The sequence below is a fragment of the Kineosporia sp. NBRC 101677 genome (assembly GCF_030269265.1).
Taxonomy (GTDB): domain Bacteria; phylum Actinomycetota; class Actinomycetes; order Actinomycetales; family Kineosporiaceae; genus Kineosporia; species Kineosporia rhizophila.
In genome coordinates this window covers 1-322,975 of the sequence record NZ_BSTA01000002.1, presented here as the reverse complement: position 1 = coordinate 322,975, position 322,975 = coordinate 1, and the positions used below count along the sequence as shown (strand labels likewise).

Here is a 322,975-nt window from a genome sequence, read left to right as displayed (position 1 = left end):
CAGACCCGACGCCTGATTCGACGTCGAATCCGCATTCGCCGAGATCTGCGAAGAGATCGCATTCAGACTCCGCGACGAATCCGACAACGTCGACGACGTCCCGTTGATCTGCACCATCGCCGAACGCAGCGAGGCGCTGGCGTCGTTCAGGGCGTGGGCCATCTGCCCGATCTCGTCGCGGCTGTTCACGTCGGCGGTGGCGGTCAGGTCACCCTCGGACAACGCCACCAGCGAGTCCCGCAGCCGGCTGACCGGACCGGAGACCAGCCGGGCGATGCCCAGGCCGACGGCGATCAGGACGATCGCGCCCAGACCGGTGAACAGCCAGATCCGCACCGTGGCACTCCGGGCATCGGCGGCGGACTGGTCCACCTGGTCCGACATCGAGGTGTCGAGATGCTCGGTGATCACTGCGATCTGGTCGCGGACCTCGTTCGCCACCGGGTCGAAGTCGGTGGCGACCTGGGTCATGTAGGCGTCGAGCTGGCGCAGGTTCAGGTCGAGGTTCGAGGCGGTCGGCAGCAGCTGCTGCGACCACACCGTCCAGGCCTGGTCCATGGCCGGCAGCAGCGTGTCGGCCAGGATCTTCCGGTCGGCCTCGGGAAGATCCATGCTCTGCAGGCCCTTCAGCCCGTTGAGCGCGTCGTTGTAGTTCTCCTCGGCGCTGGCCACGGCCTTGTCCCGGGACTCGGCGTCCTGCGCCATCGCGGTGCTGTAGATGTAGCGGCGGAAACCGCTGAAGTTCGCCCGGGCGGCCAGGATCGCCTGGCTCTCCTCGGCGGTGACGTTGACGATCCGCTCGCCGGCCTGCTGCACGTTGTTCACGGCGAGCTGGCCGGTCACGCCGACCAGCACGGTGAGCACCACGGCAAGGACGGCCAGGATCAGGATCTTGGCGCCGATCCGAAGGTCGGTGAGAACGCGCAGGGGTGAGAAGCCGCCGCCCGAGGGGCGCGTGGACGTCATGTCACTCACGACGGTCATGGAGCTTTTCCTGGACCCTTCCGAGGCGGGCACCGGCCGTGGGGGCGGCCGGCAGAACGGGGGACGAACAGGTGGGGCAGTTGGGCGTCGGCCCGGCAGCGCTCACCGGATCGGATCGTCCAGACCTCATCGGCACCGCCGGGGCAAACCTGAACCGGCCTCAGAGCCGGAAGCGGGCGACCAGCTGACGTAGCTCGGTCGAGAGCCCGGCCAGCTCACCCGAGGCCCGCTCGGCCTGCTGGATACTGGAACTGGAGGCCTGCGCCGCACTCGCCACCGAATCCACACTGGTGGCGATGCTCGCCGAACCCGCCGCCGCCTCGGTGATACTGCGCGAGATCTCCGACGTGGTCGCGGTCTGCTCCTCGACCGCCGAAGCGATCGTGGTCTGATAGGCGTTGACGTCCTCGATCGTCTGCGAGATCCGCGCGATCGCGTCCACCGCCTCCTGCGTGTCCGCCTGAATGGCCTCGACCCGCTTCGAGATGTCCTCCGTCGCCCGGGCCGTCTCCTGCGCCAACTGCTTGACCTCCTCGGCCACCACCGCGAAACCCTTACCGGCCTCACCGGCCCGGGCCGCCTCGATCGTCGCGTTCAGCGCCAGCAGGTTGGTCTGCTCAGCGATCGACGTGATCGCCTTGACCACATTGCCGATCTCGACACTGGAGTCACCCAGCTTCGCCACCGTCGCCCGAGCCGTCACCGCCTCGTTCACCGCACTCGAAGCCACCCGCACCGCCTCGGCCGACGAAGAAGCGATCTCCCGGATACTCGCCTCCATCTCCTCCGTCCCCGCCGCCACCGTCTGCACGCTGCCCGATACCTCCTGCGCCGTACCGGCCAGACCCGACGCCTGATTCGACGTCGAATCCGCATTCGCCGAGATCTGCGAAGAGATCGCATTCAGACTCCGCGACGAATCCGACAACGTCGACGACGTCCCGTTGATCTGCACCATCGCCGAACGCAGGGTGTGGGTGGCCTCGTTCAGGGCCCGGGCCATCTGACCCACCTCGTCCCGGCCGGAGGCGTCGGCCGTGGCGGTCAGGTCACCCTCGGACAGCGCCACCAGCGCCTGCCGGAGCCGGCCGATCGAACTCGACACCAGCCGGGCGATCCCCACGCCGATGGCGAACAGCACGGCCGCACCGGCCGCGGTGATCAGCCAGATCCGCACCGTGGCGCTGGTGGCGTTGTCGCCGGACTCGGTGACCTGTGCGGACATCGACGCGGCGAGGCTGTCGGTGATCGCGGTGTTGGCGTCCAGGAAGCGCTGCACCGGCGGGTCGAAGACCTCGTCCATCTGGGCCAGGTAGCCCTGCAGACCGCGCAGGGTCAGGTCCGGGTCGGCCGCGACCGGCTGCAGGGTCCCGGTCCAGACCTGCCAGACGTCCTCCAGGGCCGGGAGCACCTCCTGCGTCAGGGTGGCCCGGTCGCTCTCCGAAAGAGGCATGGTCTGCAGCTCTTTCATCGCGTCGACGACCTCGGTGTAGTTCTCCTCGGCGCTGGCCACCGCATCGGCCTTCGCCTCGGCGTCCGGCTGCACGGCAGCCAGGATCACGCTGCGCCGGAACCCGCTGAAGTTGGAACGGGACCGGATGTTCAGCTGCGACTCGGCGGCGGTCACGTTGACGATCCGCTCACCGGTCTCCTGCACGTCGTGCACGGCGAACTGCCCGGTGAGACCGACCAGCGCGGTGAGCACCACGGCCAGACCGGTCACCACGAGGATCTTGGCCCCGATCCGCAGACCCGCGAACCATCCGAGCGGAGAGGAACGACGGGAGGACGGGGCCTGAGGGGCCAGGGGGTCGGCGACGGCAGTCATGGATCAGTGGCCTCTTCCGGTCGTGCACGGGGGGGTCGTCATCCATGCATCGGCGGCCGCTGCGCCTACTGAAACACCGAAGACCCGCGCAGGTGACGCAAAGTCCCGTAGTCACTCGTCCAGGCCAGCAGACGCCGGGGGCCCGGCGAACACAGTGCGTTCACCGGGCCCCCGGCTCGCCGGTCAGACCGTGCTCGGCTCGTTCTTGTCCTGAGCCTCGAGCCGCTGGTCCAGACCCTCGCCCTCCACGTCCAGGTGCGGCAGAATCCGGTCCAGCCGACCCGGGATCCACCAGGCGCCCCGGCCCATCAGCGCCAGCACCGCCGGGACCAGGATCATCCGGACCACGAAGGCGTCCACGAACACCCCGACCGCCAGGGCCAGGGCGATCGGCTTGATCTGGGCGTCGCCCTCGGGCACGAAGGCGGCGAAGACCGAGACCATGATCAGCGCGGCCGCGGTGACCACCCGCGAACCGCCGGCGTAGCCCAGCTGCAGCGCCCGCCGGGCGTCACCGGTGCGGACGAACTCCTCCCGGATCCGCGCGACCAGGAAGACCTCGTAGTCCATGGCCAGGCCGAAGAGCACACCCATCAGCAGGATCGGCATGAAGCTGATCACCGGGCCGACCCGCTGCACGCCGAGAAGGTCGGCCAGCCAACCCCATTCGAACACCGCGGCGACCACCCCGAACGAGGCGCCGACCGAGAGCAGGTAGCCGAGGGCGGCCTTCACCGGGACCGCGACCGAACGGAAGACCGCGCCCAGCAGCACCAGGGAGAGCCCGACGACCAGGATGCCGAACGGCACCAGGGCGTCGGCCAGCCGGTCGGACACGTCGATCGCGATCGCGGTCTGCCCGGTCACCCCGACCTGCACGCCGTACCTCTCCTCGAACTCGGCGTCGGCGTCGCGGATCTCCTGCACCAGGTCCGAGGTCTGCGCCGAGGTGGCGCTGCCGGAGGGGACCAGGGCCACCACCGCCAGGTCGCCGGCCTGGTTGACCGCCGCCGAGCTCACCCCGGCGACCCCGGGCAGGGCGCCCAGCTCACCGGCCAGGGCGCCGAGCAGTTGCTGCGGATCGCTGCCCGCCGGCAGGTCGGCGGTGACCAGCAGCGGGGCGTTGGCCCCGGGGCCGAAGTGGTCGGCGACCAGGTCGAAGGCCTGACGCTGGGTGGTCTCGGCGGCCGCGGTGCCGTTGTCGGGCAGGGCCAGACGCAGGTCCTTGGCGGGCACGGCGAGCAGGCCGAGCCCGACCACCACGAGCAGGACGGTGACCACGGGCCAACGGATCACGGTGTTCAGCCAGGCGTCGGCGAAGCCGTGACGCTCCTGCCCCTCGCCCCTGGCCTTGGGAATCAGCCGGCCACCGAGGAATCCGAGCAGGGCGGGCAGCAGGGTGAGCGCGACCAGCACGGCCACCAGGACCGCCCCGGCCGCGGCCACGCCCATCACGGTCAGGAAGGGGATGCGGGCGACGGCCAGGCCGACCAGCGCGATGATCACGGTGAGCCCGGCGAAGACCACCGCCGACCCGGCCCGGGCCACCGCCCGGGCCGCCGACTCCTCCGGCTCCAGCCCTTCGTGCAGCTGGTCACGGTGCCGGGAGACGATCAGCAGGGCGTAGTCGATGCCGACCGCCAGGCCGATCATCAGCGCGAGCAGCGGCACCGTGCTGGACACGTCGACCACCGGGGTGGCCAGGAAGATCGCGGCCATCGCGACGCCCACCCCGAGCAGCGCGGTGATCAGCGGCAGACCGGCGGCCAGGACCGAGCCGAAGGTGACGATCAAGACCACCAGCGCGACCACCACGCCGACGGCCTCGGTCGGGGTGACCTCGGGCAGGGCGACGGCGAACACCTCACCACCGAACTCGACCGTGCCTCCGGCCTTCTCGATCGGCGCGGCCGCGGCCTCGATGTCCTCGCGCAGCGTGTCCTGGTGTTCGCGCCAGCCGGCCTCCACCTGCACCGTGCCCAGCGCCACCTGGCCATCGGCCGAGATCGCCCCGCGGACCTGCTCGTTGTACGGGTCCACGACCGCGGTGACGCCGTCCACCTCGGCGATGGCGGCCAGCGAGGCCTGGACCGCCTGCTGCACGGACTCCGCGGTGACCGAGGAGCCCTCGGGAGCCACCGCCACGACCTGGGCCTGCCCGCCGCTCAGCTCGGGGAATCGTTCGCCGAGGTCGTCGAGCGCGTCCTGCGAGGCCGTCCCCGGGATCCGGAACTCCTCCTTGGTGCCGGTGCCGAGGGTGGCCGCCCCGGCGGCCAGCGCGATCAGGACCACCACCCAGACGGCGAGGACCGCACGACGGCCCCGATAGGCGCGCCGGCCGAGCGCGTAGAGCAGCGTAGACATACGTCTTCTCCCTTGCCGTCCCACCAGAAGTGCGGCTGAACAGGTTCGATACAGAACTGTATTGAATACACTAATGTATCCGGCGGATCCTGCCGGTGCCCGGCGCCCTCCGCGGCCGGCGTCGCGGTACTGCCCGATCGGGCCGACTGAGAGACACTGACGCTCGCGCCGTCCGGCCCGGGGCGGCGCGAGCCGGGATGAACCAGGAAGCCGAGGAAACACTCCGTGAGCGAGCCGCAGACCCACAGTGGCCGGACCGAGCGGATCAGCCCCCGCCGGGCCGCCACCCGAGCGCGCCTGCTCGCCGCCGCGACCACGGTGATCGCCGAGCGGGGGGCCAACGGGGCCAGCGTGGAGGCGATCTGCGAGGAGGCCGGGTTCACCCGCGGCGCCTTCTACTCGAACTTCTCCACCAAGGAGGACCTGCTCTACGCCCTGATGCAGGAGAAGCACCAGTCCCTGCTGGAGGGCATCCGCAAGATCCTCGACGAGACCGAGCAGACCCCGGCCCCCGAGGGCGCGGACGTGATCGACGACCTGGTCGACAAGGTGCTCGCGGCCAACCCGGTGGACCGGCAGTCCCGGCTGATGGAGACCGAGATCGGCCTGTACATGGTGCGTAATCCGGAGCAGGCCCCGGTGCTGCAGAAGGCGATGGCCCCGTTCCACGACGAGCTGGCCCGCCTGGTGGTGGCCGGGCTGGGCCGGGCCGGCCGCCGGCTGCGGGTCGACACCGGCGACGCGCTGACCCTGCTGATCGCCGGCTACGAGACCGGCACCACGCACATGTGGTTCCCGGCCGAGCCGGGCAGCAGCGCCGCGGCGGGCGAGAAGGCCGGCCTGGACGCCTGCCGCCGTTCCTTGGCCCTGATCCTCAAGGCCGTCTCCGAACCGGCCTGAACTGCCACGAATAACATTCGGATCTCACCCACGGTCCATGGCCCGCAACTCTTGGCGGACAAACTGTGACCTGATAGACAGTCAGTCGCCCTGGCCGTCGTGTGAGTGAGGGGAGCCGGACGATGTCGTCCACGCAGCCTCCGGAGGATCCGCGTCCGGATCGTTCGACCGTGCAGCAGACCGACCGCAGCCCGTGGAACTGGGTGCTGCTGATCCCGATCGTGATCCCGCTGAGCACCCCGCTGTTCAACCACGAGACGCCGGCCCTGTTCGGCTTCCCGCTCTTCTACTGGCTGCAGCTGCTCTTCGTGCTGCTCGGGGTGGGCTGCACCGCGCTGGTCTACAACCGCACCAGGCGGAGGGGCTGAGCCGATGCCGGAGGCTTCCGACCACGTCGTCGAGATCGTCGTCTTCGTCCTGCTCTTCACCCTGGTCTCGGTGATGGGCTTCGTGGCCGCCCGCTGGCGGCGCGCCGAGTCGCTCGACCACCTCGACGAGTGGGGGCTGGGCGGGCGCAACTTCGGCGCCTGGATCACCTGGTTCCTGCTCGGCGGCGACCTGTACACCGCCTACACCTTCGTCGCGGTGCCGGCGCTGGTGTTCTCGGCCGGGGCCATCGGCTTCTACGCCGTGCCCTACACGATCCTGATCTACCCGCTGGCCTTCCTGGTGCTCACCCGGCTGTGGTCGGTGAGCTACCGGCACGGCTACGTCACCCCGGCCGACTTCGTCCGCGGCCGGTTCGGCTCCCCCACCCTGGCCCTGCTGGTCGCACTGACCGGCATCGTCGCCACCATGCCGTACATCGCGTTGCAGCTGGTCGGCATCGAGGCGGTGCTCAAGGTGATGGGGGTGCACGGGCACCTGCCGATCATCATCGCGTTCCTGATCCTGGCGCTCTACACCTACAACTCGGGCCTGCGCGCGCCGGCGCTGATCGCCTTCGTCAAGGACACGCTGATCTACATCGTGATCATCGTGGCGGTGATCGTGATCCCCTACAAGCTCGGCGGCTGGGACGCGATCTTCGGCGGCGCCGAGCAGGCGCTGGCCCAGGAGAACCCGAACACCGGCCAGCCCCGGGGCAGCCTGCTGCTGAACGCGAACAACCAGCTGCAGTACATCACCCTGGCGCTCGGCTCGGCCCTGGCCCTGTTCCTCTACCCGCACTCGCTGACCAGCGTGCTGGCCGCGAAGGACCGGGACACGATCAAGAAGAACATGTCGGCGCTGCCGGCCTACAGCTTCCTGCTCGGGCTGATCGCGCTGCTCGGCTACATGGCCCTGGCGGCCGGGATCAAGCCGGTCACCAGCGAGGGCAAGACCGACACGAACACGATCGTGCCGCTGCTGTTCGACCAGATGTTCCCGAGCTGGTTCACCGGCGTGGCCTTCGCCGCGATCGGCATCGGGGCCCTGGTCCCGGCCGCGATCATGTCGATCGCGGCGGCCAACCTGTTCACCCGCAACGTCTACAAGGAGTACCTGCGCCGGGACGCCACCCCGAAGCAGGAGGCCTCGGTCAGCAAGATCACCTCGCTGGTGGTGAAGGTCGGGGCGGTCGCGGTGATCCTCTTCCTCGACCCCCAGTTCGCCATCGACCTGCAGCTGATCGGCGGCGTGCTGATCCTGCAGACGCTGCCCGCGGTGGCGATCGGGGTGTACACCCGCTGGTTCCACCCGTGGGCGCTGAGCAGCGGGCTAGTCGCCGGGCTGGCGGTCGGGATCGGGATGCTCTACCAGATCCCGAACCCGAACAACGGCAAGGAGCACTTCGGCGGCTCGGCCTACCGGCTCTCGCTGGCCGGGTTCGACACCGAGAAGCAGATCTACGTCGGGTTCGTCGCGGTCGCGGCCAACCTCGTCGTCGCCGCCCTGCTCACCCTGGTCCTACGGCGAACGGGTGCCACGGACACCGGCGACGCGACCCGGCCCGAGGACTACACGGTCGACCGGACCCCGGACGCACCCCCGCCGGCCGCATCCGGTGAGCCCGCTTCCCTGGCGGGTGACTAGCTAGCGCAGGGTGATCGGACAAAGCCGCTGCACAACCGCGGGCCCCGGGACAAGTCGGTTCCCGGGGCCCGCGTTGTGCAGGAAGCCCTCCGGCTCCGTAGATTGGTGGGCGATGAACACCGATCCCGCCGTCCGCGACACGCCGGAAGACCACGCGGACTCCCCCGAAACCACCGCCGAGGTAGCACAGCCGGGCGAGGCCCAGCCCACGTTCGCCGACCTCGGGATCGACGAGCGGGTGCTGCGAGCCCTCAGCGACGTCGGCTACGAGATGCCGTCGCCCATCCAGGCGGCCGCCATCCCACCTCTGATGCAGGGCCGCCACCTGGTCGGCCTGGCCCAGACCGGTACCGGTAAGACGGCCGCCTTCGCGCTGCCCGTGCTCAGCCGGATCGACCTGGAGCAGCGCGCCCCGCAGGCCCTCGTGCTGGCCCCCACCCGCGAGCTCGCCCTGCAGGTGGCCGAGGCCTTCGGCCGCTACTCCCACCACATCCCCGGGCTGCACGTGCTGCCGATCTACGGCGGCCAGAGCTACGGGGTCCAGCTCAGCGGCCTCAAGCGCGGCGCGCACATCGTGGTCGGTACGCCCGGACGGGTGATCGACCACCTGGAGAAGCGCACCCTCGACCTGTCCCAGCTGAAGTACCTGGTGCTGGACGAGGCCGACGAGATGCTCCAGATGGGCTTCCAGGAGGACGTGGAGACCATCCTGGCCACCACGCCGGAGCAGAAGCAGGTGGCGCTGTTCTCGGCCACCATGCCGCCGCAGATCCGCCGGATCTCGAAGAAGTACCTCACCGACGCGGCCGAGATCACCGTGGCCAACCGCACGGTGACCTCGACCAACACCCGGCAGCGCTACATCTTCGTGGGGCACCAGCAGAAGCTGGACGCCCTCACCCGGGTCCTCGAGGTCGAGGACTTCGAGGCGATGATCATCTTCGTCCGCACCAAGCAGGCCACCGAGGAACTCGCCGAGCGCCTGCGCTCGCGCGGCTTCTCCGCCGCCGCGATCAACGGCGACCTGGCCCAGCAGCAGCGCGAGCGCACGATCGGCCAGCTCAAGTCCGGCCAGCTCGACATCCTGGTGGCCACCGACGTGGCCGCCCGCGGTCTCGACGTCGAGCGGATCACCCACGTGGTCAACTACGACATCCCGCACGACAGCGAGTCGTACGTGCACCGGATCGGCCGCACCGGCCGGGCCGGGCGCTCGGGCGAGGCGCTGCTGTTCGTCACCCCGCGGGAGAAGCGGCTGCTCGGCTCGATCGAGCGGGCCACCCGCTCGACGATCGAGGAGATGCCGCTGCCCTCGGTCGACGACGTGAACTCGACCCGGGTCACCAAGTTCACCGACTCGATCAAGGCCAACCTGGACAGCCCCGAGGCGGCGGTCTTCCGGGGGCTGATCGAGGAGTACATCGCCGAGCACGACGTGCCCGCCGCCGCGGTGGCGGCCGCCCTGGCGGTGATCGCCCAGGACGGCAAGTCGTTCCTGCTGCCCCCCGACCCGCCGCCGTCGGCCCGTCGGCCGGCTCGTGAGCCCAACGGGGTCCGCGACCGCAACGGCCGTCCGGCTCCCCGGGTGGCCGGGCCCCGGCGTCCCCGCGGAGACGTCCCCCTGGCCACGTACCGGATCTCCGTCGGCCGCCGCCACCGGGTGCAGCCCGGCGCCATCGTCGGGGCCATCGCCAACGAGGGTGGCCTGGGCCGGGGCGACTTCGGGCACATCGACATCCAGGCCGACCACACCCTGGTCGAACTGCCCGCCAACCTCTCGCGGGAGACCGTCGAGGCGCTCACCCAGACCCGGATCTCGGGCAAGCTGATCCAGCTGACCAAGACCGACGGCCCGCCGCCGCAGCGCGCCCGCAGCGGGTTCGGCGAGCGCAAGCAGTTCCGCAAGTCCTACCCCGGTAAGTAAAGACGGGTGAGCCGGTCGCCGAACCTCACCAGGTGGCGACCGGCACCGTCCCCCCGCTGACCCCGCTGTTCAAGGTCGGCCGGCACCTCGACGGCCTGGCCCCGGCGCTGCACCTGGCCGTGCGCCTGCGCTGGCTGCTGTGCGTGATCGGCGCCGTGCAGGGCGCCGCCCCGATCGCGAACGGCGGCCTGATGCCGGCCGACTTCATCCGCTTCGCCCGCGCCGGGAAGCAGATCCTGCTGGGCCGGTTCTCCGGGATCTACGCCGACCCCTGGATGCAGGCCGGTCCGCTGGAGCTGCTCGGCAGTTGGGCGCTGTTCCCGTTCGACCACCAGCACCAGGCCGCCTACGTACGGGAAGGGCTGGAGGGGCAGCTCTGGCTGCGCGCCACGCTCGGGGCCGCTCTGGTCGCCGGAGCCCTTCTCCTGGTCCGCCATCTGCGCCGCGTTCACGGCCGATCTGCTTCTCCGGCAATGGAACTGGCCGCCGGAGTCGCCGCGGTCCTCACCGCCGTCCCCTACGTGTTCCTTCTGGGCGGCCACCTGGCCCAGTTCGGCGTGGCGCTGATGTGGGTGCTCGGAGCCTCCTTGGCGGTGCGGGGCCGAACCGTCGCGGCAGGGGTCGTGATCGGCCTCTCGGCAGGCTGGGAGCCGTGGGGGGTGCTGGCGGCCGGGCTGCTGCTCACCGAACGCCGCCCGGTCCGGCTGGTCGTGGGCTGCGCCGCCTTCGCGGTCGCGGCCGTAGCCTGCTACCTGCCGTTCGTGGCCGCCGGCCGGTTCGAGATGTTCGAGCTCGAGTGGGCCGTCCTGCCGGGCACCCTGGTCAGCTCGCTGAACCCCGGCCTCGACCATTTCTCCTGGCCGCTGCGGCTGTTGCAGGGTCTGGCCGCCGGTGCGGCCGGCGCGGGCGCGGCACTGGCCCTGGGCCGGCGCCCGGACCTGATCTGGGCCGGACCGCTCGCGGTACTGCTGGCCCGGCTGCTGTTCGACCCCCTGATGCTGTCCTACTACTGGTACCCGTTCCTGATCGCCGTGGTGATCGGGATCGGGCTGCTGCATTCCCGGTGTTCGGTGCCCCGAAGCGTCCTCGTGCTTGCCCTCACCGCCGTGCCAATCGTCCGTTATCGGTTCCTCGCGGGCCACGACATCACGTTGCTGGTGATCGCGGCCGCTCTCCTGATCGCCCTGGCCGTGCTCCTGCGCCGGGAAGAAGCCGTGGTCAGTCCCTGAAGAACGCCACCCGGTCACCGACGATCTCGAAGCGCGGAGTCACCGTCTCGATCTCGCGTTCGGCGACCAGGGCCTGCAGCGCCTCGGCCACCGTGCCGTGGCGAGCCAGTTCGGTGAGTGCCGCGCGGGTGGGCGGCATCAGAGTCAGGCCGGCGTCCAGAGCCTGCGCCGGACTCAGCCAGACCCGCCGATCGGCCTCGGTGCCCGCCTCCCGCGGCTCCTGCCCCTCGGGCAACGCGGCCACGAAGAACCAGGTGTCGTAGCGGCGCTGTTCCGGCTCGGGGGTGATCCAGTGCTGCAACGGAGCCAGCCGGTCGGCCCGCAGGGCCAGGTGGTGACGGGCGAGCAGGCCGGACAGGGAGATCCGGCCGGCCTCCAGATCGGCCCGCTCGGTCTCGGTCAACGAGGCGGTGGTCGCCTCGGAATTCATGGACGACGCCAGCAGGACTCCCGCTTCCTCGAAGGTCTCGCGCACCGCCGCGCGCACCAGCGAGGCCGCGGTGACCTCGTCCGTCCCGAACCAGCCGGCCCACACCGAAGGCGCCGGGCCCACCCAGCCCGTGACCGGCGTCTCCAGTTCGACCGAGGAGTCCGAAGCGTCCACCGAACCGCCCGGAAACACGTACATCCCCGCCGCGAAGGCCATCCGGGGTTGCCTGCGCAGCAGGTAAACCTGCAGGCCGTCGGGGGTGTCCCGGATCAGCGCGACGGTGGCCGCGGCCCGGGGCAGGACCGGTTCGAGCTCACCGGCCAGCAGCAGCCGGGCGCGGTGCAGCAACTGAGCATCGACGTCCACCCCTGCATGGTGGCACGATGAACGGTCGCGGAGGTGACTGGATATGAGCAGTTCGTGACGGCCCCGGCTGAGCCGCCGGGATGACCGGCGACCTGACGCTCTCCGTGGCCGGGGTGATGGGCCCGGTGATCCACGGTCAGGGGTCCGCCTCCGGTCGCCGCACCTCGGTGATCCAGCTCGGCGGCTGCAACCTGGCCTGCTCCTGGTGCGACTCGGCCTACACCTGGGACGCGGCGCGCTACGACCTGAGCCGCGAGCTGGCGATGTGGACCATCTCGGAGATCACCGAGGAGGCGCTGGCCTGCCGGCCGAGCACCATCGTGATCTCCGGCGGTGAACCGCTGATGCAGCAGACCAGCCCGGCCTGGCCCTACCTGCTGGCGGCGCTGTCCGGCAACGAGATCGGGCTGGAGACCAACGGCACCATCGCCCCGACCGAGCAGACCCTGCGGGGGGTCAGCTGGGTCACCGTCTCACCCAAGCTGGCCCACTCCGGCGATCCGGCGTGGGCCCGGATCAACGGCGACATCCTGGTGCTCTGGGGCCGGCTGGCCCGGCGCCTGGATGTCGACTTCTCCTTCGTGGTGCGCGAGGTGGAGGACATCGCCACGGTGTCGAGCCTGGTCAGGGCGCACGGCCTGCCCCGCGACCGGGTGTGGATCAGCCCCGAGGGCACCCGGCCGGGCCCGGTCGTGGCCCGGCTGCAGGCGATCACCGGCCCGGCCCTCGACGCCGGCTTCAACGTCTCTCCGCGGCTGAACGCCCTGATGCCCTGAGCGGCGCTCGTGATGGAATGCCCCGGTGCCCGCCGTCTCGCAGCTCGTCCGTTCCCACCTGGCGGCCACCTTCCCCGGTCCGGTGGCCACCGCCTCGATCACCTTCCTGGGCACCCAGCCGCTCGAGGTCGACCGCTTCGGCCCCGATCCGTCCGGCCTGGTCCGCTACGCCACCGTCGGGGTCAGCCACGCCCCGATGCACCCGCCCACCGCCGCGGTGATCGACCCGGTGCGCGGGCCGCGCGCCGAACTGGTCCTGAGCCTCAGCGCCGCCCGCGACGAAGTGCTGCGCACCCTCGCCGTGCTCGCCGCCACCCCACAGGTCGAGGGCCTGGTCCTGGCGGCCGGCGCCACCCTTGACCTGCAGCAACCGCTCTGGCCAGGAGCCCGGACCACTGCAGTGATGCTTGGGGACGCCGGTGGGCTCGTTCCCGATCTCGACCTGCGTCAGGTGGGTGAGGGCGTAGAACCGGTCCGGTTCTTCCCCGTGCTCCCGATGACCCCGGACGAGGCCGCGCTGGCCCGCGCCCGCGGCACCGGGCACCTGCGGGAGCTGTGGCTGCAGGCGGGCACCGACCTGCGCGACCCGGCCCGGGTCTCGGTGCTGCGATGAGCGTGAGCACCTGGTTCCTGCTGGTCCTGGCCGGCGTCGGCGGTGGGCTCACCGGCAGTATCGCCGGGCTGGCCTCGCTGGTCAGTTATCCGGCCCTGCTGGCCGCCGGGCTGCCCGCGACCACCGCCAACGTCACCAACACGGTGGCCCTGGTGTTCTCCGGCGTGGGCACCGCCCTGGGGTCCCGGCCGGAGCTGCGCGGGCAAGGCCGGTTGGTGCGGCAACTGCTCTACTCGGCCGTGCCCGGCGGGATCGTCGGCAGCATCCTGCTGCTGCTCACCCCGTCGGAACTGCTCGAGCGGGTGGTGCCGATCCTGATCGCCGCGGCCGCCCTGGGCGTGCTGATCCGCACCACACCGGCCGCTTCGGCCACCTCGGCCGATTCGGCCCTCGGGGACATCCCGGCCGACGAGATCCCGCACACGGCTGCCGACGTCAGCCCGAACCCACCGAAGGTCGACCCGTCACGGGCCTTCCGGATCGGCACCTTCTTCGTCGGCATCTACGCAGGCTATTTCGGAGCGGCGGCCGGAGTGATGCTGCTGGCCCTGGTCCTCGGCTTCACCGGCCTCAGCCTGGCTCGCTCCAGTGCCGTGCGCACCATGGTGCTCACCGCCGCGAACGTCGTCGCCGCAGTCTATTTCGCGCTCTTCGGCCCGGTCGACTGGGCGCACTGCCTACCGCTGGCGATCGGCTGCCTGATCGGCGGGCGGATCGGCCCGATGGTCATCCGTCACGCCCCCGCCGGACCTCTGCGCATCCTGATCGCGCTGGCCGGACTGGGGCTCGCGGTCAAACTCGGCCTGGACGCCTTCCTCTGAACCCGCAAACCGAAAACGGCGCTGGGTGGTGACCCAGCGCCGTCCTCAGTTTGAATCAGCCCTTGACCACCAGGATCGGGTCGGAGCGGAAGGAGACCCGGGCGGTGTCGCCCGGTGTGAACCCGACGGCCTGCGAGGTGGGCAGCTGGGCCAGCACCTTGCCGTGCTCCCCCAGGTCCACCGTGATCCGGGTGACCGCGCCCAGGAACGACACCGCCACCACCGGCCCGACCAGCGGGTCACCGGCCGCAGAGTCGGTGGTCGGGGCCAGCTCCACGGCCTCCGGCCGCACCAGCGCGAAGCCACTGCCCTCGGCCGATGCCGTGACGACCGGCAGGCGGGCCCCGAGAACGTCTGCGATACCGCCGCTCACGGTGGCCGGGAGGCGGTTCGACAGACCGACGAACTCGGCCACGAACGGCGTGGCCGGGCTGGCGTAGATCTCCGTCGGCGCCCCCAGCTGCTCCAGCCGGCCGGCGTTCATCACCCCGACCCGGTCGGCGACGGCCAGCGCCTCCTCCTGGTCGTGGGTGACGAACAGGGTGGTGATGCCGACCTCCAGCTGCACCCGCCGGATCTCGTCGCGCAGGCTGGCCCGGACCTTGGCGTCCAGGGCCGAGAGCGGCTCGTCGAGCAGCAGCACGGTGGGCCGGATGGCCAGCGCCCGGGCCAGCGCCACCCGCTGCTGCTGACCGCCGGACATCTGGTGGGCGTAGCGGTCGGCCTGGGCGGAGAGCCCCACCAGCTCGAGCATCTCGCCCGCCCGCCGGTTGCGCTCGGCCTCGCCGACCTTGCGCAGCCGCATCCCGAAGGCCACGTTCTGGCGGGCGGTCATGTGCGGGAACAGCGAGTAGGCCTGGAACACCATGCCCATGTCGCGCTTGTTGGTGGGCAGCCCGGTGACGTCTTTACCGCCCACCACCACCCGTCCCTCGTCGGCGTCCTCCAGGCCGGCCAGCAGCCGCAGCGCGGTGGTCTTGCCGCACCCGGAAGGGCCGAGCAGGGCGATGAACTCGCCCGGCTCCATGGTCAGGTCGAGGCCGTCCAGGGCGGTCACCGAGCCGTACTGACGACGCAGGCCCTCCAGCCGCACCTCGACCCCGGCTCGGGTGAGGGTTTCGGTCACGTCTACTTCTCCTCAGCGGTTGAGCGGCGGCGGCCGACGAAGGACAGCGCGAACAGCAGGACGAACACGAACGCCAGGGCCGCCGCGGACAGCGCGACCGCCACCCCGACACTGGCCTGGGCCTGCAGGTTGATCGCCACCTGCAGGTTGTCGTAGTTGAGCAGCGAGGCCACGGTGAACTCACCGAGCACCAGGGCGACCGCCAGCAGCGAGGCGTTGAGCACCGCGGAGGTGATGTTCGGCAGGATCACCCGCACCATCACGGTGAACCAGCCGGCGCCCAGACTGCGGGCGGCCTCGCTCAGCGTGCGCACGTCGATCGCCTGCAGTCCGGCGTCGAGCGAACGGTACATGTACGGCATCACCAGCACGACGTAGACGAAAACCAGCACCAGGGGCGAGGAGTCGTAGGCGTCAGGGGTGAAGTACGCGATCCACAGGTAGATCGGGCCGAGCCCCACCACCAGCACCAGCGCCGGGATGGTCAGCGGCAGCAGGCACAGGAACTCCACCACGCGCTGCAGTTTCGGCAGTCGCAGCCGCACCCAGACCATGGTCGGCACCAGCAGGGCCAGTGCCACCACCGAGGTCAGCAGGGCCAGCAGCAGCGAGTCCCGCAGTGCGGTCAGCAGTTCCGGGTTGTCACCGATCGCCCGCCAGGCCTCGAGCGTGCGCTCGCCGTACAGGTCGGTGGCCCGGGTGCTGAACTCCACCAGGGCCAGCAGCGGCACCGCGAAGAAGAGCGCGAACGGCACCATCAGCAGGGCCCGGGTGACCCGGGCGCGCTTGGCCGAACGGGCGCGCAGGCCCGGCCCCCGTTCGGTCGGCTTCTCGGTCTCGGGCACCAGGGCCGTTACTGCAGCCATCGTGAGGACCTCCGCTGCATCCAGGAGTAGAGCGCCATCGCCACGGCCACCACGATCACCATGCCGAGCGCCAGGGCCTTGGCCACGTTCTCCTGGCCGAGCACGGTCTCACTGGTCATCGCCGCGCGGATCTGCAGCGGGATGATGATCCCGCCCTGGCTGATCAGTGCGGCCGCGGTGGCGTAGGCGGCGAACGCGTTGGCGAACAGCAGCAGGAAGGCCCCCAGGAACGGCGGGGTCAGCAGGGGTCCGGCGACATGCCGCCAGTACACCCAGGTTCCGCCGCCCAGGCTCTCGGTGGCCTCGCGCCACTGCGGCTTGATCCCGTCCAGGGCGGGCAGGAAGACCAGCACCATCAGCGGGATCTGGAAGTACAGGTAGACCACCACCAGACCGCTGAGCTCGTACAGCCAGCCGCCGGAGACGTCCAGGCCGGCGTCGCGCAGCAGCACGGTCAGCAGGCCCTGGTTGCCCACGCTCACGATGAACGCGATCGCCAGGGTCACCCCGCCGAACTGGGCCAGCACCCCGGCCACCGCGGTGACCGTGCGCCGCACCAGGCCGTCGGCCGGGCCGGTGGCCACGAGATAGGCCAGCACCGCGCCGAAGACGGCACCGATCGCGGCGGTGGTGAAGGAGAGCTGGATGCTGCGCCAGAAGGCGGTCAGCACGTAGCTCTCGCCGAGCGCCTGGACGTTCGCCAGGGTGGGCCGGCCGTCCTCGGTACCGAACGCCTGGATCACCACCAGGGCGGTCGGCAGCAGCAGGAAGAGCCCGACGTAGGCGAAGAACGGCACCACGCCGAGCCAGCTGAGAGAGAACCGCCGGCCAGTCCGGGTGGACTGGCCGGCGGGTGGGACCTCGAGTGACGTCACGACGTCAGCCGATCGCCTTGGCCCAGGTCTCGGTCAGGGTCTTGGTGGCGGCCTCGGTCTGCTCCGTGGTCAGGAACACCGGCTCGCCCTCGACCGCGGGCAGGGCCTCGGCCAGCGCGCTGTCGATGGTGCCGGCCTCGGTCATCGCCTCCATGCGGACCGGGCGGGCACCGCCCTTGAGCCACAGGTTCTGGCCCTCGTCCGAGAACAGGAACTCCTGCCACAGCCGCGCGGCGGCCGGGTGCGGGGCGTCCTTGTTGATCGCCTGGTTGTAGTAGCTGCCCAGCACCGCGCCCTCGGGGACGACGACCTTCCAGTTCGGGTTCTCCGAGACCTGGGCGGCGTTCAGGTAGTCCCAGTCGAAGACGACCGGGGTCTCGCCGCTCTTGATCGTGGCCGGGGAGGCCTGCACCGGGACGAAGTTGCCGGCCTTCTTCAGCTCACCGAAGAAGTCGACGCCCTTGCTCACGTCGTCGGCCGAGCCGCCGTTGCCGAGCGCAGCCATCGCGACCCCGCTGAACGCGGCCCCAGCCTGCGTCGGGTCACCGTTCAGGGCGACGCTGTTCTTGAACTTCGGGTCGAGCAGGTCGTCCAGCGAGGCGATCGAGTCGAACTTGCTGGAGTCGTACCCGATCGACATGTAGCCGCCGTAGTCGTTGACCCACAGGCCGTTCGGGTCCTTCTGGGCGGCCGGGATCTCGTCGAACGTGGCCACCTTGTAGGGGGCGTAGAGGTCGGTGTTGGCCAGGGTGACCGCACCGCCCATGTCCAGCACGTCCGGGGCCGAACTGCGGCCCTTCTCGGTCTTGACCGCGTTGATCTCGTCCTGGCTGGCCGCGTCGGGCTTGTCCGAGACCACCTCGATGCCGTACTTCTCGGTGAACGCGGCCTTGATCTCGCCGTAGTTCGCCCAGTTGTCGGGCAGGGCGATGGTGTTGACCTTGCCCTCCTTCTTGGCCGCCTCGACCAGGGCCTCCAGGCCACCGAACTCCTCGGCGGAGGTGGCGGCGGCCGCGGAGACGCCCCCCTCGCCGCTCGCGCTGCTGTCGTCGTCACTCGGCGGCGCGCAGGCGGCGAGGGCGACGAGCGCGCCCATCGCCACAGTCGCGCCGAATCCGCGCATGACCTTCTTCACGTGTTTCGAGCCTCCTCAGGCACCTGTACCCCCGCGTAGTTGAACGCTGAACACAGTGACATGGACACGGGCGGCCTCACCGGGGGCACGGAGCGGCCAAGGGCTGACCGAATGGTTAACGACCGCGGAATGTCCCGTCATGATCCGGACAACCGGCACAACGCGGCGAGACCCTTTCGTGACTAACGGCGACTTCGCCGTCAGATCGCCCCTAAGTCATCACCCACCGTAGGGGAGCATGATCAGCCACAACAAGACATCGTGGGGTATCAGTGACCGGCCACCGGATGAGGGGTGTACGGCGCCTCCAGCCGGGCCACCTCCTCGTCGCTCAGCTCCAGGCTCAGCGCCTCGACCGCGTCGGTCAGGTGCTGCGGCTTCGTCGCCCCGATGATCGGTGCGGTGACCACCGGGTTGCGGGCCACCCAGGCCAGGGCCACCTGAGCTCGGGGAACTCCCCGGGCGGCGGCCACCTCGGCCACCGCCTCGGCGATCCGGCGGTCGCCCTCCTGATAGAGCGCCTGCAGCACCTCGTCGGTCTGCTGCCGGTTGCTGCCGGAGTCCCAGTCGCGGGTCAGCCGGCCCCGGGCCATCGGGCTCCACGGGATCACCCCGACGCCCTGGTCGGCACAGAACGGCAGCATCTCCCGCTCCTCCTCGCGGTAGAGCAGGTTGTAGTGCGGCTGCATGCTCACGAACTTCGTCCATCCGTTGAGCTCGGCGGTGAACTGGGCCTTGGCGAACTGCCAGGCGTACATCGAGGAAGCGCCGATGTAGCGGGCCTTTCCGGCCTTCACCACGTCGTGCAGGGCCTCCATCGTCTCCTCGACCGGGGTCGCCGGGTCCCAGCGGTGGATCTGGTAGAGGTCGACGTAGTCGGTGCCCAGGCGGCGCAGGCTGGCGTCGATCCCGGTCATGATCGCCTTGCGGGACAGGCCACTTCCGTTGGGGCCGGGCCGCATCCGGTGAAAGACCTTGGTAGCCAGCACGATCTCGTCGCGGCGGGCGAAGTCGGCCAGCGCCTTGCCCACAATCTCCTCGCTGGTCCCGTCGGAGTACATGTCGGCCGTGTCGAAGAAGTTGATGCCGGCCTCGACCGCGGCCTTGATGAACGGCCGGCTGGTCTCCTCGTCGAGTGTCCAGGGGTGGTGGCCGCGTTCCGGGACGCCGTAGCTCATGCACCCCAGGCAGATCCGGGAGACATCGAGACCGGTGCGTCCGAGCTTCACGTAGTCCATGCGGGTCAGCGTAGGTGAGCAGCTCCCGGACACCCAGACTTCGCTCGACTTGGGTTAAGGGTTCGGGCAGTCTCGGTTACATGATTGAGGACGGGTCGAACGGCGCCGGGGCAGAGGCGTCCGGTTCGGTTTCGGGAGACGACGCGAAACTGCGGTTGGCCACCCCGGCCGGTCGCTGGGTGCTGACCGCGGCGGTGCTGGGCAGCGCGGTGGTGAGCCTGGACGCCACGGTGGTGAACGTGGCCCTGCCCACGATCGGCCAGGACCTGGACGCCGACGTGGCCGGGCTGCAGTGGACGGTGAACGGCTACGCCCTCACCCTGGCGGCGCTGATCCTGCTCGGCGGCTCGCTCGGCGACCGGTTCGGCCGCCGCCGGGTCTTCGTTCTCGGGGTGGCCTGGTTCGGGGTCGCCTCACTGTTGTGCGGGGTGGCTCCGAACCTGGAGACGCTCGTGCTCGCCAGAGCCCTCCAGGGCGTGGGTGGCGCTCTGCTCACCCCGGGCAGCCTGGCGATGATCTCGGCGTCGTTCTGCCGGGAGGACCGGGCCCGGGCGATCGGCGCCTGGTCCGGTCTGGGTGGCGTGGCCTCGGCGGTCGGGCCGCTGCTGGGCGGGGCGCTGCTCGAGCAGTCCTGGCGCTGGATCTTCCTGATCAACCTGCCACTCACGGTTTTCGTGATCTACCTGGCCGTGCGGCACGTGCCGGAGACCCTGGACGCGAGCGCACCGCGCCGGCTGGACGTGCTGGGTTCGGTCACCGGGGCGATCGGGCTCGGCGGCGTGACCTACGCCCTGATCGCGGCCCCTTCCGGCAACCGACCGGTGGTCTGGATCGCCGGCCTGGCCGGCGTCCTCGGTTTCGTGCTCTTCATCCGGACCGAACGCCGCAGCCCGCACCCCCTGGTCCCCCTCGACGTGTTCGCCAACCGGCAGTTCACCGCCGCGAACCTGGTCACGCTCGCGCTCTACGCCGCCATCTCCGGAGTGTTCTTCCTGCTGGCGGTGGTGCTGCAGGTGGTCACCGGGCTGAGTCCGTTGCAGGCCGGGGCCGCCATGCTGCCGGTGACCCTGCTGATGCTCACCCTCTCGTCCCGCACCGGTGCCCTGGCGGCTCGCATCGGCCCCCGCCGTCCGATGACCGTGGGCCCGGTAATCATGGCCGGCGGCCTGCTCCTGATGCTCCGGATCGAGCCCGCAGCGGGCTATTTCACCCACGCCCTACCCGGCATCCTGGTGTTTGGGCTGGGCCTGACCCTGACCGTGGCCCCACTCACCGCAGCCGTGCTGGCCGCGGCCGAAGACCGGCATGCCGGGGTGGCTTCCGGCGTCAACAACGCCGTGGCCCGCACCGCCGGCCTGCTCTCGGTGGCCGTACTGCCCCTGCTGATGGGCCTGTCGGGCGACGACTTCAACCGCGCCGGCCCCTTGGCCGACGGCTTCCACATCGCGGTGATCAGCTGCGCGGTCCTGATGGCGGTCAGTGCTCTCATCGCCTGGCTGGGCGTGAGCGACGAGGTGACGAAACCGGTTCCGGCGCGCACGGAACCGGCCTACCACTGCGCGGTCGACCAGCCTCCGGCGGCTACTGCTCCAGCGGAGAGCCGGTCTCCAGCAGGCTCTTGAGACTGGCCAGGGTCTGCGGCCACCCCTGCTCGACCATCTCGACGATGCTGCTGCCCGGCCGGCCGGTGTGCAGCAGACTCAGCTTGGTCACCCCGCCCTCCTGCGGCTCGAGCGTGAAGGTGGCCGTGGTGCGGGGTTCGCGCACCAGCCGGTCGCGGGTCTCCTCGTCGATGCCGACCTTGGCGGCGAACTCCGGGGTGATCGCGTGCCAGGTGAAGGAGAGCCGGGTGTAGGGCTCGGCCTCGAGGACCACCTGCTCGGGATCGGCCATCTCGATCCCCTGGAAGCTCCAGACGATCGGACTGCCCTTGCGCCAGTCGGTGCGGAACTCCACCCCCCAGTACTGTTTCGTGAACTCCGGCTCGGTGATCGCCCGCCAGACCCGCTCCGGACCGGAGCGGATGAACGTGACGTAGACGAAATCGCTGCTTTCTGGCATGTTCCCGTCCTCCAAGGCCTGTTTGAGACCGGCCAGGGCCTGAGCCCGGCCCCGGTCGTACTTGGACATCCAGCGGTCGGCGATGGCGTTGACCGGCTCGGCGTTCAGGTAGTGCAGCACCTCGCGCCCCCGGCGCGCCGTGGTGACCACGTTGGCCCCCACCAGCACGGCCAGATGCTTACTGACCGACTGTCGCGCCATGCCCAGCCCGGCGCACAGCTCTTTGAGACTCTGCCCGTTCCGCTCCGCCAGCCGGTCGAGCAGGGCCCGCCGGGTGGGATCGGCCAGCGCCCGGAACACCTCGTCGTCCATCACTTCCTCCACCACCCGGCAGCCTAGGCGCCTGCCCCAGAGTAGGCAACCATCCGGCTGCCTATGGCTGGTCGGCAGCGAATTAGGACGGGCAGGTGGGCACGGGAATCGGCCCGGTCGTCGCCGCGGCCGGGGTCTCAGGCGCCCCGCCCTTGGTGGCCGGCGCCTTGGCCGCCGGCTTCTTACCGACTTCGGCTTCGGCCTGCGCTCCCTCTGCGCAACAGCCCAGAACCTCCCCCGGCGCCGCCTTACTCTCGTCGGCCTTACCGCGAACCGCCTTACCCTCGGCCGCCCGGCCCACCGGAGCCTTTCCGTCAGCCTCTTCCACCAATTCCTCGGACGTGCCGTCCTCCCCTGCCGCCGACGGGCAGGGGGTCAACGTGGAAGTGCCGCCCGGACGACCAGAACCACCAATGGACGAGGTCTGCTCACCAGCCGCGGTCGGCTTGGGTCGGCTCGTCGGCCGGGCGGCGGGCCGGGTGGTGGGCCCGGTGGTGGGCTCGGCATCGCCTTGCCCGTGCTCACCGGATGACTCGTGGCCGGTGCTCGCTCCCGAGGAAGCTCCGGGTGGAACACTCCCGGTCGCGTTGCCCGAGGTCCCGCTCCTGGCTGCACTGGACGAACCCGGGCCGCCGCTGGACGTCCCACTCCCGGTGGCGCTCGGCGAACCAGTAACCCCGCCCGTCCCCGCGCTGACAGTGGCGCTCGACGGCCTACCTTCAGCCCCGCCCGATGCTCCACTCCCCGTGGCGCTCGGCGAACCGCTCCCCCCGCCCGTCCCCGTGCTGGCCGTGGCGCTCGGCGACTCACCCTCACTGCTGCCCGATGTCCCACTCCCGGTGGCGCTCGGTGAACCAGCAACCCTGCCCGTGCCTGCGCCGCCCGTCTGCTTACCTTCACCGCCATCCGACGTCCCACTCCCGGTGGCACTGGGCGAACCGCTACTTCCACCCGTCCCCACGCTGGCCGTGGCGCTCGGCGACTTACCCTTGCTGCCCGATGTCCCACTCCTGGTGGCGCTGGGCGAACCGCTACCCCCGCCCACCCCTCCGCTGGTAGTCGTGCTCGGCGGTTTACCTTCACCGCCACCGGAGGTCTCGCTCTTCGTGGCGCTGGGCGAGTCCGTGCCGCCCGCCCCACCGCTGGTCGACGTCGTGCTGGCCGGCCCACTGCCCGTCGCGGTGGGCTTCTCGCTGGCCGAGCTCGTCTCGGATCGGCTGGGCTGAGCGCTCCCGCTCGGGGAGCCTGCCGGAGAGGTGACCGAGGGCGTCGCCTCACCGCACGTCGGGGTTGTGCTGGGGGTGGGGGTGACCGTCGGCATGAGGGTGGGCTCAGTGGGGGTGGGTTCGGTGGGGGTGGGGCTGGGCGTTGGGGTGGTGGACGGGGTGGGCGTGGTCGTGGGGGTGGGCGTTGGTGCGCAGGAATCGCTGGCGGTGAGGGTTGCGCTCTGGGTCGGGGTGGGGCGGCTCGAGGTGGGAACGGGTTGGGCCGGCTTGCTGGTCCTGGTCGGGGTGGGGGGCTTGCTGGTCTTCGTGGGCGTGGGGGTGGGCTTGGCTTTCGGGGGCTTGGGCAGAGCAGGTGGAGGGCCGGGGGCGGTGCCGGGTGGGTCGTCTTCTGTCTTGGTGGGGGTAGGCGTGTCGGGGCGGGGGTTGGGCACTGCCTGGGGCTCGCCGGTTGCGTAGGCGGTGGCCAGCGAGAGCACCAGCGACACGTAGCTGTTGCTGCGGTTGTACCGGTACACCGCTGCTTCCTGGCCGGAGCGGGTGCTCAGGTCGGAACTGCCGGCGCAGAGGTAAGTGCCGGCGGCCAGAGCGGCATCGTTGATGTTCTGGGGGTTGCCCTTGCCGTAGGACTTCCAGGTGCCGGGCAGGAACTGCATCGGGCCCACCGCGCGGTCGTGCGCCGTGTCCCCGTCGTAGCGGCCGCCGTCCGAGTCCGAGATCGTCGCCGTGCCCGGGGTCGAGCCGTCCAGGCGGATTCCCAGGATCGGTGGGCTGACCAGGCCGGTCGCCGTGATCCCGGCCCCGCCGTGGCGGCCGTGATTGCTTTCCACCCGGCCGATTGCGGCGATCAGCGACCAGTGGATCCGGCAGGACGGGTCGGTGCGGGCGAGCTGGTCGGCGGCGGCCTGGTAGGCGCGCTGCGCCCCGACCGGGATGCCGGAGGAGGTCAGGGCGTCTGTGCGAGTGATCCCGTAGGCGCCGCCAGACGACGAATCGCCCGAAGCCGTTGACTTTTCCCCCGACGAGGGGATCGATGGCACGGTGGACGAGGTGGGCAGGGCGCTGGTGTCGGCCTCACTGCCGTACAACTCCAACGGGCTTTCACTGGACGAGGGCGTGCCGGTGGGTTGGGCGGGCGTGGCGCCGGCGGCCGTTCTGGGTTGTGCCGCAGTGGATCCGGACACCATGAAGACCACTGTGACAGCGAGAAGGAAGGCCGCGACGGCGGCGGCACGGCGCAGCGCCGTGGCACCGCCCGAGACCAACCGGGCCGAACCGGTCCATCGCACCCCACGACCTTAAGCAGAAATAGAAGAAATGGCAGCCCCGGTTCCTACTGGAGCCAGCATTCACAGGAAGACCGGCTCACCGGCCTCCGTACGGAAGGGAACGGCCATGCGTGCCATCTGGAACGACACTGTGATCGCGGAGTCCGACGACATCGTGGAGGTGGAGGGGAACGCGTACTTCCCCGTCTCCTCGGTGCGGCAGGAACTGATCACGGCGACCGATACCCGCACGGTCTGCCCGTGGAAGGGCACCGCCTCGTACTACTCGATCACCGTGGACGGCGCCGAGAACACGGACGCGGCCTGGTTCTACCCCGAACCGAAAGAGGCTGCGGCGCAGATCAAGGACAGGGTGGCGTTCTGGCGAGGGGTCACCGTGACCCCCTGATCTCAGCGGGCCTCCGGAGCCGGGCTGACCAGCCCGCTCTGGTAGGCCGCGACCACCAGCTGCGCCCGGTCCCGCGCGCCGACCTTCGTCATCGCCCGGTTGACATGGGTTTTCGCGGTGAGTGGGCTGACGAAGAGACGTTCGGCGATCTCGTCGTTGGACAGGCCGAGCGCGACCAGGGTGGCCACCTCCCGCTCGCGCTCGGTCAACGCCGAGAACACCTCCGGGGTGACCGTGCCCACGCTGCTCGGCTGGGCCAGGAACTCGGTGATCAGGCCGCGCGTGGCGCGGGGCGAGAGCAGTGCGTCGCCGCTGGCCACGGTGCGGATCGCGGCCAGCAGCTCCTCCGCCTCCACCCCCTTGCCGACGAACCCGCTGGCCCCGGCCCGCAGCGCCGCCAGCACGTACTCGTCGATCTCGAAAGTGGTCACCACCAGCACCTTCACGCCGGCCAGGTCGTCGTCGGCGCAGATCATCCGGGTGGCCTCGAGACCGTCCAGGTCGGGCATCCGGATGTCCATCACGACCACGTCGGCCCGGGCGGTGCGGACCATCTCGACCGCCTGGCGCCCGGTGCCGGCCTCGCCCACCACCTCCAGGTCGGGGGCGGAGTCGATCAGCACCCGGAAGCCGGCCCGGATCAGCGCCTGGTCGTCGGCCAGCAGGACACGGGTGGTCGGTCTCGTCATCACACACTCTCTTGGGGACGGCTACGGGCTTCGCTGGTCAGCCGGGCGGACAGGCCACTCAGACCGGACAGGTCCACGCAGCCCGCCGCCCGGGCGGGCGGCTCGGTCACGACCGGCTCGGCGGCCGGGGCCGCCGAGGCCGGGCTCGCATCGGGCAGCGGGCGCACCGGCAGTTTGGCCCGCACCCGCCAGGTGCCGTCCGCCTCCGGGGCCGCCCGCAGGCTGCCGCCGACCGCCAGGGCCCTCTCGCGCATGCCGATCAGGCCGTAGCCACCCAGCAGCGCATCCGGCTGATCCGTCCCAGGCACCGCCACCACCCCGTTCTGGTTGACGATGTCGATCAGGACGGCGTCACCGGCGAACCGCACGTCGAGGCCGGCCGAGCCGGAGCCGTGCTTGTGGGCGTTGGTCAGGCCCTCCTGCACGAGGCGGTAGGCGACCAGGTCGACCGCGGGCGGCAGGGGGCGGCGCTCGCCGCGGACGGTCCAGCTCACCCGCAGCCCCGAGCTCTCGAACGAGCGGATCAGCTCGGGCAGGTCACCGACCCCGGCGGCGGGCTCGATCGGGGTCTTCGGATCACCCGGCCGGCGCAGCACGTTGAGCAGGCCGGTCAGCTCGTCGAGCACCGTGCGGCTGGAGCGCCGCACGTGGGTCAGGGCCTCCTTGGCCTCGGCCGGGTTGTCGGTGACCAGGTGCTCGGCCACCGAGGCCTGCACGTGGATCACGGCGATGTGGTGGGCGACCACGTCGTGCAGTTCCTGGGCGATCCGCAGACGCTCCTCGGCCACCCGGCGCCCGGCCTCCTCCTCCCGGGTGTGCTCGGCCCGCCGGGCCCGCTCCTCGACCTCTGCCACGTAAGCCTTCTTGCTCTGTACGGCCTCACCGGCCGAGGCGAAGAAACCGACCCACAGCAGGGTGCCGATGTGCGCACCGATCTGCAGGCCCCCATGGGCCACGGCCTGGGCCAGAATGATCACGGCGCTGGCACAGCAGGCGCAGGTCAGCGTGCGTCGGCGGTTGCCCAGGCCGGCCACGGTGACCATGGCCGCCCCGGCCGCCATCACCAGGGGTGAGGCGGCCTCGCCCCCGAGGTGCCAGATCAGGCCGGCCGTGCCCAGCGTGGTCAGGGCCAGGACCGTGACCGGCGCGGCGGTCCGGAAGACCAGCAGGGAGAACAGCGCGGCCTGCACCGCCAGGACCGTGGGCGTGCTCGCCCCGGCGTGTTGCTCGCTCGACTTGAGGGAGATCAGCGTGGCCACGCCGAGGAGCAGCAGGGCCAGAAGGCCGTCCCTCACCCACGGGTGGTGGACGGCCTTCAGCCGGATCCGCTCGGACATCCGCATCACAGCACTGTAAGCGCGGGCCTAGCGCCGGGAAACCAGTTCGGCCGGGGGCTCCTCGACCTCGGCGGTGGGCAGCGGCTCGTCGGCCGGGTCGACCGACAGGTGCGGCAGGATCCGGTCCAGCCAGCCCGGCAGCCACCAGTTGGAGTCACCCAGGCTGTGCATCACGGCCGGCACCAGCACGGTCCGGATCAGGAAGGCGTCGATCGCCACGGCGGCGGCCAGGCCGACCCCGAACTCGGCGATCACCCGCTGGCCCTCCAGGATGAAGGCGGCGAAGACGAAGATCATGATCAGCGCGGCCGCGGTGATCACCCGGCCGGTCTCGGCCTGGCCCACGGTCACCGCCCGGGCGTTGTCCCGGGTGTGGTGCCACTCCTCGTGCATCCGGCTGACCAGGAACACCTGGTAGTCCATGGAGAGGCCGAACAGGATGGCCAGCATGATCACCGGCAGGAAGGCCTCCACCGGCCCGCCCGGCCCGGCGCCGATCAGCTCCGAGCCCCAGCCCCACTGGAACACCGCCACCAGCACCCCGAACGAGGCGGCCGCGGCGACCAGGTTCATCACCGCCGCGGTGAGCGGCACCACCACGCTGCGGAAGGCGATCAGCAGCAGCAGGAAGCCGAGCCCGATGATCACCCCGATGAACAGGGGCAGCTTGCCGGTGAGGACGTCGGCGAAGTCGTCGAAGATGGCGGTGGCCCCACCCACGTGCACCTGCATCGAGGTGCCGCTCTCGGCCTGCGGGATGACGTCGTCACGCAGCCGCTCGATCAGCTCGCTGGTCTCGACGTCCTGCGGCGAACTGGCCGGGATGACCTGGATCATGCCCAGCGGCGAGCCGGGCTCGACCGGTGCGGCGGAGACCGCGGCGACCCCGGGCGTCTGTTCCACCGTGGTGGCCAGGGCCTGCAGCGCCTGGGCGTCGGAGTCGGCGCCCAGCTCGGCGACCAGCAGCAGCGGGCCGTTGGAGCCCGGGCCGAAGCCCTCGGCCAGCAGGTCGTACGCCTGACGGGTGGTGCTGCTCTCCGGGTCGTTGCCGGCGTCGGACGAGCCCAGTCGCAGCGACAGGGCCGGCAGGGCCAGGAGCACGATCATCGCGGTTGCGACGAAGCCGAAAAGCGCCTTGCGCCGGGCGATCAGGTGGGACCAACGGCCCCAGAAGCCTTCCTGGGCGTGGCTGGCGGACGGGCCCTGCTCGGCCAGCAGACGCCGTTCCCGGCGGCTGAGCAACCGCGTGCCGAGAACACCGAGCGCGGCGGGCAGCAGGGTGATCGCGGCCGCCACGGTGGCCAGAACCGTCACCGCAGCGCCGATCCCCATGCCGGCCAGGAAACTGACGCCCAGGACGAGCAGCCCGAGCAGAGCGATGACCACCGTGCCACCGGCGAAAAGTACTGCCCGGCCGGAGGTGTTGAGCGCCCGGACGGCGGCCTCTTCGGGGGCGATGCCGGACTTCAGGTTGTTGCGGTATCGCGTGACGATGAAGAGCGCGTAGTCGATCCCGACCCCCAGGCCGATCAGCGCGGCCAGGGTGGGGGCGATGGTGGACAGCGACATCAGGTGCGAGAGCTGACCGATCGCGGTGATGCCGACCCCGACGCCGAACAGCGCCACCAGGATGGGCATCAGGCTGGCGAACAGCGAGCCGAAGACCAGGAACAGGATCACCGCGGCGGCCGCGACGCCGATCAGCTCGGCGGTGCCGCCGATCTCGGACGAGGCCTGCTGGATGACCTGGCCACCGAGCTCGATCTGCAGACCGTCCCCGTCGATCTCCTGGGCGGTGTCGATCACCTTCTCGATGTCCGGGATCGGGACGTCCTGGGCCAGGCCGTCGAACTGGACGGTGGCGAAGGCGATCGTGCCGTCCGGGGCGATCTGCGCGGCGCCGGCCTCGTCGTAGGGACCGGTCACCGAGAGCACGTGCGGAAGCTCCGCCACCTCGGCCAGCATCGGCTTCACCCGCTGCTCGACGGCGGCGTCGGTGACCGGGCCGTTCTCGGAGTGGATGACGATCTGGCCGGTGTCACCGGCCTGGTCCGGGCTGGCCTGCTCGAGCAGTTCGAGGGCCCGGGCCGACTCGGTGCCGGAGAGGTTGAAGTCGTCGGCGTAGGCGGTACCCCGGGCCGCGGTGGCGGCCCCCAGGCCGACGAGTAACGCCAGCCAGAGTGCGATCACGACGTAACGATGCTGGTAGCACCAGCGAGCGAGTGCGGACATGACGAATCTGCCCCTCCAGATGGGTTGTCGGACACCGGTTTCGCTGGACCCGAGCGGCGAGCGCGGTGATTGCACGCGTCGTCGCCTGCATCACACATCATGGTGATCTTCGGCGCCGGTCACATCGTCCAGGCATTGACATCTGGGCCTACTACGTCTGTGGTACGACCCCCGGCCGGGCACCAGGGGTCACAAGGTGAACCTGTGACGAGCCAGGGGCGGAACCCGTTCCGGGTGAACGGGAACCGAACCACACTGGCGGTTGTGACCGTGACCCATGCCCCCACCCAGCGGCGTACCACCCCTGCTCACCCGACCCCGAGCGTCCCTCAGGGTCTGGCTGCCTCAGTGGCACCGAACTGGTTCGCGGCCGTGATGGGCACCGGCATCGTCGCAACGTCCGCAGCAGCTCTGCCTTCCGGGCTCCAGACGCGCGAATTCGCCGTCGGGGCCTGGCTCCTGGCCACCGCACTCCTGATTCTGTTCGCTGGAGCAACCGTTGCCCAGTGGGCCGGCCACCGGGAGCGGGCCCGGTCCCATCACCGCCATCCGGTGATCGCGCACTTCTACGGGGCTCCACCGATGGCCGTGCTTACCGTGGGCGCAGGCACGCTGCTGCTCGGCCCCGGCCTGATCGGCCCGCAGGCGGCCGTGACCATCGCCTGGGCGCTCTGGGGCCTGGGCACCGTGGCCGGTCTGATCAGCGCCTTCGCGGTTCCGTACCAGCACTTCACCGGCGCCCTGGGCGATGCCTCCCGGCAGCCGGACGCGGCTTTCGGCGGCTGGCTGATGTCGGTGGTGCCGCCCATGGTGTCGGCCTCGACCGGTGCCGCCCTGCTGCCGCACACCCCGGCCGGGCAACCGCGGCTCACCCTGCTGCTGGCCCTGTACGGCCTGTTCGGGATCAGCCTCATCGCCTCGTTCGTCCTGATCACCCAGCTCTGGACCCGGCTCGTGCAGCACGGCCTGCCCCCGGCCCGACTGATGCCGACGCTGTGGATCGTGCTCGGCCCCTTGGGGCAGTCGGTCACCGCCGCGAACCTGATCGGCCGGCAGGCGGGCACCGCGATCGAAGACCCGTACGCCACCGCCCTACGCGCCTTCGGCGTGGTCTACGGGCTGCCGGTGCTGGGCTTCGCCCTGCTGTGGGCCGCGTGGGCACTGGCCCTGACCCTGCGTACCGCCCGCTCGGCCGAAGGTTTGCCGTTCGCCCCCACCTGGTGGGCCTTCACCTTTCCTCTGGGCACCTGCGTCACCGCAGCCGCCGCCCTGGGCCAGGCCACCGGCGCCGACGCGCTGGCCGGACTGGCTGTGATCCTCTTCACCGGCCTGCTCAGCGGCTGGCTGGTCGCCGCCGTCGGCAGCCTGAACTCGCTCCGCCCGAGCACCCGCCGCCCCGAGCCGCCCACCTGGGCGTACACCATCTGACCGGAGCCCCCGCCCGGCCTGAACAGAAGGCAACCGCGGTGAAATCCACGGCGGAGTGCCGTAACGCGGTGTTCATCGCCGCCCCTTACCGTCGGAACTTCGGCGAGAGATCCGGCGCGACGGAGGGGAAGATCAACCGCATGAACACAGCCCGCACGCGCGACGGTCAGCTGACCATCCCGACGATCGACCTGTCCGCGTTCCGCGAAGGCTCACCCACCGACCGCGCCCGGGTGGCCGCCGAACTGGACCACGCCGCGTCCACCATCGGTCTCCTGCAGGTGACCGGGCACGGCGTGAGCGAAGAGGTGCTGGCCGGGCTCACCGGCGCGATGGACGCCTTCTTCGGCCTGCCGATGTGGCAGAAGAAGGCGCTGCGCCCGGCCTCGCCGGAGTACAACCGCGGTTACACCCCGCCCCGGGCCGAGCGGCTCAGCCTGAGCCCGGGGGCGAACTCCCCGGCCGACCTGTTCGAGGCCTTCGACGTGGGCCGCAGCACGGAGGACTTCCCCGGTCTGGGGCTGGACGAACTGCAGTACGCACCCAACCTCTGGCCCCTGCGGCCGGAGAGCTTCGAGCCCGCGGTGATGGCCTGGTTCGCCGAGGGCGCCCGGGTGGCCCGCGAGGTCACCGCGGTGATGGCGGTGGCGCTCGGCCTGGACGAGAAGTTCTTCGCCGGCTACCAGGACCACGCTCTGGAAGTGCTGCGGCTGAACAACTATCTGGTGCCGGCCGACGAGACGGTCCCTGACGAGGACCAGGTCGGGACGGGCGCCCACACCGACAACGGCATCCTCACCGTGCTCTGGGCCGACCCCCAGGTCCGGGGCCTGCAGATCCTGCCGGGAGCGGGCGAGTGGCACGACGTGATCCCCACCGAGGGAACGCTTCTGGTCAATCTGGGCGATCTGCTGGCGCGCTGGACGAACGACCGCTGGATCTCCGTGCCGCACCGCGTCCTGCCGCCCACCGATGCCGAAGGTGCTCTGGTGCGCCGACGTTCGGCCGTCTTCTTCCATGAGGGCAACGCCGACGCGGTGATCTCGGTGCTTCCGGGGTGCGCCGACGAGGACGAGCCGGTCCGCTACGAATCCGTCACCGTGGCCGACCATCTCGCCGAGAAGCAGGCCCCCGGCCGCCCGAACGAGCAGCTGCAGCCGGCCGGTCTCTGAACTAGGACGCGACCGGGGTGGGCTGGGTGTTCAGCAGCAGCACGAACATCTCGTCCCGCCACTCCCGCGCCCCGGCCGGATAGGTGCGCATCTGCTCCCAGTACTGCTCGATCGCCTCACGGGCGGACGCCGAGAGGCGGGGCCCGGCCGGTTCGTCGATCTGGTCACCGAAAGCGGCCACCCCCTCGGCGATTCCGAGGAGGCGTTCGAGCAGGGCAGCAGAGGGGGTCATGCCTCACGCATCGGCAAACGGGTGAAGCTGCTTGACTCTTCGTGAGCGACTTTCCGGTAATCCACACAGACCGACACAGAACAGTGGGTGAGCCGGCCCTACTTCACGGTGATCTTGTCCTGCACCCGCCGGCCGATCTCGGTGAGCTGCTCCAGCTGCTCGGGAGTGAGCTGGTCGATCAGCATCTCGCGCACGGCCTGCACATGACCCGGCGCACTGGCCATCAGCTTGGCCCGCCCGGCCTCGGTCAGCTCGGCGTTCATCCCGCGCCGGTCCTCCTCGCACTCCACCCGGCGCACCCAGCCGGCCTGCTCGGCCCGGGTGACCGCGCGGGTCACGCCACTGCGGGTGGACAGGGTCAGGTCGGCCAGCTCACGCATCCGCAGCCGCCCACCCGGCGCCTCGGAGAGGCGGACCAGGATGTCGTAGTCGGTCAGCGTCAGGTCGGACTCGGAGGCGAGCTGCCGGTCCAGGGCGGCGAACAGCATGCGGGTGCTGTCCAGCAGCGCCCGCCAGGCCGCCTGCTCGCTGCTGCTCAGCCAGTTCGCGCCGTCGGGGCGGCCCTCTTCGTCACGCACCCGAGCCAGTTTAGCTTCAATAGTTGACGGCGCAATGACATTGATGGCACCATAGTGCTTGCCGGAGCAACGACTACGCGCGTTCACGTCTTCCCCCCAGGACGGAGCGCCGCGACTGCCCCGGTTCAGCAAGTACCGCTTGCCGTCCTGCCTAACCCCCCTCCGAGGCAGGACGGCAAGCGACTTTTGGCACTCAGCCGCAAAACGTCCATCCGCAAAACGACCGGTCCCCCGTGCCGGAAGACACAGGGGACCGGGACCTCGGCGAGCGAGCGGGACGTCAGCGCTTGAAGGCGTCCTTGACGTTCTCGCCGGCCTGCTTCACGTCGGCCGACGCCTGGTCGGCGCGGCCCTCGTTCTCGAGGCGCTCGTTGTCCGTGCCCTTGCCGACGGCTTCCTTCGCCTTGCCGGCCACGTTCTGGGCAGAGTTCTTGATCTTGTCGGTGGCACTCATCGACAGGCCTCCCAACCACTAGGCAACTTGCTGTTCCGGGACGCCCGAAGCGTCCCGCCGAGGTTCACTCTGCCCCCTCTGGGCCAAACCGCATCCCGACCCTGATCACGTCCGGCCCACCTCAGGGAGAACCCGGACGCCGCGAAAGTGGAAAGTCAGGGTTCCCAATCTCGGAAGTTCGGGTTTCACTATTGCCTATGAGTGACGAACTGGAAGCGATTCTCAGGAGCGTCGCCTCGGGGGAGATGAGTCCCGATGCGGCCATGAAGGCGATCGACGAGCAGAAGGCCCGTGAGGCGAGCGCCACATCCGCGCCCTCCGCGCCCGCTCCCGAACAGCCCACCCCGGCCTCCCCGGCCTTCGGCTCCCCCGGCTCCGGCAGCTCCCGCAGCTCCGGCACCCCCACCTTCCGGGCCGGTGGCACTCCGCCGGTCAACGGCACCATCACTGCGGTGCGGGTGCTCGGTTCCTACCGCTCGGTGCAGGTCACGGCCGACCCGTCGGTGGCCCAGCTGTACGTGACCGGCACGCACCGGGTCAGCCAGGAGGGCACCACGCTGATCGTGTCCGGCACCGGCCCGCTGGACGAGCCCACCGGCCCCCGCCCGGCCAACGGTGGCAACCTCTTCGGCAACTTCAGCTTCAGCGACCTGCCCCGCACGCTGACCTGGGCCAAGTCGTGGAAGGAGCACCAGCTCGAGATCCGGGTGAACCCGGAGCTGCTGCTGGAGCTGGAGACCACCGGCGCCGAGGTGAAGCTCAACGGCCTGGTCGGCGGCCTGAAGGCCCGGGTGGTGGCCAGCTCGCTGAAGGCGGACCGGCTGCGGGGGCGGCTCGACGTGGAGGCGGTCTCCTCGTCGGTCAAGATCAGCGCGGTGCCGCTGGGCGAGTCCCGGCTGACGGCCGAGTCCTCCTCGGCCCGGCTGACCCTGCTGAACGGCAGTGACCTGCGGATCTCGGGCACCAACCGGATGGGCCGACTGCAGCTACCTGACCGCCCGGCCAGCACCATGCCGCTGGACGACCAGGTCACCGAGAGCGTCGTGGGCTCGGGGCGGGACCTCCTGCAGGTGGAGGCGGTCATGAGCTCGGTCACGGTCGGCGCCCAGGTCTGGGACGAGGCGCCGCTTTGAGCCGCCGGCACCCGGGCGAGCACGGCTACCGGGCCCCCCAGCAGTGCCCGGTCTGCGCCGACGACCTGCACGTCACCCAGCTCGGCTGCGACTCCTGCGGCACCGGGATCAGCGGGCACTTCCAGCACTGCGACTACTGCGCCCTGGACCAGGCCGAACTGGACGTGCTGCGGGTCTTCCTGGTCTCGCGGGGAAACATGAAGGAGCTGGAACGGCACCTGGGGGTCAGCTACCCCACCGCCCGGGCCCGGTTCGACGATCTGCTGGCCAAGCTCGGTCTGCGGCCCACCGCCCCGGCGACTCCCACGGCGCCGGCTGCGGAGCCGGCGCGGAACGAGGCGGACGAGCAGACCCGGCTGAACACGCTGCAGGCGCTGGCCACGGGTGAGCTGGACGTGGAGGCGGCCCGAAAGCTCCTGGGCCAGTGATCCGCCGCTGACCAGGGGGCGGGTGGTTACCCCAAGTGCGGGGGTACACCAGCCACCTGCCCTTTCAGGCGGCAGAATGCTCCTTCGATGTCACCGGTCCGCCCGGCAACATCTACGCGTCGGCTCCTCCGGCGCGCCGACAACCCTCGGGCGAGTACACGGCCGGTGCCTTCGGGCCACCGGAGGGGATGTCCCGCCGGCGCCAGGCCGGGTACTCGCCCGTGGGGTTCGGTCCGGAGGTCACGCCCGGTCTCACTGGGTCTGCGAGAGGTCCGTGCTGTCCTGGGTCGTGGCGCCCCCCTGGGTGGTGCCGTCCTGAGTGGTCCCGTCCTGCGTGGTCCCGTCCTGGCTCTGTCCCTGACCGAACGGCGACGTACCGGAACCGCTCTGGCCCTGACCGGTCTGACCCTGCCCGGTCTGACCGCCCGGCATCTGACCGCCGCCGGGGAACTGCCCACCGCCGGGCATCTGGCCACCCCCGAAACCGGTCTGGCCGTCGGTGGTGCCGGAGACCGAGGCGGAACCACGGTCGTGGCCGACCACGTAACCGGTCGCGAAACCCACCCCGAGCAACAGGGCACCGGCGATGACCGCGGCGGCCACCGGCGTCTTCAGTTTCTGCACGAAACCACCCTGGGAGCCGGTGGTCGGCGCGGGAGCCGGCACCGACGTCCCCAGGTGCTCCTGCGGGACCTCGAAGGTCAGGTGCGGCGGCGGCCCGGCGGGGCCGGGGTACTGCACGTTCGGGTAGGACTGCGGGTTCTGGGCGGGGGCCGGGTGGGTGTTCACCGGCGCCACGACGGTCTGCCCCTGATTTTCTGCCATGCGTCCCAGAGTTCGGCCCCCTGATGAGGAGAGGCCGGATCCGGGCTGTGAACCGGCTATGAAGACCAGAAGCCGGTGGCCACCCTCCAATGGCCACCGGCTTCCCTCAGAGAAGGTCCTGGGTCACTTCACCTCGCGGCGCAGGGTGCGCACCGTGCCGATCACCAGCGGTGCGACCACCCACAGCAGCGCCGAGGTGAAGATCCGCAGCCACTCGTCCCCGCTGGTCTCCCCTCCGCCCAGCACGCCGGTGGTGGAGTTGAAGTCCAGCCACTCGCCCACCGACTCCATCGCCGAGAACTGCGAGAGCAGCTGGAAGGCGACGGGCAGGACGAAGAAGCTGACGATCGCGACCGGGGTGTTGGCGAAGAGCAGGCCGAACCCGACCCCGCAGGCGTAGTTGAGCCACAGGAACGCCAGCAGCTCGATCACCACCATCGCGGACATGTCCCAGGGGTCGGCCGCCCCGGAGACCAGGGTGGCGATGCCGGCGATCGGCAGGATCAGCGCCAGCGTCGCCGTGGCCAGGACCATCGCGGCGAGGAACTTGGCGGTGACGATCCGGCCACGCTGCGGGACCAGGGTGAAGGTGGTCAGGGCGGTGCGCTGCGACCACTCGCTGGTCACGGTCAGCACCCCGAGCACCGGGCCGAGGATGGCGATCGGCAGGAAGGCCAGCTGCGCGTAGGTCTGCCAGGTACGGTCACCGTCGCCCCAGATCGCCATCGCCCCGATCACCAGGACGACCAGCAGGGCGACGATGCCGAGCAGCCAGCGCCCGGCCCGGGTGTCGGCCATCTTGCGCAGCTCGAGCCAGGTCAGCGTGCCCAGCCCGGGACGGCTGATCTTGGTGTCCTGGGTGGCGCCGGGGGCGGCCCAGGCAGGCAGCGTGGTCGGGGCGCTCATCGCGCGACCTCCATCGGGGGGTTGACCGCACCGGCCGGTGCGGAGGCGTTCGCAGTGGCGGTGAGCTGGAGGAACAGGGCCTCCAGGCCGGCACCGTCGGCGGTGCGCAGTTCGGTCAGGACAGCGCCGGCCGCAGCCGCGGCGCGACCGACCTGGAGCGGTTCGGCGTCGACCAGCAGGGCGCCGTCGGCGGCCGGGGTGAAGGTCAGGCCGGAGCGCTGCAGCGCGTCGGCCAGGGCGGCCGGTGCCTCGGCGCGGACCAGGGTGCCCGCCCCGGCGAGCAGTTCCTGCTTGCTGCCGTTGGCCGCGATCCGGCCGTTGCCGATCACCACCAGACGGTCGGCGACCGCCTCGACCTCGTGCAGCAGGTGCGACGAGAGCAGCACCGTGCCGCCCCGGTCGGCGTACTCGCGCAGCAGACCGCGCATCCAGAAGATGCCCTCCGGGTCCAGCCCGTTGGCCGGCTCGTCGAGCACCAGCGTGGAGGGGTTGCCGAGCAGGGCGTGGGCCAGGCCGAGGCGCTGGCGCATGCCCAGGGAGTAGTTGCCGACCCGCTTGTCGGCGGCCTTCTTGTCCAGGCCGACCAGGTCGAGCATCTGGGTGACCCGCTCGCGGGGCAGGCCCAGGACGATGGTGCCGAGGGTGAGCACCTCGCGGCCGGTGCGGCCGGCGTGCTGCGCCGAGGCGTCCAGGAGCACACCCACCGAGCGGCCCGGGTTGGGCAGGCTGCGGTAGGGCACGCCGTCGATCAGCGCGGTCCCGCTGCTCGCCGGGGTCAGACCGCACAGGATCCGCATCGTGGTGGACTTGCCGGCGCCGTTCGGGCCGAGGAACCCCGTGACAGTGCCGGTCTCGCACCGGAAGGAGACGGCATCGACGGCCGTCTGGGTGCCGTATCTCTTCGTCAGGTTCTCGATCTCGATCACGAGGACAACCATTCCGGACCGGCCACCACCCGCGCGTCCGTCCTGGGAACCATCTGGGCGCGCCCCAGGGTGATCTCGGGTTAGACGAAAGTAGGGGGCCCGCGCATCCCAGGACCGTGGTGGCCGCCCGATCGGGATGCCTACGGTGAGCAGGTGCGCACTCACCACCGCTCGGGCTGGCTGCCCGGTGACCTGGACGACCCGGTCGCGGCCCGGCCGGAACGACGCTCCGCGCGGGACTGGCTGGTGGACGTCAGCCTGTTCCTGATCTGCACCGGCCTGGGGGTCCTGCTCTGGATCGACCAGGCCGACCTGGAACGCGGCACGATGCCGGGCGCGCTGGCCGTGGCCGACCTGGTGGCCGGGGTGCCCTGCCTGGTCCTGCTCTGGTGGCGGCGGCGCTGGCCGACCCGGATCGCCGTGTTCATGGCCGCGGTCGGGTTCTTCTCGGTGGTCTCCGCCCTGCCCGCCATGGTGCTGGTCTACACCGTCGCGGTGCGCCGGCCGCCCCGGAACGTGGCCGTGGTCTTCGTCCTGCATGTGCTGGCCGGGATCGCCTTCGCCTGGGTGCGGCCCAATCCGAGCGACAGCTGGGCCGACCTCGTCGCCGGCCTGATCGCGGTGTGCGCGGTGCTGGCCTGGGGGCTGTTCGCCCGCGCCCGGCGGCAGCTGATCCTCTCGCTGCGCGACCGGGCCGAACGGGCCGAGTCCGAGCGCAACCTGCTGCTCGAGCAGGCCCGGCAGTCCGAGCGCACCCGGATCGCCCGGGAGATGCACGACGTGCTGGGCCACCGGATCTCGCTGATCAGCCTGCACGCCGGGGCCCTGGAGTTCCGCGCCGACAAGGCCGGGCCGGAGGTGGCCGAGTCGGCGGCGGTGATCCGGGCCAGCGCCCGGCAGGCCCTGCAGGACCTGCGCGAGGTGATCGGGGTGCTGCGGGCCGGCGGGGCGGAGGACTCGCCGGACCGCCCGCAGCCCACGCTGGCCGACATCCCGAGCCTGGTCGAGGAGTCCCGCCAGGCCGGCATGAAGGTGACGCTCAACTGCGAGCACGCCGAAGGGCAGGGGGTTCCCGAGGTGATCGGCCGCACCGTCTACCGGATCGTGCAGGAAGGGCTGACCAACGCCCGAAAACACGCACCAGGCACGGCAGTGCAGGTCTCGGTGAACGGAACCCCTGGGCAGGGGCTGGAAGTGACGGTGCTGAACCGGGCGCCGCTGGCTCCCCCCGATGCCATTCCTGGGGCCGGACAGGGGTTGGTGGGGTTGACCGAGCGGGTGAATTTGGCCGAGGGGAGCCTGGAACACGGGCGGACGGCGGCGGGGGACTTCCGGCTCGCGGCCCGGCTTCCCTGGCCCACCAACGACGAAGAATTGAAGACGTCGGTGAGCACCACGGTGGAGCCGTCCGCCTGAGTGGTGGGTCGGGATGGGAGGGTTGAGAACGTGGCAGATGTCGAAGCACCGGTGCGGGTGCTGATCGTGGACGACGACGCGCTGGTGCGGGCGGCGCTGCGGATGATGCTGTCCGGCAGCGAGCACGTGGACGTGGCCGGTGAGGCGGAGGACGGCTCGCAGGTGCTCGGGGCGGTGCAGCGGCTACGGCCGGACGTGGTCCTGATGGACATCCGGATGCCTCGGGTGGACGGTCTGGCGGCCACGGAGCAGCTGGCCCAGCAGCCCTCGCCGCCTCAGGTGATCGTGCTGACCACGTTCGACGCCGACGAGTACGTGTTGCGGGCGCTGCGGGCCGGCGCCAGCGGTTTCCTGCTCAAGGACACGCCCCCGGCCGACCTGGTGCGGGCCATCCGTACGGTGGCGCAGGGCGAGGCCATGCTCTCGCCCGCGGTGACCCGGCGCCTGATCGATCACGTCGGGGCACCCTCGGCGGCCGGGCAGTCGCGGCGCCGGGAAGCGGCCCGTGACCGGCTGGACCTGCTCAGCCCGCGCGAACGGGAAGTGGCGGTGGCGGTGGGGCTGGGCAAGTCGAACGCCGAGATCGCCGACGACCTGTACATGAGCGTGGCCACGGTGAAGGCGCACGTGTCCCGGGTGATGACCAAGCTGGACGCGACCAACCGGGTGCAGATCGCGATCCTCGCCCACGACGCCGAACTGGCCTGAACAGCCTGACTTTCAGAGCCGGTTTCAGGGCCCGGCGAAGGTGGTGACCACGTTGCGGGTGACCAGCGCGGCGATCTCCTGCGCCTGGGCGTCGGCCTTGACCCGCTTTCCCTGGCCGTCCAGGCAGAACCCGGTGACCGTGCACCCCCAGGCCGCCGTGCCGGCGTTGAACACCGTGGCGCCGGAGGGGCGTTCGACGTAGCTCGTGGCCTGGACGTCACCGCAGGCCAGGTCGGCCGAGCCGACCACCTGGGCCGGGGCGGAGGCCTGGACCTGGTCGAGGCGGCCGGAGACCAGACCCTTCAGCACCTGACCAGAGCTGACCTGGGCGCCGCCGAAACCCCACCACGAGGGGTCGGTGATGGTGAGGCCGGTGCTGCCGACGGCCTCGCAGGTGGCGACCGAACCGGTGAGCTTGGCCCCCGATCCGGCGGCGACGGTGAAGCTGCGCGCGTCGGCCTGATCGGGCAGGGCGGTGACGCCGGCGGAGCCGGCCCCGAAGAAGGCGAGGTCGGTACCGTCGGCCACCGCCGCGCGTACTGAGCCGCGCAGCTTGGGCGTCCAGTAACGGCTTTCACCGGCCACCAGCACTGCCGTGGCGCCCTCGAGCAGCTTCGGCGAGGCCGTCAGGTCGGTGTCGGTGAGGTAGACGACGTCGGTGCCGGTGCGCTCGATCTGCGCGATCAGCCCGGCCTCGGTGGCCAGGGCCCCGGCGCCCGCCCCGGTGAGCAGCGGCCGGTTCAGCGTGACCTCGCGCCCCTCGCCCACCGACCCGTTGCGGTTGGTCGCGGCCCAGGTCATCGGGGAGGTCAGCACCACCACGCGATCGGACGCCGAGCCCTGGGAAGGCACCGAGGTCACCGTCAGCGGCAGGTAGCGGCTGGCCTTGCCCAGGTCGAGGCGGACGAGATAGGCGCCCTCGGGCCAGTTCGTGGTGTCGAGCGAACCGGTCGACTGCCAGCCGGCCGGCGGTCCCGACTGAGCCTGGGCCTGCAGCGTGCCCTGCCAGACCTGCCGGGCGCCGTCGCCGCCGTACCAGCCCAGCCGGAACGCCCGCACCTGCGCGGCGCCGGCACCGCGCAGGAACACCGGAACCAGTTCACCAGGAGCCACCGAGGAGGCGCCGGCGTAGGCCGCCAACCCCTTGGCCGCGGCGCGGGCCGGGGCGATGCGCCACTCCTCGGCACCGGCCTGCGCGTTCTCGCGCGCGATCGGCCCGGCCTCGCTGCCCGGGTTGCTGACCAGGCCACCGCGCACGTCCGAGGCCGGCTTCCGGGCCTCGGGGGCGGCCTCGGAACCGGCACCACCAGCACTGATCAGCCCCGCCAGGCCGCCCAGGGCAACGAGGGCGGTCACGGCGAGCAGACGCGGGGACGGCACGAAAAGGATTGTGTCGGGCGAGGGGTGCCCGGTGCCAATCCGGACGGGTTTCCGGCGAGTCACTTGCTTCACTCCAGCCAGAGGCTAGCGAACCTACGGATTCGTAGGTTACGGTTACGTAGGTAAATCCGGACTGATCAGACAGGGGCACGGAATGACTGCATCGACCAGCGCCGCCGGCGCCGGCGACCTCGACCCGACCCCTGCCCAGGGGGCCGCCGAAACTCCGCGCCGGCCCCGACGTCCTCAGTTGCCGCTGACCTACGGTCGCAAGAGCAACGTCGAGATCGTGTTCCTCTGGTTCTTCGTGGTCGCGCCCCTAGTGGCGGTGGCCGCGGCCGTGCCGGTGGCCTGGACGGGCGGCTGGCTGGGCTGGACCGACGTGATCCTGTTCGCGGTGATGTACCTGTTCACCGGGCTGGGCGTGACCGTCGGCTTCCACCGCTACCTGACCCACGGCGCGTTCAAGGCCAAGCGGCCGATGCGGATCCTGCTCACCGTGGCCGGCACGATGGCGATCGAGGGCGCCCCGATCCGCTGGGTCGCCGATCACCGCCGCCACCACCAGTTCTCCGACGACGAGAACGACCCGCACTCCCCCTGGCGCTTCGGCGAGACCGTGCCGGCCCTGGCCAAGGGCATGATCTGGGCGCACATGGGCTGGCTGTTCACCCGGGAGAACTCGAACTCGCGCCGGTTCGCCCCGGACCTGGTGGCCGACCGCGACATCCGGTTCATCCAGAAGAACTTCGTCTGGTTCCTGCTGCTCAGCCTGTTCGGCCCGGCGATCGTGGGCGGCCTGGTCAGCCAGTCCTGGCACGGCTTCGTCACCGCCTACTTCTGGGCCGGCCTGGTCCGGATCGCGCTGATCCACCACGTCACCTGGGCGGTCAACTCGGTCTGCCACGTGATGGGTGAGCGGCCCTTCAAGACCTCCCAGAAGGACCGGGCCTCGAACGTCTGGTTGCTGGCGGTCCCGAGCTTCGGCGAGAGCTGGCACAACCTGCACCACGCCGACCCGACCTGTGCGCGGCACGGCGTGGACCCGGGGCAGATCGACATCTCGGCCCGGGTGATCTGGCTGTTCGAGAAGGCCGGCTGGGTCTGGAACGTGAAGTGGCCCAAGGAGAACCGGATCGACGCGAAGCGGGTCGAACAGGCCGCCTGAGGCGACCACGAACAAATGGTGGACGGGCCGGCGCGAGGTGCGTTGGCCCGTCCACCATTTGTTGTGAGGATGTCGGGATGGACATTCAGGAAGCACTCGCGTTCTGCAAGGCGAACCACCACGCCGTCCTGACCACGCTGAAGAAGGACGGCAGCCCACAGATGTCCCCGGTGACCGTCGGTGTCTCCACCGACGGCACCCAGGTGGTGATCAGCAGCCGGGAGACCGCGATCAAGGTGAAGCACCTGCGCCGCGACCCGCGGGCCTGGCTGGCGGTGTTCACCGACGGCTTCTACGGCGAGTGGGTGCAGGTCGCCGGGCCGGTCGAGATCGTCGGCCTGCCCGCCGCGATGCCCCTGCTGGTGGACTACTACAAGGACATCAGCGGCGAGCACCCCGACTGGGACGAGTACCGGGCCGTGATGGAGAAGGACCAGCGGGTGATCATCCGGATCACGCCCACCGAGGTGGGCCCGAACGTCTCCGGTTGATCAGTCGGTCTTGCCGTCGGCGTGGATCGTGCTGAACCCGGTGTACCCGGCCAGCGCCGCGGGGATCACGATCGAGCCGTCGGCCTGCTGCCCGTTCTCGAGGATCGCGGCCATGGTGCGGCCGATCGGCAGGCCCGAGCCGTTGAGGGTGGCCACCAGCTCGCGCTTGCCGTCCTCGGTGCGGGTGCGGATGTTGGCCCGCCGGGCCTGGAACTGGCCGCAGTCCGAGCAGGACGAGATCTCCCGGAAGGCGTTCTGCCCGGGCAGCCAGACCTCCACGTCGTAGGTCATCTGGGCGCCGAAACCGGTGTCGCCCGCGGCCAGCAGGATCACCCGGTGGGCCAGGCCGAGCTTCTGCAGCAGCGACTCGGCGTGGCCGACCAGCTTCTCCAGCTCGTTCTGCGACTGCTCGGGCGCGCAGATGCGCACCATCTCGACCTTCTCGAACTCGTGCAGCCGGATCAGCCCACGGGTGTCGCGGCCGTACGAGCCGGCCTCCGAGCGGAAGCACGGCGTCCACGCGGTGTAGGCCAGCGGCAGCTCACCGGGCTCGACGATCTCGTCGGCGTGCAGGTTGGTCAGCGGCACCTCGGCGGTCGGGATCAGGTACAGGTCCCGGCTGCCGGCCGAGGTGCGGAACAGGTCCTCCTCGAACTTCGGCAGCTGCCCGGTGCCCTCGAGCGCGCTCGGCGCCACCAGGTGCGGCACCGCGAACTCGGTGTAGCCGTGCTCGCGGGTGTGCGTGTCGAGGAAGAACGAGATCAGGCCGCGCTCCAGCGCCGCCCCGGCGCCGCGGGAGACCCGGAACCGCGGGCCCGACAGCTTGGTGGCCCGGGCGAAGTCGAGGATGCCGGTGCGCTCGCCCAGCTCGACGTGGTCGAGCGGGGTGAAGGCGAACTCCGGCGGGGTGCCCCAGGTGCGGACCTCGGTGGCGTCGGCGTCGCTGAAGCCGTCGGGCAGCGAGTCGAGCGGCAGGTTGGGGATGGTGAGCATCCAGGCGCGCAGGTCGGCGGCGGCCTGGTCGGCGCCCTCCTCGGCCTGCCGGATCTGCTCCTTCAGGCTGCGGGCGCGCTCTTTCAGCTCGCTCACGTCCCCACCGGCCTTGGCGGTCCGGCCCACCTCGGCGGCGACCTTCTTGGACTCGGCGCGCAGGTCGTCGGCCGCCTTGATGCCGGCGTTCCGGCTGGACAGCAACTCCTCCAGGGCTGCGGTGTCCAGGGTGTAGCCACGGCGGGCGAGCCGGCGAACCGCCTCTGTGCCCGGGTCGAGCAGGGCGCGCGGGTCGTGCATCGAAGGACCTTTCACCAGGAAGGGTTTTGCCGCGTCGATGCTATCGGGGTGTACCCGATTAGTAATCCGGGTTAACGGCGGCGCGCTGGCCGCCGGCCCGGCGCGGCGACCGGCCAGAATGCCGCCATGGCGATCGATCCCTGCTCCTCGCAGACCCTGACCGCACCGGACGGCGCCGAGCTCGTGGTGTGCGCGCACGGCGGGCACGTGACCGGCTGGACCCCGGCCGGTGGCCGGCCCCGGCTGTGGCTGAGCCCGACCGCGGAGTGCGGGCCGGGCAAGGCCATCCGCGGCGGCGTCCCGGTGATCTTCCCTCAGTTCGCCGGGCGCGGGCCGCTGCCCAAGCACGGCGTGGCCCGTAACCGGGCCTGGACGGAGGTGGAGTCCGGGCCGGGCACCTGGACCGCGAAACTCGTTGACGACACGGACACCCGGGCGATCTGGCCGCACTCGTTCGAACTGGTGCTGAGCGCCCGGGCCGAGGGCCAGACCCTGGACCTGGAGCTGACCGCCCGCAACACCGGCGACGCGCCGTGGAGCTTCACCGCCGCTCTGCACAGCTACTTCACAGTCGGTGACCCCGACACGGTGATCTCCGGGCTCGGCGGCCGGGCGGCGGCGGACAACGCCGGCGGCCCGGCCTACACCTTCGCCCCTGCGGGGGGCTCGGTGCCCGCCCTGACCTCCCGCGACGTGTCGATCGAAGGAGCCTCCGGCCCGGTGGCCCTGGAGGACCCCGAGCTGGGCCGACTGCTGGTCACCGCCAACGGCTTTCCTGACCGGGTGGTCTGGAACCCCGGAGCGGGTCACGGCCTGGGCGACGTGCCGGACGGATCCGAGACCGGCTGGGTCTGTATCGAGCCGGCCCTGCTGCAGCCGGTCGAGCTGACGCCCGGGTCTGCCTGGACGGGCAGTGTGCGGTTCGATACGGGCCGCGCGCCGACCGACGACTGATCTCGCTATACGTATCAGTCACTTCCGGACGACCTGCTCATATCCGTAGGCCGATTACGTGGAGTCATAGCACTTTGCTAAATCAGCATCGGTGTGGCAGGCTCTTCGACGCACCGGCGCCGAGAGCGCCGGTGCACCAGAATCTTCTCGTTCGCCCGGGTTCGGCTCCACGCGGCCCGGGCGGCGTCGTCCCACCGCAGTTGCTCCCCCGGCCGGCTCCCGCAGCGGCCAGTACCTTGGATCTCCCGGTTTGAGCCAGGGGTTGGAGGGACTTCCTGGCCCAGACCGTGGCAGTCACAGATCGCCCTGGCGGAAACTTCGGTTTCCGCCAGGGCGATCTGTGCTTTGGCCGGCACCGCTGATCAGGCGGCCGAGCCCAGGTACTCCTCCCAGGAGGGCTCACGCACGTCGGCCCCGCGAACCACCCAGGCCGGACCGCGCGGTGGCCGCGGCCGGACCGACAGCGTCCAGCCCATCTCCTCCGGGGTGCGGCTGCCCTTGACGTTGTTGCACCGCATGCAGCAGGCCACCAGGTTCTCCCAGGTGTCCTGACCGCCCCGGCTGCGCGGCAGCACGTGGTCGATCGTGGTGGCGTGGCTGTCGCAGTAACCGCACCGGTGCTCGTCCCGCCGCAGCACACCGCGCCGGCTGACCGGGATCACCCGGCCGTGCGGCACCTTCACGTAGCGCTGGAGCACGATCACCGACGGCCGGGGGACGGTCAGCATCTCGCTGACCACTGGGTGCGGACCGCTCTCGACCACTGCGGCTTTACCCGCGAGGACGAGCACGACGGCCCGGCGGAAGGAGACGACGGCCAACGGCTCGTAGCCGGCGTTCAGAACGAGGGTGCGCATGAGCGGCCACCTCCTGGGTCCCGGGACGACAAAAGGCGCCGTTCCGAGTGGAACGACGCCTTGGCTGGGCGGCACACGGCCGCAGGTATTTCGGGTTGTATCTCGAACGCGTGGGTGGTGCGGGCCTGGGCAGGATGCCCTGGTAACCCCGTATGGGACCGCGCCCTGGCGGCCAGGAAGTCGCGTATGTGACCAGCCACTACGACCTCCTCACCGGAATGCCAGCTTGTCGGACCCTGGATGACAGGGTAAGCGGGAACCCCTGACCAGATCACTCCCTTTCTCTCAGTGATCTGCGCCGCGTACGTCACCACCGGATGAAGGAATGGCAAACAGCGGAAGCCCCGCCACCCGGGCGGGGCTTCCGTGCAGGCTCGGGCGGGTGACCGCCCGGATCAGCCGATCCGGCCGAAGCTGACCGCGCTGGTCCAGATCGCCCGCTTGCTGAACGACGTCCCGGTGCGGCCCGCGTCGTACATCATGTTGCCGCCGGCGTAGAGGCCCACGTGGTAGGCGGCCCCGCCGTTGCTGAAGAACACCAGGTCACCGGGCTGTGCCTCGGACCGCGAGATCCGGGTGGCGGCCAGCATCTGCTGGTTCGCCGTGCGCGGCAGCGCGACGCCGACCTGGTTGAAGATGTACTGCATGGCCCCCGAGCAGTCCCAGGCGATCGGCGTGGTGCCGCCGTACCGGTAGGGGACCCCGAGGTAGCGCGAGGCAACGGCCAGCACCGAGGTGCCGCGCGCACTGCCGTAAGAACTGGACACGTTCGAACCCGTCGACAACTCCCCGCTTGCGACGGGGACAACGACCTTCTTCGGAATTGCGGTGAAATCACTGCTTTCGAAGGATACCGTCGCTGCGACCGGGGCGGTGAGGGGTGCCGCCGAAGTCTGCGCGCCGCCCGGGGCGGCGATCAGGCCGCCGGCGAACGCGACGGCCGGCTGGACCGCGATCGGGGCCGTGGCCGGAGCCGCGGCGACCTCGGGCGAGGTCCGGGTGGAGGCCTGGGAGGACATGCCCATCGAGGCGACCAGACCGCCGGACATGGCGATCACGGCCCCGCCTCGACCGATCACCGACATCTGACCGGTGACGGCCGTCCCGAGGGACTTCAGGGGTGTTGCAGCACGAACGGGCGCGCGATGGCGCGCCGTGGCGCGAGTGGTCACGGTTTACCTCTCCGGACGCCTACGAGGTCAGCTGTCGGGTTCGGGTGGGAGAAGTCACCCGGCCGGACTCCGTCCCTGACCTCGCGGGTCGTGGACGGCTTCGCGGCTTCACCCCAAGGAGCGCCCGGATCGGACACCCCGGAAATGGGTCCCCCGCCTCTGCCATGCGGTGTTCAGGTTGCCCCGGGGTGGTGGCAGAGCTCGGCGTCCGCCTCGGGGGCTTCTCGGAGGGAGAGAAGCGAACGCGAAGCTACCTGACGCGACGAAGCGATGTCACGTCTGGGTCACGGAGCTGGGGGAAAACTTTACGTTCGGTGACCGAGTTCACGCCTTCGGGTGAGCATCTGTCCCTCGATCGGAGCAGACCCACCCGCCGTTGGGGTGACTCACAGAAGCCCCACAAGTACCTTTTACCTCTCGTTCAGCTCGACACGCTGCGGAAGGCCCGGAACCGGCCATCTGCTTTTGACCGGCGTGGGACCGGCTGGTAATGGGGACTTCCGGGTGGAAAGCGGTGCAGTGAGAGGGCTATTTGGAAGGCTGTTCTGGTCTGCGGGTTCGTGCTGCGGCCCGGCCCGGAACGCCGACGAGCCCTCGTCCGGGCGGACGAGGGCTCGCGGAGGTGGTGTGAGCTGTGTGCAGGACCCGGTCAGACCGCCTCGACGAAGACATGACGGGCCACGTCGGCCAGCAGCGCCACGCCGGCGTCGGACCCGGGCGCCGAGCGCATCTCGGGCACCTTCACCACGTTGACCAGGTAGCCGGTGGGGGTGCGCTGGGCCTGGACCCGGCAGCCGGGGACCATGCCGGCCCCCTGCAGCTGCTTCATCAGCTCGGTGTCGATCTGCAGGCGCTCGCCGAGACGACGGATCATCAGCTCGCTGCTCTGCGGGGCGGCGGAGTCGGCCGCGACCGCGTCGGGCAGGCTCACCACCCCTTCCCGGAACGCACCCGGGGCGGCCTGCGGGCCACCGAGTTCTTCCAGGCCCGGGATCGGGTTGCCGTAGGGGCTCTCCAGCGGTCCGGCCAGCATCTTGAGCAGTTTCTGCTCGACGTGGTCGCTCATCACGTGTTCCCAGCGGCAGGCCTCGTCGTGGACGAGTTCCCACTCCAGGCCGATCACGTCGAGCAGCAGCCGCTCGGCGAGGCGGTGCTTGCGCATCACCCGGGTGGCCTTGGCCCGGCCGATCTCGGTCAGCTCGAGGTGCCGGTCACCGGTGACGTGCAGAAGACCGTCACGTTCCATCCGGGCCACGGTCTGGGACACGGTCGGCCCGGAGTGGCCGAGGCGCTCTGCGATCCGGGCCCGCAGCGGGACGACGCCCTCTTCCTCGAGCTCGAAGATCGTTCTCAGATACATCTCGGTGGTGTCGATGAGGTCGCTCACGGGGCCCATTGTCCGCCACCGGGCAACCCGGCACCATCCACCGGGGGTTCGACGGCCTGCCCTTCACCGAACGTACGCCGGCCGGAACGCTCCGGGGCGGTTTCGGTGTCCGGCCTGTGTTCGACCTGTGCCCGGGCAGGCAACAGCCCGCAGGCTCGCCGGATTCTCCGGCGGTGTCCGCTGGACGATACGGACCCCTGCGGGCTGCGGTGACTGCCTGGGATTTCGCCGGCCGCTGACGGCCGTGGAATCACTCTCGGGTATCGAGAGCAGTCCGTCCGGAACTGCAGCGGCTAGGCGGCCGCCACCTCACGCGTCCGATGTGAAATCACTGTTCGGACCACCTCCCTTCCCGTGTGCCTCGAAGGTACGTAGACGCCCCGGAGGAGTGCAACGGATTTTCACCTTCGGCGTACAGCACCCCTTCGATCACCCGGTCGGCCGACAGGAAGGGGTGGGAGAAGGCATGATCGGTCGGGTGAGCACGGCGTCCGAGGAGATCCACACGGCACTGGCCGCTGCCGCGACCCTTCCGGCGGGCCCGGGGCAGATCCGTGCCCTGGACGGTCTGCTGCCCTCGGTGACCCGCGCGGGCGGGGCCCACGAGGTCGGCCGGCTGGGCACCGAGATCCGCAGCACCCTGCTGACGGCCTGTCTGATCGGCGGGCGGCACGGGCGGGTGCCGGAACTGCTGGGCTGGCTGACCGCCCGCTACGACGAGGCCCCTGGCTGGATGGGCGAGGACCTGCGGCGCCGGGTGCTGGCCAACCTGGCCGAGGCGGCGGCCGGGCTGCTGCCCTACCCCGACGTCTCGCGCTCCCTGATCAACCACATCGTCACCGGCGCCGAGCAGCGCTACGCCGAGGCCGGGGAGCATCCGGGGCCGGTGCTGCGCGCCCGGTTCCTGTTCACCCAGCACGTGCAGGGTTCGCTGGCTGCCGGCGACCTGCTCGAGGCCTGGCTGGCCGCCGGGCCCGCTCCCGCCGGGGTCGGCTGCGCCGAGTGCGAGCAGGCCGAACAGGTGCGGCACCTGGTGGCGGTGGGCGCCTACCAGCGGGCGATCGAGCACGCCGCGCCGGTGCTGCGGGCGCCGATGACCGAGTGCGAGGCGCAGCCGGCCGGAGTGATCGGTGCGGTGCTGCCCGCACTGCTGCGTACCGGGGCGGTCGGCGCGGCGGCTTCCGAGCACGTTCGGGCGGTGAGGCTGATCCGGGCCCGGCTGGCCACGGCGGCCGCCACCGCCGGGATCGCCGGCGACGCGGGCGGCGACGTGCTGGCCGCAAGTGCCCTGCGCGGCATGGGGGCCGCCGACCAGATCCTGGCCTGCGCCCGGGCCGGGCGGTTGCGGCACGGGCTGGACCTGCTGCGGGAGTGGCTGCCCGCGCTGGCGGTCACCCCCGAACCGCTGGAGCAGCTGGGCACCGCCTCGGCGATCGCCCGGCTGGTCTGGGGGCTGAGCGAGGCCGGGCGGGCCAACGAGGTGGTGCTGCCGGCCGCCCGGGCGAGCACGCTGCCCCCGGCCCTGGCCCACACCGAAGACCTCACGGTCGGTGCCCTCGGCGAGCGCGTGCTGGCGGTGAGCAACCGGCTGGCAACGCTTTTCGACGGGCGCAACGAGACCTCGGCGATCGGCGACGGGCTGCGCGAGACCCTGGGTTCCGGCCCGCTGCCGGACATGCCGCTGGATGCGTTCGACCGGGCCGGGCTCCCGGAGTGGGCCCCGCCGGTGCGCGGTGGCCGCCGGGCCCAGGGCGACGGGGTGCCGGCCGACATCACCGTGCTGGCCAAGGAGTTCGAGGACGCGCTGCGGATCGACGCGATCGAGGCAATGCAGGCGGTGCTGACCGCCTGGCGGGCGACCCGGCCCACCGCCCAGACGCGGGGCCAGACCGACGCCGAGCGGGCCGCGGCCCGGCTGGACGGCTGGCTCACTCTCGAGGAAATCGCCTCGCACCCGGCGGATCTCGCCCCTGACCGGCCACTGATGACCGCCGCTCAGGAGGCCACCGAGCGGCTCCAGCGGGCCGGACTGCACCTCGAGGCGCTGCTGCACGAGCAGGCCTGTGTGCTCGCCGCGGCCGGGAATCGGCTGATCGACCCGGGCCCGGCGATGGACCGGATCGAGGAGCTGACCGCGGAGGTGGCCGGGCTGAGCCCGGGCCCCGACCTCGGCGAGGCGCTGTCCCGGCTGGTGCTGGCCCGGGAGATCGCGGCGATGGCCGGGGTGCCCGTGCCCGAGCAGATCTCCCAGCTGGTGCCGGTGCACGGCTCGGTCCCAGTCGAGGCCACCGCCCTGCTCCCGGTCTCCCCCGATCCGGAAGAACCCGAAGCTGAGCCCGACGCCGAGGAGGAAGAGGACACCGAGGTCCAGCCGATCCACGACCCGGCGGTGGCCGAGCCGTTCGGCCCGGCCTCCATGCCGACGTCGCTGATCGGCCCGTTCATGACCACCCCGATCCCGGTGACCCCCTCGAACTCCCCCGGCCAGCGGCCCTTCTCCAGCGGTGAGGACACCCAGCAGCCCCGACGCCGGCTGGACGCGATCGAGCGGATCCGGGCGCAGATGTCACCGGAAGAGGTGCGCGAACTGGCGCAGACCCTCGACCTGGTGAACTTCGACCCGCTGGAGACGTCGGTGGCCCAGCTGCGCTCGGTGCCACCGGAACGGCTGGAGCACCGGCACCTGCGCGCACTCACCCGGATGCTGCGCCTGCGGGCCCGCGACGAACCACGGCACAACGCGGTGAGCACGCTGATGCAGGCGGTCGCCACGCTGCCGGTGGGAGTGCGGCCGCTGGAGCGTGCGCAGGCCGGGGCCGACCTGGCCACGCTGCTGGCCGAGACCGATCCCGGTGCGGCCCTCTCGGTCTGGAACACCGCCGTGGGGGATGCCGAAAGGGCTGGCGAGGGGCCGGTTCTGGGTACCCTGCTGGCCGCTTCGGCCATGCTGCGGCACCGCACCGGCGAGACCTCCCTGGCCGCCGCCGACCTGGCCCGGGCCGTGCCCCTGCTGGACAAGTACGCGCCCCCGGCCCTGGCCGGGCAGTGCCGGGTCGACCTGTCCCGGGTGCTGCTGGCGCTCGACCGGCCGTTCGCCGCGGCCGCCGCGGCCGAGGCGGCGCTGGCCGACGTGGCCGAGGTGCTGCGGGCCGAAGGACTGGAGACGGCGCCGCTGAAGACGCCGGGGGCCGCACCGGACGACGTGGAGCCGGTGCCGGGGCAGATCCCGGCCGAGGTGGCGTCCCGGATGCACCTGGCCGGGGCCGCGGCGTTCGCTGCGGCCGAGGCGAACTCGACGGCCGGAACGCCGGTCGGCCCGGCCCGGCGCCTGGCCATCCGCAGCGCCCAGTGGCACGCCCGCAACGGCAATCCGATCGGCCAGGCCGAGGCCTGGCAACTGGCGGCCCGGCTGGCCGGCCGGCCCGGGCGGGTGGCGGCCGACCTGCTCCGGGCGGCCGAGCTGTCCGAGGCCGGGGGCGACTGGGCCCGGGCCGCGACCTGCCGCCGGGAACGGGTCACCGCGGTGCGGGCCGCCTCCGGTGACGGGGCGGCCCTGGATGCGCTCGACGAGGCCGACGAGACGCTCGACGCCTGGGCCCGGGCCCTGGCCGGGCGTCGGCTGCAGCCCGCGGAGCGGGCCGCGGGCGAGCACCAGCTGCGCTGGCACCGGGTGGCGGTGGCCGAGCAGCGGGCCCGGCTCCTGGCTCTGGCCGGGCGTTTCGAGGAGGCGATGGCGGTGGCCGGCCCGCTGGTGCAGGAGTACCACGAGCTCGACGACGCCTGGTCGGCCCGCGACCTGCAGGGACTGCGCGGACAGTTGCGCGCCGAGCTGGGCGATCTCGAGGGAGCAGTGGCCGACCTGCGGGAGGCGGCCGAGGGTGCGGCCGCCGCCGCCGAGCAGGAACAGACCCATGGGCTGGGCGCCCGGCTGGCCGCGGTGCTCGGCGGCGCCGGCCGGGACGACGAGGCCGAGGCGGCCTGGAACCGCTACTGCGAACCCGGGTGATGGTGAGCGGCCCACCCGGGCCGCTCACCATCGTCCTCAATGAGGTTCTTCAGGGCTCCCGGCGCACGATCTGCCAGCCCGAAGCATCGTCGAGCAGGGGCAGACCGGCGTCGGCGGTGATCCGAACGTCCTGCGGATCGGCGGCGGCCGGCAGGAAGACCAGCCGGTCGTGCATCCGCGACGGCTGGCCCTGCCAGAACTCGATCTCCACCGGTCGCACCAGGAAACCGCCCCAGTTCGGCGGCACCGGCACGTCCTCGGCCTGACCGGTGTCCGGCCACTGTTCGCTGAAATCCCGCCAACGGTCGACGAAGTCGGCCCGGGAGGCGGCCACCCGCGACTGGCGACTGGCCCAGGCCCCGATGCGTGAGCCCCACGGCCGGGAGCGGAAGTACTCGGCGGTGGCCCGTTCGTCCACCCGTTCCACCACCCCGCGCACCGTGACCTGCCGGTGCAGCGGCATCCAGACCAGGTCGAGCGCGGCGAGCGGGTTCGCGGTCAGTTCGAGGCCCTTGCGGGAGCCGTAGTTGGTGAAGAACACGAACCCCAGTCGCTCGGCGTGCTTGAGCAGCACCGTGCGCACCGTCGGGGCTCCGTGCGGGTCGACCGTGGCCAGCGCCATCGCGTTCGGCTCGCTCACCTCCGGGTGCGCCAGCGCGTCGTCGTACCAGTGCCGGAACTGGGCCAGCGGGGTGTCGGCCAGTTCGGTCTCGGCCAGACCGGGCACTTGGTAGGACAGCCGCTGGGTGCTGAACGCCGGGTCGACGGGCTCGATGCTCATGGGCCCAGTCTGCACTGGGGCAAGGAATGTGGCGTTGGACATGCCGGACGCCCTACCCCCGCCGATCAGGCTGCGCTGCACTGGTTGTCAGGTTGTCTCCCAGCAGAAAAGGATTCCGTGATGGGCGAATTCGTTCCGGGGCTCGAGGGCGTGGTCGCTTTCGAGACCGTCATCGCCGAACCCGACCGGGACGGCGGGGCGCTGCGCTACCGCGGCGTCGATCTGGTCGACCTGGCCGGGCGGGTCGACTTCGGCCAGGTCTGGGGCCTGCTGGTGGACAACGCCTTCGCCCCCGGGCTGCCGCCGGCCGAACCGTTCCCGCTGCCGGTGCGCACCGGCGACGTCCGGGTCGACCTGCAGAGCGCCCTGGCCCAACTGGCTGCGCAGTGGGGGCTGCGGCCGTTGCTCGACATCGACGTCACCCAGGCCCGCGCCGACCTGGCCCGGGTCTCGGCGACCGGTCTCTCGTTCGTGGCCCAGTCGGCGCGTGGGCAGGATCTGCCGGTGGTGCCGCCGGAGCTGGTGGACCGGGGCCGGACCAGCACCGAGCGGTTCATGATCGAGTGGCGGGGCGAGCCGGACCCGAAGCACGTGGAGGCGGTCGACGCCTACTGGGTCTCGGCCGCCGAGCACGGGATGAACGCGTCCACCTTCACCGCCCGGGTGATCGCCTCGACCGGGGCCGACGTGGCCGCAGCACTGTCCGGTGCGGTCGGCGCGATGTCCGGCCCACTGCACGGGGGCGCGCCCTCGCGGGTGCTGCACATGCTGGAAGGGGTGGAGCAGCGCGGTGACGCCGAGGCCTACGTGAAGGACCTGCTCGACCGGGGTGAGCGACTGATGGGCTTCGGGCACCGGGTCTACCGGGCCGAGGACCCACGGGCCCAGGTGCTGCGGGCCACCGCCGAGCGGCTCAAGACACCCCGGTTCGAGGTGGCCCGGGCCTTGGAGCAGGCCGCCCTGGCCGAGCTGCAGGCCCGGCGCCCGGATCGGGTGCTGGCCACCAACGTGGAGTTCTGGGCGGCCGTGATGCTGGACTTCGCCGAGGTACCGGCCCGGATGTTCACGCCCCTGTTCAGTTGTGCCCGCACCGCCGGGTGGTCGGCGCACATCCTGGAACAGAAGGCCACCGGCCGGCTGGTGCGCCCCTCCGCCCGTTATGTCGGGGAGGGCTCACGGGCCCTCGAGAGCGTCACGGGGTATTGACGGGCGGGGCGGCGGCCGGGCCTGCGACACTTGCCCGCGTGAGTGAGCCGACCGCCGCCGAGTCCATCGTCATCCCGGCGAACCTGCTGCCCGCCGACGGCCGTTTCGGCTCCGGGCCCAGCAAGATCCGCCCCGAGCAGGTCGCCTACCTGGCCTCCATCGAGCGCACCGTGCTCGGCACCTCGCACCGCCAGGCCCCGGTGAAGGACCTGGTGGGCCGGGTCCGGGCCGGGCTGGGCGAACTGTTCTCGCTCCCCGAGGGCTACGAGGTGGTGCTCGGCAACGGCGGGTCCAACGCGTTCTGGGACATCGCGGCCCACAACCTGGTGCGCCACCGCGCCCAGCACGTGACCTTCGGCGAGTTCTCGGCCAAGTTCGCCTCGGTCACCGCCAAGGCCCCGTTCCTGGGCGCCGGCACGGTGCTCGAGGCACCGGCCGGAGACCTGGCGCAACCGCACGCCGAGGAGGGGGTGGACGTCTACGCCTGGCCCCAGAACGAGACCTCGACCGGAGTCATGGCCCCCGTCCTGCGGGTTCCCGGCGCCGACGCGGACTCCCTGATGCTGATCGACGCCACCTCCGGCGCGGGCGGCCTCCCGGTGGACATCGCGCAGACCGACGCCTACTACTTCGCTCCCCAGAAGAGCTTCGCCTCCGACGGTGGCCTCTGGTTCGCCGTGCTGTCGCCGGCCGCCCTGGAGCGCAGCGCGCGGATCGCCGCGTCCGGCCGCTACATCCCCGACTTCCTCGACCTCGAGACCGCGATCGCCAACTCCCGTAAGAACCAGACGCTCAACACCCCGGCCGTGGCCACGGTGGCACTGATGGCCTCGCAGATCGACTGGATGCTGGCCAACGGCGGGCTCGACTGGGTGGTCGCCCGCACCGCCGACTCCAGTGAGCGGATCTACACCTGGGCCGAGAAGATGCCCTACACCAGCCCGTTCGTGGCTACCCCGGCCGCTCGCAGCCAGGTGGTCTGCACCGTCGACTTCGACGGGGTGGATGCCGCGACGGTGGCCCGGGTGCTGCGGGCGAACGGGATCGTCGACACCGAGCCCTACCGCAAGCTGGGCCGCAACCAGCTCCGCCTCGCGGTCTACCCCGCGGTCGCCCCGGACGACGTAAGTGCGCTGCTCAGCTGCATCGAGTACGTGGTGGAGCAGTTGGGTTAGCCCTCCTCCTAACCCAACCACTGCTTGAGGACGTCCGCGAGCCCTACGGCTCGCGGACGTCCTTTGGTTTGTGGGGGCTTTGAGAAGGCACTGACCACTTCGGGCGCCGTCCGGTAACGGCACATCGACGAACTTCACCGAACCGTCACGGAGGTTCGTTCCACAAACCCTGTTTTTCCTCTATTCTCTAGTAGAGCGATAGAGTTAATGTATGGTTACCGCCACCGAGTCGCCCGACCGGCCCGGCGAACTGCCCCAGCACCTCCCCGTACTGCCCAGCACCGCCATTTCTCGTCCGCTTCCCGGGCCCACGGACGGCCCGTACAGACTTGGAGTCCCCTCGAGATGAACGTTCTGCGTGGACGCGGCCGCACGGTCTCCGTGCTCGCCCTGCTGGCAGCCTCCGCGGTCGGGCTGAGCGCCTGCGGTTCGAACGACGGCACGAGCTCGAGCTCCGGCGGCGGCGGAGGCGCCGAGAACGAGATCGACATCGTCGGCTTCTCGGTGATCAAGTCCGCCTACGACGACCTCGGCGAGCAGTTCTCCGCGACGCCGGACGGCGAGGGCGTCACCTTCAAGAGCTCCTACGGCGCCAGCGGGGCCCAGTCCCGGGCCGTGATCGCCGGGCAGAAGGCCGACCTGGTCGCCTTCTCGCTGGAGCCGGACATGACCAAGGTCGTCGACGCCGGCAAGGTCGGCGAGGACTGGCAGAGCGCCGGCTCGACCAAGGGCATCGCCTCCAGCTCGGTCGTGGTGATCGTGACCCGCAAGGGCAACCCCAAGGGCATCAAGGGCTGGGACGACATCGCCAAGCCGGGCGTCGAGATCGTCACCGCCGACCCGGGCACCTCGGGTGCGGCGAAGTGGAACCTGCTGGGCGCCTACTCGCAGGCCCTCGGCGACTCGAACGACGAGGCCGCGGCCGAGACCTACCTGAAGAGCTTCATCGGCAACGTGGTGAGCTGGAACGACAGCGGCCGCAACGCCACCGACGCGTTCATCAAGGGCACCGGCGACGTGCTGATCTCCTACGAGAACGAGGCCATCGCGGCGCGCGCCGCCGGCGAGGAACTCGACTACGTGGTCCCCGAGTCCACCCTGCTGATCCAGAACCCGGCCGCGGTGACCACCGAGGCGCCGGAGGCGACCTCCAAGTTCCTCGAGTACATCGAGAGCACCGAGGGTCAGACCATCCTGGCCAAGCACGGCTACCGCCCGGTCATCGACGGGGTCGAGGCCACCGGCGTCGAGGGGGCCAACGACCCGGCCGCCCCGTTCCCGGCCGTGGCCGACCTGACCACCATCGACGAGCTCGGCGGCTGGTCCGAGGTGGACAAGAAGTTCTTCGGCGACGACGGCATCGTCACCAAGCTCCGGGGCTGACCTGAGATGGCCTCCTCCTCCGTGGAAAACCCGGTCCCGGCCCCGCCCCGGCGGCGGCCGCGACCGGTCTCCTCGGGCCGGCTCACGTCGGCGTCCGGCCTCGGGCTGGGCGTCGGCGTGCTGTGGCTCTCGCTGATCGTGCTGCTGCCGATCGCCTCGATCGTGGTGGTGGCCTTCCAGAGCGGCTTCGGTGAGTTCTGGGACTCGATCACCGCACCGAACGCCCTCGACGCCATCCGGCTCAGTGTCGGCGCGGCCCTGCTGGTCACCGTGGTCAACGCGGTGATGGGGACGCTGGTGGCCTGGGTGCTGGTGCGGGACTCGTTCCCGGGCAAGCGGCTGGTCGAGGTGGTCATCGACATCCCGTTCGCCCTGCCCACGATCGTGGCCGGCCTGGTGCTGATCTCGCTCTACGGCCCGCAGAGCCCGTTCGGTGTCGACCTGGTCGGCACCCGCACCGGCATCGTCGTGGCCCTGCTGTTCGTGACGCTGCCGTTCGTGGTGCGCTCGGTGCAGCCGGTGCTGATCGAGATGGAACGCGACGTGGAGGAGGCCGCGGCCTCGCTCGGGGCCTCCGGCTTCACCGTCTTCCGCCGGATCATCCTGCCCACCATCGCCCCGGCCGTGCTGGCCGGGTCGGCCCTGGCCTTCGCCCGGGCGCTGGGTGAGTTCGGTTCGGTCATCCTGATCTCGGCCAACCTGGTCGGCAAGACCGAGGTCAGCAGTGCGTACATCCTCAAGCTGATCGAGCAGAACGACACGACCGGGGCGGCCGCGGTCGCCACCATCCTGCTGGTGGTCGCCGTGATCGTGCTGGTGCTGCTCGACTCGCTGCAGAGACTGGCGGCCCGCCGTGACTGACACTGCCTCGGTTTCCCTGAAGACGTCCTCGGACGGCGACGACGGCCGTCCGCCGGTGGTGGTCCGCTCCCCCCGGCGGCGCAGCCGCCCGGGCAACCCGGCCACACGCTGGATCCTGCGGATCATCGCGGTGGTCTACGTGCTCGGCCTGGTCGCCCTGCCGGTCGGCACGGTGGTCGAGCACACCTTCGAGAACGGTCTCGATCCGGTGCTGGAGTCGCTGCGCAATCCCGACCTGCAGTCGGCGGCCCGCCTCGGCGTGCTGGTGGCGCTGATCAGCGTGGCGATCAACACCGTGTTCGGGGTCGGTATCGCGATCCTGCTGGTGCGTTACCGCTTCCCCGGCCGCCGCCTGCTGAACGCGATCATCGACCTGCCGGTCTCGATCTCGCCGATCGTGGTGGGTATCGCGCTGATCTTCGTCTACGGCTCGGGCGGCTGGTTCGGCCCGGCGCTGAACGACCTGGGCATCCAGATCATCTTCGCCACCCCGGCCCTGATCCTGGCCACCGTGATCGTCGCCCTGCCGCTGGTGGTGCGCGAGGTGATCCCGGTGCTCGAGGAGGCCGGGACCGAGCAGGACCAGGCCGCACAGTCGCTGGGCGCCAACGCCTTCCAGCGGTTCGTGCGGATCACCCTGCCGACCATCAAGTGGGCCCTGGCCTACGGCGTGGTGCTCAGCCTGGCCCGTTCGCTGGGTGAGTTCGGCGCGGTGCGCGTGGTCAGCGGCAGCGTGGCCGGCGAGTCGCAGACCCTCACGCTCTTCGTCAACGACGCCTACCAGGAGTTCGGGGCCCAGGCCGAGCAGGACGCGTTCACCGCGGCCTTCCTGCTGATGTGCGTGGCGGTCCTCTTCATCGTCATCATCGCCCTGCTGCGGCCGAAGGAGCAGAAGAAGTGAGCATCGCGGTTACCGGGATCAACAAGCGCTTCGGCGACTTCGTCGCCCTGTCCGACGTGGACCTGGAGGTGCCCACCGGGCGGCTGACCGCCCTGCTCGGCCCCTCCGGCGGAGGCAAGTCCACGCTGCTGCGGATCATCGCCGGCCTGGAGTTCCCCGACAGCGGCGTGGTGGAGATCGAGGGCGTGCAGGCCACCTGGCTGCCCCCGCAGAAGCGCAGCGTGGGCTTCGTGTTCCAGCACTACGCCGCGTTCAAGCACCTGTCGGTGTACCGGAACGTGGCCTTCGGCCTGGAGATCCGGCGCAAGCCCAAGGCGGAGATCCGCAAGCGGGTGATGGAACTGCTGGAGCTGGTGCACCTGGAGCAGTTCGCCGACCGGCTGCCCTCGCAGCTGTCCGGCGGGCAGCGCCAGCGGATGGCGCTGGCCCGGGCCCTGGCCGTGCAGCCCGAGGTGCTGCTGCTGGACGAGCCGTTCGGTGCCCTGGACGCCCAGGTGCGCAAGGAGCTGCGCGACTGGCTGCGCAACCTGCACGACGAGATGCACGTGACCACCATCTTCGTGACCCACGACCAGGAGGAGGCCCTGGAGGTCTCCGACGAGATCGTGGTGATCAACGGCGGGAAGATCGAGCAGACCGGATCGCCCGACGACCTGTACGACAAGCCGGCCAACGACTTCGTGATGAAGTTCCTCGGGCCGGTGACCACGCTCGACGGTCAGCTGGTGCGCCCGCACGACATCGAGGTGCTGGGCTCGGCGGCCGACGGTTCGGTCGAGGCCACGGTGACCAAGCTGACCCGGGTGGGCTTCGAGGTGCGGGCCGAGCTGCGCACCACCGGGGGCCGGTCGGGTGCGGTGAGCGAACCGTGGGTGCAGCTCACCCGCGTGCAGGCCGAGGCGCTCGCGCTGGAGCCGGGCCGCGAGGTCTGGTTGCGCACCAGCGGCGCACCCCGGACGATCGCCGTCCCCTAGAGACCAGTCGTACGCCTGTCCTGCGTCTGCCCCGCTGCGTCCCGGTCCGGCCGGCGCCGCCCGGCCCGCCCGTCTGGGCGTGTCGGGCTGGGCCGGGCGGCGCCGGGCCCGCGGTATTGGGAGAATAAGGCCGTGCAGATCTCCGCCAAGACCGACTACGCCGTCCGGGCGTTGCTGATGCTCGCCTCGAAATCACCTGAGCTCGTCAAGGTGGACGTGCTGATCGCTCAGCAGGATCTGCCCCGCAAGTTCGTCGAGGCGATCCTTTCCGAGCTGCGCCGGGCCGGGCTGGTGCGCAGCCAGCGCGGCGCCGACGGCGGCTACGCCCTGGCCCGCCCGGCCGACCAGATCACCATCGGCTCGGTGATCCGGGTGGTCGACGGGCCGCTGGCCGAGGTGCGGGGGTTGCGCCCGCACGAGACCGCGTACACCGGGGTGGCCGAGCACCTGCCCACGGTATGGGTGGCGATGCGGCACTCGCTGCGGATGGTGCTCGACGAGACCACTCTGCAGGACGTGCTCACGGGCGAGCTGCCCACGACGGTGCGGGAGATGGCCGAGGCACCCGACGCCTGGCTCGCCCGCTGACCAGGCTGGTCGGCCAGAACAGTCCGGCACCGAACGCCCGACGCCGCTGAACCAGCTCGGCTCAACCCGGCTCGGCTCGGCTAACTATTCGTTGGCCGGGCGGCCTCCTGACTTGGGTGTTTCCCGAGCCGCTGCGCGCTCCGTGATCTCCTCCGAGGCCTGGGTGGCGGAGGGGGCGGCGGCGACGCCCAGGCCGGCGTGGACGGTGTAGTCGATCGGGACGCGTTCGACGACGCTGGAGGGTGGGAGGGCCTGGGCGCTGAGCCGGCTGACGCCGGCCGGGACGGGGGCGGTGCGGTAGGCGGCGCCGATCTGGGCGGACAGCTCGTCTTTGCGGGCCTGGGTGGTGCCGACCTGGCGGAACTCCTCGTAGGCGCGGTGGGTCTCGCGGGTGACGCGCCAGGTGGCCGGGGTATGGAACTGGACCTCGAAGGCGATGCCGGTGGACGGGTCGGCCCAGGTGGTGTTGATGCCGCGGTACCGGCTGGACTGCCAGGCGTTGTGGACGGTGAGGTTGTGGTAGCCGCGGCTCTCGAGCAGGGCGGCGACCTGGGCCACGCCGGAGACGTAGGAGCGGTCGGCCAGGACCACGGTGTAGCGCACCGCGTCTTGCGCCCGGTCGAGCAGCACCGGGAGCGAACCTCCGGTGCTGGCCTGCTGGGTGGCCACCTTCCGCTTCAGGGACTCTCCGTCTTTCAGCCGGTGGGCGAGGCCGGCCAGCTCGACCCGAGCGGTGCGGGAGACCTCGCGCATGGCTGCGGTGAGGGTGGGTTCACCGGCGGCGGCCAGGGCGGAGAAGGTGTCGACAGCCGCGCTGGCCTGTGCGTTGAGGCCCAGGCCGTCTTCTCCTCGCCAGGCCGAGGGCCGTTGCTGCGGGACGGCCGAGGTGCTGCGGTCGATCAGGTCGGAGCGGGCGGAGCGGGCCGCGGCGGCGGTGGACGCGCGACGCCCGGCCTCTTCGGCGCGGGCGATCTGGGCGGCGTGGGCTGCACGCTGGAGCTGACCGGCCCGGCCGGCCGCGACCTGCCCGGCCGAGAGCCCGCCACCGACCAGACCCGGCACCAGGTGACCCGCGGCCCGGGCCGGGTTGGAGCGCCAGGTCTGCCAGTCGGCCATGGCCTTGAGCGCCTCACCCGGGTGCTGCACAACGGCTTTCAGGCTCGCGGCGCTCTGCAGGGCGGCCTGCGGGCCGGGCGGGCGGAAGCGCTGGACGAGGAGTTGCCCGGTGGCGCTGAGCGCATCTTCGGTGGCTTCTTCGATGCCCAGCACGACTTCGGCGCGGACCTCGTCGGCGCCGGCCAGCCAGCGGCGCCAGCGGGCGGGCTTCTCGGGAGCGAGCGCGGCCAGCCCGGCCAGGGTGGACGCGGTGAGCCGGGCGGCCTCGGACGACTGCCGCACGGCGTCGGTGACCAGCACGTCGGCCAGATCGGCGGGGGCCGAAAGGGCGCGCTGCAGGCTGGAGATGGCCGGATGGAGCAGCTCGGCGTGGCGGCGGTAGGCGTGGGCCGCCTCACGGCAGGCCGAACCGACCTGACGCAGCTCGCCCGGCTCGACGGAGAGCAGGTGGCTGATGGCGGCCGAGGCCGGGGACGGCACCACCGCCGGGGTGGGAAAGCCCTCGGCCGCGACCTCGAGCCCGTCGGCGATGACCAGCAGGTGGCGGCTCAGCGACTCGGCCGCCCCGGCCGCAGCCCGCAGGCGCGTGAGCTCTGCCGAACCGTTCACGCGACCGCCCCCGGCTCACCGCACCGCTCGTCGAAGCCGCTCACGGCACGAAGCTCCGGGCAGTGAGAGCCTCGGCGTCTTCGCAGGTCCGGGCCACCAGTGCGACCTGGTCGGCGAGCCGCTCGGCGTCGGCCACCACCTCACCGAGGGCGTAGGACCAGCGCTCGAGAAAGGTGTGCGAGGCCGCGGTCAGGCCCGGGTCGCCGAGGGCGGCCATGGTGGCGCGCATGGCGCCCGGGTTGGCGTGGGTGTTGGCGGCCTCGGAGGCCGCCGAGCGGATGCGGGCGGCAAGACCGTGCAGCTCGTCGGTGTCGACGTTCAGCCGTGGGCTCATACTCAGGAACCGTAGACCGGACCACCGACAGTCTTGGAAAGTTATCCACAGGCCCCACTTTCCACCGGGGAACCGTCAGTACGTCACGTCGTGCAGGTGGTGCACCGGGTCGTGCAGGAAGTAGCGGGCGAAGCTGTCCACCGTGAACTTGGCGCCGTCGCTGCGCCGGCCCGGCCGGGCCCACTGCGCGTCGGTGACCGCGGCGAACCGGTGTGCGATGGCGTCTCCGGAGGCCAGCAGCTCACGTGAGACCAGAACGGGATCCTGTTCCCAGTACCGCTCCTGGAGCGCCGTGTCGTCCTGGTCCCAGTTGGGGAAGAGCGGGTCGTTCTCGGTCAGCATCATCTGCAGACGCTGGTCGAAGACCCGGAAGGTGTCGCGCACGTGGCAGGCGTACTCCAGCGGGGACCAGACCTCCTCCTTCGGCCGCCGCCGCACGTCCGGCTGGACCAGCACCTCCAGCCAGGAGGCGACGTTGGCCCGGATCAGCGACGGCAGGCGCCACATCTGCACCGACCCGGCCTCGTAACCACAGTCCGGGCAGGTGCGATCGAGTACCCACGTCCAGTCCTTGGTGTCCTTCTCGATCGGCATGCGGTAACGATAGTGCGCCCGTTGCGGGTGTTTCCTCCCCTCCGTGAACTCCGCATCAGATTTCCCAGCGGTGACACACTCCGTAGGATCGGCCGATGACCGTGACCGTGGCCCCCGCCCGCCCGGAGGATGCACCGGCGGTGTCCCGCCTGCTGGCCGAGTACCTGACGGTGACGGAGCAGGAGAAGGCCGAGCGCGGTCTGGCCCCGCACGGCCCGCTCCCCCAGCGCTACCAGGACGAGATCGATCGTCCCGGCGAGCTCCTGGCCGGCACCCTCCTGGCTCGGGAGGCGACTGACAGACGTCCTCTGGGTCTGGTCGTTCTGCACACCGAGGCCGACCGGGTGGAGATGAAGCGCCTGTGGGTCGATCCCCGGGCGCGGGGTACCGGCGCCGGCCGGGCGCTGGTCCGGGCGGTGATCGAGCAGGCCGCAGACCGCGAGGTCACCCTCACGGTCTGGGACTGGCGGGCCGCCCCGATCGGCCTCTACCGCTCTCTCGGGTTCGTCGACACCCCTTCCGAAGACCCTCGGGAACACCTTCTCGCCATGATGTTTCAGTCCAGCAGGTAGCTGCGCAACGCCGGGGGCACCGCAGTGATCGTCGCTCGGGAGGAGCGCAGCTCGTCGGCCTCGGCCGAGCCGAGCGACGGCACCGCGAGCAGCAGCTCCTCCAGGTGCCCGCCGGGCAGGGCGGCCAGGTAGCGCAGGGTCAGCTGGTCCAGGGCCTCCGGCTCGAGCTCACCCAGCAACCGCACCCGGGACATCCCACCGTCCGGGTACACGTCCATCCGGACCAGCGTGACCGCCTCCCGCGCAGGGCGGAACCGGTGCACCGAGTCGGGTCGCAGGGGCCGGCGGGGCAGCAGCTCCAGCCACGGGCCGTGGTCGGAGACCGGCCGCTCCGGATCGGCGTCCCGCCCGTCCAGGCCGGTCAACTGCACCTCACCCGGGGAGTTGCCGAGGAAGTGGCTGGTGTCGATCACCGCCCGGCGCACCCGGCCGAGCCCGGCCAGGGAGAAGAGCACGTAGTCGTTGCCCCCGGCGCGCCGCCGCGCGTTCTCCCACCCGCCCTGGGTGGTGGGCGGGTTGCCGGGCAGGATCAGCTTGCTGGCCGAGGAGTAGAAGTCGTCCGAAGAGTCGACCACCGCACCGCCGTTGCCCTGGGCCGCCAGGTCGATCGTGCCGGTCAGGTGCCGGGGATCGGCCACCGGCCAGCCGTGCACCCGCAGCCGGGCCACCCCGCCGTCGGGGTAGATGGACAGCCGCACGTGGGTCCAGCGGTGATCGCTGGACACCTCGAAGACGTTGGCGGTGTCTCCCTTCAGCGCGACCTTGGGCAGGATCGTGGTCCACGCGCTCTCGGGGAGCTCCTGGGCCACCGGGTAGTCCTCACCCGCGGCGGCCTCGATCGAGGCGAAAGGCGGGTAGTTGCCCTTGAAGTGGGCGGTGTCGATGACCACCGAGCGCACCACGCCGGGCATCCCGAGCCGCACGATCGCGTGGTCGTGCCCCTGGTCCCGGCGCCGCCGGGTCTCCCAGCCGTCGTAGATCTTCCCGTCCGGGCCGAAGGTGTGCGTCTGGTGGGCCGAGGGTTCCGGCCGGATCAGATTGCGCCGGTCGGCGAACAACTGGTCGTTGGCGTAGACCACCCGCCCGCCCACGTCGCTGCTCGCCAGATCCGGCAGCCACTGCTTCTCGGCCATGCAGATTCCTTCCAATTGTGGACGTGTGTGGGCACCTGAGTGGAGACGTCAGACGTCCCCGCGGCGCAGGAGCCGTCCTCGGGGCGGTGCCTGAAGGTCCAGGAGCTCACCGGCGAGCCAGGTTTCGCGGACCACCCCGGCCAGGGCCATCCCGTCGTACGGGGTGATCGGGTGCCGGTGCTCGAGGTCGCCGGCCGACACCACCGTGGCCTCGTCCGGTGCGAAGACGACCAGGTCGGCGTCGTGGCCCAGGGCGATCCGGCCCTTGCGGGTGAGCCCGGCCAGCCCGGCCGTGCGCACCGCCATCCACTCGACCACGTCGGTCAGGGTGAAACCGTGGACCCGGGCCTGGCTCCAGACCGCCCGCAGACCGAGCTGTACCGACGAGATCCCGCCCCAGGCCACCCCGAAGTCGCCGATGTCGAACCGTTTCAGCTCGGGGGTGCAGGGCGAGTGGTCGGTGACGACGCAGTCGATGACCCCTTCCCGCAGCCCTTCCCAGAGCAGCTCGCGGTTGGCCGTCTCGCGGATCGGCGGGCAGCACTTGAACTGGGTGGCGCCGTCCGGGATCGCCTCGGAGGTGAAACTCAGGTAGTGCGGGCAGGTCTCGGCGGTGATCGGCACCCCGTCGCGCTTCGCCGAGGCCAGCATGGGCAGGGCGTCGGAGCTGGACAGGTGCAGGATGTGCGTGCGGGCCCGGGTGTAGCGGGCCGCCTCGATCACCTCGGCGACGGCCATGTTCTCGGCGCCGCGCGGGCGCGAGGCCAGGAAGTGCCCGTAGCGGTCGCCCTCCGGGGCCGGGGCCCGGTCGATCGCCTGGGAGTTCTCCGCGTGCACGATCATCAGGGCACCGAAGTCGTGCAGCACCGCCAGGTACTGCTCCAGCTCGGCCGAGGAGAGCGGCTGGAACTCGTCCACCCCGGAGTGCAGCAGGAAGCACTTGAACCCGAACACCCCGGCGTCGTGCAGCGGCCGCAGGTCCTCGAGGTTGCCCGGTACGGCGCCGCCCCAGAAGCCGGTGTCCACGTACACCGCCCCCTCGGCCGCCTTCCGCTTGGCCTGCAGCCCCTCCACCGTGGTGGTGGGCGGGATCGAGTTGAGCGGCATGTCGATCAGGGTGGTGACGCCGCCGGCCGCCGCCGCCCGGGTGGCCGAGGCGAACCCCTCCCACTCGGTGCGGCCGGGCTCATTGATGTGCACGTGCGTGTCCACCAGGCCGGGCATCAGCACCACGTCCTCGCCCAGCTCGACGGTCTGCCGGGCCTCCAGCTGGGCCTCGAGCGGTTCGATCGCCACGATCCGCCCGTCGCGGATCCCCACCGAGCGGGCCGACTCACCCACCGCCGTGATCACTCTCGGCGCCCGGAAAAGCGTGTCCAGCATGCCTTCACACCTCTCTCAACGTCGGGCCAGCACCAGCAACGCAGAACGGTCCAGCCCACAGGCCTGCTGGACCTCGGCATCGTCACAGGCTCCGCACTCCACCGCCCGCAGCACCGCGTTGGCCAGAGCCTGGGCGGTGGCGGGCTCGTCCATCACCCCGGAGGCAGCCTTCTCGGTGTAGGCCTTCAGCCGGGCGGCGCTCGGCGCGAGCTCGGCCCGATAGAAGGCGTAGGTGGCCGCGTAACGGGTGACCAGATGACCTGGGTGCAGATCCCACCCCTGGTACAGCGCCCGCTCCAGAGCCCGCCGCACCAGCCGGGCGTGCAGACGCCACGCTGCGGAAACCCCGTCACCGACCGGAATCACATTCGTGGACCCGTCGCTGACCCGCACACCGGTCTGGGCCGCGGCCAGCTGCATCACCGCCTTGGCGTGGTCGGCCAGCGGATGCTCGAGCGACTGATACCCCGCGACCACCCCGGCGGCCGCACTGAAGTCGTAGGTGCCGTAGTGCAGCCCCTCGCAACGCCCTTCGGCTGCGTGCACCAGCCGGGCCACCGCGGCAGAACCGTCCGGCCCGTAGACCGCCTGCGGAACCTCGATCTGGAGCTCCAGCCGTAGCGCCCCCTCCGCCAGCCCGAGAGCCGACTCCAGATGCGCCAGCACGCGGACACCGGCCTGCACCTCGGCGATGTGGGCCACCTTCGGCAGCGTGACCACGAACCGCGCGGGCAGCCCGCCGTGCGCAACCGCCGCCGAGACCAGCAACTCCAAGGTCTTCAGACCCCGCCACCGAGTGGACGATTGCAGCCCCTTGATCCGGATGCCCGCCAGCAAGGGGGCGTTCGGGCGAGAAGCCATTTCGGCCAGCGCAGTTCCGGCGGCAGTGGCGGCCGCATCCTCCTCGTCGTCGGGCCGCAGCCCGTAGCCGTCCTCGAAGTCGACCCGTAGATCCTCGATCGGCTGAGAGGTGAGTTTCGCCGTCAGCCGCGGATACACGTCCTCAATTGAATCGGCCGGCAACCCGGCCACCTCGGCCAGCCCCGACGGGCCGGGTGCATGCTCGGCCAGCAGCGCGAGCGCCTGTTCCTCCCACTGTGTGCAGGTGTCGGCCGAGAACTGGTCGGCCGGTACGTAAACGGTGTGCACGGGTTGCCGGGCACTTGCCTCGCCCGGGAACAGCCGGGCCTGAGCGTCGGCGGGGCCCAGCAGCGCATCGATCTCGGCCCGGAAGTCGTTGTCGAACAAGGCCAACCCCTCTCAGATGAAACCGGGCACGAACTCCCAGGCGAGCCCCGCGTCCGGGGCCTCCTCGCGCAGCACCTGCCCCTCGATCAGCCCGTACGGCCGGTCTCCGGCGATGAACACCTGGTTGGGGTTGTCCAGGCCGAAAGGTGTCAGATCAGCGAGGTAGTGGTGCTTGTTGGGCATGGACAGGCGCACCTCGGCCACCTCGCCGAACTTCTCCAGGACGGCCCGGCCCATCGCGTACAGCGTCTGCTGGAGCGCGAGACTGTGTGTGGTGGCGAAGGTCTCGAGCAGGAGCAGCCGGATCTGCGGGTAGATCTCCTCGAAATCCAGCTCGGCCGAGGCGTACCGCCAGCGGGCCGTGACCGAGGTGGCCAGGATGCGGTCGGTGGTCTCGGGCAGGGTGGTGTACTCGTCGCGCGGAAAACCGTGGAACTCCGAGCCGGTCGACTTCAGCACCACCAGGTCGGTGAGGCCGGAGACCACCCAGACCCGGTCGCCGTCGCGGGTGACGCTGGTGGTGCGCCGTTCACCGCCGGGCCGGGCGAAGGCGTGGTCGTGGCCCTGCCCGCCCACCTCGATCCGCGACCAGGGCAGCTGGTCGATCTCGATCTGGGCGCCCTCGACCGGCGCCTGCGACTCGACGAAGTGCGCGGCCAGGCGTAGGGCGAACGCCTCCGGGGAGCCCACGCCGTGCTTGCGGGCGAAGGCGTAGACCGTGTTCTTCTGCGTGTCGGTGGCCAGCACCGAGGAGTTGTCGCCGGTGAGGTAGGTGTCGGCGAACCGGCCGCGCAGGTGCGTGCTGACGTTCAGGTCGGTGAGCACGTGCTGCGGCGTGGAGCGGTCGACGTGCACCAGCCGGACCTCGGCCTTGCCGTACTGATTGGCCCCCAGAACGATGCCCATGCGGTGCGTCAGCTCCCTCGGTAGGTCGAGTAGGCGTAGGCCGAGAGCAGGATGGGCACGTGGAAGTGCGCCTCTGCGTCGGTGATTCGGAACGTGACGGTCACCTCCGGGTAGAAGCACTCCCGGCCGCGCTGCTCGAACCATTCTCCGGTTCCGAACGTCAGGCGGAAGATCCCGGGCATGACGATCACGTCACTCCCCCAGTCGCGGACGCGGCCGTCGGGGTCGGTCAGCGCCCGGGCCAGCACCGTCCAGTCGCCCGCCGATCGTTCCAGCACCACGGTGACTCCCTCGGCCGGACGGCCGGTGCCGGAGTCGAGCACGTGCGTGGACAGGGTCGCCATCAGGACGTCCTTTCCCGGCCGAGCTGATCCAGCAGGGCGTTCAGCCGCAACTGGGCGATCTGGGCGAGCTGGTCGCGCACCTCGGCCGCCTCGGTCTGCTCGTCACTGGCCAATCGCTTCTCGAGCGCGGCGAGGATCTCCGGCCCGCTGCGCCCGGCCGCCCGGATCAGGAAGACCCGGTCGAACTTCTTCTTGTAGGCCAGGTTTCCGGCATGTAACGCCGCGGCCAGTTCCTGGTCGGCCTGGTCCACCCCGGACTGTTCCGAACGTGAGTGCGCGGCCTCGGCCCCGGTGCCGCCCGGGCGTTCACCGATGCGCGGATGCCGGCTCAGGGCCAGGCCGAGGTCGTCCTCGCTGAGCACCAGCCCGAACCGGAAGGCGGTGGCCAGCAGGCTCTCGGCGTCGGGATAGGGCCGGCCGGCCAGCACCGCAGTGGCCCAGCCGGGAGCGTTCAGGCAAGTCAGCAGGTGCTGCAGGGCAGGCTCGGCGGGAAGGTGGTTGAACTCGGCGACACCGTCGGCTGAGGGCACCTGACTCCTCGGTTCGGTCGGCTGGTGCCCACACCCTACTCAACGACGTGCGCGACGTCTGCGGCGAGAACGACTCGGGCGCAACATGATCGCTGCGGCAATCAGGACAGCCAGGGCGACCACGCCGGCCCCGGCCCCCACAATGAGCTGCAGCCGGGTGTCACCCCCGGCCAGATCCCGCAGTTGTTCGGCGGTTTCCCCGGCCGTCTCGGGGGCCGAGGGGGTGGGTTCCGGCTCCACCTCTTCGGCGGCCACCCGGGGAAGACGGATGCGCAGGATCGGCGAGTTCTCACCTTCCGACCCGACCAGGACGTATTCACCGTCGTCGACCACGGCCAGCGACTCGCCCTGTTCCTGGTCGGGCAGGCCCTTGGTAGCCAGGGTCTCCAGGCGGCCGTCGGCGACCGTGGCGGGCGCCGCGATGACGGCCAGGTTGCCGTAGCCACGCACGGCCATCCGGCCATCCGGCAGGAAGGCGCCGTCGGTGACCAGCGCGGCGCTCAACTGGGCCACCTTGGTCATCTTGGTCACCTCGGACTCGCCGGTCGCCTGATTGCCGGGCCAGACCTTCTTGGGGACGGCGAACAACTCGGCCCCGAACAGCGTCTTGGAGATCACGTACAGCTGGCCCGACCGGGGGTCGGCCAGGAGCGCCTCGGCATCACGCGGGCCCCCGGGGTAGGTCAGGTTGAGCACGCGGACCGGGCTGACCGTGGTGTCGCTCAGGTTCTGCGGCTCTTTCAGGATCACGATCCGGACCGACGGGTGCTTCCCGTCATTGTCACCGATGTCGCCTACGGCGATCAGCGACTCCCCTGCGGCCGGGCTGTTCTCCGGACCACGCAGACTGGTGATCGCCTCCCAGTCCCGGGCCTCCTCACCAGAGACGACGACGGTTGCCGCCGTCGACCCGTCCTTTGTTACCCCGTAGATCTGCGCGGAGTGCCCGGAATCGTTGTGGGTCCAGAGCACGTTCTTGTGCAGCAGGCTGGGCGCCAGCCCGGAGCTCTCGCTGATCCGGTCGTCCTTGATCACCCGGTCGGTCTTGGTCTTGGCGTTGGCCGGGACCGCCGTCGCGACGATGAGGAACAACGCCAGCAGAACGGCCCCCAGCCTCACTCGGGTGCCCCGGCGGCCAGCACCGCATCGACCTCAGGAGCCAGACGGGCCGCCAGCGCCGGATCCACCTGCCAGGAGGCCACCAGATCGGTGTATTCGCGGACCCGGCGCGGGGTAGGAGCGCTACCGGTGTGCACGGCCCGGATCAGGGCGTTGCGCGGCGTGTGCTTGGAATCGATGAACTCGACCACCTCGACGCGGTAGCCGAGCAGCCGCAGCAGGTCGGCGCGGATGGTGTCGGTGAGCACGTCGGCGAAGCGCTCGCGCAGGATGGCGTGCCGGGTGAGCCCGGCGAACGGGATGCTCTCGGCGCTCTGCAGCTGGCGCTGGACGTCGTTGTGGCAGCAGGGCGCGGCCAGCACCCCCCGGGCCTGCCAGCGCACGGCCAGGGCGAGCGCGTCGTCGGTGGCGGTGTCGCAGGCGTGCAGGGCGAGCACGATGTCCACCCCGGTGAACTCCGGGTCGACAGCGGCCTCTTCGATCGATGCCGCCCGGAACGCGATGCCCTCGAGCCCGGCCTCGCTCGCCACCCGGGCGTTGCGCTCGGCCATCTCCGGCCGGATGTCAACGCCCAGGGTCTGCACGTCGGCATCGACCTCGGCGGCCAGGTACCGGTGCGCGGCCATGGTGAGGTAGGCGTTGCCGCAGCCCAGGTCGACCACCCGCAGCGGCCGGCCCTCGGGCTTGACCCGACGCGCGATCGGGGCGAGCTGACGCAGGAACGCATCCACCTGCCGGCGCTTGGCCCCATCGGCCCCGAGCACGGTGAACAGCCGGTCGGCCGGGTCGATCAGGTGATTACGGGCCCGGTCGTGCGCCGCCTCACCGCCTTCGACGCTCTGCGCAGAGGTGTGCACCTGCGCCTCGCCGCGCTTGGTCACCCGCAGCTGCACCACCTGGTCGCGGGTCTCGACGTGCCAGTTGCCGAACGGCTGGGCCAGCAGCTCGTCGACCGCCGCCCCGGCCTCCTGCGGCGAGTGGTTACGGGTGACCGGGATCCGGCCGTCGGTGCCGGTGATCTGCAACTGCCGCCCGGCCCTCAGCTCCACCGGCCGCAGTTCGGCCCGCACCGGATCCGGGTGCTCCCTGCGGCGCCGCCCCGAGGCCACCGCCCGCACCAGCCCTTCGGTGTCGAGCAGCAGGGGGCGCAGGCGGTCGAGGGCAGGAGCGAGCGGTTCGGGCACCCACCGATTGTCTCAGGGCATCGAAACCTCACTCTTCACCTAGGCGGTCGGTTCGCGAGTCTGATTCTGATAAAGCCGAGCGGTAACGTGTTCTCCGATATCGATCCGCGATGATTCGGGGCCAATTGTCGATGCGTATCGGCTGGGGGGATGAGTCCGGTTCGGACAGCGCGCGCGATCCGAACACCTACATCCTGGCGGCCGTTGTCACCGGGGAGAACCAGGCGGATCAGGTTCGCGACACCATGCGGCTCCTGCTGTTGCGCGGCCAGCGCAAGCTGCATTGGCACGACGAACAGGACAAGCGCCGCCGACTGATCAGCGAGACCGTGGCCACGCTGCCGGTGACGGCGGTGGTCGTGGTGCGCAGCACCGGCCCCGGCGAAGCGATGAAACGCCGCAGACGCAAATGCATGGAACGGATGCTCAGCGAACTCTCCGAATGCGGGCAGACGGAGATCATCGAAATCGGGTGAACCAAACGGCGCAAGCTCCAGGCCCTGTCGTCCGGCAGGAAATCCTGGAGCTCACTTCCGGATCTCACCGCGATGGATCCGGCCTTGCCTCCACAGTAGCGCAGGGCACCGACCACAGCGAGGTTGTCTAGGGTGAGGCGGGTGTCTGAGAACCAGGCCGGTGCCGCTTGGTGGTTGCGCGGCCCGGTGCACAAGCGCGACGTGTCCGAAGAGCCCCCGCACACCGAGCCCGCGGCCCGTCGCCGGCTCGGGCTGGAAATCTGGATCGTGCTCGGGCTCTCGCTCGGGATGTCGGCGATCTACTCGGTGGTCAGCATCATCGCCAAGCTCACCCGGGAGGGCGGGCTGGCGGCGCAGACCTCCACGCTGAACGCCTCCCGCAGTGTGCGGCCGTACCTCGACCTCACCTACCAGCTGCTCGACATCTTCTCCACGCTGATCCCGGTGCTGCTGGTGCTGTGGCTGCTGGCCGGTGACACCACCCGCTGGGCCGCCCGGCTGGGGCTGGACCGGGCCGGGCGGTGGCGTGATCTGGCCCACGGGGCCGGGCTGGCGGCGCTGATCGGGATCCCCGGCCTGGTGCTCTACGCGGTGGGGCGGCAGCTCGACATCACCACCACGATCGTCGCCTCCGGGCTGGACGAGTACTGGTGGACGGTGCCGGTGCTGGTGCTGCAGGCGGTGAAGAACGCGGTGCTCGAAGAGGTCATCGTGGTCGGCTACCTGATGAACCGGTTGCGCCGGCTGGACTGGCCCTGGGCCCGGGTGATCGCCGCCAGCGCCCTGCTGCGCGGCTCTTACCACCTCTACCAGGGATTCGGGCCGTTCATCGGCAACGCGATCATGGGCGTGGTGTTCGCCGAGTGGTACCGGCGCGGCGGCCGGGTCTGGGCGCTGATCGTGGCCCACACGATCCTCGACATCGTGAGTTTCGTGGGCTACCAGTACCTCGACCACCTACCGGGGTGGCTCGGGCTCTCCTGATCTGAGGACGTCTGTGGGCACCGATGCGCTCAGGCGGCCGAGTTCTCGGTGGTTTCGTTCACGGTGTTCGCCCGGTCGGCCGTCTTCCGGGCCACTGCCGTCGCCTCCGGCGTAGCGGTGGTGGCGGCCCGGCCCGCGGTGGCGGTCACGGTGCCGACCGGACGCTCGGCCGCCCGCTGCACCGCCTCGCGTACCTTGGCCGAGCGGCTCAACCAGATCATTCCCACCAGGGCCGCGAGCAGGGTGCCCACGCCGCCGATCAGGATCGTCCAGCGGGCGCCGAACTCCTCACCGATCCAGCCGATGATCGGCGACCCGATCGGCGTGCCGCCCATCAGGATGGCCATGTAGAGGGCCATCACCCGGCCCCGCATCGACGGGTCGGTGGCCAGCTGCACGGTCGCGTTGGCCGCGGTGAGCATGGTCAGGGCGGCCAGGCCGACCGGGATCAGCATGAGCGCGAAGGTCTCGTAGGTCGGCATCACCGCCGAGAGGATCGAGGTGATCCCGAAGGCCGCGGCGGCCCCCAGCACCAGCTGAACGGTGGGCCGTTCCCGCCGGGCCGCCAGCAGCGCCCCGCCCAGCGAGCCGATCGCCATCACCGAACCGAGCAGGCCGAACTCCCCGGCGCCCTTGTCGAAGGTGAGCCGGGCCATCAGCGCGATGGTGATCTGCGAGTTCAGGCCGATCATGGCCACCGCGCCGACCACGGTCATCACCAGCGCGATCTCCGGGTGGCTGCGCACGTAGGCCAGTCCGGCCCGGGCCGAGCGGTTGCCGCGGGCCGGACGTTGCTGGGTGCCCAGCTCGGCGCGGTTCATCCGGGTCAGCGAGAACACCACGGCGATGAAGCTCAGGCCGTTGATCACGAACACCGGGCCGGTGCCGAACCAGTGGATCAGCAGGCCGGCCAGGCCCGGGCCGATCAGCCGCCCGGCGTTGAACGAGGCCGAGTTCAGGCCGACCGCGTTGGGCAGGTAGCCGACCGGCACCAGTTCGGAGACGAAGGCCTGACGGGCCGGGCCGTCGACCGCGGCGACGACGCCCAGACCGGCGGCCAGGGCGTAGACCATCCAGAGCTCGACCAGGCCGCTGATGATCAGGAACCCGAGGGTGAGCCCGAGGACGGCGGAGGTCACCTGGGTGGTGATCAGCACCTTGCGGCGGTCGAACCGGTCGGTGACGGCGCCGGCCCAGGGGGCCAGCAGCAGGACGGGGGCGAACTGCAGGGCGGTCGTGATGCCCACCGCCACGCCGGAGTTGTTGGTCAGCTGGGTGAGGACCAGCCAGTCCTGGGCCACCCGCTGCATCCAGGTGCCGGTGTTGGACACGATGGCACCGGAGGCCCAGAGTCGGTAGTTGCGGATGGTGAGGGCCCTGAACATCGGACTCACGATTCGGCGATCCTCCTCAGGATCTGGGACGCACGGGCGAGGACGGCGCGGTCGTCCGGGTCGAGTTCGGCCAGCCGGCCGGCCAGCCAGGCGTCGCGCTGACGGCGGGTGGCGGTGACCGCGGCGACCCCGGCCTCGGTGATCCGGACCAGGACCTGCCGGCCGTCGGCCGGGTCGGGTGCGCGGTCGACCAGGCCGCGCTCGGCCAGGGCGGCCACGGTGCGGGTCATCGACGGTGGCTGCACCCGTTCGAAATCGGCCAGCGCCCGCGGGGTCAGCGCACCGGCGCGGTCCAGCACGGCGAGCACCGACATCTGGCTGTCGGTGAGCTCGGAGTCGGACTTCTGCTGACGCAGCCGGCGCGCCACCTTCATCAGCGACACGCGCAGCTCGGTCTCCTGGAGTGCGGGCACAGACCGGTCAACTGCTTAGTCCGGCTAACTATTCCCCGGCACTGTCCTGAGGCAACGGTCGATCTGCATTCGCCCGTTCGGGCGAACCAACGCAAGATCATCCAGGCGAACCGCGGGTAATCCCCGCAGGTCCGGCCCGGCCGTTAGGTAACCTCGAGAGAGTGGAGCAGAGGGAAGTGCCCTACCAGGTCACCCAGGGAGGTCCGGGGGAGCGCCTGCCCGTTGCCGTCGGCACCGGAATCTGGGCGTTGCTCTTCGTCCTCGGACTGATCATCCGGCCGGAACTGGAGTCCACCGGCCGCGAGTGGTGGATCTGGACCGCCCTGACCGGAGTCGTGCTGGGGTTCGTGGGCTACACCTACCTGATGCTCCGCCGGCCGAAACCCAAGCCGGGCCAGACCATCCCGCCCCGCACCCACACCGGCGACGTGGACGACGTGACCCGCCAGAGCGGGGAACCGACCGGGCTGCCCAAACTGCGGCGCAAGAGCCCGACCACGGACGCCGGTCACCAGATTCCGAGAGCGATTCCAGAACCCGATTCGGTCGGGTTCGCCGAGAACCGGCCCGGGGTTCAGCCGAAGATCTGATCCACCAGGGCCTCCGGCCCGAGTTCGGGATCGGCGATCACCGCGGCCAGCAGGTCACGCAGTTCCCAGTGACCGGCCGTCCAGGCCAGGGCGCGGGCCAGACCGTCCACCGTGCTGGCGTGCACCTCGGCCTCGGCGCCGGAGCCGGTCGCCCACCAGTCCACCTCGACGCCGTCCACCACCAGGGCCTCGTGCTCGTACCAGGTGGCCGGGGCGCCGGTGGACTCCAGCAGGGCCCTCACCGCATCGCCGACCGGCTGCTCCACGCCGTCGGCACTGTCGATCCGGCCGTGCGCCAGCTCGGCGGCGAGCCCGACGCCGAGCAGGTCGGCGAAGGCCGCAGCGTGCGCGCCGGCCACCGGTAGCTGCACCCCCAGATCGGGGCGCTGCCGGTACATCGGGGAGTCGATCACCACTGCTTCCGAGACCGGCACCACCACAGTGCCGTTCAGGTCGGCAGGAACCAGACCGCGAACCACACGAGGCCTTTCGACGTCCTTGGCCGCCGGTTCGCCCGCCAGTTCGCTGATCCGCTCGAGCAGCGGCAGCAGCATCACCGAGCTCAGCTCGACGTCCGGGTCGGCCAGCCGGTCGAGGAGGTCGGGCAGGGCGTCCACGTCGATGTCGTCGACCGCATGGACCATCCCGACCGCCCGCGCCGCGCCCGGGTCGAGATCGGTGAGCCAGTCCGGAGCCGGCGCCAGCAGCGCCCGCAGCACCGGCTCGGAGTCCGGCGCGGCCAGCATCTCGCCCTCGGCCAGCTCCTCGCGCAGCCACCAGGACGTGTACGAGCGCACCTGGAAGCTGCGACCACCGGACGTCACCCGGATCGGCTGCAGCAGGGCCGGGCGCAGCTCCGGGTCGGCGGCGACGGCGGCCACCACCTCGGGAAGTGCCTCCGGCCGCACCAGATCCAGGTCGCGCACGGCGATCATCTCGGGAATCGTTCCGCCGGGCGGCATCTCGGGATGCAGAGACTGCACCCAGGCGGCGTAGTCCTCCCAGCCGTCCAGCTCCGACGAGGGCGTGCCCTCTTCCTCGTCCAGGCCGAGCAGATCCGGTTCCAGCGAGACCTCGGTGCCCAGGAAGGCACCCGGGCCCCGCAGCACGCCGATCGCCATGAGCGTGCTCTCGCCCCAGCGCTCGGCCCACCACTGCGGCAGGATGCCGACGTCGTCCGGATGGAACCAGTCCGCGGCCGGGCTGCCCTCGATGGCCAGGGCCGAGGCCGGAGTGGGCTCGCCGTCCTCGTCGCTCAGCTCCAGATCGCCCAGCCAGGGCAACTCCCCCGGTTTGAGCTCGCCCGCCGCCACAGCCACCGCCACCAGCGCCAGCACGGCGTCGCGCAGCTCGTCCGGCGAACGGTCCAGGTCGGCGAAGGCCCCCGGCTCGTCACCGATTTCACGAACGGCCGCGCGCACGACCGGAAGTTCGATCAGCGCGCGGGGTCCCGCCACTGTGACGCCGAGACGTTCCAGCAGAGGATGAACGGCCTCGGGATGCACCACCTTGGCACCCAGCACACTCAGCGCCTCCGGCACCGAGATCGGCGCCCCCGCATCGACATCCGTCTCGGGCGAGGCCAGGAGCAGGCCTCGGGCACCACGCGCGACCGATCCGTCGGCCAACGGGACGGGCAGGAAAGCCAGCGCTTCGCGGACGGTTTCGTCGATCGTGAGCCCAGCCAGGGCCTCGTAGGCTTCGCGCCAGCGCTGCGGATCGGCCAGCGCCGGCAGCGCCTCCACCGCGTCGGACAACCACATCCGCCGCACGCCAAGGGTTTCCAGTGCAGCCCAAGACGGCCGCGGGGCGTGCACCAGACCGACCAGCCACGAGGCGAAGACGTTCACCACCGCCCGGTCGGCCCCCACCGGGCCGGCCAGAGCCAGGGCCTCGGTCGGGCGCAGCAACGTCTGCGAGTCCTCGGCCGAGCGCAGCACCGGCTGGTTCGGCAGCAGGGCCAGCACGGCCTCACGCAGCGCCGAGTCGACCGGGCCGGCGGGAAGACCGGTGACCACCAACGGCCAGGCCTCACCCCCGTCGGCGACGACCTCGGTGAGCAGATCGGCGTAGGCACGGGCCGCGTTCTGCACGATCAGGTCGGTGACCTCGCCCAGCACCACGTGCCGGCGGGTCACGTCCATCGGCACGGTCGCGATCAGCACCGCCGGCCAGGGCAGGGCCTCGTCGCTGGGCGTGGGCGCGTTCAGCACCGGCGACTGCGGCAGCTCGGCCTCACCGGAAGGCAGGGCCCAGGTGAGCGACCAACGGTTGAGCGCCTGCTCCTCGATCGGCCGCCCGGAGAGCAGTTCGGCCGGGATCTCGCCCTCTCGCCGCAGGATCCGCCAGCGCCGGTCGACCTCGGCCAGCACCCGAGGGCTTTCGCCGGGCAGTTCGAGGACGATCTGTTCCAGGCCGGGCAGAGCCAGCAGAAGCACGTCGGAGACGTCGTTGAGCAGTTGCCGGACCCGGGCGACGGCGTCCGGACCGTTCAGGGGCAGCAGAACCGCGGTGTCGTAGCCCTCCGGCGGCTCGCCCTCCACCTCGAAGGGCAGACGCAGCACGGGTACCCCGCCGTCGCGGCGCTGCAGCTCGTCGGCCAGCCCGTCGACGCCGGTGGCGCGGATCAGTTCCCGGGTGTCGGCGGCCGAGAACCGCACGCCACCGGAGCGACTGAGCACCATCGGCTCGTCGGTGACGGCCAGCACCGCGGCGAAGCCGACGCCGAAGCGACCGACCGTGCCGCCCTCACGCTTGGCCGAGGCGCGCAGGGTGCACAACGCCTGCACGCCGTCGGCGTCCAGCACCGCGCCGGTGTTGGCAGCGACCAGAACCGGCCCGCCCTCGGCGGATTCGCTCAGCCGCAGCAGCAACCGGCCCGGCACCCCGGCGCGAGAGGCGGCGTCGGCCGCGTTCTGCGCCAGCTCGACCACCAGGCGGTCGCGGTACCCGCCGAGGACGAGTTCTTCCTCGGCGTTGGCATCTTCACGGAAGCGGGTCGGGGACTCCGACCACGCCGCCAGAACCCGGCGCCGGATGTCTGCCGCGCCGAACCGGTCCTCCGTCACGACTGCGGCTTCTCGCCCTCCGGACGCTGCTCCTCACGGCCGCCGACCGACTCGACGTCAGCCTGCCCAGCCTCGGTCTGCTCGCCGTCGGTCCGAGCAGCGTCAGCCTGCCCGGCCTCAGCCTGCTCAACGTCAGCCTGCTCAACCTCGGCCTGGCCAGTCTCAGCCTGCCCGGCCTCAGCCTGCTCACCGCCAGCCTGCCCAGCGTCGTCCAGCCCAGCGTCAGCCTGGCCGGCCCGAGCCTGCCCAGCGCCAGCTTGCCCAGCATCGGCCGGCCCAGCGTCGGTCTGCCCGGCCTGAGCCGGCTCGCCGTCGGCCTGCCCAGCCTCGACCTGGCCAGCCTCGGCCTGCTCAGCGCCAGCCTTCCCGGCGTCAGCGTGCTCACCGGCAGCCTGCTCAGTGCCAGCATGCCCAGCATCGGCCGACCCAGCATCGGTCTGCCCGTCCTGAGCCGGCTCGCCGTCAGCCTGCGCAGCCTCAGCCTGCCCGGCGCGCGCCCGCTCGGCAGCCTCGATCACCGGCCGGGCCACCGGCTCCGGCTCGGCCGCAGCCACGGCCGAGTCGATCGCCAGATCGATGTGCCGGCGCTGTTCCTCCGGCACGTCCGCCCCGGTGCCCACTCCGGACTCGCCGACCCGCTCCTCGACCTCGGCGGCAACAGCCTCGGCGGCTCCCGGCTCACCGTCGGAGGGCGTCTCGCCGGACCCGATCTGCACCTTGGCCGCGTCGACGACATCGGCCCCCTCGGGCTCGCCCGGGTCGCCTTCCGGCTCGTCACCCAGAGCACCGTCGGACTCCAGCACCGAGGCCCCGGGCACGGCCGCACCCACGCTCAGCTCGGCCGGGTCTTCGCTGTGCTGCGCGTACTCGCTGGCCGCCTCGACCGCCTGCCCCTGGGCCGCCTCGGTGGACTCCCCCGGCTCGATCTCGGACTCACCCTGTGCGGCAACGGCTTCCGCGCTCAGCGCGGGCGGCGGGGCCGGGTCTTCCTCGGGCTGCGACTGCACGAACTGGCCGCCCTGGTCGGCCTGGGCCACCTCGATCTGCACCGCCTCGGCCGGAGGGGTGCCCGGCGCGACCTCGGCCGGGGAGACCTCGCGGGTCCCGATCTCGCCGACCTGCACGCCTTCGACGGCCTCGGGCGAGGTGCCCGCTCCGGCCGTCTCGGCGGGCTCGGCCGGTTCCTGGGCCGTGTTCTCGGCGGGCGCCGCACCGAGCGGACGCACGCTGATCACGTCTTCCGGGGACTGGACCGGCTCCGGGTCGACGCTCGGCACGACCTCGATCGCCACCGGCTCGCTGGGCTCGACCGACACCACGTCGGAGCTGATGCCACCCGCCGTGGTGCTCGCCCGCGCCGACTCCGAAGAGTCGGTAGCCGGCTTCCCGACCGGACCCGACGCCTCGGCGCCACTATCCGCAGACCCGACGCCGTCGTCCTCTGTTCCGACCCGACCCGACGCCTGGGCGTCGCCGCCCGCAGAGCCAGTCCCGTCGTCCTCTGTTCCGACCGGACCCGACGCCTCGGTACCGCTACCCGCAGACCCGGCACCGACGTCCTCGGTTCCGACCGCGACCTCGCTCGACCCGGTCTCGATCCCCGGCGCCGGCTCGGCGGCGGCCAGATCGATCCGGTCCACCACCGTCTCGTCGAGGATGTGCTCGCCCAGCGGCTCCGGGGTGGGCATCTCCAGGTCGGTCTCGCTGTGCGCACCGCAGCCGAAGTCGGTCGTGACCACCGAACCGTCGGCCGGGGACCACTCGTTGGCGCAGGCGCCGAAGTGCTGACGCATCCGCCCCGACAGCGGGACGAAGTAGGCGCAGCTCACGCACGAGGCCGAGGCCTGGATGGCGATCTCGGAGGTGGGACCGTGCGCACCGCGCTGCCAGCGCCCGGCCGCACCGGCCAGGCCCTCCGGGCCCAGCACCCGCTCGCGCCCCAGCCCGAGCTCCCAGAAGAGCTGCTGGTCGGCGTCGTCCTCGTCGGTGACCGTGTAGCCGGGCACCAGGTTCGGGTCGTCCAGCTTGTAGGGCAGTTCGTCGCCGGCGCCCAGGTCGCCCGGGGCCAGCCGGTCCGACCACGGCACCCAGTCCGGCGCCATGATCGACTCGGCGCCCGGCAGCAGGACCGTGTCGCAGACCGTCACCCGTTCGGAGCCGGGCACGTGGGCCAGCGTGACCGCCCAGCGCCAGCCCCGGTATCCCTTGGCCGTGCAGTCGAAGGCGTGCATGGTCAGCCCGGAGGACTTCTCCAGCGAGACCGACAGGTGCCGCCCGACGGTGCCGGGCTGGGCGACCTCCTCGGCCGCCTCACGAGCCAGGTCGACGGCGGCGACGGCCAGCGGGTCGGGCTCCGTGGGCAGCTGCGGCGGTGCCTCCACCTGCGCATCGGCCTGCTCGGGAACGACCGGGGCCTCGGCCTCGCGTACCGATCCGGTCACCTGCTGGTCCGTCATCTGCTCCACTCCTGCTCGACCCCGGGCCGCCTGCGCTTCATCAGCCGTCGCCGCAGCCCCGGCCGAGGTGGCCGGGGGCGGCGCCGACCTCGCGGTGGCGGCCCCGGCCAGTCTCCCCCATCCACGCAGGGTGTCGAGCAGGCGCGGGCGGCGCGCCGGACGGCCGATCACGCCTCGAGGTCGTCTGCGACGGCCCGCAGCACGGTGGCCACCTTGCTGGCGGACGAGCGGTCGGGGTAGCGGCCGCGGCGCAGGCCGTTGCCCACGTTGTCGAGCAGCTTGATCAGGTCCTCCACGATCACCGTCATGTCCTCGGCCGGCTTGCGCATCGCCCGGGCCACCGACGGCTGCGACTCGACCAGACGCACCGAGAGAGCCTGCAGACCACGACGGCCCTCGGCGACCCCGAACTCGATCTTGGCGCCCGGTTTGAGCGTGGTCGTGCCGTCCGGCAGCGCGGAGGCGTGCACGAACACCTCGCCGCCGTCATCGTTGCTGGCGAAGCCGAACCCTCGCTCGGCGTCGAACCACTTGACCCTGCCAGTCGGCACGTCTGTATCCCCTGTCACGTGACGGTTGCCGCGGAGGTGTGTCCGCGGCAACCGCTCTTGCTCACGATCTGTCGTTTCCTCAAGGTTAGCCGTCAGTTGCCGACGTGCGAACGGCTTAATCCGGCCAGATGACCCGAAAGCCATCGGGGAAATCCCAGAAGGTCGTCCAGCACGACGTCGGCGCCGGCCGCCCTGAGCTCGGCCGCGGTCTGCGGGCCGGTGCTCACCGCGACACTGACCGCCCCGACGGACCGGGCCGCGGCCACGTCGCCGATGTGGTCACCGACATACACCGAGGCCCCCTCGACCGCGAGCACCTCGCCCTTGGCGGTGCCGAACCGGCTGCCGGCGATCAGATCGGGCCGGTACGGCTGCTCCAGCAGCCCCAGGGCCTGGAGCACCGCGTACACCCCCGGCTCGGACTTGGCCGAGATCACCAGCACCCGCCCGCCGGCCGCGCGGATCGCGGCGAACGCCTCGTGCACCCCGGGCAGCAGCCGGTTCCAGGACAGGCCGGTCTCGGGGTAGAGCGAGCGGTAGGTGTCGGCCAGCAGCTGGACGTCGACCCCCGGCATCAGCTCGGTGATGATCCGGTCCAGCGGGTAGCCCATCAGCGGCCAGGCCTGCTCGCGGCTCACCACGAACCCGTCCACGCCCCCGGTGACCTGCTGGTGGGCCCGGGCCAGGGTGGCCACGATGCCGTCGGCCGAGTCCACCAGGGTCATGTCGAGGTCGAAGCCGACCACCAGAGCATCCGTTGGCACGGCGGACAGCTTAGGACCCGGAAGAGGGCAAAACGCGCAATGGCGGGCAGCCCGGCCGGGCTGCCCGCCATGTGTGTGGTCCTAACGGAGGGACTCGTGCAGACCGCGGTAGCGCTTGAAGGCGTTGCGCAGGTCCTCGGTCGAGCCCCCGGCCAGCTTCGAGCGCAACCCGGCCAGATCACGTTCGATCAGGGTGGCCGCCTCGGCCACCGTGGCCTCCGGGTCGTCCACGAACTTGGCCTGCAGATCACGCCATTCGGTATCGGTGGTCAGGTCGGTGCGCCCGTCCACCGCGTCCGGGACCGCCTCGGAACGACGGCGCCCACTGGTGATCGAGGTGACCGGTGCCGGAGTGGTGCGGTCGTCGTGCCGGTCGCTGTCGTGGTCGGGAGTCGTCTCGTCGCCGACCGGACGGACCTCGCCGGTCGCGGCCCCGGCCAGCCGGTGGTCGACATCGGCGCGGCGATCGGCGTCGTCGTGCACGTAGTCCTCCCGCACCGAAGGGTCGCGACGATCGGCCGGGCGGTAGATCTCCTCTTCAGAAGTGGTGTCTGAAGACGCTGTGGGCCTGGAAGGCGCGGAAGTCACCGGAGTCTGGGGTGACTTCGCGGACGGGGTGGTCGCGTCGATCGGGCTGGCGCCGACGGGGGCGCCGGGCGCGGTGGCCGGGGCCTGCCCGACCGAGCTGGCCGCCGTCGGGCCGGGCCAGGTGGGACGCGAGTCGCCGGTGACACCCCGGTCGGCCGGACCGGTCGGGTTGGTCGGGTTGGTCGGGTTGGTCGGGCCGACCCTCTCGGCCGGTTCACGATCGGCGGCCCCCGGATCGGTGACCTGGCCACCGACCCGCTCGTCCGGCGGACGGACCGCCTCGTTGCGCGGCTGCTCGGTCGGGTTGTTCCCGGTCTCGCTGCTGGGGGTCATCGGGTCTCCTGCGTGGGCCGGCGGTCGGTCTCGGTGGCATCGACGGTGCGGTCACGACGGTCCGGCCCAGAGGTCGGGTCGGTGGCCGGGGCGACGCCCGGGTCGGCCCGGCGTTCCTCGGCCGAGGGGCGGCTGTCCGGCTCCACGTGGCGGCCGGCCACCGGCGAGCGGTCGGGCCCGGCCGGCTCGGGCTCCTCGGTGAGCACGTGGAACAGCTTGCGGTAGTGCATGAAAGCGATGCGCAGGTCCTCGGTCTCGAGCTTGCCCGAGGCCCGGTGACGCTCGTGCGACTCGTGCGCGCTGCGGTAGTGCTGCACGACCTCCGGGTGGTCGACCATCACCATGTCCGAGCGGGTGGCGAAGTCGTCCATCGGGTAGCCGCGTTCCTTCATCACCTCGGTGATGAGCTTCTCCGCGTCGTCCACGGCGGCCGGCGGCTCGTCCACGAAACGGGCCTGGGCGGCCGACCAGCGGGCGCCGAAACGGGTCTTCTCCTCGGCGGTCAGCGCCCGGATCTGCAGCTTGTCCCGGCGGTCGACCAGGTCGACCAGCTTCCGCTCGGCCTTGGTGCGGTTGTCCGAGCCCTCGAGGTACCGGTCGTACTCCGGGCCGAACCGGTCCTTCAACTCTGACCTGCGCTGCTGGAGCTCCGCGTTCTTCCGGGCCTTCCAGAACGCGAACCCCCCGATCAGCAGCAACGCCAGCAAGACGATGATGACGATCGCCGTAACCATGCGTCCTCCTTCTCGAGACGCACCCGGACGGCCCGGGGCGCTTTCTTGATCGAGCATCCCCACAGATCGGGCAATCCGCTTCCCGAGATGCCAGAGATGCTGCAAGCGCTGGTCACGGGGCAGGCCGTAACGTTGGGGGGTGCCTCCTACCCCCGTGCGCAGCCTGGCCGACGAACTGCGCAGCTGGGACGACGAGAGGCTGGTCTCGCTGCTGGAGCAGCGCCCCGACCTCACCGTGCCGCCGCCGCCCGACCTGGGCGGCCTGGCCACTGCCGCGGTCAGCCGGCTGTCGGTGCAGCGTGCGGTGGACGGTCTGGACGCGCGCACGCTGCAGGTGCTCGAGGTGATGGCGGTCAGCCCGGAACCGGTTTCGTCGGGTGAGCTGACCCGGCGCTGGGGAGCGCCGGTGAGCGGGCCGCTCGCCCACCTGCGCGGGCTGGGCCTGGTGTGGGGCGGCGCTCGTTCGCTGCACCTGGTCCGGGCGGCCCGCGAGAGTCTGGGCCCGCACCCCGCCGGGCTGGGCCCGCCGCTGGCCGAGGCCCTGGGCCGGCGTTCGCCGCAGCGCCTGGCCGAGGTGATGGAAGATCTGGGGCTCCCACCCTCTGGCGATCCGGACACGGCGCTGGCCCGGCTGGCCGACCACCTCGGCGACCCCGACACCGTGAAGAACCTGCTGGACCAGGCCCCCGGGCCGGCCGCGCAGGTGCTGGAGCGGCTGGTCTGGGGGCCGCCGGTGGGGCAGGTGCCCGACGCCGACCGCGCGGTGCGGGCCGGTACCGCCGGTTCCCCGGTCGAGTGGCTGCTCGCCCACGGTCTGCTCACGGTCGCCGATCCGGGGCACGTGGTGCTTCCGCGCGAGATCGGCTTGGCGTTGCGCGGGGGCAAGGTGCACCGGCGGCCCGAACAGTCGCCCCCCGCACTGGAGTTCCGGGATCGCAAGACCCGCCAGGTCGACGACACGGCCGCGCTGGCCGCCGCCGAGGCGGTGCGGCTGCTCGAAGAACTCGGCAGCCGCTGGGGCGTCGACCCACCGCCGCTGCTGCGGGCCGGTGGGCTCAGTGTGCGCGACCTGCGGCGCGTGGCCACCCAGCTGGACGTGGACGAGACCGTGGCCGGGCTGGTGGTCGAGATCGCCCTGGCCGCCGGGCTGATCGCCGACGACGGTGAGGCCGACCCGTCGTGGCTGCCCACCGCCGAGTTCGACACCTGGCTGGCCGGCAGCATCGGCGAGCGCTGGACCCGGCTGGCGCTGGCCTGGTGGGAGACCCCGCGGGCGGCCGGCCTGATCGGTACGCGGGGGCCGAAGGAGGGGCCGGTCGCGGCGCTGGGGCCGGCCGTGGAGCGACCGCAGGCGCGGATCGTGCGGCAGCGGGTGCTCGGCGACCTGGCCGAGGCCAGCGCCCGGCACCTCGAGGGGGTCACTCCGGCGCTGAGCGACCCGGCCGGTTCCGGGCTGGTGAACCGTCTGGTCTGGCAGGCTCCGCGCCGGGCCTCGGCGTCGCAGCCCGAACTGGTGCGCTGGGCGCTGACCGAGGCGGCCTGGCTGGGGATCACCGGGATGGCGGCGGTCTCGTCGTTCGGGCGGGTGCTGATCGGGGCGACGGAGTCGGGCCCGGGGTACGGCGCCGGCAGCGGCTCGGAGCCGAGCGCGGCGCAGACCCAGCGGCGGGTGAACGGCGCCAAGCCGGCCGCCGACCTGCTCGACGAGACGTTGCCGCCCCCGGTCGACCACGTGCTGCTGCAGGCCGACCTCACCGTGGTGGCGCCCGGCCGGCTGCCCGCCCCGATCGAGCGCGAGCTGATGCTGATGGCCGAGGTGGAGAGCCGGGGCGGGGCCTCGGTGTTCCGATTCACCACGGCCTCGGTGCGGCGGGCGCTGGATGCCGGCCGCACCGGCGAGGACCTCACCCGCTGGCTGACCGAGCACAGCCGGACCCCGGTGCCGCAGCCGCTGGAGTACCTGATCGGCGACAGTGCCCGGCGCTACGGCCGGCTGCGCGTCGGGGTGGCCTCGGCCTACCTGCGGGCCGACGACGAGGCCCTGCTCACCGAGGTCCTGGCCGACCGGCGGGCGGCCGGGCTGCGCCTGCGGCGTCTGGCCCCCACCGTGCTCGCGGCCGCGGCCCCGCCCGAGGTGGTGCTGGCCGCGCTCCGCGAGATGGGCCTGGCCCCGGCCGCCGAGTCGCCCGACGGCGATCTGCTGGTGCACGCCGTGGCTCCGCGCCGTTCCCGGTCGAGCGGGTCACCGGTGGCCCGCCGGCAGCCGCCGCCCACCGCCACCCACGAGGCGCTGCGCAACGCCGTGCGGTCGATGCGGGCCGTGGAGGAGAACACCCGCCGCCCGGTGATCGCCGGGGCCGAACCCCCACCGCTGGTCCCGATGGACCCGGCCGGAGCGATAGCCGTCCTCCGAGAGGCCGCCGCCACCCGACGTCCTCTGTGGATCGGTTACCTCGAAGAGGCCGGGAGACCCGTGCGGCAGCTGATCGAGCCGCTGGCGGTGGAGGGCGGCCGGATCCGGGCGCTGGAGCTGGCCACCGGGCGCGTGCGGGGCTACTCGGTGCATCGGGTGATCGCGGTGGCCGGTACGGATGAAACCGCTCCGGAAGCTGGTTGAGCTCCATGTCACCGAGCGATGAGGGAGACTCTGATCCGTGACTGACGGACCACTGATCGTCCAGAGCGACAAGACCCTGCTGCTGGAGATCGACCACGAGCAGGCAGCCGCCTGCCGTCGGGCGATCGCACCGTTCGCCGAACTGGAGCGCGCCCCCGAGCACGTGCACACCTACCGGCTCACCCCGCTGGGCCTGTGGAACGCGCGGGCCGCCGGTCACGACGCCGAGCAGGTGGTCGACGTCCTGCTGGAGTACTCGCGCTACCCGGTCCCGCACGCCCTGCTGGTCGACGTGGCCGAGACGATGGCCCGCTACGGCCGGCTGCAGCTGGTGAAGGACGGCGGCAACCTGGTGCTGCGCGGCCTCGACGTGCCGGTGCTCGAGGAGGTGCTGCGCAGCAAGAAGGTCACCCCGCTGGTCGGGGAGCGGCTGGACGAGACCGACGTGCTGGTGCACCCGAGCGAGCGCGGCAATCTCAAGCAGGTGCTGCTGAAGCTCGGCTGGCCCGCCGAGGACCTGGCCGGCTACGTGAACGGCGAGAAGCACCCGATCGAGCTGGCCCCAGACGGCTGGGAACTGCGGCCCTACCAGGCCGAGGCGGTAGAGGGCTTCTGGCACGGCGGTTCCGGCGTGGTCGTGCTGCCCTGTGGCGCCGGCAAGACCCTGGTCGGCGCCGCGGCGATGGCGAAAAGCGGTACCACCACGCTGATCCTGGTCACCAACACGGTCTCGGCCCGGCAGTGGCGCGACGAGCTGATCGCCCGCACCACCCTCACCGAGGACGAGATCGGCGAGTACTCCGGCACCCGCAAGGAGATCCGCCCGGTCACCATCGCCACCTACCAGGTGATGACCACGAAGCGGAAGGGCGCCTACGCCCACCTGGACCTGTTCGACGCACGCGACTGGGGCCTGATCGTCTACGACGAGGTGCACCTGCTGCCCGCCCCGGTGTTCCGGATGACCGCCTCGCTGCAGGCCCGCCGCCGGCTCGGCCTGACCGCCACCCTGGTGCGCGAGGACGGCCGGGAGGGCGACGTGTTCAGCCTGATCGGCCCGAAGCGCTACGACGCGCCCTGGAAGGACATCGAGGCCCAGGGCTACATCGCCCCGGCCGACTGCGTGGAGGTGCGGGTCACCCTGCCCGAGCGCGAGCGGCTGGTCTACGCCACCGCCGAGCCGGAGGAGCGCTACCGGCTCTGCGCCACCAGCGACTCCAAGACCAAGGTGGTCGAGCGGCTGGTGAAACGGCACGCCGGGGAGCAGATCCTGATCATCGGGCAGTACCTCGACCAGCTCGACGACATCGGGAATCGGCTGGACGCACCGGTTCTCAAGGGCGAGACGTCGGTGGCCGAGCGGCAGCGGCTGTTCGACGCCTTCCGGTCCGGCGAGCTGTCCACCCTGGTGGTGAGCAAGGTCGCGAACTTCTCGATCGACCTGCCCGAGGCCAGCGTGGCGATCCAGGTGTCGGGCTCGTTCGGCTCCCGCCAGGAGGAGGCCCAGCGCCTGGGCCGGCTGCTGCGCCCCAAGCGCGACGGCAAGTCGGCGCGGTTCTACGCGGTGGTCTCCCGGGACACGCTCGACCAGGACTTCGCCGCCCACCGGCAGCGCTTCCTGGCCGAACAGGGTTACGCCTACCGGATTCTCGACGCCGAAGACGTGGACACTCAGGAGGCCTGATCGTCGGCCGGCCGCGGCCAGGTGATTTGGCCTGACCGCAGGTCGGCGACCAGTTCCTCGACGTACTGCAGTTCAACCGCCAGGATTCGCTCCTGGTACACCGTCTCCACCAGGAAGACCGGCGCCAGGAAAGTCTTTCCGTATTCGACCTCGGCCCGGACCTTCTCCAGCCGCCCACGCAGCCGGGTCGCCCGCACCCTGAGAACCGAAACCGCCTCTTCCACGCCCAGGTTCGGCAGGAACGACAGGGCCGCCGGGAACTGCGGGTACTCCTCCACCGGCTCGGCCAGCATGTCGCGCAGCCAGTCGAGCAGCACCTCGTGGCCCTGCACGGTGAGCCGGTAGGTGGTGCGCTCGGGCCGGTTCTCGGCCCGTGCGGTGCCCTCCACCTCGACCAGGCCGTCCCGCAGCAGTCGCTGGACGGTCTGGTACACGCTGTTGCGCTGACTGACGTTGATCACGTCGTCCTTGTGCCGCTCCTTGATCAGCTGCTGCATCCGGTAGGCGTGCATCGGGGCCTCGGACAGCATCGAGAGCACGGCCACCGCGAGAACGGAACGACGGGGAGCAGGCACCCGCCGAGGATATCCCTGGCCATCTCTTAGTCATAATGTGTATGGTCATTTTATGACCAAGACAGCGATGATCATCGGCGGGGGCATCGCCGGCACGGTGACGGCGATCGCGCTGCACGAAGCGGGGCTGAGGTCCGTGGTCCATGAGGCCTACGGAGCGGGCTCGGACGGGATCGGGGCGTTCCTGACCATCCAGGACAACGGACTGGCGGCGCTGGCCCCCTTGGGCCTGCACCGGGTGGTGGGCGACCTGGGCATGCCCACCAAGCGCATGCATCTGGGGAGTGGGCGCACCGGCAAGGATCTGGGCAGCACCGGGATGCGGGCGCGCACGTTGTCGCGCTCGGACCTGTATCTCACCTTGCGGTCCGAGGCCGAGCGTCGTGGCATCGAGATCTGTTACGGAAAAAGGCTTGTGGACGCCTCACGCACCGATTCCGGAGTTCGCGCGGCTTTCGGGGACGGAACCTTCAGTGAAGGAGACCTGCTGATCGGGGCGGACGGGCTGCGCTCGCGCACCCGCGCGCTGCTCGATCCCGGGGCGCCGTCGGCGCGCTTCGTCGGACTGCTCAACACCGGCGGTTACGCGCCGGACCTGAAACTCGGCGGGGCCGTCGGCGATGCGCACTTCATCTTCGGCAAGCGCTGCTTCTTCGCCTGGCTGACCGCTCCGGACGGCGGCACCTGGTGGTTCGCGAATCCACCGGCCAAGTCCGACCCTGGACGCGACGGGCTGGACCGGATCTCGCCCGAGGCCTGGCGGCAGCAACTGAAGGACCTTTTCGCCGGCGACCGGAGCCCGGCGCTGGCGGCGATCGACGCGACCGACGAATTGTTCCCGCCCTGGACCACTTACGACTTTCCCAGGGTCCCGGTCTGGCACGACGACCGCATGGTGATCATCGGTGACGCGGCGCACGCCACCGCCCCGTCGGCCGGCCAGGGCGCTTCGATGGCGATCGAGGACGCAGTGGTCCTGGCCCGCTGCCTGCGTGACCTGCCTTCGACCGAGGACGCTTTCGTCGCCTACGAGCAGATCCGGCGGTCCCGGGTGGAGAAGGTGGTGGCGGCCGGGCGGCGCAACGGGTCAGGCAAGGCCGCCGGGCCGGTCGGGGCGGTCGTCCGGGACGCGATGATGCCCTACGTGGTGAAGCACTGGGCCAGCGAGAAGGCCCTCGCCTGGATGACCGAGTACCGGATCGACTGGGCGGAACCGGTCAGGCGCTGAGCGCGGCGTAGCGGCCTTCGTGCCGGAGAAGGCTCTCGTGGGTACCGGTCTCGACGATCCGGCCGTGATCCAGCACTGCGATCTGGTCGGCGTCGCGCACGGTGGAGAGCCGGTGGGCAATGGTGATCGTGGTGCGACCGCGGGCGAGCTCGTCGAAGGCCTCCTGCACGGCCCGTTCGGTGGCGGTGTCGAGGGCACTGGTGGCCTCGTCGAGCACCAGCACCCGCGGATTGCGCAGCAGGGTGCGGGCAATCGCCAGGCGCTGCTTCTCTCCTCCGGAGAACCGGTGCCCCCGGGAGCCGACCATGGTGTCGTAACCGTCGGGCAGCGAGGCGATCAGGTCGTGGACCTGAGCAGCGCGGGCGGCCGCCTCGATCTGCTCGTCGGTGGCGTCCGGCTTGGCGTAGCGCAGGTTCTCCCGCACGGTGGTGTGCAGCAGGTACGTCTCCTGGCTGACCACTCCGACGATCTGCGCCAGGTCGGCCAGGCGGAAGCGCCGCAGGTCGATGCCGTCGATGGTGATGCGGCCCGCCGTGGGGTCGGCCAGCCGGGCCACCAGCGAGCCGAGAGTGCTCTTGCCCGAGCCGGTCTCGCCCACCACGGCCAGCGTCTGGCCGGCCGGGACGAGGAGGTCGACGCCCGCGAGCGCGGCCGTGTCGTTACCGGCGTAGGTGAAGGTGACATCCTCGATCCGGACGTCTCCCCGGATACCCGACGGATCCACGTCCACCGGTTCGGCCGGTTCGTCGACCTCGACCGGAAGGTCGAGGTACTCGAAGATCCGGGCGAACAGGGCCAGCGACGAGGTGATCGAGACGCCGACGTTGAGCAGGCTGGTCAGCGGCCGGAACAGGCCCTGCTGCAACGCGGTGAAGGCGACCAGGGTGCCGATCGTCATCCCGCCCGACGTGGCCGGCAGCCCGGCGCTGAGGTAGATCGCGGCCGGGATGGCGGCGAAGATGATCGTCATCGAGGCCATCCGCCAGCGCCCGGCCAGGTCCGAGCGCAGCTGCAGCTCGATCAGCCGCTCGGAGGTGCGGGTGAAGCGCTCGACCAGCGCGGAACTGGTGCCCAGGGTCTTGCTCAGCTGGATGCCGCTGATCGAGAGCCCCTCCTCGATGGTCACGTTCAGGTCGGCGAGCTCCCGCTGCCGCTGGGCAGTGATCGCCCGGCGCAGGGCCGCGACCCGGCGGCTGAGGTGGATGGCCGGCGGCATCACGACGAGCGAGATCAGCGAGAGCTTCCAGGAGAGCGCGATCATCGCCACCGCCGTGGCGACCGCGGTGGTGAGGTTGGCGGCGATCGAGGTGGCGGTCGAGGTGACCACGCTCTGCATGCCGCCGATGTCGTTGGTGATCCGGGACTGCACCTCGCCGGTGCGGGTGCGGGTGAAGAAGGCGATGGACTGGCGCTGCAGGTGCGCGAAGACATCCGTGCGCAGCCGGTGCATCACCTCCTGGCCGACGCGGGTGCTGATCCAGGTCTGCACCACGCCGAGCACGCTGGTCAGCGCGGCCACGCCGACCATGCCCGCGACCAGCGCGACCAGGAGGCCGACGTTCTGCTCGGGGATGGCCACGTCGATGACCTCGCGCAGCAGGAACGGGGAGGCCATGGCGACGACGGACGACGCCACGATGATGGCGACCACCACGGCCAGCGGGCGGCGGTGGGCATTGAAGAGGGCACCGACGCGGCGCAGCGAGACCTCGCGGGCCTGGGCCCGTTCGGCGGCGCGCTCGGCGGGGGTGGGTTCGGACGGCTTCGGTGGCCTTGGCAAGGGCGGACCTCCAGGTCGGGAATTTAGTGAGGTTACCTCACTATGAGGCTCCAACCGTAGTTTCGGCTACGGTATTCCGGTGGGTGCCGAGCCAGAGAACGAACAGGGTGCGCAGGACGAGGAGACCCTGGCCGAGGCCTTCTGGGCGGTCTCCCGTCGGCTGCGCCACCGCAGTCACGAGAGCGTCAGCCCGCTGGGCATCACGCCGGGGCAGGCCCGGGCGATCGGCGTGCTGCAGCGGCACGGCAGCCTGCGCATCAGCTCGTTGTCCGAGCACCTGCGCATCGCCCCGCGCTCGGGGACCGAGGTGGTCGACGCCCTGCAGGAGCGCGGTCTGGTGGAACGTTCGCCGGATCCGGACGACCGGCGGGCCACGCTCGTCAGCCTGAGCCCGTCGGGGGAAGAGATCGCCCAGGCCGTGCGGCGGGCCCGGGCGGCCGAGGCCGACCAGTTCTTCGACCGGCTGGGTGAAGCCGACCGACGCGAACTCTCCCGAATCATCGGGATCCTCCGCCGCCCGTAGCGACCACCCCGTCCATTGGTGGTGATCTGGGGTTTCCGGGCCCTGACGGCGAACGGCCGGCGTCCAGGAACTTCCCAGAAATCGGGTGCACTCTGTCCGCGTGGCTGAGAAGACCTATGAGGCGAAACTGCTGGTCGTCGACGACGAACCGAACATTCGCGAACTGCTGACCACCAGCCTGCGGTTCGCCGGTTTCGACGTCGTGGGGGCCGGCGACGGCGCCCAGGCGCTGGCGCTCGCCGAGCAGCACCGGCCCGATCTGGTGGTGCTCGACGTGATGATGCCGGACATGGACGGCTTCACCGTCACCCGCAAGCTGCGCGAGCGCGGGCGGGACATCCCGGTGGTGTTCCTGACCGCCCGCGACGAGACCGGCGACAAGGTGACCGGCCTGACGGTCGGCGGGGACGACTACGTCACCAAACCGTTCTCCCTGGAGGAGGTGGTGGCCCGGATCCGCGCCGTGCTGCGCCGCACCGGGGTGGCCACCGACGCCGAGAGCGGCCGCCTGGTCTTCCACGACCTGGAGCTGGACGAGGACTCGCACGAGGTGCGCCGGGCCGGCCGCCTGATCGAGCTCTCCCCCACCGAGTTCAAACTGCTGCGCTACCTGATGCTGAACCCCAACCGGGTGCTGTCGAAGGCGCAGATCCTCGACCACGTGTGGGCCTACGACTTCAACGGCGAGGCCGGGATCGTCGAGTCCTACATCTCCTACCTGCGTCGCAAGATCGACGACGTCGAGCCCCCGCTGATCCACACCAAGCGCGGCGTCGGCTACGTCCTGCGCCTGCCTCCCCAGAACTGATCGGTCATGACCACGCTTTCTTCCGGGATCTCCACCCGCGCCCCCTCACAGCCCCGGTTCCTCGACCGCGCCCGGCAGCGCTGGGAGTCCACACCGCTGCGGGCCCGCCTGGTCGGGCTCATGGTCGTGCTGCTGGTCGCCGGCCTGGCCCTGACCGGTTTCGCCAGCCAGTACGTGCTGAAGAGCTACCTGGTGGGCAAGGTCGACAGCCAGCTCGAGCAGAGCCTGACGCCGGTGGGCGAGTCGGCGCTGAACGACACTCTGCGCGGCGCCAGCGTCCGGGCCCAGGGCTGGGGCCTGGCCGAGTTCGCGATCAAGGTCTGTTACGACGGGGGCGGTATCGGCGAGGACCTGACGCCGCAGTCGTCGGCCCCGGCCCTCGTAGAGATGACCTCCCAACAGGCCAACGCCACCGATGCCGAGGTGTTCAGCGTGCAGTCCGAGGACGGCGCCACCACCTGGCGGGTGATCGCCTCGGGCTGGAAGAAGGACTTCACCGGCCAGACCGGCAGCGTGCAGATCGCCCTGCCGCTCGACGACGTCGACGACGCGGTGAACCGGCTGCGGATCCTGATCCTGATGTTCGGGCTGATGGTCACCGTGCTGTTCGCCAGCCTGGGCTGGCTGGTGATCCGGCGCTCGTTCAAGCCGCTCACCGAGGTCGAGGAGACGGCCGCCGCGATCGCCGCGGGCGACCTGTCCCGGCGGGTGCCCGCGCACCCGGCGACCACCGAGGTGGGCCGGCTGACCACGTCCCTGAACGGGATGCTGGCGCAGATCGAGAGCGCCTTCCGCTCCCGTGAGGCCTCCGAGCAGCGCACCCGGCGGTTCGCTGCCGACGCCTCGCACGAGCTGAGAACCCCGCTGGCCTCGATCCGCGGCTTCGCCGAGCTCTACCGCCAGGGGGCGGTCTCCGAACCGGCCGACGTGGCCCGCACGATGAGCCGGATCGAGGACGAGTCGCGGCGGATGGGCACGCTGGTGGAGGACCTGCTCCTGCTGGCCCGGCTGGACGAGCAGCGTCCGGCCCGCAGCGAACCCGTCGACCTGGCGGTGCTGGCCGGCGACGCGGTGCACGACGCCCGGGGGCTGGCCCCCGACCGCACGGTCCGCCTGGTCGGGCTGAGCGACAAGCAGGGGCCCGAGCCCGCGGTGGTCACCGGCGACGACAACCGGCTGCGGCAGGTGGTCGCCAACCTGCTGGCCAACGCCGTGCGGCACACGCCTTCGGGATCACCGATCGAGGTGGCCGTGGGCCGGTGGGAGAACGTGGCGGTGCTGGAGGTCCGCGACCACGGCGACGGCCTGACCCCGGAGCACGCGGCCAAGGTGTTCGAGCGGTTCTACCGGGTGGACGCCTCCCGCGCCCGGCACCAGGGCGGCGGCTCCGGGCTGGGGCTCTCGATCGTCGCGGCCGTGATCAGTGCCCACGAAGGACGGGTCGGGGTCGCCTCCACCCCGGGGGGCGGGGCCACCTTCCGGGTCGAGCTGCCGCTGGCGAGCGCCGGGCTGCCTGAGGCCCCCGACGCCCCCGACACCCCTGATGACCTGGACGATGACGCGGCACCCGGTGCCACTCCGTCCACCTGAGATGATCATCCTTCACTGAGCGTCACCGGCTGCCCGAAGGGGCGACCTTCGGGCAGCCGATTGCACTACGCCCGGCGGCCTTGGTCCGCAACTTCAGGACGTGGCATTCCCCCAAACTCCCGACGATATTGACACCGCCGCGTGACACCTCCCACAGGATGAATTGCGCGGACGAGTCCCTGCATGCTGGCCTGCGTAGATATAGTTGTCCGTACAGGGCGGTTCCGGGTTACCTCAGGGATTTTCCAGAGGTGACGCGGCGTTCCCCAGATCGAAACCAGGTAGTCACGCAGCTGCGTGACTCTGGGTTCGGTACGCAGCGACAGCTTCGACCCTTTCGTGAGGAGGGCAGATGAACCACACCGCGACCACCCCGGACAGTGACGACACCAAGGCTCCCAAGAGCTACTCCGTCGCCAACCCGCGGCGCACTCGGCTGGACGCCGACGGTCGGCCGATCCAGGCCCCCGCCGCCAAGTCAGCTGCTGAATGAGCTGCGCCTAGAACGCTTGCGTTCGCACCACGATGCCCCGGTCGGCGACCGGGGCATCTCTGGTTTTGCGGCCGGGAACAGGCTCGGCCGGGTTCTCAGGCTTCTCACAGACACGATGCAGCCAACGCCGAGGAGGCCGGGGTGAAGTAGTACCCGTCAGCAAGCTGGCCACGAGGGTGAGAACAATGACGCAGACCACGAACAACCACGACGAGAACGCCTACTCCTGGGCCCGCCGCCCCGGCGACGACTCGTCCGCCACCAACCCTGCCCCGGCTGCGCACGCTTCCGCTCCGGCCGGCGCGACCAACCAGACGCAGCCCACCCCGGCCGGGCCGGGCGCGGGGCAGCCTGTGCAGCAGGGCTATCCGTACGGAGCAGCGCCGCAGTACGGCACGCAGGGGCAGCCGGCCCAGTACGGGCACAACCCCTACGCCCGGCCGCAGGAGCAGCACGGCCCCGGCCCGGAGGGGGCGAACCAGCCCGGCGCGACGCAGACGCTGACCGCCTACCCGAGCACCGGCCAGCCCCCCACCGGCCCGCTCCCCCAGCCGGGCTTCGGCAACGGTGGTCAGCCCCCGCTGCCGCCCGCGAAGAAGCGCCGCGAGCTGGGTCAGCCCGGCTGGCGCGGGGTCATCGCCTCGGGCCTGGGCGCCGCCCTGATCGCCAGCCTGCTCACCGCCGGCGTGGTGATCGCCACGCAGGACGACGACGCCGGCAACGCCAGCGCGCTGACCAGCTCCTCCCAGAGCGACGAGCCCGCCGCCGAGGCCCCGGTCACCGGCAGCACCTCGCAGAACCCCGACTGGGAGGCGGTGGCCTCCGCGGTCGAGCCCAGCGTGGTGTCGGTGCAGATGACCAGCGGGCAGTCCGGGGGTGAGGGTTCCGGCGTCATCCTCGACACCGAGGGCCGGATCGTCACCAACAACCACGTCGTCTCCGGCGCCGACGAGATCCAGGTCGTGCTGAACGACGGGCGCAAGTACAGCGCCAAGATCGTCGGTACCGACGCCGCCACCGACCTCGCGGTGATCCAGCTGGAGAACCCGCCGAACGACCTCACCCCGGCCAAGCTGGGCACCACCGAGTCGGTCGGCGTGGGTGACTCGGTGATGGCCGTGGGCAACCCGCTGGGCCTGGCCGGCACGGTCACCACCGGCATCGTCAGCGCCGTCGACCGCCCGGTCAGCACCTCCGCCTCCGAGACCGAGGGCACCACCAGCAGCAGCGGAACACCGGTGGTGACCAACGCGATCCAGACCGACGCCGCGGTCAACCCCGGAAACAGCGGCGGCGCCCTGGTCAACGCCCAGGGCCAGCTGATCGGGATCAACTCCTCGATCGCCACGCTCAGCCAGAGCTCGGCCTTCGGCCAGCAGAGCAGCCAGTCCGGCAGCATCGGCCTGGGCTTCGCCATCCCGGTCGACCAGGTGAAGGACATCACCAACCAGCTGATCGAGAACGGCAGCGCGCAGCACCCGTGGCTCGGCATCACCCTGGGCGACACCACCGTGCCGGTCGACGACGCGCAGCGCGACGGCGCCTCGGTCGAGAGCGTGGTGGCCGACTCGCCCGCCGCGGAGGCCGGGCTGAAGCAGGGCGACACCGTGATCGCGGTGGACGGCGAGTACGTGAACGGGGCCGAGTCGCTGATGGCCCAGATCCGCGAGCGCACAGTGGGAACTGAAGTGACCCTCACGATCGTCAGTAACAGTAAGAGCCAGGACGTGAAGGTCACTCTGGGCGCCCGCCCGGACAGCGCGAACTGACCACCGAACCGACCGCCCGCCTCTACCCCCACCAGGGGCGAGCGGTTCCCGGCGGCCGTACCCCACGGCCGCCACACCGAAAGGGCTGATCCGAGCAGCCTTTTCCACCGGAGCCTCCGGCGACACCCCCCCACCGTCGCCGGAGGCTCTGCGTTTGCCCACAACTTTTTCCACAGGTCTCCTCGCCTGTGGAAAACCCGGAACCCGTTTTCCCGCAACCTGCCATGGTTGTTCCACGCCGCCTGGACCGGCGGTGGCACGGCCGCTCCCGCCGGATGCGGAGGGTGGCCCGCGGTGGGAGCGGTCGTGGACAACGGTTTTCAGAGCTTCTAGGGGGAGGCCGGCATGCCCAGGTTCGAGGTCGACAGCGCTCAGGTGGTGCAGGCGAGCGCCGCCGTGCAGGCGTCCGCGCAGCAGATCGGCACCGAGGTGGACCGGATGATGCGGCATCTCGTGCAACTGCAGGCCGGCTGGAGCGGCACCGCCGCCACGTCGTTCCAGTCGGTCATCAACGACTGGCGGGGCACCCAGGAACGGGTGCGCGCGGCCCTGGAAGACATCCAGGTCGCCCTGGCCCAGGCCGGAAGGCAGTACCAAGAGGTGGAAGACGCCGCCGTGCGCATGTTCAGCGCCTGAACCGCCCCGCCCACCAGACCCCCGTGCCGGCTTTCGGCGCGAGCCGGCACGGGGCATCACCGCGGTCGGCAACCCGGCGGGCGGGCTGGCTGGCCAGCGGGCAGTCCGGCAGTCCGGCGGGCGGGCAGTCCGGCGGGCAGTCCGGCAGGCGGGCGGGCAGTCCGGCGGGCGGGCGGGCAGGCAGGACAGCGGGCAGGCAGGACAGCGGGCGGGCAGGCAGGCCAGCGGGCAGGCAGGCCGGCCAAAACACAACCGCCGCGGCGCCCTTGGGGGCGCTCGCGGCGGCTGGATCAGGCCTGGCCGGGACTCTGCCGGGTCAGTCGGGACGGGACCTCTCGACTGACCTCGGCAGGCGCTCGGCCCAGGTCACTGGGCAGAATTGTTCAGTGCGCGGACGACGGCAGGGGGTTCGGAACCTCCCACACCATGGACAGCTTGCGGCCGCCCTTGCCGTCCGGCAGCTTCACCCAGTGGGCCACCGGGCGGAGCGGCGAGGCTCCGGTCCATTCCGGGTGCCCCTGCAGCGACGTGCCGGTCGCTGCGGAAGTCGATTCCGTAGGCGACGCGGCAGAAACTGAATCAAGACCGTAGAGACGCTTCATGGCTCTCTATCCACCTCTCGTTCATCTTCTGTTCACCTTCAGGTTAGCACCAGGTCAAGTTGTGCGGTAGCTGAGGTGGATGGGGCGGCGCCCGGAAGCCGGGGTCGCGACGAGTGACGCGTGTTGACCTGAGAGCTATCTCAGCACGTCAGAGGCGGTTTTCCAGGAGCTGATCGAGGGACCTGGCGGCCGTCTCAAGCCTGGAAAAAACTGGTCAGGGCGGGGCAGATCACGCTCCGGACCAAGGTGAACAGGAGAAGTTGGCGGACCGGTCCGGGCTGCGACGGAGGGCTGGACAGCCGTCCTGCCGGGCATCGGCACCCCAGGCCGGACAACCCGTTCAGACGGGGCGGACGGGCTCACCAGGCGAACGCACAAGGCGTCCTACGCCCCAGTTGTCTACGCTGTCGAGGTGACGACGGTGATGCTCGGGCTGCCGAGGACGAGAGACGAGGGGCGCACCCCGCCCGTCGAAGGACGTCCGGCCGATTCGCGCCTGATCGACACCTACGGCCGGGTCGCCACCGACCTCCGGGTCAGCCTGACCGATCGCTGCTCCCTGCGCTGCGGCTACTGCATGCCCCCGGAAGGGCTGGACTGGCTTCCCCAGGAGCAGGTGCTCAGCGATGACGAGCTCATCCGGCTGATCACCCTCGCGGTGAACGAACTGGGCGTCGAAGAGGTGCGGTTCACCGGAGGCGAGCCGCTCCTGCGCAAGGGGCTCGAGCGGATCATCGGGGCGACCACTGCGCTGCGCACCCATCGGGGCCAGGCTCCGGTCACCGCGCTCACCACCAACGGTGTAGGCCTGGACAAGCGGGCTCGTGGGCTGGCAGCGGCCGGGCTGGCCCGGATCAACGTCTCGCTGGACACGCTCGACCCCGAGCGCTTCCTCCGGATCACCCGGCGGGACCGGCACCGCGACGTGCTGGCCGGCCTCGCCGCCGCCGCTGCCGCCGGGATGGGCCCGATCAAGGTGAACGCCGTCCTGCTACCGGGCACCAACGAGGACGAGGCGGTGCCGCTGGTGCGCTGGGCCCTGACCGAGGGCTACCAGCTGCGCTTCATCGAGCAGATGCCGCTGGACGCCCAAGGCGCCTGGGAGCGCGGGGCGATGGTCACCGCCGACGAGATCCAGCGGGCCCTGGCCCAGGAGTTCGAGCTGGTGCCCACCGATCCCCTGGCCCGGGGCGCCTCGCCGGCGCAGACCTGGACGGCCCAGGGCGACGGGCTGGAGGGCACGGTGGGCATCATCGCCTCGGTGACCCGGCCGTTCTGCGGCGACTGCGACCGCACCCGGCTCACCGCGGACGGGCAGATCCGTAACTGCCTCTTCGCCCGCGACGAGACCGACCTGCGGGCGCCCCTGCGAGCCGGGGCCGACGACGCGGAACTGGCCCGGATCTGGCGGGCCGCGATGTGGGGCAAGGCGGCCGGGCACGGCATCAACGACACCTCGTTCATCCAGCCCGACCGTCCGATGAGCGCGATCGGAGGCTGAGGACCAATGAGCAACACCATCACCATCCGTTACTTCGCCGGTGCCCGCCGGGCCGCCGGGGTGGAGTCCGAGGCCCTCACCGCGAGCGCGCCACTGGTCCTCGAGGACGTCGTCGGCCGCCTGGCCGAGCGCCACGGGAACGACCTGGCCCGGGTGCTGGACGCCTCCTCGTTCCTGATCGACGAGGTCGCCGGCGACCGCTCCCGGCTGGTGCCGGTCGGCGCCGTGGTCGACGTTCTCCCACCATTTGCCGGGGGTTGATCCCCAGGAAGCTCCCAGCCGACCGTTGCGCTCCCGTGACCGTTCCGACGGGTGGCAGTGTCCTGGCTGACGTAGTCTGAGCCACGGGTCGGCCTGGCAGCCACCCCTTGCAGGTCTCCCGTTGTCGGCTCTTCCAGCTGTGGGCGACCACGGCTCAGCCGACGCGGCAGTGTCGCCGTGCGTGACCAGAGTTGATCGATCGAGCATCGGTCCACCACGTCGAAGCAGGAGACATCGTTCGGTGACGCAGACGACGGGGCGGGAACCCGACGGGACCCTGCCCACCGGCCTGGACCGCGCGCGGATCGGGGCCACCACCCCGCTCGCCCCGCAGCCGCCCGCCCGCCCGGCGACCCCCTCCCGGGTCGAGAGGTTCGAGGAGCGCGCCTACGAGCTCCTGCGCCGCCCCTGGGTGGCCGAGGGCCTGGTCGCGCTGGTCTGCGCCGCCGTCTTCTCCTGGTGGGTCAACCGGCCCAGCCCGTGGTGGGACGAGGCGGTCACCCGCGACGTGGTCTCCCGCCCGACCGGCGACATCCTCGACCTGACCGAGCACGTCGACCTCGTGCACGCCACGTACTACCTGCTCGTGCACGCCTTGGTCGGCCCGACCGAGTCGTTCACGGCACTGCGCCTGCTGTCGGTCGCCGCGGCCACCGTCACCGGCGTGCTGCTGGTGCGCCTGGGCCGCGAACTGGGTTCGGGCAAGGTCGGTCTGGCGGCCGGCCTGCTGTGGGTGGTCGCCCCGCTGGCCAGCCGTTACGCGCAGGAGGCGCGGCCCTACGCGATGGTCGCGATGATGGCCACGGCCGCCACCCTGGCCCTCGTCCGGGTCTGCCGTAAGCCCTGGCTGCGCCCCCGCTGGGCGATCTACGTCGGCTGCCTGACGGTGCTCGGCCTGCTGAACGTGATCGGCCTGACCATCCTGGCCGCGCACCTGGGCTACGTGCTGGCCACCTCCGCCCACCGCGTCCGGCTGCACTGGTACCTGGGCGCCGGTGCGGCGGTCACCCTGCTCACCCCCCTGCTGTGGTTCTCCAGCCGGCAGAGCGGCCAGGTGGCCTGGCTTCCGGTGCCCACGCCCGACCGCCTGAGCGGTTTCTTCGCGGCGCAGTACGAGAGCACCTGGGTAGTGCTCGCCCTGGTCGTGCTGGCGCTGGCCGGTGTGGGCCGGGGCACCCACAACCCGGCGCTGGCGCTCGGCCTGGCCTGGTCGGTGCTGCCGCCGGTGCTCCTGTGGACCATCTCGCAGGTGCACCCGCTTTACGACTGGCGCTACGTGTTCTTCACGGTGCCCGGCACGGCGCTGGTGCTGGCCTCGCTAGCCACTCTGCTGCGGGTCCGCTACGTGCTGGTCATGCTGCTGGTGCTCACCATCGGCGCCGCGCACCTGCACACGGTCTACCGCTGGAAAGACACCGGTCACCACGAGAACCTGCGCGGGGTGGCCCAGGCGATCGAAGAGGGAGCCCGCCCGGGCGACGCGGTGATCTTCCTGCCCGCCTCGCGGCGCGTGGTGAAACTGGCCTACCCCGCGGCGTTCGACGGGGTGGACGACGTGGCCCTGGCCAAGTCCGGCGAGCAGTCGGACACGCTGTTCGGGGTCGAGGACTCGACTGCGCAGATCGCCAAGGCCCTGCGCAAGCGCACCCGGGTCTGGGTGGTCACCAGCAACGTGCGCCTGGGCGAGACCGCCGAAGAGCCCGAGCAGGACAAGGAGCGCCTGCTGTTCGACCGCTTCCGGGTCACCGGGGTGGAGGACCTGGGCACCTACCAGGTGCAGCTGTACGAGCGCAGCAGCAAGGAAGCCGGGATCGTGGCGCCCGGCGCCGCCTCCTCCTGAGCCTCAGGGGCAGGCGACCCACTCGTCGGTGCCGTCGCTGAAGACCTGCCGCTTCCAGATCGGCAGCTGCGCCTTCACCTCGTCGACCAGGCGCATCGCGGTCTCGAAGGCCTCCTGCCGGTGGGCCCCGGCCACGGCCACGGCCAGCGCCGTGTCGCCGATGGCGAGCGTGCCGATGCGGTGCGAGACCGCGACTGCCTCAGCGGTGCTCTGCGCCGTAACCTCGGCCACGACCCGCTCCAGGACCGACTGCGCGGTGGGGTGCCCCTCGTACTCGAGCCCCAGCACCTCACGCCCCCCGTCGTGATTGCGCACGACCCCGGCGAAGGTGACCACTGCGCCCGAGGAAGCTCCCTCGACCAGGGCGGCGTGCGCCTGCAGGTCGAGCGGCTGGTCGGACACGAGCGCCTGCCGGACCTGGCGGGCAGGCGGGTTGATCCGGCTCTGGTCGGGCTCGTGGTGTGTGGTCTCGGTCGGCACGCCACCAGCGTAGGCAGCTCAGGTAACGGTGTCGATGTCAGCCCCGGTGGCCAGATCGCCGGCCTCCACCAGCCGGACGTCTGTACGCCCGCGCAGATAGTGACGGGCGCCCACGTCGCCGGCGGCGGTGGCGATGATCCCGGCCCAGTGGTTGCGGCCGATCAGGACGGGGTGGCCGGGTTTTCCGTCGTAGATGACCCGGGCGAGGGTCTCCTGAATCAGAACAATGGACGGGTCGGGGCAACGATGTGCGGAGTTTTCCGTTGCGGGGTAACTGGTTTCGAGAAGACGGGCCACGACCGCGCCCGTCACATCGGGGGTGTCGACCAGCCCTACGATCGCTGCGTCGGGCGGCTCGGCCAGCGTGGTCAGAAAGCTGAGCCCGGCGCGCAGCGAAGCCGACATACCCTCGACCCAGTCGGCGGCGTGCACCCGAACAGCTCCGGCGGGCAACAGCTTTGCTACTTCCTCACCCGACGCCCCGGTGACCACGACAACCGGACCGCAACCAGCGTCCGTCATTGATCGGACGGCCAGCCGCACCCAAGGCACGCCGCGAGCATCGGTGACCAGCCCCTTGGGCCGGCCCATCCGTCTCCCCGCGCCGGCGGCGAGCACGAGTGCGGCAGTCCTCATCGACGTCCTCAGATCTCAGGCGGGAACAGCGAAGGGGCGGCCCTCCCGAAGGAGAACCGCCCCCACTGGTTCAGTGCTGGATCAGCGCTGATCAGGGCTGGATCAGAAGTCCATGCCACCCATGTCCGGAGCGCCGCCGGCCGGGGCCGCCGCCTTCTCCGGCTTGTCGGCGATGACCGCCTCGGTGGTCAGGAACAGCGCCGCGATGCTGGCGGCGTTCTGCAGCGCCGAGCGCGTGACCTTGGCCGGGTCGATGATGCCGGTCGCGACCAGGTCGACGTACTCACCGGTGGCCGCGTTCAGGCCGTGACCCGACGGGAGGTTGCGCACCTTCTCCGCCACGACGCCACCCTCGAGACCGGCGTTGACCGCGATCTGCTTGAGCGGGGCCTCGACGGCGACCTTGACGATGTTGGCGCCGGTGGCCTCGTCGCCGGTCAGCTCGAGCTTCTCGAAGGCGACGACCGAAGCCTGCAGCAGCGCGACGCCACCACCGGCCACGATGCCCTCTTCGACGGCAGCCTTGGCGTTACGGACCGCGTCCTCGATGCGGTGCTTGCGCTCCTTGAGCTCCACCTCGGTGGCCGCCCCGGCCTTGATCACCGCAACACCGCCGGCCAGCTTGGCCAGACGCTCCTGCAGCTTCTCACGGTCGTAGTCGGAGTCGCTGGCCTCGATCTCGTTGCGGATCTGGGTCACGCGGCCGGCGATCTGGTCCGCGTCGCCCGAGCCCTCGACGATCGTGGTCTCGTCCTTGGTGATGACGACCTTGCGGGCCTGGCCGAGCAGCTCCAGACCGGCGGTCTCCAGCTTGAGGCCGACCGTCTCGGAGATGACCTGGCCGCCGGTCAGGATCGCGATGTCCTGCAGCATGGCCTTGCGGCGGTCGCCGAAGCCGGGCGCCTTGACGGCGATCGACTTGAACGTGCCCTTGATCTTGTTGACGACCAGGGTGGAGAGGGCTTCGCCGTCCACGTCCTCGGCGATGATCGCCAGCGGCTTGCCGCTCTGGATGACCTTCTCGAGCAGCGGCAGCAGGTCCTTGACCGTGCTGATCTTGCCCTCGACCAGGAGGATGTACGGGTCGTCGAGGACGGCCTCCATCCGCTCCGGGTCGGTCACGAAGTAACCGGAGATGTAGCCCTTGTCGAAGCGCATACCCTCGGTGAGCTCGAGCTCGAGCCCGAAGGTGTTGCTCTCCTCGACGGTGATGACGCCTTCCTTGCCGACCTTGTCCATCGCCTCGGCGATGAGCTCGCCGATGGCGGGGTCGGCGGCGGAGATGGACGCGGTAGCAGCGATCTGCTCCTTCGTCTCGACCTCCTTGGCCTGGGCCAGCAGCTCGGCGGAGACAGCAGCGGTGGCCGCCTCGATGCCCTTCTTCAGGGCCATCGGGTTGGCGCCGGCGGCGACGTTGCGCAGACCCTCACGAACCAGGGCCTGGGCGAGCACGGTGGCGGTGGTGGTGCCGTCACCCGCGACGTCGTCCGTCTTCTTGGCGACCTCCTTGACCAGCTCGGCGCCGATCTTCTCGTACGGGTCCTCGAGCTCGATCTCCTTGGCGATGGACACACCGTCGTTGGTGATCGTGGGGGCGCCCCACTTCTTCTCCAGAACGACGTTGCGGCCCTTCGGCCCGAGGGTCACCTTGACGGCGTCGGCGAGCTGGTTCATGCCCCGCTCGAGGCCGCGACGGGCTTCCTCGTCGAACGCGATGATCTTGGCCATCGTGTGGTGTTCCCTCCACGTGGGTGGGTTGTGACCAGGGAGATGCCCGCGACGGACGGAACGACGCCCAGCGGTCCTGTCCCGCCCGGCACCGGCCCTCATCCACCTGGCCGTACTCGCAAAGCTGTCACTCTCACGCGGAGAGTGCTAGTCCAATGATTAGCACTCGACCCTGGTGAGTGCAAACCTCCGGGGCCCGATCCGGGCACCGTTCTCCTGGAGTTCCACTGCGGGCGCAACACCTTCGGCGACGAAGACTGTCGGTGGCGGCTGGCAGCATGAGGGTCGTGGCGGGTGGTGCGGGCAACGGCGGCGTGACCAGCGGTGATGGCACGGGGGTGGTTGATGCGGGCGCGGGCGCGCGTGGGCTTGCGCGGTGGGTGCTGGTGGCACCGGCGGGGGCGGGTTTCGAGTTACTACCTATAGACGCGGTGGGCCAGGCGGCGGGGGAGGTCACCTGGGTAGACGACCTGGCTTTGGGGGTAAGCGCGCTGGAGCGCGAGGCCGCGCCCCGGTGGGTGTGGTGGCGCACGGCCGAGGTGTACCCGGCGCTGCTCGAGGCCGGCGTGCGGGTTCAGCGGTGTCATGACCTGGCTGCGGCGCAGAACCTGCTCAACACCTACGAGGGGGCTGCGTTCGTGCCGCCGCAGTCGGTGGTGCGCGAGTCGGCCGGCCGGTCGGAGCAGATCTCGCTGTTCGGTGACGAGCCGGGCAGTTCGGCGGGTGGGGCGGGCGTTGTCGGGACGACAGGTGGGCCCGATACGGCAGGGCACGAGGAGGAGGTTGGGCGAACCGAGAGCTCGGGCGGGCGCTGGGTGGGTACAGACGGTCCGGATCTGGATGCCCCGCAAGATGACCTTGTTCTTGGATCCCTCGTGACGGAGCAGACGCCACTCCCCTCCACCCGCGAGGCGCCGCAGGGCCTGGCCGAGCTGCAGCGTCTCTATGCCGGCCAGGTCGCGCACGTGGCTCGGGTGCGCCGTACCCACCCCGGTTTCGCGCTGCTCGTCGCGGCCGAGTCGGCGGCCGGCCTGGCCGCGGTCGAGATGGGGCGGGCCGGGCTGCCGTGGAGCGTCCGGATCCACGACGAGGTGCTCACCGATCTGCTCGGGCCGCGGCCTCAGCACCACGGGCGGCCGCCCAAGCTGCAGGCCCTGGCCGAGGAGGTGTCGCGGCTGCTGGTGCCCGGGGTCACCGGGCCGGGGCCGGCGATGAACCCCGACTCCCCCGGCGACGTGCTCAAGGCGTTCAAGCGGCAGGGGGTGCTGCTGACCAGCACCCGGGCCTGGGAACTGAAAGAGGTGGAGCACCCGGCGGTGGCTCCCCTACTGCGTTACAAGGAGCTGGCCCGGCTGCACGTGGCGCACGGCTGGTCGTGGCAGGGCCAGTGGGTGCGCAACGGGCGGTTCCATCCGGAGTACGTGCCCGGTGGGGTGGTCACCGGGCGCTGGGCCACGTCCGGGGGCGGGGCGCTGCAGATTCCCAAGGTGATGCGGGCCTGCGTGGTGGCCGAGCCGGGCTGTGTGCTGGTGGCGGCCGACGCAGGGCAGCTGGAGCCGCGCATCCTGGCCGCGCTCTCCGGCGACCGCGGCATGCTCGCCGCCACCGCCGACGCCGACATGTACACAGCTCTGGCCCGACAGGCGCTGGGCCGGCCGGAGGCGCGGAACGAGGCCAAGATCGGGCTGCTGGCGGCGATGTACGGAGCCCGGGCCAACACCCCGGCCATGGTGGCGCTGCGGCGCCGCTTCCCGAAGGCACTGGAGCTGCTGGAGCGCGCAGCGCGCACCGGGGAGGACGGGGGCATCGTGCGGTCAGTGCTCGGCCGCACCTGCCCGCCGCCGGATCCGACCTGGCAGGACGTGCCGCTGGAGCAGGCTCTGGCCCGTTCCCGGGCGCGGGGCCGGTTCACCCGCAACTTCGTCATCCAGGCCTCGGCCGCGGATTGGGCGAATGCATTGGTGGCCGGTCTACGACGCCGGCTGAGTGCTCTCTCCCCCGCCGCAGAACTGGTGTTCTTCCAGCATGACGAAGTGATCGTGCACGTTCCCGCCGCACTGGCCGAAGCCGCCGTTCAGGCCGTCGTGGACAGTGGCGCAGAAGCCACCGCTCTGGTTCTCGGAGATCGCGGTGTTCGCATCCCACTCGCGGCCGCACCGATCGCCTCTTATGCCGACAAGAATTAACCAGCGGTCGCATTCTTGGCATCCCACGGGGAGCGGTCGTAGCCGCCCCAATCACCGACCGTCGAATGCGTCAGGACGACGATATCCGGTTCGGCCGGTGACGAACCCGGGAATAGCCTTCCCGGCCCGAGCCGCACGAATTCCGGTTAACCGGTGGCAGCAATTGTTTCACCGCCGTTATCCGCATTGTAAAAACTGCGCAAACACACAAGGCCGTCCCCGGTGAAGTTCCGGGGACGGCCTTGGTGACGAGTCGGTTCACGAACCCTCGGCGGGGCTCACGAGAGACGAATCAGCTGGCGGGGCGCACGGCCTCGGCCTGCGGGCCCTTCTGGCCCTGACCGACCTCGAACTCCACCCGCTGACCCTCGTCGAGCGAGCGGTAGCCGTCCATCTGGATTGCCGACCAGTGGACGAAGACGTCCGCGCCACCACCGTCAACGGTGATGAAGCCATAACCCTTTTCGGCGTTGAACCACTTGACGGTTCCCTGAGCCATTCCTACTCCTGCTTGCTGTAACTGCGGCGCGACTCGAGCACTGCACACGAGCCGGGTCTCACGCTCGCCGGACCTCCCCCAGGAGGGCTGGTCCGGGATGGTCCAACGTGCGGGCCTCTGGCGTGAAGCTGGAGAGGACATTGCTCATCGAACTGTTCGACCGATGCCTACAGTAGCGCCTGAATCGAGCACGCGGGAGATACCAACTCTTAGCGACCTTCGTGAACCGCACTTAGGCTGAGCTCATGCGATCTCCGCGACGGCGCGTAGGACCGGAACCCGGGATGCGTTCCCGGGGTCGCCGGGGCGGTTATGTAGAGGCTCCGAGTCGGGGTCCGACAAGCCGTCCACTGTTGATCCGAACCCGTCGGGCAGTGAATTGGATGAACCTTTCAACACCTGTCGGATTGGCTCTCGCCCGGGCCGGCCGGGCCCGGATCGAACACGGACCGTACGGGCTCCTGCTGGCCTGGGACTACCGCAGCGGCCTGCTTCCGGTGCGCGGGCGGGCGATGACCATCGGCGACGTGGTCCTGCTCGGGATACCGGAATCGGCGCTGGTCAGAAGACCGAATCTGCTGCGCCACGAGGCCCGCCACGCCGGGCAGTACGCCCGCTGGCTGGGCCCGCTGGGGTTCCTGCCGGCCTACGGCCTGGCCTCGCTCTACAGCTGGGCGCGCACCGGTGATCCCGCGCTGCGTAACCACTTCGAGAGCCGGGCCGGGCTGCTCGACGGGGGTTACATCCACCGCGCCCACCCGACGGAGGCCGGCTCTGCGGAGCCCGGCCGGGACGGGTCTTCCCACGACTGAGGCGAACCCGAAGGCGGACGCACCGCGGTCGGCGAGCACCGACGTCCGAAATCTGGTTCTGTCGGTGAACGGTCGTGCCCCTTTGGGCCGAACGGGTTACTGGGTGTCTTCGCCGAGCACGACGGTGATCTTGCCCGGGTTGACCTCGGAGCTCTCCGAGATCTCACCCAGCCCCAGCGCCTTGCGCACGGCGTTGGCCGAGGGCTTCATCTCGTCGCCCTCGTAGTAGATGGTCGTGACCGGCAGGTCCTTGTTGTTGGAGTTGCCGGTGCGCTCCACCGACCAGCCCTTGCCCTCGAGGTCGGACTGGAACTGCTTGGCCAGGCCGGAGACGCTCAGCGAGTTGAGCACGATCAACGGGATGGTCTTGTCGACCTTGCTGCCGTCGCCCTCGCCCTCGGAACCGGTGTCCTGGCTCTCCTCGGCGGCCGGGCTCGACTCGTCGGCACCCTGGTCGTCGTTCTTGCCGTCGCCCTTGCCGTCGCCCTTGTCCTCACCGGCCGACGCGCTCGGGGCCGCGGTCGTGTCCGCCCCCTCGTCGAGTGCGCCCGTCGAGGCGCTCTTGTCGTCGGAGGCGCGACCGCCCACCACCGTGTAGACCGCACCGATCACCAGCAGCACGACGGCGACCCCGGCGACTACCGGCAGGATGGCCGCAATCGCCTTCGGCCGCGCACGGTGTGCACCGCGGCGGCTCGCCTCCACCGGGGCGGCGGAGCGGTCGTCGTAGCCCGGAGGCCTCGTGGCGGTCATCGCATGACTCCCAGAACTATGGAACGAGCACCGCCCGGTTCAGGGGTGCCCGACGGCCCGAGACTACCGACCCGGTCCGGCCCGACGAGGTAACTCGGCCCGCGATATCGGCCCGGACTGCCCCGTCCGATGCACTGTGGTGCTCAACCGTGAGCGTCCAGTGACCGAGCGGAACCGCTCCGGCGACGCATCTGGCGTACGCGCCGCAGCCGTTTCACCAGCATAGGGTCGGCCGCCAGAGCCTCGGGTCGGTCGATCAGCGTATTCAGGACCTGGTAGTAGCGGGTCGCGGGCAGGTCGAACAACTCGCGGATGGCCTGCTCCTTGGCCCCGGGGAAGCGGAACCACTGCCGCTCGAAGGCCAGGATCTCGGCCTCACGGGCGGTCAGCGGGCCTGCTCCGGCGGCCTCGGGCTCGGTGTCCATGCGGCTCACTCTAGAACCGGACCCTGAGCGTGTCATTCACACCATGCTGTCCAGAATGAGGTCGATGTCCGCCTCGGTGGTCTCCGGATTGACCACCGCCAGCCGGGTGCAGGTCTCGCCGGCGTGGGTGGTCGAGACCACGAACCCCTTGTCCTGGGCCAGCAGCTGCTGCGACCAGGCCCGGTAGTCCTGCGGGGTCCAGCCCACCCGCCGGAAGCAGACCACTGACAGATCGGGCTCGTGCAGCAGTTCCAGCTGGGGCCGCTCGCGCACGCTCTGCGCAGCGTGGCGGGCCACCGTGAGCGTGCGCTCGACCGCATCGGTGTAGGCCTGCGTCCCGTGCGTGGCCAGGGAGAACCAGAACGGCAGGCCGCGGGCCCGCCGGGTCAGGCCGACCGCGTAGTCGGAGGGGTTGATCTCGTCCCCCTCGGTGACCACGTCGAGGTAGCCGGCCCGCTGGGTGTGGGCGGCCCGGGCCAGGGCCGGGTCGCGGTAGACCAGGGCACAGCAGTCGAACGGGGCGAAGAGCCACTTGTGCGGATCCACCACGAACGAGTCGGCCCGCTCGATGCCGTCGAACCGGTGCCGCACGCTCGGTGCTGCCAGCCCGGCCAGCCCGTAGGCACCGTCGACGTGGAACCACAGGCCCAGCTCGGCGCAGACCGCCCCGACCGAGTCCAGGTCGTCGACGATGCCGAGGTTCGTGGTGCCGGCCGTGGCCACCACCGCGAAGACCCCGTCGTGCCCGGCCCGGGCCAGCGTCTCGCGCAGCGCGGTGCCGGTCAGCCTTCCGTCCTCGCCGACCGGGACGCCGACGAAGTCCACGTCCATCACGTCGCAGGCACTGACGATCGACGAGTGCGCGTTCGCCGTACCCGCGATGGCCCAGCGTCGCGGTAGGTCGGCGGCCCGCTGCTGGCGCGCCCGGTAGCGCGCGGCGACCAGCGCCGACAGGTTGCCGTAGGTACCGCCCGGAACGAACACCCCGCCGGCGCTCTCGGGCAGCCCGGCCAGCCCGGAGAGCCAGGCCAGCGCCTGGTTCTCGGCGTAGACCGCGCCCGAACCCTCCATCCAGGTGCCCGCGTACAGGCTGGAGGCGCTCACCACCAGGTCGAACAGGGTGGCGGCCTTGGTCGGGGCGCACGGGATGAACGAGAGGTAGCGCGGGTGGTCGACGGTGATGCAGGCCTGGGCCAGCACGTCGCCGAACAGCCGCAGGGCCTTCTCCCCGCCCATCCCCTGCGCGGTGATCGTCTGCCCGACCAGGGCCTGCAGTTCGGCGGCGGTGCGCGGGGCGTCCAGCGGGACGTCTCCCATACTCATCCGTTCCCGTGAATAGCTCATCACGGCCTCGGCGAGGACCTCGGTGGTGGCGTCGTAGCGATGCACGGAGGTGCAGTCTAGGTTCGCCGGGCGCTAATGTCGGCCAGCGTGACGCGCCGACCTCTCGCTGACCAGATCGACCCGGGATGGGCGGCCGCCCTCGCCCCGGTCGAGGACAAGATCGCCGAGATGGGCGACTTCCTCCGGCAGGAGATCGCCGAGGGCAGGACGTACCTGCCCGCCGGGCCGAACGTGCTGCGGGCGTTCAAGCAGCCGCTCGACGAGGTGCGGGTGCTGATCGTGGGGCAGGACCCGTACCCCACGCCCGGGCATGCGGTGGGCCTGTCGTTCTCGGTGGCGCCCGACGTGCGGCCGCTGCCGCGCAGCCTGGTCAACATCTACAAGGAACTGCACGACGACCTCGGCATCGAGCCGGCCAAGCACGGCGACCTGTCGAAGTGGGCCGAGCGGGGCGTGCTGCTGCTGAACCGGGTGCTCACGGTCGCGCCGGGCGCGCCCGCCTCGCACCGTGGCAAGGGCTGGGAAGACATCACCGCGCAGGCCATCCACGCCCTGGTGGAACGGGACGAGCCGCTGGTGGCCATCCTCTGGGGCCGGGACGCCCGGTCGCTGGCGCCGGCCCTGGAGGACATCCCGCGGATCGAGAGCGCGCACCCCAGCCCGTTGTCGGCCAACAACGGCTTCTTCGGCTCCAAGCCGTTCAGCCGGGCCAACAGCGAGCTCGAGGACCTGGGCGCCGAGCCGATCGACTGGTCTCTGTAGAGGGATCCGAAACTGATGACGCCGGTGGGCACCTCGGGTGCCCACCGGCGTCATCAGTTTCTCAGTGCTGTAGTTCGACCGACCCGTACAGCGTGGTGCGCTGGCGGGCGGGGCGGTCCAGGTACTCGGAGATGTCTTCCAGCTCCTCGACCGTCTTCAGCGAACCGTACTGCGAACCGGCCATTCTCGAGATGGTCTCCTCCATCAGGGTGCCGCCCACGTCGTTGGCGCCGGCCTGGAGCATCGCCCGGGTGCCCTCCACGCCGAGCTTGACCCACGACGTCTGGATGTTGTCGATCCGCCCGTACAGAAGGATTCTGGCGAGCGCGTGCACCACCAGGTTGTCGCGCATCGTGGGCCCCGGCCGGGCCACCCCGGCCAGGTAGATCGGGGCGTTCTGGTGCACGAAGGGCAGCGCCACGAACTCGGTGAAGCGGGCCTGGCCGTGTTCCATGCTCTGCTCCTGCAGCCGGCCCAGCAGCATCAGGTGCCGGGCCCAGTGCGAGGGGTTGTCCACGTGGCCGTACATCATGGTCGAGGAGGTGGGCAGGCCGAGCTGGTGGGCGGTGGTGACCACCTCGATCCACTCCCGGGTGGGCAGCTTGCCCTTGGTCAGGATCCAGCGCACGTCGTCGTCCAGAATCTCCGCCGCGGTGCCCGGAAGTGAGTCCAGTCCGGCCTCTTTCGCCTGCTGCAACCATTCCCGGACGGGCAGCCCGGTGCGGGTGGAGCCGTTCACCACCTCCATCGGGCTGTAGGCGTGCATGTGCATCTGCGGCACCGCCTCCTTCACCGCCCGGGCGATGTCGAAGTAGGCGGTGGCGGGCAGCATCGGGTCGATCCCGCCCTGCATGCAGACCTCGGTCGCGCCGACCGCCCAGGCCTCGCGCACCCGGTTCTTGATCTCGTCCAGCGACAGGGTGAAGGCGTCGTCGTCCTGGCGACGCTGGGCGAAGGCACAGAAGCGACAACCGGTGTAGCAGACGTTGGTGAAGTTGATGTTCCGGTTGACGATGTAGGTGACGTCGTCGCCGACCACCTCGCGGCGCAGGTCGTCGGCGATCTTCGCGAGCTGCTTGAGGGCGTCCCCCTCGGCGTAGGCGAGCAGTACGGCCTGGTTCTCGGTGAGCTTGCGCGGGTTCTCGGCGGCCACCGAGAGCGCCTGGCTCAGGTCCCCGTCGAGGCGTTCGGGAGCGCCGGTCAGGACGGCCTTCTCGCGCAGTGCGGACCAGTCGCCGTAGACGTCGTCGAAGTCACCACGCCGGTCGCTGGTGCGGCCGGTGGTGTCGATCGTGACGTTCAGGTCGATGCGCCCGCTGCTGCCCCAGTCGGGATCCGGCTCCTGCCAGGGCATTCCGCGGACCAGGGCCCGCGGGTTGGCCAGGCCGTTCTCCAGCATCAGGGCCTTGACGTGGCCGTAAACCCGTGGATCGAGCCAGGGTTCGCCGACCCGGGCGTATTCCGGATGCACGGTCAGCCGCTCGGTCAGCTCGAACCCGGCCTGCTCGCTGTAGCGGGCCAGGTCGTCGAGGTGGGGCCAGGGGCGCTCGGGGTTCACGTGGTCGGGGGTGAGCGGGGAGACGCCGCCCCAGTCGTCGGCGCCGGCCTGCAGCAGACGCCCGAGCTGCTCGGGCTCGGAAAGGTTGGGCGGCACCTGGATCCGCATCCGCGGGCCCAGCACGACCCGGGCCGTGGCCACCGCGGCCAGGTACTCCTCGTCCTCGGCGTCGGGGGCCGAGCGCATCGCCGTTCTCGGCTTGGCCCGGAAGTTCTGGATGATGGTCTCCTGGATGTGCCCGTACTCGCGGGCCAGCCGCTTCAGGGCGAACAGCGACTCGGCCCGGTCGGCGAAGCTCTCCCCGATGCCGATCAGCAGCCCGGTGGTGAACGGGATGTTGAGCCGGCCCGCGTCCTCGATCACCCGCAGCCGGACCTGCGGATCCTTGTCCGGGCTGCCGTAGTGCGCCTGGCCGGGGGTCTCGAACAGGTGGCGGGAGGTGGTCTCGAGCATCATGCCCACGCTCGGCGACACCGGCTTGACCCGGCCCAGGTCCGGCCAGGACATCACTCCCGGGTTGAGGTGCGGCAGCATGCCGGTGGCCTCGAGCACCTGCACGGCCAGCGAGCGGATGTACCCCAGGGTGTCCGAGTAGCCCGCCTCGGCCAGCCACTCCCTTGCTTCGGGCCAGCGGTCTTCCGGGCGGTCGCCGAGGGTGAAGAGCACTTCCTTGCAGCCCAGGGCGGCCCCCTGCCGGGCGACCCGCAGCACCTCGTCGGGGGTCATGTAGAGCCCCTTGCCCTCACGTTCGAGCTGCTTGGGGGTCTTGACGAAGGTGCAGTAGTGGCAGCGGTCGTTGCACAGGTGCGTGACCGGCACGAACACCTTGCGGGAGTAGGTGACCAGGCCTGCGCGACCGGCGTTGGCCAGCCCCGCGTCGCGCACCGCCCCGGCCGCGTGCAGCAGCCGTTCCAGGTGCTCACCCCGCGCCTGCAGCAGCACCTCGGCCTCGGCCTCGTTGAGGGTGACGCCGTCCGCAGCCCGCCGCAACGCCCGGCGGAAGGCCGAGTCAGTGGGCACGGGGCCGGAGGACGGGGTCGGCGTCTGAGGCACGAAGGACTCCTTCTGCAGGACTGGCCCGGCTACGCTGCGCGGACGGCTGAGTGCGGACCGTGCTGCCGGGGTGCCGCTCGGTCACTCCCGTGCGAATCTACGCGGGCACCCGTCGCATTCCCGACCGGGCCCGATCCATCTCTCGCCGAGCCACGGACGCGCTCGCGTATCAGACAGCCCCGGCGAAGCATCCTTCTTCGGAAGATCTGCCTCCCCACCCCTCTGAGGAGACTCGGCGCGATGCGCATCCCGCAGCCCATCGGCGGCAAGGTCGTGGTCATCACCGGTGCGGCGCGAGGCCTCGGGGCCGCGCTGGCCGAGAAGCTGGCCGGCCGGGGCGCCCGCGTCGCCCTGCTCGGCCTGGAGCCCGAGCAGCTGGCCGCCGTGGCCGAGCGCTGCGGCCGCAACGCGGTCTGGTTCGAGTGCGACGTGACCGATCCGGCGCAGCTGGCCGCCGCGGTGGCCGGGGTGCAGGAACGCTTCCGGGGGGTCGACGTGCTGGTGGCCAACGCCGGGATCGCGATGGGCAGCCCGCTGCTGCTGGCCGAGCCGGAGGCCTACGACCGGGTGATCGAGGTGAACCTGCTGGGCAGCATCCGCACGCTGCGGGCCTTCCTGCCCCTGCTGATCCGCAACCAGGGCTACTACCTGCAGATCGCGTCTCTGGCGGCGCTCAGCCCGACGCCGATGATCACCTCGTACGGGGCCAGCAAGGCCGGGGTGGAGGCGTTCGCCCTGGGGATGCGCACCGAGCTGGCCGTGCACGGGGTCGGCGGGGGTGTGGCCTACCTGTCGTTCACCGACACCGACATGGGCCGCTCGGCCAGCCGCTCGGGCCGCGGGCTGCGCCTGCACGACCTCGAGAAGGCGGTGTCCCGCCTGGTCGAGGGCATCGAGCGGCGCTCGCCCTACGTGTACGGCCAGTCGTTCATCCGGGTGCTGCGGCCGGTGCGGGGGCTGCTGCCCGGTCTGGTGCACCGGATGGCCCGGGGGCCGGCCGCTCGTTTCGAGTCGGCCGTGGCCCAGGCCGGGCCCCGGGCCTCGGCCCCCATCGGGCCGGGCGGACGCGCGGACACGAAGGCCCGCGGTTCCCGAGACCCGGAGCCGATGGGTTAGGTCGTGCCCTTACTGCTGCGGGGGCTGCCCGTAGCGCGGAGCCTCGTTCGGCGGGGTGCCGTAGACCGGCCCGTCGGCCGGGGGCTGCTGCGGCTGGGCGGAGCCGGTCGGACCGGGCCTGCCCTTGCCGTCCTTGAAGCGCCCGCTCAGGCCCCGGGCCTGCTCCTGCACCTTGGCGCGGGTCGCCGGATCCTTCAGCTTCTTGGTCAGCTCCTGGGCCTGGGCCTGCACCTTGGCCCGGGTGGCCGGGTCCTTGGCAGCGGCCTGGGCCTGCTGGATGAGTTTCCTGCCCTGGGGAGAGCGGGCGAACGCAGTGACTTTCCCGAGAAAACCGGCCATGCCCCAAAGTAACCGCTGCGCTGATCAAAAGCATCCGTGAGTGAGCCGCCCGACGCCGTCCGAGGTGCCGGGTGATCAGGCCGCAGGCAATATGCCAGACATGGCATCGAACCATGGCGCCCAGGCGGCAGAAACTGCCTCGGAACCGAAGGCTCTCGACGGCGCGAGCTACGAGGTGATCGTCATCGGGACCGGCTCGGCCGGCAAGCCGCTGGCCAGTGAACTGGCCCGGGGCGGGGTGCGGGTGCTGGCGGTGGAGCAGCACCGGGTCGGCGGGGAGTGCCCCTACGTGGCCTGCGTGCCGTCCAAGTCGATGCTGCTCTCGGCCCGACGGCACCGCGGCCGGGGGCAGGGCTCCTCCTCGCCCGCCCGGGTGGCCTTCGCCCGGGCAGTGGCGGTGCGCGACAAGACGGTCTGGAACCGCTCGGACGCCAAGGCGGTCGAGGGGATGACCGAGGCCGGGGTGGAGCTGGTCCGGGCCTCGGCCACGGTCTCGCCCGGCGCGGTGCTGCTGGACGGTACGGCGACCGTGCGCTGGACCCGGGCGCTGGTGGTGGCCACCGGGGCGGACGCGACGATCCCGCCGATCGAGGGGCTGGAACGGAACGCCCCCGGCATCTGGACCTCGGACCAGGCCCTCTCCAGCGACGAGCTGCCCGATCAGCTGGCGATCCTGGGCGGTGGCCCGATCGGCTGCGAACTGGCCGAGGTGTACGCGTCGTTCGGCGCCCAGGTCACCCTGCTCCAGTCGGCGCCGACCCTGCTGCCGCGGGAGCAGCCCTGGCTGGGCGAGGCGATGGCCGGGGCGCTGCGCCGCCTCGGGGTGGAAGTGCGCACCGGCGTCGAGGTCTCCGAGGTGCGGCCGGCCGAGCCGGGCCCCGGTCTCGTGCTGCGCACGCCGCAGGACGAGATCCTCGCCCGGCGGCTGCTGGTGGCGGTGGGAAAACGGCCGCACAGCGACGGTCTGGGCCTGGAGAGCCTCGGGGTGGAGCCCGGTGAGAAGGGCGAACTGCGGGTGGACGCCCGGATGCGGCTACGCGTCAAGGGAGGCGACCGCTCGCTCGACGACGTCTTCGCGATCGGCGACGTGACCGCGCTCAACCCCTACACGCACGGTGCCAACTACCAGGCCCGGGTGGTCGCCGACGAACTGCTGGGCCGCGGCCGCGACGCCGACCACTCCGGCACTCCGCGGGTGGTCTACACCGACCCCGCCGTCTTCGCCGTGGGCGAGACCACCCGGACCGCCGAGGAGCGCGGGCTGCGCACGATCAGCGCCCGGTTCGACGTGCACGGCACCACCCGATCGGCGGTGGAGCGGTCTCTGGGGCCGGACGACCCGCGCCCGGCCGAGCTGGAACTGATCGCCGACGCCGACCGGGGAGTGCTGCTGGGGGCGGCCGCGATCGGGCCCGAGGCCGACTCCTGGGCGGCCGAGCTGGCGCTGGCGGTCCGCGCCGGGATCAGCGTGCAGGCCCTGGCCGACCAGCCGCACGCCTTCCCCTCGTGGGCCGAGGCGATCAGCACGCCGGCCCTGGAGCTGGCGGCCCGGCTGCGGGCGGCCGGGTAGGACAGGACCTGGCCGGAGCGGGGGATTCACGGCTGCCGTTCGGCCGCCCGCCGATAAGGTTCTGACATGGATGCGGGCACGAACGACGGAACGATCTCGAGCGCGGTCTTCGTCACGGCGACTGAGCCGGAACCGCGCAGGTACGGCAAGCCGGTGGTGATCGGCGGCATCCTGGACCACCTGTGCGAACGGCTCGGTCCGGACAACGTGCACCTGGTGCTGGTCGGCCGGGACGACGTGGACCGGCCGCGGGTGCCCTACCACCGCCACGTGCTGACCAAGCCGGGCACGGTGGAGCAGGCCGCCTCGGTGCTGGCCAACGTGGTCCTGCCGCCGCGACTGCGCCCGGCCGGCCTGGGCCAGGCCGCGGGCGAGCACGCCGGGGGCCGCTACCGTCACCCGCTGCAGGAGGCCGTGCTGCACTCGGCCAACCTCGGCACCCGGATCTTCTCGGTGATCAACGAGATCGAGGCCGACCTGGAGATCTGGGACACCGTCCGGATGGGCCAGTACGTGCTGGAGCGCGGCGAGACCGCCCGTGACCGCTCGGTGCTGTGGCCCGGCTCGTCGTTCGGGCACCAGGTGAAGCGGCGCATCCTCTACGCCGACGACCTCTTCTCCGAGCGCTACGACGCGATGCTCAAGGAGGAGAGCGCCACCGGCAACCCCGGCGGCGAGTTCGCCAAGCTGCTGCCCGGCCCGGCCAAGAAGCTGCTGGCCAACCCTCGGGTGCACCGGCCGCTGCTGCGTCTGGAGCGGGACCTGGTGGCGGCCTCGGAGGTACGTCAGCCCGAGTACTTCGACGGCACCTACCTGATCAGCCCGGAGGAGACCCACCGGCTCGCGGCCAAGGTGCCCGGCGCGACCATCGGCACCCTGCCCCCGCTGCTGCGCGAACCGTCCGGCAGCCGGCTGCGGCACTACACCGGGGCCCCCGAGTTCACCTTCATCGGTGGCTTCGACTACGCCCCGAACCGCGACGGGCTGGACTGGTTCCTGGCCAACTGCCGCGAGCAGGTGCTGCAGGCCCTGCCGGACGCGGTGGTCAACGTGGTCGGTTCCGGCACCGACGCGGGTCTGCCCTCGGGCGAAGCCTGGGGCGACCGGGTCCGCTTCCTGGGCTGGGTCGACGACCTGGACACAGTGCTGAACGGCAGCGCCGCGCTGCTGTCACCGCTGCGCACCGGCAGCGGGGTGAAGATCAAGGTGCTGGAGGCGCTGGCCCGGGCCCTGCCGGTGGTCGCCACCCGGGCCGGGGTGCAGGGCATCGAGGGCGGCGAGACCAGCGGGCTGCTGATCGGCGAGACGCCCGAAGAACTGGCCGCGGCGATGGTCCGGGCCACCGATCCGGTGCGCAACCAGCAGCTGTCGGCAGCCGCCCGGACGGCCTGGGACACCCAGTACTCGCCGGTGGTGGTGCGCCGCCGCTACGACGAGATCTTCGGGCTCGCCCGGCCGATCGCGCCGGAGACCCGGCCGATCCAGCTGCCCCGGTTCTGACCGCCTTCTGTACGAAAGGGACGCCGCCCGCACGGGCGACGTCCCTTTCGTACAGGCCCACCGTCCCCCATCGCCTCCGGCTCCGGGAGGTACCCCCAGTCTTCAGTCGGAATCAGTTGGCGGCGGGCATTCCGGTCAGGCGGTTCGGGTCACGCTTCTCGGCCCACACCGTGCGCACCGCGGGGTACTGGGCCAGCAGTTCGCTCACCGTGCGCGAGGTGAACTTGCGGCGCTTCATGCCGGCCAGCAGCAGCCGGGTCGCCTCGCCCCGGTCGAGACCCTCACCGGTCTCCGGGTCGGGGGCACCGACCCCGTCGCCGGAGTAGTCGTGCAGCAGCAGGAACCCGCCCTTGTGCAGCGAGCCGATCGCGCGCTGGGCGATCGTGCCGGCGTCCGAGCCGTCCCAGTCGCGGGCCCAGGCCGACCAGACCACGACCTCCATGCCCAGGGCCCGGGTGGCCAGGTACTGGGCCACCGTCTGGGCGCCGTAGGTGGGGCGGAACAGCAGGACCTTGCGGCCGGTGATGCGCTCCAGCCGGCGCTTGCCGTCGCGGATCCGGCCGACCGCCTCCTGCAGCGGCAGCGCGCTGAGCCGGGTGTGGTCGATGCCGTGCAGGGCGACCTCGTGGCCCTCGGCGATGATCCGGCGCACCAGGTCGGGGTGCTTCTCGGCCTGCTCGACCAGGACGAAGAAGGTGGCCCGGACCTTGTACTGGGCCAGCGCCTCGAGCACCTGCGGGGTGTACGACGGGTCGGGGCCGTCGTCGTAGGTCAGGCTGACCACCTTGTCGTCGGTGGCGACACAGGCCACCGTGCTCACCGCCAGCAGCGCCGGGCGCCCGTAGGTGAGCACGTCGTCCGGCTCGGGCAGCGCGCGCTCGCCCTCCTCGTAGGCGCAGACGTAGCCGCGGCGTACGAGCTTGGCGGAAAGATCCAGCAGGGGCCGCCGCGCAGCGGGGGCGGTCCGGACGGGGGCCTCAGTCATGAGGCCAACCTACCCACCCGGGCCGCCCGAATTCATGCAACCTCACCCTGAGCGACCGCTCGGAGCAATCCGGTGCCCGAGGCGCGGCAAATGGTTCACGAAGAGCCGCCGAGTACACCGTTCCGGTCACCGAGGCCCCGTCCCGGTCATCAGCACCCTCGGTGTCTGGATACTCTCGGCTTCTCTTTGAATTCGGAGGATCCCTAGATGTCCGTTCAGCACGTCGGCGTCATCGGCGCCGGAATCGTCGGTCTCGCCGTCGCCCGTCGGATCACCGAGGTCTACCCCGGCACCCAGATCACCGTCCTGGAGAAGGAGGACCGTCCCGCGGTCCACCAGACCGGGCACAACAGCGGCGTGGTGCACGCCGGGCTCTACTACACGCCGGGCTCCCTGAAGGCCACGCTCTGCCGTCGGGGTGTCGACCTCCTGAAGGAGTACACGCAGGAGAAGAAGCTCCCCTACGACGAGTGCGGCAAGCTGGTCGTGGCGATCAACGACGCCGAGGTCGCGGGTCTGAAGAAGATCCAGGAGAAGGCCGCCAAGAACGGCGTGCCCGACGTGGCCTGGCTGGACAACGTCGGCCTGCGCGAGATCGAGCCGTACGCGGCCGGGGTCGCGGCCCTGCACTCCCCGCACACCGCGATCACCGACTACGTCGCGGTGACCGACGCTTACGCCGACGACGTGCGGGCGGCCGGCGGCACCATCGAGTTCAACTTCCCGGTCGACGGGATCACCCAGTACAACGGCAAGGTCCAGGTGAAGTCGAACGGCCGCACCAAGGTCTTCGACCGCCTGGTGGTGTGCGCCGGCCTGCAGTCCGACAAGGTCGCCACCTGGGCCGGCGACGACGCGGGCCCGGCGATCGTGCCCTTCCGCGGCGAGTACTTCCAGCTCCTGCCCGAGCGCACGCACATGGTCAAGGGCCTGATCTACCCGGTGCCCAACCCGGACTACCCGTTCCTCGGCGTGCACTACACCAAGCGCGTGCACGGCGGCGTGGACCTGGGCCCGAACGCGGTCCTGGCCTTCGCCCGCGAGGGATACACCAACGGCACGTTCAAGGCCTCGGAGCTGTTCGAGACCCTGAAGTGGCCGGGCTTCCGCAAGCTCGCCGCCCAGCACTGGCGGATGGGCGCGGGCGAGATGGCCGGCTCGCTGAGCAAGAAGCTGTACGTGCGCTTCGCCCAGCAGTACGTGCCCGAGATCCAGGCCGCCGACCTGGTCAAGGCCCAGGCCGGGGTGCGCGCCCAGGCGGTCGACCGGGACGGTTCGCTGGTCGACGACTTCCGGATCTCCAAGCTGGACAAGGTGATGGCGGTGCGCAACGCGCCCTCGCCGGCCGCGACCAGCTCGCTGGCGATCGCCGAGTACATCACCGACGAGCTGCGCGACCTGATGGTCTCGAACGTCGCCTGACGTTCACCGGTGAGTCCCGGGCTGTGGGGCCGCGCGCCGCGCGAGCCTCACAGCCTGTCACGAAACGTGCGATTATCCGGATTGTTGCTGCTTTCTTGGGCGGCTCGGACACATCCGGTCCGGGGCCATGGAATGCTTACGCCCCGGGGGGCAGCAGTGCCGCTGTCGTTCCACCTGGGCACCTGCGGCTCGGCTGAACGCGGATCCGAACCTCGTCCGATCAGCCATAGTTCCACCAGTGGTCAGGATCAACGGCTACGCGGGTAAAAGTCTGAATGTTCCGTTTCGGAATGCCCGGTTTGGCCACTGGAGTTACGTCAGTGACTACTTGCTGTAGTCACTGTCCATAGTTTCGTCACTCGACACGTGCGTTGCGGTAACGAACTCTGCATTGGCTAACGATGAGGTTGGCGAGACCGTACCTTGGCAGTGACGGCAGTGCGGGGCTGCGGACGACACAGTGCGACAGGGAGGGCTTGTAGTGACGCTCCGTGATCCGATGGGTAGGGCTGCACACAACTCCGGGGGATCCGCCCCGGACGGCGGCCGCCCGGAAGACCCACGGCTGGTCATCGACGTACGCGGAGAACCCGCGCCCGCCCAGTTCCTGACCGGCTCCCAGCAGTCACAGAACGCCTACGGGGGTTTCGCCCCGCAGGCCCCGTTCAACCAGCAGATGGCCACCCAGCCGATCCAGATCCCCCAGGCGGCCCGTCCCGACGCCGACGGGATGCTCGGCGGCGGGGCCCCGGACGACGACCCGCCGGCCGGTTCCTGGGCCGGGCCGCTGGTCCGCGCCGGGGTACGTCCCCTGCTGGTGCTGCTCGACCTGGTGGCCTGTCTCGCCGGCGCCCTGGCCTCCGGCGGGGTCCGCCCGATCATGGGGCTGTTCACCGTCCTGCTGGTCGCGGCCTACGCCACCGGCGGTCTGTACCGCTCGCGGCTGTCGCCCTCGATCCTCGACGACATCCCGGCCATCACCGGCCGGCTGCTGGTCGTCCTGGCGCTCACCGTCACCGGCCAGCTCACGCTGAACCAGCTGCGCTGGGACGTGGAGATGGTCGACTGGAAGCTGCTGGTCGCCGCGGCCGTCACCTTCGTGGCCACGGTCTGCCTGCGCACCACCGCCTACGGTCTGGTCCGCTTCGCCCGCCGCACCGGGCGGATCGCGCACCGCACGCTCATCCTCGGCGCCGGCCGGGTGGGCACCTACCTGGCCGAGTCGCTCTCCCAGCACCCGCAGTACGGCCTGCAGCCGATCGGCTTCCTCGACATCGACCCGCCGCGGCCGGGCGTCAGCGCCTCGCACCGCATCCTGGGCCGGCCCGAGCAGCTGGTCGAGGTCCTGCTGGACCACCAGGTCCGCAACGTGATCGTCGCCTTCGGCTCGATGCGCGAGTCCGAGCTGGTCGACATCATCCGCACCTGCGACCGTCTGCACTGCGAGATCTTCGTCGTGCCGCGGTTGTTCGAGCTGCACCACATCGGTGCCGAGATGGACACCGCGTGGGGCATGCCGCTGATCCGGCTGCGCCGCGCCGCCTACCGCAGCCGGGCCTGGCAGGTGAAGCGGGGGATCGACATCGCGTTCTCCGGTTTCGCCCTGATGTGCCTGTCCCCGCTGATGGCGGTCATCGCCGCTCTGGTCCGCTGGGAGGGCGGCCCGGGCATCCTGTTCAAGCAGGAGCGCGTCGGCGTCGACGGCCAGCACTTCTCGGTGATGAAGTTCCGTTCGCTCAAGCCCGTCGACGAGACCGAGTCCCAGACCAACTGGAACATCGCCCTCGACGACCGGCTCGGCCCGGTCGGCAAGTTCCTGCGCCGGTCCTCGCTGGACGAGCTCCCGCAGCTGCTGAACATCCTCCGTGGCGACATGAGCCTGGTCGGCCCCCGGCCGGAGCGCCCGCACTTCGTCGACACGTTCCGCAGCCAGCACCCGCACTACGTCGCCCGGCACCGGGTTCCCTGTGGCCTCACCGGCCTGGCGCAGGTCAACGGCCTGCGCGGAGACACCTCGATCGCCGAGCGGGCCCGCTTCGACAACTACTACATCGAGAACTGGTCGCTCTGGCTCGACATCAAGATCCTGATGCGGACCGCGATGTCCGTCATCCGGGCCGAGGGCGGCTGATCCACCTCCGAGCCACCCGGTCCTGAGGGTGTGCGCCGTCCGGGCGCTCTTCAGGGCCGAACCGGTCTCCCCCGGCCGGATCGGCAAAGAGGCGCCCAGGTCGGCGGCCATACTGGTCGCCCTCCGCCGGAGCCGACGGTTCCGCGTGACATCCATCTGAATCCGACCATTCACACACCCCCCATCCGTGCGAGGAATGTCCTGTGACTGAACAGCTGCCCGTGTCCGAGATCCCCGTCGTCCTGCTCGCCGGAGGGATGGGTACCCGGCTGCGCGAGGCCAGCGGTGACAAGCTGCCCAAGCCGATGGTGGACATCGGCGGCCGGCCGGTCCTGTGGCACGTCATGAAGATGTACCAGGCCCACGGCTTCCGTAAGTTCGTGATCTGCCTGGGCTACAAGAGCGACGTGATCAAGCGGTACTTCCTGGACTACCGCCAGGCCGCGGGCGACTTCACGCTCACCCACGACGGCGCCGAGCCGGTGTTCCACTCGGCCGGCCAGGTCGAGGACTGGGAGATCACCTTCGTCGAGACCGGTCTGCAGACCGGCACCGTCGGCCGGGTCAAGCGGGTCGCCCAGCACCTCAAGGCCGACCAGTTCATGCTGACCTACGGTGACGGCGTGGGCGACGTCGACATCACCAAGGTGGTCGAGACGCACCGCGCCGGCGGCCGCATCGGCACCGTCACGGCCGTGCACCCGACCAGCCGCTACGGCGAGATGCACGTCGAGGGCGACCAGGTCGTGGAGTTCAACGAGAAGCCGACCCTGGCCACCGGCTGGGTCAACGGCGGCTTCTTCATGTTCGAGCGCAGCTTCATCGACAAGTACCTCGCCGACATCGACGACGACTCGATGATGCTGGAGCAGCAGCCGCTGCAGCAGCTGGCCCGCGACGGCCAGCTCTCGCTGAACGGTCACGAGGGTTTCTGGCTGGGTATGGACACCTACCGGGACTGGACCGAGCTGAACAAGATGTGGGACCGCGGCGAGGCCTCCTGGAAGTTCTGGGACAACTGACCTCCCCTCCCACCCAAGATCGTTCCACCGCCGTATACAACAAGGAGCAACTGACCATGAAGGTCCTGGTGACAGGCACCGAGGGGTACCTGGGCTGCCTGGTGGCGCCCGAGCTGATGAAGCGCGGTCACGAGGTGATCGGCGTCGACACCGGCTACTACCGGCAGGGCTGGCTGTACAACGGCGTGCCGTTCACCGCGCAGACGCTGGCCAAGGACATCCGCGACATCACCGTCGAGGACCTCGAGGGCGTCGACGCGATCGTCCACATGGCCGAGCTGTCCAACGACCCCCTGGGTGAGCTGCTCTCCGAGGTGACCTACACGGTCAACCACAAGGGCTCGGTCAAGCTCGCCGAGATGGCGATCCAGGCCGGCGTCGAGCGCTTCGTGTACATGTCCTCGTGCAGCGTGTACGGCGTGGCCGAGGGCACCGTGGACGAGAACTCCCCGGTGAACCCGCAGACCGCCTACGCCGACTGCAAGACCCTGGTCGAGCGGGACCTGAGCGCGCTGGCGAGCGACAACTTCTCGCCCACGTTCATGCGCAACGCCACCGCCTTCGGCGCCTCCCCGCGCCAGCGGTTCGACATCGTGCTGAACAACCTGTCCGGCCTGGCCTGGACCACGAAGAAGATCGCGATGAACTCGGACGGCACCCCGTGGCGTCCGCTGGTGCACGGCCTGGACATCGCCAAGTCGATCTACTGCGCCCTCGAGGCCCCGCGCGAGGCCGTCCACAACGAGAAGTTCAACGTGGGCAGCAACGAGCAGAACTACCAGGTGCGGACGATCGCCGAGACCGTCGGCGCCGAGTTCCCGGGCTGCGAGGTCACCTTCGGCCCGGCCGGTGGCGACAACCGCAGCTACAAGGTGAACTTCGACAAGATCTCCTCGCAGCTGCCCGGTTTCTCCTGCGACTGGGACGCCGCCAAGGGCGCCGCCCAGCTGCACCAGGTCTTCCAGGCGATCGACATGGACGAGGCCACCTTCACCGGCCGCGGCCACACCCGCCTGAAGCAGCTCGAGCACCTGATCAGCACCAAGCAGCTCGACGCCGACCTGTTCTGGACCAAGGAGGCGGCAGCTCAGTGATCATCACCAAGCAGCACATCCCCGACGTCGCGATCGTCGAGCTGGAGCGTCGTGAGGACGACCGCGGCTTCTTCGCCCGGACGTTCGACGTGACCGAGTTCGAGGCCGCCGGCCTGAACCCGGCCGTCGAGCAGTGCAACATGTCGTACAACCACAAGGCCGGCACCCTGCGGGGCATGCACTACCAGCTGGACTACGCCCCCGAGGTCAAGCTGATCCGCTGCGTGCGTGGCGCCATCGTCGACCAGATCGTCGACATGCGTCCCGACAGCCCGACCTACCTGCAGCACGTGTCGGTCGAGCTGACCGCGGAGAACCGCAAGGCGCTCTACGTGCCGGCCATGTTCGCCCACGGTTTCCAGACCCTGGTCGACGACACCGAGGTGATGTACCAGGTCACCGGCAAGTACACGCCGGACGCCGAGCGCGGCCAGCGGTACGACGACCCGGCCCTGGGCCTGACCTGGCCGCACGAGGTCACCGTGATCAGCGACAAGGACAAGTCCTGGGCGCTGCTGGAAGGTGCGGCCAAGTGATCATCGTCGACACCGCACTGGCCAAGCGCGAGGCCGAGGGCAACCCGGTCCGGGTCGCCCTGGTCGGCGCCGGCTTCATGGGCCGGGGCTTCGTCAACCAGGTCGTGAACTCGGTTCCCGGCATGGAACTCGTGGCCATCGTCAACCGCACCCGGGCCAACGCCGAGCGGGCGTACACCGAGGCCGGCGTGACCGAGTGGGAGGTCACCGAGGACGCGCAGACCACGTCCAAGGCGATCGCCAACGGCGTCCCCGTGATCACCTCGAACTACGAGGCGGTCACCCAGGCCGAGGGCATCGACGCGATCGTCGAGGCCACCGGCAACGTCGAGTACGGCGCCCACGTGGTGACCTCGGCGATCGACGGCGGCAAGCACGTCGTGCTGCTGAACGCCGAGGTCGACGGCACCGTCGGCTCCGCGCTGAAGGCCCGCGCCGACGCCAAGGGCGTCATCGTGACCGGGTGCGACGGCGACCAGCCGGGTGTGCAGATGAACCTGGTGCGCTTCGTGAAGAGCATCGGTCTGACCCCGCTCGTGGCCGGCAACATCAAGGGCCTGCAGGACGAGTACCGCAACCCGACCACGCAGGAGGGTTTCGCCAAGCAGTGGGGGCAGGACCCCCACATGGTGACCTCCTTCGCCGACGGCACGAAGATCTCCTTCGAGCAGGCGATCGTGGCCAACGCGACCGGTATGACGGTGGAGAAGCGCGGCATGCGCGGCGCCGACCACCGGGCCCACATCGACGAGCTGACCAAGGCGTACGACGTCGAGGAGCTCAAGGCGGCCGGCGGCTACGTGGACTACGTGGTCGGCAGCCAGCCGGGCCCGGGTGTCTTCGTCCTGGCCACCCACGACGACCCGAAGCAGAAGCACTACCTGAACCTGTACAAGCTCGGCGAAGGCCCGCTGTACAGCTTCTACACGCCGTACCACCTGTGCCACTTCGAAGTTCCGCTGTCGGTGGCGCGGGCCGTGCTGTTCAACGACGCCGTGATGCAGCCCCTGGGCGCGCCCACGGTCGAGGTCGTCGCGGTGGCCAAGCGTGACCTGAAGGCCGGTCAGACGATCGACGGCCTCGGCGGTTACGACACGTACTCGGTGGCCGAGAAGGCTTCGGTCACCAAGGACGAGAACCTGCTGCCGATGGGGGTCACCGAGGGCTGCGTGCTCCTGCGCGACGTGGCCAAGGACGAGGTGCTCACCTACGCCGACGTCACGCTGCCCAAGGGCCGGCTGATCGACCAGCTCCGGATCGAGCAGGCGAACCTCTTCGCCTGATCCCTGCTGCACTGGAACGACCCCGGACCGCTGGTCCGGGGTCGTTCTGCTTTGAAGGCCTCGAACAACCAAAGGACGTTTGTGAGCCTCGGAGCTCACAAACGTCCTTTGGTTGTTGGTCTACTTACCGAAGAGCTTCTTGAACTTCTTGCCGCCCTTGGGCAGGCTCTCCAGCCGGTGGTCGCCCTTCTCGCCGACGTTGACGTCGAAGTAGATCTGGTACGCCACGTTGTTCCGCGGGTCGTCGACGAACTTGAACATCTGCTCGACGAAGTACGGGTTGTCGCCACCGCCGTGACCGTCGCTGATGCTGCGGTCCCACATGCCCCACTCCGGCAGCGACATCGGCTTCTTCTTCTCCTGCGCGAAGCTGGACCAGAAGGACAGGCCGTAGGTGGCGCTCACGACGTTCGCCCAGGCCTGTTCCTGGTGGGCCCGCTGGCAGTCGGCCTTGCAGCCGGCCGGGAAGGGATAGGTGTTCTCGGCCCAGGAGATGTCGTAGACGTCGACGCCGATGTAGTCGACGTACTTGTTGCCCGGGTAGAACAGCGTCGAGTCGTAGGAGTCGCCGCCGTTGTTCACGTTCCAGTCGAACTTCAGGTTCTCGGCGCCGGGCACCGAGCGCATCGTGGTGACGATGTTGCGCCAGAACTTGATGAAGTCCTTCTCGTCGCCGAGCGTCGGGTGCCAGGGCCAGTCGACGTTGAACTCCCAGCCCAGCCGCAGGATCGCGTCACCCTGGTCGTAGGCCACCAGGTTCTTGGCCAGCCGCTCGAAGTGCTGGTTGTAGTCACCGTCGGCCCCGGCCGCCAGCGACACCGACTTGTTGCGGGTGGGCAGCATGGCCACCGCGTAGACCATCTGGTAGCCGGAGTTCTGCCAGGTGTTGAGCATGTAGGTGGGCGCCGCGATCTCTTCCCAGGTGCCGCGGGTGGAGTAGTCCATCGCGTAGGCCGCGTCCCGGCCGAGCCAGTCGCCGAACTCCCCGACCTTCGAGGGGTAGGTGCCTCGGTAGACACCCACGCCCACCTTCTTGGCCGCTCCGGTGGTGGCCGGCTTCTCGCTCTCCTCGGCCTCACCGCTGGCGGTGGCCGAGGACGCAGGGGTGGTCGCGTCCTCGGGGACGACGGCGGTGTCGGTGCTGCTCTTCTCGTCGCCACCGGTACCGATGGCGTAGGCCACGCCACAGACGATCATCAGAACGACCATGACGGCGGCGATCAGCGGCAGGCGGGGCCCGCGCCGTTTGGGCGTGCGGAACGACTGCACGCGCGGGGGCGGACCGCTGCGGCTGCCTCCGAGACTGGGGAAGTTCGCCCCGTTGGACGGGATCCGCTCCGGTTCGTCAGAGGTCCTGCCGGGGTCGGGGGCCTCGGACTCCATATCGAAGAAACTCGGCCGACGGGCCGGAGGGTTGAGGTCTTTGGCCTCGACCGGCGGTATGCCGCTCGGGTTGGTGGCATCGTCGGGCTCGACCCGGCGCGGCGCCACGATGGCCTTGATCATGCCGGAGGCCGCGGTGAGCGGGCCCAGGGCCCGGTCCCGGTAGCGGGTGCGAGGCCGGGGCTGCGGGTCGGCCGGCTCGCTGTCGTACTCGTCGTACGCGTCGGTTCGGCGGTCCTGCTGCCTGCCCCTGAGCCCTGATGCACCGTTGCCGTGGGCGCCTCGGCCGCCCCATGCGGAGGCATCGCGGGTGCCACGCCCGTTCCGGCCGGGTTCCTGCCTGCTGCGGCCGGACTCACGGTCGGGCTCGTAGCCGCCGGGCTGCTGACCGCCTCGGGCGGACCAGGCGGCCCGGCCCGCACTCTCCGGGCGAGCGCCACCGAACCGGGGGCGCTGCTCGTTCCAGCCGGCGTCGTCATGGAGACCGGACTCGTCGCGCCGCCCGACCGGGCCGCGCAACGGTGCCGCCTCGTCCGGGCGGTTGCGGCGAGAACCCAGGCCGCGGGCCGGGCGGTCGGGGAACTCCTCGTGGGCCTGCCGGTCGAGGCGGTTCGGCAGGCCGTACTCACCCCGGTCCCGGTAGGTGTCGGGCTCGTCCCACGGGGAACGCTCCTGACCCGGTTCGGGCCAGGCGTTCTCGTGGTTTGCCGAAGGGTTCTCGTACTGCTCGTAGTACTTGCGTTCGGGAGCCTGAGCCCGTTGACCGCGCCCGCCGTAGGGCGGTTCGTCCGCCGGGTCAGGGTCGTACGGACGTCGCGCAGGGTAGTCAGGCATGACCTGTAACCGGCCTCCTGCTCGGCGTGACGGACTCTCTTGACCTCGCGTCAGAGCGATCGCCGGGCACGCCTGAACTAAGGGAGGTCACGCGCAGAGAGTGTAATCGGTTCCCAGCGCGTCCGCTTCGCCCACAAGAGTCCCACAGGCTTGCACGGTGGGTGACCGGGCGTGACTACTGATCCGCGAAAAGCGTACGGAAAGTCTCCCCCGCCTCCTGATATGTCGTCATCAGCTTGTGCGGCCCGTCGTGACCGTTGAACTCGAAATAGGCCTGGTACGCGACCCCGTTCGCCGGATCGGCGATGAAATCGTGCATCTGCTCGATGTAATAGGCGTTCAGCCCACCGGCGTGCTCGTCGTCACGGTCCCACAGACCCCACTCCGGCAGAGTCAGCGGCTTGCCCCGGTGCCGGGCGAAGTCTGCCCAGAACTCCAGACCACGCTTCCCCCCGAAGATCGCCTTGTCCCAGGCCCGTTCCTGGCGGTCGGCCCGGCAGCCGGCGTCGCAGTCGTCCGGGTAGGGGTAAGTGCGCCAGGCGTAGGAAACGTCGTAGGCGTCGATCCCGACGTAGTCCACGTAGTCGTCACCGGGGTAGTACTCGACGGCGTCGTACTTGTTCTTGCCGTTGTTGGGATTCCAGTCGAACTCGAAGTCCTGGCCCGGCACCGAGCGCATGGTCTCGGTGACCTGGCGCCAGTAGGCGACGAAGGCCCCGGAGTCGGGCGTGGACCAGCGCGACGTCTCGAGGTTGAACTCCCACCCCAGGCGCAGGATCGCGCTGCCCTGACCGGCGTCGACGAGGTTCTGCGCCAACTGCCGGTAGTAGTCGTTGTACTCGCCGGTGGCGCCCTTCTCGATCGTCGCCGAGGCGTCGCCCTCCGGCAGCAGGGCGATCGAGTAGACCGGCTGGTAGCCGGTGTTCTGCCAGGCCTCGATCATGTAGGCCGGGTCGGCGATCTCTTCCCAGGTCTGCCGGGTGGAGAAGTCGACCACCAGGTCCACGTCGGCGCCGAACCACTCGGCGAACGCGTCGGCGTCGGCGGGCTCGGTACCCACGAAGACGCCGTGCCGTAGGGGCGCCACCGTGCGCTCGGGGATCGGGCCGGACAGCGCTTCGTCGCCCACCGGGTCACGCTGCCAGAGCCAGTAGCCCACAGCGGCAGTGACCGCCAGCAGGACCGCGAGAACCCCGGCCACCACCGCGAACAGTCGCAGACCGCGACGTCGCCGGGGAGCGGACGCGTGCCGCTGGTGCGGCCTGGCGAGCTCGACCATCCGTGTTCAAGCCGTTCACTGTGAGGGTTCTGGGGGATTACCGAAAGCCAGCGTGACCCCCGCCGGGGGGACGGTCAACCACTACTCAGCCGTGACTCAGCCGAGAGCCCGCCGGGAACGAGAACGCGGCCACCAGGAATGTCCTGGTGGCCGCGTTCTTGATGCAGCAGGGGGATATCAGCGGCGACGGCCGCTGCGCCCACCACCCGAGCCACCGGCCCGGGTCACGTCGTTCCAGGGCAGGTCGCCGTCGTCCTGACGGGACCCACCACCGTAGGAACCACCCTGGTCGTAGCCACCGCCCTGGCCACCGCCGCCGCCGTAGCCGCGGTCGTCGCCGCCCAGGGCCGGGAAGCCGCCGCCCGAGTCCTGGTTGCCGTTGATGATCGGCAGACCCCGGGGCGAGGTGTCGTACATCCGGCCGGGCACCGAGCCCATCGCCGCGCGCTGGCGACGACGGCTGTTGGTGGTGTTGGGCCGGCGGATGTGGTTGACCAGCATGCCGGCCACCGGGATACCGGCCAGACGGCAGCGGCGCTGCAGCTCTTCGAGGTCGGCCGGGGTGGTGGCCTCGTCGATCACCACGACGGCCGCGTCGACCTGACCGGCCAGCACGAAGGAGGCCGAGGAGGCGGGCAGCGGCGGGGCGTCGATCAGCACCAGGTCGGTGTCGTCCGGCAGCTGGTCGAGGATCGCCTGGACGTCGGGCACCGGGTGACCCTGGACCGGCTGCAGCACCTGCAGCCGGATGATGCCGAACTGGGCCCGGGAGGCGGCCTTGCGCTCCACCGCGTGCCCCAGGTCGATCCGGCCCTGGGCCAGGTCGTGCAGCGGCACCCGCAGCACACCCTGGTCGGCCTCGGACTGCGGGCGCACGGTGTCCTCGATGTTGAGCAGGAACACCCGGCGACCGTGGTCGGCGGCGGCCGCGGCCAGGTTGAGCGCGGTGAGGCTGGAGCCGGCGCCGTCGTGCGGGGCGGTGATCAGGAAGACACCGGGCGCGGTGCCACGGATGTAGTCGAGACCGACGGCCGCCATGCGGTAGGCGTCACCGGGCTCGGAGTAGGCCGCCGCGATCGCGTCGTCGGCGCTGATCCGGCCCCGGTCGGGGACCTCGCTCAGCACCGGGGCGCCGAAGATCGCGCTGGCCTCCTTCGGGCCGACCTTACGCCGGGTGAAGGACTGCGTGTACAGAGCGTAACCAGTACCCGCGATCAGGCCGATCAGGGCCAGGATCAGGGCGTTGCGCACCGGCTGGGGGGACGAGGGGCTCTCGGGCAGGTCTGCCGCTTCGGTGCTGCCCACGCCGTCGCCGTAGACCGCCGCGTCGGACTTGGCCGCGCTCTTGTCCGGGAACGAGTCGCTGATCTCCTCGAACTGGGCCAACTGGTCAGCGATCTGCTTCTTGCGCACCTTGCGGTAAGCGTTGACCACCCCGTCGGCCAGCTTCTGGGCCCCGGCGGCCGTGGAGTCGGTGGCCGCGACGGTGATCACGCTGGAGTCTTCAGCAGTGGTCACCGTGAGCTGCTCACGCACCTCGAACGCGTTCGTGCCGGTGATCCCGGCGTCTTTGATCGCCTGGTCCAGCACCGTGTTCGTGGTGATCAGGGCGGCCTGGTTGGCGATGTAGCGGGCCACGTCGTTCTGCGGCTGCTCGGCCAGCGGCTGGAAGTCACCCTGGGCCGAGATGAAGATCGTGGCCTCGGTCGTGTACTTCGACGACTGCACCGTGCTCAGACCGATGCCCAGGAGCGCGGCGATCACGACACACGCCAGGACCACCCAGCGCTCGCGCACGATGGCGTTCACCAGGCTGGGCGCCTCTTCCGCGGCCGAACTGCCGTCGGCCTGGCGCGCCGCCAGAATGTCCTGCACGCGTACTCCTCCTGGTCGCGAAATTCATTGCCGGCCCGCAGCACCCCCCGCAGTGCGGCCGAACGGGTCAAGTGCCCCGCCGCCGGATGGGTTTCTCCACATTGAGCCACCCGGTATCCGTGCGACAGTCTGTCACGAACGCCTAGCCTGAGCGGCAGAGTTGCGCAGCCTTGGGCTGTATCGCACCGATGATTGCGACGATTGGGCCCGGGGTGACAACACTGGGCCATCGGGCTGTTACGTCGTGCTCATCATGGATGAGGCGTAAGCCGGTTCACAGGAGGAATGACGTGGAGTCAAGCGCCCAGGACGGCGCCGTACCTGCTTACGAGCTGATCTTGGTCAGCTACAACAGCCGGTCCCAGATCGAGGGGCTGCTCGCCGGCCTGCCGGCGGACATCCCGCTGGCCATCGTCGACAACGCACGAGGTGCCGACGGCCTGCGGGAGATGATCCGGGACCGGCCCAACGCCCGCTACCTGGAGGGTGCCGGGCAGGGTTTCGCCACCGCGGCGAACACCGGGGCGCGCAGCAGCGCCTACGAATATGTGATCTTTGTCAATCCGGACACCCGTCCCACCGTCACCGGGCTCGACGCCCTGGTGTCGATGCTCGCCGCCGAGCCCAACATCGCCTCGGCGGCCGCCACCACGGTCTCCGGCGACGGCACGGTGGAGATCGGCACCGGCGGCTGGGAACCGACCCTGCGCCGGGCGATCGTGCACGCGATCGGCCTGCACAAGATCGCCCCGCAGGCCGGGCTGTTCGCCCGCCCGCGGCCCTACCTGCCGATCAAGGTGGACTGGACCACGGGCGCCTGCATGGCCGTGCGGGTCAGCACGTTCATCGGGCTGGGCGGTTTCGACGAGCAGTTCTTCGTCTACAACGAGGACGTCGCGTTCGGCCGGGCGGTGCGCGAGAAGAACATGACCCAGGCGCTGCGCACCGACGTCCTGGTGCAGCACGCGGCCGGTAACTCCGGGGCCCCGTCGAAGGAGATGCTGCGTCTGCGGGGTGCGTCGATGGCGCGCTACGTGGCCCAGCACAACGGTCTGGAGGCGGCCCGGGGCATCCGCCTGGCGCTGACCGTCGGTTACGGGGTGCGCGCGCTGGCCTCCCTGGCCAAGGGCAACAAGGGCCGGGCCCAGGAGCACTGGAGCTACGTCCTGGGGGTCACCAGCGGGCGGGCCAGCGTGGCCGGCCGGACGGTGACCAGGGCGTGAGCAACACCCCTCGATCCGGGGCGTCCCGAGGGCCCGACGACAACCCGTCGGGCCGCTCGGGCGGTCCCCCGCCCTCGGGCGGCACACCTCAGCAGCCCTGGGACGCCTTCGACAGCGGCGGCCTGGTCAAGCAGGTCCGTAGGCGCTGGCGCCGTCCGCGCTCCAGCCCGCAGCCCAGCCTCGACGCGATCGCCAACTACGACGAGCGCTCCGAGAAGCTGCGGGTCGACGAGGCGATGCCCAACCGGCAGGTCAGCGAGGCCGATCGGGCCTACATGCTGCGGTTGCTCAAGATCACGCTGCTGGTCTGCGTGGTCTTCCAGCGGTTCGCGCTGCCGCTGGGCGGGTTCCCGATCTCCGTGCCGCTGGTCGCCATGTACGTGTTCCTGGTGCTGGCCCGGCTGCGCGGCGGGATCCGCTACAACCGGGTGCGCAGCGAGCTGTTCATCGCCTCGGCGGCCCTGGTCATGCTGGCCACCTTCGGCGCGGGCTTCACCGCCAACTCGTCGGTCTCGGTGAACTCGGTCCTGCTGCTGCTGATCATCTACCTGCCCTGGGTGTTCTGCGTCAGCCTGCAGTTCCGCGACCTGTTCGTGCCGCTGGCCCGGTTCTACACGCACATCATGCTGGTGGCGGCCACGATCGGGATCTTCCAGCTGTCGTCGCAGTACGCCGGCGTGTGGGTCTACCAGGACTTCATCAAGAACGTGGTGCCGGAGAACTTCCTGCTCCAGGACTACAACGTGTCGTACCAGCTGGCCTGGAACGACCCGACCACGAAGGCCAACGCCTTCGTCTTCCTCGAGCCGTCGTTCCTGTGCCAGTTCCTGGCCGTGGCCCTGGTGCTCGCCCTGCTGATCCGGGCCCCTGCCTGGCAGCCGGCCCTGCTCGGCATGGGCATGGCCTCCACGCTGTCCGGTACCGGCATCATCCTGCTGTGCATCTCGGTCGCCCTGATGGTGGTCGTGGCGCCGAACCGGATCAAGCCGAACTACGTGCTGGCCGGCGTGGTGGGGCTGGCGATCGTGTTCACCACCCCGGCCGCCGACATCCTGCTGGACCGGCGTAACGAGACGTCCCAGGAGGGCTCGTCCGGCTACATCCGGTTCGTGCAGCCGTACACCGAGGTGACGGCGGGCCTGAGCGAGGAGGCGAGCCGGCTCTTCGTCGGGGCCGGGCCGGGTGCGGCAGACCGACTGCTGACGTCGTTCCGGTCCGGTGGTGACGCGGTGGTCTACACCATCGCGCCGAAGCTGGCCTTCGAGTACGGCCTGGTGGCGATGGTCGTGTTCGTCGCGTTCCTGATGGTGTCGGTGTACCGCGGACCACCGATCCCGGTGCTGCCCACGGCCATGCTGATCATGATCTTCTTCCTGTCCGGAAGCCTGTTGCAGCCGCACACGGTCGCACTGGCCTGGTTCCTCACCAGCCTCTGGGGCCCACCGGTCACGGTGGGGGTGTCGGACGCGCTGGCTGCAGTGGTCCAGCGGAACAAGGACCCAGCCGTGGTCTAGGCAGAAACCGATTGAGGACGCCTTCCAGCCCCAGGGCTGGAAGGCGTCCTCTTTGGTTCGGGGTCGGGTCGGGGTCGGAAACCGCGTCGGTCAGTTCAGCGCGTGGTGTCGGGGAACGGCCAGGAGTCCTCGTCCCGCTCTTCCCGGCTCTGGCGGCTGCGTGAGCGCCGTCCGCCGGGGCGCGCGTCCGGGTACTGCTCATCGCTGTCCTGAGCCTCGCGACGGCTGCTGCGGGGACGCTCGTACCCACTGGCCTCCGCCTCCGGGGCCTCCGGGTAGGCCCGGCTGCGAGCCTCCTGCCCCCGGGACCGACTGCGACCGCCACGCCCCTCAGCCGGGTCCGCATAGCCACGCCCCTGAGCCGGGTCCGTATAGCCACGCCCCTCAGCCGGGTCTGCGTAACCACGCCCCTCGGCCGGTTCTGCAGAGCCGTGACCCTGCAACGGGGCCTCGTACCCCTGACCGTCGCCGGGAATCTCGTAGCTCCCCCGGTTCCGCGCCCGCTGTCCACGCCCATCCTGCCTGTCGGCCGGGTAGCTGGGTCGCCCGTCCGCCGGCGTCTCGTAGCCCCGCCGACCGGCCTCCGGAGCCGCGTAACGCGCAACATCCTCGGCGGGCGCCTCGTAGCCCGTACGACCGTTCAGCGGAGCCTCGTACCCGTCCCGGTTCCGGCTCCGGCCACCCGACGCGCCACGCCCCGGACCGCCGGCGTCGTACCCGTTGTGCGCCTGGCCACCGGTGTCATGGCCACCACGCCCGCGGGGGTCATACCCCCCAGAACCCGCCTGCCCTTGACCGCCGGTGTCGTACCCCGAGCGCCCTCGGCCGCCTGCGTCGTACCCAGCCCCCTCGGGACCGCCGGCTACGTCATAGCCGTTGCGGGCCCGGTCACCCGAGCCAGCACCAGCACGCCCCCGACCAGCTTCGTACTCAGCCCTCTCAGCACCGGCCGCGTCATAACCGTCGTGGGCCTGGCCTCCGGTGTCGTACCCGCCGCGCCCACGACCACCGGCTTCGTACCCAGCAGCCGCCGGGCCGGGTTCTTCTCCCGAACGCCGACGCCCGCCGCCTGTCCTAGAACTTGGCTGGCCCTGCCCGCCGGTGTCATACCCGGCCCGCCCGGAGCCAGCTGCGTGACCGTTGTGCGTCTGGCCGCCGGTGTCGTACCCAGCGCGCTCCCGACCACGGCCCTGCTCACGACCATCAGCCTCACGACCACCGGCCTCGCCGTTCGCCCACTCACGACCACCAGCCTCACGACCGGCCCGCCCCCGACCAGCCTCCCAATCAGCCAGGTCAGAGCTACCAGCCTCACCGGCCGCCCACTCACGACCACCGGCCTCACGCCCAGCCCGCTCACGGCCACTGGATTCGTAACCGCTGGCCCGCTGGCCTCCGGCATCGGCACCTGTGCGCCGACGGCCACGCCCTTCGGCACCCGACTGCCCCTGGCCACCCGTGTCGTAACCCGGTCGCCCCTGACCACCCGTGTCGTAACCCGGTCGCCCCTGACCACCCGTGTCGTAACCCGGTTGTCCCTGGCCACCTGTGTCGAAGCCGGACCGCCCCTGACCGTCCGTGTCGTAGCGGGACCGGCCCTGACCACCGGTGTCGTAGCCCGAACGCCCCCGGCCATCCGGTTGGGCTGCACTCCGGCCCCGGCCCGAGGACCCGCGATCGACCGACTCAGGGCTGCCCGGTTCGTAACCGCTCCGGCCGCGCCCTTCCTGGGCAGCCTCCGGGTGGCCCGCGCTGCGGGCACGCCGACCGTCGGCCCCGAAGGCACCAGGGTCTACGGCGCTGCGGGTCGCATCGGCCGGATACCGGCCGGCCTCGTACCCCGCGCCCGGCGTACCAGTGCCCGGTGTACCCGTGCTCGGCGTCCCGGCGCCGGGCCTAACGGCGCCGGACGTCCTGGATGCAGGCGCGCCCGCGCTGGCCGATCTGGATACAGACGCGCCCGCACTGGGCGTACCTGCACCCGGCGTACCGCTGGGGGCGCCGCCCCGGCTGCGGCCGCGCTGGTCGTAGCCCTTGCGGTCGTAGCCCTTGTCGTCAAAGCCCTTGTCGTCGAAACCCTTGTCGTCGTAGCCCCGCGAGTCATAGCCCTGAGCGTCGTAACCACGCGCGTTGTAGCCCTGGGCGTCGTAACCGCGCTCGTTGTAACCCTGGGCGTCATAACCGCGCTCGTTGTAACCCTGAGCGTCGTAGCCCTGGGGGTCGTAAGCGGCGGCGTCGCGGCTGCGGGCCCGGTCGTTCCTGCCCCCACGACCTTCCGCGCGGGGATCGGGCTCGCCCAGGAGCGCCTCGCCGTCCCAGGGGGCCTGCCCCTGAGAAGAACCAGATCGTCCGCCCCGACCCGACTTGCCCTGTCGGACGGCAACGGTCGGGTCGTGGGGGGCGTATCCGCCCTTGGACTCGTCCGGCGAACCCTCGGGCGGGTGCGTGGTGGGGAAGCCCTTGCCGTCCTGTCGCACCGCGACCGTGGGGCCGGTCGGGTCGTACCAGCCGTCGTCGGACGAGCGCCCGCCGTCCCGGCTCCGCCCGTCCGAATCCCGCGCGTCACGCGGATCACGGCCGCGGGGGTCACGGTCACGTAGGTCATCGTCTCGGCCATCGCGCGGGTCGCGGAAGTCTCGCTCACGCGGGTCACCGTCGCGGCCATCACGCCCACGGGGGTCACGGCCGTCACGGCCGTCACGGCCGTCTGGGTCGCGGGGGTCACGCGGGTCACGGTCACGGTCACGGGGGTCAAGGTCGTGAGCGTCGCGACCCCGGCCACGGATGCCGTGCCCGTCCCGGTCCCAGGGCTCTTCGGCCTGCTGACCGTTGTAGCGCTGCTCCGGCTCCTCGAGGGCCCAGCGGTCCTGTTCCTCCTGGCTCCAGAAGCCCTGACCGTCACGCTCGTCGCCGCGGCCCCGGCCGTAGCCGTCGCGGCGGTCGTAGTCGTCACCCCGGTCGTACTCGTCCCGGCGCGCGTTGCGGTTGGCGGCCTCGGCCTCCCGCGCCTCCTCGGCGATCCAGTCGCGCGGCAGCCGATCGGCCTTGATGAAGATGATCCAGCTGGCCACCAGGCCGGTGACCTGGGCGGTCGCCATGCCCCAGGCCGCGCCCTGGGCGCTCCACAGCCAGCCCCCGATCGAGCCGAGCCCGAGCATCATGGGGGCCTGCACGAAGGTGACCCGCAGCATCTGGTCGGCCCGCCGCAGGGCCTTCAGGCCCAGGCTCGCGCCCAGCACGAAGCCGACGGTGGCCGTGATGAGGCCCATCGGCAGCATCACCTCGCGCGCGTTCCCCCAACTGGCCCCCAGCAGCTCACCACCGACCGAGTCGGGGACCACCAGCAGGATGAGCACCCAGGTGCTGGCCATGCCGCCGATCGCCGTGCTGAGCAGCAGCGCGCCCTTGATCAGCGAGCCGCCGGCCATCGCGGTACGCGCGAGCATCGGCAGGCCGAACGAGGAGATCCCGGAGAACAGCAGGTTGAGCGGCCCCAGCAGGGTCTGCGCGGCGCGGATGGCGCCGATCGCGACCTTGCCCACGATGCCGCCCACCACGTACGACACCAGGGTGGTGGCGCCCTGGTTGAACGAGAAGTCGGCGGCCATCTTGATGTTGATGTCGCGGGTCTCGCGGAACCAGGCGAGCGCCTCGAACGGGTCGGGCGCCACCCGGGTCTGCAGCACGCCCATCAGGGCGGCTGCCAGGGCCCCGGCGCCCCAGGCCAGGGTGATCAGGAAGACCGAGGGATCGGGCTGGCTCAGCAGCACGGCCAGGAGACCGAACTGGATCACCGTGCGCACCCCGTCGTTGATCGTGGCGGTGCGCGGACGGCCTTCCGCGAAGAACGCGTTGCGCCAGGTCTCCTGCAGCATCAGGCCGGGCATGGCGACGCCCAGCCCGAGGATGGCCAGGGCGCTGGCGGTGTCGTTCAGGAGGAAGTGCAGCAGGGCCGCCGCGACCGCACAGATCAGGCCGGTGACCACGCCGAAGCTGATCGCCGAGCCGGCGGCCTGGCGCTGGGCCCGGCGCCGGGTGTGCCGGTCGGCGTCGGTGAAACGGATCACGTAGGGGTCGCCGATGCCGGCCCGGCCCAGGCCGATCAGGAAGGTGAAGGTGACCAGCATCAGGCTGAACGAGCCGAAGTCGTCCTCGGAGACCTCACGGGCGACCACGATGGACAGCGCGAAGTTGGCCAGGCTGGAGAGCGCCTGGTCGGCGAACGTCCAGATGATGCGGCTCTTGTTGGACGTCTGGACCTCGGCCTCGGGCTCGAGGTCGGACGGGTCCACGTGCACGTGCCTGCCGGTCAGAGCCACAGGTCACCTGCTGAACGGCCGGGCTGCGAGCCGGCTGACCGGCCAGTGCCGGTCGCGAGGGTGCCGGTGCGGCCGGGCATTCACGCACACCTTTCGGATCGCGGTCGACGGCCCGGGGCGGCACCGCCGAAACGATCGACCAGCACGTCTGCGAGCAGTTCGATCGGGCCCTGCCCGCCTTGGACAACGCCAAGCCGGAACACCACAGGGAGCTTCCGGCGCCTCAGCCTACCTTCACGCCCCGTCAGCTACGTCCGTTTCCTTGGAGTGCACCTGTCCGGCGCTGTCCCGACACCAAAACGAGGATCAACCAGGACCTAAGCTTTCCTTAGATCAGCCAAACGGATGAGTTGGTTCCGAAGGGGTTCGTGAAACACAGGTAAAGGGCATTAACTAAGCCTGCGGACTCTCAGGCTGCTCTCAGCTACCCTCAGGGCGGCGGACTGCCCGCATTAAGAGTAAGTTGCGAACGTGTTGCCTACGGAGAGGCTTGGTCCGACATGCCGTCTGTGAGTGTGGTGATCGCCTGCTACAACGCCGCTGACACTCTCGGCATCCAGCTGGAAGCCCTGGCCCGGCAGACCTACCGGGGCAGCTGGAACGTGATCATCAGTGACAACGGCTCGACCGATCACTCCCGTCTGGTCGCGCAGCGCTACGAGAGCCGCCTGCCCGGCCTGGAGATCGTCGACTCCTCCGGGACGGCCGGGGCCGGGCACGCGCGCAACATCGCGGCCCAGCACTCCAGCGCCGACTTCCTGGCCTTCTGCGACGCGGACGACGAGGTCGCGGTCGACTGGCTCGAGACGATGATGGCCGCCCTGGCCCGCAACCCGTTCGTGGCCGGCCGGTTCGAGTCGCGCAAGCTGAACTCCGAGCGGGTGCTGCGTTCGCGCCCGCTGCAGCAGAGCACCGGGCTGCAGGAGTCGCCGTTCGGCCCGGGGCTGCCGCACGCCGGGGCCGGCAACATGGGCGTCCGGCGCGACCTCTTCCTCGCCGTGGGCGGCTTCGACCAGGCCGTGGGCACCCTGGAGGACACCGACCTGTGCTGGCGGATCCAGCTGGCCGGTACTCCGCTGATCTTCGCCCCGGACTCGGTGGTGCACGTCCGGCTGCGTTCCTCGTTCACCAAGATGTGGCGCCAGGGCTGGAACTACGGCCACGCCGCGGCCCTGCTGGAGCGGCGCTACGGCAACAAGCCGATCGCCAGCGTCACCGCCGTCACCACCTCGATCGCGGTGATCAAGGCCGCCCAGGAGGCCCAGGAGCAGCCCGACCCGTCGAAGGTCGGCTCGGCCCTGAAGCTGCTGCGGGAGAACCCGACTCCGGGCGCCCTGATGTGGGCGGTCGGCTGGCACGTGGGCAACCGCGCGATGCCGGACGACGCGCTGCCCCCGCTGCCCCCGCCCACCCCGAACAAGAAGAAGGACAACCGGCTGCGTCAGGCCGGCTGAGCCCTCCCGGTCGCCCCCGGCGACCACCGACCGAACTTGAGGACGCCCGCCCTGGCCAGGGCGGGCGTCCTCAAGTTTTGCGGTTCGATCGTTCGGGTCAGTGCTCGAGGAAGTCCAGCAGCGGCTGCAGCGTCACGTCCCAGGAGTAGTGCTTGCGCACCCAGTCCTGGGCCAGGGCCGAGGTGTCGCGGGGGGAGCGCAGCCGGGCCACCACGGTGTCGGCGAACAGCTGCGGGTCGATCTTCAGCCGGTCGACCAGCTCGGACGGGATGTCCTCGAGACCGGAGGCGCCGACGTCGGTGGAGACGATGTCGATGCCGGCGGCCAGGTACTCCAGGATCTTGATCCGCGAGCCACCGCCGGACAGCAGCGGGACGATGCCCAGGACGTGGGCGTCCAGCACCGCGGACATGACCGGCGGGTTGGCCAGCAGGGTGATCCCGTCCGGGGCGCAGGCCTCGGTGACCGCCTTGCCGGGGTTACGGCCGGCGATGGTGACCGTGGCCTCGGGGATCTGGGCCCGGATCAGCGGCCAGACCTTCTCCGAGAACCAGACCACGCCGTCGATGTTCGGCTCCCAGTCGAGGGCGCCGGAGAAGACCATGGAGTTCGCCGGGCGGTTGCCCGAGGGGGTGACCTGGCCCGCGAAGATGCCGTTCTTGCAGACGATCCGGCCGCGCTTGGGGTTCAGCGCCCGGGCGTCGGCCTCGGTGCAGACCATCACCGGGTAGCGGTCGGCGACGTGCGCCTCGAGGTGGCGCAGCAGCCGCACCTCGGCGCTCATCGCCACCTTGTCCTTGGCCGAGGTGGCCAGCCGGGCCCGCTGGTTCATCAGGTCCGACTCGATGTTGTGCATGCTCACCACGAGCCGGTCGGCCCCCGAGGCCACCTCGTCGGCCAGCCCGGCCAGCGCGGTGTGGTCGATCACGGCCACGTCGTAGCGGCCCTCGGCGCCGTTCCACAGGTTGTCCAGCAGCTTCGAGCCGCCGGTGCGCAGCCCGCTCAGCGACTTGTACCGCGCCGCCGTGCGCAGCTGCCGCAGCACGTCTCCCCCGGACGAGCGGCCCGGGTGCTCCTCCAGCGGACGGCCCGGCCCCTTGGCGACGACCCCGTCGGGACTGACCACGGTGGTGTCGTACCGGGTCGACAGGGTCTCGAGGATGGCCAGGGTGCGCAGGGTGCCGCCCGAGGTCGGGGTCGCGGAGAACTCCTTCGTCACCAGCAGGCAGCGGGGGGTGCCGGCGGCACCGGGCTTGGGTACGTCAGTCGTGGGCACCCCCCGACCCTAACGACTGCGGCAAGCCGGTGGGGCCAGCCGTGGAGGACACCCTCCTGCCGAACGGGTCCCGCGCACCCCTCGGCAAGCGCGGCTTTGACCACTAAGGTCCGGTTCCACCTGGTCCGCCGGTGCGCATCCAGGAGCGAATCCGGGAACGAGCACTGTCAACGTAACGACCGAGGGTTATCCTCGCCTCGATCAAGAACAATCAAGACAGGATCAAATCATGGTCCCCACGGACGGAGCCTGATGACCCGCATCCGACCTGCGGTCACCGTCTGCATCCCGACCTTCAACCGGCGGGAACTGCTCAGCCGCAGTCTGCAGAGTGTGCTCGACCAGTCCTGGGAAGACGCTGAGATCATCGTCTCGGACAACGCCTCGACCGACGACACCGAGGAGTACGTCCGGTCGATCGGCGACCCGCGCGTCCGCTACGACCGTCTTCCCACGAACATCGGCCTGTTCGGCAACCTGTCCCGCTGCCTCAGCCTGGGCTCCGGCCGCTACCGGGTGATGCTGCCGGACGACGACAGCATGCTGCCGGGCAACCTCGAGGCCAAGGTCCGCTTCCTCGACGCCAACCCGAGCGCGGGCCTGGTGCACTCGGCCTTCCGCTACCTCGACGACGGCCCCCAGCCGTTCGGGGAGCCGCAGAACTGGTCCCGGCTGGAGAGCGACACCCTCGAGCCGGGCATCGCGTTCCTGCGCCGCTCACTGGCGGTCGGCGGCATCGTCTGCGTCTCCTCGGTGATGATGCGCAGCGCGATGGTGTTCAACGAGCGCTTCGACCCCTCCGACGGCCCGTACGCCGACATCGCCCTGTGGTGCCGGATCGCCAGCCGCTCGGACGTGGGGTTCCTGACCGCACCGCTGTCCGGCTACATGGTGCACGGCGGCTCGGCCAGCTCGGGCTTCCAGCTGGTACAGGTCAACGGCGGTCAGCACCACATGACCGCGCAGCACGCCGACGCCACCCTGCAGGCGCACGGCCGGTTCGTGCAGCGTGCCGACATCAGCCCGGAGCTGCGGGCCGAGCTCGCCTCGATCGTGGCCGACGCCGACCGGCGGATGCGGCTGACGGTGCTGGCGAACAAGACCATCCCGCCCAACGCGATGCGGATGATGAAACGGGCGGTCGGCTGGGGCAAGGGCAATGCCCTGCACCGTCACCTCTCCCTGGACGGAAATGTTGGTGGTCCCGGTCCCGGGGTGATCGCGTGAGCTCAGGCCCGGGGGCAGGGTCCGGCGACGAGCCGGAACCGATCGAGGCCGAGGTCTGCATAGTCGGGGCCGGGCCGGCCGGGCTGTCGGTCGCCTCCGGCCTCGCCGCCGCCGGTCTGCGGGTGGTGATCCTGGAGGGCGGCGGCGAGAACGAGTGGCCGCAGTTGCCCGACGTCCTGGCCGAGGGCGAGGACGCCTACCCGCAGAGCAGCGTCACCCAGACCCGGGGCTCCGGCGTCGGAGGCACGGCCGGGCAGTGGAGCTACCGGATGTCCAACGCCGACGCCGACCCGGAGGCCGGTGAGCGCGGCTGCCGCTACGCCCCGCTCGATCCGGTCGACTTCGAGCAGCGGGACGCGCTGGCCCACTCCGGCTGGCCGCTGACTCGCTCCGACCTCGACCCCTGGTACGCCAAGGCGCAGAAGATCGCCGGCCTGGGCGAGTTCACCTACCACCCGAACTCCTGGAGCACCCCCCGGGCCCAGCCGCTGGAGCTGGACCCGGCCCTGGTCGAGACCCAGATGTTCCAGTTCGCCCCGGCCTCGGCCTGGATCGACCGGGTGGCCGGCGAACTGCGCGGCCGGACCGGTGTCCTGATCCTCACCGACGCGAACGTGACCCGGCTGGAGGTGGACCCCGAGGGCACCAAGGTCAGCGGCGTCGACTTCGCCCGGCCCGACGGTTCCCACGGGCAGGTCCGGGCCCGGGCCGTCGTGCTGGCCGCCGGGGGCATCGAGACCGCCCGTCTGCTACTGATGTCGGACGACCGGGTGCCGGGCGGTCTGGGAAACCGCAAGGACCAGGTGGGCCGCTACTGGATGGAGCACCCGCTGGTGCGCGGCGGGATGCTGGTGGCGCGCCCGGAGGTGAAGCTGGCCGAGCGTCTGCGGCTGTACGACGCGCACTGGCAGAACGGCACGAAGGTGATGGCCAAGCTGTCCATCGCCCAGGAACGCGTGCGGCAGGAAGGTCTGCTCTCCACCAGTTGCCTGCTGCTACCCCGGCAGGAAGTGATCGCCGGCAGCGCGGTGCAGGCCTACACCGAGATTCGTAGCCCTTCCGGACGCTCCTCGGGCCTCGGCCACAAGGCGGCCCTCGGCGCCCGGATCGCTCTAGGCGCCGGCAGCCTCCTGAGCGCCCGTAAGGCCATCGCCGAGCAGCCCGGTCTGGACCTGTCCGGCTGGGCGGCCGAGGACGACCTGAACCGCTACCGGGTGTTCGAGGTGGTGCACCAGACCGAGCAGTCGCCCGACCCGGAGAACCGGATCACGCTCGATCGCGAGCGGACCGACCGCTACGGGCGGCCGTTCCCGGTGTTGCACTGGCGTTGGACGGCCGAGGACCGGGAGCGCATCACCCGCTCGCGCGACCTCTACGCCCAGGCCTTCGCCGAGGCCGGGCTGGGCGACTTCGTGCAGACCGACTGGGACCACGGGCAGCCGCGGATGATCGGCGGCAACCACCACCACCTGGGCGGGGTGCGGATGTCGGCCGATCCGGGTACCGGGGTGGTCGACGCCGACGCCCGCGTGCACGACCTGGAGAACCTGTACGTGGCGGGCAGCTCGGTGTTCCCCACCGGCGGCTCGGTCAACCCGACGCTGACGATCGTGGCGCTCGCCCTGCGCCTGGCCGCCCACCTGGCCAAGAAGCTGCTGTAGCCCCGGAACGCCGGTGGGCCCTGTTCAGGGCACCACCGGCGTTCTGGTTCGCCGAGCGTCTACGCATGGCGCAGTTCGCCGTCCACGACGCCGTCCACGAACGCTGTCCACTCCCCCCGGGTGAAGCGGAGCACCGGGCCCTGCGGGTCCTTGCTGTCACGCAGAGCTACACGCCCCTCACCCAGGAATGCGACCTCTACGCAATTCCCATTCACTCCGGAGCGGCTGGACTTGATCCAGGCGACATTGGCCAGCTCATCAGTTCGCATTGCCCTGTTCCGTCCTTCATCGCAAGCGGCCCATCACCATGCGTGCCGATTCGGCAGGCGATGCGGCCGTGGCCCGCAAATGGTCGAAGGCAACAGTACAGGCACGGACCTCTTCCTCCGTCTCCTGAAACAGGTTCCCGGCCATGGTTTCGACGCACGCGACGGTCGGGTCGGGGTCGGGGAACTCCAGCAGCGAGAAGGATCCGCGCATCCCCACGTGGGAGCCGGCAGTGAAAGGAACGATCTGGAAAGTGACGTTCGGCAATTCCATCATCGACAGCAGGTGCTCGAATTGCTCACGCATCACCTCAGGCCCTCCCACCTCACGCCAGAGCACTGCCTCGTCGACAATGGCCCACAATGCAAGGGGATTACTCCGGGTTAACAAATCCTGACGCCCGACCCGGATCTTGGCCTGCAGGTCGATCTGGTCGCCCGGCATCAGCGGGCTCTGACCGGTGGAACTGGAACGGATGTAGCCCTCGGTCTGCAGCAGGCCGGGGATCAGCAGCGACTCGAAGTTGCGCACCGACGCGGCCTCGGACTCCAGCTGGATGTACATGCTGTACTCCTCCGGGATCGCCCCGGCGAAGGGCTGCACCCAGCCCTTCTCGCCGGCCGCCTTCAGCAGCGCGAAGAGCACGTCCCGCTCCTCGGGGGCGACCTGGTAGAGCTCCAGCAGGCTGGTCAGGGTGCGCCGCTGCGGGCGGCCCTTGGCGGTCTCCAGCCGGTACAGGGTGGCGACGTTGATGTCGGTCCGTTCCGCGACGTCCTCGCGGCTCATCCCGGCGGCACCACGCAGTCGGCGCAGCTCGCTCGCGAGTCTGCGCATGCGTACGGTCGGGGGCGTGCGCGAGGCCATGGCCTCATCCTTTCGGTCAGATGTTGCGCCGGACAAGCACAAAATGAGTTTGCAATCCTTGCATTTACTGGTTGGTCACTCGTATTGTTTACGCCATGGCGCGGGGATGAACGAGTCCCTCCCGTTCACCCCGCGCCCACCAACTTCCCCCGTGACCACACCGGGAACCCCCCCCAGCACCTTCGTCCCCCTTTCGCAGGGATTCGCGGCCGCAGTGCAGCGGCAGTGCACTCCACCCCCCTGACGTGCGACTGCGACCCCCTTGGCTACGCTTCAGATCTGGACGCGATGGCCGATGCCGACCGACCGCGTCACGTCGTGGACCACCCGGCCGTGGCTTCGGAGACAGTCCGGGGCCGGGACGGCTCAACCCGGCACCCGGACCGGCCGACCCAACAGCCGACGCCAGTTGTCGGCCCGGCGCCGATGATGCCGCCAAACCCGCCTGAGCAGGTAGAACGTGACTCCACGCACACCTGCCGGGCGAACCGGACACCAGGGCACAAACCCTTGCCGCCGTCTGTTCCAAAAGAAGCGACTGCAAGACTGAGCGCACGTGGCAAGACCTTCGGGAGTGGAAAAAGACACGATGTCGAACCAGCCTGCACAGACCCGCGACGCGGCCGCCAAGCCGGCCCGCGAGCGGGTTGTCATCATCGGGTCCGGTTTCGGTGGCCTGTTCGCGGCCCGCAAGCTGGCCCGAGCGGATGTCGACGTCACCATCATCGCCAAGACCTCGCACCACCTCTTCCAGCCGCTGCTGTACCAGGTGGCCACGGGTGTGCTGTCGCAGGGCGAGATCGCCCCGGCCACCCGTGAGATCCTCCGGCGGCAGAAGAACGCCAAGGTGCTGCTCGGTGAGGTGACCCGGATCGACGTCGCGGCGAAGACCGTGACCTCCGAGACGCCGGTCGGCGAGGCGGTCACCGCCTACGACACCCTGATCGTGGCGGCCGGTGCGGGTCAGTCGTACTTCGGCAACGACCACTTCTCCGAGTTCGCCCCGGGCATGAAGAGCATCGACGACGCCCTCGAACTGCGCGGCCGGATCTTCGGCGCCTTCGAGATGGCCGAGGTGCTCGAGGACCCGGAGGAGATCCAGCAGTGGCTGACCTTCGTGGTCGTCGGCGCCGGCCCCACCGGTGTGGAGATGGCCGGCCAGATCGCCGAGCTGGCGCACAGCACCCTCAAGCGCGACTTCCGCCGGATCGACCCGACCAAGGCCCGCGTGCTGCTGCTCGACGCCGCCCCGGCCGTGCTGCCGCCGTTCGGTGACAAGCTCGGCAAGAAGGCCCAGGGCCAGCTGGAGCGGATGGGCGTCGAGGTCCAGCTCGACGTCAAGGTCGTGAACGTGGACAACGAGGGCGTCGACGTGATCGACCCCGACGGCAGCCCGCGCCGGATCGAGGCCCGCACCAAGGTCTGGGCCGCCGGTGTGCAGGCCTCGCCGCTGGGCCAGCAGCTGTCCGAGCAGACCGGCGCCGAGACCGACCGGGCCGGTCGCGTCCTGGTCGAGCCGGACTGCACGCTGCCCGGTCACCCCGAGATCTTCGTGATCGGCGACATGATGTCGCTGAAGCGCTACCCGGGTGTCGCCCAGGTCGCGATGCAGCAGGGCAAGTACGCGGCCAAGACGATCCAGCACCGGATCAAGCACCCGGGCGCCGAGCCGCTGCCGGAGTTCGAGTACTTCGACAAGGGCAGCATGGCCACCGTCTCGCGCTTCCACGCGGTGGCGAAGATCAACGACTCGATCCAGCTGTCCGGCTTCTTCGCCTGGCTGGCCTGGCTGGGCGTGCACATCGTCTACCTGATCGGGTTCAAGAACCGGGTCACCACGCTGATGCACTGGGCGGTCACCTTCATCGGCCGCGGCCGTTCCGAGCGCGCCGCCACCGACCAGCAGGTCTTCGCCCGGATGGCGCTGCACCGGGAGAAACTGGCGATCGAGGCCGAACGGGCCGAGGAGGCCGCCAAGGCCGAACCGGCCGAACCGGTTCAGAAGGCCGAGACCGCCAAGCACGGCGCGGCCTGACCACAAGGCTCCTGATTACGGACGCCGGTGGGCACCTACGTAGGTGCCCACCGGCGTCCGTTGTTTGAGACCTGGGCGGGCGGGCTAACCTGGCCCGCGTGCTCCGAACCGTCGCCGCCACCGCCTATCTGACCCCGTTCCGGGAGGGTGGGTCCTTACCCGGGCTGGTCGAGGCGGACGACGACGGGATGTACGTGGTCAAGTTCCGCGGCGCCGGTCAGGGCACCGCGTCGCTGGTCGCCGAGGTGGTGGTGGGCGAGCTGGCCCGCCGGCTCGGCGTGCGGGTGCCGGAACTGGTCCGGATCACGATCGACGCCCGCACGGCCCGGCTGGAGCCGGACGAGGAGGTCCAGGAGCTGCTGTCGAACAGCGCGGGCGAGAACCTGGGCATGGACTACCTGCCCGGCTCGTTCGGCTACGACGGCATGCACTGGCAGCCACCGGCCGAGGACGCCGCCCGGATCCGCTGGATCGACGCGTTCAGCGCGAACATCGACCGCACCTGGCGCAATCCGAACCTGCTGATCTGGCACCGCGACCTGTGGGCCATCGACCACGGCGCCTCGCTGGTGTTCCAGCACGCCTGGCCGCCGGTGGAGCGCTGGGCCACCCGGCGCTACGACCTGAGCGAGCACATCCTGGCCCCGGTGGCCGACACCCTGTCCCGTGACGCCCTGGACGCCCTCGACGCCGACCTGGCCGCCCGGGTGACCCCGGAGGCCCTCGGGGAGGTGCTGGCGCTGGTGCCCGGCGACTGGCTGCTGTCGATGAACGCGGCGATCGGCGACGATCGCGACGCCGACGCCTGGCGCGCCCGGTACCAGGAGTACCTGCTGGCCCGGCTGCGCGAGCGCACCAGCTGGCGGCCCGAGCTGGCCGAGGTGACCCGATGAGCGCCCGGGGCGGGCTGAGCAGCGGGCTGAACAGCGAACCGGCGGTGGCCAACGTGGACGACGGCCAGGCCGGGCCCAAGCCCTTCTCCTACGCGCTGGTGCGGGCCGTGCCCCGGGTGGAGCGCGGGGAGTTCGTGAACGTGGGCGTGGTGCTCTACTCGCAGCACCACGACTTCCTGGCCTGCACCCGTGAGATCAGGCCCGAGCGGCTGCGGAGCCTGGACCCGGGGATCGACCTCGACCTGCTGGAGGCCGTGCTGCAGGGCTTCTGCTCGGTCTGCGAGGGGGCGCCCGCCGCCGGGCTGATCCGCGAGCAGCCGCTGCGGGCCCGGTTCGGCTGGCTCACCGCCCCCCGCAGCAGCGTGGTCCAGACCGGGCCGGTGCACTCCGGTCTGGCCGCCGACCCGAAGGCCGTGCTGACCGGACTGCACCGGCGTCTCGTGCTCCTGGCCTGATTCAGCGGTTCAGGTCACGGTCAGCGCATGGTGTCGGTCGGGCTCTGGTAGGTGCCGTACGCGCTGCCCGCGGGCTCCTTCGGCAGCAGCAGCCACAGCACCGGGTAGATCAGGATCTGGCTGCCGGGGATCACGATCAGGCTGATCACGAAGATCAGGCGCATCATGGTGGCGCCGATCCCGAACCGGCGGGCCAGGCCGGCGCAGACCCCGGCCAGCATCCCGCCGTGCCGCGGACGGTAGAGGCCCTGGGCGTACATGTTGCGATGAACACTGTTCATGGCGTGGTCACGTCCTCGCTGAGTCAAGATGGGCTGACTCGTCCACCCTCCTTCACCTGTGACCACTGAGCACATCGGGATTTACCCCCGGGGCACCCTGACCCGCCCGTCAGTTGCCCTGACCGGGCGCATTGCCGGGGATCAGCCCGCTGAACGGGGTGAGCAGGGCGAAGACCAGGGTGATCACCAGCACGACGACCGCGGCCGGCAGGAGCCGGCGCCAGTCGCGCCGGGCCCGCGGGCGCAGAGCGTGCCGGGCCCGGCCACCGACCGGCTCGGTCTGCGGCTGGACGGCCCAGTACACGCAGACCAGGGCCGCGGTGAGCCCGGCGTACTGGCAGAACTCGGCCCACTCCTGCAGCCGGCCGTAGAAGCCGAATCCCTCGGGCACGAACAGGCCGAGGAACCGGTAGCCGACGATGGTGAGGAAGAGCGGCACGGTGCACAGCGGCGGGGCGGCGATGCGCCAGGAGGAGTCCGGCCGGACCCGCCCCAGCCGGGCGTACAGGGCGAGGGCGCTCATCCCCAGACCGATCACCACCTGAAGACCCCGGAAGACGGCCTCAGGGTCGAAGCCGGAGTCGAAGTTGTGCAGGTTGGCCTCGGCCTGCCGGTTGCCCTCGAACCCGCCCGGGGTGGCGAAGCCGAACACCCGCTGGGCCCAGGAGATCTCCTCCCCCGCCAGGAAGAACCAGGCCAGCCCGCTGAGCAGGAGCAGACCGGCGAGCAGGGGACGGCCCCCGCGCAGGGCCGGGCGGACCGACATCAGGGCGACCACGCAGATGAAGAGGCAGCCGGCGAACTGGGCCCACTCGACCGGCCAGTCCTCGTGGAGCATCTTGTCGTACTCGGGACGGAAGACCACGGCGCTCGCGAGCAGCACGGCCAGGCTGGTCAGGGGCAGCCAGAACAGGTTCCAGGTGAGGCGCCGGCCGAACCCGTCGGTGGCCGCGTCGTGCTCCAGCTGTTCCCGGAGCCCGGCGCGCCGGTCTCGGCCGGAGACGGCTCCGGCCCGTTCGGTCGCACCCGACCACGTCTGAACCATGAAGCCTCCCCACCCGGTGAACGCCAGGTGGACGAGGCACGACGAACAGGCCAATCCACCACGGACTGGCCGACAATAGCCGGGGAGAATGAGGGAAATATTAGGAGAACATTCGGTTTTCCGGGTTCCCATCGGGCACCTGCCCGCCACGTGAGGGATGGCGGGCGGGGGTTCCGGACCGGATCACGCCTGAGCCGGCCCGGCCGGGTAGGGGTAGAACCTGACGCTGCGTCAGGGAGCCTCGGAATCGAGTGTGACGTGGATCTCGTTGCCGAGCCGGTGGTCGTTCAGCAGGGAGAGGCTGTCACCGCTCCAGAACCGGCCCGGGTCGTACCAGCCCGGTGGGCGGTCGTCCGGCAGCAGGCCCATCGCCTGGTAGGTGGCGGCCACTACCTCGGCGCAGTACGCCGTCTCCAGGGCCACCGCCTCGTCGGTGCGGCCGGACCGGCGCAGCGCCCGCACCACCTTCTTGCTGCCGATCCACCGGGTCATCAGGCCGACCGTGCTCGGGAAGGGCGTGCCCGCCATCCGCGCGACCGTGCGCAGCACGGCGTCCTCCGCCTCCCGGCCCACCTCCGGGTCGAGCTGGCGGAACCAGGCGCGCTGGCCGTACTTCGTCACCCAGGTGGTCACCGCGGCCGACAGGTCGTGCAGCTGGGCACCGCGATGGTGCTCGCCGACCCAGACGTCGGGCAGGGACCGGCCGAGCTCGGCATGCCACATCAGCGGTGGCAGATCGTCCAGTACCACTGCCATGCCGACGTGGTTGACCGGAGCGTTGGTCAGCGCCTGGATGGCCCGGTCGGCATGGCTGCGGCCACGGAAGAGCCAGAGATCTCCGGTGCGGGTCGCGGCGGCGGCCTGAGACAGGGAAAGCGGCTGGAGCGGCTGCTGGGCGGGCACAGCACATACCCTAGGCCGATGGCGCAGCGACGCATCGCATGGTGGAAGCTTCTGGGAATGGCCGGCGTGGCCGGGGTGGCCGCGGGTGGTGTGCTCGTGGCCCGCAACGAGCGGCAGCGCAAGGCCTACACCTCCGACGAGGTGCGGGCCCGGCTGCAGGAGCGGATGAGCCAGGCCAACGGGGAGCCGGACGGCACCGAAGAGGCCACCGGGCAGCCGTAGGGCCTTCTTCTGCGCCGCGGGGTACAGCAGGCTGTACCCCGTTTCCGGCAGCTGGGGGTATCGGCCCGGCCGGGCCTCGTCCGTAGCGTTGAACCCGACGCAAGACGCACGAAAACCCTGCCGGACAAGGAGAAGTCCCATGTCGGAGAACACCACCCCGCAGACCGGTTCCGCCCTGGTCGGCCTGGCCTGGCTGGCCGTGGTGATCGGGGTCGTCGGCAACGCCGTGGCCTCGTTCTCGCCCCACGCCGAGACGATCCAGCTGGGCCTCAGCGCGCTCACCGCGGTCGGCATCATCACCCTGGTCACGCACTGGCTGCGCCGGCGATGAGCGCAGTCCTGACCGGTCCTCCGGCGATCCGGCTGACCGACGTGGCCAAGGTCTACCGCACCGGCGCGGCCGAGGTCACCGCCCTGCACCGGGTCTCGGTCGAGGTCCGGCGCGGCGAGTTCCTCGCCGTGATGGGCCCTTCCGGTTCCGGCAAGAGCACCCTGATGCACTGCGCGGCCGGGCTGGACACGCCCAGCAGCGGTGAGGTCGAGGTCGACGGAGTGGCCATCGGTGGGCTGAGCGAGACCCGCCGCACCGAACTGCGGCGCGAGCGCATCGGTTTCGTGTTCCAGTCGTACAACCTGATCTCGTCGCTGACCATCGCCGACAACATCACGCTGCCGCTGCGGATGGCCCGGCGCCGCGCCGACCCGGCCTGGGTGGCCGAACTGGTCGAGCGGGTGGGCCTGACCGAGCGGCTGCACCACCGCCCGGCCGAGCTGTCCGGCGGTCAGCAGCAGCGGGCGGCCATCGCCCGGGCCCTGGTCGCCCGGCCGGCCGTGGTCTTCGCCGACGAGCCGACCGGGGCGCTCGACCTGCGGGCGGCCCGCGAGGTGCTGGCCCTGCTGCGCCGGATGGTCGACGAGCTGAACCAGACCGTGGTGATGGTCAGCCACGACCCGGCTGCCGCCGCGCACGCCGACCGGGCGCTGGTGATGGCCGACGGGCGGATAGTGCAGCAGCTGCACTCCCCCACCGCGGCCGAGCTCGCCGCCGGCCTGATGGCCACGCAGGAAGCCGTCGCTGCGGCCCCGGGAGTCTGAGATGTTCTACGTGGCAAGAAGAATGGCCAGGCGGCGGATTGCCGCCCTGATCGCCGTGGTCAGCGCGGTGCTGGGTGGGGCGGCGCTGATCACCACCACCGGTGTGCTGGGCGAGTCCGGCCTGCGCTCGCACCCACCGGTCACCCGGCTGGCCGGGGCCGATCTCCTGATCGGGGCCGACCAGACCTTCGGCAGCGGGATCGAGGCCCTCGCCCTGCCCGAGCGGGCCGGGCTGCCCGACCGCCTGGTGGGCGATCTGGCCGCGCTGCCGGGAGTGAGCGCGGCGGTGGGCGACGTCAGTTTCCCCGCCGCACTGCTCGGTTCCGACGGGCAGCCGGTGGCCGCCGGGCCGGACCCGGCCACTGCCGGGCACGGCTGGGCGTCTGCCTCGTTGGCCGGCCCGGTCACCGGCGAGCAGCCTCGGCAGGCTTCCGACGTCGCACTGGGTGAGTCACTGGCCCGCGCGGCCGGGCTGACCGTGGGCGAGAAGGCCGAACTGGTGGTCGCCGGGAGTTCTTTCTCGGGAACGGTTTCTGCCCTCGTCGGATCCGGTGACACCGGCATCTACTTCAGCGAACCAGCTGCCGCCGAGTTCGCGGGAGACACGAACCAGGTCGACCTGATCGGTCTCACTGTCGCTCCCGGACAGCGGGAATCGGTGGTCTCGGCGATCGAGGCCCGCTGGCCCGAGCTGACGGTGGAGGCGGACCGCGGCCGGGGCGACGTGCTCGACCCGCAGATCGGCGGGGCCCGGGCCCTGCTTCTGGCCCTGGCCGGTTCGATGGCCGGAATCACCCTGTTGCTGGTCGGTTTCATCGTGACCGGGGCGCTCGGTGTGTCGATCGACGGCCAGCGCCGCGAGCTCGCCCTGCTCCGCGCGGTCGGCGCCACCCCGTTGCAGATCCGGCGGCTGGCCGCCGGTCAGGCCACGGTGGCCGCGGCCGTCGCCCTGGTGCCCGGCATCGCCCTGGGCCACCTGCTGGCCGAGCAGGCCCGGCGATTCCTGGTGCACCTGGAGATGCTGCCCGAAGGCCTGCCGCTGAGCCTCAGCCCGGTCCCGTCCCTCGCAACGGCCGTTCTCCTGCTGCTCACCGTGCAGATCGCGGCCCGGAGTGCGGCCTGGCGGGTCTCCCGGCGCCCGGCCACCGAGGCCGTGGCCGAGTCCCGCACCGAGGCCCCCACCCACGGTCGGGCCGCTGGCCTGCGCAACGGCGCGGGCCTGCTGCTCATCGTCGCCGGGCTCCTGCTCTCGGTGATCCCGCTGGTGTCCCGCTCGGTGATCGCCGTCTCCAGTTCGGCGCTGGCCGGCATCATCGCGGCGGTCGGCCTGGCGCTGGCCGGTCCCACCCAGTTCCAGGTCCTGAGCGGCCTGCTCATCCGGCATCTGCCCGGCCGGATCTCCCCGCCGGCCTGGCTGGCCGTGTCGAACGTGCACGGTTACGCGCGGCGCTTCGCCGGAGCCGTCACCACGCTGGCGATCGCCGTGGTCTTCGTGATCACCTACACCTTCACCCAGACCTCGCTGATGCGGGCCCAGGCCGTTGACACCGAATCGGGAAGCCTTGCCCAGTACAGCGTCTCGGCCGGAGCGCTCGGCGGCGTCCCGCGGGGCACGGCGCAGCGGCTGAACAACACCCAGGGCGTAGAAGCGGTGGCCGAGGTGCGCAACACAACGCTGGTGCGGGAGTACGACCTGCTCGGCGAGCCCGAGGTGGAGTCCACGTCGGCGCTGGTCGCAGGGCCGGAGCTGGCCTCGGTGGTGGATCTCGACGTCACGGCGGGCTCGCTGGAGGCACTGCGGGGCCAGAGCGTGGCCGCCGGCTCGGCCACCGGTCTGGAGGTGGGCGACCAGACCCGGCTCTACCTCGGTGACGGCACTCCCACCACCGCCCAGGTCGTGGCGGTCTACGACCGGGACCTCGGCTTCGGCACGCTGGTGGCCGCTCCCGAACTGGTGGCCGGGCACGTCTCCGCCCTGCCTGCGTCGGTGCTGGTCCGTACCGACGGCTCGGCCGGGGCCGGGGCCGCGCTCACCGAGAAGATCAGCACTGAGCCCGGTCTCGTGCTGGGCCCGGCCGACCCGGCCCCCAGCGGCCCGAGCGGGATCCCGGCCGACGTCTGGATCAACCTGGCCGCGATCGGTGTGCTGCTCGGCTACCTGCTGCTCGGGATCACCAACAAACTGGTGGCGGCGACCACCGCCCGCCGGGCCGAGTTCGCCACCCTGCGGCTGAACGGCAGCACGGTGGCCCAGATCAGGTCGATGGCCAGGCGCGAGGCCGGGCTGATCACGGCCACCGCGGCGGTGACCGGGCTGCTGCTGGCGGCGATCCCGATGCTGCTGCTCGGCCTGGGGTTGCTGGGCCGGCCCTACCCGGCCGGGCCGCTCTGGCTGGTGCCGCTGACCGTCGCCGTGGTGGTGGCGATCGGCTTCGCCAGCATCGAACTGGCCACCCGGCAGGCCCTTCGCCTGCCCCCGGCCGAGGCCCTGGCCCAGCGCGAATAGGTCCTGAGAGCCGCAGGACAGGACCTAAAGGCGCACCGGCAGTTCGGCCAGGGCGTGGAAGGTGGAGGAGGTCCGCCACCGGGGTACGTCCTGGACCGGGCGGACGTTCGGATGGCGGTCGAAGAGGCGGGTCAGGGCCTCTTCGGCCTCCAGCCGGGCCAGGGCGGCACCCAGGCAGAAGTGGATGCCGGTGCCGAAGCCCAGGTGGCCCGGCCCCTCGCGGGAGAGGTCCAGCCGGTCCGGGTCGGGCCAGCGGCGTTCGTCGCGGGCCGCCCGGTCGAGCTCGACCAGCACGGCCTGGCCCGCCCCGACCCGCACCCCGCCGAGTTCGTGGTCGGTCGTGGCGGTTCGGCCGATCACCCGCACCGGCCCCTCCAGCCGCACCAGTTCCTCGATCGCCCGGGAGGGATTCCGGTGCAGCGCCGGGAGCTGGTCGCGGTGCCGCATCAGGGCCAGGCTGCCGGTGGCGATCAGGTTGGCGGTGGTCTCGTGCCCGGCCGCGAGCAGCAGCATGCAGGTCGCCATCACCTCGTCGACCGTGAGCTCGGTGCGCAGCAGCTGACTGACGAAGTCCTCGCCCTCGCCGCTCTTGCGGGCGGCGAGCACCGGGGTGAGGAACAGGGTGACCTCGAGGCCGGCCGTCACCGCGAGCTCCACGTCCTCCGGCCCGGCGTCGACCTCGAGAAGCCTGACCAGGTCGGGGGTCTGCTCGAGGAAGACCTGGGCCCCCTCGACCCCGACGTCGAGCAGTTCGGCGATCACCGCGAGGGGTACCAGGTAACCGAAGTCGGCCAGCAGATCGACGGCACCGTCCGGCTCGTCGGGCTGGAAATCGTCCTCGATCTGGTCCAGACACGACTCCACGACCGCGGCGACCCGCCCCCGGAAGGCCTCCACCGCCCGGGCACTGAAGGCCGGGGCCACCAGCCGGCGCAGGCGGGTGTGGTCGGGCGGGTCGGTGAAGATCATCATGGACGTCGGCATCCGGGTCATCTCCGGCGGCACCAGCGGGCTGCGGGCCGGGTCGCTGCTCCAGCCCTGACCCCGCAGCACGGCCGAAGCCTCTTCGAAACCGCGCACCCGGAAGGCGCCCAGCTGCTCGTCCCACTGCACCGGCGTGCTCATGAGCGGGCCTCCCGGTAGGCGGCCTCGAGCTCGCCGAGCCGGGTGGCCGGGGCTGCCCCGAGGTCCATCTCCTCGCGGATGCTGCGCCAGTCGCTGGCCGCGTGCAGCCCGGCCAGCACCGAGGTGAGGCCGAGATCGATCCGGCTGAGGGCCAGGTACTCCCCCGGCAGCGCGAGCCGCTGCACCACGGCGGAGTGCGGGCCGCGCGGGGAGAACTCCAGGTCGACGATGCGGGCGGCGAACTCGGGCGTGTAGGTGAAGGGCTGCTCGGCCAGGACCGGGGCCAGCGACTCCCGGGCCCAGGCCAGCAGGGCCTTGGGCTCGGGCGGCTCGCCGGGCACGAAACCCTGCGCGGTGTACTGCTTCAGCAGCTCGTCGGCATCACCGTCGATGGCCGCCTGCACGGCCCGGACCATCCAGCCGACCTGCGCGGTGTCCCAGGTCTTGACGCAGCCGAAGTCGAGGAAGGTGACCGTGCCGTCGGGGTGGAACAGATAGTTGCCCGGGTGCGGGTCGGCGTTGAACCGCCCGAGCCGGCGCAGGCTGCCCAGGGTGAAGCGGTAGACCGCCTCGCCCCACTGGTTCTTCAGCTCCTGGTCGGCCTGCCGGGCCTGGGCCCAGCGCATGCCGTCGCTGCGCTCCATGGTGAGCACCCGGGCGGTGCTGTACTCCGGCAGCACCTCGGGCACCCGGGCGAACGGGTGCCCCCGGTAGGCGTCGGCGAAGGCCTGCTGGTTCACCGCCTCGACCCGGTAGTCGATCTCCTCACCGATCCGCTCGGTGACCTCGGCCGCCAGCGCCCGCGCGTCGGTGTGCCCGAGGTCGGGCAGCACCCCGCGGATCAGCTGGAAGAACGTGGCCAGGAGCTCGGCGTTGGCCAGGTCGGCGCGGATCGCCTCGTCCACTCCGGGGTACTGGATCTTGACCACCACGCGGCGGCCGTCGTGCGTGGTGGCGGCGTGCACCTGGCCGATCGAGGCGGCGGCCAGCGGGTCGGGCTCGAACTCGGCGAAGACCTCCTGCGGGGGCGCGCCCAGCTCGGCCGTGACCACCCCGGCGGCCAGCTCCGGCTCCATCGGCGGCGCGTCGTCCTGCAGACGGGCCAGGGCGGCCTGGTAGACCGACTGGCTGCTGCCCTCGACCAGGGAGCCCAGCGACACGAAGGAAAGGATCTGGCCGGCCTTCATCAGGACGCCCCGGGACCGGCCGAGCGACTCCGCGTACCTCTCGGCGCCCCGCTGGTGCACGCCGGCGCGGTCCTTGCGGCGCAGCGCGGAGATCACCGCCTCGCCCGCCGTCCTTCCGGTCAGGGCCACCAGCGGCGCCGCCCGGGCCACCCGGCCGGTACGGATGCGTCCCGGCCCGCCGCTCCCGGCCCGCACCGGGGTGCGCTGCCCAGCGGGCTGATCGGCTTCTGGCATGAGCCCTCCCGTCACCGACTCAGTGGTCACTGAGTCGTCCTCAGTGTTTACTTGGGCCGTGAGCTCGTCAACCGCAACCCGCGACCGGATCCTCGATGCGGCCATGCAGCTGTTCAGCGAGCACGGCTTCCGCGGCACCAGCGTCGCCGCGATCGAGCGGGCGGCCGGGCTCACTCCGGGTGCGGGCGGGCTCTACCACCACTTCCGCACCAAGGAGGCGGTGCTCAGCGAGGCCCTGGAGCGCCACCTGGGCCGGCTCGGCGCCCTGCGCGACATCCGCAGGCTCTTCGCCGGGGTACAGGACCTCGAGGTCGAGCTGACCCTGATCGCCCGGTACGTGCTGGCCGAGCTGGAGGCCGAGAGCGAGCTGGTGCAGGTGCTCACGATCGAGGGCCGCGCCCGTCCCGACCTGGTCGGGCAGACCGTGCAGCGGCTGGTCGGCAGCTCGGTGGAGGAGTTCACCGCCTGGCTGGTGCAGGACTGGGGTGTACCGGAGGAACAGGCCCGCCCGATCGCGGCCATCGCTCTGCCGTCACTCTTTTCGCACCGCCTGGTCTGCCCCTCGCTGCTGGGCACGGACGAGTTCGTGGCCGCCTGGGTGGGCACCTTCGGCCGCGCCCTGACCCAGCCCTCCTGAATTCACAGTTTCCTTCACCGCAGGTCAGCGGCCACCGGCGGAATCCGGCCGGCGCGGGTTTGCCAAACTCCCAGCAGGACGGCGGCCAGTGGGTTCTCATGTGTATGTGAGCGGTTTCGGACCGGTTTTCCACTGATCCGCACAACGCATCCAGAGCGGGCCGGGGGGCCTGCATCGATCGTCACACCGGGCTCCGGTGGCGATCCACCGCGTCCAAAAGCTTTCTTATTCGCTGATTCTCCTGCGTATGGAGGTCTCACCCATGTTCACCCGCACCGCCCGCGCCGGCCTGGCCGTTCTGGCCACCCTGGGCGCCACCGTCTCGGCCCTGGCGCTGGCCGCCGGCCCGGCCAGCGCGAAAACCGCTGCCGAATGCCAGATCACGGGCATGTACCCGAGCGGCAAGATCGCTGTGGGCCCGAACGGCAAGGAGGTCACGTTCCGGATGGACTCGAACTGCCCGGCCGGCTCGAAGATCGCCTGGTACTACATCGCCCAGTACCCGCCGAACGTGCCGCACAGCTCCACCTTCCCGCTCTACATGTTCGCCAACTACGAGGTCAGCACGGCCAGCCACTTCCAGGTGCAGCGCGAAGGGGTGTTCACCCTGAGCTCGGGTCTGGCCGGCAACGAACTGGCGGGCGTGCCGATCGAGGGCGGGGTGACGGCCTTCGTCGACACCGGCGCGCCCGACCACCAGGACGAGGAGTACCTGGAGGGCTTCAGCAGCAACCTGACGCTGCTGCGGGCCACCCGGATCACCGGCTTCACGGCCGACAAGAGCACCGTGAACAGCGGCGAGTACATCACTTTCAGCGGCAACACCCAGCGCGCCAACTGGGAGACGCACAAGTGGCGCACGTTCGACAGCCACGGTGACAGCCTGCAGTTCCGGCCGGAGGGCTCGAACCGGTGGACGTCTCTGGGCACCGATGTCACGACCCACCAGGCCACCGTCTCGGGCGACTACCGGATGCACTACGCCGGGGACGACTGGAGCGGCTCGTCGGTCAGCAAGGTCGTGCACGTCACGGTGAACTGAGCCGCGCGGGCGGGCCGGGCCGATGCCCGGCCCGCCTCAGGCCTGTCTCAGGCCGGCCTGGGGGCGGCCACGCTGCCTCGGGGACGGGGCTCGGGCACCAGAACCGTGCGCTGCTTGCCGCTGGCCTTCTTGTCGATCGCGTTCACGGCGTGACTCACCACCGCCGCCACCAGGTCGTCGATCGGCCACTGGTAGCTGGACAGCGGCGGGGTGAGCAGACGGCCGGCCGGCAGGTCGTCGTAACCCACCACCGAGATGTCTTCCGGCACCGACCTTCCCAGCTCACGGGCGGCCAGGTACACGCCGAAGGCGATCGAGTCGGCCAGACAGAAGAAGGCCGTGGGCGGGGCGGGCTCGGCCAGCAGCTGACGCACCACCGCGGCCGCGCCGTCCAGGTCGTGCGGGCAGGTGCGCACCACCGCAGAGAGCCCCAGCTCGGGTGCCACCTGCTGGACGATCTGCTCGGCCGGGCGGTCCGGGGTGGCCCGGTCGGTGGGGGTGAGCACGGTGACCCGGGTGTGCCCGGCGGCCGACAGCATGCGCAGGCCGTGGCTGACCCCGGTGACGTTGTCGAACACCACCTCGGCGGCCGCGGGCGCGCCGGGCAGGCCGTCGCCCACCGCGACCAGGGCCGTGCGCTCGGCGATCTCGGCCCAGTGCGGGGCGTTGGGATCGACCGGGAGGACGACCAGGGCATCGGCCCGCTGGTCGACCATGCGCTTGGCCAGCGTGGTCTCGCGCTCGGGATCGTTGCCCGCGTCGAGCGTGACCGGGTTACGCCCGGCCCCCAGCAGCCCCCGGCCCAACGCGGCGGCCACCTGCTGCTGCCAGCCGTCGGCCAGCGACCCGCAGAGCACCCCGATGGTCTCGGTGCGCCCGGAGGCCAGCGCCCGGGCGATCGGGTCGGCCTCGTAGCCCAGCCGCTTGGCGGCCTCCCGCACCCGCGCCTGCGTCTCCTCGGTGACCTGCAGCCCGCGCAGGGCGTAGCTGACTGCCGCCGGGGACAGGCCGGTTTCCTCGGCGATGTCGCGCAGCGTCGGACGGTGACGCCCCTGATTCATGCCGTCACGGTAACCGGGATCACCGACAGTCCCCCCTTGTGATGATCATGGTGAAGCGCTTCAATGGATTCCGGTGAAGCGCTTCACTGCAGTTCAGGACCGATTACCGATCAGTCCGGCGAATTGCGGGCGTCAGCCGATGTTCATCGCGGCGACGCGCCCACCAGGAAGCTTGCACAGGATCGCACGAGCCGGTTGAATAAGTCTATAGAGTTAGTCGGAAATGCAGGTCAGGCCTAGGGGAGGTCCGGAATGCGGAAAGGTGGTCAGTGTGTCGTCGCGTCCGGCCGAGCCGTGCGATGTCCACCAGCACCTCTGGCCACCGGCCCTCGTCGAGGCACTCCGGGCCCGCCGGGAACCACCCTTTCTCCGCGGATACACCCTGCACCTGAAGGGCGAACCGGCCTACCAGGTGAACCCGGCCGACCACGATGTCGCCGCCCGGCTGGAACTCCAGGCCGGTGTCCGGGCCCTGGTATCGCTGTCCAGCCCCCTGGGGCTGGAAGACCTGCCGCCGGCTGAGGCCCGCCCTCTCCTGGACGCCTGGCACACCGGGGCCCAGGAGTTCCCGTCGGGCTTCGGCGCCTGGGCCGCGGTCGGCCGGATCGAGCCGGACCTGACCGGGCTGGCCGAGCTGCTGCGCGGATCCTTCGTGGGTCTGCAGGTGCCGGCCACCTGGATGGCCACCCCGCGGGCCCTCGAGGCCCTCGCCCCGGTACTCCAGGTGTGTGAATCGGCCGGTAGGCCCGTGCTGGTCCATCCCGGCCCGGCCGCGCCGACCGACGAGGAACTGCCCGGCTGGTGGCCGGCCGTCGTGGACTACACCGCCCAGCTGTCCGCGGCCTGGTGGTCCTGGCACCACACCGGCCGCGCGCTGCTGCCGGAGCTGCGGATCGGGTTCGTGGCGGGCGCCGGCCTGGCCCCGCTGCAGCACGAACGGCTGACCGCCCGGGGCGGGCGGCTCGGCCGGACCGACCGGAACGTCTTCGTCGAGACCTCCAGCTACGGCCCGCAGGCCGTGGACGCGCTGATCCGGGCCCTCGGGATCGACGCGGTGATCCGCGGCAGCGACCGCCCCTACGCAGAACCAGCTCCACTCGGCTTCGGGAACGCAGCCGACCACGCCATCGATGTGAGCAACCCGCAGCGCTTCCTGACCGGAGGTACGCCATGACCGAGACCATCACCTCGCAGACTCCCGGCGCGACCGGCACGACCGCCGTGGCCGCCCTGGAGGACCTGCCCACCCGGGTCCTGACCCGGCAGGAACTGCGCGACCTGGTCACCGCCATCGCCGACGACCCGGCGGCCTGGCAGCCGCACGTGGCCTATGACGACGAGCACCGGCACTACGTCTGCCTGCACCGCGACGCGAACGTGGACGTCTGGGTGCTGTGCTGGACCCCGAGCAACGACACCGGCTGGCACGACCACGACGTCTCCTCCGGCGCCGTGGCGGTGGCGCACGGCGAGGTGACCGAGCACAACCTGGTGATCGGCAGCGCGGCCCTGGAGGTCCGGGTGCCGGCCGGCCACTCGTTCAGCTTCGGCCCGGACCACATCCACCGGATGACCGGGGTGGCCGAGGGCAGCGTCTCGATCCACGCCTACTCGCCGCCGCTGTGGCGGATGGGCCAGTACGCGATCAGCACCACCGGGGTGCTGCGCCGCACGTCGGTCTCCTACGCGGACGAGCTGCGGCCGATCGACGAGCCCTTCCCCCAGGACCAGGAGCGCCTGCGGGACGCGGCGCTCAGCTCCTGACCTCAGCTGTATCGCGGATTCGCTCGCACTGCTCAACCTTTGGCGGCCGGCAGCCCTTCCCCCTGAGTGGGCGGGACTGCCGGCCGCGCGCTGTACTCAGCGGGCGGGCTCGTACTCCTCGACCAGGTCGGCCAGCACCGGCAGCAGATCCTGCGCCAGGGTCAGGTCGCCGGTGAGGTCGCGGTCGGCCGGGTTGTCCCCCAGCGGCTTACAAGCTTCGAGAAGCCTTCCCCAGGGCGCGCTCTCGGTCTTCGTCCCCTGCATCCGCAGCGCCCTCACGGCAGCGACGAGTTCGCACGACAGCGCCGTGGCGTAGGCGTCACCCGCGGTCAGCAGCTGCACGGCCGAGCGGGAGGCGAAGCTGGCGTGCTCCTCGGTGCCGCGGGAGAGGCTCACCGAGCCGAGCGAGGCCGGGGTGGCGGCCGACCGCAGTTCGGCCAGGGCCGATGCGGCCAGGTACTCCAGCATCATCACGCCCGAGGCCCCGGGCGTTCCGTCGCCCAGGAAGGGCGGCAGGCCGGTGGCCGCCGGATCGACCAGCATGGCCAGCCGGCCCTGCAACAGTGAGGCCGACTGGGCCGTCGCGATCGCCGCACTGTCGCAGCCCAGCGCCACCGCCGGGATGTGAAATCCGCCGTGGTGCGCCACGACCGGCTCCGGATCCGGCCCGAGCACCGCCGGACCGGCCAGGATCACCGGGTTCTCGGCGGCCGCGTTCAGGTGCGCCCCCACCACCCGGTCGAGCTGCTGCAGCGTCTCCAGCAGCAGCCCGTTCACCTGGGGCAGGCACCGCATGCCGAAAGGGTCCTGGATCCGGGCCGGTTCGCCGTCCGGACCGTCCTGGCCGGCCTCGGTGACCAGCCCGGTGACCACCCGGCAGACCCGGCGCACCCCGATCCCGGGCGTCACCCGGGCCACCGCCGGGCCGAAGGCCTCCCAGTTCGCCCGCACCGCCACCCCGGTCAGCGTGGCCACCGCGAGCGCGGCCCGGGCCAGGGTCTGCAGGCGGGCGGTGGCCAGGGCGGCGTCGGCCAGGGTGGCGGCGTTGGAGCTGAGGAACGGCAGCGCGTCGTGGATGCCGAGCACGGTGGGGCGCAGCGGGTTGGTCAGCGGCGCCTCGCCCAGGATGCCCAGCGCGGTGGTCGCCATCGCGGTGAGGTCGCCGGTGCCGATGCCTGCGTGCTCGCGGATCGGGGGCAGGGCGTCGGCGTTGATCATCGCGACCAGGCCGTCGATCGCGGCCATCGAGATCCCGCTGCCGCCGGCCGCGAGCTGGTTCAGCCGCACCACCAGGGTGGCCCGGATCCGGATGTCGTTGCGGATCTGCCCGGCACTGGTGGCGTGGCTGCGCAGCAGGCCGAGGGTGTACCGGGCGGCCTCGGTGGCGGGCAGCGCCACCTCGCGGTTGGCCCCCACTCCGGTGGTGCGGCCGTAGACCGGGCGCAGCCCCACGGCCGCGTTCGCGGCCTGGTGGGAGGCTGCGGCCCGGCGGCGCGCAGTGGGCGTGATCCGCACCTTCAGCGGCGCGTCGACCCGGGCCACGAGCTTGCGGGTGGTCAGGGTGCGGCCGTCGATCGTCATCGCCGGAACCCCCGAGCGGCGGGTGCGGGCCGGTGGGGCCGCATCGGCGGCAGCGGCCGCCGCGGCCCGGTCGGCCGGAGTCTGCTCCATGGCCACGCTTCGCTCCCGATTCACCTCAACAGACAACGGCCGTCCCGGAAGGGATCTGGACGTCGTCACGCTTTTCTCACCGGACTGAGCCTAGTTTTCACTGACCGGCAATGTGTTTCCGATGGATGAAAATATAGCTCCGGCCGAGACGGCACTCTTCATCCTTGGTAGAAAAGGTGCTCCACCGATCGAGAGGGGCGCCGAAGATGCCCGGCAAGCCCCCTGCCAGCTCTTCCACCAGGTCCGTCGAACGTGCGCTGGCCCTGCTGGCCGCCGTCTGCACCGGCGGCAACGAGGGCTGCGACACCCTGGTCGAGCTGGCTCGCCTGGTCGACCTGCCGGTGAGCACCACGCTCAGGCTGCTGCGCACGCTGGAACAGGACCAGTTCGTCGCCCGCGCCGACAGCGGGGGCTACCGGCCGGGTCCGCGGATGATGCAGCTGGGCGCCCGCGCCCTCTCGCACGAGCACCTGGTACCGCTGAGCCGCCCGGCGCTCGACGAACTGGTGGCCGCCACCGGCGAGTCGGCCTACCTGAGCGTGCCTGGACCGGGGCAGAGCGCGTTGTATCTGGCTATGGCCCAGGGAACCCACTCAGTGCGGCACGCCGGCTGGGTCGGGCGGTCATTCCCGCTCGACGGCAGCGCAGCAGGCACCGTGCTGCTCGGACAAACCCCCGAGCAGGGCTGGACCAGCATCGCCTCGGGCATCGAGCCGGACGTCACGGCCGTGGCCGCGCCGATCAGCGGGCCAGGCGGGGTGGTGGCGGCGCTCAGCATCGTCGGCCCCACCTACCGGTTGGATCAGGACGCCGTAGGCACCTTCGGCCCCTTGCTCACCCGGCTGGCCCACGGTCTGAGCGAGCACATCGGTGGTCCGGCGCAAACCTCCCTTCCGGCTGAAGCCGGTCCCGGTGGCACGAGTCCGGGCAACCCGACCGACCCGAAACACCCGTTCCCGAACGTGACCACCCACGAACGTCCGGTGAGCGAAATGCCCCAGCACGAGCGTCCTTAAGCAGTTGAGAACCACCGCCGAGCCACTGATGCACCGAGAGCAGAGATGAGCGCATGATCAAGTTTGAATCCGTGGTCAAGAGGTACCCGGACGGCACCGTGGCGGTGAACGGCCTTGACCTGGTCGCCCCGTCCGGCAAGATCACCGTTTTCGTCGGGCCCTCCGGATGCGGCAAGACCACCTCGCTGCGCATGATCAACCGGATGATCGAGCCCACCTCGGGCACCATCTGGCTGGACGACCAGGACACCGGCAAGGTGGACGCGAGCACGCTCCGGCGCGGCATCGGCTACGTGATCCAGCACGCCGGGCTGTTCCCGCACCGCACCATCGTGGACAACATCGCCACCGTGCCGCTGCTGCTGGGCTGGGACAAGAAGAAGGCCCGGGCCCGCTCGCTGGAACTGATGGAACGGGTCGGGCTGGACACGAACTTCGCCAAGCGTTACCCCGCCCAGCTCTCCGGCGGTCAGCAGCAGCGGGTCGGGGTGGCCCGGGCGCTCGCCGCCGACCCGCCGGTGATGCTGATGGACGAGCCGTTCAGCGCGGTCGACCCGGTGGTGCGGGGTGAGCTTCAGGACGAGTTCCTGCGCCTGCAGTCGGAACTGGGCAAGACGATCATCTTCGTCACCCACGACATCGACGAGGCGGTGAAGCTCGGCGACCAGGTGGCCGTGCTCAAGGTCGGTGGCACGCTGGCCCAGCTGGCCTCCCCCGCCGAACTGCTGACCGATCCGGTGGACGACTTCGTGGCCGGGTTCGTCGGGCGCGACCGCGGTTACCGCGCACTGGGTTTCGAGTCCGGCACCCTCGACCCGCAGACCGAGCAGACGGTCAAGCTGGGCGACGACGCGGCCGCCGTGCAGCGGACCGCCCGCGACGGCTGGGCGCTGGCGCTCGACGACGCCCGGCGCCCGCTGGGCTGGGTGCGGGCCGCCGCCATCCCCAGCGGCAAGCTGGTCGCACCAGAACTGTTGCACCGCGGCGGAACTCTGGCCCCGGTGTCGGGTTCACTGCGGGCCGCCCTGGACGCGGCACTCTCCTCGCCCTCCGGCCGCGGAGTGCTGGTGGACGAGAACGGCGCGCTGGTGGGCACGGTCACCGCCGCCGAGGTGGTCGCGCGGATCGAGTCGCACCTGCACGCGCGGCGCGACCAGCACGACGAGGGTGCGGTGACCGGCGGATGATCAACTATCTGAAGAACAACCCGGACAACATCACCCAGTGGTTCTTCGCCCACCTGTGGCTCTCGGTGCTGCCGGTGGCGCTCGGCCTGCTGATCGCGCTGCCGATCGGCTGGGTGGCCAGCCGCTACCGGTGGACGTACCCGCCGATCACCAACCTGGCCGGGCTGCTCTACACGATCCCGTCGCTGGCGCTGTTCATCATCATGCCCTCGATCCTGGGCACGAAGATCCTGTCGCCGATCAACATGGTGGTGGCGCTGACCGTGTACAGCGTGGCGCTGCTGGTGCGGGTGGTCGCCGACGGGCTGAACTCGGTGGCCCCGGACGTGCGGGCGGCCGCCACCGCGATGGGCTTCACCGGGCTGGGCCGCTTCTTGCGGGTCGACCTGCCGATCGCGGTCCCGGTGATCACCGCCGGCCTGCGGGTGGCCACCGTGGCCAACGTCAGCCTGGTCTCGATCGGCGCGCTGATCGGGGTGCCGCAGCTGGGCTCGCTGTTCACCACCGGCTTCGGCCGCTACATCCCCGGCATCGTGCTGCTGGGCGTCCTTCTGTGCCTGGTCCTGGCGCTGGTGCTGGACGGGCTGATCATCCTGGGCAGCCGGCTGCTGACCCCCTGGCAGCGGGCGGTGGCGAAGCGATGATCAACGGCATCGTGGAATGGCTGAGCGACAGCCAGAACTGGTCCGGCCCGGACGGGATCCCCGCCCGGCTCGCCGAGCACCTGCAGTACTCCTTCGAGGCCCTGCTCTTCGTCCTGCTGATCGGCATCCCGCTGGGGCTCTTCATCGGGCACACCGGCCGGGGCGCGGTGGCCGTGGCGGGCACGGCGAACGCACTGCGGGCCCTGCCCACCTTCGGTCTGCTGGTGTACGTGGTCATCCAGTTCTCCGGCAGCCTGCCGGCCGACTGGGCCTACCGGGGACCCGCCCTGCTCGTGCTCGTGGTTCTGGGAGTGCCGGCGGTGCTGTCGAACACCTACGCTGGTGTCCAGAACGTCGACGCGGCGGCCCGGGACGCGGCCAAGGGAATGGGCATGACCGGCTGGCAGGTGCTCTGGCGGGTCGAGGTCCCCAATGCACTGCCGCTGATCCTTTCCGGCGTGCGTAGTTCGATGCTGCAGATCATCGCCACCGCCACCGTTGCGGCCTACGTGACCCTGGGCGGCCTCGGCCGCTACATCATCGACGGCCTTTCCCAGCAGGACTACGCGCAGATGGCGGGCGGCGCCCTGCTGGTGGCCCTGCTCGCGGTCGCCCTCGACCTGGTGTTCGCGGTGGTGCAGCGCTACGTCGTCTCCCGCGGGATCACCGGCCGCTATGCCACTCCGGCGGCCAGCGCCGACGTGACGGCGGCCGAGTCCAAGGTCGCGGTTTGAACCGTTGATCGCATTCTGTGCCGATTCGACACCGAAGACGTTGCCGAGTTGAGATCCGCACGACTCCCGGCCGTACCCACAGTTCCCCGGAGCAGACGACAAGCTGTCAGCTACGGGACCCATAACCCACAGGAGATCACTGATGAATCGACGCAGGATGGCCTTCGCCACGGCCCTGGCCTCCACTGCCGCCCTGGCGCTGTCCGCGTGCGGCGGCGACAGCGACCCTCTCGACACCTCCAGCGGCGGTGAGGGCGGCTCCTCCTCCGAGTCGATCATCGTCGGCTCGGCGAACTTCCCCGAGAACGAACTGCTCGCCGAGATCTACGCCGGCGCCCTCGAGGCCAAGGGGGTCTCGGTGTCGAAGAAGCTCAACATCGGCTCCCGCGAGGCCTACATCCCGGGCCTCGAGGACGGCTCGATCGACCTGCTGCCGGAGTACTCGGGCAACCTGCTCTCGTACCTCGACGACACGGCCACGGCGGTCAGCTCCGAAGAGGTCTACGCCGCCCTGCCGGAGGCCCTGCCCGAGGGCCTGTCGGTGCTCGAGCAGTCCGCGGCCGAGGACAAGGACGTGGTCACGGTCACCAAGGAGACCGCGGACAAGTACAGCCTGAAGTCGATCGGCGACCTCAAGGGCAAGAACCTGATCCTGGGTGGCCCGCCGGAGTGGAAGACCCGGCCGACCGGCGTCCCCGGCTTCAAGAAGAACTACGGCGTCGAGTTCAAGGAGTTCAAGGCGCTCGACCCGGGCGGCCCGCTCACCGTCGCCGCGCTGAAGAACGGCACGGTCGACGTGGCCGACATGTTCAGCACCGACCCGACGATCAGCACCAACGGCTGGGTCACCCTGGAGGACCCGGAGAACCAGTTCGCCGCGCAGAACGTGGTGCCGGTGATCAACAAGGCCAAGGCCAGCGGCACCGTCACCGACGCCCTGAACGCCGTCTCGGCCAAGCTGACCACCGAGAACCTCACCAGCATGATGGGTGAGATCAACCAGGAGCAGAAGGAGCCGGCCGACGTTGCCGAGGAGTTCCTCTCCAGCAACGGCCTGAGCTGACCCGGAAGTGACGAGTGCCCGCCTGCGCTGCTGCGCAGGCGGGCACTCGTGCTTTCGGCGCCGAGACCAGCCGGGAAAAGCCGGGATCAGCAGGCCTGGGCCCGCACCAGCGCCTTGATCGATCCTGATTTCTGCTTCTTGCTGCAGTCGATGGCGCCGTACCACTCGCCGCTCCAGCCGCTGGCCTTGCCCTTGGCCCGGGTGGACCAGGTACGGCTGTCCTCGGCCTGGTTGATCTGTGTGCACACCTGGTACACGTAGCTGCCGGTGCCGCGGCGAACGCCCTTGAAGAACGCGAAGTCCCGCGCCTTCTTCGCACCCGGGACCGAGAAGGTCTCGGTCATGGAGAGACTCTTCGTGGAACTGCGCAGAGCCTCCAGCCCGACGTTCAGTTCCGTCTCCAGGCTGCCCAGGATGCCCGCCTTGACCGAGCCGCTGACCGAGGTGTTCGCCGTGACGGTGGTGGAGAAGGTGGACTCCCGGTGCAAGGTCTTGCTCTGGCTGAAGGCCACATGAGCAGGCAGGCTGACGGTCTTGGTACCAACCAGCGCCCAGGCCTTCTTCGACTTCTTCCACAGCACGCGCTTCTTACCGAGCGTGCAGTTCACGACCGCCGCCTCCGGGCCGGCGGCAGAGGCCGTCGCCGAGGCCGTCCCGCTCGTGGCCGCACTCGCTGGCGCCGCCACCCAACCACCCATGAGCAGCGATGTGGCAAGTACGAGTCCAGCCGCACGTCGGATCTTCATGTCTTCATCCCCTCCGGATCGCCGCTGCACACCGGACTTCCCGGAGAGCGGCGGCGTTCATCCTGCGAGGGGTGTTGATCTACGGTCAACGAAATTCAACAAGCGTGCACTTTTGTACTCATTCCCCGACGCCATCCCGGTTCAGCGGGAGCGGGCCTCGGAGACGGCCTTCTTGGGCGGCTTGGCGCTGAACTCGTAGGTGGTCAGGTCGATGCGGGTGGCGAAACCGGCGTCGGAGAGCCGCTTCAGCACCACGGGGCAGGTCTTGCACCGCGGTTTGTCCTTGCAGCACTTCTTCTTCGCCTTCTTCACGCCCATTCTTGAGACCTTAGGTGAGCCTCGCCTAACTGCCAAGACAGGTGGTCTGTGCAGGCCGGTCAGTGCGCCTGGGATGTGGGCACCGTCACGCCCTTCCCGGGGGTCGGCCGCCTCCGTGCAGTCGGCGTTCGAGGGCACCGGCGGCGGCCTGCACCGAGCTCACCAGCTTTTCGCGGTCCGCCACCGTGTCCCCGGGGTAGGTCACGGCGACGGCTGCCGCCGGGTGTCCGTTGTGGTCGAGCACGGCGACTGCCACCGACGAGAAGCCGGGGGTGACTTCGTCGGTCTCGACGGCGTAGCCGGCCCGGCGTACGGCGGCCAGCAGGCGCCTCAGTTCGGACAGGCTCGCGGGTGGGGTGGCGGGCTCGGGCTGAGCGGGGGTGAGGGCCTGGCCGGCGAAGGCTTCGCGGCCTGGGAAGAGGGCCCGGACCTGGGCCTCGGGGAGGGCGGCGAGCATTGCGCGGCCGCTGGCGGTGAGTTCGCTGGGCAGGCGCACGCCCACGTCGGTGACCAATGGGGGACGTCCGGGGGCCCGTTCCTCGATGAGATACAGCACTTCCCGGCCGTGCAGCACGCCCAGATGCGCCGTGTGCCCGACCGCGTCGACCAGTCGGGAGAGCACGAGTCGGGAGAGACGCTGCAAGGGCTCCTGGCGGGAGTAGGCCGAGCCGATCTCGAACGCGGCGACCCCGAGGCCGTAGCGCCGTTCCTCGGGCAGGTGGGTGACGAAGCCTTGTTCGATCATGGCCGTGAGCAGGTGGTACACCGTGCTCCGGGGCAGCCCGAGCTCACGGGCCAGGGCACCGGCGGGCAGGGGGCCGGGGGCCTTGGCGAGCGCTCGCAGGATGGCCAGGGCCCTGGTCGCGGCGGGCACCTGGCCCACGCCCGAACTGTCCGGCCCGGCCGCCGGGCGCGTGGCCGGCCCGGTTGCCGACCCCGCACCTGCCCGAGCCCGCCCTGATCGGCGGCCACCGGCGTCCTCTTGTTTCGACACCCGCTCAGTGTCTCGGATCCGAGACAGGAAGACCGTGGCGGTCCTGTCACCGAGCTCCGGGCGACGGTCCAATGGAGACATGACCTCCTCGATTTCCGGCCCCCGGCCCGTGAAGGCGCCGCACGGCAGCACCCTGACCGCCGGCAGCTGGCAGACCGAGGCGCCGCTGCGGATGCTCCAGAACAACCTCGACCCGGACGTCGCCGAGCGCCCCGACGACCTGGTCGTCTACGGCGGCACCGGCCGCGCGGCCCGGGACTGGGCCAGCTACGACGCGATGATCCGCACCCTGACCACGCTCAAGGACGACGAGACGATGCTCGTGCAGTCCGGTCGGCCGGTGGGCGTGATGCGCACCCACGAGTGGGCGCCGCGCGTGCTGATCGCCAACTCCAACCTGGTCGGCGACTGGGCCACCTGGCCGGAGTTCCGGCGGCTGGAGAAGCTCGGCCTGACCATGTACGGCCAGATGACGGCCGGTTCCTGGATCTACATCGGCACCCAGGGCATCCTGCAGGGCACCTACGAGACGTTCGCGGCGGTCGCGGCCAAGCGCTTCAACGGCACCCTGGCCGGCACCCTCACCCTGACCGGCGGCGCCGGTGGCATGGGCGGGGCGCAGCCGCTGTCGGTCACGCTCAACGACGGGGTCTGCCTGATCGTGGACGTGGACGCCTCGCGCCTGAAGCGCCGCGTCGAGACCCGCTACCTGGACGAGATCGCCGACGACATGGACGACGCGATCGCCCGAGTGCTGGCGGCCAAGGCGGCCCGGCGCCCGCTGAGCGTCGGACTGGTCGGCAACTGCGCCACCGTCTTCCCCGAACTGCTGCGCCGGGGCGTCGAGATCGACATCGTCACCGACCAGACCTCCGCCCACGACCCGCTGTCGTACCTGCCCGAGGGTGTCGAGCTGGGCGACTGGCACGACTACGCGCAGGCCAAGCCGGAGGAGTTCACCGACCGGGCCCGGGTCTCGATGGCCAAGCACGTCGAGGCCATGGTCGGGTTCATGGACGCCGGCGCCGAGGTGTTCGACTACGGCAACTCGATCCGCGACGAGGCCCGCCTCGGCGGCTACGACCGGGCGTTCGCCTTCCCCGGCTTCGTGCCCGCCTACATCCGGCCGCTGTTCAGTGAGGGCAAGGGGCCGTTCCGCTGGGCCGCGCTGTCCGGCGACCCGCGCGACATCGCGGTGACCGACAAGGCCGTGCTGGACCTGTTCCCGGACAACGACCACCTGCACCGCTGGATCAAGGCAGCCGGCGAGAAGGTGGCCTTCCAGGGGCTGCCCGCGCGGATCTGCTGGCTCGGCTACGGCGAGCGGGACAAGGCCGGGCTGCGGTTCAACGAGCTGGTGGCCTCCGGCGAGATCAGCGCCCCGCTGGTGATCGGCCGCGACCACCTGGACTCCGGCAGTGTGGCCTCGCCCTACCGGGAGACCGAGGCGATGCTCGACGGTTCCGACGCGATCGCCGACTGGCCGCTGCTGAACGCGATGATCAACACCGCCTCCGGAGCCACCTGGGTGTCGCTGCACCACGGCGGCGGGGTCGGCATCGGCCGGTCGCTGCACGCCGGTCAGGTCACGGTGGCCGACGGCACTCCGTTGGCCGCCCAGAAGCTCGAGCGGGTGCTCACGAACGATCCGGGGATGGGCGTGATCCGGCATGTGGACGCCGGTTACGACATCGCGGAGCGGGTGGCGGCCGAGCGCGGCGTGCGGGTGCCGATGCGCGAGGGCGACCAGGCGTGAGCTTCACCCGGCGCTGGGCGGAACTGGAGCCGATCGGGCGGGCCTCGTCCGGCGGGTACCGCAGGTTCGCGTGGACTCCCGAAGACGCCTCATTACGTGAGTGGTTCGCGGGTGAGGTGCAGGCGCTCGGCCTGGACCTCACCGTCGACCGGGCCGGCAATCAGTGGGCCTGGTGGGGAGATCCGGACTCGGCGCCCGGCGTCGTGACCGGGAGCCACCTGGACTCGGTGCCGGACGGCGGCGCCTTCGACGGCCCTCTCGGCGTGGTGAGCGCGCTGGCGGCGGTGGAAACCCTGCGTTCGGAAGGTTTCCGGCCGGCGCGCCCGATCGGTGTGGTCAACTTCGTGGACGAGGAGGGGGCCCGGTTCGGCGTCGCCTGTGCGGGTTCCCGGGTGATCACCGGAGCGATGACGGCCGAGCGAGCCTCCGGTCTGCGCGACGGCGAGGGGGTCTCGCTGGGTGAGGCCATGCAGCGGGCCGGACTTCGGCCCGAGCACCTGGGCCGGGACGAGGAGACTCTGCGTCGGATCGGGGTCTTCGTCGAGCTGCACGTGGAGCAGGGCAAGGCCCTGGCCACCGACGAGTTCGACGCCGCGATCGGGGTGGGCACGGCGATCTGGCCGCACGGGCGCTGGCGCTTCGACTTCCCGGGCGAGGCCAACCACGCCGGAACCACCCGGCTCGTCGACCGTAAAGACCCGATGCTGGCCTACGCCTCGACGGTGCTGGCCGCCCGGCAGGCCGCGGAGCGGAACCAGGCGGTGGCCACCTTCGGCAAGCTCACGGTCGAGCCGAACGGAGTGAACGCCATCCCCTCGCTCGTGCGGGCCTGGCTGGACGCCCGTGCCCCGTCGGAGACCGACGTGCAGGCGTTGCTGCGGGAGTTGAGCGCCGAGGCCGAGGCGCTGGGCGCCACGGTCAGCGAGGAGTCCTGGACGGGGAACACGCTGTTCGATCCCGAACTGGCGCTGCGTCTGAGCAAGACCCTGGGCGGAGCGCCTCTGCTGGGCACGGGGGCCGGGCACGACGCGGGGATCCTGGCCACGGCCGGCGTGAGCACGGCGATGTTGTTCGTGCGCAACCCCACCGGCATGTCGCACACTCCGTCCGAGTTCGCCGAAGAGTCGGACTGTCTGGCCGGGGTCGATGCCCTCACCACGGTCCTGCGGGAACTGGCGGCATGAAACGCTATTGGGCACCGCACGCCTGGCTCCCGAGCGGGATGGCCGCCTCGGTGAGGATCTCGGTCGAACCAGGCGGAACGATCGCAGCGCTCGAGAGCGGGGTCGCGGCCGACGCCGGCGACGAGCGCCTGCCGGGCGTGGTGCTGCCCGGACTGGCGAATGCCCATTCGCACGCCTTCCACCGGGCTCTGCGGGGCCGTACGCACGCCGACGGCGGATCGTTCTGGACCTGGCGCACGGTCATGTACGACGTGGTCCAGAAGCTCGATCCGGACTCGTACCTGGCTCTGGCCCGGGCCGTCTACGCCGAGATGGCCCTGGCCGGCATCACCACCGTGGGCGAGTTCCACTACTTGCACCACGACCGCAACGGCCGGCGCTATGCCGACCCGAACGCGATGGGCGAGGCGCTGCGTCAGGCCGCGGCCGATGCGGGTATCCGGATCACTCTGCTCGACACCTGCTACCTGGCCGGCGGTCTGACAGCCGATGGCTACACCGAACTCAACGACGTACAGCAGCGTTTCGGTGACGGAGATGCCGAAGCCTGGGCCGAACGGGTCTCCTCGCTCCGGCCTTCGGCCGGGATGCGGGTCGGCGCGGCAATTCATTCGGTCCGGGCGGTGCCGCGTGATCAGCTGGGTGCCGTGGCGGCTTTCACACGTATGGACGAGGGGCGCGACGCCCCGCTGCATGTGCACCTTTCCGAGCAACCGGCTGAGAACCAGGCCTGCCTGGACCGGTACGGGCTCACGCCCACCGGGCTACTGAAGGATGCCGGCGTTCTGGGACCACAGACGTCCCTTGTTCATGCCACCCACCTGACCGACACCGACATCAAAGACCTGAGTGGCACTTTCGCCTGTTTCTGCCCGACCACCGAGCGGGACCTGGCCGACGGGATCGGACCGGCGCGGGCCCTGGCCGAGGCCGGGGCAACGCTCACCCTGGGCAGCGACCAGCACGCCGTGATCGACCTCTTCGAAGAGGCCCGCGCCCTGGAGATGCACGAACGGCTCAGCACCCTCCAGCGCGGCCGCTTCTCCCCCGACCAGCTGCTCACCGCCCTGACCGAGAGCGGCCAGCGCAGCCTGGGCTGGCCGGAACTGGGCCAGATCCGGGTGGGTGCCCCGGCCGACCTGGTCGCCGTACGCCTGGACTCGGTGCGCACCGCCGGCAGCGCCCCCGAGCAGATCACCCTGAGCGCCACCGCCACCGACGTCGACACCGTGCTGGTCGGCGGGGAGGTCGTGGTCAGCCAGGGCCGGCACCGGCTCGGCGACGTGGGCGCACTGCTCACCGACGCCCTCGAAACACTCCACGCCTGAGAGGATCCACCTGTGAGTCACCTGGTCACCGGGATCGCTTCGCTCGTCACCAACGATCCGGCGATCGGCGACGGCTCGGCGCTCGGCCTGGTCGAGAACGCCGCCGTAGTGGTCGAGGGCGACCGCATCGCCTGGGTCGGCAGTGCCGCCCAGGCGCCCGCGACCGACTCCGTCACCGATCTCCAGGGGCGGGCGGTCGTCCCGGGTTTCGTCGACTCGCACTCGCATCTGGTGTTCGCCGGTGACCGGGCCGCCGAGTTCAGCGCCCGGATGACCGGCGAGCCCTACACCGGCGGCGGAATCGCCACCACGATGGCCGCGACCCGGGCGGCCAGCGACGAGGAACTGGTCACCCACGTCCGCGAACTGGTGGCCGAGATGCGCGCGCAGGGCACCACCACGGTCGAGATCAAGAGCGGCTACGGGCTCGACGTGGCCGAGGAGGCCCGCGCGCTGCGGATCGCGGCGCAGGTCACTTCCGAGGTGACTTTCCTGGGCGCGCACGTGGTTCCACCCTCGATGCGGGACCGGCGACAGGACTACGTGGAGATGGTGAGCGGGCCGATGCTGCAGGCCTGCGCCCCCTATGCGCGCTGGGCCGACGTGTTCTGCGAACCGGCCAGCGCCTACGCCTTCGACGGCGACGAGACCCGCACCGTTCTGCAGGCCTGTGCGGCAGCCGGTCTGGAACTGCGGGTGCACGGCAACCAGCTCTCCGCGGGCCCCGGTGTGCAGATCGCCACCGAGCTCGACGCGGCCAGTGTCGACCACTGCACCCATCTGACCGAAGACGACGTGGCCGCGCTCGGGGCCGCCGGCCACCTCATCGATCCTGAGAACCCCTCGACCGGAACCGTTGCCACCCTGCTTCCGGGGGTCGAGTTCTCCACCCGCTCGCCCTACCCGGACGCCCGGCGCCTGATCGCCGCGGGCGCGGTGATCGGCCTGGCCAGCGACTGCAACCCGGGCTCGTGCTTCACCTCGTCGATGCCGCTGGTGATCGCCCTGGCGGTGCGGGAGATGAACATGACCCCGGCCGAGGCTCTCTGGTCGGCCACGCTCGGCGGTGCAATCGCCCTGCGGCGCAACGACATCGGCCGGATCCGGGTGGGATCCCGGGCCGACCTGACCGTGCTCGAGGCCCCCTCGTACCTGCACCTGGCCTACCGGCCGGGGGTGCCGCTGGCCCGGACCCTGGAACTCGCGGGCCAGGACAGGGCTAGGAACGGCCGGCGAACCAGTCGGGGTTGAGGCGCTGGAACATGATGTGGTCCTGCCACTCGCCGTCGATCCGCAGGAACTTCGGCGCCCGGCCGATCCGCTCGAAGCCGTTCTTCTCCAGGACCCGCTGCGAGCGCACGTTGTGCACCAGCGTGTTCGCCCCGACCCGGTGCAGGTTCAGGGTGCGGAAGGAGATCGTCACCACCGCCTCCACGGCGATGGTGGCGACCCCCTTGCCGCCGGCCGACTCCGCGACCCAGTAACCGACGTCCCCCGACTGCAGGGATCCACGGACGATGTTGTTGACGTTGATCCGGCCCACCAGTTCTCCGTGGCGCAGGATCGCGCACGGCAGGTGCACCCCGCCCGAGTACAGGAGAAGGGCGTCGTCGATGATCCGGCGCTGCCCTTCGACGGTGAAGTACTCCTCGTCGCGGATCGGTTCCCACTGGCTCAGCCACTGCCGGTTGGCCTGCAGGACCCGGGCGAGCGGCTCGGCGTCCTCCTCGCGCAGGATGCGGATGACCACGCCGGTGTCCCGAGAAGAGCTCACGGGCTCAGCGTAGATCCGCGCCCTGGGTCAGTCTGCCGGACCCAGGTTCACGACCTGGCCGGTGCGGGCGCTGCGCCGGGCCGCGTCCAGCACCTCCATCGAGGCGATCGCGTCGCGCGGGTCGACCGGCACCTCGCCCTCGCCCCGCACCGCGGCGGCGAACGCCGGGTAGTACGTGTCCCAGCTCCCCCGCTCGGTGGGGACCGGGGTGCCCGCGTCACCGCGGTACAGGCGCCCGTAGTTCTCCTCCGGCTCCACACCCCACCGGTCGGCGGCGGTGGCCGGGTTGAGCCCTTCGATCAGCAGGGCCTCCTGCCCCTCCATGGGCTCGGTCAGCACGAACGAGCCGCGGCTGCCGCTGACCCGGTAGCGGGGACCCGGCGCGCCCTCGACCCAGTTGCCGATCAGGTGGCTCCGGACGCCGCCGGTGTGCTGGACGGCCACGAAGAAGCGGGAGTCGAGCCGGCCCTCCTCGGTGGTGTCCAGTTCGGCGTACACCGAGGCGGCCGGGCCGAACAGGTACAGGGCCTGGTCGACGAGGTGGCTGCCGAAGTCGCGCAGGATCCCGCCACCGGCCGCGGGCGGGGTGCCCTGCGGGTCGAAGCGCTCGAAGCGGGACTCGAAGCGGAACACCTCGCCGAGCTCACCGGTCTCGACCAGCTTCTTCACGGTGAGCAGGTCGGCGTCCCAGCGGCGGTTCTGGTACGGCGAGAGCTTCACGCCGGCCTTCTCGGCGGCCTCCACCACGGCCCGGGCGTCGGCCGCGTCCAGGGCGAAGGGCTTGTCGCAGGCCACGGCCAGGCCCAGCTCGATCGCCTCGAGCATCAGCGGCACGTGGGTGGGGGCCGGGGTGGAGATGGCCACCGCCTGGGCACCAGAGGCCTTCAGCTCGCCCAGCGAGGCGAAGGTGGGCACGCCGGGGTAGAGCTCGGCCACCTCGGCCTGCCGCTGCGCCGAGGTGGTGACCACCCCGGCGAACTGCACGCCGGGGGCGGCCGCCAGCAGTGGGGCGTGGAAGTACTTCCCGCCGAAACCGAACCCGACCAGACCGATCTTCACGTCATCCGTCACGGGGCTGATCGTATGCACACCCCCCTGCCGGGCGTCGGTTCGGCTCTCGGAGAACACCGGAAGCGGGCCCGGTGCGGCCGGGTTCATCCGGTTGTGGGGCTGAGCCGGGCGGGAATCACGACGCGCGAATTGTCGGTGGTGCCAGGTACGGTCGGCTGCGACGGTCCGGGTCCGAGAGGGGGCGGTAATGAGTGTCAGTGAACGGCCTGCTGGTCCGGCCGCCCCTGGTGGTGGGGGTGTGCGGGGGCACGGTCATGCCGGCCGCCATCCCGGTGCCACCGTGGCCGAGGCCGCCGCCGGGCTGCGCGAGGCCGCGGCCGACCGGGCTCTGCTGCGCCGGGTGGTCGCGCTGTTCCGCCCCTACCGCCGCCGGGTGCTGCTGGTCGGCGCGCTCATCCTGGTCACCGCCGGGCTCGGGGTGGCCAACCCGCTGCTGATCCGCGAGATCTTCGACAAGGCCCTGTTCGTGCCGGGCGGGCCGGACATCCCGCTCCTGGTCACCCTGTCGGCGATCATGATCGCCATCCCGGCCGTCTCCAGCGCCCTCGGGGTGTGGCAGGCCTACCAGACCAACTACGTGGGCCAGCAGATCATGCGGGACCTGCGCGGCCGGCTGTTCAGCCACCTGCAGAGCCTGTCGCTGCGGTTCTTCACCGGCACCCGCACCGGCGAGATCCAGAGCCGCCTGCAGAACGACGTGGGCGGCCTGCAGAACGTCATCACCGACACGGCCAGCACCCTGCTCAGCAACAGCGTCATCCTGATCTCCACGCTGATCGCCATGTTCGTGCTGTCCTGGCAGCTCACCCTGCTCTCCCTGGTGATGCTGCCGCTGTTCGTCTGGCTCACCGGCCGGGTCGGGCGGATCCGGCGCAGCATCACCGGCCGCACCCAGGCCGCTCTGGCCGAGATGAGCGCGATCACGCAGGAGTCGCTGTCGGTCTCGGGGGTGCTGCTGGCCAAGGTCTTCGGCCGGCAGGACCGCGACGCCGATCGCTACCACCGGCAGAACGAGAAGCTGGCCGACCTGCAGGTGCGCCAGCAGATCGTCGGCCGGGCCTTCTTCGCCGTGGTCTCCACCTTCTTCTCGATCACCCCGGTGCTGGTCTACCTGGTGGCCGGGTTCCAGCTGTCCAACGGCAGCGGCCCCAGCGCGGGCACGATCATCGCCTTCACCACGCTGCAGTCCCGGCTGTTCATGCCGATCGGTCAGGTGCTGCAGACCTCCACCGAGGTCTCCAGCAGCCTGGCCCTGTTCTCCCGGGTGTTCGGCTACCTGGATCTGCGGGCCGAGATCGTCGAGCCGCCGAACGCCCGCAGGCTCGCCCCCGAAGAGATCCGGGGCGAGGTGCGGCTGGAAGACGTCTGGTTCAGTTATGTCCCGGCCGAACCGACCGAAGCCGGCGAGGGTGACGGCTCCGACCTGGGCGGGCGCGGTCCTTCCACCCTGGCCGAGCGCAGCGGCCCCGAACGCAGCGCTGCTGATGACGGCGGTTTCCCACGAGCCGCTGACCCGCTGTTCCCCATAGCCGGCAGCACCCCGCCCGATTCACCCGCCGACACCTCCAGCACCCGCCGCTGGGCCCTGCGCGGCCTCGACCTCACGGTGCACCCGGGCCAACTGGCGGCCGTGGTGGGGGCCAGCGGGGCCGGCAAGACCACCCTCAGCTACCTCGTCCCCCGCCTCTACGACGTGGTCTCCGGCACAGTCCGCCTCGACGGCCACGACGTGCGCGACCTCTCGCTCGACACCCTGGCCGACACGATCGGCATGGTCACGCAGGAGACCTACCTCTTCCACGCCACCGTTCGGGACAACCTTGCCTACGCCCGGCCCGAGGCCACCGACGAAGAGGTGGTCGCCGCGGCCCGCGCCGCCTTCATCCACGAGCGCATCCTCGAGCTGGAGAACGGCTACGACACGATCGTCGGTGAGCGCGGTTACCGGCTCTCCGGCGGCGAGAAACAACGCCTCGCCATCGCCCGCGTGCTGCTCAAGAACCCCCGCGTCCTGGTGCTCGACGAGGCCACCAGCGCCCTCGACACGGTCAGCGAGCGCCGCGTCCAGGCCGCCCTGGAACCCCTGATGGCCGGTCGCACCACCATCGCCATCGCCCACCGCCTCTCCACCATCCGCTCGGCCGACGTCATCTTCGTGATCGACGCCGGCCAGGTGATCGAGCAGGGCACCCACGAGAGCCTGCTGGCCCTCGACGGCGCCTACGCCCGGCTCTACGAGCAGCAGTTCGGCGGTGGCCTGGTCGAGGCCCGCACCGCCGACGGCTTCCAGCTGAGCGACGGGCGGGTGCTGGAGACGGGGAGCAGTCGGGGCCGGGCCGAGAGCTAGGGGAAGGCTGCAGACCACCCAGCCAACCTGACCGGCGCAGCAGCCCGCCCCGACAGCCGCAGGCGACCTACTCGGCCAGCCGGGCCTGGACCCACTCGTGGAACTCGGCGATGTGGTGTTCGCTCGGGACCAGCACACCCCCGGCCCGGTAGGCGCGGGACGACATGCCGGGCTGGGTTACCTCGCAGGCCTCGAAGTCCTGGCGGTTCACCCGGTCGAACAGCTCCACCGAGCGACTCAGGTCGGCGCCGGACTCGACCACCCCCGGCAGGTAGAGCCAGTCGCACTCGACCACGGTGCGGTCGACCGCCATCGGGTACATCCGGTGGAAGATGACGTGGTCCGGCACCAGGTTGATGAAGACCTGGGGGCGCACGGTGATGGCGTAGTAGCGGCGGTCGTGATCCTCGTCGACGCCCGGGATGCGCTCGTGACCGCCGGTGCCGTCGATGGTGAAAGCCTGCGCATCATCGCGGAACTCGGCGCCGTGACCGACGAAGGCCTGGGCCGCGTAACCCCCGGCGAACTCCGGCAGCATCTCGGTGAGCTCGGGGTGGATCGTGGCGCAGTGATAGCACTCCATGAAGTTCTCGATGATGAGCTTCCAGTTGGCCTTGACGTCGTAGGTGATGCGCCGGCCGACAGCCAGGTCGTCGACCTGCCAGCCGCCGATCACGCCCTCACCGCCCAGTCGCTCGTCGGCCGAGGCGATGACGTCGGTCTCGAAGGGGGGCGGCTCATCGGCCAGGCACACCCAGACGTAGCCCAGCCACTCGCGCAGATGCACGTTGATCAGGCCGTACTCGGTGCGGTCGATGTCCTGCATCTTGGTCAGGTTGGGCGCGGCCACGAGCTTGCCGTCCAAACCGTAAGTCCAGGCGTGGTACATGCATTGGATGTTGCGGCGCAGCTGCCCCTCCTCCGCGTTGCAGAGCCGGGCCCCGCGGTGCCGGCAGACGTTGAGGAAGGCCCGCACCTGCTGGTCCCGGCCGCGCAGGATGATCACGTTCTCCCGGCCGACCTGCTTGGTCACGAAGGCTCCGGGCTTGTCGAGCTCGGAGGAGCGGGCCGCGGCGAACCACATGCGCTCGAAGATCAGCTCCTGCTCGCGGGCGAACACCGCCGGATCGGCGTAGATGTTGCCGGGCAGCGTGGCCACGAGGCTCGGCGGCAGACTGACACTGGTCATGTCGAGCTCCAATCGAGAGGTTCCGAGCGCACCCATGATGACCGGGAATTGTTTCCCGCCCGTCACCACCACCGCATCGGTGCGGCCGGTCCCGGGAACTCGAGACCGGCCGTCCCACAATTTGTTACGGAAGACGCTGGGCGAGCTCACGCCGCCAGCGCCCGAACACCTTCGGCTGGCCCACTCCGAAGACTCCCACCGGCTCGCCGCCCCGCCGGTAGATCACTGTGAAGGCCGGTCCGGTCAGATCGCCTTCTACCAGCTCGGTCTCGTCGCCGGGTTCGTGATGACCGGCGAACTGGAAGTTCTTGCCGTACTGCTCCGACCAGACGTAGGGCACCTTCATCGCAGGGGCGAGCGGCGGCGCCGGTACGCCGAGCAGCGCAGCTACGGCTCGCGTGGGGTGCTGGGCAGCATGAGTCCAGTGCTCCTGCCGCATGACCCGACCGGCGAACGGATGATGGACGGCGGTGCAGTCGCCGGTTGCGACCACACCGGGAAGCGCTGTGCGACCGTCTTCGTCGGTGAGCACGCCGCCCGCCAGACTTCCTTCTGGGCCGTGACCGACCAGTCCAGTTTCCTGCAGCCATTCGGTGTTCGGCTCGGACCCGATGCCCACCACCACCACATCGGCCGGCAGCTCACGCCCGTCGGCCAGAACCACCCCGCCCACCCAGCCGGGCTCGTGCGGGTCCGGCGTGAGCGCCGAGACACCCACCCCGGTCAGAATTCTGACGCCGTTGGCCTCGTGCAGCGCAGCCATCGCCGCTCCGACCTCGACCCCGAGCGGACCGGCCAGAAGCGCCGGGGCCATCTCGACCACGGTCACTTCGACCTCGAGACCGACTGCAGTAGAAGCAATCTCAGCACCGATGAACCCGCCCCCGACGACCACCAGCCGGGCTCCGGGCACCAGCTCCGCCTTGAGCGCGATCGCATCATCGAGCGTGCGCAGGGTGTGCACCCCGGAGAGCGGCTCGGGCGCGGGCAGCTTGCGCGCCCGGGCTCCGGTGGCGATCACCACCCCGTCGGCCTTGAGCTCTTCGCTGTCCTGCAGACCGATGACCCAGCCCTGATCCTCGGCCGGCCTGAGCGACACCGCCCGCTGCCCCAGCCGCCAGTCCAGGTCCAGCTCGGCGTCGGTGGGCAGCCCCAGCGCGATCTTCGCCGGATCCCACTCACCGGCCAGGAAGGACTTGGACAGCGGCGGCCGGTCGTACGGGTCGTGCTTCTCGTCCCCGACCAGGACGACGCGGCCGGTGAAGCCCAGTTCCCGAAGGGCCCGCGCCGACGACAGCCCGGCCAGCCCCGTCCCGACCACAGCAACCACGGACATCGGCGGGGAGGGGCGTTCAGCCTGCTCGGTCATGGATCAGCTCCTGCGTCTGCGTGCCAGACGTGCCTCAGGCGACCGGCAGGTGGGCCGACCGCAGCTGCACGTACACATGTCCGTTCTCAATTACCACGGCATGTGTCCGCACCGGCACCCTTGCCGGGGGCCCGCTCGGCTGCCCGGTGCGCAGGTCGAAGCACGACGCGTGCAGAGGGCACTCGACCGCGCAGTCCTCTACGTAGCCGTCGGCCAGCGACGCATCCTGGTGGGTGCACGTATCGTCGATCGCGTAGTACTCGCCCTCGACGTGGAACACCGCCACCGGCACACCGTCCGGCCCGTGTTCGACCCGGACCGCTTCACCCTCGGGAATCTCCCCGACCGCACAGACCCGGATCACGGCAGGCCTCTTCTCACACGAAGGACTGGAGAGGAACTCGCTGACTTGTTGCGCCTTGCACAACGCGAAGTGCGATGAGCAACAGCGTGCGGCCGGGGCGGGGCATGCGTCAAGACATAAGTGGGGTTACTGACGGGCAGCTAAGGTTTCGGACATGGGGGAGACGAACCGTTCCGGAGGCGAGGCCTCGCAGGTGCAGTCCGTCGACCGGGCGCTGTCCGTGCTCGACCTGCTGGCCCGGCACGGCGAGCTCGGGGTGACCGAACTGGCCGCCGAGCTGGACGTGCACAAGTCCACCGCCTTCCGCCTGGTCACCGCGCTGGAGCGGCGGGACCTGGTGCAGCAGATCGAGGAGCGCGGCAAGTATCGCCTGGGCCTGGGCATTCTCCGGCTGGCGGCGGCCACCACCGGCCGGCTCGAGGTGAGCCGTGCAGGCCAGGAGGTGTGCGAACGGCTGGCCCGGGAGCTGGGTGAGACGGTCAACATCGCGATCCTGGAGGACGACGCCGCGGTCAACGTGCTGCAGGAGTACGGCAACGCCTCGGTGATGACGCGCAACTGGATCGGCCGGCGTACCCCGCTGTACGCCACCTCTAGCGGGAAGGTGCTGCTGGCGTTCGCCGACGAGACCACGCGCAAGCTGGTCCTGGAGTCCGCCCCGGAACCGCTGACCGAGCACACGATCGTCGACCCGGACGCGCTGACCCACGAACTGGCCGAGGTGGTCCGGCGGGGGTGGGCCAGCACCAGCGAGGAGCTGGAGATCGGGCTCACAGCCGTGGCCGCCCCGATCCGTGACGGTGGCGGTCGGGTCACGGCCGCCGTCAGCGCCTCCGGGCCCTCGTTCCGTCTTACCCCCGACTCGTTTGAAGACGTCGCTGAGCACCTTCTCGGGGGAGCTGCGGAAATCAGTAGTCGCCTTGGTTACTACGGCGACTGAGGATTTCGCCGACGTCAGCGGTTCGAGGCGCTGCGCACCAAAGCACGATGCGCCGCCCCCGGAAGGGAGCGGCGCATCGAATCGACTTCGGCGGGATCAGCGCCAGTCGCCGTTGCCCTGCTGGTCGGGGCTCTGCCCGTACTGGCCCGGCTGACCGTACTGACCAGGCTGGCCGTTCTGGCCCGGCTGACCGTACTGGCCGTTCTGACCAGGCTGGCCGTACTGGCCCGGCTGACCGTAGCCACCGGACTGCTGCCCGTACTGCTGGCCCTGGTCCGCCCCCGGCTGGCCGTACTGCTGGCCGTACCCGTTCTGCTGACCGTTCTGCTGGCCGTACCCACCCGGCTGCCCGTAGCCGCCCTGCTGACCAGGCTGCCCGTAACCGCCGCCCTGCTGACCGGACTGACCGTAGCCACCCTGCTGCGGCTCGGGCTGGCCGTAGGCAGGCTGCCCGCCGTAGCTCGGCTGACCGTGCCCCTGCTGACCGTAACCCTGCTCCTGGCCGTACGACGGCTGCTGGCCATAGCCGGCCTGCTGGCCATAGCCGGCCTGCTGGCCGTACTCAGGCTGCTGACCGTAACCGGCCTGCTGGCCATATCCAGCCTGGCCATATCCCTGCTCCTGGCCGTAAGGCGGCTGCTGACCGAAACCAGGCTGCCCGCCCCAGCCTTCCTTGGGGTTCGGCCCGAAGCGGTTGCTGCCGGGCTTGCTGTCCGAGGCCAGGAACACGATCAGCACGACCGTGCCGACGAGCGGGATCAGACCGATGAAGATCCAGAAGCCGCTGCGGTCGGTGTCGTGCAGGCGCCGGATCGTCACGGCCAGGTTGGGCAGGAACAGCGCCAGGACCACCAGGTAGTAGAACAGCGAGAATCCGAGGATCCCGTCCACGACCGAGGCCACGAAGATCACTGCGATGTAGAACAGGACGAAGAACCAGAACTCCGACCGCCGGGCGCGGCCGCCGAAGTCCACGTACTTCTTGGTGAGCACCGTTTTCACGGCGTCTTGGAACGACACGACTGCTTCTCCATGCGTGAGGGGGACCGGATAATCAACAAAGGTCAGGGACGCGCGAACCTAGCACCCACCTGACCAGCACCAACACCTTTTTGTCGGCAGTTAACCGGGCTGCCCACCACTGAACCAGTGTTGTGCGGCAGGCTCCGTGTTCTCGTACATGTGCTTGGCTTCCTGATATTCGGCCAGCCCCGAGGGCCCCAGCTCCCGCCCGGTGCCGGACAGCTTGAACCCACCCCATTCGGCCTGCGGCAGGTACGGCCCGAAGTCGTTGATCCACACCGTGCCGTGCCGCAGGCGCGAGGCCACCCGCTGGGCCCGGCCCCGGTCGGCCGTCCACACTCCCCCGGCCAGGCCGTACCGGGTGTCGTTGCCCAGCATCACCGCCTCGTCCTCGGTGCTGAACCGCTCCACCGTGACGATCGGCCCGAACGTCTCCTCCTGAACGATCCGCATGTCCCGGCGGCAGTCGGTGAAGACCGTTGGGCGATAGAAGTAGCCCTTCTGATCGTCGCTGAGCCGTGAGCCCCCGGTGAGCAGCCGCGCCCCCTCCGCCAGCCCCACCCGGACGTACTCCTCGACCTTGGCCAGGTGCTCGGCCGAGACCAGCGGCGGCATCTCCGACTCCGGTTCGAGGCCGGGGCCGATCCGGATCAGTTCCGCCCGCCGCACCAGCTCGGCCACGAACTCATCGGCGATCGGTTCTTCCAGCAGCAGCCGCGTGCCCGCCGAGCAGACCTGTCCGGCGTGCAGGAACACCGCCGTCAGCGCCGTGTCCACCGCAGCATCCAGATCGGCGTCGGCGAACACGATGTTGGGGTTCTTGCCGCCCAGCTCCAGGGCCACCTTCTTCACCGTGTCCGCGGCCGAGCGCATGATCGTGCGCCCGGTGGACAACCCGCCGGTGAACGACACCAGGTCGACCTGCTCACTCTCGACCAGCGCGGCCCCTACCCCGGCCCCCGCCCCGAGAACCAGGTTGACCACCCCAGCCGGCACCCCCGCGTCCTCAAGCAACCCGACCAGCACCACGGTGGTGAGCGGCGTGACCTCGCTCGGCTTGAGCACCGCGGTGCAGCCCGCGGCCAGGGCCGGGGCGATCTTCCAGGACATCTGCAGCAGCGGATAGTTCCACGGCCCGATCAGCGCACAGACCCCGACGGGCTCGTGGACCACTCGGCTCACCACCGCCGGATTTCCCGCATCGACCAGCCTTCCGGGCTCGCCCAGCGCCAGGGCCGCGTAGTAACGAAACACGGCCGTCACGTCGTCGACATCGATCTCGCTCTCACGCAACGTCTTTCCGGTGTCCAGGGTCTCGATCCGGGCGATCCGCGAGCGGTTGGCCTGGAGCAGGTCGGCGACCCGGCCGAGCACTGCACTGCGCTCGGCGGCCGGTACCGAACTCCAGCGGCCGTCGTCGAACGCGGCCCGCGCCGCCGCCACCGCCAGCCCCGCCTCTTCCGCGGAAGCCTCGTCCACCTGGGAGATCTCGGTTGCGTCAGCGGGATTCAGCACCGGCCGGGACGAGGAGCCGCGGCGCCACGAGCCGTCGATGTAGAGCGTTCCGGCCACCGTAGGGACACCGTCGGTACCGACTGCGAGCTGAAGATCCGCGGGTGACATCTGGACCCCTCACCATTCGTGATGATTCACTGTCGCTGTTGCTTTGTGTGGAACTCGGTGCGCTGGACGCAACGATGGTAGGCGGTCACGCCGGCATCTGGAGGAGCACATGGTTGAGCGGTACGACTACGTCATCGTCGGCGGGGGCTCCGCCGGCTGCGTGCTCGCGAACCGGCTGAGCGAGGATCCCGGCACCAGCGTCCTGGTCCTCGAGGCGGGCCGCCGGGACTTCGCCTGGGACCTGCTGATTCACATGCCCGCGGCCCTGACCATGGTGATCGGGAATCCGCTGTACGACTGGCGCTACCGCAGCGAGCCGGAGCCGTACATGCACGGGCGGCGGATCGCCCACGGCCGGGGCAAGGTGCTGGGTGGTTCCTCGAGCATCAACGGCATGATCTTCCAGCGCGGCAACCCGATGGACTTCGAGCGCTGGGGGGCCGACCCGGGCATGGAGACCTGGGACTTCGCGCACTGCCTGCCCTACTTCCGCAAGATGGAGAACTGCCTGGCCGGGGCGGACGAGTGGCGCGGTGGCGACGGCCCGCTGGAACTGGAGCGCGGCCCGGCCACCAACCCACTGTTCAGCGCCTTCTTCGAGGCCGTCCAGCAGGCCGGCCACCCGCTCACCAGCGACGTGAACGGTTACCAGCAGGAAGGTTTCAACCGGTTCGACCGCACCATCCGCAACGGCAAGCGGTTGTCGGCCGCAGGCGCCTACGTCCACCCGGTGCTGAAGCAGCGGAAAAACCTCGAAGTGAGGACGCTTTCACTGGTTCACCGGGTCCTGTTCACCAACGGACGGGCGACGGGGGTCGAGTACACCCGCTCACTTCCGTTCGCCGGTCCTCTGGGCCGGGTCGGCAGCGGTCCCCGCCGGGTGGAGGCGGGCGAGGTGATCCTGGCCGGAGGAGCGATCAACACCCCGCAGTTGCTGCAGCTGTCCGGCATCGGCAACGCGGCCGAACTGGGCGCGCTCGGCATCGACGTGGTGGCCGACCTGCCCGGCGTGGGCGAGAACCTGCAGGACCACCTCGAGGTCTACGTGCAGCACGCCTGTCATCAGCCGGTGTCGTTGAACCCCTCGCTCAAGCTGTACCGCCGGCCGGCGATCGGTCTGGAGTGGCTGCTGCGCCGCAGCGGCCCGGCCTCGACCAACCATTTCGAGGGGGGTGGCTTCGTGCGCAGCAATGACGACGTTGCCTATCCCAACCTGATGTTCCACTTCCTGCCGGTGGCGGTGCGCTACGACGGGAGCTCGCCGTCCGCGACCCATGGGTACCAGGTGCACATCGGCCCGATGTACTCCGACGCCCGGGGCACGGTGAAGATCACCAGCGCCGATCCGCGCCGGGCCCCGGCGATGACCTTCAACTACCTGTCCACCGAGCAGGACCGCCGGGAGTGGGTGGAGGCGATCCACGTGGCCCGGGACATCCTGGCCCAGCCCGCCTTCGACGCCTACAACGCCGGCGAACTCTCCCCCGGCCCGCAGGTGAGCACCGACGCGGAGATCCTCGACTGGGTGGCCCGCGATGCCGAGACCGCCTACCACCCCTCCTGCACGGCCAAGCTCGGCACCGACCCGCTGGCCGTGGTCGACCCGCTCACGATGGGTGTGCACGGTGTGGCCGGCCTGCGGGTCGCCGACGCCTCGGTCATGCCCTACGTGACCAACGGAAACATCTACGCCCCGGTCATCATGCTGGCCGAGAAGGCGGCGGACCTGATCCGCGGCAACTCGCCCCTGCCGGCCCGGCCGGTTCCCTACTACCGCCACGTGATGAACGCCGCGCAGCACGAGGAACGCTCCGCCTGACGCTCGGAACACCCGTTCACCGTCCGCCCGGGTCCGGTTCGGCGCCGTCCCCGGGCAGGCGGCGGATGATGATCCTGACCGGTACGTAACCACGCAGCGTGAATAATTCATCAGCAATGGGTCACGTCACGATTGAGTGACGGGGATCAGGCGGTACATTCGGCTTTGGCTAGATTAACCACACCGAAACGACGTCCTACCTTGACCATGACCGTCACCCGGGCACAGTGTGTCCCTCGGCAAGAAGCATTGTGCGTCATACGCACCCTTTGAAGCAGTGTGAGCCCGTCGTAGGGCCATCGGCCCCCGTTTCGAACAGGAGAGGTGGGGCAATGGCCACCGTCACCGAGGACAGTCAGGATCTGGCCCCGGCGCCGGACTCCGCCGCGCAGCCGTTGATCTCGGTGCGCGACCTCTGGATGGTGTTCGGCCCGAAAGCCGCTGCCGTGCCGAAGAACCAGGAGCTGTGCGCGCTGCCCCGGCGTGAGCTGATGGAGCGCACGGGCAACACGATCGCCGTGCGGGACGTCTCCTTCGACGTGGCCCCCGGCGAGGTGTTCGTCGTGATGGGCCTGTCCGGTTCCGGGAAGTCCACGCTGGTGCGGTGTCTCACCCGGCTGATCGAACCGACCGCCGGGTCGGTCGTCTTCGAAGGTGAGAACCTCCTCGAGGCGGACCCGAAACGCCTGCGGGACCTCAGACGTCACAAGTTCTCGATGGTGTTCCAGAACTTCGGGCTGCTCCCGCACCGGCGTGTGGTCGACAACGTGGCCTACGGCCTGGAGGTGCGCGGCGCGAGCAAGGCCGAGCGCCGCCGCCGGGCCGGTGAGGTGATCGACCTGGTCGGCCTCGGCGGCTACGAGAACTCCTACCCCGACCAGCTCTCCGGCGGTATGCAGCAGCGCGTCGGCCTGGCCCGGGCGCTGGCCGTGGAGCCGGACCTGATGCTGTTCGACGAGCCGTTCTCCGCGCTCGACCCGCTGATCCGCCGGGACATGCAGAACGAGGTCATCCGGCTGCACCGTGAGCTGGGCAAGACCATGGTGTTCATCACCCACGACCTGTCCGAGGCGCTGAAGCTGGGCGACCGGATCCTGATCATGCGCGACGGCCGGCCGGTCCAGATCGGCCGCGGCGACGAGCTGGTCGGCGCCCCGGCCGACGACTACGTGCGCGACTTCGTCTCCGACGTACCCAAGGGCGACGTGCTCACGCTGCGCTGGATCATGCGCCCGGTCACCGACGCCGACCCGAGCGACGGTCCGGAACTGGGGCCCGACGTGGTGGTGCGCGACGCCACCCGGGTGGTGCTGGAGAGTCACCGCCCGGTGCGCGTGGTGGAGGCCGGACAGGTGCTCGGAATCGTCGGTCAGGAAGAGATTCTCACCATCGTGGCGGGCGCCCGGTGAGCGTTCTCACCGCCTCCCGGGCGGCTGTGACCAGCCCGGGCCGGGGCCGGCTGATCGCTGCCGTACTGGTGGTGTTCGTGGTGCTGGCCGCGATCCTGCGTGGCACTCACACGCTTTCGCTGGTGCCCTCTGACACCACCGCCCTGCACCGCTGGTTCAACGACGTGAACCGGTGGGTCTCCACGAACCGCAACGACAGTCCGCTCTTTCTCTACTTCTTCAACGAGATCCGGGCCTTCGTCGACGGTCTCACCACCCTCTTCCAGGACCTGCTCTCCCAGCCCAGCTTCGGGCGCCCGGTACCGGTGATCGGCTGGCTCGGCGTGGTCGCCGTGCTCACCCTGCTGGCCGTGGCGTTCGCCAACCTGCGCATCGCTCTGCTGGTGGTGGCCGGTTTCACCTTCATCGGGCTGCAGGGGCTGTGGGAAGAGAGCATGGACACGCTCGCCCTCACCCTCTCGGCCGTGCTCCTGGCCCTGCTGATCGGGATCCCGCTGGGCATCTGGGCCGGCCTGTCCGACCGGGCCAACGCGGTGGCCACCCCGGTGCTGGACTTCCTCCAGACCATGCCCACCTTCGTCTACCTGGCCCCGTTCACCCTGCTCTTCCTGATCGGCCCGGCCTCGGCCACCCTGGTCACCCTGGTCTACGCCCTGCCCCCGGCGGTGCGCTACACCGCGCACGGCATCCGCTCGGTGCCGCGGGCCAGCGTGGAGGCCTCGGAGTCGCTGGGCGCCAGCCAGTTCCAGCGGCTGGTCGGGGTGCTGCTGCCGATGTCGGCCCGCACCATCGTGCTCGGGCTCAACCAGACCATCATGGCCGCCCTCTCGATGGCCACCGTCGCCGCCCTGATCGACGCCCCCGGCCTGGGCAAGACCATCCTCAAGGCGCTGCAGACCCTCGACGTGGGCACCTCGTTCAACGCCGGCCTGGCCATCGTGGTGATGGCCATCGTGCTCGACCGGCTGACCACCGCGGCCAGCCGCCGCACGCAGGTGCAGCAGGTCCCCCGCTGGCGGCGGCCGCTGCTGGCGGTCACCGCCGTGGCCACGCTGTTCTGCGTGTACCTCTCCCGCACCTACCTGTGGGCCGCCGAGTTCCCCTCCGAGATCAACATCGGCGACGACATCGCCCGGCTCAGCGGCGACTTCGCCGAATGGGTCACCAGCACCTTCTCCGACTTCACGGGCTGGCTGAAAGACACCGCCACCACCCTGCTGCTCGACCCGCTGCAGACCCTGCTGGTCGAGTCGCCCTGGTGGCTGGTCGCCGCGCTCCTGCTGGCGTTGGCCTTCCTGCTCGGCAACCTGCGGGTCACCGTGGTCACCGCGTTCTGCGTGGCCGGCCTGGTGCTCAGCGGCCTCTGGCAGGACAGCATGACCACGCTGGCCGCCACCCTGCTGGCCACCGCCGCCACCATGCTCCTGGGTGTGGTGGTCGGCGTCTGGATGGCCCGCAGCGCCCGGGCCGACCTGGTGATCCGCCCGGTGCTGGACGCGCTGCAGGTGATGCCGCCGTTCGTCTACCTGGTGCCGTTCCTGGCCCTGTTCGCGGCCAGCCGGTTCACCGCGATCCTGGCCGCCGTGCTCTACGCGGTTCCGGTGGTCACCAAGATCGTCGCCGACGGCATCGCGGCGGTCTCGGCCACCACCGTCGAGGCGGCCACCGCCTCGGGTTCCAGCACCTGGCAGACGATCTGGAAGGTGCAGCTGCCGATGGCCCGTCAGTCGCTGGTGCTGGCCACCAACCAGGGCATCTGCTACGTGCTGGCGATGATCGTGGTCGGTGGCCTGGTCGGCGCCGGCGCGCTCGGCTACGACGTGGTGGCGGGCTTCTCGCAGGGTGAGCTGTTCGGCAAGGGCCTCACCGCGGGTCTGGCCATCGTCATCCTGGGCATCATGCTCAACCGGATCACCCAGGCGGCCGCGGAACGCCGCCCCGGCAGCTGACTTCAGCTGACTTCATCAGGAGGATGAAAGAACGTGCGAAGCAACGTGAAGGCCAGGAGGGTCGCGACCGGTGCAGCAGTGCTCGCCCTGTTCCTGGCCGGCTGTGGCGGCGAGACCATCGAGTCCAGCAGCACCGGCTCGGACGAGGACTCGGCCGGTGAGTGCGGCACGGTGAACCTGGCGGTCAACCCCTGGGTCGGCTTCGAGGCCAACGTCGCCGTGGTCAAGTACGTGGCCGAGGAGGAACTCGGCTGCACGGTGGCCACGAAAGACCTGACCGAGGAGGTCTCCTGGCAAGGGTTCGCCTCCGGGGAGATCGACGTGATCCTGGAGGACTGGGGTCACCCCGAGCTCGAGAAGCAGTACGTCGACGACCAGAAGGTCGCAGTGAAGGTCGGCGAGACCGGCAACGTCGGTCAGATCGGCTGGTTCGTGCCGCCGTGGATGGCCGAGAAGTACCCGGACATCACCGACTGGAAGAACCTGAACAAGTACGCCGATCTGTTCAAGACCTCCGAGTCCGGCGGCAAGGGCCAGGTGCTCGACGGCGACCCGTCGTTCGTCACCAACGACGAGGCCCTGGTCAAGAACCTCGACCTGAACTACAAGGTGGTCTACTCGGGCAGTGAGGCGGCGCTGATCACCGCGTTCCGCCAGGCCGAGCAGAAGCAGGAGCCGCTGCTGGGCTACTTCTACTCGCCGCAGTGGTTCCTCGCCGAGGTGCCGCTGGTCAAGGTCGACCTGCCGGCCTACGAGGAGGGCTGCGACGCCGACCCGGAGAAGGTGGCCTGCGACTACCCGGAGACGCCGCTGACCAAGTTCGCCCGCACCGAGTTCATGGACTCGGGCAGCCCGGCCGCCAAGCTGGTGCAGAACTTCAGCTGGACCAACGACGACCAGAACCTCGTGGCCAAGTACATCTCCGAGGACAAGATGGAGTACGAGGACGCCGCGAAGAAGTGGGTCGACGAGAACCAGGACAAGGTCGACGCCTGGCTCAAGTAGCCCGATTGACCAAGAAGGGCGGCGACCGTTTCGGTCGCTGCCCTTCTTTGTTTCCGGTCGGGTTACGGCACAACAATTTTGGACGTGTGTGGGCCTCGATGCGCAGAGGTGGCACTTTCGTCGCGCTTGGCTCTTGACGGCTCGCGCCCCAGGATGGACAGTCGAGTTGCGCGTGGTGATCCCAGTTGCGTAATACGCATCCCACAGGAGGCCGTCCATGACCGGACCGCGGGTCGTCATCATCGGAGCCGGCGTGGTGGGAGCCGCGCTCGCCGACGAACTCTCCGGCCGCGGCTGGAACCAGGTCACGGTGGTCGACCAGGGCGAACTGCCGCGCCCGGGCGGCTCCAGCTCGCACGCTCCGGGGCTGGTGTTCCAGACCAACCCGTCGAAGACCATGGCCCAGCTGGCGAAGTACACGGTGGAGAAGCTGGTTTCGCTGGATCTGGACGGCGAGCCCTGCTTCCTGCAGGTCGGCGGTCTGGAGGTGGCCACCACCCCCGAGCGGCTGACCGAGTTGCACCGCCGGGCCGGCTGGGCCACCGCCTGGGGCATCGAGGCCGAGGTGGTCTCGGCCGCCGAATGTTCCTCTCTCTGGCCGATGCTCGACGAGCCAAGCGTGCTGGGCGGGCTCTACGTACCCACCGACGGCCTGGCCAAGGCAGTGCGGGCGGTGGAGGCTCAACTGCGCCGGGCCCGTTCCCGGGGTGTCACCGTGCTGGACCGGCACGAGGTGCTCGACGTACTCACCGCCGACGGCCGGGTCACCGGCGTACACACCGACCAGGGTGACATCGAGGCCGACATCGTGGTCTGCTGCGCCGGGTTCTGGGGCCCGAAGATCGCCGCCATGGTCGGGATGACTCTCCCCCTGACTCCCCTGGGCCACCAACTGGCCTGGACCACCGCCGTCCCCTCGTTGGCCGGTTCCACCGCAGAGGCCTCCCGGCCGATCCTGCGCCACCAGGATGCCGACCTCTACTACCGGGAGAACTTCGAGGGCCTGGGCATCGGCTACTACGGCCACCGTCCCATGCCCGTGGCCCCGGAACAGATCGTCCCGGTCGGCGAGGCCGAGGACATGCCCTCGGTGCTGCGCTTCACTCCCGAAGACTTCGCCCCGGCCTGGGCCGAGAGTCAGCGCCTGCTGCCGGATCTGGGTTCCGCCGAGGTAGGCGAGGGCATCAACGGAATCTTCTCGTTCACCACCGACGACTACCCGCTGCTGGGGCCCTCGGCCGAGGTGGAGGGGTTCTGGGTGGCCGAGGCGGTCTGGGTGACGCACTCGGCCGGGGTCGGCGCGGCGATGGCCGAGTGGCTGGTCGAGGGCCACTGCTCCACCTTCGACCTGCACGAGTGCGACGTGAACCGGTTCGAGAAGCACCAGCTCACGCCCGACTACGTGCTGAAGCGCGACTGCCAGAACTTCGTCGAGGTCTACGACATCAAGCACCCGCTGCAGCCGATGGAAGATCCCCGGCCGCTGCGGATCACGCCGTTCTACCACCGGCAGCAGGAGCTCGGTGCGATGTTCCTCGAGGCCTCGGGCTGGGAACGCCCTCAGTGGTACCGCTCGAACGCCCCTCTCGTGCAGCAGTATCCGGCCCCCGTTCCGGACGAGTGGGCGAGCCGCTACTGGTCGCCGGTGGTGGCCGCCGAGGCCCAGCACACCCGCGAGCACGTGTCGATGTTCGACATGACCGCGCTGAAGCGGCTGGAGGTCACCGGTCGCGGCGCCACCGCCTTCCTGCAGCACGTGTTCACCGGCAACGTGGACAAGTCGATCGGCTCGGTCACCTACGGGCTGCTGCTCGACGAGGACGGAGGCATCCGCAGCGACGTCACGATCGCCCGGCTGGGGCGCGACCGCTACCAGGTCGGGGCCAACGGCGCCCTGGACGAGGCCTGGCTGAACCGGCACCTCCCCGGCGACGGCCTCACCCAGGTCCGCGACATCACGGCCGGCACCTGCTGCATCGGCCTGTGGGGGCCCCGCGCCCGTGACGTGCTGGCCCCGCTCACCGGGGACGACATCTCCAACGAGGGCCTGAAGTACTTCCGCGCCAAGCAGATCCAGGTCGGCCACGTACCGGTCACCGCGTTGCGGCTGTCCTACGTGGGCGAACTCGGCTGGGAGCTCTACACCACCTCCGACCAGGGGCAGAAACTCTGGGACACGCTCTGGGCGGCGGGCCGCGAACATGGCCTGATCGCGGCCGGGCGAGGCGCTTTCAACAGCCTGCGGCTGGAGAAGGGCTACCGGTCGTTCGGCACCGACATGACCTTCGAGCACGACCCCTGGGAGACCGGGGTCGACTTCGCCGTCCGGCTGCAGAAGGATTCCTTCTTGGGACGCTCGGCCGTGGTTGCGCGGCGGGAGCAGGTCACGCGGCGGTTGAGTTGCCTGCTTCTGGACGTCCCCGAGTCCGGAACGTACGACCAGCCCCTTGGTAAGGAGCCGGTTTTCGACGGCAATGCCTGCGTCGGCTACGTCACCAGCGCGGCCTACGGCTACACGGTGAACGCCCCCATCGCCTACGCTTGGCTGCCGGCCGAGCTCTCGGCGCCGGGGCAGCGGGTGGAGATCGGCTACTTCGACCGACGTCTGCCCGCCACCGTCGCCGCCGAGCCGCTCTTCGACCCGGAGATGAAGCGCCTGCGCGGTTAGCGGCTCAGGGGTGCATGACGGCGCCCTTGAGCACCTTGTCCACCGCGTTCTTGGGCCCGTGCACGGCCAGCCCCACCAGGTCGAGCTCACCGGTGCGCACGGCCGCGACCGCCGCCCGGTTGTCGCGGTCGTTCCCGCTGGTGAAGAGTTCGCTGGTGAAGATCGACATCGGCAGGTCGCGGCCCAGGGCCTTGCCGTGCGCAGAGGTGAGCACCGCGGCGCTGCCCTGGAACACCAGCACCGGCTGGCGCAGCATGGCCAGGTAGCCGGTGCCGTCGGCATCCGCATAGGGGTCGCCGACCAGCTCCGGATGGCCTGCGGTGATCCCGCTGACCAGGAAGGCGCACACGTTCAGGCGCTGCCAGGAGGCCAGGTCGTCGCGCAGCAGCACTGCGATCTTCGTGTCGAAACGGATCGGTTCGCCGGAAATCTCCGGCGCGTCGGACGTCATCAGTTCAGTACCCACACCCCGATCGTCGGCCCCCACCCGTCCGCCGCTCTTGTACGTTCTTGACATGGCCGACCAGGCGCCGAAGCTGAAGGCGTGGCAACCGGGCGTCCAAGGCGTCCTCGAGGTCCTGCACGCGCACTTCCCGCAGCACGCCTACCCCATGCACGCCCACGAGTCCTGGACCCTGATGCTGCTCGACGCCGGCATCGTGCGCTACCACCTGGGCCGGCACGAACACGGCGTGCTCACCTCGATGGTCACCCTGCTGCCCCCCAGCGTGCCGCACGACGGCCGCGCCGCCGGTCCGGGCGGCTTCCGCAAGCGCGTGATCTACCTGGACGAGACCCAGTTCAGCCCCGGCCTGGTCGACGCCGCCCTGCGCACCCCCTCCCTCGACGACCCTCTGCTGCACCGCCGGGTGCACCAGCTGAACGTCGCCCTGGGCCGACGCACCGAAGACCTGGAGGCCGCCAGCCGCCTCGCCCTGATCCGCGAGCGCCTGGAGAAAGCCCTGAGCGGCGAGGCCCCGCCCACCGAGCACCGCGCCGGCCTGGCCCACGACCTGCGTGACCTGCTCGATGCGGCGGTGGTCGAGGGCGTCACGCTGGAAGCCGCCGCGCAGACCCTGCACAGCCACCCCACCCACCTGGTCCGGGCCTTCACCCGCGAATTCGGCATGCCCCCGCACCAGTACCTGACCGGCCTACGGGTCGAGAAGGCCCGCCACCTCCTGCTCGCCGGCGAACCCCCCGCCCGCGCCGCCGTCCTGGCCGGCTTCTACGACCAGTCCCACCTGGCCCGCCACTTCCGTAAGTTGCTGGGCACCACGCCGGGGCGCTTTGCTGACCGCCGGAACGGAGCAACAGCCGTTCCACCAGAGGTCAGCGTTAATAATGAGCACGGACTTCTGACCCGAAAAACGCAGGAATAGACCTTCTCTGGATTCGAGTAGCCCATCGTCAACCCCGGCCCTTTGTTGCATACGAGCAGGTCAGAGGCAACATCATCATCCCGTCGGCACTTTCGAGTAGTCTTTCGAGTAGCCGGAACAGGCGAGGTCCGGAACATGACGGTCTAAAGTGGATTCCGTGACGGCCAACGAAGTTGACTCCGCCCTCAGCGCCCGCACTACAGATGTCGGGGATCTTCTTCTTTCCGTCAGGGAAGATCAGTGGTTCGATCGCAAGAGCCGCAAGACTTCACCCAAAGAACTGTCCCCGGCCCTTGTAGCCTTTGCCAATGCCGAGGGCGGGACAATTGTCATCGGCCTGCACAACGGCATGGTTGAGGGTATGCGTCGGTTTGCCGATCGCGAGAACGACCTTCGCCAGACCCCCATTGACTACACGTCCCCTCCGGTACGCGTTGAGTTCAGCAGAGTCGCCTGCATCAATGCGGAAGATGAACGTGATTATCTGCTCGTTCTGCGGATCGACCCCAGCGAGAGCGTTCACGAGACACAGAACGGCGACTGCTATCTCCGCATCGGAGACGAGTCCCGTCGCCTGAATTTCGGACAGCGGCAAGAACTCGTCTACGACAAGGGACAGAGCCAGTTCGACGGAAGTCCGGTATCGGCCTCCCTGACCGATCTGGACAAGTCCCTCCTCCAGAACTACCGGGCGAGGGGTGGCTTCACCACCTCGGACCGGAAGATGCTCGCCGCTCGCAGCCTGCTCACTCCGGCAGGTGATCTGACCGTGGCCGGCTATCTCCTGTTCGGCGAGCATCCACAGACTCTCTTTCCGTCTGCCTACATCCGGATCCTCCGGTTCCTCACACCAGAACGCGGAACCGGCGCGCGACTCGGCGTGGAGGAAGGGAACGACGTCCGCATCGAGGGAGCCATTCCCTGGGCCGTACAGCAGGCCACCAAGGAAATCGAGGCAAGGATCCCGGTTCGCCGCGCCCTGGGGGAGAACGGACTCTTCGAGGCACGCCCGATCGTGCCTCGGGACGCATAACTGGAAGGACTGGTGAACGCCGTCATCCATCGCTCGTACAGCTTGGGAGGGGATCACGTCCGGGTCGAAATATATCCGGACAGAATTGAGATCGAGTCACCTGGACGATTTCCGGGCCTGGCCAACCCTTCCCGGCCCCTGGAGATCAGTCGTTTCGCGAGAAATCCGCGAGTAGCACGGGTCTGCGCCGATCTCAGGATCGGGCAGGAGATGGGTGAGGGTATCAAGCGCATATTCGACGAGATGCGTCGCGTCGGCCTGACAGATCCGGTGTACAAGCAGAGCAGCGGCAGCGTTCGCCTCTCTCTGATCAACATCCCTCGCCTGGATCCTCGGCTCGCCGCACGTCTGCCCAGCAAGAGCCAGGACGTCCTCGATCTTCTCCGCAGATCGGCGCGCCCATTGAGCACTGGCGACATTGCCGATGCGCTCGGACTCAGTAGACCCGCAACCACCATCCGCTTGCGAGCTCTACAGGGTGAACGCCTGATTCAGTGGGTCGGGAAATCGCTTCGCGATCCCCGGGCTGTCTGGGTCATTCTGGAGTGACGCTCACAGCGCGGCGTTGACCGACTCCTCGAAGTGGGTGACGTGCTGGGCGGCGTGGGTGGCGGCGGCCTCGCCGTCGCCGTCCAGGATCGCCTGCAGCACCGGCAGGTGCTCGGCGGTGTGGTCGACCTCGGGCAGCCGGTCGAGGAAGAGGTACCAGATCCGCAGGGACAGGTTGTAGTAGTGGCTGAGATCCCTTTCCAGGTAGTGGTTGTGGGCGCAGCGGTAGATCTCGCGGTGGATCGCCGTGTCCAGGCGCATGCTCGCGGCGCGGCCGCCCGGGTGGGCTTTGATTTCGGCCGCCAGCTCGCGGAGCCGGGCCCGGTCGGCCTCGGTGGCGCGGGCGGCGGCGCGGCGGGCGGCATGGCTCTCCAGCTGGCGGCGCACGTCGCTGATCAGGCTGTGGTCGGTGAGGTGGACCTCGCTGACGAAGGTGCCGCGGCGGGGGAAGACGACGACCAGGTTCTCCACCTCGAGGCGCTTCACCGCCTCCCGCAGCGGGGTTCGGCCCACTTCCAGGCGGCGCATCAGCTCGTCTTCGGCCAGGGCGGCGCCGGGAGGCAGGGCCAGGGTGACGATCAGGTCGCGCAGGCCGGCGTAGGCCACGTCGGCCTGGCGGGGTGACGAAGCCGGGGCGTTGACTCCGGTAAGCATGCGACCTACGGTAACCCATGACTGATATATCAGTCGTCGGTCACGATCGTGGGAGGTGTCATGCGTCCTGGTGGGGCGACGGCCGGGTCAGCACAGACCGGTCAGCAGCACGCCGAGCACCTGTGGCGGCACGCGGAGCCGAAGTCCTCCTACGACGTGGTGGTGGTCGGGGCCGGCGGGCACGGCCTGGCCACGGCGTTCTACCTGGCCAAGAACCACGGCATCACGAACGTGGCCGTCCTCGAGAAGGGCTGGCTGGCCGGCGGCAACATGGCCCGCAACACCACGATCATCCGGTCCAACTACCTGTGGGACGAGAGCGCGGCCATCTACGAGCACGCCCTCAAGCTCTGGGAAGGGCTGCCCGACGAGCTGGACTACGACTTCCTGTTCAGTCAGCGCGGCGTGCTCAATCTGGCCCACACCCAGCAGGACGTGCGGGACAGCCGGCGCCGGGTGTTCGCCAACCAGCTCAACGGCGTGGACGGGGAGTGGCTCACCCCCGACGAGGTGGCCAAGGTCTGCCCCATTCTCAACGTCTCCCCCGACACCCGTTATCCGGTGCTGGGAGCCACCTATCAGCCGCGCGCGGGCATTGCCAAGCACGACCACGTGGCCTGGGCCTTCGCCCGCAAGTGCGACGAGTACGGCATCGATCTGATCCAGCACTGCGAGGTGACCGGCTTTCTTACGGACGGGGGCAAGGTCACCGGAGTGCGCACCAGCCGGGGAGACATCCGGGCCGGGAAGGTTGCGCTCACCGCCGCCGGGCACTCCGCGGTGGTGGCCGGCACGCTCGGCATCCGGCTGCCGATCCAGAGCCATCCGCTGCAGGCCCTGGTCTCGGAACTGCTGGAGCCGGTGCACCCGACCGTGGTGATGTCCAACCACGTGCACGTCTACGTCAGCCAGGCGCACAAGGGCGAGCTGGTGATGGGCGCCGGCGTCGACTCGTACAACTCCTACGGTCAGCGCGGTTCGGTACACGTGATCGAGCAGCAGATGGCGGCCGCGGTCGAGCTCTTCCCGATCTTCGCGCGGGCGCACGTGCTGCGCACCTGGGGCGGGATCGTGGATGTCACCCCCGACGCCTCACCGGTCATCGGCCTCACCCCCTACGAGAACCTCTACGTGAACTGCGGCTGGGGCACCGGCGGTTTCAAGGCCACACCGGCCGTCGGCTGGGCCCTGGCGCACACTGTGGCCAATGACGAACCACACGAGCTGAACCGGCCTTTCGGGCTGGAACGGTTCACCACCGGCGCGCTGATCGACGAGCACGGCGCCGCTGCTGTGGCCCACTGAGGAGGGCAACTTGCTGCTGATCACCTGCCCCTGGTGCGGGGACCGCGAGGAGACCGAGTTCGGCTACGGCGGTCAGGCCCACGTCGCCCACCCCGCCCGGCCCGACGAGCTCTCGGACGAGGAATGGGCCCAGTACCTGTTCTTCCGGGACAACCCCAAGGGCCCGTTCGCCGAGCGCTGGGTGCACTCGGCCGGGTGCCGGCGCTGGTTCAACGCCGTCCGCGACACGGTGAGCAACGAGTTCCTGAGCATCGAGAAGCCGGGAGGCACGGCATGACCCGGATCCGCTCGATCGGCCGTCCGCTGACGTTCAGTGTGAACGGCGTGGAACTCCCCGCCCAGGAGGGCGACACGGTGGCCTCCGCCCTGGTGGCCGCCGATGCCCTGACGGTGGGCCCGTCCATCTACCGCGGGCGACCGCGTGGGCTGCTCACTGCGGATCTCACCGAACCCAACGCCCTGATCCAGGCCGACGGCGGCGAAGTTCTCCCGGCCACCGTGGTCGAGGTCACCGAAGGAATGAAAGTCCGCACCCTGAGCGGCATCGGGCGCCTGGAGCCGGAACCGGCAACGGCCTTCCACGACAAGAAATTCGTACACACCGACGTTCTCGTGGTGGGCGCAGGCCCGGCCGGACTCGCTGCTGCAATGACCGCGTCGGCGGGCGGGGCGCGGGTGCTGCTGGTCGACGATCAGCCCGCCCCAGGCGGTGACCTCGGCGCCGGGGACGACTGGATCACCGATGTCACCGAGAAGTTCGCCGAACGTCGCGAACTGACGGTTCTTTCGAGGTCCTCGGTTTTCGGTTACTACGACCAGAACTATCTGCTGGTGCTGGAGAGACTGCCGCACGGAGGGCGGGTGTGGCACGTGCGCGCCCGGCAGGTGGTGCTGGCCACCGGCGCCCGGCAACGCCCGCTGGTGTTCGAGAACAACGACCGGCCGGGAATCATGCTGGCCTCCGCCGTACGCCGGTACCTCGACCGCTACGGCGCGGTCAGCGCGTCCCGGGCGGTCGTGGCCACGGTCGAGGACAGTGCCTACGAGGTGGTTCTCGACCTGCTGGCGGCCGGGGTGACGGTGGCTGCGGTGGTGGACAGCCGGGCGCAGCCTCCAGGTGCCCTGGCGGCCGCCGTCCGGGAGGCCGGGGTGGACGTCGTCCCCGGCTCGGTGGTGGTCGGCACCTCGGGTCAGGAGCGGCTCACCTCGGTGCATGTGCGTTCCCTGGCGGGCGACGGGGGCGGCCGGGAGATCCTCGGTGACCTGCTCGCGGTCAGCGGCGGCTGGAACCCGGACCTGCACCTGTTCAGCCAGTCCCGCGGTGAACTGGTCTGGGACGAGGGCCTGGCCGCGTTCCGGCCCGGAAGGGCGGTCCAGGCCGTCGTCGTGGCCGGTTCGGCCAACGGGAAGCTCGGTACCTGGCCGGCCATCGCCGACGGCGCCGACGCCGGGTACCGCGCGGCCGAGGCCGTCGGTCACCCGAGCGCTCCCCAGCCACTGACCGAGTTCACCCAAGACGCCACCGACACCGCCACGTCCCCTTGTCCGGTCTGGCTGCCCCCGGCCGTCTCCGGCGAACCGGCCGGGTGGCACAACCATTTCGTCGATCTGCACCGTGACGTCTCGGTGGCCGACGTGTGGCGCTCGGTCGGGTCCGGCATGCGCTCGCTGGAGCACGTCAAGCGCTACACCACCGCCGGGACCGGATACGACCAGGGCGCCACCGCCGGGGTGAACGTGGCCGGAGTGGTGGCCCAGGCCCTGGGAGCCGGCCCGGGCTGGCCGGAACGGCCCGGCCCTGGATCACCGGGAGACCTGGGAACCACGACCTTCCGCGCCCCGGCCCTCCCGGTCTCGTTCGCCGCACTGGCCGGCCGCGACCTCGGTCACCTGCACGACCCGGCCCGCACCACCCCGATCCACCCATGGCACGTCGCCGCCGGAGCCGAGTTCGAAGACGTTGGCCAGTGGAAGCGTCCATGGTTCTATCCCCGCCCCGGCGAGGACATGCACGCCGCCGTGCTGCGGGAGTGCCGGGCGGCCCGCACCGGGGTGGCGGTGATGGACGCGAGCACGCTGGGCAAGATCGAGATCGTCGGGAAGGACGCGCCGGAGTTCCTGAACCGGGTCTACACCAACGCCTTCGCGAAACTGGCGGTCGGCTCGGCCCGCTACGGCCTGATGTGCTCGGCCGACGGCATGGTGCTGGACGACGGCGTGACCATGCGCCTGGCTCCCGACCGCTTCCTGATGAGCACCACCACCGGCGGCGCGGCCCGGGTGCTGGACTGGCTGGAGGAGTGGCACCAGACCGAGTGGCCGGACCTGGACCTGACCCTGACCTCGGTCACCGAGCAGTTCTCGACGATCGCCGTGGTCGGCCCGGCCGCCCGCGCGGTGATCGCGGGCCTGGCCCCCGGCTGCGACGTCTCGAACGAGGCCTTCCCGTTCATGACCTTCCGCGAGACCCTCCTGGCCAACGGCGTGCCGGCCCGGATCGCCCGGATCTCGTTCTCCGGTGAGCTGGCCTTCGAGGTGAACGTGGCGGGCTGGTACGCGCTCGCGGTCTGGGAGGCGGTGATCGCCGCCGGGGCCGAGCACGACATCACGCCGTACGGCACCGAGACCATGCACGTGCTGCGGGCCGAGAAGGGGTTCCCGATCGTCGGGCAGGACACCGACGGCACGGTGACCCCGCACGACCTGGGCATGAGCTGGATCGTGTCGAAGAAGAAGGACTTCGTCGGCCGGCGCTCGCTGAACCGCCCCGACCTGGTCCGGGCCGACCGCAAGCACCTGGTCGGGCTGCTCCCGGCCGACCCGGCCGAACTGCTGCCGGAGGGGGCCCAGCTCGTGGCCGAGGACACCGACCTGAGCCGGGTCGGGCAGGGCACTCCCGTGCCGATGCTGGGCCACGTCACCTCGAGCTACCACAGTGCAGCTCTGGAGCGGACTTTCGCGCTGGCTCTGATCAAGGGCGGCCGGGACCGGATCGGCGAGCGGGTGCTGGCCCCGCTGGGCGGGCGGGTCGTGGCCGCCACCATCACCGAACCGGTGTTCTACGACAAGGAGGGGGCTCGCCGTGACGGCTGAGACGTTCCTGCTCTCTACGCCCGGCCCCGCTGAGGCCCGCCGGTCGCCGCTGCAGCACCGGGCGGCCGATCTGGCGGCCGTGAGCCGGCCGACGCTAAGGGAGCAGGCCTTCGAGCCGATCCTCAACCTGCGGGCGGCGCCCGACTCGCGGGAGGCCCGAGAACTGGGCCTGCCGGGCCCGGGGAGGGCCACCACGCTGTCCCGGCCGGGCTGGCAGGGGCTCTGGCTCGGGCCCGACGAATGGCTGTTGGTCGGGCGCACCGGGAGGGCCGCGGCGGAGTTGCTGGAAGACGGGCTCCGGCTGGTCGACGTGAGCGCCAACTACGCCGGCCTGCTGGTCTCCGGCCCCCACGCCCGCGACCTGCTGGAGAAGGCGATCACGCTGGATCTGCACCCGCGCGCGTTCGGCCCGGGCCACTGCGCCCAGACCACGTTCGCCCGGGGCCACGTCATCCTCTGGCAGGTCGGGCTCGACCCGGCCTACCGGCTGATGTTCCGGCCGTCGTTCGCCACCTACTTCGCCGACTGGCTGATCGACGCTGCTCAGGAGTTCCGCACCGACGGGGCATAGATTTCCGGGTGAGGTGTTGTCGCCTTGCGTAGCGTCGGCCCGACCTGGAGGAAGCCCGTGACCCTGATCCCCCGCACCGACCTCGACGTGTATCCGCTCTGCCTGGGCGGAAACGTGTTCGGCTGGACGGCCGACGAGCAGCAGTCGTTCGCGGTGCTCGACGCCTACGTCGCCGGCGGGGGCAACTTCGTCGACACCGCCGAGGGCTACTCGCACTGGGCGCCGGGCAACGTGGGCGGTGAGTCCGAGACCATCATCGGCAACTGGCTGGCCCGCCGGGGCCGCCGGGACGACGTGGTGATCGCGACCAAGCTGAAGGGCCTGTCGCGGGAGAGCATCCGCAAGAGCGTGGAGGGTTCTCTGCGGCGGCTGCAGACCGACTACATCGATCTGTACTACGCCCACTACGACGACCCGGACGCGCCGCAGGAGGAGACCGCGGCGGCCTTCGGGGAGCTGGTGGCCGAGGGCAAGGTGCGGCACCTGGCCGCGTCCAACTTCTCCGCCGACCGGCTGGCCAGTTCGCTGCGCATCGCCGACGAGCTGGGGGTGCCCCGCTACGTGGCCGTGCAGCCGCACTACAACCTGATGGAGCGCGAGAGCGTCGAGGGCGAGCTGGCCGCCCTGGTGGCCCGCGAAGGCCTGGCCGTGTTCCCGTACTACTCGCTGGCCAGCGGCTTCCTCACCGGCAAGTACCGCACGGCGAACGACGTGGAGGGCCGCGAGCGCGGAGACCGGGCCGGCACCTACCTGAACGAGCGCGGGCTGCGGGTGCTCGACGCGCTCGACAAGGTCTCGGCCGCACACGCCGTCGATCCCACCACCATCGCCCTGGCCTGGCTGCTGACCCGGCCGGACGTGGTCGCACCGATCGCCAGCGCCCGCACCGGGGAACAGCTTCCGGCGCTGCTGGCGGCGGCCGAGCTGGAGCTGACCGAGGCCGAGGTGGACGAACTCACCGCGGCCTCGGCCTGAGGCCCGGGGCCTACCAGCGGCTGTGCACCAGGGGACGGATGTCCTCGTCGTAGATCAGCCGGATCACGCCACGCACGTCGTCGCTCAGCTCGGGCAGCTGCGCGGCGGCGGCGTTGGCCCGGGCCTGCTCGGGTGAGCGGGCGCCGGGGATGACCACGCTGACCCCGGGCTGGTCGATGATCCAGCGCAGCGACGTCTGGGCGAGCGAGCCCTCGTCGTCCGGCAGCGCCTGCTGCAGGCGGCGGACCGCCCGCACCCCGGCCCGGAACGGCACCCCGGCGAAGGTCTCGCCGACGTCGAAGGCCTCACCGGAGCGGTTGTAGGTGCGGTGGTCGTCGTCGGCGAACACCGTCTCCTCGGTGTAGCGGCCGGACAGCAGGCCACTGGCCAGCGGCACCCGGGCGATGATGCCGACGCCGGCCGCCTCGGCCGCGGGCAGCACCTGCTCCAGCGGCTTCTGCCGCAGCGGGTTCAGGATGATCTGGACGGTGGCCACGTTCGGGCGGGCGATCGCGGTCATCGCCTCGGCGCAGGTCTCGACGCTGACCCCGTAGGCCGCGATCCGGCCCTTGGCGACCATCGAGTCGAGCGCGTCGTACACCTTGTCGTTGGAGTAGACCGGGGTCGGCGGGCAGTGCAGCTGCACCAGGTCGAGCGTGTCCACGCCGAGGTTGGACCGGCTGCGGTCCACCCAGGCCTTCATGTTGTCCTTGGTGAAGGTGGCGGGCTCGAACGGCTCGGCCCGGCGGCCCAGCTTCGTGGCCACGGTGAGCCCGGCGTCGGGCAGCTCCTTCAGGAGCTTGCCGATCACCTTCTCGCTGCGGCCGTCGCCGTAGACGTCTGCGGTGTCGATGAACGTCACGCCGGCCTCGACGGCGGCGTGCAGGGTGGCCAGCGCGTCCTGCGTGCTCACCGAACCCCAGTCGGCCCCCAGCTGCCACGCACCCAGGCCGACGACTCCCACGCTGCGGCCGGTCCGGCCCAGGGTTCGCTTTTCCATGATGCTGAACGATAGGCCCTCCGGGTCATACCGGCGCCAGGGGCATGAACCTGGCCATGACCTCGTCCATCGCCCCGACCAGGTAGTCGGCCGCGGTTGCATCGCCGGCGCAGTGGCGCAGCAGTGCCTGCTGGAACAGCCCGTCCATGATCCCGTAGGTGACCTCCGGGCCGAACGGCGGCGAGACGTCGGCCAACTCACCGATCCGCCGGGCCACCCGCCAGGTCATGTCGCACAGCCCGGCGTCGATCGCGGCCACGTCGGCCCGGAACGCCGGGTCGAACATCGACTGCGAGCGCAGGTCGTACCAGAGCCGGTGCAGATCGGCGTCCTGCACCATCGACTCGGCCATCGCCAGGGAGAATTCGTGACGCAACTGGGCGGCGGTGCTGGCCGTGGCGATGATCGAGTCGTAGCGGCGCATGCAGCGGGTCTTGTACTGCCGCACGCACTGGGTGATCAGATCGACCTTGTCGGCGAAGTAGTAATGCAGGACACCGTGGGAGAACTCGGAATTTTGGGCGATCTCGCGCAGACTGGTGCGCGCATATCCGAGTTCGGACAGCGTCTTCAGGGCGGCATCGGCGAGTTCGGACCGGCGCTGCTCGAATTTCGCCCCCCGGCCGCGGCCTTCCTGGCGTTTCGGCACCGCCACGCCGGCCGCTCCGGGCCGTTCCGTAGGCTCAGCCACAGTTTCCCCCGTGGGATCTCGTCGCGTTTCCATCCACCCGACATCCACCCGTCTTCCCGCACCCTAACGGCGTAGCGACAATGCGTCTCGCCGTCCGGTAAGCCGTTTCCACCAGCAGCGGACCGCGACTTGGGAGGCTTTCACCCATACTTCCGGCCCCGGTGATCGCTGAATTCCCGGCATTCACGGTGCGGCCACCGAGCCGGATATCGGCGAAAGCTGCTCACCGAGAGGTGAAAGCAACCGGGCGAGGAATGAGTCCGGAATTTCTGGACAAGTGTCCAGAGAGATTCTTGACAATCGTCCAGGTCGACCTATGATGTGATCCGGATCACCAGGCGTTTCCGGCTCCTTCGACTCGTCCCCATCACGGCTCCGGGTGTTCGCAGCGGCGAGGCGCCCGATACGGGGGGTGGCGGTGCCGGCGCGGCCGCGCCGGTACCGCCACGATCACGCCGGAATTTACCGGTGTGTGCCGATCCCCGGTCTAAAATCGGCCCATGCCCGATGCTCTCGCCGACTATCTGCTGTTCCTGGCGCAGGGCGTGACCGTGGTCGTCCTCCTGGTCGCCCTGATCCTGGCCGTGACCCGGTTCGCCACGCCCCGCAGGCCTGCCTCCCGGCTGCGGGTGAAGAACGTGAACGACCACTACGACCGGCTGCGCGACAAGCTGGCCGAGGCGGTCCTGACCAAGAGCGAGCTGAAGGCCCGGCGCCAGGCCGCCAAGGCGGTGCGCCGGATCCCGGGCCGGCCCCGGGTGTTCGTCCTCGACTTCACCGGCGACCTGAGAGCGTCCCGGGTCGGCAACCTGCGCGAGGAGATCACCGCGGTCCTCGGTCTGGCCACCCCGTCCGACGAGGTCGTCGTGCGGCTGACCAACCCCGGCGGCACCGTCAACGACCAGGGCCTGGCCGCCTCGCAGCTGCAGCGCGTGCGGCAACGCGACATCCCGCTCACGGTCTGCGTCGACACCGTCGCGGCCTCGGGCGGCTACATGATGGCCTGCGTGGCCAACCGGATCGTGGCCGCCCCGTTCGCGATCGTCGGCTCGATCGGCGTGATCTCCGCCCTGCCCAACTTCAACCGCCTTCTCGACCGGCTGGGCGTGGACTACGAGCAGTTCACCGGCGGCGAGTTCAAGCGCACGGTGACCATGTTCGGCCGCAACACCGACGCCGACCGGGCCAAGGCCGGTGAGCAGGTCGCCGAGATCCACGAGCTGTTCAAGGATTTCGTCCACCGGCAGCGCCCGCAGGTCGACCTCGAACGGGTGGCCACCGGCGAGTACTGGTACGGCAGCGACGCTCTCGGGCTGAACCTGGTCGACGAGCTGAGCACCAGCGACGACTACCTGCTGCAGGCTCGCGAGCGCGGCGACCTCTTCCAGGTGAGCTACACCGTGCCGCTGTCCCGGATCCGCCGCCTGAGCCAGACCGCCACCGGCCAGGTCATGAAAGGGTTCGGGTACTGATGCACGATTCGGACACCACCTACGAGGCCGGGACGCCAGTGACGCAGAGAACCGACGACCTGCACCGCCGCGAGAACCGTAGGCGGGTGGCCATCGCGGTCACCACCTTCGTACTGGTTGCTCTGATGGCCGGTGGAGCCACCGCCTGGCTGACCCGGCCGGAGACTCAGGACACCGCCGCCCCCGCGGGCATCAGTACCACTTCACCTGCCCCCACCACGTCCACCGAACCCGCCCCCAGCGAGTCGGCCACTGCCGCGCCGACCACGGGCAAGGAGGAACTGCCCAACCAGAAGTCCGACAAGCTGAACGACACTGAAGGCGCCCAGTACTGGATCTGGGCCCCGCCGACGGCCGAGGGCAAGCGCATGCTGACCGTCGAGACCGACGGCACGCTCAGCCTGTCCCGGTCGAACAAGGCGGCGGACAAGGACGACTGGCTGAACTTCCGCGGAGAGCTCGCTCTGCTTCCGGTGGGCTGGAACCAGTATCAGATCATGAGCGTGCGCGACAGCGAGGAGGCCGACGCCTTCTGCGTCACCGTCCTGCAGGCCGGTTTCGCCCTCGAGGCCTGCGACGACGGCGACGAGAAGCAGGCTTTCGCCGTCGTGGAGGCCAAGGGCGGTTACACCTTCGAGTACCAGGAGGAGTCGCGGTACCTGATGGCCGACGGGCGGGAGATCACCTGGACCGACTCCCGCGACGAGGCCACTGTCTTCGCGCTGGAGGGGGCCTCCGGCTGAGCCGGGTTCAGTCCGCGACGAGTTCGACCTCGAACCCGGCGCCGTTCTCCAGATAGCCCGCGTAGTGCTGGGGGCCGCCGGCGAAGGGGTACTTCTCTTCGAAGAGTGGCCTCCAGCCTCGTTCCGGCGCCTGGGTCATCAGCCGGTCGAGCTGCTCCCGGGGGCCGGCCCGAAAAGCCAGATGGTTCAGGCCCGGCCGGAGCCGCTCGTGCTGTTCGGCGGCAAGGGCCTTGCTCTGCTCCACCACCAGGTAGGTGCCCTCGAGCTTCCAGCTGCAGCCGGCCGGCCAGTCCTGGAACTGCTCGTAGCCCAGTTCCCCCAGCAGCCAGCCCCATTCGTGCCGGGCCGAAGTCAGATCGGCGACCCACAGCTCGACGTGGTGCAGAGATCCCCGGTTTGCCATCCCCCTACTCTGCCCGAAATTGAGGACGCCGGTGGGCACCCAGGTGCCCACCGGCGTCCTCAGATCTGCGGTTCAGTCGGAGGAACTACCCAGACCCTTCTTGATCAGGTCCATCACGGTGGAGTCGGCCAGCGTGGTCACGTCGCCCACCGCGCGGTTCTCGGCGACGTCCTGCAACAGCCGGCGCATGATCTTGCCCGAGCGGGTCTTCGGCAGTTCGGCCACCACCATCACCTGCCGGGGCTTGGCGATCGGCCCGATCTCCTTGGCCACGTGATTGCGCAACTCGGTGATCACGGCCTCGGCCTGGGACTCGTCGTAACCCGCGTCACCGCGCAGGATCACGAACGCACACACCGCCTGGCCGGTGGTCTCGTCGGCCGCCCCGACCACCGCGGCCTCGGCCACCTTGGGGTGCGAGACCAGGGCGGACTCGATCTCGGTGGTCGAGAGCCGGTGCCCGGACACGTTCATCACGTCGTCCACCCGGCCGAGCAGCCAGACGTCGCCGTCCTCGTCCTTCTTCGCGCCGTCGCCGGCGAAGTAGAGGCCGTCGAAGCGCGACCAGTAGGTGTCCTTGTAGCGCTCCGGGTCGCCCCAGATACCGCGCAGCATGGACGGCCACGGCTCGGTGAGCACCAGGTAGCCGCCGGAGCCGTTGGGCACCGGGTTGGCGTCGTTGTCGACCACGTCCACCGAGATGCCGGGCAGCGGGACCTGGGCCGAACCGGGCTTGGCGGTGGTGACCCCGGGCAGCGGGCTGATCATGATGGCGCCGGTCTCGGTCTGCCACCAGGTGTCCACGATCGGGGTGCGGTCGCCGCCGATGTGCTTGCGGTACCAGACCCAGGCCTCGGGGTTGATCGGCTCACCGACCGAGCCCAGCACGCGCAGGCTGGACAGGTCGAACGAGGCGGGGATGTCGTCGCCCCACTTCATGAACGTCCGGATCGCGGTGGGCGCGGTGTAGAGCTGGGTGATCCGGTACTTCTGCACGATCTCCCAGAACCGGCCCTTGTGCGGGGTGTCCGGGGTGCCCTCGTAGATCACCTGGGAGGCGCCGTTGGCCAGCGGGCCGTAGACGATGTAGCTGTGCCCGGTGACCCAGCCGATGTCGGCCGTGCACCAGTAGATGTCCTTCTCCGGCCGCAGGTCGAACACGTTGCGGTGGGTGTACGCGGTCTGGGTCAGGTAGCCGCCGGAGGTGTGCAGGATCCCCTTCGGCTTACCGGTCGTGCCGCTGGTGTAGAGGATGAACAGCGGGTGCTCGGCGTCGAAGGCCTGCGGCTCGTGCACGTCGGAGGCGCTGTCCACGACGTCGTGCCACCAGACGTCCTTCTCGTCGTTCCACTCCACGTCCTGCTTGGTGCGCTGGACCACCAGCACCTTCTGCACCGACGGGGTGTTCACCACCGCGGCGTCCACGGCGGGCTTGAGCGCCGAGGGGTTGCCCCGGCGGTAGCCGCCGTCCGCGGTGATGACGACCTTGGCGTCCGCGTCGTCGATCCGGCTGCGCAGGGCCTCGGCCGAGAAGCCACCGAAGACCACCGAGTGCGCGGCCCCGATCCGGGCGCAGGCCAGCATCGAGATCACCGCCTCGGGAATCATCGGCAGGTAGATCGCCACCCGGTCGCCCGCTTCGACCCCGAGCCCGGTGAGCGCGTTGGCCGCCTTGGAGACCTCGCGCTGCAGCTCGGCGTAGGTGATCTCGCGGGTGTCGCCCGGCTCGCCCTCGAAGTACAGCGCCACCCGCTCGCCGTTGCCCGCCTCGACGTGCCGGTCCACGCAGTTGTAGGCCACGTTCAGGGTGCCGCCGACGAACCACTTGGCGAACGGCGCGTCCGACCAGTCCAGGGTCTGCGTCCACGGGGTGGCCCAGGTGAGCGCGCGGGCCTGCTCCTCCCAGAACGCCAGCCGGTCCTGCTTCGCCGCTTCGTACAACTCGGGCTGCGCCAGCGCCGCGTCGGCGAACGCCTTCTCCGGCGGGAACCGCCGTTCCTCGTGCAGCAGGTTCGACAGGGTCTCGTCCGTCATCGGATCCCCTCTTCGCATGAGGCTCGTGTGGTCGTGATCACCCTGACATTAATAGTCAGCGGCCGGTGGCGACATGCCACGGGACAGGTCGCCCTGGCTGAGGGCCTGACCTGTCCCGTCGCACACCTTGTCCAGTTCGCCGTTCGGCCAGACGGCACTACCGCTCGGCCCGCCGGGAGCACCGTTGGTGGATCGGCGGGGCCGTTGGCCTCTTCCTCGTCTGCTCAGCCCACGTCGGCGATCCGGCTGCGGGTGACGGGCTCGGCACTGCGCCGGGGCGGCTCACCGGCCGTACCGGCCAGCAGCACCTCCCGCACGTGCCGGCCCTGGCGCCGGCTGACCTGCAGCGTGCGCCCACGCAGCCGTACCCGCATCCGCCCGCCCACCGTGCGTACCTCGTCCACGTGCGGCAGCGCGACCATCGTGCTGCGGTGGATCCGCAGGAAGCCGTAGGGCTCCCAGCGTTCCTCGAGGGTGCTCAGCGGAACCCGGATGAGATGACTGCCGGTGGCCGTGTGCAGGCGCGCGTAGTCGCCCTGGGCCTGCACGAACAGGATCTGCGAACGCCGGATGAACCGGGTCACCCCCGCCAGTTCCACCGCGATGGTCTCGTCGGTGCAGGCCGCGACCGTGCGCCGCACCGCCTCGGCCAGCCGCTCGGCGGTGACCGGCTTGTCCACGTACTCGACCGAGTCCAGCTCGAACGAGCGCGGCGGATGCTGCCGGGCGGGCACGGTGAACACCAGGTGCGGGTGCCGGTCGATCCGCGCCAGGGCGCGGGCCAGGTGCGGCCCGTCCAGCCCGGGCGTGGACACGTCGCACACCAGGAGGTCGACCGGGTCGTCGCGCAGGATCTGCAGCGCACCCGCGCGATTGCGCGTGGTGCGGACCGCACTGATCCGCGGGTCGGCCCGGAAGAACTGCGTCATCCGGGCGAGAGCCGCTCCGTCGGGATCCACGATCAGGGCCCGAAGCGGAGCCGGGTCGGGCGCATGAGTCCATCGCGGACTCGTTCGCGCTCGACCGATAACCGTCACATTTCCAGGCGCCGTTGCCATACGTCCCAGAGTAGGGACGCACAGTGCGCCTGTGAACCTATGAATTCCCACAAGTCACGCACAGAGCCCTTTGAGTTTCGGAGCGCACTCTCGGGACATGAGCGCTCCGACCAGCACGGACCTGCCCGAACTTTTCCGCCGCCCGCGGATAGGTGCAGGTCAGAGGCCTGGCATGGTGGTCCAGCTGATCCGCTTCGCCGGGGTGGGGGTGCTCAGCACGCTCGCCTACTCGGCGCTCTACCTGATCCTGCGCAGCTTCCTGGGATCTTTCGCCGCCAACACCCTGGCCCTGCTGATCACTGCGGTGGCCAACACCGCGGTCAACCGCCGGCTCACCTTCGGGGTGCGGGGCAACGCCGGCCTGGCCGGGGACCACGCGGTCGGGCTGCTGGCCTTCGGCGTGGGGCTGTTGCTGACCAACGGCTCGCTGGCCGTCGTGCACTGGGCCGGGGTGGAGGCGCACTGGGTGGAGGTGGTGGTGCTGACGGTGGCCAATGCGGTCGCGACGGTGCTGCGGTTCATCCTGCTCCGACTGCGGCTGAGGGCTCTGCCCCAGGGCAGGACCTAGGCTCGCGCCGTGACTATGTTGGCGCAGAGCCTGGCCGCGCTGGAGAACCTCCCCGGAGTCGCTGCGGCCGTACAGTCGGCCCGCACGGCGTGCACCGAGATCCGCTGGCACAACGCCCTGCGCCGCCGTTCCGCCGAGGCCCGGGCCGAGGCCACCGTGCGCTCGGCCCGTAACTCCGCCGCCTTGGAGGGGGCGCGCTATCCGGTCGACCTGATCCGCGACGCCGCCCGTGGGGCCTCAGGGCTACCTGAAGACGCTTCTGGTCACCTTGCTCAGGCCGCTGTCCGGGTCTATTCGGAGGCGGCTCAGGTGGAGAAGTCGCTCTCCTCGGCGCCGGCCCAGGCGCTGGCCCGGTTGCACCTGGCCGCCGCGGGCGGGCTGATCCCCGCCGATCAGGTGGGGCGGCCCCGTCAGGGCGCGGAACTGCCGGGCGACGGGATCGGCGAACCGGAGAGCGCCCCGGTGGGCGCGGCCCTGGGAGCCCGGCTGAACGGCATCACCGATCTGCTGTCGGCCCCACCCGCGGCCCCGGCTCTGGTGGTGGCCGCCCTCGTGCACGCCGAGATCCTCACCGCCCGGCCGTTCGTGGCGGGCAACGGTCTGGTCGCCCGCGCCGCTGCGCACGCCGTGATCGTCGGGCGGGGGCTGGATCCGATGGGCGTGGTGGTGTGGGAGGCGGCTCACCTCGACGCCGGTCCCGGCTACCACCGGCGGTTGCAGGCCTACACCTCGGGCCAAGCCGATGCGGTGGCGGACTGGCTGATCCACTGCGCGGAGGCGGTGGTGGAGGGGGCCGGCGAGGGCCGGGCGGTCTGCGACGCGGTGACGATGGGACGAGTCACCGGCTGATTTGTTGGTCTAGCGGCCGATTTTCGCCGAGTTACCCCGTCCGTTGTTTTGATCTGGATCGAAAACCCCCGCCCGAACAGCCTAATCGGAGGACCCTTCGGAGTGCCGTTCGTCGCACGAATGGCCGCTACCTTCTGGTAGCCCCATGACGGGAAGACTTTTCCGGAGTAGACATGGGTTCACGGTTTCAGAGGCCGGGAACCACCGGCCGAGAAGCCTTCCGGACCGCACGGTCCGCCGGTACCCACACGCGATCAGTCCACGTGAGGACCCGCTCGGACGGGCTTGCACCGCTCCAGCGAAATGGTATCTGCGCGCTTGATAGCCGCGAACCGTGCATCGGGTGGCGGCGCCCGGCTGCGGGGCGCCGCCACCCATCACAACTCCATCCTGAATCCCCGAAACCGGTTGCGCCGTCTTGCGAATCGAGGTGAGTCAGCGAAAGTTGTCACTGGGGAGACGGGTTCACCTACTCCGGCCGGGAGGCCGCTCGGCGAGACCGGGCGAACTCCCGGCCGGAGGACTGTCGGCCCGCATGGTTACGGCGACTGGCGTACCAGACCAGACCGGCTGCCGCGCTCGCCCCGGCACCGAGCGCAGCCGTACGAGCAGCCGCCTGGGCCGGGAACTTCGGGCGCAGGCTGACCGGCCGGCTGAAGTCCTGCACCAGCCAGCCCCGCGTCTGCGCCTCACGCCGCAGCGCCTTGTCCGGATTCACCGCCACGGGATGACCGACGGCCTGGAGCATCGGCAGATCGGTGACCGAGTCGCTGTAGGCATAGCACCGCTCGAGCCGGTAGCCCCGCTCGACGGCCATCCGGCGCATCGCCGCGGCCTTGTTCTCACCGTAGGCGTAGTACTCGATGGTGCCGGTGTAGCGACCCTCGTCGATCCCCATCCGGGTGGCGATGACGTGGTCGGCCCCGAGCATCGCCCCGATCGGCTCGACCAGCTCCACCCCCGAGGCGGAGACGATGACCACGTCGCGGCCGGCTTCGTGGTGCTCGGCGATCAGCGCGGTCGCCTCCTCGTAGACGATCGGCACGATCAGCTCGGACAGCGTGGTGGCGACGATGTCACTGACCTGCTGCACCTCCCAGCCGATGACCATGCGGGAGACCTGCTGGCGCATCCGTTCCATCTGGGTGTGATCAGCGCCACTGGCGTGGTAGAGGAAGTGCACGTAGGCACTGCGCAGCATCGCCGAGCGACTGAGCAGGCCGTTGGTGTGGAAGGGCCGGGAGAAGGCCATCGTGCTGGACCTGGCGATGACGGTCTTGTCCAGGTCGAAGAACGCCGCCTCACGATCCCGGCCCGCAGGCTCCCCACCCATGGCGCCAGGATAGGCGCAGCTCAAGATCACTCGCAGTGCCCGGCCGGAAGCTCAGGGCGAGAAATTGAGGACGATCGGGGGCGCCTACCGGTCATAATGGAGGCGAACCCGGTCGGTGACGTTGTGTGATTGATCGCTCGCAGTTTTCTCTTGGGCTGTGACGCAAAGTACTTAGAGGTCAACGGAACCCTCTTCCCCCTGTCCAATTCCTGTGCAGTTGCCGCCGTCCGGTGGCGTAGGTGTTGCACCAGACGCCACGGGGGGTACAGACTGACGTAGCCGGCTTAATTGCCGTGCCCGCCCGGTCCGACTCCTCCCCCCCGAGCCGGACCGGCCAGACGGCCCCCGCTCCCCCCCAGCGGGGGCCGTCGCCTTTTGCCGCCCGGCTTCTGCTGGTTCTCCACAGGTCGGCACGAGGCGGGGTTTGTCCACAGGCGGGGTCCGGCCGGCCCTGAGCCAGGCCCTGAGGGCCGAGCCTGGCTCCCATGGTCCTGATCTGGGTGCTGCTGCTGACCGCTGAGCCGCTGCTGACCTCGGTGGTGGAACGGCTGGCCGGGGCGCAGGGGGTGCGCGTCGTCCCCTCGGTCCCGGGGTCGGCGCCCGGTCCGCCCGCGCTCGTCCTGGTCGGGGCCGATCACGACGTGAGCCAGGGCCTGCCCGCGCTCGCCTCCGGCGTTCCCCGTCTGCTGCTGGCCACCGGTGATCCGGACGAGCGGCTCTGGCGGGGCGCCCGCGACCTGCGGGCCGAACAGGTGGTGCTGCTTCCGGAGGGCGAGCACCGGCTTCAGGAGCGGCTGGCCAGGCTCGGTGAAGCCCGGCGAGGGGCACGGACGGTCGGGGTGATCGGCGGCTGCGGTGGGGCCGGGGCGAGCGTCCTGGCGGCTGCCCTGGCCCGGACGGCGGCTATCACGGGCCCGGCCCTGCTGATCGAGATGGACCAGGCCGGCGGCGGGGCCGACCTGTTGCTCGGAGCGGAGGACGAGCCGGGGCTGCGCTGGCCCGATCTGGGCTCGGCCCGCGGTCGGCTGCTGCCCGGCAGCCTCTCCGGATCGCTGCCGCTCATCGACGGGCTGCACGTGCTCGCCGCGGTCCGGTCCGGCCCGGTCACCGAGCTGTCGGCCCCGGCCGTCGGCGCCGTTCTGGAGGCCGCCCGGGCCGAGTTCGGCACGGTGGTGCTCGACCTTCCCCGGCACCTCGACGAGGCCACCAGCGCCGCTGTGCGGGCCCTGGGGTGCTGCCTGGTTCTGGTACCGGCGGCGGTGCGGGCGGTGGCCTCAGCGCAGCGTCTGACCGCCGGTCTGCGCCCTCTGGTCGGCGATCTGCGAGCCGTGGTTCGCGGGCCCACTGCGGCCGGGCTCGGCCCCTCCGGCATCTGCGCTGCCCTCGGTCTGCCCTCGGCCGGTCTGCTGAGGGTCGAGCCCGGGCTGAAGGCCGGTCTCGACCGCGGTGAGCCGCCCGGTCTGCGGGCCCGGGGGCCGCTCGCCCGGTTCTGCCGCGACCTGCTGGAGCGGGAGCTGGCCGGTGTCCGCGGATGAGCGATCCGGAGGTGGTGCTGGCAGCCGTTGTCTCCCGGCTGCGCGGGGGTCTGGCCGGACACCGGCGCCCGGGCCGAGAGGAGCTGGCGGCGATGGTGGCGGCCACGTCGGCCGGGCTCGGGCAGGTGCTGGGCCACGAGGACGTGCTGGCCGCGACCGAGCGGATCTCGGCCGAGCTGTGGGGTCTGGGGCCGCTCCAGCCGTTGCTGGAACTGCCCGGGGTCACCGATGTTCTGGTGAACGGCCCCGGCGAGATCTGGGTGGACCAGGGCGAGGGGCTGAAGCGCCTGCCCTGCCCGGCCGGCCTCCGGGACGAGGTGTCGGTGCGCGCACTGGCCACCCGTCTCGCTTCGGCCGGCGGTCGGCGCCTGGACGATGCCGCTCCCTATGCCGACGCCCGTCTCGAAGGAGGCATCCGGCTGCACGCGGTCATCCCTCCGGTGGCCCCCACCGGCACGCTGATCTCGCTCCGGGTTCTCCGCCAGGTGCCGCTCCCGCTCGAGACTCTGGTCAGTACCGGGTCGGTACCGCCCGGCTGGGCCGCGGTGCTGCACGCGATGGTGACCGCTCGCGCCGCCTTCCTGGTCAGCGGGGGCACCGGAGCGGGCAAAACCACCCTCCTGGCTTCGTTGCTCTCGCTGGTACCGGCCTCCGAACGGATCGTCCTGGTGGAGGACGTCGGCGAGCTGCGCCCGGCCCATCCGCACCTGGTCCGGCTGGAAGCCCGGCACGCCAACGTGGAGGGCGCCGGCGCAGTCGGGCTGGAAGTGCTGGTGCGCCAGGCGCTTCGCATGCGCCCCGACCGGGTGGTGGTCGGCGAGTGCCGGGGCGCAGAGGTACGGGAGCTGCTGTCCGCGCTGAACACCGGACACGCGGGTGGGTGCGGCACCGTGCACGCGAACGCCCCCGCCGACGTCCCGGCCCGCCTGGAGGCTCTCGGCGCCCTGGCCGGGCTTTCTGCCGACGCGGTGCGGGCGCAGGCAGCGGCCGCGCTCGACGCAGTGGTGCACGTCGAACGACGTGCAGGCCGACGCCGGGTCATGCAGATCGCGATCGCCCGACGTGGAGAACGAGGTGAGCTCACCATGCTGCCTGCGCTGACGGCCGATCCCCGGGATCCGGGATCGAACGGCGTGACGGGAGCGGGCTGGGCGGAGCTCGCGGATCGACTGGAGGCGACATGACCCGCCCCAGGCCGTCCTTCACCCAGGGCCCACTCAGGCGACTCGAAAGCCATTGTGGTGCGCTCCCTCCCGCCTCCGTACGAGGCGAGCTGACACTGGGACGGGACGATGCCGCGCAGTTGTGCGGGCGAGTTTCGGCCTTGTCCCGGGCCGGCGTGCCGCCGGCCCGCACCTGGGAAGTGCTCGCGACCGGGCGTGGACCTGGTGCGCGGATGGCGGAAACCGTTGCCGGAATGCTTGAGATGGGCGGAACCACCGCCGAAGGGCTGAGACTCGCCGCTGCCGACTGCGAGGGGCCAGGGGTGGAAGCGCTCGAGTGGCTGGCGGCCACCGCCGAGGTGGTCCGCCGATCGGGCGCACCGGCCGCATCCATCTTCGACGGCATCGGGGCCGGTCTCCTGGCCCAGATCGCCGAGTCGGACGAGCAGGAGGTGGCCCTGGCCGGCCCTCGCACCACCGCACGGGTACTGGCGGCACTGCCGCTCATCGGCCTGCTGCTAGGCGCCGTGCTGGGCGTGAATCCCCTGGAAGTTCTCCTGGGAACCGGGATTGGGGTGGTGTGTTTGCTCGCCGGGTCGGCCTTTTGGTGGGCCGGTCACTGGTGGACGGCGCGCCTCGTGCGTAACGTTGCCGCGAGCACATCGTGAACCGGCGGGTCACCCGGGCCACGCGCCCGCACCGCCGACCGGTCCGGCCCGAAGGCCGGCGGCCGGCCTCGGCCATGCCCGGCCCATTGGTGCTGGATCTGATCGCTTCGCTGATCGAGAGCGGGGCACCTCCGGCCGTGGCGCTGCGCGACGCGGGATCCGTTCTGGCCGACCTGGACGACCCCCGCGGCGAAACTCTTCTGCGTCTCGGCGACCTGGTGCACGCGCCGCTGATCGATCCGGACAGTCCTGAGACCGACCACACCACGGCCGCTCTCACCGAGGCCCTGACCCTGGCCGCACGTTCCGGCCTGCCACCCTCGGCCCTGATCCGGCGAGCAGCCGCCGAGGAACGCCGCCGCCAGGCCGCAGCCCGAGCCGTGGCGATCCACCGCCTCGAGGTGCTCCTGGTCATCCCCGGAGCGGTCTGCCTGCTCCCGGCGTTCGTGCTGCTGGGGATCGTTCCCCTGGTGATCCGGCTGTTCTCCGGATGAGGCCGGACTTTCCACAGTCGGCAGGACCTGGCTTCTGTCCACAGGCAACGCTTTTCACAGGCAACCCCGATCCCCCTTCCAGCAGTCTGGAACCAGGACGCCGACGGGGCGTACCGGTCACAGGAGGGGACGATCATGACGAAGAGGCTTTACACGAGGGCGGTCCCGGCCGTCCGGCAGCGGCTGCACGAGGTGGCGCGCCGGGTCCGGCAGGCCGGCGAGGCCGGCGCCAGCACGGCCGAGTACGCGATGACCATGCTGGTCGCCTGCGGCTTCGCCGGGGTGCTGCTGAGCATCGTGCGCAGCAGTCCGGTCAAGAGCCTGCTGGTCGGCATCATCAAGAAGGCGCTGAGTCTCGCATGACCAGCCTGGAGGGCCGGGGCAGCTCCGTGGAGCCTGCCCCGGTCCGGCCGGGCCCCCGCCGGAACGGACCGGTGGGTGGAACCGGCTCACGCCCTCGGCCTTTGCCTCTGCACCGCGAACGAGGTGTGGTCACCGCCGAAACCGCCTTGGCCATACCGGTCGTGGTGCTCCTCCTGGCCACCCTGCTGGCCGCGGCCACGGCCGGCCTGGCCCAGCTCCAGTGCATCGACGCGGCCCGGGCCGGCGCCCGCGCCGCCGCCCGTCACGACGATCCTCACGCCCCGGCCGCTGCCGAGGCCCCAGCGGGGGCCGAAGTTCGGGTGAGCAGCGCCGGCGACCTTGTGAAGGTTCAGGTCTTGGCCCAGCTGACTCTGCCCCTCCCCTGGCAACCCCGCATCGAAGTGCGCGCCGAGAGCACCGCCCAGACCGAGCCCAGCCCGCCTGGGGAAACGGCCAGATGAGAACAGCACAAGGTGGGCGACGAGCCGTCGGATCGTGTTTGGAACGTCTGTGCCTCCTGCGCCGGTCCGGGGTGAGGGCTCCATGACGGTGCCGGTCATGCGGATGTCGACTTTGCCGACGCCGCCGCGGTGGGCTGGGCACCCGGGTGTTGGGCCACGCCGGGGGGCCTGCCCGGTGCGCGACCGGGGCTCGGGGACCGTCTTGATGCTGGGGCTGGTGGGGGTGGCCGTGGTGCTCGCGGTCACGACTCTGGGCGTGGGTGCTGCCCTGGCCGCTCGTCACCGGGCTGCGGCCGCCGCTGACCTGGCCGCTCTGGCCGCGATCGACTCGGGCCGGCGCTGCTCCGGCGCCGCCCAGGTCGCCGCGATCAACGGTGCCCGGCTGGCGAGCTGTGAATTCGCGGCCGACGGTTCGGTGGCCGTGTCCGTCCTGGTCGAGGTGCCCGGACTCGCCGCGGATGTCTTCAGCGAAGCCCGAGCAGGCCCCGGACCTGCACAGATACCGGACGTTGGGGCTTTTCCGGAGAGAAGAACGTAGGGCGGGGCGGGCGCGCCGGGGTGAGGGAATCGCGCTTGTCCGCCAAATTGGTGACACGCAGTGGGCGGTGTGGGCCATTGGAGTGACCGTCAGATGATTGAATGCCGGAGGCACGCCCATGGCTAGGGCACCACACAAGGTTCGAGCAGCTCGATACGGACACAGGACTTCCCGGGGAGGCGATGTGGAGCTCACAGTGGCGACACGGCGCGAAGGTGTCCAGACGGTCATCAGCGTGGCCGGCGAGATCGACGTGTACACCGCCCCCACCCTGCGGGAGCGTCTGAACGAACTGGTCGCCGAGGGCGAGTACCACCTGGTCGTGGACATGGCCGGGGTGGACTTCCTCGACTCGACCGGGCTCGGCGTCCTGGTCGGCGGGCTCAAGCGGGCCCGCTCGCACGAGGGCTCGCTGCAGCTGGTCTGCGACCAGGAGAAGATCCTCAAGGTCTTCCGGATCACCGGCCTGACCAAGGTCTTCCCGATCCACGCCTCGCTCGCGGGGGCGCTCACCGGCGCGGACCAGGACCCGCCGGTGACGATCCACCTGGACGGCTCCTCGGAGAAGACGCTCGACGGCACCTCCGAGGGGGAGTCCTTCAGAGGCACGCCATAACCAGGACCGGGCCCCAACCGTCGGCGACCGGTGTCGAGCTGCGGTTTCCACCGGCCGCCGAATACGTCCGCACGGCTCGCCTGGTCGCCGTGGCGGTGGCCCGGCGCGCCGGGCTGACCGAGCAACTGGAAGAACTGCGCCTGGCGGTCGGGGAGGCCTGCGCCCGGGCCGTACGGCGCTGCGCCGAGGCCGACTGCGACGAGCCCGTGACGATGCTGGTCGACGACACCGGCCCCGGTCTGGTGGTGCAGGTGACCGACGCGGCCAAGACCTCGGCCGGACCCGAGCCGGTGGTGCTGTCACTGCTCGAGGGACTCGCCGATCACCTCGAGGTGCGCCCGCACCAGGGCATTTCCGGCGCCCAGGTGCGTCTGGAGTGGTGGCCGTCGATCCCGCCCCACGGTGCCTCGGCGCCCGCTCCCCGAGATCCGGCGAGCTGAGAACGTCCATTGTTCGACCGTTGCGGCCGCGCACTTGAGTGACAGCAAAACGGACTAAACCACCCAAAGTGAAAAGAGCCACGCGCCGGAGGTTTGGTGGCGCGCGTCACAGTACATAGACTCCCCCGCGTGGGAACTCTCGCCGGTCATCCGGCGTCCCACGCACGCCAAGGCCCCGATTCGCCCTGTCGCCTGCACCTGTTCGACCCTTCCGCCCGCGACGGGTGAGGGGGTCGCGCCCGCGCACGTCGAGGAGGACGGATGCACTACGGCACTCTGGCTGCCACCACCACGGCAGATGTAAATCTCGAAGGCCGAAATCTGACACTGGTGGTCGTGGTCTTCGTGATCGCCCTCGTGGCGCTGGGGGTGGCCGCGGCATTCCGCCAGGCCGTCCTCGCCGCGCCGGACGGCTCACGAAGCATGGTCGAGATCGGCACCGCGGTACAGGAAGGGGCGGCGGCCTACCTACGCCGTCAGTTCCGGACGCTGGCCGCCTTCGTCGTCCTCGTCCTGGCAGTCCTCTTCCTCCTGCCCGGTGATGCGGACGTCCGTATCGGCCGGGGCATCTTCTTCGTGGTCGGGGCCCTGTTCTCGGCCGCGATCGGCTACCTGGGCATGTCCCTGGCGGTCCGGGCCAACGTCCGGGTCGCCGAAGCGGCCCGCAAGGGCGACCGCGACGAGGGCATGCGCCTGGCCTTCCGCACCGGTGGCTTCGTCGGCATGTGCACGGTCGGTCTCGGCCTGCTGGGCGCCTCGGCCGTGGTGCTCCTGTACGAGGGCGACGCCCCTTCCGTCCTGGAAGGTTTCGGTTTCGGCGCCGCCCTGCTGGCCATGTTCATGCGCGTCGGTGGCGGCATCTTCACCAAGGCCGCCGACGTCGGCGCCGACCTGGTCGGCAAGGTCGAGCAGGGGATCCCCGAGGACGACCCGCGCAACGCCGCCACCATCGCCGACAATGTCGGCGACAACGTGGGTGACTGCGCAGGCATGGCCGCCGACCTGTTCGAGTCCTACGCCGTGACCCTGGTCGCCGCCCTGATCCTGGGCAAGGCCGCCTTCGGCGTCGAAGGCCTGGTGTTCCCGCTGATCGTGCCTGCCCTGGGGGCCCTGACCGCCGTGCTCGGCGTCCTGATCACCCGCACCCGGCCGGGTGAGAGCGGCCTGGCCGCGATCAACCGCGGTTTCGGCATCTCCGCCGTGGTCTCGGCCGTGCTCTGCGCGATCGCCTCGTTCACCTACCTGCCCTCGTCCTTCGCCGACTTCACCGGGGCCGACTCCGTGGTGGCCAGGCTCGACGGCGACCCGCGGCTGATCTCCTTCGCCGCCGTCATGATCGGCATCGTGCTGGCCGGGGTGATCCTCTGGCTCACCGGCTACTACACCGGCACCGACAAGCGCCCGACCAAGGATGTGGCCGACACCACCACCACCGGGGCGGCTACCGTGGTGCTCTCCGGCATCGGCCTGGGTCTGGAGTCGGCGGTCTACACCACCGGCATCATCGCCGGGGCCGTGTTCCTCGCCTTCACCCTGGGCGGGGTCTCGATCTGGCTGTCGCTGTTCCTGATCGCGCTGGCCGGCTGCGGCCTGCTCACCACGGTCGGCGTCATCGTCGCGATGGACACCTTCGGCCCGGTCAGCGACAACGCCCAGGGCATCGCCGAGATGTCCGGTGACGTGGACGGTGAGGGCGCGCAGATCCTGACCGAACTGGACGCGGTGGGCAACACCACCAAGGCCATCACCAAGGGCATCGCGATCGCCACGGCCGTGCTCGCGGCAACCGCGCTGTTCGGTTCGTACACCGACGCCGTGCAGAAGGCCCTGGCCGACTCGGGTGCGGCCCTGGGTGACCTGCCCCGCAGCTTCGGGGTGGAGATCGTCCAGCCCAACACCCTGGTCGGGCTCATGCTCGGGGCAGCGGTCGTGTTCCTGTTCTCCGGGCTGGCGATCAACGCCGTCACCCGGGCGGCCGGGGCGATCGTGGTGGAGGTCAGGCGTCAGTTCCGCGACAACCCCGGGATCATGGACTATTCGGTCAAGCCGGACTACGGGAAGGTGGTCGACATCTGCACCCGCGACTCGCTGCGCGAGCTGGCCACCCCCGGCCTGCTGGCCGCTCTGGCCCCGGTCGCAGTCGGTTTCGGTCTGGGCATCGGCCCGCTGGCCGGCTACCTGGCCGGTGCGATCGGCGCCGGCGCCCTGATGGCCGTGTTCCTGGCCAACTCCGGTGGCGCCTGGGACAACGCGAAGAAGATCGTGGAAGACGGCCACCACGGCGGCAAGGGCTCCCCGGCCCATGCTGCGGCGGTGATCGGTGACACCGTCGGCGACCCGTTCAAGGACACGGCCGGCCCGTCGATCAACCCGCTGATCAAGGTGATGAACCTGGTCGCCGTGCTCATCGCTCCTGCGGTGGTGCAGCTCAGCGTGGGTGAAGACGCCTCCGCCGCACTGCGTTACACGATCACCGCGATCGCGGTGGCGATCATCGTGGCTGCCCTGGTGGTGACCAAGCGGCGCACCGTCGACTACGGCGACTCCGATGTGGGGACGTCGGCCCCGGTCACCTCTGGTCAGCCGGCCGCCGCCGTGGCCGGGTCACCGACCCAGCCGACGGCACCGGTGGCCACGACGGTGGACGTGGACGAGGGCACCACCTCGGCCCGGACCACCCCGTAACACCCGCTCCGACAGGCCGAACCGGCCGCGTGGACCTGGTCCGCGCGGCCGGTTTCACGTTTGCGCCCGCCGACACGGTAGAACGAGGGCATGAGTGCAGACGCCAAGTCCCGGAACGACGAACTGGTCGGGAAACTCCGCGCCGACCTGACCGGGTTCACCGTGGACGCGGTCAACGACCTGCTCGGGCCGGTGGCTCAGGCCGCCCTGGGGCGTGAGCAGTCGCTGCCCGCCCGTCTGGCTGTGGCCCAGCATCTGGCCTCGCCGTCCCAAGAGCCGCTGGCCGCACTGGTCGCCGTGTTCGTGCTCGGGCTGGAGGTCCCGGCCGGGCGCCTGGCCCGGGCCGTGCCCCGGACCGGGGTGGCCGGGCTGAGCGAACTCGGGCTGCTCGCCGCCGCGGGCCCGGACCCGGCCGATCCGGTGCGGGCCCTGGTCGACCTGCGCCCCTACGCCACGGTGGACGCGCTCGGCCCGGCCGACTGGTGGCTGGCCTCCGACCTGTCCGAGGTGGCCACCGGCCGCCCACTCTCGGAGGATCACGTGCTCGGAGTGGGCGGCGCCTCGCTGACCCTGGCCCGGTGCACCGTACGCCGGCCGACCGGCCGTGTGCTGGATCTCGGCACCGGCTGCGGCATTCAGGCCCTGCACGCCGCGCGGCACTCGAAACACGTTGTGGCCACCGACGTCTCTGCTCGCGCACTGCAATTGGCCGGACTGAACTGGGCGCTCAACGCACCCACCATCGGCACCACCACGATCGAAGGACGACTGGGCAGCCTGCTCGAACCGGTCACCGGCCAGGAGTTCGACCAGGTGGTCAGCAACCCGCCGTTCGTGATCACCCCGCGTTCGACCCCGGCGGCGGCCTTCGAGTACCGGGACGGCGGGATGGTCGGCGACGACCTGGTGCGGCACCTGGTCGAGTCGGTCGGTTCGGTGCTCGCGCCCGGGGGGATCGCCCAGTTCCTGGGCAACTGGGAAGGGCGTGCGGACGAGGGGTGGACCGATCGCGTGTCTTCCTGGCTGACGGCCTCCGGCCTGGACGGCTGGGTGGTGCAGCGGGAGTGGCAGGATCCGGCCGAGTACGCGGAGACCTGGATCCGCGACTCGGGGCAGCACCTGGGGAAGGACGCGGACGACCTGTACGCGGCCTGGCTGGCCGACTTCGCCTCGCGCGGGGTGGAGGGCGTCGGCTTCGGGCTGATCACGCTGCGCCGTCCGGAGCGTGAGAGCGGCGCTCCCTTACGGATCGTCGAGGAGCGTCGCACCGGACCGGGCCTGCCCTGGGGCGACGAGGTGCTGGCCACTCTGGAACGGCACGACTGGCTGGCGGCCCACGACGACGAGGCGCTCCTGGCCGCGACGGTGCGGGTCGCCCCGGACGTCACCGAGGAACGTCACCACCGGCCCGGCGCCGAGGACCCGAGCGTGATCCTGCTCCGGCAGGGTGGCGGCGCGGGTCGTGTGGTGCAGGCGGGCACCGCGCTGACCGGGTTCGTCGGAGCCAGTTCCGGCGACATCCCGGTGGGCCGGCTGATCGGCGCACTCGCCTCCCTGCTGGAGGTGGACGTGGCCGCGTTGCAGACCGAACTGCTCAGCGACGTGCGCAATCTGGTGCGCGACGGGCTGCTGGAGCCGGCCGAGTAGAGGCATGCCTAAGAGCGGATCGTGCGGGTTCGCACGATCCGCCCTCAGCACCGGACCTTAGGCCCGGCTCCAGGTCGCCAGGGCGTGCTCGACCACGGAGATCAGGGTCTGCTTGGCAGACTCCCGCTCCCGGGCGTCGCACACCAGGACCGGAACGTCCTGGCTGAGCTGTAGCGCCTCGCGCACGTCCTCGGGGCGGTGCCGCAGCAGTCCGTCGAAGGCGTTGATGGCGACCACGAAGGGAAGATTGCGGGCCTCGAAGAAATCGATCGGGCCGAAACAGTCTTCCAGTCGCCGGGTGTCGACCAGGACGACCGCCCCGATCGCCCCGCGCACCAGGTCGTCCCACATGAACCAGAACCGGTTCTGACCAGGCGACCCGAACAGGTAGAGCACCAGTTCCTGGTCGATGCTGATCCGGCCGAAGTCCATGGCGACCGTGGTGGTCGTCTTGTTCGGTGTGGCCGAGAGATCGTCCACGCCGACGCTGGCCGAGGTCATCACGGCCTCGGTCCGCAGCGGCATGATCTCGGAGACCGCACCCACGAACGTGGTCTTGCCCGCACCGAATCCACCCGAGATGACGATTTTCGTCGATCGGGTGGCCCTGGTCTCAGAGCCGCTGAAGGCCACTGAGCACCCTCCTCAAGAAAGCTGGATCACGTTCGTCACCAGAAGCGTTCGCCGTGCTCAGCACCTCGACCAGACCCAGCTCGACCATGTCCGCGATAATCACGCGGGCCACGCCGAGCGGGGTGTGCAGCCGGGCGGCGATCTCGGCGACGGAGATCGTTCCCTCACACAACTCGATCACCGTGCTGTGTTCCGGCGAGAGCAAGTCGTTCATTCCCGGGTCCTGGCCGGCGACCGTGGTCACCACCAGAGCCTCGAGGTCGAGGTCGTGCACCGGGCGGGTACGTCCACCGGTTCGGGCGTAGGGACGCACCATCGACGGTGGCGGGTCCCCGCCCTCATGAGCTGAGTAGTCGGTCATCTCGGCAATCTGCTCACATCGGTGGCAGCGAGCCACCGTGGCCGTTGTGCCTGATCTCCGGCGACAGGTGCTGTCCGACCCGGTCGACCAGCAGCGTCATCTCGTAGCCGACCAGGCCGATGTCGGAGGTCGGGGCGGCCAGGACCGCCAGCCAGGATCCGTCCGAGATGGCCATCAGAAGCAGGAAACCGCCCTGCATCTCGACGACCGTCTGGACCACCGCTCCCGCGGCGAAGCACATTGCGGCGCCGTTGGTGAGGCTGCCCAGTCCGGACGCGACTGCGGACAGCTGGTCGGCGCGGTCACGCGGAAGTCCTGCGGAACTCGCCACAAGAAGACCGTCGGCCGAGACCACGGCTGCGTGCGCCACTCCTGGTACCCGCTGTGCGAACCCGTCGACCAGCCAGGTGACGTCGGTGCCGGTGCCCGTGCTCACTGGTCCCCTCCTTGCTCTGCGGAGGAGCCACTGTCGGCACCGCCGTCGCTGTTGGTGGTGAAAAGGCTTGCCCCGACCGGGTTGAAGGCCGGAGCCGGGTCTGACTTCTGCCGTGCCTTGCGGGCATTGGCCAGACCACGCTGGTAGCTGCCCAGCCGGCCACGGACGACGGTAGCGTCTGCGGCCTGGCCGCGGGCCGGGGTGGCGCGGGGACGGGCCGCAGCTGCGTCCGTGACCGCACCGGCCGTCGAGGGCAGCAGGTTGGCGCCGGGCCGGCGGGTCGGCAGACCCGCGTCCGAACGCCCGTCGGTCTCGGGGGCCGAGGCGGCGCGGGCGTTGGTCGCCAGCCAGCGCTGGTCGCCCAGGGCCGCCCAGCGGCTCGACTGCTTGGTGTTCTCCCGCTCGTGGTCGCGCAGGTCGATGACGCGCTGGTCGCCGTTCTCGACCGAGATCGAGGGGGCGGCCGGCGCCGGCTCCGAGCTGAACCAGACCGAGATCTGGTCGAAGATCGGCGTCGGGTCGTTGAAGTCCGGGCGGACGTTCTCGCCGATCATCGGGGACGGCGGCTCGGCCGGCCGGTAGGCGGCCGAGGCCGAGGCCCGGGCGGCCAGCTCGGTCGGCAGATCCGGGTCCTGCCAGTCGGAGTTCTCCTGGCCGGAGGGCAGGCCCCGGTTCGGCGCGGCCCGGAACGAGCCGGTCGAGGCAGACAGCGGGTCGTTGACCGGCAGGCCGCCGGTCGCCGGGCCGCTCTCGATCGGACGACGGCTCAGCCCCGGCAGACCGGAGATGCCCGCGGCCGGAGTGTTGTCGTCGGCGCCGTAGCCGGCCGGGCGGGCCGGAGGCTGCCGCTGGTTGTTCTCGAAGGCCGCCTGGCCGAAGCCCGGCAGGGGCTGACCGAACGTCGGGTCGGGCTGACCGAGCCCCCGCACCTGCTGCGCGGTGAAGTTCGGCGGGTTCTGCTGGCCGAAGCCGAGCCCGGCGCGGGTGTTGAAGCCCTGCTCGGGCTGCTCGTCCTCCGGGCCGAAACCCTGCTCGTTCTGCCCGAAGCCCTGGCTGAGCCCGCCCAGCGGCTGCGGGGTGCGCGCCCCCGGGGTGCGGGTGGGCAGGCTGGGGATACCGCCCGGGGTGGTCTCCGGCGGCGGCAGCGTGAACTGCGGGGTGCGGGCGGGCTGGCTCTCCGGACGGGCGAAGCCCTGCTGCTGGTCGTCCTGGCTGAAGCTGAAGGCCGCGGGCTGCTGCTGCGGGGCCGCGCCCGGACGGGCGGCGAATGTTCCGGCGTTGCGTTCGGGAGCCTCGCCCGGCGCGGTGGGGATGTTCGGGGTGAACAGCCCGCTGGAACCGGTGTCGGCAATGTTCGAGGCCTCGGGCGGCAGGCCGGCGTTCGTGCCGGTGGCCGGCCCGCGGCGACGGCGGGGCAGTTCGGAGTCGTCCTCGTCGGCGACCGAACGGACGCCTGCGGCGGCCTGGGCGGCCGCCCCGGCCGCGGTGGCGGCGGGTGAGGGAGCGGGGATCTGCTGCTCGCGCAGCGCCGGCTGACCCATCTGCCCGAAGGTGCCGTACCCGTTCTGCGCCTGGCCCTGCGGCTGCGACAGCTGCGGACGGGGCATGCCCGCCGACGGGGTGAGCGGCCGGACCTGCGGGTTGGTGCCGGTGGGGTTCTCGCCGGTGCTGCCCGGGGCGCCGATGACCAGCGAGGCGGGCACCCGGACGAGGGCGATGGTGCCCGAGGCGTCGGGCCGGGCCTGCAGCTGCACCCCGAAGGTGCCGCGGCGGGCCAGGCGGGCGACCACGAACAGACCCATGCGGGACGGGACCTGGGTGTCGATCGACTCGGGCTGGGTGAGGCGGGCGTTCAGGCGGTCGAGCTCACCGGGGCTGATCCCGACACCGGCGTCGAGCACCTCGATCTGCAGGCCGCCGTCGGCGGTGAAGGCCGCGGAGAGCACGATCGCGCTGGAGGGCGGCGAGTACATGGCCGCGTTGTCGAGCAGCTCGGCCAGCAGGTGGACGAGCTCGCCGGCGACCGTACCGGCGATCGAGGCGCCGCTGACCGGCTGCAGCCGGACCCGCTCGTACTGCTCCATCTCGGAGGTGGCGGCGCGGAACAGCTCCGCGATCTTGACCGGGGCCGTGGCCCGGGTGCGCACCGCGGAACCGGCGAGCACCAGCAGGTTGTCGTTGTAGCGGCGCATCCGGGCGGCCAGGTGGTCCAGCCGGAACAGGTTGCGCAGCTGGTCGGGGTCCTGCTCCTGGCTCTCCAGGCTGTCGATGATGGCGAGCTGCTTCTCCACCATCGACTGGCTACGGCGGGACATGCTGACGAAGGCCTCGTCGAGCGCGCGGCGCAGGCGGACCTGGGCGGTGGCCAGACGCACGGCCTCGGCACCGAGGTCGTCGACCGCGTGGGCCACCTCGAGGGTCTCCGGACCGGGGTTGAAGTCGGCCGGGAGCACCGGGGGCAGCGAGATGTCGGCCCCCACACCGTCCTGCTCGATCCGGGCCACCGCGGCCGGCAGCTGCACGCTGGCGACCTCGACGGCACCGGCGCGCAGCCGGCGCAGCGGGGCGGTGACGGTACGGGCGATCGTGGTCAGCAGAGCGCTCACCACGAGGATGGTGACGAGCACGGCCCCGGCCACCACGGCGACCCGGAAGAGCGCTCCGGTCTCGGCGTCCTGCGCCGTCTTCAGTGTGGTGCGACCCGCCTCGGTGGCGACCGTCTCGATGTCGGCCAGCCGGCTGACCGCGAGCTTGGTGAAGTCGTTGGGCGAACCGAGGCTGTCGCCGGGCTCGACCAGCGAGTTCTCGAGGGAGTTGCGCCAGCGGTTCATGTTGGCGTTGAGGTTGCTGAGCTCGAGCAGGCGCCTGGTCTGTGCGTCGTCGGCCACCGCCTCGGCCTGGGTGACCCCGAGGGCCTGCTGCGCGACCAGGGACTCGAGGTTACGCACGGTGGTGATGTTGACCTTGGTCTGACCGGTGAACACCCCGCTGAAAACGGTGATCTCCTCGGCCGCGGAGAAACCGGTGCGGGACACCGCGGAGAACAGCTGACCGCCGGCCACCGTGTCGATGTCGTTGGTGGTGACGCCGAGGTCGGTGGCCAGGTTCTCGGGGAGGTCACGGGTGACGTCGAAGAGCAGCTCGGTGATCGAGCGCACCTGGTTGACGCCGGTGCTGCCGCTCAGCGCGCCGTTGTCGATCATGCTGTCGACCGTCGACCGGATCGAGGGGATCCGGTCGAGCTGGGCGAGCATGGTGGTGGCGGTGCCGGGCAGGGCCGAGTCGGACGAGCCGCGGTCGGCCAGGTCCTCGAGCTTCGGCCGGATGGCAGCGACCTCGGAGTCGGTCTGGGCGCGCAGGCCGGCCAGCTTCTCGGCGTCGGTGTTGGCCCCCGGCATGCCGAACTCGTTGAACAGCACGCGGCTGAGCCGCAGCGACGGCTCCATCAGCTCGGCGTCGAGCCGGGCGGTGTGTGCCTTCTGGTAGGTGGTGGTCAGCGACCAGACCAGGAAACCGCCACCGATGAGCAGCACGACGAGCGGAATGGTGACCAGAAGCGTCAGCTTGCGGCGGATGGACCATCCGGCAATAGACGAGCGACGGGGCGCGTCCGGGACGCTCTCGACGTCGGCCCCCGGTTCGGCCGAACCGTGTCGCGGCACGCGATCCTCCCTGCGGCCACTCTCAAGTGGCATCCGGTAATCTGGCCGTCCGCTCAGTGATCTTTCCGCGTCTTCGTTGACGCGGTCCATCCCCGGCATCTCGGCCCACCTCGTTGTCCAGCGTGTGCTGATCGTGGCAGAAGGTCTCGTCAGAGGCTACGTCCCGATGCAGGCACTCGACGAACCTGGCCTCACCGCGCACGGCCAACTTGAGGGCCTTATTCTCCGCACTCGTGTCCAAATCACCCTAGCGCCTCGGGGCAACCCGACGGCAATCGTGGCCCATGCCCACCGGCTACGGCCTGGGCAACCTCCGTTCAGTGGGATTCGTTGTGACGCTGAACACACCCGGATGGACTTGCCGCACTTGAGCCGGGGGTGGCTCCTCGTCACTTTGCGTGTCACTCTCGCTGCGGAGACGTGACGCCGACGAAGGCCGCGAGCACCCACGCCCGGCGGCTCTCGGGTTACGGTGCTTCACCGGTGCGCGTTGTGTAGCGTCCCGCCCCAGCCGCGTGACGGAGGCGAAGAACGCCCCCGTCTGCCCGTCCGGAGAAGAACGGACAGCGTCGCGGGGGGAGTGAGCGTCAGTGGACAGCGTCAGGAAAGGTGAGCCTGTGGCCGCCAGCAAGACCACGAACGGCAGGCGGCTCGTGATCGTCGAGTCGCCTACCAAGGCCCGGAAGATCGCCGAGTACCTCGGCCCGGAGTTCGACGTCGAGGCGAGTGTCGGCCACATCCGTGACCTGCCCCAGCCCAGCGAGCTCCCGCCGGAGATGAAGAAGGGCCCCTTCGGGAAGTTCGCCGTCGACGTGGACAACGGCTTCGAGGCCTACTACGTGGTCGACGCCGACAAGAAGAAGAAGGTCGGCGAGCTCAAGCGGGCGCTGAAGGACGCGGACGAGCTCTACCTCGCCACCGACGAGGACCGCGAGGGCGAGGCCATCGCGTGGCACCTGCTGGAAGTACTGCAGCCGAAGATCCCGGTGCACCGGATGGTGTTCCACGAGATCACCCGGGAGGCGATCAGCCGCGCCCTCCAGCAGACCCGCGACCTGGACGAGCGCCTGGTCGACGCCCAGGAGACGCGCCGGATCCTGGACCGGCTGTACGGCTACGAGGTCTCCCCGGTGCTGTGGCGCAAGGTGCGGGCCGGCCTCTCGGCCGGACGGGTGCAGTCCGTCGCCACCCGTCTGGTGGTCGAGCGCGAACGCGAGCGGATGGCCTTCCGGGCCGCCTCGTACTGGGACCTGACCGGTGACTTCGCCGCGTCCGAGCCGCACGCCCAGGCGGGCCGCTGGTTCGGTGCCCGCCTGGTCGCCCTGGACGAGCGCCGTGTGGCCACCGGCCGCGACTTCGACGACACCGGCCGGCTGACCTCGCCGGACGTCGTCCACCTGGACGAAGCCGCCGCGAACGCCCTGGTGCGAGCCCTCGAAGGGGCGAGCACGAGCGTCCGTAGTGTCGAGGAGAAGCCCTACCGGCGGCGGCCGGCCGCCCCGTTCACCACCTCGACCCTGCAGCAGGAGGCCGGGCGCAAGCTGCGGCTGTCGGCCAAGCAGGCGATGCGCACCGCCCAGTCGTTGTACGAGAACGGCTACATCACCTACATGCGTACCGACTCCACGACGCTGTCGGACCAGGCGGTCAACGCCGCCCGGCAGCAGGCCGCGGACCTGTACGGCGCCGAGTACGTCCCGGCGCAGCCCCGGGTCTACGCCAGCAAGTCGAAGAACGCCCAGGAGGCGCACGAGGCGATCCGCCCGGCCGGAGACCACTTCCGGACCCCGGCCCAGGTCTCGAGCGAGCTCAGCGGCGACGAGTTCCGGCTCTACGAGCTGATCTGGAAGCGCACGGTGGCCTCGCAGATGGAGGACGCCCGCGGCTCCACCGCGACGATCCGGCTCGGGGCGCGCACCTCCGACGGCCGCGACGCGGTCTTCGGCGCTTCCGGCACGGTGATCACCTTCCGTGGCTTCCTGGCCGCCTACGAGGAGGGCCGGGACGAGGAGCGTCACGGTGGCGACGACGACGAACGACGGCTGCCGGAACTGGCGGTCGGTGACGCGCTCGACACCCGGGACCTGACCGCCGACGGTCACACCACCTCCCCGCCGCCGCGCTACACCCAGGCCAGCCTGGTCAAGGCGCTGGAGGAGCGGGGGATCGGCCGGCCCTCCACCTACGCCGCCACGATCGACGTGATCGTCAACCGGGGCTACGTCGGGCACAAGGGCAACGCGCTGGTGCCGACCTGGCTGGCGTTCGCGGTCACCCGGCTGCTGGAGGAACACTTCGGCGGGCTGGTCGACTACGAGTTCACCGCCTCGATGGAGGCCGACCTCGACCAGATCGCCGCCGGTGAGCAGGACCGCCGGCAGTGGCTGGCCCGGTTCTACTTCGGTGACGGCTCGGCACCCGAAGGCGACGGCAGCAGCCAGCAGCCGCGCCCGGCCGGACCGGACGCCATGCACGGGCTCAAGCCGCTGGTCGACGACCTGGGCGACATCGACGCCCGGGACATCAACTCGGTGCCGCTGGGCGAGGGCATCGTGTTGCGGGTCGGCCGCTACGGCCCCTACCTCGAGGTGCCCGGCGAGGACGGCGAGGCCCGGCGGGCCAGCGTGCCGGACGACGTGGCGCCGGACGAGCTGACCGTGGAGAAGGCCCGCGAACTGCTCGAGACCCAGGCCGACGGCGACCGTGAGCTGGGCACCGACCCGGACACCGGACGTCAGATCGTGGCCCGCAACGGCCGGTTCGGCCCCTACGTCACCGAGATCCTCCCGGACGACGCGCCGAAGTCGGCCAAGCCGCGCACCGGCAGCCTGTTCAAGAGCATGGACGTGCAGTCGGTGACTTTGGACGAGGCGTTGCGACTGCTGTCCCTGCCTCGCCTGGTCGGGGTCGACCCGGAGACGAACGAGGAGGTCACCGCCCAGAACGGCCGCTACGGCCCGTACCTGAAGCGGGGCACCGACTCCCGGTCGCTGGAGACCGAGGACCAGATCTTCACGGTCACGATGGAGCAGGCCCAGGCCATCTACGCCCAGCCCAAGCAGCGTGGCCGCCGGGCCGCGGCGCCGCCGCTGCGCGAGCTCGGGCCGGACCCGGTGACCGAGGCCCCGATCGTGATCAAGGACGGCCGGTTCGGCGCCTACGTCACCGACGGCACGACCAACGCCACCCTGCGCAAGGGGGACGAGGTCGAGTCGGTCACGCTGGAGCGGGCTGCCGAACTGCTCGCCGAGAAGCGGGCGGCGGCGCCGCGCAAGACCACGAAGAAGACGGCCAAGAAGACCACCAAGACGACGGCGAAGAAGACCACGTCGACGGCGGCCAAGAAGACGGCCGCGAAGAAGACCACGGCCAAGAAGACGACCGCCGCCAAGAAGGCCCCTGCAAAAAAGGCCACCACCAAGAAGACGGCGGCCGCCGAGTAACCGGCTCCGTACTACCGCCGGACGAACCGGCGGTAGTACGGACGCCCGTACGCCCGGTTCGGGCGGACTCGGCCCGAACCGGTCCCGAATCGCCCTGAAACCGGCCCACAGGCGGTGCCCACGGACGTCCTTGAACGGAAACCTCTTCTGGGGACACGGAACGACCGTTGCCGAACGGGGCGCGCCGGGAACGGTCGTCCCGGCCCCTCGGGACCCGCCCGCTGATTCCGGAGAGTGTCCGTGGCGGCGGTTACCCTGACCGAGTGACAGCCAGTGGAGAGCACCCGAACGGGCCGGACGACGTCGCACCGGTCTTCCAGGTACCCGCGCTGCGCCGCTTCCGGCCGGCCCTGGTTGGGTCGTCGCTGGGTGAGTGGCTCGGTCTGCTGGCCCTCGTCGCCCTGGCCGCCACCCTCACCGACGGGTCGTACACCCAGATCAATCTGGCCGTCGCCGGTGTGCTGGCCCTGCGGCTGGTCCCGGCCGTGCTGCTCGGCCCGGCCGTCGCCGCGGTGACCGACCGGCTGAACGGCCGGCTGGTGCTGGTCTCGGCCGACCTGCTGCGCGCCCTGCTCTTCGTCAGCATCCCCGTCATCGGCAAGCTGACCTGGCTCTACGTCGCGGCCCTGCTGATCGAGGGGCTGGCGCTCGCCTCAGCGCGGGCGAAGCAGACGTCGATCCCCGCGCTGGTGCCCGGGCACCGCACCCAAGAGGCCCTTCGGGCCGGGCGGGGCGTCATCTACGGCGCGGCCCCGGTCGCGGCGCTCGCATTCGCACTGCTGAGCCTGATCAACGGTGTGCTCGCCACTGCGGCCGACCGGTTCGGTGACCGGCCGATCGACCTGATGCTCTACGTCACCGCACTCACCTTCGTCTTCTCCGCCCTGGCGGCCGCCCGGGTCGCGATCCCCCGTCCCGAGACCGGCGACCTCCCGGCCCGTACCTCGGTGATCGGGGCGATCGCCGCCGGCCGGGGGTCCGTCACCTCCACCCCGGCGCTGCGGGGTCTGGTCACCGGCATGCTCGGGGCCTTCGCCGCGGCCGGTGCCGTGCTCGGCCTGGCCCAGACCTACGCCCGCGATCTGGGCGCTGGTCAGCCGGGCTTCGGTGTGCTGTTCGCCGCGGTGTTCATCGGCCTGGCCCTGGGGCTGCGGATCGGGCCGCAACTGCTCGACGGCCTTTCCCGCTTCCGGCTGTTCGGCCTCAGCCTGATCGCGGCCGGGATCTCCCTGGCCGCGCTCGCCCTGATCCCGAACATGGTGATGGCCGTTCTGCTGGCCGGAGTCCTGGGCGTCTGCGGGGGTACGGCGTGGGCGGGCGGGCAGGCGCTGCTCGACCTGGCCGCCGACGGCGGTACGCGCCGACGCACCTCCGCCTACCTCACCTCGGCCACCCAGATCGTCCTGCTGGTGGTCCTGGCCGCCGGGCCCGCGCTGGCCGCGATGATCGGCCGGCACACCGTCAACTTCACCGACACCCGCGCGCTCAGCTACAACGGCGCCGCGTTCGTCTTCCTGATCGCCGCCCTGCTCACGCTGGCACTGGGCATCACCACCTACCGGCAGCTCGACGACCAGGCCGGCACCAGCCTGCGGCACGACCTGCGCGCCCGCTGGGCCGGCCGCCGTCCGGCTGCTGTCAGCCGTCCGCGCGCCGGATACCCGGGTGTGTTCGTGGCGCTCGAGGGGGGCGACGGTTCGGGCAAGTCCACCCAGGCCCGGCTGCTGGCCGAATGGCTGCGCTCCGACCAGGGCCACGACGTGGTGCTCACCCGCGAGCCGGGCGCCACTCCGCTCGGGGTCCGGCTGCGCGAGGTGCTGCTCGGCACCGGCGCCCAGCTGGGCAGCCGCCCCGAGGCGCTGTTGTTCGCCGCCGACCGGGCGCACCACGTCGAGGCGGTGGTCCGGCCCGCCCTGGCGCGGGGGGCCGTGGTGGTCACCGATCGCTACATCGACTCCTCCGTGGCCTACCAGGGCGCCGGCCGGGACCTGGACGGCGACGAGGTGCGGCGGATCTCCGAGTGGGCCACCGAGGGTCTGGAGCCGGCCCTGACCGTGCTGCTCGACGTGGATCCGATGGTCAGCAAGGCCCGCCGCGCGCACGATCTGACCCGGGGTGGCGAAGACCGTCTGGAGTCCGAGTCGGACACCTTCCACGAGCGGGTCCGCGCCCAGTTCCTCGCCCAGGCGCGCAGCGCCCCGCACCGTTACCTGGTGATCGACGCCGGGCTGAGTGCAGAAGAAGTGCAGCAGCTGATCCGCGAAGGGGTGCGCCAGGTGCTCCCGGTCTCGGCCCGGCGCCGGGCCGAGCTGGACGAGCGGCTGGCCGAGGAGGACCAGACCCGCGAGCGCCGGGCCCGGGCCGAGGCCGAGGTGCTGCGGATGGACGCGGACCTGCGCCGCCGCCGGGTCGAGGAGGCCCGGGAACGCGAGGAGTCGCGTCGCCGGGCCCGTGACGAGGCCGAGCGGCAGCTGCAGCAGGAGGCCGAGCGGGAGCTGCGGGCCCAGGAGATGCAGCGCAACCGCGAAGAGGTCGACCGCCGTGCCGCTGCGGCGGCGGCCGCAGCGGCACTCGGCCCGGTCACCGAGCCGGTGCAGATGCCCAGTCGGCGCACGGCCCACAGCGGCGAGCCCGGCCAGGTGGAGCAGGGTGCCGACGCGCAGCCCGTCGTTCAGCCGGAGTCCGGCCCGTTCCAGCAGCCCGGCCCCTCCCAGCAGGCGAGCCCGGGTCAACCGGGCCAGTTCCAGCAGCCTGGTCAGGCCGGGCCCGACCAGGCCCGGCCCAATGACTTCCGGCAGCCTGGTGGGGCCCCTCAGCCCGGCCATGTTCAACCTGGTCAGGTTCCGCAGCATGGCCAGCCCCACCCCGGCCAGTTCCGGCAGGCCGGCCAGGGGCAGCACTCGGCCGCTCCCCCGCCGGCTCGGAGCCAGCAGCCGTCCCAGCAGTTCGGGCAGCCCGACGAGTTGACCGCCCCGCAGCGGTCTCGCTCGGCTGAATGGGCCGCCCCAGAGCAGGCCGAGCACGACCCATGGGCAGCTCCAGAGGCGGCCGAGCCCACCCGGCCGGTGCCGCCCGTTCCCCCGGCCGCCCAGGTTCCACCTGCGCACCAGCCCACCGCATACCCGGCCCCGCACCCAGCCGAACCGCCCTACGAGGGCGCCACCACACCCGTCCCCAATCGGCCCTTGCGCCCGCAACTGCCCGAGACCGAGCGTCGGGAGCAGGAGCTACCGCCCACCCCGGCCCCTACCCCGGCGCGAGCCACTCCCCCGCCCACCGCCCAGATGCCTGAGGTCGCCGACGTGACCGCACTCGAGTTCGACCAGGACCGCACGATCAACCTGTCCGACGGCGAGACCACCACCGACACCGGCGGCAACCCCGTCCGGCGGCGAGGACGGCGGCAGGCGTGAGCGTCTGGGACGACGTGGTCGGGCAGGAAGCCGCGATCGCGATCCTGAAGCAGGCCGTCAAGGCCGCCGGCGAGATGGTGGCGGCCGGCGTGGGGCTGGGAGTGGATGCGGCCCCGGACTCCGGCGAGGCGGCCGCCATCTCCGGCGGCATGACCCACGCCTGGCTGATCACCGGCCCGCCCGGTTCGGGCCGCTCCACCGCCGCCCGGGCGTTCGCTGCCGCGCTGCAGTGCCCTCAGGGCGGCTGCGGCGTCTGCCACGCCTGCCAGACCGCGCTGTCCGGTGCCCACGGTGACGTCCGGCTGGTCGCCACCGAGCACGTCATCCTGCGCGTGCTCGACGTCAAACCCCTGATCGAACTCGCTCAGCGCAGCCCGGCCGAGGGACGTTGGCGGGTGATCGTGATCGAGGATGCCGACCGCCTCAACGACTCCTCCGGCAACATGCTGCTGAAGGCCATCGAGGAGCCGCCGCCCCGCACCGTCTGGTTGCTGTGCGCACCCAGCTCGGACGACGTGCTCACCACCATCCGCTCCCGCTGCCGCCGGGTCGGTCTGCGTACTCCGCCGGTCGCCGCCGTCGCCGAGTTGCTGGTGCGGCGCGACGGGGCCGACCCGGCGATCGCCGCCTTCGCCGCGCGCTCGGCCCAGAGCCACATCGGTCTGGCCCGCCGCCTCGCCCTCGACGAGGACGCCCGGATCCGCCGGCGTGACGTGCTCAAGCTGCCGCTGAAACTGCGCAGTGTCGGCGCCGCCGTGCTGGCCGCGGGCGAGCTGATCGAGGTCTGCAACGAGGAGTCCAAGGCCAGTACCACCGAGCGCGACGCCACCGAGAAGGCCGCACTGCTGCGTTCCCTCGGCGCCGAAGGCCTGTCCACGTTGCCCCCGGCCGTGCGCAGCCAGGTCAAGCAACTCGAGGAGAACCAGAAGCGCCGGGCCACCCGGGCCACCCGCGACGTCCTCGATCGTTCCCTGATCGACCTGCTCTCGCTCTACCGCGACGTGCTCGTGCTGCAGCTCGGCGAGGGCCGCGCGGGCGAGGTGGAGCTGGTCAATGCCGAGATGGCCGATCTCATCGAGGCCGAGGCCCGCAACACCACCGCGACCTCCACACTGCGCCGGATGGAGGCGATCGGCCAGGCCCGCGAGCGGATCGAGGCCAACGTCTCCCCGCTGCTGGCCCTCGAATCGCTGATGGTGCAGCTGCGCCCGGCCGCGTGAGCACGGCCGGTTCGTATAGCGTTCTCGAACGGCCGCGCCCCGCTCACCAGATACGCCGAGGAGAACGATGTTCCGCAGCGACCGGCGGGAGCACCGACCCGCCGTCCGGTCCCTGACCCTCCTTGCTGCAGTAGCCCTCGGGGTGAGCTCCTGCTCGTTCCCCGACTCCGGGTCCGACGGCGGCTCGAACGCCGACCCGACCGCGCTGCCCTCGGCCGGGAGCGTGCCCTCCGGGGTCACCGACCCGGCCGAGGATGCGGCCTACCAGAAGTTCTACGGCCAGCAGGTGAAGTGGACCGACTGCGGCGAAGGCCTGCAGTGCACGAAGTACCAGGTGCCGGTCGACTGGGACGAGCCCGCGGGCGCGACCATCGAGATCTCGGTCAACAAGCTCCCGGCCGCCGGTGACGACCCGATCGGTTCGCTGGTGGTCAACCCCGGCGGGCCCGGCGTCTCCGGTCTGGACTACGCCGCGGTCGCCCAGCAGGCCTTCGGCCAGAGCATCCTGAACGCCTACAGCGTGGTCGGCTTCGACCCCCGCGGGGTCGGCGAGTCGGCACCGATCGAGTGCTACAGCGACGAGCAGTACGACGAGTCCACCTCGGCCGAGGGAACGCCGGACGACCAGGCCGAGATCGCCGAGGCGGTGGCCGACTCCAAGGACTTCGCCCAGGCCTGCCAGCAGAACACCGACACCGCACTGCTGGAGAACGTCGACACGCTCAGCACGATCAAGGACATGGACGTGCTGCGCGCCCTTCTCGGCGACGACGTCCTCTCGTACCACGGCGCTTCCTACGGCACCTACCTCGGCGCCTGGTACGCCGAGGCGTTCCCCTGGCGGGTCGGCCGGATGACCCTCGACGGCGCCATCGACCCCTCCACCACCGCCGAGGAGTACACCGCCGGCCAGGCCGAAGGCTTCTCCCGCGCCCTGCGCGCCTTCGTCACCGACTGCCAGGAAACCGGCGACTGCCCCCTGCGCGGCTCGGTGGAAGAAGGTGTGGCCCAGCTCGCCACCCTGGTGGACCGCACCGATGAGAACCCGCTCGACACCGGTGACCCCGAGCGTCCTCTGACCCAGTCGTTGATGTTCACCGGCATCGCCCAGGGCCTTTACGCCCAGCAGCTGTGGCCGATGCTCACCACCGGCATCTCCCAGGCCACCTCGGGCGACGGCACCGGCCTGCTCACCCTCGCCGACGCCTACCTCGAGCGCACCGAGGACGGCCACTACGGCCAGACCCTCGCCGCCAACCCCGCGATCTTCTGCCTGGACGTCCCGGAGACCCGTACCCCGGAGCAGATCGCCGAGGGCGCCGCCGCGCTCAACAAGCAGTTCCCCCCGCTCGGCGGCTCCATCGGCTGGGGCGGCCTCGGCTGCTCGCAGTGGCCCTACAAGGCCGTGATGGAGCGCAAGGAGCTCCACGCCACCGGCGCCGCCCCCATCCTGGTGCTGGGCACGATCGACGACCCGGCCACCCCGTACGAGTGGTCCGAGGCCCTGGCCTCCCAGCTCGACTCCGGCCGCCTGCTCACCTGGGAGGGCACCGTCCACACGGCCTACCGCCAGGGCAGCACCTGCGTGGACGAGAAGGTCGAGGACTACCTGCTCACCGGCGCCCTGCCGGCCGAAGGAACCACCTGCAAGTAGCCCCCGCCACGCGCACGGGCAGCCTGCGTTCGGCAGCACTCCCCGGAGCCCGTATACTCGTGCATCGTCGCTCCGGCAGAACCTTGCTGGGCCTGCGGCGCGCCACCTTAGCTCAGTTGGTAGAGCAGCTCATTCGTAATGAGCAGGTCGTCGGTTCGAGTCCGACAGGTGGCTCCGAGGTCAGAGGGCCGAAACAGGGTCTGACCAGCAGGAACGTTGATCGGTGGCACACGAGTCATGTGCCACCGATTGCTGCTTTGGGCGGGTGGTTGCCAGGGATCTTGCCCCATGCTTGCCCCTCCACCTGAGTGCAGTCACCTGCCTCCTAGGCCGACGCGCAGCCGCCTCGCTTCTATGGATCGCGTCATCCAACATGGCCTGGCAATCGCAACAAATCAGACCAAGCCCCAGCCCAGCAGAACCCAAAAGGCAAAAGGCCCAGCTAGAAGCCACCCCCAGAGCCAAAAATGCGAGATCGCCCACCCCGGGACAGCATCCCCTACCGGACCAACGACCTGCCGACCTGGACCATCACAACTTTCACCTATGCACGCCCATAGCACCCGGCCAACATGTGCGTTCTGGTAATAGCGGGTGTGTTCGCCCCAAATTTCGCTATACCGCTCAAAATTCAAAACTTCTACGGACTTCACGGCTCGGTCAAGCCCGTATCTTTCATATGGCCCGCCGCCAACACAGACTGGATCCAAGATTGAACCGACATCCCACCAACTCTTGACCACAGGTACATCCATCTCCGGACCAGCCACCAACCGCCGGCCGACAAGAGCCTGCAGAACCAAGAGAACTGCCACCGCTAGCGCGACTGGACTGACAAACAGATCAAGCAAGGGTTTAAAGAGACCAAAATTGTACTGAGGAATTTCATGTAACTCTTCGCGCCCTTGGTAGACAGCCATTGGATGCTTGAGAAGAGGAATGAACATAGTTTCAGTAAATATCTTGATTACCTCAATGACGTATAGCACTCCAGATGCCATTATAGCTGGCGCAAGTATCACTAAGACCCACTGCAGAAATAGGAATGGCTTTGTAGCCGTTCGTGCAAAGCCCAAAAGATTTGCGCCTGAACCTACCGTCACCAAGCCGTCGGTAAACCCGGGCTCGGAAGCGGTCAGGTAACGTGCGATCGCACCTCCTTGCGAGTGCCCAACTATGACCAACCTGTCGACATGACTGCGCAGCAATTCGGCCGTTGACCGCACAGATTCAACAATGTCACCCAAAATCTCCCGATTCGCAGAGAATGCCCATGCATCCCCTAAAACATAGATGCACGCACGTGCCACGAAGCTATTCTCCGGAGCGGAGCGTCCAAAGAGAGTCTCAATAATTAATACGAAAGTACCCAGAACGGCCATAATAGCAGCTACTACCGGGATTATGAGTAGGCGCCAAACCATCGACTGGAGCACGCGGGCCAAGAAATGAAGGAGAAAAACTCGCGAACCAGGCTTCTTTACTTCGAGTGAAGCTTGCGCTCGCACCATCCCCAATGCGTTGCTCATAACTAGAAGGAGAGGAACAGTAGCAAGGCACCATCCCCAAACCTTCCATGCAGATGGGCGTCCGAGGGCATGCTCTGTAACTACATCATTCCATCACGCCTCAACACAGGAAACCTCCAATCGATCTTGACCGAGCGGAATACTCAGTGTGACTGTCTTGTCCGCGTCGCCCGTTTTATACGCAACCTCGACCCCCCGAGGGGCGGCACTAGTTAGGCAGCTCACCCCTTCCGATAAAGTCGCACCTGCGACTTGATTGCCAATACCATGAACAAATATAAGACCGACCTTTTCTGTTGTCACAGTTCTCATCTTAATCGATCCAAGCAGCGCAACATGGCGTTTCGCTCTTGTTCCAGATTTCGGGGGAAGGCGCCAAGGATCGCTTGGCGCCTTCCCCCGGATAGGCTGTCTAGCTCTGGTCAGTCGCCGCCAAGCGCTCTAGAGATCTTGGCGTTAGCAGAGTCAACTTCATCGTCGATGCATCCAGCGTAGATTCTCAACAGAACATCAGCGCTGTGCCCCGCGCGACGGGCAACTTCGGGGATCGGAACACCCGAATTAAGCCAAAGAGTTACTCCCCCATGTCGAAGGTCATAGGGACGCCGGCCGAGTGGACTCTTCACCAGGGCTGGAGTGAGCGCATACCCGCGGGCCTCGGCCCACACTGCGTTATAAGCCGTCTGGCTGTAACGACCGCCCGTGGCAGTCCCAAATAAGCGCCCGCCCGGCCCAAGTCCAAAACGTTCGATATGCGTCCGCAAGAGCTGTACCAGCATCGGGGGGATGGGTACGGCGCGCACTTCCTTCCGGGCACGCCATTTGAGACCGCGCAACTCATTTGTAGATCCGTCATCCGTCCAAGCTGTCCCGGCCTCCGGTTCAGATCGGGCCAGGGTTACTAAACCCCATCCCTGCTCCGGAAGCACGAAGTCATCCTGGACCACGGCCAGGGCCTCACTGGGCCGAGTCGCGGCGTAGTACATCAGGCCAAAGAACGCAACCAGCTTTGGGCCACGATCTCGGCCAACATAAGAGACCCCCATAAGGCACTCGGCGAACTGCGCCGGGGACAGAACAACTCGCCGGTCTACTTCGTCTGCGACCTTGGCAACCTTCCATTGCACCGTACCTACCGGGTTCACCGAGAGGTGCCCCAGTTCGACCGCATAGCCGAAAAAATTGTGCAGTACGGCCCTCTTTCGGCGCGTCGTCGCGGCTGCGGCCGGGCTCCCGTCCATCTTGGAAGCACAGGCGTCCAACGCAATCCGTACGAGTGCCGGCCGCTGGCTCACATCGTCAAGCGCGTCAATTGGCAGCGCGTTTCGGGCCAACCACGCTAGCGCCTCAGCGCTGTCATCTGGTTTCTCTTGATCGCGCCTTGGCGGGTTGAAAGCCGCGTTGATGAGGGCCTTCCGGAGCGTGTCGGCAGCGGGAGGGTTGGCTGCATTGGGCTTTACCAGGACGGGGAGCACCGTCGCCAGGGCTTGCGCGGTGCCCCGTCGTGTTTTGCCCGCCGCGGTCGGCCACTTGAGAGTGGTGTAGGCAAGAGCCAAGTCGTAAACGCTGATTGTCTCCCGTGTCTCCATCATGGACGCGGGTAAGCCGGATTCGACGTCAAATCCCTCTCCCCTGCGGGTCGCTTGGATCAAGTCGGACCGGAAACTCTCGGCCAGGCCGCGGGTCTTGAACGAGCGCCGCTTGAATCGGCCGGCCAATCGCCAGCGCACCGAGTAGGGCTTGCCCCGGTCCTTCCGGATGTCCAGCGGGTAGATGTCTACTCGATAGGTGATCACGCAGCCTCCTCAAGCGTTTTGAGCCAGGTAGCCAGGACGGAACGGCGGACGCGCAGCTCTCGGTTGGGCAGTCGGACGCACTGCGGGCCGGTGCCGAGTTCGCGCCAGCGTTGCCAGGTACGGCGGGGGATTCGGAGTTCGGCCAGGACTTCGGCGACAGTCAGAAGGTCGGTTGGCTTCGGCGTCATTGGCTCTCCCATCCGAGGTCAGGCGCAGTTCGGGTGCGTGTGCGATCCGTCGTCGTAGGTGAGCGGCTGACGGCAGCGGATGCAGGTCGGCCCCGTTTTGGGAGGGGTAGCCGTACCAGCCGTCCCAACGTCGTTTTGGCTGGTCAGGCCCGGGACGGCTTGTTGGGGTGGTACGGCTTGAGCCGTACCGGGCAGCTCACCCTGGTCGTGCCCGTGCTCGGGGTGAAGCCGTACCACCGAGTGCAGGCGTACCCGCTCTGAACTGGGGCTTTGAGGCTGGGACGGCTGGGACGCCTTCTCGGGGTGCCCCTCATCCGGGGCCGTTTCGGGGGTGGGTGGGCAGTAGCGGGACCAGGCGTCGGTGAAGTCCTCGCGGCGGTAGCCCTTGGCCTGGCCCTCGGTGAAGCGGTAGGTGCCGGGGCGGATGTCGTACTCGGCCAGGAGCTTGCCGAGCTTCATTGCCGTCACTCCGTCGCCGCGCGGGCCGAGGGTGGCCCAGGGTGCCTCCGGGTCGGCGCATAGGCGCTGGATCAGGACGCCGGTCGGCAAGGCCGGAGCGTTGCCGAACGCGGCCTGGCAGTCACGCAGGAGCCGCACCGACAGCGGTTCCTCGCTCACGGCGTCCCGTTCGCCGGTCAGCATCACGCAGGCAGCTCGGGCGCGCTGGGGCCAGTGCCCACCGGCCAGGTCGGCGATCGCCACCAGGGGTTCCCAGGTGTCGGCGGCCCGGTCCTCTACCGGCATGTCCGGCTCGGCGGCCTCCAGCTCGGCCGCGTGTGCTCTTACCCAGGTGTGTAGCTCCCCGGCGATCCGGCGCAGGTTTGGGCCGTCCCGACGCTCCCGGTACGGGGCGACCGTCTCACCCGGTGCGCGCCGACGCATACGGATCACGGCAGCCCGGTCCTCGATCGTGTCGGGCATGGCTCCAATGCCGGCCAGCGCAGCCATTGCGAAGGTGGGGATCTTCTCCACCTGGCCCTTGGCAGCGTCGTACCGGATCGTGGGGCGGTTGCGCTGGTGTCCGGCGTTCAGCAGGCCGCGCAGGTCCTCGTTCGCACCTTGGGCGGCCGGGCCGAAGATCGTGTCTGCTTCGTCGAGCAGGATCGTTGGCGGTTCATCCGAACCGATCGAACGGTAAACCGCTGGGGGTGAGGCGTTCACGGTGATCAGCGGGTTCCAACAGGTGGCTTCCACGATGTCCAGGAGCCGAGACTTCCCGCAGCGCTTCTCCGGTGCGCGGATCACCAGCCGGGCGGCGTGTGCCCAGCTCGGTTGGGCGTGAGTGGCGGCGATCCACAGGACGACGGCATCGGTGGCCTGGTCGGACGGGAGGACGACGTAGCGGGCCAGGATCGCCCGCAGACGGTCCAGCAGCTCGGCTCCGGGGTTGGTGTTGGGTCGGGCGTTCACGCAGCCTCCTGGTTGCGGTTGATGGCGCGGATCTTCCGGGGTTCGGCAGGGTGGGTTTGCTCAGCGATGCGGGCGAGAGTTCGACCGAGCTGGGAGACGACGGCGTTTAGGGCATCGTGAAGCTCACCGAGAGGACCGGATGCCAGGTGGGCCAGTAGCCGGGCCTGGTCGTACGTTTCGCGGCGTAGCCGGGCCTCTAGGACCGCGATGCGGTGAGGTCGGCAGCCCTCGGGCATCGTGCACATTGCGCTCAGGCAGTTGTGGACGACGATTCCCCAGGGCTCGGCGGCCAAAGGTCTGATGCCGTGCTGACGTTCCAGAGTTGCGATCACCAGTGAGGGTTCGGGGACCTGGCCGTGGGCGACCAGGGTGTGAATGGCGGTCAGCACCGCGCCGTGCTGCGGGCTGTGGAAGTCGGCGGGCTCCAGGTCGTCAAGCGCAGTTCCGGCGCGATGGGGGTGGGCCAGGGCGACGCCAAGGACCACCAGTTCGCTCGGGCTCATCCCGGGACGGCTACGGCGGCTCATCGGCGCGGCCTCGGGTCGCCGGGCAGGGATCGCCGTTGCTCTCGGGCCAGGTACTCGTACACGCGCCGGCCGAGCCGCACCCGGCGCCCGGTTCCGGCGCAATGGCGACAGAGGCGGTGGCCGGCCCCGAACGGGTTGTGATGCTTGCCCGAGCCGTGGCAGCGGCGGCAACTGGCGAACGGGAACGCCGAGCAGGCCAGCAGATAGTACGTTCCGTAACCGAGGGCGGCGAGGACGGCTAGCGCGATGGGGCTGTGCACTTTTGGCCTCCACAGGCTGGTTTTGGGCGTGACGGGGTAGGCGCCGCTAGGAACTAGGGCGCAGATCAGGGGTGGAATGGGGTGCTAGCGGTGCCGCTAGGTCTAGCGGGCGGTAGTGCTAGACCTAGCGGCCTTCCGCAGCCCGTTTCAGGGCTGGGTTGCTACTTACTGGCGTCACGCTTGGTGATCGCCTTGAGGATGTCGGGGCGCTTTAGACCGCGACGGTTCGCCCCCTCTCCGGTCTCGGCATCGGTGCCCCAGACCTGGCGAGTGACGACGCCGTAGGGCTTGAGCGCTGCGGTGAGCTGTTCCTTCGTGAGCTGGGGGTAGACGTCCGGCCGCAGCTCGACCAGGCGCTCGGCTACGACCTCGGACCAGGCGTTCGGGGCGGACTCAGGTAGTACGGCAGCGATGTCGTCGAGCAGGGTGTCTCGCCGGATCGCCTCGGTGTTGAGGTTCTGGCCGAGGGCGTAGCCGGTGAGAGTGCCGGCCTTTTCCCGCATGGCGCGCGCTCGGGTGATGATCTGCTCGGCGGCCGGGCCGTCGATGTAGTGGGTACGGGTGATGGTCGGGTCGTCGCCTTCACCGGCCAGGTAGCCGATGCCCCGGTCCCGGCGAGAGAACATCGTCGCGGCGATTCCGGCGGCGTGCATGGAGTCACCGAGCACCATGTCGTTTTCGCGCCATCCCATGACCTTGAGACAGAACCGCAACACGGCGTTCGCCGAGATGCCGGTCGGGATGCTCTTAGCGTCGGGCCGCTGCGTGGCCAGGATCAGGGTGATGCCGGCCGCTGGTCCTCGCTTCACCAGGTCGGTGCAGATTTCCTCGAACTCTGCGCCGTACTGGGCGTGTTCGAACCAGACCTGACACTCGTCCACACCGCAGACGATCGGTTCCAGGCCAAGCGACTTCCGGTCGGCCAGGTCGGGCGTCACCTTGTTCTCGGGGCAGATGTCGCGGGGAAGATCCCGGATCACCTTGGTCCGGCGACGCAGCTCGGTCCGGAGCTCTCGCATGGCGGCAAGGCCGTAGGCGATGTCCTCATCCTCATCGCCCGCCCGGTAGCGGTGGGCCACCGGCTCGGTGGTGGACAGGTCGCCCGTGCCCTTGAGGTCGAACGCCAGCACCTTCGCCCGAGGGTCCAGGCACGCGGCCAGCAGCACCAGGCGCAGCGTGAACGTCTTACCCATCCGAGGAATCGAACCGATGATCATTGAGGCGAACATCAGGGTCAGGCTCACGACCTGGCCGCGCGGGTCGGTACCGATGATGACGGGCTTAAACAGATCCACGCGTCCCGACTTGAGCAGCGGCCAGGCAACCTGCCGGGCCTTGGACATGTCCCGATCAGCGACGAACAGCACCAGCCGTCCGGGGTGGATATCGGCGTTGACCTCGGGCCAGACGCACCCGAGCGGACGGGCCAGGGCAGCGGCCAACTCTTCCCGCTTGGCCACGACCTCGGAGGCCAGGACACCGGGCGGGAGGGTGATGTCGGCCCGCCATCCGGTGCCGTTCTCGCGGACGATCGGGGCAGCGAACCAGCCGCGCCCGGTGTCCCCTTCTCGGAGCGCCTTGTCGATGCCGACGATCCGCAGGCGGCCCAGAGCCTCGACCACCTGATCCGAGGTCAACGGCGTCACCGTGGTCCGGACAACGGCGGTGTCCAGCAGCGGCCGGTCAGCCGGTGCGCCGTAGGTCCCGAGAGCCAGCACGGCCAGGGCCAGGGTGGTCCAGACGATCCAGGCCGGAAGGATCAGAGCCGCGATCAGCACGGCCAGGCAGAGGCCGGCCACCATCGCCGAGACCATCGACCGCCAACGGACGCGCCGGTCGCGTTGGGCCGACAGACGTTCGTAGGTGCGTGCTTCGTCCGGTCGGGAGACGGCGGCCCGCACGATGGACTGACGAACGGGTTCGCCCTCCATGTCGAACCACCAACGGGAGTAGACGCCGACCAGGCGGGCTGCACCGCGCGGTGCCCGCACCGCGATCCGCGCTCCGTACTTGGGCACCCGGATGCCGTGATAGGCGACCGTGTGACCGGCCAGACCAGCGGCCCAAGCCGCGTTCGATCCGAACTCAGCCCGCGACCGAACCCAGGACGGGACGATCGGGCGACGCTCCGCGTCCCTCATTCCAGCCAGCGACCACCCGGGACGCTTCTGCGCCTCTGGACTGTCCACCAACTCAGCGCCAGGGCCGGTTCCGGCCGGGACGATCGTCCCCTCGATTGCCTCATCGGTGTCCGGGTCGATGTCCGCCTCGGTGTCCGGGCTGTTGTCCGGTCGCGTGTCCGCCTGGTTGTCCGGTCGAGTGTCCGGCGTCGCGTTTCGCGCTCGGGCGGCGGCCAGGTCCACAACCTCGGCGTCCTGGCCTCGGTCGTTGTTCTTGTCGCGGTCGTTGTTGGGAGGTGTGCCGTACTCGGGGGTGGCGCTCATCCGTGCTTTCCCCTTCCGAGGGTGTTCAGCGGTCCCGGGGTGGCGGCCCGCCCGATTCAGGGCAGGGCGGGCCGCAGTGCGGTTGGCTCAGGCGGCCAGGTCGGTCTGTTCCTCTGCGGCGGGAGCGGTGAAGTAGCGGCGCGCGGTCCGCTCGGTGACGCCGACGCGCTGGGCGATCCGGGCGACAGTCCAGTCCGGGTGCCGCTCCCGCAGCGCGATCGCCTTCTCGGCGTTGGTGCGCGCACCGCTACGGGGTCGGTTCCGTTTGGCCGGCCGATTGGGGACGTTCGCCTCGGCAACGCTGGTCGGCTCACCTTGGGCGGTTTCGAGCAGAGCGATACGCGGTGCAGGGGTCGGCAGCGCCTCAGCCGATGCCAGTGCCTCGGCGGTCCCGGCGATCACCTCGGCGGACCAGTCAGGATGACGCTCCCGTAGCGCGTTGACCACCACGGCCCGCTCAGTCCTGGCCTCGGCGTCGTCCTGGTCGAACTCCTCGTCCTCGTCCTGGTCCGCGGCCTGGTCGGCAACGGCAGCCGCAGGAACCTCGGCGACCAGGTGAGCCAGGGCCGCGCCCATCCCGAGCACGGCGACAGGTAGGCAGGCGACCAGGGCAGTGATCGGCCAAGGCGCCCGTTCGATCCCTGCGGCAGCCATCAGGTGGTAAGCCACCTGACCAGCGGCACCTAGGACCAAGGAACCGATGGACGAGGCGCACGCGAACCGACGCGCCCGCTCGGTCACGTCGAGCGCCAGCCAGACGTACATGGCATACGCGGCGTAGGTCTCAACGCCAATGGGAAGCGTGATCGCCGTGTCGATCGTGGCCTCATCCCAGATGCCCGGCAGTGGAGACACCGGGCCGAACCCGGTCAGGCGCCCCAACTCAACCCACCCGGACCAGATCGCCACGAACGCCGGAAGCGCAAGCAGCAGAACCGGCCAAGCTCGGCGCGACTTGTCCTCACGAACCTCAGTGGTGGTGCTCATGCCCGGCGCTCCGATCCGTCGTCCGGCGTGATGGTCTTGAGGTGCGCCGACACCCGGCGCATGTCGCTAAGCCCGTTGTCCAGTGCCTCGATCCGAGCAGCAGCCCGCAGGATCGCTCCGGACAGGGCCTCGACTGCGGCGGCCGTGTCGCCGTCCTCGTTGTGGCCGAGGCGTCCGGCCTTCTCTTGCGCGTACAGCCATCGCTGAATCTGCGAAAGCGACTGCGTCATGCCGTCAACCGCCGTCGAGAGGTGGCCGATCACGGCGTCCACCTCGTACGCCTCGCGGTATCCGTTGGCCTCACGCGTCGAGTGATTCAGGCTCCAGATCGCCTCGGCGGCCTGATAGGCGTACTCATCCGGACGCTTCTTGCGGGTGCCCATCAGCAGCTCACCCCCGTGTTCTTGGCCAGCAGCAGCCCGTCCGGCCGGCCGGTGTCGATGCCCTGCTGAATTGACCCGTTGAAGCACCGGGACTCGACCACCCGGTAGACCGGGCGATCCGTCTTATCGGCCTGGTCGCCGGTCACGGCCCGCAGCGTGAGCGTGATCGGGATAGCGGTGATCACCGCCGCGAGGAGACCAGCGCCAATCCGACACAGGGCCGGTGAGGCGTGACGGGACGTTGAACTGCGGATATGCGCGCTGACTGAACTCACGCCGCACCGCCAAGTGGTCCACCGTTGAGCCACTCCCCCGGCTCACCCGCCATCAGGCGCCGCAGCTCGGTTGCGCCAGTTACGGCCTGGTCCAGACGACGGCGGCCCAGCTCCGAGGCGTCGTCATCGGTCATGGCCAACGCGATCTCGGCATCGACCACGGCGATTTCCGCTGCGATCAGAGGCCACTCGGCCTCGATCTGGCGCAGCTCGGCCCGGCTCGGCCCGTTCAGCGATCGCCAGGAATGCATCACGTTCCCCTTCCGTTGCAACTGGCTTAAGCCACTAACTGGCTTGAGCCAGTTATAGCGACACGTGTGCTAGCACGTCAACAAGTGGCTTGAGCCAGATCGCCTAGACTCCCGATCACGGGACCGAACGGAGAGGTCAGAGACCCATGAGCACGCAGCGCGAACAGCCCCCGAGTCGTCGCATCGCCGAGACTCTGCGCCGGGCCATCGCGGATGGCACCTACGAAGAGGGCGCCAAGCTGCCCTCGGAACGTGTGCTGGCCTCCAACTACGGCGCGGCCCGCAACACCGCCCGCGAGGCAATCAACATCCTGGCCACCGAGGGCCTGGTCGATGTCCGGCACGGCTCGGGCGCCTACGTCCGCAAGCAAGTCCGGATGATCCGGCTCGGGGCAGAGCGGTACAGCGAACGGACGCGTCGGGAGACCGGGCTTTCACCGTTCCGGGCCGAGGCGCTCAAGCAGGGCAAGACCGTCCGGGTGGACGTGCCGGACATCAGCCGCACCGTTCCGCCGGCCATCGTGGCCGAGCGCCTGGCCGTCGATCCGCACACCGAGTCCGTGGTCCAGCGGGTGAACCACTACTACGCCGATGACGTGCCCGTTCAGATCGGGATCACGTACATCCCCTGGTCGATCGCCGAGGGTTCAGTCCTGGCCACCGACGCCAAGACCGGCACCGGAAGCATCTACGCCCGCTTCGCCGAGCTCGGCCACCAGATCACCCGCGTCCGCGAGGAAATCTCCGCCCGGATGCCCCGACCCGACGAAGCCGCGATCCTGCGCACTCCCCCCGGCGTCCCCGTCCTCGATGTCGTCCACACCGGCATCGATCAGGACGGAAAGCCCTTCGAGGTAACCAACTTCATCATGCGTTCCGACCTGACCGGGCTCGACTACTCAATGGCTGTAGAGGACTGATCACGCGACATGGCAGACACCAAGACCACCTCCCGTATCCGCCCCCGCACCGCCGAAGACCTTCCCGGCCTCGGCGACCTCCTGGTCCGCGTTCACGAGCTGGACGGCTACCCCGTCGAAGGCGTCGCCGACCCGATCGCCTGGCTCAAGTCCGATAACGAGCTGGCCGCGCTGGTCGCGGACAAGGACGGCCAGGTCGTCGGGCACGTCATGCTCAGCTACCCCACCGAGGCCGACGCCGCAGCCACCGAGTGGTCACGCCGCGAGGGCCAGCCAATGGATGCGATCGCCGTCCTCGGCCGCCTCTTCATCTCCCCCGAGGCGCGCGGCGAAGCTCTCGGCGCCCGGCTCACCGACTCGGCCACCGAGATCGCCCGCAAGCTCGGCCGGCGCGCCGTCCTGGACGTCATGGCCAAGGACAAAGCCGCGATCCGCACCTACGAAAAGCTCGGATGGGAACGCATCGCCGAGGTCGAACACACCTTCGGCGACGGGCAGAGCACCCCGGCCTACGCCTACGTCTCCCCGCTGGAGTAACCCTCAGACTCCCCTGGTCGCCGTCCTCCAACGGGGGTAGGCCGGCGAGGCGCGCAGGGGAAACGTCGTCGTCCGGAGCCAGGCTGCTACCTGGCTCCGGACGGCGACCAGCAAGCAGGGCAGCCCGCACCGGCTCGCAACCAACCGGACTGCCCGACCAGCCGCCCCCACCGTGCCGGTGAACACGGGGTCCTGGCACCGTGGGGGCAACCATCGTGACGCGCTGACATCCCTCCGTCGAGTCGCGTCACGGCAAAAGGCTCCGGCCGCGTCCACAGCGCTGATGGCTTACCAGCGCCAGGGCGCGGCCGGAGCCGAGCGTAGTATTGATTCTCAAGCGGCCAGTCGACCTGGACCAGGCTTACTTAGCGGCGGACCGGGTGCAACCGATTGTATATTGCAACTCTAAACCATTCGCTTTCAGCGATTACCACCCCCGCGGAGACAGCCACGACCCTAACCAGGTGAATCCCGGTGTACGAAGCCCTTTCATGAGCCACTCTTGGGTTAGGCGATTCCTCCCCGTTCAGCATTTTTGCCTTATAAAATTCACCTCGAAGGCCGTTTTCACTCTGAGCATGGCTTCCAGTGTTAGCTACCTGCCACCACAGATCCAGGTTTAGTGCATTGTCCACTAGCGCGGTAAATCGCAACTCATACCCAGAAAGAACGATTGTCCGCCCGCTTATTATTTTTTTCCAGCGACTAATACGCTGCGGTCGGCGGGCTTGCGCTGATATGGACAGCCCGATGGAAGTATTGATTTGCCGATCCCATCCCCGTTGTCCAGGGAGCAGAGCATGGCTGGCGTCGGCCTGCGCGATCCCGACATCCTCCGGACGAGGAATTGGGAAGTCCTCTCCGAGCAGCTCGCGCCACCGATAGGCGGCCACGACCTCGTCTTCGACGCTTACGGCCTCGGCAGATAAGGAAGCAGCTTCCCGCAATTCTCTCACGAAATCGCGGAAGTCTTCAGAGGACCACCGTTGCGTCAAGTTTTCGGATGGCAGTACAGGATTGTTAACTGCCGGTGGCTCATCCAAGTCTTGAAGGTCAGCGAGCATTTGATCGAAGATGCGGGCGAGACGGAGATCGTCCTGCTCCTCCTCGGACATGTACATCGAAATTAAAACTTGAAGAACTATGGATTTGACCGCTGTCCGAACAGATTGCTGTTCATCTCGCCATCGTTTGAGAATTTTTACGGTACGGGCGAAAAGGGGGCCTTGAAGCCGGACCCACTCAGTATATTCAAGCGGCGCAGTAGCATGCCAACCTTCATCCCGCCGCGGCGCATCGAGATAGGCAACTTCATCATCACTTGACCGTACTGGCACCACGTCGACATGAAACTTTCCAACAGCATCTTCCGCATACTCTAGCCTTACACAAGGCTTCTTAGCTCTTATCCGTGGTTTGTAATTCCCGCTTTCAGACAGGTGGTTTTCGAGCACGTCTAGAGCATTCTCGGGTGACACCTGCGGCGGAACGCAGTAACACACCACGTCCACATCATATTCACCGTCAGGGACGGGGACGACCGCAGTCCCATTTGCATAAGACCCTTGCAGGAAAAAATGTTTCTCAGGAAGCTTATACGCGCTGCTCAAATACTTCTGCAGCGTAGTCCAAGCGGATTCGATCCGATCGACCTGTGTTTGCTTTAGCGTGATGGAGTCTACAAAAGAATCGAACTCACTTTTTAGTGACACTGAGTTTACCCCCTGTTGCGATACCAAAGACCAGCTCGCTTAAGCGGCCTGATTGACAGATGCGCCCGAACGTCCCGCAGAAAGCACTCAGTGAGATCATCAACATTCGGGTGCGCGTCATCGGGACGTGCGTTACCCGGTACAGCGCGAGCGTCTTCTTCCCACGCCTGCCTAATCGGCTCCTCTGTCCGCGTTTTCACTCCGCGAGTGAGCTTTTCGTAACTCCGCGATAGAGACTTAGATTCAGCGCCAATCCATGCGTGGTAAAAGTCAAGACACTCCTGTGCCTCGTGGAATTTATTTATAAGTTCCCGTGCCCCTTCATCACTGGAGGGCCTACGCCTTACACGATAAAGCAATTCTTTCCATGCAAGAGCCGCCTTGACCGCTTCTCCGTACAACTTTCGTCGACGATCGCGGCCATTCGCAAGCTGTGTAACGGATACCGTGAATAGCGCCACACATAAGGCTCCGCCCACCGAAATGGCTGCGACCAACAGTGCCCGCTCATTCTCGCTCACGAGCGTACTTTAGCGCATGGGCGCCAATACTGTTGGTGTTTGACCAATCCTCAAAATACACCGGAAATTATTAATATAACCGACAAGTGACGGATAATTGAGCGCGGTCAGCAAGAGGCCTCCCGACAAAAGGGGGTCGCTCCCCGACCAGTAGGTATAAGTCTGGTGGCCTCTCGGTGGTCGCTTGCCCCCCGCTTGCCCCGACACGCCTGGTCTTCCTTATCCTGGCAGGTCCTTACCACATTGACGAATGGTTTCGTAATGAGCAGGTCGTCGGTTCGAGTCCGACAGGTGGCTCCGGTCCAGAACACACCACAGCGCCCTCATCCAGCACCACCGGATGAGGGCGTCGTCGTGTCCACAGCGGAAGATCCCTTACGATCCCTTCGGCCCCGGTAGCTCAATCAGGTAGAGCTCCTAGCTGCTTGCGGGTGGTTACGCGTTCAAATCGCGTCCGGGGCCACCACCGCAGGCAACCCCAGCACCCGCTGATGCTCCTGCCGATACCGCCCCGGCGACACCCCGAACTCCCGCCGGAAAGCATTGGCGAAGGCGAACTCCGACGAGTAACCCACCTGTGATGCGATTGTGGCCAGGGGCGCCGGGGTGTCGCAGAGCAGCCGGGCGCCCCTGGTCAGGCGCTGCGCGGTCAGGTAGGCCATCGGCGAGCGGCCGGTCTCGGCGGCGAAGCGGCGGCTGAAGGCGGTGCGGGACAGGCCGGCCCGGTCGCTGAGTTGCTGCACCGTCCACGGGGACTGGGGATTCTCGTGGATGGCCCTCAGCACCTGGCCCACCTGAGCGTCGGCCACCTCGAAGTCGGCCGGTTCGGCGCTCTGTGAACGCCAGGCCCGCAGGGTGTGCACCGCGATCAGGTCGATCAGGGCGGTGCGGGTCACGCTGGTGCCGGCCTGCTCATCGGAAAGGTCCTGCAGCAGAACCGAGATCAGGGCGGACAGTTCCGGGGCCCGGGACGACGCGGCGACGATCACGTCGGGCAGGTCGCGCAGGAAGTGGTGCACCTGCCCTCGCCCCAGACGATAGGCGCCGCAGACGAATTCGACGTCGAAGCGGCCTCCGGGCGGGGCCTGCGGGCCCATCTCGAGCAGGGGCACCTCGCGCAGGGGGCGGCGTTCCCGGCTGACCGCGTGCTCAACGCCGCTCGGGACCAGCACGACGTCGCCGCGTTCCAGGAGCACGCAGCCGCCGTTCGCCGTCAGCAGCCACGCGGAGCCGGAGACCACGGCATGGAAGCCGAGGCCCTCGAAGCTATCGAACCGGGCGCCCCAGCCGGCCCCGGAGCCGCCGAACCAGCGGGCGCCGGCCTCACCCACCCGGGCCCCGGCCATTGCCGCGCTGACCTGATCCATGCCATAAGTCTACGAAGCCGCCCGATCATCCCCGAAGCGCTCGGCCGCCAGGTAGGGGTTGAGGTGCGGGTGACGGCTGCCCACGGCCACGTCGCGCCAGAACCGCTGAAGGGCGTTGCTGGTGGCGAAGCCGCTGGTCCCGTGCAGGTCGAGCATCAGTTCCAGGGCCTGGCGGCAGTCCCGGCCGGCAGCCGACATCTCGGCGCTGATCCGGGGTCCGTCCGCCGGCGTCAGATCACCCGAGTCGACCTCGGCGGCCAGGGCGAGCAGAGCACGCTCGGCGCGCAGGGTCGTCCGGGTGGCCTCCCCCAGCCAGTGACGGGCGCCGGGTGACTCGGCCATCCGGGTATACGTCGACATGTAGGGCTTGCGGTCCGAGGCGAACATTCCGTCGATCAGGTCGAGAGCCCCACGGGTGGCCCCCACGACCGGTGCGAGGGCGGTGAGCCCGTAGAACGTGAAGTCGGCCTGGGGGCCGGGCAGGGAAACCGGGAAGACCCATTCGTCCGGCACCACAACCCCTTCGGCCACCGCGGTGTGGCTGCCCGTACCCCGCATACCCGCGACGTCCCAAGTGTGCTCGATCTTCAGGTCCGACACCGGGAGCAGGGCCAGCGAGAACCGGTCGCCGTCCATCACCCCCACTGCCGCCCACACCGAGTCCTCGCAGCCGGAAAGGCTCTTCCAGGATCCGCTCACCCGGGTCCCGTCCGGGCCCCGTTCCACCCGCCCCGACGGCACCCCGGTGCCGCAGGCCTGGGCGTGCGGGTCGGCAGCGAAGGCCGGCGGCAGATCATCACCCAGGCTCGTCACCACAAGCGTCTTGGCCACCGCCGAGGTACCCACGTTCCAGCTGGTCGACGGGCAGGCGCGCCCCAGTTCGGCCAGCCGGCGCACCGTGGTGGTGGCGTCGGCCCAGGTGCCGCCGTGCTTCACCGGCATCCGCAGGGCGAAGTCCCCGGCGTTGCGCACCGCTTCCAGGCTGGGAGCCGCCGGTCGTCCCTGCTTCTCGGTCTGCGCGGCGTTCGCGGAAAGAATCTCGATCACCTGGACGACTCAATCACCGGCTCCCGGCGGTGGTGAATACGCCGGACAACCGCGTACATACGCGTTCGTGCACCCGGCGGAACTGTTGACTGCTTGTCACCGCGAGTGAACGTCGATCAGACTCGCCCCGTGCAGATCACCGCAGCCCAGGTGCTGGCCTGGCGACTGAAACGCCAGTTCCTCAGCCCGCGCACCAGCGCGGACGTGGAGGAGGTCGTGGCCCGGCTCTGCGGGGTGCAGATGCAGGTGACCTCGGCTGCGCACACCACGATCGCCTCCCGGCAGAAGAAGCCCGACACCAGCGGGGTGGCCACCGGTCTGGAACGTGGTTCGCTGATCAAGACCTGGGCGATGCGCGGCACGCTGCACCTGTGTCGGGCCGATCGGGTGGCCGGCTGTCTCGCGCTGGTCGCCGAGGCCCGGAGCTGGACGAAACCGAGCTGGCAGAAGACCTTCGGAGCTTCTCCGGCCGACATCGACCGGCTCACCGAGGCCGTCGGCGAGATCCTGCAGGGCACCGCCCTCACCCGCGAGGAGCTGGTCACCGAACTGTTGCGGCACAAAGAGTTCAAGAAGATTGAGGACGAGTTGCGCTCCGGCTGGGGTGCTTTGCTCAAACCCCTGGCCTGGCGTGGCGCTCTGTGCCACGGCGAGACCCGGGGCAACCGGATCACCTTCACCACTCCCTCCACCGTGGTTCCCGAATGGCCCGGGCTGCCGACCGCGGAAGCCGCCGCGCCCGACGTCATCAGTAGTTATCTCAGCGCCTACGGCCCGGCGACCCCCGAGACGTTCGATGCCTGGCTCACCCGTGGGGTCTCGAAGAAACCCGCACTGCGAAGCTGGTTCGCCTCCCTGCGGGAAGAACTCACCGAGGTAGAGGTGGACGGGCAGAAGGCTCTGATCCGGTCCGAGCACGTAGACGAACTGGCCGCCACCAAACCCAGCCGCGACGTCCATCTGCTCGGCCCCTTCGACGCCTACGTGCTGGGCGCCGGAACCAAAGACGTCTGGATGCTGCCCAGCGAGCATCGCGCGTTGGTGAGTAAGGCGGCGGGCTGGATCGCCCCGGTGATTCTGTCCGGCGGGCGGATCGTGGGCACCTGGGAGCTTGAGAACGGCGACGTCAGCACCGACTTCTTCCCAGGAGAGAAGGCGCTCCCCTCGAAGGCCTGGTCGGCGGAGGTCAGAAGAGCGACACCACGGGGACCCTCCTGACCGGCACAAACCAGGAAGGGTCGAATAGGCTCATCCGGTCGCGGTGGCCCGGCCGCGAGGGGGATTGACCGCAGGAGTTGCAGATGGCCGAGGACCGGACGATAGGCCAGCTCGTGGCCCAGGCGAGCGAGGACCTCTCCGCGCTCGTCCGCTACGAGGTGGCGCTGGCGAAGGCCGAGATCAAGGACGACGTCAAGCGCGGCGCGGTGGCCTCCGGCATGTTCGCGGCGGCGGGCGTGCTGGCCTTCCTGGGCGTGATCACGATGGTCATCACCGTGGGCTACGCGCTGGTGGGCTTCGGACTGCCGGAATGGCTGGCCTTCCTGATCGTCACGCTGGGTCTGCTGCTGATCGCGGGTCTGCTCGGGTTCATCGGGTTCCTCCAGGTGAAGAAGATCAAGCCGCCCGAGCGCGCGATCGCCTCGACCAAGCAGACGCTCGCGGCGGTCAAGGGCAGCGTTCGCTCGTGACCCGGGCCTGACCGGTGAAGATCCGCCGGAACCGGTCCACCACCACCGACGTCCAGCAGCCGGAGCGGGCTGAGACCCCGCGCCCGGCCCTGGAGCCGGCCGGCGCGCTGTACGCAGACTCTGCCGACACGCTGATCCGTGGCCCCTGGAAGCACCGGTTCATCGCTGCCAACGGCTCGCGCTTCCACGTCGCCGAAATGGGTGATGGGCCGCTCGTGCTGCTGCTGCACGGCTTTCCGCAGTTCTGGTGGAGCTGGCGGCACCAGCTGCCCGCTCTAGCCGACGCCGGGTACCGGGCCGTTGCGATGGATCTGCGTGGCTACGGGTCGTCGGACAAGCCTCCCCGCGGCTACGACACGATGACGTCGGCGACCGATGTGTCCGGGGTGATCAAAGCCCTCGGGGAGACCGAAGCGGTGATCGTGGGGCAGGACTGGGGAGGCTGGCTGGCCTGGTCGATGCCCGGTCTGGCGCCGCAGCAGACCCGGGCCGTGGCCGCGTTGTCGATGGCGCACCCCCTGGTGATGCGGCGGGCGCTGGCCCGCGACGCCCGTCAACGCCGGGCCTGGCGGCGGGTGCTGGAGTTCCAGCTGCCGATGCGCCCGGAGCGCTGGCTGACCCGGCAGGACCTGGTCGCGGAACTACTGGGCGAGTGGTCGGGCTCGGGCAGCGCGTTCCCCGACGAGGAATGCCTGGACGTATATCGCCGGGCCATACGGGTGCCGTTCGTGGCGCACAGCTCGATGGAGTACTACCGATGGGCGCTGCGTTCGCTGCCCCGTCGCGACGGCCGACGCTTCTCAACGGCGCTCGAGGAACCGATTTCCGTGCCCCTGCTCAGCCTGCACGGTGAAGAGGATCCGTTCGTGCTGCTGCCCAGCGTTCTTGCCTCGCACCGCCAGGTGAGTGGCCCGCTGCGGTTCGAATCAGTCCCCCGGGCCGGCCACTTCCTGCCTGAAGAGGCACCCGAGCACGTCACTCGCGTGCTGTTGGAATGGTTGAAGAGCCTTTAGTACTCCAGCGACACTTCGTTATGTAACGTTCCGCATGGTATTGACTACTGCGCGTGCGGGCGGTGTGTGGTGGTAAACAAGGTGCGGCCACCGGTTGATGATCTTGGGTTGTGTGGACTCAAAAAGATCGCGTGGTGGCCGCGGGCCATAGCGTAGACCCTGACCGATGGCTGACGGAAGCCGATCGTCTGCTGGGCCGAGTGGCCGGGCATGTGGGTCGGGTGGAGCCGCGTAAGCGGCTGCGGCAGTTCGTGTTCGCGATGATGGCGCCGTTGCCGAGGGTGAACTGCTGGAGCATCGCCGAGCATGCGGGCGAGGCGTGTCCGCGAGGAATGCAGCGGTTCCTGTCGCAGGCGGCCTGGGACCAGGACGCCGTCCTGGACGAGGTCCGGGACTGGGTCGCCGAACACCTGGGCCAGACCGATGCCACGCTGGTCATCGACGAGACCGGCGATCAGAAGAAGGGCACGGCCACCGTCGGAACTCAGCGGCAGTACTCCGGGACCACCGGCCGGATTGAGAACTGCCAGGTCGCGGTCTATCTGACCTACACATCCAACGCCGGTCACGCCCTGATCGGGCGCAGCCTTTACCTGCCGCAGTCCTGGACCGATGACCCCGAACGGATGCGTGCGGCCGGCGTCCCGGACGAGATCGTTTTCGCGACCAAGCCAGCTCTGGCCAGGCAGCTGATCGGCCAGACCCTGGATGCGGGCGTCCCGGCCGGCTCGGTCACCGGGGACGAGGTCTACGGAAACGACCCCGAGCTGCGAAAGGCCCTGCACGAGCGCGGAATCACTTACGTCCTGGCCGTGGCGAAGACTCACTCGATCGCCACCGGGATCGGCACCCGCAAGGCAGTCGAATTGGCGGTGCGTCTGAAACCTGATGCCTGGAATCGTCTCTCCGCGGGGAAAGGCGCCAAGGGCGAACGCTGGTACGACTGGGCTGTCGTTGAGACCACCGATCCCGCCGCCGGCCAGGCCGGGCACCACGTGCTGCTGATCCGCCGTAACCGCAAGAACGGCGAGTACGCCTTCTACCGGGCCTGGACGCCCGCACCGGTCCCGGTCAGGGCCCTGGTCAGGATCGCCGGACGCCGGTGGACGATCGAGGAATCCTTCGCCGCGAGCAAGGAACTGGCCGCTCTCGATGAGCACCAGGTCCGGGCCTGGACCTCCTGGCAGCGCTGGACGGCCCTGGCGATCCTGACCCATGCATTTCTCTCGGTCATGGCCGCCACCGAACCCGTCCCCGACCCGGCCAGCGGTCTGATCCGCCTGACCCGCAACGAACTTCGTAGAATCCTGACCCTGGCCATCCAGCCCGTTCACGACGTCGTCCACGCCCTGCACTGGTCGAACTGGAGACGAACTCACCAGGCCAGAGCCCACCAAAGTCACGTCCGTAGACAACTCGCTACCGAGAGCACATGATCACGAAGTGTCGCTGGAGTATTAGGACGGGTGGCCGGCTCGGCTTCTGGGGGCTGTCGGCAGGGCCTGCTCAGCCCTGCGCACACTCCCCGCTGTCGACCCGTTTCGACTGCCCTGCGCCGGCCTCGATGGTCTCGCGGGCCTCGTCCATGGTGAGGGCGTAGCCGGTGTTCGGGTCGTCGAGCGACTTGGCGAACACCACGCCCACCACGTTGCCGGCCGGGTCGAGCACCGGGCCACCGGAGTTGCCCGGCCGCACCTTCACGTAGAGCGAGTACACCTCACGGATCGCGCCCTCGTTGCCGTAGATGTCTTCTCCGCTGGCCCGGACGATCGAGCGGACGCGGGCCGGGGACACCTTGAACGGGCCGTCGTTGGGGAAGCCGACCACCACTGCGTCGTCACCCCGCTCCAGGTCGCCGGTGAGCTGCAGCGGCTCGACCGGCAGTTTCGGCACCGCCAGCACGGCCAGGTCGCGGACCGGGTCGAAGGCGACCACCCGCGCCCGGTAACGCTTGCCCTCGCCGCCGACCTGCACCCGGGGCTCGTCGACCCCAGCCACCACGTGGGCGTTGGTGACCACGCGCTGCGGGGCGATGACGGCGCCGCTGCCCTCCTGGCCGCGGCCGCAACTGTTGGCCTCACCAGTGATCTTGACGACCGCCCGCCGGGCCTTGCTCACCGCCTCGCTCTGGGTCAGCGCCTGGTCGGGGGCCTCGACCGGGGCGATGTCCTCCGGCTCGACCCCGGCGAACACCCGCGGGAAGTTGCTCGAGCCGACGGCCTCGCGGAACCGGTCGGCCACGCCCACCAGACCGGTGGGCACCAGATCGTCGATGGTGGCGATGACCTTGGACTCGGCCACCGTGCGGGAGAGCTGCTCGGAGGGGCCGCCCCGGACCGCCCCGGCCACGAACCACAGCACCAGGGCCACCGCCAGCACCCCGGCGCCGGCCCCGACGATGTGGTCGGCCAGGGCCACCGGGCCCTCGGGCACGGCCTGCCGGATGCGCCCGCCGATCATGGCCCCGATGAACTGCCCGGCCCAGGCCGTGAAGATGACCGCGAGCAGGGTGATGATCGAGCGGCGGGTGCCCTGCTCGAGCCCGGAGACCAACTGCGGCACGAAGAACATGGCCAGCAGCGCCCCGCCGACGAAACCGCCGAGCGAGAGCAGGCCGACCACCAGGCCCTGGCGGAAGCCGGAGATGGCGTACCCGAGCATGATCAGCACCAGGATGATGTCGATCATGGTACGTCCACCTCGTCCTGGCCGGCCGCGTCCTGCGAACTCAGGCCCTGTTGCTCGGAAAGATCCCTGCGAAGTTCCTGACGCGAGGGTAGGCGCACCTGTTGCTCGGGAACCTCAAGTATCCGGGTGGGGTTCCACGGGCGTTCCAGACCGGCCAGCTGCAGCGCCCAGCTCAGCACCGCCGCGGTGAAGCCCCAGATGAACAGGCCGGAGGCCTCGAAGCCGGGACCGGCCTGGCGGCCCCGGTAGCCGACCACGAACCGGTTGGCCGGATCGGTGAGCTCGGCCAGCGGCACCCGCACCACGCGCTCGACCTCACCCGGGTCGCCCGGGCGCAGCGGGCCCGGCTCGGGCCACCAGGCGATCACCGGGGTGACCCGGAAGTTGGTGACGTTGAGATAGAGCTCGGAGCACTCGGCCCGGACCAGTACCCCGGCCGGATCGACTCCCGCCTCCTCGTGCGCCTCACGCAGCGCGGCCGCAGCCGGCCCGGCATCGGTGGGATCGACCCGGCCGCCGGGGAAGGCGACCTGCCCGGCGTGCGCGCGCAGGGTGGCCGCCCGCTGGGTGAGCAGCACATCGGGACCGCGCTCGCCCGGGGCGAAGAGCACCAGCACCGCCGAGTGCCGGGCGTCGGGCGCGGGGGCCAGAGGATTGTCGAAGGCCGAGCTCTGCCCGGGTCTGGCCACGGCCTCGGCGAGCCGGTCGAGCCAGGACGGAGGGGCCTGAGGGCTCACGCGGGAACCGCGCCGAAGGCGGAGTCGCGCAGCAGCTTGGCCGCCTTCACCGGATCGGTCTCGCCGATGCCGTAGGAGGGGCACAGCGCCGAGACCGGGCAGGCCCCGCAGGCCGCCTTACGGGCGTGACAGGTGCGGCGGCCGTGGAAGATCAGCCGGTGGGACAGCATCGTCCAGTCCTTCTTCGGGAACAGGGCGGCGATCTCGTGCTCGACCTGGACCGGGTCTTCCGAGGCGGTCCAGCCGAAGCGCCGGGCCAGCCGGCCGAAGTGCGTGTCGACGGTGATGCCGGGGACACCGAAGGCGTTGCCCAGCACCACGTTGGCGGTCTTGCGGCCGACCCCGGGCAGCTTGACCAGTTCTTCCAGCCGGCCGGGGACCTCACCGTCGTGCTCCTCGACCAGGCGGGCACCGAGCTTCAGCAGCGAGTCGGTCTTGGCCCGGAAGAAGCCGGTGGGCCGGATGATCTCTTCCATCTCGGCCCGGTCGGCGGCGGCGTAGTCGGCGGCGGTGCGGTAGCGGGCGAACAGCGCCGGGGTGGTCAGGTTGACCCGTTTGTCGGTGCTCTGCGCCGACAGGATCGTGGCCACCAGAAGCTCGAGCGGGCTGGTGAAGTCGAGTTCGCAGTGCGCGTCCGGATAGCGCTCGGTGAGCAGCCGGTGGATCTTGCGCGCCCGGCGGGTGAGCGCGACCGGACTCTCGACGGCCACGGCCTTCTGCCCGTTTCGCTGCCCCTTGCCCATCGTCACCCGGCCAGCGTACGCGCCACCACCGACAAACCGTGTCTTCGCCCGGCGGGCCCGGCCGGTCCGCGCGGCCTGATCGCTACTCACCGGTCGGGTCTCGCCACCCGGATGGTCGAGACCGGCATCTTCGCAGGTCATCCTGCATACCCGAAGCGGCTGCGGCCGAGGTCCGCCGGGAGTGTGAGCGGGCGGTGCCCGGCTCAAGCGCCGTCGCGCCACCGACGAACACTCAGGCGTACCGCCGGGGCGATCATCCGGTCGCCGAAGTCCCGGTCCCGCACCGTACCGCCGCGCCTCTGCGTTCGTTCCGCAGCCGCCCGGGGAGAGGAGAGAAGGTGGCCCTGGGCCTGACCGATCCACTCACCGCCCTGTCGTTCTCGGCGATGCCGCTGGAGCAGCTCACCGAGTACCACCGGGCCCTGGTGGCCGCCCGGCGGGACGTCGACCACTGGCGGCGGCTGATCCTCGCCCGGATCGACCTGGCCGTCGCCTCCGTCGCCGACCTGGACGAGCCGCTCACCCCGCCCGGTCTCTACGGGACCGTCTGCGACCCGCCGGCCGACCTGCGCCGGCTGATCGGGATCGCCCCCACCGACGTGCGGGCCGGCGAGGGCGGTCTGCTGATCCGGCTGCGCGGCGCCCTCGAGGAACTCAGCCGCTACGAGAAGATGCTGGAGGCGGTCACCGCCGAGGCGGCGAGCATGCTCGCCCACCGGACCGGAGCCCTGGCCTGAGTTCTCCGGTGGACCCGAAGTGGACCCGAAGTGGACCCGATTCCACAGCTCACACGGCTTTCCGCCATGATGGGGGGAACATTCCCCGGTGGTGGCACCGAACTGTCGCGCCCTCCGGCCAACCGGCCACGGAGCGCATCGGTGACGCACTTTGGGTGACCGTTCTTCGGCCCCAGGTGTAAGCGCGGCCTGGGGGTGCGGCAAACTGCGTGCTGGTGGGGCATGATGCCTCACTGATGAGGCCGTCCGGTACCGGACGGCGTGTGAGGAGGAACAGGTGGACGACGACGTCGTTCGTCAGGCGCCACTGTTCGCAGCGCTCGACGACGAAGCCGCCGCAGCGCTGCGGGCCACGATGGCGCCCACCGACGTCGCCCGCGGCCAGGTGCTCTTCCACGAGGGCGATCCCGGCGACCGGCTGTACGTCCTGGTCGAGGGCAAGATCAAGCTCGGGCGGGCCTCCGGCGACGGACGCGAGAACCTGCTGGCCGTCCTGGGCCCCGGCGAGATGTTCGGTGAGCTTTCCCTGTTCGATCCCGGCCCGCGCAACGCCACCGCCACCGCGGTGGCGGACACGTCGCTGATCGGCCTCGGGAACGACGACCTGGTCACCTGGCTGACCGGCCGCCCGGACGTGGCCCGCCAGCTGCTGCGGGCCCTGGCCCGGCGGTTGCGGCGGACCAACGAGAACCTCGCCGACCTGGTGTTCTCGGACGTGCCGGGGCGGGTGGCCAAGGCGCTGCTGGATCTTTCCGAGCGGTTCGGCCGGCCCACCGACGACGGCCTGCGGGTGGCTCACGACCTGACTCAGGAGGAACTGGCCCAGCTGGTCGGCGCCTCCCGGGAGACGGTGAACAAGGCCCTGGCCGACTTCGCCTCGCGTGGCTGGCTGCGCCTGGAGGCGCGAGCCGTGGTGCTGATCGACGTGGAGCGGATGCGGCGCCGCGCGCGCTGAACCCGGCTCTGACGATGCCCGCCCGGTGCTGACACCGGGCGGGCATCGTCGCGTTTGCCGCAGGTCACCGACCGAGGATCCGCCGCCAGCCCCGCGGCTGCTCCGGGTCCGGCACACCCAGGTATTCGAGCTGGGCCCGCACGCTCAGCTCAGCGGCCGGGCGGACGGCGCGCGGCACGTCGGCATAGACCACCTTGACCACTTCGCGCGCGGTGCGGGCGCCCGCCTGGACCGCGGTCCGCACCTGCTCCAGGCGTTCGCGGCGGTGCTTCAGGTAGTGGTCGACCACCAGGCCGGGCTGTCCCAGCACCGGACCGTGCCCGGGCAACAGGTGCGTCAGCTCGGCCGAGCCGGACAGCTCGCCCAGCCGTTCCAGCGACGCCAGGTAGGAGTAGAGCCGGCCGTCGGGGTGGGCGACCACGGTGGTGCCCCGGCCCAGGATCGTGTCTCCGGTGAGCAGCATCCGGCTCTGCGGCACCAGGAACGACAGGGAGTCGGTGGTGTGCCCCGGGGTGGCGACGACCTCCAGCCGTAGCCCCTCCGCCTGGATCACGTCACCGTCCTGCAGCCCTTCGCCGCCGTAGCGGTGGGCCGGGTCGAGCGCCCGCACCGGAGCCGAGGTGAGCTGCGCGAATGTCCGCGCCGCGGCGCTGTGGTCGGAGTGGCCGTGGGTGAGCAGGGTCTGCACGACCTCGACCCCCCGCGCCCGGACCGCCTCGAGCACCGCCCTCAGGTGCATCTCGTTGTCCGGCCCGGGGTCCACCACCACCGCCTCGGCCGAACCCGGCGCCGAAAGGATCCAGGTATTGGTCCCGTCCAGCGTCATCGGGCCGGGATTACCGGCAAGAACGCAGAATGCCTCCTCGCCCACCGCCCCGCCGAGCCATGGTTGACTGCCGGGATCGGCGGGTGCGCCCGACGCGGGATTCGGGCCGGTCGTGTCGTCCGGGGTATTCGGCACACCGGAATGCTAAGGGCGCCGGACCCTCCCGAAGTTGAAGCGCACTAGGTGCGTAATTGCACAGTCGGCTGATATTCGCTGCACCTTGGGTGAATGCCCATTCGGCCAAAGGCAGTACGGTGGTCACTGTAAGCGATCGACTCTTTGACGGGGCGTCAATGAGCGCTTGACTACATTGCGGGCGGACGGCGCTCTGCCCGCCGACACGGGGATGACGATGGGGGCGCAGGACACTTTCACGATCGAGGAGTTGGCCACGGCGGCCGGTATGACCCCGCGAAATGTGCGGGCCTACCGGACCAAGGGACTACTCGCCCCACCGACTCGGGTGGGCCGCACGTCCCGTTATCAGGAGTCCCATCTACGCCGGCTGCGCGACATCCGGCAACTACGGGACGCCGGGCTGCCCCTCAAAATGATCATCGATGCCGCTGCGCGGGGTGAGGACCTGGGGCCCACGGGAGCCCTGTGGCAGGCCGCCGGACCGACAGCGGTCGAACGGGGAAGAAGACGGCTGGACGGGGAGACCGTCGGCGCGTTGTCCGGCGGGGGTTCGGTGCTGGTCGACGCACAGGCCTACGAGCTGATGCGAACGCTGCGCGAGGCCGGGGTGCCCACCTCCACGGTGCTCAGGCTGGCCCTACGGGCGGCCGATGCCGGGCGTCAACTGGCCCAGGAGATCAGCGCGGTGCTCACCGAGGCCACTCCCCGCCAGTCCCCCGAACCGGCGCCGAACCTGCCGGACCTGCCTGATCTGGCGGTGCTGAACGGTGGTTCGGCCGACGTGATCGACCTGGCCACCACCATCACCCGGGGCGTTCTGAGCAGCAGCAACGGCCTGGCCCACCCCTGATCGGGTCAAGGCCGACGACGCCGGTCCACGGCGCCGTCGGCCTGGCCGGCCCGGTCAGGGCCGGACGGCAATGATCATCTCTACTTCGACCGGGGCCCCCAGCGGCAGCGTGCTCACGCCGACGGCGCTGCGCGCGTGCTGCCCGGCCGGGCCGAAGACCTCACCCAGGAACTCGCTGGCCCCGTTGATCACCAGCGGCTGCCCGGTGAAGGCGGAGTCGCTGGCCACGAAGCCGGTGACCTTGACGATCCGCCGGATCCGGTCCAGGTCACCGATCACCGACCGGACCGCGGCCAGCGCGTTCAGCGCGCAGACCCGGGCCAGGCCGTTCGCCTCCGACGGGCTGACCAGCCCGTCACCACCACCGCTGCCCACCCGGCCGGTGAGCGGCAGGGCGCCGTCCACCATCGGCAGCTGCCCCGACACGTACACGTAGTCGCCGTCCAGCACCGCCGGGTGGTACGCCGCCACCGGCGCCGCCACCTGGGGCAGCGTGTAGCCGAGTTCGGTGAGCCGCGCCTCGATCCGTCCAGTCATCGCCTCTACCTGTCTCAGTCTCGGGGGCGCTTCAGATAGGCAACCGGGTTCCCACCCTGGGGGCCGGGCACGACCGTGACCAGTTCCCAGCCGTCCTCACCCCACTGATCCAAGATCTGCTTGGTGGCATGAATGAGCAAAGGCACCGTCGCGTACTCCCACTTGACCATGCCCGTGAGCCTATCCATCAGGCGAGTTGGAGTGCAGCCCTGCCTCTGGTAGGCGATGCCAGATTGTCACCGGATCGACGCAGGAGGGGAAGTCCCTCGCCACGTCGCCCTGCGTCCGCCCGGGCTGCTGTCTAACCTGGTGGCGTGGCATCGCAGGGTTCTCGTAAGCGCCCGGCCCATTCGGTCGCGGAGCTGGCGGCCGAGGCCCGGGAGACCGACTGGCCCGGGGTCAGGCTCCACATCGTGACCGGCAAGGGCGGCACCGGTAAGACCACCGTCGCCGCCGCCCTGGCGCTGGCCCTGGCCACCGGGGGCCGCCGCACGCTGCTGGCCGAGGTGGAGGGGCGCCAGAGCATCGCCCGGCTGTTCGACCTGCCGCCGCTGCCCTACGAGGAGACCAAGGTGGCGGTCGCGCCCGGCGGCGGTGAGCTGTACGGGCTGGCCGTCGACCCGAAGGCCGCGCTGCTGGACTACCTCGAGATGTTCTACCGCCTGGGCCGGGCCGGCCGGATGCTGGAGCGGATCGGCGCCGTCGACTTCGCCACCACGATCGCCCCCGGGGTACGGGACGTCCTGCTCACCGGCAAGGTCTACGAGGCGGTCCGCCGCCGGGAGACGGTGCGCGGCGGGCGGGCCACCCCCGACGTGGAGCGCCCGGTCTACGACGCCGTGGTGCTGGACGCCCCGCCGACCGGCCGGATCACCCGCTTCCTCAACGTCAACGAGGAGGTGGCCGGTCTGGCCAAGGTCGGCCCGATCCGCAACCAGGCCAACTCGATCATGACCCTGATGCGCTCCGGGCAGACGGCGGTGCACCTGGTCAGCGTGCTGGAGGAGATGCCGGTGCAGGAGACCGCCGACGCGGTGGCCGAACTCGAGGCGATCGGGCTGCCGGTGGGCGGGGTGTTCGTGAACATGGTCCGCGAGCCGTTCCTGCCCCCCGCCGCCCTGGCCGCCGCCACCCAGGGCGAGCTGGACCGGTCCGAGGTTCTGGCCGGGCTGGCCGCCGCCGGGCTCGGCCGCCGCTCCCGGGCCACCGGTAACGACACCTCGCACGCCGCACTGGCCACCGCGCTGCTGGAAGAGGCGGCCGGTCACGGCGCGCGGGTGAGCATGGAGCACACCGAACGCGCCGAACTGCTGGCCCTGGCCCGTCCTCTCTACGAACTGCCCGCCCTGGCCGGGGGGATCGACCTCGGCGCGCTCTACGAGCTGGCCGGGCGTCTGGGCGAGCAGGGCGCCGCATGAGCGCCGCCCCGACGCTGGCCATCGACGAGCTTTTGGACGATCCGCGCACCCGGGTGCTGGTGTGTTGCGGTTCCGGTGGGGTCGGGAAGACGACCACCGCGGCCGCGCTGGGGCTGCGCGCGGCCGAACGCGGCCGCCGCGTCGTGGTGCTCACCATCGACCCGGCCCGTCGCCTGGCCCAGTCGCTCGGCCTGGCCGAGCTGGACAACACCCCCCGTCCGGTGGCTGGGGTGGATGCCTCCTCCGGTGGCACGCTGGACGCGATGATGCTGGACATGAAGCGCACCTTCGACGAGGTGATCGAGGGGCACGCCCCGCCCCAGAAGGCCGCGCAGATCCTGGAGAACCCCTTCTACCAGGCGCTTTCCAGCAGCTTTGCGGGTACCCAGGAGTACATGGCGATGGAGAAGCTGGGGCAGTTGCGGGCCCAGGCCGAGGCCGGCGAGCACGACTGGGACCTGATCGTGGTCGACACCCCGCCCAGCCGCTCGGCCCTGGACTTCCTGGACGCCCCGCAGCGTCTCGGCTCGTTCCTGGACGGCCGGTTCATCCGGATCCTGGGGGCCCCGGCCAAGGCCGGGGGCCGGGCCTACCTGAAGATGATGTCGGCCGCGATCGGCACCGCCACCGGCCTGATGACCAAGATCCTGGGCGCCCAGGTGCTGAAGGACGTGCAGACCTTCGTGGCCGCGCTGGACACCATGTTCGGCGGCTTCCGCGAACGGGCCGACGCCACCTACCGGCTGCTGCAGGCCCCCGGCACGGCCTTCCTGGTGGTGGCCGCGCCCGAGCCGGACGCCCTGCGCGAGGCCTCGTACTTCGTCGACCGACTGGAGGGCGACGGCATGCCGCTGGCCGGGCTGGTGCTCAACCGGGTGCACACCGGGCCCGCCGAGGGGCTCTCGGCCGAGCGCGCGCTGACCGCGGCCGAAGACCTGGACGACGCCCAGGAGCACGCCCTCACCGCCGGGCTGCTGCGCATCCACGCCGACCGGATGCGGCTGAGCGAGCGGGAGAAGTCGGTGGCCAGCCGGTTCACCCAGGCGCACCCCGACGTCGCAGTGGTCCGGGTGCCGGCCCGGCCCCAGGACGTGCACGATCTGACCGGTCTGCGCGGGGTCGGGGCCGATCTGGCCGGGGCCGACGAACCGGCCTACTCCCGCTGACCCCTCGTTCGAGCACCACCAAAACCGCGGCGCCCGGGCAGAGATCCGCAGATCTCCCCCGGGCAGGCGGTGACGAGGCCGGACCAGCCGGACTCAGCCGACCTTGACGGCCGCTTCCTCGTTCAGCAGGTCGATGATCCGGACCTGCTGGGAACGCGCGGTCTCCAGCAGCCGACGCCACGACTGCACGTTCGGGCGACGGCGGAGCAGCGCACGGCGCTCCCGCTCGGTCATCCCGCCCCACACCCCGAACTCGATCTTGTGATCCAGAGCGTCCGAAAGGCACTCGGTCCGCACCGGGCATGACATGCAGACCAACTTGGCCCGGTTCTGTGCCGCCCCCTGGACGAACAGTGCATCAGGGTCGCTCTTGCGGCAAGCACCCTGAGTTGCCCACTGGTTCACCGTCACACTCATTTCCCTCGGCCCTCCCTGGACCCCCGTGGATCCACGCTCACCCCCGAGCCGAACCCCTCTGCTGATGACGGTAGGTGAGCAACGACAACGCCAATAAGGGCCGGATGGATGAATCAGTATCGGCCGAAGTGACGATGAGTTACTCTGTGCAACCGTTTCACTACAGATAGTGCCGGATTGAGAGATCGTTTCGCTTGCCTGGCAGTGCTTCTGAGTGACCGCGTCGTCATTGACCCGACCCGTCCGTCACAGCTCATTGACCAGCGAACATTCCGCGCGCAAAGTTCAACTTGCCCCTCCCGGACATCTCTGCACTGACGATCGTTCCTACTGGCGCTTTCGTTACGCCACCCTTTCGGGCTCTTAAGGAAGTCATATGGCCCGCCGAGGATCCTGGGTTCGAATCATTCGGATGCGTCAAGGTCGAGTCACGCAGAGCAACAAGTAATACGTCTCGGCCCTCGCGGTGCAGCGCCAGGCCAGTGAGCTCCGGCACCTGCCGGCCCCCGAACCGCGGCGCGACGTGCTGAGGGCCGCCGGACATCGGCGTGACAACCGCTTTGTCCCTGTCCAGGAGCGGGAAAGTGGCCACAGGACGCCGTATTAAGGTGGCGAGCATGTCGCCGGCACCCACCCCCAAAAATGTCCTGGGTCTGCTCGGCGCCTTCACGGTGACGAGTCTGGTGGCGGGCGTTCTCGCGGCCGGGCTCGCGGTCCCCGCGATCGGCGCCACGGGCCTGGCCTCCAACAGCGCGATCGACGCGTTCAACGCCCTGCCCAGCGAGCTGGAGAACACGCAGGTCTCGGCCAGCACCCGGGTGCTGGCCTCGGACGGTTCGCTGATCGCGACCTTCTACGACGAGAACCGCGACCCGGTCGAGCTGGACCAGATCTCGAAGTACATGCAGGACGCCGTCGTGGCGATCGAGGACGAACGGTTCTACGAGCACGGCGGTGTCGACACCAAGGGCCTGCTGCGGGCGCTGGTGGCCAACCAGGTCTCCGGCGGGGTCTCGCAGGGCGCCTCCACGCTCACCCAGCAGCTGGTGAAGAACACCCTGAAGGACACGGCGCACGCGGCCGGCGACGCGGAGGCCTACGAGGCGGCCGAGGAGCAGACCAACTCCCGCAAGCTGCGCGAGATCCGGCTGGCCACCGCCCTCGAGAAGAAGATGTCCAAGCAGGAGATCCTCGAGGGCTACCTGAACATCGCCTGGTTCGGCGGGCAGACCAACGGGGTCGAGGCCGCGGCGAAGTACTACTTCGGCACCAGCGCCAAGAAGCTCACTCTGCCCCAGGCGGCGATGCTGGCCGGGATGATCCAGTCCCCGCCGCAGTACAACATCGCCAAGAAGGAACAGCAGGAGAAGGCGCTCAACCGCCGCAACACCGTGCTGGCCAAGATGCTGCAGCAGGGCAAGATCACCCAGGCCGAGCACGACGAGGCGGTCGACACCCCACTGAAGCCGAACATCACCCCGACCTACCAGGGCTGCGCCAACGCCGGCGTCCGGGCGTACTTCTGCGACTACGTCTACAACGTGATCACCAAGGGCAACGGTTTCAAGGCGCTGGGCAAGACCGTGGAGGACCGGGAGGCGGCGCTCAAGCGCGGCGGTTACACGATCCGCACCACGCTCGACCCGAAGATCCTCAAGGCCGGCTGGAAGGCCGTGAAGGACGCGATCCCGCCGAACGACTCCAGCAACGTGGCCACTGCCTCGGTGACCGTGGAGCCGGGCACCGGCAAGGTGCTGTCGATGATCCAGAACAAGTACTACAGCACCAAGAAGGGCCGGAAGAACACCACGATCAACTACTCCACCGACTACAAGTACGGTGGCTCCTCCGGCTTCCTCACCGGCTCCACGTTCAAGCCGGTGGTGCTGGCCACCTGGCTCAAGGCCGGGCACTCGCTGAACGCCTCGATCAACGGCTCGGCCGGCAGCGTGCCGGTCAACTCGTTCAAGAGCTGCGGCTCGAACCTCCAGTCCAGCGAGATCTGGAACTTCCAGAACTCCAGCGGCGAGAGCGGCAACGGGAACATGAGCGTCTGGGACGCCACCGCCAACTCGGTGAACGGCGCCTACATCCGGATGGAACAGCAGCTCGACCTGTGCGACGTGCGGGAGATGGCCGAGGCCCTGGGCATGCACCAGGCGGCCCCGGTCGAGGTGGGCGGCAAGAAGACCACGAAGCTGCCGGACACCATCCCCTCGATCGTGCTCGGCACGATCAACCAGTCGCCGTTGACCATGGCCAACGCCTACGCCACGTTCGCCTCGGGCGGTAAGTACTGCACGCCGATCGTGGTGACCTCGATCAAGGACCGCAACGGCAAGAAGGTCAAGATCCCGAAGACCAACTGCAAGCAGACGGTCGACCCGGAGGTCGCCAACACCACCACCCTGGGCCTGAGCCGGGCCCTGATCAACGGCACGGCCCGCAGCACCGGCCCGCTCTCCAGCGGCCAGAAGGCCTCGGGCAAGACCGGTACCACGAACGACTCGATGGACACCTGGTTCGTGGGCTACACCCCGCAGCTGTCCACCTCGGTGTGGGTCGGGCCCGAGTTCGTTAACGGCAAGCGCGAGAACATGCAGGGCATCACGATCGGCGGCAGCTACTACGGCAACGTCTACGGTGGGACGTTCGCGGCGCCGATCTGGAAGGACATCATGGAGAAGGCGCTGGAGGGCACGGAGGTCAAGGACTTCCCGGAGGCCGACAGCAGCCTGCTCGAGACCCCGATGTCCGACATCCCGGGCGTGGTCGGCAAGAGCCCGGAAGAGGCCCGCAGCATCCTGGAGCAGGCCGGCTTCACCGTCGAGCAGAGCGATCAGCCGGAGACGTCCGACCAGCCGGCCGGCACCGTCGCCCGCACCGACCCCTCCGGCCGGACCAGCACCGGCAGCACCGTCACCCTCTACCTGAGCTCCGGCCCGGGTGAGGAACAGCCCGAACAGGACGGCGACCAGGACAACGGCGACGGCGAGATCGAGATCCCCTCGATCCCCGACAACCCGTTCGACCCGAACCCGTGACCTGAGCCAGCCGGAAACGCCGAAGGCCGGGAGTCCGTACGGACTCCCGGCCTTCGCTGTTCGTGCGGTGATCAGGCCTCGAGCTGGGCCTTCACCTCGGCGGCGACCCGGCCGCCCTCGGCCCGGCCGGCGACGCGGCCGCGCACGGCCTTCATCACCAGGCCCATCGCCGCCTTACCCGACTTACCGCTCGCGGTCGCGTTCGCGACCTCCTCGGCCACCAGCGTCTTCAGTTCCTCTTCGGACAACTGCTGGGGCAGGTAGTCGGCCAGCACCGCCAGCTCGGCGCGCTCCTTCTCGGCCAGCTCCGGCCGGGCCGCCTCGTCGTAGGCGGTGGCGGCCTCGCGGCGCTTCTTGGCCTCCCGGCTCAGGACCGTGGTGACCTCCTCCTCGGAGAGCTCACGGGCCACGGTGCCGGACACCTCCTCGGCCTTGACCGCGGTCATGACCATCCGGATGGTGCTGGAACGGATGGCGTCGCGGGCCTTCATCGCAGTGGTGAGGTCGGAACGCAGGCGGGCCTTGAGGCCGGTCGAGGAGTCGGACATGAGGCCATCCTCGCACCAGTCAAGAGCGACACCCGCATCAATTACCTCCGGCCAGGGCCGCCCGGGAGATCCCCAGGGCCGCCCGGAGCAGGCCGAGGTGCTCGTCGACGTCGCCCAGGCCCATCCCGCCGGTGCTCAGCGAGAGGTGCGTCGCCCCCAGCCGGGCCCAGCCGGTGACGAACGAGGTCCAGCCGGAGCGGGGCACCCGGGCCAGGTCGAGCGTGGGCTCGATGCCGATGTCGGAGACCGCCCGGCCGGCGGTGTGGGCCCGCGCCCGGATCAGCCGGATCAGCCCGGCGCTCTCCTGATCGGGCATCCGCTGCGGGAACCAGCCGTCGCCCAGTGCTCCGATCCGGTGAAGCGTGCGCTCGGACTCGCCGCCGATCCAGACCGGCACACTGCCCCGCACCGGACGCGGGTTGATGCCCGCCTCGTGAACGCCGTACCAGTCGCCGTGGAAGGTCACGACCGGGTCGGCCCACAACGCGCGCAGCAGCCGGATCTGCTCGGAAATGCGGGCCCCACGGTCGGAGAACTCCTCGCCCAGAGCCTCGTACTCCACGGGGTTCGAGCCCACCCCGACGCCCAGGCGCAGTCTGCCTCCGCTGAGTACGTCCACCTCGGCCGCCTGCTTGGCCACCAGAACGGGCTGCCGCTGCGGCAGCACGGCGACCGCGGTGACCAGCTCGACCGAGGTGGTGAGACCGGCGAGATAGCCCAGCAGCACGAAGATCTCGTGGAACTTGTCCTGGCTGGTGTAGCCGTTCCGGCCGGGTCGGCCGACCGGGCCCACTCCGACGACGTGGTCGTTGAGCACCAGATGGTCGACCCCGTACTGCTCGGCGCCGGTGGCCCAGCGCGCGATCTCTTCCGGGACAGCAGGAATCTCGGTGGACGGGAACACAGCGCCGAACCGCATCATCACTCCGGGTGGTGGATGGAGCGGACGTGCGCCGATGTCCGTCGTCATGAAGTTGTCTCGACCGATGAAGAGTATTGCCGGTGCAGGCATTCTGCGGGGGCCAAATACCTTGAGGACGTTTGTCAGCGGCAGTTCGGTGCCTGCGCACGGCCCCTCGCCTACTTCTCCGTACCGGGCGAAGCGGTCCGGTGGACCTGCGAGGATGTCCGAATGCGCCCATCCGTGAAGCTTCCTCTCGCCGCGCTGGCCGTCGGTGCCGCCGGTCTCGGTTACTCGCTCGCCGAGGCGCGGGCCTATACCCTGCGGCGCTTCAGCGTGCCGGTGCTGCCCGCGGGAAGCTCACCGCTGCGCGTGCTCTGCCTCTCCGACCTGCACCTGGTGCCGAACCAGACGAAGAAGCTGGAGTGGGTGCGCGGGCTGGCCGCGCTCGAGCCGGACCTGGTGGTCAGCACGGGCGACAACCTGGCCCACATGGAGGCGGTGCCGGCCGTGCTGCGGGCCCACGAGCACCTGCTCAAGCTGCCCGGCGTGTTCGTGCTCGGCTCGAACGACTACTTCGCCCCCAAGCCCAAGAACCCGGCGCGCTACCTGCTGCCCTACGGCGGCAAGAAGCGCATCCACGGCAACCGGCTGCCCACCTCCGAACTCGTCGACGGCTTCCGCGAGGGCGGCTGGATCGACCTGAACAACCGGCGCGAGCAGCTCAAGATCAACGACCTGCGGCTGGAGTTCGTCGGCACCGACGACCCGCACATCAAGCGCGACCGCTACGCCGAGGTGGCCGCCCCGGCCGATCCCACGGCCTCCCTGACGATCGGCGTCACCCACGCGCCGTACCTGCGGGTGCTGGACGCGATGACGGCCGACGGCGCGGGCCTGATCCTGGCCGGGCACACCCACGGCGGCCAGCTCTGCATCCCGGGGGTAGGCGCGCTGACCACGAACTGCGACCTGGACCGCCCCCGGGCCAAGGGCGTCTCCCGCTACCCCGGCGACGGCACCGACCCCAGCGACGCCTGGATGCACGTCAGCGCGGGCCTGGGCACCTCTCCGTACACCCCGGTGCGGTTCGCCTGCCGCCCCGAGGCCACGCTGCTGACCCTCACCGCAGTCGGCTGAACTGAGGCGTCGGTCTCTTCCCGCGCTGTCGGCCGGATCCGATTTCAGAGTTGGCCGTCCTGTCGGGTAGAGTTACCGACGCTCCACCGGGGTGTGGCGCAGCTTGGTAGCGCGCTTCGTTCGGGACGAAGAGGCCGCAGGTTCAAATCCTGTCACCCCGACGGTGCAGTAAAGGTCGAGAGGCCGGTCCAGCGAAAGCTGGACCGGCCTCTCGGGCGTTTGCCGCCTCTGTCCGGTCGGCGAACCACCGGGTCCCCCCATTCGAGGAGTACGGCGATGACGGCCGATGACAGACCGGTCCGGACGTTGCTGGTGGACAACTACGACTCCTACACCTACAACCTCTTCCAGTTGCTGGCCGTGGCGAACGGGGTTGCGCCTACGGTGGTACGCAACGACGAGGCCGACTGGGCCGAGATCGTCGGGCAGGCAGGCTTCGACAACATCGTCATCTCCCCCGGTCCGGGGCGTCCGGAACACCCGGACGACTTCGGCCTCTCGGCCGCAGCCATTGCCTGGGCCCGGGCCGAGCAACTGCCCCTGCTGGGCATCTGTCTGGGGCACCAGGGCCTTGCCGTGGCCTACGGAGGCCGGACCCGGCCCGCGCCGCGCGTGATGCACGGCCAGCTCAGCCGGGTTCGTCATGAGGGCGGGCTGCTGGCCGGCATTCCTCAGGACTTCGAGGCAGTGCGGTACCACTCGCTGGCCGTGCCCGAGCCCTTGCCGAACGGTCTCCGGGCGACGGCCTGGGCCGAGGACGGCACGGTGATGGCGCTGGAAGCCACCGACGCTCCGCTCTTCGGCGTCCAGTTCCACCCCGAGTCGATCCTTACCGGGCCCGGCCGGCAGATCATCGAGAACTTCCGGGATCTCACGCCGCGGCGAGGCCCGGCCGTGGTCGCCGGAAAAGAGCTTCCACCAATGGACGAGGAGCCAACTCGGCTGCGGCTGACCACCCGCCGCATCTCCGGCCCGGTCGATGCCGAACTGCTGTTCGCCGAACTGCGCAGCGGGCAGAACTTTCCGGCCGTCTGGCTGGACAGTGCAAAGGCCGGACCGGACTCGGGCCGGTTCTCCTACCTGGTCTGCGGGCCGGGCGGACCGCTGCACGAGAGCGTCACCCAGGTGGGCGAGGACACACTCCGGATCGGCGATGCCACCGGCGAACGTCTGCTGCACGCCGATCTTTTCGAGTATCTACGCACTCGGCTGAAGTCACTCAGCATCTCCGGGGACGAAGATCTGCCGTTCGACTTCACCGGCGGCTACGTGGGCTGCCTGGGTTACGAGTGCCCGGCCGACCCCGCGACCTCGAGCCCTTACCGATCCCCCCAGCCACCCGCCGCCCTTCTCTTCGCAGACCGAGTGGTCGTGCTCGACCACGTGCGCAACGACGTCCATCTGCTCGCTCTCGACCTACCCGGCCACCCGGCCGCGGCCACTTCCGCATGGATCGAGAGCACCACCGAACTGATCAGGAGCCTGCCCGGCCGGCATCTGCCTGCCCTCGGCGAGCAGCCTCGGGCCGTCGCCCACCCGACGCGGGGGCGGGCCCAGTACCTGAAGGACATCGCCGTCGTCCGTGGTTTTCTCGAAGCGGGCGAAACCTACGAAGCCTGCCTCACCACACGGTTCGAGGTTGCTTCCACAGCATCGCCTTTCGCCGTCTACCGGCAGTTGCGGCAGCTGAATCCCGCTCCTTACGCGGCTTTTCTGGACTTCGGCGACTTCTGCATCTCTTCGTCGTCGCCCGAGCGCTTTCTGCGGATCGACCGCTCGGGCCGGGTCAGCGCCAAACCGATCAAGGGAACCCGTCGACGCAGTTCCGATACTGACGAAGACCGTTCTCTGGCGGTCGAACTCGAGGGTGATCCGAAGGAACGTGCGGAGAATCTGATGATCGTGGATCTGCTGCGCAACGACCTCGGACGGGTGTGCAGACCGGGTTCCGTAGTGGTTCCCCGCCTGATGCATGTCGAAACGTACAGCACCGTGCACCAACTGGTCTCGACCGTCGAGGGCGACCTGGCCGCAGGCCTTACTGCCGTGGACTGCGTGCGCGCGGCCTTCCCGGGCGGCTCGATGACCGGCGCTCCGAAGGTCCGCACGATGCGCATCCTGCGCGAGCTGGAGGGGACGGCGCGAGGGGTCTACTCCGGTGCCATCGGCTACTTCGGGGTGAACGGCACGGCCGACCTGAGCATTGTGATCCGCACCCTGGTGCACGCGGACGGGAAGGTGAGCGTGGGGGCGGGCGGGGCCATCACGGTGCTTTCCGATCCGGAGCAGGAGTGGAGCGAGGTCCGGCTCAAGGCGGCTGCGGTGCTGCGCGCGGTCAACGCCGTGCCCGGCGACGAACGCCCCCAGTAGGCTGCCCGACGGAAACCCGCTGGCGCGCTGCCGGGCGTCCTGTCACCCTGAGCGGGCGGGGAATGGACGCCGACCTCGAAGGAGAGTCTTCATGACGTCTGACAATGACAACCAGGTCAGCTCTGACACCAAGCGCAAGTTCCGCGAGGCCCTGGAGCGCAAGCACGCCAACGGCGGGCTGCACCGAGGCGAGCACCAGGGCAACGGCAAGGTGGGTGGATCCCACGGCGCCGAGACCTCTGGGGCGCAGCAGATGTTCCGGCGCAAGTCCGGTTCGTAGGCTCGTCGGCCCGGCGCCGTCTACGGGGTTCGCCCCGCAGGCGGCGCTTTCGTCTGCCGGGCGCTGTGAGGGCACGCGTTACGATCCCCGTCCGAGACCGCCGAACGGGAGAACCGGATGATTCGCAACGTCGTGATGGGCCGGCTCAAGCCCGGGGCCGACGTCGACCGGCTCGACGAGGGCTTGGCCGGCATCGTCGGGCTGAAGATCGAGGGCATGACCGACGTGAAGGTGGGCCGCGACGCGGGGCTGCGCGCGGGCAACTGGGACTTCACGATCACCGCCGACTTCGCCGACGTGGCTGCCTACCGGGCGTACGACGAGGACGAGGAGCACAACCGGCTGCGCCGGGAGATCTTCGGGCCGCTGTCGGAAGAGATCGCCCGGATCCAGATCGAGTTCTGAGGCCATGGTTCAGGCCCGGGCCGGGACGTTCTGGGTGACCGTACGTACCGCCCGGGCCTGCACCGATGACTTCTCAGGGCTGGGCCGGCCCGCCCTCGTCACGTAACCGGGCCAGCCTGCTCAGCGGGGCCAGGAACTCCCGGACCAGCGGCTGGTCGCCAGCCTGTCGGCGCGCCGTTGCGCACGGGTAGACCGTGCCGCAGCACGCGCAGAAGCCCCCCACGGGCCGATGGTCGACCGGCCCTGCATCTAGGCGGTGGCCGCCGGGTTCCCCGGACCGTCGGGGTCGTTCCCGCTGCTGGGGTTGCCCCGGCCACTCAGGCTGGTTTCGCTGCCCTGGTTGCCGCGGTCCTGTGGACGATGACGCCTCCGGATTCGCCGCCGGACGGGTCGAGGTGGCCATCAGACCACCGCCGTGAGTTCGCGGACCGACGAGTCGCCCAGCCGGTACTCCGTGGTGCAGCCGATGGCCACGTAGGTGGAGCCGTACTGGGCGGACCAGACCAGGTCGTCCACCGCGAGCCGGGTGCCGCGGGGATGGATGACCCATTCCCGCAACTGCTCGCGATCGATCACCGCCAGAGCGCGGGAACCGAACCGGGCGGTCACCGTTTCCGGAGCCAATTCCAGTTCGAGTATTCCGATCGACCAGTCCCGGGCATTGCGCAGATCGACCTCGATCCTGCCGACCCACTCCCCGGTTCCGGGTCTTTCGCCTTTCCGAGCCGCTTGCGTCTGCATGGGTGTGAACCCCCGTCATTGGCATTGACCGATGCAAACAGCGCACCGGGCTCCCCCCGCCAATCCTTACCATCGACCGATCATCGCCCCCACTTCAACGTAACGTTTTGTGACGGCCTGAGTGTGACGTCATTCGATACGCCCGGTTTGCTACTCGCCCGTCGAATCCCGGCGGTGAAACACTCCCGGCCATGAGTGGTGGGTCGGGGATGGGACGCCGGTCGCTGGGCCGGCAACTCCGGAGACTGCGGGAAAAGGCCGGAAAGAAACCCGAGGACGTGCGGTCGGTGGGTTCCCGGCAGAAGATCTGGCGGATGGAGGCCGGGAAAGGCCCCTACAAGTACGCCGACGTCCGCGCCCTGTGCTTCATGTACGGCGTCGACGAGATCACCACCGACCGGCTCACCGACCTGGCCGGTAAGGCCGACCAGGAAAACATCTGGGAAGACTTCAACGACCTGCTGCTGCCCGGTTTCGGGCTCTATCTGGACCTCGAGCAGGCCGCCTCGGCGCTGTACACCTATGACGCGGAGTTGATTCACGGACTGCTGCAGACCGCTTCGTACCACGAGAGCATCACCTTGGGTGAAGGAATGGACGAGGCCGGCCGGAATCGGGCGGCGGGATTACGCAGGGCGAGAATGGACAGTGCTTTCAGCGGCCGCTCGCCCCTGTCGATCACCGCCGTGTTCGGGGAATCGGCGCTGCACCGGATCATCGGTTCCCCCTCGGTGATGGCCGGGCAAATGCGCTATCTTCGTGAACTGACCGAGGAAAAGGCCAACATCGAGGTTCGGATACTGCCCTGGTCCGCCGGGGCACACCCGGGTTTACGCAGTGGGCCCTTCACCCTGCTCGAATTCTCCGAACCGGACACCGACGTGGTCTATCTGGAGTCGCAGACAGACGCCCGGTACCTGGAAAAGGAAAACAAGCTCCGCGCGTACCGGAACGTCTGGGCAAGGCTCATGCAGATGTCCGTCCGACTCGAGGAGTACCCGACATGAGTACACAGACCCCTTGGATCAAGGCTCAGGCCAGCGGCGGCGGAAGTCAGTGCGTGGAGATGCGGCGAAGTGGGCCGAGCGTCGAGGTGCGCGACACCAAGGCGCGCGGTGCGGGCCCGACCCTGCGGTTCAGCCCGGGTGAGTTCTCGGCCTGGGTCGAAGCGGCCAAGAGCGGCGAGCTCGACGGCCTGAGCGGCTGAGCAGTCCAGAACCGGTCGGCCGGAGGGTGGGGCCCCACCCTCCGGCACTACCCGTTCCGCCCCCGTCCGAAACCTCGAACACCGCACTCCTGCTGCACCTCTGGTGATCACAGGAGGTAGCCGGGCGGGCGACCTACTTGTCGAACTTCTTGCTGCGGGGCAGACCGTTGACGCCGCGCAGCCCCACCTTGCCGATGCAGAAGGCGCAGCCGACGCAGTCTCGGCAGCCGATGCAGAACGCGCACCCCACACAGTTGCGGCAACCGACGCAGGCGAACGTGCCGATGCAGCGGTGGATGCCGATCCCGAGCAGGGTGGCCACGCTCATCAGCACGCCGACGCTGCCGCTGGCGCCGATGCTGCCCGCCACCCCGGCACTGCCGCTCACCGCAATGCTGCCCGCCACGCCCGCGCTGCCCGCCACGGCCACACTTCCGGCCACCCCGGCCGCGCCCGCTACTGCGGCGCTGCCGGAGACGCCGGCGGAACCCGATACTCCGGTGCTGCCGGCCACTCCGGCGCTGCCCGAAACACCCGTGCTGCCCGCCACGCCAGAGCTGCGGGTGACGCCGGCGCTCCCCGCTACCCCAGCGCTGTGTGTGACACCGGCACTGCCGGCTACCCCGGCCGCGTTGCTCACTCCGGCGCTGTGCTTCACCCCCTCCACCGCATCCATGCTCCCCGCTCCCTCAACCGCGCTGCCTCCCGCTCCCTTGGCCGCACCACCCACCTCAGCCTCGCGCTGCACCGCGTCGGCACCTTCGGCCTCGTCGTTCCCCATCGCGTCCGCCTCTCGCTCGTGCCGGTTGCTGCCGGCCCACCGCCCTGGTTCAGAACGTGGCCGGTCGCCGTCGGTCGTGCTGCCGGTCGTGCGTGCCCAGCATTGCCGACGCTCTCGGCCCCGCTCAAGGGCGGCCGGTGGGGCGGATCGCCCGCAGAAGGGGCCTCGGTTCTCTTCAAGACCGGCCCTCCCCTGCCGATATGACCATCATGGCGCTCCGCCGTGGTGGGCCTCGAACCACTGCGGCGGAGTGCCTCCCAAATAGGCAGCAGGACCGGCGGACACCCGCCCGGGAAGCCCGCCTGCTCGCGGCCTGCGTGCAAGGATCTCGGCATGACCGCGCCGAATCCTCCGCTGAACACTCCACTCCCCGCCTGGGAACGCCGTTTCCGGGCGGGCCGGATCGGGCTGCCGGACTGGGCCGTCGAGGCCCCGGAACGGTGCTCGGTGGTGGCCACCCACCAGGGCGTCCTGGAGATGCACAGCTGGCAGCCGGGCGGTCCGCTGGTCCAGCTGACCTCGCGCCGGGAGGGCACCGCGCTCGGTGAGATCGATCCGTCCGGCGAGTGGATCTGGTGGTTCGACGACGCCGCGGGCAACGAGCACGGGATCTGGCGCCGGCAGCCGTTCGGCAGCGCACCGGGATCCGACGAGGTGGCGGTTCCCGGCCTGGCGCCGTCCTATTCGGCCGGTCTCGCCCTGGGCCCCGACGAACTGGCGGTGATCGGGCAGAACGACGACGGCTACGGCACCCGGATCCAGGTGCAGGAGAAGGGGAAGGCGCTGCGTCTGCTGTACGAGCACGAAGAGGACGCCGGGGTGGGTGGGCTCAGTGAGGACGGGACGCTGGTCGCGATCGCGCACAGCGAGCACGGCGATTCCCGGCACACGGCCCTTCGGGTGCTCCGGGTGGCGGACGGTTCGACCGTGGCCGATCTCTGGGACGGCCCCGGAAAGAGCCTGGAGCCACTGGGTTTCGCCCCCTTGGCCGGTGACCCGCGGCTGCTGGTGCTGCACGAGCGCCGGGGCCGGGGCGAGCTGCTGATCTGGGACGTGCAGTCCGGCCTCGAGGTCGAGGTGAATCTCGATGTGCCGGGCGAGATCTCGCAGGCGCAGTGGTTCCGCGACGCGGCGACGCTGCTGATCAGCGTGGACCACCAGGCGCGCACCCGGCTCTACACCTTCAGCCTGATCGACCTGAGCACGCAGCCGGCCGGGCCTTCCGACGGCACGGTGCTGGAGGCGACCACCCGGCCGGACGGGAAGGTCTGGGCGCTGTGGTCGTCCGCCGCGCAGCCCGCCGCCGTGCGTGACCTGGAGGGCGAGATGGTGCTGGCGCCGCCCGGTGAGCCCGCCCCGCCCTCGGTCACCATCGAGGACGTCTGGGTGGAAGGGCCCGGCGGTCGCATCCACGCGCTGCTGCGCCGCCCCACGTCGGCGACCGGGCCCCTGCCCATGGTCATCGACATCCACGGCGGGCCCACTGCGCACGACGGCGACTACTTCCGCGCCTACCCCAGCGCCTGGGTCGATCACGGCTTTGCCTTGTTGCAGGTGAACTATCGGGGTTCCACCGGCTACGGGTCCCAGTGGCGGGACGCGCTGGAGAAGCGCGTCGGCCACATCGAGCTGGAAGACGTGGTGGCGGTGCGCGACCACCTGGTGGAGACCGGGATCGCCGCGCCGGACCAGGTGGTGCTGGCCGGGGCCTCGTGGGGCGGCTACCTGACGCTGCTCGGGCTGGGCCTGTACCCGGACCGGTGGGCGGTGGGGGTGGCCGGGGTGCCGGTGGCCGACTACCTGGCGGCCTACGAGGACGAGATGGAGGCGCTGAAGGCGTTCGACCGCTCGTTGTTCGGCGGTTCGCCGGAGGAGGTGCCGGACAAGTACCGCGACTCCAGCCCGATCACCTACGCCGACCGGGTGGTGGCCCCAGTGCTGGTCCTGGCCGGCGAGAACGACCCGCGCTGCCCGATCCGGCAGATCGAGAACTACGTGGCGGTACTGGCCGAACGGGGGGCCGAGCACGAGGTGTACCGCTACGACGCCGGGCACGGGTCACTGGTGGACGACGAGCGGGTGCGCCAGGTGCGGGCCGAGATCGACTTCGTGAAGCGGCATCTGAACGCGTGAGCCACGAGAACCCGAGGCTCACAATCGTCTTCAATCAGGGCTCTTGAAAAGCACTGAGGGCCGGTACCTCCGGGTACCGGCCCTCAGTGCTTTCTGGCTGTTACAGGTCGCGCGCGATCAGCTCGGCGATCTGGGCCGTGTTGAGCGCGGCCCCCTTACGCAGGTTGTCGCCGGTGACGAACAGGTCGAGCGTGTTGGGGAAGTCGAGCGCCTGACGCAGCCGGCCCACGAAGGTGGGGTCGGCGCCGACGGTGTCGGCCGGGGTCGGGAACTCCTTGCCCTCCGGGTCGTCCACGACGACCACGCTGGGCGCCTCGACCAGGGCCTGACGGGCCTCGGCGACGGTGATCTCCTCGGCGAAGGTGGCGTGCACCGCGAGCGAGTGCGTGGTGACGACCGGGACCCGGACGCAGGTGGCGGACACCTTCAGGTCGGGGATACCGAGGATCTTGCGCGACTCGTTGCGGACCTTCAGCTCTTCGCTGCTCCAGCCCTCACCCTTGGCCGAACCGGCCCACGGCACCACGTTCAGGGCCAGCGGGGCCGGGAACGGCGAGGGGCCGTCGCCCAGCTTGGCGGCGATGGCGTTGCGCACGTCACCGGCCACCGAGCCGAGCGAACGGTCGTTCGCCACGACCTCGAGCTCGTCGTGCAGGCGGTCGATGCCGGGCTGACCGGCGCCCGAGGCGGCCTGGTAGGAGGCCACCACGAGCTCGGTGAGGCGCCACCGGCGGTGCAGCGCACCGAGGGCGTCGATCATGGTCAGCGTGGTGCAGTTGGGGTTGGAGATGATGCCCCGCGGGCGCTGGGCGGCCGCCTCCGGGTTCACCTCGGGCACCACCAGCGGCACATCCGGGTCCATCCGGAAGGCGCCGGAGTTGTCCACCACGATCGCGCCGCGCTCGACGGCGACCGGCGCCCACTCGGCGGAGATCTCGTCGGGCACGTCGAACATGGCGATGTCGACGCCGTCGAAGGCCTCCGGGCTGATCGCCTGGACCGCGACCTGCTCGCCGCGCACGGTGAGCAGCTTGCCGGCCGAGCGGGCCGAGGCGATCAGGCGGATCTCGCCCCAGATGTCTTCCCGCTCGGACAGGATGCCGAGCATGACGGTGCCGACCGCACCGGTCGCGCCGACGACGGCGAGGGTGGGCTTGCGGGTGCTCATCGTCCGGTACCTCCGTAGACCACGGCCTCTCCCTCGGTGCTGTCGAGGCCGAAAGCGGTGTGAATGGCGCGAACGGCGTCGTCCAGCCGCTCGGCCCGGGTGACCAGGGAGAGCCGGATCTCCGAGGTGCTGATCATCTCGATGTTGATCCCGGCCTCGGCCAGGGCGGCGAACATCTGCGCGGAGACCCCCGGGTGGCTGCGCATCCCGGCGCCGATCAGCGAGACCTTGCCGATCTGGTCGTCGTAGCGCAGCGACTCGAAGCCGATCTGCTCCTGGGCCCGGTTGAGCGCGTTCATCGCCGTCTGGCCGTCGGTCTTGGGCAGCGTGAAGGAGATGTCGGTCAGGCCGCTGCTGGCCTGCGACACGTTCTGCACGATCATGTCGAGGTTGATCTCGGCGGCGGCGACCACCTGGAAGATCTCGGCGGCCTTGCCCGGCTTGTCCGGGACCCCGACCACGGTGATCTTCGCTTCGCTCCGGTCGTGTGCGACCCCGGAGATGATCGGCTGCTCCACCACTGCTCCTTGCGTTGTGTCGACGGGCTTGTCGGTGACCCAGGTGCCTTCGCGGTGGCTGAAGGACGACCGGACGTGCACCGGAAGGCTGAAGCGGCGGGCGTACTCCACACAGCGCAGGTGCAGCACCTTGGCCCCGGAGGCGGCCATCTCCAGCATCTCCTCGCTGGTGATGCGGGCCACCTGGCGGGCCGTGGGCACGATGCGCGGGTCGGCCGTGAAGATGCCGTCCACGTCGGTGTAGATCTCGCAGACGTCCGCCTCGAGGGCGGCCGCCAGGGCGACCGCCGTGGTGTCGGAGCCGCCGCGGCCGAGCGTGGTGATGTCTTTCGTGTCCTGGCTCACACCCTGGAAGCCGGCGACGATGGCGATGTGCCCCTCGTCGAGCGCGGCCCGGATGCGGCCGGGGGTGACGTCGATGATGCGCGCCTTGCCGTGCACCCCGTCGGTGATCACCCCGGCCTGGCTGCCGGTGAACGAGCGGGCCTCCTGGCCGAGCGCGGCGATCGCCATCGCCAGCACCGCCATCGAGATGCGCTCACCGGCGGTGAGCAGCATGTCGAGCTCGCGGGCGGGCGGCAGCGGAGAGACCTTCTCGGCCAGGTCGATCAGGTCGTCGGTGGTGTCACCCATGGCGGAGACCACGACACAGACGTCGTGCCCCTGCTTTCGCGTGTCCACGATCCGGCGGGCGACCCGCTTGACGCTCTCGGCATCGGCGACGGAGGAACCGCCGTACTTCTGCACGACCAAGCTCACCGGGTCGCTCCTAGCTACTGGAAGGGCTTGCTGACGCTGCCCATTCTACCGATCTCCCGACCGTTGTCCGGCGGGGCATTTCGGCAGGTGAGATGCACGGTCAATGCCGAGTTGGTCCCCAAATCGTCCGGGCGCACGGGAGATTCGCCGGATCAATCGACGTTCAGGGCCTCGAACTCCGCATCGGCCACGGTGTCCTCCTCGACGTCGAGCCGCAGGTGACCGAGCATCGACTGCAGCACCCGCAGCGCGCTGGTGGCCCGCACGCCCCAGGTGGAGAGGTAGGAGAACTGCCACCACCACAGCGCCTCGTCGACCCGGCCGTCGCGGTAGTGCCGCAGGCCGTGGGCCAGGTCGGCGGCCACGTCGGCGAGGTCGTCGGACAGGATGCCGCGGATCAGCTCGCCGGAGGTCAGCGGGTCGACGATGTCGGCGTACTCGTCCAGGCCCTCGAGCAGGTTGGCCAGGCCGGTGCGCAGCGGGTCGATGTCCGGGTCGGGCCCGGCGTCCGGCTCGAACCGCTCGCTGGGTACCACGTCGGTGATCGCGCCCAGCCGGGCCCCGCCGAGCAGGATCTGGGAGACCGCCAGCAGCAGCACCGGGATCGCGGTGTCCGGGGACGAACCGGCGGCGACCTCGGTGAGCGCGTTCAGGTAGGTCTGCGCGTCGGTGGCCGTCTCGTCGGCCAGGTGGTGCAGCTCACGTGCCTCGTCGGCGCGCTCGTCGGTCAGGTCGATCGAGGCGCTGCCGCGGGTGCGGGCCTGCGGGATCGAGCCGGCCAGGGCCTCGTGACGGCCACGCGGCCCGGTGGGCCGGCCGAAGGCGTCCCGGCCGGTGGTGGGCCGCTGGAGCGGGTCGAACCCGTTGTTCTCGTCAGACATCGAGCAGTCTTCTCCCCTCGAAGGCCCGGCCCAGGGTGAGCTCGTCGGCGTACTCCAGGTCCCCCCCGACGGGCAGCCCGGACGCGAGCCGGGTGACCTTCAGGCCCATCGGCTTCAGCAGCCGGGCCAGATAGGTCGCGGTGGCCTCGCCCTCCAGGTTCGGATCGGTGGCGAGGATGATCTCGGTGACCTCGCCCGAGGCCAGCCGGGTGACGAGCTCCTTGACCCGCAGGTCGTCCGGGCCGACGCCCTCGATCGGGCTGATCGCCCCGCCGAGCACGTGGTAGCGGCCGCGGAACTCCCGGGTCTTCTCGATCGCGACGACGTCCTTCGACTCCTCCACGACGCACAGCACCGTGCCGTCGCGCCGGGCGTCGCTGCAGATCCGGCACAGTTCGTCGGCCGAGACGTTGCCGCAGACGACGCAGAACCGGACCTTCTCGATCACCTCGGTGAGGGCGGCGACCAGCCGGCGCACGTCGACCGGGTCGGACTGCAGGACGTGGAACGCGATCCGCTGCGCGCTCTTGGGACCGACGCCGGGGAGATGTCCCAGTTCGTCGATCAGGTCCTGCACCACGCCCTCATACACAGGTACGAGCCTACGTGCTGGGAACGACGGCGTCGCCCGGTTCAGGGCCGGTGTGCCGTGACCACCTCGTCGCCCAGGGCCGGCCAGGCCTGCCGGGACCAGTCGCCGAAGGCCAGGTCGGACAGGCAAACGCAGGCCAGGCCGGGCTCCGGGTCGACCCACAGGAACGTGCCGCCTGCGCCGAAGTGACCGAACGCACCGGCCGACACCCGGCTCCCGGCCCAGTGCCCGGGGCGGGCGAAGTTGCGCTCGAAGCCCAGCCCCCAGTCGAGCGGGTCGAAGCGGCCCAGGCCGGGCAGGATGCCGGCCCGGCCGGGGAAGTGCACGCGGACGGCCTCGTCGAGGGTCTGCCGGGCGATCAGCCGGGGCTCGAGCAGTTCGGCGGCGAACCGGGTGAGGTCGGCCGCGGTGCTGCGACCGCCGGCGGCCGGGGACCCGGGCAGCGAGGTGCTGCTCATGCCCAGCGGGGTGAGCACCGCCTCGGTGAGGTAGGTGACGAACGGGATGCCGGTGACCTGGGCGAGGTGCTCGGTGAGCACCTCGATGCCCTGGTTGGAGTAGATCCGGCGGGCACCGGGCCGGGCCACCGGGGCCGAGCCGGAGTCGAACCCGTAGCCGGCCGTGTGCGCCAGCAGGTGCTCGACCGTGGCGCCCTCGGGCCCGGCCGGGTCGGTGAGCGCGAGCGCCTCCTCCTCCAGCGCCACCAGGACGGCGTAGGTGGTGAGCAGCTTGGTCACCGAGGCGAGGGCGAACTCACGGTCCGCCTCGCCCCGGGCGGCCTCGACCCCGCCGGTGGCGGTGACCACGGCGGCGGCCGTGTTCGGTACTCCCCAGAGCTGTTCCCAGTCGTCGATGCCGGAGAGTGCGCTCACAGTTCCCGTTCCTCGATCACACGCCCGCCGAGCAGCTGCTCGACGGCCTGGACGCCCACCAGCGGAGAGGCGTCGAAGTCGGCGTCGTCGGCGCTGACGATGTCGTTGGCCAGGTCGACCACGCGCCCCTTCGGCCGCCGGTCGGGCTCGGCCGCCTCCTTGGGCTGGGGGCGCCGGGACTGCGGAGTGGACCAGCCCGCGTCCGGCGGAGCCTCGTCTTCCCGCATGGGTTCGTTCAGGTCGGGCGGGATGTCGTCGTAGGGGGTGGCCTGTGGGGTGGGCATGCCCCGGTCTTCTTCCGGCCCGGTGTTGCGGCCGGACCGGTTCTCGGCCGGGGCAGCGCCCGGTGCGCGGCCGTTCTGGTTCTGCGCCCGGGCGGCCGCGGCCGCAGCCGCCGCTCGGGCCGCTGCCGCGCCCCCCGAACGAGGCTGGGCCGCCGGGGGCTTCTGCTGCGGGGTAGGCGCAGCGGCCGGGGCCGCCGGAGCGGTGGGGGCCAGCGTGGCAGCGGGGGGCGCCGGTCGCGTGGCAACCCCGACCCCGCCTGAGGACGTTTCTGAGCCGGTTCCAGCCACGGGTTGGGTGGGTTGGGCGGCTGGGTTCTGGGAAACCTCGCTCCAGGCCGAGGCCTGCGGCGCGGTCGGGTTGGAAGGACGCTCGGCCCAGCCCCCGGTGGAGGCCGCGCGGGGCTGGGGAGCCGGGTGCGAGGCCACCGGTGCGGTCGGCTGGGTGGACGCGGCCGAGGCCATCGGCGTGGCCACCGCCGGAGCTACCGAGGGGGCAGCTGCGGGGGCGGCTGAGGGACCGCCTGGCGGCGCGGGCGGCCCGGGCGGGTTGCTAGGGCGGGCGTCACCACCACCTCCCCCACGGAACTCGCTGGTGACCATGGCCTCGACCACGCACTCCAGGCCGATCACCTCGTGCACGGCCTGCCGCATGAAGTTGGCGTGCGGGCCCCGGCCGAAGGTCTGCAGCAGACCGGCCGAACTGAACCCGAGCAGGAGCCGGCGCCCGTCGTAGTCGAGCACCTGGGCGTTCGGCGAGACCAGCGCCCAGGTGCTGAGCTTGATCGAGCGCACGGCGTCGAGCACGCCCGTCCAGTTGTGCCGGACCGCTTCCAGGTCACCCCCACCGGCTTGCGCCGCGGGAGCGGACGGGGCCGGCTGAGCGGCCGGAGCGCTCTGGGGAGCCGGGGGCGCGGAGTGCGGCGCGGCGGCCGCCGGAGCGGGCGGCGGGGTGGCCTCGACCGGAGCGGGTGCCGCGGAAGGAATCAGACCGGAACCTTCGGGCCCGGGGCCCACCGACGTCTTCAAACTGCTCTCGCCGACCTGGCCGGAACCTGCCTCGGCGCCCGTGGAGGGTGCAGTGCCGGTGCCGTTCGGGCGACCGATCGCGGCTCGCACGGCAGCCAGCCCCGAAGACCTGCCCTGCGGGCTCGCCGGATCGGCGACCACCGGAGCCGGGCCGGCCGGGGCAACGGCGGGGACTGCGGGGACGGTGGCGGCCGTACCGGCGGCCGGCGCGAGGCCCGAGCTGATCCGTCGTTCGAGGCGGTCGACGCGGGCGCCCAGACCACGCTGCTCGTCGTCGGCGCCGGGCAGGAGCAACCGGGCGCAGAGCAGTTCCAGCTGCAGCCGGGGGGAGGTCGCGCCGGTCATCTCGGTGAGGGCGGCGTTGGCCACGTCGGCGGCCCGGGACAGCTCGGCCGCCCCGAACCGGGCGGCCTGGTTGCGCAGCCGTTCCAGCTGGTCGTCGGGCATGCCCCGGAAGACCGCGTGCCCGCCGTCCCGGACCGCGGCCACCACCAGCAGGTCGCGCAGCCGCTCGAGCAGGTCCTCGACGAAGCGCCGGGGGTCGTGCCCGGACTCGATCACCCGGTCGACCACCCGGAACACGGTGGCCCCGTCCCCCGCCGCGAGGGCGTCGGCCACGTCGTCGAGCAGGGTCGAGTCGGTGTAGCCGAGCAGGCCGATCGCGGTGGCGTAGGTCAGGCCCTCCTCGCCGGAGCCGCCGATCAGCTGGTCCAGCACCGACAGCGTGTCCCGCACCGAGCCGGTGCCGGCCCGCACCACCAGCGGCAGGACCCCCTTGCCGACCTGCACGTCCTCCCGCTCGCAGAGCTCGGCCAGGTACTGGGTCAGCCGCTCGGGCGGGACCAGCCGGAAGGGGTAGTGGTGGGTTCGCGAGCGGATCGTGCCGATGACCTTCTCCGGCTCGGTGGTCGCGAAGATGAACCGGATGTGCTCCGGCGGCTCCTCGACGATCTTCAGCAGGGCGTTGAAGCCCTGCGGCGAGACCATGTGCGCCTCGTCGATGATGAAGACCTTGTAGCGGTCCCGGACCGGGGCGAAGGCCGCGCGCTCGCGCAGGTCACGGGCGTCGTCGACACCACCGTGACTGGCCGCGTCGATCTCCACCACGTCGAGGCTGCCGGGACCGCCGCGGGCCAGGTCGACGCACGACGGGCAGACCCCGCAGGGGGTGGAGGTGGGGCCCTGCTCGCAGTTCAGGCAGCGGGCGAGGATGCGCGCGCTGGTGGTCTTGCCGCAACCGCGCGGGCCGGAGAACAGGTACGCGTGGTTGACCCGGTTCTTGTTCAGCGCCACCGAGAGCGGACCGGTGACCTGCTCCTGACCGATCACCTCGGCGAAGGACTCGGGCCGGTAACGGCGGTAGAGAGCAGTCGTCACGGCCGTCAGCCTAGGCCAGTCGGGCGGGCCCGTTCAGGTCCGATCCGAGGTCGGGGACAACTGCACCCGAATGCCCGTACCGGGCGGGCCGGCCAGGCAAAGAAAAGGACCCCCCGCACACCCGCCAGAGCCCGCCTACCCTTGCTGCCTTCCGGCCCTGGGGGGGTTCAGCTGGATGACGCCGCACGAGGGGTCTGCGCATCACTGTACCGAATCCGGAAGGGCCGTCCGACCACCCCCACCCGGTGAGCCCTCCGGGGGACGGCGCGAACCGCCGGGAACCCCCCACGTGCACGAGCACTCCCCGGAGGTGGCTAGACTCTCCCACGGAGGATTCGCCTAGTGGCCTATGGCGCTCGCTTGGAAAGCGGGTTGGGTTAACGCCCTCAGGGGTTCAAATCCCCTATCCTCCGCCAGCTGCGGCGGCCCGTTCTCGCTCGGACACGTGCGAGAACGGGCCGACCCGGGCAGCTCCCCCCCTTCTGAGGACGAAGCGTCGCGATCCGGTGGCCCAGAGTCAGGCAACTGGCGCCGAGGACGACTGAGACGACACAATCCCGAGGGTGATTTTCAAGGCAGTCGGCGAGGGCCGTCCGTATCCCGACCACGGGTACAGCACGTCCAAGCAGTGGTCCGACGTGCCCCCCAGCCAGGTCCGGCTGGACGACCTGGTGACCACCAAGCGCACCCTCGACCTGGACGCTCTGCTGTCCGAGGACTCCACCTTCTTCGGTGACCTGTTCGCCCATGTCGTTCAGTACCGGGGCACGCTCTACCTGGAAGATGGACTGCACCGCGCGGTCCGCGCCGCGCTGCACCAGCGGCCCGTGCTGCACGCCCGGGTGCTGGTCGTGGATGCTCAGGACGGCAAAGTGGGGGCTGCGCCCAGGAGCTGAGCCGTCCGTGCCCGAGGGGGGCGTGGCCGATGGGGTTCAGCACCGAGGTGCTCTCGCGCGAAGAACGGCGCCGGCGCACCCGCAGGCGGCAGGCACTGACGTTCACCGCCCTGTTCGTGGTGGTGCTGCTGGTCACGGTCGGGGCACTGGGGAACTGGTTGCAGTGGTGGAACATCGGGCCCTCCCAGGGGCAGCGTCCGCCCTGCCCGGCGCAGACCGTCAGCCCTCCCAACCAGGTTCCGGTGACCGTGTTCAACGCGACCGCCCGGCGCGGTCTGGCCAACGCCGTGGCCAAAGAGTTGCGGCAGCGCCGATTCCGGGTGCTGGGTATCGGTAACGACCCCACCACCGGCGTGATCGCCACCGCCGTGTCGATCCGCTACGGGGCAGGCGACGAGATCCGGGCCCACACCGTCGCCCTGCAGTTCTCCGGCGAGGTGAAGATGCTGCCGGACCCCCAGGCGCGCGAGGACCACTCGGTGGACGTGGTGATCGGCGGCCGCTACCGGCAGATGCAGACCCGGGACCGGGCCGCCGCCGCCCTCGCCCCGGTCGCGACTCCGCGCGGCTGCCGGCCCGCCGGCTCCACCTGACCCGCAAAAGAGCACGCCCTGCGGCCCGGGCCGAGCCCGGACGACGGAACGGGCAAGACTGTCGGTGGTGGTGCGTACTGTCGTCAAACGTCATCAGGTGGTGCTCAACGGCACCACCGAACGGCTCGACGAGCAGGCGGGGGGTCGCCATGTGCCTGAGGTGCCAGGGGTGGAGCGAAGAGGAGCTGCTGGCCAGGAGCCGGCGCGACATCGAGGTGCACGGGTGGGGTCTGATCCACGTCGAGGGCGGTGCCGAGGCCGGGCTCACCTACACCGTGGGGCTGACTCGGTTCCACGGTCATCCGGAGCTGGTGGTCAGTGGGCTCGAGGCCGAAGAGGCAGCCGGGCTGCTAAGTGAGCTGGCCGAGGACGTGCGGGCCGGGCTCCGGCTGGCCGACGGTGACGTGCTGGCCGAGCAGTGCTGCCCGGATCATCGGCTGCAGCTGGTCCGGGTCCACGATCCGCGGCTGCTGGCCCAGGCCCAGCAGATCTACGCCAGTTCCGCCGGGCTGGTCCCGGCCCTGCAGGTGGTCTACACCGACGACGGCGGCCACTGGCCGTGGGAACACAGCTGGGCCGACGGGCACTGGTGCCAGCCGGTGTTCGGCCGGCCACTGCGTAGCTGAGCAGCGGCCGCTGCACCGGGCGGCTCAGACCGAGGCGTGCCCGCTTCCCACGCTGCCGACACTTCCGGCCGGCCTCGCCTCGACGGCGTCCAGGTCGATCCGCAGGGGCCGGGAGGGCAGGAAGGAGGGCACGTGCCGGGCCGGGCTGGGCGCTCCCACCCCGGTCCGGATCCCGTTCGGTGAGGTCACCGCGGTCCCCGGTACCGGGATCGAGGTGGGCGGCACGGCGCTGGGCGGCACCGTCACCGTGGAGGTGGGCGCCGGGCCGGCCTTGATCACCCCGAGCCGGGCCAGCTGGTGGATCGCGACGGTGGTGGCGAAGACGCCGTGGCCGAGCATCCAGGCGATGTCGAGCGGGGTGGTGGTGCCGTTGGCCAGGGCCGCGATGTTCCACTGGGTGGCGGTCAGCCGGATCCGCTCGACCGGCAGCTGGGGCGCCCGCTGGATCGGGGCGTCCATCCGCACGCCGCGGGTCATCCGGGCCAGCACGGCCTTTCGGCGCTCCACCTCGGTGAGCACCTCGGCCACGCTGAAGGTGCGCACCGGTTCGCACCAGTGCCAGGCACCGGGGCGGAACCGGGCCACCGCGCCGGTCGCATCGGGCACCACCGCGCCCAGCGTGACCAGCGCCGCATCGGCCAGCGCGGTGCGGCGCAGCACCTCGGCGTCGAAGGCCGAGGTGGCCTCGCCGCCGAGCAACTGCGAGGCGGCCGATACGGCCGCGTCGATCCGGCCCCGGCGCAACGACGAGACCAGCCGCGCCCAGCTGCGCTCGTCGGTGTAGGTGGGCCGCAGCAGCAACGCCTCGATCCCCGGGGTCAGCACCGACTCCACGTAGCCGATCCGGCCGTTGACCAGGTAGACCGTCCCGCCCCAGCGGCCGTTCAGGTACAGCGCGCCGGTGGCCTGGTCGTCGGCCAGGTCGAAGAGCCGGTCGTAGGCGGTCTCCTCCGGCTCGGGCGGGGGCGGGACCGGTGGCTGGGTGCTCTCGCTGGAGCGGCCCCGGCCGGTCCAGCGCCCCCAGACGCTAGGAGGCATTGCCGGACTCGATCGCCGGGGGCTGGGTCGCGTGCCTGAGCAACGGCCCCAGGGCGCGCAACTGCTGCCGGGCCAGAGCGAGGTTGGTCCGCGCACGGTCGAGACTCACGACCACGAGCAGACCATCCACCCCGGCCTCGGGCAAAGGCGTGATCAGGTGGTGGCGCCGGCCGAAGGTGATGGTCACATCCTCCAGTTCGTCCGGGTCGCCGAGGCTGGACGTCATCAGGCCGATCACCTGGACCACGTCGCTGGCCGCGGCGGAGATCGTGGCCGCGAACGCCCCCTGGTCGCTCACGTCGGCACCGCTGTCGGCGTCGTTGGCGGGCTTGCCCACGACGGTGTCCAGCACGAAGGCCGAATCCGGTTCGACCAGGCATGCGGTGACCAGCCCGTCCAGGCTCTGCAAACGGGCCAGGACGGCATGGACCGCGTCGGAGCCGCCCGAGGGGACGCCAAGGGAGGCTGGTGGTGCGTTCACCGGCATCAAACCCTGCTCAGCGGCTGCTGTGACAACCGGCAAAGCACTATCACATCGCTATCACGAGGCACAGATATCGAACTCGATTCTCTTTCGTCTTCTTCACGACTTCTTGACGATGCCCCCGCCTGAGTGCAGTATTCTGCCGCTCACGAATTGTTACAAGCGCCCCGTTACATCAGGTTCGATCCGCAGCCTGTCAAGCGCATCCGGTGAACTCGCGTGATACGCCGAAACGGGCACTCCGACCTTACCCGACACATGCTTGTGTCACCGTCGAAATGAGACTGGAGTTCTTCCCGTGGACATCGACACAGCCCTCAAAGAAGCCATGGAGATCGACGGAGCGCTGGGCGTGAGCCTGGTCGACTACGGAAGTGGAATGTCGCTCGGAAGCCTGGGCGGCGGCAAGTACCTCGACCTGGAGGTTGCCTCGGCCGGCAACACCGAGGTGGTCCGGGCCAAGATGCGCACCCTGGAGTCGCTGGGGATGCAGGAGACGATCGACGACATCCTGATCACCCTGGGCCGGCAGTACCACATCATCCGGCTGATCCGCGGGCAGGCGGCCAGCGGCCTGTTCATGTACCTGGCGCTGGACAAGACCAAGGCCAACCTGGCCCTGGCCCGTCACCACCTCAAGCGCATCGAGGGCGAGCTCGCGATTTGAGCCGCCCCCGGCCCGGTTCGCGTCGGCCGAGCACGGTCGCCGCGAGCCGGTCGCCCCACCCGTCCACCTCAACGAAAGTCGGCTGCCCGCGATGACGGTCCAGGAAGCCGAGCATCCGGCGATCGACGTTCTGCGGGTGCTCGCGATCAGCCGGAGCTCGGGTGCCCTGGAGGTGCGGGGCCTGCCCGGCGGCGCGTTCTTCCTGCACGAGGGTGAGGTGACCTACGCCGAGACCATCGGTGTGCCACCGGTTCCCGAGAACAGCGACACCGATCCCGAACTACCCTCGATGATCCGCTCGACCATCCTCGAGGCCGGCGTCGAGATGCTGACCGGGCGCCGCGCCGAGGGTGAGCGGCCCCTGTTCCGGCCGGGCCGACGGCACTGGACCGGCCTGCGCTGCCGGGTCGCGGTCGAGCACCTGCTGGCCGAGATCACCGATCTGATCGCCCATTTCCGGCGGCTCGGGATCAGCCCGGACGACGAGGTCCGGCTGTGCTGGCTGCCGCGCGGCCGGACGGTCGTGCTCGACTCCCAGGAATGGGCGTTGACCGGGCGCCTCACCAGCGCCCAGAGCCCGCGGGTGCTGGCCCGCCGTTCCGGCCTTCCGCTCACCGCAACGCTGGCCAGCATCGCCTCGATGATCTCGTCGGGAGTGGCCAAGCTGGTGCACACCGAGGCTCCGGCCGAGGCCACCAGGACGGCGGCCCCGGCGCCGACCGACATCCCGGCGGCCCCTCGGCCCCAGGCCCCGGAGACCGGCCCGCTGGACACGGCCGACCGCCCGGTGTCGGCCTCCGCGATCCTGACCGCCTCCAAGCCCATCACCACCCCTCCGGCACCGGACCGACTGCCTCGCCGGCGGCCGCGAACGGTGGAGACGGACAAGGTCGAGGCCGAACCGCAGAAGCCGGCAGCCCCGGCCCCACCACCACCGCCGCCGATCCCCCTGCCCGAGGATCTCGACCCGAACAGCCGGGTGGCCATTGCCCTGCGGGTTCTCGAGGGCCTGAAGCGACTCTGAGGTCACGCCGGTATTGACGCCGAATTCAGCCACACCGAATTGCTGCAGTCACCGGATTCCCTCGGGTTTCCAGAACCACAGCGGATACCAGGCGTTTCTCCGGGATCAAATGTCACCGTCATTCATCGCTACGGCAATGCGGCCTTTTCTCTGCACCCGCGATGCATTTATCGGCGAACGGTCTTGACACGCTGAAGCCGAAGAGCAAAAGCGAAGGGCGCGGTACCCCTGGATCGGGGTACCGCGCCCTTCGTCGGCGGTGGCGGTGGGATTTGAACCCACGGAGGGCGTAAACCCTCACACGCTTTCGAGGCGTGCTCCTTCGGCCGCTCGGACACGCCACCGCGGAGAACCTTACCGAACCAGGGGCCGCTTCACCGAATCCACCCCGCCGTCCGGACCATCGATCGCCGAAACCGGTTGTGCCGCAACCACAAGATCAGCGACGCGCCGCGAAGAAGGAAGTGAGCAGCGCGGCCGCCTCCGCCTCCCGCACCCCGCCGACCACCTCGACCCGGTGGTTCAGCCGGGAATCGCGCACGATGTCCCGGGTCGAACCGGTGGCTCCGGCCTTGGGGTCCCAGGTGCCCAGCACCACCCGGGCCACCCGGGCCAGGACGATCGCCCCGGCACACATCGCACAGGGCTCCAGCGTGACCACCAGGGTGCTGCCGTCCAGCCGGGAACTGCCCACGGCGGCGGCGGCCCGGCGCAGGGCCACCAGCTCGGCATGCCCGGTCGGGTCCTGCCTCGCCTCCCGCTCGTTGCGACCCCGGCCCAGAACGACCCCGGACTCGTCGAGCACCACTGCCCCCACGGGCACGTCACCGGTCTCCGGGGCCAGCGCCGCCTCTTCCAGAGCCAGCCCCATCCACCGCCCCAGGGGCGGCGTCCTGCTGTCTGTATCCATGTCGTATCCCGCCACTGCACCGACACCGTCCCTGGACACCGATAGGTTGCCCGCATGCGCCTGCACGTCGTCGACCATCCTCTCGTCGCCCACAAGATGACCACTCTCCGGAACCGGGAGACCGACTCGCCGACGTTCCGGCGCCTGGCCGACGAACTGGTCACCCTCCTGGCCTACGAGGCCACCCGCGGGGTCCGGGTGGTGGAGCACGACATCTCCACCCCGGTCGCCCCGGCCAAGGGCGTCAAGCTCACCCAGCCCAAGCCCCTGGTGGTCCCGATCCTGCGGGCCGGCCTGGGCATGCTCGAGGGCATGACCCGGCTGATCCCGACCGCCGAGGTGGGCTTCCTGGGCATGATCCGCAACGAGGAGACGCTGGAGGCGAGCACCTACGCCAACCGGCTCCCGGACGACCTGACCGGGCGTCAGGTCTACGTCCTGGACCCGATGCTGGCCACCGGCGGCACGCTCGCGGTGGCGATCCGCTACCTGATGGAGCGCGGCGCGGACGACGTGACCGCGATCTGCCTCCTTGGTGCACCGGAAGGCGTCGAGCACGTCCGGAAGGCCGTCGGTGAGGACGCCCCCGTGCAGATCGTGCTGGCCGGGATGGACCCGGGCCTGAACGACCAGGGCTACATCGTCCCTGGTCTTGGGGACGCGGGCGACCGCCTGTACGGCGTAGTGTGATCCCGCACTGGCTACTATCGACCTCGACCTGAGGTTGACACCGACGTCGTAGCCATGCGTGACAAGCTCAACACGGATAGAACATACTCGTAGCGCTACATTTGTCCTGAGTACACCACTCTGGGGAGGCCGCAGTGACGAGGACCCGACGAGCGCTCGTGGTCATCCTGGTTGTCTTCTTGATCTACGCGGTCGTCAACGACCCGCGTCAGTCCGGGAACTTCGTCGGTGACATCTGGGACTGGGTGAGAGACGCCGCTGACTCGATCGGAACGTTCTTCGACAGCGTGCTCTCCAGCTAGGGGCGGGCGCTTCCGACAACACGCCGGCTGACTCACGTCAGCCGGCGTCTTCTCGTTTGCGGGTCCGGCCGGGCTGTTGACCGGGCCAGGCTCGACCCGGTTCGGCCCGGTTCGCCGTGGACGCTCCGGAACCCGGCCTCAGCGCTTCTTCTTCTGCAGCTTCTCGCGGCGCTTCTGGGCCGTGGCGGCCACCGCGGCGGCGTCCAGTTCCTTCGCCCGCTCGGGGGTGGGCGCCGTGCCGCCGCGCTCCACCGGCAGCCACCAGCGGTCGGCATCGTCGGTCGGCTCCTGGGGGTAGCGGTCCTGCAGCTCGTGCAGCAGGGCGTCGACCCGGCGGTGCAGCTCGGCCGTGGTGGCCATCGGGTCAGCCCCGGGCTCCGGCCGGAACGCCTCGCCGGCCTTGAGCATGACCGCCTTGCCGCGGCCGAGGTCGGGCTTGCGGGCCTTGGTGTAGATCCGCTGCCCGCCCCAGATGGCCATCGGCACGATCGGCACGTCGGCCTCCGCCGCCATCCGGGCCGCGCCGCTCTTGAACTCCTTGAGGGTGTACGACCGGCTGATCGTGGCCTCGGGGAAGAGACCGACGATCTCCCCCTCCTTCAGCGCCCGCACCGCGTGGCTGAGCGCGGCGGCACCGGCCGAGCGGTCGACCGGGATGTGGTGCATGCCGCGCATCAGCTGGCCGGCGACCGGCTGCTCGAAGACCGACTCCTTGCACATGAACCGCACCAGACGCTTCTGCGGCCGGGCCACCAGGCCGCAGAAGGTGAAGTCGAGGTAGCTGACGTGATTGCTCGCCAGCACCGCCCCACCCTCGGCGGGGATGTGCTCGGAGCCCTCGACGGTGAACCGGATGCCGAGGGCACGGAACACCGATCGGGCCAGGACGATGACCGGGGGATAGACCAGCTCTGCCACAGACGAACTGTAAGCGCTCCGGCCGGCTCCCCCGGCCCGGCCCTCTTCATGCCCCCACGCGAACCTCCGCGCGGCCCCTCACCACGCACGGCAACCGGGCGGCTACCTGCAGGAACGCGTTCAACAGCGGACAAGCTGGGTATCAGTAGCCACATCGCCCGGCGCGCGGTGTGGCGGCCGCCGCTGACGTCTGGTTATGCGTAGCTTTAAGCTGACACGTGCGACATGGACAGGACGATCGACCGGGCAGCGCTAATCTGTCACACGGATCATTCGGCAAATCGTGACAGAACCCCTACCATCGATCTGACATGACGTGGCAAGGTCGTAACAGAACGTGCGGATCAGCGGAGCCTGAAGCAGCGTGACGGCGCCGAGGTAACGGAGGGGTTCACCGGTGCCCTGGAGGTACGAATGGCCGTCATGACGTCGGTAGCAGTTTTTCTCGCCAACACGACGAACGATGGACCCTCGCTCAACTCCAACGGAGTGGTCGAGTGGGGCGTCAAGAACATCATCCCGCTGGTGCTGCTGGTGATCGGGATAGGCATCATCGCCTCCGCCCGAAAAGGCAGGATCAGCGACAACGCGAACACCCTGACCAACGTGATGCTCGGTATGGGAGTCATCGCCGGTGCGGCCGTGCTGTACGGCTTCGCCGGGCAGCTGACGAACCTGGTGTTCGGGGACGGCTGAGGCATGCGGGTAACCCCCGATGACGAGGTCTACCGGGTCAACACGGTGTGGCTCGGGCCGAGCGGGCTGACCTTTCCCTGGACGGCCAGGTACATCGCGTACGCCGCCTGGCTGGTGACCTTCCTGCTCATCCTGCTCGTCGAGGCGGTCACCCCGCTCTCGGTGAACATCCCACCCGTCTGGGAGATCTGCCTCGCCACGCTCGCGACCTACGGGCTGATGGGGTTCATCGACCACGAGCGCCCGGCCAAGGCGGTCTGGCAGACCTTCGTCTCGGATCTCACCGCTCCCCGGGCCGGCCGCGCCCGCAAGTACCGGTTGCAGCCGAAGGTCCGGGTCCGCGACAAACGCACCCCCGCCCGGGCACGCAGGGCCAGCAGCTAGGGAGAGACGCGGCCACCTCATGGGGATCTTCAGCAGCGGCCAGTCCCGGGCCGCCAACATGGCACTGGCGTTGCGGACGATCGAGGGCAACCTGGCGTTCACCGACCAGGCGGCGTGGGCCTGGTTCGCGCTGCCCACGCAGCGCTGGGCGTTCCGGGCCGACGGCGACCGGCTCAACCTGATCATCGACACGGCGACCCGGATGGCGGCGCTGTCCGGCCGCCGCCTGCACGTGCGGGTGACGTCGCGGCCCTACCCGGCGGCGTCGTGGGCCCGCGGCCTGGACGCGCGCACCCCCGACCCGCTGCCCGGCGTCGAGGGCAACACCTGGGCCGACCACCTGGTCCGGGCCCAGCAGCACGTGCGCGCCTCGACCATGGCCGAGAAGGAGGTCTACCTCGGCGTCCAGGTCAGCGAGCGGTCCCAGGTGGCCAACTTCACCCAGCGCATGCTGCGCCGGCCCACCATGGGCGAGCTGCAGAAGGTGGACAAGGACGCGGCGCTGGTGGCCGAGGCGATCGCCGGGCCGGGCCTGGACGGCCGCCCGGTCACGCCGCGCGAGCTGGAGTGGCTGATGCGCCGCTCGCTCGGGCTCGGCCTGCCCGCCCCCGGCGCGCTCTCCCCGGTGCAGGACGGCCGGTGGGAGACGGAAGACCTGTACGAGCTCACCGAGGGCGTGGTGCACGAGGCCGAGCCGTTCGCGCCCACGGTCAAGATCACCCGCCGGGACCCCGGCGGAGCCGGTTCGGAACGGTACGTCAGCGTGCTGACCGTCGGCCGGGTGGACGAGATCGAGATCCCCGACCCGGCCCACGAGCCCTGGCTGGTGCACGCCGACCGACTGCCGTTCGCGGTCGAGTGGTCGATCCGGCTCGACGTGCTCGACGGCGACCAGGCCCTCGACGCGGTGCAGCGCAAGCTGCTGGTGGTGCGCGACATGCAGCGCCACTACCGCGACCACGACCTGGACGAGCCGCTGGCCCTGGAGCGCCAGGCCCGGCAGGCCCGGGCGATCGAGGACGAGATGAGCACCGGTGGCGACACCACCGCCTCCCGGGTGCACGGCTGGTTCCGGATCGCGGTCTCCGGGGCCACGCAGGAGGAGGCCCTGGAGCGGGCCCGCCAGGTGGTCGACACCTACCGCAAGCGCCAGGTCACGATCGCCCACCCGAAGGGTCAGCACGGCCTGCTGCGGGAATTCATCCCGGGCGAGCCGCTGTCGTCCACGGCCTACCGGCGCCGGCTGCCCACGCTCTACTTCGCCGCCGGGGTGCCCGCCGCCTCGTCGTCGCTCGGAGACCGCCGGGGCCCGTACATCGGTCACACCGCGGCCTCGAGCCGGCGCGCGGTCATGTTCGACACCCACTTCGCCACCGAGGTCCGCGAGACCTCGGGCCTGGTCCCGATCGTCGGTGCGCTGGGCTCGGGCAAGTCCGTCCTGGCCGGGCTGATCACCTACGAGGCGGTGCGGCGGGGCATCACCTCGGTGATGCTCGACCCCTCCGGCCCGCTGGCCCGGCTCACCGACCTGCCGGAACTGCGCGGCCGGGCCCGGCACATCGACCTCACGTCGGCGCCCTCGGGCACGCTGAACCCCTACGCGGTGGTGGTCCAGCCCCGGCCGGAGGACTACCCGACGCTGGACGCCCTGGAAGAGGCCCGGACACTGGCCGCCCAGGACCGCAAGCTGCTCGCCCTGGACGTGGCCACCATGCTGCTGCCGGCCGGCCTGGCCTCGGCCCCGCGCACCCGGCTGCTGCTGACCGAGGCGATCCGGGCCACCAAGGGGGCCCCGCAGACCAGCCTCTGGACGGTGGTCGAGCACCTGGAGTCGCGGCACGACGACCACGCCGCGGACATCGCCGCCTACCTGCGCGACATGGCCGAGATGCCGCTGGCCCGGCTGTTCTTCCCGATCGGGCCGAGCACCGAGCCGATCCACGACGACGCCCTGCTGACCGTGCTGACCATGCCCGGCCTGGTGCTGCCGCCCGGTTCGGTGCCGCGCGAGCACTGGTCCACCAGCGAGCAGATGGCGGTGCCGCTGCTGCACCTGGCCTCCTGGTACGCGACCCGCACGATCTACGGCCGGCCCCGCAACGAGCGCAAGCTGGTGGCCCTGGACGAGACCCACTTCCTGGGTGAGTGGGGCGCCGGCCGGGCGCTGTTCACCCGCCTCGGCCGAGACAGCCGGAAGTGGAACACCTGTGTCCTGGCCGCCTCCCAGAACCCGGCCGACGTGCTGGGCATGGAGGTCTCGAACTTCATCTCGGCCGCGTTCGTCGGCCGGATCGAGGACGACCAGGTGGCCGCGGACGCGCTGCGGATGCTGCGGGTGCCGCCGGGCGTGGGCTACGAGGGCGTGCTGGCCCGGCTCTCCCCCCGGTCGGTCACCGGAACCCGTTCCGGTCTGCGGGAGTTCGTGATGCGGGACGTGGACGGCAACGTCGACCGGATGCGGGTGGACCTGGACCACCTGCCGCACGTGCTGGCCGCGCTGGACACCACCGCGGCCCCGCTCGCGCCGCCCCGGCCGCCGGAGTCCCGGCCGATCCGCGAGCCGCGCACCGACCAGCTCGACCTGACCTCGGTCGAACTCGACCCCTCCGGTGCGCCGGTGGGTTCGGGGCGGCCGATCGCCAGTGGCGTCGGGGGTTCCTGGACGTCGCGGCGGGCCACCGGTACCGGTTCCGATCCACAGACTCCACCAGGAGGGTCACGACATGCGCTGCCAGTCGGTGCGGGCCGCCCGCGGCACGGTATGCGGGCCCGCGGTGGCCCTTCCACCGGCGAGCACGCCGCCCTGGGCACCGGGTCGCACCGCGTGATCGGCACCCCGCCGAACACCAACGGCAACGGCTGGCCGACGGGCCCGGGCGAGAGCTCTGCCGAGCGCACCCGCTCCACCGACGAGACCGGCGGGCAGCCGTGAGGCCGCGCCGGCGCGCCACGGTGACCGCGCTGGCCGCTCTCGCCCTCACGGTGCTGGGCACGTTCGCGGCCCCCGCCGCCCTGGCCTCGAGCGCTCCCAAGGCCGTACCCCTGGCCGACTGCGCCGACGCCCCGGTGCCGGAGGTACCGGGACGCGGGGTGGTGGGCTTCTTCGAGTCGCCCCCGAAGGTCCTGCCGCCGGACGCCGACCCGTTCGCGGAGAACGCCGACGTCTCGATCTACGAGGTCTACGGCTACGCGGGCGTCCGCTGGAACACCTACGACCTGGGCTGCGGCTCGGACATCGTGCGCAACCCGGACGCCTCGATCGGCACCGCGATCGGCAACTGGATGCTCGAGGTGCCGACCACGATGATCGCCGCCACCGGCGCGGTGCTGGACGCGGCCTTCACCCCGGACTTCCTCGGGGTCTTCGACCCGCTGATCACCAACGTGGTCGACACCCTGCAGCGCACCGTGTTCGAGCGCTGGGCGTTCGTGGTCGTGGCGGCCGTCGGCCTGCTGCTGATCTGGCGTTCCCGGCACGCGGCGCTGGCCTCCTCGGCCGGCGCCATCGGCTGGGCACTGCTGGTCATGGTGCTGGTGACGATGGTGCTGCGCTGGCCCCTGGTCGCCGGGCACGCCGCCGACCAGACCGTCGCGACCACGTTGTCGGCCGTCTCCAGCGGGCTCAACGGCCGCTCGGAGGACGGCAGCGCCGACGCCGGCACGGCGGCCACCTCGGGCATGCACCAGGCCCTGCTGTACGAGTCGTGGCTGGGCGGCACGTTCGGCAGCACCGACTCGGACGTGGCCAAGAAGTACGGCCCGGTGGTCTTCGACGCCACCGCGCTGACCTGGCGCGAGGCCGCGATCATGCAGTCCGACCCGGCCCAGGGCCGGAAGATCATCGAGGCCAAGCAGGACAAGTTCGAGGCCGCGGCGGGCGAGATCAAGGCCGCCGACCCGGACGCCTACGAGTACCTCACCGGCAAGCGCTCCGACAGCCGCGTGGGCTACGCCATGCTCGCCCTGCTGGCCACCCTGTGCACCGTGCCCTTCCTGTTCGTCGCCGGCCTGCTGGTGCTGGGCGCCCTGATCATCGTGCGCTTCGGCGTGATGCTCTTCCCCGCCTTCGCCACCCTCGGCCTGTTCCCCACCATGCGCACCCTGGTCACCGGCATCGGCAGCACCATGGCCGCGGCCCTGATCAACGCCATGGTGTTCGGTATCGGGGCGTCGGTGACCGTGCTCGGCATGGGGGTCCTGCTGTCCCCGACCAGCGGTACCCCGGGCTGGCTGAGCGTCATCCTGATGCTGTTGCTGACCATCGTCATGTGGGTCGCCCTGCGCCCGTTCCGGCGGCTCACCCAGATGGTCTCGAACCGGGACAACCACTTCTCCACCGCCGCCGACGGGGTCTCCACCAGTGCCAAGGGCGCGGCCCGCACCAGCGGCCGCATCCTGACCGGCGCCCTGAGCACCTTCCTGGGCGTCTCCACGGCCCAGCGGGCCAACCCGGCCGCGGCCATCGCCGAGGCGCAGGCCGCCGAGGGCCGGGCCCCGCAGCGGGTGGAGGGCATCGGCTACTACCCCACCCCGGTCACGGCCGAGGGTGCGGCAGAACCGGCCGCGCTCTCCAACACCGTCACGGTCAACGCCGGCCAGGTCACCGTGGTCCGCGGGCAGCAGCCGGCCGAGGCCGCAGCACCGGCCGAGGGCGAGATCTACGCCCCGGTGGCCGGCAACAGCCGGGTAGAGGCGGCCACCGTCAGCGGCAGCGGGGCGGGGGCCGGGCGGGCGAGCGGCCGGGCCGCGGCCCGCGACGCCCTGTCCGGCTTCGGCGGCGGAGCCGGCGAGCGGGAGAACACCAGCCGCGACGAACTGGCCGGCCGGGTCGAGAACACCCGCCCGGACACGCTCAACCGCGAGTTCACCACCGACCCGCCGGTGCCGGTGGGCAGCGAGGGGTGGCGCCCGCAGGACGACGGGGCGCCGGTGATCCGCCCGGGCGACAAGGGTTTCCAGCGTTCCGAGAGCGTGCCGCCGGACACCCTCGAGAGCGAGCTGGACGAGGTGTTCCGGCCGCACCGCTCGGCCGCGGACGCCGACGACCACGCCCGGCAGAGGTAGGAAAAGCACCGCAGATGAAGCACACGATCCGGCTGGCGTCCCGTGTCGGCTGACTTGCGCACCTGGCTGTTCGCCAGCCCGCGGCGTCTCGTGGTGGTCGCGCTGACCGTGATCATCCTGGTCTTCGTGGGCGGCAGCGCCCTGTTCGGCAACGACCGGCCGACCGGGGGCGGGGCCGATCCCGGCTCGGTCACGGTGGGCTCGACCAACGCGGCCGTGCCCGACGCCGGTGAGTACGTGGCCGCGGCCGTCGAGTTCGTGCGGCTCTGGGCCCAGCCCGAGGCGGGCGAGAGCCAGGAGCAGTGGCTGGCCCGGCTCACCCCGCTGGCCACCCAGGACTACGCCCGGGCCCTGACCACCACCGACACGTCCACCCTGCCGGGAGTGCAGCCGGACGGCGATCCGGTGGTCCGGTTCCTGGCCCAGGAGTCGGCGATGATCGCCGTACCGCTCGCCGGAGGTACCTCGGTGCTGGTCACGGTGGTGAACGGCGAAGGGACGGTCGAGCCGAAGGTGTCCGACGTACAGCCCAACACCGGGGACTGAAGCCATGGAACGACGCATTCCGCTGCGCCTGGTCATCGTCCTGATGGTCGTCCTGAGCCTGTTCGGGGCCGGCCTGGTGCTGGTCCCGGCGATGATGATGATGGGCATCGCCGGGGTCTCGGAAGAGACCACCGACGGCACCTCGAGCGTCAGCTGCGCCCGGATCGCCCAGACCGGCAACACCGACGTGGTGCTGGACGACGCCCAGCTGGCCAACGCGCAGACGGTGATCGAGACCGGGGTCGAGCTGGACATTCCCAGCCGCGGTCTGGTGGTGGCGGTGGCCACCGCCATGCAGGAGTCGACGCTGCGCAACCTGGAGTACGGCGACCGGGACAGCCTCGGCCTGTTCCAGCAGCGCGCCGCCTGGGGCTCGGCGTCGGAGCGGACCGATCCCGAGACCGCCTCCCGGATGTTCTACGCCGGTGGCCAGGCCGGCCAGCCCGGCCTGACGGACATCAGCGACTGGCAGTCGATGGCCATCACCGACGCGGCCCAGGCGGTGCAGCGTTCCGCCTTCCCCTACGCCTACGCCCGCTGGGAGTCGATGGCCGCCTCGCTGGTCGAGTCGGTGGTCGGGGACGACGCCCTGGGCTGCGACCGGAACATCGTCGGGGCCAGCCTGCCCGACGGCACCATCGGCGACTTCCTCCAGGTGGCCCTGGAGCAGCAGGGCGACCCGTACGTCTGGGGTGCGGTCGGCCCGGACGCCTTCGACTGCTCCGGCCTGATCGTGTACTCGTACCAGAAGGTCGGGCACCCGCTGAAGATCCGTACCGCGGCGCAGATGATGGACAACTCCACGATGATCGAACCCGGTCAGGAGAAGCCCGGCGACCTGCTGTTCGGCGCCCTCGGCCAGCGCGGCTCGGCCGGGCACGTGATGATCGTGGTGGAACCGGGCCTGGCCGTGCAGGCGCCCGAGACCGGGCGCAACGTCCAGCTCTCCGAGTACACCGCCGACAATGTGCGCTGGAAGCTCGGGCGGCTGAACGACTCGGCCTTCGCCGACTCCGCCGACCCCGCCGCCTGATTCAGTCCGGCGGGCTCAGCGGCCGCAGCCGCTGGTCGGCGATCCGCATCAGTTCCACCGTGATCACCGTGTCGTCCATGATCGCCACCGCGCCGCCCATCGCCGCGTCGTTGCCCTCACCCCGGGCGGCCTGGGCCGACGCCTGGCTCAGCGAACGCTCCACGGCGGGCCAGTCCACCGCGGCCCACTGCGCCCACGAGTCGGGCTCGCCCGGCAGCCGCACCGTCAGGCGCCCTCGGAAGGTGCGCCCGTTGGCCACCTCCATGGTCACGAACCAGACGTCGATCCGCTCCATCGCCTCGCCGTAGGAGTGCCCCTCGGGCCCGTACACCTCCAGCGCCCGGGCCAGGTTCTTCAGCGTCTCCCGCAGCACCCCCGGCCGGTCCGGGGTCCGCAGGAAGACCTGCAGCAGCAGCCGTTCCCGCAGGGCTGCGGAGCCGTCCAGGGTGCGGGCGCTGAGCCGCCGGTCCACCGCCACGATCAGCCGGTCGGAAGGCCGCATCCAGCGCTGCAGTCCCTCGCGCAGCGAGGGGTCACTGGTCGAGCGGTCCCGCCCGACCAGGAAGAGCACCGTCTGGCCATAGACACCCTCGACCGTGAGCCCGGCCAGCTCGAAGTTCGGCGCCTGAGCGCTCAGCCCGTGGAGCACATCCCGCAGCAGCCCGACCCGGGAGTGCGCGGTCAGCACCAGGGTGCGCCAGTTGCGTTCCGGGTCACTGGCCGCCTCGTCGTCCGGCACGACGTCGAAGTCTTTGTCGCTCAACGGCTTCGACGCCGACAGCGCGGGCAGGGGACGACTGTCGGCGTTGATCTGCACGAGGATCGACAGCCGGCCCGCGCCGAAGGCCATCCCGTCCATGCGGTGCACCCGGTGCAGGAACGACCCCAGCCCACGCAGCGAGTCACCGCGCCGGTAGGTCACTCCCACGCTCAGCTGCATCCAGCGCAGCGCCTCGCCGGAGCGCCCGGGGGGCGGCGCCGTCGGTAGCTGAACGCTGCTGACCTGGAAGTTGTAGCGGGCGGCGGCGGAGACCACGGCCATCACCGGATGCCGGCCCAGGGTGACCGCGACCGGGGTCACCGGCACACCGATCAGGATCTGCAGCTGCCACTCCGGCGGTTCCTGCGGCGCCACCCGGTCCGGGTCGAGCGGCACCGGGGCCACCACGTCGTCCTTGTCCTCCTCGGCCGAACGCCAGTCCTCCACCGGCTGGTCGCGGAACACCAGGTACGTCATCGCCCGCCCGGCCGTGGCCGACTGCACCGCGCCGAGCAGATTCACCCGCTCCGAAGAGACGACCTGTTCGATCCCACGGGGGTTGAGGAGCCGCGCCACCGACCGCCGGGCCGTCCGGGTCAGCCCGGTGACCGGGCTGCCACCCGCCTGCGAGCGCTCCAGCAGGCTCAGCAGCTGCCCCTCACCGGCCGGGCGGGTCACCACGTAGGCGAAGGCGTCCCGGCCGAGCAGCAGGGCCTCGGTGATCAGCGCCCGGCTGCGCCGCCCGCGCAGCATGTCCACCCGGGCGTAGTCCGGCTGGTAGGCGCTCATCACCCGCATCCGGGCCGAGCGCGAGCGCCGCCCCGGCCGGGACCGGCGCAGCTCGGTGGGGCGGAATCGGAGCATCAGCAGGGCCTGTACGGTGAACGCGGTCAGCGCGGCCTCGAAGGCGTAACCGACCGGCATCAGCGCCAGCGCCATGGCCAGCAGCACGGTGGGCAGCACGGAGCCGAACATCAGCCAGTAGGTGGCCCGGGTGAGCAGACCGCGCAGGGTGAAGGCCTGCCCCAGCTCGACCCGGCCGGCCAGCACCGCCGCGAACAGGGTGAGGATGGTGGCCAGCACCTGGATCGCGTCGCCGGCGCCGCTCTGGTGCGGAGGCCACTTCAGCAGCATCAGGCAGAGGACGCCCAGCACCGCGAGGTTCAGCCCACCGGTGTACCGGGCCACGTCGGAGACCTCGGACAGGGCCAGGTCGGCCTCGATCCGGGCGCGGATCGGCCGGGCCCGGATCGCGATGTCGTCGACCGCGGAGGCGCGCAGCATCACCAGGTTCACGCTGGCCGTGTTCACGTCCACCCGGCGGCGCATCCAGCGCGGAAACCACGAGCCGGAGTCCCAGGCCCGCCAGACCGCGGCCATCCCGTCGCCCAGGACGCCGGCGGCCCGGACCCGGTCCAGGTGCACCCGCAGCTCCCGCAGCTTCTCGTCCAGCTGCCGGGTGAGGTGTTCACGCGAGGGCCGGCGCGGCGTGCGGGTCAGCAGCTGCCGTAGGCCCCGGGGCTCACCATCGTCGGCCAGTTCGTCGTGGGTCGCCTCGACCAGGTAGTAGCGCAGGCTGTCGAGGGCGGAATCCAGCTTGTGCAGCGCCATCTCGGCGATCTGCACGTCCACCCAGGAGGCCGGCCGGTCGGGCGGCAGGTGGCGGGGGAACAGTCTGCGCATCAGCGCCTCGAGCCGCTCGAACGGCCCGGGCAGCTCGACGTCGATCCGCCCCTGCACCCGGTCGCCGCGGCAGACCACCCCCTCGGGCAGCACCAGCCGGATCTGCCGGTCGGCGTGCGCGGTCGGGGCCAGCAGGTCGATGCTCAGCAGGGCGCGCGGCTGGAACCAGGCCCGCCCGCGCCGCACCAGCCGGCGCGAGGGCACGTGCACCGTGTAGGACATCGGCCGGCCCTGGTCGCGCACGGCGATCACCACCAGGGTGGTGCCGATCAGCGCGTCCAGGATCTCCCCGACGTGCGAACCGAGTACCGGGCGCAACCGGCCGCCGTCCTCCAGCCAGGAGTCGATCGTGATCGGCCCGGTGATCGGCCCGGTCCCCGGCGCGTCGGTCGCGCCCGGCCCGGTGAGGACCTTCATCACCTCGGTGTCGAGGCCCGGTTTCGGTCGCACCCGCATCGGCACGGTCGCCTCGGCATCGACCGTCCCGGTGGCAGCCGTCCCCGACTGATCAGGAATTGAGGACGCTTCACGCGCCTGAGTGCCGGCGGTCTCGTCGGCAGCCGTCCCCGGCTGCTCTCGGCCGAAAGGGGTTGCCCCGGGCGCCAGAAAACCGCCGTCGGAGGAGAACGGAACCGAAACCGGCTGCCGGACCGGCTCGTCAGCACCCGAAAGAGCGAGTTCGACGTCGGCGGCGAGGATTTCGTCGAGCAGAGTGCGGGCGTCGCGGATCCCGTCCGGCACGGTACCGCCGGCCGGCAGCTGCCCGGCCTCGGTCATCGGCGAGGCGCCCGGCAGCATCCGGCGAATCGCCGCTGACAGCAACAGCTTCTGCGCCCGCTGCACGGCCGCGCCGGGCTCCGGGCCGACCTGCTGCGGCCGCCGGGTCATCACGTTCAGGATCATCTCGGCGAGCGCCGCGGCCAGCCGCTGCCGCACCTCGGCCTGGGTCAGCCGGTGGATCCGGGTGCCGTCACCGTCGCTGACCTCCAGGCTGGCGATCGGATCGGCCTCGTCGTCGGCCCAGCGGTCGATCGGCACCTGGTTGCGGGCCGCGAACTCCTTGAACAGCCCGGCCTCCCGGGTCCGGGAGGTGTCGCGGGCCTTCATCGGCGGCAGGGCCAGCAGCGGCAGCCAGGTCAGCCCGGCGTCCAGTTCGAAGGCCTCGTGGTCGGCGTAGGACAGGTCCACGTCGACCACCACGTCGGTGTCCACCGCCTCGGCCAGGTGCAGCCGCAGCACCTCGGTGGTCCGGCGGCACCAGGAGTTGTTGGCCACCAGGTACAGCAGTTCCCGGCCGAGCCGGGAGTCCCGCTCGAACCGGGCGTCCTCGCTGCGGTACTCCTCGAGCGTCACCTGGCCCAGGGCGGCCCGCAGGCGCTCGGTGCGCCCGACGACCGCCCGCTGCTGCTCCTCGGTGCTGGTGGCGATGGTGGTGTCCGGCATTCAGCAGCTCATCCCCCGGCTCAGCCGATCTGCACCTGATGCAGCACGGGCGGCTCGGGCCAGCCCTGTTCCCGCAGCACCGCCACCGCCGCGGCCACGTCCGGGGCCAGGTCCAGGTCGGCCCCGGCCACCCGGCCCACCCCGGCCGGCATCGACGCCGACCAGGTGCCGTCGGTCTCCTCCACCGTGACCACGTCGCGCAGCGGCAGCGACAGCCCGTGCCCGCTGGCCTTGACCGAGGACTCCTTGCGGGCCCAGGTGAACAGCCGCCGGTGCTCACGGTCGGTGCGCCGCTCGGTGGCGGCCCACTCCTGGTCGGCGAAGATCGAGCTGCGCATGGCCTCCCAGTCCACGGTGCGGCCCTGCTCCACGTCCACGCCGACCTGCACCCCGGGGGCGGCCAGCGCCACGATCACGATCTCGCCGGAGTGCGAGAGGTTGATCTCGACCGGTCGGCTCGTCCCACCGGTGCGCAGGTACGGCTTGCCGTGGCCCTGCTCGTCGCAGGAGATGCAGAACGAGCCCAGCTCCACGGCCGGCGGCGGGGTGCCGGTGACGGCCGAGAGCACCCGGCGCAGCAGCGAGTGCGCGGCCAGCCCACGGTCGCGGTCCTCCGGGCGGCGGTAGCGCCCGATCTTGGCCACCCGGTCGGGGTCCAGGTGGGACGTCAGCTCGGACCGGAGCGAACCGCTCAGGTTCCCGACGTCCACCCGGGACCACCAGATCTCCACCTCCGCCCCCACGGGCGCGGGGTGACTCCCCGGCGACGGGATCGCGGTCAGGGCCGACTCCGGTGACGTACGGGCTTCAGACACCCGCACAGGATGCCCTGATCGCGTCCGCAAAGCCACGGAAGGCCGCAATCCGCACGCCAACTGCGGACGCCCGCCCGATCGTCCATCGTTCCCGACAGGCCGGGCCGGACGGCTCAGAGCCGGGGGAAGTACCGCGAAGTGTGCTCACCGTCCTCGAACACGTCGGACGCCGAGCCGACGATCAGCGGGTCGGGGTTGCCCACAACCTCTTTGTCCTTGCCCTCGTAGGGAAAACGGTGCAGCACGTGGCGCATCGCGTTGAGCCGGGCCCGCTTCTTGTCGTTGCTCTTGACCACCGTCCAGGGCGCGTCGGCGGTGTCGGTGTAGAAGAACATCGCCTCCTTCGCCTCGGTGTAGTCCTGCCACTTGTCCAGCGAGGCCAGGTCCATCGGCGAGAGCTTCCACTGCCGCACCGGGTCGACCTGACGGATCAGGAACCGGGTGCGCTGCTCCAGCTGCGAGACCGAGAACCAGAACTTCACCAGCCGGATCCCCGAGCGCACCAGCATCCGCTCGAGCTCCGGGGCCTGCCGCATGAACTCCAGGTACTCCGGGGCGCTGCAGAAGCCCATCACCCGCTCGACCCCGGCGCGGTTGTACCAGGACCGGTCGTACAGCACGATCTCGCCGGCGGTGGGCAGGGTCTGGATGTAGCGCTGGAAGTACCACTCGCCCTGTTCGCGCTCGCTGGGCTTCTCCAGCGCCACCACCCGGGCGCCGCGCGGGTTCAGGTGCTCCATGAACCGCTTGATCGTGCCGCCCTTGCCGGCCGCGTCGCGCCCCTCGAACAGGATCACGACCTTCTCGCCGGAGCTCTTCACCCAGTTCTGCAGCTTCAGCAGCTCGATCTGGAGCAGGCGCTTCTCGGCCTCGTAGATGTCCCGGCGCAGGCGCTCCTCGTAGGGGTAGCCCTCCCGCCAGGTGTCCACCGGGGAGCCCTCCGCGGTGATCAGGACCGGGTCGTCGTCGTCCGAGTCGTCGACGTGCAGGCCCTCCAGCGGCAGACCCTCCAGCGGGGTGCCGCCGCCGGGCACGTGGATCCGCTCCCGGATCTGGGCCATCCGCTCGCTGTCCAGCCCGGCCATCACCTCGGCCACGTCCTGCGACGGGGCCCCGACCTCGGACGGTCCGCTCTCCGGCTGCTCGGTCGCAGGCGCGTTCTCCATCTGTTCCTTCTCCGTTCCTGCTGGCCACGAGGGCCGCGATGCCAGCCTCCGACGTTCGCACCGTCCGCTGCGCGGCGAACAGGTCACCGAGGCGAGGTTCACTGCGCAACGGCCAGGTGTTCACCGGTTGTTGGCGACGACTGCTCCGGTCCCAAACTCACCCGGAGTGCCGCGGACGGCAAGAGCAGAATTGGGGACGATGGTGAGCCCCCGGGGCGCATCGGTCACCTCGCGGACACGCAGGGGAGCGGATCGGTCACGAGTTCACGTCAGGATCTGCGAAGAGCCCCGGGAAGCGACATGATCAGCGTGCCGGACGACGAATTCTCACGCTGATCGCATCAGCCCGAAGGAGCCGAGCTCACCATGTGGGTCCAGATCGCGCTGGTCGCGGTGCTGATTCTGATCAATGCCCTGCTCTCGGGCTCGGAGATGGCGCTCGTCTCGCTGCGCGAGAGCCAGGTCAACCGGATGGCCGCGGAGGGCGAGAAGGGCAAGCGCCTGGCCAAGCTCACCGCCGACCCGGACCGTTTCCTGTCGACCATCCAGATCGGCATCACCCTGGCCGGCGCCCTGGCCTCGGCGACCGCCGCGGTCACCCTGGCCCAGCCGCTGATCGAGCCGCTCGGCTTCCTCGGCGGGGCCGCCGACGCGGTGGCCGTCTTCGTGGTCACGGTGATCCTGACCTACCTCACCCTGGTCCTCGGTGAGCTCGCCCCCAAGCGGATCGCCATGCAGACCGCGCCGGGCTGGGCGCTGCGGGCCACCGGCCCGATCAACCTGATCGCCACCCTGGCCCGTCCGCTGGTCTGGATCCTGGTGCGCTCCACCGAACTGGTCGTGAGACTGTTCGGCCTGGACCCGAAGGCGGCCCGCGACGAGGTCTCCGAGGAGGAGATCAAGGACATGATCGCCGCCCAGGAGTCGATCCCCGAGCAGCAGCGCTCGATCATCGAGGGCGCCCTGGAGCTCGACGAGCGCAAGCTCTACCAGGTGCTCGTGCCCCGCACCGACGTGGTCTTCGTGTCCGCCACGCAGGACGCGACCGGGGCCCGGGACCTGCTGATCGAGGCCGGCCGCTCGCGCGCCCCGGTGATCGGTGAGACCGAGGACGACGTCATCGGTTTCGTGCACCTGCGGCAGCTGGTGGCCGGGGTCGGCACGGTCGCCGACTACGTGCGCCCGGCCCTGGTCCTGCCCGACTCGGCCGGGGTGCTGCAGGCCCTGGGCCGGATGCAGCAGCAGCGGGGGCAGCTGGCCCTGGTGATGGACGAGTTCGGCGCGGTGGCCGGGATCGTCACCCTGGAGGACCTGCTCGAGGAGATCGTCGGCGAGATCTACGACGAGTTCGACCTGGACACCGCCCAGGTGGTGCACCGGCCCGACGGTGACGTCGAGCTGAACGGCTCCTTCCCCGCCCACGACCTGCCCGACCTGGGCATCGACCTGGACGCCGGGCGCAGCGCCACGATCGCCGGGATCATGCTGGAGGCGCTCGGCGAGTTCCCGCCCGCGGGCACCGAGACCGTCGTGGGCCAGTGGCGCCTGACCGCCCTGGAGGTCACGCCCCGGGCGATCCTGCGGGTCCAGGTGCATCCGCTCGACGAGGCCGAGCTCAACCAGATCGAGGAGGCCAAGGAGGCCGCCCGCCAGGCCCGCGAGAACCGCGACCTGCCCCCGGCCACCGAGATCGCGGCCCTGCCGGAGGACGCCGAGCCCCCGGCCCGGCCGATCTCCGGCTCCACCGAGGAGGCCCGCCCGGCCGACCTCGACCTCACCCCGACCGATCCCCCGGCCCGCACCGACCGCTCCTGAGCCCGGCGGCGGCCGGCCTGATGCAGAATCCGTGCCGGGCCGGGGCCGCGAGGCGGATTGATATGCATCCGCCGGGTCCGGGATAATTCCAGACGGCCCAGAACTCCCGTTTTGCGGCCGGCTGGACCCGGGTACTGCGGCCGAAAGGGTTGTTGCGCTGATGGCAGGTGAACGGACCGGTCCGAGCACTCCGACGATCGTGTTGATCGCGGTGCTCGCGACACCTGTCGTGCTCATCCTGATCTTCTGGCTGATCGGCAGCGGCGGGGGCGACACCGCCGCCGCCAAGGCCGAGTTGCCGAACCTGGTCGGCAAGGGCCTGGAGTGGGCGAAGGACAAGGCCGACGCCTCCGGCTTCGACGACGTGGAGACGCACGACGCGCTCGGCCGCGACCGGCGCTGGAGCGACGACAAGGACTGGGTGGTCTGCTTCCAGACCCCGGGCGCCGGCTCGCAGGACCCGGAGAAGCCGGTCGAGCTCGGGGCCGTCCAGATCGACGAGAAGTGCCCCTCCAGCGACCAGGCCCTGTACAAGAAGGCCACCACCGAGATGCCCGACCTGAAGAACCGCACGGCCTACATGGCCAGTGAGATCCTCGGCGACAACGCCAGCGTGCGTTTCATCGACCGGGAGGACGGCGACGAGGTCGACGGCAACCTGGGCGACTACCGGGTCTGCTCGCAGGAGCCGAAGGCCGGCGAGACGTTCGACGGGGTCCCGGTCAGCATGCTGGTCGTGGAGTACGAGGAGCGCTGCTGAAATTCCCGTTCTGCCTGGCCCTTTCCGGGCCACCCTGAGGACTGCCGGGTTCCTTGACCGGTAAGTAGCCTGTCGGGACTGGTTGTCTCGACACCTGAGGAGAACGGTGAGTACGAGCCCGGACACCGACGTCACCAGCAAGACCGGATCCGCCGAGATCGGGGTGACCGGCCTGGCCGTGATGGGCCGCAACCTGGCCCGGAACCTGGCCCGGCACGGTCACCGGGTGGCGGTGCACAACCGCACCCACGCCCGTACCGAGAGCCTGGTCGCCGACCACGGCGACGAGGGCACCTTCGTGCCCAGCGAGTCGCTCGAGGACTTCGTCGACTCGCTGAGCAAGCCCCGCGTCGTCATCGTCATGGTCAAGGCCGGCCCCGGCACCGACGCGGTGATCGACGAACTGGTGCCGCTGCTGGAGGAGGGCGACATCGTCGTCGACACCGGCAACGCGCACTTCGCCGACACCCGGCGTCGCGAGGAGGCCCTGAAACAGCACGGCCTGCACTTCGTCGGCTGCGGGGTCAGCGGTGGCGAGGAGGGCGCGCTGCTCGGGCCGAGCATCATGCCGGGCGGCTCGAAGTGGGCCTACGACCGGCTGGGCCCGATCTTCGAGTCGATCGCCGCCCAGGTCGAGGGCACGCCGTGCTGCACGCACATCGGCCCCGACGGCGCCGGGCACTTCGTCAAGATGGTGCACAACGGCATCGAGTACGCCGACATGCAGCTCATCGCCGAGGCCTACGACCTGCTGCGCCAGGGCCTGGGCGCCACCCCGGCCGAGATCGCGGAGATCTTCCGGGGCTGGAACGAGGGCGACCTGGAGTCGTTCCTGATCGAGATCACCGCCGACGTGCTCAGCCACACCGACGCCCGCACCGGCCAGGCCTTCGTCGACGTGGTGCAGGACCAGGCCGAGCAGAAGGGCACCGGGCGCTGGACGGTGCAGAACGCGCTCGAACTGGGCGTGCCGATCACCGGGATCGCCGAGGCCACCTTCGCCCGCTCGCTGTCCGGGCACGCCGCCCAGCGGGCCGCCGCCCAGCAGGCGTTCGGCTCGGGCGTGAGCGACGGCTGGGTCGCCGAGGAAGACCGGGACGCGTTCGTCGAAGACGTGCGGGCCGCGCTCTACGCCTCCAAAGTGGTCGCCTACGCCCAGGGTTTCGACCACATCCAGGCCGGTAGCGACGAGTTCGGCTGGGACATCGACCGGGGTAGGACGGCCACCATCTGGCGCGGCGGCTGCATCATCCGCGCGCGTTTCCTGGATCGCATCCGCGAGGCCTACGACGACGACCCCCAGCTGCAGAGCCTGCTGGTGGCGCCCTACTTCGCCGACGCGGTGAGCAAGGGCGCCGACTCCTGGCGCCGGGTGGTGGTGGCCGCGGCCACGAACGGCATTGCCACCCCGGCGTTCTCGTCCTCGCTGGCCTACTACGACGGGCTGCGCCGCGACCGGCTGCCCGCAGCCCTGATCCAGGGCCTGCGAGACCTGTTCGGCGCCCACACCTATCGCCGGGTCGACGCCGAAGGGTCGTTCCACACGCTGTGGGCGGGCGACCGCTCTGAGATCGAGTCCTGAGACCTGAAGACGTTTGTGGGCACCCAGGTGCCCACAAACGTCTTCAGTTCAGAGCAAGTAACGGAAAAGTGGGCTGTTCGCCGGGATCTTCTCGATGTTCGGCGGGGACGCCTCCATCCGGGCGAGCAGGGCGGGCAGGTCGGCCGGGCTGCCCAGCTCGACCCCGACCAGCGCCGGCCCGGTCTCCCGGTTGTTCCGCTTCACGTACTCGAACAGCGTGATGTCGTCGTCGGGGCCCAGCACGTCGTCGAGGAATCGGCGCAGAGCGCCGGGTTCCTGCGGGAAGTCGACCAGGAAGTAGTGCTTGCGGCCCTCGTGGATCAGCGCCCGCTCGACCACCTCGGCGTAGCGGCTGACGTCGTTGTTGCCCCCGCTCAGCAGCACCAGCACGCTCGCCTCCGGGTGCGGCCGGACCACCTCGCCCAGAGCGGCGGCGGCCAGCGCCCCGGCCGGCTCGGCGATGATGCCGTCGGCCTGGTACAGCTCGAGCATCTCGCTGCAGACCCGGCCCTCGGCGACGCTCACCACCTCGACCTTGGTGTCGCGGATGATCGGATAGGTGACCGCCCCGGCCCGGCGCACGGCGGCGCCGTCGACGAAACCGTCGATCTCGGGCAGCGTCACCGGCTCCCCGGCCTGCAGCGCGGCCGCCATGCAGGCCGCCCCGGCGGGCTCGACCCCCACCAGCCGTACCTCCGGGTGCCGTTCGGTGAGCCAGGTGGCGGCCCCGGCCAGCAGCCCTCCCCCGCCCACCGGGATGACCACGATGTCGGGCAGCGCCCGGCCGAGCTCCTCGAGCTGCGAGAACGCCTCGGCGACGGCCGTGCCCTGCCCGGCCACGGTCAGCGGATGGTCGAAGGCCGGCACCAGCGTGGCCCCGGTACGCGCGGCATCGGCCACGGCCTCGGCCGCCGCGTCGTCGTAGGTGTCGCCGAGCACCCGGATCTCCACCAGGTCGCCGCCGAGCACGGCGATCCGGTCCCGCTTCTGCCGCGGCGTGGTGCGCGGCAGGTAGACCCGGCCGGACACACCGAGCCGGGCGCAGGCGTAGGCCAGGCCCTGGGCGTGGTTGCCGGCGCTGGCGCAGACCACCCCGGCCGCGCGCGCATCCGGGCCGAGCTGCGAGATCAGGTTGTAGGCGCCGCGCACCTTGTACGAGCGGACCGGCTGCAGGTCTTCCCGCTTCAGCCAGACCTCGCCCCCCGTGCGGGCACCGAGCCGGTCGGACCGCTGCAGGGGGGTGGGGGCCAGAACCTGGGAGAGCCGGTGCCGGGCATCCTCGACGTCGTGCGCCGTAACCGCTGCGGGCTGGGTACCAGTCGCCATGAGGCGCAAGGTTAGGGCCACCTTGCCTGGCCGTGCCGGACCGTCTCAGCGTGTGGCCCTCAGGGTCGTGCACCCGGCGGAAACCCGTCCGCAGAACGGCCCGGTCGGGTGACCCTGGGGTTCAGGTTCCGGCCGGTGCGGTCGAGGGTCTGGGGTCAGGCCACCGGAGGAGACATCGCCATGATTCGCCGCGTCCTCGTCACCGGAACCATCACGCTCACCACCGTGCTGATCACCACCGCCGGGTCGGCCCTCGCCGCGCCCGCGCCGCTTCGGGCGGCCGATACCGCCGCCGCCCCGGAGCTGAGTGTGCAGACGGTGCGGCCCGGTACGTCGTTCACCCTGAGCCCACCGACGGGCTGCCCCAGCAGCTCCGGTGAGCAGGTGGTCTACATCAGCTACACCGACAGCGAGGACACCACCCACCAGCTCGCCTCGATGACCACCGACGAGCTGGGCAACTGGAGCACGGCGAGGCTGCGGCTGCCGGTGGCCGGGCTGGACGACGCCGGCGCCTGGGACGAGCCGGAGGTCGCGACGGGCCCGGGCACGGTCGACGTGACCTGCCTGAACTCGGACTTCGTGGCCGCGGTGAAGTCGCGCGGGGGCTCGTCGGTGATGCCCGGCCAGGTGCGCAGGGCCGTGATCGATCCGCCCCTGCGGGGCCTGGAGGACGATCCCGAGGACCCGGACCCGGGTGAGGACGACGAGAACGTCACCCTCTCCTACGAGACGGTCCCGCTGACCGCGGTCGGCAACCCGGCCCGGATCAAGGTCACCAACGTGGTGGCCAAGCCGGGCGACACGATCTCGGTGGCGCCGGTGGACGTGTGCGCCGCCTCGGCGGACCCGGCCGCCTCCGCCCGGGTCGAGGTGAGCCCGGCGATGTCGGTCCCTGACGACGAGGGTGGCGACGACGGGGAGGGCGGCGACGACGGGGAGGGCGACGAGGAGGAGGACGTCAGCGGTCTCGGCGCGGAGGCGGACCCGGACGCGATCGTCAGCCTGCCTCTCGAGCTCACCGGGGGCACCTGGCCGGCCACCCAGCTGAAGATCCCGGCCGATGCCGAGCTGGGTGACTACGCGGTGACCGTCGACTGCCTGGACTCGGCCCAGGAGGTCAGCAGCCGGTACGAGGCCGTCCCCCTGGCCCTCGGCACGATCAACGCCGCGGCTGCGGTGTGCTCGGCCAAGGGCGCCACGGTGCGGCTGAGCGGCAGCTACCCCAGCGCACTGACGTCGGGTGACGACGAACTGGAACTTCCGGCCACCGTGCGCTTCAAGGGTTCCGGCCCGTGGACGCTGCGGGTCGACTCGGCCCTCACCGGGGCCGCGCTGCTGAAGCAGAAGGTGGCCTGCCCGGAACCGGACTACGAGCTCACCGTGTCCAAGACCGGCCTGTCGGCCTCGGGCGCGGTCCGGGCCCGGGTCTGCAACACCGGTGACGCCTCGGCCCGCGCGTTGCTCCAGGTGGCCGCGAAGGGCAAGAAGTTCGCCACCGTCGACCGGGAGCTGCTCGGTGTCGACGACTGCAGCTGGCTCACCGGCAGCAAGGTGAAGAAGGGCAGCTCGGTCCGCGCTCGGGTGCTGATCGACCCGGAGGGCAAGGGCAGCACCGACCAGGACGTGGAGCACACCTTCAACGTCCGCAGGCCGGAGTGAGGTAAGGCCAGGGCTACCGACGGGGGACGTCGGGCGGCGGCGCCTGGTGCCGGCTCCCATCCCCGGCGTCCGGCGCGGCGGGCCGTCGGCGTCCCCCGCTCGGCTTCTTCCTGGTCCGGACAACTCACCGCACCGTCGCCCAGTGATCGCAGTAGCGTGCGGGCATGAGCGACTCAACGGGTTCCCAGCTCCCCGTCGTGCCCTACGGCGCGTGGCCCTCCCCGATCAGTGCGGCCGATCTGGTCTCGGGCGTCGTGCGCCCGGTCGAGGCCTGGCCCGGCGAGACCGGCACCTGGTGGACCCAGGCCCGGCCGGATCAGGGCGGCCGGGAGCAACTGGTGTTCCGGGCGGCCGACGGCACGATCACCGACGTGCTGGGGCCGGAGTGGAACGTAAGGACGAGGGTGCACGAGTACGGCGGTGCCGCCTGGTGGGTCTCGGGCGACGTGGTGTTCGCCGTGAAGTGGGACGACCAGCGGCTCTACCGGGTCGAGCCGGGCAAGCGGCCGGTGCCGATCACCCCGGTCCCGCCGGCCGAGGCGGCCTGGCGCTACGCCGACGGCCGGGTCACCCCCGACGGCAAGACCGTTGTCTGCGTGCGTGAGTCGCACGAGGCGGGCGAGGTGCGCAACGAGATCGTCGCCTTCCCGGCGGCCCCCGCAGACACCGTCGACCCCACGCCAACGGTGCTGGTCAGCGGGACCGACTTCGTTGCGGCCCCGCGGATCAGCCCGGACAGCCGACGACTGGCCTGGATCGAGTGGCAGCACCCGAACATGCCGTGGGACAGCACTTCTCTGTGGATGGCCGAGCTGGTCGAGGGTGATGTCCTGCAGACCGCCGACGCCCGTCTGCTCACCGGGGCATCCCGGGTCGGCCGCGGCCGGGCCGCCAGTCGCGACGGACAGTCCCTGATGCAGCCCAGTTTCGGGCCGGACGGACGGCTGTATGTCATCTCCGACGTGTCCGAGTGGTGGAACGTCTACCGCGTCGAGGAGGAAAGTGGGCAACTGACCCAGATTTTCCCGCTGCACCACGAGGTCGGCCGTCCTGCCTGGGTGTTCGGCGACAGCGACTACGTGGTCGACCGGGATCGCCTGGTCTGGATGACCTACACCGACGACAAGGGCGCCAATCTGGTTCGGGTCAGCGAAGACTCGACGGAGTCCGACGCACTGCCCTTCGTCTCCCTCGCGCAGCTCCGCCTGGCCCCGGACGGATCGCGACTGACCGCCCTGGCGGCCCAGGCCACTGCCGAACTGGCCGTGGTCGAGTTCCGGGTAGGCGCAGACAAGCGTCTGAGCTGGAGCATCCTGAACGAGGTCCCCGACCATCGCCTCGACGCAGCCGGCATCTCCGTACCCCGGCACGTGACGTTCCCCAGCGTGGGCGGGCGCGATGCCCATGCGCTGTTCTACCCGCCGGCCTCAGCCTCGGTACGCGCCCCTGAGGGAGAGCGCCCGCCGCTGATCGTGACCGTGCACGGTGGACCCACCAGCGCGGCCAGCTCCGCGTTCCGGCTCCAGACCCAGTACTGGACGAGCCGTGGTTTCGCGGTCATCGACGTGAACTACGGCGGCAGCACGGGTTACGGCCGGCCCTACCGCAAGCTGCTCGACGGATCGTGGGGCATCGTGGACGTCGAGGACGCCTGCGCAGCCGCTCTCTGGGTGTCCGCCCAGGGCCTGGCCGACGCCTCGCGTCTGGCGATCCGGGGCGGGAGTGCCGGTGGTTACACCGTTCTGGCCGCCCTGGCCACGCGGGACGTGTTCACCGCCGGAGCCAGTCTGTACGGGGTGGCCGACCTCGGAGCCCTGGCCGAGGACACGCACAAGTTCGAGTCCCGTTACCTCGACGGCCTGGTCGGCCCCTGGCCGCAGGCCAAGAAGGTCTACACCGAGCGTTCGCCGCTGTCACACATCGACGGCTTCGACCGCCCGCTGATCGTCCTGCAGGGCGAGGAGGACGCCGTCGTCCCCCCGGCACAGGCCGAGATGATCGTGGCCGCGCTGGCGGGGAAGCAGGTGCCCCACAGCTACCTGCTCTTCCCGGGGGAGCAGCACGGTTTCCGTAGGGCCGAGAACATCATTCGGGCGTTCGAGTCGGAGCTCTCGTTCTACGGCCAGGTCTTCGGGTTCGAACCGGCCGGCCTGAGTGAACCGGTGCGGATCCGGCATGCCGAGAACCTTCCTCAGCGCTCGGCGCGTTGAGGTCACGGTTGCGGCGGTAGAGCGCCTTCTACCGCCGCAACCTTCACGGCGTCTTGGTCAGTGGCAAACGCAGTGATGGCGGCCCGCGCCGTCTCCAAGCTTTTGCTTGAAGGCGGGGGCCGCCATCACTGTCTTCAATTTTTGTCCGGCGATGTCCTACTCTCCCACACCGTAACCAGTGCAGTACCATCGGCGCTGGCAGGCTTAGCTTCCGGGTTCGGAATGGGACCGGGCGTTTCCCTGCCGCTATGATCGCCGTAACTCTCTCGGCACAACCGTTGTCACCCTTGGGTGCGTGACGGTCGTTTCCCGTGAACCGCATAGTGGACGTGAGTCATCTTCGCTTCGTGTGCAGAGCGGAGTGTTGTAAGTCATCGGCATATTAGTACCGGTCAGCTTCACAAGTCGTTAGTCCTTGCTTCCAC

281 protein-coding genes, 5 tRNA genes, 1 rRNA gene, 1 other RNA gene, 3 pseudogenes and 1 riboswitch are annotated in these 322,975 nt (G+C 70.4%); of the genes and pseudogenes, 155 read left to right on the top strand and 136 right to left on the bottom strand.

Going from position 1 to position 322,975, the window contains the following annotated elements; translation table 11 throughout:
- The 3 genes from QSK18_RS06975 to QSK18_RS06965 all read right to left on the bottom strand — a co-directional run.
- The coding region (locus tag QSK18_RS06975; protein WP_285617302.1) for a HAMP domain-containing protein at positions 1 to 984 on the bottom strand (984 nt) is incomplete at its 3' end.
- Between the two features lie 160 nt (positions 985 to 1,144).
- Positions 1,145 to 2,812 (bottom strand): methyl-accepting chemotaxis protein, encoded by a 1,668-nt coding sequence (locus QSK18_RS06970; RefSeq protein ID WP_285617301.1) that lies wholly within the window; start codon positions 2,810 to 2,812, stop codon positions 1,145 to 1,147.
- 183 nt (positions 2,813 to 2,995) lie between these two features.
- Positions 2,996 to 5,176 (bottom strand): MMPL family transporter, encoded by a 2,181-nt coding sequence (locus QSK18_RS06965; protein WP_285617299.1) that lies wholly within the window; start codon positions 5,174 to 5,176, stop codon positions 2,996 to 2,998.
- 225 nt (positions 5,177 to 5,401) lie between these two features.
- Between QSK18_RS06965 and QSK18_RS06960 the strand changes: the two genes are divergently transcribed.
- The 5 genes from QSK18_RS06960 (at position 5,402) to QSK18_RS06940 (ending at position 11,245) form a co-directional block, all read left to right on the top strand.
- The gene (locus QSK18_RS06960) at positions 5,402 to 6,076 is read left to right on the top strand and encodes a TetR/AcrR family transcriptional regulator (protein ID WP_232814610.1); all 675 of its coding nucleotides are present in this window, start codon (positions 5,402 to 5,404) and stop codon (positions 6,074 to 6,076) included.
- 122 nt (positions 6,077 to 6,198) lie between these two features.
- Positions 6,199 to 6,444, top strand: a complete 246-nt coding sequence (locus tag QSK18_RS06955; protein ID WP_269811163.1) for a DUF3311 domain-containing protein — start codon at positions 6,199 to 6,201, stop codon at positions 6,442 to 6,444.
- A 4-nt stretch (positions 6,445 to 6,448) separates the two neighbouring features.
- Positions 6,449 to 8,092, top strand: coding sequence for a monocarboxylate uptake permease MctP (gene mctP / locus QSK18_RS06950; protein WP_269811164.1), 1,644 nt, complete (start codon positions 6,449 to 6,451; stop codon positions 8,090 to 8,092).
- Between the two features lie 112 nt (positions 8,093 to 8,204).
- Entirely contained in the window at positions 8,205 to 10,016 is a 1,812-nt protein-coding gene (locus QSK18_RS06945) for a DEAD/DEAH box helicase (protein ID WP_232814612.1), read from the top strand.
- A gap of 32 nt (positions 10,017 to 10,048) precedes the next feature.
- Positions 10,049 to 11,245 carry a hypothetical protein gene (locus QSK18_RS06940; protein WP_232814613.1) on the top strand — a complete coding sequence of 399 codons (1,197 nt, stop codon included), beginning with the start codon at positions 10,049 to 10,051 and terminating at the stop codon, positions 11,243 to 11,245.
- Here the strand turns inward: QSK18_RS06940 and QSK18_RS06935 are convergent.
- Complete coding sequence (locus QSK18_RS06935) at positions 11,235 to 12,041, bottom strand: NUDIX hydrolase (protein WP_285617293.1); 807 nt, start codon at positions 12,039 to 12,041, stop codon at positions 11,235 to 11,237. The genes QSK18_RS06940 and QSK18_RS06935 overlap by 11 nt on opposite strands.
- Positions 12,042 to 12,121: 80 nt before the next feature.
- Here QSK18_RS06935 and QSK18_RS06930 point away from each other — a divergent pair, with 80 nt between their 5' ends.
- The 3 genes from QSK18_RS06930 to QSK18_RS06920 are packed head-to-tail and all read left to right on the top strand — an operon-like array spanning position 12,122 to position 14,251.
- Positions 12,122 to 12,817 carry a 7-carboxy-7-deazaguanine synthase QueE gene (locus tag QSK18_RS06930; RefSeq protein WP_285617291.1) on the top strand — a complete coding sequence of 232 codons (696 nt, stop codon included), beginning with the start codon at positions 12,122 to 12,124 and terminating at the stop codon, positions 12,815 to 12,817.
- A 25-nt stretch (positions 12,818 to 12,842) separates the two neighbouring features.
- Positions 12,843 to 13,430 carry a suppressor of fused domain protein gene (locus QSK18_RS06925; protein WP_232814616.1) on the top strand — a complete coding sequence of 196 codons (588 nt, stop codon included), beginning with the start codon at positions 12,843 to 12,845 and terminating at the stop codon, positions 13,428 to 13,430.
- A complete protein-coding gene (locus QSK18_RS06920) occupies positions 13,427 to 14,251 on the top strand; it encodes a sulfite exporter TauE/SafE family protein (protein ID WP_232814617.1) in 825 nt (274 codons plus the stop codon). The genes QSK18_RS06925 and QSK18_RS06920 overlap by 4 nt, the downstream gene beginning before the upstream one ends.
- Before the next feature lie 55 nt (positions 14,252 to 14,306).
- Here the strand turns inward: QSK18_RS06920 and QSK18_RS06915 are convergent, their stop codons facing one another.
- The 5 genes from QSK18_RS06915 to QSK18_RS06895 all read right to left on the bottom strand — a co-directional run bounded on the left by QSK18_RS06915 (position 14,307) and on the right by QSK18_RS06895 (position 19,491).
- Positions 14,307 to 15,377: an ABC transporter ATP-binding protein gene (locus QSK18_RS06915; RefSeq protein ID WP_232814618.1), complete on the bottom strand. Its 1,071-nt coding sequence runs from the start codon at positions 15,375 to 15,377 to the stop codon at positions 14,307 to 14,309.
- A 2-nt stretch (positions 15,378 to 15,379) separates the two neighbouring features.
- Entirely contained in the window at positions 15,380 to 16,243 is an 864-nt protein-coding gene (locus tag QSK18_RS06910; protein ID WP_232814619.1) for an ABC transporter permease, read from the bottom strand.
- Entirely contained in the window at positions 16,231 to 17,118 is an 888-nt protein-coding gene (locus tag QSK18_RS06905) for an ABC transporter permease (protein ID WP_232814620.1), read from the bottom strand. The genes QSK18_RS06910 and QSK18_RS06905 overlap by 13 nt, the downstream gene beginning before the upstream one ends.
- A 4-nt stretch (positions 17,119 to 17,122) precedes the next feature.
- Complete coding sequence (locus tag QSK18_RS06900) at positions 17,123 to 18,241, bottom strand: ABC transporter substrate-binding protein (protein WP_269811178.1); 1,119 nt, start codon at positions 18,239 to 18,241, stop codon at positions 17,123 to 17,125.
- 281 nt (positions 18,242 to 18,522) lie between these two features.
- A complete protein-coding gene (locus tag QSK18_RS06895) occupies positions 18,523 to 19,491 on the bottom strand; it encodes an aldo/keto reductase (protein WP_285617280.1) in 969 nt (322 codons plus the stop codon).
- Between the two features lie 80 nt (positions 19,492 to 19,571).
- Here QSK18_RS06895 and QSK18_RS06890 point away from each other — a divergent pair, with 80 nt between their 5' ends.
- The gene (locus tag QSK18_RS06890; protein ID WP_285617278.1) at positions 19,572 to 21,113 is read left to right on the top strand and encodes an MFS transporter; all 1,542 of its coding nucleotides are present in this window, start codon (positions 19,572 to 19,574) and stop codon (positions 21,111 to 21,113) included.
- Here the strand turns inward: QSK18_RS06890 and QSK18_RS06885 are convergent.
- Both QSK18_RS06885 and QSK18_RS06880 read right to left on the bottom strand, forming a co-directional pair.
- The gene (locus QSK18_RS06885; RefSeq protein ID WP_352396486.1) at positions 21,073 to 21,864 is read right to left on the bottom strand and encodes an ArsR/SmtB family transcription factor; all 792 of its coding nucleotides are present in this window, start codon (positions 21,862 to 21,864) and stop codon (positions 21,073 to 21,075) included. The two genes, QSK18_RS06890 and QSK18_RS06885, sit on opposite strands and share 41 nt — an antisense overlap.
- A gap of 82 nt (positions 21,865 to 21,946) precedes the next feature.
- Entirely contained in the window at positions 21,947 to 24,376 is a 2,430-nt protein-coding gene (locus QSK18_RS06880) for a hypothetical protein (protein ID WP_285617273.1), read from the bottom strand.
- Positions 24,377 to 24,482: 106 nt separating this feature from the next.
- Between QSK18_RS06880 and QSK18_RS06875 the strand changes: the two genes are divergently transcribed.
- Positions 24,483 to 24,764, top strand: coding sequence for a DUF427 domain-containing protein (locus tag QSK18_RS06875; RefSeq protein ID WP_232814733.1), 282 nt, complete (start codon positions 24,483 to 24,485; stop codon positions 24,762 to 24,764).
- Positions 24,765 to 24,766: 2 nt separating this feature from the next.
- Here the strand turns inward: QSK18_RS06875 and QSK18_RS06870 are convergent, their stop codons facing one another.
- From QSK18_RS06870 to QSK18_RS06860, 3 genes are read right to left on the bottom strand one after another with little or no spacing between them, the layout of a single operon-like run.
- Positions 24,767 to 25,453 carry a response regulator transcription factor gene (locus QSK18_RS06870; RefSeq protein ID WP_232814734.1) on the bottom strand — a complete coding sequence of 229 codons (687 nt, stop codon included), beginning with the start codon at positions 25,451 to 25,453 and terminating at the stop codon, positions 24,767 to 24,769.
- Positions 25,453 to 26,796 (bottom strand): sensor histidine kinase, encoded by a 1,344-nt coding sequence (locus QSK18_RS06865; protein ID WP_285617270.1) that lies wholly within the window; start codon positions 26,794 to 26,796, stop codon positions 25,453 to 25,455. The genes QSK18_RS06870 and QSK18_RS06865 overlap by 1 nt, the downstream gene beginning before the upstream one ends.
- 21 nt (positions 26,797 to 26,817) lie before the next feature.
- Complete coding sequence (locus tag QSK18_RS06860; protein WP_285617268.1) at positions 26,818 to 28,980, bottom strand: MMPL family transporter; 2,163 nt, start codon at positions 28,978 to 28,980, stop codon at positions 26,818 to 26,820.
- A 306-nt stretch (positions 28,981 to 29,286) separates the two neighbouring features.
- On the opposite strand from QSK18_RS06860, the gene QSK18_RS06855 reads away from it, so the two are divergent.
- A complete protein-coding gene (locus QSK18_RS06855) occupies positions 29,287 to 30,450 on the top strand; it encodes a TDT family transporter (RefSeq protein ID WP_285617266.1) in 1,164 nt (387 codons plus the stop codon).
- A 140-nt stretch (positions 30,451 to 30,590) separates the two neighbouring features.
- Positions 30,591 to 31,622 (top strand): isopenicillin N synthase family dioxygenase, encoded by a 1,032-nt coding sequence (locus QSK18_RS06850; protein WP_285617264.1) that lies wholly within the window; start codon positions 30,591 to 30,593, stop codon positions 31,620 to 31,622.
- A 1-nt stretch (position 31,623) separates the two neighbouring features.
- Here QSK18_RS06850 and QSK18_RS06845 read toward each other — a convergent pair whose 3' ends face one another.
- The 3 genes from QSK18_RS06845 to QSK18_RS06835 form a co-directional block, all read right to left on the bottom strand.
- Positions 31,624 to 31,854 carry a hypothetical protein gene (locus tag QSK18_RS06845; protein ID WP_232814739.1) on the bottom strand — a complete coding sequence of 77 codons (231 nt, stop codon included), beginning with the start codon at positions 31,852 to 31,854 and terminating at the stop codon, positions 31,624 to 31,626.
- 98 nt (positions 31,855 to 31,952) lie between these two features.
- A complete protein-coding gene (locus QSK18_RS06840; protein ID WP_232814740.1) occupies positions 31,953 to 32,432 on the bottom strand; it encodes a MarR family winged helix-turn-helix transcriptional regulator in 480 nt (159 codons plus the stop codon).
- Between the two features lie 280 nt (positions 32,433 to 32,712).
- Positions 32,713 to 32,886, bottom strand: coding sequence for a CsbD family protein (locus QSK18_RS06835; RefSeq protein WP_232814741.1), 174 nt, complete (start codon positions 32,884 to 32,886; stop codon positions 32,713 to 32,715).
- Between the two features lie 197 nt (positions 32,887 to 33,083).
- On the opposite strand from QSK18_RS06835, the gene QSK18_RS06830 reads away from it, so the two are divergent.
- Both QSK18_RS06830 and QSK18_RS06825 read left to right on the top strand, forming a co-directional pair.
- Complete coding sequence (locus QSK18_RS06830) at positions 33,084 to 34,019, top strand: DUF4097 family beta strand repeat-containing protein (RefSeq protein WP_285617260.1); 936 nt, start codon at positions 33,084 to 33,086, stop codon at positions 34,017 to 34,019.
- Positions 34,016 to 34,447 carry a DUF2089 domain-containing protein gene (locus tag QSK18_RS06825; RefSeq protein WP_232814743.1) on the top strand — a complete coding sequence of 144 codons (432 nt, stop codon included), beginning with the start codon at positions 34,016 to 34,018 and terminating at the stop codon, positions 34,445 to 34,447. The genes QSK18_RS06830 and QSK18_RS06825 overlap by 4 nt, the downstream gene beginning before the upstream one ends.
- A 252-nt stretch (positions 34,448 to 34,699) precedes the next feature.
- Here QSK18_RS06825 and QSK18_RS06820 read toward each other — a convergent pair whose 3' ends face one another.
- The 3 genes from QSK18_RS06820 to QSK18_RS06810 all read right to left on the bottom strand — a co-directional run bounded on the left by QSK18_RS06820 (position 34,700) and on the right by QSK18_RS06810 (position 37,104).
- The gene (locus tag QSK18_RS06820; RefSeq protein WP_232814744.1) at positions 34,700 to 35,272 is read right to left on the bottom strand and encodes a hypothetical protein; all 573 of its coding nucleotides are present in this window, start codon (positions 35,270 to 35,272) and stop codon (positions 34,700 to 34,702) included.
- A gap of 123 nt (positions 35,273 to 35,395) precedes the next feature.
- Positions 35,396 to 36,178 (bottom strand): ABC transporter permease, encoded by a 783-nt coding sequence (locus tag QSK18_RS06815; protein WP_285617257.1) that lies wholly within the window; start codon positions 36,176 to 36,178, stop codon positions 35,396 to 35,398.
- Positions 36,175 to 37,104 carry an ABC transporter ATP-binding protein gene (locus QSK18_RS06810; protein WP_232814746.1) on the bottom strand — a complete coding sequence of 310 codons (930 nt, stop codon included), beginning with the start codon at positions 37,102 to 37,104 and terminating at the stop codon, positions 36,175 to 36,177. The genes QSK18_RS06815 and QSK18_RS06810 overlap by 4 nt, the downstream gene beginning before the upstream one ends.
- Positions 37,105 to 37,257: 153 nt before the next feature.
- Between QSK18_RS06810 and QSK18_RS06805 the strand changes: the two genes are divergently transcribed.
- Both QSK18_RS06805 and QSK18_RS06800 read left to right on the top strand, forming a co-directional pair.
- Positions 37,258 to 38,520 carry a sensor histidine kinase gene (locus QSK18_RS06805; protein WP_232814747.1) on the top strand — a complete coding sequence of 421 codons (1,263 nt, stop codon included), beginning with the start codon at positions 37,258 to 37,260 and terminating at the stop codon, positions 38,518 to 38,520.
- Positions 38,521 to 38,550: 30 nt separating this feature from the next.
- Complete coding sequence (locus QSK18_RS06800) at positions 38,551 to 39,228, top strand: response regulator transcription factor (protein WP_232814748.1); 678 nt, start codon at positions 38,551 to 38,553, stop codon at positions 39,226 to 39,228.
- 24 nt (positions 39,229 to 39,252) lie between these two features.
- Here QSK18_RS06800 and QSK18_RS06795 read toward each other — a convergent pair whose 3' ends face one another.
- Positions 39,253 to 40,608 (bottom strand): N,N-dimethylformamidase beta subunit family domain-containing protein, encoded by a 1,356-nt coding sequence (locus QSK18_RS06795; protein WP_285617253.1) that lies wholly within the window; start codon positions 40,606 to 40,608, stop codon positions 39,253 to 39,255.
- A 154-nt stretch (positions 40,609 to 40,762) separates the two neighbouring features.
- Between QSK18_RS06795 and QSK18_RS06790 the strand changes: the two genes are divergently transcribed.
- Together QSK18_RS06790 and QSK18_RS06785 are read left to right on the top strand one after the other, a co-directional pair.
- Positions 40,763 to 41,776 (top strand): acyl-CoA desaturase, encoded by a 1,014-nt coding sequence (locus QSK18_RS06790; protein WP_232814750.1) that lies wholly within the window; start codon positions 40,763 to 40,765, stop codon positions 41,774 to 41,776.
- Positions 41,777 to 41,853: 77 nt separating this feature from the next.
- Positions 41,854 to 42,267 (top strand): PPOX class F420-dependent oxidoreductase, encoded by a 414-nt coding sequence (locus QSK18_RS06785; RefSeq protein ID WP_232814751.1) that lies wholly within the window; start codon positions 41,854 to 41,856, stop codon positions 42,265 to 42,267.
- On the opposite strand, the gene serS is transcribed toward QSK18_RS06785, so the two are convergent.
- On the bottom strand, positions 42,268 to 43,557 hold the full coding sequence (gene serS, locus QSK18_RS06780) for a serine--tRNA ligase (protein WP_232814752.1): 1,290 nt from the start codon (positions 43,555 to 43,557) through the stop codon (positions 42,268 to 42,270). It lies immediately after the preceding gene.
- Positions 43,558 to 43,683: 126 nt separating this feature from the next.
- Between serS and QSK18_RS06775 the strand changes: the two genes are divergently transcribed.
- Positions 43,684 to 44,511, top strand: a complete 828-nt coding sequence (locus QSK18_RS06775) for a D-hexose-6-phosphate mutarotase (RefSeq protein WP_232814753.1) — start codon at positions 43,684 to 43,686, stop codon at positions 44,509 to 44,511.
- Between the two features lie 362 nt (positions 44,512 to 44,873).
- Here QSK18_RS06775 and QSK18_RS06770 read toward each other — a convergent pair whose 3' ends face one another.
- From QSK18_RS06770 to QSK18_RS06760, 3 genes are all read right to left on the bottom strand, one after another.
- On the bottom strand, positions 44,874 to 45,368 hold the full coding sequence (locus QSK18_RS06770) for an HNH endonuclease (protein WP_232814754.1): 495 nt from the start codon (positions 45,366 to 45,368) through the stop codon (positions 44,874 to 44,876).
- A gap of 395 nt (positions 45,369 to 45,763) precedes the next feature.
- On the bottom strand, positions 45,764 to 46,417 hold the full coding sequence (locus QSK18_RS06765) for a C40 family peptidase (protein ID WP_232814788.1): 654 nt from the start codon (positions 46,415 to 46,417) through the stop codon (positions 45,764 to 45,766).
- Positions 46,418 to 46,542: 125 nt separating this feature from the next.
- A riboswitch (cyclic di-AMP (ydaO/yuaA leader) is annotated at positions 46,543 to 46,722 on the bottom strand.
- A gap of 467 nt (positions 46,723 to 47,189) precedes the next feature.
- Positions 47,190 to 47,927 carry an iron-dependent transcriptional repressor DtxR gene (locus tag QSK18_RS06760; RefSeq protein ID WP_285617247.1) on the bottom strand — a complete coding sequence of 246 codons (738 nt, stop codon included), beginning with the start codon at positions 47,925 to 47,927 and terminating at the stop codon, positions 47,190 to 47,192.
- Between the two features lie 478 nt (positions 47,928 to 48,405).
- Between QSK18_RS06760 and QSK18_RS06755 the strand changes: the two genes are divergently transcribed.
- The gene (locus QSK18_RS06755; protein ID WP_285617245.1) at positions 48,406 to 51,933 is read left to right on the top strand and encodes a tetratricopeptide repeat protein; all 3,528 of its coding nucleotides are present in this window, start codon (positions 48,406 to 48,408) and stop codon (positions 51,931 to 51,933) included.
- 49 nt (positions 51,934 to 51,982) lie between these two features.
- Here the strand turns inward: QSK18_RS06755 and pdxH are convergent, their stop codons facing one another.
- Complete coding sequence (gene pdxH / locus QSK18_RS06750) at positions 51,983 to 52,714, bottom strand: pyridoxamine 5'-phosphate oxidase (RefSeq protein WP_285617243.1); 732 nt, start codon at positions 52,712 to 52,714, stop codon at positions 51,983 to 51,985.
- 120 nt (positions 52,715 to 52,834) lie between these two features.
- Between pdxH and QSK18_RS06745 the strand changes: the two genes are divergently transcribed.
- From QSK18_RS06745 to QSK18_RS06715, 7 genes are all read left to right on the top strand, one after another.
- Entirely contained in the window at positions 52,835 to 53,920 is a 1,086-nt protein-coding gene (locus tag QSK18_RS06745; RefSeq protein WP_285617241.1) for a citrate synthase 2, read from the top strand.
- Between the two features lie 38 nt (positions 53,921 to 53,958).
- Complete coding sequence (gene serC / locus QSK18_RS06740) at positions 53,959 to 55,095, top strand: phosphoserine transaminase (RefSeq protein WP_285617239.1); 1,137 nt, start codon at positions 53,959 to 53,961, stop codon at positions 55,093 to 55,095.
- A 345-nt stretch (positions 55,096 to 55,440) separates the two neighbouring features.
- A complete protein-coding gene (locus QSK18_RS06735) occupies positions 55,441 to 56,478 on the top strand; it encodes a sulfate ABC transporter substrate-binding protein (RefSeq protein WP_232814760.1) in 1,038 nt (345 codons plus the stop codon).
- A gap of 6 nt (positions 56,479 to 56,484) precedes the next feature.
- Positions 56,485 to 57,339 (top strand): sulfate ABC transporter permease subunit CysT, encoded by an 855-nt coding sequence (gene cysT, locus QSK18_RS06730; RefSeq protein WP_269811221.1) that lies wholly within the window; start codon positions 56,485 to 56,487, stop codon positions 57,337 to 57,339.
- Positions 57,332 to 58,240 (top strand): sulfate ABC transporter permease, encoded by a 909-nt coding sequence (locus QSK18_RS06725; RefSeq protein WP_285617235.1) that lies wholly within the window; start codon positions 57,332 to 57,334, stop codon positions 58,238 to 58,240. Before cysT ends, QSK18_RS06725 begins: the two co-directional genes overlap by 8 nt.
- Positions 58,237 to 59,214 carry a sulfate/molybdate ABC transporter ATP-binding protein gene (locus QSK18_RS06720; protein WP_232814763.1) on the top strand — a complete coding sequence of 326 codons (978 nt, stop codon included), beginning with the start codon at positions 58,237 to 58,239 and terminating at the stop codon, positions 59,212 to 59,214. Before QSK18_RS06725 ends, QSK18_RS06720 begins: the two co-directional genes overlap by 4 nt.
- Before the next feature lie 132 nt (positions 59,215 to 59,346).
- On the top strand, positions 59,347 to 59,802 hold the full coding sequence (locus tag QSK18_RS06715) for an RrF2 family transcriptional regulator (RefSeq protein ID WP_232814764.1): 456 nt from the start codon (positions 59,347 to 59,349) through the stop codon (positions 59,800 to 59,802).
- 84 nt (positions 59,803 to 59,886) lie between these two features.
- On the opposite strand, the gene QSK18_RS06710 is transcribed toward QSK18_RS06715, so the two are convergent.
- From QSK18_RS06710 to QSK18_RS06700, 3 genes are all read right to left on the bottom strand, one after another.
- Positions 59,887 to 61,527: a hypothetical protein gene (locus QSK18_RS06710; RefSeq protein WP_285617231.1), complete on the bottom strand. Its 1,641-nt coding sequence runs from the start codon at positions 61,525 to 61,527 to the stop codon at positions 59,887 to 59,889.
- A gap of 40 nt (positions 61,528 to 61,567) precedes the next feature.
- Positions 61,568 to 61,861 (bottom strand): hypothetical protein, encoded by a 294-nt coding sequence (locus QSK18_RS06705; protein WP_285617230.1) that lies wholly within the window; start codon positions 61,859 to 61,861, stop codon positions 61,568 to 61,570.
- A gap of 75 nt (positions 61,862 to 61,936) precedes the next feature.
- On the bottom strand, positions 61,937 to 62,455 hold the full coding sequence (locus tag QSK18_RS06700) for a DinB family protein (RefSeq protein ID WP_232814767.1): 519 nt from the start codon (positions 62,453 to 62,455) through the stop codon (positions 61,937 to 61,939).
- Positions 62,456 to 62,550: 95 nt separating this feature from the next.
- Here QSK18_RS06700 and QSK18_RS06695 point away from each other — a divergent pair, with 95 nt between their 5' ends.
- The gene (locus tag QSK18_RS06695; protein ID WP_285617228.1) at positions 62,551 to 63,027 is read left to right on the top strand and encodes a GNAT family N-acetyltransferase; all 477 of its coding nucleotides are present in this window, start codon (positions 62,551 to 62,553) and stop codon (positions 63,025 to 63,027) included.
- On the opposite strand, the gene alc is transcribed toward QSK18_RS06695, so the two are convergent.
- The 8 genes from alc to QSK18_RS06655 are packed head-to-tail and all read right to left on the bottom strand — an operon-like array spanning position 63,012 to position 70,874.
- The gene (alc, locus tag QSK18_RS06690) at positions 63,012 to 64,160 is read right to left on the bottom strand and encodes an allantoicase (protein ID WP_285617226.1); all 1,149 of its coding nucleotides are present in this window, start codon (positions 64,158 to 64,160) and stop codon (positions 63,012 to 63,014) included. The two genes, QSK18_RS06695 and alc, sit on opposite strands and share 16 nt — an antisense overlap.
- A 48-nt stretch (positions 64,161 to 64,208) precedes the next feature.
- Complete coding sequence (allB, locus tag QSK18_RS06685) at positions 64,209 to 65,543, bottom strand: allantoinase AllB (protein ID WP_285617224.1); 1,335 nt, start codon at positions 65,541 to 65,543, stop codon at positions 64,209 to 64,211.
- A 15-nt stretch (positions 65,544 to 65,558) separates the two neighbouring features.
- Positions 65,559 to 66,791: a DUF6986 family protein gene (locus QSK18_RS06680; protein ID WP_285617222.1), complete on the bottom strand. Its 1,233-nt coding sequence runs from the start codon at positions 66,789 to 66,791 to the stop codon at positions 65,559 to 65,561.
- A gap of 12 nt (positions 66,792 to 66,803) precedes the next feature.
- Complete coding sequence (gene pucL / locus QSK18_RS06675; protein WP_232814772.1) at positions 66,804 to 67,697, bottom strand: factor-independent urate hydroxylase; 894 nt, start codon at positions 67,695 to 67,697, stop codon at positions 66,804 to 66,806.
- Between the two features lie 8 nt (positions 67,698 to 67,705).
- On the bottom strand, positions 67,706 to 68,041 hold the full coding sequence (gene uraH / locus QSK18_RS06670) for a hydroxyisourate hydrolase (RefSeq protein ID WP_232814773.1): 336 nt from the start codon (positions 68,039 to 68,041) through the stop codon (positions 67,706 to 67,708).
- Positions 68,041 to 68,571 (bottom strand): 2-oxo-4-hydroxy-4-carboxy-5-ureidoimidazoline decarboxylase, encoded by a 531-nt coding sequence (uraD, locus tag QSK18_RS06665; RefSeq protein ID WP_285617216.1) that lies wholly within the window; start codon positions 68,569 to 68,571, stop codon positions 68,041 to 68,043. Before uraD ends, uraH begins: the two co-directional genes overlap by 1 nt.
- A 39-nt stretch (positions 68,572 to 68,610) precedes the next feature.
- On the bottom strand, positions 68,611 to 69,690 hold the full coding sequence (locus tag QSK18_RS06660) for a hypothetical protein (protein ID WP_285617213.1): 1,080 nt from the start codon (positions 69,688 to 69,690) through the stop codon (positions 68,611 to 68,613).
- Entirely contained in the window at positions 69,687 to 70,874 is a 1,188-nt protein-coding gene (locus tag QSK18_RS06655; RefSeq protein WP_285617209.1) for a class I SAM-dependent methyltransferase, read from the bottom strand. The genes QSK18_RS06660 and QSK18_RS06655 overlap by 4 nt, the downstream gene beginning before the upstream one ends.
- A 125-nt stretch (positions 70,875 to 70,999) precedes the next feature.
- On the opposite strand from QSK18_RS06655, the gene QSK18_RS06650 reads away from it, so the two are divergent.
- Both QSK18_RS06650 and QSK18_RS06645 read left to right on the top strand, forming a co-directional pair.
- Entirely contained in the window at positions 71,000 to 71,350 is a 351-nt protein-coding gene (locus QSK18_RS06650; protein ID WP_285617207.1) for a hypothetical protein, read from the top strand.
- 201 nt (positions 71,351 to 71,551) lie between these two features.
- Complete coding sequence (locus tag QSK18_RS06645) at positions 71,552 to 72,334, top strand: CPBP family intramembrane glutamic endopeptidase (protein ID WP_408624470.1); 783 nt, start codon at positions 71,552 to 71,554, stop codon at positions 72,332 to 72,334.
- A 29-nt stretch (positions 72,335 to 72,363) separates the two neighbouring features.
- Here the strand turns inward: QSK18_RS06645 and QSK18_RS06640 are convergent, their stop codons facing one another.
- Positions 72,364 to 73,728, bottom strand: a complete 1,365-nt coding sequence (locus QSK18_RS06640; RefSeq protein ID WP_502894173.1) for an MFS transporter — start codon at positions 73,726 to 73,728, stop codon at positions 72,364 to 72,366.
- Positions 73,725 to 74,141, bottom strand: coding sequence for a MarR family winged helix-turn-helix transcriptional regulator (locus QSK18_RS06635; RefSeq protein ID WP_232814780.1), 417 nt, complete (start codon positions 74,139 to 74,141; stop codon positions 73,725 to 73,727). Before QSK18_RS06635 ends, QSK18_RS06640 begins: the two co-directional genes overlap by 4 nt.
- 161 nt (positions 74,142 to 74,302) lie before the next feature.
- On the opposite strand from QSK18_RS06635, the gene QSK18_RS06630 reads away from it, so the two are divergent.
- Entirely contained in the window at positions 74,303 to 74,731 is a 429-nt protein-coding gene (locus QSK18_RS06630) for a DUF2530 domain-containing protein (protein ID WP_232814781.1), read from the top strand.
- Here QSK18_RS06630 and QSK18_RS06625 read toward each other — a convergent pair.
- The 6 genes from QSK18_RS06625 to QSK18_RS06600 form a co-directional block, all read right to left on the bottom strand.
- Positions 74,716 to 77,799 carry a sacsin N-terminal ATP-binding-like domain-containing protein gene (locus QSK18_RS06625; protein ID WP_285617203.1) on the bottom strand — a complete coding sequence of 1,028 codons (3,084 nt, stop codon included), beginning with the start codon at positions 77,797 to 77,799 and terminating at the stop codon, positions 74,716 to 74,718. The two genes, QSK18_RS06630 and QSK18_RS06625, sit on opposite strands and share 16 nt — an antisense overlap.
- The gene (locus QSK18_RS06620) at positions 77,796 to 80,255 is read right to left on the bottom strand and encodes a DUF3027 domain-containing protein (protein WP_285617201.1); all 2,460 of its coding nucleotides are present in this window, start codon (positions 80,253 to 80,255) and stop codon (positions 77,796 to 77,798) included. Before QSK18_RS06620 ends, QSK18_RS06625 begins: the two co-directional genes overlap by 4 nt.
- 167 nt (positions 80,256 to 80,422) lie before the next feature.
- A complete protein-coding gene (locus tag QSK18_RS06615) occupies positions 80,423 to 80,806 on the bottom strand; it encodes a cold-shock protein (protein ID WP_285617199.1) in 384 nt (127 codons plus the stop codon).
- Positions 80,807 to 80,898: 92 nt separating this feature from the next.
- Positions 80,899 to 81,570 (bottom strand): HAD family hydrolase, encoded by a 672-nt coding sequence (locus QSK18_RS06610; protein WP_232814784.1) that lies wholly within the window; start codon positions 81,568 to 81,570, stop codon positions 80,899 to 80,901.
- 81 nt (positions 81,571 to 81,651) lie between these two features.
- Positions 81,652 to 82,491, bottom strand: a complete 840-nt coding sequence (locus QSK18_RS06605) for a hypothetical protein (RefSeq protein WP_285617197.1) — start codon at positions 82,489 to 82,491, stop codon at positions 81,652 to 81,654.
- A complete protein-coding gene (locus QSK18_RS06600; protein ID WP_232814786.1) occupies positions 82,488 to 83,225 on the bottom strand; it encodes a hypothetical protein in 738 nt (245 codons plus the stop codon). Before QSK18_RS06600 ends, QSK18_RS06605 begins: the two co-directional genes overlap by 4 nt.
- Positions 83,226 to 83,364: 139 nt before the next feature.
- Between QSK18_RS06600 and QSK18_RS06595 the strand changes: the two genes are divergently transcribed.
- Together QSK18_RS06595 and QSK18_RS06590 are read left to right on the top strand one after the other, a co-directional pair.
- Positions 83,365 to 85,842, top strand: a complete 2,478-nt coding sequence (locus QSK18_RS06595) for a helicase-associated domain-containing protein (RefSeq protein WP_285617194.1) — start codon at positions 83,365 to 83,367, stop codon at positions 85,840 to 85,842.
- 37 nt (positions 85,843 to 85,879) lie between these two features.
- Positions 85,880 to 87,526, top strand: coding sequence for a DNA repair helicase XPB (locus QSK18_RS06590; RefSeq protein ID WP_232810181.1), 1,647 nt, complete (start codon positions 85,880 to 85,882; stop codon positions 87,524 to 87,526).
- On the opposite strand, the gene QSK18_RS06585 is transcribed toward QSK18_RS06590, so the two are convergent.
- On the bottom strand, positions 87,514 to 88,101 hold the full coding sequence (locus tag QSK18_RS06585; RefSeq protein ID WP_232810182.1) for a PadR family transcriptional regulator: 588 nt from the start codon (positions 88,099 to 88,101) through the stop codon (positions 87,514 to 87,516). The genes QSK18_RS06590 and QSK18_RS06585 overlap by 13 nt on opposite strands.
- Positions 88,102 to 88,153: 52 nt before the next feature.
- Between QSK18_RS06585 and QSK18_RS06580 the strand changes: the two genes are divergently transcribed.
- Positions 88,154 to 89,329, top strand: a complete 1,176-nt coding sequence (locus QSK18_RS06580; protein WP_285617189.1) for an FAD-dependent oxidoreductase — start codon at positions 88,154 to 88,156, stop codon at positions 89,327 to 89,329.
- Here the strand turns inward: QSK18_RS06580 and QSK18_RS06575 are convergent.
- A complete protein-coding gene (locus QSK18_RS06575) occupies positions 89,319 to 91,109 on the bottom strand; it encodes an ABC transporter ATP-binding protein (protein WP_285617187.1) in 1,791 nt (596 codons plus the stop codon). The genes QSK18_RS06580 and QSK18_RS06575 overlap by 11 nt on opposite strands.
- A gap of 79 nt (positions 91,110 to 91,188) precedes the next feature.
- Here QSK18_RS06575 and QSK18_RS06570 point away from each other — a divergent pair, with 79 nt between their 5' ends.
- From QSK18_RS06570 to QSK18_RS06545, 6 genes are all read left to right on the top strand, one after another.
- Complete coding sequence (locus QSK18_RS06570) at positions 91,189 to 91,632, top strand: MarR family winged helix-turn-helix transcriptional regulator (protein ID WP_232810183.1); 444 nt, start codon at positions 91,189 to 91,191, stop codon at positions 91,630 to 91,632.
- Between the two features lie 100 nt (positions 91,633 to 91,732).
- Positions 91,733 to 92,440, top strand: coding sequence for a response regulator transcription factor (locus QSK18_RS06565; RefSeq protein WP_232810184.1), 708 nt, complete (start codon positions 91,733 to 91,735; stop codon positions 92,438 to 92,440).
- A gap of 6 nt (positions 92,441 to 92,446) precedes the next feature.
- Entirely contained in the window at positions 92,447 to 94,030 is a 1,584-nt protein-coding gene (locus tag QSK18_RS06560) for a sensor histidine kinase (protein WP_285617182.1), read from the top strand.
- Between the two features lie 352 nt (positions 94,031 to 94,382).
- Positions 94,383 to 94,523, top strand: a complete 141-nt coding sequence (locus tag QSK18_RS06555; RefSeq protein ID WP_232810186.1) for a hypothetical protein — start codon at positions 94,383 to 94,385, stop codon at positions 94,521 to 94,523.
- 185 nt (positions 94,524 to 94,708) lie between these two features.
- Complete coding sequence (locus QSK18_RS06550; RefSeq protein ID WP_285617180.1) at positions 94,709 to 96,292, top strand: S1C family serine protease; 1,584 nt, start codon at positions 94,709 to 94,711, stop codon at positions 96,290 to 96,292.
- A 345-nt stretch (positions 96,293 to 96,637) separates the two neighbouring features.
- The gene (locus tag QSK18_RS06545) at positions 96,638 to 96,928 is read left to right on the top strand and encodes a WXG100 family type VII secretion target (RefSeq protein ID WP_285617178.1); all 291 of its coding nucleotides are present in this window, start codon (positions 96,638 to 96,640) and stop codon (positions 96,926 to 96,928) included.
- A gap of 383 nt (positions 96,929 to 97,311) precedes the next feature.
- On the opposite strand, the gene QSK18_RS06540 is transcribed toward QSK18_RS06545, so the two are convergent.
- Positions 97,312 to 97,530, bottom strand: a complete 219-nt coding sequence (locus tag QSK18_RS06540) for a hypothetical protein (RefSeq protein WP_285617176.1) — start codon at positions 97,528 to 97,530, stop codon at positions 97,312 to 97,314.
- 424 nt (positions 97,531 to 97,954) lie between these two features.
- Between QSK18_RS06540 and moaA the strand changes: the two genes are divergently transcribed.
- The 3 genes from moaA (at position 97,955) to QSK18_RS06525 (ending at position 101,132) form a co-directional block, all read left to right on the top strand.
- Positions 97,955 to 99,031, top strand: coding sequence for a GTP 3',8-cyclase MoaA (gene moaA, locus QSK18_RS06535; protein WP_352396484.1), 1,077 nt, complete (start codon positions 97,955 to 97,957; stop codon positions 99,029 to 99,031).
- Positions 99,032 to 99,037: 6 nt separating this feature from the next.
- A complete protein-coding gene (locus QSK18_RS06530) occupies positions 99,038 to 99,292 on the top strand; it encodes a MoaD/ThiS family protein (RefSeq protein ID WP_232810190.1) in 255 nt (84 codons plus the stop codon).
- Between the two features lie 241 nt (positions 99,293 to 99,533).
- On the top strand, positions 99,534 to 101,132 hold the full coding sequence (locus QSK18_RS06525; protein ID WP_232810191.1) for a glycosyltransferase family 39 protein: 1,599 nt from the start codon (positions 99,534 to 99,536) through the stop codon (positions 101,130 to 101,132).
- Between the two features lie 3 nt (positions 101,133 to 101,135).
- Here the strand turns inward: QSK18_RS06525 and QSK18_RS06520 are convergent, their stop codons facing one another.
- The 3 genes from QSK18_RS06520 to groL all read right to left on the bottom strand — a co-directional run bounded on the left by QSK18_RS06520 (position 101,136) and on the right by groL (position 103,976).
- Positions 101,136 to 101,570: a molybdenum cofactor biosynthesis protein MoaE gene (locus QSK18_RS06520; RefSeq protein WP_352396483.1), complete on the bottom strand. Its 435-nt coding sequence runs from the start codon at positions 101,568 to 101,570 to the stop codon at positions 101,136 to 101,138.
- A 60-nt stretch (positions 101,571 to 101,630) separates the two neighbouring features.
- Entirely contained in the window at positions 101,631 to 102,248 is a 618-nt protein-coding gene (locus QSK18_RS06515) for a nucleotidyltransferase family protein (protein WP_285617170.1), read from the bottom strand.
- A 102-nt stretch (positions 102,249 to 102,350) separates the two neighbouring features.
- The gene (groL, locus tag QSK18_RS06510) at positions 102,351 to 103,976 is read right to left on the bottom strand and encodes a chaperonin GroEL (RefSeq protein ID WP_232810194.1); all 1,626 of its coding nucleotides are present in this window, start codon (positions 103,974 to 103,976) and stop codon (positions 102,351 to 102,353) included.
- Between the two features lie 278 nt (positions 103,977 to 104,254).
- Between groL and QSK18_RS06505 the strand changes: the two genes are divergently transcribed.
- A complete protein-coding gene (locus QSK18_RS06505) occupies positions 104,255 to 106,162 on the top strand; it encodes a bifunctional 3'-5' exonuclease/DNA polymerase (RefSeq protein WP_232810195.1) in 1,908 nt (635 codons plus the stop codon).
- A 292-nt stretch (positions 106,163 to 106,454) separates the two neighbouring features.
- Here the strand turns inward: QSK18_RS06505 and QSK18_RS06500 are convergent, their stop codons facing one another.
- A complete protein-coding gene (locus QSK18_RS06500) occupies positions 106,455 to 106,661 on the bottom strand; it encodes a cold-shock protein (RefSeq protein WP_214153400.1) in 207 nt (68 codons plus the stop codon).
- Positions 106,662 to 107,044: 383 nt separating this feature from the next.
- Here QSK18_RS06500 and QSK18_RS06495 point away from each other — a divergent pair, with 383 nt between their 5' ends.
- Complete coding sequence (locus QSK18_RS06495; RefSeq protein WP_285617167.1) at positions 107,045 to 107,473, top strand: hypothetical protein; 429 nt, start codon at positions 107,045 to 107,047, stop codon at positions 107,471 to 107,473.
- Positions 107,474 to 107,569: 96 nt separating this feature from the next.
- On the opposite strand, the gene QSK18_RS06490 is transcribed toward QSK18_RS06495, so the two are convergent.
- From QSK18_RS06490 to QSK18_RS06480, 3 genes are all read right to left on the bottom strand, one after another.
- The gene (locus QSK18_RS06490; RefSeq protein WP_285617165.1) at positions 107,570 to 108,226 is read right to left on the bottom strand and encodes a LytR C-terminal domain-containing protein; all 657 of its coding nucleotides are present in this window, start codon (positions 108,224 to 108,226) and stop codon (positions 107,570 to 107,572) included.
- A 143-nt stretch (positions 108,227 to 108,369) separates the two neighbouring features.
- Positions 108,370 to 108,651 carry a DUF3263 domain-containing protein gene (locus QSK18_RS06485; protein WP_232810198.1) on the bottom strand — a complete coding sequence of 94 codons (282 nt, stop codon included), beginning with the start codon at positions 108,649 to 108,651 and terminating at the stop codon, positions 108,370 to 108,372.
- Between the two features lie 36 nt (positions 108,652 to 108,687).
- Complete coding sequence (locus QSK18_RS06480) at positions 108,688 to 110,040, bottom strand: pyridoxal phosphate-dependent decarboxylase family protein (protein ID WP_285617163.1); 1,353 nt, start codon at positions 110,038 to 110,040, stop codon at positions 108,688 to 108,690.
- A gap of 30 nt (positions 110,041 to 110,070) precedes the next feature.
- Here QSK18_RS06480 and QSK18_RS06475 point away from each other — a divergent pair, with 30 nt between their 5' ends.
- On the top strand, positions 110,071 to 110,757 hold the full coding sequence (locus QSK18_RS06475) for a uracil-DNA glycosylase (RefSeq protein ID WP_269809939.1): 687 nt from the start codon (positions 110,071 to 110,073) through the stop codon (positions 110,755 to 110,757).
- A gap of 61 nt (positions 110,758 to 110,818) precedes the next feature.
- Here the strand turns inward: QSK18_RS06475 and QSK18_RS06470 are convergent, their stop codons facing one another.
- Positions 110,819 to 113,368 carry a bifunctional FO biosynthesis protein CofGH gene (locus QSK18_RS06470; protein ID WP_285617160.1) on the bottom strand — a complete coding sequence of 850 codons (2,550 nt, stop codon included), beginning with the start codon at positions 113,366 to 113,368 and terminating at the stop codon, positions 110,819 to 110,821.
- A gap of 240 nt (positions 113,369 to 113,608) precedes the next feature.
- On the opposite strand from QSK18_RS06470, the gene QSK18_RS06465 reads away from it, so the two are divergent.
- On the top strand, positions 113,609 to 114,484 hold the full coding sequence (locus QSK18_RS06465; RefSeq protein WP_232810202.1) for an SDR family NAD(P)-dependent oxidoreductase: 876 nt from the start codon (positions 113,609 to 113,611) through the stop codon (positions 114,482 to 114,484).
- A 9-nt stretch (positions 114,485 to 114,493) separates the two neighbouring features.
- Here the strand turns inward: QSK18_RS06465 and QSK18_RS06460 are convergent, their stop codons facing one another.
- Complete coding sequence (locus QSK18_RS06460) at positions 114,494 to 114,823, bottom strand: hypothetical protein (protein ID WP_232810203.1); 330 nt, start codon at positions 114,821 to 114,823, stop codon at positions 114,494 to 114,496.
- 100 nt (positions 114,824 to 114,923) lie between these two features.
- Here QSK18_RS06460 and QSK18_RS06455 point away from each other — a divergent pair, with 100 nt between their 5' ends.
- Both QSK18_RS06455 and QSK18_RS06450 read left to right on the top strand, forming a co-directional pair.
- Positions 114,924 to 116,393, top strand: coding sequence for a dihydrolipoyl dehydrogenase family protein (locus tag QSK18_RS06455; protein WP_285617155.1), 1,470 nt, complete (start codon positions 114,924 to 114,926; stop codon positions 116,391 to 116,393).
- A gap of 66 nt (positions 116,394 to 116,459) precedes the next feature.
- Positions 116,460 to 117,893, top strand: coding sequence for a glycosyltransferase (locus QSK18_RS06450; protein ID WP_285617153.1), 1,434 nt, complete (start codon positions 116,460 to 116,462; stop codon positions 117,891 to 117,893).
- Between the two features lie 112 nt (positions 117,894 to 118,005).
- Here QSK18_RS06450 and QSK18_RS06445 read toward each other — a convergent pair whose 3' ends face one another.
- Positions 118,006 to 118,878 carry a polysaccharide deacetylase family protein gene (locus QSK18_RS06445; protein ID WP_285617151.1) on the bottom strand — a complete coding sequence of 291 codons (873 nt, stop codon included), beginning with the start codon at positions 118,876 to 118,878 and terminating at the stop codon, positions 118,006 to 118,008.
- Between the two features lie 207 nt (positions 118,879 to 119,085).
- Between QSK18_RS06445 and lhgD the strand changes: the two genes are divergently transcribed.
- The 6 genes from lhgD (at position 119,086) to QSK18_RS06415 (ending at position 126,366) form a co-directional block, all read left to right on the top strand.
- Entirely contained in the window at positions 119,086 to 120,300 is a 1,215-nt protein-coding gene (lhgD, locus tag QSK18_RS06440) for an L-2-hydroxyglutarate dehydrogenase (protein ID WP_232810207.1), read from the top strand.
- 481 nt (positions 120,301 to 120,781) lie between these two features.
- Positions 120,782 to 122,431, top strand: a complete 1,650-nt coding sequence (locus QSK18_RS06435) for a sugar transferase (protein WP_285617149.1) — start codon at positions 120,782 to 120,784, stop codon at positions 122,429 to 122,431.
- 203 nt (positions 122,432 to 122,634) lie between these two features.
- Entirely contained in the window at positions 122,635 to 123,453 is an 819-nt protein-coding gene (gene rfbF / locus QSK18_RS06430) for a glucose-1-phosphate cytidylyltransferase (RefSeq protein ID WP_232810209.1), read from the top strand.
- Positions 123,454 to 123,509: 56 nt separating this feature from the next.
- On the top strand, positions 123,510 to 124,547 hold the full coding sequence (locus tag QSK18_RS06425; protein WP_232810210.1) for an NAD-dependent epimerase/dehydratase family protein: 1,038 nt from the start codon (positions 123,510 to 123,512) through the stop codon (positions 124,545 to 124,547).
- A complete protein-coding gene (gene rfbC / locus QSK18_RS06420; RefSeq protein WP_285617146.1) occupies positions 124,544 to 125,083 on the top strand; it encodes a dTDP-4-dehydrorhamnose 3,5-epimerase in 540 nt (179 codons plus the stop codon). The genes QSK18_RS06425 and rfbC overlap by 4 nt, the downstream gene beginning before the upstream one ends.
- Complete coding sequence (locus tag QSK18_RS06415; protein ID WP_285617144.1) at positions 125,080 to 126,366, top strand: NAD(P)H-dependent oxidoreductase; 1,287 nt, start codon at positions 125,080 to 125,082, stop codon at positions 126,364 to 126,366. The genes rfbC and QSK18_RS06415 overlap by 4 nt, the downstream gene beginning before the upstream one ends.
- Before the next feature lie 120 nt (positions 126,367 to 126,486).
- Here QSK18_RS06415 and QSK18_RS06410 read toward each other — a convergent pair whose 3' ends face one another.
- From QSK18_RS06410 to QSK18_RS06400, 3 genes are all read right to left on the bottom strand, one after another.
- Positions 126,487 to 128,583 (bottom strand): glycosyl hydrolase, encoded by a 2,097-nt coding sequence (locus tag QSK18_RS06410; protein ID WP_285617142.1) that lies wholly within the window; start codon positions 128,581 to 128,583, stop codon positions 126,487 to 126,489.
- Between the two features lie 175 nt (positions 128,584 to 128,758).
- Positions 128,759 to 129,862 (bottom strand): glycosyl hydrolase, encoded by a 1,104-nt coding sequence (locus tag QSK18_RS06405; protein ID WP_285617140.1) that lies wholly within the window; start codon positions 129,860 to 129,862, stop codon positions 128,759 to 128,761.
- Positions 129,863 to 130,039: 177 nt separating this feature from the next.
- Positions 130,040 to 131,737 (bottom strand): Wzz/FepE/Etk N-terminal domain-containing protein, encoded by a 1,698-nt coding sequence (locus QSK18_RS06400; RefSeq protein WP_285617138.1) that lies wholly within the window; start codon positions 131,735 to 131,737, stop codon positions 130,040 to 130,042.
- A gap of 290 nt (positions 131,738 to 132,027) precedes the next feature.
- Between QSK18_RS06400 and QSK18_RS06395 the strand changes: the two genes are divergently transcribed.
- Both QSK18_RS06395 and QSK18_RS06390 read left to right on the top strand, forming a co-directional pair.
- Complete coding sequence (locus tag QSK18_RS06395) at positions 132,028 to 132,960, top strand: glycosyltransferase (protein ID WP_232810216.1); 933 nt, start codon at positions 132,028 to 132,030, stop codon at positions 132,958 to 132,960.
- Positions 132,957 to 134,474: a hypothetical protein gene (locus QSK18_RS06390; protein WP_285617135.1), complete on the top strand. Its 1,518-nt coding sequence runs from the start codon at positions 132,957 to 132,959 to the stop codon at positions 134,472 to 134,474. Before QSK18_RS06395 ends, QSK18_RS06390 begins: the two co-directional genes overlap by 4 nt.
- A 95-nt stretch (positions 134,475 to 134,569) precedes the next feature.
- Here QSK18_RS06390 and QSK18_RS06385 read toward each other — a convergent pair whose 3' ends face one another.
- Positions 134,570 to 138,793, bottom strand: a complete 4,224-nt coding sequence (locus QSK18_RS06385; protein WP_285617132.1) for an oligosaccharide flippase family protein — start codon at positions 138,791 to 138,793, stop codon at positions 134,570 to 134,572.
- A gap of 500 nt (positions 138,794 to 139,293) precedes the next feature.
- On the opposite strand from QSK18_RS06385, the gene QSK18_RS06380 reads away from it, so the two are divergent.
- Complete coding sequence (locus QSK18_RS06380; protein ID WP_232810219.1) at positions 139,294 to 140,247, top strand: glycosyltransferase family 2 protein; 954 nt, start codon at positions 139,294 to 139,296, stop codon at positions 140,245 to 140,247.
- Positions 140,248 to 140,344: 97 nt separating this feature from the next.
- Here QSK18_RS06380 and QSK18_RS06375 read toward each other — a convergent pair whose 3' ends face one another.
- Positions 140,345 to 141,523: a glycosyltransferase gene (locus QSK18_RS06375; RefSeq protein WP_232810220.1), complete on the bottom strand. Its 1,179-nt coding sequence runs from the start codon at positions 141,521 to 141,523 to the stop codon at positions 140,345 to 140,347.
- A gap of 252 nt (positions 141,524 to 141,775) precedes the next feature.
- Between QSK18_RS06375 and QSK18_RS06370 the strand changes: the two genes are divergently transcribed.
- Both QSK18_RS06370 and QSK18_RS06365 read left to right on the top strand, forming a co-directional pair.
- Positions 141,776 to 142,750: a glycosyltransferase family 2 protein gene (locus QSK18_RS06370; RefSeq protein WP_232810221.1), complete on the top strand. Its 975-nt coding sequence runs from the start codon at positions 141,776 to 141,778 to the stop codon at positions 142,748 to 142,750.
- Positions 142,747 to 144,411 (top strand): GMC oxidoreductase, encoded by a 1,665-nt coding sequence (locus tag QSK18_RS06365; protein ID WP_285617128.1) that lies wholly within the window; start codon positions 142,747 to 142,749, stop codon positions 144,409 to 144,411. The genes QSK18_RS06370 and QSK18_RS06365 overlap by 4 nt, the downstream gene beginning before the upstream one ends.
- Before the next feature lie 59 nt (positions 144,412 to 144,470).
- On the opposite strand, the gene QSK18_RS06360 is transcribed toward QSK18_RS06365, so the two are convergent.
- Together QSK18_RS06360 and QSK18_RS06355 are read right to left on the bottom strand one after the other, a co-directional pair.
- Positions 144,471 to 144,680, bottom strand: a complete 210-nt coding sequence (locus tag QSK18_RS06360; RefSeq protein ID WP_232810223.1) for a DUF397 domain-containing protein — start codon at positions 144,678 to 144,680, stop codon at positions 144,471 to 144,473.
- A gap of 16 nt (positions 144,681 to 144,696) precedes the next feature.
- Complete coding sequence (locus QSK18_RS06355) at positions 144,697 to 145,542, bottom strand: helix-turn-helix domain-containing protein (protein WP_232810224.1); 846 nt, start codon at positions 145,540 to 145,542, stop codon at positions 144,697 to 144,699.
- Between the two features lie 589 nt (positions 145,543 to 146,131).
- Between QSK18_RS06355 and QSK18_RS06350 the strand changes: the two genes are divergently transcribed.
- The 3 genes from QSK18_RS06350 to QSK18_RS06340 all read left to right on the top strand — a co-directional run bounded on the left by QSK18_RS06350 (position 146,132) and on the right by QSK18_RS06340 (position 148,925).
- Complete coding sequence (locus QSK18_RS06350) at positions 146,132 to 147,577, top strand: NAD(P)/FAD-dependent oxidoreductase (protein WP_232810225.1); 1,446 nt, start codon at positions 146,132 to 146,134, stop codon at positions 147,575 to 147,577.
- A gap of 98 nt (positions 147,578 to 147,675) precedes the next feature.
- Positions 147,676 to 148,470: a HipA family kinase gene (locus QSK18_RS06345; protein WP_232810226.1), complete on the top strand. Its 795-nt coding sequence runs from the start codon at positions 147,676 to 147,678 to the stop codon at positions 148,468 to 148,470.
- Positions 148,467 to 148,925, top strand: coding sequence for a DUF3037 domain-containing protein (locus QSK18_RS06340; RefSeq protein ID WP_285617121.1), 459 nt, complete (start codon positions 148,467 to 148,469; stop codon positions 148,923 to 148,925). Before QSK18_RS06345 ends, QSK18_RS06340 begins: the two co-directional genes overlap by 4 nt.
- Before the next feature lie 20 nt (positions 148,926 to 148,945).
- On the opposite strand, the gene QSK18_RS06335 is transcribed toward QSK18_RS06340, so the two are convergent.
- The 3 genes from QSK18_RS06335 to QSK18_RS06325 all read right to left on the bottom strand — a co-directional run bounded on the left by QSK18_RS06335 (position 148,946) and on the right by QSK18_RS06325 (position 151,154).
- Complete coding sequence (locus tag QSK18_RS06335) at positions 148,946 to 149,206, bottom strand: PspC domain-containing protein (RefSeq protein WP_285617119.1); 261 nt, start codon at positions 149,204 to 149,206, stop codon at positions 148,946 to 148,948.
- Between the two features lie 109 nt (positions 149,207 to 149,315).
- Positions 149,316 to 150,251 carry a hypothetical protein gene (locus tag QSK18_RS06330; protein WP_285617117.1) on the bottom strand — a complete coding sequence of 312 codons (936 nt, stop codon included), beginning with the start codon at positions 150,249 to 150,251 and terminating at the stop codon, positions 149,316 to 149,318.
- Between the two features lie 231 nt (positions 150,252 to 150,482).
- Positions 150,483 to 151,154: a hypothetical protein gene (locus QSK18_RS06325; protein ID WP_285617115.1), complete on the bottom strand. Its 672-nt coding sequence runs from the start codon at positions 151,152 to 151,154 to the stop codon at positions 150,483 to 150,485.
- Between the two features lie 18 nt (positions 151,155 to 151,172).
- Between QSK18_RS06325 and QSK18_RS06320 the strand changes: the two genes are divergently transcribed.
- The 4 genes from QSK18_RS06320 (at position 151,173) to QSK18_RS06305 (ending at position 154,977) form a co-directional block, all read left to right on the top strand.
- Positions 151,173 to 151,376, top strand: a complete 204-nt coding sequence (locus QSK18_RS06320) for a hypothetical protein (RefSeq protein WP_285617114.1) — start codon at positions 151,173 to 151,175, stop codon at positions 151,374 to 151,376.
- Positions 151,377 to 151,515: 139 nt separating this feature from the next.
- Positions 151,516 to 151,707 carry a hypothetical protein gene (locus tag QSK18_RS06315; protein WP_285617112.1) on the top strand — a complete coding sequence of 64 codons (192 nt, stop codon included), beginning with the start codon at positions 151,516 to 151,518 and terminating at the stop codon, positions 151,705 to 151,707.
- Positions 151,704 to 152,471 (top strand): ABC transporter ATP-binding protein, encoded by a 768-nt coding sequence (locus tag QSK18_RS06310; RefSeq protein ID WP_285617110.1) that lies wholly within the window; start codon positions 151,704 to 151,706, stop codon positions 152,469 to 152,471. The genes QSK18_RS06315 and QSK18_RS06310 overlap by 4 nt, the downstream gene beginning before the upstream one ends.
- A 1-nt stretch (position 152,472) precedes the next feature.
- Entirely contained in the window at positions 152,473 to 154,977 is a 2,505-nt protein-coding gene (locus tag QSK18_RS06305) for an ABC transporter permease (protein ID WP_285617108.1), read from the top strand.
- A 24-nt stretch (positions 154,978 to 155,001) separates the two neighbouring features.
- Here the strand turns inward: QSK18_RS06305 and QSK18_RS06300 are convergent, their stop codons facing one another.
- Positions 155,002 to 156,102: a cytochrome P450 gene (locus tag QSK18_RS06300; RefSeq protein WP_232810235.1), complete on the bottom strand. Its 1,101-nt coding sequence runs from the start codon at positions 156,100 to 156,102 to the stop codon at positions 155,002 to 155,004.
- The gene (locus tag QSK18_RS06295; RefSeq protein ID WP_285617105.1) at positions 156,099 to 157,523 is read right to left on the bottom strand and encodes an ABC1 kinase family protein; all 1,425 of its coding nucleotides are present in this window, start codon (positions 157,521 to 157,523) and stop codon (positions 156,099 to 156,101) included. The genes QSK18_RS06300 and QSK18_RS06295 overlap by 4 nt, the downstream gene beginning before the upstream one ends.
- Positions 157,524 to 157,581: 58 nt before the next feature.
- Between QSK18_RS06295 and QSK18_RS06290 the strand changes: the two genes are divergently transcribed.
- Both QSK18_RS06290 and QSK18_RS06285 read left to right on the top strand, forming a co-directional pair.
- On the top strand, positions 157,582 to 158,160 hold the full coding sequence (locus QSK18_RS06290) for a TetR/AcrR family transcriptional regulator (protein WP_232810237.1): 579 nt from the start codon (positions 157,582 to 157,584) through the stop codon (positions 158,158 to 158,160).
- A gap of 247 nt (positions 158,161 to 158,407) precedes the next feature.
- The gene (locus QSK18_RS06285; RefSeq protein ID WP_232810238.1) at positions 158,408 to 159,202 is read left to right on the top strand and encodes a hypothetical protein; all 795 of its coding nucleotides are present in this window, start codon (positions 158,408 to 158,410) and stop codon (positions 159,200 to 159,202) included.
- Positions 159,203 to 159,249: 47 nt separating this feature from the next.
- On the opposite strand, the gene QSK18_RS06280 is transcribed toward QSK18_RS06285, so the two are convergent.
- Positions 159,250 to 160,263 carry a LacI family DNA-binding transcriptional regulator gene (locus QSK18_RS06280; RefSeq protein ID WP_232810239.1) on the bottom strand — a complete coding sequence of 338 codons (1,014 nt, stop codon included), beginning with the start codon at positions 160,261 to 160,263 and terminating at the stop codon, positions 159,250 to 159,252.
- Between the two features lie 271 nt (positions 160,264 to 160,534).
- Between QSK18_RS06280 and QSK18_RS06275 the strand changes: the two genes are divergently transcribed.
- The gene (locus QSK18_RS06275; RefSeq protein ID WP_285617101.1) at positions 160,535 to 161,437 is read left to right on the top strand and encodes an amidohydrolase family protein; all 903 of its coding nucleotides are present in this window, start codon (positions 160,535 to 160,537) and stop codon (positions 161,435 to 161,437) included.
- Complete coding sequence (locus tag QSK18_RS06270) at positions 161,434 to 162,027, top strand: cysteine dioxygenase (protein ID WP_232810241.1); 594 nt, start codon at positions 161,434 to 161,436, stop codon at positions 162,025 to 162,027. The genes QSK18_RS06275 and QSK18_RS06270 overlap by 4 nt, the downstream gene beginning before the upstream one ends.
- A 96-nt stretch (positions 162,028 to 162,123) precedes the next feature.
- Here QSK18_RS06270 and QSK18_RS06265 read toward each other — a convergent pair whose 3' ends face one another.
- Complete coding sequence (locus tag QSK18_RS06265; protein ID WP_285617865.1) at positions 162,124 to 163,698, bottom strand: aromatic amino acid ammonia-lyase; 1,575 nt, start codon at positions 163,696 to 163,698, stop codon at positions 162,124 to 162,126.
- A 206-nt stretch (positions 163,699 to 163,904) separates the two neighbouring features.
- Between QSK18_RS06265 and QSK18_RS06260 the strand changes: the two genes are divergently transcribed.
- The 5 genes from QSK18_RS06260 (at position 163,905) to QSK18_RS06240 (ending at position 168,342) form a co-directional block, all read left to right on the top strand.
- A complete protein-coding gene (locus tag QSK18_RS06260) occupies positions 163,905 to 164,714 on the top strand; it encodes an IclR family transcriptional regulator (RefSeq protein WP_285617098.1) in 810 nt (269 codons plus the stop codon).
- Between the two features lie 53 nt (positions 164,715 to 164,767).
- On the top strand, positions 164,768 to 165,901 hold the full coding sequence (locus QSK18_RS06255; RefSeq protein WP_285617096.1) for an ABC transporter ATP-binding protein: 1,134 nt from the start codon (positions 164,768 to 164,770) through the stop codon (positions 165,899 to 165,901).
- Positions 165,898 to 166,545 (top strand): ABC transporter permease, encoded by a 648-nt coding sequence (locus QSK18_RS06250; protein ID WP_285617095.1) that lies wholly within the window; start codon positions 165,898 to 165,900, stop codon positions 166,543 to 166,545. Before QSK18_RS06255 ends, QSK18_RS06250 begins: the two co-directional genes overlap by 4 nt.
- Entirely contained in the window at positions 166,542 to 167,279 is a 738-nt protein-coding gene (locus tag QSK18_RS06245) for an ABC transporter permease (protein ID WP_232810245.1), read from the top strand. The genes QSK18_RS06250 and QSK18_RS06245 overlap by 4 nt, the downstream gene beginning before the upstream one ends.
- Positions 167,280 to 167,421: 142 nt before the next feature.
- Positions 167,422 to 168,342 (top strand): ABC transporter substrate-binding protein, encoded by a 921-nt coding sequence (locus QSK18_RS06240; protein ID WP_232810246.1) that lies wholly within the window; start codon positions 167,422 to 167,424, stop codon positions 168,340 to 168,342.
- Between the two features lie 86 nt (positions 168,343 to 168,428).
- Here QSK18_RS06240 and QSK18_RS06235 read toward each other — a convergent pair whose 3' ends face one another.
- The 3 genes from QSK18_RS06235 to QSK18_RS06225 form a co-directional block, all read right to left on the bottom strand.
- Positions 168,429 to 169,088: a hypothetical protein gene (locus QSK18_RS06235; RefSeq protein WP_232810247.1), complete on the bottom strand. Its 660-nt coding sequence runs from the start codon at positions 169,086 to 169,088 to the stop codon at positions 168,429 to 168,431.
- 141 nt (positions 169,089 to 169,229) lie between these two features.
- Positions 169,230 to 169,406 (bottom strand): hypothetical protein, encoded by a 177-nt coding sequence (locus QSK18_RS06230; protein WP_232810248.1) that lies wholly within the window; start codon positions 169,404 to 169,406, stop codon positions 169,230 to 169,232.
- Positions 169,407 to 169,491: 85 nt separating this feature from the next.
- Positions 169,492 to 170,289 (bottom strand): IclR family transcriptional regulator, encoded by a 798-nt coding sequence (locus QSK18_RS06225; protein WP_285617089.1) that lies wholly within the window; start codon positions 170,287 to 170,289, stop codon positions 169,492 to 169,494.
- A gap of 202 nt (positions 170,290 to 170,491) precedes the next feature.
- On the opposite strand from QSK18_RS06225, the gene hutU reads away from it, so the two are divergent.
- The 4 genes from hutU to hutI are packed head-to-tail and all read left to right on the top strand — an operon-like array spanning position 170,492 to position 175,919.
- A complete protein-coding gene (hutU, locus tag QSK18_RS06220) occupies positions 170,492 to 172,156 on the top strand; it encodes a urocanate hydratase (RefSeq protein WP_352396482.1) in 1,665 nt (554 codons plus the stop codon).
- On the top strand, positions 172,153 to 173,340 hold the full coding sequence (locus QSK18_RS06215) for an allantoate amidohydrolase (protein ID WP_285617084.1): 1,188 nt from the start codon (positions 172,153 to 172,155) through the stop codon (positions 173,338 to 173,340). Before hutU ends, QSK18_RS06215 begins: the two co-directional genes overlap by 4 nt.
- Positions 173,337 to 174,668, top strand: coding sequence for a formimidoylglutamate deiminase (locus QSK18_RS06210; protein ID WP_285617082.1), 1,332 nt, complete (start codon positions 173,337 to 173,339; stop codon positions 174,666 to 174,668). The genes QSK18_RS06215 and QSK18_RS06210 overlap by 4 nt, the downstream gene beginning before the upstream one ends.
- A 12-nt stretch (positions 174,669 to 174,680) precedes the next feature.
- Positions 174,681 to 175,919 (top strand): imidazolonepropionase, encoded by a 1,239-nt coding sequence (gene hutI / locus QSK18_RS06205; protein ID WP_285617079.1) that lies wholly within the window; start codon positions 174,681 to 174,683, stop codon positions 175,917 to 175,919.
- Here hutI and QSK18_RS06200 read toward each other — a convergent pair.
- The gene (locus QSK18_RS06200) at positions 175,888 to 176,442 is read right to left on the bottom strand and encodes a GNAT family N-acetyltransferase (RefSeq protein WP_232810254.1); all 555 of its coding nucleotides are present in this window, start codon (positions 176,440 to 176,442) and stop codon (positions 175,888 to 175,890) included. The genes hutI and QSK18_RS06200 overlap by 32 nt on opposite strands.
- A gap of 27 nt (positions 176,443 to 176,469) precedes the next feature.
- Complete coding sequence (locus QSK18_RS06195; protein WP_232810255.1) at positions 176,470 to 177,513, bottom strand: Gfo/Idh/MocA family protein; 1,044 nt, start codon at positions 177,511 to 177,513, stop codon at positions 176,470 to 176,472.
- A gap of 187 nt (positions 177,514 to 177,700) precedes the next feature.
- Here QSK18_RS06195 and QSK18_RS06190 point away from each other — a divergent pair, with 187 nt between their 5' ends.
- Positions 177,701 to 179,860: an ABC transporter ATP-binding protein gene (locus tag QSK18_RS06190; protein WP_285617075.1), complete on the top strand. Its 2,160-nt coding sequence runs from the start codon at positions 177,701 to 177,703 to the stop codon at positions 179,858 to 179,860.
- Positions 179,861 to 179,927: 67 nt separating this feature from the next.
- Here the strand turns inward: QSK18_RS06190 and QSK18_RS06185 are convergent, their stop codons facing one another.
- The 3 genes from QSK18_RS06185 to QSK18_RS06175 form a co-directional block, all read right to left on the bottom strand.
- Complete coding sequence (locus QSK18_RS06185) at positions 179,928 to 181,049, bottom strand: aromatic ring-hydroxylating oxygenase subunit alpha (protein WP_232810256.1); 1,122 nt, start codon at positions 181,047 to 181,049, stop codon at positions 179,928 to 179,930.
- Between the two features lie 124 nt (positions 181,050 to 181,173).
- Positions 181,174 to 182,418: an NAD(P)/FAD-dependent oxidoreductase gene (locus QSK18_RS06180; RefSeq protein WP_232810257.1), complete on the bottom strand. Its 1,245-nt coding sequence runs from the start codon at positions 182,416 to 182,418 to the stop codon at positions 181,174 to 181,176.
- Between the two features lie 34 nt (positions 182,419 to 182,452).
- On the bottom strand, positions 182,453 to 182,782 hold the full coding sequence (locus tag QSK18_RS06175) for a bifunctional 3-phenylpropionate/cinnamic acid dioxygenase ferredoxin subunit (RefSeq protein WP_232810258.1): 330 nt from the start codon (positions 182,780 to 182,782) through the stop codon (positions 182,453 to 182,455).
- A 154-nt stretch (positions 182,783 to 182,936) separates the two neighbouring features.
- Between QSK18_RS06175 and QSK18_RS06170 the strand changes: the two genes are divergently transcribed.
- Positions 182,937 to 183,722 (top strand): IclR family transcriptional regulator, encoded by a 786-nt coding sequence (locus QSK18_RS06170; RefSeq protein ID WP_232810259.1) that lies wholly within the window; start codon positions 182,937 to 182,939, stop codon positions 183,720 to 183,722.
- A 669-nt stretch (positions 183,723 to 184,391) separates the two neighbouring features.
- Here QSK18_RS06170 and QSK18_RS36245 read toward each other — a convergent pair.
- Both QSK18_RS36245 and QSK18_RS06160 read right to left on the bottom strand, forming a co-directional pair.
- Positions 184,392 to 184,742: pseudogene (locus tag QSK18_RS36245) on the bottom strand (DUF805 domain-containing protein); the annotation flags it as partial.
- A 102-nt stretch (positions 184,743 to 184,844) separates the two neighbouring features.
- On the bottom strand, positions 184,845 to 186,368 hold the full coding sequence (locus QSK18_RS06160) for an aldehyde dehydrogenase family protein (protein WP_285617068.1): 1,524 nt from the start codon (positions 186,366 to 186,368) through the stop codon (positions 184,845 to 184,847).
- 109 nt (positions 186,369 to 186,477) lie between these two features.
- Between QSK18_RS06160 and betA the strand changes: the two genes are divergently transcribed.
- The 5 genes from betA to QSK18_RS06135 all read left to right on the top strand — a co-directional run bounded on the left by betA (position 186,478) and on the right by QSK18_RS06135 (position 195,218).
- Positions 186,478 to 188,187 carry a choline dehydrogenase gene (betA, locus tag QSK18_RS06155; protein ID WP_232810262.1) on the top strand — a complete coding sequence of 570 codons (1,710 nt, stop codon included), beginning with the start codon at positions 186,478 to 186,480 and terminating at the stop codon, positions 188,185 to 188,187.
- Between the two features lie 332 nt (positions 188,188 to 188,519).
- Positions 188,520 to 189,596 carry a quaternary amine ABC transporter ATP-binding protein gene (locus tag QSK18_RS06150; RefSeq protein ID WP_232810263.1) on the top strand — a complete coding sequence of 359 codons (1,077 nt, stop codon included), beginning with the start codon at positions 188,520 to 188,522 and terminating at the stop codon, positions 189,594 to 189,596.
- On the top strand, positions 189,593 to 191,545 hold the full coding sequence (locus QSK18_RS06145; RefSeq protein ID WP_285617062.1) for an ABC transporter permease subunit: 1,953 nt from the start codon (positions 189,593 to 189,595) through the stop codon (positions 191,543 to 191,545). The genes QSK18_RS06150 and QSK18_RS06145 overlap by 4 nt, the downstream gene beginning before the upstream one ends.
- A gap of 33 nt (positions 191,546 to 191,578) precedes the next feature.
- Positions 191,579 to 192,550 (top strand): ABC transporter substrate-binding protein, encoded by a 972-nt coding sequence (locus QSK18_RS06140; RefSeq protein WP_232810265.1) that lies wholly within the window; start codon positions 191,579 to 191,581, stop codon positions 192,548 to 192,550.
- A gap of 217 nt (positions 192,551 to 192,767) precedes the next feature.
- Positions 192,768 to 195,218 (top strand): GcvT family protein, encoded by a 2,451-nt coding sequence (locus QSK18_RS06135; RefSeq protein ID WP_232810266.1) that lies wholly within the window; start codon positions 192,768 to 192,770, stop codon positions 195,216 to 195,218.
- Between the two features lie 4 nt (positions 195,219 to 195,222).
- Here QSK18_RS06135 and QSK18_RS06130 read toward each other — a convergent pair whose 3' ends face one another.
- A complete protein-coding gene (locus tag QSK18_RS06130; protein WP_269809980.1) occupies positions 195,223 to 195,669 on the bottom strand; it encodes a DUF2000 family protein in 447 nt (148 codons plus the stop codon).
- A 64-nt stretch (positions 195,670 to 195,733) separates the two neighbouring features.
- On the opposite strand from QSK18_RS06130, the gene QSK18_RS06125 reads away from it, so the two are divergent.
- From QSK18_RS06125 to QSK18_RS06115, 3 genes are all read left to right on the top strand, one after another.
- A complete protein-coding gene (locus QSK18_RS06125) occupies positions 195,734 to 196,600 on the top strand; it encodes a helix-turn-helix transcriptional regulator (RefSeq protein WP_232810268.1) in 867 nt (288 codons plus the stop codon).
- Between the two features lie 157 nt (positions 196,601 to 196,757).
- Complete coding sequence (locus QSK18_RS06120) at positions 196,758 to 197,633, top strand: AlbA family DNA-binding domain-containing protein (protein WP_232810269.1); 876 nt, start codon at positions 196,758 to 196,760, stop codon at positions 197,631 to 197,633.
- 12 nt (positions 197,634 to 197,645) lie between these two features.
- The gene (locus QSK18_RS06115) at positions 197,646 to 198,182 is read left to right on the top strand and encodes an ATP-binding protein (RefSeq protein WP_232810270.1); all 537 of its coding nucleotides are present in this window, start codon (positions 197,646 to 197,648) and stop codon (positions 198,180 to 198,182) included.
- A gap of 3 nt (positions 198,183 to 198,185) precedes the next feature.
- Here the strand turns inward: QSK18_RS06115 and QSK18_RS06110 are convergent, their stop codons facing one another.
- Positions 198,186 to 198,836 (bottom strand): GntR family transcriptional regulator, encoded by a 651-nt coding sequence (locus QSK18_RS06110; RefSeq protein WP_232810271.1) that lies wholly within the window; start codon positions 198,834 to 198,836, stop codon positions 198,186 to 198,188.
- A 60-nt stretch (positions 198,837 to 198,896) separates the two neighbouring features.
- Between QSK18_RS06110 and QSK18_RS06105 the strand changes: the two genes are divergently transcribed.
- Genes QSK18_RS06105 through QSK18_RS06085 form a run of 5 tightly spaced genes read left to right on the top strand, consistent with a single transcriptional unit; the run spans position 198,897 to position 204,780 of the window.
- On the top strand, positions 198,897 to 200,141 hold the full coding sequence (locus tag QSK18_RS06105) for a sarcosine oxidase subunit beta family protein (RefSeq protein ID WP_232810272.1): 1,245 nt from the start codon (positions 198,897 to 198,899) through the stop codon (positions 200,139 to 200,141).
- A gap of 10 nt (positions 200,142 to 200,151) precedes the next feature.
- A complete protein-coding gene (locus QSK18_RS06100; protein WP_232810273.1) occupies positions 200,152 to 200,418 on the top strand; it encodes a sarcosine oxidase subunit delta in 267 nt (88 codons plus the stop codon).
- Positions 200,415 to 203,234 carry a 2Fe-2S iron-sulfur cluster-binding protein gene (locus tag QSK18_RS06095; RefSeq protein WP_232810274.1) on the top strand — a complete coding sequence of 940 codons (2,820 nt, stop codon included), beginning with the start codon at positions 200,415 to 200,417 and terminating at the stop codon, positions 203,232 to 203,234. The genes QSK18_RS06100 and QSK18_RS06095 overlap by 4 nt, the downstream gene beginning before the upstream one ends.
- A complete protein-coding gene (locus QSK18_RS06090) occupies positions 203,224 to 203,805 on the top strand; it encodes a sarcosine oxidase subunit gamma (protein ID WP_232810275.1) in 582 nt (193 codons plus the stop codon). Before QSK18_RS06095 ends, QSK18_RS06090 begins: the two co-directional genes overlap by 11 nt.
- A 57-nt stretch (positions 203,806 to 203,862) precedes the next feature.
- Positions 203,863 to 204,780, top strand: a complete 918-nt coding sequence (locus QSK18_RS06085; RefSeq protein WP_285617050.1) for an aldo/keto reductase — start codon at positions 203,863 to 203,865, stop codon at positions 204,778 to 204,780.
- 10 nt (positions 204,781 to 204,790) lie between these two features.
- On the opposite strand, the gene QSK18_RS06080 is transcribed toward QSK18_RS06085, so the two are convergent.
- Positions 204,791 to 205,780 carry an aldo/keto reductase gene (locus QSK18_RS06080; protein ID WP_232810277.1) on the bottom strand — a complete coding sequence of 330 codons (990 nt, stop codon included), beginning with the start codon at positions 205,778 to 205,780 and terminating at the stop codon, positions 204,791 to 204,793.
- Between the two features lie 25 nt (positions 205,781 to 205,805).
- Positions 205,806 to 206,471, bottom strand: coding sequence for a TetR/AcrR family transcriptional regulator (locus QSK18_RS06075; protein ID WP_232810278.1), 666 nt, complete (start codon positions 206,469 to 206,471; stop codon positions 205,806 to 205,808).
- A gap of 500 nt (positions 206,472 to 206,971) precedes the next feature.
- Between QSK18_RS06075 and sohB the strand changes: the two genes are divergently transcribed.
- Together sohB and QSK18_RS06065 are read left to right on the top strand one after the other, a co-directional pair.
- Positions 206,972 to 207,943: a protease SohB gene (gene sohB / locus QSK18_RS06070; protein ID WP_232810279.1), complete on the top strand. Its 972-nt coding sequence runs from the start codon at positions 206,972 to 206,974 to the stop codon at positions 207,941 to 207,943.
- A complete protein-coding gene (locus QSK18_RS06065) occupies positions 207,943 to 208,686 on the top strand; it encodes a hypothetical protein (RefSeq protein ID WP_232810280.1) in 744 nt (247 codons plus the stop codon). Before sohB ends, QSK18_RS06065 begins: the two co-directional genes overlap by 1 nt.
- A 7-nt stretch (positions 208,687 to 208,693) precedes the next feature.
- On the opposite strand, the gene QSK18_RS06060 is transcribed toward QSK18_RS06065, so the two are convergent.
- The 3 genes from QSK18_RS06060 to QSK18_RS06050 all read right to left on the bottom strand — a co-directional run bounded on the left by QSK18_RS06060 (position 208,694) and on the right by QSK18_RS06050 (position 212,181).
- Positions 208,694 to 209,089: a VOC family protein gene (locus QSK18_RS06060; protein ID WP_285617045.1), complete on the bottom strand. Its 396-nt coding sequence runs from the start codon at positions 209,087 to 209,089 to the stop codon at positions 208,694 to 208,696.
- 72 nt (positions 209,090 to 209,161) lie between these two features.
- Positions 209,162 to 211,123, bottom strand: a complete 1,962-nt coding sequence (gene acs / locus QSK18_RS06055) for an acetate--CoA ligase (protein WP_232810282.1) — start codon at positions 211,121 to 211,123, stop codon at positions 209,162 to 209,164.
- 224 nt (positions 211,124 to 211,347) lie between these two features.
- Positions 211,348 to 212,181: a LytR/AlgR family response regulator transcription factor gene (locus tag QSK18_RS06050; RefSeq protein WP_269809948.1), complete on the bottom strand. Its 834-nt coding sequence runs from the start codon at positions 212,179 to 212,181 to the stop codon at positions 211,348 to 211,350.
- Between the two features lie 97 nt (positions 212,182 to 212,278).
- Here QSK18_RS06050 and QSK18_RS06045 point away from each other — a divergent pair, with 97 nt between their 5' ends.
- Together QSK18_RS06045 and QSK18_RS06040 are read left to right on the top strand one after the other, a co-directional pair.
- On the top strand, positions 212,279 to 212,749 hold the full coding sequence (locus tag QSK18_RS06045) for a GtrA family protein (RefSeq protein ID WP_285617041.1): 471 nt from the start codon (positions 212,279 to 212,281) through the stop codon (positions 212,747 to 212,749).
- A gap of 9 nt (positions 212,750 to 212,758) precedes the next feature.
- A complete protein-coding gene (locus QSK18_RS06040; protein WP_352396471.1) occupies positions 212,759 to 213,598 on the top strand; it encodes a Fic family protein in 840 nt (279 codons plus the stop codon).
- Between the two features lie 469 nt (positions 213,599 to 214,067).
- Here QSK18_RS06040 and QSK18_RS06035 read toward each other — a convergent pair whose 3' ends face one another.
- Entirely contained in the window at positions 214,068 to 214,931 is an 864-nt protein-coding gene (locus QSK18_RS06035; RefSeq protein WP_232810285.1) for an HAD family hydrolase, read from the bottom strand.
- Positions 214,932 to 215,416: 485 nt separating this feature from the next.
- On the opposite strand from QSK18_RS06035, the gene ssd reads away from it, so the two are divergent.
- The 11 genes and pseudogenes from ssd to QSK18_RS05980 all read left to right on the top strand — a co-directional run bounded on the left by ssd (position 215,417) and on the right by QSK18_RS05980 (position 225,541).
- Entirely contained in the window at positions 215,417 to 216,466 is a 1,050-nt protein-coding gene (ssd, locus tag QSK18_RS06030; protein WP_285617037.1) for a septum site-determining protein Ssd, read from the top strand.
- Complete coding sequence (locus tag QSK18_RS06025) at positions 216,463 to 217,650, top strand: TadA family conjugal transfer-associated ATPase (protein WP_285617035.1); 1,188 nt, start codon at positions 216,463 to 216,465, stop codon at positions 217,648 to 217,650. The genes ssd and QSK18_RS06025 overlap by 4 nt, the downstream gene beginning before the upstream one ends.
- A 212-nt stretch (positions 217,651 to 217,862) precedes the next feature.
- Entirely contained in the window at positions 217,863 to 218,297 is a 435-nt protein-coding gene (locus QSK18_RS06020) for a type II secretion system F family protein (protein ID WP_285617033.1), read from the top strand.
- Positions 218,294 to 218,791: a hypothetical protein gene (locus QSK18_RS06015; RefSeq protein ID WP_285617032.1), complete on the top strand. Its 498-nt coding sequence runs from the start codon at positions 218,294 to 218,296 to the stop codon at positions 218,789 to 218,791. Before QSK18_RS06020 ends, QSK18_RS06015 begins: the two co-directional genes overlap by 4 nt.
- Before the next feature lie 135 nt (positions 218,792 to 218,926).
- The gene (locus QSK18_RS06010; RefSeq protein ID WP_232810290.1) at positions 218,927 to 219,154 is read left to right on the top strand and encodes a DUF4244 domain-containing protein; all 228 of its coding nucleotides are present in this window, start codon (positions 218,927 to 218,929) and stop codon (positions 219,152 to 219,154) included.
- A gap of 125 nt (positions 219,155 to 219,279) precedes the next feature.
- The gene (locus QSK18_RS06005) at positions 219,280 to 219,615 is read left to right on the top strand and encodes a TadE family type IV pilus minor pilin (RefSeq protein ID WP_285617028.1); all 336 of its coding nucleotides are present in this window, start codon (positions 219,280 to 219,282) and stop codon (positions 219,613 to 219,615) included.
- An 82-nt stretch (positions 219,616 to 219,697) separates the two neighbouring features.
- The gene (locus QSK18_RS06000) at positions 219,698 to 220,153 is read left to right on the top strand and encodes an Rv3654c family TadE-like protein (protein ID WP_352396470.1); all 456 of its coding nucleotides are present in this window, start codon (positions 219,698 to 219,700) and stop codon (positions 220,151 to 220,153) included.
- Positions 220,154 to 220,337: 184 nt separating this feature from the next.
- Positions 220,338 to 220,676: pseudogene (locus tag QSK18_RS05995) on the top strand (STAS domain-containing protein); the annotation flags it as partial.
- A gap of 89 nt (positions 220,677 to 220,765) precedes the next feature.
- On the top strand, positions 220,766 to 221,209 hold the full coding sequence (locus QSK18_RS05990) for an ATP-binding protein (protein ID WP_352396480.1): 444 nt from the start codon (positions 220,766 to 220,768) through the stop codon (positions 221,207 to 221,209).
- Positions 221,210 to 221,470: 261 nt separating this feature from the next.
- Entirely contained in the window at positions 221,471 to 223,894 is a 2,424-nt protein-coding gene (locus tag QSK18_RS05985) for a sodium-translocating pyrophosphatase (RefSeq protein WP_285617024.1), read from the top strand.
- A gap of 90 nt (positions 223,895 to 223,984) precedes the next feature.
- Positions 223,985 to 225,541: a DUF7059 domain-containing protein gene (locus QSK18_RS05980; RefSeq protein WP_285617021.1), complete on the top strand. Its 1,557-nt coding sequence runs from the start codon at positions 223,985 to 223,987 to the stop codon at positions 225,539 to 225,541.
- 57 nt (positions 225,542 to 225,598) lie between these two features.
- Here the strand turns inward: QSK18_RS05980 and QSK18_RS05975 are convergent, their stop codons facing one another.
- The 4 genes from QSK18_RS05975 to QSK18_RS05960 are packed head-to-tail and all read right to left on the bottom strand — an operon-like array spanning position 225,599 to position 230,633.
- The gene (locus QSK18_RS05975) at positions 225,599 to 226,174 is read right to left on the bottom strand and encodes a GTP-binding protein (RefSeq protein ID WP_052527280.1); all 576 of its coding nucleotides are present in this window, start codon (positions 226,172 to 226,174) and stop codon (positions 225,599 to 225,601) included.
- Positions 226,155 to 226,535 carry a DUF742 domain-containing protein gene (locus QSK18_RS05970; RefSeq protein WP_231443191.1) on the bottom strand — a complete coding sequence of 127 codons (381 nt, stop codon included), beginning with the start codon at positions 226,533 to 226,535 and terminating at the stop codon, positions 226,155 to 226,157. Before QSK18_RS05970 ends, QSK18_RS05975 begins: the two co-directional genes overlap by 20 nt.
- 13 nt (positions 226,536 to 226,548) lie before the next feature.
- Positions 226,549 to 226,971 (bottom strand): roadblock/LC7 domain-containing protein, encoded by a 423-nt coding sequence (locus QSK18_RS05965; RefSeq protein WP_285617011.1) that lies wholly within the window; start codon positions 226,969 to 226,971, stop codon positions 226,549 to 226,551.
- Positions 226,968 to 230,633: a sensor histidine kinase gene (locus tag QSK18_RS05960; RefSeq protein ID WP_285617008.1), complete on the bottom strand. Its 3,666-nt coding sequence runs from the start codon at positions 230,631 to 230,633 to the stop codon at positions 226,968 to 226,970. Before QSK18_RS05960 ends, QSK18_RS05965 begins: the two co-directional genes overlap by 4 nt.
- Positions 230,634 to 231,250: 617 nt before the next feature.
- Here QSK18_RS05960 and topA point away from each other — a divergent pair.
- From topA to QSK18_RS05935, 5 genes are all read left to right on the top strand, one after another.
- Positions 231,251 to 234,076 carry a type I DNA topoisomerase gene (gene topA / locus QSK18_RS05955; protein ID WP_232810297.1) on the top strand — a complete coding sequence of 942 codons (2,826 nt, stop codon included), beginning with the start codon at positions 231,251 to 231,253 and terminating at the stop codon, positions 234,074 to 234,076.
- A 263-nt stretch (positions 234,077 to 234,339) separates the two neighbouring features.
- On the top strand, positions 234,340 to 237,489 hold the full coding sequence (tmk, locus tag QSK18_RS05950; RefSeq protein ID WP_285617006.1) for a dTMP kinase: 3,150 nt from the start codon (positions 234,340 to 234,342) through the stop codon (positions 237,487 to 237,489).
- Complete coding sequence (locus tag QSK18_RS05945; RefSeq protein WP_232810299.1) at positions 237,486 to 238,709, top strand: DNA polymerase III subunit delta'; 1,224 nt, start codon at positions 237,486 to 237,488, stop codon at positions 238,707 to 238,709. The genes tmk and QSK18_RS05945 overlap by 4 nt, the downstream gene beginning before the upstream one ends.
- Positions 238,710 to 238,776: 67 nt before the next feature.
- The gene (locus QSK18_RS05940; protein ID WP_232810300.1) at positions 238,777 to 240,363 is read left to right on the top strand and encodes an alpha/beta hydrolase; all 1,587 of its coding nucleotides are present in this window, start codon (positions 238,777 to 238,779) and stop codon (positions 240,361 to 240,363) included.
- 101 nt (positions 240,364 to 240,464) lie between these two features.
- Positions 240,465 to 240,537, top strand: a tRNA-Thr gene (locus tag QSK18_RS05935).
- Positions 240,538 to 240,758: 221 nt separating this feature from the next.
- Here the strand turns inward: QSK18_RS05935 and QSK18_RS05930 are convergent.
- The 10 genes and pseudogenes from QSK18_RS05930 to QSK18_RS05890 form a co-directional block, all read right to left on the bottom strand.
- On the bottom strand, positions 240,759 to 241,892 hold the full coding sequence (locus QSK18_RS05930) for a lipase family protein (protein ID WP_285617001.1): 1,134 nt from the start codon (positions 241,890 to 241,892) through the stop codon (positions 240,759 to 240,761).
- A 422-nt stretch (positions 241,893 to 242,314) separates the two neighbouring features.
- On the bottom strand, positions 242,315 to 243,688 hold the full coding sequence (locus tag QSK18_RS05925; RefSeq protein ID WP_285616999.1) for a tyrosine-type recombinase/integrase: 1,374 nt from the start codon (positions 243,686 to 243,688) through the stop codon (positions 242,315 to 242,317).
- Positions 243,685 to 243,876, bottom strand: coding sequence for a helix-turn-helix transcriptional regulator (locus QSK18_RS35855; RefSeq protein ID WP_352396469.1), 192 nt, complete (start codon positions 243,874 to 243,876; stop codon positions 243,685 to 243,687). The genes QSK18_RS05925 and QSK18_RS35855 overlap by 4 nt, the downstream gene beginning before the upstream one ends.
- Positions 243,877 to 243,894: 18 nt before the next feature.
- Complete coding sequence (locus QSK18_RS05920) at positions 243,895 to 245,286, bottom strand: DUF3631 domain-containing protein (RefSeq protein ID WP_285616997.1); 1,392 nt, start codon at positions 245,284 to 245,286, stop codon at positions 243,895 to 243,897.
- Positions 245,283 to 245,813, bottom strand: coding sequence for a DnaB-like helicase N-terminal domain-containing protein (locus QSK18_RS05915; RefSeq protein WP_285616995.1), 531 nt, complete (start codon positions 245,811 to 245,813; stop codon positions 245,283 to 245,285). Before QSK18_RS05915 ends, QSK18_RS05920 begins: the two co-directional genes overlap by 4 nt.
- Before the next feature lie 421 nt (positions 245,814 to 246,234).
- Complete coding sequence (locus QSK18_RS05910; protein ID WP_285616992.1) at positions 246,235 to 248,517, bottom strand: hypothetical protein; 2,283 nt, start codon at positions 248,515 to 248,517, stop codon at positions 246,235 to 246,237.
- A gap of 549 nt (positions 248,518 to 249,066) precedes the next feature.
- Positions 249,067 to 249,465: pseudogene (locus QSK18_RS35850) on the bottom strand (ABC transporter permease); the annotation flags it as partial.
- A gap of 35 nt (positions 249,466 to 249,500) precedes the next feature.
- Positions 249,501 to 249,887: a hypothetical protein gene (locus QSK18_RS05900; protein ID WP_285616988.1), complete on the bottom strand. Its 387-nt coding sequence runs from the start codon at positions 249,885 to 249,887 to the stop codon at positions 249,501 to 249,503.
- Positions 249,887 to 250,072, bottom strand: coding sequence for a hypothetical protein (locus tag QSK18_RS05895; RefSeq protein WP_285616986.1), 186 nt, complete (start codon positions 250,070 to 250,072; stop codon positions 249,887 to 249,889). Before QSK18_RS05895 ends, QSK18_RS05900 begins: the two co-directional genes overlap by 1 nt.
- A gap of 86 nt (positions 250,073 to 250,158) precedes the next feature.
- Positions 250,159 to 250,413: a DUF6284 family protein gene (locus tag QSK18_RS05890; RefSeq protein WP_285616984.1), complete on the bottom strand. Its 255-nt coding sequence runs from the start codon at positions 250,411 to 250,413 to the stop codon at positions 250,159 to 250,161.
- Positions 250,414 to 250,559: 146 nt separating this feature from the next.
- On the opposite strand from QSK18_RS05890, the gene QSK18_RS05885 reads away from it, so the two are divergent.
- Together QSK18_RS05885 and QSK18_RS05880 are read left to right on the top strand one after the other, a co-directional pair.
- A complete protein-coding gene (locus tag QSK18_RS05885; protein WP_285616982.1) occupies positions 250,560 to 251,333 on the top strand; it encodes a GntR family transcriptional regulator in 774 nt (257 codons plus the stop codon).
- 9 nt (positions 251,334 to 251,342) lie between these two features.
- Positions 251,343 to 251,870 carry a GNAT family N-acetyltransferase gene (locus tag QSK18_RS05880; protein ID WP_285616980.1) on the top strand — a complete coding sequence of 176 codons (528 nt, stop codon included), beginning with the start codon at positions 251,343 to 251,345 and terminating at the stop codon, positions 251,868 to 251,870.
- Between the two features lie 365 nt (positions 251,871 to 252,235).
- Here QSK18_RS05880 and QSK18_RS05875 read toward each other — a convergent pair whose 3' ends face one another.
- Entirely contained in the window at positions 252,236 to 253,582 is a 1,347-nt protein-coding gene (locus QSK18_RS05875) for an SMODS domain-containing nucleotidyltransferase (protein WP_285616978.1), read from the bottom strand.
- Between the two features lie 910 nt (positions 253,583 to 254,492).
- On the opposite strand from QSK18_RS05875, the gene QSK18_RS05870 reads away from it, so the two are divergent.
- Positions 254,493 to 254,565: transfer RNA gene (locus QSK18_RS05870), tRNA-Lys, on the top strand.
- Here QSK18_RS05870 and QSK18_RS05865 read toward each other — a convergent pair.
- Positions 254,547 to 255,470: an AraC family transcriptional regulator gene (locus tag QSK18_RS05865; RefSeq protein WP_285616976.1), complete on the bottom strand. Its 924-nt coding sequence runs from the start codon at positions 255,468 to 255,470 to the stop codon at positions 254,547 to 254,549. The genes QSK18_RS05870 and QSK18_RS05865 overlap by 19 nt on opposite strands.
- A gap of 9 nt (positions 255,471 to 255,479) precedes the next feature.
- Positions 255,480 to 256,517: an acyl-CoA dehydrogenase family protein gene (locus QSK18_RS05860; protein WP_285616974.1), complete on the bottom strand. Its 1,038-nt coding sequence runs from the start codon at positions 256,515 to 256,517 to the stop codon at positions 255,480 to 255,482.
- Between the two features lie 129 nt (positions 256,518 to 256,646).
- On the opposite strand from QSK18_RS05860, the gene QSK18_RS05855 reads away from it, so the two are divergent.
- The 4 genes from QSK18_RS05855 (at position 256,647) to QSK18_RS05840 (ending at position 260,654) form a co-directional block, all read left to right on the top strand.
- On the top strand, positions 256,647 to 257,735 hold the full coding sequence (locus QSK18_RS05855; RefSeq protein ID WP_232810315.1) for a winged helix DNA-binding domain-containing protein: 1,089 nt from the start codon (positions 256,647 to 256,649) through the stop codon (positions 257,733 to 257,735).
- 83 nt (positions 257,736 to 257,818) lie between these two features.
- Complete coding sequence (locus tag QSK18_RS05850; protein ID WP_285616971.1) at positions 257,819 to 258,205, top strand: phage holin family protein; 387 nt, start codon at positions 257,819 to 257,821, stop codon at positions 258,203 to 258,205.
- 14 nt (positions 258,206 to 258,219) lie between these two features.
- Entirely contained in the window at positions 258,220 to 259,218 is a 999-nt protein-coding gene (locus QSK18_RS05845; protein ID WP_285616969.1) for an alpha/beta fold hydrolase, read from the top strand.
- 191 nt (positions 259,219 to 259,409) lie between these two features.
- Positions 259,410 to 260,654: an IS701 family transposase gene (locus tag QSK18_RS05840; RefSeq protein ID WP_285617856.1), complete on the top strand. Its 1,245-nt coding sequence runs from the start codon at positions 259,410 to 259,412 to the stop codon at positions 260,652 to 260,654.
- Between the two features lie 70 nt (positions 260,655 to 260,724).
- Here QSK18_RS05840 and QSK18_RS05835 read toward each other — a convergent pair whose 3' ends face one another.
- From QSK18_RS05835 to nth, 3 genes are read right to left on the bottom strand one after another with little or no spacing between them, the layout of a single operon-like run.
- Positions 260,725 to 261,906 (bottom strand): MarP family serine protease, encoded by a 1,182-nt coding sequence (locus tag QSK18_RS05835; protein WP_232810318.1) that lies wholly within the window; start codon positions 261,904 to 261,906, stop codon positions 260,725 to 260,727.
- Positions 261,903 to 262,643 carry an NUDIX hydrolase gene (locus QSK18_RS05830; protein WP_232810319.1) on the bottom strand — a complete coding sequence of 247 codons (741 nt, stop codon included), beginning with the start codon at positions 262,641 to 262,643 and terminating at the stop codon, positions 261,903 to 261,905. The genes QSK18_RS05835 and QSK18_RS05830 overlap by 4 nt, the downstream gene beginning before the upstream one ends.
- Positions 262,640 to 263,386: an endonuclease III gene (nth, locus tag QSK18_RS05825; protein WP_232810441.1), complete on the bottom strand. Its 747-nt coding sequence runs from the start codon at positions 263,384 to 263,386 to the stop codon at positions 262,640 to 262,642. The genes QSK18_RS05830 and nth overlap by 4 nt, the downstream gene beginning before the upstream one ends.
- 338 nt (positions 263,387 to 263,724) lie before the next feature.
- Here nth and QSK18_RS05820 point away from each other — a divergent pair, with 338 nt between their 5' ends.
- Complete coding sequence (locus QSK18_RS05820; RefSeq protein WP_285616966.1) at positions 263,725 to 264,123, top strand: hypothetical protein; 399 nt, start codon at positions 263,725 to 263,727, stop codon at positions 264,121 to 264,123.
- Positions 264,124 to 264,400: 277 nt separating this feature from the next.
- Entirely contained in the window at positions 264,401 to 265,078 is a 678-nt protein-coding gene (locus QSK18_RS05815) for a Crp/Fnr family transcriptional regulator (RefSeq protein WP_232810321.1), read from the top strand.
- Positions 265,079 to 265,142: 64 nt separating this feature from the next.
- Here QSK18_RS05815 and QSK18_RS05810 read toward each other — a convergent pair whose 3' ends face one another.
- Positions 265,143 to 266,039 (bottom strand): MBL fold metallo-hydrolase, encoded by an 897-nt coding sequence (locus QSK18_RS05810; RefSeq protein WP_285616963.1) that lies wholly within the window; start codon positions 266,037 to 266,039, stop codon positions 265,143 to 265,145.
- Positions 266,040 to 266,205: 166 nt separating this feature from the next.
- Between QSK18_RS05810 and QSK18_RS05805 the strand changes: the two genes are divergently transcribed.
- Entirely contained in the window at positions 266,206 to 266,892 is a 687-nt protein-coding gene (locus QSK18_RS05805) for a MerR family transcriptional regulator (protein WP_285616961.1), read from the top strand.
- 54 nt (positions 266,893 to 266,946) lie between these two features.
- Here the strand turns inward: QSK18_RS05805 and QSK18_RS05800 are convergent, their stop codons facing one another.
- Positions 266,947 to 267,429, bottom strand: coding sequence for a RidA family protein (locus tag QSK18_RS05800; protein ID WP_232810324.1), 483 nt, complete (start codon positions 267,427 to 267,429; stop codon positions 266,947 to 266,949).
- Positions 267,430 to 267,443: 14 nt separating this feature from the next.
- Positions 267,444 to 267,599, bottom strand: a complete 156-nt coding sequence (gene sp36, locus QSK18_RS05795; RefSeq protein ID WP_232810325.1) for a Sp36 family protein — start codon at positions 267,597 to 267,599, stop codon at positions 267,444 to 267,446.
- Between the two features lie 192 nt (positions 267,600 to 267,791).
- Between sp36 and bagA the strand changes: the two genes are divergently transcribed.
- A complete protein-coding gene (gene bagA / locus QSK18_RS05790; protein ID WP_269809994.1) occupies positions 267,792 to 268,847 on the top strand; it encodes an ATPase BagA in 1,056 nt (351 codons plus the stop codon).
- Positions 268,844 to 270,013, top strand: a complete 1,170-nt coding sequence (gene bagB, locus QSK18_RS05785; RefSeq protein WP_285616956.1) for an ATPase BagB — start codon at positions 268,844 to 268,846, stop codon at positions 270,011 to 270,013. The genes bagA and bagB overlap by 4 nt, the downstream gene beginning before the upstream one ends.
- Before the next feature lie 93 nt (positions 270,014 to 270,106).
- On the opposite strand, the gene QSK18_RS05780 is transcribed toward bagB, so the two are convergent.
- Positions 270,107 to 270,430 (bottom strand): WhiB family transcriptional regulator, encoded by a 324-nt coding sequence (locus QSK18_RS05780; RefSeq protein ID WP_232810328.1) that lies wholly within the window; start codon positions 270,428 to 270,430, stop codon positions 270,107 to 270,109.
- Between the two features lie 617 nt (positions 270,431 to 271,047).
- On the opposite strand from QSK18_RS05780, the gene QSK18_RS05775 reads away from it, so the two are divergent.
- Complete coding sequence (locus tag QSK18_RS05775) at positions 271,048 to 273,474, top strand: penicillin-binding protein (RefSeq protein WP_232810329.1); 2,427 nt, start codon at positions 271,048 to 271,050, stop codon at positions 273,472 to 273,474.
- Between the two features lie 71 nt (positions 273,475 to 273,545).
- Here the strand turns inward: QSK18_RS05775 and QSK18_RS05770 are convergent, their stop codons facing one another.
- The gene (locus QSK18_RS05770; protein ID WP_232810330.1) at positions 273,546 to 274,022 is read right to left on the bottom strand and encodes a GatB/YqeY domain-containing protein; all 477 of its coding nucleotides are present in this window, start codon (positions 274,020 to 274,022) and stop codon (positions 273,546 to 273,548) included.
- Between the two features lie 37 nt (positions 274,023 to 274,059).
- Positions 274,060 to 274,941 (bottom strand): LLM class F420-dependent oxidoreductase, encoded by an 882-nt coding sequence (locus QSK18_RS05765; protein WP_232810331.1) that lies wholly within the window; start codon positions 274,939 to 274,941, stop codon positions 274,060 to 274,062.
- 213 nt (positions 274,942 to 275,154) lie between these two features.
- Here QSK18_RS05765 and QSK18_RS05760 point away from each other — a divergent pair, with 213 nt between their 5' ends.
- The 5 genes from QSK18_RS05760 (at position 275,155) to QSK18_RS05740 (ending at position 279,118) form a co-directional block, all read left to right on the top strand.
- Positions 275,155 to 276,063, top strand: a complete 909-nt coding sequence (locus QSK18_RS05760) for a metallophosphoesterase (RefSeq protein WP_232810332.1) — start codon at positions 275,155 to 275,157, stop codon at positions 276,061 to 276,063.
- Positions 276,064 to 276,150: 87 nt separating this feature from the next.
- Positions 276,151 to 276,224, top strand: a tRNA-Pro gene (locus QSK18_RS05755).
- A gap of 115 nt (positions 276,225 to 276,339) precedes the next feature.
- Positions 276,340 to 278,433, top strand: a complete 2,094-nt coding sequence (pabB, locus tag QSK18_RS05750; protein WP_285616950.1) for an aminodeoxychorismate synthase component I — start codon at positions 276,340 to 276,342, stop codon at positions 278,431 to 278,433.
- Positions 278,434 to 278,524: 91 nt separating this feature from the next.
- Positions 278,525 to 278,713 (top strand): DUF5302 domain-containing protein, encoded by a 189-nt coding sequence (locus QSK18_RS05745; protein WP_232810430.1) that lies wholly within the window; start codon positions 278,525 to 278,527, stop codon positions 278,711 to 278,713.
- Positions 278,714 to 278,830: 117 nt separating this feature from the next.
- Complete coding sequence (locus tag QSK18_RS05740; RefSeq protein ID WP_285616948.1) at positions 278,831 to 279,118, top strand: Dabb family protein; 288 nt, start codon at positions 278,831 to 278,833, stop codon at positions 279,116 to 279,118.
- Between the two features lie 73 nt (positions 279,119 to 279,191).
- Here QSK18_RS05740 and QSK18_RS05735 read toward each other — a convergent pair whose 3' ends face one another.
- Positions 279,192 to 279,341, bottom strand: coding sequence for a hypothetical protein (locus QSK18_RS05735; protein WP_232810432.1), 150 nt, complete (start codon positions 279,339 to 279,341; stop codon positions 279,192 to 279,194).
- Between the two features lie 179 nt (positions 279,342 to 279,520).
- Entirely contained in the window at positions 279,521 to 279,859 is a 339-nt protein-coding gene (locus tag QSK18_RS05730; protein ID WP_232810433.1) for a hypothetical protein, read from the bottom strand.
- A gap of 191 nt (positions 279,860 to 280,050) precedes the next feature.
- On the opposite strand from QSK18_RS05730, the gene QSK18_RS05725 reads away from it, so the two are divergent.
- Positions 280,051 to 280,866, top strand: a complete 816-nt coding sequence (locus tag QSK18_RS05725) for a helix-turn-helix domain-containing protein (protein ID WP_352396468.1) — start codon at positions 280,051 to 280,053, stop codon at positions 280,864 to 280,866.
- Positions 280,863 to 281,066, top strand: coding sequence for a DUF397 domain-containing protein (locus QSK18_RS05720; protein WP_232810434.1), 204 nt, complete (start codon positions 280,863 to 280,865; stop codon positions 281,064 to 281,066). Before QSK18_RS05725 ends, QSK18_RS05720 begins: the two co-directional genes overlap by 4 nt.
- Positions 281,067 to 281,199: 133 nt before the next feature.
- On the opposite strand, the gene QSK18_RS05715 is transcribed toward QSK18_RS05720, so the two are convergent.
- Positions 281,200 to 281,847: a hypothetical protein gene (locus QSK18_RS05715; RefSeq protein ID WP_285616946.1), complete on the bottom strand. Its 648-nt coding sequence runs from the start codon at positions 281,845 to 281,847 to the stop codon at positions 281,200 to 281,202.
- A 333-nt stretch (positions 281,848 to 282,180) separates the two neighbouring features.
- Here QSK18_RS05715 and QSK18_RS05710 point away from each other — a divergent pair, with 333 nt between their 5' ends.
- Positions 282,181 to 283,980 carry a S9 family peptidase gene (locus QSK18_RS05710; protein ID WP_232810436.1) on the top strand — a complete coding sequence of 600 codons (1,800 nt, stop codon included), beginning with the start codon at positions 282,181 to 282,183 and terminating at the stop codon, positions 283,978 to 283,980.
- 100 nt (positions 283,981 to 284,080) lie between these two features.
- Here the strand turns inward: QSK18_RS05710 and QSK18_RS05705 are convergent, their stop codons facing one another.
- From QSK18_RS05705 to ffs, 7 genes are all read right to left on the bottom strand, one after another.
- A complete protein-coding gene (locus QSK18_RS05705; protein ID WP_232810437.1) occupies positions 284,081 to 285,148 on the bottom strand; it encodes an aspartate-semialdehyde dehydrogenase in 1,068 nt (355 codons plus the stop codon).
- Positions 285,145 to 286,425, bottom strand: coding sequence for an aspartate kinase (locus QSK18_RS05700; RefSeq protein ID WP_285616941.1), 1,281 nt, complete (start codon positions 286,423 to 286,425; stop codon positions 285,145 to 285,147). Before QSK18_RS05700 ends, QSK18_RS05705 begins: the two co-directional genes overlap by 4 nt.
- Positions 286,426 to 286,577: 152 nt before the next feature.
- The gene (locus QSK18_RS05695; RefSeq protein ID WP_232815215.1) at positions 286,578 to 287,306 is read right to left on the bottom strand and encodes a DUF5063 domain-containing protein; all 729 of its coding nucleotides are present in this window, start codon (positions 287,304 to 287,306) and stop codon (positions 286,578 to 286,580) included.
- Positions 287,299 to 287,898, bottom strand: coding sequence for a recombination mediator RecR (recR, locus tag QSK18_RS05690; protein ID WP_232815214.1), 600 nt, complete (start codon positions 287,896 to 287,898; stop codon positions 287,299 to 287,301). The genes QSK18_RS05695 and recR overlap by 8 nt, the downstream gene beginning before the upstream one ends.
- Positions 287,899 to 287,939: 41 nt before the next feature.
- Complete coding sequence (locus tag QSK18_RS05685; protein WP_232815213.1) at positions 287,940 to 288,770, bottom strand: serine hydrolase domain-containing protein; 831 nt, start codon at positions 288,768 to 288,770, stop codon at positions 287,940 to 287,942.
- Positions 288,767 to 291,457 carry a DNA polymerase III subunit gamma and tau gene (locus QSK18_RS05680; protein WP_285616937.1) on the bottom strand — a complete coding sequence of 897 codons (2,691 nt, stop codon included), beginning with the start codon at positions 291,455 to 291,457 and terminating at the stop codon, positions 288,767 to 288,769. Before QSK18_RS05680 ends, QSK18_RS05685 begins: the two co-directional genes overlap by 4 nt.
- A 101-nt stretch (positions 291,458 to 291,558) precedes the next feature.
- An RNA gene (gene ffs / locus QSK18_RS05675) (signal recognition particle sRNA small type) lies at positions 291,559 to 291,655 on the bottom strand.
- 130 nt (positions 291,656 to 291,785) lie between these two features.
- Here ffs and QSK18_RS05670 point away from each other — a divergent pair.
- The 4 genes from QSK18_RS05670 to QSK18_RS05655 all read left to right on the top strand — a co-directional run bounded on the left by QSK18_RS05670 (position 291,786) and on the right by QSK18_RS05655 (position 293,572).
- Positions 291,786 to 291,873 (top strand) — tRNA-Ser (locus QSK18_RS05670).
- Positions 291,874 to 292,020: 147 nt separating this feature from the next.
- Positions 292,021 to 292,353 (top strand): type II toxin-antitoxin system VapB family antitoxin, encoded by a 333-nt coding sequence (locus QSK18_RS05665; RefSeq protein WP_232815211.1) that lies wholly within the window; start codon positions 292,021 to 292,023, stop codon positions 292,351 to 292,353.
- Positions 292,354 to 292,382: 29 nt separating this feature from the next.
- Positions 292,383 to 292,946 carry a LytR C-terminal domain-containing protein gene (locus QSK18_RS05660; protein WP_232815210.1) on the top strand — a complete coding sequence of 188 codons (564 nt, stop codon included), beginning with the start codon at positions 292,383 to 292,385 and terminating at the stop codon, positions 292,944 to 292,946.
- A 149-nt stretch (positions 292,947 to 293,095) separates the two neighbouring features.
- Positions 293,096 to 293,572, top strand: coding sequence for a DUF4262 domain-containing protein (locus QSK18_RS05655; RefSeq protein ID WP_232815209.1), 477 nt, complete (start codon positions 293,096 to 293,098; stop codon positions 293,570 to 293,572).
- A 24-nt stretch (positions 293,573 to 293,596) separates the two neighbouring features.
- On the opposite strand, the gene QSK18_RS05650 is transcribed toward QSK18_RS05655, so the two are convergent.
- Positions 293,597 to 294,610 (bottom strand): hypothetical protein, encoded by a 1,014-nt coding sequence (locus QSK18_RS05650; RefSeq protein ID WP_232815208.1) that lies wholly within the window; start codon positions 294,608 to 294,610, stop codon positions 293,597 to 293,599.
- Positions 294,600 to 295,091 (bottom strand): hypothetical protein, encoded by a 492-nt coding sequence (locus QSK18_RS05645; RefSeq protein ID WP_232815207.1) that lies wholly within the window; start codon positions 295,089 to 295,091, stop codon positions 294,600 to 294,602. Before QSK18_RS05645 ends, QSK18_RS05650 begins: the two co-directional genes overlap by 11 nt.
- A 301-nt stretch (positions 295,092 to 295,392) precedes the next feature.
- On the opposite strand from QSK18_RS05645, the gene QSK18_RS05640 reads away from it, so the two are divergent.
- A complete protein-coding gene (locus QSK18_RS05640) occupies positions 295,393 to 295,761 on the top strand; it encodes a hypothetical protein (RefSeq protein ID WP_232815206.1) in 369 nt (122 codons plus the stop codon).
- Positions 295,762 to 295,852: 91 nt separating this feature from the next.
- On the top strand, positions 295,853 to 296,785 hold the full coding sequence (locus tag QSK18_RS05635) for a hypothetical protein (protein ID WP_285616935.1): 933 nt from the start codon (positions 295,853 to 295,855) through the stop codon (positions 296,783 to 296,785).
- A gap of 257 nt (positions 296,786 to 297,042) precedes the next feature.
- Here QSK18_RS05635 and QSK18_RS05630 read toward each other — a convergent pair.
- Positions 297,043 to 297,129 (bottom strand) — tRNA-Ser (locus QSK18_RS05630).
- A 95-nt stretch (positions 297,130 to 297,224) separates the two neighbouring features.
- Positions 297,225 to 297,695, bottom strand: a complete 471-nt coding sequence (locus tag QSK18_RS05625; protein WP_285616933.1) for a nucleoside deaminase — start codon at positions 297,693 to 297,695, stop codon at positions 297,225 to 297,227.
- A 54-nt stretch (positions 297,696 to 297,749) separates the two neighbouring features.
- Between QSK18_RS05625 and upp the strand changes: the two genes are divergently transcribed.
- Both upp and QSK18_RS05615 read left to right on the top strand, forming a co-directional pair.
- Positions 297,750 to 298,385: a uracil phosphoribosyltransferase gene (gene upp / locus QSK18_RS05620; protein ID WP_232815203.1), complete on the top strand. Its 636-nt coding sequence runs from the start codon at positions 297,750 to 297,752 to the stop codon at positions 298,383 to 298,385.
- 134 nt (positions 298,386 to 298,519) lie between these two features.
- Positions 298,520 to 298,687 (top strand): hypothetical protein, encoded by a 168-nt coding sequence (locus QSK18_RS05615; protein ID WP_232815202.1) that lies wholly within the window; start codon positions 298,520 to 298,522, stop codon positions 298,685 to 298,687.
- Positions 298,688 to 298,825: 138 nt separating this feature from the next.
- Here the strand turns inward: QSK18_RS05615 and QSK18_RS05610 are convergent, their stop codons facing one another.
- Positions 298,826 to 299,605: a lysophospholipid acyltransferase family protein gene (locus tag QSK18_RS05610; RefSeq protein WP_285616930.1), complete on the bottom strand. Its 780-nt coding sequence runs from the start codon at positions 299,603 to 299,605 to the stop codon at positions 298,826 to 298,828.
- A gap of 423 nt (positions 299,606 to 300,028) precedes the next feature.
- Here QSK18_RS05610 and QSK18_RS05605 point away from each other — a divergent pair, with 423 nt between their 5' ends.
- Genes QSK18_RS05605 through QSK18_RS05580 form a run of 6 tightly spaced genes read left to right on the top strand, consistent with a single transcriptional unit; the run spans position 300,029 to position 307,328 of the window.
- Positions 300,029 to 300,301: a hypothetical protein gene (locus QSK18_RS05605; protein WP_285616926.1), complete on the top strand. Its 273-nt coding sequence runs from the start codon at positions 300,029 to 300,031 to the stop codon at positions 300,299 to 300,301.
- A gap of 3 nt (positions 300,302 to 300,304) precedes the next feature.
- On the top strand, positions 300,305 to 300,685 hold the full coding sequence (locus QSK18_RS05600) for a hypothetical protein (protein WP_232815199.1): 381 nt from the start codon (positions 300,305 to 300,307) through the stop codon (positions 300,683 to 300,685).
- A gap of 19 nt (positions 300,686 to 300,704) precedes the next feature.
- Positions 300,705 to 303,617 carry an ATP-binding protein gene (locus tag QSK18_RS05595; RefSeq protein ID WP_232815198.1) on the top strand — a complete coding sequence of 971 codons (2,913 nt, stop codon included), beginning with the start codon at positions 300,705 to 300,707 and terminating at the stop codon, positions 303,615 to 303,617.
- Positions 303,614 to 305,749, top strand: coding sequence for a hypothetical protein (locus QSK18_RS05590; protein ID WP_232815197.1), 2,136 nt, complete (start codon positions 303,614 to 303,616; stop codon positions 305,747 to 305,749). The genes QSK18_RS05595 and QSK18_RS05590 overlap by 4 nt, the downstream gene beginning before the upstream one ends.
- A gap of 42 nt (positions 305,750 to 305,791) precedes the next feature.
- A complete protein-coding gene (locus QSK18_RS05585) occupies positions 305,792 to 306,295 on the top strand; it encodes a hypothetical protein (protein WP_232815196.1) in 504 nt (167 codons plus the stop codon).
- Between the two features lie 4 nt (positions 306,296 to 306,299).
- A complete protein-coding gene (locus tag QSK18_RS05580; protein WP_232815195.1) occupies positions 306,300 to 307,328 on the top strand; it encodes a C40 family peptidase in 1,029 nt (342 codons plus the stop codon).
- 1 nt (position 307,329) lies between these two features.
- Here the strand turns inward: QSK18_RS05580 and QSK18_RS05575 are convergent, their stop codons facing one another.
- From QSK18_RS05575 to ppk2, 3 genes are all read right to left on the bottom strand, one after another.
- Positions 307,330 to 311,214: a hypothetical protein gene (locus QSK18_RS05575; RefSeq protein WP_232815194.1), complete on the bottom strand. Its 3,885-nt coding sequence runs from the start codon at positions 311,212 to 311,214 to the stop codon at positions 307,330 to 307,332.
- 20 nt (positions 311,215 to 311,234) lie between these two features.
- Positions 311,235 to 312,029 carry a 4'-phosphopantetheinyl transferase family protein gene (locus tag QSK18_RS05570; protein ID WP_285616920.1) on the bottom strand — a complete coding sequence of 265 codons (795 nt, stop codon included), beginning with the start codon at positions 312,027 to 312,029 and terminating at the stop codon, positions 311,235 to 311,237.
- A 113-nt stretch (positions 312,030 to 312,142) separates the two neighbouring features.
- Positions 312,143 to 313,090, bottom strand: coding sequence for a polyphosphate kinase 2 (ppk2, locus tag QSK18_RS05565; RefSeq protein WP_408624618.1), 948 nt, complete (start codon positions 313,088 to 313,090; stop codon positions 312,143 to 312,145).
- Between the two features lie 471 nt (positions 313,091 to 313,561).
- Between ppk2 and QSK18_RS05560 the strand changes: the two genes are divergently transcribed.
- The 3 genes from QSK18_RS05560 to gnd all read left to right on the top strand — a co-directional run bounded on the left by QSK18_RS05560 (position 313,562) and on the right by gnd (position 317,352).
- On the top strand, positions 313,562 to 315,010 hold the full coding sequence (locus tag QSK18_RS05560; protein ID WP_232815192.1) for a hemolysin family protein: 1,449 nt from the start codon (positions 313,562 to 313,564) through the stop codon (positions 315,008 to 315,010).
- Positions 315,011 to 315,170: 160 nt separating this feature from the next.
- Positions 315,171 to 315,770 carry a hypothetical protein gene (locus QSK18_RS05555; RefSeq protein WP_232815191.1) on the top strand — a complete coding sequence of 200 codons (600 nt, stop codon included), beginning with the start codon at positions 315,171 to 315,173 and terminating at the stop codon, positions 315,768 to 315,770.
- Positions 315,771 to 315,876: 106 nt separating this feature from the next.
- Positions 315,877 to 317,352: an NADP-dependent phosphogluconate dehydrogenase gene (gene gnd, locus QSK18_RS05550; protein ID WP_232815190.1), complete on the top strand. Its 1,476-nt coding sequence runs from the start codon at positions 315,877 to 315,879 to the stop codon at positions 317,350 to 317,352.
- 48 nt (positions 317,353 to 317,400) lie between these two features.
- Here gnd and ilvA read toward each other — a convergent pair whose 3' ends face one another.
- Complete coding sequence (ilvA, locus tag QSK18_RS05545) at positions 317,401 to 318,678, bottom strand: threonine ammonia-lyase IlvA (protein ID WP_232815189.1); 1,278 nt, start codon at positions 318,676 to 318,678, stop codon at positions 317,401 to 317,403.
- 180 nt (positions 318,679 to 318,858) lie between these two features.
- On the opposite strand from ilvA, the gene QSK18_RS05540 reads away from it, so the two are divergent.
- Entirely contained in the window at positions 318,859 to 320,340 is a 1,482-nt protein-coding gene (locus tag QSK18_RS05540; RefSeq protein ID WP_232815188.1) for a hypothetical protein, read from the top strand.
- A gap of 164 nt (positions 320,341 to 320,504) precedes the next feature.
- Positions 320,505 to 322,550: a S9 family peptidase gene (locus tag QSK18_RS05535; RefSeq protein ID WP_285616914.1), complete on the top strand. Its 2,046-nt coding sequence runs from the start codon at positions 320,505 to 320,507 to the stop codon at positions 322,548 to 322,550.
- Positions 322,551 to 322,693: 143 nt separating this feature from the next.
- Here QSK18_RS05535 and rrf read toward each other — a convergent pair.
- Positions 322,694 to 322,810, bottom strand: a 5S ribosomal RNA gene (rrf, locus tag QSK18_RS05530).
- Between the last annotated feature and the right edge of the window lie 165 nt (positions 322,811 to 322,975).

Coding starts and splice junctions, on each gene's coding strand:
- QSK18_RS06970 (WP_285617301.1), bottom strand. CDS start 2,812: ATGACTGCCGTCGCCGACCCCCTGGCCCCTCAGGCCCCGTCCTCCCGT.
- QSK18_RS06965 (WP_285617299.1), bottom strand. CDS start 5,176: ATGTCTACGCTGCTCTACGCGCTCGGCCGGCGCGCCTATCGGGGCCGT.
- QSK18_RS06955 (WP_269811163.1), top strand. CDS start 6,199: ATGTCGTCCACGCAGCCTCCGGAGGATCCGCGTCCGGATCGTTCGACC.
- mctP (WP_269811164.1), top strand. CDS start 6,449: ATGCCGGAGGCTTCCGACCACGTCGTCGAGATCGTCGTCTTCGTCCTG.
- QSK18_RS06945 (WP_232814612.1), top strand. CDS start 8,205: ATGAACACCGATCCCGCCGTCCGCGACACGCCGGAAGACCACGCGGAC.
- QSK18_RS06930 (WP_285617291.1), top strand. CDS start 12,122: ATGACCGGCGACCTGACGCTCTCCGTGGCCGGGGTGATGGGCCCGGTG.
- QSK18_RS06920 (WP_232814617.1), top strand. CDS start 13,427: ATGAGCGTGAGCACCTGGTTCCTGCTGGTCCTGGCCGGCGTCGGCGGT.
- QSK18_RS06910 (WP_232814619.1), bottom strand. CDS start 16,243: ATGGCTGCAGTAACGGCCCTGGTGCCCGAGACCGAGAAGCCGACCGAA.
- QSK18_RS06900 (WP_269811178.1), bottom strand. CDS start 18,241: ATGCGCGGATTCGGCGCGACTGTGGCGATGGGCGCGCTCGTCGCCCTC.
- QSK18_RS06895 (WP_285617280.1), bottom strand. CDS start 19,491: ATGGACTACGTGAAGCTCGGACGCACCGGTCTCGATGTCTCCCGGATC.
- QSK18_RS06890 (WP_285617278.1), top strand. CDS start 19,572: ATGATTGAGGACGGGTCGAACGGCGCCGGGGCAGAGGCGTCCGGTTCG.
- QSK18_RS06885 (WP_352396486.1), bottom strand. CDS start 21,864: ATGGACGACGAGGTGTTCCGGGCGCTGGCCGATCCCACCCGGCGGGCC.
- QSK18_RS06875 (WP_232814733.1), top strand. CDS start 24,483: ATGCGTGCCATCTGGAACGACACTGTGATCGCGGAGTCCGACGACATC.
- QSK18_RS06870 (WP_232814734.1), bottom strand. CDS start 25,453: ATGACGAGACCGACCACCCGTGTCCTGCTGGCCGACGACCAGGCGCTG.
- QSK18_RS06865 (WP_285617270.1), bottom strand. CDS start 26,796: ATGCGGATGTCCGAGCGGATCCGGCTGAAGGCCGTCCACCACCCGTGG.
- QSK18_RS06850 (WP_285617264.1), top strand. CDS start 30,591: ATGAACACAGCCCGCACGCGCGACGGTCAGCTGACCATCCCGACGATC.
- QSK18_RS06845 (WP_232814739.1), bottom strand. CDS start 31,854: ATGACCCCCTCTGCTGCCCTGCTCGAACGCCTCCTCGGAATCGCCGAG.
- QSK18_RS06835 (WP_232814741.1), bottom strand. CDS start 32,886: ATGAGTGCCACCGACAAGATCAAGAACTCTGCCCAGAACGTGGCCGGC.
- QSK18_RS06830 (WP_285617260.1), top strand. CDS start 33,084: ATGAGTGACGAACTGGAAGCGATTCTCAGGAGCGTCGCCTCGGGGGAG.
- QSK18_RS06820 (WP_232814744.1), bottom strand. CDS start 35,272: ATGGCAGAAAATCAGGGGCAGACCGTCGTGGCGCCGGTGAACACCCAC.
- QSK18_RS06815 (WP_285617257.1), bottom strand. CDS start 36,178: ATGAGCGCCCCGACCACGCTGCCTGCCTGGGCCGCCCCCGGCGCCACC.
- QSK18_RS06790 (WP_232814750.1), top strand. CDS start 40,763: ATGACTGCATCGACCAGCGCCGCCGGCGCCGGCGACCTCGACCCGACC.
- QSK18_RS06785 (WP_232814751.1), top strand. CDS start 41,854: ATGGACATTCAGGAAGCACTCGCGTTCTGCAAGGCGAACCACCACGCC.
- serS (WP_232814752.1), bottom strand. CDS start 43,557: ATGCACGACCCGCGCGCCCTGCTCGACCCGGGCACAGAGGCGGTTCGC.
- QSK18_RS06775 (WP_232814753.1), top strand. CDS start 43,684: ATGGCGATCGATCCCTGCTCCTCGCAGACCCTGACCGCACCGGACGGC.
- QSK18_RS06770 (WP_232814754.1), bottom strand. CDS start 45,368: ATGCGCACCCTCGTTCTGAACGCCGGCTACGAGCCGTTGGCCGTCGTC.
- QSK18_RS06765 (WP_232814788.1), bottom strand. CDS start 46,417: ATGTCCGGCGGTCTGGTCGCCTCGATGGGCATGTCCTCCCAGGCCTCC.
- pdxH (WP_285617243.1), bottom strand. CDS start 52,714: ATGAGCATCGAGCCCGTCGACCCGGCGTTCAGCACCCAGCGGCTGTCC.
- QSK18_RS06745 (WP_285617241.1), top strand. CDS start 52,835: ATGGGCGAATTCGTTCCGGGGCTCGAGGGCGTGGTCGCTTTCGAGACC.
- QSK18_RS06735 (WP_232814760.1), top strand. CDS start 55,441: ATGAACGTTCTGCGTGGACGCGGCCGCACGGTCTCCGTGCTCGCCCTG.
- cysT (WP_269811221.1), top strand. CDS start 56,485: ATGGCCTCCTCCTCCGTGGAAAACCCGGTCCCGGCCCCGCCCCGGCGG.
- QSK18_RS06705 (WP_285617230.1), bottom strand. CDS start 61,861: ATGAGCCCACGGCTGAACGTCGACACCGACGAGCTGCACGGTCTTGCC.
- QSK18_RS06700 (WP_232814767.1), bottom strand. CDS start 62,455: ATGCCGATCGAGAAGGACACCAAGGACTGGACGTGGGTACTCGATCGC.
- QSK18_RS06695 (WP_285617228.1), top strand. CDS start 62,551: ATGACCGTGACCGTGGCCCCCGCCCGCCCGGAGGATGCACCGGCGGTG.
- alc (WP_285617226.1), bottom strand. CDS start 64,160: ATGGCCGAGAAGCAGTGGCTGCCGGATCTGGCGAGCAGCGACGTGGGC.
- allB (WP_285617224.1), bottom strand. CDS start 65,543: ATGCTGGACACGCTTTTCCGGGCGCCGAGAGTGATCACGGCGGTGGGT.
- pucL (WP_232814772.1), bottom strand. CDS start 67,697: ATGGGCATCGTTCTGGGGGCCAATCAGTACGGCAAGGCCGAGGTCCGG.
- uraH (WP_232814773.1), bottom strand. CDS start 68,041: ATGGCGACCCTGTCCACGCACGTGCTCGACTCCGGCACCGGCCGTCCG.
- QSK18_RS06620 (WP_285617201.1), bottom strand. CDS start 80,255: ATGACGGACCAGCAGGTGACCGGATCGGTACGCGAGGCCGAGGCCCCG.
- QSK18_RS06605 (WP_285617197.1), bottom strand. CDS start 82,491: ATGACCCCCAGCAGCGAGACCGGGAACAACCCGACCGAGCAGCCGCGC.
- QSK18_RS06600 (WP_232814786.1), bottom strand. CDS start 83,225: ATGGTTACGGCGATCGTCATCATCGTCTTGCTGGCGTTGCTGCTGATC.
- QSK18_RS06580 (WP_285617189.1), top strand. CDS start 88,154: ATGACCAAGACAGCGATGATCATCGGCGGGGGCATCGCCGGCACGGTG.
- QSK18_RS06560 (WP_285617182.1), top strand. CDS start 92,447: ATGACCACGCTTTCTTCCGGGATCTCCACCCGCGCCCCCTCACAGCCC.
- QSK18_RS06555 (WP_232810186.1), top strand. CDS start 94,383: ATGAACCACACCGCGACCACCCCGGACAGTGACGACACCAAGGCTCCC.
- QSK18_RS06550 (WP_285617180.1), top strand. CDS start 94,709: ATGACGCAGACCACGAACAACCACGACGAGAACGCCTACTCCTGGGCC.
- QSK18_RS06545 (WP_285617178.1), top strand. CDS start 96,638: ATGCCCAGGTTCGAGGTCGACAGCGCTCAGGTGGTGCAGGCGAGCGCC.
- QSK18_RS06540 (WP_285617176.1), bottom strand. CDS start 97,530: ATGAAGCGTCTCTACGGTCTTGATTCAGTTTCTGCCGCGTCGCCTACG.
- moaA (WP_352396484.1), top strand. CDS start 97,955: ATGCTCGGGCTGCCGAGGACGAGAGACGAGGGGCGCACCCCGCCCGTC.
- QSK18_RS06530 (WP_232810190.1), top strand. CDS start 99,038: ATGAGCAACACCATCACCATCCGTTACTTCGCCGGTGCCCGCCGGGCC.
- QSK18_RS06515 (WP_285617170.1), bottom strand. CDS start 102,248: ATGAGGACTGCCGCACTCGTGCTCGCCGCCGGCGCGGGGAGACGGATG.
- groL (WP_232810194.1), bottom strand. CDS start 103,976: ATGGCCAAGATCATCGCGTTCGACGAGGAAGCCCGTCGCGGCCTCGAG.
- QSK18_RS06505 (WP_232810195.1), top strand. CDS start 104,255: ATGAGGGTCGTGGCGGGTGGTGCGGGCAACGGCGGCGTGACCAGCGGT.
- QSK18_RS06500 (WP_214153400.1), bottom strand. CDS start 106,661: ATGGCTCAGGGAACCGTCAAGTGGTTCAACGCCGAAAAGGGTTATGGC.
- QSK18_RS06495 (WP_285617167.1), top strand. CDS start 107,045: ATGAACCTTTCAACACCTGTCGGATTGGCTCTCGCCCGGGCCGGCCGG.
- QSK18_RS06490 (WP_285617165.1), bottom strand. CDS start 108,226: ATGACCGCCACGAGGCCTCCGGGCTACGACGACCGCTCCGCCGCCCCG.
- QSK18_RS06485 (WP_232810198.1), bottom strand. CDS start 108,651: ATGGACACCGAGCCCGAGGCCGCCGGAGCAGGCCCGCTGACCGCCCGT.
- QSK18_RS06475 (WP_269809939.1), top strand. CDS start 110,071: ATGTCGGCCAGCGTGACGCGCCGACCTCTCGCTGACCAGATCGACCCG.
- QSK18_RS06465 (WP_232810202.1), top strand. CDS start 113,609: ATGCGCATCCCGCAGCCCATCGGCGGCAAGGTCGTGGTCATCACCGGT.
- QSK18_RS06460 (WP_232810203.1), bottom strand. CDS start 114,823: ATGGCCGGTTTTCTCGGGAAAGTCACTGCGTTCGCCCGCTCTCCCCAG.
- QSK18_RS06455 (WP_285617155.1), top strand. CDS start 114,924: ATGGCATCGAACCATGGCGCCCAGGCGGCAGAAACTGCCTCGGAACCG.
- QSK18_RS06450 (WP_285617153.1), top strand. CDS start 116,460: ATGGATGCGGGCACGAACGACGGAACGATCTCGAGCGCGGTCTTCGTC.
- QSK18_RS06445 (WP_285617151.1), bottom strand. CDS start 118,878: ATGACTGAGGCCCCCGTCCGGACCGCCCCCGCTGCGCGGCGGCCCCTG.
- lhgD (WP_232810207.1), top strand. CDS start 119,086: ATGTCCGTTCAGCACGTCGGCGTCATCGGCGCCGGAATCGTCGGTCTC.
- QSK18_RS06425 (WP_232810210.1), top strand. CDS start 123,510: ATGAAGGTCCTGGTGACAGGCACCGAGGGGTACCTGGGCTGCCTGGTG.
- QSK18_RS06410 (WP_285617142.1), bottom strand. CDS start 128,583: ATGCCTGACTACCCTGCGCGACGTCCGTACGACCCTGACCCGGCGGAC.
- QSK18_RS06405 (WP_285617140.1), bottom strand. CDS start 129,862: ATGGTCGAGCTCGCCAGGCCGCACCAGCGGCACGCGTCCGCTCCCCGG.
- QSK18_RS06380 (WP_232810219.1), top strand. CDS start 139,294: ATGCCGTCTGTGAGTGTGGTGATCGCCTGCTACAACGCCGCTGACACT.
- QSK18_RS06370 (WP_232810221.1), top strand. CDS start 141,776: ATGACCCGCATCCGACCTGCGGTCACCGTCTGCATCCCGACCTTCAAC.
- QSK18_RS06360 (WP_232810223.1), bottom strand. CDS start 144,680: ATGCGAACTGATGAGCTGGCCAATGTCGCCTGGATCAAGTCCAGCCGC.
- QSK18_RS06355 (WP_232810224.1), bottom strand. CDS start 145,542: ATGGCCTCGCGCACGCCCCCGACCGTACGCATGCGCAGACTCGCGAGC.
- QSK18_RS06350 (WP_232810225.1), top strand. CDS start 146,132: ATGTCGAACCAGCCTGCACAGACCCGCGACGCGGCCGCCAAGCCGGCC.
- QSK18_RS06340 (WP_285617121.1), top strand. CDS start 148,467: ATGAGCGCCCGGGGCGGGCTGAGCAGCGGGCTGAACAGCGAACCGGCG.
- QSK18_RS06335 (WP_285617119.1), bottom strand. CDS start 149,206: ATGAACAGTGTTCATCGCAACATGTACGCCCAGGGCCTCTACCGTCCG.
- QSK18_RS06330 (WP_285617117.1), bottom strand. CDS start 150,251: ATGGTTCAGACGTGGTCGGGTGCGACCGAACGGGCCGGAGCCGTCTCC.
- QSK18_RS06320 (WP_285617114.1), top strand. CDS start 151,173: ATGGCGCAGCGACGCATCGCATGGTGGAAGCTTCTGGGAATGGCCGGC.
- QSK18_RS06315 (WP_285617112.1), top strand. CDS start 151,516: ATGTCGGAGAACACCACCCCGCAGACCGGTTCCGCCCTGGTCGGCCTG.
- QSK18_RS06310 (WP_285617110.1), top strand. CDS start 151,704: ATGAGCGCAGTCCTGACCGGTCCTCCGGCGATCCGGCTGACCGACGTG.
- QSK18_RS06305 (WP_285617108.1), top strand. CDS start 152,473: ATGTTCTACGTGGCAAGAAGAATGGCCAGGCGGCGGATTGCCGCCCTG.
- QSK18_RS06300 (WP_232810235.1), bottom strand. CDS start 156,102: ATGAGCACGCCGGTGCAGTGGGACGAGCAGCTGGGCGCCTTCCGGGTG.
- QSK18_RS06295 (WP_285617105.1), bottom strand. CDS start 157,523: ATGCCAGAAGCCGATCAGCCCGCTGGGCAGCGCACCCCGGTGCGGGCC.
- QSK18_RS06285 (WP_232810238.1), top strand. CDS start 158,408: ATGGAGGTCTCACCCATGTTCACCCGCACCGCCCGCGCCGGCCTGGCC.
- QSK18_RS06280 (WP_232810239.1), bottom strand. CDS start 160,263: ATGAATCAGGGGCGTCACCGTCCGACGCTGCGCGACATCGCCGAGGAA.
- QSK18_RS06270 (WP_232810241.1), top strand. CDS start 161,434: ATGACCGAGACCATCACCTCGCAGACTCCCGGCGCGACCGGCACGACC.
- QSK18_RS06265 (WP_285617865.1), bottom strand. CDS start 163,698: ATGGAGCAGACTCCGGCCGACCGGGCCGCGGCGGCCGCTGCCGCCGAT.
- QSK18_RS06260 (WP_285617098.1), top strand. CDS start 163,905: ATGCCCGGCAAGCCCCCTGCCAGCTCTTCCACCAGGTCCGTCGAACGT.
- QSK18_RS06255 (WP_285617096.1), top strand. CDS start 164,768: ATGATCAAGTTTGAATCCGTGGTCAAGAGGTACCCGGACGGCACCGTG.
- QSK18_RS06250 (WP_285617095.1), top strand. CDS start 165,898: ATGATCAACTATCTGAAGAACAACCCGGACAACATCACCCAGTGGTTC.
- QSK18_RS06245 (WP_232810245.1), top strand. CDS start 166,542: ATGATCAACGGCATCGTGGAATGGCTGAGCGACAGCCAGAACTGGTCC.
- QSK18_RS06240 (WP_232810246.1), top strand. CDS start 167,422: ATGAATCGACGCAGGATGGCCTTCGCCACGGCCCTGGCCTCCACTGCC.
- QSK18_RS06235 (WP_232810247.1), bottom strand. CDS start 169,088: ATGAAGATCCGACGTGCGGCTGGACTCGTACTTGCCACATCGCTGCTC.
- QSK18_RS06230 (WP_232810248.1), bottom strand. CDS start 169,406: ATGGGCGTGAAGAAGGCGAAGAAGAAGTGCTGCAAGGACAAACCGCGG.
- QSK18_RS06210 (WP_285617082.1), top strand. CDS start 173,337: ATGAAACGCTATTGGGCACCGCACGCCTGGCTCCCGAGCGGGATGGCC.
- QSK18_RS06190 (WP_285617075.1), top strand. CDS start 177,701: ATGAGTGTCAGTGAACGGCCTGCTGGTCCGGCCGCCCCTGGTGGTGGG.
- QSK18_RS06185 (WP_232810256.1), bottom strand. CDS start 181,049: ATGACCAGTGTCAGTCTGCCGCCGAGCCTCGTGGCCACGCTGCCCGGC.
- QSK18_RS06180 (WP_232810257.1), bottom strand. CDS start 182,418: ATGACCGAGCAGGCTGAACGCCCCTCCCCGCCGATGTCCGTGGTTGCT.
- QSK18_RS06170 (WP_232810259.1), top strand. CDS start 182,937: ATGGGGGAGACGAACCGTTCCGGAGGCGAGGCCTCGCAGGTGCAGTCC.
- QSK18_RS06160 (WP_285617068.1), bottom strand. CDS start 186,368: ATGTCACCCGCGGATCTTCAGCTCGCAGTCGGTACCGACGGTGTCCCT.
- betA (WP_232810262.1), top strand. CDS start 186,478: ATGGTTGAGCGGTACGACTACGTCATCGTCGGCGGGGGCTCCGCCGGC.
- QSK18_RS06150 (WP_232810263.1), top strand. CDS start 188,520: ATGGCCACCGTCACCGAGGACAGTCAGGATCTGGCCCCGGCGCCGGAC.
- QSK18_RS06135 (WP_232810266.1), top strand. CDS start 192,768: ATGACCGGACCGCGGGTCGTCATCATCGGAGCCGGCGTGGTGGGAGCC.
- QSK18_RS06130 (WP_269809980.1), bottom strand. CDS start 195,669: ATGACGTCCGACGCGCCGGAGATTTCCGGCGAACCGATCCGTTTCGAC.
- QSK18_RS06125 (WP_232810268.1), top strand. CDS start 195,734: ATGGCCGACCAGGCGCCGAAGCTGAAGGCGTGGCAACCGGGCGTCCAA.
- QSK18_RS06110 (WP_232810271.1), bottom strand. CDS start 198,836: ATGCTTACCGGAGTCAACGCCCCGGCTTCGTCACCCCGCCAGGCCGAC.
- QSK18_RS06105 (WP_232810272.1), top strand. CDS start 198,897: ATGCGTCCTGGTGGGGCGACGGCCGGGTCAGCACAGACCGGTCAGCAG.
- QSK18_RS06095 (WP_232810274.1), top strand. CDS start 200,415: ATGACCCGGATCCGCTCGATCGGCCGTCCGCTGACGTTCAGTGTGAAC.
- QSK18_RS06080 (WP_232810277.1), bottom strand. CDS start 205,780: ATGGAAAAGCGAACCCTGGGCCGGACCGGCCGCAGCGTGGGAGTCGTC.
- sohB (WP_232810279.1), top strand. CDS start 206,972: ATGCCCGATGCTCTCGCCGACTATCTGCTGTTCCTGGCGCAGGGCGTG.
- QSK18_RS06065 (WP_232810280.1), top strand. CDS start 207,943: ATGCACGATTCGGACACCACCTACGAGGCCGGGACGCCAGTGACGCAG.
- QSK18_RS06060 (WP_285617045.1), bottom strand. CDS start 209,089: ATGGCAAACCGGGGATCTCTGCACCACGTCGAGCTGTGGGTCGCCGAT.
- acs (WP_232810282.1), bottom strand. CDS start 211,123: ATGACGGACGAGACCCTGTCGAACCTGCTGCACGAGGAACGGCGGTTC.
- QSK18_RS06050 (WP_269809948.1), bottom strand. CDS start 212,181: ATGGCAACGGCGCCTGGAAATGTGACGGTTATCGGTCGAGCGCGAACG.
- QSK18_RS06045 (WP_285617041.1), top strand. CDS start 212,279: ATGAGCGCTCCGACCAGCACGGACCTGCCCGAACTTTTCCGCCGCCCG.
- QSK18_RS06035 (WP_232810285.1), bottom strand. CDS start 214,931: ATGGGTGGGGAGCCTGCGGGCCGGGATCGTGAGGCGGCGTTCTTCGAC.
- ssd (WP_285617037.1), top strand. CDS start 215,417: ATGGTCCTGATCTGGGTGCTGCTGCTGACCGCTGAGCCGCTGCTGACC.
- QSK18_RS06025 (WP_285617035.1), top strand. CDS start 216,463: ATGAGCGATCCGGAGGTGGTGCTGGCAGCCGTTGTCTCCCGGCTGCGC.
- QSK18_RS06020 (WP_285617033.1), top strand. CDS start 217,863: ATGGCGGAAACCGTTGCCGGAATGCTTGAGATGGGCGGAACCACCGCC.
- QSK18_RS06010 (WP_232810290.1), top strand. CDS start 218,927: ATGACGAAGAGGCTTTACACGAGGGCGGTCCCGGCCGTCCGGCAGCGG.
- QSK18_RS06000 (WP_352396470.1), top strand. CDS start 219,698: ATGACGGTGCCGGTCATGCGGATGTCGACTTTGCCGACGCCGCCGCGG.
- QSK18_RS05985 (WP_285617024.1), top strand. CDS start 221,471: ATGCACTACGGCACTCTGGCTGCCACCACCACGGCAGATGTAAATCTC.
- QSK18_RS05980 (WP_285617021.1), top strand. CDS start 223,985: ATGAGTGCAGACGCCAAGTCCCGGAACGACGAACTGGTCGGGAAACTC.
- QSK18_RS05970 (WP_231443191.1), bottom strand. CDS start 226,535: ATGACCGACTACTCAGCTCATGAGGGCGGGGACCCGCCACCGTCGATG.
- QSK18_RS05940 (WP_232810300.1), top strand. CDS start 238,777: ATGTTCCGCAGCGACCGGCGGGAGCACCGACCCGCCGTCCGGTCCCTG.
- QSK18_RS05930 (WP_285617001.1), bottom strand. CDS start 241,892: ATGAGCAACGCATTGGGGATGGTGCGAGCGCAAGCTTCACTCGAAGTA.
- QSK18_RS35855 (WP_352396469.1), bottom strand. CDS start 243,876: ATGACGCCGAAGCCAACCGACCTTCTGACTGTCGCCGAAGTCCTGGCC.
- QSK18_RS05915 (WP_285616995.1), bottom strand. CDS start 245,813: ATGAGCCGCCGTAGCCGTCCCGGGATGAGCCCGAGCGAACTGGTGGTC.
- QSK18_RS05910 (WP_285616992.1), bottom strand. CDS start 248,517: ATGAGCGCCACCCCCGAGTACGGCACACCTCCCAACAACGACCGCGAC.
- QSK18_RS05900 (WP_285616988.1), bottom strand. CDS start 249,887: ATGGGCACCCGCAAGAAGCGTCCGGATGAGTACGCCTATCAGGCCGCC.
- QSK18_RS05890 (WP_285616984.1), bottom strand. CDS start 250,413: ATGCATTCCTGGCGATCGCTGAACGGGCCGAGCCGGGCCGAGCTGCGC.
- QSK18_RS05885 (WP_285616982.1), top strand. CDS start 250,560: ATGAGCACGCAGCGCGAACAGCCCCCGAGTCGTCGCATCGCCGAGACT.
- QSK18_RS05880 (WP_285616980.1), top strand. CDS start 251,343: ATGGCAGACACCAAGACCACCTCCCGTATCCGCCCCCGCACCGCCGAA.
- QSK18_RS05865 (WP_285616976.1), bottom strand. CDS start 255,470: ATGGATCAGGTCAGCGCGGCAATGGCCGGGGCCCGGGTGGGTGAGGCC.
- QSK18_RS05850 (WP_285616971.1), top strand. CDS start 257,819: ATGGCCGAGGACCGGACGATAGGCCAGCTCGTGGCCCAGGCGAGCGAG.
- QSK18_RS05835 (WP_232810318.1), bottom strand. CDS start 261,906: ATGATCGACATCATCCTGGTGCTGATCATGCTCGGGTACGCCATCTCC.
- nth (WP_232810441.1), bottom strand. CDS start 263,386: ATGGGCAAGGGGCAGCGAAACGGGCAGAAGGCCGTGGCCGTCGAGAGT.
- QSK18_RS05800 (WP_232810324.1), bottom strand. CDS start 267,429: ATGACTGGACGGATCGAGGCGCGGCTCACCGAACTCGGCTACACGCTG.
- sp36 (WP_232810325.1), bottom strand. CDS start 267,599: ATGGTCAAGTGGGAGTACGCGACGGTGCCTTTGCTCATTCATGCCACC.
- bagB (WP_285616956.1), top strand. CDS start 268,844: ATGAGCGCCGCCCCGACGCTGGCCATCGACGAGCTTTTGGACGATCCG.
- QSK18_RS05780 (WP_232810328.1), bottom strand. CDS start 270,430: ATGAGTGTGACGGTGAACCAGTGGGCAACTCAGGGTGCTTGCCGCAAG.
- QSK18_RS05775 (WP_232810329.1), top strand. CDS start 271,048: ATGTCGCCGGCACCCACCCCCAAAAATGTCCTGGGTCTGCTCGGCGCC.
- QSK18_RS05770 (WP_232810330.1), bottom strand. CDS start 274,022: ATGTCCGACTCCTCGACCGGCCTCAAGGCCCGCCTGCGTTCCGACCTC.
- QSK18_RS05765 (WP_232810331.1), bottom strand. CDS start 274,941: ATGCGGTTCGGCGCTGTGTTCCCGTCCACCGAGATTCCTGCTGTCCCG.
- QSK18_RS05760 (WP_232810332.1), top strand. CDS start 275,155: ATGCGCCCATCCGTGAAGCTTCCTCTCGCCGCGCTGGCCGTCGGTGCC.
- pabB (WP_285616950.1), top strand. CDS start 276,340: ATGACGGCCGATGACAGACCGGTCCGGACGTTGCTGGTGGACAACTAC.
- QSK18_RS05745 (WP_232810430.1), top strand. CDS start 278,525: ATGACGTCTGACAATGACAACCAGGTCAGCTCTGACACCAAGCGCAAG.
- QSK18_RS05740 (WP_285616948.1), top strand. CDS start 278,831: ATGATTCGCAACGTCGTGATGGGCCGGCTCAAGCCCGGGGCCGACGTC.
- QSK18_RS05730 (WP_232810433.1), bottom strand. CDS start 279,859: ATGCAGACGCAAGCGGCTCGGAAAGGCGAAAGACCCGGAACCGGGGAG.
- QSK18_RS05725 (WP_352396468.1), top strand. CDS start 280,051: ATGAGTGGTGGGTCGGGGATGGGACGCCGGTCGCTGGGCCGGCAACTC.
- QSK18_RS05720 (WP_232810434.1), top strand. CDS start 280,863: ATGAGTACACAGACCCCTTGGATCAAGGCTCAGGCCAGCGGCGGCGGA.
- QSK18_RS05715 (WP_285616946.1), bottom strand. CDS start 281,847: ATGGGGAACGACGAGGCCGAAGGTGCCGACGCGGTGCAGCGCGAGGCT.
- QSK18_RS05710 (WP_232810436.1), top strand. CDS start 282,181: ATGACCGCGCCGAATCCTCCGCTGAACACTCCACTCCCCGCCTGGGAA.
- QSK18_RS05705 (WP_232810437.1), bottom strand. CDS start 285,148: ATGAGCACCCGCAAGCCCACCCTCGCCGTCGTCGGCGCGACCGGTGCG.
- QSK18_RS05695 (WP_232815215.1), bottom strand. CDS start 287,306: ATGTCTGACGAGAACAACGGGTTCGACCCGCTCCAGCGGCCCACCACC.
- QSK18_RS05660 (WP_232815210.1), top strand. CDS start 292,383: ATGGGGTTCAGCACCGAGGTGCTCTCGCGCGAAGAACGGCGCCGGCGC.
- QSK18_RS05655 (WP_232815209.1), top strand. CDS start 293,096: ATGTGCCTGAGGTGCCAGGGGTGGAGCGAAGAGGAGCTGCTGGCCAGG.
- QSK18_RS05650 (WP_232815208.1), bottom strand. CDS start 294,610: ATGCCTCCTAGCGTCTGGGGGCGCTGGACCGGCCGGGGCCGCTCCAGC.
- QSK18_RS05635 (WP_285616935.1), top strand. CDS start 295,853: ATGACGGTCCAGGAAGCCGAGCATCCGGCGATCGACGTTCTGCGGGTG.
- QSK18_RS05625 (WP_285616933.1), bottom strand. CDS start 297,695: ATGGATACAGACAGCAGGACGCCGCCCCTGGGGCGGTGGATGGGGCTG.
- upp (WP_232815203.1), top strand. CDS start 297,750: ATGCGCCTGCACGTCGTCGACCATCCTCTCGTCGCCCACAAGATGACC.
- QSK18_RS05605 (WP_285616926.1), top strand. CDS start 300,029: ATGACGTCGGTAGCAGTTTTTCTCGCCAACACGACGAACGATGGACCC.
- QSK18_RS05600 (WP_232815199.1), top strand. CDS start 300,305: ATGCGGGTAACCCCCGATGACGAGGTCTACCGGGTCAACACGGTGTGG.
- QSK18_RS05595 (WP_232815198.1), top strand. CDS start 300,705: ATGGGGATCTTCAGCAGCGGCCAGTCCCGGGCCGCCAACATGGCACTG.
- QSK18_RS05580 (WP_232815195.1), top strand. CDS start 306,300: ATGGAACGACGCATTCCGCTGCGCCTGGTCATCGTCCTGATGGTCGTC.
- QSK18_RS05575 (WP_232815194.1), bottom strand. CDS start 311,214: ATGCCGGACACCACCATCGCCACCAGCACCGAGGAGCAGCAGCGGGCG.
- ppk2 (WP_408624618.1), bottom strand. CDS start 313,090: ATGGCCCAGATCCGGGAGCGGATCCACGTGCCCGGCGGCGGCACCCCG.
- QSK18_RS05560 (WP_232815192.1), top strand. CDS start 313,562: ATGTGGGTCCAGATCGCGCTGGTCGCGGTGCTGATTCTGATCAATGCC.
- QSK18_RS05555 (WP_232815191.1), top strand. CDS start 315,171: ATGGCAGGTGAACGGACCGGTCCGAGCACTCCGACGATCGTGTTGATC.
- ilvA (WP_232815189.1), bottom strand. CDS start 318,678: ATGGCGACTGGTACCCAGCCCGCAGCGGTTACGGCGCACGACGTCGAG.
- QSK18_RS05540 (WP_232815188.1), top strand. CDS start 318,859: ATGATTCGCCGCGTCCTCGTCACCGGAACCATCACGCTCACCACCGTG.
- QSK18_RS05535 (WP_285616914.1), top strand. CDS start 320,505: ATGAGCGACTCAACGGGTTCCCAGCTCCCCGTCGTGCCCTACGGCGCG.